We start from the raw sequence: 342,910 nt of genomic DNA, 5'->3' as shown, positions 1-342,910 counted from the left end.
CTCCCTTAAGTGACTTTACGGGCTCGCTTCGCATTGCTCCTTTTTTTGGGCTCGCTTCGCATTGCCTTTTTTTGGGCTCGCTTCGCATTGCCTTTTTTTGGCTCGCTTCGCATTGCCTTTTTTGGGCTCGCTTCGCATTGCCATAGGTGAATAGACGATCGCGATTAAGATATAAAAACGATCCGCTCTGTTGTACGTTGTTTCTTTCGTTGATAACTCTTTAAAATATCCTTGGGGGTAGGATGAATTTCTGCTTATTTTTATCCCGTTACAGATCTTTTTGTCTGTAATGTTTTGCAGTGGGGTTCGACTGAGTTTCCTTATTGTCGGGTCATTTTCTTTATGACCTTCAAATCATTCAAAATCAATACCTATGTACCTGATATTCGATACCGAGACCACCGGATTACCTAAACGTTGGGATGCTCCTGTTAGCGATACGGATAACTGGCCAAGGGCCGTTCAGATCGCCTGGCAGCTCCATGATGAGATGGGGAGGTTGATCGAACATCAGGATTTTCTGATCAGGCCTGAAGGGTTTAATATTCCCTATGATTCGGAAAAGATCCATGGTATATCCACCGAACTGGCCGAAGAACAGGGGAGGTCCCTGGAAGAGGTGGCTGCGCTTTTTCATGAAGCGATGAAGAAGACGCGTTTTATCGTCGGACAAAATGTGGGGTTTGATGTGAATATCATGGGGGCTGAATTCTACAGACTCGGGATGGATACGGAAATTGAAACCTTGCCCGTACTGGATACTTGTACGGAGGAAACCGCTTTACTATGTCAGATTCCGGGAGGACGTGGTGGGAAGTTTAAGCTCCCCACACTTACCGAATTACATGAATTTCTTTTTGGGGAACCTTTTGCTGAAGCGCATAACGCAACAGCCGATGTAGAGGCAACGACCCGTTGTTTCTTTGAACTGATCAGGCGTGAAGACGGTTTTACCATTGAACAACTCGATGTGGCTCCTGACTATTTTCAGCGTTTCTCTCAGGAAAATCCGCAGACCATTCCGCTGATCGGACTCAAACACCTGAATCTGAAGAAGGAATCGGATAAGATCAGAGCGCAACGGCAAAAAGCAGAACCGGATACTTCGCTCTCAAAAGAGGAGATCCGTCAAAATATAGCAGAACTCGCAGAAGCGCAGTTCGCTCACCTTCATAATCATACGCAGTTTTCGATTCTTCAGGCCACCTCGAGTGTTGCTGATCTGGTAAAAGCGGCTGCGGCAGCAAAGATGCCGGCAGTTGCGATGACCGATATCGGGAATATGATGGGTGCCTTCCATTTCGTAAAAGAAGTCGGAGGGTATAACAAAGGGGTGGAAGCTAAGCATAAAGAAGCAATCGAAAAAGGGGAAGAACCGGCCGAACTTCCCATTAAACCGATCGTGGGATGTACCTTCAACATTTGTGAAGATCATACCAATAAGTCGGTTAAAGACAACGGATACCAGGTGGTCTTCCTTGCAAAGAACAAAAATGGGTATCATAACCTGGCCAAGATGTCTTCCATTGCCTATACGAAAGGGTTCTATTATGTTCCCCGTATCGATAAGAAGGTCGTTCAACAATACAAAGAGGATGTGATGGTGCTTACCGGAAACCTCTATGGTGAGGTGCCTTCCAAGGTGCTGAATGTTGGGGAAAATCAGGCGGAAGAAGCACTGATCTGGTGGAAAGAACAATTCGGATCAGACCTCTATATGGAGATCATGCGCCATGATCAGGAAGATGAGAACCGTGTCAATGAAGTGTTGGTGCGCCTAGCAGAAAAGCATGACGTTAAACTGGTGGCTACGAATAATACCTATTATATAGCTAAAGAGAATGCCAATGCACACGACATTCTTCTTTGTGTGAAGGACGGTGAGAAAAAAGATACCCCTATCGGCCGTGGTCGTGGGTATCGTTACGGACTTCCGAATCAGGAATATTACTTCAAGGATCAGGATGCTATGAAAGAGCTCTTTAAAGACCTGCCTGAAGCGATTACGAATATCAGTGAGATCGTGGATAAGGTGGAACCCTATGAGCTGGCGAGAGATGTACTGCTTCCAAAGTTCGATATTCCTGAAGAATTTCAGTTTGCAGAGGATGATGAAGATGGCGGAAAACGCGGGGAAAACAAATATCTTAAATACCTGACCTATGAAGGGGCTAAACAACGGTATGAAGAGATCACCGATGAGGTTCGGGAACGACTTGATTTCGAATTGCAGGTAATCGAAAAGACCGGATATCCCGGTTACTTCCTTATCGTTTGGGATTTTATCGCTGCTGCCCGTAATATGGGGGTTTCGGTAGGGCCCGGTCGAGGTTCGGCAGCGGGATCAGCCGTTGCCTACTGTTTGGGAATTACCAACATGGACCCGATCGCCTATGACCTACTTTTTGAGAGATTCCTGAATCCTGACCGTGTATCCCTTCCCGATATCGATATCGATTTTGATGATGAGGGACGAAGCCGGGTAATGGATTATGTGATCGAGAAATACGGAGCGAATCAGGTGGCACAGATCATCACCTATGGAACCATGGCTGCGAAATCCTCTATACGGGATACGGCCAGGGTACTCGACCTGCCGCTTCATGATGCTGACAGAATCGCTAAACTGATTCCGAATATGAAGCTCGGTAAGATCTTTTCCTTGGATGATGCCGGCTTGAAAGATAAGCTTCGTTCAGAAGAGATCGATAAGGTTAATGAATTAAAGAATATTGCAGACGGTGAGGATCTGGAGGCACTTACCGTAAATCAGGCGAGAGTGCTGGAAGGTTCTGTTCGAAATACAGGTATCCATGCCTGTGGGGTGATCATTACCCCGGATGATATTACGAAGTTCGTGCCGGTAAGTATCGCCAAGGATTCCGATCTTTATGTTACTCAGTTCGACAACTCGGTGGTGGAAAGTGCAGGACTCCTAAAAATGGACTTCCTGGGGTTGAAAACGCTGACCCTCATCAAGGATACCGTTAAACTGATAAAATATCGTCACGGTTTAGACCTGAATCCCGATGAGATCCCTTTGGATGATGTAAAGACCTATGAACTTTTTCAGCGTGGGGAAACCGTTGGTATATTCCAGTACGAATCCGCCGGGATGCAAAAGCACATGAAGGATCTGAAACCTACGGTATTTGCGGATCTTATCGCCATGAATGCATTGTATCGTCCGGGACCACTGGAATATATTCCATCTTTTATCCGGAGAAAACATGGTGAAGAGGAGATCGTATATGACCTTCCGGCGATGGAAGAATATCTGAAGGAAACCTATGGAATTACGGTTTATCAGGAGCAGGTGATGCTCTTGTCGCAGAAACTCGCAGGATTTACAAAAGGTGAAGCCGATGTTCTTCGTAAAGCGATGGGTAAAAAGATCTTTGCCTTACTGGAACAATTAAAGCCGAAATTTCTTGATGGTGGTGAAGCCAATGGACATCCGAGGGATGTACTTGAAAAGGTCTGGAAAGATTGGGAGGCTTTCGCATCTTATGCATTTAATAAATCCCACTCTACCTGTTATGCCTGGATCGGATACCAGACGGCTTATCTCAAAGCGAATTACCCGGCAGAATATATGGCTGCGGTTCTTTCGAATAATATGAACGATATCAAACAGGTGTCTTTCTTCCTCGAAGAATGTAAGCGCTCACAGATACCGGTACTCGGACCTTGTGTAAATGAATCCTATTATAAGTTCACGGTAAACAAGGAAAATGCCATTCGTTTTGGTATGGGAGCGATCAAAGGGGTAGGGCGCGGCGCCGTTGATACAATTGTAGAACATCGGGAAAGTGGTAAATACAGATCGGTTTTCGATCTTGCTAAACGTATAGACCTGAGAGCTGCCAACAAAAAAGCGTTTGAAAACCTGGCTCTTGCTGGAGGGTTCGATTCCTTTACCGGCACCCACCGTGCCCAGTACTTTCACTCCGAAGCTGATGGAGTTTCTTTCCTGGAAAAGGCGATCAGGTACGGAGCGAAAATGCAGGAAAATGAGAATTCCGCTCAGGTTTCCCTGTTTGGTGAGGCTTCGGAAGTTCAAATACCGGAACCCGTGGTTCCAGCCTGCGAAACCTGGGGAACCATGGAAAAGCTTAAGCGTGAAAAAGAAGTTGTGGGAATCTATATTTCAGGCCATCCTCTCGATGATTTTAAAACCGAGATCGATTGTTTTTGCAATGCGAATGTAGCTTGCTTCAATGATCTTGAATCCTATGTCGGACGTGAACTCGCCTTTGCCGGTGTGATCAGTGATGTGCAGCATCGGGTTTCCAAGCAAGGCAAAGGATGGGCAGCATTTACTGTGGAGGATTATAACGATACGTATGAGTTCAGAATGTTCGGTGAAGAATATCTCAAATTACGACATTTTTTGATGATCAATTCTTTCGTGTTCATCAAGGCTTTTGTTAAAGAAGGCTGGGCAAATAAAGAAACCGGGAAACGGGGCGACCCCCGGGTACAGTTTAATTCGATGATGCAATTACAGGATGTGATGGAGACATATGCTAAAAAGCTGACCATTCATATTCAATTGGAAGATATCGTACAGGAAAGGATAAATAAACTGAAAGACCTGTTCACTATGCACTCCGGAGATCATATCCTGAACTTTATAGTCTATGGGCAGCAGGAGGAGATCATGATCACAATGCCCAGTAGAAGTAAGAAAGTGAACATTTGCAGCGAACTGCTTACGGAGTTGGAAGAACATCAGGTTCATTATAAGCTGAATTGATGTTTGTCTCTGTAAATCAAGGTATTGTCAAATCAAATGGTGGCATAGTTAAAACAAATATAACGCGTGTAAGGAATCGCAAATAAATTGACTAAATTTGCAGTCTGAATATGAACAAATTATAATCTAAAATTAAATAAAATGGCTTTAGAAATAACTGATGCTACTTTTGATGAAGTAGTCTTAAAAAGTGACAAACCAGTAATGGTTGATTTTTGGGCAGCATGGTGCGGACCTTGTAGAATGGTAGGTCCTATCATCGATCAAATAAGTCAGGAATATGAAGGAAAAGCAGTAGTAGGTAAGGTTGATGTGGATGCAAATCAGGAATTCGCGGCGAAATATGGCGTGAGAAACATCCCGACCGTACTGGTATTCCAAAACGGAGAAGTTGTAGGTAGACAAGTTGGAGTTGCTCCAAAGAACGCATATGTAGATGCGCTGGATCAACTGTTGTAATACCCTCACAGATATATATAAAAAAATGCCCGGTGATCACCGGGCATTTTTTTATTTTGATACCTTTGGTAAACTAAGATCAACAGGTTATGGCATCAATTTTTACGAAGATAATCAACGGTGAAATCCCTTGTTATAAAATAGCTGAAGATGAAAATTTCTTCGCTTTTCTCGACATCAATCCTAATGCTAAAGGACACACCTTGTGCATTCCAAAGAAGGAGGTGAATAAGCTCTTCGATCTGGAGGAAGAGTTATATGTAGGTTTGATGAAGTTTTCCAGAAAAGTTGCCCATGCACTGGAAAAGGCAGTGGCCTGTAAAAGGGTTGGTGTGGCTGTGGTAGGACTGGAAGTGCCGCATGTACATGTGCATCTGATTCCGTTGAATCAAATGAGTGAAATGACTTTTCAGAGCAAAGTTGCTATGTCTTCTGAAGAATTTGAAGAACTCGCAGCAGCGATCAGGGCTGAGCTTTAGAAAAGAGTTCCGGATTGTTCAGTAAAAGATAAGCCGCGATTCCGGCTACCACAATAGCGAAAAGGATGATCATGCTTAATCGTGTAAGTCGAAAACTTGTTTTCGGGTTGGCTATGGTCTTAAAATAGAAATCGCGTACCCTTTCTATATCTTCGGTGTATCGTACCGGGTAGATCAGTGTGTTGCATTTATGACACGTTAGTTCTTCCCTGATTTCGGCGGTCTTTCTTTTGAAAAAAGGGGTTTCGATATACTTTTGATAGAATCGTAATTCCAGGCTGTCGTTAGAGAAACATTCGGGACAGTTGTTGGAAAGGTTGGAAGATTTTAATTCAATTTCCCTGACTTTCATTCTTCTGCTGTTTTTAATATTATTTGCATGGTTGTTCCCTTTCCTAATGTAGAATGGAGAACCCTGATCTTACCTTTGTGGTAATCTTCTATAATGCGCTTCACCAGTGACAATCCGAGACCCCATCCTCTTTTTTTAGTGGTAAAACCCGGGTCAAATATACGGTTATAATTACTTTTTGGAATTCCTTTTCCTGTGTCGGTCACGTTGATCCGTATATCTTTTTTATCCTGAATCAGTTCCACCGTCAGGTCGCCTTTTCCCTTCATAGCATCGATACCGTTTTTGATGAGGTTCTCGATGGTCCAGCTATACAACTGCGAATTGAGTAAAACATATATTTTCTCAGAATTGGTCTTAAAGTCAAAGTTCACCAGTTTGGAACTTCTCGATACCAGATAATCATAGGTGTTTCTTGTTTCTTCAACCAAATCATAGGATTGCAGCATAGGAACAGACCCTATCTTTGAAAACCGATCGGTGATCACCTGTAGACGGTCAATGTCCTTTTCGATTTCTGCGGTAATGGTTTCACTAACATTGTTTTCGCTCTTGAGAATTTCGGTCCATCCCAGCAAAGAAGAGATCGGAGTTCCGATTTGGTGAGCGGTTTCCTTTGCCATTCCAGCCCAAAGTTTATTTTGATCTGATACTTTGGACGTCTTATAGAAGAAATAGACCACGGCACTGAAAAGAACGATGATCAGAATGAGTGCGATGGGATAATATTTCAGATTGGTCAGTACTTCTGAATTTCCATAATAGAGCGTACCATAGAAATCATTCTTATAGAAAACTTCAATAGGGGCATTTTCCTGTCCGAACTGCTCGATCTTGTGCTGCAGGTAGATAGTATCTTCTGCTTTTTTTTCAGAAATATTATTGATTCGGATCTCCCCGTCTTTCCCCACATAGATCATAGGGGTGCTGTTGTTGTTTTTCAGTACTTCCAGTGTCAGGTCGCCGAGATCCTTATCGAGATCTGTAGTTTGAAGGAACTCTGCCTGAGCCTGAGCCCAGATCTTCATTTTTGTCCGCTCCTCTTTTTTAAAGCGCTGAAAGAACACATAAGTGTTCGTAAGTATTGAGGTAACAATGATAAAAGACGAAATTATAAGGATCCAACGAGTGATCTTCTTCATGTAATTTATGCTATGCCAGTTTCATAAAGATAAAGTAAAAGCGGTTAATTTATTGTCTTGTTGTTGAAAAATACTTTTTCGAGGGTCTGAGAGAATGGTTATTTTTGCTTAAAATTGTTGAATGCTCACAATTTCCCCTGGAGAGGTAACCACAGCTAAATTACACGGATATTTACTCGGTGCAGTAGGACCAAGGCCTATTGCTTTTGCCAGTACGATTGACAAAGATGGTCGTGTGAACCTTTCTCCATTCAGTTTTTTTAACGTTTTTAGTGCAAACCCGCCGATATTGATCTTTTCTCCCGCACGTAGAGTAAGAGATAATACCGAAAAACACACACTTGAAAACTGCAGGGAAGTCCCTGAGGTGGTCATTAATGTTGTGAGCTATGAGATCGTTCAGCAGATGTCACTGAGTAGCAGTGAGTACCCGAAAGGAGTCAATGAATTTGAAAAAGGTGGTTTTACCATGTTGAAATCTGATTTGGTAAGCCCTTTTCGAGTAGCTGAATCACCGGTTCAAATGGAATGTAAGGTGAACGAAGTCGTCGCTTTGGGCGATGAAGGAGGAGCCGGGAATCTGATCATCTGCGAGGTTTTGCGCATGCATATCAGTGAAGAAGTACTGAGTGAAGATGGAAATACCATCGACCAGCATAAGATTGATCTTGTGAGTCGGATGGGAGGTAACTGGTACAGCAGGTCTAATCAAGGTATGTTCGAAGTACCAAAGCCTTTGTCAATACCTGGTATAGGGGTTGATAATATTCCATCATCGATCAGATATAGTAAATTTCTGACTGGTAACGAATTAGGTATGTTGGGGAATATTTCCGAACTTCCGGGTAAGGAAGTCGTAGCGCAATTCGTTGAGGAATCTATTGAAGTTAAAGGGGTGCTGAGTAGTGATGATGAAGGCGAGATCCATGGACTTGCATCGCGATATTTAAAAGAGAATCGAGTAGAAGACGCCTGGAAACTGTTATTGGCCAGGCAAAGTATAAAGAATTAAATAAGGAGATAATATGGAAATTCAAGGAAGAGTTAAAATGATCGATGAGACTAAAACCTTTGGTGGTAATGGTTTTAGAAAACGCGAAATGGTACTCACTACCGAAGAACAGTATCCACAACACCTGCTAATCGAATTCGTTCAGGATAAATGTGATCTGTTGAATAGTTTCAATACCGGTCAGCAGGTTAAAGTTAGTATCAATCTGAGAGGGCGTGAATGGGTGAATCCACAGGGAGAAACCAAATATTTTAACTCTATTCAGGGTTGGAGAATTGAAAATCTGGAACAAGCAGCACCTAATGCCATGCCTCCGGTTCCGCCGATGGATGCATTTGAACCTGTAAGTGACTTTAAAGAAGAAGACCATGATGACCTGCCTTTCTAAGGTGTTGGTTACATCATAAAATAAGTAATAAGGCTATCTGGTTTCAGATGGCCTTTTCTGTATCTGAAACTGCGAAGTATTTTTACAGGATTCAAAGTGCCTCTGTAGCGTATTATTTATTTAAATTGCAGTATTTTTCTTAAATTACTGCCTTTCATTAGTATATGACAAGAATTGTAATTAATTTTATAATTTACTGATTGTCAGTTAGTGAAACAAAGTTCCCTCAACTATTCCGAAATTGTTTTTTAATGATGTTTTATAAGGAACACTTTTATTAAATGAGGGTTCGTTATAGATAATAATGATCTGTTTCTGAAATGAAATGTGCTGGATATATAGAAGTAAAAAGTCCCGGAGGTTGCCGGGACTTAATGTTGTGGTTTTAGGTTTGCCTTTACTGTAAACTCAAAAAGCAATGATGAAAATAATTGGTTGTAAAGGCATTAACAAAAGTCTGATAAAATTTGTTAATACGCAAATTTATAGTTTAAAAAACAGGGTAATAATTGATATTTTTTCATAATTCATAGTTTTTATGATTTTTCTAACTGATGATATGGATTTTCCTCCTGTCTCCTATGCCGATCCTGAAGGAGTATTGGCAATTGGAGGTAAACTTACGGAATCAAGACTCATACAAGCGTATGAGAAAGGTATCTTCCCTTGGTTTGAAGGGGGGTCTCCTGTACTGTGGTGGTCTCCAGATCCACGGATGGTATTGTTTCCTGGTGAGATTCGTATTACGAAGAGTATGCGGCAATTACTTCGTCAGAGGCGATTCAGAGTAACCTATAATACTGCCTTTGAAAATGTGATACGCTCCTGTGCTGAAATGAAGAGAAGCGGTCAGTCGGGTACCTGGATAACCGAAGAAATGATCGAAGCTTATTGTGGACTCTATCGTAAAGGGAGAGCAAGGTCTGTTGAGGTGTGGGACGGTGAAGAATTGGTCGGGGGCTTATACGGTGTTGATCTGGGTCATGTATTTTGTGGAGAAAGTATGTTTTCTAAGGTTAGTAATGCCTCCAAATATGGATTCATAACTTTGGTAAAGGATCTTGAAGAAAATGGATATAAATTGATCGATTGCCAGATCTATACCAATCATCTCGCGAGTCTGGGTGCTGACGAAATTCCCAGAGATGAATTTCTTAGAATTCTTAAAAAGGAAGTCTGAATACTAACGTTGGGTTTTAGAAGAATCGCCAGCCTAATTTCAAGGATAATTCCGGATTGAGAAAGGGTGGGTCATAATCATAACCATCGACCGTTATATTCTTGTCGCCTGCAAAACGAAAACTAAGCCCGGCCCACGGACTTAAATACAGGTTTTTGGTCAGAAACAGGGAATACCCGATACTTCCGTTCAACAGGTAACTTTTGTATTTAACACTGGATCTTCTTTGCTCAGATTGAATGCTTCCATCCCAAATGACTGGTCCGCCTCCTATCCAGAATCCCGAAAGATCCTTTTTTTGGTAATAGTCGAGGAGAAAAGCAAAGGAATTGATCTTGTTATTGGTGAATTCATCGGGGGTTATAAAATCAGGCATTTTTACATGAGCGAAGAGCGCCCTTAGCCTGAAATGATTTTTACTGACCCAGGCCGCTCCCATATAGCCATTTAGAACATAGGGAAGAACATCGACTTCCAGACCGGCACTTAAATATTGAGGTTCCTCCGCCTCTTCTGATTGCGCATAGGTGTCATGGAAGCTTAAAATCGCGAATACTATTGATAAAATTGTAAGATTGAATACTGAACATTTCATAATCACAGCGGATAAGTTCTTTATTAGTAATCAGTGTAAACGATTCACCTCTTCATACCTGAAGCAGCCTTTTTCGTGATCGTTTACCATGCCCGTGGCTTGCATATGGGCATAAATAACCGTGCTACCGACGAATTTGAAGCCGCGCTTTTTCAGATCTTTACTGATCCTGTCTGATAGTGCCGTATTGGCCGGAGCCAATTTATAATGGTCGAGTTCGTTAACAATCGGCTTGTGATCTACAAATCCCCAGATATAATTGCTGAAACTTCCAAATTCAGACTGAATTTCCTGGAATGCCAGGGCATTGCTGATGGTCGCTCTTATTTTGAGCTTATTGCGAATAATGCTGCTGTCGTTCTCCAGTGCTTCTATTTTTTCAGGTCCGTATGTAGCGATCTTGCGATAATCAAAATTATCAAGCGCTTTTCTGAAGTTCTCTCTTCGTCTTAATATGGTGATCCAGCTTAGTCCGGCCTGAAAGGTTTCAAGGATAAGAAATTCGAATAGTTTATCATCATCCTTAACCGGAACACCCCATTCGGTATCGTGATATTCCTCATATAGTGCATCGCCTTCGCACCATCCGCATCGTTTCATATATTTGCAATCATAAATTTATCTGTAAGGAATTGGAAGTCCTGCTACTAAGATACGGTATTCAACTTATAAAAAACATAAGATAGTGATCATCTCCCCCGATAATATTCAGGAAATTTTAATAGAAGCGAAACAGAAAGGGTTGTCCTATTCGGAATACCGGAAATTGATTAAGGACCTTTTGGCAAAAGATAAAGTCACAGGCGAAACTCAGTCCCAATCTTTTTTGGATTATACATTGCTCAATGAGAAACGAATGGACCGATGGGAAAAGCGTTTTGAGCTAAAAAAAGATCAGATTGCCGCGCTGGAGGAATATAAGGGTGAGCAAACCTGGCTTGTGATCTCTGAAGGATGGTGTGGCGATGCAGCACATGTGCTGCCTGTTCTGCAACAAATGACGGAGGTGAATTCTAAGATCTCGATGAAGATTGTTTTAAGGGATGAGCATGAAAACCTCATGAATAGTTTTCTGACGGAGGGTGCACGTTCGATTCCAAAGCTAATCGCAATTGATGATCGTACGGAAGAAGTGATCTTTGAATGGGGGCCACGACCTTCAACACTTAGAGATAAAGTGAATGAATTTAAAGATAACTTTGGGAAGATAACTCCTGAGTTCCGAAGTGAGATTCAAATGTGGTATAACAAGGATAAAGGGAATACTACAGTAACAGACCTTTTGCAGTTACTCTCCCTGAAATAGGTAGGTGATCGAACCGATCTGTTCCGGTTTGGAAAGGTCGGCATTAAAACGGGACCTTTCTGCATAGTAGATAGCATTTTCTACAAGACAACCATTGCTGGTGGTTGAACTGTGTTCGTTAAAGCTGGCGTCTATAACTTTTCCTTTACTGTCAATAGTAATATTGATCACGACTTTACCAAAGCTTTCGCAGGTATAGATCGGGTTCGGCAGATCAAGATGGTTTCGGTTTACCATAGAGTAGGAGATGGTCGTGCGTCTTTTGATATTGACCGGTTTGTCTTCCTCTTCTTTCGCCTGATTCTTTTCAAGCATCTCCTTCTGTTTTTTAAGGCGCTCCGTATATTCTTTTGCCAGACCCATGTTCTCTGAAAGTTCATTGAGCTCTTCTCCGGAATCTTCAGCCTGTCTGTCTGCAAGTTCCTGTTTGATCTCCTCCAAAGTTTTGAAGTCCTCGATCTCCTTGGTGTATTTATTTTCTGCAGCAGCCTCGTTATAGGCCATATGGGTTTCGAGTTCGGTCATTTTAGCCTCTTCCTGTAATTCTTCAGGTTCTTCCAGAAGCTCTTCATCAAAACTCATCTCGTAAAGAAATTCTTCTTCTTGTTTGTCGCGGAGTTGAATATTGAATGCAATCAATACAATTATCCCCATCAGACAGAAGGAAATTATAAGTGATAATTGCTTGTTGCTTAGGTTCATATTAATAGACTTGGACCTTAAATATAAATAAAAATTTTAATCTTCAGCCAGAAGATCATCGGTAAATTGTTCCGGACCGAATGCATTATTTACGTTGAAATCACCTATTTTGGTTCTCCTAAGTGCAGAAAGATAGGCTCCGGACCCCAGTTTTTTGCCGAAATCATGGGCAAGAGAGCGAATATAAGTACCTTTACTGCATACAACTCTGAAGTCTATTTCCGGGAGAGCAATCCGTGTGATTTCAAATTCGTTAATTTCTATAGTACGCGGTTGGATTTCTACTTCTTTGCCTTCCCGGGCAAATTCATAGAGGCGTTTACCATCTTTTTTCAATGCTGAGAATACAGGGGGATATTGTTCGATTGAGCCTATAAAATGTGGTACCGATTCTGTGATCAATTCATTCGTTATATGGGAAGTTTTAAAAGTTTCATCGATCTCGGTCTCCATATCGTAAGATGGTCGTGTCGCGCCAACGGTGATCGTGCCTGTGTACTCTTTGATCTGTCCCTGTAATTCGGGAATTTTTTTGGTGAATTTACCTGTGCAGATGACAAGAAGGCCTGTTGCAAGTGGGTCGAGAGTTCCGGCATGTCCCACTTTGATCTTTTTAAGGTCGAACTTTTTCTTCAAAGCCCACTTGATCTTGTTTACCGCCTGAAATGAGCTCCATTTCAGAGGTTTATCGATCAATAGTATTTTACCATCCTTGAATTCAGTTTCGGAATACGACATACGCTGTTTTTATCAGCTGCAAAATTACATATAATAATAGCCAAGAACAATGGAGAGGATACCAACGATAAAGCAATATACCGAAAAATATACCAGTTTACTGTTGCGAACGAGTTTGATCATCCAGGTGCAGGCGATCATTCCGGAAATAAAAGCTGCGATAAATCCGATCAGCAAACTATTGAGGTGATTGCTTTCCAGACTGATCTCTCCGGATAAGGTATCCTTTACAATCTTTCCGAAAATGAGTGGAACGACCATAAGAAATGAGAAACGGGCAGCTTTTGCCTTATCGTTTCCGAGGAGTACGGAGGTTGAGATAGTCGCTCCGGAACGTGAGATGCCCGGAAGCATGGCGATAGCCTGAGAGACACCTATGACAAAGGCATTGGTGTTAGAAACTTCTTTACCGGTGCTTTTAGCCTTGTCTGCAAGATAGAGTAGCAATGCTGTAACAATAAGCATAAAGCCCACCAGTAAAATGTTGCCTCCGAATAATGATTCCAGCTGGGCTTCGAAAAAATATCCGATCAATGCTGCAGGTATCATCGACAGGATGATTTTAAGAGCGAATTTTTTGTCCTCATTCCACCCACTGCTGAAAACTCCCTGTAGTAGGGTTGTGATATCCCTTCTGAAAACCACGATCGTACTCAGTGCGGTTGCAAAGTGTAAGATCACCGTAAATAACATGCTTTCCTGGGGAATGGAGTGCTCTCCGAGTAACACCTTACCTAATTCGAGATGGCCACTGGATGAAACCGGCAGAAATTCTGTAAGTCCTTGAATGATGCCAAGAATGATCGCGTCGAGTATCTCCATAGTTTCAGGTGCGGTATTCAGTGCCTTGGGCTGGAATTATTTGGATGATTTTTTATTAGGATTCATGAGGATTGCATAAGCCTCAACGGCAAAACCCAACAATACCAGAGTTGGAGCGAGTCGAATTCTTCTGAAGCTATAGATATCGGGATTGAAAACATTAGGGTCGTCACTACCTCCGCCAATCATCAGGATAAATCCTAAAGCGATAAGTCCCAACCCGATGAACATAAAGATGTAATTCTTCCTTTGAAAGATGAATTCCTTCTCGTTTTCCATTTTTTTCAGTTCCTGTAATTTCTTCTTCATGGTTAATAATTTATCGGTGAGCCCTTTGTTTTAATAATAGAGATCGTCAGTTCTGAGATTGAGAAATCGTTGTGTTGCAATATAAGTGCTAATCCACGTAATAACAATACCTGTTAGAAATATTCCTCCAAAAAGTATCGCCAGATGAATTGGGTCTGACAAAAGTCCGAGCTGAGGGAATCTGATATCCGCATAATAAAGCAATGATCCCATGGCGATGATCGCGATCAGAGATCCTACCATCCCCAGTTTTATACTTTTCCAGATAAACGGACGACGTATAAATCGCTTGGTAGCCCCGACCATTTGCATGGTCTTAATGATGAATCTTTTGGAGTATACGGAGAGTCTGATCGAACTGTTGATCAGCAAGACAGCAATCAGTGTAAAGACCCCGCTGGCGATCAGTATCCAGAAACTCATGCGTTTCACATTTTCGTTAAGCAGTGAGATCAATGGACTGTCATAGGCTACTTCGGCAACGAAATCCTTTTCAGCAATATGATCTGCGATTTTTTGAATGCTGTCAGTGGAAACATAAGCTGCGTTCAAATGAACGTCGATAGAGTTCTGTAATGGATTATATCCCAGGAATTCCAAAAAGTTCTCCCCGATCTCCTTGCTGTGTTCTTCAGCAGCATCATCTTTGGAAACGAATTCGGCAGAACGGGTATAGTCGGCCATAGCAAGACTTTTCTGCAATTGGTTGATCTCTACTTCCTTTGCGCTGTCTTTAAGAAAAACAGAAATAGCAACCTGTTCCTTGAAATGATCCGCGAGCTTTTTGGTATTGAGTACCAGAAGTCCGAGAACACCCAGGAGAAACAGTACCAGGGCGATACTGAGTATCACCGAAAAATAAGAGGAAATAAGTTTGCGTTTCTGATAACGTTCAAAGGAATTGCTCATACACTGCAAAAATTGGATGTGTAAAAGTAATAAAGTAATTTTATTATTAAAGAATAATGAAATACGAATGGTCGAAGATACCTAACATTATCTTATATTGATCATCCGTTCTTTATTACAATGCTAACGAATCGAAGCTGTGATAATTGCAGTCTTTAGAAATTTATCTATGAATATTCAATCGGAAATCAATAAGCTTAATCTTTTCAGTAATCTCGAATTACTGGCAAATCAGGTCGTGGAAGGTTTTATCAGTGGCATGCATAAGAGTCCGTTTCATGGATTTTCCTCAGAGTTTGCAGAGCATAAGATCTACAACAGGGGGGAGAGTACCCGGCATATCGACTGGAAAAGATTTGCTAAGACGGAAAAACTCTATGTCAAAAAGTATGAGGAGGAGACTAATCTCCGGTGTCACCTTATTATCGATAACAGTTCTTCCATGCATTATCCCGCAATGAAAAGACAATCGGTAACGGAGTACAATAAGATCGGTTTTTCCGTACTGGCGGCCGGTGCTCTGATGACATTGCTGAAGCGTCAGCGCGATGCGGTCGGTCTCAGTGTGTATTCCGACGACTATGAATTCTATGCCAGTGAAAAAGGAAGTGACCGGCATTTTCATCAGTTGATGACGGCTTTGGAAGGATTATCTGAACCCGCTGGTTACGGAAAGCCTACGCATACATACACTTTTCTGCATCAGATTGCAGAGAAGATCCATCGTAGAAGTATGATCTTTGTATTTACCGATATGTTTCAGACGGAGACCGATAAATCAAGGCTTTTTTCTGCACTCCAGCATTTAAAATATAATAAACATGAAGTGATTCTTTTTCATGTAATGGATAAAGCCAGTGAATACCATTTTGATTTTGATAATACCCCGCGGAGATTTACCGATGTAGAGACCGGAGAAGTTATTGATCTATTTGCAGAGAATGTTAAGTCTGCCTATGAAAAGAAGGTGGCAACTTATGTGAATGATATCCGGCTTACCTGTGCGAAGTATCGAATTAAATACGTTGAAGCCGATATCTCAAAAGATTTGAATAAAATTTTATATACCTATATAATTGAAAGACAAAAGTTTGTGTAAGCCCTAAAAATTAATTTCATTTTTTTACTCAAAAACGTTTGTGAAATATAAAAAGGGGTGTATATTTGCATCCGCAATCAAGAAAGGTCTGGTAGTTCAGTTGGTTAGAATACATGCCTGTCACGCATGGGGTCGCGGGTTCGAGTCCCGTCCAGACCGCCAACAAAAAGAAGCCCTGCTAACATAAATTAGCAGGGTTTTTTTATGCTTGTAATTTAACTCCGGTTTGCCTCCTGCGCTGGTGTCTTCAGGTTTCGTAAAAAAATCCAGATCCGTTTTAATGCCCTTAAGCAATAGATTTCAGAGCAGCTGAAGTATGCATTCATTTATGAGGGTTATCTACGTTGCTATTTATCGCATATTGGTTAAAATCAATTTAAAGGAATTTGTGGTTGCCTGTAATGTTACTTATCTTATTCGGGAGGTTCCTTGCTTATTCTTTTTGGGCCTCTTCGTGTTGAACAGGAAAATTTAAAAACTACAAAATGGATCATAAGAACAAATCTCAGGGGAGTTATCGTACCTTTTTCATGATGCTTGCCGTCTCGTTTGTGGCGATGTATGGAACGATGTATCTCAATATCTATAAAATCGATCATGTTTATTTTAGTCTGACCCGCTTCTATATGGCTTGTATGGGAATCGCAACAATGGCAGTGGTCATGTTTCTTTTTATGCGAAACATGTACAGAGACCGGAATAAGAATATGTTCCTGATCGCCGGAAGTGTTGTGCTATTCTTCGGTTCGCTCTATTTGGTACGGGCACAAAAACCTATCGGAGATCTCCTTTGGTTAAAGGCAATGATTCCGCATCATTCGATTGCGATACTTACCAGTAACAGGGCGGATATTCAGGATCCTGAAGTGAAAAAGCTTGCAGGCGAAATCATCGAAGCTCAGGAACGGGAGATCGCTGAAATGAAGCAGATGATTAGGCGTCTGGAGGGTGATTCTGAGTAATGCTGGAACGTGTTGAATTTTTAATCCCCCCTAAATGTTTTCTCGTACGGGAAGAAAATGTATATTTGCAACCATTGAGCTCTTATGAGCGCAACGTTCGTTGAAGAAAAGTATAAAAATATACAGGCGGTCAACCAAGTCGCCCAAACTAAGAGGCCTGCAAGGCTTATAGTTTGAAAAATAAGTTGTGTTGTTGATCACGTTCTTCGTGATCAAGGTTTAGTAGTTAAACCAATGAAAGGCTTTCCGCTTGTTTATGCAAGTGTTGAAGGCTTTTTTTATACTCGTATTTTTCCAGGAAAATGGTTTCTGTTATATAGGAATGTTTCTGGTTCTTCTCAAGAAATATTAGCTGATCTTTATCATTTTTAGATCTTCCGAATAGCTATAATTTTGCTGAAAATCAGGTAAGGTGAAAGTTGCAGAGTTACAGGAGGCGGTATCAGTGGTGAAATCGGGAGATCGGGTTTTCTTTCAGGGGGCGGCGATGACACCGAATATTCTCATCAATGAACTGTGTGAGCGTTATCGCGAATTAAAGGAAGTTGAGATCATTCAGATCCACACCAATGGAGTGGCGAGATATACCGAAGAACCCTATAGTGATTCATTTAGGGTAAACAGCCTTTTTGTGGGTAAGAATATTCGGAAGGCGGTCAACAACGGGAATGCTGATTATATCCCCATATTTCTCAGTGAGGTTCATCTGTTGTTTCGAAAAGGGATACTTCCTATCGATGTTGCCTTTATCCAGGTTTCTCCGCCGGATAAACATGGATATTGTTCCTTGGGCGCATCGGTTGATGTTACCATACCGGCGATCCAAATGGCTAAAAAAGTTGTGGCCCATGTGAACCCTATGGTGCCCAGAACACACGGGGATGGCATAATTCATGAAAGTGAGATCGATCTGGCCGTAGTGCTGGAATCAGGTATTTACAGTGTTGAGCCTACAGAAGTCACTGAAACCGAGGCTTTGGTAGGGAGGAATATCGCCTCTCTGATCGAAGATGGTGCTACCTTACAAATGGGAATCGGTAACATACCAGATGCGGTTCTGCGGAACCTAACCGGTCATCAGCGACTTGGAGTGCATACCGAAATGTTTTCTGACGGTATTTTACCGCTGGTCGAGAAAGGTGTGATTACTGGAGAAGAGAAAGGAGTTAAGAAAGGAAAGATCGTTACGTGCTTTGCGATGGGGTCAGGCAGGCTTTATGACTTTATCGATGATAATCCCATGGTTCATTTTAAAGAAGCAGCCTATACCAATGATACCTCGGTAATACGCAGAAATCCGAAAATGACGGCGATCAATAGTGCTATTGAGATTGATCTTACCGGTCAGGTTTGTGCCGATACCATTGGAAGTATGCATTACTCCGGAGTAGGAGGGCAGATGGATTTTATTCGTGGTGCTTCTTTGTCTGAAGGGGGGAAACCTATTTTTGGTATGCCTTCACTTTCGCCAAAAGGGTTGTCCAAGATCACGCCATACCTTAAGATGGGGGCTGGAGTTACCACTACCAGAGCGCATGTGCATCATGTGGTCACCGAATTTGGGTCGGCTGATCTTTTCGGAAAGAACCTGAGACAGCGTGCAAAAGCACTTATTGAAATTGCACATCCGGATTTTAGAGAGGAACTGGAGCGAGCTGCGTTTGACCGTTTTAGAAACTGGTCGGAGTGATCAACTGAGGTTTTTCAGGTAATCATAGAGTTTGTCATCATGGTCGAGTTCCAGTTTCTTGCGCACCCGGTAACGAAGTGTTTCTACTCCGCGAACAGAAAGGTTGAGTAAAGGTGCAATCTCTTTGTTGGTGAGGTCCATAATGATGAAAGCGCATAATCGTTGATCTCTTTTGGAGAGGTTTGGGTGATTTTCATTTAGTTTTTCGAAGAATTCATGATGGACAGTTTCAAAGTTTACATCAAATACTTCCATATATTCCTCTCCGATCTTATGCTGATGCAGCTTGCGAAAGATCTCGGTTACTTTCTCTCTGGAGATCTTGGTGCGTACCACATTACGCAACTCTTTAAGGTCTGACTGGATTTCATTGAAAATATCTTTTTTATTGACCAATTGCATGGTAAAGTTTGCGAGCTCTTTGCTCTTCTGGATCATATCGTATTCCAGGTCCGATTTGGCCTTTTCGATTTGCTCCTTATCCCTTTGAAGCCGGAGTCTTTCTACTTCAAGTTCCAGTAATTTTTTCTCTTTCAGGGTCTTTTCCTGGGCTTTTATATTTTCTCGCTCAAGTTTTCGTTTTACGAACATATAGCTCAAATATAACATAAGCGCAAATGCCATTAGGAATAATAGTCTTGAGAGCGGGGTTTCATACCATTCAGGAAGAATTATAAAGCCATAGGAGCCCGTTTTACTCAGGTTTCCGGTCTGGTCCTTACTGCGTACCTGAAATTCGTATTCGCCCGGTTTAAGGTGGTTGAATTCGCGGTAGTTGTTTTCCTGCCATTCCGACCATTCATCACTGATCCCAATAAGTCGGTATTGATACTTCAGATCACTGATCGTTGCCAGTTTCGGAGTGGCGAATTCAAAATGAATATGGTCGGTCTTGTCGGGTAGCGTGGTGGGTTCTGCTTCCGTTGAAATTTGTAGTAGGTCTTTCTTTTTGTCTCCGTTCACTTCAGCCCGTGTGATATAGGTCTCGGAATTCAGTTTTTTGGGTTGCGAGGTCTGGAAGAGGAAAACGCCATCGGTCGATCCTACCAGTACCTGTTTGTCATTAAGTGGAAGAATGCTTTCCATCCCGCGATTCAAAATACCCTTTGCTCTTAAGAAAATATCTTCATGCAGTCCTTTTTGAATCGAATCGTTGTAAAAGAAGCCAACCACATCGTCTTCGACGAACCAGGTCTTGTCTTTTTCTTCCAGTATCTTACGGGTGTTTTTTGTTGGGTCGAGGATCTCATTCAACGGTTGAAACGGCTCGAATCGATCATCCTTGTCATTGAAGGTGTAGATGCCATAATTGGTGGTAAAGACAACCTGATCATTCCAGCGGTAAACATTTACATTATATTGCGACTCCAGTCCGTTCTCGTCGGTATAGTGCTCGATAGCGTAGACATGATCATAATTCTCATTGATCTTAATTCGGTAAACTCCTTTAAATCCATGACAGATCCAGTAAGTGTCCGGATCATCAGAAGCGATGATATCTCTGGTCGATTCTTCGAATCCTTCGATTTTTCGGATGAATCGATATCCTCCGTTCTCGGCGGCAATCAGGTGAAGTCCGTTAAAACCACAGGCCAGAAAGCGATCGGTTCTGCCCGGTATTCTTGTAATCTTCCAGGTGCCCAGATTGGAGATCGGAATAACCTTGTCATCTTTGATCTGCATCAGTCCTTTGATATGTCCGGCAAGCAGATCCCCGTTGAATTCGTTCAGCGTCCATACTATACCCTGGGCAGCCTCGATCTCTTTCAGTTCAAGAAACTTCTTCGTAAGATCTGCGTAATAGAGTCCGCGATTAGAAGCGATATAAAGTTTGTTCTTATAGGTTTTTATGTCGTATACTCTGGAGTTCTTAAAAAACTTATGGGTGATCACCGAAGTGTTTAAATAATCGAGTCCGTTGTTCAATAACAGCCACATTCCGGTCTCATCAGGAAGAATATCAAGGATGGTTTTGTTCTGAATATCTGAAAATGACGCGGGAGATTCCATTAGTTTTCCATTTTCATCCAGCAATTTAAGCTTCGAGTCCAATGTCCCGGCATAAAAGCGATCGTCCTTTTTAACAATGGAGATCAATTGGTCTGGTTTTCCGTCTTTGAAAAGGTTCTCCCAGGGAGTGAGCTTCCGTTTATTGAGATCTGCTTTATAGATCTTTCCGGATTCCGTAAACAGGAAAAGTATATCTTCTTCTTCTGTGGGGAATAACCCCTTGATTACTTCGCCTGGAAATTCTTCCTGAGGAATAACGGTTCTCAGGTTGTTCTTTACCGGATCGAAGGCAAGGAGACCGACAAGCATATCGTGGGTGTAATATTTTCCGTTTACCACATTACTGTACATGAAATCATGAACGGAAGGGAGGTGGACTATCTGATTTTCCTTTACAACAAGTAGTTCATTATAGAATCGGAAGATGAGGGTGTTGTTCAGTTCATGAGCCTGTTCCAGATTTTCCATCAGTCGGCCTTCCAGATGATAATCATCGATCAGGGATTTATAATAATAGGTTCCATCCTCATTTTTCTTCACGACACCTACCTCGTTATAGCCACCGGCATATACGGTGTTGTCTGAGGTGCAAATCAAAGTTCTTACGGAGGAGCTGTTAGGCAGTCTGAGACTTTGCCATTTTTCACCGTTATAGATAAGTATGCCATCATTGTTGCCAAAATAGATGATGTCATTCTGATCGATACATCCAGACCAGAATTCCGAATCTGATTTGTACTCATTTCTGGTATAATGAATGATCTCAGGTTCGCTCATCAAAGATTCTATGAGGGGGAAGGACTTGATTTCTTGTCCCGATCCTGTTGCGGAAAAAAGAATAATAATGAGAAAAACTATAACCTTTGAGGGATTCATGGGCAATAATTAACGATTTGCTAATTAAGTAAATTTCTTTCAATTCAAAAAATTTTCATAAAAGGGTTATTTATGATGATTGATAAACAGTAAGTTATGTGGTTTGACGTAGCGATGAAGTGGTGATGTATGCACGTGACGTAATTAAGAAGTATTCAAAAAATAGTGCTTGATTTTGCCATATTCTAAATTTGGTATCGATGAAACTACTTAGAAAACGTTGTAGCTGCTTGTAAAATTGTCAATATGACAATGTATTGCTGCGTATTTCTGAATATTTCATCAGAACTATAAGCTAACTAAATATTAATCATTTATGAGAATAGCAAAATTTATGTTGTTATGCTTTTTATGCGTAACATCTTTCGCATTTGCTCAGGAAAAGACAATTACCGGACAGGTATTGGACGACAATGAGATTCCTTTGCCCGGAGCAAATGTGGTGGTTAAAAATTCTACTACCAGGGCAACAGTGACCGATTTTGACGGAAACTTTACGATTCAGGTGAATCCTGAAGATGTTTTGGTGTTCAGTTATGTGGGTTACCTCTCTAAAGAGATCACCGTGGGTGCTCAAACAAACATGGTGGTATCACTTGAGTTAGACACTCAGGCTCTTGACGAGGTTGTGGTCGTTGGGTATGGAACACAAAAGAAAAGTGTTGTTACCGGTGCGATCTCAAGCGTAAAGGCTGAAGATCTGGAGAATCTTCCGATTACCAGAGTGGAACAATCCATTCAGGGACGTACTTCCGGTGTGACCATTTCGGCTAATTCCGGACAACCGGGATCTTCTTCGACGATCCGTATTCGTGGTATTACCAGTTTGAACAATAACGAACCACTGTGGGTGGTTGATGGTGTTGTGGTTGATGCAGGAGGGATCGGTTATCTCAATCAGGCCGATATCGAGTCTATCGAAGTATTAAAGGATGCGGCTTCACAAGCGATTTATGGTGCGAGAGCGGCAACCGGGGTTATCCTGATCACTACTAAAAAAGGTAAGAGCGGTAAAATGACCGTAAATTATAACGGTTATGCCGGGATGTCTTCACCAGCTCGAGAACTTGATCTCTTAAACGGTGAACAATATGCAACACTGATGAATGAAGCTTCTGTGGCTGCAGGCGGCAACCTTCTTTTTGATGACCCTGCATCTTATGGTAAAGGGACTGACTGGCAGGATGTAATTTTCAATGATAGTGCTCAACGCATCGGTCAGGAGATAAGTCTTAGCGGTGGAAATGATGTTTCTACTTTCTATGCTTCTTTTGGACTGCAGGAACAGGAGGGTATTGTAATGTCTGATATCTCTCAGTACAGCAGAAAGAACATTCGATTGAACTCAACTCATAAGATTAGTAAGTCGATCACCTTTGGTCAGACAGCTGGTTATTCCAGAGAGAAAGTTATCGGAATCGGAAATACGAATAGTGAGTTCGGAGGGCCGCTGGCATCAGCTATCAACCTGGATCCGCTTACCCCGATCGTCATCACTGATCCTGCAAAGGCAGGACAGGCTCCTTATACGCAGCCTGGAATCTGGAGAGACGCCAATGGTAATCCATATGCGATCTCAGAATATGTAGGTCAGGAAATGACAAACCCTCTTGCTTATCAGGAGACTCGCCGTGGTAATTACAGCTGGTCTGATAATTTTGTTGGAAACGCCTATGTAGAAATAGAGTTTATCGAAGGCTTAAAAGCAAGAAGTACCCTCGGTGGTAAACTAGCTTACTGGGGAGATGAATATTTTAATCCGGTTTCTTATTTGAATGCCTTTAATATTCGCCCTTTGAACAACATCGGACGCAGTACCAACCAAGGTTTTGGATGGAACCTCGAGAACACTATTACGTATGCAAAACAATTTGGCAAGCATGATCTGAGTGTACTTGTAGGTCAGGGGGTGTATGTCGACAATATCACCAAAGGAAGTAGTGTGGTTTATACCGATATTCCGGTGGATAGCTGGGAGGATGCATCTTTTAATTTCGATGTGCCAACAGATCAGATCAATGCATCGGCTTATGAGAATCAGGAGCACCGTGTGACTTCATTGTTCTCCAGAATTAATTATAACTATGATGAGCGATATATCTTCACCGGGATCATTCGACGTGATGGATCTTCACGCTTTGGTTCCAATAATAAATACGGTTATTTTCCTTCCTTCTCTTTAGGATGGGTCTTGACGAATGAGTCTTTCTGGAATGAAAGTGAGATCGTCAATCAGTTTAAGATTCGTGGTGGTTACGGGGTAACTGGTAGTGATGCTATCGGTGATTTCAGATACCTGTCTACGATAGGTGGTGGGCGTAACTATACGATCGGGACCTCGGGATCGGTAACCATCGGGAATAGCCCGAACGCTCCATCGAATCCTGATCTTAAATGGGAAGAAACCAGTCAGGCGAACATCGGGTTCGATGCGAGATTTTTCCAGCGATTCAGTATGGTACTGGATCTTTATAATAAGAAAACTACCGGGATCTTACGTGATGTGCGTATTCCGGGATATGTTGGTGCTACAGGAAACCCGGTTGGAAACGTTGCGGATATGGTGAATAAAGGAGTTGATTTCGAACTTGGCTATAACAATACTTTCGGCGATTTCGACCTTTCTGTTAACGGAAATGTTTCGTATCTGGAAAATGAGATTACCTATCTGGGTGATAATATCGAGTACCTGTCGGGAGGAGAAACCTTCCAGTCAAGTACCTATCCGATCACCCGTACCCAGGTGGGCGAGCCTTATGGATCTTTCTATGGATTTAAAACGAACGGAATTTTCCAGACTCAAGAGGAGATTAATAATTATGTAGGTCCTGACGGGTCTCCGATACAACCGAATGCCGTGCCCGGAGATTTCAAATGGGTAGATACGGATGGTGACGGACAGATCACTTCCGATGATCGTGATTTTATCGGTAGTTCGATTCCGAAGTTCACCTATGGTTTTACTATCAACATGAACTATAAGAACTTTGATTTTATGATTTTTGCTCAGGGAGCAGCCGGAAATAAGATCTTCCAGGGACTAAGACGTCTGGATATTCAGTATGCGAATTTTCAGACTACAGCCATGGGAAGATGGACCGGAGCTGGAACTTCAAATGACTTCCCGAGATTGACCCTGAATGATACGAACCTTAACTTCAGCAATCCTTCCGATTTTTATCTGGAAGATGGAGATTACCTGAGATTTAAGACCATCCAGTTGGGATATACCATTCCTGCAGATGCGATCAGTAAGGTAGGTTTACATAAGGTGCGCCTCTATGTTACCGGAGAGAACCTGCTGACTTTTACGAAATACACAGGTTTCGATCCTGAGATCGGTGGAGGAGTACTCGGAATTGATCGTGGCTTCTATCCTCAGGCTAAGACAGGAATGCTGGGAATCAATGTTCAATTTTAAAAGCTAACATGATGAATTTAAAATATATTAAATACACACTGGTTGGACTTACTGCAACGATGACCATGAATTCCTGCAGTAAGGATTTTCTGGAGGTCGACCCTAAGGGGACTTTTCTGGAAGCAAACTATTATCAGAATGAGGAGCAGGTATACTCCGGACTCGTTTCGGTTTACGATGTAGTCGCCAAACAGTCACGCGGATTCGAAAATATGGTGACCATGATGAACGCGGGTTCCGATGATCACTATGCCGGAGGTGGTGGTGCTACCGATGGTGCGGGGATTCAATCATTCTCGAACTACACCATTAGTGAATCTACGCTGCCGTTAAGTTTCTGGAGTGATTATTACCAGGGAATCTTCAGGGCGAACACTCTTCTTGCAAAATTGCCGGAAGCGCCTATGGATGAATCAAAAAAACCAAGAATTGCTGCAGAAGCGAAGGCATTACGGGGTTATTTCTATTTCGAACTCGTACGTTTGTTTAGAAATATTCCCCTCATCACAGAGCCGTTACCCGCTTCTGAGATCTATAATGTTACTCAGGCAGAGCCTTCACAGGTTTGGGCTCAGATCGAAGCCGACCTTAAAGAAGCATTGCCAAATCTGCCACTTCAACTGGAGAATCTGGATGAGGAAGCCGGTAGATTCACACAGGGAACGGTAATGGCTATCCTTGGGAAAGTTTACCTTACTCAAGGTAAGAATTCGGATGCTGCAGCAGCTTTTGCAGAGGTAAACGGTACTCCCGGTGGAACCAGTAAGTATGGTTATAAACTGCTGGATGACTACAATGACCTTTGGGTGATCAGTAATAAATTCAACAGTGAGTCTATCCTCGAGGTGAACCATACCGATCAGAGTAATGCTGACTGGGGATTCTGGGGATCAGGTGCTGATGAAGGAAATACTATCAATATCATGGTTGGACCGAGAAATTACTCGAGCAGTAATACGGCAATGGCACCGGATTATGTTTCCGGATGGAGCTTTAGCGTTATTACTCAGGAGTTGTATGACCTGCTGAAAAGCGATCCTCGATTTGATGCTACTATTTTTGATATGAAGGCGATGGCAGATGCAGGCTATGCTAGCTACGCACCTGGTTATCAGGATACAGGATATTTTCTGAAGAAGTTCATGCCACTTAATTCGGATACTTCAACCGGAGGCGGGGCGGCAGCTTTGAACTACAAACAAAATGTGTATACCATTCGATTGGCAGACACCTATCTGCTGGAGGCGGAAGCCCTTGGAGGTAGCGGAGCCAGGGCTCAGGCCTTGTTGGATGCGGTACGAGCCAGGGTAGGATTACCATCGGTGACGGTTACCATGGACGCGGTTATGCTCGAAAGAAGAAAAGAACTGGCCGGTGAAGGACATCGTTGGTTCGACCTTGTAAGAACAGGGCGAGCTGCAGCTGAACTTGCCGATCGTGGTTTTACAGCTGGTAAGAATGAGATCTTCCCAATTCCGCTACAGGAACTGGAAAACACACAACTTGTTCAAAATCCTAACTACTAAAAACAGAGACCAATGAGAATGATAAACACATATAAACACTGGGCTTTTTTCCTGCTGACGGCAGCAGGAATAGGCCTGGCGACGAGTTGTTCGCCTGAAGATCCCAATGACGGGAACGGACTCTCAGATCCGAATGCGGATGCGTCCTTTACGATTACTCCGGTCGATGGAGAATTCAATCATTATCTGTTAAAGTCAGGAACAGAAAATGTAGTCACTTCCAATTGGAAGGTGGGTTCCAGAGTGATTAAAAATAAATTTGAATATGAAATATTCCTTCCGGATGCAGGGACCTATGAAGTGGTTCATGAAGCTATAGGAAGAGGTGGACTTTCAAATTCAGCATCTCAGGAATTGGTCGTTGATGAATCAGATCCGGTTGCAGGAAACCTTGTAAAAGGTGGAAGATTCGATTCGGAGGCTGACATTGCTGAATGGACGATCCTGGAGATCAGTGCCAGTGGTGCTGAATGGGTGTTCAGTGATGGTTCTGCAACTATCCACTCCAACGGTGGTTGGGCTCAGCAAGGGCTTTACCAGGCAATCGAGGTGGAAGGAGGAAGAACCTATACCATCGATATGGCAGTAAGAAGCAGTGGAAGTTTTGATGAGACCTGGTTCGAAGTCTATGCAGGAACCACACCACCGGTGAACGGAACTGAATACGCCGACACTAAGATCATGGGATTAAGCACCTGGGATGGTTGTGCACTGACTCCTTTTGAAGGTTCGCTTTCTGAAGTAGGATGTGTAAAGAATTCTCAAACCGATAGTGTTACAAATACTTTTACTCCTGAAGCATCAGGTACGATTTATCTGGTGATTCGTTGTGGTGGAAATACCTTCTCTCCAGAAGGGATCACCATCGATGACGTAGAACTCAGAGGAAGTTGATTATATGTTAGCTAGTTTTTAAAGCCCGTCCGACTTAAAGGGCGGGCTTTACATTATTTTAACCCCTGCAAGGGGAAATTCATTCCAATTGAAATTAAAAATGAAGATATACCAGATTGTTCTCAGCACTGTGATTATTGCGCTAAGCCTGGGATGTTCCTCCTCAACTCCGGATGATGATCCGGTGCCGGTAGATCCACCTGCACCACCCGTACTTGAAAATGAAGTGGATTTTTACCTGACCAAAGAAAACGGGAGTGTTAAATTCATGAAGCAGGATGATATTCTTGCATTTGGAACCACACCCAATATCAATCCGGATATCGAGATCAATGCGAATTCCGAATACCAGGAAGTGGATGGTTTTGGATATACATTGACCGGAGGTAGTGCAAAGGTACTATTGTCGCTTCCCGAAGCGGAACGCAAAGTATTGCTCGAAGAACTTTTTGGAATGGATAATGGCGCTATCGGTGTCAGTTATCTTAGAATCAGTATCGGGGCATCCGATCTGAATGACGTCCCGTTTACCTATAATGATATGCCCGAAGGGCAAACCGATCCGGATCTTGAGGATTTCAGTCTTGAGCCGGATACAGAAACTGTGATTCCGGTTTTAAAGGAAATTCTTGAAATCAATCCTGATCTTCATATTCTGGGTTCTCCCTGGAGTGCGCCGGTTTGGATGAAAGACAATAATAGTTTTATTGGAGGCAGTTTACAGGAGGTTTATTTCGGGGTCTATGCTTCCTATTTTGTAAAATATATACAGTCGATGGCAGAACAGGGTATTACCGTTGAAGCAGTCACGGTTCAGAATGAACCACTCCATGATGGAAATAATCCCAGTATGTATATGACGGCGGCTGAGCAGGCAACTTTTGTTGGTACCCATCTTGGGCCTGCTTTTGAGGCAGCTGGTCTCCAGACTAAGATCATCGTCTGGGATCATAACTGTGATAATTACTCCTATCCGATCGAAGTGCTCTCCGATCCTGAAGCCAATGCTTATATAGACGGATCGGCATTTCATCTTTATGCTGGAGATATCTCAGCATTGAGTACCGTGCATAATGCATTTCCGGATAAACATTTGTATTTTACAGAACAATATACTCCCTCAGATGGTGATTTTGGTGGCGATCTAAAATGGCATTTAAAAAATATCATCATTGGGTCTATGCGAAACTGGAGTAGAAATGCACTGGAATGGAATCTCGCAAGTAATGCAGGTTTTGGTCCTCATACCGAAGGAGGGTGTACGGTTTGTAAAGGCGCCTTGACAATTGATGGTGCTGGTAATATAACCCGCAACGTTAGTTATTATATCATTGCCCATGCATCCGCTTTTGTGCCTTCCGGTTCCATCAGGATCGCATCCAATATACCGGGAGATCTTTCCAATGTTGCCTTTAAAACACCTGAAGGTAAGACCGTACTTGTCGTCCTCAACAATGGGACAATTGGAAAAAAGTTTAATGTAAAGATGAAAGGTAAGTGGTTCACTACTGCGCTCGATGCAGGTAGTGTTGGTACTTACGTTTGGGAATAGATCTATGCCATTAAAATCAGATATTATGAAAAAAATACTTTTAACCGGAATGATCATGATCCTATCCATTTCGCTGGGAAATGCACAAGGTTTTCTCAGAACAAATGGAGAAAAAATCGTCAATTCATCCGGGGAAAATATAGTTTTAAGAGGAATCGGACTTGGAGGTCATATGCTTCAGGAAGGTTATATGCTCCGGGTGCCATTTTCAGGTCAGCAATATATTTACCGGGATAGCCTGATCAGTCTCGTAGGGACAGAGAAGACCAAAGAATTCTATAAAGCCTGGTTAGCTAATCATACCCGGAAGATCGATGTTGATTCCTTAAAGAAGTGGGGATTCAATTCTATCAGGTTACCCATGCATTACAATCTGTTCACTCCACCCGTGGAAAAGGAACCCGTAAAGGGAGAGAATACATGGTTTGAAACTGGTTTCCTTATGACCGACGAATTATTGAAATGGTGTGCCGAAAACGAAATGTACCTGATCCTGGATATGCATGCAACCCCTGGCGGACAAGGGCATGACCTCAATATTTCAGACAGGGATCCTTCGAAGCCTTCATTATGGGAAAGCAAAGAAAATCAGCAGAAACTTATTGCGCTTTGGCAGAAGTTGGCAAAGCGATATAGCACGGAACCCTGGATCGGTGCTTATGATATTATCAATGAACCGAATTGGGCATTCACTGATGATGGTACCCTCGAAGGGGTACTTAAGAATGGGGTCGCAGAAAAAGATAATACACCGCTTAGAAAATTAATGATGGAGATTACGGAAGCGATCCGTAAAGAGGATAAAACTCACATCGTCATTATTGAAGGAAATGGCTGGGGAAATAATTATGCCGGAGTCATGCCGCCTTGGGATGATAATATGGTGATCAGTTTCCATAAGTACTGGAATTATAATGATGAAGGATCCATAGAGGCGGTACTGGATATGCGAAAAAAATATAATACACCGATATGGCTCGGAGAATCGGGAGAAAATTCTAATGTCTGGTTTCAACAGGCAATAACCCTTATGGAAACCAATAATATCGGTTGGTGTTGGTGGCCCCTTAAAAAATTGGGTTCAAATAATCCTTTGGAAGTAAAAGTAAATCCCGGATATGAGAATATCCTGGAATACTGGCGTGGGAATGTCTCAAAACCAGATCCGGAAGTTGCCTTTTCGGCGATCATGCAACTGGCTGAAAATACAAGATTCGAGAATAATATCATTCATTATGATGTGATCGATGCAATGATTCGTCAACCGCATACTACAGAAACCCGTCCTTTCAAAAAGCATGTATTAGCCAATTCACTGGTAATTGCTGCGGTTGATTACGACCTTGGAAGAATGGGGGAGGCTTATTTCGATACGGATGCGGCCAACTATCATGTTTCTACCGGTAAAGATAGAACTCAATGGAATAATGGAAGAGCCTACCGAAACGATGGTGTAGATATCTATGCGGATTCCGATGGTTATTACACAGCGGATATCGTAACAGGTGAGTGGCTGCAATATACTGTGGAAGTAAAGGAGGATGGAATGTATGCATTGGCTGCATTACTTCAGACCGCTGAGAAGACAAACCTCAGGATCACGGCAGCCGATCAGTCGGTTTCGGCGACTGTACCGGATACTTTCGGACAATGGAAAAACCTTGATCTGGGAACTCTGGAATTAAAGAAAGGGTTGCTGCCACTACGAATCTATTTTGATAATGGGAACAGTAAATTAAAAGAAATAACGCTGAAAAGACCTTAAGAGAAGAAGATGATCAGAACTATTCATGTTATTGCCGGATTTTTGGCAATATTGTTAACGGGGTGTGTTGAAGAGAAGGAAAGTACCGCAGCTTACTGGCTGACCACCCTTGATAAAAATTCATTACTTATTCCCCACAAGATCACAGCGTCTTCAGAAGGACCATCGGAAAATGCCGCAGAGATCAGAATTGACAGTAGTATGACCTTCCAGGAAATGGATGGTTTCGGTTATACACTTACCGGAGGAAGCGCGCTACATTTGGCTAAGATGAGTAAGGACGCACGAAGCTGGATCCTCAATGAACTGTTTGACACCGATGGAAAAGGTATTGGTGTCAGTTATCTGCGATTGAGTATTGGAGCGTCGGATCTTGATGAAAAAACCTGGTCATATAACGATCTTGCTACAGGGGAGGCCGATCCGGAATTAGAACGATTCAGTATGTCATATGACACATTATACCTGATACCGGTACTGAAGGAAATTTTAAAGATCAATCCTGACATAAAGATCCTTGGATCTCCATGGTCTGCTCCGGTATGGATGAAGGATAACGGAGATACTCGTGGGGGAAGTCTGAAAAAGGAAGCTTATGCGGTTTATGCAAAATATTTCGTGAAATATATCCAGGGCATGGCGGAAGCGGGGATCATCATCGATGCTGTTACCATTCAGAATGAACCCTTACATCCCGGAAATAATCCGAGTATGTATATGACTGCAACCGATCAGGCTGATTTCATCAAAGGTTATCTTGGACCTGAATTTGAAAAAAACGGGATCAATACCAAGATCATCGTCTATGATCACAATTGTGATAAACCTGAATATCCGATGACTATTCTTGCCGATTCTGCTGCATCAAAATTCGTGGATGGTTCAGCTTTTCATTTATACGGCGGGGAAATATCAGCCCTAAGCAAGGTTCATGAGGCATATCCGGACAAAAATCTTTACTTTACAGAGCAATGGGTAGGTGCACCCGGAGATTTTGCCAAGGAAATGGCCTGGCATACTGAGAACCTTATTATCGGCGCTCCAAAAAACTGGGCGAGAACTGTATTGGAATGGAATCTTGCGGCCGACGAACACCAGGAGCCGCATACGGACAGGGGGGGATGTGACCGCTGTTTAGGCGCTATTACGATCACTGGAGATGAGGTTGTCCGAAATCCGGCTTATTATATCATCGGACATGCTTCAAAGTTTGTCAGACCCGGATCTGTTAGGATAGGTTCGAACGATGATAAAGGGGTGATCGATGTTGCTTATCGCACTCCTGGAGGAAAGATCGTGGTTATTTTACAGAACACTAATACGGCTGATACGGACGTATCGGTGCATATAAATAATGAAAACTATCAACTAAACCTCGTTGCCGGAGCAGTGGCAACGCTTATTATCTAAATTTTTAAAAATGAAACATTACGCGAAATTTCTGGCTGTAGTGATGGTCATGTTTTCTTTGAAAACGTTGACGGCACAGGAAACAAAGCCGATGAGTAAGGCGGAAATAGCCGCTAAGGCGGAGGAGATCCTCTCAAAGATGACCATGGAGGAGAAAGTGGGGCAAATGACGCAGGTGACACTGGATGTTATCGGAAAAGGCGATAACCGCTATTCCAGTTTTGAGCCATTTTCGCTGGATCCTGCCCTGTTGAAAAAGGCGATCAGTGAATACCATGTGGGTTCCTTCCTGAATACTGCCAATAACCGTGCCTTTCCAAGGCAAAAATGGTTCGATGTCATCAATGAGATCGCGGAGGTAAATACGAAAGAAAGCCGGTTGAATATTCCGATCATATATGGTGTCGATATGATCCACGGAGCTACCTATACCGCCGACGCTACCATGTTTCCACAACAGATCGCCCAGGCGGCTGCAAGGAATCCAGAAATGGTGAAACGCGGTGCGGAAATTACAGCCTATGAAACCCGAGCCAGTGGTATTTCTTGGAACTTTTCCCCCGTTCTTGACCTTGGAATCGACCCTCGTTTTTCAAGAATGTGGGAATCTTTTGGTGAAGACCCTTATCTTGCTTCGGTACTTGGCGTAGCCATGATCGATGGTTATGAAGGTGAAGATAATAATATCGCTGATCCGAATCACCTTGCTTCCTGTATGAAGCATTTTCTGGGCTATCATGCAGTTACTTCCGGGAAAGACAGAACACCTTCCTATATTCCTGAAGATGTATTGCGTGAGTATCATCTCCCTTCCTTCAAAGCAGCGATTGAAGCGGGATCTCATACCATTATGATCAATTCAGGTATTATCAACGGTATTCCTGTGCACGCGAATTATAACCTACTGACGAAACTGCTTAAGGAGGAACTGGGTTTTGAAGGACTCGTAGTTACAGACTGGGCAGATATCGAAAATCTTCATCGCCGTGACCGTGTGGCTGAAAGCGATAAGGAAGCTATTAAAATGGCGATCAATGCAGGTATCGATATGTCGATGGTACCTTACCAGTACGAAGTCTTTGTCGATAATCTGAAGGAATTAGTGACGGAGGGAAGCGTATCTGAATCTCGAATCGATGATGCTGTGCGACGAATCTTAAAAGTTAAGATCGCATTAGGGCTATTTGAAGTGCCGGTGACGAATTATAAGAATTACCCGGAATTTGGAAGCAAAGCCTTTGAAAAAGCTTCATATGATATGGCCGCTGAAGCGATCACCTTATTGAAGAATGAAAATGATATTTTGCCTTTAAAGAAAGGGGTAAAGGTTTTAGTGACTGGTCCGAATGCTAATTCCATGCGTACGTTAAACGGGGCCTGGACCTATTCCTGGCAGGGAGAGAAGACTCCGGAATTTGCGGAGCGCTATAATACCATTCTTGAAGCCGTTCAGAAAAAAATCGGAAAATCGGATGTGACCTATGTTCCAGGAGTGAGCTATGTTGATGGCGGGCAGTATTATGAACAAAAGGAAGACCGTATGGATGCGGCGGTTAAGGCTGCTGAGAAATCGGATATAGTGATCCTGTGTCTGGGGGAGAATACCTATACGGAGAAGCCGGGTGATCTCAATGATTTGTACATTAATGATCTGCAGACAGAACTCGCTTTGAAGATCGCTGCAACTGGTAAGCCGGTAGTTCTTGTACTGAATGAAGGCCGTCCAAGAGTGATCAGTAAGTTCGAACGTGAAATGGATGCGATCGTTCAGGCATATTTGCCCGGTAACTTTGGAGGAGATGCAATCGTGGATATTCTTTATGGGGACGTGAATCCTTCCGGTAAATTACCCTATACTTATCCAAGATATCCAAACGCGACCATTCCTTATATCCATAAACCTTCCGAAGAACAGAAAAAGGCTGAAGGAGTTTATAACTATGAAGCAGATTTCAACCCACAATTCCCGTTTGGGTTCGGATTGAGTTATACGACCTTTGAATACAGTGATCTGAAGATTGATAAATCTCAGGTTGGCGGTGATGGGAGTATCTCCGTGAGTGTTTCGGTAAAGAATACCGGAAAAATGGCAGGGAAGGAAGTTGTTGAACTTTATACTTCAGACCTGTATGCATCTCAAATTACTCCGGATGTAAAGCGTTTGAGAAGGTTTGAAAAGGTGTCTCTGTCACCGGGAGAGCAAAGAACCGTTACGTTCGACCTCAAAGTATCAGATCTGGCCTATATCGGAAGGGATAATAAATCTGTTGTGGAGGCTGGGGATTTTGAGATCATGATTAAGGATCTTAAACAAACATTAACCGTTGTTGATTAATTACATATATACCTAACGGTTGTACCAATAATGTTAAGTAGTTACCAGGGCTGTGGGAATTTATTCCTGCAGCCCTTTTTTTGTAGGGTAGTATTACTTTCTAAGCCTTTTTTCAGAAAAGTGCATATATGTGTTAAGATTCTTCGTACAAAGCATTGATTTATTCGATGTAATTCATTTTTTATCAGTTTAACAAGATATAGGTGAATAATAATTAGTGGTCAGTTTTTCTAACTTTGTAAGATCATTATGAAAATTTTTACCACAGCGTTGATATATGAGCAGAAGGAAATTCGTCCAGGTATGTGAAAACACCATGTTACGTAACCTCGAGCGCGATTGCCTGAATAATCCTATTATGGGTACAGCCCTCGAGAAGGAAATGAAGCTAACCAGTCTGAAAAAGTCTTTTGAGTGTTGTCGGATGATCCTGCAGGAACTCAATGATCTTGAAGATTATAAGATCATACTTTCCATGGAGGAGATTGAAACGATCATAAAGATCGCATTCGAAAACCTAAAGGATTCTCTTATAGAATCTTATTGAACAGACCTTTGTTTTAGCCTTATCAATTTCCTTTGCTTTCATTTTGTCTTATTTTTCGTTCAACTACGATTTAATTCGTTTTTAACACAATTTTATTAGGAAATTATCCTCTAATTTTATCCATCACTAATTCTAAGTGGTTTACTATCAACTTCAATTGGATATAAGGTATGGGGCACCGGATCATCATAATTGCAGTATTGTTGCTTTCTTTCAGTATGAGAAGTCAGCAGCCATACCCTTCCCGCGACAGAGCGGAAAAAAAGTTCGACGACTATCATTTTATTAAAGCCGGGGTTCTCTATGAGAAACGTATTCTCGAGGGGGAGGCTATTCCGGAAGATTATATGAAACTTGCCGATTCCTATTATTTCAGAGCAGAATTTATTACTGCGATGCACTGGTACGAAGATCTTTTTGGCCTTGGAACTGAACTGCCTGCGGAGTATTATTACCGGTATGCACAAACGCTGAAATCAGCCGGTGACTATATCAGGTCCGATAGTCTGATGCTTCGTTTTCAACAAGAAGTGGATATAGATAGACGTAGTTATAATTTTCATAAGGAAAGTGATTATCTCAGAGGTATCCTTCATCAGTCCGGACGCTATGAAGTTTGTAACCTAGCGATCAATTCGCGTTTTTCCGATTTCGCTCCGGTAATTTCCGGTGAGAATTTACTGTTCGCTTCAGCAAGGGATACCGGAGTATACAGGGGCGTTGTAGATCACTGGAATGATGAGCCATTTCTCGATATTTATACCATTTCGAATTCGCTTATTGATGTTTCTCATCATAGGTATACGAAATTACCAGGAGGTGTGAATACGGAACTTCATGAATCGACTATGGCAGTCAGTACAGATGGAAAGCAATTGTATTTTACTCGTAATAATTTCTTAAAAGGTAAGCAGGTTACAGATAGTCTTGGATATACCAAGTTGAGAATACTACGTTCGCATTTAGATCCTAAAGGGAATTGGACCAGACCTGAAGATCTGTCTATTAATGATGATGGTTTTTCAAATGCACATCCGAGTCTGAGTGAAGATGGAAAATATCTTTTCTTCGCCTCTGATCGACCTGGAGGATATGGCGAGTCGGATATCTGGTATGTATCCGTTCAGGAAAATGGTTCTTTTGGAGAGCCTGTCAATTTGGGGCCTGGCATCAATACGGAGGGAAAGGATACTTTTCCTTTTATCGCTCCGGATAATACACTTTATTTCGCTACAGACGGTAGACCGGGATTAGGAGGGCTCGATGTTTTTGCAGTTGGACTTGATGAGAACATGATTCCTGATCAAAAGATTTTTAATCTGGGTGTGCCCGTGAACAGTACCGGAGATGATTTTTGTTATTCGATCGATGAAAATAATGTTTCCGGGTATTTTGCATCCAACCGGGAAGGGGGAAAGGGGAGTGATGATATCTATTCCTTTATCCAAAAATCACCGCTCGATACAACTTGTCTTCAGACCTTCGTTTTAAATGTAGCTGCTATAGGTGATAGCTCGACAGTGCAACCGTTGGTACATATGAGGTTTCCGGATGATCAAAGTATTATGTTGCCATTCTACGCGGAAAATGGAATCTACAAATTCGATACGGAATGTGATCGTACTTACTTTGTGAAAGTTGCATTAGAAGGCTATGAAACGGTGGAAAAGTTGGTGGTAGGACAGGATTCTCTAAGCATTGTTATGAACAAGGAGGTGATTCGGGTACAGGCCGGAGAAGACTTGGCAGAAGCACTGTCGCTTGCACCTATATTCTTTGAAAATGACAGTTACAGCATCAATGAGAAATCTGCTGAGATTCTGGATGGTATTGCAGTAGTTATGGAGGCCTATCCGGATCTTAAAATTCAAATCGGTTCACATACCGACAGTAAGGGGAGTAGCCGTTATAATCTGATCTTGTCGGAGAAGCGCGCCACTGCTACCATGAATTATCTTCTTTCAAAAGGCATAGCTGTAAATCGGCTGGAAGCCAAAGGCTATGGTGAATCGAAGTTGCTGAATGATTGTGCCGATGATCAGCCCTGTTCTGAAATGGAGAATGCCGAAAACAGGCGTTCTGAGTTCCTGATTATTGATTGATGCATCCGTGAATCAGAAAAGCGATATTATAATTTTGGCCTTCGTTCTAGCGTTTCAGCATTTCAGGAGTCGCCACCGTTCGGAATCCCAAATGTTCCTGACTTGATTTCAATTCTGTTGCCATTCGGGCCGAGATGCGATAACTACTGCAATAGTCATCATTACAAAGGAAGGATCCCCCTTTGATCACTTTTTCCTGAACATAAGGATTGTTTGGGTTAAATGGCTTGGCGGCCCCAGAAGGATTATGCAAGGTTCCCTGATTAAGAGCTTCCTGGTAATAATTCGTGTTATACCAGTCTGATGTCCATTCCCAAACATTTCCGGCCATGTCGTAAAGTCCGTAACTATTGGGAGGGAAAGATTTAACAGGAGCTTTATTCTCATAACCATCAGTGGCGGAATTTGTATCAGGAAATCTTCCAGTCCAGGAATTAGCATGGGTTTCTAGTTCATTCCTTTCGTCTCCCCAGTTGTATTTTGAATTGGTAAAGCTCCCTCTGGAAGCAAATTCCCATTCTGCCTCTGTTGGCAAACGTCGACCTGCCCATTCGCAATAGGCCAATGCATCTTCATAAGCGATATGTACTACGGGATAATTCTCTTTCCCCTCTATTGAGCTATCCGGACCCTGAGGATGTTTCCAGTTTGTTCCGATCTTCCATTCCCACCATTGTGAGTAGTCGAAAAGATTCGGTACAGGACCTGGGGTTTTGTGGAAGAGCAGGGATCCGGGTTGTAATACTGAATCATGAGGTTTTGGAGTGCCTGGAGGTAGTTGTGTTTTTAATTCTTCCCAGTCAACCGGTCTTTCTGCTATGGTAACATAACCGGTGGCATCGATGAATTTTTTAAATTGTTCATTAGTCACTTCGGTCTTATCGATGAAGAAGCCATCCACACTAACCGGATGTGCAGGACGTTCGTGGTTAAGTGCCTGTTGGTCGCTATCAAGGGCTCCCTGAGTAAATACTCCACCGGGGATCCAAACCATGCCTTCCGGTACCTTAATGTTTTCTGGTATATCGGTGACCAGGGAAATATCCTGTTTAGTCGTTGGTTCTTTAGGTTTCTTTTCACCGTCGTTACAGCCGGTAAAGACTAGAACCCAAACACAGAGTAGTACAGGAAGGAATCGAGGGTCAGTATTGGTTTTTAAATGGCTGTATAAGATCATATATTAAGAGTTTTCAGCTTACGGAAGCTTTGTAAATACTATCGATGGCCCTACCCAGGGCTGCAGAGAATTCTTCATTCGTCTGACTTTTATGGAGGCCGTTGAGAAGGGCTCTGGAGAAGCTGGCGATCATGCCGTTGTTCTTGATGAGGAAATGGTTGGCGTCATCGAGTGAATATCCACCTGAAAGCGCAAAAACACGTAACACTCTTGGGTGATGAACCAGTTCAAGATATAAATTGTTTGTGGTTGGTATCGTGAGTTTCAGAATGATCACTTCATCCCCTTTTAATTTGTCCAGATATCTTTTTATAGCATCCTTTAACAGGTGTTCGATATCCTTTTTTTCCGGAGCATGAATATCCACTTCCGGTTCAAGAATTGGGATCAAACCGTGTGACAGGATTTGCCTGCCAACTTCGAATTGCTGACTGACGATATCTTCGATACCCCGGCTGTTCAGTTCGTAGATCACAGACCGCATCTTGGTTCCGAAGATACCAAGGGAAGCAGCTTCTTCAAGTCGCTCGTCAAGATCCGGCATTGGTTTCATAAGTTTAACTCCGTTGCGCTTTTCTTCAAGACCTTTGTCAACTTTAAGGAATGGAACTATATGTTTTTCCCAAAGGTAGGAGGGAGTAGGTACCCCCTCTACTTTGGATTTCATGGTTTTATCAAATAGGATGACCCCAAGAATCTTATCACTGGTGAATCGGGGGTCGGTCATTACTCTTGTTCGCATCTCATGAATCTTCTCGAACATTTCTGCTTCCGAGTGAAATTCATTTTCAGTGATTCCATAGGAAGCTAATGCTCCCGGGGTACTTCCGCCACTCTGGTCAAGGGCAGCGATGAATCCTGAATCTTCTTTGATACGCTGGTACTGGGCTTGGAACCGATCCATGTTTTTCTTTTAAAAATACGTATTAAGTACTGAAAAACAATACATTATCTATTTAAAATTCCCCGTACTTTATCGGATTTCTACTCTATACCCAAAAGGCTTGACTGAAAGAGTTTAAAGATACGTTTGTATTCATCTGTCCAGCTGCTCGGTTCTACAAATCCATGTCTTTCAACAGGGTAAACTGCCATTTCCCAATTTTCTTTACCGAGTTCGATCAATTTTTGTGAAAGGCGGACCATATCCTGAAAATGTACATTGTCATCGACCATCCCATGCAGTATCAACAAATCTCCTTCCAGTCCGTTAGCAAAATAGATGGGGGAGCTTTGTTTGTATGCGATCGGGTCGTTTACAGGTGTGTTCAGGATCCGGGATGTATAACCGTGGTTATAGGCTGCCCAGTCACCTACAGAACGAATGGCACCACCTGCTTTAAAGGTCTCAGGGTTTTTAAAGAGTGCCATAAGGGTGATAAAACCTCCATAGGAACCTCCATAGATACCGATCTTATCTGCATCCACTCCATGTTCTGAAACAAGAAATTCGGCACCATCTACCTGATCGCTTAGGTCTTTACCTCCCATATGACGATAGATTCCGGTTCTCCAATCTCTTCCATAACCTGCACTTCCCCGATAATCGATATCCAATACCGTGTATCCGTTATCGACGAGAATGTTGTGGAACATATATTCACGGAAATAACTGCTCCACCATTGGTGTGCATTTTGAAGGTATCCTGCACCATGTACAAAAATAACAGCTGCTTTATTCTTCTTGGAAGCTTCCGGCGTATAGAGTCTTGCATGAACAGAGGCGCCATCATCTGCTTTAAAGGTGATGAATTCAGGGGTTCTCCAGTCATAGGCTTCAAATGCCTTTGTCGTTGATTGTGTTACTGGAGTCATTTCAAACTTTCCTCCTTTAGCAGGATTATTTGAAATATATAGTTCGGTTGGTTTATTTGCGAAGGAATACATGATAGCCATCTTTTTCTCATCAGGAGAAAGGGTAACCGCATTATTCCCGGCTTCGGTGGTAAGTTGCATCATCTTTCCACCTTTAAGAGGCATCCTGTAAAAATGGCGAATTCCGGGAGTGTCAGGATTGGCAGTGAGATACCAGTATTTTTTGTCTTTACTGATGAACGGATCGTAGATCTCAAAGTCTCCGGAAGTAAGCGCAACCGCTTTTTTTGACGTAACCTCCATAGCATATAAGTGAGCATATCCCGTTTTTTCCGAGATATACCAAAACGATTTATCGTCCGGCATCCACCCCATGTCTCCCATGCCATAACCGCCGATTCCCGGCCCTGCGATCCATGCGGTATCATGTTGATGGTCGAGATTGGTTACAGTACCATCCTCTGGATTCAGCAATACGATCCAGCGATCTTTCCAGTCGTTACTAATGATATTCAACAATGCATACTTTCCGTCAGAACTCCATACGGGTCCGCCGATATTGCCTATTCGATTCTCGTTTTTATATTCTTTATCCGGGTAGTCTTTCGTGTATTCCGGTATATAATCAAGGCCTTCAAGATTGTCTAGTTTCACCGGATATGACTTTCGGTTTTTGATATCGTAAACGAACATTTCATATTCGGCAGGCTTATCTCCAACTTTAGATCGGGTGTTCTGATCTTCGGTATAACCGGATTCTGTTACGAAATGAGGTACGATAGTACCTTTGTTATCCGGCCGGTCTACGCTAAGATAGGTTACATAATCTCCGTCAGGACTTACCATTTGCCCGTAAACAGATTTTCCGTTGGTGTAAAGTGGAAGTGGGCGTTTCAGATCATCCTTATAGGCAAGACTGTCTCCTGCATCTCTTTTAGCTTTTCTTTCTTTTAAAACATCGAAAAGTTCCAGTTGATCCTGGTAAAGCCATTCATCCTTATCACTTCTTTTTACAGCTCTTTTGTTTCGATCGGTAAAATTTGTGAGCTGAGAAATCCTTCCGGAAGCGATATCCCAGGTATACAGATCATTTCCACTGACATAAGCGATAGCGGAATAGTTATTTGTAAAATGAGCGCTTCTTTCCCGATCGGTGGTATTGGTTACCTGAGTGATCTTACCTGTTTTCAGATCGGTTATAAAGATATCTCCATGTTTTTCGTACAAGGCTTTTGATCCCTCAGCGTTTGTAGTCATACGATCATTAGGGAGATTCCAGTCGGTTTCGAACCCAGCCTTATTAATTTTTTTTGATTTAACATCGTAGACATAGAGGGAATCGCTCCAGGCGTTATCCGGATTCCATTGGAAATATATGGAGTTTCCATCCAGAGACCACTGTGGTCTTGAGGGAAGATGGCCCACGAAGTCATCGCCATCCATAATCTGTTTTATGCTTAGGCTTGAAGTATTGGTGTCTTGTGCCTGAAGGCAAAATGTGAATAACATTAAAAAAAGAACTGAGGAAAGTTTTTTCATGTATTGTCAGGGTTGATTAATGAAAATGAATGAATTGCTAATATAGGAAATCGATAGACAATTTTACAAAATACACTTCTCTGAAAAAGAAGTACTATTCACCTATTCTGACTGTATGAGGAGGATAGGCATACTTTTGTTGAAAGTAAGTGATCGCGGATCCTTAAATACCATTCCCGAATCTGTTTCCTGAACCGGAGCAAATCCTTCGTATAAGGTATCACCATGGATTTCAAAGGCCATTTGGCGGCTGCTCATAACTCCTTCCGACTGAAAATGAAATGTGCCCAGCAGCAAGTTGTCGTTGAGCGAACCTTCGAAATGACCGAGATTTTTATCCTTACCATCCAGCGCATAGGTTACTGTACCACTGACCTTATCATTTTCCTGGTTTAAGACCATTTCGATCAGGTTATTGTTCAGGTCATAGCGGTAAATCCCACTTAGGTTGAGGGTGTTGGCTGCATTTTGACGGGTATCGGATTTACATCCGAAAATAAAAATGAAAAGTATAAAAAAGGAAATTGCTATCGATACCTGTTTCATAGTGAGCGTTTTGTGTACTGCAAGATAAAACAAATAAGGATAGCAATTTCTATGCTGTAGAGGAAGCGGATTTTAGTTTCCGTTCTTCATGTGTTCTCGTAACCAGAGGTAGAAATTATTGAAGTCAGGGTGAAGGCGTACAAATACCGTACTTGGGCCGCTTGCCTTCGCTACTGCCATTAGTTTTGCAGGATCGAATTCATAATCCGTTTTTAATACCTGAGCAACGGCTCCTGCCCTTTGAGAATTCATAGCGATATCGTCAGGACCTAATCCTTCAACACTGATAGACAGACCTTGATGTTTTTGAGCTGCTTCAGAGATCTTTCCGATCATAGTCTTTGCAGATTCCTGAACAACTGCTTTGTTTACGGAAGCACCGAACAGGAATTCATTGGTAAGCACTACGGTTACAGCTCCATTTTCAACAGTGATCTGGGAATTTTCTCCTAAAGTTCTTTTAAGGTCGGTTAATACAGCAAAGGAAACTGAATCATGAGCGCTGAAATTCTGACGGATCTCTTTTAATTGTGCCTCTTTGCGTTGTAAGGTCTCCAGTGTTTTCCCGATATTGTTAGTTCTTTCTGTTGAAGCAGAAATAAAATTATTGAGGTTCTTCAAAAGACCTTCATTTGTTTCCCGAAGTTGCTTCATTTGCAAATCCAGGTTTTCAGCCTTGGTTTCAGCAGTAGCCAGTCTTCTTTGGGAAACATAAAGTTCCGTTTGTGTGGAATCCAATTCTTTATTCAGACCATCGATCTGAGCGATCAGGTCGCTTTTACGCTGTCCAAAAGCATTCGTACTTAATACCAGTAAGATAAGTAAAGGGAAAAGGGATCTCATCATTATTACATTAATCGGTTATAATTAAACGGCTGCAAGATATTAATTTTTAACTGTAAACCATGAGGGGAGTATATTTTTAAGAAATAGTGGATTTAAGACATGCTAATCATGATTTTATTATTGATTTTCGAAGACAACCTTGCATGTCCTGTATATTTTTTAAAGCCTTTGATCGTTATGAAAAAGGGATGATCATCTGTATTAAAATGGCGTTTAACGGTATTCTGGGGGTATATGTGCTATTATTTCTTATCTTGTGAAAGGCGATTTGAGTTTAAAATAGATTCATTTCACCAAAACTAAACCCTCTAAACCTGAAACTATGGAGATCAAGTCACGTTTTTTTGACGAGCCTTTTGGGATCAGTCACCGACGTTATAAAATTCTGATTTCAATTGTAATGAGCATTCTGGTTCTGGCTTTCTATGCTGCTTCCTTCGCTGAAGTAAGAATGGCGCATGAAGCACCCTATGGTTTTTTTGAACGTATATTGAACGGATTCGTTCATATGGATTATCAGTACATGGCAATTGGAGTTATACTCATCGCAATTACGGTAGCCTTAAGTACTCGCATTACCGACAGAGTTCTTGGTAGCAGACCTGTAGTTGTAGGTTTTGGGGTTGATGCGGCTAAAGGCGTTATAGAAATCGCTACAAGAAAGCCAACATCAACCACCCTAATAGAAAAAACTTATTCCGCCGACGAGATCGTGATAGGCCTGGGGAATCTTAAATATGGTATTACCGGTTATGTTCATGAATGTCTTATTATAAAGTATGAGGGTATTACGGTAGGGGTGTTGTTCACCGAACATGACATGTGGGATTCAGTGGAGAGTGAATTATTTCGGAAAGCAGTTTACCGCCTGAAACAAATGCCTGTCGCTGCGGCCTTGGCACTACCCTGATTACTTCGATATTTCTCTATTCCATAATTTTAAATGGAGTGTATGGGAAAAAAGTTTTTATATACAATCGGTCTTGCCGGAGTCTTTCTCTTCTTTTTTGCGGCCTTTATTGGATCCGTTACCGTTGAGGATTATAATTCGATATCACAATTGATCAGTGAATCTTATGCACGTAATACTCCGTATAGTATACCGATTCGTCTGTTTGGATACATTCCCGCTGGAATATGTTTCACTTTATTTGCTTTTGGAGTCAGAAGACTCATAAAAGGGAGTTTGTTGGTAAGTATCGGTCTTGCCGGAATCGGGATCTTTTATGGGGTTGCGACGATAATAGCCGGGCTTTTTCCTTGCGATGAAGGTTGTATCTTCGCGACCGGTGCTCCCACATTTTCGAACATGGTTCATAATTTTACAGGAATCATTACCTATTTGTTTACACCGTGTTGTATCCTGATGACCGGTGTAGGTATTCATCATTTATACGGACCGATAAAATTTGTAAGACAAACCTATTTTTTGGGAGTAATGATCATACTTTTTGTGGTAATTCTTACATTTGATTCAGGGTCGGCGTATATCGGACTCTTTCAGAGGGTTGTTGAAGGAGCTTTTCTTTTTTGGATAGTGCTGTGTGCAAAATTTGTTAAAAATAATTAACCTGTATGATCGTAAGGTTTTTTGTCCATTTGCTAATCATTTGTATGCTTACGGTTTTTACTCAGATCGGAGGTGTTTTGTACCTGATCAGTATCCTGATATTTCGGGACCTGCCTCGTAGGTTGCTAACTTTTATGGTTCTTTATCTGATGTCTGTTTTGATAATTGTACCCCAGTTGGCTCCGATTTTTGGAAGAGAACCCATAAAGGTGAATGATGATCTTGTACTCAGGTCTATTGTATACAGGATGCTTAACAGGAATTATGTAACTGAGGAGATGAACAATACATTATTGAATATTTCCGACGAATTTGCACAGAAATATCCGGGAATGAAAGTGGTGTGTCTCGATGCGAACTTTCCTTTCTTTACAGGTTTTCCTCTATTACCGCATCGAAGTCATAATGATGGACGAAAGGTGGATATAGCTTTCATTTACATGCAACCTGATCGTTCTCCTACGAATAAGAAGGTCTCGGTAAGTGGGTATGGCATATTTGAAGGTCCAGCTGAAAACGAAAAAAGTATGCCGTCAAAATGTAGGGCTGCAGGTTACTGGCAATATGGGATAACGCGATACGCAACCTTCGGAACGTGGAATAAAGAACTTTTATTTAATGAAAATTATACCAGAGGGTTGTGCAAAATAATTCTAAAACAGCCAGCACTCCAAAAGATGTTCATCGAGCCCCATTTGAAATCCCGAATGAAACTTTCAGATGCCAAAGTAAGGTTTCATGGTTGCGCTGCCGTACGGCATGATGATCATATCCATATTCAGATCTGAAATTAATCGTGATAAAGTTCTATAGTTGCCAATAATTCATTTTCAAATGAATAGATATCATCTAGACTTTCTATTTCTTTTTTCACAGCAATTTTATCCCGGTCAAAAAGACTGATTTGTTTTTTAGAGCCATCTAGATGTAATCGACAAATAGGTTTACGATTATTGTCGTCTAATAGAATGCCGAAGTAGGATTGAGTGTCTCTATGATGTATTCTGGAAATGGAGACTTTTCTTCTAAGGATAGCTTTTACAATTCTGTAAGCTTCCATCTCTTCTTCGGTGGTTATTATTTTGCTCGGCTCTTCGTTGTTAAGCTCATCTTCAGATAATTGTTGCTCCGTTTCTTTGCTCAAAGCTGAAGTTAAACGATCACTTACTTTATCACTGATCATTTGATTTGCAGCTTTTGTTACCATATCTGTAAATTGTTCAACAACTTTTTCAGTTAATCGGCCTTTATAAACACGATTCGCGAATAATTTTACGAACTCTACAGTTGGGTTGCTCAGTTCGTTATAAATTAGCTTCTTAAGCTCTTTTGTGTATTTCAACGCGCTGGCATTACTTAGTATTTTATTTACGTCGAAATTAGATTTATGAAATTTTGCGACTTCATTTGCAGTACTCTCTTTTAAATTATTAATAGTAAATTCAAGAAATGGTTTGTCATCCATGATGTTGTTTTTTTCAAGATCTGCATAAAATCTGTATTCAATGCCATTTGTTAAAAGTGCAAATCTTGTTTTAGTTACATGGAAATATCTGTGTAATTGTGAATTGTGTACATTTAAATCCTCCATCCATTTTTTGCATTCTATGATTAGGATAGGGAATCCGTTCTCAAAAACAGCAAAATCAACTTTTTCTCCTTTTTTAATACCTAAATCTGCAGTGAACTCAGGTACAACCTCGGTAGGATTAAAAATATCATAACCCAAAAGTTGTATAAAAGGCATTACAAATGCTGTCTTTGTGGCTTCTTCGGTGGTAATTTGGGATTTTAATTCTTCAATTTTGGAAGAAAGTTTTCTTAAGTTGTTTAGGATTTCCATTGGTATAAAATTAGGTTGATATTAATAGTTTTAGCTAAAAATATCATGATCTAATTTTAATTCTATACGGGAAGCCGTAATGAAGTCAAATTGTTTACTATTAATCAATTAGATGATCAGGATCCTGTTTCACCCAGAGACTCTTCTTCGGGAAAAACAAAATCATTGATGGAGAAGTCCAGAATCTCTCCTTTGTGTAGGGTGTCTAAAAGACGAACGATTCCATTATTAAGGCTTTGTTCGGAAGAATACCTTCTGCTGGTTGCCAACACATATCCGTCTTTTGCGATACGGAAGAAATAATGCTTGGAAGAATAGCTCTTTCGGGTAAAGGTAAATGCCTGAACATCGGATCGGATCGCATTGATGATCATCTCGCAATCGGATTTGTTCTTACAGGTTATACTTGTAAAAATAGGGGTCCCTTTTCTCGAAGTATATTCAAATTTAAAATTTCCATTCTCTTGTTTGCTGATTACAAACATCGCCATAAGCAAATCTCTGATTTTGATTGTTAATTAGGAACAGACTGCTAATCTAAAATAAAATAAAGAGAGTTTAAACTTGTTTTTTTTCTCCGAAATACATGGGGGACGATTTAGATCGCTTTACCATAATTTAACCTTTAGGTAGGAATGTGCTCATCATGAGCTTTTGTTTAATAGCTAATTTGCCGGAAATTTAAAAAGTACATGGTTGGGTTTAGCATGCTAAAGCACTCGTTTTTTGAAGGAGTGACTTGCCGGTACTAACTTTTAGGATTATAAACTATATGATGAACAGAAGACGAGTACTTCAACAACTTGGGATCACTGCAGGTTTGGCAGTAATGGGGCCAACCGTAATGGCGACCTGTGTAACTCCTTTACCGGAAGATAAAAAAAGGGTATTGCGAATTGCCAATATCACCGATATCCATATGACCCCCGAAAATGCTGCTCCGGAGCGATTTTTAAAATGCATGGAAGACATTAAGGTACATAAGGTTGATTTTTTTCTGAATGGAGGCGATACGATTATGGCAGCCGATTATGATGACAAGACAAGGGAACAGGTAAATATGCAATGGGATACCTGGCAACGTTTGAGAAAGTCTTTCGATGATTATGAGATGTATGCCTGTCTTGGGAATCATGATATGTGGTGGGCAGCACCTTCTAAAGAAGACCCTATGTATGGGAAACCATTCGCTCAGCAGCAACTCGGCATGCCGGATCGTTATTATAGTTTTCAGAGAAACGGATGGCACTTTATCGTGTTGGATAGTAACAATGCGAATGCAGGATCTCTGGATGAAGAACAGCGCCAATGGCTGGAGAATACCCTTGCTGAGATTCCTGAGAATTCGTCGGTATTAGTGATGTCGCATTATCCCATCCTCGGTGTGAGTACGATCATGCTGGGAGGAAATCATACAGATGGTCTGTATATCACCGATCTGTTTTATAAACATAAGGATAAGCGTATTCATTGTATCAGCGGGCATATGCATTTACTGGATAAGGCGGTTTATAATGACGTCCATTATTTTTGTAATGGATCGATGAGCGGATTCTGGTGGGGTGAAGGAGACGAGAATTCTGCCGGAAAGAATTATTACTACCAGACGCCTCCGGGGTACTGCATTATCGATCTCTACGAAGGCGGAGAGATGGTGAATACCTATTATCCGCATGCGTATTAAATTCCTCAGAAAAAGAGAAAAATGTTGCGTAAAACAAAAAAGCCAGGACTTTCGTCTTGGCTTTTCATAAATAAGTACTCGAGGCGGTGTTGTTTCATTGCACTCACGAGTCCCGTTCGAACTTGGTGAGTATGAAAAGCCATCCCTTCGGGCCATACCTTTTTTATTTTCCTGCGGTTTCGTAAAAGCGCAGCTTTCCCGACCTGCGTAAAACAAAAAAGCCAGGACTTTCGTCTTGGCTTTTCATAAATAAGTACTCGAGGCGGGACTTGAACCCGCACGGACATTGCTGCCCACTGGATTTTAAGTCCAGCGTGTCTACCAATTCCACCACTCGAGCAACTGTCTTTGCTGCATTTAAGTTGTGTCTACCTCCCGATGTTTCGGGACCACCACTTGAGCAACTATTTTTGTTGCAAGTCCGAACTATCTTTGCCTGACGCTTCAGGGATAGGATCGGAGTTTAAAAAAAATACGCAAGTACTGCTTGCGTACGATCGGAGCGAAAAACGGGATTCGAACCCGCGACCTCAACCTTGGCAAGGTTGCGCTCTACCAACTGAGCTATTTTCGCGATTGTAATATGAACATAACATTGACCAGTGATCAATGCGGATGCAAATTTAATACAATTCTCATAATTGCAAAGTATTTTCTAAAAAAGAATCATGAGCACCCTGAAAAATTTAGGTTTTGCAAAAGAGGCTATTGTCGCTTTCTACTGTGAAGCTATTGGTAATGAGTTTATAATGCCTTTTTTTTCACCAACATCCTTTTGATTTCATTCAGCTTCATCAGCGCTTCAACCGGGGTGAGTGTATCGATGTCTGTGTGAAGGATCTCATCACGGATCTCTTCGAGTAAAGGATCGTCCAGATTAAAGAAACTGAGTTGCATTTCATCCTGGGCAGCTTTGAGGTTATCGGTGAGTTCTTCTCTTCCGTGTGATTTTTCGAGTTTGCTGAGTATTTTATTGGCTTTACTGATCACAGCTGATGGCATCCCGGCCATTCTAGCCACGTGAATACCGAAACTGTGTTCGCTGCCTCCGGGAATCAGTTTTCGGAGAAATAGTACATTGTCTTTAAGCTCTTTGATCGAAACATTGAAATTCTTAATGCGGTCAAAGGTTTCGGTCATTTCATTCAGTTCGTGGTAATGAGTGGCGAACAAAGTTTTGGCTTTACTCGGGTGCTCATGTAGATATTCGGCGATCGCCCAGGCGATGGAAATACCATCATAAGTACTGGTTCCTCTGCCGATCTCATCAAGCAATACCAGGCTTCGTTCCGAAATATTATTAAGAATACTTGCCGTTTCGTTCATTTCAACCATAAATGTCGATTCACCCATTGAAATATTATCGCTGGCACCGACCCTGGTAAAGATCTTATCGACGATACCGATTCTCGCAGATTCCGCAGGAACGAAACATCCCATTTGGGCCATGAGTGTGATAAGAGCAGTTTGCCGCAGAATCGCAGATTTACCACTCATATTCGGGCCAGTGATCATGATGATTTGTTGTTCTTCCCGATTCAGAGTAATGTCATTGGCTATATAAGGTTCGCCGGGTGGTAATTGTTTTTCGATGACAGGATGTCTCCCGTTAACGATCTCGAGGTCATGAGTTTCATCGAGTTCCGGTTTGATGTAGCTGTTGCTGGTGGCCAGTTCAGCGAAGCCACACAGACAATCGAGTTGTGCGATCAGACCGGCATTTTGTTGTACCGGAGCGATATATTCGTGCATCCAAACAACCAGTTGATTGAATAGCTGAAGCTCCAGGGTGCCTATCTTTTCTTCGGCTCCGAGGATCTTGGTTTCATATTCTTTGAGTTCTTCGGTGATGTAGCGTTCTGCATTGACCAGAGTTTGCTTTCGTATCCAGTTTTCGGGTACTTTATCTTTATGGGTGTTACGGACCTCGATGTAATATCCGAAAACGTTGTTACTTGCGATCTTAAGGGAAGAGATTCCGGTGCGTTCCATTTCTCTTTCCAGCATTGCATCCAGATAGTCTTTACCGGAAAAGGCGATATTTCGGAGTTCATCCAGGTCTTTGGAATAGCCTTGGGCGATCACATTTCCTTTGGCGATATTCACCGGCGCTTCCGGATTGATCATTTGACCGATTCTTTCACGGAGCAGGCTGCATTCCTGAAGTTTGTCACCGATGACCTTCAGACTCTGATTATCACTTTCTGCAGACGCTTTTTTTAAGGGTATAATGGCATCCAGCGATTCTTTTAGCAGGACGACTTCCCTCGGATTGATCTTCCCGGTAGCCACCTTGGAGATCAGGCGTTCGATATCACTGATCCTTTTGATCTGTGTTTGAAAAGCGTGATGCAGGGATGCGTTGTTTTTCAGATAGGCGACGATCTCATGTCGTTGTCGGATCTTGTCAATGCTTTTCAGGGGGAGTGCCAGCCATCTTTTTAGCAGGCGTCCGCCCATAGGAGAGATCGTTTTGTCGATCACGTCGAGTAAAGTGACCGCTCCTGATTGGTTAGCGTAATAAAGTTCGAGATTTCGGATGGTAAATCGATCCATCCAGACATATTCATCTTCAGCAATACGACTTATCGTATTGATGTGTTCCAGTTGTTTGTGCTGGGTTTCGGAAAGATAGTGCAGGATAGCTCCGGCAGCTATGATTCCTTCGGTTAGATGGTCGATACCAAAACCTTTCAGTGAAGAGGTTTTGAAATGTTTATTCAGAAGTTCATGGGTGTAATCCTCCTGGAATACCCAGTCTTCCATATAGAAACAATGTAGCTCCTTTCCGAATCGGGCAGTGAATTCGGTCTTGTATTTTTTTGAGATCAGTACTTCACTAGGGTGGAAGTTCTGAAGTAATTTATCGATATACTCTTCATTTCCTTTGGCGGTAAGGTACTCTCCTGTTGATACATCAAGAAAGGAAATACCCAGTTGCTTCTTTTCAAAATGCAGGGCGCAAAGGAAATTATTTGATTTGGCATTCAAAATATCGTCATTGAGTGCTACGCCGGGGGTTACCAGTTCGGTTACTCCTCTTTTGACGATTGTTTTGGTTTGTTTAGGGTCTTCAAGCTGGTCACAAATGGCAACACGTTCTCCTGCCTTTACCAGTTTTGGAAGGTAGGTGTGGAGCGAGTGATGAGGAAATCCAGCGAGTTCGGTACGATCACTTCCGTTATTCCGATGCGTAAGTACAATACCCAGGATCTTTGCGGTACGAACAGCATCTTCTCCAAAGGTTTCATAAAAATCGCCAACGCGGAACAGCAATAGTGCATCAGGGTATTTAGCCTTGATGGTGTTATACTGTTTCATTAACGGGGTCTCTTTTTTACTGCTGGATCCTGCCAAAACGCTCAATTTTTAGTAATCACGAAAATATGACTTTTTAAGGGGAGGCACGAAGCGTTTCCTCTTTCTTTATAAACAAATAATGTTGAAAATTCCGCTTTTAAGGCCATCAGGCTTTACCCTTCGAAGGATGCTCCTTATTTTTGTCGGAAAATTACCGGGATGAGAAAACTAAAGAACAGTGAATTGAACAGAATCGGCGTGGAAGCTTTTAAAGAAAGTGATAAAATGCCACTGACCATCATTCTTGATGATATTCGCAGTCTTAATAATATCGGTTCTGTATTTCGTTCTTCCGATGCCTTCCTTGTCGAGAAGATCATCCTTTGCGGAATCACTGCCAGACCACCTCATAAGGATATACAAAAAACCGCCTTGGGTGCTACTGAGAGTGTGCATTGGGAGTATGCGCAGGATTGTCTTGGGGTGATTAAAAGATTGAAGGAAGACGGTGTGATCACCGTAGCGATCGAACAGGCGGAAGGTGCCGTAATGCTTGATGCCTTTCGTCCTGAAAAAGGTCAGTCTTATGCTTTTGTGTTGGGAAATGAAGTTAAAGGGGTGAGTCAAAAGGTGGTTTCTGCCTGTGATGCCGTCGTAGAGATCCCACAATTCGGTACGAAGCATTCTTTAAATATCGCCGTGACCACCGGGATTGTGATTTGGGATTTTTATAATAAAACAAAAAATAGCTAAATCGCTGATCCTGCGAAGCAAAAAGCGATGCGAAGCGAATGACAATGCGAAGCGAAAGACAATGCGAAGCGAGCCCGAAATAAAACTTATAAGAGCAATGCGACCCGAAGGGGAGCGAGCAGTAAGGTCACTCAAGGGAGTTTTGTGCCAGCAAAACAAACCGCGACACTAGAGAACTGATCGCGCCAGCGATCAGGATCGACACTAAGTACCGTCAGGTACACGTCACTTCGAAGGACTAAAATTGTTTTTGAAGTCGTACCCCTATCGCTGCATTTTTATTCTCCTTGGCATAGTCTGCAGTGATCAAAAGGTGGATCGGCACGAAATCATTTTGAAACAGCATGTCGAACCCTCCTGAAAGTACATTGGCCGGTCCGGTATAAGGCTCTCCCTGTAGACCGTAATTTTTGCGGTAACTCATAACGGCTTTAAATGGGAATTCTCCGAATTTACCTGCCATACCGAAATGATGTACCATAATGTGATTGTTTATGATGCCATTTCCGTTCGGATCTTCAGTGAAGAATGGGTTCCCGACAACGCGATTGTGGAAGGTCCATCCTGAGGTGAACGGAGAGTGATTAAAATAATTATCTGCTTTGTCACCGGAGGTTCCGTTATAGCCTTGGCTTTTGGTGTAATAGAATTCATAGATAAAACTTCTCCAGAAACTGTGCCGGTCATCCAGGTTCTTTAGGTAAATACCATAGCGTCCGTCGGGAAAGTTCTGACCGATGGAATTAACCTGTTCCAGGTAGTAGTTATAAAAGAATTCAAGAGAAGTATCTCTCCAGGATTTTCTGTATTTCATAATGATGAGGCCCATTTGGTTCCAGTCACCCTGGGTTTCCGATTTGCTTCCCCATCTTCCTATGCGGTCTTTCCCCATAACTGCAGAGGTGTAGTCCAGAAATCCCTTTCCAAAGCTCCCTTTTACTGGCCATCCGCCATCCCATTGTACCACATGTTGCAAGCCTAGTTCAATGGTATTCTCGTAGTTTACGTTATAGATGAAGTTAACGCTTTTGGAATGTACCCGGGTGTTTTTAACACCGCGATCATCATCCATAACATAGTCAGCCCAGTCTGCCTCAATCCACAGTCGTTCATCTTTATCTAAAGGAAGGGGTTCGCGGGTATAGAATCGCAGTCCCGGCATCGGTCTTGCGTTATTGGTCCAAATGAAATTGGTATTAACAGTCGCGATACCATCATAGTTTTCTTTTGGTTGTGTCTTTCCAGCTTCAACACCGAACCAGAAGTTTTGGTATCTGATATAATAATGATCTGCTCTAACGGAAGGGTCACCGCCTTCTGCACCCATAATTCCGGCGCCGGCTTCAAGGATCGCCCAGCGATCGAGAATGTGATTTACCTTCACCGAGGCAAGAGCCATGGTGTTGGTGGTCTTTTCCATTCTTCCGAAAGTGTTGGTGTAAGTCCAGAAAGGTAGTTCTTCATCAGTACCATACAGAGCGGTAGCTTCGACCTCTCCGGTCAAGGTAGTACGTTGTGCGTATGTGAAACAAACACATAACATAAACCCAAGCAGGGCAAGCCAGGTTTTACAGTTCATGGTTAGCAGGTTAATTTTTTAAATTATATTTTTACAAGCTTTGAGGGCTTTATCAGTAATTTCGGTTTTTAGGGCACCAAGATATAAATAAATAAGATAGGTACGAAACCATATGTTTTTTTCATCCAAATTTAATCTAACAGACCTTTTTGATAACTTCATTGATATCCACTGTCATTTATTGCCAGGTATCGATGATGGAGCCACAGATACAAAGGTCTCGATGGCTATGGTGGATGCCTATCTAGAAATGGGAATCTCCGCTGCCTATTGTACTCCTCATATTATGGAGGACCACTATAATCTTAACGCTGAAATCATCCATTCCGTATATGATGAACTGAAAAACAATCTGATGCAAGGGAAGAGCTCTTTCAGAATACGCCCTGCAGCTGAACATATGACTGATCCGGCCTTTGAGCAGCTGGTTAATTCGGGTAAAGTTTTACCTCATATCGATAATATCGTGTTGATAGAAACCGGTTTTATGGCAAAACCATTGGGGTTAGAGGAATTGCTTTTTAAAATGCGAAACAAGGATTATCTGCCCCTGCTCGCTCATCCTGAGCGCTATGGCTATATCGATAGTCTTGATGAGTATATCGAACTAAAGAACCGTGGATGTCTGTTTCAACTTAATTGTTTGTCATTGCAGGGGTATTATGGAAAATATGAACAGCAGAAGGCTGTGCAGTTACTTAAAAACGGACTTATAGATTTTGTTGCTACAGATGCTCATAATCCAAGACATTTGCAACTGATCAGTTCTATCCGTCTTTCAAAAAATCTTTTGAAACCGCTGGAAGTTGCGATCGCACAAACCAACGAAACCTTCACTTTTTAAAAAAAATAAATTCACTGGATCGGCTATTGCTATTAGCGGGATTTGGAGATAAAAAAAGGGATTCGATGTATCGAATCCCGGGTAAATATATTAAGTAAAGTTAGCTAGTTTCTCTGTTATTATTCTGGTACTAATTAAAAGAACCTTATTGGAAAAACCAAAAAAAAACTTAAAAAACCGGGATTATTGATTTTTATCTCGAAAATCATGTATTTTATCGATAATTAAATGATAGTCTTCTAAATTTTTTACAAAGTCAATATCTGAAATATCGATGATCAATGGATTCATGTCGGGCTGGGATCTGATAAAATTATAATAGGCCGTATTGATCTTGTTCAGGTAATCCGGAGCGATCTGCTGTTCGTAACTTCTCCCACGTTTCCGGATGTTTTCGAGCAGTCTGGTTGTATTTTGAAATAAATAAACATAAATGTCAGGTTTGAGCACCTCTTTATACATGATGTTGAATAATCTTCTGTAAAGACGGTATTCTTCCGACTGTAAGGTGACTCCGGCGAATATCAGGGATTTGTTGATATCATAATCGCTCACCATGAAATTGGAAAATAAATCCGTTCTCGCAGTATCAGAGGTAAATTGCTGATAACGTTCTGCCAGAAATGACATTTCCAGAGGGAATGCATAACGGTCCTGATCCTTGTAAAAGTTAGGTAGAAACGGATTGTCTGCGAATTGTTCTAGGATCAGTTTTCCCTGGAAATCCTGGGAAAGCATATTGGCCAGTGTGGTCTTCCCTGCACCGATATTTCCTTCGATGGCTATATAATTTATTCCGCGAAAATCCCTTTTGCCCTTTAGGAGCTGGTAGGGGGTGAGCTTTAATTCACTATGGTCGGAACATTCTTTTAACAGGGCTTCCATAGTTTGGTGTAAAACAGGATGAATCATATCTGCCCCGATACTTGCAAGTGGTTGTAGTACAAAACGTCTTTTATGCAAAGCCGGATGCGGTACCTGTAGCAGGGAGTTGTCAATGATCAGGTCATTATAGAACAACATGTCCAGATCGATGGTTCTCGCCTGATACCCTTCCTGATCCCCCCGAACCCTGCCAAGTTTTTTTTCGATTTCAAGCAATAAAAGCATCAGGTCCTCCGGACTCAAATCGGTTTGTAATAAAAGACAGGCATTTAGGAAATCATCACTGTCAAATCCCCACGGCGGCGTTTGATAGATCGGAGAAACGGCCAGCACTTTACCTGCCGATTCATTTAGCATTTCGGTTGCGCTTTGCAATTGTTCAAGGCGATTTCCCTTATTGCTCCCTAATGATATATAAGCCCTGTTCTGAATTTCCATAATTGATGCAAAGTAACTAAAAGAAATCTACAAAAGTTTATCTTTGTTATCTGTCAGTATGTAGGAATGTGTACGGATTATGCCTTAAATTGCTGATGATAAGACAAAAATTTACGTGAATGAAATTCTTAAGAAATTTATTAGCCTCAATCCTGGGATCAATGATCGCATTTGGAATAATGTTTATGTTCCTTCTGATCCTGGTTGCATTGGCGGGAAGTACCGATGCCGTTAAGCCGGTATCGAAAAATACGGTACTTCAGATCGCTTTCGATATGCCTGTGAATGATTATGGAGGTAAATTCCGATATACGGATCTTCAATATGAATTTGAAGGATATAACGGACTCAATAATATTCTCAGAGCCATTGAAAAGGCAAAAACTGATACTAATATCAAGGGGATCAGTATTCAGAGTACATTGCTATCTACAGGTGCCGCTTCTGTAAGAGCGATACGAAATGCACTTAGTGATTTTAAGGAGTCCGGTAAGTTCGTGTATGCTTATGGGGATCTCTTTTTGCAGAAAAATTATTATTTGGCATCGGTGGCTGATACGATCTTCCTGAACCCGAAAGGGGAAATGGATTTTCGCGGACTCTCTTCGGAAGTGCTTTTTTATAAAGACCTCCAGGAAAAGACAGGAGTTAAGATGGAAGTGATTCGTCACGGTAAATATAAAAGCGCCGTGGAGCCTTATCTCAACCAGAATATGAGTAAGGAGAACCGGGAACAAATCACCGAATTGCTTGAGTCGGTTTGGGGTACATATCTTACGGATATCTCAGAAAATCGCGGAATAAGCGTTGAGAAACTTGATGGTTTTGCTGATGAACTGGCTGCCCGCACCCCGGCGTTAGCCTTGGAGAATAATTTTGTGGATGTCCTGGGTTATTTTGATGAATATGCTGAAATGATCCGAAAAAAGGTCGGTTTATCGTCCACGGAAGATTTAAATTTTATCTCAATACGGGATTATTCGGAAGTGGTTGCAAGAACTGCAAGATCAGGAGGCAGTAACCGTATTGCAGTGGTTTATGCTCAGGGAGAGATCGGTTATGGGAAAGGAAGTGAAAGCTATATCGGACAGGAAATCATGCATAAGGCATTGAAAAATGCAAGAGAGGATGATCGTGTGAAAGCAGTGGTGGTTCGTATTAATTCGCCAGGGGGAATCGCCCTGACCTCAGATATAATCTGGAGAGAAATGGAAATCACCAAAAAAGAAAAACCGTTGATCGTTTCGATGGGAGACTATGCCGCTTCAGGAGGTTATTATATGGCCGCAGCCGGTCAGCATATCTTCGCAGAACCAAATACGATCACAGGATCAATCGGGGTATTCGCAACGATACCTAACGTTAGTGAGCTGGCGGAAAAATGGGGCATCAATGCTGAACAGGTCAATACCAATAAGAATTCAACCGCCTACAGCCTATTTGAACCTGCAGATGAATCCTTCAAGGAATTTTTAAAAGAACAGATCGAAGAATTTTATCAGGATTTTATAACGCTGGTCGCCAATGCAAGAGGTATGGAGGTAGCAGCTGTTGATTCCATTGCCCAAGGGAGGGTTTGGACAGGAAATCAGGCTAAAGCAAATGGACTGGTCGATGAGATCGGCGGATTGAAGGATGCAATAGCCTATGCAGCCAGTGAAGCTGGTGTTTCCGATTATACCGTTAATGATTATCCGGTCTACGAAACCAGTCTCGAGGAATTGCTGAAAGGACTTAGTGGTTTTGGTTTTATGGAGAGCCGGGAAGATCTTATCAAGGAAGAATTAGGAGAGGAATTCTACGGTTTAATGCAGCGGGTTAAGACGGCTGTTTCTCAACGCGGACTTCAGGCTAGAATGCCTTTCGAGATTAATATCAAGTAATTCATGACAGTTTCTCAGAAAAAAAATGCATTCCGTATATATCTGTATCTCGGGGCCTTGTTTATAACCTCCCTGGTTGTTTCAAACCTGATATTCCAGAAGTTCTTTTACTGGCACCCTTTCGGGGATGTTAAGATCTTCGGAGTAGGACTTTTTGTGATCTCAGTAGGAATACTGCCTTATCCGATAACGTTCCTGATCACTGACCTTATCTCAGAGATCTACGGTAAGAAAAAGGCAAATCAGGTCGTTACTGCAGGGATCTTTGCTTCCTTGTTCTCGATGACGATCATTCTGGTGGCGAATCATGCTCCCGCTACTGTAGATTCTCCGGTGGATGATCAGCTTTTTCATAAGGTTTTTGCGCTTAGCCCGGTGGCCGTGCTGGCTTCGATGATCGCGTATCTTTTTGCTCAATATATCGATATCAGCATTTATCATTTCTGGAAGCGTGTTACTAAAGGAAAATATCTATGGGTGCGAAACAACTTTTCAACGTTCACTTCACAATTCATCGATACATTTACAGTGGTGCTTTTACTCTGCATCTTTGAGGTACTTCCCTGGTCGATGTTCTTCGGTTTGGTGGTCAGCGGATTTGCCTTTAAGTTGATGATCGCCGTACTGGATACCCCGTTTCTGTATATTTCCGTTTATATCATGCGTAGATATTTTGGATTGGAACAAGGCGAAGAGATCCGTTTGGATATCTGATCGTCGATTTTAACGCTATAATAACAAAATCTGCCTTTTAAAATCTTAATTTCATGTGTTTAAACTTAACCATTTGCCCAAATTGATATGAAGAAATTTCTTAAAATATTCCTAGGTATCATAGCATTTTTCCTCGTTTTGATACTGGTGCTACCGATCTTTTTTGAGGGGACTATTGTTGAACAGATCAGGAAGCTTGTCAATAAGAATATCAATGCTAAGTTTGATTTTGAAAATGCTGATCTGAGTTTTTTGAGTAGCTTTCCGAATATTGGCCTGGATATGGACAAAGTCGCTTTGGTCAACAATGCTCCGTTTGAAGGAGATACCCTTTTCTATGCAGATAATCTACATCTTTCGCTTCCTGTAGGCACACTCTTTGGAGGTGACGCAATAACCGTGAATACCATTTCAGTGGATAAAGCTTCTGTCAATGTTCTGGTAAATGGCGAAGGAAAGACAAACTATGATATAGCACTGGATACTGATACTGCTGCCGTGGAATCCGAATCCTCAGATAGCAACTTTAAACTCGACCTGAAATCCTATAGTATCAAAGACAGTCGTATACGCTATAAGGATGATTCTTCAGGAATTGAATTACTTCTGGAAGCTTTCAATCATAAAGGGGAAGGGGATCTTTCACTTCAGCAATCAACCCTACGTACGGAATCCAATACATTGGTGTCGGTCATTATGGATAGTACCGTATATCTGAACCGGAATTCAATTTCCCTCGATGCCGATCTGGGAATTGATCTGGCTACACAGAAATATATCTTTCAGGAAAATACAGCGACAATAAATCAGTTGCCGCTCATTTTTGACGGTTATGTGCAAATGCTTGAGGAAGGGCAGGATGTACAACTTACTTTCAGTACACCTGATTCAGATTTTCGAAATTTCCTCGCATTGATCCCGGAGAAATATTCCGGAAATATCGAGGGAGTTAAAACGACCGGTGAACTTAGCGTAAAAGGGGAAGTGAAAGGTAAAGTGACGGAAAAAACAATACCGCATTTCGAAGTGTTATTGGCCTCTGAACAAGCCTCTTTTAAATATCCCGACCTTCCAAAGACCGTGGAGGATATCACATTCAGAACGCGAATTTATAATGATTCAGGTATTACTGAAGATACAAGAGTAGATCTCGATACCCTTCATTTTAAGATTGCAGGAGATGAATTTGGTGCCAGAGCATCGGTTGCAGAATTAATGGGGAATACCAAAGTGGATGCACTTTTGAAAGGAGCGCTGAATCTTAAAAATGTTTCTGATGCGGTACCTGCAGAAATGGTGTCCGGACTGGAAGGAAGGATCAATATGGATGTGCGTACGGCTTTCGATTCAAAAGCGATCGAAGAAGGAAGGTATGCAGATACAAAGACGTCCGGTTCTATGCAGTTCAACGGGGTGTCTTTCTCATCAGCCATGATGCCAGAACCTGTAAATCTGGAGCAGGGAAATGTAGTGTTCGATCAGCGTGAATTGCGCGTGAACGATCTGAGTCTGAAGACCGGAAAGACAGATTTGGAAGGAAATGGTGTATTCCAGGATTACTTGCAAGCTTTTCTGAGTGACCAGCAATTGAAGGGCGAATTCAATCTTTCGTCGAATGAAGTATATCTGGCCGACCTGATGACCAGTGAAGAATCTGTGACAGATTCTACTGTTGCTGAAACCGGCGATAATAGCTTTAAAATCCCTGCTTTTCTGGACCTGAATCTCAATGGAAAGGTTGGGAAATTACATTATGATAATATCGTTTTGCAGCAGGTAAATACTTCGTTGAAGGTTGCTGACGAAACTGTAAAACTGGAAAAATTTGAAGCGAACGTCTTTAACGGAAAAATAAATCTGGAGGGTAATGTGTCGACGAAGGCGGATACGCCGGACTTTGATCTCGGATTGAATATTTCCTCTTTCGATATTGCGCAGTCATTCGCCTCTATGGATCTTTTGAATGCACTGGCGCCGGTTTTCGGATCGATTAAGGGAGATCTGAACTCAACGATTCGTCTGTCAGGTCAGTTAAGTGAAGCACTTACACCGATATTGTCGGGAATTTCTGGAAAGGCAGATGCAGAAGTTAATGCGAAAGGTATTGAAGGAGGGCAATCTAACCTGTTGTCGACTTTCGATAGTAAAGTGGCTTTTGTTGATTTGAATCAATGGTTGAACAGAACGATCAAAACGAACTTTAGTTTTGAGAACGGAAGAGTTAAGATAGCACCTTTCACAGTTAAGAATAAAGATGTAAGCGTAACTATCGCAGGAGATCACGGCTTTGATGGCTCCTTGCATTATAACGCCGTATTTGATGTGCCGGCATCCTATCTGGGGAATGATGTTCAGAAACTTTTGAGTAATCTGGGAGATAGTGGTAAGGATATTACTGTACCGGTTACCGCGGTAATCGGAGGAACCATGAAGTCGCCTCAGATCAGTACCGATATGGAATCTACGGTTACAAAACTGAGCCAGGAACTCGTAAGCCAACAGAAGGATCAGCTGGTTTCAAAAGGTAAAGAGGAAGTGAATAAAGCTTTAAATGATCTGATAAAGTCAGGATCGAAAGATTCTGATACGACCAAAACCGAAACCACAGAAAAATCTTCCGTGGAGAAGGTAGCAAAGGATGTATTGGGAAATCTCTTTAAAAAGAAAAAGGATACCGTTAATTAAAGTTTTCGTTGATCTCGGTGTCGAGAATTGTTTTCTTGACATCGTTGAGGTAACTTCTTCCGATGGTATACCGCATACCATTAATGCCAAGACTGTTGCCTTCTATCATTTCGACCTTGTCGATCGAGATCGTATAAGAACGGTGGATTCTTAAAAATTTATCGGAAGGAAGTTCGTCGGTAAAACTGCTCAAAGTCTGATGTACGATGAACTTTCCTTTGTCTGTTATAATCTTTATGTAATCTTTAAGGCTTTCGATCACAGAGATTTCACTGAAATAGATCTTTTGCAATTTTTTCTTATCCACCTTGATGAAAAGGAAATCTTTGTCTGATGTTTCTTCCTTTAACCCTTTATTATCCACAAGTTTGAAGGCTTTGTTTACTGCCATGACGAAACGGTGGAAGGGTATGGGTTTGACCAGGTAATCGAGTACATCGAGTTCGTAGCCTTTGATGGCATATTCAACATGAGCAGTTGTCAGAATAATCATTGGGCGTTCTGCCGGATTCAGACTTTGAACGAAGTTGAGTCCGTCGAGTAATGGCATATTGATATCCAGAAAAATGATGTCAACATGGTTCTCTTCCAGGAACTTTATACAGGCTACCGCGCTGTTAAACGTTTCGACTAACTCAAGTTTTCCGAGTTCCGATACGTATTTTTTTATCACATTTACCGCTAATGGCTCATCATCTACAATTATGCACTTTAGTTTCATGTTATTTTGAGTTTAAGTTCCACGATATACCTGTTGTTATCGATGTAATTTTTTAATTCGTATTCTTCGGGTTTGTAGCCCAATGCCAGTCTTTTCCTTGCATTTTCTATACCGATACCCCCCGAATTATTGACACGGTGTTTACTGTTGGTTTCCTGTGGCATGGTGTTGGAAACTCTGAAATGCAGGTAGTCTCCATCGATGATGAAATCGATGTCGATGAAGATCCTTCCCAAGCTTTTGTCTGCTCCATGCTTAAAACAGTTCTCTATAAAGGTTATGAGTAACATGGGAGGAACGGTACGGTCTTCAATATCACCGGTTATGTTCATGTTTATGGTTACCATTTCGCCATATCTGATCCGTTGCAGATCGAGGTAGTTCTGAATGCACATGATCTCCTGAATCAGACTTTGATAACGGTCTTTTGTCTCGTATAGCAGATAGCGCATCAGCTCTGATAGTTTTAAAATGGTTTCCGGAGCCTTATCAGACTTTTCTATACTCAGTGAATAAATGTTGTTGAGCGTATTAAAGAAAAAATGAGGTGATACCTGTGTTCTAAGAAAGCGGAGTTCTGTCTCCATTTGCGTCTTTTCCAGTAAGCTGGCTCTTTTATTTTCCCTTGCCCAGTCAATAGTGATCTTTATGGCAGTTACGAAGGAAACTACATAGATCTCACCCAGCATCATGGTTACGAGATAATTTGGGGTTAGGGTCGAGGTGACACCCGGGCCTTCAGGCCATACATTGTGATTGATAAGGGCATAGGTAAGCAGGTATTTTATATAGACCATGGTAAAGATTCCTGCTATCAGTAAAACACTGAAAGTTATAAACTTGCGCTTATATACAAAACGCGGCATCAGGAAATAGATCGTATAATAGCTAAGGATGATATGTATCGGGAATCCGACAAGGTTACTTTTCAGAGAATACACGTAATCCTGATAGTAATTTCCCCATCTTAGCGTATTGAAAATAAAATAGATCAACCACATCAAAAAGTGGTGCCAGAAATGGATGCGGTAAATTCCGCCCACCTGGTACTTTAGGGAATTTCCAAACAAATTCATTAGCGTGGTTGGTTAATTTAGCGGTGAGGTTAGCTTTGGTGTTTAGCTTTTCACAGCTGTTGTTGGTCTAAAAATTATTAATGAATTGCCTAAAAATATGAATATTTATTTCAAATTGACAAATATTATTTCTGACATGCGAACCGCGATGTCTCGTATCAGGAAAAATGTAGGAATGAATAAATTGTTGAGAATAGTAAGTTTTAATCCCGGTTGTATGCCGATCGGATCTGCCATGACGACCGCCGTTTTTTTAGTGCTCTTCATGGGCACATTACAACTATGTGCCCAGCAGATGCCGGAGGTTTATATAGCTCCAAAACTAAGTGTTCCTGTGGAGATCGATGGTGAGGCGGAGCATTTGTGGGATGCTATACCTTTTACAAAGGATTTTACGGATATCGAAGGAGATAAGGTTCCCCGATATCAAACTCGTATGAAGATGGCCTGGGATGATCAGTATCTGTATTTCTATGCCGAACTTCAGGAACCACATGTGTGGGGTACGTTACATCAGCGAGACACCATCATCTTTTACAATAATGATTTTGAAATTTTCATCGATCCGGATGGCGACACCCATAATTATATGGAGTTCGAAATGAACGCACTGAATACGGTGTGGGATCTGTGGCTCGTAAAACCTTATCGGGCCGGCGGACCCATTATCGATAACTGGGACATAAAAGGTTTGAAAACCGCAGTATCGGTGCAAGGTACGATCAATGATCCGGGCGATGTGGATAAAGGCTGGACTCTTGAAGTTGCGATGCCATGGAGTGCCCTTCTGGAATCGGATCCCACCGGTAAGATTCCGGTTGATCGATTTTACCGGATCAATTTTTCCAGAGTCAACTGGGATCATGAGATCGATGGTAAAAAATATAGCCGTAAGAAGGATGAAAACGGGAAGTATCTTCGCGAATATAACTGGGTCTGGTCACCTCAGGGAGTGATCAATATGCATGAACCTGAGCATTGGGGGTATGTTTATTTTTCGGAAAATCCGGAAAATGATAAGGATGTGACTCCCGACGTTGATGAAGTGCTCAAACGGAAACTCTATGAACTATGGAGAAAGCAACATCGCTTACATCGTGGAAAGCAGCAGGAGACTCCTGAAACCATAGCAATAGAAGGAAAAACTATGCAGGCTCATGTAGTGGATCATAAAGCGGGCTGGTACCTGTGGGTCGAAAGTCCGTTCTCACAAAAGACTATGATCATCGATCAGGATGGAAAGTATACCGAAAACAAATGAATAATATGAAGAATTACCTCAAACTACTAGTACTGGTGTCGTTGATGACAGTGGCATGTAAACAGAATCAGGAAACCTCAGAACCATCGATGGCAGAAGACATTTCTGTTGAAGAGAATGACTCCTTTAAATTTTGGGTATGGACCGGAGCTAACAAGGAAAAGACCGATGAGGACTATACTGCGGAGTTTAAGAAATATGCAGCCAGTGGGATCGAAGCGGTGTTGATCAATACGAATACCGATCCGGAATTGCTGGCTCACATAACACCTCTTGCGAAAGCGGAAGGATTGGAGGTGCATGCATGGATCATGGCGATGAACAGGCCTGGGGATTCTGTTGCTTTACAGCATCCAGATTGGTATACTGTAAGCAGAGACGGGAAATCATGTTTTGATACAAGGCCTTATGTAGATTATTATCAGTGGCTATGTCCTACCCGAAAAGAGTCCAGAGAACATGTGCTTTCTCTTGTTGAAGGTTTGTCGAAAGTTGAAGGGATCAGTACGGTTCATCTCGATTACATTCGTTTTTGTGATATATTCCTTCCGATTGGTCTACTTCCGAAGTATGATCTGGAACAGAATGTTGAACTTCCTGAGTTCGATTTTTGTTATTGTGATGTTTGTGTGGATACCTTCGAGAAATTACATCATAAGAATCCAAGAGAAATGGAGCATCCTGAATTGGATATTGAATGGAAACAGTTCCGTCTGAATCAGATCAGAGCGGTCGTTAATGATGCTTATAAGATCGTACATGAGAATGGGAAGCAACTTTCAGCAGCAGTATTTCCTTATCCGGAAATGGCCGATCACATGGTAAGACAACGTTGGGATAAATGGGATATCGATATGGTATTACCGATGATCTATCATAATTTCTATAACGAAGAGATCGATTGGATCGGTTATGCTACAAAGCAGGGAGTGACGGATCTTAAAGATAAGGATACGGAATTGCATACCGGTGTTTTTGTACCTTCGCTAACACCTGAAGAATTAAAGCAGGCTATTTTAGAAGCAAAAAACAATGGTGCTAAAGGGGTTTCTTTCTTTGACGGAGGCGCATTAAAACCGGAGCATCTTGAAGTGATAAAAAATATGGAGCTTTAAAACTTCAAAAAAAACATTGTTATGGAAAGAAGGAAATTTATAAAGAACACAGCGTGGGGAACCCTTGCTCTTGGTAGTTTACAGGCATGTGCTGACAATGGAGTCGGGGTACCGGTAAATGTAAAAAGAGGAGCGAATGTATTAATCTCCACCTGGAATCATGGACTGGCGGCCAATGAGGAAGCATGGAAAGTGATGGGAGAAGGAAAGAGTGCTCTGGATGCAGTTGAAGCCGGAGTGCGTATAACCGAAGCCGACCCCAAGGTGTCGAGTGTGGGATATGGAGGTTTTCCGGATCGTGATGGGGTCGTGACTCTTGATGCCTGTATAATGGATCATAAAAGTAATGCCGGATCAGTGGCTTTTCTACAAGATATCATGCACCCTGTTTCAGTAGCTCGAAAGGTCATGGAAGATACACCACATGTTATGCTTGTTGGAGAAGGTGCTCGCGAGTTTGCCTTGAATTCAGGTTTTGAAGCTCAGAACCTTTTAACGCCGGAAGCCGAAAAGGCCTATAAGAAATGGCTGGAGACCGCAGATTATAAACCCGTGATCAATATTGAAAATCACGATACGATCAGTATGCTGGCACTGGATGCGGAGGGTAATTTGTCAGGAGCTTGTACAACTTCAGGTGCTGCCTGGAAAATGCATGGTAGAGTGGGAGATTCACCTTTGATCGGTGCGGGATTGTTTGTAGACAATGAAGTAGGGGGTGCTGCAGCAACAGGCTTGGGAGAAGCGATTATAAAAACAGCCGGAAGTGCAATGGTGGTAGAATTGATGCGTCAGGGAAAATCTCCACAGGAAGCTTGTGAGGAAATCGTTGAACGGATCCATAATATTTATAAAGACCTGCCGGATCTTGAGTATTTGCAGGTTGGCTTTATCGCACTTAGTAAATCCGGAGAAACAGGCAGCTATTGTCTGAGACCTGGATTTAATTATGCGGTTTGTAACGAAACAGAAGGAAATCGTCTGATCGATGCCGGTTTCAAGATGCAGTAAAGATTTATAATCTTTTATTGAGGATTTTGTAACAGATCCTTTTCCCATTGGAGAAGGATACAGGACTTTTATGCCTGTTTTTTAGATAAGAAAACTTAGAATGAGACTCAGATTTTCAATTATTTGTATGGTTCTTCTACTTTCGGTTTGTTGCAAACCGAAGGAAGAGGGAAGGCAGTCTGACCTGGAGGTCAGCTGGCAACTTTTGGCCAATAACCTGAATGATAAAAATGCATTTCAGGCGAGGCTGGATGTAATAAATCGCAATGATGAACCACTCCGGGATAATTGGGAGTTGTTTTTGAATTATTCAGCATGTCGATTTATAGATACGACCGCTATGTCAGGAAGTGTCACCATCCAGAATGTTGCCGGTGATTTTTATAGGATCAGTCCTGCAGACACGTATACTCCAATTGCTCCCGGTGATACTTTGAAGATTCCTGTGGTTGCAGCTAGCTGGGTGATCAAGGATACCGATGCTCCTTCAGGATTCTACTTCATACTCGATAGAGATGATGCACATCCTTTGACTCCGGAAGTTTCGGTCAGGGTGGCTACGAATCTTGAAATGATGAAACGTAATGCAAAAGATTTTACGGAGGTTCCAACTGCAGAATCCATCTATCAAAAGAATACCCGGGTACATAGATTGAAGGAATCTGAGATCGGTCTGGTGACGCCTAAACCATTTTCTGAGAAAAGAAACGGTCAGTTTTTTCAAAGGCAGGGTTCCTTAAAACTTTTTTCGGCGCCGGAATTCAAAGAGGAAATATTATTCCTTAAAGAACAAATCGAATCGGTCTACAGAGATTCAATCAAGGTAGCTTTTGCAGACTCTGCGGATTTAGCAGATATCTTTCTGGGGTTAAGTGAGAATATATCTTCATCTCCTGGTGTCGGTGAATCTTATACGTTACATACAGGAGAAGATGGAATTCGATTAACAGCAGTCACCGGGAAAGGTGCTTTTTACGGGTTACAATCCTTATTGTCGGTGTTGAAATTCAACAGAGGAATGGCTACGGCAGAGGGGGTGGATATCATTGATATGCCCAGATTTTCATATCGTGGATTACACCTTGATGTAGCACGTAATTTCCAGTCTAAGGAAGCCGTGATGAAATTGCTGGATGTGATGGCACGCTACAAGCTGAATAAGTTTCATTTCCATTTGACGGATGATGAGGGATGGAGGGTTGAGATTAGTGGCCTTCCGGAACTTACTGCTGTCGGAGGGAAACGCATTCATACACGGAATGAACTTGATGGATTGCATCATCAATATGGTTCAGCTGAAAGCGAATCCGGAAGTGGGTTTTATTCCAAGGAAGATTATATAGAGATTCTCCGCTATGCTCGGGAGCGTAAAATAGAGGTGATTCCGGAGATCGATATGCCGGGTCATGCAAGAGCAGCGATCGTTGCCATGAAAGCCCGTGAGAATTATTACCTTTCGAAAGGAGATACACTCAAAGCTAAGGAATACCTTTTACATGATCCGGAAGATCATTCTGTATACAGGTCGGTTCAGAATTACCACGACAATGTGGTAAGTCCGTGTGTCGAGAGCACTTATACCTTTCTGGCAAAGGTTGTTGATGAATTGAAAAACATGCATGAAATTGCCGGACTTCCACTAAATACGGTGCATACAGGGGGAGATGAAGTTCCGTTTGGTGTTTGGGAAGCGTCAGAAAAATGTGCGGCATTAGATGAAGGTGGTCATTTTTCAAGGGAACAGGTGAAGATTTATTTCCTTCGCAGGTTTTCAGAAATTTTAAAAGAACGAGGACTTCATGCTGCCGGATGGGAAGAGGTCGGGCTCACGATAGAGGAACTTCCTGATGGACGAGAGTTAAAAATAGTGAATACCGAATTTGTTAAAGATGATCTGAGGTTGTATGCCTGGAACAGTATCTATGGTGGTGGCGGTGAAGAGTTAGCCTATAAGCTTGCCAATGCAGGGTACAAGGTGGTTATGAGCAATGTGACCCATCTATACTTTGATATGGCATATAGTAAAGATTCCAGAGAGCCAGGTTTTTACTGGGGCGGTTTTGTCTCGGAGGAGGAACCTTTTCGTTTTAAACCCTTTGATATCTATGACGATCTGAAGGAGGACGTGAACGGAAGGCCGATACCAGCTTCCGAACTCGTGAATAAAGAACGCCTTACTGCATCTGGTAAAAATAATATTATGGGAATTCAAGGTCAACTTTGGGCAGAAACCGTAAAGTCTCCCGAACGAATGGAATATATGATGGTTCCAAAATTAGTGGGTCTTGCAGAACGCGCCTGGAGTGAAGCACCTGAATGGAATAGTGGCACAGATACCTATGAGGCGGCCTGGAATGAATATGTTAATCGACTTGGATTACGTGAACTTCCGGGACTTGATACGATAAACGGTGGATATCATTATCGTATACCGATACCGGGAGCAAAGGTTGTTAATGATACGCTGTTTGCAAATATCGATATTCCCGGACTGATAATTCGCTATACAACTGATGGAAGTTTACCGGATGCGTCCAGTAAGGTCTATTCAGGTCCTGTGCCTGTATCCGATGAAGTTATTATCAGGGCATTCAATCAGGAAGGCAGGGGAGGATTGTCAATCTCACCTGATAAAACCAGGAGATTTTTAAATTAAAAGATCCCTGAAAAGGGGTGTCTCCGGTTTCTTACCATTGTTAAATTTACAAGTATTCAAGATCCTGTTTTCTTTTGAGAGCGGGATTTTTTGTGTCTGAATACAGCGTGATTCTTTAGTTGCATTCATCGCTCGAAATATGTCGTTCGGAGAAATTCTGATTTGGTGAACTCCTGATTTTGTATTGAAAGTTCCGGGATTTGATGTTTGGCTCCGTAATTCTTTGTTTTTAAGGGTATTTCGGGGGTGTGGTGACGTGTGAGACCTTGCGTTTTCATCGGTTCAGACCATTTTTTAAGATAATTTTAGAAAATACTATAACGTTTGCGTAAAGTTATTTGGAGTTTCATTGCCGTTGTTGGTCGAAAAACTTTTCAAAGACTTAACATTATTGCAACATTTAATCAATGAATTAATTCGGAAAACGAATATTAACTAAGCTAACTTAAATTCAAAAATGTATGTGTAAGAATTTACAATCTTTTTTACTATGTGCGTTTGCTTTGCTTTCAACGGCAGTATTCGCGCAAAACCGTACGGTGTCGGGGACTGTTACCTCGGCAGGTGACGGAATGCCACTCCCCGGAGTGAGCGTTGTAGTTCAGGGCACCACCGTGGGGGCTACCACTGATTTTGACGGAAAGTACTCCATCGAGGTTTCCGGAGATGCTGTTTTGGAATTCTCTTATCTGGGATTCGCAGATAAGTCCGTTACCGTAGGAAGTCAGTCGGTGATCAATGTGTCTTTGACCGAGGATGCGGAGCAACTGGGAGAAGTTGTTGTAACAGCCCTCGGGGTTTCGAGGGAGAAAAAGGCACTGGGTTACGCAGTGACCGAACTTAATAATGAAGATCTGAACACCACTAAGGATCCTAACGTTGTTAATTCCCTCTCCGGTAAGGTTGCCGGTGTGGTAATTACGCAATCAACATCAGGACCCGGTGGAGGTTCCAGAGTTGTGATCAGGGGTAATAACTCTATCACTGGGAATAACCAGCCATTATATGTGGTAGATGGAATTCCGATCGATAACTCAGGGGTAGGTTCTGCTGCTGGTAGCAGCACTTCGGAATATAGCCGTGCAGATTATGGTACCGGTATTTCCGATATCAACCCTGAAGATATAGAAACAATGACCGTTCTTAAAGGGCCTAACGCAGCAGCGCTTTATGGTTCACGTGCGAGTAACGGGGTGATTCTTATCACTACCAAGAAGGGTACTTCAGGCAGAGGATTAGGAGTAGCGATCTCCTCATCGGCTACTTTTGAAAATCCATTGCTGCTTCCGGAATATCAGAATGAATACGGAAGAGGTAGTGAAGGTAACTTTCCTCAGATACCTACAGCTGGTTCATTTGAAGAGCAGGTTAATGCGGTTAAGTCTGCAAATTCATGGGGTCCTGCTTTTGACGGATCTTCACAGTTCTATTATACCGGTGAGAACAGACCTTATGTTGCACAGCCGGATAACGTAAAAGATTTCTTTAAGACAGGAACCACTTTTACCAATGCGATCACCCTTACGGGAGGTGATGAGAAATCGAATGTATTGTTTTCCTATACGAATACAGATGCGAGTTCTATACTTCCTAATTCAGATATCAAACGACATAACTTTAACCTGAGAGGCTATTCTAAACTAACAGATAAGCTGACTCTTGATGCAAAAGTTACCTATTTTACTCAGGATGCTACTAACAGAGCACTTCAGGGTACTGAAGGAGTTTTGGCATGGGTGTATACAATGCCAAGAAATGTGATGTTAGATGACCTTAAGCGTTATCAGGATCTTGAGAATCCTGTTAATCCTGACAATCCTTATGCTTCCATCAGTTGGAATTCAACAGGTGGTAACCCGTATTGGATGCAATTACATGATGTGAACGAAGATTCACGTCACAGAGTTAATGGTTTTGCCAAGGTTGATTATGCATTTACCGACTGGTTGTCTGCCTTCGTTCGAGTAGGTACTGACCAGGTGAAGCATGACACGTATTCTGCAAATCAATATGGCCATCACTATCAGCCACAGGGAGCATTGAGTATCACCGAGAATACTTTTGGTGAGACTAACGTTGATTTCCTTTTAACCGCAAATAAGAACATTACAGAAAAACTTAATCTTAATGCGAGTTTTGGTGGAAATCATTCCTATCGTACGTATAAACAAATCGGAATCAATGGTAGAGGATTTAAGATCCCTACACGGGTAACGGTATCGAACCTGGTTGATCCGATGCAGACCTATACTCCGCTACAGGAGAAAAAGGTGAACTCTCTTTACGGAGCCTTTTCATTTGCCTATGATAATTACCTGTATCTGGACTTTACCGGAAGAAATGACTGGTCTTCTACACTTTCACCGGATAATCGTTCCTACTTCTATCCATCTGCAAGTGTGAGTTTTATTCCATCTACTGCCTTTGATTTTCAGGATGGATTGTTTAACTTCCTTAAATTAAGAGCGAGCTGGGCTCAGGTAGGTAATGATACCGGCGTATACCAGTTATACGATACTTTTGAACTGGCTTCAAACGGATATCTAGGGCTTACGCAGATCGGAAGAAGATCTGTAAAGGCTAATGAAGATCTTAAACCGGAATCAGTTACTTCACTTGAATTTGGTGTAGAGTTCCGTATGCTTCAGGACAGACTTTTCTTCGATGCTTCTTACTATAGTATTGAATCGGAAGATCTGATTTTCGATGTACCGGTTCCGGAATCAACCGGGTATAATTTCTTTAGAGAGAATGTGGGTAGAATGACCAACAAAGGTTTTGAATTGCTCATCGGAGGTACACCGGTCAAAACGGATAAATTCGAATGGGAAGTTTCTGCAAACATCGCTAAGAACACTAACAAACTGGAAGAACTTATCGATGATCTGGAAAGTTTTACCTTCTCATCAAGTAATGGAGGAAATATCGCAGTTCAGGCTACCGTTGGTGGTGAATTCGGCGAGATCTGGGGTAGAGATTATAAGCGTGTGCCTGAAGGACCAAATGCGGGAGCTTTGTTGCTTGATGCAAATGGAAGGCCTCAGGGAACTGATGAACTTGTAAAACTTGGAAATTATCAGCCGGATATGACCGGAGGTCTGACCAATAACCTCAAGTTTGGAAACCTTGGATTGAGATTCCTTGTGGATTTCAGACTGGGTGGAGAAATTTATTCGGGAACCGATGCTTCACTTGATGGCGCAGGTGTATCTACAAGAACACTTGAATATCGCGAAGATGGTGTAGTAGTTGATGGATTTATCGAAGATGGTGCTGGAGGATATGTTGCAAATACCAGCAATATCACCGCTCAGCAATATTGGGGGTCGGTAAGTGGAATCTCTTCCAACTACGTATATGATCAGACCAATGTGAGAATGAGAGAGGTGGCGCTTACGTATAATTTCCCTTCTAAACTGTTGGATAATACTTTTATAAACAGTGCTTCTATCAGTCTTATCGGAAGAAACCTGTTCTTCTTCTACAAAGAGATCGATAATTTCGATCCTGAGTCGAGTTATTCGACCAGTAACTTCGCACAAGGGGTGTTATATAATAACCTTCCTACTACAAGAAGTCTCGGGTTCAACCTTAATCTTAAATTCTAAAAAAGTATGAAAAGACAGCTATATAAATTAGGAACACTCGCGTTTTTCGGACTGGTAGCCTGTACCTCCGGATTCGACGATATCAACCAGGACCCGAACGGATTCTTACCGGAGGAGGTCAGTGCAAAATACTTCCTTACGGAACCACAGTTCCTGCTGTTCGGACCTGACCGATATCCGTATTGGAGAGCACAACTGATACATTCAGACAGATATGCCGGACACTTTACTTTTGGACATCATGGTTCCTGGTGGAGTGACGGACTCGGATATTCATATGATGCTGCCTATACCGATGCAACCTGGGATTGGCTTGCCGGAGCTTTCGGTAAGATCGATAACTTCCTTACGCTAACGGATGTTGGTGGGGAGTTTGAAAACCAGTATATGTATGCAGTTGGATTAATTACCAAATCACTGTATTACCAGATGTATACCGATGTATTCGGGATGGTGCCATTTAGTGAAGCTGGAGTTGAAGGCATTGTAACACCTAAATTCGATTCCCAAAAGGATATTTACACCAGTGTGATCGCAAACCTCGATCAGGCAATGCAGATCATTGGCGATACAGAAAGAACCGGTGGAGGTATCGATGATATCGGTGAGAATGATGTGTATTGTGGAGGAGATCTTCAGAAATGGAAACGTTTGGCGAATACGTTGAAACTCAGAATGGGATTGAGAGCTTACGGAGCTTCAGATGCAGGATTCGCAGCTACGGCTATTTCCGAAGCACTTGCTGGTGACTTGCTGGATGAGTCAACCGGAAGTGTCCTGATGGATAAGGATACTGAGATATCTCAATGGACCAGTGCTTGTTATGGTGATGTTTGGCATAATTTCGGCGGACTTGGTTCGAAATGGACCATGGGTGAAACGCTTATCAATTATCTGAGAGATAATAACGATCCTCGTCTTGCAGCCTATGCGAAACCTGCTGATGGAGGAACTATTACCTATACGAAGCCTGCATCCGGAGAGGCGGCTGATAATTTTCAGGCTCGCGTTGACTTTATTCTCAACACGCTGGATGAACAGGGAGCAAGTTATAGTACTTCCGGTACTGCTGATGAGGTGACTATAGTCCTTGATCCGGGACAATATATCGGACAGCCAACCCGATTGAATTCTCAAACTATGTCTTACGCGAACTTTTCCATGTTCAGTACTCCGAACGATAAGGTTACTCAGGCAAAACTCGCAGGTCCTATGTACGAAGAGATCGTAATGACCAGTGCGGAGGCCTATTTCCTGAGAGCAGAGGCTGCCGTTATGGGGTTAGGTGCTGATAATGCACAGGAGATGATGGAAAAAGGTATCGCCGAAGCGATGAAGGTTTGGGAGATCGGACAAGGAGATATCGACACTTATATCGCAAGCGCTGCTCTTGCTGATATTACTGCAGGATCTACCGATGAGAAACTCGAGAAGATCGCCATTCAGAGATGGCTTGCAGATTATACCGATGGTTTTGAAGCTTGGGCGGTGGTTCGGGATACAGGATATCCTTCGAATCTGGCTGCAGGAGTTTCTGATAATATGATCTTTGAACCAGGTACTCTTAATGGTGCATACCCACAACGTATGCGCTATGGAACCAGTGTTCAGACAGGAAATGGCGCCAACTATGCAGATGCCGTGAGTGCTCAGGGAGCGGATACTCAGGCTACTAAATTATGGTGGGCCAAATAATTAATGAAGTCAGATTTTACCATAATTTGATTTTGTTTTCTAGTTAGTTTAATAAAAGGAGAGGGACAACCCTCTCCTTTTTCGTTATTAAGCTTTTTAGCGATGTTATTAGTCGAAATAATTAAATATACCCTGCTGAAATTTGCAAATTAGCAATAAGTAACGCCATAGTATTTTACATTGAAAAATTGATTGTTGAGGTGAGGAATTAATAGTCCTATAGAGAAAGCAAAGGTGAACTGCCTTTGCTTTTTTTAAACCTAAATCGTATAGAATACACGGGAATCGGCGAAAAATTCTTAACTTATTCTCGGTTTTCAAACCCGCGCAACAATTGAGAGATCGTGTGAAATCATAAACATAGATTAATCAATTAAATAACAATATCATGATTGCAGAAGAACAATTGTGTAACCTGACCGATATTAGCTACAAGGAAGCCGGGATCTACGAAAATACCCGTTTTGAAAAGATTCATAATGTAGTTTACGACGATTCCGATAATGCATCCGCAATTGTCGCCCGGGAAATAGGCGATCTTATCCGTAGTAAACAGGCCAGAAACGAAACCTGCGTGCTCGGACTTGCGACAGGTTCTTCTCCGATCAAGGTCTATGAAGAATTGATCCGCCTCCATAAGGAAGAGGGGTTGAGCTTTAAGAATGTCGTGACCTTTAATCTGGATGAATACTATCCGATGACTAAACAGAATGCACAGAGTTATTATTACTTCATGCATGAATATCTATTCAATCATATCGATATCCCCGAAAAAAACATCAATATTCCCAAGGGTGATCTTGATCCTGATGATATCCTGGATTTCTGTGTAAACTATGAAAAGAAAATAAAGAGTTTCGGCGGACTCGATTTTCAATTATTGGGAATCGGTCGTACGGGACATATCGGTTTTAATGAACCGGGATCCCATTATAACTCCAGAACTCGTCTGATAACACTGGACCATCTGACCCGTAGTGATGCATCCACGGCTTTCCTCGGGTTGGAAAATGTACCAAAGAAGGCGATCACGATGGGAATCAGAACGGTTATGGATGCTAAACGAGTGGTCTTACTCGCCTGGGGTCAGAATAAGGCCGAGATCGTTAAGGAAGCGGTTGAAGGTGAAATTTCTTCAAAAGTACCGGCAACGTATTTGCAGGAACATCATAATACTACTTTCGTGATGGATTCAGGTGCTGCTTCCGAATTGACACGAATCAAAACTCCATGGTTGGTAGGACCTTGTGAATGGACTTCAGAGCTTACCAGAAAATCGGTGGTATGGCTTTGTAATCATACCGGAAAATCGATTCTAAGACTTACCGATAAGGATTATAATGATAACGGAATGGAAAGTCTGCTTACGCTGGAAGGGTCTTCTTATGATCTGAACATCAAAATGTTCAATGTATTGCAGCATACCATTACCGGTTGGCCCGGAGGGAAACCTGATTCCGATGATACCAAACGTCCGGAAAGATCCAACCCGGCTAAAAAACGTGTGATAATTTTTAGTCCGCACCCTGATGATGATGTGATCTCAATGGGAGGTACGTTCGATCGACTGGTGGAGCAGGGACATGAAGTACATATCGCTTATCAGACCTCAGGAAATATTGCGGTATCCAACCATGAAGCGATGAAGTTTGCAGAAGTAGCAGCTGCTTTGGATCCCGAAGATCAATTGTATAAAAAGATCATTCATCATATCAGAAATAACGAAGAGTTCAATATCGATGCTCCCGAAGTAAGGCAATTGAAAGGACTCATCCGTCAAAAGGAATCGCTGGGTGCAACCCGCTATGTAGGGATTCCTGATTCTCAGGCACATTTTCTTAATCTGCCATTCTATGAGACCGGTGCCATCAAGAAACGTCCGTTAAGTGATGATGATGTCGCTATTATGTGTGACGTGATTAGAGAGATCAAACCACACCAGATCTATGCTGCCGGAGATCTGGCAGATCCGCATGGAACCCATAAGGTTTGTCTTGATGCCCTTTTTAAAGCCCTTGAAATTTTAAAGCATGAAGATTTTATGAAAGATTGCTGGGTTTGGCTGTATCGCGGTGCATGGCATGAATGGGATATGCATGAGATCGAAATGGCGGTACCGATGAGCCCGGATCAGGTTTTGCGTAAGCGAAGAGCTATATTCTTCCATCAGTCGCAAAAAGACGGTGTGATGTTTCAGGGTGATGACTCCAGAGAGTTCTGGGTCAGAGCTGAAGAAAGGAATAAAGAGACCGCATCGAGATATCATAAGCTTGGATTAGCAGATTATGCAGCGATCGAAGCATTTAAACGCTATTTTTACTAAAAAAAATTTATGATCCTTATTGCAGACGGCGGGTCTACCAAGTGTGACTGGATCATTACCGGTGAAGACGGTAATGATATTCAGAAATGTAGAACAACTGGTATAAATCCCTCACTTGTAACAAAAAAAATGGCCCTGGAAATACTTTCCGGGGCTCCGCTTTTGATGGAATACAAAAACCTGATCGGTCAGGTTTATTTTTATGGAGCGGGTTGCGGACTCGAAAAATATCAGAATGTATTGAAAAAAGTCTTTGATAACTTTTTTGAAAATGCAGAAGTTATCAGGGTACGTGAAGATCTGGATGCCGCTGTTTATAGCTGTACGACCAGTCCCGGTATTGTTTCGATTTTGGGAACCGGTTCTAATTGTTGTTATTTCGATGGAAAGAACATCGAGACCAGAATGCCTTCCATGGGCTATACCCTAATGGATGATGCCAGTGGAAATAATCTGGGAAAACGGCTGTTGCGTGCCTATTATTTTAAACAAATGCCGCAGTATCTGGCCGACGCTTTTGAATTGGCCTATGATGTCGATCCCGGTAAAGTGAAAAAACGGCTGTATAAAAAGTCACATCCTAATGCTTTTCTGGCAACCTATGCCCGGTTTATATTTGAACATCCGGAGGATGAATTCCTGCAGGGAATTCTCAAGGATTCAATCCGTTCCTTTGCAGATACACATCTTCACTTATTTGCCAAAGAAGCGGAGCAGGTGCCGGTTCATTTCGTGGGTTCTATTGCATATTACGCCCGTAAAGCCATTATTGAAGTGCTCAGAGATGAATATGGTATGACCTGTGGTAATTTTATAAGAAGGCCTATTGACGGGCTGTTATTGTACCATACAGGGGATCGATGATAAAAGATCCGGGGCTTTACGCTTCGAGCAGGCTGATAACCTCTTTAGCATCCTGCATCTTTGCATGATCTAGAGCCGTGTAACCGCGATTGTCTTTAGCAGTTTTATCCGCGCCTTTTTCCAGGAGAAGTTTTACGATCTCCGGTTTAGCAAAGGTTGCCGCATAGATGAGCGCGGTTCCATGGTTTCCGTTAATAGCATTTGGGTCAGCTCCATGTTCCAGTAGAAGCGATGCAATTCCGGTAAATCCTTTAAAGCATACGCCCATCAAAGGTGTGTTTCCGGAAGGATCTCTGGCATCTACATCGGCACCTTCCCCGATAAGAATCGCCGCCATATCCTCTAATCCGTAATATGTGGTCAGCAATAAAGGAGTGGAGCCTCTTGGATCAGTTGCATTGATTAGTCCCGGTTCTGATTTCAGAATAGTCCTTAATTGTTCCTTATCTTCATTTCGAATCGCATTGAAAAGAGCTTCCTGTGACATATTTTCCTAATTAGTATGCTTATAAATATAATGGAGCATCACCGATGCTCCGATTTAAAGATAGCAAATTTTTAGAATGGTACACTACTGAGTTGATTATACGTAGAAGAGATAATACGGTAAGGAGCGTAATTGACTGTTAAAATATTTTAGGCTGCTTGCGCACAGCAGACTTAAGATTATGTAATCTAATTGATGAGTGTTCCGTTCATCTGAAGCAGTTCTTCCAGATAGATGCGGTTGTTGGATAGCCTGGGCACTTTATGTTGTCCTCCCAGTTTATCGTTCAGCTTCAGCCAATCGTAGAACAGGTTTTTTCTGGCAACATTGAGAACCGGATGGTTGAGGGTCATGTTCAAATATCTTTTGGCTTCGTAATCTGAATTCAGAGACTTTAAACTCTCATCAAGGGCTCGTGCAAAATGATCGATGCTGTCGGGCATTTTACGGAATTCGATAAGCCATTCGTGTGCGCCTTTCTCCTTTCCTCTCATGAAGACCGGAGCTGCCGTATAATCGATAATCTCAGCACAGGTTTCACTACAGGCATGTTTAAGGGCTTCTTCAGCATTCTCTATGATAAGCTCTTCCCCAAAAACATTGATATGGTGTTTCGTTCTTCCGGTTACCTTGATGCGATAAGGATTAACCGATGTAAAACGAACTGTATCTCCTATGAGATAACGCCATAAACCGGCATTAGTCGTGATCAGCATAGCGTAGTTCTTGCCTTGTTCCACTTCCCAAAGCGGAATGATGCGCTGTTGAGGTGTGTTGTAGGTGCTCATCGGTATGAATTCATAGAAGATGCCATAATCCAGCATCAGTAACAGTTCATCCGAATTATTGCGATCCTGGATAGCAAAGAAGCCTTCACTGGCATTGTAGATCTCGTAATATTTAAAATTCTTTCTGGGGAGTAACTTTTCATATTGTTCTCTGTAAGGGTTGAAACTTACTCCTCCATGAAAGTAGACCTCCAGGTTTTCCCAAATATCGAAAAGATTGTTTTTGCCGGTCACTTCTAACACCTTATTTAAAAGAACCAGCATCCAGGAAGGAACTCCTGCAAGACTGGTCACATCTTCGCGTATCGTTTCCTGAACAATGGCTTCCAGCTTGGTTTCCCATTCGCTCATCAGTGACACCTTATTGCTCGGTGTGCTGCTCATTTCGGCCCAAAAGGGAAGGTTGTCTATGATGATCGCTGAAAGATCACCAAAGAATGTCTGATTGTCCTGATAGAGCTCTTTGCTTCCTCCTAAACGAAGACTTTTACCATTAAAAAGTTTGGAGTCTTCATTATTGTTAAAGTACAATGAGAGCATATCTTTCCCTGCTTTAAAATGACAGTCTTCCAGCGATTCGGTACTCACGGGAATGAACTTGCTTTTGGCATTGGTCGTTCCACTGCTCTTTGCGAACCAGCGGATCGGAGTAGGCCAGAAGATGTTGTTTTCCCCTCGGCGACATCGTTCGATCATAGGTTCGATATCTTCATATCTGCTGATCGGAAGGCGTTCGGAGAAACTTTCGTACCGGTTGAGTGTTTTAAAATCAAATTGTCTCCCCAATTCCGTATCCTGAGATACTGTCAGTAGTTGATTGAGTACCTCCATTTGTACCTCTTCCGGGTATTTCATGAAGAGTTCCATCTGGTGAAAACGTTTCTTCAATAACCAGGAGGCAACGGAATGAAATAGTGGGATTGCCATTAATTTTGAATTATATTTGATAAAAATATAAAACTTTATCCATGTACGAAGGTGTGTTGACAAAAATGCAAACGGAATTCACGAAGCCGGTTAATTACTTCCTTGTTTTTAAAAATGATTTTATCCATATAAATCAACTTTTAGATAAGAAAATTACGATCAACTTCGTACGGCACGAATGCCTTAATTGTCATCTGGACAAACCGATATATCGTCAGGGTTTTTGCAGAAATTGTTTCTTTGAGATTCCTCAGGCTGCAGACTGGATAATGAAACCTGAACTTTCGAAAGCTCATCTCGACGAAGAAGATCGTGATCTTGAATTCGAAAAAAAGGTTCAGTTACAACCGCATATCGTCTATCTTGCCAACTCAAGTAGTATAAAGGTAGGGGTAACCCGTAAAAATCAGGTGCCGACCCGGTGGATCGATCAGGGTGCGCACGAAGCGATAGAGATCGTTGAAGTTCCTAATCGTTACCTGGCCGGAATTACTGAAGTTGCTTTGAAAGATCATATCTCCGATAAAACCAATTGGAGAACCATGCTTAAAAATGAGATTCAGGATGAAGACCTGATCAGTAAACGTGAAGAATTAAGAGCATTCATTCCTGAAGAGACCCTACCTTATTTTCTGGGAAACCGGGAAGAGACGAATATCGTTTACCCGGTGCATCAGTATCCTGTAAAGCCTAAAACACTCAATTTAGACAAAACACCCCATTATGAAGGAGTGCTCAAGGGGGTGAAGGGTCAATATTTGATCTTTGAAGATAATACCGTATTCAATGTAAGGTCGTATGAAGGATATGTCGTAGCTATAGACGTTGTTTGACTATAATGTCGAATATCGGAGAATCCTGTGTTGCGTGATTAACTCGTATTACATAAACAAAAAAAAGCCCTGGTATGATTCCCAGGGCTTTTTTCTAAGGTATGTCCATTATTAGGAAACGGCCTTTAATTTTTTGATCTTCAATTTAGTGAGTTTTTCCTCTGCATATTCTCTGTCAACGATAAGGTTGTTGTCTTTAGAGCTAGGCATTTCGAACATAGCGTCCGTAAGGATGGTCTCACAAAGCGAACGGAGTCCGCGGGCACCAAGATTATATTCGATGGCCTTTTCCACGATATAATCCAATGCATCATCTGTGATCTCGAATTTGATATCATCCATATGGAAAAGCTTGTTATACTGCTTGATGATCGCATTCTTCGGTTCGGTAAGAATAGCCCGAAGTGTTTTAGCATCAAGAGGATCCATGTGGGTGAGTACCGGCAAACGACCGATGATCTCAGGAATCAGTCCAAAATCCTTAAGGTCTTTTGGAATGATATATTGCAACAGATTGTCTTTATCAAGAACTTCATCCTGACGTTGGGCACTATACCCGACTGCCTGCATATTGAGTCTTTTGGAAATATTTCTTTCGATACCGTCAAAGGCACCTCCTGCGATGAAAAGGATGTTTTCGGTATTTACTTCGATAAATTTCTGGTCAGGGTGTTTTCTTCCACCTTTTGGCGGAACGTTTACGGTAGTTCCTTCCAGAAGTTTTAATAGAGCCTGCTGTACACCTTCACCGGATACATCTCGGGTAATAGATGGGTTATCGCTTTTACGCGCGATCTTATCAATCTCATCGATAAATACGATTCCGCGTTCAGCTTTCTCCAGATTATAATCGGCGGCCTGCAACAGACGGGTAAGGATGCTCTCCACATCTTCACCAACATATCCTGCTTCGGTAAGTACTGTAGCGTCTACAATCGCAAGGGGTACGTTCAGCATTTTGGCGATGGTCTTGGCCATAAGAGTCTTACCGGTACCGGTTTGACCCACCATTATAATATTACTCTTCTGAATTTCAACATCATCTTTTGTCGGTGGTTGCAGCAGTCGTTTGTAGTGGTTATAAACCGCAACGGAAAGCACCTTTTTAGTCGCATTCTGACCAATGATGAATTGGTCCAGGAACTTTTTGATCTCAACCGGTTTACGCAGGGTGAGTTCAGAGGAAAGTTCACTCTTCTTAGACTGGTGAGTTTCTTCGAGCACAATTCCGTGAGCCTGTTCAATACAACGGTCACAGATGTGTGCATCCAGTCCTGCGATCAGGAGGTTGGTCTCCGGTTTTTTTCTACCGCAAAACGAACATTCTAAATCTTCTTTCGCCATCTTTATTCAGTTGTGAATCCACAAGTTATATGAATTCTGTTAAGGGGGAAAATTCATACGCTTTAAATCGGCGTAATCCAGAATTCCCGGGATTATGGGTTTCTTTCCAATACTTCGTCGATCATTCCGTATTCCTTTGCTTCTTTAGCTTTCATCCAGAAATCACGGTCACTATCTTCGGTAACCTTCTTCATTGACTGACCGCTGTGACGGGATATGATCTGATAAAGTTCATCTTTGAGTTTCAGGATCTCGCGAGCAGTGATTTCGATATCACTTGCTTGTCCCTGAGCTCCTCCCAGAGGTTGATGGATCATCACTCTGGCATGGGGTAGCGCAGATCGTTTTCCTTTCTCTCCTGCACAAAGTAATACAGCGCCCATGGAAGCAGCCATACCTGTACAGATAGTAGCTACATCCGGTTTGATGTATTGCATGGTGTCATATATACCGAGCCCGGCATAAACGCTACCTCCGGGAGAGTTGATATAGATCTGAATATCCTTGGAAGAATCGGTGCTCTCCAGGAAAAGCAGTTGTGCCTGAATGATGTTCGCAACCTGATCATTGATGGCAGTTCCCATAAAGATGATCCTGTCCATCATTAAGCGCGAAAATACATCCATTGCAACCGCGTTCATCTGTCTCTCTTCGATGATATTTGGTGTCAGGCCAACAGGGGTCATAGCACTTACGATCTTGTCGTAGTACATGCTGTTTATACCCTGATGTCCGGTGGCAAATGCCTTGAATTCTTTTTCTATGTTCATATGGATAAGTTGTCTAGATAAATTAGTATGTAAAAAGGCGTTGAACCTAACGTTCTAACGCCTTAAATATACTTATTTATTTTTTACAGGAATTAACCATATACTTCTTTCACAAAGTTTTCGTAGGTAACTTCCTTAGTCTTCAGATTCGCTTTTTCCTTGTACAGTTGGATCAGTTTCTGACTCATTAACTGCTCGGAAAGTCGTCTCGCTTCTTCCTGATTTGAAAGTACTCTTCCGGCGATATCCTCAAGTACAGATTCCTCAGGGTTGGTTTGACCGAATTGTGCCATTTGAGAACGAACGTAATCTTTTGCAAAATCCTTCAGGTTCTCATAAGTTACCTGAAGATCGTTGTTCTTGATGATCTTTCCTTCGATCAATTGGTAGCGAAGACCTTTTTCTGATTTTTCATATTCTTCAGAAGCCTGGTCATCAGTCAGTAATTCTTCTCCTGTAGCCTGGATCCATTTTTTAAGGAACTCAGCAGGAAGGTCAAACTGGGTGTTGTCAACCAAATGTTCTGTGATGTCGTTCAGTAACTTCTGATCCGATTGTTGCTCGAATTGCTTTTCAGCATCCTCTTTGATCTTTGTACGCATTTCTTCTTCAGAAGTAACAGCGTCCTTACCGAATAACTTGTCGAAGAATTCCTGATTCAATTCGGCAGCTTCTCTCTTGTTGATCTCTTCGATGGTAAAAGTAACTTCGATGTCAAGGTCATGTGCCTCGTCATGAGAAGCTTTTACAAAAGACATCAGATCATGATCATCTTCGCAAAGGCCTTTGGTCTTAAGCTCAAGGGTGTCTCCAACTTTAGATCCGAGGAATTTACCGTTGTTGCGTTTTCCTTTGATTTTATCAAGGGTTAAAGTAACACGGTTTTCAAGTTCTCTCTCCTCATTTTTAAAAGTACCGGTGATTTCGCTGTCCTCCGTTACTTCCTCCTGAGAAATAAGCTTTCCGTATTGCTTGGCGATACGATCAACCTGCTCATCGATCATTTTATCGTCAGCGGTAATATGATAATGTGTAATCGGCTTCTTCGTGTTGAGGTCTACATCGAACTCAGGAGCAAGACCGAGTTCGAATTCAAATGAAAAGTTTTCTGCTTCCCAGTCAAGATCATCCTGAGCTTTTGGAAGCGGATTCCCAAGTACATCAAGTTTTTCCTCTACAAGGTACTTGTTAAGGGAATCTTGTAAAAGCTTGTTCACTTCGTCAACCAATACGGCTTTTCCATATTGCTTTTTAACAAGCCCCATAGGTACATGTCCTTTTCTGAAACCGGGAATGTTCGCATTCTTACGGTAGTCGGTCAGGATCTTATCTACCCTGTCACTGTAATCTTCTTTTGTGATAGCAACTTTTACAATTGCATTTAATTTGTCAATTTGCTCTCTAGTAATATCCATTATATAAAATATTATTGCCCCTTAAATTCGGCTTGCAAAAATAAGACATTTTAAATCGCTAGCCAAGTTTTTAATAAGCTGTAAAACAATTTATTAAAATTTTAATATTTCGTTCAGGAAAGTAATGGTGCAGCGCGGTTTACCACAAACAAAATTACGGCTTTTGAAAGAAAGTTATGTGTTAAATATTAGGTATTAGAGCTTTCCGTACATAAAGGAGTTCTTATTTGTCTTCCTTGATCAGCGAATAAAGTATCGATTGTAAGATGGAAAACAGCACACTGAATATTATAGCCCACCAGAAATTGCTCACGTCGAATCCATCGATAAGTCCGTCGGCAAAAAGGATCAGTATCGCATTGATGACGAGAAGAAAGAGTCCGAGCGTAATGATCGTTACCGGAAGGGTCAGGATTACCAGAATTGGCTTAACGATCAGGTTAAGGATCGCAAGAACAATCGCGATGATGATCGCTGTGGAGAATTTATCGACACTGATACCCGGAAGTATCTTTTCCAGGATGATAACGGCAAGTGCACTGAGAAGTACTTTTAAAATTAGCTTCATAATATTCTGTTTTTTAGTGAATTAAAGATATAAAAAAACGCCTTCATTACGAAGGCGTTTGTAACAGTATATGAACGCTGTCTTATTCTACATAAAGGGTTGGATAGGTTCCCGGATTTACGTCAGGAACGCTTGATCCGTATTTGTCATTGATCGCATGGATGAAAGTGTTTGCTACCACCGCATATCCGCGTGCAGTAGGGTGTACTCCATCCAGTGAAAATGCCCCTCCGGTTGCGTATGTACTGGTTAAAGTCCCGCCATCATATTGAACTCCGGTAGTCGACAATTGTGTGATCAGGTCATAGATATCTACAAATGCCAGGTCGTAGTTTGAAGCCAGTGCTTCGATAGTTGCATTATATGCCATGCGTGCATTATCAACAGTGATCGCTTCTGTTTCTGTCAATACTTGTCCATCGTTTAATGGAACTCCAACTCCGATCACTGAGGTAGGGTCATTCGGATCAGCAAGGGTCCCCAGTACCGAGGATACAGGTAGTGGGATGAAATCTGCAGCGGTGGCTTGTCTTAGGTTTGGAACAGAGTATGCGCTTAGATCGGTCAGATCTTCGTCCATGATCACCACTGCATTTTGTCCCGCACTGAAGCTTATCGTTCTTTGTGCAGCTTCCTCTTCGGTGATCGCATTCAATAAACGGAACTGTTGTATAGCTCCATTATATTGTGCATATGACTGATTAAGGTATGCAGCGGTCGCGGCATCCAATGGTATTGCATTGTAGGGTACTGTTGTTAAAAAAGGAACTGCTTTTACTTCCGGAAGACTTGCAACAGCACCTTTGGCGCCATTAGCGGTTAGTGCCTGAAGAAGCTGGTTGTATACTCCTGCGAATACAGTTGGATCGGTGATATCATTCGAACCATAAGAAGCAACATTCTGATTGCCGGTCTGATCGATTCCAGTACCTCCAGAAGTGGCATATCCAAGAATGTCGTTGCTACCGATGAATAATGTAAAGAAGGTTGGATTCATCGCTACTGCATCCTGAATTACGGATGCATCCGGTGTGCTTGCCATTCTGATATAATAGGGGTTGGCAGCAGCCGGGAAGTTGCCGATATTTCCATATCCGTTCACTAATAAGTGATAACTTTTTGCTCCGGGTACTCCCATATTATTATAAGGTCCTGCAACGATATTTGTGATATCGGTTGTTGGTGTTCCATCGAGAATTACCGGGGTTGGAGATCCGTCGGCACTATACTGAATAACGCGTCTTGCATCTGCGATTTGTTGTCCTCCGGCAAGAAGTCCGCCGATATTATCGTCGACAAGAGGTTGGGTGAATTCGCCTCCACCTGCATGTGCGAATTGAGTTGCCATAATATTCGGGAACGAATTGGTCTGCCCGAATCTGAAAACCGCTCCATCGGTATACCCGGCGGTCAGGGAGTTTCCAACGGAAACATAAGTGCTGAAATCTGCTTCGCCGTTATCGTAAAAGCCGGTTTCATTGACTGCGTCATTAAACTCGGGTTGACAACCCGCAAATGCAGCCGCAATTAAGGAAAAGTATAATATTTTTTTCATTGTCTTAGCTCAGTTTAGATTAGAATCCGTAGGTAACTCCAATACCCGGAATAAAAGCATTGTTCTTATAGGTTCCTCCGAAAGGTACATTAGATCCATTTTCCTGGTAGTAGTCATAAGAAGCATCGATCTCATCAAAATGTACATATAGGAAGGAAGCATCTATGGCAAATCGCTCGCTGATATTAAAGCTGAATCCGCAGGTAAAGTTGTTCGAGTCATTACGAGGTGTTTCCGGAGCGAAATATCCTGCCTGAACAGGTGATTCATCGAAATAATATCCTCCTCTCAACACAAAACGTTCATTCGCTTTGTATTGGAGTCCGAAACGGTAAACGGATGAATTTTTATAGTTTCTGGGGTTGATCGATTCAAGTCCATTGCTGAACTTTACATCAAGAGCTTTATAGGCATCCCAGAAAACTCGGTTATAGTCAAATGCGATAAGCCATTTATCGGCGATCTCATATGATGCTCCTACAGTTAGCTCTGCCGGTAATGGGAGCTCTGCGTCAAAAGTGCCATCACTGAATTGCCCTTGAAGGTTAGAAGGGATGTTTTGGAAATCTGCTTCCCCGCCTTCGGCTTTCATAGCGATTTTAGATCGGTAGTTCGCTCCCAAAGTGATATTGGTCGTTGGCTTGAACATCATGCCCAATGTGTAACCCCAGGCACTGATACCGGTTTGGTCGATGGTTACGTTAAGACGTTCACCTTCGGTATTAGTCGTTGCTCTGTCGAGATTACGGTTGAAGTTTACACTTCCGTTGGCGTAGATAGGTCCACCGCCAATACTGAAGCGATCGTTGAATTTGATAGAAAGCGTTGGTTGAAAGAAAATAGCTTTCAGGCTGATATCATTCACCAGGTGAGAGCCAGCCCAGTTCTTGTCATATTCAACACTCGAGCCGTAAGGAGTATAAACGGCGATTCCCACGGTTGCCCATTCGTTGAGCTGATAAGTTGCGTATACACTAAAAGGTGTTACGACAGGATTATTGGCTTCCTCGTACCAACCGTATTGTTCATTCTGAAAACTGATATTGGAGAATATTAAATTCGTTCCAATACTCACACTGAATTTTTTGTTGAGGAAACTCATCCCTGCGGGATTAAAGAAGGCGACTTCAGGACTGTTCACAACAGCCACACCTGTATGTCCCATAGCCAACTGTTTCTGCCCCTGGAGTGCTACCCTAAACCCTCCGGCATGTGCTAAAACGGCTACCAGCATAAAAATTGCCGATATGTAAATTTTCTTCATGTTAAAAGATTAATGCTATAAGTTATGGTGGCAAAAATTACAATAAATTAAATTTTCCACAACTCAAACGTTACATTATTTTTAACAGATACGCAAAAATTAACATTATTCAGTAAGGAATTTTACGGATTTAGCAAAAAACTCCTTCGGATTTTCAGCGTGCAGCCAATGTCCGGCTTTGCTAATGATTTGAATTTCAGCTTTTGGAAAGTGTTCCAGTATTAAAGATTTGTCTTCGTCTTTGATGTAACCGGATTTTGCGCCTTTGAGGAAAAGAACAGGTCCGGGATAGTGGTCTCCGGGTTCTAGGGGTTCGCCGATCTCGGTCTGTTTGTCTTTTAGAACCTCCAGATTGATGCGAAGTCCGTAGGCGTCCTTATCCTTACGGTAAAGATTCTTTAGGAGGAACATTCTGATTCCGGGTTCATTTATATATTGTGACAGCATATCGTCGGCATCATTTCGGGAATTTATCCTGCTGAAATCAAGTGCGGTAAGGCCGTCGAGAATTTGTTGGTGGTGTGGTGCATAAGATTTCGGAGCGATATCTGCGACAAGCAGGGCTTCCACCATGTCGGGATAGGTGCAGGCAAATTTCATTACGGTCTTCCCGCCCATTGAATGACCGAGGAGAAAAGCCTTGTCCAGTTTATGCGATACCATATAGTTGTGTAGATCCTCAACCATGTATTCGTAGGAGAAGTTTTCGCTATGGAAGCTTCTGCCGTGATTTCGCTGGTCTATGAGGTGTACCTCAAAGCCTGCTTCTGCATATTGACTTCCAAGAGTTTTCCAGTTGTCAGACATGCCCAGAAAACCATGAAGAATTAATAAAGGTCGTCCTTTGCCCGTAATTTTAGAATAGAGTTGTTTCATGATTACTGTAGTCGGGCCAGGTACATTTGTATTACATTTTCAAGGCCCAGGTAAAGCGATTCAGAAATAAGCGCGTGGCCGATGGAAACTTCCATAAGTTCAGGGATGCTGTCATTAAAATATTTCAGGTTATCCAGGCTGAGATCATGTCCTGCATTCACACCGAGTCCGAGCTTGCCCGCCAAATGGGCAGCATCTGCATAAACACGAATGCCTTCCATATTTCCGTTTAGGTAGTCCCGGGCATAGCTTTCTGTATAGAGTTCGATCCTGTCGGTGCCGGTTTTAACTGCAGCTTCGATCATGTCGGTTACCGGGTCGATAAATATAGACGTGCGAATTCCGTTTGAATGAAATTCAGCGATAACTTCTTTCAGGAAATCCATATGTTTGATAGTGTTCCAGCCAGCATCTGAAGTGAGGGCGTCTTCTGCATCCGGTACCAGTGTAACCTGTGTAGGCTGTACTTCCAGAACCAGGTCGATGAATTTTTTCACCGGATTTCCCTCTATATTATATTCTGTGTATACGACCGATTTGAGATCGCGTGCATCCTGGTATCTGATATGTCTTTCGTCGGGTCTCGGATGGATAGTAATGCCTTCTGCTCCAAAATCCTGAATGTCTTTTGCAGCTTTTAGCAAGTCGGGAATATTTCCTCCTCTGGCATTTCTCAGGGTGGCTATTTTATTGATGTTAACACTGAGCTTGGTCATTATATTTATTTTCTGAGTATTTGTAAGCAAAAATACGAAGCGCAGACTATTTATTGTGGCATAAAATGATTAATTTGGGCTATAATTCAATGCTATGAACCTGCAATCGTACATAAATAATGATATATTGCCATTGTTGACCAATTATCCGGTTAGAATGGTAGAGGGGATGTTCGCGGATTGTACATTCACTCACTTCCCTGTTGTTGAAGACCATAAATTATTAGGTAATATTTCGGAGGAAGATCTTGAAGGATTTGAAACCGACAAGAAGATTTCCGATTATATGTATATGCTGGATGTGTTTTTCGTTAAGAAGAATACCAGTTGGCTCGATGTTTTGGAGGCATTTGCCCGAAACAATGCTAATGTAATGCCGGTTCTGGATGAGGATGATAATTATCTTGGATATTATGAGCTTATCGATGTGATCGGCCTTTTTAAAGAAACACCGTTCCTGAATGAACCCGGTGGTATTCTGATCGTAGAAAAGGGTACTCAGGATTATACTTTTAGTGAGATCTCTCAGATCGTTGAAAGTAACGACGGGAAATTGCTGGGTGCATTCGTTTCTGATGCGCAGGAAGATTTGACGCAGATCACTCTTAAAGTCGGTAATGTCGGGTTGAATAATATTCTACAGACCTTTCGGCGATATGGTTACAACATCGTTTCGGGTAATGAGGATGATTCTTATGTGGAAAGTCTGAAAAGAAGGTCAGAATACCTGAGTAGATACCTTAATATTTAAAAATAACTGTATTTTTGACAAGGTTCCGGTTGCAGTGTGATGCATGATTTATGCTGTACAGCCGGATTTTTAGTATTTAAGAAAAACCCATTACAGTGAAAATAGGTGTTTACGGTCAGTATTATCAGGAAGATGCAGGAGATTTTATTCAGGTCCTGCTGAATGCCCTTGAAGAAAATGACGTTAACATAGTTGTAGAGGCAGGGTATTACGAGCAGATCCGGAAATTTGCCGGAATTACCAAAGAATATGCGATGTTCTCTTCCTTTAACGATCTGGATGCATCCTACGACATGATGTTTAGTGTCGGTGGCGACGGAACCATCCTTCGTTCAGTACTCTTTGTAAGGGATCTCAATATTCCGATCCTTGGTATCAATACCGGCAGACTGGGTTTTCTTGCGACCGTTCAGAAGGAGGGCGTGTGTAAAGCAGTTCAGGAAGTGGTCAATGGTGAATACGAGTTGCGGAAGCGTGCGTTGTTACAGATAACTTCAGATCCACCTGTTGACGATCAGACTGAGGTTAATTTTGCGCTCAATGAAATTGCCGTTAGCAGAAAAAATACGACCAGTATGATCACAATAGCGACCTGGCTCGATGAAGAGTATCTGACTTCCTATTGGGCTGATGGACTTATTGTGGCAACTCCGACGGGCTCGACGGGTTATTCATTGAGTTGTAACGGACCTGTGATTGCGCCGAGTACCGATGCCTTTGTGTTGACGCCGATCGCGCCACACAATCTTAATGCGAGACCTTTAGTGATCCCTGATAAGACCAGGATAGAATTGAGTATTTCCGGAAGAGAAGAGAATTTCCTGGTTTCTCTCGATAGCAGGATCGCTACGTTGAGCAATGAAACACGTATCACCATAGAGAAAGCACCATTTTATATTCAGATGGTGGAGTTGCGGGAAGAGAGCTTTCTGAGGACCCTCAGGAAGAAATTATTATGGGGTGAAGACAGACGGAATTAACTCTGATTGTGATTGTAAGACAATATTTTTTAATATTTGTTGTTTTAAGAGCACATTCATTCGTGTGATATTTCTTAAAAATATCATAATGTATATATTTGCAAACTTTGAAATGTATGAGACCCGTAATTTTTGCCATACTGCTACTGACCGCTTTTTCGGTAAATGCACAAATCCTTGAAGTCGGACCTTTCGTTGGAGGGTCTAATGTTATAGGTGATGTAGGATCTGAAAATTTTATCAGACCCAACAGTCTGGCATTTGGAGGTGTTGGAAAATGGAATGTGAGTACACGTTATTCCTATAGGTTTAGCGTGATCTATTCCAAGCTACAGGGCAATGATGCTGATGCATCGAGCTCTGCACGTCAGCAACGTGGATTTAGTTTTACCAACAAAGTGCTTGAGACTTCTCTTGGGATGGAATTCAATTTTCTGGATTTCAATCTTCATGAGTTGAACAAGGCAACTACTCCATATTTATACGGGGGAGTTTCCGCATTGTTTATGGAAGACCTTTATTTTATGAATGGTGAAGATATACATAGCGGAAATAAGACTACATTTGCAATCCCTATGGCTGTAGGGGTAAAAACGAGAATAGGTACTAGTCTGGTGCTGGCCGGAGAAATCGGCGCCCGATATACCTTTAGTGATAATCTGGATGGAAGTAATCCTCCGGGAGATGACCGCTCGTTGGAGTTTGGAAATGTCTATAGCGATGACTGGTATGTTTTCTCAGGTATTATTCTAACGTATACCTTTGTGAAAAAGCCATGTCAAAGCTGTTTTGATTAATGCATGATGAATGAGAATCTGATTAACAAAGAAAATCTGCCTAAACATATTGCCGTTATAATGGATGGCAATGGCCGCTGGGCCAAGCAAAAAGGAAAACTTCGCATATTCGGTCACGAAAACGGGGCTAAGGCCGTGCGTGAAACAATTGAGACCGCAGCCAGGCTTGGTGTCAAGAATCTGACTCTCTACGCTTTTTCTACTGAGAACTGGAACCGACCTAAATTAGAAGTGGATACCCTTATGAAATTATTGGTGTCTGCACTTAAAAAGGAAGTTAAAACTCTTTTGGATAATAATATTCGTCTTAATGCCATCGGTAATCTGGATGCCTTGCCTGAACAGGCGCAGCAGGAACTGATGGAAGTTATGGCAAAATCTAAGGATAATGATCATATGACCGTTACCCTTGCTTTGAGTTACGGGTCCCGTGAGGAGATAAAAAATGCTGTGGTACAGCTTGCTACTAAAGTTAAAAATAATATAATTTCTCCAGACGATATTGACGAAACGATTATAAATAATCATCTTTACACGCATGATCTACCGGATGTAGACCTGTTAATACGTACCAGTGGGGAGTGTAGAATCAGTAATTTTTTACTGTGGCAGATCGCCTACGCGGAGCTATATTTTACAGATGTCCTCTGGCCTGATTTCAGGAAAGATCATTTGATCGAAGCCATACTAAACTATCAAAACCGAGAACGCAGATTTGGAAAAACAAGCGAACAACTTAACTAAGAATATCATGTTTCAAAGATATTTTGGTGTAATTATCCTATTATTATTCTTCACTGCTCCTACTATTGCTCAGGAAACTACTTTTGACAAAGGAAAAAAATACATACTGGGAGGTATTGAAGTTACCGGATTGAAAAGTTTTAACGAACAAACCGTTATTACCTACACCGACCTGCGTCCCGGACAGGAGATCACTATCCCAGGTGAAGAGATCAGTAATGTTATCAATAAATTATGGACGCTTCAATTATTCAGTGATATCAATGTATATCAAACTAAAATTGAAGACGGGAAAATATGGCTCGAGCTCGAGATTACCGAACTTCCAACCTTATCCGATATAAAGGTTAATGGTATTAAGGAAAAGAAGGTTGAGGATGTATTAAAAGAAGCAGATGTCAAAAAAGGTAAAAAGGTTACCGAAGGTTTCCTTGCGAATACCAAGACATATCTGGAAAATAAGTACCGTAAAGACGGTTACCTGAACTCTAAAGTATATATCAATACAATTCCTGATACCACCGCCGATAATTCTAACTCGGTGAAGATGGTTATTAATATTGATAACGGAGAAAAGGTTAAGGTGAAAGATATTTCCTTTGAGGGGAATGAGAAGCTTTCCAATAAGCGTCTTAAAAGGGCGATGAAAAATACTAAGGAGAAACAGTTCGGACGTTTCTGGAAAAAGTCAAAGTTTATCCCTGAAGATTATAAGGCCGATCTTACCGCTATTATAGATGCGTATAAAGAAAATGGTTATCGCGATGCACGTATTCTTAAGGATACGATCAGCAATAATTCTGATAATACCATCGATATAGATATCAAGGTTGAGGAAGGGGATCGCTATTATTTCGGTAATATTGATTTCGTAGGAAATTCTGCCTATACCGATGAATTCCTGCATCAGTATCTTGGAATCAAAAAAGGGGAGACTTATAATGGTGTATTGATGGCGAAACGTATCTCGGAAGCAGATCCGGATGCTAATACCATTGAAAACCTGTATCAAAACAACGGTTATCTTTTCTCTCAGATCAATACAGTTGAAGTGTCGGCACAAAACGATACTATCGATTTTGAGATCCGTATCAATGAAGGTAAGGAAGCCTACCTGAATCACGTTTCTGTAGTGGGTAACGATAAGACCAATGACCATGTTATTTATCGCGAACTTAGAACAAGACCCGGTCAATTATATTCTAAAGAACGTATCGTTCGATCTATTCGTGAATTAGGTCAGTTAGGGTTTTTCGATCCTGAAACCATTGAACCTAAGATTGAAAATCCGAATGCAGAGACCGGTACAGTGGATATCGCTTACCATTTAGAAGAAAAGGGATCATCTCAGATCGAACTCCAGGGTGGTTACGGTGGAGGTGGTTTCATCGGAACACTCGGACTGTCGTTCAGTAACTTTTCGATTCGAAACATCTTTAATAAGGATGCCTATAAACCGGTACCGATGGGTGATGGTCAGCGATTGTCATTGCGACTTCAGGCCAGTCGTTATTTCCAAACGTATAGTTTTTCATTCTCCGAACCTTGGATGGGAGGTAAGAAACCAGTGCAATTCTCGGTTTCCCTGTCTCGAACACTTCAGTTCCGATATAATTACCTGACCGGGGATGCAGATAAAGATCAGCGTTTTACCATCTCGGGTATTACGGTTGGTTTGGCTAAACGTCTGCAATGGCCGGATGATAGCTTCCAGTTGTCACACGCATTGAGCTACCAGCATTATGATCTACAGAATTATTATACCGGACTATTTACTTTCGGTGATGGATATTCTCAGAACTTATCTTATACCATTGCGTTAACTAGAAACAATACCAGGATAAATCCAATATTCCCAACAGGTGGATCACAGTTCAGTATCAGTGCTAAATTATCACCGCCATATTCATTGTTCAATGATGTTGATTATGCGGCATTGGAGGATGATCCGGAATATCAGACTCCCGACAGTACCGGCGAGATGCAGCCTGACCAGGCGAAGATCGACCAGGAACGTTACAAATGGCTTGAATTCTATAAGATCAAGTTCAGCGGAACCTGGTATACGAACCTTATCGATAAACTGGTGCTAAAAAGTAATGCCGAATTCGGTTTTCTGGGCGCTTATAATAATGACAGAGGTGTGATCCCATTCGAACGTTTCTTCCTTGGAGGTGACGGACTCGGAAACTTTACACTGGATGGTCGTGAAAATATACAATTAAGGGGGTATCCTAACCAGTCGCTTTCCGGCGGGGATGGAGAGACCGTTTACAATAAATTCTCATTGGAATTACGTTACCCGATTACATTGAAGCCAACCGCATCAATCTATGCATTGTCCTTTATGGAAGGTGGTGCCAGTTATGATGGGTTTAAACAGTATAATCCGTTCCAGTTAAAACGTTCTGCTGGTGTAGGTCTTAGGATCTTCATGCCTGCATTTGGATTACTGGGAATCGATTTCGGTTACGGATTCGACAACGTTCCGGGGCAACAAGATCCGAGTGGGTGGCAAACTCACTTTATCATCGGTCAGCAGTTTTAATTTTTTGGCATGATATTTTCTATATTCATTTTACGGATAAAATATTTCAAGTTTTTTTAAATAAGGAATATATCCGTATTTTGCCGGCAATAATTTAGCGTGGAATCAGTTCAATAGAAAGATTGTCATGAAATTAACTGAAGGTTTGAATTGAAACCTTAAACCTGATAAAACCGGACCAATGAAAACAAAAGTTCTTTTAATTGTGATTGCTTTGACAGCACTGCAGACAGTAATTGGTCAGCGGGGAGTCAGAATAGGCTATGTCGATATGGAGTACATCCTGGAGAACGTCGAAGAATACAGGATGGCAAATGATCTGCTGGCTAAAAAGGTGGAGCGATGGAAATCTGAAATCGAACAGCAGCAAGCCACCATTCAGCAAATGAGAGATGAACTCAATGCAGAAAAGGTATTGTTGACTAAGGAGCTGATCCGTGAACGCGAGGATGAGATCGATGCGCTTGAAGCCTATATGCTGGAATATCAGCAAGACCGTTTCGGTCCGCAGGGAGACTTGGTCTTACAAAGGAGCAGGCTGGTTCAGCCGATCCAGGATCAGGTATTCAATGCAGTACAGGAACTAGCAGCTGCCAAGCAATATGATTTCATCTTTGATAAATCGGCGGATGTGGTGATGTTGTATTCAGATAAGCGGTATGATATCAGTGATCAGATTTTGCGTAATATCGATATCACCAGAAAGCGAAATGAGAGAGAAGGGAAACCGAATCCTGCCCTCGAGGTCTTTGAGGAAATCGATCCGGATCTGAAAGCAAAAGAGGAGGAATACGAGCAGAAGAAAGTCGACAGGCAAAGCGCGCTGGAAGCAAAACGACAGGCCAAGTTGAAGGAGATCGAAGAACGGAAAAAGGCTTACGAAGAACGACGTAAAAAGATGCTGGAAGAACGTGAAGCTAAAAGAAAAGCTAAAGAAGAAGAAAAGGAAAATGAACCTGATAACGAGAATAATTAAATAACGATAACACTTAACACAAATTAGAAATTTAGTAAACCATGAAACACTTAAAAACGTTAGTAATTGCAGTAGTATTGGCAGTAGGGTCGGTTAGTTTTGCAAGTGCACAAAGTAAGGTAGCTCATATTTTCGTAGATAAGTTAATGCAGGAGATGCCGGAAATGAAAGCAGCACAGGCTGAACTTGAGAAGTTGGGTAAAAGCTACGAATCAGATATCAAGACTACTTATCAGGAGTTCCAATCTAAAGCTCAGTTATATGAGAACGAAGCTTCAGGAAAGACTCAGGAGGAGAACGCAAAGAGAATGCAGGAAATTCAACAAATGCAGGCAAGCATTCAGCAGGCTCAACAAGTAGCTGCTCAGGAGATCGATAAGAAAAAGATCGAATTACTCGAGCCACTATTGAAGAAAGTAAATGATGCGATCCAGAAAGTTGGACGTGCAAAAGGATATCAATATGTTCTTGATGCATCAATGAACTCAGGAATCATCCTTGCCGATGGTCCTGATCTTACCCCTGATGTTAAGAAGGAATTAGGATTCTAAGAATCTGTATTCACAATATTTTCGAAAAGCTCGCATTCTATATGTGGGCTTTTTTTATTTTTACTACTCATGAACAAACAACCTATTGGCATATTTGATTCCGGTGTTGGTGGAACTACTGTCTGGAGAGAAATACATAAGGCGATGCCCTATGAATCGACTATCTATCTTGCTGATAGTCGAAATGCTCCGTATGGTGAACGTTCGAAAGAAGCAATCGTCGAACTCAGTGTCAAGAATACCGAATTATTACTGGAGATGGGTAGTAAGATGATTGTTGTAGCCTGTAACACCGCCACAACAAACGCGATCGATCATCTTCGTCGTACCTATGATGTCCCTTTCATAGGGATTGAACCCGCTATCAAACCCGCAGCTTTAAAATCTTCAAATAAAGCGGTTGGGGTTCTGGCTACTAAAGGAACGCTCAGTAGTGATCTCTTTGCAAAGACTTCGGGTAATTATGCCGGGGGAATCAAGGTTGTAGAACAGATGGGGGAAGGGTTGGTGCCTTTAATTGAAAAAGGCCTGATCGACAGTGATGAAATGACCGCTCTGCTAGATCGGTATCTGAGTCCAATGGTAACTGCCAATATCGATTATCTGGTACTGGGATGTACCCATTATCCATATCTGATACAGCGTATGCGTGAGTTCCTGCCGGAATCGGTAGCGATCATTGATTCTGGCGCAGCGGTGGCACGGAGAACCAAATTCGTGTTAGAAGAACATGAACTTCTCAATACCGTTAAAAACACTCCGGAACTTCGATTTTATACGAATGCAGATGAAGTTTTACTGCGTTCTTTTTTGAAGGATGTTTCACAGGAACACGTGGTGGAATATAAAGACTTTTAACGGTAACGATCAATAATTCTGTTTACCTGGGATAAATAGCCGCTTCCAAAAATGTTCAGATGGATCAGTAGGTAGTACAATTGCCAAATATCCATTCTTCCCCGCCATTCTTCAATCAGAGGATGCGCTTCATTATAGGCATCGAAAATGCGTTCGCTAAATCCACCGAATAGGTGCATCATCGCAATATCCATTTCTCGGTTCATAAAACAGATGGCAGGATCGATCAAACAGGGCGCGCCATTTTCGTCGATAAGATAATTACCTGACCAGAGATCTCCATGGATCAGGGAAGGAGGTTCTTCTGGAATCAGATCTTTGATGTTGAGGAAAAACCGGTCTAGCCGGCCAAGGTCGATGCCATTCTCCATCGCCAGGCGTATTTGAGGGAACAGTCTTTCTTCAAGGTAAAAGGTGTAAAGATCTACATGAAGTTTATTCGACTGAGGTAGTGATCCAATGTAATTGTCATGGGTAAACCCAAAAGCGTTGCTATGGATCTCGTGAAGGGCGGCCAGGTGCCTGCCGAATAACGATTCCCAATCGCCTCTGATCTCTCCGGGTTGGATATATTCTAGTATTAGAAATGCTTCTTCCTGATGAATAACCTGAGGGACCCGTATGGTTCCTGCGTGCCACAATGTTTGGAGTCCTTCAGCCTCAGCTTTGAACATGCCCGGGAATTTATCGGGGTTGTTATGTTTTAGCACATACTTATCTTCATGGCAATGAAGCAGATAGACCTCGTTTATATCACCGCCTTGAAGTGGTTTATAGAATAAAACGTTAGTGTGAAGCACTTCCTGAAGCCGATCGAGGATATATTCAGGAAGATCCATCAGATCCGGATGTAGGTTTCATAGGTAAAGTCATAATTGTGACGTTCGTCTTTGGAATGAAACTCACTTTCGATCAGTTTCCATTGTGCCGGATCAATCTCAGGGAAGAACGCATCCGCTTCAAAAGAACCGTGAACGCGGGTGAGTTCAATCTTATCCGATAACGGCATAAAAAGTTTGTAGATCTCCCCACCACCAATGATAAAGGGGGAGTCATCATTCTTTACGGCTATTAGTGCTTCCTCTGGGGAATGTACTACGATACAACCTTCAGGATTATAATCCTGTTGTCTTGTTATGACGATATGTGTGCGGTTTGGAAGCAGCTTCGGGAAGCTTTCAAGGGTCTTTCGCCCCATGAGTATATGATGTCCGGTGGTAAGTGACTTAAATCTTTTAAAATCATCCGGAAGGTGCCATACCAGGTCATTGTCCTTTCCAAGGGCATTGTTTTCTGCAGCAGCAGCAATCATTGTAATCATTCGGCCATAGGGTTTTTAGGGTTGGGGATTGGATATTCCTTTTCGATCTCCGCTTTCATTCGGGCGATTTTATCTTTTTGTTTTATCACCAGTTTTTCACGCTGGTTACGTTCCCACTCCTTACCCATAAATGGGGAGGTGATAAAAACATTGATGAGATGGATGATAAACAAAAATGCCCAGAATGTGATCGCCCAAACGAACCAATCGTAGGTTTCTCCATACTTGAGAACTTTATTGATGATGATCAGGAAAACACTGCCGATGAGGAATATCACAAAGTGTGCATAAAGTCTTTTCTTTTGGCGAATACGGTTTTGCGCATTTTCAACCAGTTCATGTTGTTCCCGGTCTATTTCGCTCAGTCCTTTATTTTTTGAAAACATAATTGGTTAACTTTAGCATCTCTAACAAAGTTAATCAAAGCATATTAAAATTCTTAGGAATTTGTGGTATGCTGCAAAAAACCAGAACCAGCCAATGATTACAGATGTAGCTTCCGATTTCCCAGTCCTGTCTCAATATACCTACGCCAATACCGCTGCAACCGGCCTGTTAAGTGAAACACTTATGGAATGGCGTCAGGGACACGATCTTGATTACCTTATAAAAGGGAGTCTCTTTCGTGAATATAATGGGAGATTTCTGGAAGATGTGAGAGAGGAAGTGGCGAAGTTCGTGGATGCAGAATCTTCACAAACCGTTTTGTTGCCAAACTTTTCATTCGGTTTAAAGACATTGGTTAACGGCTTGTCCAGAAATAGAAAGGTGTTGTTAGTAAAGGATGATTATCCTTCTCTGAACTGGCCATTTGAAACCGCGGGATTTACTTCGGTAGCCCATGTGGATATTAGCAGTGACCCGGAAGCAGCTGTTTTGGAGTACTTCCGAAAGGACACTCCTGATATATTCGCTTTCAGTATGGTGCAATACCTTAACGGCCTCTGTTTTGATCCGGCCTTTATCAGAGAACTAAAGGCAGCTTATCCCGATACGTTACTGATCGCTGATGGAACCCAATATTTGGGTACTGCGGTATTTTCCTTTGAGAATTCAGGTTTGGATGTGATCGGAACCAGTGGTTATAAATGGTTGTTGGCCGGATTTGGAAATGGTTTTATGTGCGTCAGTGATGTGGTTGCCCGCCAATGTTATGACCATGCAATTCTGTTTGAACCTCAAAAAGAGGAGTTTCTTTCCGGTAAGAATCACCTGCAGATCCATTTGGAGCCCGGACATCTTGATACTCTCAACCTGGGGAGTCTCGGGCAGTCTGTTCAATGGTTGTCTTCTTTAGGGATGGCGAATGTAGAGGCGAGATTAAAAGAGTACTCAGCTTTTGGTAGAAAGGAATTTGTAAAATTAGGAGTGGCGGATCCTGTTATTGAAAACAGAGAATTTCATGCGCCTGTCTTTAGTCTCAAACTAGGAAAGAAAACTATTGATGCCCTGAAGAGTCGGGATGTTATATTTTCCGTTAGGGGAGGGAAGGTACGTTTGAGTTTTCATATTTATAACAGCATCAAGGAGATGGAAAAGATCGCTAAGATCATAAAGCATAGTGAGGGTGCTTAAAATTCTGAAATTTTTTACTGGGTTTTTACAAATTTCAATTTTTGGTTAATTAAATTTTATCAAATCTGTAAATGTTTGGATGCCTGTTGTTTAGTATTGTTTTAATGCTATTTTTGTTTAGTGTTCTAACGAATAAATCCAAAGATTATGGCAATTACTAAACAGTATCTCAAAACAAAACCAATTTGCAAAGTAACCTTTACCGTACCTGCCGATGAGGCTGAGACAGTGGTAGTGGTAGGGGATTTCAATTCATGGGATCCGGAAACCGGAGATCTGAAAAAAATGAAGAATGGTAATTTTAAAGGAACCTTCGATCTTCCTAAGGATAACTCCTATGAATTCCGCTATATTATAGATGGTAGTTACATCAATGAAGAATCTGCTGATGCTTACCAGTGGAATGATTTTGCCGGGGCGGAAAATGCCGTTCTAGTGGTTTAGGTGCTCAGATCTCTCTGAAAATTTTGATCGCATCATCATAGAACATAATGATTCGTTGCAGGTCGAAGTTTTTCGAAATGGGATAGATCAAACCATTCCAGTCACCCTGTATCCATTCAACGTGCTCCATTGTTTTGGAATTTTGAATGTTAATTCCCTTTTTGCCCCAAATTGAAACATAATAATAAGGTACATCGCAGTGCTTATCAGCGATAGCGTATCCTAAGCCCATGCCATAGGATTCTTCAAATAGGAGCATACCTGTGTCGAAATGATGTGGCCATATTCTAATTTCAGAAGTATCGGAGTAATTTTCTTTGATCGATTCCAATGCTTTCTGTGCTATATTTCTTTCCTCGATCAATTGGTAAATAATTTTTTCATCTTCAGCATTCACACTCAGAAAGGTATCGAACCCAGTAGGTAGATCGAATCCCAGTTTATAGTTAAAATCGGAGGCGTGTAATCCGAATTCTGTCAATGCTTCCCGTATCCAGGAATCTATATCTGAAATTCCCAGTCCGGTAAGATCCAGTGTTTCTGCAATTTGTCGGTAATGAACCGTCAGACTGAGATCTGCATAGCTCAATTTCAAGAATATTCCGTTAACGATTCGGGAGATCAATGCGCTTTCTGCGATAGACCATGACATATTAGATTGACTGTCGTCTTTTTCAGTTGGAAGGAAACTGTTGCTGAAGGCGGCGAGGAACTGAGCCAGATGATGAAATTTATTCTGTATGATATTTACGTTTTTCATAGGTCATTCTTTTGTAAATACATAGTTTCTGAAAAGTTGTTCGGGATCATCATAGCTTTGAAGGATGTTCAAACCTGCTTTACCGGCCAGCCATTGTATGGTACGGTCATCGTACTTTTGAGAGATTTCGGTATGAATGGTTTCCCAAATTTCGAAATTTAAATGGAGTCCAATCTTTTTCAACTCAACCTTTTGGGCTTTGTTAGCAATCAGAAAGCTCTTTGCGGTGCCGGTTTCGGGGTCGTAGGTTTCCCAATGATCAAAATGCTCCGGTTCAAAATTTCCTTCAAGCTCTCTGTTGATCCTGTGCAGAATATTTTTATTGAATTCTGCAGTGAGTCCTTTTGGATCATTATAAGCATTCAGGATCATGGAGGGGTTCTTCTTTTGATCAAATCCCATAAAAAGCAAATCGTTTTTGCTCATGGCGTTCGAAATTCCTTTTAGAAACTCGATCGCCTGAGGATGTAACAAGTTCCCGATATTTGAGCCAAGTACCAATAGTACTTTTTTTCTTTTGTTGAAAGTGCTGAGTTCGTTCAGAACTTCAAAATACATGCCTTGTTGAGGTTTGACCGTTACACCGGGCATACAATTATGAAGATCGGCCAATAGCTCATCAAGGGCATGTTGGCTGATATCGACGGGCATATAGGTGAAATCTAACTGCGCTGTTAGAAATTCCTCTAACAGAAGCTTAGTCTTAGTTCCGTCACCCGCACCCAACTCGATAAGGTCGAACCCTTGCGGGTGTTTAAAGAGTATGGATAATTCGGTTCTGTGTAAACTGATCAATTCATATTCTGCTCTGAATAGGTAATATTCAGGCATTTCCATGATCTTTTGGAAAAGGCGGTCGCCATTTTCATCATAGAAATATTTCGAATACAGATATTTGGGGTAGGAAGTAAGTCCTTTGTGGACATCCGTAGCAAACGAACTTTCAAAGCGAATATTGGTGTTCGTTCCCATGCCTGCTTTATTTAGCGAGGCGTATCCCGGTAAACTGCCATCTTAGATGCGGATGGAAAAAGTTCCTGTACGTATATCGGGTGTGATTTTTAGCGGTAGCAACCGAGCCACCTCTTAACACTTTTTGATTGACCATGAATTTGCCGTTATATTCTCCCAGGGCTCCTTCCTCTTTAGCGAATCCTGGATACGGTAGATAGGCGCTTTCTGTCCACTCCCAGCGTCTTCCCCAGTCGAAATATTCCTGTGCGACTTCCCATTCAAATTCCGTAGGTAGGCGAAGTTCCTTCCATTGTGCATACGCATAGGCTTCAAAATAAGAGATATGAGTTAGCGGGGTCTCAAGGTCGATTTCTTTAAGTCCTTTGAGTGTGTATTGCTGCCAGATACCGTCTACCAAATGCCAATATAGAGGCGCAAGAATCTTGTTTTGGTTGATCCAATCCCATGCTTCAGCATGCCAGTACTTGAAATTCTTATAGCCACCATCCTGCATGAATTGAAGATATTCACCATTGGTGACCAGTTTATTTGAGATCTTATAGGGATGGAGAAATACTTTGTGTTTGCCGAGTTCATTATCATAGCAGAAATCTCTACCGATGTGACCGATCTCATAAACACCTTCCGGAATTTTTATCCATTTATTCTTTTGCTTTTCCAATCGGTGCTCTTCGAAGGTCGCAGAATAACTTGGTAACAAAGGATTACTGCCCAGAATGAATTTTATGTCGGTAAGTAATAATTCCTGATGTTGTTTTTCGTGATGAATACCAGTTTCAACCAACTTCATAAGTTCCTCACTCTGATTTTCCTCAAGTAAGTCGGTCATCTGATTGGTGACGTGATCCCGGTAGCGATAAACATCCTCCACTGAAGGTCGTGTCAGATTACCACGGTCTGCACGCGAAACCCTTTTTCCGAAAGTTTCATAGTAACTATTAAAGATGTACGTGAAATCAGGGTTGTATTCGGTGTAATTTGCTTTATGAGGGAGGAGTATAAAGGCTTCAAAGAACCAGGTGGTATGACCGATATGCCATTTTGGGGGAGAAACATTAACATCAGGCTGTACGACATAATCTTCCATGATCAGCGGGGCACATATTTCATCGGTGGCCTGCCTGGTCTGGAGGAAATCAGTGATAATTTGGTTGGTAATGATCATTTCTCAATCCGGAATAAATATGTTCTAAAAATACTAAATAAGCGGATTGGTCTTGATACTTAAGAAGTTAAATCTTGTTAAAGCTTTCGTACTTTTCGGTGTTCAAATAGCATTAAGGTAGTCGGATCCTCAGGTAGGTTGATGTCTTTTGCGTATTCGAATCCGAGTTTTTCCAGTAATTTTTGGGAGGCCTTATTGTCTTTTGTGGTAATTGCCAGGAGTAGTTCAATGCCTAATTGTTGGTAGGCTACCTTGCTGAGTGCTCTTGCAGCTTCATAAGCAAACCCGGAACCTTCAAAATTCGGTAGCAGTGCATATCCCAGATCAAGGCCATCCAGTCCCTCCCGGTCATACAATCCACAGCTCCCGATCTTTATGCCGTCTGCTTTTCTGATCAGGGTAAAGTTGGAGAATCCGAGGCGATCGTATTGCGCACGAAATTTAGAATCTATATATGCGCTTACTTCTTCAATGGTTTTGAGGTTTCTGTCTCCGATATACTGGAGAAATTTCGGACTGTTCATCAGTTCGAGAAGAAAGGCTTCATCGTCATGCGAAGTAGGACGCATGATCAGTCTTTCGGTTTCAAGGGAGACTATTTTTCCCATGGTGAAAAACGTTGAATTAATACCATAAAGTTACGGAAATTAACCATGGTATTATCTGAAGACGATCAGAAAATGAAGTTAAAAGTACAGGTTCTGAGCAAGTTCACTTCCCAATGCCTTGCAAGAACTCCTGTAAGGCATCTTTAGATAGCTACGGCGCCTTTGATGTGAGGATGTGGATCGTAGTTCAATAACTCGAAATCTTCAAATTTAAAGCTGAATATGTCCTTTACTTCAGGATTTATTTTCATCTGAGGAAGCGGTCTGAGTTCTCTGCTGAGTTGTAGTTTTACCTGTTCCATATGGTTGTTATAGATATGGGCATCTCCGAATGTGTGTATAAATTCACCAGGAGCATATCCGCAAACCTGAGCGACCATCAGGGTGAGTAAAGCGTAAGAAGCAATATTAAACGGAACACCCAGGAAAATATCTGCACTTCGCTGATATAGCTGACATGAAAGTTTTCCATCTGCCACATAGAATTGAAAGAAGGCGTGACACGGTGGGAGGGCGGCTTTGTTGTTGGCTACGTTTTCAGCAAAAGATACCGAAGTGTCCGGTAATACGCCTGGATTCCATGCGCTGACCAGCATTCTTCTGCTATTCGGATTCTTTTTAAGGGTTTCGATCACTTCACTGATCTGATCGATTTCATCATCATTCCAGTTACGCCATTGACGTCCGTATACCGGGCCGAGATCACCATGCTCATCTGCCCATTCATTCCAGATGCGAACACCATTGTCCTGAAGGTATTTGATATTGGTATCGCCATTCAGGAACCAGAGCAGTTCATAGATGATAGATTTTAAATGAAGTTTTTTAGTGGTAACCATTGGAAATCCTTCAGAAAGATCGAATCGCATCTGGTAGCCAAATACGCTTTTTGTTCCTGTTCCCGTACGGTCACCTTTTTCATTTCCATTTTCCAGGACGTGCTTCAATAAGTCGTGGTACTGCTTCATTTTCTACTGCTCTTTTGTGTTAATTCCGGGGAATCTTCAGGAGACGAATGTAAAAAAGAAAGTCGGTTTCCGAAGTGAAAAACCGACTTTTTTTATCAAGATGTTATCAACTGATTATCCGATGATCATACCTGCTATCGTCGCCGACATCAGGGAGGCGATAGAGCCGCCGATCACAGCTTTCAATCCGAACTCAGACAGTGTTTTTCGTTGCCCTGGAGCCAGTGATCCGATTCCTCCGATCTGAATTCCGATCGAAGCGAAATTGGCAAATCCGCATAACATATAGGTTGCCATAATCACAGATTTATTATAGGTGAAATGTAGAGGATTGGCCAGGTTCTTTAATTCTGCAAGTTGTACATAGCCTACAAACTCACTTGCGGCAAGCTTAATGCCCAGTAATTGTCCCATGAGCATCATGTCTTCTTTGGCAACACCGATGATCCACATCAGCGGTGCAAAAATCGTTCCCAGTATTGATTCTATGGAGAATGTAGTATAAGGAGTATAGGTTGCAAGTACCGTGTTTAGGCTGGTTACGTCACCAACACGACCGAGAATATAGTTGATCATGGCGATGAACGCGATAAATACCAGTAACATCGCACCAACGTTGGCTGCGAGTTTTAACCCTTCGGTGGTACCGTTGGCAATGGCATCGAGAATGTTACTTCCGATCTTATTCGATGATACCTCTACATTGGGATCAATCTTTTCCTGTTGTGGGTATAATATTTTGGAGATAACGATCGCTCCGGGAGCAGCCATCACCGATGCGGCAAGAAGGTGTTTTGCGAACTGTATTCGTAATTGAGGGTCATCCCCTCCAAGGAAGCCGATATAGGCTGCTAGTACTCCTCCGGCAACGGTCGCCATACCGCCTACCATAACCAGGAGTATCTCTGACCGGGTCATCCGTTCGAGATAGGCTTTGATCATCAGGGGTGATTCGGTTTGTCCCAGGAAGATGTTTCCGGCAACGGAAAGGCTTTCGGGGCCTGAAATACCCAATATTTTAGTCAATACCCAGGCCATTCCTTTTACTACGACCTGTATAATGCCAAGGTAAAAGAGAACGGAGGTAAGGGCTGAGAAAAATATGATGGTAGGCAGGATCTGAAATATAAAAATAAATCCGAAGCTATCTTCGTTCAGTAGATCCCCAAGAAGAAAGACACTTCCTGCATTGGTGAAATCAAGAATAAGAATGAAGATCTTACCCACATATTCAAATGCTTTTTGTACAAAAGGGACCAAAAGTATCCCTACGGCCATAACCAGTTGAAGGGCCAGGCCGAGACCAACCGTCTTCCAGTTGATCGCTTTTCTATTGCTGCTAAGCAGAAATGATATCAGTAGGAGGACAAACATACCCAGCACTCCTCTCGATAAACTCATGATGGTAAAACCCTTGCTTTCGATAATACTGGCGTCTGTAACCACATTGCTTTCTTTGCTGACCAGATTTAGGTCAAAGGCTTTGCCGTTATTCGTATAGGTGAGGGTGGAGTCTGTAAGTGCGGTGATCTTTAACTTGACGAGGCTGTCTGTGGGGGTTTCAAAGTATAGCAGCAGGTTATTGTTCTGGTGCATATAGCTTCCTTTCTGAACCTTGCTGCTGTCGGGATTGAAAAGATGAAAGTCACCCTTCGAAAGTTCGAGGTAACCTTGTATTTCCGAATTTTCTCCGGAGTATTTCCAACGTTTTTCGATATCCTGAGCATTCGATTGTAAACCGAAGATGATAGCGGCAAATAGGAATAATAATTTTTTCAAAGGCTAACGGATTATTTTATAGATCGATCAATAAAAAAGGGGAACAGGCGTTATTGGCATGTTCCCCGGAATATATTTTTTACTTCTGTTCTCTTTTTGAGATTTCATCTCTGATCTTGGCAGCTTTTTCATAGTCCTCACTATTGACTGCCCCATCGAGCATTGTGTAGAGTTCCTGTAGCGAAAATGCTCTGTAATCTTCCTGTTTTTTAGCAGGTTGGTCATCACCTCTGAGAATTTCATCCACGATGATGCTTTCTTCTTTTTCTTCTTGTTCTTCCTTTGGAGAGAACTTAAGATAGATACCAGCTTTATCCAGTATGTTCTTGTAGGTGAAAATAGGCGCGTTGAATCTCAATGCAAGGGCGATAGCATCGCTGGTTCTGGCGTCAATTATTTCTTCGATTTTATCGCGTTCACAAATGATACTGGAGTAAAAGACTCCGTCTACCAATTTGTGTATGATTACTTGTTTTACCACGATATCGAAACGATCTGCAAAGTTTTTGAACAGGTCGTGGGTGAGTGGTCTTGGCGGTTTGATCTCTTTTTCCAGGGCTATTGCGATGGATTGAGCTTCAAAAGCACCAATGACAATAGGCAACTTACGTTCGCCTTCAACTTCATTCAATATAAGTGCATAGGCCCCATTTTGGGTCTGGCTGTAAGATATTCCTTTTATATTCAGTTTGACTAGACTCATAAAGTATTTAAAAATTCAAGGGCTGTCTGACAGGCGGACGTATCCAAATATCAGACAGCCCTTGAAGGGCACAATTTAACAAAAATTATGCGTTATTCGCTTTAAATTCCTTCAATTTTTCAGTTAGTCGGGGAACTACATCAAAGGCGTCACCAACTACTCCATAATCGGCAGCTTTGAAAAATGGAGCCTCCGGATCGTTGTTGATCACAACCTTTACTTTAGAGGCGTTAATACCAGCCAGGTGTTGGATGGCACCTGAAATTCCCACGGCTATATACAGGTTGGATGCTACGGGTTTACCGGTTTGACCAACGTGTTCACCATGGGGTCTCCATCCAAGGTCAGAAACAGGCTTGGAGCAAGCGGTTGCAGCTCCGAGAACATCGGCTAATTCTTCGATCATTCCCCAGTTTTCCGGACCTTTTAATCCGCGTCCACCGGAAACTACGATTTCCGCATCTGCGATGCTTACTTTGCCGGTAACCTTATCTACAGAAACAACTTCGGTAGAGAAATCATCAGCGCCTAATTCGGGTGAAAATTCCTCAGTTTCTCCTTTGCCTTCCGCAGCTATAACACCATAAGAATTCTTGGCGATTCCGAGCACTTTTACAGGGGTGTTGATCTCGGTAAGGCTGAAGGCTTTATTGGTGAACGCTGTACGTTTAACCGTAAATGGTGCGGTACTTTCAGGTAATGCGATCACATTGGATGCATAGCCAGCATTCAGTGCTACAGCTAGAACCGGAGCCAGATATTTGGCATTTGCACTTGAGCTTAAGATCACTACACTGGAAGCTGATTTCCCGGCGGCTTGTGCGAGTATGTCGGCATAGGCCTTTTCATTGAAATTGCTGAGTTTGTCATTTTTAACTACCAGTGTTTTGTCAACACCATAACCGGCGAGTTCTCCGGGATTGTCGGCGTTGACGGCTACGGCAACAACTTCTGTGCCCAGCAACTTGGCAACTTCGCTGGCGTAGGAAGCTGCTTCAAAAGCTGTTTTTTTAAATTTTCCGTTTTCAGATTCGGTATATACTAGAACAGACATATAATCTTTTTTGCGTGGTTAATACTATAAGGACATGCTTAAATCACTTTGGCTTCGTTGTGAAGCAAGGAGATCAGTTCGTCCAGATTGTCAGGGGACACCAATTTTACTGCGCCTTTTGGAGCGGGTTTCTCAAAACTAACCGCTTTGGTCATTGTCTCGGCTTCAACAGGTTCAAGTACGTTCAGGGCTTTTTTACGAGCCATCATAATTCCTCTCATATTCGGAATTTTGAGGTCTTTTTCTTCTACCAATCCTTTTTGTCCACCGATAACCAATGGTAGTGTGGTTTTAAGTATTTCCTTTCCTCCGTCTATTTCACGGGTTACATTAGCGGAATTGCCATCCACTTCAATACCTATGCAGGTGTTTACGAAATTGGCTCCGCAAAGAGAGGCCAGCATTCCCGGAACCATACCTCCGTTATAATCGATAGATTCACGTCCTGCTATGATTAGGTCATAATTCCCTTCGGAAACAACTCTTGCTAATTGTTTGGCAACATAATAACCATCGGTGGGTTCGGCATTTACTCGTATCGCTTCATCCGCTCCGATCGCCAGTGCTTTTCGCAGTGTTGGTTCTGTATCTGCGGGTCCTACATTAACCACGGTTACCGTTGCTCCCTGTTGTTCCTTGAACCACATCGCTCTCGTCAAACCGAATTCATCATTGGGATTTATCACAAACTGTACTCCGTTTGTGTCAAACCTGGAGTCTCCTTCTGTAAAGTTTATTTTCGAAGTAGTGTCCGGTACATGGCTGATGCACACTAATATCTTCATATTTTGGTCGTTTTATTATGATTTCAATAATTGTGCTACGAATATACTGATAAATATTAAAATATACTATGCATGCATAATAAATTTTTTTCTTTTAAACTTGTTCAGATAGTTGTGAGAGAATTATTATTTTTGTTACACTTTTTTAAAAGGGGTATTTATTAAATAATATAAAGACTATAGATGAGAACAATTCAGTTTAGAGAAGCCATTTGTGAGGCTATGAGCGAAGAGATGCGCAAAGACGAATCTATCTACCTCATGGGTGAGGAAGTTGCAGAATATAATGGTGCTTATAAGGCTTCTAAAGGTATGCTGGACGAATTCGGTCCGGATCGTGTATTGGATACTCCTATATCCGAACTTGGATTTGCAGGTATCGGTGTGGGTTCTGCAATGGGTGGAAACAGGCCGATCATTGAATTCATGACCTTCAATTTCTCCCTGGTGGGAATCGATCAGATTATCAACAATGCAGCGAAGATGCGTCAGATGTCCGGTGGACAGTTCAATATTCCTATAGTTTTCCGTGGCCCTACCGCTTCGGCAGGTCAGCTTGCAGCAACACACTCACAGGCCTTTGAAAGCTGGTATGCCAATTGCCCTGGATTAAAAGTAGTGGTTCCTTCAAATCCGTATGATGCAAAAGGATTGTTAAAGGCTGCTATTCGTGATAATGACCCTGTGATTTTCATGGAGTCTGAACAGATGTATGGAGATAAGGGAGAGGTGCCTGAGGATGAATATATCATTCCATTAGGAGTTGCCGATATCAAGCGTGAGGGTTCTGATGTAACCATAGTTTCTTTTGGTAAGATTATTAAAGAAGCATACAAGGCAGCAGATGAACTGGAAAAAGAAGGTGTCAGCTGTGAGATCATCGATCTTAGAACAGTTCGTCCTATGGATCACGATGCAATCCTGAATTCAGTAAAGAAAACAAACCGATTGGTGATCCTTGAGGAAGCATGGCCTTTTGGAAACGTGGCAACTGAGATCACTTATCAGGTGCAGAGCCAGGCATTCGATTATCTGGATGCACCGATCATCAAGATCAATACAGCCGATACACCGGCACCATATTCACCAGTACTTCTTGAAGAATGGCTTCCTAATGCAGGAGATGTCGTTAAAGCAGTAAAAAAGGTGCTCTATAAATAAAAAGGTATTTTTTACGTTATTAAAGCTCCACTGCCTAAATTAGCGGTGGAGCTTTTTTATTGCTATGAAACCCTCCATAATATATATAGTTTACCAATGACTAAGTTTGTGAGGGTTCTTCATGACCTATAATTGGTATATGAAAATATACATATGAAACAGATCTTTTTACTTGCCACATTCTTTGCCTCGTTCACCCTTTGGTCACAGACCAAAGTTGGAGGTATGGTGGTAGATCAGGATGGTAATCCGATTTCCTTTGCTAATGTTATGTTTAAGAATTCCTTCGAGGGGGTCATTACCAACGAAGATGGTCGATTCTATCTCGAATCGGAAGAAACCTATACGGTTTTGCAGGTGAGTCTGCTGGGGTATACCACCAAGGAGATCCCGTTAGAGAAAAAGGTCACCTATGGGATGAAGATCGAACTCACCGAAGGTGAGGAGCTTGATGAGGTTGTTATCTTTGCGGGGAAGCAACCCAAGAAGGGCAATCCAGCCATCGATATCCTTAAAAAGATCTGGGAAAAGAAAAGGCACAACGGGATTCGTTTGTACGATCAGTATGCCTTTGATAAATATGAGAAAGTAGAATTCGATCTGAATACAATCGACAGTGCTATGATCAATAGTAAGCTGTTTCGGGGAATGGAGTTTATCTTCGATCAAATCGATACTTCCAGTGTCACCGGGAAAACCTACCTTCCGGTCTTCATCAATGAATCGTTTCACCGGGTTTATGGGGATAATAAAATGGACCTCCATAAGGAGATTTTGGAGGGAAACAAGAATTCAGGCTTCAGTACGAATCAGACGATCATCAACTTCATAAAGGATCTCTACAACGACTATAATGTCTATAATAACTATATCAAGCTGTTTGATAAGAGCTTTGTGAGTCCGCTATCCAGAACAGGAGTGGATGTCTACAATTACGTCTTGGCTGACAGTACCTTTATAGATGATAAGTGGTGTTATAATATCATCTATTACCCGCGTCGATCCAGTGAGCTCACCTTTAAAGGTGACTTTTGGGTGAATGATACCACATTTGCTATCAAGGATATCAATATGCAGCTTACCAAGAGTGCCAATGTGAACTGGGTTAAGGATATCTATATAGAGCAGGAATTTGAAGTGAAGAATGATTCTGTCTTTTTGTTGAAACGGGATTATATCATGAGTGATTTCAGTTTGACAAAAAAAGACGAATCTAAAGGGATCTATGGAAAACGTACCACGGTTTACGATAACTATGAATTCGATAAGGAAAAACCTAAATCCTTCTACAATATTAAAGTCGATCCTTATAATCAGGTGGTGTATAATCGCGATAGTTCTTTCTGGGATACCAACCGGCTGGAGCAGTTGAATAAAGATGAAAAAGGGATCTATGCCATGCTTGATACGCTCAAGACTGTGCCTAAGTTTAAAAGACTTTATGACCTTGGTTCGATATTGAGTTCGGGTTATATCGAATTCGATCGGCTTAATATGGATTACGGACCTATCTATTCAGGGTTTGGATTCAATGATGTGGAAGGGGTGCGGCTTCGTGGAGGTGGGAGAACCTATTTCACTCAAAATGATCCATGGCGACTGGAAGGGTATATGGCCTATGGTTTTAGAGATAACCGATTTAAATATGGGATCTCCGGGAAGATCCTGCTCGACCGAAAGAATCGATTCATCTTTGCTGCAGGGAATCGGCGTGATATCGAGCAGCTGGGAGTGAGCCTGACGGCCACAACCGATGTTCTGGGGAGGAGTTTTGCATCTTCCTCGATCTTTACCGCAGGATCGAACAATACGTTGACAAATATCAACCTGACCACTGCTTCGTTCGAATATGAATTCGTGAAGAATCTCAGGCTGAAATGGGGTGCGAGTTTCAGGACCATGCGTTCCGCCTTGCCGGAAGAGTTCAACCTGGACTATGTGGATCCGGAATCTCCTACCGGGGTTTCCAGTGAAACGAAGCAATTTGAATTTGAACTGAATCTTTTCTATACGCCGGGGAGGGAAACCTATGGCTACGGGGTAGAACGCTATGATGTGAATGATCAATACCCGCGCTTTATCATGAGATACTCAACGGGATATCGCGGATTTCTGGAAAGTGATTTCAATTATAGAAAGCTTCAGTTCTATTATAGGCAGCCATTGCTTTTAGGAGGACTGGGAAGGTCTACCGTAACGCTTGAAACCGGTAAGATTTTTGGAGCAGTGCCTTTGAGTCTTTTGAGTCCGATTCCCGGGAATCAGACCTATTTTACTATTTTCAATACCTATCCGAACCTCAACTTCTATGAGTTCGTGACCGATACTTATGTTTCGGCACAGCTGGAACATAATTTTAACGGAAGATTTTTCGGAAGAATACCATTGTTGAGGAAGTTGAATCTTCGTGAGATCGTAGGTATTCGCGGGGTTTGGGGACAGATATCCGATGAGAACATCGCTTTGAGTGCACCTGCCGGGGTGGTGTTAAGGGCTCCGGAAGATCATATCTATTACGAGTATTCGGTAGGTGTGGGGAATATCCTGAAACTCTTCAGAATAGACTTCAATTTCAGAGGTAATTATCTCGATTTGCCTGATGTCAGACCCTTCTCTGTAACCGGTGCTTTTGAGTTTGCCTTCTAAGTGATTGGTTAACCCTTGTTTACTAAAATGTAAATCCCTTCAATAAACGTTGTTAATTAGAGGGTTGTTCGTTATTTTTGTTTCCGTTAAAAATTGTGAAGAATAAAAGATAAATTATGACCGCAGATAAGATCAATACTTTTGATGTCTTAATTGAGATCCCGAAAGGAAGCCGTAACAAATACGAATACGATTTTGAATTGAAGAAGATCCGTTACGATCGCATGATATTTTCATCCATGATGTATCCTGCAGATTACGGATTCATTCCGGAGACACTTGCTCTAGATGGAGATCCGCTTGATGTACTGGTTTTGGTTACTGAGCCAACTTTCCCCGGATGTGTAATGGAGGTTAAGCCTATCGGAGTATTTCATATGACCGATGAGAAAGGTCCGGATGAAAAGATCATCTGTGTGCCTGTGTCAGATCCGATATGGAATCGTGTTAAGGATCTTGATGAATTGAATCCACACCTTATCAAAGAGATCGAGCACTTTTTCCAGGTTTACAAGGATCTTGAAAAGAAGAAAGTTGCGATCGGTGGATGGGGTAACCTTAAGGAAGCGCAGGAAATCATCGTAAACGGAATCAATCGTTTTGCGGAAAGTGATGTTCCTCCACACGAAGTAAGTATTAAATAAGATATTTCAAATACCTGTATATAAAGCAATAACCCTCTGGTTATTGCTTTTTTTATTGTCTGTGTTTTAGTACATTTATGACATTCATACTACTAATCAAACTTAAAACATGGAATTAAATATTATCTATTTGCCTATAGCAATGGCTGTTATAGGGCTTATTTTTATGGGTATTAAAGCGGCCTGGGTAAAGAAACAGTCTGCTGGTAGTGAACATATGCAATCTATTTCAAAAAGCATTAAAGAAGGAGCACTGGCCTTTCTGAATGCAGAGTATCGTTTACTGCTTATCTTCGTTGTCATCGCCTCTCTGGGGTTATTTGGAATCTCCAGAGCCGTCGATACCACCAGTGTTTTGATCGTTCCTGCATTTATCTTAGGAGCGTTTTTTTCTGCCTTAGCCGGAAATATTGGAATGCGTATTGCAACCGATGCGAATGCACGAACTGCCGAAGCGGCAAAAACCAGTTTACCTCAAGCCCTGAAGGTTTCCTTTAACGGAGGTACCGTGATGGGGTTAGGTGTTGCCGGACTTGCGGTATTCGGTCTTAGTATGTTATTTCTTGTTTTTATCGGACAGTTCATGGGTAACGAAGGATCTTATTATATGAACATGACCATGGTGCTGGAAACATTGGCAGGATTCTCACTTGGTGCCGAGTCGATCGCTTTGTTCGCTCGTGTCGGGGGAGGTATATATACAAAGGCTGCAGATGTTGGAGCCGACCTCGTTGGAAAGGTTGAAGCCGGAATTCCGGAAGATGATCCGCGGAATCCTGCGACTATTGCAGATAATGTGGGTGATAATGTAGGAGATGTTGCTGGGATGGGGGCCGATCTTTTTGGGTCGTATGTGGCTACCGTGTTGGCTTCAATGGTGTTGGGGAATTATGTGATCCGGGATATGAGCCTGGATGGACCATTTACTGATAACTTTCAAAATATGGGGCCTATCGCGCTGCCATTGGTGATCGCAGGAGTAGGTATTCTTGCTTCTATTTTGGGTACTTTTCTGGTGCGTATCGGAAGTAACGATGCCCGGGAGCCTCAGGTGCAAAAAGCATTGGATACGGGAAACTGGACAGCGATCCTGCTTACAGTTATCGCGAGTTGGTTCCTCATTAAATGGATGCTGCCAGAAACGCTAAGTATGCGATTGTTCGGAGAAGGGATTATTACAATTCCGTCACGACACGTATTCTATTCCTGTCTTATCGGACTCGCAGTGGGAGCACTTATATCTTTTGTTACGGCATTTTATACAAGCCTCGGAAAGAAGCCTGTTTTAGATATCGTACAGAATAGTTCCACCGGAGCCGCAACCAATATTATCGCCGGTCTTGCAGTTGGAATGCGTTCGACTTTCTGGTCAGTACTTTTATTCGCTGCAGCAATCTACGGTTCGTATGAGCTGGCCGGATTCTATGGTGTGGCTCTTGCTGCTTCTGCAATGATGGCAACGACCGGGATGCAATTGGCGATCGATGCATTCGGGCCAATTGCCGATAATGCCGGAGGGGTGGCAGAAATGAGTGAGCTCCCTTCGGAAGTGAGAAGCCGTACCGATATTCTCGATTCTGTAGGTAACACCACTGCTGCAGTTGGGAAAGGGTTTGCCATTGCTTCTGCCGCCCTGACTGCTCTGGCACTGTTTGCAGCCTATGTGACTTTTACCGGTATTGAAGGGATCAATATTTTTAAAGCAGATGTGCTTGCTGCATTGTTCGTAGGTGGTATGATTCCTGTTGTGTTCTCAGCTTTAGCGATGAAATCGGTAGGAAAGGCAGCCATGGAGATGGTGCAGGAAGTCAGAAGGCAGTTCCGGGAGATTCCCGGAATCATGGAGGGTAAAGGAAAACCGGAATACGGCAAGTGTGTTGCGATCTCAACGAAAGCTGCACTCAAGGAAATGTTGTTGCCCGGACTCATAACGATCATTACTCCGATTATTATCGGAAGCATCTTCGGGCCTGAGCCTCTGGGAGGGTATATGGCCGGAGTATGTGTTTCGGGTGTAATGTGGGCTATTTTTCAAAATAATGCCGGTGGTGCCTGGGATAATGCGAAGAAGTCATTTGAAGCTGGAGTTGAGATCAATGGAGAAATGACGTTCAAAGGTTCCGAGGCGCATAAAGCTGCAGTGACCGGTGATACTGTAGGGGATCCATTCAAGGATACTTCAGGGCCTTCAATGAATATTCTTATTAAACTCACCTGTCTTGTCGGACTGGTCATTGCACCGATACTCGGAGGACATTCTGAAGAAGCTATGGTTGATATCTCCGGTAAGTCAGAAGTGAAAAAGGAGATTATCGTCACGCAGAATATGAAATTCAAAGATGATCAAGTAGTTAAGGTAGAAAAGGTTATTACTGTCAATGGTGAAACCACAATAACGGAAAAGGAAATTACAGGTAGTGCTGAAGAAATTGAGGCAGAAGTTGAAAGTATGAAAGAATAGTATTTCCTATCGTAAATAATTCAAAAGCACAGACGGGTTCTGTGCTTTTTGTTTTGTGTAAGATACTGATAATCAAAAAAATAGTTATAAATTTACTGCGAAACTGTTGTTTGTCCCTTGAGATTGTAAGAGTAGTTGGATAAACAACTTGGGGTAGTTTTATTAAGCTAAAAATACCGGATTGATACTGGTATTTTTAGCTTTTTTTGAAAACTGATGACGATTATTTGATAAATAACTCGATAAGTCCAAAAAAACTGAGGCTGCTCCCGATTTTTCCTGACATTTCCACCACAGGTTACGCTGGCATTTAGAGCTAAAGGTCCTGAATAGGGACAACGCTTTCCGTTGCACCGGCAGATGGAATAATAGTCACCGTAATTAAGTGATGATTTGTATTTTTTGTCTTACTATTAAAAGAGACCGTGCAGCTCTGCGTCGATTTTATTGATGATCTCTCCGAGATCTTCCTGACTATCCACAAAATTATAGCGATCGACATCTACAATGAGGAGTTTCCCCTTATCATAGGTGTGGATAAATGCTTCATAGCGTTCGTTCAGCCTGCTTAGGTAGTCGATGGAAATACTGTTTTCATAATCCCGTCCTCTTTTATGGATCTGGTTTACGAGATTCGGAATCGAGCTTCTCAGATAGATGAGAAGATCAGGCGCCTGAACCAGGCTTTCCATCAATTCGAACAAGGTGGTATAATTTTGAAAATCCCGGTTGGTCATGAGTCCCATCGCATGTAGGTTAGGGGCGAAAATATGAGCGTCTTCGTAGATCGTACGGTCCTGAATGATGTTTTTTCCGCTTTGGCGGATCTGAAGAATCTGACGAAATCTGCTGTTGAGGAAATAGATCTGCAGGTTGAAGCTCCAGCGTTCCATCTGGGTGTAGAAATCATCGAGATAAGGATTGTCTACAACATCTTCAAAATGAGCCTCCCAATTGAAATGTTTGGAAAGTAATTGAGTAAGGGTCGTTTTACCAGCCCCTATATTTCCGGCGATTGCAACATGCATAAATGTCAGTATGTTTGGGTTGATGTACTTTGTAAAGGTAAATATACGAGATATGCGGCTATCGAAAAACTTTTTTATGTGATCCTTTAGGGAGTTGTTGTGAAATGTGCAGGATGCTAAAGTGATAGGGTTTTTTTAAAAAAATACGGTAAGATGTATCCGGACATTTTGAGCTGGAAGATCATCTCGGTTTGTGCTATGGAAATACACAGGGGAATGATATGGTGACTTAGAATGGAAATTGAAGTACGATGCACAGATTAAAATAGTTATAAAAATCAAAAAAGGGTTTTTGGTTAAAAACAATTTTTATACTTTTGTCGCCATTATTTCAGAGGATAGATTTGACTGATTGCAACCTCATTAAAAAATGCTAAAGCAGTTATCGCCGTTCCCGGTGATAATCTTCTTTAGACGGCTACGTCAGATCGCTCCCTGCATAAAAAAAACAATGTTATGTCATATTTATTTACGTCCGAATCGGTAAGCGAAGGACATCCGGATAAGATTGCAGACCAGATCAGTGATGCCCTGCTGGATAATTTCCTGGCATTCGATCCTGAAAGTAAAGTGGCTTGTGAAACACTGGTGACTACCGGTCAGGTTGTTCTTGCTGGTGAAGTGAAGAGTGATACCTACCTTGATGTTCAATCGATCGCACGTGAAGTGATCAACAACATCGGGTATACCAAAGGTGAATACCAGTTTAGTGGAGACAGCTGTGGCGTGATCTCTCTGATTCATGAGCAATCTCAGGATATCAACCAGGGGGTTGATCGTGCCACTAAAGAAGAACAAGGTGCCGGAGATCAGGGTATGATGTTCGGATACGCAACAAAAGAGACCGCAAACTATATGCCGCTGGCTCTAGATATTTCTCACCGTATTCTTCGTGAACTTGCGGTTCTAAGAAGAGATGGTTCGTCTATCGCTTATCTGAGACCTGATGCAAAGGCGCAGGTGACCATCGAATATTCTGATGATAATGTGCCGCAGCGAATCGATACCATCGTGATCTCAACGCAACATGATCCCTTCGATAGTGATGATACCAGGATGCTTAAAAAGATAAAGGAAGATCTTATCAATATTTTGATTCCGAAAGTGGTTGCTCAATTACCTGAACATATTCAGAAATTGTTCAATGACAAGATAAAATATCATATCAACCCTACCGGTAAATTTGTTATCGGTGGACCTCATGGTGATACCGGACTTACCGGAAGAAAGATCATCGTGGATACGTATGGCGGAAAAGGGGCTCACGGAGGTGGTGCCTTCAGTGGTAAGGATCCGAGTAAGGTTGACCGAAGTGCGGCCTATGCTGCACGTCATATCGCGAAAAATCTGGTTGCTGCCGGAGTGGCTTATGAAGTGGAAGTACAGGTAAGTTATGCGATCGGTGTTGTTGAGCCAACTTCAATTCTGGTGAATACCTATGGTTCCGGAAAGTTAGGCCTCAATGACGGTGAGATCGCTGCCAGAGTTGCTGAGATCTTCGATATGCGTCCATTCGCGATCGAGCAAAGGTTGAAGCTCAGAAATCCTATTTATCTGGAAACAGCAGCCTATGGACATATGGGTAAAGAGCCGAAGATGCTTACAAAGGTCTTCGAATCACCCTATAATGGTAAAGTCGAGCGCGAGGTGGAATTGTTTACCTGGGAAAAGCTCGATTACGTAGATAAAGTAAAAGAAGCCTTCGGTATCTGATCGAAGTCTTTCTTGGGATGAGAATTTAGAATAAAAATTAAATTCTGAACCGCATCCCGTTTAAGTTCTGATTAATTTTGTCATGTTATCAAGAAAGGCGGAAGGAATAGACCTGATGATGCCTTAGCAACCCTTTACCATTAAAGAAGGTGCTACGTTCTACCTCATTGAGGATAGATAACAATTGATTCTTCTCCTGAATTTCAACCTTTCTTGCCTGCATAACAATTACTCACGATCTAAACGGTATTCGTTCAGACTATTGATAATCGTAAATTTTTGAAAGTTGAAAGACGAACTTTTTCATATTGAGATCGATAATTACACTACCTTTTCAGGAGTGACACAGGATATTTCATTGTCTGGGCAGTTGTTTGGTAAACCCTTACATACAGCTCCGGTTGTGATGGTGAATCATGCCTTAACAGGGAATTCAAATGTTACCGGAGCACAGGGATGGTGGAAAGACCTGATCGGTCCCGGTAAAGCTATCGATACAGAGTTTTATACAATCCTTGCCTTTAATATTCCTGGAAATGGATACGATGGAAAGGTGATTTCGAACTATAAGGATTTTGTGGCCAGAGATATGGCTCAGATCTTCTTAACAGGGCTTCGAAAATTGGAGATCCCGAAATTATATGCGTTGATCGGAGGATCACTCGGTGGAGGAATCGCATGGGAGATGGTCGCTTTGTCTCCTGAGATCACTACGCATCTGATCCCAGTGGCTACCGATTGGAAATCTACTGACTGGTTGATCGCTAATTGCCATATTCAGGAACAGTTTCTGGTGAATTCTCGTAATCCGGTACACGATGCCAGGATGCATGCAATGCTTTGTTACCGAACTCCTGAGTCTTTTAAGGAGAGGTTTCATCGTTCCACCAATGAAGAACTCAATGTGTTCAATGTGGAAAGCTGGTTACTCCACCATGGGAATAAATTACAGGAACGTTTTCAACTATCTGCTTACAAACTGATGAACCAGTTGTTACGCACCATCGATATTACCAGAGGTAGATCGGAACATTATAATGTATTGGAATCAATACGTGCAAGCATCCATATTATCGGAGTTAACTCTGATATGTTTTTTACTGCAGAGGAGAACCGAAGTACTTATAAGCAGCTGGCACAATCAAGTGGAAAAGTCAGCTATGGAGAGATCGAATCGGTACACGGGCATGATGCCTTTCTTATAGAGTTTGAGCAATTGGAAAAATTAATAGACGGGATCTTTGAAACGTCTCTAAAAAGTAAAAAAATGAAAGTAATAAAGTTCGGAGGGAAATCATTGGCAAACGGGGAAGGACTCCGCAATGTTATAGATATAGTAGCGTCAAAGGTATCGGAGGGTGAAAGGATCGCATTGGTGGTATCGGCCAGAAATAATGCTACCAATGAATTGGAGATCATTCTTGAAACTGCTGCCTCCAAACAGGATTATGACCATTTGCTTAAGGCTTTTAAGGAATATCAACTAGGCGATTACCCTGAGGTTGACGTAACTGAAGAGTTTGAAAAACTGGATGAGATTTTTTCAGGAGTAAGATTGTTAGGCGATTACAGTTCAAAGATCAAGGATGAGGTGCTGGCTCAGGGAGAAGTTATTTCCGCCAAACTGATATCTTATTTACTCACCCAAAAGGGGATCCCGGCTAATTTTACAGATGCCAGAAATCTTATTAAGACTACTGAGCATTTCGGTAATGCTCAGCCGCTGGAAAAGATCTCAAGAGATAATGTCAATGATCATTTCCGTATTCATAACGGGCAAACCGTTAATGTGGTGACTGGATTTATCGGTTCCAACGAAAAGAATGAAACGACTACGCTGGGTAGAAACGGGAGTAATTATACAGCCTCTTTACTTGCGAATTATCTGGATGCTGGTGAATTGCAGAATTTCACGCATGTTGATGGTATATTTACTGCGGATCCGAATCTGGTTCCGAACGCTCGCAGAATCGATGAATTATCGTTTAATGAAGCTAATGAGATGGCTAATTTCGGAGCGAATATCCTGCATGCTAAAACCATCATCCCGTTACTCGAAAAAAACATACCTCTTAGGATTCTGAATACCTTTAATCCAGGTGATCCGGGAACCCTGATCACCGCAAACCCCAAAACGGAAGGTATCAAATCATTGTCAGTACTTGAAAATGTGGCATTGGTTAATCTGGAGGGCCGCGGATTATTAGGAAAAGCCGGTGTTGATGCCCGTATCTTCAATGCACTTGGTAGAAAGAATATCAGTGTGAGTATCATATCGCAAGGGTCTTCGGAAAGAGGTATCGGACTTGTTGTGAATTCGAATAAAGCCAGTGAGGCCATGATTGAACTGGAGAAGGAATTCGAAAGAGATTTCTATTCAAAAGATGTCAATAAGATATCGGTGACCGATGATGTGTCGGTGATCTCGATCATCGGGCAGGACCTGAGCAATTTCCACAAGCCATATAATGCACTCATCAAAAATAAAGTTGTACCCGTACTATTTAACAATACCGTTACCGGAAAGAATGTCAGTCTGGTGGTGAATCATTCGGATCTTCATAAGGCATTGAATGTGATTCATGGCGAGATGTTCGGTATCTCTAAGAATGTGAATCTTGCAATTTTTGGCCATGGTACTGTCGGTGCAACACTAATCGATCAGGTCTTGTCATCGGCAAGGTCTATCGAGGAACGCAAGAAGATCAAGCTAAACATCTTTGCGGTTTCCAATTCTAGAAAATTGCTGTTGAATCGAAATGGGATAGATAGCGGATGGAAGACTGAGTTGGAGAATTCTGAAGTTGAAGCGGGTATCGATAATGTGATCAGTTATGCGGAGGCATTTCACCTGGAGAATCTTATCGCTATCGATAATACGGCAAGTGCAGAATTTGTAAAGAACTATCCTGCACTTATCGAAGCCGGTTTTGATCTGGTATCGTCTAATAAGATTGCGAATACTCTCGATTACGGATTCTACAGCGAGATCAGATCTCTTTTAGATAAACATCAAAAGCAATATCTTTATGAAACCAATGTTGGGGCAGGACTTCCGTTGATCGATACCATTCGTATCCTGCATCTTTCCGGTGAGAATATCACGCGTATACGCGGGGTGTTCTCCGGTACGCTCAGTTATCTGTTCAATCGATTCTCTGAGGAGGACCTTAAGTTCAGCAGTATTTTAAAGGATACCATAGCTAAAGGATTTACCGAACCGGATCCAAGAGAGGATCTGAATGGGAATGATGTCGGGCGTAAATTATTGATCCTGGCCAGAGAACTGGACCTGCAGAATGAATTCTCAGATGTAAATGTTCAGAATCTGGTACCTGAAAGTCTTGCTGAACACGATGTTCAGGGATTTCTTGAAAACCTTGAAGCCTTTGATGATCAATACCAGAGGATTAAAGACCAGCAGGAGCCTGATCATGTATTGCGGTATGTCGGAGACCTTCATGGAGACCTGCAGCAGGATAAAGGATTGTTGGATGTTAAATTGATCTCGGTACCAGCAGGCAGTGCACTTGGACAGGTAAAGGGAGCTGATTCCATCTTTGAGATTTATACCGATTCCTACGGAGACCGGCCTATAGTGATACAAGGAGCCGGTGCCGGTGCAGCAGTTACTGCACGAGGTGTATTTGGAGATATATTGAAATTAACCGAAAGAAACGATTAAGTTAAAAGAACGAACCATGAGTAATAAGAATTTTGAAACAGAAGCGATCAGAACCCAGGTTGAACGCACCGATTTTTTGGAGCATTCAGCGCCGTTATACCTTACTTCCAGCTTCCTTTTTGAGGATGCTGAAGATATGAGAGCTTCTTTTGCTGAAGAAAAAGAAAAGAATATATATAGCAGATTTACGAATCCGAATACTTCGGAATTTGTGGACAAAATCTGTAAAATGGAAGGAGCGGAAGCAGGCTATAGTTTTGCTACCGGGATGGCTGCGGTATTTTCAACTTTCGCAGCTCTTTTGAACAGTGGTGATCATATTGTGTCCTGCAGATCTGTTTTCGGGTCTACGCATGCTTTGTTTACGAAGTTTCTTCCAAAATGGAATATTGAAACCTCCTATTTCAAGGTAGATGAGACTGATAAGCTCGAATCCCTGATCCAACCGAATACCAAGGTGTTGTATGCGGAAACACCTACCAATCCTGGCGTGGATATCCTGGATCTTGAACTGTTGGGTAAAATCGCTAAAAAGCATAATCTTATCCTGATAATCGACAACTGTTTTGCGACGCCCTATCTGCAACAGCCGATCGGTTTCGGTGCGGACCTGGTGATCCATTCTGCAACCAAACTTATCGACGGACAAGGTCGGGTGCTGGGAGGAGTAACCGTGGGTCGGGCTGATCTTATTCGTGAGATCTATCTATTTGCCAGAAATACGGGGCCTGCACTTTCACCGTTTAATGCCTGGGTACTGTCTAAGAGTTTAGAGACCTTGGCCGTACGTGTTGACCGCCATTGTGAAAATGCATTAAAGGTGGCTGAATTCCTTGAGAAGCATGACAAGGTGGAATGGGTTAAATATCCGTTCTTAAAATCTCATCCGAAACATGAGATCGCTAAAAAACAGATGAAGGCCGGTGGTAGTATCGTGGCTTTTGAAATCAAGGGAGGAATAGCGGCAGGAAGGAAGTTTCTGGATGCGATCAAAATGTGTTCCCTGTCTGCCAATCTGGGCGATACAAGAACCATCGTTACACATCCTGCATCGACCACGCACAGCAAATTGTCTGAAGAAGATCGTAACGAAGTGGGAATTTCTGCAGGACTGGTTCGTGTGTCCGTCGGACTCGAGACTGTGGCTGACGTTTTAAACGATTTAGATCAGGCTCTAAACAGCTAAAAATCTTCATTTTATATTTGGTTATTAAAAATATAATCTTACCTTCGCCGTATAAAACTAAAAACCTATCGATTAAGTAGAGTATTATGCAGAGTTTTAGAAGTGAGATTGAAAATCCCGTTGTTGAAAGAGATATTCTCGAGTTAGAGAAAAAGATTCGTCTGTTTCATGAGGGTAAGATTGATGAAGAACGTTTCAGGAGTCTGAGACTGGCCAGAGGAGTCTACGGTCAGCGACAACAGGGAGTTCAGATGATCCGGATAAAATTGCCTTACGGAAAGGTGACCGGAGATCAGCTGTTGCGAATTTCTGACGTGTCTGATGAATATTCTACAGGTAGGTTACATATCACAACCCGTCAGGATATTCAGATCCATTATGTCGACCTGGATCGGACTCCCGAATTATGGTCGCAACTCGAAAAGGATGATGTTACGTTACGGGAGGCTTGCGGAAATACGGTAAGAAATGTTACTGCAAGTGCGGAGGCCGGGATTGATCCCGAGGAACCTTTTGATGTTTCTCCTTACGCACATGCTGTTTTTGAATTCTTTTTAAGGAATCCGATCTGTCAGGAAATGGGAAGGAAGTTTAAGATTTCCTTTTCAGCGTCAGATAAAGATACCGCCTTATCTTATATCCATGATCTTGGTTTTATACCCAGAATTGAAAATGGGATCCATGGCTTCAAAGTGATGCTTGGAGGAGGACTGGGGTCTCAACCTCGTCATGCCGATGTGGTTTATGAATTCCTGCCGTCTGAGAAGTTGATACCTTTTATAGAAAGTGTGTTGCGTATATTCGATCGTCATGGCGAGAGAGCCAGAAGATTGAAAGCCAGAATGAAATTTCTCGTTAAGGATATTGGTATCGATGCTTTTCTTAAATTAGTGGATGAGGAGACCAAAGCACTGGCTTATCAGACATATCCTATTCAAACCGACGATTTTGACGGACATCCGGAATTTCTTTCCGAAAAGGTGCCTGATGTGAAACTCGTCGATACGGAAGGCTTTGAACGATGGAAAAAAGCCAATGTATCTCCTCAAAAGCAAGAAGGTCTTTTTGCTATCGGAATCAAGGTGCATCTCGGCGATTTCTATACCGATAAGGCGAGAAAACTGGCGAAATTGATCAGAGACTATGCAGCTAATGAATTGAGGCTAACTCTTAGACAGGATATTTTAATACGTCATGTGCGGGAAGAGTTTTTGCCTTTGTTCTATCTTGAGCTTAAGGAGCTTGGCTTTACCGAATTAGGGTATAATTCTACGGCAGATATTACAGCATGCCCCGGAACCGATACCTGTAATTTAGGTATAGCCAGTAGTACAGGGATAGCGGTGGTATTGGAAGAGGTGCTAAAAAATGAATATCCCGAATATGTTGATAACCGCGATATCGCTATTAAGATCAGTGGATGTATGAATGCATGTGGGCAACATAATATGGCTCATATAGGTTTTCAGGGAATGTCGGTAAGAACCAAAGATAAAAAAGTGGCGCCGGCGTTACAGATCCTGTTAGGTGGAGGAGTTCTGGGTGAAGGAAATGGAAGATTTGCCGATAAGGTAATCAAGATCCCTTCGAAAAGAGGTCCGCAGGCCTTGCGTCTGATTCTTGATGATTTCCGTGATAATGCAACATTGGGAGAAAGTTTCCTCAATTATTATGACAGAAAGGAACAGCTGTATTTCTATGAATATCTGAAATCTCTTTCAGATACTGATAATTTGGCGGAAGAAGACTTTGTTGATTGGGGACATAATTCAAAATATGTCCAGGAGGTTGGAGTCGGAGAATGTGCCGGTGTGGTCATCGATCTCGTGGCAACCCTTCTTTTTGAAAGTGAAGAAAAGCTCGACCTTGCGAGGGAAGCTTTTGAAAATAAGAAATGGGCTGATGGTATCTATCATGCTTATGCCTCTATGGTCAATACGGCGAAAGCACTATTGACGGCTGAAGATGTAAAAACGAATACCCAGGCCGGAATTATCAGCGGATTTGATGAAGAATTCGTTGCCAATGGAAAAATAACACTGGATAGCAGTTTTGATGAGCTGGTATATCAGATCAATAAGAATGAGCCGTCTGAAGCATTTGCCAAGGCCTATATCGATCAGGCTGCATCATTCTATAAAAAGGCAGATGCCTTCAGAGCAAAAGATCTATCGCATGCAGAATAAAAAGAACATACAGCCAAGATTGACATTGGTAGGTGCTGGTCCGGGAGATCCCGACCTGCTTACCGTGAAAGGTCTGAAAGTACTTTCAAGAGCAGATGTGGTTCTTTACGATGCACTTATCGATACAGCATTGTTGGAATATGCGCCGCTTTATGCAGAGCTCATCTATGTGGGTAAACGCAAGGGGTGTGCAGCCTATGAGCAACAACAGATCAATGAACTGATCGTTGAACGGGCTAAGCACTCGGGACATGTAGTGCGATTAAAAGGTGGTGATCCGTTTGTTTTCGGACGCGGCATGGAAGAGTTGAATTATGCCGCTGCACATGGCGTGATATCTGAGTTTATTCCGGGTATTTCTTCTGCGTTGGCAGTTCCCGGTATGCAGGGAATACCGTTAACACATCGTGGAGCTTCGGAAAGTTTCTGGGTGATCACAGGTACGACTAAGAATCACAAATTATCCGATGATGTTCGTCTGGCGGCAGGGTCAAATGCAACGGTGGTGATCCTGATGGGAATGAGTAAACTGGCGGAGATCACCTCGATCTTCAAAGCAGAAGGGAAAAACGATGTTGCAGTTGCTGTGATCCAAAATGGAACTAAGAAGGAAGAACGATTCGCAATTGGAAATGTGGAAAATATCGAGTATCTGGTAAAGGAAAACAATATCAGTAATCCCGCAGTGATCATTATAGGAGACGTTGTTAAACAGCGCGAAAGATTGATCTCGATCAAATCCGCAGTGAATCAATACTCGATTATATAATCAATGATGGTCATGGAAACTAACGAGCTCTATCCTGTATTTCTGAAAGTAAATGTACTGAACATCCTTATTGTTGGCGGCGGGAATGTCGCGGAGGAGAAACTGCATTTCCTTTTGAAATCCAGTCCGGGAGCTAATGTTACAGTGGTGGCGCCTGAGATCAAACAGGAGTTGCTCGCTCTGGAAGGAACGGTTTCGATTAAATTCATAAAGGATGTCTATGACCCGAAATACCTCGAAGGAAAGCATATCGCAATTGCGACCACCGATAATGTGGATGTGAATATACAGGTGTACCAGGATTGTCGTGACCGCAATGTTTTGGTGAATGTAGCTGATAATCCTCCGTATTGTGATTTTTATATGGGAGGCATCGTTACCAAAGGAAATGTCAAAATAGCCATTTCCACCAATGGGAAATCCCCGACTGTAGCCAAAAGGCTTCGTCAGTTCTTTGAAGAGGTTATTCCCGAGAACATCGATGATTTTGTACAGAATCTGAATTCCTACCGAAACACTATCAAAGGTGACTTCGAGGAGAAAGTTGAAAAGTTGAATGAATTTACAAAAAGTCTGATCTCAAAAAGTTAAAGAATGATAAAGACGGATATACTGATTATAGGAGCAGGTCCAACCGGACTATTTACGGTTTTTGAAGCCGGATTATTGAAATTGAAATGTCATTTAATAGATGCATTACCCCAGCCAGGTGGGCAGTGTGCTGAGATCTATCCAAAGAAACCGATCTATGATATCCCCGGATTTCCGGAGGTACTTGCAGGTGATCTGGTGAAGAACCTATTGGAACAGATCAGGCCGTTTGAACCCGGATATACGCTGGGTGAACGTGCTGAGACCATCGAAAAGCAGGAAGATGGTTCCTTTATCGTTACGACGAATAAAGGAACGCAGCATCAGGCTCCGGTGGTGGCAATTGCAGGCGGACTCGGTTCTTTTGAACCGCGTAAGCCCCTGATCGATAATATCGCTAAATATGAAGATAACGGGGTCTCTTATATCATTAAAGATCCTGAAGTTTACAGAAACAAGAAAGTGGTTATCGCCGGTGGAGGGGATTCAGCACTGGATTGGTCGATCTATCTGGCCGACATTGCCAGTGAGGTTTACCTGGTTCACAGAAGAAATGAATTCCGTGGAGCACTTGATTCTGTAGAGAAGGTTGCAGAGCTTTCCAAGAGAGGAAAGATCGAACTGATCACTGAAGCTGAGGTTACCGGTCTTTTCGGAGAGCATCAGCTGGAAGCCGTAACCGTTAAGCATCTTAAAGATGGAGAATCTCATATCCAGGCAGATCATTTTATACCGTTGTTTGGACTTTCTCCGAAATTAGGTCCGATCGGTGACTGGGGACTTGAAATTGAAAAAAATGCGATCAAGGTGAATAATGCCTATGATTATGCTACCAATATACCGGGTATCTATGCCATTGGAGATGTCAATACCTATCCGGGTAAATTAAAACTTATTCTTTCCGGTTTCCATGAGGCCGCAATTATGTGTCAAAGTGCCTATCAGGTGATTCATCCCGATAAACGTTATGTGATGAAATATACCACAGTTGGTGGTGTTCAGGGATTTGATGGTACAAAAAAAGAAGCAAAGAAAGAAGTTGTAAAAAGCATTGTTTAGTTTTAATGTAAACGGTTGAATATAGAAACCGTAATTGTTTTCAGCTTTGGTGCAGGAATATTGGCAGTTAGGTTTGTCTACCTGACAATTGTCATTATATTTGCACCAAAGTTCATTTTTATTATGAAGTTATCAAGAAAGGTGAAGGGATTAGACCCGTTGAAGCCTTAGCAACCCTCTGCTCCAGAGAAGGTGCTACATTCTACCAAACTAGGAAAGATAACAACTCCGGCAGTTTTCCCTATTTTTCTTGATACGATATAATTGATAATTACCTTGTCTTTGGCAGCGTCGAAGATAAAATGGTTGCGAAATCGGCGTAATTCCGATTACTAATAATTAATTGATCATGAGTCAGATTGAGAAAAAGAGAGCGATTGAAGAAGTGTTGAAAGATAGAATCCTGGTGCTGGACGGTGCTATGGGAACTATGCTGCAGCGTTATAATTTCTCCGAAACCGACTTTCGTGGCAACCGTTTTACAGAGGTGTCACAACCACAAAAAGGGAATAATGATCTTTTGTCATTGACACAGCCTGAGGCAATAGCCGAGATTCATGCGAAATACCTGGAAGCAGGAGCAGATATTATTGAAACCAATACGTTCTCCGGTACTACGATTGCCATGGCTGATTATGAGCTTGAAGAATATGTTTACGAACTCAATTATGAGAGTGCACGAATAGCCCGTCGCGTTGCGGATGAGTACACTGCTAAAAATCCAAATAAACCTCGTTTTGTGGCAGGGGCAATGGGGCCGACGAATAAAACTGCAAGTATGTCGCCGGACGTTAATGATCCGGGATATCGAGCCGTATCTTTCGATGAATTGAGAAAGGCCTATAAGCAACAGGCGGAAGCGTTAGTCGATGGAGGTGCTGATGTACTTCTTGTAGAGACGGTTTTCGATACCCTGAATGCAAAAGCAGCACTTTTTGCCATTGAAGAGGTCAAAGAACAAAAGGGTATACACATACCGATCATGGTTAGTGGTACTATCACGGATGCTTCCGGCAGAACCTTATCAGGGCAGACTGCAGAAGCCTTTCTGATCTCGATTTCACATTTACCTTTATTAAGTGTCGGATTCAATTGTGCTTTAGGAGCGGATCAATTGCTACCCTATGTTAAAACCTTGGCACAAAAATCTGATTTCTTTATATCTGCACATCCAAATGCGGGATTGCCAAATCATTTTGGTGAATACGACCAAACCGCTGCAGAGATGCAGGCTTTGATCAGACAGTATCTCGAGGCAAATGTGGTAAATATCATAGGAGGTTGCTGTGGAACCACCCCGGAACATATAAGATCGATCGCCGATGCGGTTGCGGAATATGAGTCCAGAAATAGCATGGCAGTCTGAGATAGATCCCCCGAAATAGAACAACAGAATAAAGTAAGAAATACAGGGTCCTGACAGACCTGAACCGTTAAAGAAACACCATAAAATAACCTGATGAAACCCAGTCGATCACATAAACCCCCCCATTTGATGCTTTCCGGTCTGGAGCCACTTGTGGTAACCGCCGAAAGCAATTTTATCAACGTGGGAGAAAGAACCAATGTTACCGGTTCCCGCCGCTTTCTTCGATTGATCAAAGAAGAGAAGTTCGATGAAGCTCTTGATGTGGCTCGCGGACAGGTGGAAGGAGGAGCGCAGATCATCGATGTGAATATGGATGAAGGAATGCTCGATGGAGAAAAGGCTATGGTAACTTTCCTTAATCTAATCGCCTCTGAACCTGATATTGCAAGAGTACCGATCATGATCGATAGTTCCAAATGGGAGATAATCGAGGCCGGACTTAAAGTTGTTCAGGGAAAAAGCGTGGTGAACTCCATCAGTCTTAAAGAAGGTGAGGAGAAGTTCATCGAGCATGCAAAAAAGATACTGCGTTATGGCGCTGCGGTCATCGTAATGGCTTTTGATGAAAAAGGTCAAGCGGATAATTATGAACGAAGAATAGAAATATGTAAAAGATCGTATGATATTCTGGTGGAGAAAGTGAATTTTCCTCCGCAGGATATCATTTTTGACCCCAATATATTTCCTGTGGCAACCGGAATGGAAGAGCATAGATTAAATGCCCTTGATTTCTTCCGCGCCACCCAATGGATCCGGGAGAATCTTCCGTATGCACACGTGAGTGGAGGTGTGAGTAATGTTTCGTTTTCCTTCCGCGGGAATAATGTGGTGAGAGAGGCGATCAATGCCGCCTTTCTTTATCACGCCATTAAACATGGGATGACCATGGGTATCGTAAATCCGGAGATGCTGGAAGTTTATGACGAGATTCCAAAGGAATTACTGGACTATGTGGAGGATGTATTACTTGACCGCCGGGATGATGCGACTGAAAGATTGCTGGATTATGCTGAAAAGGTAAAAGGTAATGTAAAGGTCAATGAAAAGCAAGCACAGGAATGGAGAGGGTTGCCGTTACAGGATAGGATCACCCACGCGTTGGTAAAAGGGCTTGATGAGTTTATTGAACAGGATGCAGAAGAAGCCCGATTGAGTTCCGATAAACCTATTGAGGTGATCGAAGGTTTTCTGATGAATGGTATGAATGTGGTTGGTGACCTCTTTGGAAGTGGAAAGATGTTCCTTCCTCAGGTGGTGAAATCTGCACGGGTGATGAAAAAGGCCGTTGCATATTTATTGCCATATATCGAAGAAGATAAGGATGAGGATTCAAGGTCTGCCGGTAAGGTGTTGATGGCTACAGTTAAAGGAGATGTACATGATATCGGTAAGAATATCGTGAGTGTTGTTTTGGGATGTAATAATTTTGAGATCATCGATCTCGGAGTGATGGTGCCACCGGAACGTATCATAGAGACTGCTTTGAAAGAACAAGTGGATATCATCGGTTTGAGCGGACTCATCACACCTTCTCTTGATGAGATGGTATATCTTGCTAAAGAACTCGAAAAGATCAATGTTTCCATTCCGGTAATGATCGGTGGAGCTACGACCTCAAGGGCGCATACTGCAGTTAAGATAGCTCCGGAATATTCCAATACTGTGGTGCATGTTAACGATGCCTCAAGAGCGGTAACCGTTGCAGGAAATCTGCTGAACAAAAAATCTGGGATCGATTATCGCAACGGGATCAGGTTAGAATATGATAAACTTCGCGATGCCTATCTGAATCGATCTAAGGTAAAGAACTATCTGACCATTGAAGAGGCGCGCGCTAATAAATTTACCATAGATTGGGATTCGTATTCGCCGGCTCAACCTGGGTTTACTGGTGTAAGAACCGTTCAGGTGGAACTGGATGCATTAGTACCTTATATAGACTGGACCCCATTTTTCCGTTCCTGGGAACTGCATGGTAAATATCCGGCGATATTTGAAGATGAAGTCGTAGGGCAACAGGCAAAAGAATTATTTTCCGATGCAAAAAATATGCTGGATGAGATCTTGACGGAGAAATGGCTTAAAGCGGAGGCAGTACTTGGGATCTTTCCTGCAAATCAGGTGAATGATGACGATATAGCATTGTTTGATGAGCAAGGCAAGGAGATACAGCGTTTCCTGACGCTCCGACAACAGTCTCAAAAGACTAAAGGAGCCCCTAATATTGCTCTGGCTGATTTTATTGCGCCCAAAGAATCCGGAAAAACAGATTATATGGGAGCGTTCTGTGTTACTACCGGATTCGGTGTTGATGAGAAGGCTGCTGAATTCGAGGCGGATCATGATGATTATAACTCGATAATGATCAAGGCACTGGCAGACAGGTTTGCTGAAGCTTTTGCGGAGTATTTGCATGAAAGAGTTCGTAAGGAGATCTGGGGTTATATGAAAAATGAAACCCTGAGCAACGAAGAATTGATCAAAGAAGCCTACGAAGGGATCAGACCTGCACCCGGATATCCTGCCTGCCCGGATCACCTTGAAAAAAATGTGATCTGGAATTTGCTGGACGTGGAAGAAAGGATCGGGGTTAAGCTTACTGAAAGTTTGGCTATGTGGCCTGCATCCTCGGTTTCAGGATATTATTTTGCAAATCCTGAAAGCAGGTATTTCGGGCTTGGGAAAATAAAGATGGATCAGGTGAAGGATTATGCCAAACGAAGAAATATCAGTCTGGAAGAGGCTGTTAAATGGTTGAATCCGAATATCGATGCTCAATAAACAGCGTTCAAGAGATAAATTAATAATAAAAAAATCAGGCTTCATTGATCGTATTTTGAAAGCCTAATGAATACCGATGAAAGTTACCGAACATATCGAACAGGCAAAGGGGAAAACCCTATTCTCCTTTGAGATAGTACCACCGCAGAAGGGAAGTAATATCGAAGAACTATATAAGAATATAGATCCGTTGATGGAATTCAATCCGCCATTTATCGATGTTACCACTTCCAGAGAAGAGTTTGTTTATATCGAACGCAACGATGGGTTACTCGAAAGAAAGATCACCAGAATGCGTCCGGGAACCGTTGGAATCTGTGCTTCTATCAAACATAAATATGATGTGGATACCGTACCTCATGTGTTATGTGGTGGTTTTACGCGAGAAGAAACTGAATATCTTTTGGTGGATTGCCAGTACCTCGGTATTGAAAATGTAATGGCATTACGGGGTGATGCCATGAAACATCAGCGCTATTTTGAGAAAACAGATGGAGGACATGCGTATGCTTCTGACCTTGTTAAGCAGATCAAAGACCTTAGTAAGGGGCAGTATCTTCATGAAACCATCGATTCGGGAATATTATCGGAGTTTTGTATTGGAGTAGCGGGTTATCCTGAAAAGCATATGGAAGCTCCTTCACTCGAATCTGATCTTAAAAAATTAAAAATAAAGGTTGAGCAGGGAGCCGATTATGTGGTTACACAAATGTTCTTCAATAATCAGGCGTATTTTGATTTCGTAGCTAAGGCTCGTGAAATGGGAATCAATGTACCCATTATTCCGGGGATTAAACCCCTTGCAGTAAAGAGGCATCTTCAGTTGTTACCCCATGTATTTAAGATCGACCTTCCTGAGGAATTGATAAGGGCAGTTGAGCAGTGTAAAACGAATAGTGAGGTCCGTCAGGTAGGGGTAGAATGGTGTATTCAGCAATCGAAAGAATTGAAAGCTGCCGGAGTACCTGTATTGCATTATTACTCAATGGGTAAATCTGACAATATACATGCGATCGCTTCGGCGATTTTCTAAAATTAGCCTTACTTTTGAATCCGATGGCTCGATTCGGATTTTTTCCAATAATCTTCTTTTTGTTCCTGACCGTTTTTGTAAATGGCCAGGAACAAAAGTATTATGGGGATATCGATGTTAGTTATTTCAAAGGAAATATAGCGAAACATAATTACGATATCCTGCATCTCATCACTGGTCACCCTGAAGGCCTGATCATTTCCTGGAATCGGAAAACAGATGGTAGTGAAGATTGGCATTCGCTTTATAATTATCCGGATTACGGAGTAACTTTTACTTACCAGAATCTTAAGAATGAATATTTGGGGGAGAATTTTGGGTTGTATGCTCATTATAACTTTTATTTCCTGAACAGAAATCTTATGTGGCGTATTGGTCAGGGGCTTGCTTATACCACGCATCCTTACGATAAGGAGGAAAATTACAGAAATATTGCATTTGGAACTCAAATTCTTAGTAGTACGATGATGATGCTGCAATACAAGAAGGAAAGAATTGCAGGCAGATGGGGTGGACAGGCAGGACTCTCACTGATCCATTATTCCAACGCTAATGTCAAAGCCCCCAATACCAGCGTGAATTCTATCACGGTAAGTGTCGGACTTAATTATCAATTGGATGCAGAACCCTTGGAGAGGAATCTTGAACGGATGAGTAACCGGTTGGCAGAGCGGGTACGATTTAATTTTGTTTTTCGCAGTGGGATCAATGAAAGTGATATCATCGATTCAGGTCAGTATGCATTTTATGTTTTTTCGGCATATGCTGATAAAAGGATCAATAAGAAAAGTGCGTTTCAATTAGGTACGGATGTTTTCTATTCCAATTTTCTGAAAGAATTGATCAGGTACAGGTCGATCGCTTTTCCTGAAGACGGCCTCACGGGGAGTGAGGATTATAAGCGTGTAGGACTCTTTGCCGGTCACGAATTGTTTATTAATAAATTATCTGTAGTGACTCAGTTTGGATACTATGTGTATTACCCGTATGATTTCGAAGGTCGCACTTACCTTAGGGCAGGCCTGAAAAGATATTTCGGAGATCGAATTTTCGGGGCGATTACGCTGAAAGCACATGGAGCCAAAGCGGAAGCGGTGGAACTTGGAATCGGAATACGAATATAGTTTGGAGAAGATGAAAAAGGTAATTCTGTTGGGTTTGTTTGTTCTGGTTTTGCTATCCTGTGATAGTGAAAAGGCACCGGACTGCCTGAAAACTGCCGGAAAGACCATTACTGAGGAACGACTTACGGAATCTTTTTCTTCCATACTTGTCAACGAGGGATTACGGTTGGTGGTGCGGCAGCAGGAGCGTTATAAGGTTACCGTGGAAACCGGGGAAAATCTGATCGCTGATGTGGATGCGAAGGTAGTAGCGGGGCAATTGATTCTGAGTATGAATAATACCTGTAACTGGGTTCGCGATTATGGTGAAACGATTATTTATGTGGATGCTCCCGAGCTTACGGAAATTCGAAGTTCTACACAGTTCGATGTTCGTTCAGAAGGAATCCTGCGTTTTGAATCTTTGACCCTTTTGTCAGAGAATTTTCAGATGCCGGATTATCGCACCGATGGAGAGTTCTATCTCGATGTGGATGTCGATCGTTTGAGTGTAACCTTTAACAGTCTCGCCAATGCATATATCTCCGGTCAATGTGAACAGTTGAATCTGAATTTTGCTTCAGGGAATTCTCGTTTTGAAGGTCGTGATCTGGAGGCGGCATCTGTGAATATCTATCATAGAGGATCCAATGATATCATCGTGAATCCGATCAATTCCTTAATAGGGGATCTTTTTGGAACCGGTAATGTTATCGTTGTCAGCAGACCGGAAGTCGTTGAGGTGCAGGAACACTATCGGGGGCGTTTGATCTACGAATGATCGGAAGTCAGCTCGAAGAATAGCTTTTCGAGGTTCTTATTCTTCTGATTCAGCTGCAAGATCTTTAGTCCGTTGTCATAGGCGAAATCAAATACTTTAGGACGCATATCTTCCCTTGTGCTGAAATGGATTTCATAAACAAATCCTGTAATGTTATGAACTCGGTTCACATGCGGTAAGTTTTGTAAAAGTACTTCTTCAATTCGGTAATCAAAGGCAACTTCCAGAATCTGTTCCTGATCCTTTTTAAGGGTGTCTAGATTTTTATCGGCAACGATGGTTCCTTTTTTGATGAAGATAACGCGATCACAAACCGCTTCAACTTCCTGCATGATATGTGTGGAGAGTAAAATGGTCTTCGATCTTCCAATACCTCTGATCAGTTCACGGATTTCGATAAGTTGATTGGGGTCAAGGCCAGTGGTAGGTTCGTCCAGGATCAGTACTTCAGGGTCGTGTAAGAGTGCTGCTGCGAGACCAACACGTTGACGGTATCCTTTCGAAAGTGCCTTGATCTTTTTACCTGCTTCCGGCGTGAGTCCGGTTTGCTCTATTACAGCTGCAACCCGGGACTTAGATACCTTATAGGCATCAGCCTGAAAATTCAGATATTCCTTTACATACATATCCAGATACAACGGATTATGCTCAGCGAGATAGCCGATATTTTTTCGTACGGAAATTGTGTCTTCAGCAATGTCATGTCCTGCCACCTTAGCTGATCCGGAATCAGGTTGAAGGTAGGTGGTAAGTATTTTCATCAACGTGGACTTTCCGGCGCCGTTAGGCCCAAGGAATCCAACCACTTCGCCTTTCTTCAATTCGAAGGACACCTCGTTAAGTGCCTTTTGAAGTCCGTAGGTTTTTGTGATGTTCTGAACTGTGATGGACATACCTGAAATTATTTTGGGTAAAAATAGGATTTATTCCGACGTATTATACTTAAAAATTAACCTTTAAAAATCAGTAATATTTCAATTTGTGACATTATTGTTAACTTTTTTCATGAAATGTATAAAAATTTGAATTAAGACTTTGAGATTAAAAATTAATAATTACATTAGCAACGAATTAAGTAACACATGAATACAAATTTTTATATCTGGTCGTCTTTTTATTTCTTCTTTTATTTTTTTAAGGAGGAACAGGGACCTGTATAGTTATTTGTGATTAACAATATATATGAAGTCCCGGTTTAGATCGGGACTTTTTTTTTATCATAAAATGAGTAAAAATATTGCAATTCAGGGAGTTTTAGGGTCATTCCACCATCAGGTAGCCAAGGAATATTTCGGTACTGATGTGTCTGTAGTCGAGTGTTTATCTTTCGATGATCTGGTGGAAAGCTTGTTTGATGGTCGTGCCGAAAGTGCGGTTATGGCTATCGAGAACTCCATTGCCGGGTCCATAATCCCGAACTATGCTTTGATCGATGCTAATAAGTTACATATCATCGGAGAGCATTATATTAATGTACATCATAATCTGATGGCATTGAACGGTCAGTCGATCGGAGATATTCGAGAGGTCTTTTCGCACCCCATGGCTTTATTGCAATGTAAAAAGTTCTTTAAAGATTATCCCCATATCAAACTTGTGGAGGATGCTGATACCGCTGAAACGGCCAGAAGGATTCATACTAATAAATTGAGTGGGGTAGGTGCTATTGCCAGCCGGACCGCTGCCGAGATCTTTGACTTGAATATTCTGGCTTCTGAGATCCAGACGATCAAGAATAATGCAACGCGTTTCGTGATCGTGCAACGGCAGAATTCTGTGATACCGCAGGAAGCGATCAATAAGGCGTCTTTACAATTTGAATTGGATCATAAAAGAGGCAGCCTTGCGGCAGTACTCAATGTAATGAGTGATTGCAAACTGAGTTTGACGAAGATTCAATCCCTTCCGAAGATCGAGACTCCATGGAAATATGCCTTTTTCGTGGATGTGACCTTCGATCGTTATGCGGATTTTGAAAAAGCAAAGGCTATTCTGAAGATTATGGCAGAACAGTTTAAAGTACATGGTGAATATAAAAATGCAAAATAATGATAGCAACAGCAGATCGACTGGGTCATATTGAGGAGTATTATTTCTCAAGAAAACTGAGAGAGGTGAGAGCTATGGTTGCCGAAGGTAAACCGGTGATCAATATGGGGATCGGAAGTCCGGACCTCGCTCCTGCACCTGTAGTGATGGATGCGCTTGTACATGCGCTGGAAGACAGTAATGCCCATCAGTATCAAAATTATCAGGGCCTTCCTGAATTACGTCAGGGTGTTGCGAAGTTTTACAAGCGATTCTTTCAGGTGGAACTTGATCCGGATAAAGAGATTCTTCCACTTATGGGTTCTAAAGAGGGGATTATGCATATCTCCATGGCTTTCCTGAATAAGGGTGATGAGGTACTTATCCCGGATCCAGGATATCCAACGTATACCTCGGTAACCCGATTGGTGGAAGCAGAACCGAGATATTATGATCTGGTTGCTGAAAATGGATGGTTGCCTGATCTGGAGGCGCTTGAAAAACAAGACCTGAGTAAGGTCAAAATTATGTGGCTAAGTTATCCGCATATGCCTACGGGGGCAGTGGCAACCACAGAAGATTTTGCTAAAATAATCGCCTTTGCAAGAAAGCATGATATTTTGCTTGTTAATGATAACCCTTACAGTTTTGTGCTGAATAATGAGCCGGTAAGTATACTGGAGGTGCCCGGAGCTGCAGGGGTCGTGCTTGAGTTGAATTCCCTAAGTAAGACCTTTAATATGGCGGGTTGGCGTGTTGGTTTCGTTCTGGGAGCAAGTTCACTGATCGATGCTGTACTCAAAGTGAAAAGCAATATGGATAGCGGGATGTTCTATGGAATTCAGAAAGGAGCTGTGAAGGCACTTGAGCTTTCTTCACAATGGTATGCTGATCTCAACAGAATTTACCATAAAAGGAGAAAGCTGATCTATAAACTATGTGAAGAGCTAGGCTGTGAGTATAGCAAAGATGCTACAGGAATGTTCGTATGGGCCAAATTACCGAAGGGTGTTACCTCGGCAGAAGCTTACATCGATAAGATTCTGCAGGAACAAAATGTATTTATTACCCCAGGTACAATCTTCGGAAAAAACGGTGAAGGATATATTCGCTTCTCCCTTTGTGTGAAAGAAGATAAGATCGAAGAGGCGATAGAAAGAATTAAACATGCAAAAGTAAGTATACAAGAATAGCATATGAATTTGTTTGTAATAGGATTAGGGCTTATTGGAGGTTCGATGGCGATCGATATCCGGAATCTGAATGAGGATTTCAGAATTTTCGGAATCGATAATAATCCGGATCACCTGGATGAAGCCTTGACGCTCGGACTGATCGATGAGAAAGCTGAATTTGATGAGCTCCATAAAGCAGATATGGTCATCGTCTCAGTTCCGGTAAATGCTGCATTGAAAGTAGTGCCGGAAGTATTGGAGAAGGTGAATGATGAAGCACTGGTGATCGATGTGGGTTCGACAAAATCAAATATCTGCTCTTTGTTGAGTGAGCATCCCCGTCGGAGAAATTTTCTTGCTACTCATCCGATAGCAGGTACAGAATACTCCGGTCCTTCCGCTGCGATACCGAATCTGTACAAAGGAAAGACCAATATCATTTGTGAGGTGGAAAAGACCGCTTTCAAATTACAGGAAAAAGCGATGAAGATCTTTTATGATCTGGGTATGAGAATCCGTTATATGGAGCCGAACGCTCATGATAAACATATAGCTTATGTTTCTCATCTATCACATATCAGTTCCTTCATGTTGGGGAAGACCGTTATAGAGAAAGAAAAGAACGAACGTGATATCTTCGATATGGCGGGAAGTGGTTTCGAAAGTACGGTAAGACTTGCGAAAAGTTCTCCGGCGATGTGGCAACCTATCTTTGAACTCAACAAAGAGAATGTGATCGAGACACTGGATGAATATATCCAGAATCTTCAGCAGTTCAAGGATCTCATGGAAAAAGAAGATTTCGATGCTATTTACCGTGAAATGGCAGATACAAATAGAATAAAAGATATATTAAAAGGAATTTCAATTAAAACAACGTAACTAAAAACGATGGAAAATTCACCCGTATTGAGAACATGGTTAGATGAACTTAACCTGGATCATCCCCTGGTTATAGCAGGGCCATGTAGTGCAGAAACAGAAGATCAGGTATTAAAAATTGCTCACTCTTTAAAAGATACTGACGTAAATTACTTCAGAGCCGGGATTTGGAAACCAAGAACAAGACCAGGTAACTTCGAAGGTGTTGGTGCTATAGGACTAAAGTGGTTGCAGAAAGTAAAAGAGGAAACAGGTTTAAAAACCGCTACTGAGGTTGCGAACAGAGCTCATGTGGAACTTGCGCTTGAGCATGATATCGATATCCTTTGGATCGGGGCTCGCTCTACCGTTAGTCCGTTTATCGTTCAGGATATCGCTGACGCTCTTAAAGGTACCGACAAGATCATCTTACTGAAGAACCCTGTTAATCCGGACCTGTCGTTATGGTTAGGTGGTGTTGAAAGACTTTACAAGAGCGATATCAAGAATCTGGGTGTGATCCATAGAGGATTCTCTACCTATGAAAAAAGTAAGTATCGTAATATTCCGGAGTGGCAGCTGGCAATCGAACTTCAAAATAAATTCCCTGACCTTCCTTTGATCTGTGATCCGTCGCATATCACTGGGAAGCGAGATATGATTTTTGATGTTTCTCAAACTGCTTTGGATCTTAATTTCGACGGATTGATGATCGAAACGCACTGTGATCCGGATAATGCCTGGAGTGATGCCGCGCAACAAGTGACTCCGGAGCGTCTTGTTCAGATCATGAAAGATCTTAAGATCCGTAAAGAGACTGATGAGGAAGCAGAATACAATTCTAAGCTAAATCTTCTTAGAGCTCAGATCGATGTTATCGATAATAGTCTTATCGATACCTTAGGAAAGCGTATGCGAATAGCTGATGAGATCGGTGGACTTAAGAAATCGAAAAACGTTGCGGTTCTTCAGTCGAAACGATGGAATGAGATCTTAGGGAAAATGATTCTTGAAGGTGAACAGCGCGGACTTAGTGAAGAGTTTGTTCTTAGAATTTTCAAGGCGATCCACCAGGAATCCATTAACCATCAGGAAAAGATTCTTAAAAGATAAAAATAACTGGCCCCGAACGGGGCCTTTGTTTTTCTGTATGTTGCAGAAAGAATGTCTATTTTTGCAGGAATTAAAAGAGTATGACTGGAACAGTATATAAATCAACAGGTAGCTGGTATGTCGTAAAGGCAGTTGACGGTGTTTATTATAATTGCCGGATCAAAGGAAAATTTCGGATCAAGGGTATTAAAAGTACAAATCCGGTTTCTGTAGGCGATGTTGTTGATTTTGAGTTGGAGGAAATCGGAGATGAAACCATCGGTGTTATCAGTTATATTCATGATCGTAAGAATTATGTAATAAGGAAGTCGGTAAAATTGTCAAAGCGTACCCACATTATAGCAGCGAATGTCGATCTGGCATTTCTGATGGTTACTTTGAACAATCCAAAGACCTATACCGATTTTATAGACCGGTTTCTCGTAACTGCAGAAGCATACGATGTGACTCCGTTCCTGTTATTCAATAAAATGGATACCTATAATTTAGATGAACTTGCCGAGATCGAATATTTGATATCGATTTACGATGCTATCGGATACGGACATTTAAAGATATCCGCCATCAATATGGAGCATACCGAGGAACTTAGGGAGCTCATGAAAGGCAAGACCTGTATGTTTTCCGGACATTCAGGCGTCGGGAAATCAACCCTTATCAATGTGTTGCAGCCTGGTCTCGAACTGAAAACCTCTGAGATCTCTGAACAACATAAGCAAGGTCAACATACCACAACTTTTGCAGAAATGTTCGATCTGGATTTTGGTGCACGAATCATCGATACACCCGGAATCAAAGGATTTGGGATCGTTGATATGGAAAAGGATGAGATAGGCGATTATTTCCCCGAATTCTTTGCTTTGAAATCTTCCTGTAAATTTAATAATTGTTTGCATCTGGATGAACCGCATTGTGCGGTGAAGGATGCGCTGGAGAAGGGTGAAGTTGCCTGGTCAAGATATAAAAGCTACATACAGATCCTCGAAGGTGAAGAAGAGAATTATCGAATAGATCTTTACGGGGAATAATCAAATTCAATCATTTTATATGCGAATTGTAATTCAACGGGTGAGTGAAGCGAGTGTCACCATAAATAGTACCGTTAGGTCTTCGATCGGAAAAGGATTGTTGATTTTGTTGGGAATTGAAGAATCTGATAGTGAGGAGGATATAGTATGGCTTTGCAAAAAAGTATGTGGGTTGCGTATTTTTAATGATGAGAATGGGGTAATGAATCTATCGGTACTGGATGTCGATGGTGAAATGATCGTTGTAAGCCAGTTTACCCTGCATGCATCAACGAAAAAAGGTAATCGGCCGTCTTACATAAAAGCTGCTAAACCAGAGGTTGCTATCCCATTATACGAACGTTTTGTGGCTGTTCTTCAGGACTTTTCCGGGAAAACTGTAGGGACTGGTGAATTCGGAGCCGATATGAAGGTGGCACTCATCAATGATGGACCCGTAACCATCATCATAGACAGTAAAAATAAATTTTAACATTAAATAATAAGGCTTTTTCTTTCAATTCTGACGGAATTTATACATATTTATCGCGCCTAAATATATACCCGTCAGATGAAAAACTTTACTTCATCGGTAATGATTCTCTTCATTGCCATGTCTTCTGTTTTATATGGACAGGAGAAATCAGTCTATCAGTCGCTATCGATGAATGCGGAATTGATAAAAAACTCCAATGCTTTAGTCAGGTACGAGAAAATGGAGGTCGATATGAAATCGATCAGAGATATGGAGATGAAACAGGTAAGAGTGATTACCGTGTTGAATGAGGAAGGTCTGGATGATCTCAAACCCTATGTCCATTATAACAATGGGATCAAAGTTAAGGATATCCAGATGTTGATTTTCGATCGGACTGGTGAAGAGGTGAATAAATTTAAAAAGAAGGATTTTAAAGATGTGAGTGCCGTATCCGGAGGAACGTTGTATTCTGACTCCCGGGTGTTGTATCTCGATTATACGCCGGTTTCCTATCCGTTTACGGTAGAATTCTCTTATGAGATAGCAACCGATAACTCTGCAATCCTGCCTTCATGGAGCTTTCTAAGCGGATACAACCTGAGTACGGAAGAAAGCCATTACATTGTGCATTATGATCCGAACGAGACCTCATTGCGAATAAAGGAGAGTCGACTAGAAGGATATGATATACATAAGGAAGAATCTGAGGGATATCTCGCCTATAGTGGTAAGAATCTGGAGGCTATTAAGAAAGAAGATTTGGCGCCTGCATTTTCGAAGATCGTGCCCAGAGTTGAAGTGGTGCCTAAACGTTTCTTTTATGAAGGATACGAAGGAGATGTCAGTGACTGGAACGAGTTTGGTAAATGGATGTATACAAGGATCCTTTCGGGACGCCAGGAGCTCCCTCCTGCAACCATTGCTACCGTAACTGCCCTTGTTAAAGGAGTTGATGACGATTATGAAAAAGCCAAGATCATTTACAAATATGTTCAGGAAAATACCCGATATATCAGTGTTCAGGTCGGGATCGGCGGGATGCAGCCAATAGCTGCTATCGATGTGGATAAAGTGAAGTATGGAGACTGTAAGGGACTCAGTAATTATACCATGGCATTGCTTCGTGCGGTAGGGGTGGAATCATACTATACCCATGTGGAAGCAGGGCAGTCGATCGATAGTTTCCACGCGGAATTTCCATCGCTCGCGCAGGGGAACCATATCATTCTGGCAATCCCATATAAGGATGAGATGTTATGGGTTGATTGTACATCTCAGAGTCTTCCATTTAATTTCGTGGGTGATTTTACCGATAACAGGAGAGTTTGTGTGATAAAACCGGATGGAGGTGAGATCATGACTACTCCTTCTTATCTCGATGAGAACAATTATAAACTGACCAAAGCGAACTATGTTATCCAGGATGACGGGAGTATCAGTGGAGAGATCGATATGACTTCGAATGGTATCGCATATGATAATGCATACTATGTTGAAGATAGCGATGATGAATATGTGAACCGATATTACAAAGAATATTATTGGAAATATATGAACGGTTTACAGATCGATTCCTATTCCTTCAAAAATGATAAGGATAAGATCGAGTTCAAAGAGCACTTGAAAGTAGAGGTGCGTAATTATGCGAATAAGTCAGGAGAGCAGTTGCTTATCATGCCTAATGCTTTTGATCGCTATCGCAGTATTCCAGACAGGTACCGTAGCCGGAAACTCCCATTTCAGGTGGAGCGTGGTTTTAAGGAGGAAGATGAATTTATAATTACGCTTCCTGAAAAATATACCATGCCAACCTTACCGGGGGCAGTATCTATCGCCAATAAATTTGGTGAGTACCATCTTACGATGGAGATGAATGAGGATGGTAAACTAATAATGAAAAGAAGCCTGTTGATCAGACATGGTGAATATGAGAAGGACGATTATGATGATTTCCGTGATTTCTGTAAAAAAGTGGCTCAATATGATGTTTCAAAGATCGTATTGAAACAAACCGATAAAACCTAATACTTTTTAAATATCATACTATGAAAAAATTGATTGTTAGCTGTTTCCTTCTGGTAGGTGCCGCTTCTGTTTCTATGGGGCAGAACTATAAATTTGGCAAGGTATCCGAAGAAGAGATCGAAGAAAAACAACATCCTCTTGAACCTGATGCTGCTGCAGCCTATTTGTTTAAGGAGCGGTCCTCTTATTTTACCTACTATAACGGTGAAATAAAACTGATTACTGAGATTCAGGAGCGCGTAAAGATCTATAATAAAGACGGATTCGACTACGCGACTGAAACGGTCTATTTGCGCGATGGAAGTGAAGGAGCAGATGTGGTTTCAGGGCTTAAAGCGGTCACTTACACTATGGTTGACGGAAAGATTGAAGAGACTAAGCTAGAGAAAGATGGGATCTTTAAGGAAGAGATTAGTAAAGGAAGGATCAAGGAGACCTTTACCCTGCCGAATATCAAAGAAGGGTGTGTGGTTGAATATAAATATCGTATTACCTCCCCTTATTATTTCTATATTCCTGAATACAGGTTTCAGTTGGGAGTGCCTATCAAAAGACTTGAGTCGAGTTTCAGTGCTCCTGAATATTTTAAGTTCAAACCACTCTTCAAAGGTTATATGCCTGTAAGGCCTGAAGTTGATAAGGTTAGCAGTCAGATTGTTGATGGTTATAACCTGGTTGAAAAATATGAACTGGATAATGTGCCTTCGATGAAAGGTGAAGCATTTGTTGATAATATCGACAACTATAGAAGTAGTGTGTATTATGAATTAAATCAGATAGAAATTCCAGGCTCCTATTATAAAAGTTATTCACACAACTGGAATGATGTGACCAAATCCATCTATGGGTATAGCAGCTTCGGAGATGAATTGAAAAAGACCGGATATTTTGAAGATGAGTTGAACCCGCTAATCGCGGCTACCTCGAATCCTCAGGAAAGGATCGCTATTATTTTCAATTTTGTGAAACAGAAAATGAATTGGAATGAATATGTGGGATACGGTTGTAGCGATGGTGTTCGTAAGGCCTTCAAGGAGGGTGTAGGAAACGTTGCTGAGATCAATCTTATGATGACTTCAATGATGCGTTTTGCCGGAATTACCGCAAATCCGGTATTGGTGAGTACAAAATCAAACGGAATACCCCTCTATCCTACAAGTGACGGATTTAACTATGTGATTTGTGGTATAGAGCTTAACGAAGGTATCGTATTGCTCGATGCTACTGAAAAGTTTGCATTACCGAACATTCTGCCACATCGTGTTCTGAACTGGAATGGTAGAATGATACGTGAAAATGGGTCATCGGTGGAAGTGGATATGACTCCGGCCATGTCGTCTAAGGAAGTTATGAACATGCAGGTGAAGATCGATCCGCAAGGAGCAATTGATGGTAAGTTGAGAAGGCAGGTTACCGATCATCTCGCTTATGAATTCCGCTCAAATTATTTCAATGTGGATAATGAAGAATATCTGGAAAAACTTGAAAACAGATATCTCGGTATTGAGGTAGATGAATATCAGCTTGATGATATGGAAAATCTTGGTAAGCCTATTACAGAGACCTATAGTTTTCATAAAGATACCGGTGTGGAATTTATCGATGGGAAGATCTATGTCTCTCCATTATTCTTCCTTACCGATTCTGAAAATCCACTAAAACTGGATAAGCGGGAATTCCCACTTGATTTCGTGTATCCAAAGCAGGATCGTTTTATGATCAATATCGGACTTCCGGAAGGATATAAGATAGAAACACTTCCTGAAAGCGCCGCACTTTCGTTGCCGGATAATCTTGGTAAGTTCACATATGTGTTGAAATCTGCCGGAAACAATGTTCAGGTTATGGTGACTTCAGAAATAAATACCGATATTGTACCCGCTTTGTATTATGATGCACTGAAAGAATATTTTAATCAGGTCATCAAAAAGCAATCGGAAAAATTGGTACTAATTAAAGCCTGATAATGGAAATAAAGAATGCCCAACTAGTAGTTGATAAATGGATAAAGGAGCACGGTGTTCGCTATTTTAATGAATTGACCAATATGGCCCAGCTTACCGAAGAGGTAGGGGAAGTGGCCAGGATCATTGCCCGAAGGTATGGGGAGCAAAGTGAAAAGGAAAGTGATAAGGATAAGGATCTCGGTGAAGAACTTGCCGATGTCGTTTTTGTCGTGTTATGCCTGGCAAACCAAACTGGAATAGATCTTCAGAAAAGTTTCGATCAGAAAATGGAGAAGAAGACCAAAAGGGATCATGACCGACATCATAACAATGAAAAATTAAAATAAAAGATTCCCGCAACCGCGGGAATCTTTTTATTTTTACCTGCTTTAAGTCTAAAACTCCACATATTTTGAAACTACGTCTCACCGCCAATAATCGTCAGCTGAAATCAGCGATCAATATCACCGGTTCTAAGAGTGAAAGCAACCGTTTATTATTGCTTCGTGCATTATACCCGGATCTGGAGATCGCTAATCTTTCCAATTCAGACGACAGTCGAGTGATGAGTAAGGGGGTAATGACCGATAAGGGTACCGTAGATATTCACCATGCTGGTACTGCGATGCGATTTCTTACCGCGTTTTTTGCATGTAGTCCGGGGAAGGAAGTTGTGCTTACAGGCTCTCAGCGAATGACCGAACGTCCGATTAGTATTCTTGTCGATGCACTTCGTCAGCTTGGTGCCGACATTTCCTATGTGGCTGAAGAAGGATTTCCTCCTTTGAAGATTAAGGGGAGGTCGCTGGAGAAGAATAAGGTAGTGATGGCAGCAAATGTTAGTAGTCAGTATATTTCTGCATTACTGCTGATCGCTCCTGGCCTTGAAAATGGTTTGGAACTGCATTTGGAAGGCAAGATCACTTCTGTGCCTTATATCAAAATGACACTGGCACTTTTAAATGAGATCGGAATCACCACGTCGTTTGAAGGTTCCGTGATCAACATACAACCTAAATCAGCGGTGGATGCTAAAGTATTAACGGTGGAATCAGACTGGAGTTCTGCATCTTATTTCTATAGCATCGCTGCATTGGCAGAAAGTGCTCATATCGATCTTAGTAGTTATAAGCAAAACAGTTTGCAGGGTGATAGTGTTCTGCAGGATCTTTATGTGCCTATGGGAGTCAATTCAGAATTCAACGATCATACCGTTGTTTTGACATCAGGAAATATTTCCGATGTACAGAAGGTGGTATATGACCTTTCTGATGCTCCGGATATAGCGCAGACCATTGCCGTGACCTGTTTTGGGTTAGGTATTGGATGTGAGCTTACCGGATTACACACGCTGAAAATCAAAGAAACAGACCGTCTTGAGGCATTAAAAACTGAGCTTGGGAAGCTGGGAGCGCAAATTGAGGTAACCGATAAGTCGCTACATCTTGAAGCCGGAGGACGAATTAACCGCGATATTGCCATCGATACTTATAACGACCATAGAATGGCTATGGCCTTCGCTCCATTGGCGATGAAGGTGCCGATCATCATCAACGATGCCGAGGTTGTTTCAAAATCTTATCCCGATTTCTGGAACGATATGAAGAGTATTGGATTTGAGGTAGAGACTTTAGATTAAAGTAGCCTGATTTACTGTCCTGTAAATAATTGGCGATTTCCTTGACAACCCCTATTCCGATATTGTATATTTGCCCACGCTAAAATTATTATTGTGGGAAAAGTGTTACTGATACGTATTCACTGGACCATAAAACACTTGAAGTCGGATATTTTTGGGGCAGATCTCCGTCATACCCGGCTTTGGTAAATCTATATTCAAATGAAATTATCGCACTTTAATTTTGACCTTCCAAAGGAATTGCTTGCAGAGTATCCCTCTGAAAACCGTGATGAAGCCCGTTTAATGGTGATCCATCGTAAAGATGGAAAGATCGAGCATCGTCAATTTAAAGACCTGATCGAATATTTTGATGAAGGAGATGTAATGGTACTGAACAATACCAAGGTGTTCCCTGCTCGTCTCTTCGGAAACAAAGAAAAGACCGGTGCGAGAATCGAAGTATTCTTATTAAGAGAGCTCAATGTTGAGCAACGTCTTTGGGATGTTTTGGTAGATCCGGCTCGTAAAATAAGAATTGGTAATAAATTGTATTTCGGTGATGATGAAAGCCTGGTTGCTGAAGTGATCGATAATACGACTTCACGTGGAAGAACCCTGCGTTTCCTTTACGATGGTTCTTATGATGAATTCAGAGATAAACTGAATGAACTCGGTGAAACGCCACTGCCAAAATATATCAAAAGAGCCGTTGAGCCGGAAGATGAGGATCGTTATCAAACCATCTATGCTAAGAGCGAAGGAGCTGTTGCAGCACCTACTGCAGGTCTTCACTTTTCAAAACATCTTTTGAAACGACTTGAGATCAAAGGTGTGAACTTTGCTGAAATGACCCTGCATGTCGGATTAGGTACATTCAACCCGGTAGAGGTGGAAGACCTGTCAAAACATAAAATGGATAGTGAAGAATTATTCATCGAAGAGAGAGCTGCAGATACTGTAAACAATGCCAAAAAGAATAAGAAAAAAGTTTGTGCTATCGGTACTACGGTAATGCGTGGACTGGAAAGTTCAGTTTCTTCCGAGAAGACCTTGAATTCTTATGAAGGGTGGACTAATAAATTCATTTTCCCTCCATACGATTTTAGTATTGCAGACTGTATGGTAACGAATTTCCATACACCAAAATCAACCTTACTTATGATGGTCTCTGCATTTGCAGGTCATGACCTGATCATGAAGGCTTATAAGGAAGCGGTAAAAGAAGGATATAAGTTCTATTCTTACGGTGATGCGATGCTGATCCTTTAAGGATTCGATCGATATAATTCAGACTGTCTTAAAAGTTAGTAGCATCGAATATCTCCTGTAGATATTCTGCAGCGGTATTTCAAAGAATACCAAGCCGACTTTTAAGACGGTTTTTTTTATGCTACACCTAATGTTTTCTTTAAACTGGGAATAAATATATCTTTGTACACAATGGAGATCAAGAAAAAGGACATCAGGGCTTTAACCCGTGAGCAATTAAGGGAATTCTTTGTCGCTCAGGGAGATAAAGCATTCAGAGGGAATCAGGTATATGAATGGTTGTGGGGAAAAGCGGTTTATTCCTTTGAGGCTATGACCAATCTTTCACTGGATACACGAAGTATGCTAGAAGCTAATTTTGTGATCAATAATATCAGGGTAGATACCATGCAGCGTAGTTCCGATGGGACGATCAAAAATGCAGTGCGTCTGCATGATGATCTTATCGTAGAATCGGTACTAATTCCCACCCCAACCCGAACTACCGCTTGTGTTTCAAGCCAGGTGGGTTGCAGTCTTGATTGTAAATTCTGCGCCACTGCAAAGCTTAAACGCATGCGTAACCTTAATCCGGACGAAATATATGATCAGGTGGTAGCTATCGATAATGAAAGCAGATTGTATTATGACCGGCCTCTTTCGAATATTGTTTTTATGGGGATGGGAGAGCCTTTGATGAATTATAATAATGTGATCAAGGCTATTGATATGATCACTTCTTCCGATGGTTTAGGGATGTCGCCTAAGCGTATCACTGTTTCTACCAGTGGTGTTCCTAAAATGATTCGCAAGCTTGCTGATGATGGGGTGAAGTTTAAGCTGGCAGTTTCCCTGCACTCTGCTATCGATGAGGTAAGAACTTCTATTATGCCCTTCAATGAGCATTTTCCGTTGAGCGAACTCAGGCAGGCGCTGGAATATTGGTATTCCTGTACCAAAAGCCGTATCACCTATGAATATGTGGTATGGAAAGGGATCAATGATCGTAAAAAAGACGTGGATGCCCTGATCAGATTCTGTAAATTCGCACCGTCCAAAGTGAATCTTATCGAATATAACCCCATTGGGGATGACGAGTTCAGGCAGGCAGACGATACGGCCATAAGTATGTATCAGGAAGCCCTTGAATATAATGGGATCACTGTTACGGTAAGACGTTCCCGTGGGAAGGATATCGATGCTGCTTGCGGGCAGTTGGCTAATAAATCCTGATCTTGACGAAACTGAAATGTGGCATAGTAATTCTTTAATTCCGAAATAGTATATTTGAATCCTCAATGAAGGTCGTAGAGCAAATTAAGCAGCCCATCTATAAGGAAATGGAACTTTTTGAAAAAAAGTTCTATGAGTCCATGTCTTCCAAAGTAGCTCTTCTCAACAGGATTACTCATTATATCGTAAATCGAAAGGGGAAGCAGATGAGGCCGATGTTTGTCTTTCTGGTTGCCAAAATGGTTTCTGAAGGTAAAGTTAACGACCGTACTTATCGAGGAGCCTCCGTGATCGAACTTATTCATACCGCTACACTGGTCCATGATGATGTTGTTGATGATAGTAACAGGCGAAGAGGATTCTTTTCTATCAATGCCTTATGGAAAAATAAGATCGCCGTACTCGTGGGAGATTACCTGCTTTCAAAAGGACTGTTACTTTCGATAGATAATGGTGATTTCGACCTTTTGAAGATTATTTCCGTAGCCGTTCGAGAGATGAGTGAAGGGGAATTGCTGCAAATCGAAAAAGCAAGACAACTCGATATTACGGAGGAAGTCTATTACGAGATCATCCGTCAGAAAACTGCAACGCTGATCGCTGCCTGTTGTAGTCTTGGTGCGTGCTCGGTATTGCCGGGATCTCCGGAAGTTGAAAAAATGAGAAAGTTCGGAGAATTGATCGGAATGGCTTTCCAGATCAAAGATGACCTTTTCGATTATACAGATGGTCCGATTGGGAAACCTACAGGAATTGATCTAAAGGAGCAGAAAATGACACTGCCGCTGATTTATACTTTGAACAATGCTTCTAAAAAAGAGCGCAACTGGCTCATAAATTCAGTTAAAAACCATAACAAGGATAAAAAACGTGTCAAGGAAGTGATTGCTTTTGTGAAAGAGCGGGGCGGACTTGATTATGCCGAAGAGAGGATGGTTGAGTTTCAGAAGCAAGCTCTTGATATTCTTATGACTTACCCCGAATCCCCGTACAGAAATGCTTTAAAGTTAATGGTGGATTACGTTATCGAAAGAAAGAAATAACCACTTTATCTGCTGCCGGAAATTTGTGGCAGTATAATGGTTGTTATCATTTTATATCCGTGTGTGTTTCAGGACGCCTTTCAATATTTTAAAAAAAAATGTAAACTCAGGCAACCTTTGATTCGGATAACCCGTCTATATAAACAGAGAACCAAATGAAATCTTTGTTGAAAGTTATACCGTTACATAGAAATGAATCTGCATTGATCAGAAAGGCTGTTTTGGGCGATCGTGAAGCACAGCGGTTGATCTATGAACGGCATGCTTCAAAAATGCTTAGCGTTTGCAGATATTATATCCATGATTTGCAGTTTGCGGAGGATGTAATGATCAAAGGTTTTTTTAAGGTTTTCTCCTCCCTTGGAGAGTTTCAGTCGAAAGGGAGCTTTGAAGGTTGGGTAAGACGGATCATGGTTCGTGAATGTATCGATTATCTAAGGGTACAAAAGAATGTTTTTAAAGTGGAGGAGGTCGATGAAGAATCCGTAGAATTTGAAATGTATGAAGATCTGTATGTGGATGCAGAATATATTCAGCGAATGATCGACAATCTGCCTGATGGGTATCGTACGGTTTTTTTGATGTATGCTATCGAGGGATATTCTCATAAGGAGATCAGTGATCTTTTGTCGATCAGTGAAAGTACTTCCAAATCACAGCTTTTTAAAGCGAGGAAGATTTTAAAAGAAGGTGTCAATGCGTTAAAGGTTAAGGAAAATGGAACAGCATAATTCAGATAAGAAGATTAGGGAAGTATTGGAGAGCAGAAAAGTTAGTCCTTCATCAGAATCGTGGGGGAAACTCAGTGAAATGCTGGATACTGCAGAAGAATCGCCTAAGAAAAAAACCTTTCCATGGATCCGTATCGCCGCAGCGGTCATCGTATTGCTGGGTGCAGGAACACTATGGATGATCAATTCCGGAGGTGAGGCAGTAGTAGTTCCGGTTGTTCATCAGGAAGCAAAGCCTGAAAGTGTGGTTCCTGAATTGACGACTCCCGTAAAGAAACTAACGGAAGTTCCCGTTCCTGAATCCTCAGTTGCAGCAACCCCTGCTGGTAAAGCTGTGGAGCCATTAAAGAGAGTAGTGGAACGGAAATCTGTGATCGCTGAGGGAAATCCGGAGATCTTCGAAACTCAGGAAGCTATTGCAGAAACTAGAATACAGGAAACCTTTACCGCAGAGGAACTAGCTATTGCGAGTGCCGCAGAAAGTATTCGGCAGAAACAAATGGAGGGGGAGGTTACCGATGCGGAGATCGATGCTTTACTCCTGGAAGCTCAGCGAAAACTATATGGAGATACCATAATCAAAAATAATAAAGTAGATGCCATGGCCTTGCTCGATGAGGTGGAATTTGAACTCGACCGCTCTTTTAAAGACAAGGTTTTTGAGGCATTACGCAAAGGGTATCAAAAAGTAAAAACAGCCGTGGCTAACCACGATCAATAGAGTTTATTCATCAATCACAATCAAACATTATGAGAAAGTTATTTACCATTGCCACTGTGGTGGCACTGTGTCTTACTGCCCAACTGGTTCGCGCGCAGGTAGAGACAAAAAAGGATTCCGTCACCGATAGCCGGATCCAGTATCAGTTAAATCAGCTGCAAGCGGAAAAGGAGAATATCGTAACCGCGGAAAAGGAAAAACTCCGTAAGGAGGTGGAAGTTATAAACGGAAGGGCTGATAAGGGTGAGATCACCAGTGAAGAGGCCCGACAGCTTAAGGAAGCAGCGGCAAGAAAATCTGCGGAAAACATTGAGAACAAACTGGCAATCATCGATAACAAGATCGCCTTGGTGAAACGCGGAGAATTATATGAATTCAATCTGGAGGAAGGTACCTATATCGGTATCGATCCGCAACAGAAGAAAGAGGAGGATACGCATTGGCCAGATGACTGGGATGATTTCTGGGAAGTAGAAATGATCTTTGATCACAAACGTAAATATGATAAACGTACTACCAGTGATATCGTTCTGGCTGCCGGTTTCAACAATGCTATTATAGAGGGGCAATCCTTTGATGATACACCCTACAAGGTCGGAGGTAGTCGTTTCTTCGAGATTGGATGGCAATGGAAGACCCGGGTGTTCAGGAATACTAATTTTATGAGAATTGTTTATGGTCTTAACTTTCAGTTCAATGGGCTCAAGCCGGATGATAATCAGTATTTTGTAAAAGATGGAGATCTGACCTACCTGGAGCCGTTTGAAGCTTCGCTGGATAAATCGAAACTGAGAATGGATAATCTGGTGATTCCTGTGTATTTCGAATTCGGGCCTTCAAAAATGATCGACAGGGGTGATTATTTCAGGTATAGTACAAGACATAAGTTCAGAATAGGTCTGGGAGGGTATTTCGGGCTAAATTATTCCACACGTCAAAAGCTCAAATATAAGATTGATGGGGATCGGCATAAAGAAAAGATCAAGAATAATTATAATACCAATAATACCATTTACGGATTGGCAGGATATATGGGATTCGGTGATCTGAGCCTCTATATGAAATACGATCTGAATACTATTTTTAAAGATGGAAACCGCGATGAAAATAATATTGCAGTAGGTCTTAGATGGGAGCTTTAATTTCCCTGTAATACGGTTCAGGTATATAATAATATATTACTTATTTTTGGTTCCCGCTTTTGGCGGGAATCATTATTTTTAAGAGATAATAATAGATCAGGTGATTGCAAAGGAAACCATAGACAGGGTGTTTGAGACTGCTCAGGTAGAGGAGGTCATCGGTGATTATGTGCAATTGAAGCGTTCAGGTTCCAATTTAAAAGGCCTGAGTCCGTTTACGGATGAACGTACCCCGAGTTTTATGGTGTCGCCTGCAAAACAGATCTGGAAAGATTTCAGTAGTGGAAAAGGAGGAAATGTCGTGGCATTTCTGATGGAGCATGAACACTTCACCTATCCGGAAGCGATCAGGTACCTTGCGAAACGATATAATATCGAGATCGAGGAGACCCAACAAACCGATGAAGACAAGGAAAAGGCGAATGAGAAGGAAAGTATGTATCTGGTATCTGAATTTGCCAGAGATCATTTTGTAAAGAATCTTCATCATACAGAACCAGGGAAAGCCATTGGCTTAAGCTACTTCAAAGAGCGGGGTTTCAACAGTGATTCCATGGAGCAATTTCAACTGGGTTATGCGATCGATACCTGGGATGATTTTACTTCCGCAGCTCTGGGAAAGGGCTATAACCTGGAGTATCTGGAAAAAACCGGGCTTACCATTGTAAAGGAAGAAAAGCAGTTCGACAGGTTCAAGGGAAGGGTTATTTTTCCGATTCATTCAATGAGTGGCCGTGTGCTCGGATTCGGAGGAAGGATCCTCGACAGCAGTAAAAAGGCGGCTAAATATCTGAACTCACCTGAGAGTGATATCTACCATAAGAGTAAAGTATTGTACGGACTCTACCAGGCAAAACAATCCATTGCAAAGGAGGATAATTGTTACCTGGTTGAAGGATATACTGATGTGATTCAGTTTCATCAAAAAGGGGTGACCAATGTAGTGGCTTCCAGTGGAACTGCCCTTACCAGCGATCAGATACGTTTAATAAACCGTTTGACCAAAAACATTACCGTGCTCTTTGATGGAGATGCAGCAGGATTAAGGGCATCACTACGTGGTATCGATCTTATTCTGGAGCAGGGTATGAATGTAAAGGTCTGTACCTTTCCTCAGGGTGAGGATCCTGATAGTTTTGCTGCGGCCAACAGTTATGAGGATCTGGTGTTGTATCTCGAGCAGAATGCAAAGGATTTCATTCAGTTCAAAGCGTCATTACTGGTCGAGGAATCAGCAAATGATCCGGTTAAAAAGGCAGGGACCATTCGCGATATTGTCACAAGTATTTCCAAGATACCGGACAGGATTCAGCGTGAAGTATATCTTCAGGAGTGCTCACGGATCATGGATATTTCTGAAGAAGTACTTTTTAATACCCTGGCTCAACTGGGTAGGAAAGAGGTTGATGATGCGGGAAAACGCCTGAAAAAGGAAAAACGTACCATGGAAGTGGTACAGGATCGCCCTCAGGTTGTTAAGATCGATCTGCAACAACAGTTGGAAAGAAAGATTATTGAGTTGCTATTGCTGTACGGACATTATGAAGGCGAGTTCTCCGATATGGTCCTGAAGGAAAATGATAAGGGTGAATTGGTTCTCGAACCTTATGTGCACCAGTTGCGTGTGTTCGAAAAGATCTACCTGGATCTTCAGCAGGATGAGGTGGAATTATCGAATCCGGTTTTTCGCGGCATTTACGATTCCCTTATTGTAGAATTCAGTGAGGTTGAAACATTTGCCGTCAATGAATTTATCAATAAGATCGATCCGGAACTCGGTAATGAGGTGTCTTCCATATTGATGGAAGAGGAACGCTATGAATTACATGACTGGGGAAGGAAAGATATACTGGTAAAGGAAAAGACTTCAGTTGTGTCAAGACTGGTAAGTGATACCATTTTGAGTTTTAGGTGCCATCTTATCGAGAAGCGGGTAGATGGTTTACAGCAGGATGTACTTAATTCAACAACTGATGACAATCGTGATATTCTTGAAGAGATCAGCAATTATCATCAGTTAAAGAAATTATTATCAAAAAGGTTAGACCGTGTGTCTTTAAGTTAATAAAGTTCCAGTGCTTTCGCCTGCTGAAGCATATCAACCATATTATCTACGTTGAGTTTGCGCATCAGTCTGGCTTTATAGGTGCTGACGGTCTTTTCGTTTAATCCGAGTTCTTCTGCAACATGCTTGTTACGTTTTCCGGAAGCCAGTAATTTTAATACTTCAACTTCTCTTGTGGAAAGTTTTCTAAAGAATCTTCTAGGTTTATTGGTGCTTTCATCGAAAGCGAGTCTTTGTGCAAGTTCGTTGGTGATGAACATACCACCTTCGGCAACTTTTGAGATCGCGTTCTTCAGAGTTTCAAGCGAAGCTGTTTTGGAAACATATCCGGATGCACCGGCTCTTAATGTGCTCAAAGCATAGACATCTTCGGCCTGAGCACTGTATATAAGTACTTTTATATCGGAGTAGTCTTTTTTCATTTTTCGAAGCGCGGTAATACCGTTGACTTCCGGAATGTCCATTTCGAGGAGTACTACCTCGGGTTGTTCTTTTTTTAAAGCCTCAAACAATTCAGAAGTCGTGCTTACACTGGCGATGACATCAAAGTCACCCGAACCCTTTAAAACTGCATTCAACCCTTCTCTAACAATAGGATGGTTGTCGGCCACTAACACTTTGATCATAATAATGAAATTTAAAGTTATTATACAATAAAGTAAGCCAGATAAGTTTGGTAACTAAGACAGCAAATACAATAATTATGATATGGCTTGGGGAGTTTGGATTACTGTAAAAGTAACTAAAAAAAATACTTCAACAAAATAGTTGAAAAAACTTTCTTTTCAAATACTACTTTTTCAGATGAACGGGCACTTCGCATACAGGTATTGGGTTCATTTTGTGACTATTAGCTTTATTATATCGCTTGAATATATGAAAGACTTCTCTTTCTCGTCCGCTGAAGTCATCTGCAGTCTTTCCTTCGTCGTCCATTTTCATGGCCCATTCGAGTTCAGGATAGCTGGCTCCGATCTGATCTTCATCGGTACGGTCATCACCCCATAATCCATCGGTGGGTGGTGCATCCTGGATTTCCTGATTTACACCAAGATATTCAGCGAGTTCATAGACTTCGGTTTTTAGGAGGTCGGCGATCGGACTAAGATCAACCCCGCCATCTCCATATTTTGTGTAAAATCCTACCCCGAAATCTTCTACCTTGTTTCCTGTTCCCGCAACGAGGAGTTTTTCCAGTGCAGCGAAATAGTAAAGTGAGGTCATTCTTAGGCGGGCGCGTGTATTGGCAAGAGACATGAACCGGTCTTCTTCATTAGTAACTGATGGAAAGGCGCTAACCATCTGATCGAAGACAGGAGTGAGATTTACCTGTGTCATTCTCACATTGGAGTAGTTGGACTGAAGCCATTTGATGTGGTTTAAAGCTCGGCTAACTTGATTTTCTGCCTGGTGTATTGGCATTTCAAGACAAAGTACATCCAATCCGGTTCTTGCACAGAGTGTGGAGGTCAGAGCGGAATCGATTCCTCCGGATACACCTACAACAAAACCGTTCATACCTGCATTAACCGCATATTCCTTTAACCAGTTTACGATGTGATTACATACTTTTTCGGCATTCATAATAAAATTTCATTTAAGTTGTTTAACTGTTGTAAGTGGTAGTTTAGTGGCGTATTTACTAAAATATTATCCCGAAGATCCATAATTGACGGATTCGTATAACTTTGTAAACAAAAATAACGGATTCAGCCTTTCAGGAAAAGGGAACCCTTAATTGCTTTCAAATTTATTGAAATGAAGAAAATATTCGGTATTCTTTTTGTCATTTTCTTAATTAGTTGCGGGAAAAGTGATCAGACAGAACGAGAAATTGCCAAAATCAAGGTTAATCTTGATGTAAGAAGATTTGATCTTGCATTTGCATCGGCTACACGTACAGATCTGCCGGTACTGAAAGAGAAATTTCCCTATCTGTTCCCGGCTCAGTTTCCTGATAGTGTATGGTATCACCGAATGGAGGATACGCTTCAGAAGGAATTATTTTCTGAAGTCCGAAAGAAATTTACCGGTTTCGGATCGTTTAAAACTGAAATGACAGATCTTTTTAAGCATGTGAAATATTATTTTCCCGAACTCACTGTGCCGAATGTAGTGACGATTACTTCAGATGTTGATTTCAGAAACAGGGTAATCTATGCTGATTCTCTGATGCTGATAGCATTAGATAATTATTTAGGAAAGGATCATCGATTCTATGAGGGGATTCAGGATTATATCAGAGCCGATTTTGAACCTGAAAATATTGTGGTAGATGTAGCCGGAGAAGTGAGTACGCGCGAAGTACCATTACCTTCTGATCATAGCTTTTTGGCCAGGATGGTATATTTTGGGAAAAAGCTTTACCTCGATCACTTATTTCTGCCGCAATATCCGAAGCATACGATTATGCATTATTCGGAAGAACAATATGATTGGGCGGAAGTCAATGAGGAAGAGATCTGGCGTTATTTTGTGGAACGTGATCTGTTGTTTTCGACGGACTCAAAATTACGGGAGCGATTTATCGATCCGGCACCGTTTTCCAAATTCTATCTGGAACTCGATAATCAGTCTCCGGGTCGATTAGGGCGCTTCATCGGGTGGCAGATTGTCACTTCCTTTATGGAAAATAATGAAGTATCTTTGCGCGAAATGCTGGATATGCCGGCACAGGATCTTTTTAATAAATCAAGGTATAAACCAAAAAAGTAATGGCAAAACATATTTCAGATATTGTTTTAAGTATTGAGCTGGATGAGAACAGAGTCCCTGAAAAGTTACAGTGGAGCGCTAAAGACGGTGGTATCGATAAGGAACAGGCAAAGGCTTTCTTGTTGTCGGTATGGGACGACCAGAAAAAAGAAACCCTAAAGATCGATCTATGGACAAAAGATATGCCTGTAGATGAGATGAAGCAATTTTTTCATCAAACCTTGGTGTCGATGGCTGAAACATTTCAACGAGCTACACAGGACGAGAAAATGACTGCTACAATGATGGATTTTTGCGATTATTTTGCAGAAAAACTTGAGTTGAAGAAATAATGATCTAAGTTGATTCGGAAAGGTATATCGCTTTTCCGGGTCACAGATTTTCTCCTTTCAGATCATTGTTTATGGCGTCGATGTAATTGAGGATCTCATCTTTGCCTGTCCCGTTGCTGGAGGACGTTATGAAGTGCATAGGGGCTTCTTCCCACATGGTTTCCGTTAATTTGCCGAGGTAGTTGGTCACATTTCTGGTGATCGCTCCGGGCTTGAGCTTATCAGCTTTGGTGAAAACAATGCAGAAGGGTATTTGCTGTTCGCCCAGCCATTGCATGAATTCCAGATCTACAGGCTGAGGTTCATGCCTTATATCGATAAGTACAAAGGCACAAACGAGCTGACGTCTTTTCTCGAAATATTGGGTGATAAATTTCTGAAAAGTCTTTTTGACCGATTTTGAAACTCTGGCATAACCATAGCCGGGGAGATCGACCAGAAACCATTGGTCGTTGATCCTGAAATGATTGATCAACTGAGTCTTTCCGGGTCTTCCTGAGGTCTTTGCAAGACTTTTGCGATTCGTCAGCATATTGATCAGTGATGACTTTCCGACATTGGAGCGGCCGATAAAGGCGTATTCCGGGATCGGATCCTTAGGACATTTGTTAACGTCCGTATTACTCATGACAAAATTTGCCGACTTTATTAGCATACTGTGTGCTTAGAATTTATGCTGTTCGATCCATTTCTCCAGAATGATATTGAATTCTTCCGGGTGTTCCATCATAGGGGCGTGCCCACATTTTTCGATCCAGTACAGGTCAGAGTCAGGGAGCAGGTTATGAAATTCTTCTGCGACATTAGGAGGGGTAACCGTATCGTTCTTTCCCCATATGATACAAGTTGGGGTATGCATATGTGGCAGATCCTTTGCCATGTTGTGGCGAATAGCACTCTTGGCAATAGCCAGGGTCTTAATCAGTTTGTTGCGATCGTTTACCGTAGCAAAAACTTCATCCACGATCTCTTTAGTTGCTACTTTTGGATCGTAAAATACATCTTCGCTCTTTTGTTTTATAAATTCATAATTACCTCTTTTCGGATAGCCGTCACCCATAGCATTTTCATATAATCCCGAACTTCCGGTGATCACCAGTGCTTTTACCTTTGACGGGTAAAGTTTCGTATGTAACAATCCGATATGCCCGCCAAGTGAATTTCCAAGTAAAATAACCTTGTCAAGATTCTTGTGTTCTATGAACTTTTCAAGGAAAACCGCAAAGCTTTTTACATTGGTCTTAAGTAGTGGCATTTCATATATAGGGAGCTGAGGTATAAGAAGTTTGTAGCCTCTTTCTGAAAAATAATCCGTAACACCATTGAAGTTGCTAAGTCCACCCATCAATCCGTGTAAGACGATCATGGGGGTTCCTTCACCAACTTCTATATAGGTAAATTTACCTTCCTTCTTTATTTCGTGTACCATTAACGGTAAGTTAGATTTCTTCGAAAACAAATATAGGCATTTCGAAATTATATGAAATCATTTATTCATACTGTAAAAATATAAAGGAAAGTCTGATTAAAAAGTGATTTTTGACAGTTCTGAAAAATTATCCTCTCCCACTTTTTAACACACCCCTAAACCGCGCAGTTTCTGCAGTTTGTCTATTTAAATGTTCAATTTATCAACAAAGTGGTAAAAAGTGCCCAAAAGTGGTAAATTGTGGTAAATATTTCTATATATTTGAAAAATAACAACGAATCCATGCTTGCAACAGAACATTTTTCGGAAGAGTATGAGTGCAAGGCAGATAGCAAGGGGCGCATTATGGTGCCTTCCTCGCTTCGGGCCAAACTTGCACCTGTTCTGCAGGATGGATTGGTGTTAAAAAGATCGATTTTTCAGAAATGCCTTGAGATCTATACGATGGAGGCCTGGAAAAAAGAAATGGCTCAGATTTCGAAGCTAAACCGGTTTGTGAAAAAGAACAATGACTTCATTCGTCAGTTTACAGCAGGGGTTAGGAAAGTTGAGATCGATGCCAGCGGACGATTGATGATACCGAAGAATCTGATGGGGTTTGCAGGGATCTCTAAGGAAGTAGTGCTTTCGGAGGCTATCGACCGGGTAGAGGTGTGGGATAAGGATCGTTATTATGAGATTCTTGATGAAGGTGCCGGAGATTTCTCTCAGCTTGCTGAAGATGTGATGGGTGATCTGCCAAATTTCGAAGTCGATGGAATATCATAATCCCGTATTGTTAAAAGAGACCGTTGACGGACTCAATATACATCCTGATGGTATTTATGTGGATGTGACCTTCGGAGGAGGTGGGCATTCCCGGGAGATACTTAAAAGGCTGGGGCCGCAAGGTAGGTTGCTGGCATTCGATCAGGATGAGGATGCTCTGAAGAATGTGATCGATGATTCGCGGTTTACGTTGATCAATGAGAACTTCAGGTTCCTGAAGCGTTTTTTGAAATTTCATGGTTGTAAGCAGGTTGACGGGGTTCTGGGAGATTTCGGGGTTTCGTCTCATCAGTTCGATGAGGCCGGAAGAGGATTTTCCACTCGTTTTGACGCTGATCTCGATATGAGGATGAGTCAGAAGAATCCGTTGAGTGCTTATGAAGTGGTCAATTCGTATGAAGAAGGACAGCTTAGGTCGGTGCTTAAGTTGTATGGAGAGATGAAGAATGCCGGGGCTGTGGCAAGAGCGATCGTACAGTATCGCGAAAAGCAGCCTATTCGCACCACCGATGAGCTTAAAAAATCACTGGGGAAACTGTTGCCTAAGTTCAAAGAACAGAAAGTACTGGCGCCGATCTATCAGGCGATTCGTATTGAGGTGAATCAGGAGATCGAGGTATTGCGTGATTTTTTGTTGCAATTGCCTGAAGTGGTAAAGCCGGGAGGTCGTATAAGTCTGATAAGTTATCATTCTCTGGAAGACCGATTGGTGAAACGATTCATCCGTGATGGTAAGTTTGAAGGTGAGGCAGAAAAAGATTTCTACGGTAACGTAGATGTTCCGTTCAGAAAAGTTGGCGGACTTATCGTGCCGACTGCCGAGGAGATTGAAATAAATAACCGTGCGCGAAGTGCTAAGCTTCGGGTGGCGGAACGAATATAAAAAACGAAAAAGAGATCATGGTGAAGAAGAGGTTTTTGGAATTGTTGAAAGGAAGTTTTCTAACCAGTGGGGATGCGGTCAAGAACTGGCGTTTTATACTGTTTGCTTCTGTTTTAGCAGTGATAATGATCTCAAGTGCGCACCAGGCCGACAGGAAAGTTCATGAATTGGCTAAACTCAACGATGAAGTGCTGGAATTGAGAAGCGAGTTTGTGGATGTTCGTACACAGGTGCAGCGCATCAAACTGGAATCGAATGTAATGGATAAGGTGGTGAACCGCGGCTTGATTCCGTCGGTAATTCCTCCGCAAAAAATACGAGTAGCAAGCAAAAGATAATTTATGCCGACAACAGATAAAAGCATATTAAACCGATTTTACTTCATTGCCGGTGGTATGTTTCTTTTCGCGTTGGCAGTCGTAATAAAACTTGTTTCTATACAGGTTGTCGACGGTGAAAAGTACAAAGCACTGGCTCAGCAACGGACCATCAAGAATTTTGTGATTGAACCCAAGCGTGGTAATCTCTATTCTGATGATGGAAGTTTGTTGGCTACCTCCGTTACAAAATATGACATCCGTTTCGATGCGATCACTCCCAATGATAAAGTATTTGAGCAAAATGTAAAGCCATTGGCTGATTCCCTGTCTAAAATGTTCGGGAAGCAGTCTTCGTATTATCAGAATTTGCTGAGAAAGGCTAAAGCTTCCAGAAACAGGTATTTGCTGGTGGCGAGAGATCTGGGATATACCGATTACCTGCGTGTAAAGTCGTTTCCGATGTTTGAATTGGGGCCGTATAAGGGTGGACTTATCGTGGAGCAAGAGACCAAGCGTGAATATCCTTTGGGTGCCATAGCACAACGAAGTGTTGGGTATGAAAGGGTAGATGATCAGGGGTATTATACCGGGGTCGGACTAGAGCGTGCTTTTGGGTTGTATTTGAGGGGTTCGGAAGGACATCGGCTAAAGCAAAAGATCGCTAAAGGACAATGGAAGCCGATCACCGATTATAATGAAGTAGAGCCAAAAGATGGCTATGATGTGATCTCAACGATCAATATTAATATACAGGATATAGCGCATCATGCACTATTATCTCAATTGGAAAAATATAATGCAGACCACGGTAGTGTGGTGGTGATGGAAGTAGAAACAGGAGAGGTTAAAGCAATTTCAAACCTAGGTCGTACTTCCGATGGAAAATATTACGAACGCCTCAACTATGCTATTGGAGAATCGCATGAACCCGGTTCTACTTTTAAACTGATGTCGATGATCGCAGCCCTCGAAGATAAGGCCATCGATACCAGTGATGTTATTGATACAGGAGATGGAACCCTCACTTTCTATAATAAGAAGGTGAGGGATTCAAAAAGAGGTGGGTATGGTGAGATCACCGCTTCTGAGGTGCTGGAGGTGTCATCAAATACCGGTATTGTAAAGATCATTGATAGTTATTACGGTAAGCAGCCGGAAAAGTTTGTGAACCGTTTGTATAACATGGGATTGAACGAGCCTCTTGGTCTCCCGATAAAAGGAGAAGGTTTGCCGATCATTCCGCATCCAAATGACAAAAAGCGATGGAGTGGTATCGCATTACAATGGATGGCCTATGGGTATGGTGTTTCCCTTACGCCGTTGCAGACACTGACCTTTTATAATGCAGTGGCAAACGGTGGGGAAATGGTGAAGCCGCGATTGATCAAAGAGGTTCGGGAATGGAATAAATCGATTCATCGATTTGATAAAGAAGTGATAAATCCGAGTATCTGTTCTGATGAGACCCTGAAAAAAGTTCAGGTGATGTTGAAGAATGTCGTAGAGAGCGAGCATGGAACGGGACACCGATTATATTCTCCTAATTTTTCGATGGCTGGTAAAACGGGAACCTGCCAGAAAGATTATAAGGATAAAAGTAAAATGGGGTATATCTCCTCTTTTGCTGGATACTTTCCGGCAGAGAATCCGAAATACTCCTGTATTGTAGTGATCCATAATCCGGATAAAAGTGTGGGGTATTATGGGGCTGATGTTTCCGGTCCGGTTTTTAAATCGGTTGCTCAGAAAATATTCACGAATTCACCTTTGATCGATACGATTGAAGAATTGGAGAAAGAAAGTGAGAAAGTAAATAAAAGCTTCCAGTCGTACTATGCCAATATGCAAAAGCATTTTGAGACCATTCCTGATGTAAAGGGGATGAGCGGTATGGATGCGGTATCCCTTTTGGAGAATCTGGGATTGCATGTTCGGGTGGAAGGAAACGGAAAGGTAGTGGCTCAATCTATTAAAAGTGGAGTCGCCATCAATAAGAATGAAACGATTGTCCTGAAGTTATCATGAAGTTGTTAAAAGACATATTGTACAAGGTGGGTATCGAATCGGTGATTGGAAATACGTCCATTCCGGTTAACGATATCTATTTTGATTCCCGAAGGGTTTCGCTTGATGATGTTTTTGTTGCGATACCCGGTACGTCTGTAGATGGTCATGATTATATACTGAAGGCGATCGAGCAGGGAGCTATCGCAGTGGTTTGTGAGCGACTTCCTGAGCAGGTGATTAACGGTGTGACCTATGTACAGGTTGCAGATTCACATCAGGCACTGGCGATCATGGCTTCGAATTTCTATGAAAACCCTTCGGAGAACCTCAAACTGGTAGGTGTGACCGGAACTAATGGTAAGACTACCGTAGCGACGCTGCTGTATCAGCTTTTTCGAAAAGCAGGTTTTAAGGTAGGACTGTTATCGACGGTAAAGGTTATGGTAGATCAGGAAGAAATTCCTGCTACACATACGACGCCGGATTCCCTGCGGATCAATAAGTATCTGAAGGAAATGAACGATGCCGGAGTGGAATATTGTTTTATGGAAGTGAGTTCGCATGGTATCCATCAGAAGCGTACTGAAGGGTTGCTTTTTGCGGGTGGTGTTTTCACAAACCTGTCTCATGATCATCTCGATTACCATAAGACTTTTGCTGAATACAGAGATGTAAAGAAAAAATTCTTTGACCAGTTGCCTAAGTCGGCTTTTGCACTGGTGAATGCCGATGATAAGAACGGACCGGTCATGTTGCAGAATACAAGAGCTGATAAAAAGACTTACGCGTTGAAGACCTATGCGGAATTTAGAGCCCAGATCCTGGAAAATCAGCTGACAGGGCTTATGCTAAAGATCGATGATCAGGAAGTTTGGTCAAGACTGATCGGAAGTTTTAATGCCTATAACCTGCTTGCAGTTTATGCAACCGGTGTTTTACTTGGTCTTGGGAAAATGGAAGTATTGCAGTGGTTGAGTGAACTCGAGAGTGTGGGTGGGCGATTTCAGTATTTCATATCGGAAAGCAAGGTTACCGCTATAGTCGATTATGCACATACCCCGGATGCTTTGAAGAATGTATTAGAGACAATTAACTCTATAAGAACAGGAAATGAATCTCTCATCACGGTGGTTGGCTGTGGTGGGGACCGGGATAAGGCTAAAAGACCTGTAATGGGGAAGATCGCAGCTGCATTAAGTACAAAAGTGATCTTTACCAGTGATAATCCGAGAAGTGAAGATCCGATGGAAATTCTCAAGGCTGTTGAGGCTGGAGTGGAGCCACAGGATTATAAAAAGATACTGACCATCGAAGATCGCCGTCAGGCTATCCGAACCGCATGTCAGTTCGCAGTAGCAGACGATATCGTGCTGATCGCCGGTAAAGGGCATGAAACCTATCAGGAAGTAAAGGGTGTGCGCACCGATTTCGATGATTTGAAGATCGTAAAGGAAGAATTGAGCGGATTAAATAAATAATAGCAAAAAGCCGGTGGTTTCCGGCGTAAAAAGAAAAACAGGATGTTGTATTACTTGTTTGAATATTTGGAGAAACATTATCAGGTGCCAGGAGCGGGACTCTTTAACTTTATTACGTTTAGAGCTGCTGCTGCCATCATCCTGTCTTTGCTGATCTCAACTATCTATGGAAAGAAGATCATCAATTTTTTACGCCGGCAACAGATCGGTGAAAGTGTTCGTGAGCTCGGACTTGAAGGGCAGTCTCAAAAAGCGGGTACACCAACCATGGGAGGGATCATCATTATTCTTTCTACGCTTATACCGGTGCTTTTATTCGCTAAACTGGATAATATATATATAGAACTCCTTATCGCAACGACGGTTTGGATGGGCGTTATAGGATTTGTAGACGATTATATCAAGATCTTTAAAAAAGATAAAGAAGGCCTGAAAGGTAGGTTCAAGGTGATTGGCCAGATCGGTATCGGAATCATTGTTGGGGCTACGCTGTATCTTCATCCGGAGGTTACTGTGAAAGAGAAGGTGCGTTCGGCTCAGGAAGTTCAGGCAGAGGTGATTACAGGACAGGTTTCAGCATCTGAATTTTCCAATGAGGAAAAATCTACCAAGACCACTATTCCTTTCGTGAAGAATAATGAATTTGATTATTCCGTATTGATTTCCTGGATCGGGGAAAATTACAAGAATTATGCCTGGTTGATCTTTATTCCTATTGTGATCTTCATTATTACGGCGGTATCCAACGGAGCTAATCTCACGGATGGGATCGATGGTTTGGCAGCTGGTTCGTCGGCTATTATTGCCCTTACCCTAGGTATCTTCGCCTGGGTATCCGGTAATATTATATTCTCAGATTATCTGAATATCATGTATATCCCAAGGGTTGGAGAAGTGACCATATTTATTTCTGCGTTCGTAGGAGCGCTGGTTGGTTTTCTCTGGTATAATACGTATCCGGCTCAGGTGTTTATGGGGGATACGGGGAGCCTTACAATCGGTGGTATCATTGCGGTGATCGCGATCGCGGTAAGAAAAGAATTGTTGATACCGGTACTATGCGGGATCTTTCTGGCGGAAAATCTATCGGTGGTAATGCAGGTATCCTATTTCAAATACACTAAAAAGAAATTTGGTGAAGGCAGGCGAATCTTTTTGATGTCGCCTTTGCATCATCATTATCAGAAAAAGGGGTATCACGAAAGTAAAATCGTGACCCGTTTCTGGATTGTCGGGATCATTCTTGCCGTGGTTTCGATAGTAACATTAAAGGTTCGCTAGATGAAACGCTTGGTGGTGCTCGGTGGAGGCGAAAGCGGGGTGGGGACAGCCATCCTTGGAAAGAAAGAAGGTTTTGAGGTCTTTGTGTCAGACAAAGGCCGGATAAAAGATAAATATAAGCACGTTCTTGAACAGTATGGAATCGATTGGGAAGAGGAGCAACATACAGAATCGTTGATCCTCAATGCCGATCTGGTGATGAAGAGTCCGGGAATCCCCGAAAAAGTGCCATTGGTGAAAGAGTTGGTCGCCAAAGGTATACCGGTGATCTCCGAGATTGAATTCGCTGCTGCTTACACCGATGGAACCATTGTTGGGATCACGGGAAGTAACGGTAAGACCACTACCACGATGCTCACCTATCATTTGCTGAAGGAAGGCGGACTGGATGTTGGGATGGCGGGGAATATCGGTGATTCTTTTGCGCAGATGGTAGCGGAGACCGATCCGGAAAACTATGTATTGGAGATCAGTAGTTTTCAACTGGACGGTATACGGGAATTCCGTCCGCATATTGCGGTAATTACGAATATCACACCTGATCATCTCGATCGGTATGACTATGAATTCGATAATTATATCGCCTCAAAGTTCCTGATCACTAAAAATCAAACAGAATCAGATTATCTGATTTATGATGCTGATGATGAAGTGATCACCGGGTGGTTGGAAAAGAATCCGGTACGGGCAAAACTCATTCCATTCTCTGTAGAGAAAATACTGAAGGAAGGCGCTTATGTAAGTGAAAATAAAATAATGATCAACATTGATAAACAGCAATTAACCATGTCAACAGACACTTTAACCTTAGAAGGGAAGCACAACCAAAAAAATGCTATGGCCGCTTCCGCAGTTGCCCAGTTGTTAAAGATCAGGAAATCTACCATTCGGGAGAGCCTGCAGAATTTTCAGGGGGTGGAACACCGTCTTGAAAAAGTCCTTAAGATCGGGGAAGTAATGTACATAAATGATTCAAAAGCCACCAATGTGAATGCGACCTTTTACGCCCTGGATTGTATGAAGACGCCTACCGTATGGATCGTTGGAGGGCAGGATAAAGGAAATGATTATTTGCCTTTGATGTCGATGGTTCGGGAGAAGGTAAAAGCGATCATTTGTCTCGGCGTAGATAATCAGAAGTTGATCAATACATTTAGTAATGTCGTTGATATAATGGTGGAAACTGAGGCGATGAGTGAAGCTGTAGCCATTGCCAGAAAGATCGCAGAGAAGGGAGATACAGTTTTGTTGTCTCCGGCATGTGCCTCTTTTGATCTTTTTGAAAATTATGAAGATCGTGGAAGACAGTTTAAGGAAGCTGTTAGAAATCTATAAAAACAAAAGTTAACGCATAAACCGACCAACGTGCAGGAAATATTTAAAAATATTAAAGGGGATCGTACTATCTGGGCTGTAGTGGCTTTGCTGGCACTGTTTTCCTTTTTGCCTGTCTATAGTGCGAGTACCAATCTGGTATATGTAGTGGGGAACGGAACTACGTTCGGTCACCTGTTGAAGCATGCCATGTTGCTGGTGCTTGGTTTCGGTATTATTTATGCGGTACATAAAATACCCTTTCGTTATTTTAAAGGGTTGTCGATCATTGCGTTGCCGGTTGTTTTGTTGCTGCTGGTATATACCTTGGCTCAAGGGACAACGATCGGGGGTGCCAATGCCAGCCGTTGGATACAAGTGCCATTTGTAGGGATTAGTTTTCAGACCTCTACACTGGCAGCTATCGTGTTGTTGATCAATGTTGCACGATATCTGGCTAAGATTAAAGATCGTAAGGTAACCTTTAAGGAGACTATCCTTCCGTTATGGGCACCCGTTTTCCTAATGCTGATTCTGATACTGCCTGCGAATTTCTCAACGACCGCCATTATTTTCTTTATGGTGTTGTTGGTTTGTTTTCTGGGCGGGTACCCGGTGCGTTATCTGTTGAGTATCGTCGGAGTGGGGGTTCTTGCATTGACCATATTTGTGCTTACCGCCAAGGCATTTCCGGGTTTATTCCCGAACCGGGTGGATACCTGGATCAGTAGGGTTGAGAATTTCGCGGATAATGAAGATACCAGTGATGATTATCAGATCGAGAAGGCAAAGATCGCGATCGCTAAAGGTGGTGTGGTCGGTCAGGGAGCAGGTAAGAGTATCATGAAAAACTTTTTACCACAGAGTTCTTCCGATTTCATCTTTGCGATCATTATAGAGGAATATGGGCTCGTCGGTGGACTGGTGCTGGTGTTTCTGTATTTGCTGTTGCTGTTCAGGATCGTGATCGTGGCTCATAAGTCAGATTCCATATTTGGAAAATTATTAGTGGCTGCCGTTGGCTTGCCCATCATATTTCAGGCATTCATCAATATGGCTGTTGCAGTGGAATTGTTTCCTGTAACCGGACAGACACTTCCTTTGATCAGTAGTGGAGGTACTTCCATCTGGATGACTTGCCTTGCATTGGGAATCATTTTGAGTGTGAGTGCCAGACGACAGGAAGAATTGGAATTAAAAGAAGAATATACAGATCAAAACCCATTAGATATATTAAGTGAGCAACTATAGATTCATATTATCCGGAGGAGGTACGGGTGGTCATATTTACCCGGCGATCTCTATTGCCAACGCACTTAAGGAACGGTATCCTGAAGCCGAATTCCTTTTTGTAGGTGCCAGGGATAAAATGGAGATGGAAAAAGTGCCGCAGTCAGGATTTAAAATCGAAGGGTTGTGGATTTCGGGAATTCAGCGTAAACTGACGCTTAAGAACCTGATGTTTCCTTTTAAACTGCTGAGTAGTTTAGCAAGGTCAAAATCTATTTTACGAAAGTTTCAGCCAGATCTGGTTATCGGAACCGGAGGGTTTGCAAGTGGTCCGCTTTTAAAGGTAGCTTCATCAGTAGGAGTGCCTTGTGTGCTGCAGGAGCAGAATTCATATCCGGGCATCACCAATAAATGGTTATCCGGAAATGTGGAGAAGATCTTTGTTGCTTATGACGGACTAGAGAGGTTTTTCCCGAAAGATAAGATCGTGAAGACCGGTAATCCGGTACGTCAGGATCTATTGGAGCTTACAGGGAAAAAGGAGAAAGCCATGGAGCAATTTAAGCTGGACCCTGAAAAGCCTGTACTGTTTGTGATGGGCGGAAGTCTTGGTGCCCGACGGATCAATCAATTAGTGGAGAAAAAACTGGGTTTTTTTGCAAAGCATGGTGTTCAATTGCTTTGGCAGTGTGGGAAATTATATTTTGAAGAATATAAAGCCTGTGAAAATGATAATGTTCGTGTTTTGCCGTTTATAAATAATATGGATCTGGCTTATGCTGCTGCGGATCTTATTATTTCTAGAGCGGGAGCCGGATCGGTTTCAGAACTGACAATAGTCGGAAAACCGGTGATTTTCATTCCTTCCCCAAATGTTGCAGAAGATCACCAGACTAAGAATGCGGAAGCCGTGGTGAGTAAGGAAGCTGCAATCTTATTGAAAGAGACAGAACTCAACGATAATTTCGAAGAAGTTTTCGGAGGCTTGCTGGCCGATGAGAATTTGAAGAAGAGGTTGTCGGAAAATATACGATCACTGGCATTGCCGGAAGCAACCGCAGTTATTGTGGAAGAGATCGAACGAATTTTAAAATCAGGTAAAGCTGCATAATGGAAAAAGACCTTAAAAATATCGCGAAATTCTACTTCCTGGGAATTGGAGGAATCGGGATGTCCGGTCTTGCCCGTTATTTTAAGCAAACCGGAAAATCGGTAGTCGGGTATGATAAAACGGCTACAGAGATCACCGCAGGTTTAGTTTCTTTTGGAATCGATGTGAACTTCGCCGATACGGTAGAAGCGATTCCTGAGGGGTATACAGACCCGAAAGAAACGCTGGTGGTCTACACTCCGGCAATACCGAAGAACAGTGTTCAATTGAACTATTTCAGGGAAGGTGGGTTTACGCTTATGAAACGCGCCGAAGTTTTGGGGATGGTAACACGTGACACTTATTGTTTTGCGGTAGCCGGTACGCATGGGAAGACAACGACAACTTCGATACTGGCACATTTACTGAAGGAAACCGGAACTCCGATTACAGCCTTTCTGGGCGGGGTTTCTGAAAATTTCAATAGTAACTTCCTGATGGAAGGTACAGATTATACGGTAGTGGAAGCCGATGAATTCGACAGGTCATTTCTTCATTTATCTCCGGATATCGCCTGTGTGACCTCTATGGATGCCGATCATCTGGATATCTATGGAGATAAATCGGCGCTGGAAGCCTCATTCCGTGAGTTTACAAAAAGACTGAAGCCGGGAGGTAAACTCTTTGTTAAAAGTGGTCTGCCCTTGGAAGGGATCACTTATGGATTGGAAGATGAATCTGATTACAATATTCAAGATATACAATTATCGAACTCAACTTACCTATTCACTGTGCGTACCCCTGTAGGAATCATACAGGATGTGACATTTAGCAAGCCAGGACGGCATAATTTGCTAAATGCACTGGCAGCATTTGCAATGGCGGCCGAATTGGGAGCCCCCCACAGCCGCCTTGCGGAGGCGCTTGCTACCTTCAAGGGTATAAAACGACGATTTTCCTATCACATCAACAGGGAAGATCTGGTGTACATTGATGATTATGCCCATCATCCGTCGGAGATCGATGCGGTATGCGAAGCGGTGCGCAGTGCGCATCCCGGAAAAAAAGTGCTGGCAGTTTTTCAGCCACATCTGTTCAGCAGGACCCGGGATTTCGCTGATGAGTTTGCTGAAAGTCTTTCAGGATTTGATGCATTGGTAATGTTAGAGATCTACCCGGCCAGGGAATTACCTATTCCCGGAGTTACGGCAGATTGGTTACTCGAGAAAGTAAAGTTAAAGGATAAGCGATTGCTGGAAAAAGCAGCCTTACCCGAATATCTGAAGCAGGCAGAGGCAGAGGTGATTTTAACCATCGGTGCCGGGGATATCGGAGTGGAAGTAGAACGGATTAAAAAAGTATTAAACTCGTGAAAAGGTATTTGAACCATATAAAGCTCATCGCGATACTATTGCTCGCCATAGTGTTGTATTCCTTTTCCAACAAAAGGAATGAAGGGCGAATCGTTGGTAAGGAAAATCATATAGAATTCCTCAATAATGAGTCGTTATTCATTACCTATCATACAGTTAATAAATTGTTGAAACAAAATGCAGATACCCTTTCGGGTATAGCTAAAGATGCTATAGATTTGAATAAGATTGAGGAGCGTCTCAATACGAATGCAATGATCAAGCACGCTGACGTGTACATTGCTGTAAATGGGGAAGTTGGGGCGAAAATTATTCAACGTACTCCCATAGCACGGGTTGGGGGCAACAATCCGTACTATATAGATGACCAGGGCAAAATGATGCCTTTGTCATCTGTCTATTCGGCCAGGGTACCCTTGGTAACCGGTAATGTAAAGGAAAAGGAGCTCGGAAAGGTGTTTCCGTTACTGGAATATATCTACAACGATGAGTTTCTCAGGAAGAATGTAATCGGGATCGAGAAATCGGGCAACGATTATGAATTGGAATTTCGGTCAGATGATTTTGTACTCAGACTGGGAGAGGCCGATCAACTGGATAAAAAATTTAACAATTTCAAAGCCTTTTATCAAAAGGGACTTAAAGATAAATCGCTTGCAGCCTATAAAGCGGTGAATCTGAACTTTGATAATCAGGTAGTGTGCACCAAAAAATAAACTATGGAAAGTACAAGATACGCTGTTGGATTAGATATAGGTACCACTAAGATCGTCGCCATGATCGGTCGTGAGAACGATTATGGGAAGATCGAGATATTGGGTATAGGTAAATCCAAGAGTCTTGGGGTGCACAGAGGAGTGGTGAATAACATTACCCAGACCATTCAATCGATTCAACAAGCTGTACAGGAAGCGGAAAGTGTTTCCGGCTTGAAGATCCATGACTGTGTGGTTGGGATCGCCGGACAACATATACGCAGTTTACAGCACAGTGATTATATCACCCGGCCGAATTCAGAGGAGGTGATCAGAGAAACTGATCTGGATATGCTTTGCAACCAGGTGTATAAGCTGGTGATGTTGCCAGGGGAAGAAATCATTCATGTACTTCCTCAGGAATATAAAGTCGACGGACAGGCTGAGATCAAGGAGCCAATGGGTATGTATGGCGGAAGACTTGAAGCCAACTTTCATGTGGTGGTAGGACAGGTTTCCTCGATCCGTAACATCGGACGTTGTGTGAAGAGTTCCGGACTTGACCTTGCAGGAATTACACTGGAGCCACTGGCCTCTGCGAATGCGGTGTTGAGCCAGGAAGAGAAGGAAGCCGGTGTCGCTTTGATCGATATAGGGGGAGGTACCACTGATCTGGCCATCTTTAAGGATGGGATTATCAGGCATACCGCAGTGATCCCTTTCGGAGGAAATGTGATCACCGAGGATATTAAGGAGGGCTGCTCCATTATCGAAAAGCAGGCAGAATTGCTGAAGATCAAATTCGGCTCCGCATGGCCCGGAGAGAATAAGGATAATGAGATCGTTTCCATCCCAGGATTAAGAGGAAGGGAGCCAAAGGAGATCACTCTGAAAAACCTTTCGAAGATCATCCATGCCAGAGTGGTGGAGATCATTGAGCAGGTATACATGGAGATCAAGAATTATGGTCATGAAGAACAGAAAAAGAAATTAATCGCCGGTATCGTTTTAACGGGTGGAGGCAGTCAGCTGAAACACTTAAAGCAACTGGTTGAATATATAACCGGGATGGATACCCGTATCGGCTATCCGAACGAACACCTGGCAGGTGACTCCGACGCTGAAGTTGCGAGTCCGGTATATGCCACGGCGGTCGGTCTGGTTATGAACGCCCTAAACCAACAAAGAAAAAGGAACCTTACTACTGATGCCGGTGAAGCCGAAATACAGGAAGCTGAACAGGAATTACCGGAGGAGGAAGGTCAGCAAGAAGAGCCCCGAACTATTATACCACAGACTCCAAGGAAGTCCTTTCTTGAAAAGTGGTCAGATAAGTTAAAGGATTTTTTAGATAACGCTGAGTAACCCACCAACGTATCAGCTCAATCGTAAATTATTAAAAAATAGGGTTAAAAAGAAATATTATGAGTAGCAACACAGATTTTGGAAACATCTCATTTGATCTGCCAAAAAATCAAAGCAACGTGATTAAGGTGATCGGTGTAGGAGGTGGAGGAAGCAACGCGATCAACTACATGTTCCAGCAAGGAATAAACGGGGTTGATTTCGTGGTTTGTAACACCGACTCACAGGCACTACAGAACTCTGCCGTTCCCAATAAAGTACAATTGGGAGTTTCCCTGACGGAAGGACTTGGGGCAGGTGCGAATCCTGAGGTAGGAGAGCAATCTGCTATCGAGAGTCTGGAAGAACTTCAGTCGATGCTGGATACCAATACCAAAATGGTATTCATCACCGCCGGAATGGGTGGAGGTACCGGTACGGGTGCTGCACCTATCATTGCAAAACTGGCAAAAGACATGAACATCCTGACCGTGGGAATTGTTACCATTCCTTTTCAGTTTGAAGGTAAAATGCGTAATGCTCAGGCACATAAAGGAGTAGATCGACTTAGAAATACCGTTGACTCACTGATCGTGATCAACAATAATAAACTTCGTGAGGTTTACGGAAACCTCGGATTTAAAGCCGGATTTTCGAAAGCAGATGAAGTGTTAGCTACAGCAGCAAGAGGTATTGCGGAGGTAATAACCCACCACTACACGCAAAACATTGACTTGCGTGATGCCAAAACCGTTCTTTCCAACAGTGGAACAGCGATCATGGGATCGGCCACTGCTTCAGGATCGAACAGAGCTCCGGAAGCCATTATGAAGGCGCTGGATTCTCCATTGTTAAATGATAACAAAATCACCGGAGCAAAGAATGTGTTGCTACTGATCGTTTCCGGTGCTGAGGAGATCACGCTTGATGAGATCGGGGAGATCAACGATCATATTCAGGATGAGGCCGGGCATAATGCCAATATCATCATGGGGGTTGGTGAAGATGAATCACTTGGAGATGCGATCTCGGTTACCATTATCGCAACCGGATTCAATACAGATCAACAACATGAGATCGTAAATACCGAAGCAAAAAGAATTATACATACGTTGGAAGATGAGCAGCGTGCCGAACATAATCTGACTCCGAAACCGGAACAGACACGCATCAACATCGATCCGCAGGCCCCGTTGCGTAATACTCAGGTTGAAGAGCCTAAAGTTGTAAAGCATACCCTTGAATCTGAAGCACCGGAACAGCCAAAAAATGAGATGGACCTGATTCCGACCTCCGAACTGATCAGGAACATGAATGTTGTTTATGAGGAGGTAGCTCATGAAGAAGATGATTTTGTGATCATCGATACATCAGCAAGGATCAAAGATATCGACGTGGTGGATCCGGAGGTGTTAAGACCGGAGAAAAAGGAGAATCAGTTCGCTTTGACCTTTGATATGCCGATGCGCGAAGAGCCAAAGGATGAAGAGGAAAAAGGACATGTGATCACTTTTGATCTTACCGACGATGTTAAGGATATGGATGTGAACGATCCGATCGAAGTGATTCCATTAACGGAGATCTCTGAGGCCGGAGAAAGAAGATATAGCCTGGATGACTACATGGATATGGAGAACAAGCTGACCAATGCCAAACCGGAGCCGAAACAGCAAGAGGTTTTGGAAGAGGAACTGCAGTTCGAAAAACGTGTTGTTAATCGCGAAGAGGCACCTGTGAACAGCGAGGAGATCGATCCGATGAACTGTTCGATAGAGGATAGCCTGAGACTTCGTGCAGAAGAAAGAAGAAAGAAACTGAAGGATTTTAATTATAAGTTCCAGAATAATGTTTCCCGTATCGAAGAGATCGAGAAACAGCCTGCTTATAAAAGAATGGGAATCGATCTTGATGATAACAGACATCAGAAAGATCCTTCCAGAATGAGCGTGGGATCGGATAGTAATGATGATATCCAGCTCAGAAGCAACAATTCATTCCTGCATGATAATGTTGATTAATAGCAATTTGTGGCATTAAAGTGTTAGCGAATTTTAAACCCGAAATCATTAGACTGATTTCGGGTTATTTTTTTATCTTCGCAACGCAAAAACAGAATTACTCAAAACACGACTGGTATGAGCTTACAGGATCAGGTAATGACAGAAATGAAGGCTGCGATGAAGTCGAAAGACACCGTGGCTCTTGAGGCATTACGCGCCGTTAAATCGGAGTTGTTATTGGCTAAGACCAATGCAGCTACCAAAGACGGATTGTCTGAGGATGAAGAGATCAAACTACTTCAGAAACTTGTGAAGCAACGTAAGGAAAGCGCTACTGTTTTTTCTGAACAGGGAAGGGAAGACCTTGCAGAACCAGAACTGGCTCAGGCTGCAGTGATCGAAAAATTCCTCCCGGAACAATTGAGCGAGGAGGAGATCGAAGCCGTTGTGGCTGCAATCATCGCTGAAACCGGAGCAGACAGCATGAAGGATATGGGTAAAGTAATGGGACTTGCCTCAAAACAACTGGCAGGAAAAGCAGACGGTAAAACCATCTCCAATATCGTAAAAGCAAAATTGAGTTAATTATTTTAAATTTGCTGATATTCTTTATCGGTATATAAGGGCCCCGTGGCGCAACTGAATAGCGCATCAGATTTCGGCTCTGAGGGTTGGGGGTTTGAATCCCTCCGGGGTCACTACAAGCAAAAAACCTGATGCAGGATGCATCAGGTTTTTTTGTATTACTCCCGTAGCCAATCGCAGCTTGAGCTAAAGGGAGTAATACAAAAAAAACTCCACAGGTACTGTGGCAGGTTTTGTATTTGCAAAGGGGAGCACACTGAGGATCATAGGTCGATGATTGTAGATTGTAAATGGTAGATTATAATTTGATGGAGAATTAAGAATCACTGGTGTCCGGGTATAATCCCATAAATTCTAAATTTCCTTCTCAAAGTCCCTTAAATAGCGACGACACTCGGGGCCATGTAAGCAGGAGCCTGTCTGCGGTAGGCAGGGTCGTCATTCTCCAGTGCGCCGGAAGACCAGAAGATTTTAACAGTACTCCAATCATCCTTCGTATAAATTACCGTTCTTAAATCGTGAAATTTTCGTAGTTTTTGATGTAATAATACAGGTTTATGTACGTAATAGATATAGATTAAAATTGTGAAAAACTAATGACGATTTTAATTTTCCGAACTGGTATAAACCATATTTTTGAAACCCTAAAATTAGAAACATGAGCGTAACTTGGTATGAATGTAAGGTGAAATACAGAAAAACACACGAAACCGGAGAACAAAAGATTACTTCGGAAACTTACCTTCTGGATGCAGTATCTTATACAGAAGCAGAAGCCAGGATCAGTGAAGAAATGGCAGCTTACACCAGTGAGGAATTTCAGATCATGAATATTAAAGTCGCTAATTTTTCGGAGGTTCACCCTTTTGAGAACAGTGATCGTTGGTTTAAATCCAAAGTATCTCTGATCGCTATCGACGAGGAGAGTGGTAAGGAACGTAAAACGAATATTTATCTGCTCATTCAGGCGAATGATATCAGGGAGGCTTTTGATAATACGACCACTGCGATGAAAGATACCATGGGAGATTACAGCATTCCTTCCATTGCAGAATCTCCGATTATGGATGTCTTCCCATATTTCACCGGAGAGGAAGAACAATTGGAAAAATTCAGAATTATTGAACCTTCTGATATTGTAGCAGTTGAAGATGAAACCGCATCGGTTGCGGAAACCGCGGATGTTGAAGAATAATTAGTTCCATTCACATTTTGAACGCAATGAAAAGGACTTCTGGAAATGGGGTCCTTTTTGATTATAGCAATATCAGTATTAAATAATATTTCTAAGGAAGTTTACGTAAAGGATACTGAATTATATTTATTGAAACTAAACTTTTAATTATATGGTGATCAGGGAAGCCGTCGTAACTGATATTGCGAAAATACAGGTCGTTCGAAATTCAGTTCGTGAGAATGTATTATCAGATCCTTCGCTGGTTACTGATGAGGACTGCAGGGAATTCCTGCTCGAGCGGGGTAAAGGTTGGGTATGTGAAAGCAGAGATGGGATCTTAGGGTTTTCAATTGTGGACATGAAGGAAAATAATGTTTGGGCTTTGTTCGTCCATCCGGACTTTGAAAATCAGGGTATCGGCAGAAAATTACATGATGTCATGCTTAACTGGTATTTTTCGCAAACCGATGCTTCGATTTGGCTGGGTACTGCTCCAAATACCCGGGCGGAGCAATTCTATAAAAAGTCCGGTTGGGATGTGATAGGAACTCACGGTAAGGGCGAAGTCAAGTTTGAGATGACCCGAAATAAGTGGATTTTAAAGTAAAAGATGCTAAGGCATTCAGCTTTTTTCAGGTTTAAGTTTTATTAAAAACCGTTTATTCATCGCATCCTCTACTAAATTGTTCAATTCCTGTAATAGGTTGTATTCCTCCTTTGGGACAAAGTCATCAGTGATCGAATAATTAGAAATAATTCTCAGTTTATTCTTTGCTACCGGTTCAATCGTGAAGAGATACTTTCCATACTTATTTGAGAACTCCACTTGGTTGTTCGTTGTCCCGATCAATTCGATCTCACATGGAAAATTAAGTAATACCATGACGTCATCAGAAAAGGTGTAATCCAGATAATAATTCATATCGATGGATTCTGAATCAGTTTCAATAATATTATGAGTTAAAAAGTTTTTGAGCGAAACGTTTAGTGTACTATCATTTAAGCGTGTGATCGCATCTTTTACAGTAGCTTTTGCCGAAAATACATAGGAGAAGGGCTTATCTTCCATCTGTTGTATAAATAATACAGAATCGATGGTTATTTGATTGGAGGATTCTTCATATTCAGACAAAGCATTATAGAAATCGTTCACTTCCTTATCCTGATCTAATAAACTAAAAAAGCTTCGTATTTCCGTTGAAGGTCCTCCTGAGGCGGTGAATCGATAACTGATAGGAGCATTCAGCGAATCAAGATTGATGTCATTGTAGAAGATCTGCTTAAGTACGTTATGATCGGCATTCATGCCCGGTAAATTCATAATATTTACCGCTACGGAGTCTACCTCAGCTAATTCCAGATCATATCCGATGAACTTATCCTTTCTTTTGATCCCTTTTTCCCTATAGGGTTTAACAGCGATGGCCATGGTGTGGTAAATTGAGGGAGGGATCTCATCTAAACGATATTTAAAAAAAGTTTCATGTGGATAAAGTAAGGTAAGAGAACCTTTTTCGTTTTCAAATGCAAAGAATATATGGTCATATTCTCCTTTTCTAATATAATAGGGATCTAAAGTTCCGGATCGTTTACTTCGTGCAAAAACAGCAGAATATTCAATTTCCAAATCTTCAAGTAGTTGTCGGTAAAGGCGCTTTAGACTAAATTCATTTATTTTTTTATTTTTCAGGAAATATCCACTGGATTTGGCAAATTCCGATAAATCGGTTTCCACCATCTGAATATTCTCCAGAATGTCCTGGTGTAAAAGTTTAAATTGATAGAACTTTGAACTGTCTTTGGCGGTTCCGAGTACTCTTCTTTTCCATGAATTGTAATAACTCTTATTTTGATGGTCCAGTGCTATAGGTTGTGTTATTGCATTGAATTCTTCGTTATAAACTTCCTTCCAGGTTCTCTTTTTATCTTTTTCCTTTTCGATCGAATAATAAATATAAGGGAGATCACAGGGAATGCAAGTGTTAGGATTCTCCTCCAGACCCGGTACATTTTCCATTTTAAAGACACAATAGATCAGTGTATCATTGGCAATGATCTGAGGTTGCGGAAATTCATTGTACGGTTTGTAATACACATACAAGTTAGGATTTGTTTTTACCGTATACTCTGCATTTAGATTTGGGATTTCTGAATAGAGACTGATATAATCCTTCATTTCTATTTCCTTGATGTATTCGGTATACGTGTAGTTTGTTTGTATCGTATCTCCGGGTTCAACACCCGGGATCGGGTAATTAATAGGTCCAGAGTTTATTTTTGAATTGCGATTTAGCACAAGACTTGAATCCAATTCAATAATATTACCATCAGCTTTCAATGTTTTTACATTTAAGCGATTAATTTTTTTGGCAATGGATTCATTGAAATTCAGAAATGCATAGTGATCCACTCCGGCACTATTGTTTACGACGATCTTACTGGAAATAGATACATTCTTTTTAAAACTTCCGAAAGACCGACTATAGGAGACATCCTGGTAGGTGTACAAAAAATAGGCATCCTGCTTTTTGCAATCGTCCATAAAATCTGCTTTTGGAATCGTGTCATTTGCAAATGAGAAATATCCAATGCTGATAAATAACCAAAGGATCGAAGATTTATATCGTTTTGTTTTTAATGATAAGAGGGTCATTAATGAGTGCTTTAAATGATCTTAAAATATTGTTTACCGATTTTAGGTTATCCTTGTCGATGGTTCCTGAATCGATCTCAAATTCATAATTACATTCAAGAATCGTTTCAGAAAAAGGTTTTATTGTATAGGTCAGAACAACTCCTTTCTCTTTAAATCGATGAATGATAGGTTCAAAGGATTGGTAGGGTATTTTCAGGTCGATCAGTGCATTGACCTTTTTACTGAAACCACTTCCGATATAGGTGCCTTCCAGTAAAGTTTCACGATCCTGACTTTCAAACAAACCTGGTATAAAATCGAGAAAAACATAGAGAGTACTATTGTCTTCGATAAGTTTATTGCTGATCATCAGATTTCCCTCCCCATTCACCATGTTATGTGCAATATTTAAATGCGGATCCTTTAGTTTCTGTTCACTGAAAACATTATTGTAATGAGCTTTAGCTAATGCATCAAGTCCGTCACCTTTATAGTAAAGAAATTGTCTTTTAAGGAAGTTTCCGGAGATACCTTCATAGGTGCAATTGAAGTTTCCGGACATCGTAGCATTCGAACGGTCTGTTGTTAAATTCAGTTGATAGGCGATCAGGTTGGTCTCCGGTGTATTAGCTTTCACGGTATAAAATTCACCGCCGTCTTTATTTACGATTAAAATCGATCTGTTTTGAATGCTCTCGACGGGAGTTTCGGCCTCATGGATCGGATCTGTAGGGTCCAGTATTACAGGCTTTCCATTGATATAAGCAACACAGACCACATGATTTGCTGTGCTAAGAGAAGGAAAGTCACAATCACTCAAATGATCAAAGGTCGATGCCAGGGCGATATCACTTTGAACACCTTCATAGATCAGAATTTGAGACAGGAAATTTGAAAGATCTTTACAGTCACCTTGTTTATTGCGGAAAACTTCATTTACGCTGTAGGGTATGAAGGCTCCCATACCAATCTCAATGGCAACATATTTAAAATTGTTTTTGACATAGTCATAGAGGATCTTCATTTTTTGCTTGGGGTCTGTGATACCTTTCGTGAGCTCATCGATTTGAGCTATAACTTCTGCATTGAGACCTTGTGTAGGCCTGACCTTTTCAAGATACCAGTCATTGAGATAATCTTTATAGCGGTCCTTGTAAGAATCCGGAGCTACAATGGTACGCATAAAGGGGGCTTTAAAATTTTTATAGATCCCAAACATAGTCAAAGGATCGTCCTGGACTTTTTTTGAGGAAGACTGGATGTTCCATGATGTGATACCTTGTGTTTTTACGGAATCTATATTCCAGAATTTCAGGGAATCCTTATAGATAATGTTGTGGCTGAGATGAAAATTGTCGGGAACTTTAATTGTATATTTTAAAGTGTCGATATCATGGTAAGAGAAGAACCTGAGATGTGAAAAATACATAAGTTCGTCACAGGCAATATTATAAGTAATTTTACCTTCGGTCTCAGGGGGTATAGCTATTAATTTTATGATCTTGCTGGATACCAGACTGTTTTCTGCTTCTTCCTCAGAAATGAATACATCTTTCAGGGGTTTATATCTTCTTCCTTTCTTTTCGAAGACCATTACATCATTAACCTTTTCCAGTTCTTTATCATAAATTATAGGAAAGAGTATGGGTGTATCACTTAGCTTAAAGTTGACGGTAACTTCATTGATGAAACTGGAATCGTTACGTATTTCGATCTGTTCATGCTTCGAGCTAATATGGATCTCCTGGCCGGTAACATTTCCAATACAGCCAAGTATGAAGATCATTAAAATGATATAAGAAATGGTGCTTTTCATGTAACTTGTCGCATTTAGCATTTTTTATTCATTAGGTAGAGGGCGCGTATCAATAGTAACCATTTGATTCATCAATGGGTTGTATTTGACTGAAGGAATTCTGTATGAATCAACATAGAGAACCACTTAAGTTTTAAATTTTACGGGGGGATAAATGAAATTCAAGCTAAAATCTAAAATAGATCCGGCTCAGGCTAATGTAAGAAAAAATCCAGTAAATTGTAAGTATGGAATTAAATTCGGGTTAAATAAGAAGCAGCACCCCGGAAGTAGATAGATGTAAATAAAAGGCTTTCTATATAAGCGTATATCCTGGATATTAATTTGACCTTTATAATCTTATGGGTTTAAACGAATACTTTTAACGATCTCATCCGCAGCGTTTGCATTCCCATTATAACAGTCTATAGAGATTTCAAAAGTGTTTTTCAGTTTTGGATCGGAGATCGCAATAATATAACATGGATATTTCAGGCCATCATCAAAATCGTAAGCCTTGACGTAATAGGCATTTTCGATCTTAGGTAGCTTTCCACCATCCTGAATATCCACTAATCCAAAATCTCTGGCGATCGCATGGGCGACGTATCTAAGGTCATTCAGGAAATTATCAGATTGCTGGTCAGCCGCTATTATTTCTATATCCACCGCAAAATCATCATTATCAAAACCAATAACTGATTCAGATTCTGTTTCATATTCCTCCAGTGTTTCTGAAGTATCAAAGCTTAGCTGTAATTTTGGAGAAGTATAATGGTTTTGTGCGCTTAACTGAGAAGATACAAGTATACAAAAGATCAATACAAGTTGTTTCATAGAGAGGGATCTGAAATTAATCTAGATAATGACTATCCTTGAACGCCCTTTGATTCATCTCCTATAAAGTGATCAAATGGAGAAGCGATCAATATATCACTAAATATAAAGGAATTGAAATAAATTATTGGGGTGTGATTGGAAATAAAGTCTTTAATATTTCCTGCTTTTGGCTATAGGTTTTCAGAAATTCCGGTAATTCTATAAAATTAAAACCAATATCATTGAACAGGATCTACAGGTCCTTATCGGCCATAAGAAAAGTGGAGTAGGCCTTAATACGCGGGTTATTGAAGATCCTGGATTCATTGCATCTTGATTTTTATCCGGATGTGCACATACGATGAATGACAGAATTTACATTATCGTAATATCCTCGTTTTTCGATTTTACTAGATTTGCTTTCGATGCGTAAAGGATATCTCGATACCATTTCTTTAGAGGAACTTTCCGGACTCGTTGCAGATTCCGATCAACATGCCTTTAATGTATTATTCGATCTACTTTGGGATCCTATGTTTGCATATGCCGCATCTCTTGTTCTGGATTCTTCCATTGCCAAAGACCTTGTTCAGGAGGTTTGGATCGATTACTGGCAGCGCCGCGAGGAAGTCGATATCCATAATATTAAAGCCTATCTCTATAAGGCCATACGATATCGCTCCTATAACGCACTTCGTAATATGAAATTCAATATAACACAGATCGAAGCGGCAAATGCTGTGTTCATCCCATCAGAAGTTGAGTTGGAGGAAGATGTGATCGCGATGAATAACCGTATCGAAAATGTGTTGGCAACACTCCCGGAACGTTGTCAGGAGATCTTCAGGCTCAGCCGTATCAATCAATTGTCGAATCGAGAAATTGCCCTCAAACTGAATATCTCACAACGTTCCGTTGAGAACCAGATCTCACTGGCTTTGAGAAAACTTCGCAGAGAAATTCCTACGGCAATACTTTGCCTTCTTTAAGTCATTTTTATCTAAAGGTTAACCGGTTCTTCATTTTGTTAAGGAATCATTATCAGTGAAATTTCAGATGTGAGTACCTGTGTGTTTGTGGTACATGTAGTTGGAACACATACACAATGACTGAAAAGGAAATTAAGGAGCTGCTTAGAAAATATCTCGATGGAAGTATTACCTCCGCGGAAGAAATACTACTTGAAACTTTCGATAGTACATTGCTCAACAGCTATAGCCAAAGCATATCTGAAAACACAAATCACAAGGAAGCTGCCAGAAAGCATATCAATGCTTTTATAAACCGAAAGAACCGAAGAAGTCAATACCCGGACCTGCTTATGTTCTCCAGAATTGCGGCATCGATTATTCTCGTGATCGGACTTGGCTATTTGCTCTATACCAACATGTATCCAACAATTAGGCCCGAAATAAAGGCTAAACAATTGGTGCAATCTACAATTTGGGGTCAGAAAAAGACGATAGTCCTTCCTGATGGCAGTACGGTTCGTTTGAATTCCGGAAGCACATTGGAATTCCCAGACAGATTTGATGACGATTGCAGATCGGTAAGATTGGAGGGAGAAGCCTTCTTCGAGGTGACCCGGAATCCTGAGAAGCCCTTTGTCATTAAAACGGGGGCAGTCAAAACCATTGTTCTGGGAACAACCTTCAATGTCAATAGCTTTTCCGGGAATAGCGAGATCGCCGTAACGGTCGCAACGGGGAAAGTAAAGGTGGCATCCCCTGAAATGGAAGTGTTATTGGGACCTGACGAACAGGGTGTTTTCGACAGAACTACAGGTTCGATCTCCCGAAAGTCGGTAGAAAGCGCTGATTTCCTGTATTGGAAAGAGGGGATCTTGCATTTTGAGGATGTACCGCTGGAGCAGGTAGCAAAATCGCTTGAGCGATGGTATGGAGTCTCGATCCGTTTTCAACATGAACGCACCGGTAAAAGTCATTTGACCGCAACGTATAATGATGAGCTACTTTCTGTAGTGCTGGAAAGTATGATGTATGTGAAAAAAGGACTTTCCTATGAATATACCGAAGATAAAAAGATACTGATCAAAGGCCGATGTGCCGATTAAAACAACCTGACTAAAATCTGAACATGCCAATGAAATAGAGAAACTTATATAAAAAAAGGCAGTCTGTCACACTTTGGCGAGCGGAAACAGTCTGCCTGCAGTTCAATAATTAAAAATTAATAATCATTAAACGTCATGCTAAATTATGAATTCACTAACGATTAAACAATTCATCAAGTTGACATTCCAGACATTTTGCTTTCTGATCATATTGTCACTGTTAAACCCGGTGATAGCTGCCGAAGCCAGGGGACAAAGATTGGAGAATTATAAAATTGACCTCTCCGTAAAAAATTCAGGGGTAGTTGAGGTCTTAAAACAAATCGAAGAACAGACGGGTTTTAAATTCGTCTATGACCGTAAGGTGGAACGCACCGGTAAGAATTATAGTATGGATTACCAGGATGTGTCACTCAGATCGGTACTGGAACTTATGGCCAGAGAAGATAATCTGACCTTTAAACGTATCAATCAAACCATTTCCATAGATGTGAAACCAAAAGCACCGATACTCGTGGTGGAGGTGTTTTTTGAAACCGTTACCGGAACGGTTACTGACGAAACCGGGGTTCCGCTGGCCGGAGCTTCCGTTAGGGAAAAGGGAACCATGAACGGAACCACCACTGATTTTGACGGTAATTTCACCCTGGATGTGGAGGCCGGAGCCACCATCGAGATTTCCTATATCGGATACTTAACCAGTGAAGTTAAAATTCAGGGAAGCGAACAAATCAATGTGAAACTTGTGCCTGATCAGACCCAACTGGAGGATGTGGTCGTTGTAGGGTATGGAACACAGAAGAAATCGGATATCACCGGTTCTATAGGATCTGTAACCAGTGATAACTTCAATAAAGGACTCGTGTCAAACCCAGGACAGCTTTTACAGGGTAAGATCGCCGGGGTAAATGTTTCTGTTGTAAGCGGTGAACCCGGAGCAACACAGGATGTGATCATCCGAGGGGTTGGAAGTATGAGAGCCGGAACCACGCCTCTTTACGTCATCGACGGATTCGCGCTCGATAATTCTGATACCGGTGTGGCAACCAATCCGCTGAACTTTATCAATCCTGAGGATATCGCGAGTATCGATGTTTTAAAGGATGCCTCTGCTACCGCGATCTATGGAGCCAGAGCGGCTAATGGGGTGATCGTGATCACTACCAAAAAAGGAAAGACCGATCTCGCACAAATGAATGTTAGTTTCACCTCAGGATTTTCTACACTATCCAATAAAGTGGATGTGTTCAGCGCCGATGAATTTCGTCGACAGGTAGCAGCAGCGGGTGGAACGCTGGAAGATGGGGGAGCCGATACCGACTGGCAGGATGTACTTACGAGAACAGCCTACTCTCAGAATATCAATTTTTCCATGAGTAATGCTGGTGAAAACTTTTCCTATCGGGCTTCCGTTGCCGTAAATGATCAGGAGGGTATACTTCGCGGGAATGACTTGAAATTATATTCCGGTCGACTCAATATGAATCAAACTGCCTTTAATAAGCATCTGAGTATCGACTACAATCTCGCTGCCACAAGAGTGGAAAACTCCAGGGTGGCCTCGGGATCGATGGTAAGCAATATGTTGCAACTTAATCCTACCACTCCGGTTTATACAGACGGAGAACCCACTTTGCTGGATAATATGTTGAATCCGATGACCCGTGAGGAGATCTATAGCGATGAAGCTGTGAATAACAGGATTCTTGCCAATATCGCTCCTTCGGTTGAGTTTATCAAAGGACTTACCTATAAATTAAATCTTGGGGTTGATTATTCTACCACAGAAAGAGATGTACAGACCAAGCCTTATCCGTTACTGGAAGATTATGTAAATGGATCGTTAAACTCGATCTATACCACCAACAAGAACTTTCTTGTGGAAAATACACTGACCTATAACTGGGTGGCTGAACGCCATAATCTAACGGTATTGGCGGGTCATACCTATCAGGAGACTTTCGTTCATCAAAAGAACTTTAGTATGGAAGGATTCTCTGATAACGGCGTCGATCCTAAATATCAGGATCAGGTGAGTGGGGAGAGTACACCAACTTACATGAATACTTTCGCGGTTAGGAATGAATTACAATCTTTTTTCGGAAGGGTGAACTATGTACTGGATAATAAGTATATGGTCACTGCTACTATGAGAGCAGATGGGTCATCGAAGTTCGGGGAGAACAATCGATACGGATACTTCCCTTCTGTAGCCTTAGGATGGAATATCATGAATGAAGATTTTATCAGTGATTCCGACTGGATCAATAATTTGAAACTGAGAGCGAGTTGGGGTAAAACAGGGAATCAGGAGATTCCTTCGAAGATCACTAAACTGAGCTATACCGATAGCAAGACCGGAAATGATACCTATCCCCTTGACGGTACCGAATCGACAATTGATGATTATCCATACGGAACTATTTTCACCCGACTTGCGAATCCGGATATTCAATGGGAGGTGTCAGCACAGACCAATATCGGACTCGATTTCGGATTATTTAATAACCGTCTGACTGGTACAATCGATTATTTCAACAAGGTTTCTGAAAATATCTTATTAGAAGTAACACCTGCAGATCCTATTCAGCCAACGGATAAATACTGGACCAATATTCCAGATATGGAGATCAAAAATAGCGGTCTGGAGTTTACACTGGATTACCGTGGAAACTTCTCGGATAATTTCACGTATAATATCGGTGGTAATATTTCCTACACCAGGAATGAAGTAGTGGATTCTCCTTATGCTGTACTGACAACAGGAGCTGCTCAGGGAGCCGGTCAGACTGATGCTACCATCAATGGAAATATAAATGGAGAACCGATCGGATCTTTCTATATGCAGGAATTTCTGGGAATAGGAGATGACGGGTTAAGCATTTTATCTGATGATCGTATGATTGTTGGAAGTGCTTTACCGGATGTGATCTATGCCTTTTATCTAAATATGGGGTATAAGAACTTTGATCTGTCTCTCAATTTCAACGGGGTATCCGGGAATAAGGTTTACAACCATACAGCGATGTCATTGTTCACCAAAGGGCAATTGGTCTCAAATTTCAATACTTCAGACATCACGGTTCAATATCCTGAGGAAGATATAACCAACTCAAATACAGTATCAACCAGATATCTTGAGAATGGTGCCTTTCTGAGATTGAACAATGCGAGTCTGGGTTATAACCTGAAACCTGAACTTATCGGATTGGGTGACGTTATGAGCAATATCAGATTGTCGGTAACGGGACAGAATCTCTTCGTGATCACCGATTATACCGGTTATGATCCAGAGATCAATTCCAATCTGTCTATGGACGGGATACAAACCTTTGGGATCGATTACTTCAATTATCCGAAATCCAGAACAGTTTTGTTCGGTTTAAACGCATCATTCTAATTAAAAAATCACTTCAAAATGAAGCATAATTTATTATTAGCATTGTTCGGTATCTGTTTGCTTTCTAATGTGAGTTGTACCGACCTCGAAGAAGACGTGCTGGACGAATCACTCGATGGGAGTGGCCAGGCAGAAGTTATCAGTGGGGCTATTGCACCAGCCTATGGGCAAGTGGCATGGACCTGGAGACATACAAACTATTATGGGTTACAATTGATCGCAGCCGATGAGGCGATCCTGCCTTATCGCGGCGGTACCGACTGGTATGATGGAGGTAAGTTTCTTCAGGCGCATTCGCATGAGATCTTACCTTCCAATGATCTGGTAGGTAGTTCCTGGAATGAGGTGACCCGAAATATTTCAAGAACCCTTTCAGCTATTGAGGTGTTGCGACCACTTGCGGCGTCGGGAGATACGGAAGCTGCCGGTGCTTTGTACGAAATGATCGCTTTGAGAGCATATATGAATATGCTGACACTCGATAGCTGGGGACTGGTCTTTAAAAAGGAGAATTCTGATGAACTCTCTGAGATACTAAGAGGGCAGGAGGCCATTGATTATATCGAAAGTGAATTTCTTTCCGTTGTTGATGGTATCAATACGAACCGTGCTCCGGGGAGAGTTACGCAGGCAGCCGTATGGGGCTTTCTTGCAAGACTTCACCTGAATGCTGCTGTATATCGGGATCCTTACGGGACACCTGATTTCTCCACAGAAGACATGAATAAGGTTATCGATTATACCGATAAAATTATCAATAGTGGTCAGTTTTCCCTCTCGCCGGAATATTTTGAACTTTTTAATGATGATAATCATGACAATCCGGAATTGATCTTTGCCGTTGATCAGCGTGGAGTTCTGAACAATGAACACAGTCGCTGGGCTTACTGGTCATTGGCAGGTTCATGGTTTCCAAGACCTGAATATCCAAGTGCAGATGGTACAGACGGACCGGCGATCACTTCAGATTTCTATCAGACCTGGGTGGATGCTTATGGAAATGTGGATCCGGCAGATGCAGATCCCAGATTTTATCAACACAATCAGTTGATCCCTGAAGAGCTTCAGGATCTTACAGGTTTGTCTCCATTAAATGATGCAGACCATTATTACTGTATCAATGCAACGGATTTTGAGATCGATCGCGGTATAATACGCGGAGTGATCTGGGGCCCGAGAAAAGATGAGAACGGATCTTTCTATACCTGTGATGAAGGATATAGAATCTACCCTGTGAAACAAACCAAGGGTAATGGTCCTGATAAGGATGTTGCCTATGTAGATCATACATTGATGGTAGATTTTACCAATGAAGGAAGGCGTCATGCGAATGGTTACCGAGTATCAAAGTATCAATTTAGTCATACCTCGCCAAATGGTAATAACTACAGCAGTGTTGACCTGGTATTGATGAGATTGGCTGAAGTTTATTTGATGCGTGCAGAAGCGAGATTAAGAACCGGAGATAATGCTGGAGCCCTTTCAGACCTCAATGTAGTTAGAACTTCCAGAACTGCCCGCACACCTGTTCCTCAGGCTCTTTCTTCGATCGATCTGGAGATCCTTTTCCGTGAAAGAGGATTTGAGCTTTACTGGGAAGGTTTCAGACGCGGGGATCAGATCAGATTCGGACATTATGAAGACAGCTGGACCGAAAAGACCGATGCTGATGTTCATCACCGGTTATTCCCGATCCCACAGGATGCAATCGATGGAGCATCCAATGTAGAAGGATATCTGGAACAGAACGAAGGTTATTAATAATAAAGAACAAGAACCCCGTGAAAGCATATCGAATTTATGCATGCGGGGTTTCTTACTTTAAAGTATAGATTAAATGATTTATAGAAAATATGTAAAGCCGGTACTTGCTACCGGGATTATATGCATTTTGTTCGGTTGTACGAACGAAAAGGATAAAAAGGAAATTACAGTGGATAATGAGCCACTGAATGTTATTTTGATGATCGGTGACGGAATGGGGGTTCCACAGATCTCTACCGCATATTATTTTGGAGATCGCGAAGCGAACTTCTCGCAATTCGATAACATCGGGTTTCATCAAACTGCAGATAAGAGTAGCCTTATCACCGATTCTGCTGCTGGCGCAACTGCTTTTGCAACGGGAAAGAAAACCTATAAACGCGCTATTGGGGTAGATCAGGACACAGTACCACAACAAACCATTCTGGAATATCTCAAAGGGCAGGACTATCTAACAGGTCTGATCAGTCTGACTACCATAACACATGCCACACCGGCCGCATTCTATGCGCATGTGAAGGATAGGGATATGCATGATGAGATTGCTGAACAACTCACCAATGCCGGTGTCGACTTCATCGCAGGGGGAGGCAGAAAATACTTCAAAGACCGAAAGGATAGCATAAACCTGTTTGATCGCTTTAAAGGTTCTGGCTATAATCTGGATACCACTGCACTTACGAACCCTGATTATGATAAGAGAAATGCTTTTATCATATCAGACGAAGGACTGCCTTCTAAGATCGAAGGGAGAAAGGATTTTTTAAAGGATGCCACGCTGAAGGCATTGGATTACTTCGAAAAGAACAATAAACCCTTCTTTATGATGGTTGAAGGTTCCTATATCGATTGGGGTGGACATGCCGAGAATGAGGAAATGCTGGTTTCAGAACTTGAAGATTTCGATGAGACATTGGGAGCTGTTATCGATTATGTCAGATCGCATCCTAATACATTACTCGTAGTAACTGCCGATCATGAAACAGGAGGGGTGAGTATTGGAAAATACTATGATACCGACGATACTTCCGGGAAGAAGACCGAAGTAAACGACAGGGTGAAGGTCTATTTTAATTCAGACCAACATAGCGGTGAGCTGATCCCGGTATTTGCTATGGGAACAGGGTCGGAAAGATTCCGTGGAATATATCAGAATAATGAGATCCAACACAAGATGATGGACGCTTTGAAAAATGAATAGATCGAAATGATTAACATGAAAAACGCAACTCCAATTCTGGTATTTTTAATGCTGTTACTGAAACTCTCATGGCTATCTGCTCAGCATGTGTATAGTGTACATTCCCATAATGATTATGAGCAGCAATACCCATTTTGGTATGCGTATACAGCGGGAGCAGGTTCGATCGAAGCAGACGTTATTTTAAAGGAAGGCACCCTGTTTGTAGCACATTCTATAGATGAAATTAGTTCTGAAAATACATTCGAAAGACTTTATTTAAAACCATTGCAGCAATTAGCCGGTAACGGAGAGCTACGATCTTTACAATTACTGGTAGATATCAAGACAGCGGCTGAAGAAACTTTGCAGGCAGTAGTCGCCTCGATTTACAATTATCCCACCCTGCTTAACGCTGGTAAAGTAAGCTTTGTAATTTCCGGTAACAGACCGGATCAAGCGACCTATGCAGATTATCCAAATTTTATCAGTTTTGATCTACAGGATCCGGATGGGCTGGAAACTGTTGACCGCTCCAAAATTGCGATGGTGAGTCTGAACTATAAGGATTACTCGGTCTGGAACGGATATGGAAGGATGGTTAAGAATGATTTGGAAAAGGTAACGGAAGTGGTTGAAAAAGTACATAATGCAGGGATCCCTATTCGATTTTGGGGAACACCCGATACCAAGACAGCCTGGTCTTCATTTGCAAAACTCGGTATCGACCTGATCAATACCGATAAACCTGCTGTTGCTGTGCAATATCTGAGTAAACTGATCGAAAGAACCTATACCAGAACGGAGCCAATTCCGGTTTATATCCCGGAATATAAACACAAGGCTGATAGACGACCTGACAATATCATCGTTATGATCGGAGATGGAAACGGACTCGCTCAAATATCATCAGCAATGATCGCAAATCGCGGTTCGTTAAGTCTTCTGAATCTTCGGGATATCGGCTTTCTTAAAACTGCATCGTATGATAATCTGAATACGGATTCAGCGGCAGGAGCGACTGCGATCGCCACGGGACATAAAACGAATAACCGGGCAATTGGTGTAGATCCAAAAGGTCGATTGTTGGAAGATCTTATAGAGATTACCACAGGGAAAGGATTTAATACTGGTATCGTTACGACCGATGCGATCTTTGGTGCTACTCCCTCCGCTTTCTTTGCACATCGAAAAGAAAGAGATGATACCAAAGGATTGACCTCGGACCTGGTAGATAGTGATCTGGGATTTTTTATTGCCGGAGGAAAACAGGAGGTGGAAGCGATAGCAAAGCGTTTTACTACCGTGACACTGGAAGACCTTAAATTTGGTTCAGCGGTATATCTGGGAGAAAATAAAGCGCCTTCTGTCAAAGAAGGAAGAGGAAATGTTTTTCCTGATGCTGTAAAACAAGCATTGAAGACTTTGAAAAATGCAAAGAAGCCTTTCTTTCTAATGATTGAGGGAGCCCAGATCGATAACGGCGGACATTCAAATGATATCGAAAAGATCGTTGAGGAAATGCTGGATTTTGATCAGGCTGTGGCTGAGGTTCTCGAATTTATCGATAGAAATCCAAATACACTGGTGATTATTACCGCAGATCATGAAACTTCAGGACTGGGAATAGCTGGAGGGGATCTCTCTGAGGGTACTATACAGGCAGATTTCCTGACCATTGATCATACCGGAATCATGGTTCCGATTTTTGCCTATGGACCCGGATCCAGTGAGTTTCGAGGAGTCTATGAGAATAATGAAGTGTTTGACAGGATTATTAATACTTTAAAATTGAATACGAAGTAGTGATTCGTAAATTGGTTGATTGGAAAGACCCGTTCGTTTACCTAACGGGTCTTTATCTTGATCGATCATTGTCGTATTCTCCTATTTTTACTGTCCTTGCGAAGATTTGATGTCAATACCTTCCGGAAAAACTCATGCTTTGATAAACATATTGGTATCGTTGATTCTTATGATGTTCTCCTCTCTGATATACCAGTCAGTAAACGTCTCATAGTCGGATTGATGCGCTTCATACCAATTGGTGAAATCGTCTTCTGCTCCGATCTGGAACAGGTAGTGATTATAAGTATCGAAAAGATCGTGTTCCAGTAATTTCTTGTGGTATTCAAACAGCGCATTTGAATAATTTTTATAATCCTCTTTATAGAATTGTTCGATGAATTTAATTCGAATTTCAGAGAGCGTATTTAAGTTTATTTCCTCTACTCCAATGATACTCAATCCCATATTCTTTGCATAAATACCACATAAAGGAAGTTTGAGTTCACCGTTCTTTAATTCACTATCCGTTATGATAATATCACAGAACTCGAAGCTTAGCGTGTCCTTTTTAATCTTGATGGCCTCCACATAAGTTTCATAAAGTAATTTGCTCATTTCCTGGGTTCGCTGTGTCGTTCTTTCAAGATTCATGAACAGTTCTCCATAGATCAATCCCGACATTAGATCTTTTGAGTTGAGGTACAAAAGAGCAAGCCTGTAATAATTGGAAGGATACATTGGGTCGTGTTCTATGCCTTCCCTGTATTTCTGGATGGCGGTGTCATAATCTTCATTGTGATAATAGATGTTTCCGGTTTCTAAAAACAGATTTCCGGCATTTGGGAAGATGGAGAGTCCTTCTGCATAAGTCTTCAATGCGGTTTTCTCATCCCCGTTATAACTGTAACAGTTGCCTAATAATTGGTAGATCTGACTGTTTATATCTTCATAGGATTTTAATTTACTGAGAATTTCGATAGCCTTTTCATAATCTTCCTGAAGAATGCGGGCATAGGCTATTTCATATGGATAGATGTAATTTTCCGGTTCTTCAACTACACATTCGCGTAGAATTTCAATACTTTCTTCAATTTGACCGTTATCCATCATGGTGATGGCACGTTTGGCCTTATCCCGGGTGGTTTCTTCCTGAGCACTTATAGGGTGCATGCCCACATTGAGGATTAGTAAGAAAAGTATGGTAATTCTCATGATATACAGTATTTGATTCAGTTCCTACTTCAGGTCAGCGCAAAAGCGTGGTATATATTATTTGATTGACATAAATATAGGATAAATCTTTTGAGTTCCTTTGCATTTTTAATGGTAGGTGTCGAAAGATCAGGTTCTTAAGGGGTGAATGAGACGTTAGGAAACAGCGTTCATATAATTACGTATTGATACTTGCCGGAGTCTTTTTAGTAACCTTACGCATCCAGTAGACGATATAGATACCTCCTATGACACTTGGAATGAACCAGCCTGAAATACCCGGGAAGAATCCGTTTACGACCACAAATGCTGTTGTGGCTGCGATATATCCTCCGATCATTTTACCGAGATGGATCTTTAGCCAGCTCTTTCGAACTTTTTTAGGGTCTTTGTACAATCTCAGATCTCTGATCGCAAAATATATTCCGAATGCTCCGAAAACTGAAAGAACTATATTAAGTTTCCCTGAATTAACCATCGGAAGAACGATCATGAGAATCCCGGTCAGGATCATCATGCGGGATATCCAGGTATCGAGGGTCAGGTTGATATTCGGTTTTTTAAAGCGAAGTGCCCGATAGCCGGATAAAACGAAATACAGACTAAAAATACCAATAGCAAAGAGAAAGGGACTTTCATGACCTGGTAAGCATGAAACGATCAATGCAATTAATCCGGAACAAAGCATGGCGTAGAAGAAGACCAGTCCGGATCGTTTATGAATGGTATTCCCTTTTTTTACGATAAGAGAGATTAATCCGGCGAATAATGCAATCCCGCCAAACCCGGCATGAATGTAGATCAGTGTTGTAATTATGTTTTCCATTTTAGCAATTTTAATATTCAAATTTGTGATCTTAAACTTGGATCTTAAATATTAAATTGCTGAAATGTTGAATATTAGCGATGAGGTGTAAATACCTTTAACCGGCCAGAATAATTTTAAAATTTTACTTCCGCCAGTCCCATACAAGAATGTTCCATTCGTCTTCTGCGTCCGTATAGGTTTCCAAAACCTTAAATCCGGTTTTTAAATGGGCTCCCATTGACCGTAAATTACGGGTGGCTACTTCTGTGATACACATATCAAAACTATTCGAAAGAACTTCACGGTGTTTTTGATATAACTTCGAAAACAATCCTTTTCCTTTATGGGAGTCAGCAATACAAATCTGTCCCATCACATAATAATTAAGCGAACTGAAAGGAGTGCCATTGTAGATCAGTTCATCGAATTTACTGAACATGGGTTGAAGTCCCGGTACGATATGTCTGAGTTCTTTAGGCATTACCAGTGCATACCCTACAACTTTTTCATCTTCCTTTACTATGATCTGATCTGCGGCATCATTCAGCTTTTGAAGTTCTGAAATACTGTGTTTTATTGTTACAAAACCTTTTTCAGTCAGATCTGTGGAGCTCATATCCTGTTTATGGTTAGCAGCCTGTATCTCCAGGATTTGCAATAGGTCTTCCCTGGATTCAGCAATTTGTATTTCCATCATCGTCCGTTAATTTTTGATCGCGATAAAGATAGAGATTACCTGAAAGTAAAAACTTGGTTAGCGGGTTAAGGTGGTCTTAAAATCTTTTGATATATCCCAGACTTGCGGTGAATTGATCGATCTTAGTAGTATCTGAGAATTCGATGTTCTCATAGCCTATTCTGACAAGGATAAGTTGCGACTTCAAAATAAGCTTTCTGAAGTCGATCTCCAGATTATTGGATCTCAGATTTTCGGTACTGAGCAAAATATTATTAGCGGCGTCATCCGGAGAAAATCCGGTCCCCACACGAATTCCGACATATTCTTCCTTCGCACCAAAATAATATCTGGCAGAAAGGTTATAGGAGTTAGCAGTCCCTGAATCTCCGGGGGCAAGATACGTTCTGAAATTGAACCAGAAATCTTTATAATATTTTCCCAGTCCGAAGGTATAGACCCAGGTGGACTCATCAAAATAAAGTAATCGGAAACCCGCATCCGCTTCAAAGGCCGAAGGAAGGTTTGCGTATAACGAAGCACCGGCACGATATTCCGGAAAAATACCTTTGTCATTAGAGATGCCAGCATTGAGGTAGCCATAAAAGGTTTTTGAGATCTTCGGGTAAAAGTCGGTTTCAAACTGAACGCTTCCGGTATTAAATTTATTACCATAGGAAAGTCTGCCGGTCAATGGCCCCATACCGGTGTTTCTGGAATAATGCAAATGAACCAGGTGCCAGGGATCGTTGATCCTTTCATCAAAGTTCACGAACTCATATATGATGCCCAATTCATTGTGTAGAATTTCAGTATTCAGATTTTGTAAAAGCTTTTTAGCCTCTTCGTCTTTCGGATCAGATTTTACAGCAGTTTCCAATAGGGACTTTGCTTCCTGTGTTCTGTTCAGGTCGTTTAGGATTCTGGCTTTTAAAAGCATCAGTGCGTATGATGCCTCATTGGTTTCAAGTCCTTTGTTTACAATTTCCAGTGCTTTTTCAACATCCTTACTCCAAAACTCCAGATTGGCATACGCCAATGAGGCATCTTCAGAAGCTTTGGTACTTTCAAAAGTGGATTTCAGAAGAGGCCGTGCTTTATCGTATTGTTTGGTCCAACTGTAAAGTTGGCCCAGGAAAAGAATCATATCGGTATTTTCTGGAGAATGACTAATTGCATTTTCCATCAATTCAATGGCTTCAGAGTAGTTTTCGTATTCATAAGCTTCTGAACGTGCTTTTTCATACAGCATTACGGGGTCTGCTTTTTCCTGAGCCTTTGCGGTGTTGAACAGACATAGATACAGGAGTATGAATATCAATACAGGCCATTCGTTACTGAAATGACTACTTGACCAATTCTTAAATTTATTTATGATCGTTTTCATAGCTTATGTCTTAGCAGAATTTCTGAGTCCGGTACGTTGCATTTCTCCCCACGATTTTTTCCCTCTGATCAGGTCGATATTTCCTTTTAGACTGGACCAAACGATGTAAGGGTGAAGGATGAAGGGTTCCAGGCAAGCCGTGAGAATCAGTTTATAGATGTAGTTTGTTCGCTTATACTGTTGAAAGGAATATTCTTCAAAGAAGATCGCGGTTATCGAGAACAGGACGATAAATGAATAGGAGGCAAGGAAGAAACTCGATACATAGAACCAGTTCACTTTGCCAAAAAGCAACAACAACATAAAGAAGAGGATACCGCAAAATTCAATGATCGGTGCCAGCCACTCAAATAACATCCAATAGGGTGCGCTGAGGAGTCCGAGTATTTTGTATTTGGGATTGAACATCATCTTACGATGCAGCCATAAGGTTTCAATAGTACCTCGGGTCCAGCGATTGCGCTGTCGGTACAGAATATTCCAGTCCTGAGGTACTTCGGTCCAGCATAGTGGATCCGGGATAAAGCCTACAGTATAGGGTGTGTTTTTTTCAGCCATAACTCTTCGCATGCGAACGAGCAATTCCATATCTTCACCTACGGTATTATGATTATAACCGCCTGCATCCATAACGGTTTGTTTGTCGAACATGCCAAAAGCTCCTGAAATCAGCATTAATCCGTCGATTCTGGACCAGGCCATTCTACCCATTAAGAAAGCTCTGAAATATTCTATGACCTGAGCTTTTGCGATAAATTTCTCCGGTAATTTCACTTCGATGATTCTGCCGTCCTCGATGATACATGAATTAGCAATTCTAATGATTCCCCCGGAGGCGATCACCTTGTTTTTATTGTTCAGGAATGGTTTTATGAGTTTTAACAATGCATCACTTTCAAGAATACAGTCAACATCGATACAACAGATGATCTCATGGCTGCATGCATTGATGCCGGCATTCAGCGCATCAGCCTTTCCTCCGTTCTTTTTATCGATAACCTTGAGGTTTCTAAAGGAATGACTGGAGGATCGATACACTCGATTGATGTCTTTAGAGGGTATGAAGTTATGATAGGGGGTGTCATCTTCTATCAGTTGAAAAGTGGAGATCAATTGATTCAATGTCCCATCCTTACTTCCGTCATTGATGATCACAATCTCGAAATATGGGTAGTTAACGGTAAGCAGTGACCTGACATTTTCAACGATATTCGCCTCCTCATTATAGGCTGGAGCTAAAATAGAAATAGCAGGTAGGTTGTTTGATTGTAACAAAGCGACTTCATCTTTTAGATTGTATTTTCGCTTATAGTCTCTTATCTCATAAAAGGAAAAAATCGCTGCGAGTACATAACATGTACAAACAAGAATCCCATAAACCAGGAATATCCAGCTAAAGATCTCGGTTATGTTATCGAAAATATTGATAGGGCTCTTTATTCAGTGGTTAATAATTTTAGTTTCTTTTCTGCCTTTAAAAGCTTGAGAGCGATTCGGTTTTCATCTTCTTTTATGTTTGACCTAAGGTCTTGTAACATTGCTAATGTTCCCAGAGATCTGATCGCATTGATGATTTCAAGTTTCACGTTTTCTTCCTCCTTTTGGAATTGAGCTAACAGTATCGATGGAAGCTTTTCAAAATTTAAGCGGCAAAGCGTTTTGATTGTTTCTTTCCGAACCAAGGGATCTCTGTGATTAAGCATGGGAATCAAGGTTGCAATATTCTCGAATTGTGAGAACTCACGAATCATCCGTATTGCGAACAACCGAACGGATAATAAGGGGTGTTCAAGCCATTGGGAAAAATCCGGGATTTTTCCCTGATATACATTCTGAAGGCTATCCTGTATATACAGCTGCTCCCATAAGGTTAGCTCAACGGTTAGATTTTCAAAAAATCGCAATGGATCGGAATCGGAAGTTTTGAGGAAATAATAAATAGCTTGCTCTCTTACACCGTGAATTTTGGAATGCAGAAAGGGAGCCACTAGTGCCGGCTTCAATACTTTTAGTTCCGACATGACATATAAAGCTCTCGATTGTTGATGCCATGCACTTTTTTTCAGGATCTCAAAGACAAACTGATCTAGTCGGAGTAAATAGAATAATCTTTTGACCTGTTTCTCCGATTCGCCTTTTAAATTCTCATTGAAGATAAGAATCTGACGAATCGCTATTTTTCTTCTAAGGTTAGTTTTCAGCCATTCAGCACGAAATCTTTCCGCTTCAGCTTCAATATCGAATTCTTCATTAAACAGACATTCATTGATAAAATCACCGATTTGATCCTGATATATTTTCTTGGCGTTTTCTCTTCGATTCTTAAATAGACGCAATAAGATTATGGCAATGGTGAAAAGAAGGGAAGCCACAAAGAATATACAGGCGAATAGTAAATTCATTTGCACGATCCACGGTGTGTCAGCAAATATGTCGTTGAATGCTTCCAGTTTAATGGATATTCAGGGTTCTTTTAACTCTTAGGGAGAGTTCGTTCGGACTAAAGGGTTTGGTGATAAAGTCATTCACACCGATCTCAAAAGCTTCGATGATCGTTTCTTCCTGGTTCGAGGTGGAGAGTACGATGACCGGAAGTTCGGGATTGTTCTTTCGGATATGTTCGATAAGTTCATTGCCGGTTACAAAAGGTAACATAAGGTCGGTGATCACGAGTTCGAAAGCTTCTTTTTCAAGTAGGCGTAGTCCTTCTCTTCCGTCGACAGCAACAGTAACATTATAGCCATCCCGGGTCAATTTAAACTCCAGTGATTTCACGATCATGGGATTGTCCTCCACAACCAGGATTCTCTTTTTCATACGTCATTGAGTTTGGGGAATTCATATTTCAGTTCTTCGATGATCTTGGTGAACTTGTCAAGTAGAATTTGAACTAATGCCGGTATTTCTTCTTCGGAAGCCCTGTAACATATGGTATCGCAAAGTTCACGACATTCATCATTCTCAAGCATCTCAAAGGATGGTTTTATATTATGGGTAATTTCCCTGGACTTCTTAAAATCGTTTTCTGCGATAGTGACCTGTAATCCGATCAGTTTTTGCTCAACCGATGTTTTGAAAATACTGATCGATTCCGCAATGAAATCCTGATCGTTATCAGAGAGGTCTTTCAGATAATTCAGGGAATAGAAACTTGATGATCTACCTCCTTTAATTTTCGCTATGGGTAGTTCAATCAGGATCTTTTGAAGATCGACTTCACTGATCGGGTCGTTCAATTGTTTAAAGGTTCTTTCGGAAAGAATATATTCTTCCTGACTGCCACCGACAACGACAATCGGTGTAGTGACCGAAAGTTCAAGGGTTAGGTATTCCGAGAATTGTAAAGCCTTAAGAGGACCGGCATCCTTATCGATCAAAATAAGGTCGAATTCCTGTTCGGACTTAAGTTTTTGTATTGCCTCAAAACTATTTTTGCAGAATACTGAATTCAGTCCTGAATTTTCGGTTATTTTATATAATTCACCGGCTCTGTTCTCGCATCCGGTTATGATAAGTAATTGTACGTGGTTGGTCTGGGGCATAATTTATTCTTTAATACTCGGGAATCTGTTAACTCACAGGTTCTTTGATCAGAAATCTGATTAGCGTTTGTCTGATGGTTTCAAAGATCACGGGTTTTGACAAGTATTCATCCATTCCATAGGTGATGCTTTTTTCCTTCTCTCCTTTGATCGATCTGGCGGTAAGTGCAACGATCGGAACACGGGAAGTACCATTTTCAAGTGATCTGATTTTCCTGGTTGCCTCAATACCACTCATCACAGGCATTTGAATATCCATAAAAATAATATCGATCTTATTTTCAAGAAATTTTTCGACTGCAATAGCCCCGTCATCAGCTTCGATAATGGTCGCTAACGGTACCAGTTTTTGAATCAGTGTACGGGCCAGTAATTTGTTAACCGGATTATCTTCCGCGATCAACACGTTGCAGGCAACATCGTTCAGCGATGTTTGGTTGGTTACCTCGTAAATTTTGTCATCCATTTGCTTAGGGGGTCGTTCGATCATGTCTACTGTAGTACACAGCTGTCTTATCGATATAGGTTTCGTTATATTAAATTGAATGTCAAGCTCTTTACAGGCCTTGTTGATGATGGTGTCCTCTACCGAACTGTGAAGGAGCATCACGGGTAAAAGGTCTTTATGGATATTAAAGGTCTCTCTGATGTGCTTCACTACTTCGATGCCATTCATATATGGCATGTTATAATCGATGATCATCAAGTCGAATTGTGATGAGTTTTCGAGAATCTCTAATGCTTCAATCCCGTTTGAAGCCGTAATGACTTCGATTTTTTTAACCTGTAACATTTCGGATAATATCGATTTGTTATGGTCATTATCATCTACTACCAGGACTTTTTGAACCTTGATGAAACCTGGTTTTTTAGCAGTTGAAATTCCCTTTTCAGATCTGAAATCAATAGTGAAAGAGAAAACACTCCCTTTGCCGGGTTCGCTTGTTACCTCGAGTTTACTTCCCATAAGTTCCAGTAATCTGTTACTTATAGTAAGTCCGAGTCCGGTACCTCCATATTTTCGGGTAGTTGAGGAATCTTCCTGGTCAAATGCTCTGAAGATCTTGGAAAGATTATGAGGGGCTATACCTACTCCGGTATCTCGTATCGAAAATGTAAAGCGATTGAAGCCCTCTTGCTGTTCCAGCTTGTCATGACGAATCTTCATTTCTACTTCACCTTCCTCAGTAAATTTCACTGCATTTCCAAGGAGGTTGGTAAGGATCTGGCGTAAGCGAACTGTATCTGCATAGATGAATCTATCGATCAGCGGAGGAATATCCAGCAAAACTTCAAGTGATTTCGCGTGTGCCTGATGTTTAATAATATCCATGGTTTGGCTGCAAAGCTCCAGAAGGTCGATCTTTTCAATATTCAATTCAAGCTTTCCTGCTTCGATCTTCGAAAAATCCAGTACGTCATTGATGATATCCAGCAAATGATTCGCAGAATTATATACGGTTTGCATATAATGCTCCTGGCTTTCGGAAAGCGTGGTTTTCATCAGGAGGTCAGTAAACCCGATGATACCATTTAGTGGTGTCCGGATCTCGTGACTCATATTTGCGAGGAATTCCGATTTCGACCTGTTGGCAGTTTCCGCCTTTTGTTTGGCCTTAACCAAGGAAACCTCCATTTCCTTTAATTGGGAGATGTCAGTTGCAACACCCAGATATCCAGTGATTTCATCTTTGGAATTAACCACAGCCGTTGCAACGAGTTGTACTGGGAATCGTTCTCCGTTTTTCCTGATATAGGTCCATTCCCTTGACTCAAATTCTCTTTTATTTGCCTTATGTACAAATACTTCAAACCCGGAAACCGGCCGGTTATACTGGGTAGTAAGTTCCTTTCCACGTTCTTCGATCTCATCGGGATCATGAAAGATACTTACCGGTTTCTTATCGACGATTTCCGAAGCTTTATATCCTAATAGATTCTCAGCACCTTTATTGAACTTTCGGGCAATACCGTTTAAATCGGTTTCAATTATGGAGACATGAGTGGTTGCATTCAAAAGACCCTGGAGCTCACTGAGGCTATTTTGTAATTCTTCCTGTGAACGTACCCTTCGGCTGATATCGTTGATTTGTCCGATATAGTATAATGGTGAACCATCATGATCCCTGATAAGGGAAACGTTCAGAAGTCCGTAGATGACAGAACCATCTTTATGAAGATATCTTTTTTGTATGCTGTAACTCTGTCGGGAATCGTCAAGAAGTTCCTGAATGAACACTTCATCCAGATTCGCATCTTCAGGATGTGTCAGGCTTTCCATGGAGCGATGCAGGAGTTCTTCTTTCGAAACCCCGAACATTTTACCCAGAGCATTATTGACCATGAGCCACCTTCCTTCCAAGGATACCAATGCCATACCATTTGGAGAATATTCAAATGCACCGCTGAAACGCTTGGAGTTTTCCAGCGATCTGGCAGCCAGTTTTTTCTTGATAGTGATATCTTCCAACTGTGAAAGGATGAGGGCATCGGAATCCTCATTGCGATTCACTACGGAAGTGTTGACGCGACACCAGATCAGTTTTCCTGTCAGGTCGAAAAACCGGCATTCTGATGAATACGACTCGATCTCTCCTGATAATAGCTGACGATGATAATTCTGCATCATTTCGCGGTCATCCGGATGGATCAGATCTCTAAAGGTTTGATTTTTGATCATCCCATTAATGGACTGATCCATTCCAAAGATCTTCCGGAAGGCAGGGTTGGTCAGCAATAGTTCATTTGAGATACTTCTCAATACTATTCCAAGAGAGGAATTATCGAAGACTAACTGAAAACGTTCTTTGTTGAATTGTGATTCAAATTCTTCTGACTTGCGTTTATCGATATCCTGAAAAGCACCATAGACACGTACACATTTACCTTCTTCGAATTCGGGATGTCCTATGGAACGTACCCATATTTCCCTGCCTTTAGCAGTGATCAGTTTAAGTTCAATATCGTAGGACTCTCCGTTATTGATCGCTTTTTCAAATAGCGAGCTTATGGTATCTCTGCTCCAGCCTTCTTTATAAAACGCGATCGCATTTTCAACATCAGGTACGAAAGTCGGGGAGACTTCATGAATCTCTCTTGTAGTTTTGGTCCATAGAATAGTTTGGTTCACAAGATCTACCTCCCAGCCACCGACACGGGTAATAGTATTGGTTATTTCGTAAAGAGCATTCCGTTGTTTAAGTTTTGAAAGCTTCTTTTTAAGTTTTTTTTCTTTAATAAAAGTGCTGTCTGACTTAATGAATTTTAGGAGGATGCTGCCTTTTTTCAACAGTTCCGGTTCATAAAAAATTACGGCAAGAAGCTTTACTTTTTGACCTTCCTTATTAATGAACGTGAATTTTATGGGATCAGGTAGGGTGTTTTGTTTCCTGATCAGTTCTTTGAGCTCCCTTCGCAAGTTTAAATAGCCGGTATTTAAATGAATCGTGGAATTTCTTTCTTCTTTTGAAATATGATCATACCCGAGAAATTTCCAGAAAGATTCACTTATCCATAAAGTCTCCGGAATATCGGTTTCGAGATACCACAAACCGTAATTTAAATCCTCATGAAGCCATGGGATGAGCGAAGTATTTTCACGGAACAATCGATTGCAATTATTCTCCAGAATAACGTCAGTTTGGGGCATAACCTTGCTTTATTCTTAAATTAAAATGAAATTATTGATTTTAATACGAAGCCACAAGATTTTAACAAATAAATGCTTGGAAATGTGTAGGACATTTCATAATCTCTATCAAAACGATGGGGGATATCGTAATTTTAAAATCTGCGGCAAATAACGGTATAAGAAATGAGATTTCAATGATTTAATTGTTGAATTCCAGTTAGAAATAAGAGGAAATATTCCTTGTGGTATATTTCTGATGAATTTCGAAAGAACCATGGTTATTTATTGTGGTAATGCGGCAAAAGCAAACGGTTTTGTTTCTGTAAATTTTCCCGAAGATTCTCCTTCATAGATTTCATTATTTGAAAGACTTAATTTTTTGACTGGAGCATTTTCCTTAAAATCTATTTTTTTCAGATCTACCCAAACAACATTCGGATTTAGAACGTTGTCAAAGTAGTAGGTCATATTCTTATGATCGGCCACGGTTCTCCAACGAGTCGATGAAATATTAGGTTCAGTTTCTGAGGAGATTCCCAAAGGAACGGAGCAATTTCTGATCACTCCAAAAACACTGGCAAGCGCATTTCTGGTATTGTCGGTTTTAGGAATGGCCCCGATGTAGTAGGAGGCTCTTACATATCTGTCTGCCGCCCGATTGGTTCCTGGTAACATAATGGTTCCGGGAATTCCCTTCCAGTATTCATTGATCGCAAGTTGTTCATTGAATATAGGAGAATTCGTCATCACATTATAACTGGGATCATGGTGGATCACCAGTTTGCCGTTGATATATTCAAATATGGCATTATCACCTTTGGCATCTGAGAGTGATAAATGAAGTGTGGTAAAACGATCCGTTCCCGGGATGAGACTGGAAACTACAATGAATTTTTCCTGAGCAAGGTCATTAACTGCTTCTTCGACCGTGGCAAAGTTATCAAGTGCATATTGGAGCCAGAGTGAGATGGCCAATCCATTTTTAGTGCCTTTCGGATCAAATTTTGGATATTCTGATTCAGCCAGCCAAAGCATATTGGCAACCAAACCTTTTTCATTCATGCCGTCTGAAGAAGCAATATCCCAGGAGGTTGTCACTACGCTTCCGTATTTCGATCGCCATTGTACCGAATTCTCTCCAACGAGTCCATTTCTTAAAATTCCACTGGGTAGAATCCAAAGGTTGGCAGGGATTTCTTCTTTCCAGTCCATAGAGCGAGCCGTAATGATCAGGTCATTCGTGCCGTGATAAACAACACGGGTACAGGCATCAGAGTTTTGAAATACGGTTATAAAGGTAATTGAAAGGAATGTGAAGAAAGTTTTACAAGAATTCATAGGGAATCAAAATTTATGTGTTTTTGTAAATGATGTATATGTAAATATAAGAAATAGAGGAAGTTAAGCGTGTATGTGTTCACTGGTTTAATACGATTGTGTCTGATAAATTACGGTTCGTTGAGCGTAAGTAATTGAAATGCACTTTAGTGTCTGTGTTTTTTGGCTTTTGAAATAGGGGGTAATACCCCCTGGTGTAAAACATTGAATTTGTGTAACTTATTGCTTTATAAAGATAAAGTTATGGCAATAGTTGAAGATTATGAATTCCATCCCCTGAATATGATTGAAGATCCTGACGATTATCGTCCGGATTCCAAACTGGCGATCGTTATTGACCCTGGAGATACTGAGAATGGATATGTGGATCAGATGTCGGTTTTTACCGAAAAGATCGGTATAGGCGATGCGATACCATTTCATCTGCATCATATCGAAGAGATCATGCAGATCCAAAAGGGTAGCGTTGAAGTTCGTTTGGGTAATCAAAGGAAAAAGGTTTCGGAAGGAGCTGTGGTGTTTATCCCTGCAGGGGTGCCTCATGGTATTAGGAATACGGGTGCGGATGTCGCCAGGATATTTGCGGTATTTCCTTCCAGGGAAATAGATATTCGGTATCTCGAAAGGAATCCTGCGCCAGGTACTGAGGATGATGAGCCGGCTCCACCCATATCGATAGATGTTCGTGAATTTTTAACCGGTGATCCGGAAAAGGCAATACGACCATATATAGAATAATAAAAATCGGAATTGTATGTAATTCCTCGGAATACTGAAGAATTTAACAGAAACTCGATTTTTTTGTCTCTGACTTTATAAGCTGCTACAATATCGAATGCGAAGGTGTGCGAATTCAGGTTATTGACAACTGGTATGGTAGCAATAGTGAACTGAAGGATATATAGTTTATCGCTGTCTTTCATACGATAATTTCTGAAGTACTTTTCTTATAGATAAGTTTTCCTTCAAGTTGATAGGCTTCCTGTCCGTTTTGGGTACAGCTCGCATGGGTCAGTTCTGTAGCTACGAGGATCACTAAATCTAAAAAACTAAAATATAAATTATCGGTGTGAACTATAAAGAATTAATATTTAAGAAAATTCTGATATATGCTCTTGTGGAATTACTGGTAATTTTTTAGGTAAAGGTGGAGAGGAACGATTTGTATAATATACTCATATGTAATTGGCGTTACAAAATAAATCGCTATTCTTGTAGGAAAATTCACGGTATTCAGATTCAAGTACTTTTCGGGGTTCAATTATTTTTTCTGGAATCTGCTGAGAACAGATAATCGTTAATTGGATACCTAAAGCCCTAAATGCTACTATGAAATTGACGTATTGGACCTGTTTGATCCTGTGGAAAGTTCTTTTTACGGGTATTTTATCCCTTAATCTTTCATTTTTAGATACATACCAGCACTATGAGCAGGATACTGTTGAAGCTCATTTCACGTTGGATCCTCAGGATGAAATTGCAATTGGAGTGACCGAGGATTTGGGATTGGAGGTTTATGTGAGAGAAGTTACTTGCCCTGGTGAGTATAATGGTGAAATAATAGCTACAGCCAGCGGAGGTACCCCTCCTTATAATTTTCAACTGCTGGATTCAAATGGATTTACAATACTAGGAGCATCTGAGAATTCCAATTTCCTGAATTTAGAAGCGGGTACCTATATCGTGGAAGTTATCGATGCTGTGAATAGTACGTTTAGAATTGTAACTACACTTACCGAGCCCGAGACTATGTCCATTTTACTGGAAATTATAGAATACGATTGTGTTGGTTTAAATTCCGCATCGGTATCAGGATCGGTTTCTGGAGGGAATCCGGACTATGAATATAGTATCGATGGAAATAATTTTTCAGTAAGTCAAACTTTTAGTGATTTAGCACCGGGTGACTATGAATATTATGTCAGGGATGCGAATGGATGTACCACTGTGGAAGCCTTTATAATTCCGGAGAGAGAACTTCTAAAAGGATCAGTCATTGTTCATGACAACTATTGCGATCCAACAACAAACGATTTTATCGAAGTAGTCGCCAGCGGTGGTATACCTCCTTATCAATATGCAATAGATGGCATAACTTTTCAAAGTAGTAATACGTTTGAAATATCGGAATCTGGATTGTATTATATTCAAATACTTGATAGTTATGGTTGTACTTACGGTGTAGAAGTCCAATTCGATAAAACTGAGTCCTTCCAGCTTTCTGCTTCATACACGAACTATTGTACTAATGATGATCCGGTTAATTTTACACTGTCAGCTTCGGGTGGACATCCACCTTATGAATATCGAATAGATGAAGGAGAGTGGCAGTCGACAAATAAATTTACGACCATAAAGAGGGAGGAGATTAAAGTAGAATCCAGAGACGCTTTGGGGTGTGTGAATTTTGTAAATGCAAACTTGATTCCTATAGATGAATTGACTTTTAGCATGGAATCCGGTGGTAATTTATGTTACGGTGAGAATGATGGTTACATCGAAATAGATGTAACCGGAGGGATGCCTCCTTATTCCTATAGTTTAAACGATGGTGTAGCGCAGGCTGATAATTTGTTTCAGGATCTTTCTCCGGGCACCTATGAAGTTATAGTTAGTGATGGATTAGGCTGTCAATCCATACAAGAGATTACACTTGATAAACCAGAGGGTATTTACCTAAATATTTCTGATATTGATTATACCAATATATGTATAGATGAAACATTCGATATTACACTGGAAGCGGTGGGTGGAGATGGATCATTCTCCTATCAGATTGATGATGAACCCGCTCAGTCGTCTGCAACTTTTAAAGGCTTAACAACTGGTAAATTCCGATTTGCTGCGATTGATAGTAAGGGATGTTCAGGGCAAATTTATGTATATTTTGACCTTCCTATATCGATTATGGGTGAGGTGACCATAAATAATGTATCCTGCTTTGGTAGGAGTGACGGATCTGTAATTCTGAAGGGTATTGGAGGTGTCCCACCTTATCAATATAGTCTCGATGGAATCGAGTACCAATCGGAGGCAGCATTCAATGAATTGCCTGCTTCGGAATACACGGTTTTCATTAAGGACAATGCGGATTGTGTTTTTGAAAAGAACATTGTGATTACAGAACCTGAACTTTTAACCCTGAAAGTCGATCAATCTGAGGTGTCTTGTTTTGGTACAAATGATGGGAGTTTTATGGTCGATGTTAATGGCGGTGTAGCTCCCTATGCATATCAAATCAATGATGAAGCACTTCAAAAGTCTAATAAATTCACGGATCTCTCTGCTGGAATTTATACGGTCAGGGTGGTTGATGATCAAGGGTGTTTTGTTGAGGAAGAAATTATAATCGGACAGCCTGATGCCCTGGCAGCAACATTTACCGAAATTGACAATTCCAGGTTTTGTACGGATGGGACATTGAGTTTTATGTTACAGGTAAGCGGTGGGCAAGAACCGTATAGCTATCAAATGGATGATGATCCTTTAAAAGATTCAGGAGATTTTACAGGTGTCCCATATGGGAATCATGTTTTTAAAATCATAGATAAAAATGGGTGTGAGTTGACGATCAATAAATCTTTTATAGCACCGGAAATATTGAAGGTTACTACTTCGGTAATGGTTAATTCCTGTTTTGGTGAAAATGAAGCGGGTATTCTTATAGAGGTTGTCGGGGGATCACCACCCTATCAATATAGCATTGATGGAGTATTGTTTCAGAGTAATGCATCTTTCGAAGATCTTAACTCTGGCAATTATGAAATCTATGTAAAAGATGCTAAGGGTTGTACTTTGACGACACAGGTCATGATTGAGGATCCGGACAAGTTAGAGGTCGGATTTACAGTGATCTCTCCAAGTTGTACCTTTCAAGCGGATGGGAGTATTCAGGTTGATGCAACTGGTGGTACACCTCCCTATCAATACAGTATGGATGATTTTACTTATACAGAAAATGCCGATTTCGAAGATCTTGGAATTGGAGTGTATACTGTAAGTGTCGTAGACTCAAAAGGGTGTGATGCAAAGCTGGTTGTCACGCTTGAACAGGTTGAAGGTGATGATTTTGACAAAGATGGAATTAATGATAGTTGTGATGAAGATATAGATGGTGATGGGATTGCGAATGATAATGATTTATGTCCATACACACCGCTGAATACTACTGTAAATGATTTTGGATGTGAGGAGTTGAAATTACCGCAGGATAATTTTAAAATCGGGGTTACAGATCTTTCCTGCAGAGGTAGTGATAATGGGAGTATTCAGGTTAATGTGGAGGTAATCTCAGAATATAGCGCGGAATTATATCTGGAAGACAACCTGATCCGTGAAGACTCTTTTGAATCCTCTTTACTATTTGATAGTCTGATTTCCGGAGTTTATTCACTTTGCCTGAGAAGTGTTGAACTTCCAAACATGGAGCTGTGTTATGAACTGGTCATAAACGAGCCTTTACCACTAGAAGTATATGCCGAAGTGATTGATGATCAAAATCTCAACCTTACATTATCAGGAGGTAAATCATATACGATAATGTTCAATGAATTAACGTATATAACGGATCAAAAGCAGATATCACTTCCTTTAAAAAAAGGAGTAAATAAATTACAGGTCTTTTCCGAAAAATTATGTGCAGGTCTTTATGAACGGGAATTTATGATCGAAGATAGGATTAGTGTTTTTCCAAACCCTATATCCGGAGAAATTCTTCATGTGTTGTTACCCTCTCAAATCAATGATACTGTACTGTGCATTCTGATAGATCTTAAGGGAAATATCATATCCAGCTTTGATGTAGTGGCAATTTTTGGAGAACTAAATGTTAAAATTCCTGAATTACAAAGAGGCATGTATGTTCTGAGACTTGAGACTGCGAATGGGGTATTCAATAAGAGAATTGTGAAAAATTAGCCTATGTATAAAAGATTGAATTGTTTAACACTGATTGCTGCGGTCATGGTTTTTATAGGTTGTGGAAGTGATTCTCCAGAATTTGAAGACTTCGATCCCGGGGAGGCAACACTGATTGCGCCTTTGAATAATACTGAATGTATAAGTGGAGAGGTCCTGGATGATTTGCAGAGTGAAGTGTATTTTAACTGGGGGAAGGCCCTAAATACAGAAACCTATACATTGATTCTTTTAGATTTGATCTCCGGGGAGGAATCTGGTTATTCAACTTCGGACCCTGGTTTAAAAGTTGTTTTGAAAAGGGCGACTCCTTATCAATGGTATATTATATCAACTAATGCTAAGTCGAATAAACTAACAAAAAGTGAACGTTGGAATTTTTACAATGCAGGGGAAGCAAATACTAATTATGCGCCTTTTCCTGCGGAGGTGATCTATCCGGAAGATGAAATGCGAATTACCACGAATGATGAGCGTATCGAACTTCGCTGGAGAGGATTGGATCTCGATGATGATATAGTAAAGTATGAGGTGTATTTTGAGGATGCGACTCCACCTCAAACTATGTTTGAAAGTTCGGAAGAAGCGCTGGATGTTAGGGTAATGTCTGGAGTTACTTATTATTGGAATATTATCAGTATCGATAAGGAAGGTAATACTTCTGAAAGTATTGTTCAGTCTTTTACTATCGAATAGAACAGAGCGTACCACATGATTTATAGAGGCTGAATCATCATAACTGGGGGGAAAAAGACTTAATTTCGCTTGATGATTGGTCTTCCGGGAGGTATATAAAAAATGAAAGGCTGCCTTATTAAACAGCCTTTTTTAGTTTATCTGAGGAGGCTCAGTTAAGAATTACCATAAAGGTTTGATTCTCCACCATCGATTGCTATGGTTTGCCCACTAACATAACCATTACCTTCACTAAGTAGAAAGGCTACCACTTTAGCGACATCTGAAGGTTTTCCAAGTGCTCGGGTAGGATTTCTTTGGGCATATTCAGTTTCTGCGGCTTTCGGGTCATCCGGATTCACCTGTTTAAAAGCTTCGGCTACCATAGGGGTGAGGATCGCTCCGGGAGCAATGGCGTTTGTAAGGATGCCATATTTACCATATTCAACAGCAGCGTTTTTCGTCATCCCTGATACTGCATGTTTACTGGCAACATAAGGAGTTTGATTCAGTACTCCTCGAATACCTCCCACAGAAGCTACGTTCACAATTCGTCCATAACCTTGTTTCTGCATTACCGGAATAACATATCGTAAGCCATAATATACACCCATCAGGTTGATATCGATCACTTTTTTGAAAACATCCATATCATATTCTGTCATCGGAGCCTGTCGGCCTTCTATTCCTGCATTGTTGTATAAGCCGTCGATACGCCCGAATGCTTCCAGGGTCTTATTTACATAGTTCTTTACCTGTTCCTCATCGGAAACATCGGCTTTCACCGAAATTATTTTGACATCCTTGAATTTTCCACTGAGACTTTCCACTGCATTCTGTAACGATTCATCATTATAATCGATCAGTGCCAAATTTGCCCCCTGGGAGGCGAGTTCTTCAGCAGCGGCCAGACCCAGACCCATGGCTGCTCCTGTGATAATTATTGTTTTATTTTTCATTGAATTTATTTTACCCTAAAGGTACGAAAAGCAAGGCCAAGACCACCTTAAAGCCTTCTTAAGACAATTGCCAAAAAGTGTTAATTGCCAAAGTTAAGATCGCGGAAAATAGATTGTAGAAAGCGGAGAATAGTTGACGATATACTGCTTTACTGTATAGCAAGTGACTCTTAAACTTCGTTTAATTGAGAATTGACAACCCATAATCCATAATCCTTAATCCTTAATTCACTGGTGTCCGGGGGGAATACAAATATTTTAAGTCTACCCTATAATTAAATTACTCGATCTCCGAAGGTAATTTACCATATGCTTCCTTAAAGATCTTCCTGAAATACTTTACACTTTTGAAACCTACTTCATAGGATGCCTGTGAAATCGTGTATTTCTCATAACGGATAAGGTACACGGCTTTCTGCAGTCGGATCTTACGAACATAGTCGTTGATATTTCCACCCGTTAAAGCCTTGATCTTTCGAAACAGAGAAGTACGACTCATGCCCATTTCTGAACAAAGGGTCTCAATATTGGTATCGCCCTCCGGAATCAATCGTTCGATAAGTTCCTGGAATTGTCTCAGGAATTCCTTCTCGCTGTCCAGGATGCTGATGTGTTTATCCGGGTCTTCAGGAAGTCCGTCCGATTCCGTTGTGAAGTATTTACGTAATCCTATTCGGTTTTGTATCAGGTTCTTGATGCGTGTTTTAAGAATTTTTGGATTAAAAGGTTTGGTGATATAATCATCGGCTCCTTCTTCATATCCTTGGTTGATTCCTTCTGTATTTGCTTTCGCGGTAAGCAAAATGATCGGAATATGTGAGGTGATTTTGTCCTCCTTTAATTCTTTACAGAGATCCATACCACTTTTTTCAGGCATCATGACATCTGATACAATCAGGTCCGGAACATATTTCCTTGCTTTTTGTACTCCTTCTTTTCCGTTAGCGGCAAAAATCAGGTCGTATTCGGTCTCCAGCATTCCACCCAGGAATTGCAGGATATCTGCATTATCATCGATCAGTAATAAAACCTCTCTTTCTTTATCTTCTCCGATTCTGAGTTCATTGTCCGGATCAATCACAGAAAGCTCCTCCATATTCCATGAATCTGATGTTTCCGAATATATTTCAGAGATCTTCTTTTCTACCGGCGTTTCCGGTTCCGATTGCTGAGTGCGTTCCCGGAAAGCATCTGTAGGTATGTTCAGAGTAAATTTCGCTCCTTCGTGAAATTTACTTTGAACGATGATAGAACCTTGATGTAACTCGGCAAAAACTTTGGATAAAGCAAGCCCTATGCCGGTTCCTTTCTTTCTGTTTGAGGAGGTTGATTGATAGTACCAGTCAAAGATATGTGGTAGATCTTCTTCAGGAATACCATTTCCGGTATCCGAAACCGAAATGCTTAAAATATTATCTTTCTTTGCAAGTGAAAGACTGATGGTTCCATTGCGATCTGTATGCTTAAAAGCATTGGAAAGCAGGTTGTGAATAATGATTTCAACTTTTTCAATATCACACCAGATATAGAGTTGCTGTTCGGGTTTGTGGAGCTTCAGGCTTATTCCTCTTGACTTTGCAATGGTCTCATAACTATTAAATAGCTGGGTGATATAATCGGTGATGTCGGTTTTTTCTATCGATAACTGGTTCAGGCCGGTTTCTGCCTTTCTGAATTCAAGTAATTTTTTGATGTTCTGGTACAGATATTTTGAATTTCTGTGTACCATTTTCAATTGATCCTTATGCTTTTTATTGTCTGTCTGTTCGATTAACTCCTCGATAGGTGCCATGATCAGACTGAGCGGAGTCTTTAGTTCATGGGAGAAACCGGTAAAGAATCGTACGCGTTCCAGGTTTAGTTCATTCTCCAGCTGTCGTTGCTTCTTTTCGAATAACAAGGAATTCTTAAGCTTTAAACGATCGGAATAATAGCGCATTCCTAATATGGTGAGCCCTAATGCCACAATGAAATATAATAAATATGCTGGTAATGTTTTCCAGAAGGGGGGGAGAATGGTGATCAACATGGAGTTCGTTACCGTTTTTTCCGGGTTGATAGCTCCTTTCACGATAAGCCTGTATTCTCCCGGAGGTAATTTATTAAGGTTGATGCTATTGCTATTATTCAGATTTACCCAATGATCCTGATAGTCTTCTAATAAATAGGAATATTTAATATTGCCGGCATTTGGATATTTGAGCACACTAAAATCAACTGAGATCAATGTCTGATCATGGTTGAGAATTACATGATCCTGAAAGGGTAGTGATTCTTGTAATATCGCCTCTTTATCCCCGTTGGCAACATCGACCTTATTATTGAACAATTTAAGATTTTCAAAAAGCAGGGAGTAATCGGAGTTGGAATTGAAGATCTTTTCAGGTTGTATGATGTATAATCCTGCATTTCCACCCATATACAGTGTACTGTCCCGGGTAAGCATCGCCGCTCCACTATTGAAGTCACTGGTTGCTATGAGACTGTAGGAGTTCAGGTTCTTGATAGTGTCATTAAGGGTGTTGTAGTAGCTGATTCCTTTAAATGTACCCAACCATACTTCATGCTCATTTCGAAATACCATACTATTGATGGTATTATTGCTCAGACCATTCCTGTCTGTGAATGTCCTCAGCGTTTCTGTCTTTGGATACCAACGCACAAGTCCTCCATAGGCGGTACCCGCAAGAATAGAATGATCGGAGAGAATTTTTATGGTGTGAACAATATTACTCGGCATTTCGGGAACCGTGGCGGCTTCTATTGTATTATAATCGTTGGTCTCGGGATCAAAATGTAATAGGCCATCTCCATAGGTGGCCATCCATAGTTTGTTCTCATCTTCTGCGATGTCCCGTATATCCATTTTTCCGAGGGACTCGATATAATCGAATTTATCGGTTGTTTCGTTATAGCGATATAATCCGCCGCGATTGGTGCCTGCCCAGATCCTGTTCTTACTGTCTTCAAAAATGACACGAACGTCACTGCCGTCTTCAACATTGCCCTGCAGGTATTTTCGAGTGTTACCCGTGATCGTGTCAAGTAGATTGAGTCCTCCCTGATATGTTCCTATCCACACGCGTTTTTTGGAATCTTCCAGCAAAGAGATGGTGTAGTTGTTCGATAGACTGCGAGGATCTGAATCATCATGTCTGAAATGTTTGTAGGAACCTTTTTTCGGATTATAGAGGTCGAGTCCGCCCCCATCCGTACCGATCCAGATATCTCCGTTAAAGCGTTCGGTAAGTGTTCTGATTCGGTCATGGCTTACCGTTTGAGATCCGGAATTAGATTCGTGTCTGATACGTATTAATGGATTTCCACGCGGATTGACATAGTTTAGCCCGAGACTGGTACCGATCCACATATTGTTTTCTTTGTCCTTCGTCAAACATGAAACGGTACGGTTGTAGACACTGGTGCCGTTTTGATTGGGAAGGAACCATTGAATTGCATCAGATTCGGCATCATTTCGGTATGCTTCAAGATCGACGATGTTTAATCCGCCGTTACGGATACCTACCCACATTTTCCCGGAATCATCCACTTCAAAGGCCAGTACTTCATTGTCACTGAGCTCACGGTTCTGATCGTTTCCTGCTGGTATATGGATACGCTCGTTATCACTGGTAAAGACCATGATGCCACTTTTAGTACCGAGCCAAAGATTGTCTTTGTTATCCAGATACATGCAATTGATCGATTTCAAGCCATAGTCATCTCTATCTCCAAAGGGAACTCTTCTAACACTCTTGGTAGCATAATCGATTTTATTTAACCCATTATCATAAGTTGATACCCATAATGTGTTCTTTCCTTGTAACTGAATATCAGATATTCGATTGGAGGAGATAGTATTATCGTCATTCTCGTTAAAGTTCAATAGGATTCGCTTTTCCGGATTTTTAGGATCAAAGATCTGCAATCCTACTTCGTAGATTCCGAATATCAATTCCTCATTCTTTCCAAATTCCATACAACTGAGTCCGTTTCCAATCAGACCATTGGAGGTGTCGTAAAGTCGGAAAGATTCTGTTTTAGGGTTATATATGTTGAGTCCGGCACCCGTTACTATATAAAGTTCTCCCTGGTCATTTAATTTGAGTTGCTCGATAAAGTTATAGACCAGTTTATTCTCCGATTCGTTCTCCGTTTTAAAATTTAAAAATGTGTTTCCGTTATAACGATTCAATCCGTCATTGGTGGCGATCCATATATAACCTAAAGAATCCTGAACCACATCGGTAATTATATTATTAGAAAGTCCGGATTCAACACTGAAATATTCGAATTTGAGGTGATGCGGAAGCGGATCGGGATTCTTCTGGAATGCCAAAATTTCCCAGGTGCAACATAGCATAAGGAATATGAGTGAAAATTTCAGGACAAACCGGGGTTGTAACATAGTAAGTTTCTAATTGTCTGAGAATTGAGGATCCTTATCAAATAAAGTCAAAAATTGCAATATTATCAATTTACCACCCTTGAATATGGGTTTTGAACAATTTATACCCTTTATTTTGTCGATTTGTAACCTATATCTCTTTATGATTTTTAAGAAAATTGTAACAGTTTAAATGTGAACGGTAATTTTTAACCGGATTACGATAACGATATAGTAAAAGTTAATTTTTCCGAATATCGAATTATATCCTTAAAAAATTGCTAAGCACAAAGTTAAGCGATAAACGTTACGAATGCCAATTAGACTATTTATAATATTTCTGCTAACCTTTACGTCCTGTGATACAGGGTCAGAGAAAAATGGTGCCAATCCGGGTGATTTGGGTGATGTGAGTACTGATAATAAGGGTATAAATAATGCTGGTAAGGATCAGAATTTTGAGGTGCTTATCACAAAATCATCGTTTGATAATTTTGAGGCTCTTGAGAAAGAATGGAATTATAATTATCCATGGGGGAGTGATCATAATGGTTCAGCACGCATGACCACTTCTACACAAAATCATGATCAGATATCCCTTGACAATGGTGTATTGACAATAACTGCAACGCCACTAATGGGCGATGCAGGCAAGAGCAGTCATCCTCCATATTTGAAGATTAAATACCATGCTGCGTCCCTGCATGCAAAGCAGGTGATTCAGGTGAACAGGGGATATCCTAAATATGAGTTAAGTGGAGAGTTCAAGGCTCCTGTAGATAAAGGTACCTGGCCGGCATTTTGGATCACGGCGGTAAATGGCTGGCCTCCGGAGAGTGATATTCTGGAATTTAAAGGCGATTCATTGAATTGGCAGAATACATTTATTACCCCGAAGGATGTATTTACCGAAAAAACGGCTGTTCCTGATGCACCTTTGAAATGGCATAAATACAGTGCTGTGCTTGAAATGATCGATGATCAGGATATTATGATCACCTATTATACTGATGGTGAAAGAACCGCCAGCCATAAGGCCAACTTTACAGATAAACCTATGTGGGTCATTATAAATCTGCAAATGGAAGGGTCTTCGGGTAGTCCGGGTCCTTCTTCTCCGGTCACTTATCAGAGCCGTAATGTAGAACTTATACGATACAGAAATCAATAAATCCTTTTAAACTTCAATTATATATGCAAACATAAACTACAAACATTTTATCTGGCAAACACTTTAAATAAAGACAATTTACAAACATGTCCGCTTATTGTTTTGGCGGCATGATAAATTTAAACAACTAACACTATGAACAATCAAAATTTGAAAAATCTGATCCGTATGTTACCGGCGGTGCTGGTGCTGTTGGCATTTGTACCGGCAGATATGCGGGCAAATACCCTGTTCAAAGTAAACGGGGATGAATTAATCGCACAGGACCAGGTGGTTCGTGGGCAGGTTGTCAGTGGTTCTGACGGCATGCCAATTCCTGGAGTAGCTATCATGGAGAAAGGTACTTCTAATGGTGTAGCTACCGATTTCGATGGTAATTATGAGATCACCCTAAAAAATCCTGACGCGGTACTTGTTTTTACCTATGTAGGTTTTAAAGCGGTAGAGATGACTGTAAATGGTCAATCTACTATTAATGTTACTATGGAAGAAGACGTTGAGGCGCTTGACGAAGTAGTCGTAGTAGGTTACGGTACTCAGAAGAAAGTAAATCTAACCGGTGCTGTTGGATCGGTTACGGCTGAAACTTTTGAGAACAGACCGGTGCAGAACGCTACACAAATGCTTCAGGGTACTGTCGGGGGTCTTAATATTACCTCTACCGGTGGTAGTCTTGAAAGCTCACCTAGTATCAATATTCGTGGTATTGCTACGATCGGTAACGGATCAACTGGTAGCCCACTTATCCTTATCGATGGGATGGAAGGTGATCTGAATTCGATTAACCCAAATGATATTGAAAATGTATCGGTGCTTAAAGATGCTGCGGCTTCTTCGATCTATGGTTCACGTGCACCTTTCGGGGTGGTATTGGTGACCACTAAAAAAGGTAGATCCGGAAAACCTCAGGTTAGTTACTCGGTGAGTACCCGAACTTCAACTCCGATCAACATGCCGGAGATGATGGATTCTTACACTTTCGCAACGTTCTTTAATGATGCGAACGTAAACACGGGATATAGCCCTTTCTTTGATGCAGACAGACTTCAGAGAATTCAGGATTATCAGGCAGGAATTATCACCGATGAGATTCCAGTAAACCCTAATAATCCAACGCGTTGGGCAGATGGATACGGATATGGTAATGCCAATAATGACTGGTATGATGTACTTTATAAGAACCAGTCTTTTTCACAGGAACATAACATTAGTGTAAAAGGTGGTGGAGAGAATATCACTTATTATATTTCAGGAAACTATCTGGATCAAAATGGTTTGATGGAATTCAATACTGATGAGTTCCAGAGATATACGACCAGTGCAAAGATCAACGCAAAGATTTCTGACGTTTTCTCTGTAAACTATTCTGCAAGATTCATTCGCGAAGATTACGGAAGACCTTCCAGTTTAACTGATGGTTTGTTTCAAGATCTTGCGCGACAAGGTTGGCCGGTTCTTCCTTTATATGATCCGAACGGATACCTGTATTCATCGCCTTCACCTGCTTTAGGGTTGAGCGATGGGGGTAGAGATACCTCTCAAAAGGATTGGTTGTACCAACAATTACAAGTAGTTGTAAGACCAACTACGAACTGGGAAATCTTTGGAGAATTCAATTACCGTACGGAGAACAGTTTCCGTCATTGGGATGTACTTCAAACGTATAACCATGATGTAGACGGTAATCCATATGTATACAATACGTATTCTCAGGTGCATGAAGATGCTTACAGAGAGAATTATCTGAATACCAATATCTATTCGAAATATCATCTTGATATCGCTGAAGACCATCAGTTCGATTTTATGGTAGGGATGCAATCAGAGCTTACCAAGAACAGAACGGTAGGTGCTTCAAGAAACGGTGTGATCATTCCAAGTTCACCGGTACTCGATCTTACTTCAGGAACTGATTATAACGGAAATCTGGTTACTCCGGGTGTCAATGGTGCCTATAATAACTGGGCGACAGAAGGTATCTTCGGTAGATTGAACTATAACTACAAGGATCGTTATATGCTTGAATTCAACTATCGTTATGATGGGTCTTCAAGATTCCGTAGCGATAAGCGATGGAAAGGATTCCCTTCGATTTCTGCCGGATGGAATATCGCTAAAGAGGATTTCTGGGGAGGACTTTCAGAAACCGTTAATAACCTGAAGCTACGTGGTTCCTGGGGTGAATTAGGTAACCAGAATACAGATTACTGGTATCCTACCTATGTGACAATGCCTGTTGGTACTGCAAGTGGAAGCTGGTTGGTGAACGGAACCAGACCAAATACCGCAAATGCACCAGGACTGGTGAGCCAGTCGCTGGGTTGGGAAAGAATTCAGAGCTGGAACGTAGGATTGGATGCAAGTGCTTTTGATAATCGTTTCACCTTGTCTTTTGATTACTTCGTACGTAAAACTCTTGATATGGTTGGACCTGCACCAGAACTTCCGGTTATTCTTGGAGTTGGAGTGCCTGCAACCAACAATACCGATTTAAAGACCTACGGATTCGAATTAAGTTTAAACTGGCAGGATCGTCTTGAAAGTGGATTCGGATATGGAATTCAATTCATTCTTTCTGATTCACAGACCAAGATTACCAAATATCCGAACCCAACCAACACTTTCGACAGATATCGTCAGGGTCAGATGATGGGTGAGATCTGGGGGTATGAAACCGTAGGGATAGCCAAGTCTGATGACGAGATGAATAATCACCTTGCTTCACTTCCAAACGGAGGTCAGGATGCATTAGGCGGGCAATGGGCTGCCGGTGATATTATGTATCGTGATCTGAACGGTGACGGAAAGATCGATTCAGGATCATGGACGTCTGAAGATCCGGGTGACCGTAAATTGATCGGTAATGATACGCCAAGGTTCCCGATAGGGATTACGCTTAGCGCAGATTATAAAGGATTTGATTTCCGTGCATTCGTTCAGGGTGTATTGAAACGTGATTACTGGCAGGGAAGTTATTATTTCTGGGGTGCCTATGATTGGGGTATCTGGTGGTCAACTGGTTTCACTGAGCATGAGGATTATTTCCGTGCCGATGCTGATCACCCACTAGGACAAAACCTTGATTCTTACTATCCGAGACCAGTTTTCAATGGTAAGAACCATCAGACGCAAACTGCATACCTTCAGGATGCATCCTATGTAAGATTGAAAAACGTGCAGTTAGGATATACTATTCCTGCAGATATCGCAGAGAAATTAATGATGAGTAGTATGAGAGTTTACCTGTCAGGGGAGAACATGGCTACCTGGACTAAGCTATCAGATATCTTTGATCCGGAAATGATCGATGAAGGTTATGGAGGGAATGAATATCCTATTTCCAGAACCATTTCACTGGGATTAAACCTTAACTTCTAAAAGCTAGATCACGATGAAAAATTATATAAGAATATTAGCAGTTGTTACGATAACACTTTTTACAAGTTGTAGTAAAGACTTTTTAGAGAGACCACCGGAATCTGCGATCATTCCTGAAGATTATCTGAAGGAAGAATCTCAGCTCGCCGCCTATTCCATTGAAATGTATGGTTTATTGCCTACCCATGGTAACTGGAGTTTTGGTACTTTCGGTATCGATACGAATACCGATAACCAGGCGAGTATGTCCTATAACAATATGTATGTTCCCGGGCAATACAGAGTACCTCAAACAGGCGGTGACTGGAATTTTGATAACATTTATCGAATCAACTATTTCCTTGAAACGGTTGTTCCACGTTATGAGAATAACGAGATTACCGGTAGTGAGTCTGGTATCGAGCATTATATCGGAGAAATGTATTTCTTCCGTGCATTTGAATATTTCAATAAATTGAGAAGTATTGGAGATACGCCTATCGTAGAAACCACTTTGCCGGATGATAAGGAAACTTTAACTGCAGCAAGTACAAGAGATCCAAGATCTGAAGTTGCGAGATTTATTATTTCAGACCTTGATAAAGCCATCGAGCTTATGATGGCTTCGTCTCCTGACGGTGGGAAGAATCGTCTGAACAAGGCATGTGCTCAATTGTTGAAATCCCGAGTAGCACTTTATGAAGGTACCTGGTTGAAATATTTTAGTAATACGGCTTTCGTTCCAAACGGTCCGGGATGGCCAGGAGCAGAAAAGGATTATAATCAGGGGTATACTTTCCAGGCGGGAAGTATCGATGCAGAGATCGATTGGTTGTTAGGAGAGTCAATGGATGCTGCTAAACAAGTAGCGGATCAATATTCCTTAACGACTAATAATGGTGTTCTTCAACAAAGTGATGCTGATGGTACAAACCCATATTTCAATATGTTCAGCGATACCAATATGTCAGGTTATGATGAGGTGTTGTTGTGGAGAGATTATGATCGTGGTTTAGGTATCACACACAACGTGCCGGTTTATGCACAGCTGGGTAATAACGGAGTTGGGCTTACCAAAGGAATGGTTGATTCCTTCCTTATGGCTAACGGATTGCCGATCTATGCAGCAGGATCTGGTTATGCTGGTGATGATTATATCGCTGATGTACGTGAGAATCGTGACGGAAGACTTTGGTTGTTCCTTAAACAACCGGGTCAGGTAAATATCATCTATGAATCAAGTGAAGGAGATCACGGTACACCAATCGAACCGGTTCCGGACATTACTAACTCTTCTGTAGAGCAAGGGTATTCTACCGGATATACCATCCGTAAAGGATTGAACTATGATCAGGCTCAAACCGGAAACGGACAAGGGTCAACAGGAGCGATCGTATTCCGAGCTACTGAAGCATACCTGAACTATATGGAAGCTTGTTATGAAAGAAATGGAGCATTAGATGGATCTGCTACCCAGTATTGGAGAGAGATTCGTGATCGTGCCCAAGTAAATAACGATTTCCAGGCAACTATCGCTGCAACGGATATGCAGGAAGAAGCCAAAGGAGACTGGGGCGCATATTCAGCCGGACAACTGATCGAACCTACACTTTATAATATCAGAAGAGAGCGTCGTGATGAGTTGATGGCAGAGGGACTTCGTATGATGGACCTTAAGCGTTGGAGAGCTATGGATCAATTGGTTCAGACTCCTTACCATATCGAAGGATTCAAACTTTGGGGTCCTATGCAGGATTGGTATGCGGATGGTCAGTTGACCTATGGTACCAGCTCTTCTAATGTTTCTGCACCAAGCAGAAGCGATTACTTGAGACCTTATGAAAAAACCGGAAATGAATTAGTGTATGATGGTTACCGATGGATGATGGCACATTACCTGTCTCCGATCGCTATTCAGCACTTCCTCATTACCACAGAAAATAATGACGTTGAAGGTTCACCGATCTATCAAAATCCCGGGTGGCCAACAACCGCCAATGAAGGCGCAACATTTTAAGTTTTTAGTTAGCTAGTTTGTTAGGGTATGGCGGTTTCAAAAGTGTGTTGTTAAGTAGTTTTAGATTAATTAAGTTAGTTTAGAATAGTTACTGCCATACCCGAAAAAATTGAATATCCTATTGGGGTCCTCCAAGATCACGGACCCCAATTGATATTCATGAAAAAGAAAGAATTAATTAAGGCGGGAACCTCGATCCGGATCATCCGGTATTCCCAAAACCACTATTTTTGAAATGAAACGATTATTAACCATCTCACTTATGTTCCTGTTCTCCCTTGGATTTGCCCAACAGAATGAATGGGAAAATCCTACTGTGATCGATCGCAATAAGGAAGAAGGTCGTGCAGCATTCGTGTTGTACAACCAGCAAGGAAATGCCGTTACGAATATTCCTGAAAAATCGGCGCTTTACAAAAGTCTAAACGGTACATGGAAGTTTTCCATTGTGAAAACTCCTGCAGAACGTCCACAGGATTTTTATAAGGCTTCACTCAATGATAGTGACTGGGACCAGATCCAGGTACCGTCAAACTGGGAATTGCAAGGATTCGATACTCCAATCTACACGAATGTTACTTATCCTTTTCCCAAGAACCCTCCTTTTATAGATGAGAACTATAACCCTGTCGGAAGTTACAGAACCACCTTCGAGGTTCCTGCCGATTGGGATGGGAATGAGATCCTGCTTCACTTCGGATCTATTTCAGGTTATGCCCGTATTTTTGTTAACGAACAGGAAGCAGGGATGACCAAAGCCGCAAAAACTCCGGCTGAATTTAATATTACTCCATACCTCAAAGAAGGTAAAAACCTGTTGGCGGTTCAGATCTTTCGCTGGCATGACGGAAGTTACCTGGAAGACCAGGATTTTTGGAGATTAAGCGGAATCGAACGCGATGTTTATTTACAGGCGATGCCTAAGCTTACCATTTGGGATTACTTCATAAAAAGTGATCTGGATGAAACCTATACCAATGGTGAATTTAGTGCGGCGATCGATGTACGCGAATTTGAAAAGAACAAGATCAAAAAAGCAGACCTTTCGATCAGTCTTCTTGATGCTGATGGGAAAGAGGTTTATACTGAGACCAAACAGATCAAAAAAGGGACTCAAACCCTCAATTTTGAAAAACATATTCCTTCAGTGAATCTTTGGAGTGATGAGATTCCATATCTCTATCGCTACGTGATCACTTTAAAGGATACAAAAAAGAATAACGCTGTCGTTGCTTCCGGAAGGGTTGGTTTCCGTAAAGTGGAATTAAAGAATGCTCAACTTCTGGTAAATGGTAATGCTATTGCAGTTCACGGAGTTAACCTTCATGAACATCATGGTACCAAAGGACATGTACCTGATGAAGCAACCATGCGTAAAGATATTGAGTTGATGAAGCTCAATAATATCAATGCTATTCGTATGAGTCACTATCCTCATGGTGCCAAATTATATGAACTCTGTGATGAGTATGGGATGTATGTCGTTGATGAAGCCAATATTGAAACTCACGCAATGGGAGCTGAATGGCAAGGTAACTGGGATAAATCAAAACACCCTGCATATCTTCCTGAATGGGCACCGGCACATCTTGACCGCATCAAAAGAATGGCAGAGAACAATAAGAACCATTCTTCAGTGATTTTGTGGTCGATGGGTAATGAATGTGGTAATGGACCTGTTTTCTATGATGCCTATAAATGGCTGAAGGAGTTTGATACAACGAGACTTGTACAGTTTGAGCAAGCCGGTGAAAATGAAAATACAGATATCGTTTGCCCGATGTATCCCGGAATTAACCATATGAAGAGTTATGCCGAGGCAACCGATAAATACCGTCCGTTCATCATGTGTGAATACAGTCATGCCATGGGGAACAGTAATGGTAATTTTAAAGAATACTGGGATATTATAGATAGTAGCCCTCACATGCAAGGTGGATTTATCTGGGATTGGGTAGATCAGGGACTTCTCACTCAAGACGAAAATGGCGTTGAGTTTTGGGCTTATGGAGGTGACCTTGGTGGTGAAGATCTTCAGAACGATGAGAACTTCTGTGCAAACGGACTCGTTTCTGCAGACCGTACTCCTCACCCGGCATTACCGGAAGTAAAGAAATTCTACCAGAATATTCGTTTTACCTATAATGGTGACGGATCGGTTAAGGTGGATAACAGATATCATTACAGGAATCTTAGCGAATTTAAGATCAAATGGGAACTGGTTAAGAATGGTAACATCGAAAAATCCGGAGAGCTTCAGGTTAATGTTGCACCGGGAACAACAAAGGACCTGCCATTGCCGATTGGAACTATAGCTGAAGATGCTGAATATTTCCTAAATGTTTATGCTGTGACCGGAGTAGAAGCTCCATTGGTTCCTGCAGGACATGAACAGGCAAGAGAACAATTCTCACTGGGTAAAACAGATTTCTTTGCCTTGAACAGTGGTAAAATAGCCGGAGATGATGTTTTAAAATATAAAAAGAGATCGGGGAAACTGACCTTTGAAGCCGGAGAAGTTTCAGGGATTTTTGATCTCAATACAGGAGCCCTGGAATATTATGGGTTTAAAGGAGCAGAAAGTGAGAACATGATCGGGGCCTATCCGACACCTTATTTCTGGAGAGCTCCGACCGATAATGATTTTGGAAATGAGATGCCGAAAAGATTGGGTGTCTGGAAAAATGCACATAAAGCGCCTGAAGTGACCGAAGTGGTGATAGGGAAGAAATCCGATGCCGGATTACCGGTTAATGTAAGTTACAAGTTAGCTGAAGTGGAAGTTCCTTATACAGTAGAATATCTGATTCAACCTGACGGTACTATTAAGATCACTGCGAGTATGGATCTTGAAGGGAAGGATCTTCCGGAAATCCCAAGGTTTGGTATGCGTATGGAATTAGCAGGAGATCTGGATAACCTGAACTATTACGGTAGAGGTCCCTGGGAAAATTATTCAGACAGAAAGCATGCTTCATTCCTTGGAACCTATGAAAGTACGGTTGCAGATCAGTTTACCTGGGAATACATTCGTCCTCAGGAATGCGGTTATAAAACCGATGTCAGATGGTTTACATTACTGAATGAAAAGGGAACTGGAATAGAAGTTACCGGGACACAACCGATAGGATTCAGCAGTTTGAATGTCTCAACGGAATCTCTTGACCCGGGAATGTATAAAGAGCAACGTCATACCAATGACGTTCATCCGGAAGATAAGGTGTATCTGCATATCGATTACGCTCAACGTGGCGTAGGTGGAGATAACAGCTGGGGAGCATATCCTCATAAGCAGTACCGATTGGAAGCCAATTCATATACGTATTCTTATATACTGAAATTGGTGTCCGGCGTTAAATAGACGACACCTGTGTATAAGCAATACTTTAAAATTATAAATGAATATCCTGGGCTTTCCATTGAGGAGAGCTCAGGATATTTTAATATAGGCCAATCGGAATTACGTTGGTCAAAATCTGTGTAATATTAGTAATGAAGACCAAAAGCAAAATTATAACCGCATTATTTTCCGGTGTTTTGATCCTTACAGGTTGTAAAGAAACCGTAACCCCGAACCCGGATGCCCTTGTCGTAGATTTGAACACCACTTATCAAACTATCGATAATTTTGGGGCCGCCGGATGCTGGTTTGGAGAAGGGATAGGCAAATACTGGCCTGAAGAGAAGAAAGAAAGGATCGCAGAACTGTTGTTCAGTAAAGAGATGGATGCTTCCGGAGACCCTTTGGGAATCGGACTGTCTGCATGGCGTTTTAATATTGGGGCTGGAACCGCAGAACAAGGAAATGCAAGCGGTATCAGTGATTTCAGAAAACGAGTAGAGTGTTTCCAGAATCCCGATGGTACCTATGACTGGAGTAAACAACAGGGGTATCAATGGCTGTTGAAAAAAGCCAGTGATTATGGTGTTGAAAATCTTATTGCCTTTTCGAATTCCGCACCGGTACAATTTACAAGAAATGGTTTGGGTTACCGAACAGAAAAGGATTATAAGACCAACCTAAAGGAGGAGCATTTTAATGATTTCGCTGATTTTCTTGGGGAGGTTCTCGTTCATTTTAAAGAGGAAGGACTTCCTTTTGACTATATCAGTCCGATCAATGAGCCACAATGGGATTGGTATGGAGAACCCGGTAAGGCAAAACAGGAAGGATCGCCCTGGAGTAATTCCGATATCTATCGTGTCAACAGTCTGCTTGATAGTACGCTTACCGCCAGAGGACTTGAAACAAAGATACTCACCACAGAAGCAGCACAATTGGATTACCTGTATAAAGGGGGAGGTCAGGCTAATAAGCAAATACAGACTCTTTTTGGAGAAGTAAGCGAATTTAATATTCGGAAATTGAAACATGTTCCAGATCTCATCGTAGGCCATAGCTATTTTACAGATGCACCAGATGAGCGAATGATCGATATTCGACAGGAGGTTGCTAAACATGCTGCTGAGGAGCATATCACTTTCTGGCAGTCGGAATATTCTATGTTAGCCGATGGTTTCAGAGAGGGAACAAAGGAAAAGAGAACTGCATTTGATTGTGCGCTTTTCCTGGCTAAACTGATACATTTCGATCTTACGGAAGCCAATGCTGCAGCATGGCAATTTTGGAATGCTTTTGAACCCGGACCAGCCGATTTTGATACAAGATATTATATGATAGCCCTGAATCCGAATGAGACGCATACTGATGGTGATTTTACTCCGGTAAAGACTTTATGGGCTTTAGGGCATTACAGCAGATTTATTCGTCCAGGGATGAAGAGAATTTCGGTGGAATCCGGATTGACTCCGGAAAAGTCTGCTCAGGAATTTATGACCTCCGCATATGTTGATGAGCAAAGTGGAGAAATGGTGGTAGTTGCAATCAACTATACCGATGTGCCCAAGAATTTTAGCTTGAATACAAAGGAGTCTGGGTACGATTTTGGTAGGCAATATTTATCCACTGCTGATCCTGATATCAATATGGCATTGCAACCTGAGCAGGTTAATGCTATTCAAGGGGTTGTGTTACCTCCACGCTCCATTTCTACTTTTGTTTTTGAAAAAGACTGATTATGAGATCTAATATTTTTAACCTGTTTATTTCGTTCCTGATGGCTGTTCCTTTTATGGCAAACGCCCAGGAAAAGCTGGATTCATTCAAACCGGGTGAGATCTGGCCTGATACGGATGGTGTTCATATCAATGCCCATGGTGGGGGAATCCTGTTTAAAGATGGAATCTATTATTGGTATGGTGAACATAAAGGAAAGTCAAGTAAAGCCAACGTTGGAGCCAATGTTTATAGTTCGAAGGATCTGTATAACTGGAAAAAGGAAGGAGTAGCTCTCGCGGTAAGTGAAGATCCGAATTCGGAGATCACTAAAGGTTGTGTGATCGAAAGACCCAAGGTTATCTATAATGAGAAAACCGGAAAATTTGTGATGTGGTTTCACCTCGAACTCAAAGATAAAGGATATAGTGCTGCAAGAACAGGAGTAGCGGTGAGTGATACACCAATTGGTCCTTTTAAATATCTTCATTCGTTCAGACCAAATGCAGGAAAATGGCCTGAGAATTTCGACGAGTCATGGAAAGCTCCCTATGTCGCTAACGAAACTCTCGAGTGGTGGACACCTGAATGGTATAAAGCGGTAAAAGAAGGATTGTTCGTAAGACGTGATTTCAATGGTGGACAAATGTCCAGAGATATGACACTTTTTGTTGATTCTGATGGGAAGGCCTATCATATTCATGCCGCAGAAGAGAACCTGACCCTTCATATTTCAGAGCTCACAGATGATTATCTTGATTTTACAGGGAAATACATTACCCTTGCTCCTGCAGGACATAATGAAGCACCTGCTATTTTTAAACAAGATGGAATGTATTACCTTATCACTTCCGGTTGCACAGGATGGGATCCTAATGCTGCCCGATCTTTTCGTTCGTCTTCGATTTGGGGTCCGTGGGAAGAACTCGGTAATCCGTGCGTTGGACCTGATGCTGAGCTTACCTTCAATTCTCAAAGTACATTTATCCTGCCGGTAGTTGGTCAAACCGATAAGTTTATCTTTATGGCGGATCGTTGGACACCAAAAAACCATGTTGATGGTCGGTATATTTGGCTGCCTGTTGCATTAAAGGATGGTAGACCTGTTATCGAGTGGACAAGTGAATGGGATCTAAATGCATTCCGGTAAGTTTACATAAAAACTTTCTGGATGATTTCTGTTAGTCACACCCGTTATAAAGATTACGGGATGAATCCTGAAGTGTAAGCAATGAAAGTTAAACCCTTAAAATAAAAATTAATAGTACCTATGAATAAGATTATCTTGATAATGTTGTTGGCTGTCACTTTTATGAAGGCACAAACAAGACAAGAAATGCCTGAAAAGGATTTCAATCACTATCTGTTTACATATTTTACCGGAAACAGTGTGGAAGAAGAGGCGATTAGATTTGCGGTTAGTCCTGACGGTTATCATTTCTATACGTTAAATAATAATGAGCCGGTGATCGATTCCAAAAAGATCAGTTCGACCGGTGGCGTTCGTGATCCACACATTTTGCGAACAGAAGATGGTAAACATTTTTATATGGTGGCTACCGATATGACTTCCTATTTGGGTTGGAGTTCAAATCGTGCAATGGTATTGCTGAAATCTGATGATCTTATCAACTGGTCTTCCAGTGTTGTGAATATTCAAAAACGATTTGATGGAAATGAAGACCTTCTTAGGGTATGGGCTCCTCAAACTATCTTTGATAAGAAGGCAGGGAAGTATCTTGTATATTTCTCCATGAAACACGGCGACAAACCGGATATTATCTATTATGCTTACGCCAACGATGATTTCACCGATCTTGAATCGGTGCCAGAGCCGTTGTTTATTCCGGAATCAGGCAGAGCCTGCATCGATGGGGATATTGTATTCAAGGATGGTGTATATCATTTATTTTACAAAACAGAAACTGAACATCCTGGTATTAAGGTGGCAACCACGACCGATCTAACCTCTGGTGAATGGGAAGAGAATGACGAATATCTTCAGCAAACTAAGGAAGCTGTGGAAGGTTCAGGTGTTTTCAAACTCAATCATTCCGATTCTTATATCCTCATGTATGATATGTATATGAAAGGTAAATATCAGTTTACCAAGAGCACGGATCTCGAACATTTTGAAGTCATTGATAACGAAATATCTATGGACTTTCATCCACGTCACGGAACTGTGATTCCAATTACTGACAGTGAGTTGAAACGACTTACAAAGGAATGGGGAATGCCCGGAGAATATCCTGAATTACATAATAATCCTGTGCTGGAAGGATATTATGCAGATCCGGAGATCATTTGGTCGGAAAAGAACCAGAAGTATTATCTGTATCCAACTACCGACGGTTTTGACGGATGGAGTGGTTATTATTTTAAGACCTTTTCATCAGTTGATCTGAAAGACTGGAAGGATGAAGGTACAATTCTCGATCTGAAAAAGGATGTATCCTGGGCTGATCGAAATGCATGGGCACCCTGTGCTATAGAAAAGAAGATAAAGGGTTCGTATAAGTACTTCTATTATTTTACTGCGGCTCAAAAGATTGGGGTGGCAGTAGCAGATTCACCGGAAGGACCATTTACTGATTCAGGAAAAGCGCTGATCGATTTCAGACCAGATGGTGTGAAAGGTGGTCAGGAAATAGATCCGGACGTATTCAGGGATCCGGTAAGTGGTAAATCATATCTCTATTGGGGGAATGGTTATTTGGCAGGTGTTGAATTGAACAAAGATATGACCTCGATCAAAAAGAAGACTTTAAAGGTGATGACGCCTGATAAAACATTCAGAGAAGGAACCGAAGTTTTTTACAGAAATGGAAAATATTATTTCCTGTGGAGTGAAAATGATACAAGAAGTCCGGATTACAGGGTACGTTATGCCATGGCGGATGATCCGTTGGGTCCTTTAGAGATTCCGGAGGATAATTTAATTCTGAAAAAGAATCCCGAGAAAGGCATTTATGGAACCGGTCATAATTCTGTTATTCAGGTTCCCGGAAAAGATGAATGGTATATTGTTTATCATCGTTTCCCAATTCCTGACGGAATCAATATGGGTGATGCTGCAGGATTTCACAGAGAAGTGTGTATCGATGCATTGAAGTTCGATGCTGATGGTAAGATCATTCCTGTGGAACCTACTTTATAAATTGAAAATTTCGGATATTTGGTTTCATGGAGAAAAAATTAACGGGTAGTACCGTAGTGGTGACCGGAGGGACGGGCGTGCTGGGATCTTGTTTTTGCAGAGCCCTTGCCGATAACGGAGCAAAGGTCGCAATACTTGGTAGAAGTCTTGATAAAGCTGAAAATCTTGCAACGGGGATCAATAACGCCGGTGGTCATGCGATCGGAATAAGTGTCGATGTTTGTGATAAGGCCGGCCTGGAAAACGCCAAAGAAGTAATATTGAACGCTTTTGGAGCCATTGATATTCTTATAAACGGTGCGGGTGGAAATCACCCGGAAGGTGTAACCGCCGATGAGTATTTTGATTCGGAGAAACGAAATTCCGGAGTTAAAGATTTTTTTGAGCTCGGACTGGAAGGAATGGATCATGTATTCAGGTTAAACTATATGGGTACCTTCCTTCCCGTACAGGTCTTTGCCGCTGAAATGATCGGCAGAAGGGGTTGTAGTATCATTAATATATCTTCCGTTAGTGCTTTTCTGCCATTGACAAAGGTTCCTGCTTATAGTGGGGCTAAAGCTGCAATTTCAAACCTTACGCAATGGTTGTCTGTGTATTTTGCTAAGGAAGGGATTCGGGTCAATGCAATTATGCCCGGGTTTTTTCTAACTGACCAGAATAGGTCGTTACTCACTGAGCCAGATGGAAGCCTTACTGCGCGAGGTCATAAAATAATCGGTCAAACCCCAATGGGGCGTTTTGGAGATCCGGAAGACCTGATAAGTACATTGTTATGGTTGTGTGATCCCGCTTCTGCTTTTGTTACCGGAACGGTTATCCCGGTCGACGGTGGTTTTACAGCATTTAATGGGGTTTAAATGGAAATGTACGGATTAGAACAAACATGGCGATGGTACGGAACCAATGATCCTGTGCCCCTGTCGCATATTAGAATGGCGGGTGCTACAGGTATCGTAACGGCATTACACCATGTTCCTAATGGAAAAGTTTGGCAACCTGAGGAGATCGAAAAACGAAAGGGATTGATCAAAGTATCCGGAATGAATTGGTCTGTTGTCGAAAGTATTCCCGTTCATGAAGACATTAAGAAACGATCCGGAAATTTCAGAGAATATATCGAGAACTATAAACAAAGCCTTCGGAATCTTGGAGATAGTGGCATCGATACAGTATGTTATAATTTTATGCCAGTCCTTGACTGGACTCGAACAGATCTGGATTATCTGCTTCCAGATGGCTCCCGGGCGCTGCGATTTGATAAGATCAGATTTGCAGTTTTTGAGATCTTCTTACTGAAAAGAACCAATGCGGAACAGGGATACGCTACTGCTGAAATTGAAGCAGCAAGAATACTGTTTGCGGGAATGGGTGAAGACGAAAAACAAATTCTTATCAACAATATCATCGCCGGTCTGCCGGGCGCTGAAGAAGGGTATTCACTTCAGGAATTCAATAAGGTATTGGGTGCCTATCAGGAAGTGGGTGACGCCGGATTACGCGAGAATCTTTATGATTTTCTCAGAGAGATCGTGCCGGTAGCTGAAGAATCCGGAGTCTCCCTTGCGATCCATCCGGATGATCCACCCTTTCCAATTCTCGGATTGCCCAGAGTTGTAAGTACCGAAGCGGATGCCAGACAATTATTACAGTCCGTAAATAGTGTTGCTAACGGACTTTGTTTTTGTACAGGGTCTTATGGTGTGCGTGAAGATAATGATCTGCCTGGAATGGTTAAAAGATTAGGGGACCGAATTAACTTTATTCATCTAAGAGCTACAACTCGTGATGTTCATGGCAATTTCTTTGAAGCCGATCATCTGGACGGAGATGTTGATATGTTTGAAGTTCTGAAAGCCCTGATTACGGAACAATCTGCCCGTATCCAAAATGGAAGAAAAGATCACAGAATGCCCATGCGTCCCGATCATGGCCACCAAATGCTGGATGATCTTTCAAAAACAACCAATCCAGGTTATTCAGCCATTGGACGCCTCCGCGGACTGGCAGAATTGCGTGGACTTGAACGCGGTATTCGAAGAAGCTTATCTTTTTAATTCTAAATTGATTTTATAAACGGTTATCAGTGAAATGTAAGCAGTGAGCATCAGGCTTTAGGTTGAATGCAATAATCTGTTTGTATGCAGGGGTTATGTTACCTGAGACCTGAATCCCTATCAGCCATTTCTCTCCAATGTCCTGATTGACCCCAGTGTCACTATTGTCATCATAGTTACCAGTATCACCAGTGTCACCATTGTCACCAGTGTTACTATTGTAACCATTGTCACCAGTATCCCCATTACAACAAACATCATTGTTGCTTTTCATTGCTTAATAAATTGAAATAGAGTATATTAGATTATTTGTAAGAGTGTGCTCCAGATTTTTTTAAAACATTAAATCTAATACTAATCTCCGGAAATTTGTTATCCGGTAAATCTGTAAATTATGAAAATCAAAGGGTTGATCTTCTTTACAATGTTATTATTGGCTACTGTAGCATACGGACAGTCGGAAGCTGATGAGTTGGCAAAACAACTACAGAATCCTGTAGCAAGCCTTATAAGTGTTCCTTTTCAGGGGAATTATGATTGGGGTTTTGATCCGGAAAATGGTTCCCGTCTTACCATTAATGTACAGCCGGTTTATCCGATGTCACTGAGCGAAGACTGGAATCTCATACTTCGTGTAATTATGCCCGTTATTTCACAAACGGACGTTTATGGGGATAGTGGTAATCAATTCGGACTCGGGGATGCGGTTGTAAGCGGATTCTTTTCTCCTAAAGAACCAACTGCAGGAGGTCTGATCTGGGGTGTGGGGCCTGCTATTTTGGTTCCTACCGCTACAGATGAATTACTGGGAGCTGAAAAATGGGGTGTTGGTCCTACAGCTGTGGCATTAAAGCAGATAGGAAGTAACACGGTGGGAGTACTGGTTAATCATATTTGGTCGGTTGCCGGCGATGATGATCGTGCAGATGTAGGCTCCACTTTTTTTCAGCCTTTCATCGCTCATAATTTTTCCGGTGGGTATGCTTTGGCAGTTAATACAGAACTCACGCAAAACTGGGAAGCGGATGCAACCGCCGGATTTATAAATATCGTAGGCTCAAAAGTGATCACCATTGGAGGAAGCCAGATGGCACAGCTCTTATTCGGACCCAGAATTCCCTACGGTGGAGCAAATAATGCAGACTTTGGGATTCGAGCTGGTTTAGTATTGCTATTCCCTGCCTCAACAAACTAAGCTAAAACGCTTTGAATTTAAGGTAGATAGTCAATTTTTACCAATGTCACCAATGTCACCAATGTCACCAATGAATGTCACTACTGTTGTCGCCTAAATTGGTCTTTGATCCATTCGCTGATCAGGTTCATGACTTCAGGTGATAGAGTTTGGGGAATTAACCCGTATTCTCCCGGCAATCCTGTTTCACTTTCTTGCATCAGATGATTCAAAAATCGTAATTCGAGAACCGTAGCACTTTGATTGCCCGCTTTTTTCAGAGCTTCTTGCATAATTGTAAGGTTTGGTTTAGGTGGTACCTGAAGGTCATTACTTCCATAAATAGCAAGAATAGGTAATGTGAGCTTTTCGAGTACGGGTTCCGGATCATATTTCATAAATCCTACCATCCACGGTGAAGTTAATTGCGCTATTATGGTGTTTAAGCGTGATTCGGGAATTCCTCCTTCAAACTTGTCCATAAAATAGGTATGCAAGGTATCTGCCAGGGCTGTTTCCGGGGTAGCATTAACTATTTTATAATAGGCACCCCCAAATATTTCCTGACTTTTTTCGATGGTGATCGGATTGACACCGCTTTTTTCTTCAACCTTCTTTTTTTGCAACAGCATTAGTTTGTCACCGCGTAAAGTTGGAGCCGCCAGTAATATCAAAAATGCAATGTTGTCGTTTCTTTCTGCGATCATTGGGGCAATAATTCCACCTTCACTATGTCCGATGATTCCGGTTCGGGTTTTATCCGATGACTCCTGATTCAATAGAAAGGTAAATGCTGCCTCGGCATCGTTCGCCAGATCAAGGGTAGTCGCAGTTTTAAAATCTCCTTTGGAAGCCGCTGTTCCGCGATCATCATATCTAAGTACTGCAATCCCATTTCTGCTAAGATGGTCTGCCAGAACCCAAAAAGGTTTATGTCCCATTATTTCTGAATCCCTGTTTTGGGGGCCGCTACCACTTACGAGCACCACAGAGGGAAAAGGACCTTTTCCTTCAGGGATGGTTAGTGTGCCGGATAATGTGATCCCGTCGATCGTATTCGTAAAACTGATATCTTCACTTTTATAGGGGAAAGGAGCTTTGGGTAATTGCGGTCTTTCCTTTTCCTTTTTATTTCTATCCAGTTTTAAAGGGAAGGAATTTCCCATCTGTGTAAGGTTGCCATTTATGGTTTGGCTTTGTTCATCAAAGACACCGTTATATTCTAATCCGGCACTACTGACCTTCAGTGTCAGGTTAGGCGCCTGATAGGTGGTCGTGGTAACCGGAATTCCAGTTGCTCCCTGATCAGGACTGTCCATAGTGCTTTGAAAACCATTTTCAGTTTCTGAGATATGGAACTGGATGGAAAGATTTAACCCCTGGATCTGTATTTCGCCATACCAGTCTCCGGTAATATTCTGTCCCGAAACATGGTGAGACAGGAATAGAATTAACAAAATAGCTAAGGTGTTTTTCATAGAGAATCGAAAAGTTTGTTACGCCCGTAATACGTAATGTATACTCCGGTTTATTGAGTTTTGCGTACATGAAAGGTAATGTTTTTTGACTTTATACCATAGCCATACTTTATAATGTAACCTTGTATTAAAATAAACGATGAATAAATTGAAATCACGGCGGTCAGGGGAAAATTCAAATTTTACTACTCAGGAAGCCGGCAGGCCAAGAAGTCTTCACTGCTACCCAATACCCAAAAGATGGAATTCCGATACTTTGTTCGACTTCTTTGGGTTTGTTATTTATTGTTTTTCTCGTAAAGGGTTTATGGCTTTACGTGCATTTCATCGAAAATTCCGACAGGTAATTAGGCTAATGACATATGTCATGTTTTTTTGACTTTATCCTGGGTACTTTAGTAATGTTAATTATTAACCCTTTAAAACAAGTATCATGACTATAAATATTCAATTCGTCAGGGTGGATAAAAACAATTTTGCCAGTGCTTTAATGGAAAAAAAACTGGAGAAACTCGCTGAGAAATTCGAATGGATCATCAAAGCTGAGGTTATTTTCAAAGAGGAGAATGACCGTAAAGGTAAGGGATCGATCTGCGAAGTAACACTGAGTGTTCCGGGTCCGTTGATCTTCGCCGCTTCAAAAGCAGAGAATCATGAAAAAGCACTCGATCAAACGATTAATGAATTAAAAACGCAATTAAATAAAAGAAAAGCCGGAATGAAGGCCCATGTTTAGAACCTTAACTAATACCTGCTATTAAGATCCCGCTTCGGCGGGATTTTTTTTACAGCGGTTTCAGCTGGTGGTCGGAAGCTTTTCACTGTTGATCATTCAATGCTGATCCCGTATTTACCGAGAATCCCGTTTAAACCAGGGATGGATACTCTGGCACCATTCATCTTATTTTGCTCAGGGTCAATTCGGTAATGATCTGCCGTTCTAAGATCACAACCTTTAAGATTGGTATGGTCAAAGACAGCGTCAAGCAGGTCGCAATTATTAAAGATGGCTTCGGAAAGATTTGTTCTTGTAAAATCTACACCCGTTAATTTACAGTTTTCAAATCGGGTTTTAGCCATATCGAGTTCAAAGAAAGAAGAATGCTCGAGGATGCAGTGATCAAAATCAAGCCGAAGTCCAAATCGATCACTCTGTTCAAAAAGAAGTCCGAGCATTTTACAACCTTTGAATCTTGTATCCTGCCAGGAGGAATCTCTTAATTTTGCTGAACTGAGGTCGCAGTTTGTAAATTCACAGTCGATAAAACGAAAGCCATTTAAATATAACTCTGTTAAATTGCAATGACTGAAAAGACAGCCTTCGTAATCACCCCTTTCCAGAGGTACTTTTCGGTAGTCTATATTGTGAAATTCCTGATCGCTTATATAGGTCATTTTGTTAGCTTTTAAATGGATCAGGAATTCTTATTCACATGATCCAGAAACTGCTGTAATTTGGAATTTTCTCCAAACAAAACCAGGATATCATTTTTATGTAATACCATGGTGTGTGATGCTATTTCCTGAACCTGAAGTTTTGTCCGGGTCTTTCCAATATTGGATTTAACCTCCACTCGCTTGATGGTAGCAAGCACTAACAGGTCAAATTTCTTCCTGAATCCGATCTCTTCCAGAGTTTTACCGGAAAATTGCTCCGGTACCTCAGACTCAATGATGCTGTGTTCTCCACTCAATTCATAGGAATCGACCACGTTATTGAAGGCGAGCTTCTTTGCCATACGGTCTGCAGTGTCTTCTTCCGGGTGAATGATCTCATCAACACCGATAGCGCGAAGTACTTTTTGTTGAAGCGGATTGATCGCCCGACTAATAATGCGTTTCACATTAAAGTTTTTGAAGAGAGCGGTCGACATGATATTGGCCCCCTGATCTTCACCTATTGCAATGATGACCATATCCGTATCCTTGAGAGGGAGTCCGGAAACTGTTAGTTCGTCAGTAGCGTCCATACAAATGGTATGTGAGATCTTTTCCTTGAACAGTTCCACTTTATTCAGATCTGTATCGATTCCCAGAACTTCATTCCCTCTGGCCGTGAGCTTTTCCGCCAGGGTAGCTCCAAAATTTCCAAGTCCGACAATGATGTATTTCATGAGTTTGATTTTAATTCAATGTAATTTCTTCTGTAGGATATATATAGTTCATCGGTCTGGTCTTTGAGAAAATAGCGATCATTACCGTTAACATACTTACCCGGCCTATGAACATGATTCCGATAATCACTAATTTAGATAAACCGGTAAGTCCGCCTGTGATTCCAAGGCTAAGACCAACAGTACTATAGGCGGAAACACATTCAAAGATGATCGACAGGATAGGTACATCACCTTCAAAAATACTAACAAACCAGATCCCTGCACCGATCACTACAAAAGATAATGCAATGATCGCAAAGGCTCTCTTTACAGAAATCGGAGAAATTCTGCGGCGAAAGACTTCTATGTCCGATTTTCCTTTTGCCAGGCTTAGAACATTCAGGGTAGCAATGGCAAAGGTACTGGTCTTTATACCACCACCGGTAGAAGCTGGTGAAGCTCCTATCCACATCAAAAGTATGATCATTAGGATCGTAGAATGATGCATTTGAGCCATGTCTATATTGTTGAATCCAGCAGTTCGCGGAGTGGCGGCATTGAATAGGGCACTTACCATTTTTCCCCATGAATGATGGTCGGCAAGGGTATTGTTGAATTCCAGTAAATAGAAGATAATAAAGCCGATCAGGGTCAGTGAAAAAGTTGTGATGAGGGTGATACGACTATTCAGTGTCAACACCCAGGGACGGTGAATTCTGACTTTTTTCTTTGAGGAAAGTAAAATTCCCAATTTTAGTTTGATGAAGTTTTTCAGGTTTACCATGATCGGAAATCCGAGCCCCCCGATCACAAAAGTCATTACGAGTAGTAACTGAAACATATAGTTAAACCGAAACCCTTCGTCATAAATACTGTTCGATAATGTAGAAAACCCTGCATTACAAAAAGCAGAGATCGCATGGAAGGCCGAGAAGAATATATGTTCTGTCTGACTATCCCATGTTTGGCCTGCGATACTGAAATAGATCGCGATGGCGGCCAAAAATTCGGCCCCGAATGTGATAATGATCACGTGCTTCAGTGTTGAGAATACCTCTCCGATCTTTTGTGAACTCGTCATATCACTCAGGATGAGCTGGTTTTCATATGTGGTTCCTCCCTTAAAGAAATAACTGAAATAACTGGTGATCGTTAGGATACCGATTCCTCCGATTTGTATTAAAAATAAAATGACAGATTGGCCGAATGTAGTAAAATAAGTTCCGGTGTCAACCACGATTAGTCCGGTTACACAAACAGCACTCGTTGAGGTGAATAACGCATCGAGGAATCCTATTCCTGAATGTGTTGCTTTTGGTAGCATCAATAAAAAGGAACCCAAAATGATCATAGAGATGAAACTCACTAAGAAGAGCTGAGCCGGGTTTAAATAGGTTCGCTTAAAGTGTACATTCAATTCTGAAAACTCCCGGATGAAGATCAGTATGATCGCAAATTTTATCCAATTGTCGTCATAAAGTATATAATGCAAATGATGAACTCCTTCCGCGATGAAATGAATATACAGAACTCCCAGTATAATGATCAGTATGAACAGGTCACTTACCCTGACCGGGGAAGAGAGTTTCATCTTTCGTACAAGATTCCTGATAACCAGTGAAGATAGACCAATGACAAGGACGATCAGGTAAAAAGCGTTTATGATACGTTGTACGCCAGGTGACTGACTGAAACCAAAATCAATGACAAAGGCTATTATTCCGAGAAAGCTAATCCAAAATGCCAGCCTGTATAGTTTGTCATAATCAAATTTCATGTACTCTAGGGATTATGAGTGATGCATTTCTTTATGAACGGACTCCAAAAAGTCTGAATTTGATATCAAAAATAGGTTAGAAATTAGAAACAATACAGTATTTCCCGAAAAATCACAGTATTACAAGGTTATCTGACTGTAGCATTGACGATTAAAAAAAGAATGAACAGCATCACTTCATTCTGCCGGATATTTCAGGTCATAACTTTTCAAGCCTTAGGATTCGGCCCCCATTTGTTTACTCCGGGTTGACTGTCCGTTACATAGTAAACAATAAGCCAGATAGTTCCGATGATGGGAATCAGACCTAATAGGATCCACCAGCCACTTTTCCCAATATCGTGCAGTCTTCTTACGGATACCGCCAATCCGGGTATCAGTACGAATAAGGCATAGACGCCATAGATGGGGCCATAACCGTAATCATTTGCGATTCCCAGAAAATAATCGAGCATGGAAGCGATTAAAGCAAATATAATGTTGAACAGAACAAACATCCAGAATTCTTTTCTTCTGGCGCGTCCCTTAAAATCGGCATATTGCTGAATGACTTTTCGATACCAGTTCATAATTTATATTTTTTTAGAGGGTTAATAGTTTTAATTATCTGTTAATGAGGTGTATAAGTCAGCATTAAGATAATGATTATTCGATTAAACAATTGGATAATAATCATTAAATTGACGGTAAATTATTGATAATTAATATTTAACCTCTTGCTAAGTGGCCCTTTATGGCTATAAAAAGGAGGGATAAACCTGATACTATGAAAAAACTATATCTCGTAAAATTTGTACTCCTAATATTTCTGATCCACAGTTGTAAGTTGAATACTGAAAACAAAACAACTAGCGATGAGCCTGAAACAGAGACAATAGATTCTGTGGGTATTGCGTCTGAATCTGATGATGAAATAATTACGATCGAGGAAGAGCATTTTAAGGAAATGCCTTCTTATTTTCAATATATGGGTAGAACCGCCCCTGACAAGGATGGACGTCTTTTGATCGGATCTGCTTCCTCGGTACGATTCAGAGCAAAAGGAGATACTTTGAAATTAAGACTGAATACCGTTTTGGAGGAACATGCTTATATAGCGGTGACCCTTGATGATACATTTAGTTATAAATATCAATTAAAGAAGAAAGGGGATTCGGATATTGCGGTACCATTGGGTAATGTGGATGATTTCCATGAAATCACCGTTTATAAGTTAACCGAGGCTGTAACGGGAGGTGTGATTTTTGAAGATGCTCAGGCGGAAGAGTTGGTTGCCTCAGAATTCAACCCAAACCTGAAGATTGAATTTATCGGAAATTCTATCACATGTGGCATGGGGGCAGATGCAAGAGAGATTCCATGTGGGCAGGGAGAATGGTACGATCAGCATAATGCCTATCTGTCTTATGCTTCACGGGTAGGCAGGAAATTAAAAGCGGATTACAGGATTAGTGCGGTTAGCGGAAGGGGTATATACAGGAACTGGAACGATGAAACCGAACCGGTGGTGCCTGAGCTTTACGGATCCTTAAATCTGGATGGAGATATGGATCATCCTCTCGATTATAATAATTTTCAACCCGATCTGATCAGCATTTGTTTGGGTACAAACGATATGTCTGAAGGAGATGGGACCAAAGAGCGAGCACCTTTTGATCCGGAAGAATTTACGCAGAAGTATATTGAATTCGTCACCTTTCTCTTGAGCAAGTACCCGGAGGCACGTATCGCATTACTTGCAAGTCCTATGGTGAAAGGAGAAGGGGCCGTGCTTTTATCCGAATGTCTGGGTAAAGTGAAGCGTGAATTTGAGGATGATCATTATATAGAGATCTTTGAATTTTCTGATATAGAACCACATGGTTGTGGTTATCATCCGGATTTGAATGATCAGGACGAAATGGCTGATGAACTGATGCCATTTTACATTGGTTTGCTCGATAAAGGTTTAGCGATGTAAATGCGCTAATTTTTAGTTTTTTATTAATACATGTTCCGATCTAAAATGTGTAATTTTTCAGAAACAATAATGAAATATGGCGTTAATCGGATCAATCATTAAAGGACTTGTCGAATTTAAGGATGCTATCACTCCTGAGGAGTCAGTAGTATCATCTCAACATAAGGTTTTGAAACAACTTCTGGAGAAAGCATCGGAAACACGTTTTGGAAAGGATCATGATTTTGATGAAATTCTCTCCTCGGATGATATAGCGGTTGCCTTTGCGGAGAAGGTGCCATATTTTGATTATCACCGAATGGAAAAGGCTTACTGGAAGTCAGTTCAGGATGGGGAAGCTGATGTGACCTGGCCGGGTGTTCCGGAATATTTTGCACTGAGTTCAGGTACGACCGGGAATAAAAGTAAGCGAATTCCTGTTACTGCGGATATGCTTGATGCGATCAGGGGAACGGGAATCAAACAGGTTTCGGCATTGGCTAATTTCGATATGCCTGCTGATTTTTTTGAGAAGGAGATCATGATGCTCGGAAGTTCCACGAATCTTCAGGAAAATAACGGGCATATGGAAGGAGAGATCAGTGGGATTAGTGCCAGTAATATTCCTTCCTGGTTTCGTTCCTATTATAAACCGGGTGAAGAAATCGCTGGAATTGATAATTGGGATGAGCGCGTTAAAAAGATTGCTGAAAAAGCCCCGGAATGGGATATTGGAGCCTTAAGCGGAATACCTTCATGGATGGAGCTTATGTTAAAAGAAGTGATCTCTACACATCAGCTGGAGCATATACATCAGATCTGGCCTAATCTAAGAGCATATACCTCCGGTGGAGTTGCATTTGAACCCTACGAACAAAGCTTCAACAAATTACTCGGTAAACCCATTACGGTGATCGATACTTATCTGGCATCCGAAGGATTTTTAGCATATCAGCAACGGCCGGAAACCAATGCTATGCGCCTGGTGACCGATAATGGTATCTACTTCGAATTTGTTCCATTTAAACCTGAATATATTCTGGAAGATGGTAGTCTCACACCTGATGCGGTTTCGATCGGAATAGGAGAGGTAGAACCTCATAAAGATTATGTGCTCATTATATCAACCGTATCCGGTGCCTGGAGATACCTCATCGGGGATACCATAAAGTTTACGAATGTTGAAAAGGCAGAAATCAGGATAACAGGACGAACGAAATTCTTTCTTAACGTGGTCGGCTCTCAACTTTCGGTCAATAAAATGAATGATGCGATTAAGGCTCTTGAAGAAAGTGTAGGGATGACTATAAGTGAATTTACACTGGCGGCGGTTAAAAAGAATGGAGAATACATTCATCGATGGTATCTTGGATCTGAGAATCCTGAGACTTCGAAAGAAGTACTGGCTGAAAAGCTGGATGATTTCCTTAAGAAGGCTAATAAGAATTATAAGGTGGCCCGTTCCAAAGCGCTAAAAGGTGTGGAGGTAGAGGTGATCTCTCCTGAATTGTTCTTCGATTGGAATGAGATGCATAAGAAAAAGGGTGGGCAAGTGAAAATGGAAAAAGTAATGACCGAGGATAAATTCAGGACATGGGAAGAATTTGTAAAGTCTAAAGCAGTAAAATAAATCCTAATTCTCGATCTTTTCCAAAAGCTGCATGATGTCTTCAGGAGATAAATACAACCTTTTTATCCTTTCTTTATATCGTTCCGATAGGCTGGAATTATTGAGGATAAAGTTTTTAGTTTGTACGATGTAATCTCCCATTCCATTTTTAATAGCAAAGAGGTCTGCCTGCCTTTCGGCTTCTCTCAAATGTTTACCCATGGTCACATATTTGAATCCGAACCAGAACAGATCTAATGTACTCCGATCTTTGTAGTCGATGATATGCCCTAGTTCATGAGCAATCCATCCGATCAATACATTCTCCGGAAGATCCTCAATGCTGAATGGAGATCCTTCAATATTGAAGTTCTTGCTGATATAAATGGTATAACTTCTGTTCTTTACAGTACTGAAAATTGATTTTAGATCTGGTTGCGCCTGCATAAATGATCTGGTCAGATTTTCTTTAAAGCGAAATGTTATAGGGGTATTAACGAGATCCGGGAAATGTTTAAGTGTGAAAACAACCTGTTTCCTGATGGAATCCGGTATGTCCTTTTCCTTCATAGTTTAAAATTATTTGTTCCTTTCAAAATATACGAAAATCAGAAGGGAATAGTATTAAAATTACCCTAAACTATATACGAAAAACATATGGCTGTAAAGGTGACCTATGTCATAGAAAGGCGGTATGTTATATGGTATATTTAGTTATTAAACTAAATGATGGTGATATGGAAACAGATAAATTTACGTTGCTGTCTGCTGATGAAAAGGTCGTGGAGATAATGACCAAAGATCTTATCTATTTGCATGTGGATGATGATCTGTATAAGGCAGAAACGCTATTCAGGCGCCATAAGATTCGACATATTCCCGTAATTAAAGGGAAAACACTTGTCGGTATTTTAAGTCTTACCGATCTGCTCCGGGTTGGATTTGCGGATGTGGTTAATGAGGAAGATGATCAGACCGATAATATGGCATATGAGATGTTTTCTCTTAAACAAGTGATGACCAGGGTGCCTCAGTGTATTACTCCGGAAACTACTATTAAGGTTGCTGCAGATATTCTGGCGCATCGTGAATTCCATGCACTTCCGGTAGTTGATGGGAGAACCATTGTAGGAATGTTGACAACTACTGATATAATCAGGTATTTTCTGGAGCGGGTCTATTGAATTAGGAATTATGAATGAAGAATTAAGTTATGAGATAAGAGCAATCCTTAATCCTTAATCCATAATCCATAATTTATTAGATTTCCGGCAGATCTGGGGTTCTTCGCAGAACAGATTAGGATGTTCGATTATACTTTATGTGTTTTACGGATGTTTTCCAGGATCATTTTCGCATGGATTCTGGAGTTTTCGATGAACCATAGATGTGTATCCATTCCTCCGCAAATGACCCCTGCCAGATAGAGATTGGGAACATTCGTTTCCATGGTATTCTCATCATATTGTGGATAGTACTTTCCATCATCGGAAAGATGTACGCCTAATTTTTTCAGGAAGTCAAAATTGGGTTTATAACCGGTTAGGGCCAGTACATAATCATTTGCGATACTGATCTCGCCTTCAGGGGTGTTTATATCGATCTTTTCCGGAGTAATAGAAGAAATCGTGGCATTGTAATAGGCTTTGATACTACCTTCGGCGATTCTGTTTTCAATATCAGGTTTCACCCAGTATTTTACTCTTCTTCCGATTTCCGGACCTCTTATAATCATGGTGACATCTGCACCTTTTCGGTAACATTCCAATGCTGCATCCACAGCGGAGTTACTCGCACCGATCACCGCAAGTTTCTGCATTGCATAGTAATGCGGATCGTTGTAATAGTGTTTGACCTTCGGAAGATCCTCACCCGGTACCCCCATGGTATTAGGCAGATCATAAAATCCGGTAGCCACGATTATATATTGGGCCGTATAGGTTTCTTTTGAGGTATTAATAGTAAAAACGCCATCTTTTCGCTCCACGTTTTTTACCGGTTCGAAAAGATGGATGTTCAGGTCATTGGAAGTGACGATTCTTCGATAATATTCAAGGGCTTCACTTCTTTTGGGTTTAGCTTCTTTACTGATAAAGGGGATATTGTCTATCTCCAGTTTTTCTGATGAAGAGAAGAACTGCATATTGACCGGATAATTAAAAAGTGAATTCACGATGGTACCTTTTTCCAGTATCAGGTAATCGATTCCATTCTTTTTTGCTTCGAGGCCACAGGCAATGCCAATCGGGCCTCCTCCGATAATGATCAGTTCTTTATGTTGCATCAGGAAATAACAGCTTTTAGGTCAGCGATGGTTTGAGGTTGATTTTCACTGCTGAAGACAAAATTACCGGCAACAAGTACATCAGCACCGGCATCGATCAGGTCTCTTGCATTTCCGGCATTCACACCACCGTCGATCTCGATCAAAGTGGAAGCGTCATGCGTTACGATCATCTCTTTCAGCTGCGAGATTTTTCTATAGGTATTATCGATGAATTTTTGTCCTCCAAAACCAGGATTTACACTCATAAGGATAACCAGATCGATGTCATTGATAACATCCTCCAGCAGGCTCACGGGTGTGTGCGGGTTCAGGGCAACACCTGCTTTCATTCCTTTTGCCCGGATCGCCTGAAGTGTACGGTGAAGATGCGTGCATGCTTCATAATGTACAGTTAGATTATAGGCGCCCAGTTCTGCGAATGTATCGATATACCGATCGGGATCAACGATCATTAAATGAACGTCAAGTGGCTTTTTAGCATGTTTACCAATAGCTTGTATCACCGGCATTCCAAAAGAAATATTCGGTACAAAGACACCATCCATCACATCTACGTGAAACCAATCTGCTTCACTGTTATTCACCATTTCGATATCTCTCTGGAGATTTGCAAAATCAGCCGCTAATAAAGAGGGGGCTACAAGTTTTTTGTTCATTACTTTATTTAATTACAGTGCAAAAATAAGGTAATTTGCTTAAATAGAAGTCTGAAGAATGGAGTTCTGTCGGGTTAGTGAAGAGAAACGTTACCTATATAAATGAAGAAACTCCGGTAATCAGCCGGAGTTCATTCATCAATCAAAAAACGAACAGTTATGATAAACTGTTGTAATTATAAATATTTTAAAACAATATCAGACGGTTTCAAAGTCGAAAAATACGATTTTTTTTTCAATTTTAATAATCTGATTATCCTAAATAGGTTTTTAAGATTTTACTTCTGGATGTGTGCTTTAATCTTCGGATAGCTTTTTCCTTGATCTGTCTTACTCTTTCTCTTGTCAGGTCAAAGGTTTCGCCGATCTCTTCCAGTGTCATTGGGTGCTGATCTCCCAGTCCGAAATACAGACGGATAACATCAGCCTCTCTTGGAGTAAGCGTTTCCAGAGCTCTTTCGATCTCGGTTCTTAAAGATTCGTGTAAAAGATCTTTGTCCGGGTTTGGAGATTCTCCACTGCGAAGTACATCGTATAGGTTAGAATCTTCTCCTTCAACCAACGGAGCATCCATGGAAACATGACGCCCGGAATTCTTCATAGATTCCTTAACGTCATTGATAGACATGTCCAGCTCTTTTGCAATCTCTTCTGCAGAAGGAACTCTTTCATGAGCTTGTTCCAGGAAAGCGTAGGTCTTGTTGATCTTATTGATCGAACCGATCTTGTTCAAAGGTAATCTTACAATACGTGATTGTTCTGCAAGAGCCTGAAGAATCGATTGACGGATCCACCAAACGGCATATGAAATGAATTTAAAACCCCTGGTTTCGTCAAAACGCTGGGCAGCCTTGATCAGTCCCAGGTTTCCTTCATTGATAAGGTCAGGAAGGGTTAATCCCTGATTCTGATATTGCTTCGCAACAGATACTACGAATCTCAGGTTGGCCTTCGTTAACTTTTCAAGTGCACGCTGGTCTCCTGCTTTGATTCTCTGAGCCAATTCTACCTCTTCATCGGCAGTGATCAGATCTACTTTACCTATTTCTTGAAGATACTTATCCAGGGAAGCGGTTTCTCTGTTAGTAACCTGCTTCGTAATTTTCAGTTGTCTCATTTAATCTCTCCTGATTGTTGTAAATGAATAATTGGGTATACCTTAGATTATACGTAACAACCTGAAAAAAGGTTACAGAAATTTTCAAAAAAATATAAAATCCTTTTATTTTCAAGGGGTTGTGGAGATTTATTTTTTACTGTCCTGACTGAATATCAATACTTTTATGTTTTGGAAACCCTGGATTCCGACTTAGGCCGTTTTGATCGTAGGCTCATGTACTACCTTAAAATTACAAGAGTTTGCAATGAAACATTTCTCATTTGCCGCTGTATGCAACCGTAAAGCGAGTTCCTGTTTATCAAGTTCCGCGATGGTTACTACGGGGTGGAGTACGACCTTTGTAAATCTTCCACTTCCGGATTCTTCTTCGGTCATGATGCCTTGAGCTTCATCTGTATATTCCGTTACAGTAATACCATTTGACGAACACAAATGCAGATACCAAAGCATATGACAGGCGGATAAGGATGAAACAAACATCTCTTCCGGGTTATAGCGTAAGGGGTCTCCCATGAAAGCAGGATCGGAAGAACCTTCAATGGGTGCCTTGCCTTCACAAGAGATGAGGTGGTTGCGACTGTATGATCGGTAGTCAGCGGTACCATAGCCTTTATTTCCGGTCCATTGGGTTGTGATTTTGTAGTTGTGAATTTTCATGGAAAAACTTTATTTTTGGTAAAATTCCGACAATTCAGTAAGAATTAAAAAGGGAGATGCTGAATTAATCCAATAAAAAACCCGGCCTGCTGACCGGGTTAATTACTAATCAAATTAATTATTGCAATTAAGCAGCAGGAAGATCTCCCTTTTCCTTAAAAGGAAGGGAAGACGCTCCCATAAGAAATTTATCGACATGATAGGCCGCTTCTCGTCCTTCTGATATAGCCCACACGATCAATGATTGTCCACGTCTCATATCACCTGCGGTGAAGATATGAGGGATGTTTGTTTGATAATTGTTTCCCTGATAATTACTTCGGGGATCTGTATATATATTCAATTGTTCACTGAGTGTCTGTTCAGGTCCGGTGAAGCCAAGTGCAAGTAATGCCAGGTCACACTGCCATTCCTTTTCAGTTCCTTCCACTTCCTGTAATTGTGGACGCTCTCCCGGAATGTTAACCCATTTTACTTCTACTGTCTTTATAGCTTTTAGGTTGCCCTTTTCATCTTTTACGAATTCCTTGGTAAGAATGCTCCAGTTTCTGTCACATCCTTCCTGATGAGAGGAACTGGTTTTCAGAGTGAAGGGCCAGTATGGCCATGGATGATTTTCGGTACGTACCGCTGACGGCATGGGCATGATCTCAAAGTTAGTCACAGATTTGGCACCATGTCTGTTTGAGGTTCCTACACAATCCGAACCGGTATCACCTCCTCCAATAACGACCACATGTTTGTCTTTTGCGCTGAGTTCCGGATCCAAACCGTGAAGTCCGTCTACTACTTCATTATTGTTCTTCAGGAACTGCATGGCCTGCATTACTCCTTTAGCGTCAGCCCCGGGAATTGGAAGAGGTCTGCGTTTGGTCGCTCCACCACAAAGTACGATCGCATCGAAATCGCTGAGGTCAGAAACAGGTATGTCATCTCCAATATTGGCATTTGTTTGGAAAGTAATGCCTTCTTCTTCCATGATAGCGACTCTTCTGTCGATAATGCTTTTCTCAAGTTTGAAATCCGGAATACCATATCGCAGGAGCCCGCCCACTTTAGCGTCTCTTTCATATACAGTAACCTTATGTCCTGCGCGATTGAGTTGTTGTGCAGCAGCAAGTCCTGCAGGTCCGGAGCCTACAACAGCTACGGTTTTGCCAGTCCGCTTTTTCGGGGGTTGTGGTTTGATCCAACCTTCCTTGAATCCGCGTTCTACGATATATTTTTCGATGAGTTCAATCGATACCGGTGGTTCGATAATTCCCAGGACACAAGCCGATTCGCATGGAGCCGGACAAAGTCTTCCGGTAAATTCCGGAAAATTATTGGTAGAGTGCAACAGTTTTAAAGCCTTTTCCCAGTCGTTGCGATACACTGCATCGTTGAAATCGGGAATAAGGTTACCCAGCGGACATCCACTATGGCAGAATGGGATCCCGCAATCCATACATCTCGCACCCTGTTCACTAAGTGTTTCAGAGGAAAGTTCCTGTGTGAACTCTTTATAGTTCTTAACTCTTTCTTCAACAGCGGTATTCTTCTCCTTTGTTCTTTCGTATTCTAAAAATCCTCTTAGTTTTCCCATGACTATGCTGTTGTAAGTTGTTTTTCTTTTGATTCGTTTTCTTTGGCCATTGCCTCAAGTGCTCTTTTGTATTCAGTTGGCATAACCTTGATGAATGAACCCGCATTCGCTTCCCAGTTTTCGAGAATCGATTTTGCCAGCGGACTATCGGTATAGGCTGCATGTTTGGAGATCAATGATTTCACTTCCGTTTGATCCTGATTTGAAAGTTCTTCAAGTTCGATCATTTCCATGTTGAAATTATTCTGATCCACCCGGTTTTCCGGGTTATAGATGTAGGCGATACCACCACTCATTCCTGCAGCAAAATTTCGTCCGATCTTTCCAAGAATAACCGCAATACCTCCGGTCATATATTCGCATCCGTGGTCACCGATTCCTTCGACAACGGCTTTGGCTCCTGAATTTCTTACCAGGAATCGTTCTCCTGCAATACCATTGATATAAGCTTCTCCGGTAATGGCGCCATACATGGCCACATTTCCGATGATCACATTTTCTTCCGGTTTAAAGGTGGAACCCTCCGGTACCTTCACGATGAGTTTACCACCTGAAAGTCCTTTTCCGAAATAATCATTGGAATTTCCGTTGATCTTAAGAGTAACACCATGGGTGGCAAATGCTCCGAAACTCTGTCCTGCAGATCCGAAGAAATTTAGGATCAGGGTGTCTTCCGGTAAGCCTTGTTCCCCATGAATCTTCGAGATCTCGTTGCTCAATATCGCTCCGGTCGTACGGTTGATATTGCTGATGGGGAAATCAAGCGACATCTTTTCCTTTCTGTACACTGCCGGGTGGGCTTTACTCAGGATGTCAAAATCCAGAACATGTTCCAGATGATGATCCTGCTTTTCAGTATTGTAAAGCTGAACATGATCAGCGACCATCGGCTTATATAAGATGTTGGAGAGGTCTATGCCTTGCGCTTTATAATGACTAATAGCACGGTTCATATCCAGTTTCTGACTTTGACCGACCATTTCGTTGATACTTCTGAATCCGAGATCTGCCATAATCTGACGTAGCTCCTGTGCAACAAAATACATGAAGTTGATCACGTGTTCGGGAGTACCTTTGAAGTTTTTACGTAACTCAGGATCCTGGGTTGCAATTCCAACCGGGCAGGTGTTCAGGTGACAAGCACGCATCATGATACATCCGGAAGCAACCAACGGTGCTGTTGCGAATCCGAATTCTTCTGCACCCAGAAGGCAGGCGATGGCAACATCACGTCCTGTTTTAAGCTGACCGTCACATTCAACAACGATTCGGCTTCTCAGGTCATTCAATACCAGGGTTTGCTGGGCTTCTGCAATACCGAGCTCCCACGGTAGCCCTGCATGTCTTAATGAGGTAAGGGGAGACGCTCCGGTTCCTCCGTCATATCCGGAGATCAAAACTACATCCGCTTTTGCTTTTGCAACCCCCGCTGCGATCGTTCCTACACCAACTTCCGATACCAGTTTTACATTTACTCTGGCCTCACGATTCGCATTTTTCAGGTCGAAGATCAATTGAGCAAGATCCTCGATCGAATAGATGTCGTGGTGTGGCGGCGGTGAAATGAGTCCGACATAGGGAGTCGAATTTCTGGTCTTTGCAATAGAAGGATTTACCTTAGGTCCCGGCAATTGACCACCTTCTCCTGGTTTAGCACCCTGAGCCATTTTGATCTGGATCTCTTTGGCATTCGTCAGATAGTTGATGGATACCCCGAATCGTCCTGAGGCTACCTGCTTAATGGCACTGTTTCTCCAGTTTCCATTGAGGTCCTTGTGGAATCTTTCTGCATCTTCACCACCTTCTCCGGAGTTGCTTTTTCCGCCGATCCTGTTCATTGCTATGGCCAGATTCTCATGTGCTTCCTTACTGATTGATCCGAAAGACATGGCGCCCGTTTTAAAACGTTTTACGATGTCGGTCCATGGTTCAACCTCATCAATTGGAATTGGGTTGAGATCTTTGAATCTGAACATGCCACGAAGGGTCATTAACCTTTCGCTCTGTTCATTGATCATTTGAGCATATTGCTCATAGCTTTCATATTTATTGAATCGAACCGCTTGCTGCAATTTAGCAACGGTGGTCGGGTTGAACATATGTCGTTCTCCATTTCTTCTCCAGCGATAATCACCTCCGATATCAAGGTCCAGACTTGCAAAGTCTTCTTTGCTGATAAATGCATCGTTGAAACGTTTCTGGATTTCTTTTTCAATTTCATAGATGCCGATACCTTCTATTCTGGAAGTCGTATTACAGAAATACGTGTCTACGAATTTTTGGTTCAGCCCAAGGGCTTCAAAGATCTGGGCTCCCCGGTAAGAATGCAGGGTAGAGATACCGATCTTGTTCATGATCTTGATGATTCCTTTTGCGATCGCTTTATTGAAATTGTATACCGCTTTGTCGAAATCATAAGGAATCTCACCCTTAGAACACATTTCAGCGATGATTTCATTAACCATATACGGGTTGATCGCACTGGCACCGTAGCCGAACAATAATGCGAAATGATGCGGTTCTCTCGGTTCTGCAGATTCTATAATGATTCCGATGGATGATCGCTTACCTCTTTTTTTCAGTGAATGGTGTACATAAGAACAAGCCAGTATTGCCGGGATTGGAGCCAGTTTGTCGGAAACACCACGATCTGATAGGATCACGATATTACACCCATGGTCAATGGCGAGGGATATCTCGTCAACGATCGTCTCCATTCGACTCTCAAGAGCATTTAGCCCTTTATCAGCTTCGTACAGAATGGCAACAGATTTTGCCTTAAAATCAGGATGCTCCAGGAATTTGATCTTGTCAAGGTCTTCATTGGAGATCACAGGATTTTGAATCTTTAATTTTTTACATTGCTCCGGAATGATGTCAAAGATGTTTTTGTCACCACCAATACAGATACTGGTGTCAGTAACGATCTCCTCCCGGATACCATCCAGAGGAGGATTCGTTACCTGTGCAAATAGTTGTTTGAAGTAATTGTAAAGTAGTTGTGGCTTATCTGAAAGTACTGCTAGCGGAGTGTCTGTTCCCATAGATCCGATCGCTTCCTTTCCTTGAGAAGCCATTGGTCCTATCAATGTTTTTATATCTTCCTGAGTGTATCCGAAGAGTTTTAGTCGGGTGAGGAATTCGACATCCTCAACCGGTGTTTTGTTTCCAGTGTAAGGAATATTGGCAAGTGGTAAAAGGTTTTCATCGAGCCATTCACGGTAAGGACGTTTGTTTACAATGGAATTCTTTACTTCTTCATCACCGATGATCCTTCCTTCATTCATATCTACCAGGAACATTCTTCCCGGTTCGAGTCGTCCGTGTAGTTCTACATTGTCCGGTTTTACGTCGATCACCCCAGTTTCTGAAGACATGATTACATAACCATCTTTCGTAACCGTATAACGAGAGGGTCTCAATCCGTTACGGTCGAGTAAGGCGCCTATGTAGTTACCATCGGTAAACGGGATAGATGCCGGTCCGTCCCAGGGCTCCATGATACATGAGTTATATTCATAGAAAGCCTTTTTATTGTCTGGCATGGATTGGTGTCTTTCCCAGGCTTCAGGAACCATCATCATCATAGCTTCCGGTAACGATCTTCCGGTTTGCAGTAAAAGTTCAAGAACCATATCCATAGAAGCCGAATCTGATTTTCCTTCGAGTACGATCGGTGGAATCTCCTTGATCGTTTCTCCAAATAGTTCGCTTTTGAAAAGCTCTTCCCTGGCCTTCATTCGGCTGAGGTTTCCTCTCAGCGTATTGATCTCTCCATTATGACACATATAGCGGAATGGCTGGGCAAGATCCCAGGTAGGGAAGGTGTTTGTTGAGAAGCGTTGGTGTACCAATGCCAGTTTGGTCACCACTTCCGGTTGCATCAGATCCCGATAATAGGTGCTGATGTCTTGCGGCATTAAAAGTCCTTTATATATAAGAGTGCTGGTAGAAAGACTGGTGAAATAAAAATATCCGGACTCTGATAATTGTGAATTAAGGATTTCGTGTTCTGTGATTTTTCTTGCAGCAAATAATTTTGCATTAAAATCGCTTTCACTGAGATCCTGACCGTTCATATCGATGAACACTTGCTTTATGATCGGTTCGGTTTCTGCTGCGATCTCACCGATACAGCTGTGGTCAACCGGGACATCACGCCAACCTATGACCCGAAGACCTTGTTTGTGTACCTGGCGATTAAAACTGTTGATACAGATGAGCGATTGATTTTCCGATCTTGGAAGGAAAACCATACCTACGGCATAGGATTTCGGTTCCGGTATTTCGAAGTCGCATACCTTTTTAAAATAGGCATGTGGAATCTCGATCAGGATACCTGCTCCATCCCCTGTTTTTCCGTCTGCACTAACCGCCCCTCTATGCTCCAGACGTATTAAGATGTCCAGTGCTTTATGTATGATGTCGTTAGTTCGTATTCCGTTTAAATTGCAGATGAATCCGGCCCCGCAATTATCATGTTCGAACTCTGGTGAGTAAAGTCCTAGTCTTCCTGGCTTCATAATTTCGTGATTTACACAAATTTATCAATAAAGCTGCGGAATATTCAAAGTCGGAATCAAAAAGATGTTATTAATTTAAGTATATAAAATAATTTGTATAAATAATGTAAATATGTAATTTCCAGATATCCAATATTACCATATCGTTAAATATAGGCGTGTAAAAGAGCTGAACATTAGTAATTTAGGGGTGGTGTATCGCTTCATTTGTAATTTTTTAATCTAACCCCCTAAAAAAATAGGGGTATGTGTCTGTTTAACTCTTAAATTGGGTGGTTTGCCTGTTATTTTAAGGGGTAAATGCCCGGATATATTTGTGTTTTTTTAACGCAAAGTCAAATTTTAGAATAAAATTAATAGTTGGAATCTGAGTATTTTTGTGAATTTTTGCCAGTAATTATGAATATGAATGAAATTGAAATAATCGCTCCCGGACGTATTTGTCTATTTGGCGATCATCAGGATTATCTTGGTCTTCCTGTGATAGCATGTGCTATTGACCGGACAATACATTTAAAGGCAATTCCGAATACTCTTTCGCATTTTAGAATTAATATGCCGGATATCGACCAGCGATTTGTCATCAATGTAGATGCAAATGATCTTGGAGGTTCGGATAAGTTCTTCGTCGCTGCATTACGGGTTTTACGACGTCATGGGTTTATTCCTGCAAATTCGTATGATCTGGAGGTGTATGGAAATATCCCTATCAATGCAGGTTTGTCGAGTTCTTCGGCTTTGGTCGTTGCCTGGGTAGCGTTCCTGTTAAAGGCTTGTGGCAGCGAGATCGATAAACAACAGGTCGCACGTTTGTCTTATGAGGCAGAAGTTCTGGAGTTTTCAGGTCCGGGTGGACTTATGGATATGTATTCTATCAGTTTAGGTGAAGTAATCTTTCTGGATACCGTTAGTGGCAGCCATGAGGTTTTGAAATCATCGCTGGGAACCTTTGTGATAGGGGTTTCCGGTGTAGCAAAGGAAACGCTGGCGGTGCTTGCGGCAAAAGGGACGCTAACCAAAAAGGCTATTTCACAGATTCAAAGAGCTGTGCCAGCTTTTGATCTAAAAGAGAGTACTGTTGAAGATTTTGATCGCTATCAGGAATTGGTAGATGAAGATTTGCTGCCTTTGTTTGAGGCGGCGATAAAGAACTATGATATAACCCGGAAAGCACATAAACTTTTAAAAGAGGAGGTTCTTGATCTTGAAATACTTGGAGCGTTGATGTATGACCATCATAGGTTACTAAGCGAAAATATTGGAGTTTCTGTTCCTTTAGTGGATGCGATGGTGACTGCGGCAATGAAGTCCGGTGCCTTTGGAGGGAAGATCGTTGGTTCCGGAGGAGGAGGTTGTATGGTAGCCTGGTGTGCGCCGGATAAGTCGGAGGAAGTGATCAGAGCGATCATGGATACGGGTGCTGCGGATGCGTTTGTAGTTGAGGTTGCTAAAGGAATTGAATTGGGTTTCTGATCTGAGATAAAAAAATTATGGAAGCTATACTTGTAATATTGGCCGGAGGTGCCTCCTCGAGAATGAAAAAGTCCTTGGCAGACGGATCTGTGGATCCGGAAACCATCAAAAAGGCAAATTCAATAAGTAAGGGACTTATACCGCTGGGAGATTCCGGAAATTCTCTTTTGGATTATCTGATAAAGAATGCTGTTAAAGCAGGCTATAAGAATATCATTCTGGTGACCGGTGAAGATGCCGTCTTGTTTCATGAACGGTTTGGCGGATCAGTCAGGGATAATATATATAATGGTGTAAAAATTCATTTTGCAACCCAATTCATACCTCAGGGCAGAGAGAAGCCTTTCGGCACTGCAGATGCCCTATTTCAGTGCCTTCAACAATATCCGGAGCTTTGTGAAACGTTTTTCAGTGTGTGTAACAGTGATAATCTTTATTCGGAACATGTGCTGAGGGTAATGCTTGAGACTGATTACGATAATGCCCTGATCGCTTATGATCGGGATGCACTCGGTTTCGATAAAGAAAGGATTTCAGGATTTGCAGTTATGAAGTTCGATCATGAACATCGTCTGATCGATATTTTGGAAAAACCTGAACCCTCGATCGTTGATACGTATCGTGATGATCACGGTAAGGTTAGGGTGAGTATGAATATCTTTCGCTTTTCCGGTAAGGATATTTACGCGTATTTGGAACATTGTCCCGTTAATCCTGTCAGGAATGAAAAGGAGTTGCCGACAGCCGTGTTGAATATGGTGGCAGGGAAAAATGGAGAGATGTACGGTGTTCCGGTATCTGAAAAAGTTCCCGATCTGACGTCAAAGAGTGATATCCGGCTTTTGACAGAATTTCTTGCAAAAGAAGACCGGAACTGATAATTTGTTCCGGTCTTTCCTTTAAGTAGTTTTAGTAGTGATTGTTATTGTTAATCTCTTAACAGGCTCCGTGAAATTACGATCTTCTGAATTTCTGAAGTTCCTTCATAGATCTGCGTGATCTTGGCATCACGCATCATGCGTTCTACATGATATTCTTTTACGTATCCGTTCCCTCCGTGAATTTGCACGGCTTCTATACTGGTGTCCATAGCCACTTGTGAGGCATATAACTTTGCCATAGCTCCGGAGGTGTCATAATTGTTGTCTTGGTCTTTGTCCCATGCTGCTTTGTGTACAAGGTGTCGGGCTGCTTCGATCTGGGTTAGCATATCGGCAAGCTTAAAAGCGATAGCTTGATGATTGCAGATCTCAGTGCCGAAGGCTTTACGAACTTTAGAATAATCCCGTGCCAGTTCATAAGCACCGGCAGCGATACCTAAAGCCTGGGAGGCAATACCAATTCGCCCTCCTGCCAGGGTTTTCATAGCAAATTTGAATCCGAATCCATCTTCGCCAATTCTATTATCCTTAGGAACCTTGACGTCGGTAAACATGAGTGAATGCGTGTCACTTCCTCTGATTCCGAGTTTCTGTTCTTTCGGCCCCAGTTCAAATCCGGCCATACCTTTTTCGACGATAAGTGCGTTGATACCTTTATGCCCTTTTTCAGGATAAGTTTGTGCGATCACCAGGTAAACATCTGCAGTCCCACCATTGGTGATCCAATTCTTGGTTCCGTTCAGGAGGTAATGATCACCTTGGTCGATTGCAGTCGTTTTTTGAGAAGTGGCATCACTACCGGCTTCTGGTTCAGAAAGGCAAAATGCGCCGATGATTTCACCTTTTGCGAGGGGTTTCAGATATTTTTGTTTCTGTTCTTCCGAGCCGAAGTGTTCAAGTCCCCAACAGACCAATGAGTTATTTACACTCATGATTACTGCTGCCGAAGCGTCGACCTTTGCGATCTCCTCCATGGCGAGAACATATGCAAGGGTGTCCATGCCGCTTCCTCCATATTCTTCCGATACCATCATTCCCAAAAATCCCAGTTCTCCCATCATTTTAACCTGTGCTGCCGGAAATTCTTGTTTTTCATCTCGTTCGATCACGCCAGGCAATAGCTCATTTTGTGCAAAATCACGTGCTGCCTGCTGTATCATAAGATGTTCTTCAGATAAGTTGTAGTCCATAGTTATTTTGATATATTTTTAAAAAAAGCGCTTAAAGATAAATTTTTATTGCAATTTTTTCAATCGATCTTCATTATTTTTACCATAATGGAAACAGCTATATATAAAGTCATTGGTGTTATGTCGGGGACCTCATTAGACGGAATGGACCTGGCGCAAATAGAATTTCGAAAAAGAGAATCATGGGAATTTAAATTAGGTGTCTGTGAAACAGTACCTTATCCACAGGACTGGTTTGAGGCGCTCCGCGGTGCCATGGATCTGAGCAGAGACCAGTTACTACTGTTGAACCAGCGGTATACGGAGTTTCTCGGAAATGTGATCAGCGATTTTGTCAATCGGAATAATTTAGATGATATCGATTTTGTCGCCTCGCATGGGCATACGGTGCTCCATCAACCGCAGAAAAAACTAACCTTACAGATCGGAAATCTTCCCGCGATCGCTGATGTTGCAGGCTTACCTGTGGTATGTGATTTCAGGGTGGCCGATGTTATGTTAGGCGGACAGGGAGCTCCTTTAGTACCGATCGGGGATAAGCTTTTATTTGGGAATTATGATTATTGTTTGAATCTTGGAGGTTTCGCTAATGTTTCAATGGAGGATCCGACTGGTACGCGAATTGCTTACGATATATGTGCGGTGAATACAGTGATGAATCATTTTGCAACCCTTCTGGGGGAGAATTATGATGACCGGGGTAAAATGGCGGCTTCCGGATCGGTCAATGAATCCTTGAAATTGGAATTGGATGCTTTGGATTTTTACAGGGAGTCTCCGCCAAAATCATTGGGGATGGAATGGGTGTCACAACATGTATTACCGATCTTCGAAAAATATGAGATGGAGCCGGCCGATCATTTACGTACCTGGGTGGCGCATATCGCTGAGCAGATCGGGAGTGTATTTTCTGTGGGTACCAAAGTACTGGTTACTGGTGGTGGAGCGATGAATGATTTTCTGATGAAAGAGATCACTGCCCATACCGATGCTGATCTTGAAATCCCGGATCGTCTGGTACTGGAATATAAGGAGGCGCTCATCTTTGGGCTGCTGGGTGTTTTGAAAATGCGCAATGAGATAAACTGCTTGAAAAGTGTTACCGGGGCATCTCATGATCACAGCAGCGGTGTTTATTTTACGCCAATTAGATAAAAAGAATACTAAAAACGCTGCAAAAGCGATCTGATGATTGGTTGAGATTGTTTTGTGTCTGCAAAACTATCCGCGATACAGAAGCACTGATCGCGCCACATGTCAGAATCAGGATTGTGCTGTCTGGTACCGTCACTTTTGATAAAATCGTTTTACCTCTCGAACATTCCTGTTGAATTCTTTCGATTTTAACATCCTTGCTGACTTAGTTTTTTATATTTGTGAACATTTAAAATTAGGAATGAAAGAACTTCTTACACAATACGAGGAAAAATCTCCCGAAATAGTGTTTTATTGGAAAGACCCCGAAACTGAAGCTGAAGGCTGGGCAGTTATCAATTCCTTACGTGGTGGCGCTGCAGGTGGTGGTACCAGAATGAGAAAAGGACTTGATATGAACGAGGTGTTATCGCTGGCCAAGACTATGGAAGTGAAGTTCACCGTTTCAGGACCTGCGATAGGTGGGGCGAAATCTGGGATCAATTTTGATCCTAAGGATCCCCGAAAAAAGGGGGTGCTGGAACGTTGGTATAAGGCTGTTTCCCCACTCCTTAAAAGTTATTATGGTACTGGTGGAGATCTCAATGTTGATGAGATCCATGAAGTAATACCGATCACCGAAGAATGCGGGGTTTGGCACCCTCAGGAAGGGGTGTTTAACGGCCATTTTAAACCTACAGAAGCTGATAAGATCAATAGGATTGGTCAGTTGCGACAGGGGGTGATCAAAGTTCTCGAGAATGATACGTTTTCTCCAAACATAGCTAGAAAATATACCGTTGCTGATATGGTAACCGGATATGGAGTGGCAGAAGCTGTTCGATACTTTTATGATATCTATGGTGGTACGGTCAAAGGAAAGAGAACAATCATACAAGGCTTCGGTAATGTTGGTGCGGCAGCTGCCTTCTATTTGTCTCAAATGGGAGCAAAGGTGATCGGAATCATCGATGTGGTTGGCGGACTAATCAATACCGACGGATTTACATTTGAGGAGATTCGGGAGTTATATCTCAATAAGAAGGGTAATACGCTGGATGCTCCGAACCTGATTCCGTTTGAAGAGATGAATGAGAGGATTTGGGATCTCAACGCGGAAGTCTTTGCACCTTGCGCGGCATCACGACTTATCACCCGGGAACAGATCGGAAGACTGATCGATGCCGGATTGGAAGTGGTGAGTTGCGGGGCTAATGTGCCTTTCGCAGATAAGGAAATCTTTTTCGGAGATATCATGGAATATACCGATAAGCAGATCAGTCTCATCCCTGACTTCATATCCAATTGTGGTATGGCACGGGTTTTTGCATATTTTATGGAACGTAAGGTAGAAATGTCAGATGAGGCCATATTTGCAGATACCTCAAATACAATCAGAAGAGCCCTTCAAAATACATTTAATCACAGCGGTGCTAAAACAAATATTAGTAGTACTGCTTTTGAAATCGCGTTAAAACAACTAATTTAGACGAAACTAACAGAACTCTATGGAAACCATAATTATTATTTTATTTGTTTTAGGTTATCTGGCCATCACCTTAGAGCATAATTTAAAGATAGATAAACTTATCCCCGCTCTTTCAATGATGGCTCTTTTATGGGCTGTGATCGCCCTGAATCATATGTCAGTGTTCGAAGTTAACACCGAATTGAGAGAGCTCGAACCGACACATCTGGATGAAATTTTACTGCATCATCTGGGTAAAACCGCCGAAATTCTGGTCTTCCTAATCGGAGCGATGACCATCGTTGAGATCATCGATTATTTTGACGGATTTGCCACTATCAAAGGTTATATCAAAACCCGTAATAAACGTACGTTACTTTGGATCTTCAGTATCCTTGGTTTTGTGCTTTCTGCAATTATTGACAACCTGACAGCGACCATCGTGCTGATTACCATTCTTCAAAAGGTATTGAGTGACAGAGAACTTCGTTTGTGGTTTGCAGGTATGATTATCATCGCTGCAAATGCAGGTGGAGCCTGGTCGCCGATCGGTGACGTAACCACTACGATGCTGTGGATTGGAAATAAAGTTACTACTGCTCAACTTGTGGAACACGTGTTTGTGCCTTCTATATTCTGTATGGCATTGCCAACTTTTATCGCTTCTCGTCTTCCTATATTTAAAGGAAGTATCGAAGGTGATTTCAGTAGTGAAGCACCCGCATCTAAATATGGTTCCAGAATGCTATACCTGGGATTGGGATCGATCGTTTTCGTGCCGATCTTTAAAACCATAACACATTTGCCACCTTATGTAGGTATGATGCTTTCACTCGCATTAGTTGCAACATTCGCTGAAATTTACAGCCGTTCTAAATTCAGTCTTTCTGAAGTGCATATCGATGACGAATCTGCCGATACACAAGGACACCATAGTCCGGTGCATCATTCACTTTCGAGAATTGAGTTGCCGAGTATCTTATTCTTTCTGGGGATTTTAATGGCTGTAGCGGCACTGGAATCTTTAGGTATGTTATTCCATTTTGCAGAAGGACTTGAAAATATGATGCCGATGCTGGGTACCGAATCTATGGGTGAAAAAGTTTCTGATCTTGTGGTACTCTTCCTTGGAGTTGGTTCGGCGGTTATCGATAATGTACCATTGGTTGCAGCCAGTATGGGTATGTTCTCTGCAGGTATTGATGATCCGGTTTGGCACTTTATCGCCTATTCAGCTGGAACTGGTGGAAGTATGTTGATCATTGGGTCTGCAGCAGGTGTTGTTGCTATGGGAATGGAAAAGATCGATTTCTTCTGGTATCTCAAAAAGATCAGCTGGCTTGCCTTTGCCGGATTCATGGGAGGAGGTATCGCCTTTATCATGATACGTAATTTCATCCTGAATGCATAATTTTTAATATCTTTTAGCGTTATTAAGTTTTAACCTATTTATACACCTATGTTACTATTCCAAGAAGCCTCACAGGAGGTAGTAGATGAAATTCTGACGGAAGAGAAGACGTTATCAGTTGTCGATTTGATCGTTAACGGGGGAACCGGAAGTATTGTTATAATACTTATTCTCTTCGTATTGCTCTTTGTTGCACTGTATATTTACTTTGAGCGCATCTTCGCGATCAAGGCGGCATCCAGGATCGATAAGAATTTCATGAACCAAATCAAAGACCATGTATCTAACGGTAAGCTTGAATCGGCTAAGATACTTTGTGCTCAAACCGATTCGCCGGTTGCGAGACTAACTGAAAAAGGTATTTCACGTATCGGAAAGCCGTTAGAAGATATCAATAAAGCTATTGAGAATGCCGGGACACTCGAAGTTTATAAACTCGAAAAGAATGTCAGTATTCTGGCGACTGTAGCCGGTGCTGCTCCGATGATCGGATTCCTCGGAACTGTGATCGGTATGATTATTGCCTTTCATCAAATGGCTACCAGTGGTGGTCAGGCTGAGATGGGGCAGTTGGCAAGTGGTATTTATACCGCGATGACCACAACCGTTGCTGGTTTGGTCGTTGGGATCATTGCCTATATCGGTTATAATCACCTGGTGGTACGTACCGAAAAGGTAGTGCATAATATGGAAGCCCATGCGGTTGAATTCCTGGATCTGTTGAACGAACCGATCTGATAACCTGGCTGTTTAAAGCTTTGCACAGGAATTTTTCTGTATTGTATTTAACCTAATGCTTTACAATAATGAAACTTAAAGGAAGAAATAAGGTTTCTCCGGAATTCAGTATGAGTTCCATGACGGATATCGTGTTCTTGTTACTGGTATTCTTCATGCTTACTTCTAATGCTCCTAATGCATTGGATCTGCTCTTGCCGAAGGCTAAAGGGAAATCAACCAATACACAGAACGTTTCAGTAAGTATCGATAAGAACCTGGATTTCTTTGTTGATAACGTCAAAGTCAAGGAAGAATTCCTTGAGACAGAATTGAAACGCCGCCTGAATAATGTGGAAAAACCTACCATTATTCTAAGAGCGGAAAAAAGTGTTCCGATCGATAATGCCGTTCATGTAATGGATATCGCAAATCAGAATAATTATAAAGTAATACTCGCGGTTCGACCGAAATAATATGTCATTACTGGATACCAGACATAAACGTAAATCATTCACCCTGACAAGCATTCTTATCAGCGGATTGATATTGTTATTGTTTTATGTAGGTTTGTCCTATTTAGATCCGCCACTGGAATCCGGTATCTCGGTTAATTTTGGAACCACCAACTTTGGAAGTGGTACAGTACAACCCAAGGAAAAGATAAAAAGTGAACCGGTAAATAAGCCCATTAAGGAACAACCTCAGGAAGTGAAGGAAGTGACTCCGCCAACCCCGGCAGAGCCCGAACCTCAGGAGACCGCAGAGAAGGCTGAAAAGGTAATTACTCAGGATAATGAGGAGGCCATTGCGATCAAAAAAGCAGAAGAGGAGAAGAAGAAAATAGAAGATGCAAGGCGCAAGGCAGAGGCTGAAGCTGAACGACTCGAGCGAGAACGTAAAGCTGAAGAGGCTCGTAAAGAAGCCGAGCGCAAAGCAGAAGAAGAGCGTGTCCGTCAGGAGCAGGAAGCGAAGAAACGAAAGCTCGACGCCATGATGGGAGGGCTTAATAAATCGGATGGAACAGCGACAGGTAGCGAAGGTGATGATGGCAAACCCGGCGATAAAGGCCAGTTAAATGGAGATCCTTATGCCAGTAGTTATTTCGGTAGCCCTGGAACCGGATCCGGAGGTGTCGGATATGGATTGAATGGTAGAAATCTGGTTTCCGGTGATAAGTTCGTTCAGGATTGTAATGAATCAGGGAGAGTTGTGGTTAAGATCGAAGTTGATCGGAATGGTAATGTGGTGAATGCAACTCCGGGTGTTAAAGGTTCGACCAATACCGCTCAATGTTTAAAGGAGGCTGCTGAAAAGACTGCACGTTCCTATCGATGGAATTCTGATGCCAATGCCCCTGCCAGGCAAATCGGATTCGTAGTGGTTAACTTCAAATTAGGGGAATAAAAATGACTTATGATGAAACGGTAGGCTGGATGTTCCGGCAGTTACCGATGTATCAGAAAGTGGGGAAGTCTGCTTTTAGACCGAAGCTTTCTAATACCATTGAATTTGCAGGGCATCTCGATGATCCGCAACAAAAATTTAAGTCGGTACACGTGGCTGGGACCAACGGAAAAGGGTCTACCAGTCATATGATCGCTTCCATTCTACAGGAAGCCGGTTACAAAACAGGTTTATATACTTCTCCTCATTTAAAGGATTTTCGTGAACGTATTCGGATTGATGGTGTACCTGTAAGTGAAACTTATGTAGTTGATTTTATTGAAAAACATAAAGATTTTCTTGAGAATCTTGGAGTTTCTTTTTTTGAGATGACTGTTGGGATGGCATTTGCATGGTTTGCCGAACAAGAGGTTGATGTTGCTGTGATAGAGGTCGGTTTGGGAGGAAGACTGGATTCTACCAATATTATTACTCCGGAACTTTCAGTGATTACAAATATCGGATTAGATCATACGGATATTCTGGGTGATACTTTAGAGAAAATCGCTGCAGAGAAAGCGGGGATTATAAAGAAAGGCGTTCCGGTGGTGATTGGTGAGTTTCAGGAAGAGACCTTGCCGGTTTTCGAAAATATCGCCAAGACCATGAATGCTCCACTGATCAAAGCATGGGACTATCAAACCGATCTTAAAAGTGATCTTATCGGTTTTTATCAGGAACTTAATGTTCGAACTGTAGTTTCCGCCATTCGGAATTTAAGAACCTTTAAAATAAGTGAGTCTGCCATTAAGAAAGGGTTGCTAAATACCGTAAATAATACAGGATTGTTAGGCAGGTGGCAACAACTTGGAGAGAGTCCGCTGATCATTTGTGATACGGCCCATAATACTGAAGGGTTAAAAGTGGTGACCCGTCAGATCGCAGCACAGAAATATGATCGCCTGCATATGGTATTGGGGGTGGTTAAAGAGAAAAATTTGAGTACCCTGTTACCACTTTTACCGAAAAATGCAATTTATTACTTCACGGAACCAGAAATTCCAAGAGCACTTCCTGCATCCGAATTCGCTGCGAAGGCTGAATCATATGGATTGCAGGGATCGGTATTTCCTTCAGTTCCAATAGCTTTGGAAGCTGCCAGAAATAACGCTTCTCCAGAGGATATGATATTTGTGGGGGGGAGTACCTTCGTGGTTGCAGAAATAGTTTGATTTTTTTTGTTTTATACTTTGCAGGGTTAAAAAACTGTTCTATATTTGCATCCGCAATCAGGCAAATATGTCGATCGCAAAAGGGGCGATTAGCTCAGCTGGTTCAGAGCACCTGCCTTACAAGCAGGGGGTCACTGGTTCGAATCCAGTATCGCCCACCACCTTAAAACCTCATCGAAAGGATGAGGTTTTTTCTTTGAAAAGGGAAAGTAAGCCGAAAGGTTAAATGTATTGAAAGTTCATTTTTATCTTTGCAAGATTGAAAATAGTGTTATATTTGCACCCGCTATCAGGCAAAGATATCGAAAGCATAAAGGGCGATTAGCTCAGCTGGTTCAGAGCACCTGCCTTACAAGCAGGGGGTCACTGGTTCGAATCCAGTATCGCCCACAACCTTTAATAAAACCTCATCAATTCGATGAGGTTTTTTATTTTATGGTATTCTGAAAAACAGAATTCAGAAAACTGGTAACTGCTTTCTTCTTCACCGCTGCTCCACCCAACCTATTTTTAATTGTTGTATTTTTAAACATGATAATCATTACACGTAAATTCAGAAAATTATCATGAAAGCAACCGAAACATGGAATCCTGATCTATATAACGATAAACATTCGTTTGTTTATGACTATGGCAATAGTCTGATCGAATTACTCGAACCGAAAAATGGTGAACATATCCTGGATGTTGGTTGCGGTAGTGGACAGCTTACCTCACAGATCGCATCATTCGGAAGTTCCACGGTAGGAATCGATAGCTCGGAAACTATGATTATGGATGCGCGTATCAGATTTCCTCAATTGCGTTTCGAAGTTATGGATGCTTCAGATCTGAAATTTCAAGAAAAGTTTGATGCAGTTTTTTCGAATGCCGCTTTGCATTGGGTTCTGGATTCTCGCGGTGCAGCAGTTTCAATGTTCAATTGTCTAAATCCCGGTGGCAGACTTGTTTTGGAAATGGGAGGAAAAGGAAATGTGCAGGCTATTATAGAATCTTTGCGTAAAATTCTTGCTAAATACGGCTACCACAAGCAAGCAGCTCATGAACAATGGTTTTTTCCTTCGATTGCGGTTTACGCTGCAATTCTGGAGGATGCGGGTTTCAGGATTAAATTGGCTCAACACTTCGATCGTCCCACGCTTTTGGCTGCCGAAGAAAGCGGGATAACTGACTGGCTTACGATGTTTGCAGATGGTTTTTTTGTCGGTGTAAATGCTAAAGACAGGATAGCCATTATGAATCAGGTGCAGGATGATCTGAAAGAGAGATGTCTGGTGGAGGGTAAATGGTATGCAGATTATAAACGCCTGCGAATCGTAGCTGAAAGGCCTATCTCCTGAGCATTATGGCATCACCTGAAAATACAGTAATAATTGCAGGTAGTTCCCGAAAGGAGGGCGATACTGCCAGATTGGTAAAAGACATTGCAACCCGAACACGATGGAGTCTTATATTTCTAAATGATGTTCATATCGAGCATTATAATTATGAGCACCGCTATAGGAATGATGATTTCCTGAACCTGATGGAGCAGATCATCACCTACGATACCATCATTTTCGCCACCCCGGTCTATTGGTACGCAATGAGTGGACGATTGAAAGTATTCATCGATCGATTGACTGATCTCCTCAAGATTCATAAAGAACTGGGACGTCAGCTAAGAGGAAAGAATATGGGAGTGGTTACCTCTTCGAACGGAGGAAATCTGGGTGAAGATTTCTGGATACCGTTTAAGGCCATTGCAGAATACCTGGGTATGAATTATATCGCCGATCTTCATACGATAGAAAATGAATCTGTCTCCGATGAGATCGATCTTTTTATTCAAAAGATAACTAAAGAGGCTGTCGATCGATAGATGTGCCTTTTATGGTTCGACTGTAAAGTTTTTTTAAGACCTTGAATTTTTATTTCTCGATTGCTCATTTTGAATCATCTTTAATAATTACTTTTGCTACGAGTTCTTTACTTAATTTCTTTCAAATGGGAAAGGTTACCGGCCGTGGTCGGTATGAAAAGGGAATCGTGTGAGAATCACGAACTGTCGCGCAACTGTGATGTAACAAACCAAAATCCGCTTCAATAGAATCCACTGTGAAAAATCATGGGAAGGAAGAAGCAGATGTTACCAGTCAGGAGACCTGCCTTTATCCGGTTGACAATGCTTTCGCGGTTTGAGGCTATTGGTTGAATATATCTCCGGATCAGTGTGTCCTGTTCAATCTTAAAGTTTCTAAAGCATTGTGAAATCAGGCAAAAGAGCTTTTAACGAATTATTAATTTATTAAAAGCGATGTTATGCTAACAAACAATCTAGGTTACCCCAGGATCGGGGCTAACCGGGAATTGAAAAGAGCCTGCGAGAGTTTCTGGGCAGGTAAGATCACGCTTGAAGAGTTAAAGAAGAACGGACTTCAGCTGCGTGAAATGAATTGGAAGACGCAAAAGGACAGTGGGATCGATCTCATTCCTTCCAACGATTTTTCCTTCTATGATCAGGTGCTTGATCTGTCACTCATGTTAGGCGTTATTCCCAGGCGATTTAGAGACCTTAGCGATCTTGATTCCATGGAACTTTACTTTGCAATGGCAAGAGGTTATCAAAAAAACGGTTACGATATCACCGCTCTGGAAATGACCAAATGGTTTGATACAAACTATCATTATCTGGTGCCTGAATTCGTGATAGATCAGCAATTTAGAGTCGGGAATTCCAAGGTATTACAAGAATTCCTCGAAGCCAAGAAATTAGGTATTATTACCAAGCCAGTGCTGGTAGGTCCGGTAACCTTTCTATGGTTAGGAAAAGAAAAGGAGACGGAATTCAACCGAATGGACCTGATCGATAGATTGCTGCCGGAGTATGTTGCGATCTTAAAGGAACTTGAACAGGCTGGTGCAGAATGGATCCAGATCGATGAGCCGTATCTGGTGACCGATATCGATGAAGAGTTAAAAGAAGTTTATAAGCGCGTTTATGCGCAATTGGTCCGGGAATGTCCTAATCTTAAAATTTTACTCACAACCTATTTCGATGGGTTGCTTGATAACACCTCTTTAGTACTCTCCTTACCTGTGGCCGGATTCCATATCGATCTGGTGAGGGCGCCGGAGCAATTAGAGGCTGTTCTGAGTGTTGTAGCTTCAAACACCTATCTGTCTCTCGGAGTCGTAGATGGTAGAAATATCTGGAAGAATAATTATAAAGATTCACTGGCACTTATGAAACGGGCAGCAGAAATATTGCCTGAGGAAAGGTTGATGATCGCATCTTCCTGTTCTTTACTGCACGCTCCTGTAGATCTTGAGACTGAGCGGGAAGGGAGCAGGCTCCATCCGGAAGTGCGTACCTGGTTATCTTTCGCAAGACAAAAGCTTTCCGAACTTGCCGACCTCAAGCTTTTATTTCAATCCAATGAGCAAGGGGTAATTGAGATCTTCAAAAAAAATAAGGAAATTCATGAAAGAAGGTCTTCGTTCTTAGAAGCGGAATCCGGTAAAAATGCATTCTTAGCGAAATTATCCCTCAAAGATGGATATAGAGATCATCCCTATTCAAAACGAGCTTTGCTTCAAAAAGAACGATTGCAATTACCGCTGTTCCCTACAACGACGATCGGGTCATTTCCTCAGACCATGGAGGTTAGGGCACTACGTTCGGAATGGAAAAAAGGTGTACTGACAAATGCTGAGTATGAAGCGCGAATGAAAAGTGCCATACAAAGTACTATTACGCTGCAGGAGGAAATCGGGTTGGATGTTTTGGTACACGGTGAATTTGAAAGAAATGATATGGTGGAGTATTTCGGGGAAATGCTCAACGGTTTTACGTTCACATCGAATGGATGGGTGCAGAGTTACGGCAGTCGTTGCGTGAAACCACCAATTATCTATGGCGAGGTTTCTAGATCGAATGCGATGACTGTAGCCTGGTCTGTTTATGCTGCTTCTTTGACCTCGAAGCATGTAAAGGGTATGCTTACCGGACCGGTTACTATTTTACAATGGTCATTTGTTCGCGATGACCAGCCTCGAAATGAAACCTGCCTCGAAATCGCAGCTGCGATAAGAGAAGAAGTTTCCGATCTGGAAGCTGCTGGAATAAGGATCATTCAGATCGATGAACCTGCGATACGTGAAGGACTTCCTCTCCGAAAGGGAGCGCAAGACCATTATTTAAAGTGGGCCGTATGGGCATTCAGGATCGCTTCCTGTGGGGTTTCAGATGCAACCCAAATACATACGCACATGTGTTATTCCGATTTTAATGATATTATAGAATGGATCGCTGAAATGGATGCAGATGTCATTACTATTGAGTGTTCCAGATCTCAGATGGAACTGTTGGATGCTTTCGCGAACTTTCAATATCCCAATGAAATAGGACCAGGTGTCTATGATATTCATTCGCCAAGAATTCCGACCAAAGAGGAGATGGTCAGTCTGTTATCAAAGGCGGAAACCTATATTCCGGCAGAACGTATATGGGTGAATCCTGACTGCGGTTTAAAGACCAGAGGTTGGGAAGAAACCATAGCTGCCTTAAAAACGATGGTTGAGGCTGCAGAAGTTGCAAGGCAGCAAGTGAATCAGGTAGTATAATGTACCCTATCGGAAATATGATGGCACTGGATATCTATCTGAATGAATTGGATGATTTTACGCTCACCAAGATAATGATCGATCTGAGGCAAGAAACGATGTATCCGGCTATTCCTGAGGCACGCGTGATCAGGCAGCTTATGGACTAGAAGTAATAAAGCCCCGGTATACAAGGCCGGGGCTTTAAACATAGGTCACTGATCAGTTGTTCATAAACCCTATTCCGTATAAAGTATTTCACTCCGTTCTGAGAGTCCGTTCTCGTTAAATGCCTCTACCTGATAGTAATATCCCTGGTCTGTGGTTAGTGCTCTGAGTTCATAATCGGGTTCGTCATAGATCAGCACATTTAAGTTGAGTCGGTCTTTTGCTATTCCCCAGTAAAGGGTATATCCTGTTGCCCCTTCCACAGCATCCCAGGTTAGGTCACAATTTCTGCGATCACTTTGTCGGCCGGCAGTAAAATTTCCAGGCGTTTCAGGAGGTGATTCCTTGCCTTTCCCAAAAATTCTGAATTCAGATATGGCGAGGTATGTATTGGTACAGGATACATGATTGTATCTTATAAATCGCGCTTCCTCTTCTTTTTCTAATTCGATATATCCGTGAGGCATATCACGATCGTTTTTGGATAGATCTGCGATAGTACGCCATTCTTTGCCATCGGAAGAGGCATCAATAGTAAATCGTTGTTTTAAGGTATCGGGTCTTCCAAAGATTTCGCTGTTGAAATCCTGAAAGTTGATCTGAACGGCGCTTACACCCATCGGTTTTTTAAGGTCGATCTCAACGAAAATGGAATCATTGTTCGTCGCAGATACCCAATAGGATCGTATTTCTTCATCATTTATCTTTTCTATCTCAAATCCCCGGATCTGTTCCTGCATATAACCGCCTTCACTTTCATCCACAACATTGATGTCTTTTTCAACAAGCGGTGAATTTGTTTTAACGGGTTTATGGTAGGATAGTAACATCCAACCGGTAAATCGTTCCTTGTGATCAGAAACTGTATGGTCGGGCAGGTAATGTGGGTAGTCTCCATATGCGGTATTCACATACATCTGTCCGTCATCTTCAAAACCTGCGGGATACATACCCAGTCGTCTTTCAAATTTATAATTGACAGAAATCGCCATGGTTGAAAAATGCCAGAAATTGCCGTTATTGTCTTTTACGGTACTTCCATGGCCGGATCCTTTCAGAAATCCTCCAGGCTTATAAGAAATCGGATTGTATGGTGCGTAGTTAAAAGGCCCCAGAGGATTATTTGATGTGTATACTCCATCGGCATAGACATTCCATTGTGTTCCGGGTGCTCCATATTCCAGATAATAGGTGTCACCATGTTTTACCATCCAAGGTCCTTCGATAAATGGATCAATGTCTGATCTGTGATCCTGGCCAAAACGTTCCCATCCATGTTCATCGGGTTTTAAATTAAAGAGATCCTTCTGTTCTCCAATTGGGACATAATAATTCTCAGGATCGAGTTCTATTCCATGAATTGGAAAAACGTTAGAAGATTCTTCATACAGATAAACTTTCCCATCATCATCGACAAACAAATCAGGGTCCTGAACGCCATTGGGCATATTGATCACAGCAAAGTTCGTTGTCCAGTTACCGAGATCCGGATCATCAGTTTCGATCACTGCTCCCCGTCCGGAGGGGTCACCCAATACGATGATCTTACCGTCTTTGACCGCCGCCGCAGGAGCATTTGAACCATTGAAATACCAACTTTGGGGTCTTATAAAATTCCAGTTGCTCATATCATCTGAAACCCAGTAACCATGTGAACGAGTGACAAACATATAATATTTTCCCTTGAAATTTACGACAGCGGGGTCTGCGCCGGAACGATAGGAAACATTATTATTTGCCCGGTAATGCGACATGTACGAATAATCGATATCGATCGGATTACAATAGGTTTTGTAATTTTTCCTTCCGTTTTCAATGGTTTCAATGGTAGCAGAAGTTTCTGAATTTTTCTCTTTAACCGAGGTTGAACAGGCAGAAAACAAGAGTAGCAGCAGAAGTGGTATTGTAATATGCGACTGTATTTTCACCTTGAGTATATTAATGGGTTGCTGATTTAAATTTACAAATTAAAACGTTGATTATCAATCATTAAAGAATATTCTCTATTTTTATATAAGAACTGGGTATCATGCTAAATGATTATTCCTTGTTCTTTTTCAGATAGGAATTGCTCCAGGCCTGTCGCCTCAAAAGATTAACATCTTGATTTTGATATGCGATACATTCTGTTGTTCCTGATAATATTTAGTACTCGTGCATTTTATGCACAGGATAGTGTTACCGTTGAAATACAGGACCAAATTCGCTACAATAAAGGATTCGAATTTACGAGCAAGGATGGAATGTACCAGTTGCATCTTGAAGGACGCTTACAATTTCGATTTGCAACACCGGATGATCAGAATCCTCTGACTTATGAAGATTTCAATAGTGGAGATAAAGAGGTTTTTAAAATAAATCGTGCGCGACTGAAGATTGGTGGACATGCCTATCAACCCTGGTTGAAATATTATTTTGAATATGAGCTGTCTCAGGGGAATCTACTTGATTTTCGTATCATGATCGAGAAGTGGCCTTTTTTAAAATTCAAGATCGGGCAATGGAAAACCTATTACGGGCGTGAGCGTAGTATTTCTTCAGGGAAGCAGCAAATGCTGGAACGTTCGATCATAAACCGACCTTTTACACTGGATCGGCAGCAGGGTGTTGAGGTCTACGGAAGGGTGTTCCCTGAAACCTCATTTGACCTGACCTATCATATTTCGATTTTGACCGGAACTGGTCGTGGAGTTACGTCTAATGATGATGGTCATTTTATGTATGCAGGAAGATTGCAATATAACCTGTTTGGCCGGGAATTGGATTTCATAGGTTCAGATACTGATTTTCATGATGAATTCACCGGTCTTATTGCAGTTGGTGCAGCTACGAACCGAGGAATCTATACTCGATTTTCGCAATCCGGTGGAGGACAGTTAAGTGGTTATGAAGATGGTGAGGAAGACCAATATCGAATAAAACAATGGATGCAGGAATCTGCATTTATGTACCGTGGTTTTTCCTGGCAACAGGAATTGCACTTTAAGGAAATCTATGATCATGTGAATCTTACTACGAGATCATTATCCGGATATTATGTACAGGCCGGTTATTTTATGAATGGCCTTATCCACGGGATCCCTGAGAAGATGGAATTAGCAGGAAGATATGCGAGATACCAGCCGGATCGAAATCAGGATGGATTGATCGAAGAGGAATACAGTCTGGCTTTCAACTGGTTCTTTTCCGGACACCGGAATAAGCTCACGATCGATTATACCTGGTTCAATCTTGAGAATCCGGCATTGAGAGATGAGAATAAGGGTAGATTCAGAATACAATGGGATATTTCATTTTAAAACCTTATATAAACTTACTGCAAAATGACACTATTCGGTAAATCCGTACAAGCCCTGATCATTGGAGGGATGTTCTTATTACTCCCTTTGATCCTTATAATCTTTATCGTTGGAAAAGCGATAAAGATTCTTACCCCTTTTCTACAAAAGATTGTGGATTATACGGGTATACATACCGTTTTGGGGGCAGCTTCCTTAACGGTGGTTGGCATTATCGTACTCGTTCTTATGTGTATTTTGGGCGGACTTTTATTGCAAAGGAGTATGGTTCGGGAATGGAGTTCGAACGTGGAGGAGAAGCTCTATATTTTCTTTCCCGGATTACAACGCCTGCGTTACCAATATCTCGATAGGGCAGAGGAACCTGGGAATCGAAGATGGCGTGCGGGTATCTTCAGGGAAGATAAATTCTTTCGAATCGGATTTTTGATCGATAAGGATAAGGATGGGTATCTGACCATTTACTTACCGGATGCACCTAAAATGGATGCAGGAGAGTTACGGTTCGTAAAAGAGGAAGATTGTGAATTCTATGAAATGCCAATGCGTAGTGCGATCAAATCATTTCATAAGTTCGGTATGGGAGTTTTTCCAGAGGATATAATGAAAGGCAAGGTCTAAAAAAAGCCGCCTGAGAAATCAGGCGGCCGCTATGAAAGTGTTTGTTAGGTGTGTTATTTAACAGTATTAATTTTTACAGTGGCACTTTTTAATCCTTTTCCACTTACTTTGAGTTCCATGGTTCCGGCTTCTTCTTCTGACTGTACCAGAACGACCAGTTTTCCACTAAACAATTTCATTGTCGGTATATGGAATAGTTCAAGTGATGTTGCATCACCATTACAGGCGGCACGGTAGTGTCCATTTCCACTGACTTTGAACTTTAGGCTATGGGTAGCCGTGGGGCAGGGGATGCCATTCTTGTCAACCACAGAGGCAGTGACAAAGGAAATGTCTTTTCCATCCGCTTTAATCGTTTTTCTGTCCGGATCTAATACGATCTGATAAGGTTTCCCGGCAGTAGTGACTTCTTTTTCCATGGCGGGTTTCCCATTTTTATCATAGGCGATCACTTTAAGGGTTCCCGGTTCATATTTTACATCCATCCACATAAGTCTGTATCGGGTCTGATGGGTTGAATCATTTTTCTTTCGAATACCCTGACTTTTGCCATTTACAAAGAGTTCGGCACTTTGATAACTCGTGTAGGCGAATACCGGTGTGGTTTCACCTTCACGACCTTCCCAGTTCCAGTGTGGTAAAATATGAAGGGTTTCTTCTTCTTTATTCCATCGGCTGCGATAGAGGTAAAAACGATCTTTAGGAAGTCCTGCAAGATCAGATATTCCAAAGTACGAACTTCTGGAGGGCCATTTCTCATCGTAAGGAGTGGGTTCTCCCAAATAATCGAATCCTGTCCAGACAAATTCGCCGATCACCCAAGGTTTGTTATCTTGTAATACAAAATCATCGTCAGGTAAATTAGACCAACTGCAATATTCCAGGTCATAGGAGGACGACTGAAAATCATCGTATTGCTTCATGCTGGCCTTTTCCACGGGGAACTTGTAGATGCCACGGGAACTAACGGTCGAAGCGGTTTCAGATCCAAGAATCAGACCCTGGGGGAACTTTTCATAGGCTTCTTCATACAGGTGAACACGGTAATTAAGTCCGGGGATGTCAAGGATGGCTCCAAAACCTGATTCCATAGTCGCTTTAACCTGGTCCATACCTACGGTAACCGGACGGGTAGGATCTTCTCTGTGGAAAATATCCTGAAGCCATTTGGCTCTTTTTACACCTTCGCTACCCCATTGGTCGGGTACTTCATTTCCGGAACTCCACATCACAACAGAAGGGTGATTTCTGGTGGCTCTTACCAGATTCACAACATCCCTTTCCGCATATTCATCAAAGAATCGGTTATAACCATTCTCCACTTTTGCTACTTTCCACTCATCAAAGCTTTCCGCTAAGAACAGGAAACCCATTTCATCACATAGCTCGAGCTGTTCGAAGGAAGGCATATTGTGTGAACTTCGGATGGCATTACATCCCATGTCTTTAAGAATAGTGAGTTGTCTTCGCAGTGCTGAGGTATTGATTGCACTTCCCAGTGGTCCAAGATCATGATGCAGGCAGACCCCTTTAAATTTAGTCACCTCGCCATTTAATACAAAACCCTTGTTTCGATCATATTCGATAGAGCGAATTCCGAATGGGGTTTCGTAGGTATCGGTTCTTTTGCCATTACTATACAGTTCAGAAACAATCTTATAGCGATATGGACTTTCAGGGCTCCATAATGAAGGATTGTCAACCTTTAGGTTTTGTTCGAAACGATTGCCGAATTCAGTAGTTGCAGAATCGCGGGTGATCAGATTTCCTTCAACATCATATATGGAGGATACCAGGGTTGTGTTCTCCCCGGAAACCTTGGTTTTGATATTTACTTGTGCCATTTCCTCAGAAACAACCGGTGTTGTAACAAAAGTTCCCCATTGATCGATACTTACGGGATCTTTGATGATAAGACTTACCTTGCGGTAGAGTCCGGCCCCGGGATACCAGCGTGAAGCAAATTGCTTGTTTTCAAGTCTTACAGCAAGTGTATTCTTTCCGGGTTTGAGGTCTTTTGTTACATCAAAATAGAAATAAGCATAACCATAGGCCCATTCACCAACCTTTTTACCGTTTAGATAAACCTGAGGTTCACTCATGGCACCTTCAAAGAAAAGAATCACTTTCTTTTGATCTTTGAGATCGGGTAATTCAAAAGTTTTGCGGTACCAACCGGTTCCGATATGAGGCAAGGATCCTGTACGTCCTGTCTTTTCAGTTGCCTGTTCTTCTTTGTTCTGTACAATAGCAACGGTTTGTTTGTCAATTTCTTTGTCAAAAGGTCCGTAAATCGCCCAGTCATGTGGAACATTCACCTTTTCCCATGAAGCGTCATTGAAGTTTTCCTGAAAGGCATTCTGTGGATCTCCCTTACTGAATTTCCAATCTTTATCAAGTATAATAATCTCTCGTTCCTGAGCATAGTTCTGCATCATCGAGATCACTATACATATTCCGAAAAGCAGATACTTCATTCTTTCTAATTTTCGCTTCATAGGTTTTTGGGTATAATATATTAATTATCTTTTGCAGCGTTATAATAGTTCAGACCAATTGTTGCCTGATTGTTGAAATCGAACATAGTTGCATTATCCCAGTGAGACCCCTGACCCCAAAGTGTACTGCAATCAGTGGAGACCCAGGCAGGTTCCCAGTAGATCAATCCTTCTCCGCCACTGGTGGCTACGATCTCTTTTAATTTATTCATATAATCGAGCTGTCCCTGGGGTGATGCCGGGTATCCGTTGATCAATGCATTATTGTCGAGTATGTTATTAGCGCCGTCTGCATTTTCCATGGTGAACGGATAGGCTGTTTCCACGATCATCAGGCGTTTTTGGTAAGTATCGACCAAGGTCTTTAAAGGAGTACCAACATTATTCAGATCATATTCGGACCAAAGTGGATAATAGGATAAACCGATCCAGTCATAGTTGGTAACCCCATTTTCGGTTGCTTGTTCGAACCACCATAAGGCATTCTCCGGTTGAGCGATGTGAAGCATAACCTCAATATCTGTATCCAGTTCTTCGGATATATCACGAACCGCTTTAAGTCCCTTATTGATCAGGGAGGCATTTCTTTCCCAGTTTATAGGCCATTCCAATTCACCTTTTTGAAGGATCATACCATTGATCTCATTTCCAACTTGAACCATTTCCGGTAAAAGTCCTTCGTCATTTAAGGTTTTTAAGGTGGAGTAGGTGTATTCATACAGTTGATTTCCGAGTGCTTCAGTATCATCGATATTGGATTCCCAGGCTTTAGGGATCTCCTGTTTTTCCGGATCTGCCCAGGAGTCGGAATAATGGAAATCCAGTAATACATTCATGTTTTCTTCCTTGGCTTTTCGAATAGTACGTTTGACATCATCCAGATTGGAATATTCAGTCCAGTCAGGGTTGTTCCATAATCGTACCCGAACAAGATTTGTACCTGCTTCAGCGAAGATTTTGTACGGGTCTTTTACAACACCGTCCTGATCTTTATATTCGGCACCACAATCTACCATTTCATTGACATAGGACAGATCCGCTCCGTAGTAAAAATCTGGTTTTTCGTTTTCTTCAACCGGTGTTTCCGTTTCGGGTTCCTCACCTTCATCAGGAGTGCTTGGTTGTTCATTATTGGAGCAATGGCTCAAAAGTATTGTGCTGAAAAAAAGTATTAAGAGTCTCATTGTTTTCATAGTTTTTAAGAGTTTGTAAGTCAGCTGATATCAAAGAATGATGCCGGATTCCCGGCATCATCCATGAACAAGCTAACTATATGAAAATCTGAAATAATCATTCAAGTGTAAGTGTTTTTTCGATCATGTTTATAGTCATGGTATAATTGCCGGCATCACCTGCAAAGGTAAAATTACCATCGTTATCTTCCGCACTGGCAAGTCTGGAATCAATAGTATAACCCTCATCATCAAAATAGCTATACTTAAGGTCACTTCCCCAGTCGCCGTTAATCGTGAAAAATCTGAAAATACCACTGTTGAAATCAAGATTTGCAGCATAGATATACGGGGAAATTTCAGTTAAGGTTACTGCTCCTTCAAAGGTCCAGCTGCCTGGAACTGCATCGCCTACTGCATAGATCGGGGTGGATTCATTCAGTGTGATGGTCTTATTGGTGTTATCGATAATGATTTCATAGATTCCGGGAGTCCCTGTAAATGTGAAATTACTATCACCATCTCCTGAATCAGCCAAATTAGCATCTATTGTAAAACCTTCTTCGGTGAAGTAGCTGTAACCCAGACCAGATGCCCAGTCACCTTCGGTTTCAAAGAATCTGAAATTTCCGCTTCCCATTGTAGCTCTTCCGGTATAGACTTCTCCGTCACATGAAAATTCAATTCTGGTATTCCAATTCCATTGCGCATCAGTAAGAGCATCACCAAGACCATAGATCGAAGGACATCCTGCACCTGGATCAGACTTTTCTACAAATCTCACCGTTAAAGGTTGTACTTCTGAGTAGACCTCTACGGTATTGGCTGCCCCTGTTCCGGCATAGGCATGAAGTCTGAAATAGATCACACCTGTGTCATTGGCTAAACCATTCTCATCGGTTGTATTAGGGTCGTCATCAAGTCCCAGGTCTTCAGCCATATCGATAAGTTGATCGATGGTCACCGCGAGATTAGTCTCATTAGTTGTACCTAAGAGTTCAACTGTTTCAAAAGCTGCATCGAGAGATGCCTCGAGATCATAGGAAATATTCACCGGAGCATCAAAATCGACTTCATTCCAAAAGAAACGTTCGGCAAGGTTCGTTCCGGACTCCTCCGATAATAAATATTCTGAACTGAAGGAATTACTGAATTGAACTCCTTCAGGATCGGGTTGCGCAGTGAATTCAAGTGATTCATTCTTATCACAGGAACCCAGTGACAAGGTGGTAATAATTATACTGAGTGTTAAGACTATTTTTTTCATCAGTGTGTGTTTTTTTAGTTAGTAGCCCTCGTTTTGAGTTAAGTTTGGATTTGCAGCAAGACTTGCACTTGGGATCGGAAATATGGTACGGTTCTGACCTATCGATATTCCACCGGGAGCATTTCCCTTCCAAGACCAATTGTAGGTTCCCCCCACAAATCTGTTGAAACGGATGAGATCTTGTCGTCTGTGACCTTCCCAGTGTAATTCCACCAGTCGTTCGTTTAGTACCAGATCCAGTGAAAGGCTGTTATTGGTAATGTTAACCGGGTTATGGGCTCTGTTTCTGAGGGCATTTATATAATCTACAGCCAGTGAAGAAGAGCCTCCGCCGCCTCTGAGGTTTGCTTCTGCGTACATCAGATATACATCGGCAAGCCTGAACATCGGGAAATCGGTGTCTACGATCTCCAATGCCGATCCGTTATTCCCGGCTTTGGTCTTATTGAACCATTTCCCGATTATATAACCGGTCTCTCTGTCGGAAACATCGGGTATATTGATTGTACGATCAGCAGTGATGAGGGTGTTTCTGTCATCAGTTTGATAGTTACCGGAAATAAAGGTTTCGGAAAACTCCTGAGGAACCCTTATAGCACCATTCCAGCCTCCGGCATTAACACCGAATTGTTCTCCATTAGCTTCCTGTGACCCTACTTGTCCGTTGATGGCAACGGTAGTCGGACCGTAGTTTTGGGTTGTGATACCATCTGAAACAATCGGGAATATGATCTCGTTGCGTGCAGGAGCAGTATGATTGTCGGCCATAAAATTGTAACTGTAGTTGTCGCTTAAAGCATATCCGGCGCCAATAATTTGTTCACAGTACTCCATGCAATCAGCGTATCGGGATACGCCGGTATATACCTCTGCATTTAAATAGATCTTTGCTAAAAGCATCCATGCAGCAGCTTTGTCGGCCCTTGCATATTCATTTTGTAACGGTTCTTGAAGTTGCGGAAGGATCTCCAGTAATTCATTCTCAATATAGTCGAAAAGTTCCTGACGGTTATATTGAGGTGACTGGTAGGCACCTACTGGGTCGTTCTCAGTAACAAAAGGAGCTTTTCCAAAGATGTCCATCATGTGATAATAGGCCAGAGCACGTAAGAATCTTACTTCGGCTCTGTAGACGGAGATCTCAGCCTGTTGTTCACTACTAACCCCTCGTTCATTTAGTTTGTCTTCGGTAGTCTGACGTAAATATTCATTTCCGAAGGCCACCTGGGTCATCACTCTTCCAAAGAATCCTCTTAAGATCACATTCTCTGATGTCCAGGTGTTTCTGTTTAATTCACGCAGACCCGGATCATTTTCCCAGGACCAGATCGCTTCGTCGGTGGTGAGCTCCTGAAGATTCCAAAGGCCTCGTCCGTACTGACTCGTTCCGGCATCCAACCCACTGATATTTGAATTATCTGCTCCATCTGTTCCTGTAAGACTCAGGTTGGCATAAACACCCGCAAGTCCTTCCTTGTAGGATTCAGGTGAGGTGTAAAAATCTTCATCGAGCACAGTATTCGGATCACCGGGCTCTACATCCAGGTCGTTTACACACCCTGCCAGAAGGCAGCAAAGTACGAGGATATAATATGGTTTTATATTAAAAATATGTTTCATGACTTTCATTTTAGAATCTGACATTTGCTCCTATTAGGAAGGTTCTCGGTCTGGGGTAAAGCGTATTATCAATTCCATTTGAAAATACTTCCGGATCCAGGCCACTGTAGTTCGTGATCGTGAAAACGTTTTGTACACCTGCGGAAAGGCGAATACTGCTTCGTTCACTCCAGGTTTTTTCGAATGTATAACCCAGTGTGATATTATCCATTTTCAAGAAGGATGCGTTTTCGATATAATAGTCAGACAGGATTACATCTTCTGTGGTAGTGAATCCGCTTTCCAGCACTGAACTGGGCAGGTTTGCCACGACAGCATTGTTCTGAAGGAGATTGTATTGTGCTCTGGCCGAGTTTACATTGTTGTATACATAGTTCCCAATGTTAGCTCGCAGATTGAATGAAAGATCGAAATCATGATAAGACATATTTGACATAAAGCCCATGGTTACATCAGGGGCACCTTTTTTGAAGATGTATCGGTCATTGCTATTGATCAGATTATCACCGTTCAGATCGGCATAACCCCCTTCAATAGGTTTACCTTCATTATCATAAACCTGTTTGTAGACATAGAATGAGAATGGTGCATATCCAACGCGGTGGATCTGGGCTGTATTTCCAACACCACCACTGATACCACCGACTTCCTGATCCTGATCAAGTGCCAGTTTTTTGATCTCGGTTCTGATGAGTGTGGCATTATAGTTCACATTCCAGTTAAAGCCTTTCTCTTCATTTTTGACAAGGTCTGCATTTATGGTAAACTCGATACCCTTTGCAGTGAAATTTCCAATGTTCTGATAACCGGAATTGCTGAAGTTTGAACCATCCGATATTGCGGCATTAGCCAGCAGATCCTTTGATTCTTTATAAAAGGCTTCTACGGAACCGGTTATACGGTCGTCGTGAAAACCAAAATCTACCCCGGCATTATAGGTAAAGGTCTCTTCCCATTTGAGTTCTTCATTACGAAATTGTGGTATTCCTATACCTATTACACTATCGCCGAATTGATATTGTGAAGCCGGTAACCCACGAACATATCGGGCCAGAAACAGATCACCATTTGTTCTTCCGATGTCCTGTTGTCCGGTGATTCCCCATCCCAGTCTTAATTTTAAGGTGGAAATTGTTTCAGAGTCTTCGAAGAATTCATCCTTGAGCTTCCATGCAAATGCTGCTGCAGGGAAATTACCCCAACGATTCTCTTTGCTAAAACGTGAAGTTCCATCACGTCTGTAAGATAGTGTAAGCAGGTATTTATCTTCAAAGGATAAATTAGCACGGGCAAAGAACCCTATTAATACCAGGTCGGTATCCACGTTCAGAACCGGTTCAGTATCCGGTTGATCATTTCTAAGCTCACCGGAAACATATTGACTGCTTTCAAATTTCTGATAGGAATATCCTGCAGTTGCATCGATATTGAAATTCCCGATATCCTTGTTGTAAGCCAGATAACCATCGAACAAGGTATTACGTTGATAGTTCTCATAGGTAGAGTGGGAACCCTGAAACGTTCCGTCAGGTTGTGTAACAGGGTTTTCATCTGAAACCAATACATAACCATCGGAAGACTGTTCATCGAAACCTACATTGACCACCGCACTCATTTCCGGAAGGAAATGAAACTTATAGTCCAGTTTTGTATTTCCGTAGAACCTACGAACGTTACTGATGCTCTCAGTCTGTAATAATTGGGCAACAGGGTTGAATGGTGCATTTGGTGTTAGATCATTGATATCCAGAACTCCGTCATTGTTTAAATTATAATATTGGAAATATCCGCCAAAGGGTGAATTTTCATCATAAACGGGCTGAGTAGGATCAAAGGTTATTGCATTACCTTCCTGACCTGCGGCAAATCTGTTCTTTTCAAAGGTTGCATTAGCATTGAATGTCACTTTTAAGTGATTGTCATAAAAGTCAGGATTCATGGTTAGTCCCAGGGTACTTCTTTCGTATTGTGAAGTTAGCCGCAAACCTTCCTGAATCGTATGACCCAGTGAAAGTCGGGTGGGAACCTGTTCGAAAAGTGATCCCTGTACAGAAAGGTTCTGTGAAGAAGAGATTCCGGTACGGTACATTTCTTCTTGCCAATCGGTATCAGCATTTCCTAACAGGGGTAGTAATGCCGGATTATTTTCAGAAACAACGTCCCTGAACTCTTCTGCGGAAAATACATCAACCGTATTGGTGAGTGTATTTACTCCGGCTTGCAGATCAAGATTCACAGCCAGGCGTTTAGTTCCTTTCTTAGTGGTAATCAAAATCACCCCGTTTGATGCCCGAGAACCATAGATCGCTGTTGCAGAAGCATCTTTCAATACGGTAAATGAATCGATATCATTTGGATTGATGGTACTGAGTATCGACCGAGAGCCACCGATGGTGTTATTGTCGATCGGCAGTCCGTTGATCACAATAAGCGGATCATTGGAAGCTCCCAGAGAAGCACCACCACGGATCCTGATATTGGATCCTGATCCTGGTTCCCCACCTGTGTTTATCGTTAATCCGGCAACACGTCCACTTAAAAGGTTTTCCGGTGTAACGATGTTCCCCTTATTGAATGATTCAGCGGTAACAGAAGTTATTGCTCCGGTAGCATCCTTTACTTTAGTGGTTCCGTACCCGATGACAACGACTTCATCCAATTGCTGCGAGTCTTCTACAAGTGCAACATTGATTATGCTGCTGGTCGCAGGGCGATCTTCCTGTTTAAAACCGATGTAAGTAAACCGCAGTATTGCATTGACAGTTGTCTTAAGGGTATAATTCCCGTCAAAGTCAGTAGTGGTACCATTCGATGTACCAATTTCCATAACATTGACTCCTGGTAACGGAGTTCCTGTGGCGGCCTCAGTTATAGTACCCGTTACGGTAATATCCTGAGCCTGCATAATCAATGGTGCCAGAAGAAATAGCAAGGCCCATTGCAGATCCTTTCGCATCTTGCGAAAATTTCGAAGTTGATCCTTATTCATGTAATAGCTAGTTTGAATTATTGTGTTTATTGTATGTTATGCTATTCTAAATTGTCGATTTATTAAAAAATTACTCCGATAATTGAGGAATATTCATAACGAGTGCAATTAAAACGTTTGCGTAATAATTCAGGGGTGAGAAATTCGTTAAATAGGGGGTGTTTTTTCGTAGATCTTTCGCAAGCCCTTTAAAAATGGGTCGTATGGAGAATTGATTTCGTTAAAATGGGCGCGTGACCTTTAAAAAAGTTTAAGCGTTATTAATGCTGTTGCATGTATTCTGAAGGATTTTTACCGAACTTTTTCTTGAATTGTTTACTGAAGTATTTTCGGTCTGTATAACCGGTTCTGAAACAGGCTTCAGAAACGTTCATCCCTTTAACTTCAATAAGTTCTCGGGCAGCCTTCAGCTTGAAATCCCGAAGATATTCTACAAGGGTCATACCGGTTAATGATTTGATCTTTTTATAGATCACTGAATGACTCATTCCCATTTCATTTGCGATAAATGTAGCTGAAAGCTCCTCTGTATCCAGATGATTTGTAATGATCTTCGTTAGGTTCTCCAGAAATTGCTGGTCGCTGTTATTTATTGTAAGGGAGTCGATAATGCCCGAAGCAGCGGCAAATTTCTTTCGAATTTCTTTACGGTTGTGAATGATGTTCTTTATTCTTGCTTGCAGAATTATCTCATTGAAAGGTTTTGTGATAAATGCATCGGCACCGGTTTCGAAAGCTTCGGCCTGATGGTTTACGGAGGATCGGGCCGTTAGCAGAATTACCGGAATATGACTGATTCTCATATCCGATTTAAGTGCTTTTGTATAAGCAAGACCGTCCATTAATGGCATCATGATATCACTAATTACCAGGTCCGGCATAAAGGTCAGCGTTTTTTCCAATCCTTCTTTACCGTTCTCAGCTTCGAGAATGTGACAATGGGGTTCCAATAATTGTTTTAGATAGAATCGGATTGACTGATTATCCTCCACCAGGAGAATGGTCTGATCCTTTAAATCTGAAAGATCCGGATCCTGAAGGTCGAATCCTGTTATATCAACCAGATTATAGGGTTTCTCCCCGGTGCTTTCCAGGTACATTAGTTCCTGATTAAAATGGTCCTTACCTTTTCTCAATGTTACCGTAAATATACTGCCACATCCAGGCTCGCTGGTTACCTGAATTCCTGCCTGGTGCCATTTCAGGATCTCTTTGCTGATACTTAGCCCCAGACCAGATCCGGTTTCTTTGATCTTATCAGCATTCTCAGTTTGATAAAATCTGTCGAATATCCGGTCCAGTTGTTCCTTATTCATACCCATTCCGGTATCTTCTACAATAATATAGGCGTGCTCTGAATCTTCTTTCACTTTCACCGTTACCTTTCCTCCGGCTCTGGTGAACTTCAGGGCATTGGAGAGTAGATTGTAGATAACCCGTTCAAGTTGTTTAGTATCATAAAAGAGGAAAAGGGTATCTGTGTCTTGTTCAAAATAGAATTCAATTTCTTTTTTATCAGCAAGCTCATTGAATGACCAGTATATTTCCTTACAAAGTTCAATCAGATCGTTTCTGGATACTTTTATGGGTGAACTCAGATTTTCAAGTTTTCTGAAGTCCAGGAGTTCATTTACCAACTGTAGCAGGTGTTCACTGTTCTTTTTCAGGATGAGCGTAGAAGGATCAGTATTTTTTAATTTTCCTTTGCTGCTTTCCAGAATCCTGTTTACCGAATTTAGAATGAGGGTAACCGGTGTTCTGATTTCATGAGAAACGTTTGTGAAGAACTGTTGTTTCTGAAGGGATAATTCATTGTCTTTTTCATGGGTCATTTTTTCCAGTAGAAGATTTGATTTCATACGTTCCCAGGCGATCGTGTATTTTCGAAAGAGATAAAGTAGCAGCACTGCCAGTAGTACATAACTGAGCACTGCCCACCAGCGGAGCCACACCGGATATTTTACTTTAAGGTCCACTTGAGTATATCCCTCACTCCATAAGCTGCCTTTCTCACGACTTTTGACCTTGAAGGTATAGGTGCCAGGAGAAAGGTTGGTATAAGTAGCAGTTCTGTTATTGCCGATATTTCTCCAGTTTGGGTCAAAATTCTCCAGTTTAATAGCGTATTCCATGTTTGAGGATACCGGAAATGACAAGGCAGTGAAATCGAAACTTATCACGTTCATATCGTGTTCCAAAACGATCTCTTTAGTATTAGAAACAGAAGTGGTTAATATTCCATCCTTAGCAATGGGTACCGAACGGTTAAATAATTTAAAATCGGTGAGCAATACCGGTTTTTGGGTTTCGTGATATTTGAGTTTTGCGGGATCAAAACCAATCGCACCTTTACTTCCACCAAAATAAAGATTTCCGGAAGGATCTTTAAAGACTGAATTTATATGATACTCATCCTGTAAATAAGGGTAATTATTAAAAGTGTTATGTTCATGGTCATAACTGAATATCCCTTTTTTGGTGCTGAACCAAATCTTGCCAGCGTTATCTTGTGTAATTGCGGTTACCGTTGCATAACGCAGTGCCGTTTCCCCGGAAAATCTTTCAAAACTTTTTTTGACAGGATCGAATCGATTAATGCCTTCTCCGGAAGTACCTATCCAGATCTTTCCCTTTTTATCTTTGTAGATGCTTAATATATTGTTACTCGCTATACTTAGAGAATCTCCTTCTATATTTCTAAAAGCGCTAAAATTCTGGTCTTTAAAATCGAAGCGGTTTAAGCCACCGCCAAAAGTGGCGACCCATAGACCGGTTGAATCTTTTAAGATGCCGATTACATTATCACTGGAAATAGCATTGGGATTTGCAGGATTTGCCCGGTAGTTGCTAAAGTCTCCGGTTTGACCATTTTTAAAGTTCAGCCCACCTCCCCAGGTACCTAACCAAAGATTACCTGAGCGGTCTTCGATGATACTGCGTACATCATTGTAGCTAAGTGATTGAGGGTTGCCCGGTTCGTGTTGTATTGATATGAATTTATTGGTTTCGAAATTGCATTCCAAAAAGCCATTTGTGTAGGTTCCTAATAAATATGTACCCTTTGATGTCTTGGTGATACATTGTATAAAATCTCCCTTGAAACCTTGTGTAAGCTCACTGTTGAATCTGCGGATATTTTTATTTAAGGAATCATAAACACTGAGTCCTTCACCATCAAGTCCCAAAAACAATCGCCCTTGTTCTTTGTAGATACTTAAGACTGGAGATGGATTGTCACCTTTAAAATCACTATAGTAAAAATCATATTTAAGGTTGCTGTTCAAAAAATTAATTCCGCTCCAGGCGGTGCCGATCCATATAGTCCCATCTTCATCGACATAAATATCATAGATTCCATTTCCTGAGATAGATGAGGATTGTTGAGGGCTGTGCTGGAAGTTTTCTACCTCATAGATGTCATCTGGTCCTGGGGATAATCGGAATAATCCAGCACCATCTGAACCGATCCAGATCCGGTTGGTTGCATCCTTTTGAATTGCTCTGATAATATCACCCTCCATAAACAGATTGTCATTATCGGTTTTTAGTTGATGGAATTTTTGTTCTTTCAAATTATAAGCTACTAATCCACTGCCACGACAACCTACCAATAGTTCATTCGAATTGAGGAAGGTCAGGCAATGTATAAAGTCGATAAAGACCTCTGACTCAGGAATGATCTTTTCAAAAATCTCGGTATCCGGGTCGAATCTGTTCAATCCGCCACCGAAGGTTCCGATCCATATTTGACCGCTCTCATCAGTGGTCAGCGCCATGATGCTGTTATGGGAAAGTGTGTTCTGTGAGCCTTTCATATAGAAGAAATTGCGGAATTCTTCTTTTTCAGGATTAAATCGACTTAGACCATTCTCTGTTCCAAGCCATAATAGACCATCATGGTCTTCGATAAGGGTATTAATCTGGTTAGAAGGTAAGGCATCTGCAGTTTTAAAGTTATGCTTATAGCTGATAAAATCATCGAGTGTTTCATCATACCGATGAAGTCCACCTCCTAATGTGGTGACCCAGAGGCGTTGTCTGGAGTCAATAAGGAGATCGGAAATATCGTTTGATTGTATTGCACTGTTGGTCTTGTTATAAATACGGATTTCTGTACCATCATATCGGTTTAATCCGTTTTTGGTTCCGATCCAAAGAAAACCATCCAGCTCTCTCACAATACTGGTAACTCTTCCATAGGAGAGTCCGTCTGTCTGATTCAAGTGTCTGAATTGCACATCCGATTGACTCCGGCAAATAAGTGATGTTAACCCGAGTAGGAGGTATAATACGCAACTTATTTTTGAAAGTCGATCCATGCTTCTGACAGTTTTTTCGGGTACATCCAAACGGTGCAATATACAAAATGCGACGCGTATCTATTTATTCCGTTTTTAACTCAGATCTCGAAGTTAATACCTGATTCCTGTAGTTTCAGATAGTTGTCATGATCGAATTTGTAGAGGTAGGCACCTCGTTTGGAAGAGGTTTTGTCTTTTTCTTCCAGTTTTTCAAGGACCTTTAAGGAGATCACTTTCTTTCTGAAATTTCTGGAATCGAGTTTACGCTGATAAATTGCTTCGTAAAGTTGTTGCAGTTGTGGAATGGTGAATTTTTCAGGTAGCAGCTCAAATCCGATCGGACGTCTTCGGGCACGGTCTCTTAATTTTTGAAAGGCATCGCGTACCATTCGGTCATGATCTAGAACGAGTTGTGGAACCGATTCTATATTATGCCAGGAAGCACCATAGTTCTTTACGAGTTCTCGGTCGTGATCATTGATACGGATCAATGCAAACTGCGCGATTGAGATACAGCGATATCCTGGGTCACGTTCAGCCTTACCGTAGGTGTAGGATTGTTCGAAAAAAACATCCTCCAGTCCTGTGATCTCCTTAAGAACCCTTCTTGCCGCATCGTCGACGTCTTCTTCGAGTTCAACAAAGCTACCTATCAACGACCATTTACCTTCGTCAGGTTTTACTTTACGCTTAAATAACAGGAGCTTGAGTCCATCTTCATCAAAGCCAAAGACGATACAGTCTGTGGCCACGTACATTTTATTTCTGGTGTTGTACTGATCTGTGTAACCTGATTTCATGACTGTAAATTTATCGCGCTTTGTTAAATTGAGGTAAAATTTACAAAAAAATAATAAACGTAATTAATACGTTTATTATTTTTGTACCCATAAAACACATACTTAACTGAAATTTTAACTAAAAGAGGTACAATCGTAATGGCTACATTATCAACAACGGAAGTGGTTACAATCGCTGCTCCCGGAAGAATCAACCTGATTGGGGAACACATCGATTACAATGGAGGATTTGTATTGCCGGCCGCAATAGACAAGAAGATCAATCTTGAATTCAGTAAGACTGATTCTGATCTATGCGAGGTATATTCAAAGAACGTAGACAAGAAATTTACATTTTCATTAACGGATGTAAAGCCTTCAGATGTGGAATGGGAAAATTATATACTTGGAGTTGTTCATTTCATTCAACAACTACGTCCGGGTAAACTTGGCGGTTTTAAATGTTCGATCGAAAGCCATTTACCGATTGGGTCAGGGATCAGTTCTTCAGCTGCACTGGAAAGTGGGGTTGCTAAAGGACTCAATGAATTGTTCAAATTAAAACTTTCGGATCTTGAGATCATAACCCTAAGTCGTGATGCAGAGCATCATTACGTTGGGACTAAATGTGGTATCATGGATCAATTTGCGGTAGTAAAAGGGAAGAAGAATAAGCTGATTAAACTAAACAGTGATACTTTGGAATATGAGTATATCACAGCAGACCTTGAACCCTATGAATTGGTATTATTAAACACCAATAAATCTCATAACCTGGCTTCGAGTCAGTATAATGTGAGAAGGCAGGAATGTGAAACCGCTATGGAGATTATCAAAGCGGTGCATCCACAGTATGATCACCTTGCCACAACCCCGGTTGAGGTCATTGATGCATTAAAAGACAAATTTCCGGGTAAATCTTATCAGAGAGCACGTTATGCTGCTATGGAAAATGGTAGGGTGATTATGGCTGCCAATGCATTACATGATGAATTATTTCAATTATTCGGTCAATACCTGTATGAGTCTCATAAAGGATTGAAGGATATGTATGAAGTGAGTTGTGCAGAACTCGATTTCCTGGTTGATTTCTCTAAAAGTCATGAAGAAGTTCTTGGATCCAGAATGATGGGTGGAGGTTTCGGTGGTTGTACGATCAACCTTATCCATAAAGATTATATAGATACGTATATAGGGGAAGTTTCGGAAGCCTATAAAACAGAATTCGGCATCGAATTAACTCCTATCAGAGTTAAGGTGAGTGACGGAGTAAAAAGAGTTTAAAATGGAAAATACATTTAATTCAAAACCTCACAGAAGGTATAACATATTAACGGGAGAATGGATACTGGTATCTCCACATCGTACGAAACGCCCATGGCAAGGTAAAAAGGATAAAAAAGCAGAGCCTGAAAAGGTGACGCATGATCCTGAATGTTACTTATGTCCTGGTAACACGAGGGCAGGAGGGGAGAAGAACCCGGTATACACGGAAACGTATAGTTTCGTCAATGACTTTTCTGCATTGCTAAGTGATGTTGATGAAGAAACGATCAATGATGGTCTCTTAAAAGCGGAGACCGAGACCGGTTTGTGTAAAGTGGTCTGTTTTTCACCCGATCATTCGCTTACACTTCCTTTGATGACAGAGGAAGCGATCACAACAGTGATAAGACTTTGGAAGAAAGAGTATGAGGAGCTGGGAGCAATACCTGGAATCAATCATGTTCAGATCTTTGAGAATAAGGGAGCTATAATGGGATGTAGTAATCCGCATCCGCATGGTCAGATCTGGTCACAAAAAAGTATCCCGCAGGAAGTGATGAAGAAACAGGTGAAGCAAAAGGAGTACTGGGAAGCTAACGGTAGTAGTTTGCTGGGAGATTATCTCAAGCAGGAACTGGAGCTAAATGAACGTATCATTGTGGAAAATGAACATTTTGTAGCGCTTATTCCTTATTGGGCAGTATGGCCTTATGAGACGATGATCGTTCCAAAAAAGCATTATCAGCATATTGGGCAGTTGAATGAGGAGGAACAAGTTGCCTTTGCACAGATCCTGAAAAAACTTACCATTCGTTACGATAACCTTTTTGAGACATCTTTCCCATATTCTTCAGGAATCCATCAGGCACCGACTGATGGTGAGAACCATGATGCCTGGCATTTCCATATGTCATTCTATCCACCATTGTTGCGCTCTGCTGAAGTAAAGAAATTTATGGTGGGCTACGAGATGTTTGCGAATCCACAAAGAGATATTACGGCGGAATCGGCTGCTGATACCCTTAAATCACTTGATGACATTCATTATACTAAGGTAAGCGAATAAAAATCTTAGTAAATCTATTTATTGAATACGCTCTCTTTTTATGGGAACATTATGTTTTAAAGAAAAGTAATGTTTCTATTTGAATAGAGCGTATTTTTTTGGTTTGATAGTTAGCGGGTACCCTGCTATAAGACTTCAATATATTAGACTATTTTATGTGGTTATCGTGTTAAAGCGATATTAAAATCCCTAATAGTTGATGATTTTACTAGGGTATTCTTGGGATTTCTTAAAAACTAAGCGTTTGTGCTAAGGGGGAAGCGGTTATAATTTTTTAAAACTCAAATAATATCATATCTTTACCCTCGCCTTAGTCATGAATTTATATAGATTTGTTAGCTAGACTGATACCGATATACTTTTTGTTTTTACTGGTCATATCACCGGTTTTTGCTCAAGAGAGTGATTTATCATCCATGAGCGGACGTTGTGATATGGAGAAATATGCTATCTACTCTGATACTTCAATTGCAGATTTAACAGCCGACGATACGTATGCATTGGCAAAATGTGAACTTGAATATAAGAATTATCATAAAGCTTATAGTTATTTTCAATTAGCCAAGAAGAAGGGGTGTCATGATATAAAATTAATCGACTTTTATATTCAGGAATGTCTTATTGAAATCGGAAAACAGGATGTTGCTCAAATGCAATCGTTCGAGAATAGTGCTGTGTCTTCCGAACCAATGGATAATAAGGTTAGGGTTCTGATGAAAGACTATGTTTTTTATCTTTTACAACTCGATCTGCTGAATGTACTTTTCATGGTTTCTGCGTTTAGTGCGCTGATGATTGCCCTGGTATTATTACTAAAGTTTTCAAAGAAAAATCGAGGCGTTGTTTTTTTATCACTTTTTCTTATATGTATCGGACAATTCATCCTAGAATGGGACCTGAACTGGGCAAATAATATCAACTATGTATTCGGACAACCTGTTTTTCAGGTATTAGTTTTTATGTGGGCGCCATTATTCTATCTGTATTTGAAATATAAGATGGATCAGGAAACTAATGAAAAGATTCTTTACAGATCAACCTATTTCAAGCACTTCTCCTTGTTTGCGATTATATTGCTGGGCTTTATCTTAAGGAACTTTTTTGAGGATGACCCTAGTCATGGTCTGGCCGCTATACTAAATGGTACTCCTTTGATCTTTATTTTACAGTTGGTCATTTATCAGATTTTATCTATTCGATTATTTCGCAATAACCTCAATAAACTTGTTTTTGTTGAAAGAAGATGGTATCTCACACTGCTTGTATTTTTTGTGGTCTTTGGATTTTCATTGAGTTATATATTTCTCAATTTCTCTGATCATATCACGTCATATGTTTCAAGAATCTTTGTGGCGATCTGTTTTTCTTTATTCACCTTTTTCGTTGGGTTAAGCTTATTATTACGTCCTAAATTGTTTATGGTAATTCGAAATTCAGCGATCATTCAGGCTGATTCATCAGAAGAGGAGAGTAATGTGAAATATAAAAATTCAGGGCTTACAAAAAGTCTTGCTCAAAATCTAAAGACTGACTTGCTTAATATACTCGAGAATGAACGTATCTATCTAGATTCAGAGATCACGTTGAATCAGTTGGCTGAAAAGCTGAATAGTGATCGATATAGCGTGTCTCAGGTAATCAATCAGGAGTTTAATAGAAGCTTTTATGAATTGCTTAATGATTATAGGGTTCGAAGGGCCAGGGAGCTTCTCAGGGATCAATCCGATGATTTTAAAGTATTGGATATCGCTTTTAAATCTGGGTTTAGTAACCGTGTTTCCTTTAATAAAGCGTTTAAAAAGCGTACCGGTAAAACTCCTTCCGAATACGTTCAGGCTATTGCTGATGTAGCCTGACGATACAGTGCAAAGTCATTTTCTTCTCTCACTAATTTATACATATTTTAATTTTTATACCCAATTGGATAGGGATTCTGGTGATTTTACAGATGGTTCAATGCTGGTTGTATATACTGGATCATAATGTATTTTTCTATTTGAATTAACGGGTTGTTTTCGAATGGTTGGATCCTCGGACTTCCTGGCTAAGTATCTGGTTTTTAAATTTCTACTTTTTAATATTCTTATTTTTTTAACGCTGGTATGATGTTTTAAATAATTGTATGCATACTACGTGTTATAGCGCTTTATTCTGAAAATAGTAACATTTGAATAGTTGGCTCTGTTTAGGTGATCGACTTGGGTTTGTTAGTTGGATTAACAGACTTGGCTTTTAATTTATGAACTTAGTTGTCTATACAATAAAGGTTTGTACATGTTTGTGTTTCTCAGGGTTAATTACGGTGTAAATCTGTATAAATTTAAGATTCTTATTTATGTTAAATTTTAAAAATATTATTGGACTGTTAAAAAAATCTTAAATTACACATCTGATAATCGAATTTTGCTTAATTCGGTATTTAGTAATATTAATGCACGATAATTGAAATATTGTTAGTTATTCTTCAAAGAATTCATAGAAACGCTGTAAAATCTAATGTAAACAAGCGTCGGGACTCGTTAATTTAGGTCGGGAATTGCTTTTTTTATTAACGTTCTATTTACATTCGACGCTGATAAATTAGGACCGGAGAAGAGTTTATCCTTTTAAACTTCGTTGTCATTTTATTTGAATTAGCATAATAATAAAAAGCAAATCCGGTCCTTCTTTACAATTAATACTAACTCAAATTTCAATTATTTATGAAAATTAGGTTTTACTTATTTTTACAAGTATTTCTGGTTTCATTTGCAATGATGGCACAGGAGAAGACCATTACTGGTACGGTCACCGACCAGGACGGACTTCCGTTGCCAGGAGCAAATGTTGTGGTTAAGGGTACAGCCAATGGTACCCAAACTGATTTTGACGGTAACTATACAATAGTTGCGTCAGAAGGAGAAATCCTGTTGTTCTCCTATATAGGTATGACACCTCAGGAGAAAACAGTAGGAGCTGCTCAGTCAATCAGTGTACAATTAATGTATGCTGCTGAAGAGCTGGAAGGTGTTGTAGTAACAGCACTGGGTATTAAAAGAGAAGAGAAGACGCTTGCGTATTCTTCTCAACCGGTTTCTTCAGAACAACTGAATATTACCGAGACTACTGACGTTAAGGGTGCACTTGCAGGTAAAGTTGCGGGTGTTCAGATCAATGGTCAGGCAGGTTCTAAACTAGGACAGTCTGGTAAAATTCGTATTCGTGGTGGAATTTCTTTAACAGGTGATGGTGATCCATTATATGTTATCGATGGAATTCCAACAACCGATCCGAATGCAGTGGATATGAGTAACGTTGAAACGATCAACGTTTTAAAAGGTCCAAATGCAACTGCACTTTATGGACAACGTGCTGATGCCGGGGTTGTTCAGATCACTACTAAAAGAGGAAAGCAAACAGACAGAATTGGAGTAGAAGTTACCAGTTCTCTTTCCTTTGACAAAGTGGGGAACATGATGAAGTACCAAAACCTTTATGGACAAGGTTATGGTGGAGATGCCGAATTCGGAACTTTTGATTTCGATGGAGGATATAACTTCGCTGTATTTGGTATTTCCGGAGGTCCTTACCCAGAGTACATGAGAGTTTTTGATGGTCAGCGTTATTTCAATGGAAATGTTTATGCTGATGAAAGCTGGGGGCCAGCTTTTGACGGACAGCCTTATGTGCCATGGTATGCATATTATCCGGACAGTCCTTACTTTGGACAAACAGATACCTGGGAAGCGCATCCTGATAACATCAGAGACTTCTATAACACAGGTACTACCTTTAAAAACATCGTAACCCTATCGGGTGGTGGTGAAAACTTTACTGCGAGATTATCATACACCAATCTTAATCAGGAAGGTATTATTCCAGAGTCAAAATTGACTAAGAATTTCATCAACACAAGTTTTGACTTTGATTTGAATGATAACTTCACAGTTGGTGTTACTGCGAACTATTCTGAAGGTACGATCAATGGTGATTTTGATGATGGATATAGCAACCAGACTACAGGTTCATTTAACTCTTGGTTCGGTCGTAACATCGATGTTAATAAATTAAGAGAATTAAAAGGTCTTACAACTCCTGAAGGCTATTTGGCTTCATGGAATAACTGGGGACTTGATGCTATGGCAGCTGGTGAAGATATCGGAGAAGAAGGTTTCAAAAAAGCAGCTTTCTGGTTTAATCCGTTCGATTGGTTGGATCAATACAAGAATGAGCAAAAAACTACTTCCCTGATCGGTAATATTCACGCTACCTATAAATTCCTTGATCATTTCGAAGCAACTGTTATGGTTTCAAGAAATGATGAGCGATATAAGAGATATTGGGAAGTTCCTTATATGATCCAATATTCTGCAGCACCATCTCTTTATAATGAGTGGGTAAATTCTTTCGGAAGAAGATATGATGTAGATACTGAGGATAATTATAACGGATTCGTTAAGTATGATAATGATTTTGGTAATTTCGACGTATCAGCTATGTTCGGGGGAACCATTAGAAAGAATAACTACTACCGTTTTATAAATGATATGGATAGTGGTAACTCAGATAGTGGAGGACTTATTCTTCCAGATGTGTTTGTATATTCTAACTCAAGAGAATTGTTGACTGCTCAGACTTATGAGTATAAGAAGCAGGTAAACAGCCTTTATGGTAATATCTCCTTAGGGTATATGGATATGCTATATCTGGATGCATCCTTGAGAAAAGACTGGAGTTCTGCACTTCCATCTGATAACAATGGTTACACGTATCCTTCTATCGGTGGGTCGTTCATTTTCTCAGAATTGATCGATAGCGATATCCTTAGCTTTGGTAAGCTTCGCGGAGGATGGGCTCAGGTAGGTAATGATGTGGGAGCGTTAGCTTTGAATCAGGTTTATCCTTTAGGAGATGACCTTTATAATGGAAAAGTGCTTCAATATGACAGAAGTCAATTGATCGATCCAAATATTTCACCTGCATTGAACTCATCTTACGAAATTGGTTTAGATCTTAAATTCTTCCAGAACAGAATTGGATTGAATGCGACTTATTATAATGAGACTCGTGAAGGGGAGATTATCCCGATCACTATTTCTACCGGAACAGGTTATGCTGATTATTTGACAAATGCTGGTGAGTCTAACAGAAAAGGTATCGAACTTGCTTTAGATGTTGATATTTTCAGAAATCCTGACGGATTTAACTGGAATCTTGTAGCTAACTGGTCTACGAATAAATCAGAGGTTATCAGTCTTCCTGGAGATCTTAATTCGATCGACGGACTTTCATCGGGAGGTGCTGATGACTGGGCTTTCGTTAATTTTGTACACCGTCCAGGTGAAGAGTGGGGTCAGTTGAGAGGTAGAGGAATTGCTAAAGATGATGCAGGTAACCCAATCGTACGTGCTGATGGATCTTATGATTATGTTGATGATCAGTATTTCGGATCTGTACTTCCTGATTTTACTGGTGGTTTTGTAAATACTTTCAGATACAAGAACTGGAGTTTAATGGCTGCACTTGATTATCAAAAAGGAGGTAAATTCTTCTCACTTTCTGAAATGTGGGGTGGATATTCAGGTCTGACTGCTGAAACTGCTACAATTAATAATAATGGAAATAATATCCGTGATGCTGTTGCTGACGGAGGTGGTGTGAATGTTGTAGGTGTGTCTCCTGATGGAACTCCTGTTGATACTTACGTTGAAGCAGTTGATTACTTCGGTCAGTTCCAATCGAATTCAATCGCGGAGCCTTTCATTCACAATGCAGATTATATCAAATTACGTGATGTGAGCTTAACTTATACGTTGCCAGGTTCAATGGTAAATGACTTCTTCCAGTCTGCTAGTATTAGTTTCATCGCTCGTAACCTATGGCTTATCTCAGTTGCTGATGATAACGTACATAACTGGGATCCATCTGAAATGTCACAGGTTTATGGTGAAAACGCTCAGCTACCTAGTACAAGAAGTTTTGGTATGAATCTTAAACTAACATTTTAATGACGACAAGAATGAAAAAGTATAGAATATTATTAATGATGTCCGTAGTGATCATGTCGCTAATTTCTTGTGAGACCGTAGATTTTGGTGAGACGAATGATAATCACAATGGACCTTCAGAACTAAATACCGGGGCACTTCTTACTGCTGCGCAGCGAAGATTTGTTACGGTTGGAGGCCGACCTTGGCTTGGTAATCCAAACTTATATGTACAGTACCGATCGCAGCCTAGTTATTCAGATCCATCACGATATGCTGAATCTGCAGTTGATTGGCAAGGTCTTTATGTACAAACACTGATTAACCTTCAGGATATTATTGAAATTTCTCAGGATGAACTTAGCAATACCATGCCAGCTTATACTGATAATGGTTCGATCAATAACCAGATGGGAATTGCCAGAATTATGAAAGTGTTGATCTTTAAGAGATTGACAGATTCTTATGGTGATATCCCTTATACGGAAGCTTTAGCGGGTCTTGAAATTCAATCACCTGCCTATACAGCTCAATCAGAGATCTATGCAGACTTCGTAACTGAATTACAGGAAGCAAGAGATATGATGGATGTTAATGAAGCAGGTCCTACAGGAGACATTATCTATGGAGGTGATGTTGCCAGCTGGAAGAAATTTGCAAATTCATTGTTGCTTTCTGTAGCAATGCAAATGTCTGATGCTAACGAAAGTCTTGCAATGTCAACTTTCAATGAAGCTCTTTCAGATGCAAATGGTGTTATTGAAGCGGTAGAAGAGGAAGCTTGGTATTTTCCTGTAAATGTTTCTACATTGGTTAATCCTTGGACATCTTTCCGTCCTGCTGATTATAACCTTTCAGATTATTTGACCAATTCTTTACAAGGCGTTGGAGATGATTATTCAAATACTGCAAGAGATAGCAGAATTGATATTTTCTCTAATGAGCCTGATGGTACTGGTCTTCCTTATGGTCTTGCAGATTATACTGGAATTGGAAGTAGTGTAAAGATTTCTCTTTATTTAACTGCTCCTGAATCTCCATTCCCATGGTTGACTTCTTCTTATGTTTATCTTAACCGTGCTGAGGCTGCGGCTAAAGGATGGACCAGTGAAGATGCAGAAGCTATGTTGGAGCAGGGTATCCTTAATTCCTATGAGTCTATCTCCACATATTGGGGAAGTCTGAATTACTTAAGCAGTAACTATGTTCAGAGTCAGGGGCTTACTCCGGTTGATATTACCGGTGATGCAGCAGCTTTTGCGGCAGCCAGACTTTCTGATGCAGGTAATGTTGGTATTGAACAAGTAATCGGAGAAGAGAAATGGGCAGCATTATTTTCTCAAGGTTTTGATGCATGGTCTGAATTCAGAAGAACTGGATTCCCATTACTTACACCATCACCAAATCCTTTAAATGCGGGTCCGATCCCAACACGTTATATCTATCCTAACCAGGAGCAAAGTGTTAATAACGGAAACTGGAGTAGTGCAGTAGGTAATCTACTTCCTGCTGAAGACAGAAACACTTCAAGAATCTGGTGGGACGTTGAATAAAAGAGTATATATGTTCTTTGACTATATATATTAATTTGATTATTCGAAGCTAGTAAAAAGCCGGTCTGAATTCAGACCGGCTTTTTTGTTTTCTGTAATAAAGATCAGTGATATGTTAACGAAATGCCCTAACGATATTGGGTTGAATAAGCAGAGTTAAGAATTAAAAAGAATTAAGAATGTAGAATTAGAAGATTTGAACCTTTAAAAATTAGAGTTAACTATTCTCCTTAATCCTTAATTCACGACCCTTAGTAAGTTGGTTTTCAGTATATCAGAAGGTCGGAAATTTTAACCATGCAGTAATGAATTTCTAAAAGAATTCCAGTACCCGCTCCAAGGCCATTCCTCTCGATCCTTTAATCAGTAATGTTCCGTTAACGGGTAGGGATAGATCGTTATTTTTTATAGCTTCTTCCAAAGTTTTGAAATTTGGAAATTTTGAAAGTTCAGTTTGGGTTTTGAAGAAATTCTCACCAACCAGGGTTACCTCATCAAAATGCAGATCTCTGCACAGGTCGGCGATAGCTTGATGTTCGGTTGCTGCTTCGCTTCCAAGTTCGAACATATCACCTATGATGGCTGTTACGGGTTTTTGAGGTTGTTTAGAAAGGTTCTCCAGCGCAGCTTTCATACTGCTTGGATTTGCGTTATATGCATCGAGAATAATGGTGAGTTCTCCCTTTTTAATGATCTGAGATCGGTTATTGTCCGGGATGTAGCCTTCAATGGCCTTGATTATATTTTCGTCTGCTACCTTGAAATATTTCCCGATACAAATTGCCAGCCCTATGTTATTGTAGTTATAGGCTCCGATCATTTGAGATTTGATGTTATTTCCCTGAAAGGAGACATTGACGAATGGATCAGCACCATTAAGTGTAACTGAAACATCCGGTCCGTTATCGCCAAATCCGAATTTATGCGGGTAGTCCCCGGTCTTCTCAACCTGTATGCTGTCTTCTGAATTATAAAAGATAACCTTGTTGTTATTTTTAAGGTAGTCATAAAGTTCGCTTTTACCTTTTATCACTCCTTCAACGCCACCAAAGCCTTCGAGATGCGCTTTTCCGAAGTTTGTGATACAACCATAATCAGGTTGGGCGATCTTGCAAAGTCTGGCGATCTCTTCGAGGTGGTTGGCCCCCATTTCAACAATAGCTATTTCGGTGTCATAATCCATGCTCAGTAAGGTGAGAGGGACGCCTATATGGTTATTCAGGTTACCTTTAGTGGCTACTGTTCTGTATTTTGTTTTTAGAACAGCATTGATCAGCTCTTTAGTGGTTGTCTTTCCATTGCTTCCGGTTAAGGATATGACGGGTATGTTCAGATATTTTCTATGATGTGCGGCCAGATATTGCAGGCTGTGGAGTACATTTTCAACGCTGAGTATTCTTTCATCAGACACCCCGGTGTCTTCGTCGGTTACCGCATAGCAGGCTCCTTGTTTAAGCGCTTCTTCCGCATATTCGTTTCCGTTGAAGTTTTCTCCTTTAAGGGCGAAGAACAATGTGTTTTTTCCAACTTTCCGGCTATCTGTGCAAACTCCGTCAGATTCCAGAAAAAGCTTATGTAGTTCAATCGTATTCATGGATTAAATGTATAAAAAAAGCCCTGATGTAAATCAGGGCTTTCGTATAATTATATCTTAATTATTTAGTCTCTTGGAGTCTTTTTTTCTTTGGCTTTAGAACCTACACGTGACATGGCACATCTGAATCCGATGTAATCGGTTGCCATGTATTGTGGGAGGTATCTCCTTTGAGCCGGATCAAGCCAGTAAGCTCTGTCTTTCCAGGAACCTCCTTTGTATACACGTACTTCGTCATTGATAAGTGTAGTTCTGGTGTCAGATTTGTCATAAGACTTGATAAGGTTTCCGGAAGAGTCTCTTTCGATCTTATGTTGCGGAGCATCATACATTCTCTTTCCTGGATCTTCACCTTCCTCAGGATTGAACATATCGAAATATCTTGTTGATCCCGGGTCACCATCGCGATAGTTTCTGTTATCACTGGTGTTGAAGTTGGTTCTTAAATAGGTGTCATTATTGTCTACGGGAACCATTGCAATTTCTCCCGGAAGATCACGTGCTACAATCTTACCGTTAGGAAGGGTGTCGTATCGGATGGAGTTCTCTCCAACGATCTGAACTTTTCCAAGGGAATCGATAGCTGTTTTCATATAAACGTTACCACGGTAGTAGTTGAAGTCGTTCGCCTCGTCATCGACGATCGGACGATATACGTCAGCAACCCATTCAGCAACGTTTCCTGCCATGTCGTAAAGTCCCCAGTCATTAGGTGGGTAAGATCTTACCTGGGCAGTGATATCAGCACTGTCATCAGACCATCCGGCAATTCCGCCGTAGTCACCTTTACCTTGCTTGAAGTTGGCGAGTTGATCACCTCTGGTTCTCCTTTTACCTGAGCGGGTATATTGTCCGTCCCATGGATATTTCTTTCTACCTCTGTAGTTGTTGAATTCACGAGTCCCGTTAAGGGCTTCCGCAGCATATTCCCATTCAGTTTCAGTAGGTAGTCTGTAAGAAGGCATAAGAACACCGCTTGAACGTTTAGCAAAAACGTTGGTGGAGTCACGCTTCATATTACCCTGAAGTGAATCGATTTGTCCGTTGTAGATGTTTGAAGGGCTGTTCAGGTAGGTTTCAGTGCTGAATGCGCCTTGAACTTCTCCATTGGTTACAGAATACTTGGAATTTTTGGCCAGAAAACCTTCGCGCTCGAGGATAAGTTCGTTTACACGGTCGGTTCTCCATTCTGAGAACTGAGTAGCCTGTACCCAGTTAACTCCTACTACCGGATACTCTGCGTAAGCAGGGTGACGAAGGTAGTTGTTGGTCATTACTTCGTTATATCCAAGTCGGTTTCTCCATACAAGAGTGTCAGGCAAGGCGCCGTTATAAATGTTCTTGTAGGCAGGATTGTCCGGTGGGTAAACACTTTTCAGATAATCCAGGTATTCCATGTACATTTTGTTGGTAACCTCTGTTTCGTCCATGTAGAAAGATTGCACATGCTGTTGCGTTGGAGTGTTGTTCCAATCGTGCATCACATCGTCCTGGACTTTTCCACGGATAAAGGTACCTCCTTCAAGAAATACCAACCCGGGAGCAGTTTCCTGTTCCTTAAAATTGGTGTTGTACTGAAATCCTCCGTCTTTGGAATTTATCTGCCAACCGGTTGCTCTGGAAACGTTCTTAGAACCGCCCGAATTTTTACAACTGGTGAAGCCAGCTAAAACGGCTAAACACAGCATACATGCGTTAGATAGATACTTTCTCATAATTAAGATTTGAGTTGTCTTAAAACAGTCTGCAATATAGCAATTAAGTAATTTAATTCAATTATAATCCACAAAATTGTGGGTTTAATGTTGTCAAACACAACCATGATGTTGTCAAAACGAAAAAATTCAATTTTTATTTTGTCCTAAACCTAATTAAGGTGAAAGATTTAAGCTACTGAAGGTCAGTAATTGACTCTGAAAGTGATCATATTTCGTCGAATATTGTCATTCGTATGGTATAATTTGTCGTAGATAGAATTATCCTACAAGTGTATATGATTTTTGATAAATTAACGTTTTCTCTATAATATAACTTAAGTAAGGGGAGTATCCTATATTTGCGTTATTAAGATGAAACATTGAATTAAAAGGATTACTATATATGAAAAATTGTCTACTGCTATTGTTATTGATCTGTTCTGTGAACGTTGCCCTGGCACAGGATCAAACAGAATCAAGAGTTATTACAACCGGTGTCCCTTTTCTTATGATTACCGCTGATGCGAGAGCCGGTGGTATGGGTGAGCTCGGTGTTTCCACTAGCGCGGATGCCTATTCACAGCAATGGAATCCGGCTAAGTATGCCTTTGCTAAACGCCAGATCGGTGTTGGGATCAGTTATACACCCTATTTGAGTAAACTTGTAAATGATATAGCATTGCTTAACGCTACCGTTTATAACAGGATCAATTATAAAAGTGCATGGGCAGCCAGTATAAAATATTTCAGTCTTGGTGATATCGAATTCATCACGGAAGCAGAAGCCATTCAGGGTTTGCAGCCGATTATTGAGCGTCCGAATGAACTTTCCATCGATCTTTCATATTCATTGAAGTTATCCGAGACGTTCTCTATGGCAGTAGCAGGGCGATTCCTCCGTTCTGATCTTAAGATTCAGGAAGAGGCGATCGATGCAAGTGCAGCGAGTTCCTTCGCGGTAGATGTTGCCGGTTACTTTCAATCTGATGAAGTGGCGTACTCATCCTTTAACGGAGTATGGAGAGGTGGTTTCAATATATCGAATGTCGGGCCGAAGATCAAGTATGATGATGAGGGCAGGGAAACTTTTCTGCCTACAAACCTGAAACTCGGAGGAGGGTTTGATTTTATCTTTGATTCTGAAAGCAGTCTTGGGCTCAACGTGGAGTTTAATAAATTGCTGGTGCCTACACCAAGTGATAGCAATGGTGACGGAAGAATCGACTCAGAAGATGATTATTATAATGAATCTTTCTTCAGTGGGATGTTCTCTTCCTTTGGTGATGCGCCCGATGGTTTTAGTGAAGAGTTAAAGGAGGTAACCTGGGCTTTTGGAGCTGAATATAATTATAGTGAAGTATTTGCCCTGAGAACCGGTTATTTTCATGAGAGTGAAGAGAAAGGTGCTCGACAGTTCTTTACACTTGGGGCAGGTTTTACCTTTAAATCAACAACACTCGATCTTTCCTATCTGTTTTCAACATCCAGTGTGAGAAATCCATTGGAAAATACCTTGAGATTTTCACTTACCTTTAATTTAGGTGAGTATTACAATTATTAGGAATATATATATAATGGTGTAACTTGTTGCTGAACTTCAGGATCAATGTTTGCCTTGGTATGACCCTGTAGGTTTCCTAATCCTTAAAATAACCAGGTGAGAAAATTCAAGATCAGTTCGGAATTTACTGTGTATGACGGATTGAAAGAACTTCCGGAGGAAGTGCGCTACGTTATGCTGAAAGCGGTGCAAGCACGAAGTAATGCCTATGCGCCCTATTCTAAATTCAGGGTAGGTGCTGCATTGCTGATGGATAACGGAGATGTGGTTGTCGGGAATAATCAGGAAAATGCAGCTTATCCGAACGGACTATGTGCGGAGCGAGTAGCGATATATCATGCTGGTGCCGTTTATCCGGGAATGCCTGTAAGGTTTCTTTGTGTCACCGCAGCTTCAGAATTGCGTAAGGTTACCGAAGCTATTCCCCCTTGTGGTTCCTGTCGTCAGACAATTGCAGAATATGAGGAGAACCAGAATTCACCGATTCCGATATATTTCATGGGTGATTCCGGTGAAATAATCATGGCGTCTTCCCTAAGCGATTTACTTCCTTTGATTTTCAGTAAAGATTCGTTAAATAATATTTAACAAATTTCTGTCATAAATACAATTTTTGATTTTTCCACTTTTCTCGAAAGTGCTACTTTTGTATTGCGCTTTAAAAACGCCAATCCTACCAGAAGCATTAAACCATTTTAATGTAGTTGGTGTTAAATTTTCAGGCGAAGCCATTAAAAATTTATTCATGAAGAAAATCACAAAAGAAGTTTATCTGAAATGGTATGAAGACATGCTGTTTTGGAGAAAGTTTGAGGACAAGCTCGCAGCGGTTTACATTCAGCAGAAAGTTAGAGGTTTTCTGCATTTATATAACGGGCAGGAAGCGGTTTTAGCCGGGACGCTGCACGCTATTGACAAGGAGAAAGATAAACTTATCACTGCTTATCGTAACCACGTTCAGCCTATCGGTATGGGGGTGGATCCTCGACGAGTTATGGCAGAGCTGTATGGGAAGGGTACCGGAACCTCACAAGGTCTCGGTGGATCGATGCACATCTTTTCCAAAGAACATAATTTCTTAGGTGGTCATGGTATCGTTGGAGGTCAGATTCCTCTCGGTGCAGGTATGGCCTTTGCAGATAAATTTTTCAAACGCGATGGTGTAACGCTTTGTTACATGGGAGATGGTGCTGTAAGACAAGGTTCCTTGCATGAAACTTTCAACCTTGCTATGTTATGGAACCTTCCGGTTGTATTTATTTGTGAGAACAATGGATATGCGATGGGTACTTCAGTTGCCCGGACTTCCAAAGAACAGGAGATTTGGAAACTTGGTCTTGGTTTTGATATGCCATGTGGCCCCGTTGACGGAATGAATCCTGTGAAAGTTGCTGAGGCGGTTTATGAAGCAGTAGAAAGAGCTCGTTCAGGTGGTGGGCCTACTTTCCTCGAAATGAAAACATACAGATATCGTGGGCACTCTATGTCGGATGCACAGCACTATCGTACAAAAGAGGAGGTTGAAGAATACAAAAAGATCGACCCGATTACTCAGGTTAAAGATATAATCCTTAGTAAGAAATATGCTACTAAGGCTGCAATTGAAAAAATTGACAAGCAGGTAAAAGACCTGGTGGCTGAATGCGAGAAATTCGCTGAAGACTCTCCATGGCCGGAAAAGAATGTTATGTACGATACTGTATACGAACAGGAAGATTATCCATTTTTACCGCATAAACTCTAACAAGAATGGCAGAAGTTATAAAGATGCCACGTTTGAGCGATACCATGGAAGAAGGTGTCGTTGCAAAATGGCTTAAAAAAGTAGGAGATACAGTAGAAGAAGGAGATATTTTAGCTGAGATCGAAACCGATAAGGCTACAATGGAATTCGAATCCTTTTATTCCGGTACGCTTTTGCATATCGGAATCGAAGAAGGAGATGGAGCTCCTGTAGATTCTTTGCTGGCGATCATCGGTGAAAAGGGAGAGGATATTTCCGGATTGTTGAACGGAAGTGCCGATCAGCCTGCTGCTGAGGAAAAGCCTGCATCGGAAGCTGCTGCTGAAGCTCCTGTCGCTGCTAGTAGCGGATCAGCGCCTGCAATGCCTGATGGTGTTGAAGTAGTTACCATGCCGCGTCTTAGTGATACGATGGAAGAAGGTACCGTTGCTTCCTGGTTGAAAAAAGTAGGAGATGAAGTTAGTGAAGGTGATATCCTTGCTGAGATCGAAACCGATAAAGCAACCATGGAATTTGAGTCTTTTTACTCCGGTACACTGCTTTATATTGGAATCGAAGAAGGAGGTACAGCTCCGGTTGATGATGTGTTAGCTATAATAGGACCTAAAGGAACCGATGTTGATACCGTATTAGCGGCTTTAAAAGGTGGAACAGCGAAAGCGACACCAGCGGAAACTGCTCCGGCTCCGGCTGCAGCAGAAGAAACTGCTCCTGCACCTGCAGAAGCATCGACTGCTCCAGTTAGTACAACTTCCGGACGTGTGATCGCATCACCTCTTGCTAAAAAGATCGCTGCTGAAAAAGGTATTGATCTTACTCAGGTTAAAGGTAGTGGTGAGAACGGTCGAATCGTTAAGCGTGATATCGAAAATTATAAACCTGCTGCTCCGGCCGCTCCGGCTGCAAAAGCAGATGCTGCTGCTCCGGCTGCCGCACAGGCAATGGCATTCGTTCCTGCAGGTGAAGAGCATGTGGATGAAGTTAAGAATTCTCAGATGCGTAAGACTATCGCTAAGCGTCTTGGGGAGTCTAAGTTTACTGCACCGCATTATTACCTGACGATCGAAGTGGATATGAGTAATGCTATGGCTTCTCGTTCACAGATCAATTCATTGCCGGATACCAAGGTTTCCTTTAATGATATGGTGGTTAAAGCATGTGCGATGGCATTGAGAAAACATCCGCAGGTAAATACTTCCTGGAAGGGAGATGTTACTGCCTATAACCGACATATCCATGTTGGGGTTGCAGTAGCAGTAGAAGACGGACTCGTCGTTCCTGTTCTCAAATTTACTGATCAGATGACTTTAACTCAGATCGGTGCTCAGGTAAAAGATCTTGCCGGTAAGGCCAGAAATAAAAAACTGACACCTCAGGAGATGGAAGGTAGTACCTTTACGGTTTCTAATTTAGGTATGTTCGGAATTCAGGAATTTACCTCGATCATCAATCAGCCAAACTCTGCAATTCTTTCTGTTGGAGCTATTGTAGAAAAACCTGTTGTTAAAAATGGTGAGATCGTTGTTGGTAATACTATGAAAGTGACACTTGCATGTGACCACAGAACCGTGGACGGTGCTACAGGTGCACAATTCTTGCAGACACTGCAAGCTTATCTGGAGAATCCGGTGACGATGCTCGCCTGATCCAAAATATATATTTAGTTCGAAAAGCCCGCTTTAGGCGGGTTTTTTGCTATATTTAACCTAAATAATCAACCGAAATTATGAGATTCTTTCCTTTACTTTTAGTATTCTTCATGTTCTCCTGCAAAACAGTCAGTACAAGAACTGAAGCCGATTCCGCTCAGGATACCCCGGAAGTTACGGTGGTCTCTGATTCGGACAGATCCGGCACCCATTTGAACTATGCAACCGAAGAATCGGTTTCGGTAAATCTTAACGTGCTTGTTTCAGACGATCTTAAGGGAAGAAAAGCAGGGGAGGAAGGTATTGCCATCGCTGCAGAATATTTGGTTTCAGTATTAGAAAAGCATGATGTTCAGCCTTATTTTGAATCCTATCTCGATACGCTTGATAATTTCGACGGGACAGCTTATAATGTTGTAGGCTGGGTTGAAGGGAGAGATCCTGTATTAAAAAATGAGGTTGTGATAATCGGAGCTCATTATGACCATATCGGAATTCAGGAGCCTGTTGAGGGTGATAGTATTGCTAACGGTGCGAATGATAATGCTGCAGGTTCTACCGCAGTTCTCGAATTCGCTAAATTCTTTGGTGATCAAAGCCTAAACAGACGAAGTGTGATCTTTGCATTTTTCTCTGCGGAAGAAGCTGGGCTGCTGGGTTCTGTGCATTTGGCCAAAAAGTTGAAGGAAGCAGGCGTTAATGTGTATACCATGGTTAATTTTGAGATGATCGGGGTGCCTATGAAAAGAGATTATGCTACGTACCTGACCGGTTACGAAACCTCAAATATGGCTGAATTCATGAATACAACCGGCGGTAGTAATCTGGTTGGACTTTTACCGAAAGCAAAGGAATATCAATTGTTTAAACGATCTGATAATTATCCTTTTTATAAGCAATTCAATATTCCTGCCCAAACGATCTCTACCTTTGATTTTGAGAATTATGCATATTATCACCATGTAGATGATGAGGGTGATAAGCTTGATATCGTCCATATGACTGCCTTGATCAATCGTATGATTCCTGTTCTTGAAGCTGTTATAAATTCGGATGAAGGCGCCATTAAACTGACACCCGTTGTTTCGGGTCAACAGAATTAATGTTTATTTATGAGTAAACGAATTATTGTAACCGGTACCAGTCGTGGTATCGGATTTGAATTGGTTAAGATACTTTCTGCAGAGGGGCATCAGATTCTTGCTGTGTCCAGAAATTCTAATCCGGTTGATGTTTTAAAATTAGAGAATGTAACTTCAATGTCATTGGATCTTACCATTGAAAGTCAGGTCTCTGAGTTGGGGGTTTGGGTTACGGAGAATTGGGGTGCTGTTGATGTTTTGATCAACAATGCCGGCGGATTGGTGAATAAGCCCTTCATGGAGCTTACCTTGGATGATTTCGAAAAGGTATACCGCGTAAATGTCTTCGGGGTTGCGGCAATGATCCGTATGGCACTCCCGCTGATGAGTAGTGAAGGCCATGTGCTTACTATAAGCAGTATGGGAGGTATTCAGGGAAGTTTGAAGTTCCCGGGTCTTGCAGCATACAGTTCTTCTAAAGGAGCGGTGATCACCATGATGGAATTACTGGCGGAAGAATTTAAGGAAGATGGCCCTTCTTTTAATGTGCTTGCCCTCGGGGCAGTACAGACAGAAATGCTTGAAGAGGCATTTCCCGGGTATAAAGCTCCTGTAACCGCTGCAGAAATGGCAACCTATATAGCTGATTTCAGTCTTAACGGACAAAAATACTTTAACGGTAAGATTTTACAGGTGAGTAATTCTACACCCTGAGGTGATTAAATGCGAGAGACTTTAGCGAAATACATTCCGGAAAGAGCGGTATTGCCATGTATGGAAATGATTAAGATGTATCATGTCCATCTGAAGATCGTGAATGAACGTGTTACCCGTCATGGCGATTATCGGGCATTACCAGATGGTAGTCATCAGATCACCGTGAATGCTAACCTGAATAAATACAGGTTTATGATCACTTTGGTTCATGAGATCGCCCATTTGGTCGCTTTTCAAAAGTTTGGCAGACAGATCAAGCCTCATGGTCAGGAATGGAAGTATACCTTTCAAAAACTGATGTTGCCCTTTATTCACCCGGAGATCTTTCCAAATGGATTGCTTCCTGTTCTTGCAAACCATTTCAAAAATCCGAAGGCCAGCAGTGATACGGATGCCCGTTTGTCGCTGGCTTTGAAACAGTATGACCCTCAAAACGATAAAAATTATATATTTGAACTACCCCACGGTAGTATTTTTCGGATATACAATGGCAAGGTATTTAAAAAGGGGGATAAACGAATCAAACGCTTCGAGTGTGTTGAAATGAGTACGGGTAGAATTTACCTGTTTCAACCTAATGCAGAAGTAGAACTATTGAAAAATTAACTCCGGTCTTTTGAAGTTCCGGTAACTACATACCTAAAATTATGGCGGAGGAAAAGAAAAGCAGTAATGCTCAGGATAACGATCAGTTTCTGAAAGAGGATCAGATCACTCCAAATGAACCCCCTAAAAAGGAGGAAAAGGAAAGCGAAGAGAAAATGAAGAAGGACTTTTCCGGATTCATGGGAAGTCTCAAGGCTTTTTTGGTCGAACTTCTGGATATTCGTCATAATACTGATGAAGCCAACACCAAGGAAAGTATTATCAATGACATTCCTTTTAAGGGGCATACTTCCTGGATTCTTATCTGTTCGATTTTTATTGCATCTGTAGGGCTTAATGCGAATTCCACGGCTGTAGTGATCGGAGCCATGTTGATATCTCCGCTAATGGGTCCTATTTTAGGTATGGGGCTGTCTGTGGCTATCAATGATATCGATACTCTAAAACGTAGTTTGAAGAATTTCGGAGTGATGGTAGGATTGAGTATCCTCACCGCATATCTTTTCTTTGTGGTCATCCCGCTACGTGCGGAAAGTTCCGAATTACTGGCGCGTACCGCGCCGGATATCCGTGATGTGCTTATCGCATTTTTCGGTGGATTAGCTCTGGTAATTGCCCGAGCAAAGAAAGGAACAATCGCCAGTGTGATATTCGGGGTGGCTATTGCAACCGCCTTGATGCCTCCGCTATGTACGGTTGGTTTTGGATTGGCGATCGGAAACTGGGAATATGCACTTGGTGCATTATACCTGTTCATGATCAATACCATATTCATCGGACTTGCAACCTTTCTTGTGATTAAATTCCTTCGTTTTCCTATGGTCAGATACGTGAATTCGAAGAAGCGCAAGCGAACTGCTCAAATCGCATCTTTGCTGGCTATTTTGGTGATGGTACCTGCGATCTATACCTTTTACTGGGTATGGAAGGAATCTTTGTTTAAGCAGGATGCACAGAATTTCATTAAGAATGACGTTAAAACCTATGAATTTGCAGAAGGAGGTTTCTTTCTGGATAAATATTCCGTGATCGAATATCATCGGGGGGTGAACCCTACCATAGAACTGGTATTTATGGGGAGTAAATCCATTCCGGATCAGTTGATCGAAACTTGGAAGAATCAAATGAAGCAATATAAGAATCTAAGGGATGCTGCCCTGGTTATTCAGGGCGGGCAGCATGAGGAAACAGACAGGTTCCAGTATGTTACCGAGCTTTATGAGTCTAAAAAGCAGGAAGTAGCTACGAAAGATGAAAAAATCAATTTGTTGGAAAATGAAGTGGAGAGACTTCGAAAGTATGCATATAATGATGTGGCTTTTGATGATATCAGTAAAGAGATCCGGATTAATAATGCCGACCTGAAGGAATTAGGGTTCGCCAATGAGATACTCACCAACTTTGAAAAGACCGATACGATTCCAGTGTTCTTTGTTCGTTTCGATCCAAAAGTTTCTAAAAAGAAGGTTGATGAGGAAACTACTAAATTAACCGAATGGCTTAAGGTGAGGACCAAAAATGAAAAGATAGCAGTGAGGGTAATGGGTAATTAATTCCTTTCTTCTATATACATCTGACGTACTTTTTTGAAGAGGTCGGATGAATATACGAAATCGGTCACCGCTTCATTGTCGGTTCGGAAGATCTCTTTATTGGAGCCTTCCCACTCTTTATAACCATTTTTAAGAAATACGATCTTTTCTCCGATCTCCATAACAGAGTTCATGTCGTGTGTGTTGATCACTGTGGTTATGTTAAATTCTACGGTGATTTCATGAATAAGATTGTCGATGATGATCGCGGTCTTTGGGTCAAGGCCGGAGTTAGGTTCGTCGCAAAACAGATACGTGGGTCGATTAACAATTGCTCTGGCGATCGCCACCCTTTTTTGCATTCCTCCTGAGATCTCTGAAGGTAATTTTTTGTGAGCGTCAATCAGATTCACACGTTTTAATACGATGTCAACGCGGTCCTGCATTTCGCTTTTAGACATTTTAGAGAACATCTTCAGAGGGAACATCACATTTTCCTCTACGGTCATCGAATCAAAAAGTGCACTCCCCTGAAATACCATTCCCATTTCTTGTCGGAGGCTTCTTTTTTGTTCATCGTTCATTTCGGAGTATACTCTGTCACTATAGATGATACGCCCTTTTTCAGGGAAATGAAGGCCTAGCAGGCATTTGAGAAATACGGTTTTTCCGGAGCCACTCTGTCCGATGATGAGATTGGTCTTTCCGGGTTCGAAATTTGTTGAGATACCTTTTAGAACCTCTGAATTTCCGAATGATTTGTGTATGTCGTCAACTTTGATCATCAGCCTAACATGAGTTGAGTGATTATGTAATTTACGATAATGATGATCACACTGGTCCATACGAAACTGGTCGTACTCGCTTTTCCAACTTCAAGAGCCCCTCCTTTCATGTAATATCCATAGAAGGAAGGGATGGTGGCTAGTATGAAAGCAAAAGCCATGGTTTTTGTAAAAGCGTACAGGACATGAAAGGGCTTGAAATCGATCTGTATTCCTTTGATAAAATCTGCACTTGTGGTGTATCCTCCGGCAACCACGGCTAGCCAGCCCCCAAGTATGCCGAGATACATGGAAATGGCGATAACAAAGGGATAGAGCATTAATGCTACGATCTTTGGAAAGATTAGGTAGTTCAGTGAGTTTACTCCCATTACTTCAAGGGCATCGATCTGTTCCGTTACCCGCATGGTTCCAATGCTGGAGGTTATATATGATCCTACCTTACCGGCCATAATAATGGACGTGAATGTAGGGGCAAATTCCAAAATCACCGATTGTCTTGTGGTAAAACCGATGAGATATTTTGGTATAAGTGGATTGTCGATGTTTAAAGCAGTCTGAATAGCAACAACCCCTCCGATGAAAAAGGAAATAAATATGATGATACCCAGTGAGCCATAGATCAGATCATCGATCTCTTTTAGGATTAGGTTCTTCATGATCGGCCATTTAGTAGGCTTTGAAAAGACCTTTTGTAGCATGATGAAATAGCGGCCTATATTTTCGAGGTATTGCATGCAGTTTGAATGAACAGCTAAAGTAAAAAAAATTAAATTACTGACCTTTTAACCTGAATTTAAACTTTGATTTTTTTTAATATGGTAGTTTTGTCAGAAATTTTGAAAAAATAGTATGAAAAGATTTTCCTCCATTCTGATTTTATTACTAATTCCAATTATTAGTTTTTCTCAGTCAGCTCCGAATCAACCTAATACTAAACCGAAACTCGTGGTCGGAATTGTGGTTGATCAGATGCGCTACGATTATCTGACACGTTACTGGGAACGTTATGGTGATGGCGGTTTCCGCCGTCTTGTAAACGAAGGGTTCAATTGTAAAAACAATCATTTTAATTATATACCGACTTCTACGGCTCCGGGACATGCTTCTGTCTATACGGCAACGACTCCTGCAGTTCATGGTATTATGGGGAATGATTGGTTTGACAAAGACCTGAATGAAGAAGTATACTGCGTTCGTGATTTGTCTTATGAACCGGTAGGAACCAAGGATAAAGCCGGTAGAATGGCACCGACAAGATTGATTTCATCTACCATTACAGATGAATTAAAAGTGGCAACGCATGGAAAAGGGAAAGTTATCGGTGTGGCCATGAAAGACAGGGGGGCGATTCTTCCCGCTGGACACGCTGCGAATGCCGCTTATTGGTTTCATGGGAAAGATGAAGGTCAATTCGTTTCCAGTAGTTACTATATCAAGAAATTACCGGATTGGGTAAAAGAATTCAATAAGTCGGGTATTGCTAAATCATATAAAAAAGATTGGAATACCCTGTATCCGATCGAAACCTATACAGCAAGCCTTGCTGATGATCTTCCTTATGAAGAGAAATTCGATGGGGAGGATGCTCCCGTATTTCCACATAAACTACCTAAGATCTGGAAGAAGAATGATGAGTATGATATGATCAAGTCGAGTCCGTATGGTAATGATCTTACCGCTGATTTTGCCCTGGCTGCCATTGAAGGAGAGCAATTGGGGGCTGATGATATCACAGATTTTCTGGCGATCAGTTTTTCGAGTACTGATTATGTAGGGCATAGGTTCGGTGTGGATGCTATTGAAACGGAAGATACTTATCTGAGACTTGATAAGCAGATCGAAAGAATTTTAACGTACCTGGATACGAATATTGGTAAGGGGAATTATACAGTATTTCTTACGGCCGATCATGCCGCCGTGCATGCACCAGGTTACCTGAGAGATCTGAATCTGCCTGCAGGGTACAGGAGTTCTAAGCCTATGGCTACCCGTTTGAAGGATTTTTTAAGTAAGAAATACGGTACTGATAAGTTGATTCGTAATTATTCCAATTATCAATTGTATTTCAATAATGAGGAATTAGCAAAAATCGGAGTCTCATCTAAGGAGTTGCAGGGGGTAGTTGCAGAAGAGCTTATCGGTTATGAAGGTGTTCAGGAGGTGTATACAGCAACACAACTTTGGAAGAATGATTATGTGCAGGGCTTTGGATATATAGTTCAGAATGGGTTTAGTAAAAAGCGTTCCGGGGATGTGTTCATCGTTCAGTCTCCTATGTTTATTGGTACCAGCTATGAAAAAGGTGGAACCTCTCACGGTACTCCTTATATCTATGATACGCATGTTCCGCTTTTGTTCTTTGGAAAAGGGATAAATCAAGGGTATACTACCGAACGTACAGAAATTCCCGATGTGTCAGCTACTATAGCTGCACTTCTGGGAATAGGTTTTCCAAGTGGGACTACCGGTACACCGGTTAGTCAGGTGATTGATTAAGAATACCATTAAACGAGTTTTTGAAGGATGCCTTTTATTCGATGTTTTCGGATAAAAGCTCCTTCTTTTTTATTTACGATAGGGTGAATTCCTGATCGCCAGGCATTCATGAAACCTTTGAGGTTATCCTTAAAGATCTGTGGATTTCCTTGTTTGGATGCCATCTTTGCCGATGCTATGCAGGTGATCAAAAAGCCGTATCGCATCTTAAACATCGCTTCTCCCTGAAGGGTACGGGCTTTTGCGTTATATGATTTTCCGGTAGGTCTCAGATGTTTAACCTTCAGGTCTTCTAAAGTGATGATTTTATATCCGTGATAACGGGCCAGCAGTTCATCTACGGTGTCCCATCCCATAGAACTTTTTAAGCCACCCATGGCTTGAAAGCATGCTTTTGAATAGGCTTTAAAAGCGCCTCTCACATGGTCTTTATTCATGGGGTGATTCAATTTCCATTCACCGTTTTCTTCTTCATAAGCAAATCCGCCGACAACACCTGCCTTGGGATTCTTTTTAAAAAGTTCGATCACCGATTCAAAATAGTCATTTGGAAGAATGAGATCTGCATCGAGTTTGACGATTACGTCGTAGGGATTTTGGAGTTGATCATATCCTTGCTTGAATGCATTAACGACTTTACTGCCAGGCATATGCTCGTCGGAAGATGTTGTATTGAATTTTTTGAATCGCAAATGTTCTGAACAAAAATCATCTATGATCTTTTCTGTTGAATCTGTTGAATGATCATTAACGATGATCACTTCTGAAGGTTGCAAGGTTTGCTCTGACACAGATATTAAAGTTCCTTTGATGAACTTTTCTTCATTGTGTGCCGGTATTACGATGCTGTATTTCACTTGAATTTGCTTCTTTATTTTGATTTTCGTTCCGCATAAACGATGTAGTATCTTGGGGTGAAAGAGCGGAGGAGCGGTCTGAAACCAATTTTCTTAACGGGATTCGTGAACTTTTCTCTTTTTTTAATCTCCCATCCTGCCTTTTCCAGTAACCAGTCAAATTGCCAGTCTTCGAATTCATGATAATGCCGGTCCCATTTGTCGGTTTTACTTCGGTATGCCGGAGCAAACCAAAGTTTCAGGGGGACGGAAGCAACGAGCTTTTCAGCTTTGATCTCTTTTAAAACCTGATAGGGTGAAAGCAGATGTTCAAATATTTCCAATGCGGTAATTAATTCCGCATCTGAATTCTTAACCGCTGAAAGATCTTCGTCCAGATCTTCTCCTTCCGTGTTACTAACCTTGTATCCTGCCTGGGTCATGATCCTAGAAAATGGATTTTCGACTCCGAGATCTAATATGGAACATCCGTCAGGGGTAACGCCTTTCAGGAATTCCAATGTGATTCTATAGCGTTTTTCAGGATAGGTGTTCTCGTACATGGATAGTGGTTTTGGTCATAAATATAGGAAGAAAAATCACCTGATACCCAATCGGTCTGCGTTCGTATGATTCAATCGCTATGATCGGGGGATAAACCAGGCTTTCGCCATTATATAAGATGAATACTTGACTTAGGTTCGAGGCTTCAGGAGTAGTATTGATGTCCTTCTTTTAGAATTGATATATAATTGCGTTTATATTCATTCCGGCACCAACACTGGCCATGATCACTTTATCACCGGGTTTTAATTCCTGGTCTTCAATCTGTCCCTTTAAAACCATATCGAGTAAGGTTGGGATAGTAGCGACCGAGCTATTCCCAAGTTTATCAATATTCATCGGCATAATATTCGGGGGTACTTCCATCTTAAAGAGGCGGTAAAATCTATGAACGATAGCTTCGTCCATTTTTTCATTGGCCTGATGAATCAAAATCTTTTTTATATCGGTGATAGGGGTTCCGCTTTTCTCAAGACATGCACGCATCGCTTTAGGTACATTAGTCAAAGCGAATTCATAGATTTTACGTCCATACATCTTGATGTACCTTGTGTTTTCGCAGGCATTTGCATCATATGATTTTCCGAAGAAAAGATGATAGGTTTCTTCAAAGGTATGTGATGCGGTCTCATGGGCGAGAATACCGCCGTTTTCTTCAGTGGCTTCAATAATAGTGGCTCCGGCACCATCTGAATAGATCATAGAGTCACGGTCATGTTTGTCAACCACTCTTGAAAGAGTTTCAGCCCCGATAACAAGACATTTCTTTGCCATGCCGCTTTTGATAAATGCCTGGGCCTGGATGACGCCCTCGAGCCACCCCGGGCATCCGAATAGCAGGTCATAGGCAACACAACGTGTATTCCTTATTCGAAGGTTATGCTTAACTCTTGCGGCTATACTGGGAACGGTGTCTCCCTGAATCGTTCCGGATTTGACATCTCCAAAATTATGTGCTACAATAATATAATCAAGCGTTTCAGGATCGATATCCGCGTCTGCAATTGCTTTTTCTGCAGCAAAGAAGGCCAGATCGGAGGTGCAATGTTCTTTCTCGGCGTATCTTCGTTCTACTATTCCGGTGATCGCATTGAATTTTTCAATGATCACGGTGTTAGAATCATTGATACTACTTCCATCAGCATTCAGGAACTTATGGTGCTCAAAGCGACTGTTCGATTCCACTCTCGGCGGAATATAACATCCCGTTCCTGTGATTTTAATTTGCATGTTTCAGGGTTTTTTGAAAGGTAAGGACATTGACAAAATGTGCAGAATTCTTGCACTCATTTTTTACGATGCCCAAATATGGGGTTTTTTTATAAAAATAAAAGTGCCTTCTCAATTATTTTAGAAAAGGCACTGATATTAATTGTTTTATTTATGATTATGCTTCCATGTAGGCCTCTATTGGCTCACAAGTGCAGATCAGATTACGATCTCCATAGGCATCATCTACTCGTCTTACCGTTGGCCAGAATTTGTTTTCGGCAACGTAAGGCAGTGGGAAAGCTGCGGCTTCTCTTGAATAAGAATGATTCCAGTCATTCGCAGTGATCATTTTCAGGGTGTGGGGAGCGTTTTTCAAAACGTTATCCAGATCATCTGCGGTAGCATTGTCTATCTCCTTACGTATACTGATCATCGCTTCACAGAACCTGTCGAGTTCTGCAAGACTTTCACTCTCGGTAGGCTCCACCATGATGGTTCCGGCAACCGGGAAGGAAACAGTAGGAGCATGGAATCCATAGTCCATAAGTCGTTTTGCTATATCAGTAACTTCAATACCGTTTGCTTTAAACGGGCGGCAATCCAGTATCATTTCATGAGCTGCACGGCCTCTTTCTCCAGTGTAAAGAACATTGAAATGTTCGTTTAATCTGTTTTTGAGGTAGTTTGCATTCAGAATAGCAAATTGAGTCGCCTTTTTGAGTCCTTCTCCACCCAGCATTTTGATATAGCCGTAGGAGATCAGACATACAAGTGCACTTCCCCAAGGTGCAGATGAGATGGCTTCAATTCCTGATTTTCCACCAGTTGGAACCATTGGGTTTGAAGGTAGAAAATCTACAAGATGTTCGGCTACACAGATCGGTCCAACACCTGGTCCGCCACCACCATGTGGGATAGCAAAGGTCTTGTGCAGGTTCAGGTGACATACGTCTGCTCCGATGGTTGCAGGATTGGTAAGTCCAACCTGTGCGTTCATGTTAGCTCCGTCCATATAAACCTGACCACCATTATCGTGTATGATCTGAGTGATCTCTTTAATTGAGGATTCGAAAACCCCGTGCGTTGATGGGTATGTAACCATCAAAGAGGATAACTGATCTCTATATTTTTCAGCTTTCTCCTTAAGATCTTCAACATCGATGTTTCCGATTTCATCTGTTTTGGTAACCACTACTTTTAATCCTGCAAGAACTGCGGATGCCGGGTTAGTACCGTGAGCAGATGCCGGAATAAGACATACATCACGATGGCCTTCGTTTCTGGCAGCTTGGTAAGCACGTATTACCATCAGTCCGGCATATTCACCTTGCGCACCGGAATTCGGCTGTAAAGAGGTACCTGCGAAACCAGTGATGATATTTAATTGTTGTTCCAGTCCTTTTAAAACTTCCTGATATCCCGCTGCCTGATCCAGAGGCGCGAAAGGATGGATGTTTGCCCAGCTATCAACGCTTAACGGTAGCATTTCACTGGCAGCATTCAGTTTCATGGTACACGATCCTAGTGAGATCATGGAATGGTTGAGAGAAAGGTCTTTGCGCTCCAGTTTTTTGATGTAGCGCATTAATTCGGTCTCTGAATGGTAAGAGTTGAATACTTCGTTCTCAAGGAAAACCGATTGTCTCTCAAGTCCGTTAAAAGCATTTATTTCAGCTTCTAATCCTTCAATTCTGATCGTGTTCTTACCAGCTGCATCGGCAAAGATCTGAACGATGGTGTTCAGGTCGTTAAGACTCACTGTCTCATTAAGAGCGATCGATAAGGTAGCGTCATCGATGTAATTGAAGTTGATCTCCTGCAATAAAGCGATTTCGCGTACGGTAGCAGCATCTGCTTTGATCAGCAGCGTATCGAAATAGCGCTCATTCAATTGCTGGTAGCCGAGTTTCTCTAAAGTTTTAGCCAAAGTAACTGTTGAACGGTGTACTTTATCTGCAATATATTTTAATCCTTTAGGACCGTGATAGACCGCATACATTCCAGCCATGACGGCGAGTAACACTTGGGCGGTACAGATATTGGAGGTAGCTTTATCACGCTTTATATGTTGCTCTCTTGTCTGAAGGGCCATACGTAGGGCATGGTTTCCATCAGTGTCGCGAGTAGCTCCTATGATCCTTCCGGGGATATTTCTTTTATAACTTTCTTTGGTAGCAAAAAAGGCAGCATGTGGTCCGCCGTAACCCAGTGGTACTCCGAAACGTTGTGTTGTTCCTACTACTACTTCAGCACCGAATTCACCGGGAGGTGTCAGGCTTACCAGGCTCAGGATATCAGCAGCAACTGCTACTTTAATGTCATTTGCATTTGCTTCCGCAGTGAATTCACTGTAGTCGAAAGCTTCCCCGTATTTACCTGGATATTGTAATAGTACACCATAATAGCCACCGTTGAAATCAAAGGATCTGTGATCGCCGATTACCAGCTCAATTCCGAGCGGTGAAGCTTTTGTTTCAAGGATTGCCTGGGTTTGAGGTAGCACTTCTTCAGAGATGAAGAATTTATTGACGTCATTCTTTTTTTGTTCCCTGCTTCTGGCACTGAACAGCATCGTCATAGCTTCAGCGGCAGCTGTACCCTCATCGAGCAGTGATGCATTTGCCAGTTCCATACCTGTGAGGTCACAAACCATGGTTTGGAAATTGAGCAGTGCCTCGAGACGACCTTGGGCAATCTCAGCCTGATAAGGGGTGTAAGCGGTATACCAACCCGGATTTTCAAGAATATTTCTCTTGATCACCGACGGTAGTACAGGTTCATGATAACCCATTCCGATAAAGGAACGATATACCTTGTTTTTACCTGCTAATTTCTGAAGGTGATTCAGATACTCATATTCAGACATTGCTTCTGGCAAGTCCAGGTCATTTTTCAATCTGATCCCATCAGGAAAAGTCTCATAGATCAACTGGTCGATATCCTTAATTCCGACCGTTTCCAGCATTTTATTCAGGTCACCTTCCTTAGGTCCGATATGACGAATTACAAAAGAATCTGTTCTCATTATATCTCTGTAAAATTGTGTAATTTTAATTTGCGCAAAAGTACATATTATATTGGGATATAAAAGTACTTTTGAAAGGGGTTTAACGAAACTTTTTAACCCTTGTTTCAGCGAATTAGATCAAAGGCTTTCCCATAAATATGAAATACCTGAAGCGATTATTAGATTTCTATCTCGATGCCAGTGTACATGTGTCCTTAGCGGTATTTGTACTCAGTATTGTAACAGCAATTCAATTGAATATAAAACCTGACTATCCGTTGGCTTTTTGTTTGTTCTTTGGGTGCATTTTTGGGTATAATTTTGTGAAGTATGCGAGTATGGCTGATCATTATATTTTTTTGAAGGAGAAATATATTCGTCAGATTCAGTATTTCAGTGCCCTATGTTTTCTTGGGGCGCTATATTTTGTCAGGTTTTTTCGTTGGGAAACCATCTACTGGACCGGTGTTCTGATGTTGCTGGTGGTACTCTATGTAGTACCCTTGTCTGCGAGATTTGCAAACCTGAGAAATCTAAAGGGAATCAAGATTTATGTCGTGGCTTTGTCCTGGGCGATTGCTACAGTGATTCTACCAGTTGTGAATACACAAAATCCTGTAACTTCGGCAGTGTGGATCGAAGCTTTTCAGCGTTTTCTGCTCGTGCTGGCACTGATTATTCCATTCGAAATTCGAGATATGCAGTATGATAATCCTGATTTGAAGACACTGCCTCAGGAAATTGGGGTCAGAGGGTCTAAAATTATGGGGACCGTAATATTGTTATTGTTTATTGTGCCTGATCTGTATGGGTTTTTTTATTCCGGATCTGAGAAGTTATTCGGAAGCCTTCCAGTAGCTTTAATCACCTTATTGCTGTTATGGAATACCCGGGAAGGGCAATCAGGTTACTATACCAGTGTCCTTGTAGAAAGTGTGCCAATATTTTGGTTTCTGATCTTAACTTTCTTTTGAGCAGGCAGATCTGATCTCATCTTTGAGGGCTTTTTTCTTAGCGGGATCCATACACTTCAGGTTGGCCTTGTCGCACAATTTGGTCAATTCTCCATTTTTTACAGAGTGTTTTCTGCAACTGCTACAATATGCATGATGCAGGCGTAATTTGAATTTTTCCCATAGACCGGCTTCGTCATATTGAGCCTTGTCACAGATGCGTACCGCTTCCTTACAATCGATAAATAAAGTATTCTTACTATGCATTCCTCATGGCTTTTTAGAACCAATTCTCCTCAAGGCAACTCATCAGGCTCGTTCTTGCTCTGTGGATGATCACCCAAAGGTTAGACGGTGTGATTTTTAATTCTTTACAAATATCTTCAGTTTCCATTCCCTGAATAGTTTTCATGCGAAAGACTGCGGCTTGTTTCGGGGGTAGTTTTGAAAGGCAATCTTCTATAATAAGCGCCAGTTCTTCATTCTCCATGGCATCTTCTGCGGTGATGTCGAATTGGTCTGCAACTTTCTCCTCCAGCCAGTCGCCTTCATCCTCATTATTGCTGAAGTTGATCTTCACCTCGGCCTTGCCTTTAGCCGAATTGTTCTTTCGGTAATAATCGATGATCTTTCTTTTCAGGATTGCGATCAACCAGGTTCTTTCGCTGGCGTCACCCTTAAATCCCTTGGCGGAACGCAGACCGGCCAGGAAGGTCTCCTGAACCAGATCTTCGGCCATAACGGGATCGTTTACGCGTGATATCGTGTAATTAAAGAGGTAATCGGCATATCGATCTACCCATAATTCCGGATTTAACTTACTGGAAGGCATTCGCGCTTTTTGTGATAAAGGTAGGTGAATATAATTAAATTTTGATTTTGTAACTTTACTATAAACCGGAATTGATAAAAAATGAAAAAAATAATCTATTTGGCATTTTTGCTACTGGGCACAACCCTTTCGGCGCAATTGACACATGTTCCGATCAATGAGGTGGATGCAAAGAAAATGAAGAAAAGTACACTTCTCGATGTACGATCACCTGAAGAGTTCAGTGAGAGTCATCTGGAAGGTGCAGTTAATATGGATGTCAATAATGATGCCTTTATAAAGAATATAGAGTCGCTGAATAAAAGTAAGACCGTAATGGTTTATTGCCGTACTGGTAAAAGAAGTCGCCGTGCAGCAACCATTCTTGATTCTCTGGGATTTGAAAAAGTGATAAATCTTGAAGGAGGTATCACCGCATGGATGAAATCCGGACTGCCGGTCATAGAAGGGGAGAAACAGTAATTGAGTTATAAGTGGTAAGTTTTAAGTTTTTGAGCATTTCTGAAATACATAGGCTTTACCATTTTAATAGCTACTTCCCAGATAGGTGCCTTGTGGCACATTAACCTATGGTGACAAATGAAGACAAAAGTCAACATTCATCACTCTTTTACAATTTACTTTCCACTCTTCCAATTCCGATCTTTAGGGAACTGGTCAGAGAATAGGAAGTTAGCGTTATGAGCAATACAAAATTGCGAGTTTAGATTGGAATTATAATTTACAATCTGAAATTTATAATTAAAACTTACCACTTACCACTAATCACTTATCAATAAGTCCGGCTCTCCTCAACAGAGCATCCGGTTCCGGTTCCTTCCCACGGAATCTTTTATAAAGTTCCATAGGGTCTTCGGTCCCTCCTTTAGATAAAATATTGTTTCTGAAGCTTTTAGCGACTTCCCGATCAAAGATTCCTTTTTCTTTAAATAGTTCAAATGCATCGGCATCGAGTACTTCCGCCCATTTGTAACTGTAATACCCTGAAGAATAACCTCCATGGAATATGTGTGAAAAAGAGGTGCTCATGCAGGTCTCCGGGTTATCCGGATAAAGGTCCGTTTGTTTGAAAACTTCGCTTTCATGAGATTTTATATCGTTGATGGCTTTCGGATCCACTCCATGGTAGCTCATATCCAGCAGGCCAAAACTCAGTTGTCTGAGTGTTTGCATTCCTTCAAGGAATGAAGCTGATTCTCGTATTTTCTCCACATATTCCATCGGAATCATTTCTCCCGATTCATAATGCGTTGCAAATTTTTCCAATGCTTCCTTTTCATAGCACCAATTCTCGAAAATCTGACTTGGAAGTTCTACGAAATCCCAATATACATTGGTTCCACTTAGGCCGGGATAGGTTGTATCCGCCAGCATACCGTGCAGTGCATGACCGAATTCGTGGAATAAGGTCGTTACTTCGTTGAAGGTGAGTAAGGACGGTTTTGTTGGCGTTGGTTTTGTGAAATTGCAAACAATTGAAATGTGTGGGCGTACCTCTTCATTATTTCTGCGGTATTGCTGACGATAAACCGTCATCCAAGCTCCGTTTCTTTTGCCTTTTCTAGGATGAAAATCGGCGTAGAAGACAGCGATGAACTTGCCGGATTCATCAAAAACCTTATAGGTTTGAACATCTGCATGATATTTGTCGATATCTTGAGCGGGTTCGAATTTTAGTCCGTATAGTTCTCCTGCGATCTCAAATACCCCGTTTATTACATTCTCAAGTTTGAAATAAGGTTTGAGTTTTTCATCATCAAGATTGAAGAGTTTCTGCTTTAATTTTTCAGAATAATAAGTGCTGTCCCATTTTTCCAGTTGGTCGATTTGATCCAGTTCTTTTGCGAAAGCTGAAAGTTGAGTGAACTCTCTTTCGGCTGCAGGTTTAGCTTTATCAAGCAGTTCCTTTAAAAAGGCATTGACTTCTTTTGGAGAACGGGCCATTCGTTCCTCGAGAACATAATGTGCATGAGAGTCATACCCTAACAATTGAGCTCTTTGGTGCCGAAGATTAATAATCTTCCTGATGATTTCCTTATTGTCAAAATCATCGCCGTGGAATGCTTTGCTTCCGAATGCAAAAGATAGTTTCTTTCTGAGTTCGCGATTGTCTGCATAGGTCATAAATGGGATGTAGCTAGGATAATTGAGGGTGAATATCCAGCCGTCCTTTCCGGAACTTTCTGCTTCATGTTTTGCCGCTTCGATGATCCCTTCCGGTAAACCTGACAGGTCTTTTTCGTCCGTGATATGAAGTTCATAACTATTGGTGTCAGCAAGAACATGTTCCCCGAATTTTAGTCCTAGCTGAGAGAGTTCTTTATCGATAGATCTGAGTACTGTTTTCTGTTCTTCGTTAAGGTTTGCACCATTACGAGCAAAGCTTTTATATTGCTTGTCGAGTAGTTTGTGCTGTTCCGCATTGAGGGTAAGGGTGTCTTTTTGCTCATAAACGGCTTTGACCCTTTTAAAAAGTTCGGTGTTAAGTCTGACATCATTACTGAATTCCGAAAGCAGCGGCGAGATCTCCTGAGCCAGTTTTTGCATCTCTTCATTGGTTTCGGCACTATTCAGATTAAAAAAGGTTGAGGTAACCACGTCGAGTTTCAGACCGGTATATTCCAGGGCTTCCACTGTGTTTTCGAAGCTTGGTGCTTCCGTTGTATCCGTTATCGCATCGATCTCGGCACGTGTGTGGTCGATCTCAGTTTTGATAGCTTCCGGAAAATCGGAGGTTTTTATTTTGGAAAAGGGTATCGTTTGATTAAAGGTGTCAAATGTCTTATTGAGGATGTTGCTCATATACGATTGCTTTAGAGTAAATGAACGACGGCAGGTCTGAAGCCTGCCGTCTGTATGATGAAATCTTATTTTTTAACGGAGGCTGCGCCTTCGATCACTTTAGCTTTTAGCGATTCTTTATAGGCGATGATGCGTTCCAGAACTTCGCTATCTGCTGAACCGATGATCTGAGCAGCAAGTATACCTGCATTTTTTGCTCCATTCAGTGCAACCGTAGCTACCGGTACGCCGCCGGGCATTTGCAGAATCGATAATACAGAATCCCAGCCATCGATCGAGTTGCTGCTTTTTACGGGAACACCGATCACCGGTAATGGGGAAAGCGATGCAACCATTCCAGGCAGATGGGCAGCACCTCCTGCTCCGGCGATGATCACTTGTATTCCGTTCTTATGTGCATTCTTTCCAAAATCAAACATTTTTTCGGGAGTCCTGTGAGCGGAAACTATATCCACTTCCGTACTAACTCCGAGTTCCTGTAATACATCCACAGCATCCTGCATGACCGGCAGGTCACTTGTACTTCCCATGATTATTGCAACTTTAGCCATTTATCTGAATTTTATTCGCTTATTACTTTTATGGTTTTCTTTACTTCTCCGGCTACCTTTCGGGCTTTGGCGATGTCTGGATCTACGATGGTGACATGGCCCATTTTTCGAAAAGGTCTGGTTTCCTTTTTGCCATAGATATGTGGGGTAACGCCTTCCATTCCCATGATCTTTTCGATGTTTTTGTAGACCACGTTTCCGGTATAGCCTTCTTCGCCAACAAGATTGACCATGATTCCTGCAACCTTACTGTCAGTTTTTCCAAGCGGAAGTCCTAGAATGGCTCGTAAATGCTGCTCGAACTGATTGGTGTAGCTCGCTTCAATACTGTAATGGCCACTGTTGTGAGGTCTTGGGGCAACTTCGTTGACCAGTATCTCATCATTTTCAGTCTGGAACATTTCCACAGCCAGGAGTCCTACATGCTCAAAAGCCTGCGAAACTTTAAGTGCTATTAATTGTGCTTTCTTAGCGACAGCTTCATCGATTCGGGCAGGGCATATTACATATTCCACCTGATTTGCTTCAGGATGAAATTCCATTTCAACCACCGGGTAGGTCTTAACATTTCCATGTACATCTCTGGCAACGACAACCGCCAGTTCATTCTTGAACGGTATCATTTTTTCAGCGATACATTCCTGTGGCGGGAGTGCCTCCAGATCGGAGTAGGTGCGTACTACCTTTACACCCTGTCCATCATAACCAAAGCGGGCACTTTTCCATACAAAGGGGAAGGAAAGCGATTCGTTTTTGATTGCCGGCAGGATCTCATCGCCGTAGGCGAATCGCGTAAAATCGGCAGTAGGGATATTGTGATCTACATAAAAAAGTTTTTGTGTAGCCTTGTTCTGTATTTTTTTAAGCGTTTTTGCGGAGGGATATACCTGTATTCCTTCTTTTTCCAGCTTTTCCAGAGCATCGATGTTCACGTTTTCAATTTCGATAGTCAGTACATCCACATCCTTTCCGAAATTGTAAACTGCATCGAAGTTCATAAGGTCACCCTGGATGAATTCATTACAGGCGATCCTGCAGGGAGCTTCCGCAGAGGGATCCATTACCCGGGTATAAATATCGAATTTCCGGGTTTCATAAAGTAACATTTTTCCGAGCTGTCCGCCTCCCAGGATTCCAAGTTTAAAGTCAGATGAAAAATAATTCATTAATTTTATAGTTTAAAATCGCACTATATTGATATGAAACTTTGTAGTGGCACAAAAATACAGTTAATTCTCAAACCCTGTACGAATTCGGGTGAAATTCGAGGTTAACATTAATCTAAATATTATCTTTGCAACTTTATAATTATAAGCGATTTGATACGGTTACACGATAAATACTTCAAACCTTATATTCAGGCAGGTCAGATTCAGGAAGCGGTTCAACGTATGGTTGACGAAGTGAAAGCTGATTTTGAAAATGAGGTTCCGATCTTCGTTTGTGTCCTGAACGGTGCTTTTATGTTCGCATCGGATTTCCTTAAGGCGTATGATCAGCCATGTGAGGTGAGCTTTGTAAAGCTGAGTTCTTATCATGGATTTTCATCGACAGGAATCGTTAAGACCCTGCTTGATATTCCTCAGGAAGTAGAGGGGAGAAGTGTGGTGATACTTGAAGATATCATCGATACCGGTAGAACGGTTAAGGAATTGGTTTCGATGTTTTCCAGTATCAATGTAAAGCGTTTCAAGATCGCAGCCATGTTCTATAAACCGGATGTATATTCAGGGGAATACAACATCGACTATGTCGGTATTAAGATTCCTAACCGGTTTATTGTAGGATACGGACTGGATTATGACGAGTTAGGGCGTAATTTGCCGGAAGTATATCAATTAAACGAAAAAAAGATGATCAACTTAGTGCTTTTTGGAAAACCAGGTGCCGGAAAAGGTACACAAGCTAATTTTTTAAAGGAGAAGTACAACCTGAAACACATTTCTACCGGGGATGTTTTCAGATACAACATGAAGAATGGTACTGAACTTGGTAAATTGGCTAAGACCTTTATCGATAACGGAGAACTGGTTCCTGATCAAGTTACTATCGATATGTTGAATGCTGAGGTAGAGAAATTTCCTGAGGCAAACGGATTTATATTTGACGGATTTCCAAGAACGGATGCGCAGGCAAAATCATTGGATGCTCTTATGGATAGTAAGGGAATGCAGATCGATGCAACGATCGCCCTCGAAGCAGATGATGAGGTCCTGATTCAACGTCTTCTGGAGCGTGGTAAAGTCAGTGGTCGAAGTGATGATCAGGATGAAAGCAAGATCCGTAACCGTTTTGAAGAATACAATGAAAAAACCGCTCCGTTATTAGCTTACTATGAAGAGCAAAGCAAACTTCATAATGTAAATGGTATCGGTAGCATTGAGGTGATCACGGAACGATTGAGTAATGTGATCGATTCTCTTTATAAAGAGCAGGACGCGTAACAGCGAGCCTGTAAAAAAATCAATTTATTAGTAGTAGAATATGACTGAGGGTAATTTTGTCGATTACGTCAAATTATATGTGACTTCCGGAAACGGAGGAAAAGGATCTGCACACCTGCATAGGGAAAAGTATGTCGCTAAAGGCGGCCCCGACGGGGGTGATGGAGGTCGTGGTGGCCATGTTATCCTTAGAGGGAATAAGAACTTGTGGACCCTGTATCACTTTAAATTTAAAAAGCACTTTCGTGCAGGACACGGAGAACACGGAGGGAAACAGCGTAGTACAGGTGCCGATGGTGCGGATGTCTATCTGGAAGTTCCGTTAGGAACCGTTGTCAAGGATACCGAAACAGGGAAAACATTATTTGAGATCACTGCGGAAGGTGAAGAGAAAATCTTACTGGAAGGAGGAAAAGGAGGTCGTGGGAACTGGCATTTTAAGTCGCCCACAAATCAGACCCCCAGATACGCTCAACCAGGTATTCCCGGTGAAGAACAACAGATAACGCTTGAACTAAAAGTTCTGGCTGATGTCGGATTGGTCGGATTTCCCAACGCCGGTAAGTCGACCTTATTATCTGTAGTTACTTCAGCCAAGCCAAAGATCGCCGATTATGAATTTACGACCCTGAAGCCTAATCTCGGTATTGTAGAATATCGTGATTTTCAGACCTTCGTCATGGCGGATATTCCGGGAATCATCGAAGGTGCAGCCGAAGGTAAAGGTTTAGGACACTATTTCCTGCGACATATCGAAAGGAACTCAACCTTGTTATTCCTGATACCTGCAGACAGTAAAAATATCATTGCTGAATATGAGATATTGCTCGATGAATTGAAAAGGTATAATCCGGAGCTTTTGGACAAGCAGCGATTCGTTGCTATTTCAAAATCGGATATGCTGGATGATGAATTGAAATCAGAGATGGACGAAGAACTTCGGGCTTATTTCAAAAATATTGAGTACATGTTCATTTCTTCCGTAGCCCAACAAAATATCCAACAGCTTAAAGATAAGCTTTGGGCAATGTTGAATACCTCGGTGGAATCTGAATAGTCTGTCAGATTTATTCTGCCAATATTTGGCCTGATTCTTTGATACTCAATGTGATATTTGTCTTAATTTGATTAAATTTACCAAAAGGGGTCATGAGACAAATCTTCATTTTATTATTTTTTTTCATCCTGTATTCCTGTAATTCGGTTAAAGTAACCTATGACTTTGATAAGGAAGCGAAATATGATCAATATAAGACCTATGCCTTCTTTCCTCAGTTTCATTCAGGTCTGAGTGAATTGGATCAGCGAAGATTGGTAAGGGTACTTGAAGATTATATGGGGCAGCATGGCTTTGCTAAGGTGAATGAAGATCCTGACTTCTATTTGAACGTTACCTCTGCGATTTATGAAGTGCCCTCAGGAGGTAGTAGTGTAGGTATAGGAGTAGGAGGTACCGGAGGAAATGTCGGCGGAGGTATGTCTGTAGGGATACCCGTAGGACAGCCATCTTTTAAGAGGGAATTGGTGTTCGATCTGGTGGATGTAGCTGCAGATGCGCTTTTCTGGCAGGCAGTTTGCCAGGTTTCAGTACCTTCAGGTCAGGACTCACCCTCCAAGCGTGAGGCAATTTTAACGAATATAGTGGAAAAAGCCTTTTCTAATTATCCGCCACAAATCAAAAAATAATAGCTCCTTTCCGAATCTACCCAGGATAAAAATCTGCTTGTGCTGTAATGACGATCTAATTTTTCATTAATCTAAAAACAGCACTGTTTATGAAAATCAAACTAATCAATGGGTTACGTGCCCTATTAATTTTATTTACAATGATCTTGACCGCGCAGGTTAGTGCTCAGGATGTTCAAGGGAGCTGGAACGGTGAACTTGACGTTCAGGGAAATAAACTACCCCTTATATTCCATATAGCAGAGGAAGAGGGGAATCTTAAAGCAACTATGGATAGCCCGGCTCAGGGCGCTACCGGTATTCCTATGGATAGTGTAACGCTGGAGGAAAATACGGTGACCATAACCATGGCACAAGCCGGAATTAAGTATGTAGCAAAAGTCGATGGTGATTCTATGGAAGGAATCTTCTATCAGGGAAATATGGAATTGCCTTTAGCTATGAAAAAAGGGGAGCCTGAAAAACCCGGGAATCCAGCTTTGGTAACTGCCGATACCGATTTGGTTGAATTGGCATCTTTTGATTCCGGAAATTATAAATATGATGTCTCTGATTATTTTGCGAGACCCAAAGCAAGTTCCTTTCAGTTCTCACCTGATGGAACCTATCTCTCTTATCGAGAAAAGGATGATAACAGCAAGCGACACGTGTTCGTAAAAAATACGATCACTGGTGAGGTTTCCATGGCTATCGAAGAGAAAGAAGAACTCATCAGAGGTTATGGATGGGTGAACAATGAAAGGCTGATCTACCTCATGGATAAAGGAGGAAATGAAAACTATCACCTTTTTGCAGTGAATATCGATGGATCAGAGAATAAGGAATTGACACCCTTTGAAGGGGTTAGAGCTCAGATCATTACCACTTTGAAAGAGGATAAAGATCACATCATAATCTCTATGAATAAGAATAATCCGGAGATCTTTGAGCCTTATCGAATAAATGTGAATACCGGGGAACTCGTATTGCTATATGAAAATGAAGATCCTGCCAATCCGGTTATGGATTACACATTTGATAAGAATGGTACACTCCGTGCTTTTACTAAATTGAGAGATGGTGTGAATACCGAACTCTATTATGAGACCATGCCGGGTAAATATGAATTGATCAAATCCCTTTCCTGGAAAGATGCGTTCAGTATTGTTGGGTTCGACTATCAAAGTGAAAATCCCCATGATGCCTATATGATCTCTAATCTGGATTCTGATAAGGCGGAAATAGTGCTTTATGATCTTAAAGAAGGAAAGGTGCTGAAGAAGATGTTTTCCAATGATGATTATGATATCGGCGGATTGTCCAGATCCAGAAAACGAAATTACGAGATCGATTATTACTACTATACCGGTGATAAACTTGTAATTGTTCCGATCAGTGAAACCTATAAAAAATTGCATCAAAGAATCACTTCAGAATTTCCGGATTATCAGTATAACGTTGTGGGTACAACCGACGAAGAAGATAAATTACTGGTGGTTATCCAAAGCGATAAATTATATGGTACTTATTATTCATATGATATCGAGGGTGATAAGTTTACCTTATTGTACAACCTGATGCCGCAGCTTAAGGAAGCGGATATGGCAGAGATGAGGCCTATTACTTTTAAGAGTCGGGATGGAGTTACCTTACATGGGTATATCACCCTTCCGAAAGCAGCACTGGAAGGTCAAAAGGTACCAGTGATCGTAAATCCGCATGGTGGTCCTCAGGGTATTCGTGATGAATGGGGTTTCAACCCGGAAGCACAGTTATTTGCCAGTCGGGGTTATGCTACGCTACAGGTCAATTTTCGAATTTCAGGAGGATATGGTAAAGATTTTCTGGAATCCGGATTCAAACAGATCGGTAGAAAAGCAATGGATGATGTGGAAGACGGACTGGATTATGTAGTTAAACAAGGCTGGGTAGATAAGGACAAGGCTGCGATCTATGGCGGTAGCCATGGAGGGTATGCGGTTTTGCGCGGATTGACCAAAACTCCGGACCTCTATGCGTGTGGAGTAGATTACGTAGGAGTTTCGAACTTGTTCACTTTTATGAAAACGATACCTCCTTACTGGAAACCTTATCTGAAGATCATCAAGGAGATCTGGTATGACGAAGATATCGCTGCAGAGAAAAAGATCATGGAGGAAGTATCTCCCGTTTACCATATCGACAAGATCAAAAAACCGTTGTTCGTGGTTCAGGGAGCTAATGACCCCCGAGTAAATATCGATGAATCAGATCAGATCGTAAGTGCTCTCAGAGAAAAAGGCGTTGATGTTCCCTACATGGTTCGTTATGATGAAGGACATGGATTTGGAAAGGAAGAGAATTCCATAGCCATGTATGAAGCGATGATGGGCTTTTTTGCAAAACATCTTAAGGAACAGGAGCTTTCTAAACCCATAAAGAATTAAGTATTCTCGTCTGCGACAGCAGACGAGAATATTGTAACCAAAGCATTATAGGAGACTGTGCCTTATGATATCCTGTTTTAGGGTTAAGGAACCATAAAGAATACCTATCTTTATCCTCTAAAAGAATTCTAAAAAGCTTAGCGTGAAAATCCATTTTATTGCCATCGGTGGCAGCGCCATGCACAATCTTGCGTTGGCCCTTCATGAAAAAGGTTATGAGATTACAGGGAGTGATGATATGATTTTTGAACCTTCCCGTTCCCGGTTAGAAAACAAAGGATTATTACCGTCTGCAATGGGTTGGTTTCCGGAAAGGATTACCACTGATCTCGATGCTGTTATTCTCGGTATGCATGCAAAGCGGGATAATCCTGAATTAGCCGCTGCAAAAGAGCTCGGTGTTAAGATCTATTCCTATCCTGAATTCATATATGAGCAGTCAAAATATAAAACACGGGTTGTGATTGGTGGAAGTCATGGTAAAACCACCATCACTTCGATGATCCTTCATGTATTGGACTATCATGATAGGGAAGTTGATTATATGGTCGGGGCACAGTTGGAAGGGTTCGATACCATGGTGAAATTAACCGAAACCAATGATTTTATAGTTCTTGAAGGCGATGAGTATCTTTCCTCGCCTATTGATCTTCGCCCTAAATTTCATTTATACCAACCTAATATCGCCCTGTTAAGCGGAGTGGCGTGGGATCATATCAATGTTTTTCCAACCTTTGAAAATTACAAAGAGCAGTTCAGTATTTTTATCGACTCTATTGTGGAAGGAGGGAGCCTGACCTATAACGGTGAGGATGCGGTGCTGAACGAACTGGTTCTAGCTTCAGAGAATACCATTCGAAAAATTTCTTATGATACTCCGGAATATGAAGTGGTGGATGGAGAGACACTTTTACAGACGCCGGAAGGTCCGATGCCTGTCGAAATCTTTGGAAAGCATAATCTAAGTAATCTCGCAGGTGCCAAATGGATTTGTCAACACATGGGGATCGATGAAATGGATTTCTATGAGGCTATTGCAAGCTTTAAAGGTGCTTCAAAACGATTGGAGAAATTGGCTGAGAATAGTTCGAGTGTTATGTTTAAGGATTTTGCGCATGCGCCTAGTAAAGTAGCTGCCACGGTTAAAGCTGTAAGGGAACAATATCCAGATCGTAACTTGATCGCCTGCCTTGAACTTCATACCTATAGTAGTCTGAATACAGATTTTATCGGCGAGTACAAAGAATCACTGGATAGTGCGGATACCGCTATCGTATTCTATTCGCCGGAAGCTGTTAAGCTAAAGCGCCTGGAGAATATAAGTGCAGATACCGTGAAGAATGCTTTTGGCAGAAATGATCTACAGGTATTTACTGATCCGGAGGAATTGAAGCGCTTCTTTGAAAACAGATCCTTTGATGCTGTAGCATTACTGATGATGAGTAGTGGTAATTATGGCGGTATAGACCTTGAAGCCGTCAAAGCCAAATTCCAATAATCCTTCGCAAAAACATACCGTCTTAACAGGCGGTTTTTTTATTTCATACACTATAGAAAATTTACTATATTTAAGCATGCAATACCCGGACAACGCATTTTCGATTAAGCATTGGAGTGAAGAAGATCGCCCCAGAGAGAAACTGCTTAAAAAAGGAAGGTCGTCACTCTCCGACGCTGAGTTGCTGGCGATTCTCATAGGTAGTGGTAGTTCCGGAGAAAGCGCAGTGGCACTTTCAAAGCGTATGCTGGCCGGTGCAAATAATAATCTGAATGAATTTGCCAGGGCGACTATGAAGCATCTCACCAGTTACAAGGGCATCGGGCAGGCAAAGGCGTTGGTTATTTCGGCAGCCATGGAACTGGGGAGGAGACGAAATCGGGAAGAATTGCTGGTGAAGCATAAGATCATAAACAGCGAATCTGCATTCCGGTGGTTACAACCATTAATCGGAGAATTATTGCATGAGGAATTCTGGGTCATATACCTAAATAATTCCAATCGGATCACAGAGACCTTTCAGCTTAGCAAAGGAGGGATGACAGGTACGTTGGTAGATATCAGATTATTGCTTAAAAAAGCACTAGAATGCAACGCTACTTCGATGATTATCGCCCATAATCATCCTTCAGGTACATTGCTTCCCAGTTCGGCAGATAAACAGCTAACTCAAAAGATCCGCACTGCCTCGGTGAGCCTCGATATTAATCTTATCGATCATCTCATTGTCACTGAAAAGGATTATTTTAGCTTTGCAGATGAAGGCTTACTCTGATATGTTATTAGTTTATACCTATAAGATTACACCGCGTTTATCCTACATCATCAGACATATCTTTACTAAGATGTTGCTTGTTGAGGTAGAGATCACCACTAAAGTAGAAGATTTTATAGCCCATAGTGGGCCGAAGATCACCTATACCCGTAAGCCACTTCAAAATGAATTCTTTATCAAGAGTAATGATCTCCTGTTCGAGCAGGGTATCTCAGATCTGGAAATGGTGCTGTATGACTGGGAAGGTATACCGGCATTTTTTCCCACCAATGATAAGAGTGCGATCCCTTATGATATATTTGCAGCATCCTTTTATTTCCTTAGCAGGTATGAAGAATATCTGCCACATGTAAAGGATGAACATGGTAGGTTTCCGGCAGAGGAAAGCCTCGCCATGAAGCATGATTTCCTTGATCTACCTCTTGTAGATATCTGGGTTGCAAGATTCAAGATAGCCTTGCAGAGAAGGTTTCCCGATATGGTATTTGGTTCCCGTGAGTTCAGACATACCTCCATTATTGATGTGCCGGTGATCACTAAATATCTGAAGCGAGGTATCATCAGAACTATGGGAGGAATTGGGTCGGAGTTCCTTTCGTTGAAATTCGGATTGATATGGCAGCGTTTAATGGTGCTCATGAGATTTAAAAACGATCCTTATGATATCTTTGAAAAGCTTACTTTATTACATAAGACCAACCAGGTCGAGGCCTTATATTTCTTTCTAATAGCCGACTATTCTACCTATGATAAAAATATTTCTTTTAATAATCCATCCTTTAAGGTGCTGGTTAAATCGGTTGCTGATTATAGTGTTGTCTCTTTAATGGCGTCTTACAAAGGGTTTACCGATCTGGGAATATTAAAGAAGGAAAGAAAACGCCTTATCAGTTATATAAATCGTCCCGTTAAAAGGGTTCGACAGCGCTTCAATCGTCTGAATCTGCCTGACACCTATCGTCTCATGGTGGAAGCAGAATTTAATGAAGATTATACCATGGGCTATACATCTCATCTGGGATTCAGGGCTTCGACCTGTACGCCATTTTTCTTTTACGATATTAGTTTTGAAGAGCAAATACCTTTACGTGTAAATCCGATATGTATACATTATGCTGCCCTGGAAAATGAGCCAAGTTTGAAGCGGGCCAGAGAACGTGTATTTGAAATTGAGAATATCGTGAAAAAAGTACATGGAACTTTTAATACTGTTTTTTCCAATAATGTGATCAATTTCGATCATTACAATCCTGTAACAGAACTTTATCTCTCCTTAATAGATAAAACACAACGTTGATGAATTCAGAAATACGGCATATCTTTTTTGATCTCGATCATACGTTATGGGATTTTAACCGAAACTCTGCACTTGCATTTCATGAGATATTTAAGTTAAATGAACTCGAGTTATCCCTTGAGGAATTTCTGGAGGTATATGAGCCCATAAATGAAAGATACTGGAAATTGTATAGAGAAGATCGGGTTTCTAAGGAAGAGTTGAGGTACAGTAGATTACGTTTGAGTTTTGAGCATTTAAAGGTCAAAATTTCCGATCGGGTTATCAAAAAGCTTGCCGAAGACTACTTGACGTATTTACCAACCTTTAATCATCTTTTTGAAGATGCTTTCGAAATTTTGAACTACCTTAAATATAAATATGATCTCCATATTATTACCAATGGATTTCAGGAGGTTCAGAGTGCGAAACTCAGGAATTCAGGAATTGAAAGTTATTTTAAAATAATTATGAGTTCTGAATTCGCTGGGGTTAAAAAGCCGAATCCATACATCTTTAAACTGGCGATGAAACAAGCCGGTGCAGTTCCGGAGAATTCCGTTATGATCGGAGATAATCTGGATGCAGATGTTCATGGAGCTATAAGCTGCGGGATGGCTGCGATCCATTATAATCCGGGAAAATCCGAGGCTATACATGGAATTAAGCAAGTCTTCAGTTTATCAGAGGTCAAAAGCATGCTCTGATAGCAATAGTGAACGTTTTAAAACGTTTGTTATATATGAAGGGAGTATCAAAGATTATAGGGTGGATAGGTGCAGTCATTTTGATGATGTTCAGTTCCTGCGTTGATGACGTTGATTTCGATCAGGCCAATGATATTGTACTCGATCCTGCGATAGAACTTAGCCTTGTCTATTTTAAATTTTCCGCTCAGGATTTCGCAGAAGCTGAAGGTGAACCATCTTATAAAGATTCGACCGACGCAGACCTCTTCTCTCAGGATTTCTTTGAATATAACCTGAAGGCTGCCGAGTTTTATATCGAACATACCAACACTATTAATAAACCATTTTTTGCTGAAGTATTGTTTTTTGACGCTAATGATATCGAAATCTATAGCGTTGATGTGAGTATACCTGCTTCAACAAATGGAGAACCGGTCATTATTCCAACGCTTGTGTATTTTCCTGAAGACCAAATCGGAATTCTGAAAAATACCAGTAAAATAACCGCCGAGATTGCATTGATCGATGAGAGTCCTCCTCCTTTGGATGAAAATTCGGAAGGATCCATCGAGTTTAATTCAAGTGCAATATTTTATATGGAATTTAAATGATTCGAAAGAAATGCATTTTATTTTTTATTCTCCTGATCCTATACCAAGTAAAAGCACAAAACCGGCAATTACTTTATAACTTCAGGGAAATTCCGCAATCAGTGATGGTGAATCCCGGAGTGGAAATTCATCAAAAAGCGTATGCGGGTATCCCGTTTATGTCTGGAATCTATGCAAATGCAGGAAGTAGCGGCTTTACAATGCACGACCTCTTTTCCGACGATGGGGTAAATTTCAACGTGAAAGTAAACAGGATACTGTACGATCTCAATGATAAGGATATTATTGATGTATCTGAACAGATCGAGATACTTTTTGGAGGTTATCGGAGTAAGAAGGATCGCGATAACTTTTATTCTTTCGGAGTATATCAGGAATTGGATTTTTATAATTACTGGCCCAACGACATCGCCAGAATAGCCTATGAAGGAAATGCAGGGCAATTGTATCGTAAATATGATCTGGGAGATCTGAATGCGCAGGGTGAAATCATTACAGCAGTTCATTTTGGGGTGAACCGGAAGGTGAATAAAAGTTTGACCGTAGGAGTTCGTGGTAAGATCTATAACAGTATGATCAACATAACTGCAAGTCGTAATTCTGGAACCTTTGTCACCGTTCCAGGTGAGGATAATGTTTACAGGCATATGATCAATGCCGATATGGAAGTGCATACTTCCGGCTATGCATCCTTATGGGATAAGAATATAACAGGCATCAGAGACTTTTTCAAATCCATATTCTGGAGGGGTTTCTTTTCAGGTAATCTTGGATTGGGAATGGATTTGGGATTTACTTATTCCCCTAACGACTACTGGACCTATACCGGTAGTTTACAAGATCTGGGAATGATGTTTCATATCACAGATCTTGAGAGTTATACCCTTAGAGGGGCCTATGCACTGGAAGGGATTGAGTTTCTATTCGGGCAGGCGACGGATGATGAGTTTTTGAATAATTACTGGGATGATCTTAAAGATGATCTCGAAGAGCAAATCCCTCTGGATACCATTAAGACCGTATATACCAGTTTCAGACCCGCGAAATTGAACGCGGCTGTCATTCACAATTTTGGAAATCTCCGGTATCGTAAGAACTATGATTGTGGTTGTGATGTCGATGATTCAGGGTTTGAGAACTCGGTGGGTCTACAGCTTTTTGCAATACACCGCCCGCATAGGATAAATGCTGCATTAACAGCCTTTTATTACCGAAGGATCTTCAATTTTCTGAGAGCAAAAGTAACTTATACACTTGATAAATATTCCTATAACAACGTAGGGCTTGGTATTTCCACACATTTTGCCAATATAAATTTCTATTTGCTGGCAGACAATATTCTTACTTATGGAAACCTTGCAAAATCCAATCAGGCTTCGGTTCAATTCGGATTTAATTATATCTTTGAAGACAAGAGATAAAAATTCAAATCGTGAATTATGAGAAAGTATGCCTTCTTACTACTTATATTTTTTACCTATGCAGGTATAGCCCAGAGTACAGATGTAAATTCATATAAATATTTAATCGTTCCTAAAAAGTACGATTTCCAGAAATATCCAAATCAGTATCGAATAAATACGCTTGTGAAGTTCCTTTTTGAAGAGGAAGGTTTTAATGCGATCTATGATGATGAACGTCCGGATGAATTGATAAGTAACCCATGTGGGGCTCTTACTGCTGAAGTAGATAATCGTTCCGGAATATTTAGCTCCAAAGTAGCTATTCTACTCAAGGATTGCAGAGGTAATGTAGTTTTTTCTTCCGAGGAAGGAAAAAGTAAGATCAAAGATTATGAGCCATCCTATCAGGAAGCTATACGGGAAGCATTTGATTCCGTAAAATCACTGGACTATTCCTACGACGCCGCAGCTGCAACTACCGTAGCCGTAAATACGCAGGTCAAGACTCCTGTAGTAGCAGTAAAAGAACCCGTGGTCGTAGAAAAAGTGGTTCCGGAAACAGTAGAAGCGGAAGCTACAGGAGCTGTAATCACCGAGGTAAGTCCTTCCGGTGTGGAAATCTTATATGCGCAACCTAAAGATGGGGGATACCAATTGGTGGATATGACCCCAAAAGTGGTGTTTGTAATTAAAAAGACCAGTGATGCGAATACTTTCCTTATACTGGAAAAGAATGGAATGCTCGTTAAAAGAGGTGACGTATGGGTAGCAGAATATTACCAGGGCGATAAGCTGGTTAAAGAGACCTATTCTATACGATTCTAATAATCGTATTTGTCTTTCCATCTATTTTTCAGAAATTCCCTTATGCCATTCTCACGCTGATTGTTTCCGGGTTCAAAGAATTTTGTGCTCGATAATTCATCAGGGAGATATTCCTGATTGATAAAGTTTCCGGTATAGTCATGAGAATAGCGATATTCCTGACCATAGCCTAATTCTTTCATCAATTTAGTCGGGGCATTTCTCAGGTGGATTGGGATACTGAGATCGCCGGTTTGTCTGACTGTAGCAATAGCATTATTGATCGCCATATACGATGCATTGCTCTTAGCGGAGGTAGCAAGGTAGATAACGCATTGACTCAAAATGATCCGGGCTTCAGGATAACCTATGGTGTTAACGGCCTGAAAAGTATTGTTGGCCATTATGAGAGCAGTAGGATTGGCATTCCCGATATCTTCAGAGGCCAGAATGACAAGTCGACGTGCTATGAACTTTACGTCTTCACCACCTTCGATCATCCTTGCCAGCCAGTATACGGCAGCATTCGGGTCGCTACCGCGAATTGATTTGATGAATGCAGAAATAATGTCATAATGTTGTTCGCCCGTTTTATCGTATAAAACGGTGTTCTTCTGAACTCTTTGCATGACCATGGCATCATTGATCTCTACATCATCTCCGTCTGATGAATTCACCAGAAGTTCGAAGATATTCAAAAGTTTTCTTCCGTCTCCTCCGGATAATCGTAACAGGGCTTCGGTTTCCTTTAGGGTAATCTTTTTTTGTTGTAACTGAGTGTCCTTTTTCATAGCTCTGTGTAAAAGAGCGATGAGGTCATCTTTGCTAAACGGATTCAAAACATAAACCTGACATCTTGAAAGAAGCGCAGGTATAACCTCGAAACTAGGGTTTTCGGTTGTCGCTCCAATAAGTGTTACCCAGCCTTTTTCGACCGCGGCCAATAATGAGTCTTGCTGAGACTTACTAAATCTGTGGATCTCATCGATAAAAAGTATCGGGTTTTTTGCGGTGAAAAGCCCGCCACTTTGTTTCGCCTTATCAATGACTTCCCTTACATCCTTAACACCACTGTTGATAGCACTTAAGGTATAGAAAGGACGTTCACTTTCCTTGGCGATAATATTTGCCAGTGTGGTCTTACCAGTGCCCGGAGGGCCCCACAGAATTAATGAGGGAATGAGTCCCTTTTTGATTTGTAAGCTCAGAGAACCCGATGGTCCTACCAGGTGTAACTGACTTATATAATCTTCAAGAGTTTCCGGTCGTACGCGTTCTGCCAATGGTTCATTCATATGTCAAAAGTACAATATTGTGACAATTTGGAAGTTTGAAAAATAACCTTAATTTGGGGAGAAGTTACACCGGTTGTATCATGAATGTTTGCCCGGAGCATATTTCACGATTATGAAATCTTCAAATAAAAGAGCTTTACTAAATCAGGATGACCTGTCCTTTGATCTTAGCATGTTGTTGTTTCCACTGTTCTTTACCTTGGTGATGTGGGTGGTTTACTGGGCGGAGCTACAGTTTCATGTGTATCTCAATGATTGGGGTATCTATCCAAGGACGTTAAAAGGACTCAGAGGAATAATCGCAGGTCCATTTATTCATGGTTCGCTGAAGCATCTTTACAATAATACAATACCGGTTTTCGTACTCTCATTTGCAGTGATCTATTTCTATCGGAGGATCTGCTGGAAAGTTTTAGTTTATGGAATATTTCTGACGGGTTTATTTACCTGGCTTTTTGCCAGAAATGCCTATCATATCGGGGCAAGCGGATTGATTTATGTGTTGGTGAGTTTTATTTTTTTTAAAGGAATTTTGGCTGGTAATTTCAGATTAGTGGCTTTGTCCTTGTCGGTGGTTTTTCTGTATGGGAGTCTTATATGGTATATTATTCCAGTTAATGATGAGATCTCCTGGGAAGGTCATTTAGGCGGATTTCTCAGTGGACTCATACTTGCTTTGGTCTTAAAAGAAGGTGTACTTCAGAAGAAAAAATATCTCTGGGAAATGGAGGATTACAATGAGGAGAACGATCCTTTTATGAAACATTTTGATGAGGACGGGAATTTCATCGAATTTAAAGAGGAAGATGAAGAGGAGGAAGCATCGGATAAGCCAATGTGATTTTCGATTCTAATACTATTTATGCCCTGATTTTAGTTATTGTGCTGCGGTTATAATCTTTTGGTCTGCTGGCGTACTGAGAATTCGGGAGCGGGCTCAGTTTTTTTAGAGGAGACTTCTCAGGCTTTGGTTTCTTTGCAGGTTCAGTTTTTCCCAGGCTCAGTTCTTGGTAATCGAAGGCCTATTTTGAACATCTATGATTAGCGTTGACCGTTTTTAGCCATTCATTATAATTAGAGCGTTACGTGTTACAAAGTGACTTGTTACATGAGTGAGGAAGTAAAGCATTTACCATTTTGCTTTATGCTTTAAACTGCTTTCCGTTTTCTGTTTTTTGATGATTTATAGCCTGAATCTTGCCTTTAGGGATGCTAATTCAACACATATCAATTGGACCGTTGTCTTACTACTTCGTACAGGAATGCGCCACAGGCGACAGATACATTAAGGGAACCGATTGAGCCGTACATAGGCAGGCTTGCCAGGTTATCGGCGAGTTTAAGCACTGAAGGAGAGACACCGATGTCTTCAGACCCCATCACTATAGCGGTTGGTTGGTCGAATGCAATGTCATAAAGTCGGTTTTCAGTTTTTTCGGTAGCTGCGGTAACAGCGATACCGGAGGCCTGCATATGAAAAACAGCATCCTTGATGTGATCAACTCTGCAAATGGGAACACGAAATACAGCGCCTGCAGAGGTTTTTACCGTATCTGCAGAAACAGGTGCTGCTCCTTTCTTTTGAATAATGATACCGTGAACTCCTGTGCATTCTGCAGTTCGTATGATCGCTCCGAAGTTACGTACATCGGATAACTGATCAAGGATCAGAAAAAATGGGGTTTCTCCACGTTCGATAACGCTGATCACAAGTTCATCTAAGTCATGAAATTCTACAGGTGAAATATTTGCAACAACACCCTGATGGTTCTTTTTGGTAAATCTGTTGAGTTTCTCAACAGGAACAACCACACTATTGATATCATGATCTTTGATTAATTTATGGAGTTCGGAAATCAGGTCGCCTTTCAATCCTTTTTGGATAAAGATTTTGTCCAGGGTTTTGCCTGATTGGATGGCTTCGATCACCGTGCGAATGCCAAAGATCTGATAATCATTTTTCATGGCTCAAAGGTATAAAAAAACCACCCGAAAACGGATGGTTTTTATTAAATGATCGCTTTGCTCATTCTATGGTCGGACTATCATCTTCAAGAAAACCTGTTCTTTTATGCCCGCCGAAAATATAAGTCGTACCGGGATCCCAGTCGAACTCTGCTTCAAAATAAATACTATCTACTACCGTATTAGATCCATAAGCCCGTCCACCGTTCTTAATGATCCGTCCGTTGGTCACTGTCACCGTGCCTCCGGTGTACAGTTCTTCGGAAGCGCTTTGTCCTGAAAAGGTCAGGTCGCCGAATTCTGCCTGTACCTTGGTTTTGATCTGGAAAAATGTATTGTGATCATCGATCCAGAAGTTTTCATCATTAGAGGAGGCGTTGTAGGTGGAATATAGCACGTAGTCTCCGTTATAAGCTACTGTGCCGTCTGAAAAATATCCTACGATGAACCAGTCGCCTGCAAATTCAACAGTGCGTGTAGCACCCGGATCCTCATCTCCGTGTTCATCACAAGATAAGGTCAGCCCGGAAATTGCCAAACCTGTAAATAATAAAACTGCGATTTTATATATTTTCTTCATCTTGAATTGTTTTTATAATTAATATTGAACCTGAGTGAGATAGACATCGAACAGATATTCTGAATCCCAATCCGTTTTGAAATTTATCGTTTTTGCGTCCGGATCGACGGTCATTTCCGTTATTTTGGCCACCCCTCCAAATGCACCCACACCAAATTCAGGTCCGAAAGTGTAATTGTTAAGTCCGTTTACCATAAT

Annotated in this window: 268 protein-coding genes, 6 tRNA genes and 3 riboswitches (1 of these 277 running past the window's edge); of the genes, 168 read left to right on the top strand and 106 right to left on the bottom strand. The window is 41.5% G+C overall.

Features of this window, described 5'->3' with window-relative positions:
* Positions 1-373 precede the first annotated feature (373 nt).
* The 3 genes from dnaE (at position 374) to DMZ48_RS08245 (ending at position 5,697) form a co-directional block, all read left to right on the top strand.
* The gene (gene dnaE / locus DMZ48_RS08255) at positions 374-4,759 is read left to right on the top strand and encodes a DNA polymerase III subunit alpha (protein WP_143954646.1); all 4,386 of its coding nucleotides are present in this window, start codon (positions 374-376) and stop codon (positions 4,757-4,759) included.
* A gap of 141 nt (positions 4,760-4,900) precedes the next feature.
* A complete protein-coding gene (trxA, locus tag DMZ48_RS08250; RefSeq protein ID WP_143954645.1) occupies positions 4,901-5,218 on the top strand; it encodes a thioredoxin in 318 nt (105 codons plus the stop codon).
* 89 nt (positions 5,219-5,307) lie between these two features.
* Positions 5,308-5,697 (top strand): HIT family protein, encoded by a 390-nt coding sequence (locus DMZ48_RS08245; RefSeq protein ID WP_143954644.1) that lies wholly within the window; start codon positions 5,308-5,310, stop codon positions 5,695-5,697.
* Here DMZ48_RS08245 and DMZ48_RS08240 read toward each other — a convergent pair.
* Both DMZ48_RS08240 and DMZ48_RS08235 read right to left on the bottom strand, forming a co-directional pair.
* A complete protein-coding gene (locus tag DMZ48_RS08240; protein WP_143954643.1) occupies positions 5,681-6,049 on the bottom strand; it encodes a hypothetical protein in 369 nt (122 codons plus the stop codon). The genes DMZ48_RS08245 and DMZ48_RS08240 overlap by 17 nt on opposite strands.
* The gene (locus DMZ48_RS08235) at positions 6,046-7,191 is read right to left on the bottom strand and encodes a sensor histidine kinase (protein ID WP_143954642.1); all 1,146 of its coding nucleotides are present in this window, start codon (positions 7,189-7,191) and stop codon (positions 6,046-6,048) included. Before DMZ48_RS08235 ends, DMZ48_RS08240 begins: the two co-directional genes overlap by 4 nt.
* A 121-nt stretch (positions 7,192-7,312) precedes the next feature.
* Here DMZ48_RS08235 and DMZ48_RS08230 point away from each other — a divergent pair, with 121 nt between their 5' ends.
* The 3 genes from DMZ48_RS08230 (at position 7,313) to aat (ending at position 9,771) form a co-directional block, all read left to right on the top strand.
* Complete coding sequence (locus DMZ48_RS08230) at positions 7,313-8,203, top strand: flavin reductase family protein (protein WP_143954641.1); 891 nt, start codon at positions 7,313-7,315, stop codon at positions 8,201-8,203.
* A gap of 13 nt (positions 8,204-8,216) precedes the next feature.
* Positions 8,217-8,591, top strand: coding sequence for a DUF3127 domain-containing protein (locus tag DMZ48_RS08225; protein WP_143954640.1), 375 nt, complete (start codon positions 8,217-8,219; stop codon positions 8,589-8,591).
* A 538-nt stretch (positions 8,592-9,129) separates the two neighbouring features.
* Entirely contained in the window at positions 9,130-9,771 is a 642-nt protein-coding gene (aat, locus tag DMZ48_RS08220) for a leucyl/phenylalanyl-tRNA--protein transferase (protein ID WP_143954639.1), read from the top strand.
* A 16-nt stretch (positions 9,772-9,787) separates the two neighbouring features.
* Here aat and DMZ48_RS08215 read toward each other — a convergent pair whose 3' ends face one another.
* Both DMZ48_RS08215 and DMZ48_RS08210 read right to left on the bottom strand, forming a co-directional pair.
* Positions 9,788-10,366, bottom strand: a complete 579-nt coding sequence (locus DMZ48_RS08215) for a hypothetical protein (protein WP_143954638.1) — start codon at positions 10,364-10,366, stop codon at positions 9,788-9,790.
* Between the two features lie 30 nt (positions 10,367-10,396).
* Complete coding sequence (locus DMZ48_RS08210; protein WP_143954637.1) at positions 10,397-10,966, bottom strand: DNA-3-methyladenine glycosylase I; 570 nt, start codon at positions 10,964-10,966, stop codon at positions 10,397-10,399.
* 85 nt (positions 10,967-11,051) lie between these two features.
* Between DMZ48_RS08210 and DMZ48_RS08205 the strand changes: the two genes are divergently transcribed.
* Complete coding sequence (locus tag DMZ48_RS08205) at positions 11,052-11,672, top strand: thioredoxin family protein (RefSeq protein WP_162558685.1); 621 nt, start codon at positions 11,052-11,054, stop codon at positions 11,670-11,672.
* On the opposite strand, the gene DMZ48_RS08200 is transcribed toward DMZ48_RS08205, so the two are convergent.
* The 5 genes from DMZ48_RS08200 to DMZ48_RS08180 form a co-directional block, all read right to left on the bottom strand.
* On the bottom strand, positions 11,655-12,326 hold the full coding sequence (locus tag DMZ48_RS08200; RefSeq protein WP_242009156.1) for a hypothetical protein: 672 nt from the start codon (positions 12,324-12,326) through the stop codon (positions 11,655-11,657). The genes DMZ48_RS08205 and DMZ48_RS08200 overlap by 18 nt on opposite strands.
* Positions 12,327-12,410: 84 nt before the next feature.
* Positions 12,411-13,112 (bottom strand): tRNA pseudouridine(55) synthase TruB, encoded by a 702-nt coding sequence (gene truB / locus DMZ48_RS08195; protein WP_143954634.1) that lies wholly within the window; start codon positions 13,110-13,112, stop codon positions 12,411-12,413.
* A 24-nt stretch (positions 13,113-13,136) separates the two neighbouring features.
* Entirely contained in the window at positions 13,137-13,934 is a 798-nt protein-coding gene (locus DMZ48_RS08190) for an undecaprenyl-diphosphate phosphatase (RefSeq protein WP_143954633.1), read from the bottom strand.
* Positions 13,935-13,970: 36 nt separating this feature from the next.
* Positions 13,971-14,243 carry a DUF3098 domain-containing protein gene (locus DMZ48_RS08185; RefSeq protein WP_143954632.1) on the bottom strand — a complete coding sequence of 91 codons (273 nt, stop codon included), beginning with the start codon at positions 14,241-14,243 and terminating at the stop codon, positions 13,971-13,973.
* A gap of 30 nt (positions 14,244-14,273) precedes the next feature.
* A complete protein-coding gene (locus tag DMZ48_RS08180) occupies positions 14,274-15,152 on the bottom strand; it encodes a cell division protein FtsX (RefSeq protein WP_143954631.1) in 879 nt (292 codons plus the stop codon).
* Positions 15,153-15,321: 169 nt separating this feature from the next.
* On the opposite strand from DMZ48_RS08180, the gene DMZ48_RS08175 reads away from it, so the two are divergent.
* The 4 genes from DMZ48_RS08175 (at position 15,322) to DMZ48_RS08160 (ending at position 18,903) form a co-directional block, all read left to right on the top strand.
* Entirely contained in the window at positions 15,322-16,251 is a 930-nt protein-coding gene (locus DMZ48_RS08175; RefSeq protein ID WP_143954630.1) for a DUF58 domain-containing protein, read from the top strand.
* A gap of 85 nt (positions 16,252-16,336) precedes the next feature.
* A tRNA-Asp gene (locus DMZ48_RS08170) sits at positions 16,337-16,413 on the top strand.
* 323 nt (positions 16,414-16,736) lie between these two features.
* A complete protein-coding gene (locus tag DMZ48_RS08165) occupies positions 16,737-17,213 on the top strand; it encodes a DUF305 domain-containing protein (protein ID WP_143954629.1) in 477 nt (158 codons plus the stop codon).
* A gap of 412 nt (positions 17,214-17,625) precedes the next feature.
* Positions 17,626-18,903, top strand: coding sequence for an acetyl-CoA hydrolase/transferase family protein (locus tag DMZ48_RS08160; RefSeq protein ID WP_242009155.1), 1,278 nt, complete (start codon positions 17,626-17,628; stop codon positions 18,901-18,903).
* Here DMZ48_RS08160 and DMZ48_RS08155 read toward each other — a convergent pair whose 3' ends face one another.
* The gene (locus DMZ48_RS08155) at positions 18,904-21,789 is read right to left on the bottom strand and encodes a helix-turn-helix and ligand-binding sensor domain-containing protein (protein ID WP_143954628.1); all 2,886 of its coding nucleotides are present in this window, start codon (positions 21,787-21,789) and stop codon (positions 18,904-18,906) included.
* Between the two features lie 316 nt (positions 21,790-22,105).
* On the opposite strand from DMZ48_RS08155, the gene DMZ48_RS08150 reads away from it, so the two are divergent.
* The 9 genes from DMZ48_RS08150 to DMZ48_RS08110 all read left to right on the top strand — a co-directional run bounded on the left by DMZ48_RS08150 (position 22,106) and on the right by DMZ48_RS08110 (position 37,341).
* Entirely contained in the window at positions 22,106-25,210 is a 3,105-nt protein-coding gene (locus DMZ48_RS08150) for a SusC/RagA family TonB-linked outer membrane protein (protein ID WP_143954627.1), read from the top strand.
* A gap of 8 nt (positions 25,211-25,218) precedes the next feature.
* Positions 25,219-26,736: a RagB/SusD family nutrient uptake outer membrane protein gene (locus tag DMZ48_RS08145; RefSeq protein WP_338420298.1), complete on the top strand. Its 1,518-nt coding sequence runs from the start codon at positions 25,219-25,221 to the stop codon at positions 26,734-26,736.
* 12 nt (positions 26,737-26,748) lie between these two features.
* A complete protein-coding gene (locus DMZ48_RS08140) occupies positions 26,749-27,630 on the top strand; it encodes a hypothetical protein (RefSeq protein ID WP_143954626.1) in 882 nt (293 codons plus the stop codon).
* Positions 27,631-27,730: 100 nt separating this feature from the next.
* The gene (locus DMZ48_RS08135) at positions 27,731-29,182 is read left to right on the top strand and encodes a glycoside hydrolase family 30 protein (protein WP_143954625.1); all 1,452 of its coding nucleotides are present in this window, start codon (positions 27,731-27,733) and stop codon (positions 29,180-29,182) included.
* 25 nt (positions 29,183-29,207) lie between these two features.
* Positions 29,208-30,947 (top strand): cellulase family glycosylhydrolase, encoded by a 1,740-nt coding sequence (locus DMZ48_RS08130; protein WP_143954624.1) that lies wholly within the window; start codon positions 29,208-29,210, stop codon positions 30,945-30,947.
* Positions 30,948-30,956: 9 nt separating this feature from the next.
* Positions 30,957-32,357 carry a glycoside hydrolase family 30 protein gene (locus DMZ48_RS08125; protein WP_143954623.1) on the top strand — a complete coding sequence of 467 codons (1,401 nt, stop codon included), beginning with the start codon at positions 30,957-30,959 and terminating at the stop codon, positions 32,355-32,357.
* Between the two features lie 10 nt (positions 32,358-32,367).
* Positions 32,368-34,692, top strand: a complete 2,325-nt coding sequence (locus DMZ48_RS08120) for a glycoside hydrolase family 3 N-terminal domain-containing protein (protein WP_143954622.1) — start codon at positions 32,368-32,370, stop codon at positions 34,690-34,692.
* Between the two features lie 277 nt (positions 34,693-34,969).
* Entirely contained in the window at positions 34,970-35,239 is a 270-nt protein-coding gene (locus DMZ48_RS08115; RefSeq protein ID WP_143954621.1) for a hypothetical protein, read from the top strand.
* 170 nt (positions 35,240-35,409) lie between these two features.
* Entirely contained in the window at positions 35,410-37,341 is a 1,932-nt protein-coding gene (locus DMZ48_RS08110; RefSeq protein WP_143954620.1) for an OmpA family protein, read from the top strand.
* Positions 37,342-37,387: 46 nt separating this feature from the next.
* On the opposite strand, the gene DMZ48_RS08105 is transcribed toward DMZ48_RS08110, so the two are convergent.
* From DMZ48_RS08105 to DMZ48_RS08085, 5 genes are all read right to left on the bottom strand, one after another.
* On the bottom strand, positions 37,388-38,518 hold the full coding sequence (locus DMZ48_RS08105; RefSeq protein WP_143954619.1) for a formylglycine-generating enzyme family protein: 1,131 nt from the start codon (positions 38,516-38,518) through the stop codon (positions 37,388-37,390).
* A gap of 13 nt (positions 38,519-38,531) precedes the next feature.
* A complete protein-coding gene (locus DMZ48_RS08100) occupies positions 38,532-39,422 on the bottom strand; it encodes a fructose bisphosphate aldolase (RefSeq protein WP_143954618.1) in 891 nt (296 codons plus the stop codon).
* 80 nt (positions 39,423-39,502) lie between these two features.
* Entirely contained in the window at positions 39,503-41,872 is a 2,370-nt protein-coding gene (locus tag DMZ48_RS08095) for a prolyl oligopeptidase family serine peptidase (RefSeq protein WP_143954617.1), read from the bottom strand.
* 102 nt (positions 41,873-41,974) lie between these two features.
* Positions 41,975-42,418: a hypothetical protein gene (locus DMZ48_RS08090; RefSeq protein WP_143954616.1), complete on the bottom strand. Its 444-nt coding sequence runs from the start codon at positions 42,416-42,418 to the stop codon at positions 41,975-41,977.
* A gap of 72 nt (positions 42,419-42,490) precedes the next feature.
* Positions 42,491-43,264, bottom strand: coding sequence for an OmpA family protein (locus DMZ48_RS08085; RefSeq protein ID WP_143954615.1), 774 nt, complete (start codon positions 43,262-43,264; stop codon positions 42,491-42,493).
* A gap of 322 nt (positions 43,265-43,586) precedes the next feature.
* Between DMZ48_RS08085 and DMZ48_RS08080 the strand changes: the two genes are divergently transcribed.
* Genes DMZ48_RS08080 through DMZ48_RS08070 form a run of 3 tightly spaced genes read left to right on the top strand, consistent with a single transcriptional unit; the run spans position 43,587 to position 45,622 of the window.
* A complete protein-coding gene (locus DMZ48_RS08080) occupies positions 43,587-44,174 on the top strand; it encodes a hypothetical protein (RefSeq protein WP_143954614.1) in 588 nt (195 codons plus the stop codon).
* A gap of 42 nt (positions 44,175-44,216) precedes the next feature.
* Complete coding sequence (locus tag DMZ48_RS08075) at positions 44,217-44,834, top strand: DUF998 domain-containing protein (RefSeq protein ID WP_162558684.1); 618 nt, start codon at positions 44,217-44,219, stop codon at positions 44,832-44,834.
* A gap of 44 nt (positions 44,835-44,878) precedes the next feature.
* Entirely contained in the window at positions 44,879-45,622 is a 744-nt protein-coding gene (locus DMZ48_RS08070) for a hypothetical protein (RefSeq protein ID WP_242009154.1), read from the top strand.
* 2 nt (positions 45,623-45,624) lie between these two features.
* Here the strand turns inward: DMZ48_RS08070 and DMZ48_RS08065 are convergent, their stop codons facing one another.
* Both DMZ48_RS08065 and DMZ48_RS08060 read right to left on the bottom strand, forming a co-directional pair.
* The gene (locus tag DMZ48_RS08065) at positions 45,625-46,677 is read right to left on the bottom strand and encodes a type I restriction endonuclease (RefSeq protein ID WP_143954611.1); all 1,053 of its coding nucleotides are present in this window, start codon (positions 46,675-46,677) and stop codon (positions 45,625-45,627) included.
* Positions 46,678-46,793: 116 nt separating this feature from the next.
* Complete coding sequence (locus tag DMZ48_RS08060) at positions 46,794-47,168, bottom strand: YegP family protein (protein ID WP_143954610.1); 375 nt, start codon at positions 47,166-47,168, stop codon at positions 46,794-46,796.
* A gap of 281 nt (positions 47,169-47,449) precedes the next feature.
* On the opposite strand from DMZ48_RS08060, the gene DMZ48_RS08055 reads away from it, so the two are divergent.
* Positions 47,450-48,361: a metallophosphoesterase family protein gene (locus DMZ48_RS08055; RefSeq protein WP_242009153.1), complete on the top strand. Its 912-nt coding sequence runs from the start codon at positions 47,450-47,452 to the stop codon at positions 48,359-48,361.
* Positions 48,362-48,615: 254 nt separating this feature from the next.
* On the opposite strand, the gene DMZ48_RS08050 is transcribed toward DMZ48_RS08055, so the two are convergent.
* The 3 genes from DMZ48_RS08050 to mutS all read right to left on the bottom strand — a co-directional run bounded on the left by DMZ48_RS08050 (position 48,616) and on the right by mutS (position 51,682).
* Positions 48,616-48,701: transfer RNA gene (locus DMZ48_RS08050), tRNA-Leu, on the bottom strand.
* 161 nt (positions 48,702-48,862) lie between these two features.
* A tRNA-Gly gene (locus tag DMZ48_RS08045) sits at positions 48,863-48,935 on the bottom strand.
* Between the two features lie 170 nt (positions 48,936-49,105).
* Positions 49,106-51,682, bottom strand: coding sequence for a DNA mismatch repair protein MutS (gene mutS / locus DMZ48_RS08040; RefSeq protein WP_143954609.1), 2,577 nt, complete (start codon positions 51,680-51,682; stop codon positions 49,106-49,108).
* A 198-nt stretch (positions 51,683-51,880) separates the two neighbouring features.
* On the opposite strand from mutS, the gene DMZ48_RS08035 reads away from it, so the two are divergent.
* Complete coding sequence (locus DMZ48_RS08035) at positions 51,881-52,414, top strand: RNA methyltransferase (protein ID WP_143954608.1); 534 nt, start codon at positions 51,881-51,883, stop codon at positions 52,412-52,414.
* Positions 52,415-52,652: 238 nt separating this feature from the next.
* Here DMZ48_RS08035 and DMZ48_RS08030 read toward each other — a convergent pair whose 3' ends face one another.
* Positions 52,653-53,993 (bottom strand): capsule assembly Wzi family protein, encoded by a 1,341-nt coding sequence (locus tag DMZ48_RS08030; protein ID WP_143954607.1) that lies wholly within the window; start codon positions 53,991-53,993, stop codon positions 52,653-52,655.
* A 112-nt stretch (positions 53,994-54,105) separates the two neighbouring features.
* Here DMZ48_RS08030 and DMZ48_RS08025 point away from each other — a divergent pair, with 112 nt between their 5' ends.
* A complete protein-coding gene (locus DMZ48_RS08025; protein ID WP_143954606.1) occupies positions 54,106-54,837 on the top strand; it encodes a tyrosine-protein phosphatase in 732 nt (243 codons plus the stop codon).
* 183 nt (positions 54,838-55,020) lie between these two features.
* On the opposite strand, the gene folK is transcribed toward DMZ48_RS08025, so the two are convergent.
* Positions 55,021-56,160 carry a 2-amino-4-hydroxy-6-hydroxymethyldihydropteridine diphosphokinase gene (gene folK, locus DMZ48_RS08020; RefSeq protein WP_143954605.1) on the bottom strand — a complete coding sequence of 380 codons (1,140 nt, stop codon included), beginning with the start codon at positions 56,158-56,160 and terminating at the stop codon, positions 55,021-55,023.
* Positions 56,161-56,279: 119 nt separating this feature from the next.
* Between folK and sppA the strand changes: the two genes are divergently transcribed.
* The 3 genes from sppA (at position 56,280) to DMZ48_RS08005 (ending at position 61,442) form a co-directional block, all read left to right on the top strand.
* Positions 56,280-58,043, top strand: coding sequence for a signal peptide peptidase SppA (sppA, locus tag DMZ48_RS08015; RefSeq protein ID WP_143954604.1), 1,764 nt, complete (start codon positions 56,280-56,282; stop codon positions 58,041-58,043).
* A gap of 3 nt (positions 58,044-58,046) precedes the next feature.
* On the top strand, positions 58,047-58,757 hold the full coding sequence (locus DMZ48_RS08010; RefSeq protein ID WP_143954603.1) for a queuosine precursor transporter: 711 nt from the start codon (positions 58,047-58,049) through the stop codon (positions 58,755-58,757).
* An 87-nt stretch (positions 58,758-58,844) separates the two neighbouring features.
* Positions 58,845-61,442 carry an AsmA family protein gene (locus tag DMZ48_RS08005; protein WP_143954602.1) on the top strand — a complete coding sequence of 866 codons (2,598 nt, stop codon included), beginning with the start codon at positions 58,845-58,847 and terminating at the stop codon, positions 61,440-61,442.
* On the opposite strand, the gene DMZ48_RS08000 is transcribed toward DMZ48_RS08005, so the two are convergent.
* Both DMZ48_RS08000 and DMZ48_RS07995 read right to left on the bottom strand, forming a co-directional pair.
* Positions 61,435-62,163, bottom strand: coding sequence for a LytR/AlgR family response regulator transcription factor (locus tag DMZ48_RS08000; protein WP_143954601.1), 729 nt, complete (start codon positions 62,161-62,163; stop codon positions 61,435-61,437). The two genes, DMZ48_RS08005 and DMZ48_RS08000, sit on opposite strands and share 8 nt — an antisense overlap.
* Entirely contained in the window at positions 62,160-63,239 is a 1,080-nt protein-coding gene (locus DMZ48_RS07995; protein ID WP_143954600.1) for a sensor histidine kinase, read from the bottom strand. The genes DMZ48_RS08000 and DMZ48_RS07995 overlap by 4 nt, the downstream gene beginning before the upstream one ends.
* A 175-nt stretch (positions 63,240-63,414) precedes the next feature.
* On the opposite strand from DMZ48_RS07995, the gene DMZ48_RS07990 reads away from it, so the two are divergent.
* From DMZ48_RS07990 to DMZ48_RS07955, 8 genes are all read left to right on the top strand, one after another.
* Positions 63,415-64,500 (top strand): carbohydrate-binding family 9-like protein, encoded by a 1,086-nt coding sequence (locus DMZ48_RS07990; protein ID WP_242009152.1) that lies wholly within the window; start codon positions 63,415-63,417, stop codon positions 64,498-64,500.
* A 5-nt stretch (positions 64,501-64,505) separates the two neighbouring features.
* Complete coding sequence (locus tag DMZ48_RS07985; RefSeq protein WP_143954599.1) at positions 64,506-65,615, top strand: putative glycoside hydrolase; 1,110 nt, start codon at positions 64,506-64,508, stop codon at positions 65,613-65,615.
* 21 nt (positions 65,616-65,636) lie between these two features.
* The gene (locus DMZ48_RS07980) at positions 65,637-66,626 is read left to right on the top strand and encodes an isoaspartyl peptidase/L-asparaginase family protein (protein ID WP_143954598.1); all 990 of its coding nucleotides are present in this window, start codon (positions 65,637-65,639) and stop codon (positions 66,624-66,626) included.
* Positions 66,627-66,753: 127 nt separating this feature from the next.
* Complete coding sequence (locus DMZ48_RS07975; protein WP_162558683.1) at positions 66,754-69,282, top strand: family 20 glycosylhydrolase; 2,529 nt, start codon at positions 66,754-66,756, stop codon at positions 69,280-69,282.
* 461 nt (positions 69,283-69,743) lie between these two features.
* Positions 69,744-72,890 carry a SusC/RagA family TonB-linked outer membrane protein gene (locus DMZ48_RS07970; protein WP_143954596.1) on the top strand — a complete coding sequence of 1,049 codons (3,147 nt, stop codon included), beginning with the start codon at positions 69,744-69,746 and terminating at the stop codon, positions 72,888-72,890.
* Positions 72,891-72,896: 6 nt separating this feature from the next.
* Positions 72,897-74,585: a SusD/RagB family nutrient-binding outer membrane lipoprotein gene (locus DMZ48_RS07965; RefSeq protein WP_143954595.1), complete on the top strand. Its 1,689-nt coding sequence runs from the start codon at positions 72,897-72,899 to the stop codon at positions 74,583-74,585.
* A 388-nt stretch (positions 74,586-74,973) separates the two neighbouring features.
* Positions 74,974-76,908: a glucosamine-6-phosphate deaminase gene (nagB, locus tag DMZ48_RS07960; RefSeq protein ID WP_143954594.1), complete on the top strand. Its 1,935-nt coding sequence runs from the start codon at positions 74,974-74,976 to the stop codon at positions 76,906-76,908.
* Between the two features lie 9 nt (positions 76,909-76,917).
* Complete coding sequence (locus DMZ48_RS07955; protein ID WP_143954593.1) at positions 76,918-77,772, top strand: N-acetylglucosamine kinase; 855 nt, start codon at positions 76,918-76,920, stop codon at positions 77,770-77,772.
* 16 nt (positions 77,773-77,788) lie between these two features.
* Here the strand turns inward: DMZ48_RS07955 and DMZ48_RS07950 are convergent, their stop codons facing one another.
* Together DMZ48_RS07950 and DMZ48_RS07945 are read right to left on the bottom strand one after the other, a co-directional pair.
* Entirely contained in the window at positions 77,789-78,259 is a 471-nt protein-coding gene (locus DMZ48_RS07950; protein ID WP_143954592.1) for an ankyrin repeat domain-containing protein, read from the bottom strand.
* A gap of 188 nt (positions 78,260-78,447) precedes the next feature.
* Complete coding sequence (locus tag DMZ48_RS07945; protein WP_143954591.1) at positions 78,448-79,974, bottom strand: GH3 auxin-responsive promoter family protein; 1,527 nt, start codon at positions 79,972-79,974, stop codon at positions 78,448-78,450.
* Positions 79,975-80,015: 41 nt separating this feature from the next.
* On the opposite strand from DMZ48_RS07945, the gene DMZ48_RS07940 reads away from it, so the two are divergent.
* Entirely contained in the window at positions 80,016-80,807 is a 792-nt protein-coding gene (locus DMZ48_RS07940; protein WP_143954590.1) for a DUF2797 domain-containing protein, read from the top strand.
* Between the two features lie 111 nt (positions 80,808-80,918).
* Here DMZ48_RS07940 and clpX read toward each other — a convergent pair whose 3' ends face one another.
* From clpX to DMZ48_RS07900, 8 genes are all read right to left on the bottom strand, one after another.
* Positions 80,919-82,151, bottom strand: a complete 1,233-nt coding sequence (clpX, locus tag DMZ48_RS07935) for an ATP-dependent Clp protease ATP-binding subunit ClpX (protein WP_143954589.1) — start codon at positions 82,149-82,151, stop codon at positions 80,919-80,921.
* A 92-nt stretch (positions 82,152-82,243) separates the two neighbouring features.
* Positions 82,244-82,921: an ATP-dependent Clp endopeptidase proteolytic subunit ClpP gene (gene clpP / locus DMZ48_RS07930; RefSeq protein ID WP_143954588.1), complete on the bottom strand. Its 678-nt coding sequence runs from the start codon at positions 82,919-82,921 to the stop codon at positions 82,244-82,246.
* Positions 82,922-83,013: 92 nt separating this feature from the next.
* The gene (gene tig, locus DMZ48_RS07925; RefSeq protein WP_143954587.1) at positions 83,014-84,336 is read right to left on the bottom strand and encodes a trigger factor; all 1,323 of its coding nucleotides are present in this window, start codon (positions 84,334-84,336) and stop codon (positions 83,014-83,016) included.
* Between the two features lie 223 nt (positions 84,337-84,559).
* Positions 84,560-84,904 (bottom strand): phage holin family protein, encoded by a 345-nt coding sequence (locus tag DMZ48_RS07920; RefSeq protein WP_143954586.1) that lies wholly within the window; start codon positions 84,902-84,904, stop codon positions 84,560-84,562.
* Positions 84,905-84,986: 82 nt separating this feature from the next.
* A complete protein-coding gene (locus tag DMZ48_RS07915; RefSeq protein WP_143954585.1) occupies positions 84,987-86,459 on the bottom strand; it encodes an SGNH/GDSL hydrolase family protein in 1,473 nt (490 codons plus the stop codon).
* 19 nt (positions 86,460-86,478) lie between these two features.
* Positions 86,479-87,723, bottom strand: coding sequence for an OmpP1/FadL family transporter (locus DMZ48_RS07910; RefSeq protein ID WP_143954584.1), 1,245 nt, complete (start codon positions 87,721-87,723; stop codon positions 86,479-86,481).
* 105 nt (positions 87,724-87,828) lie between these two features.
* Positions 87,829-88,599 (bottom strand): alpha/beta fold hydrolase, encoded by a 771-nt coding sequence (locus DMZ48_RS07905; protein ID WP_143954583.1) that lies wholly within the window; start codon positions 88,597-88,599, stop codon positions 87,829-87,831.
* 2 nt (positions 88,600-88,601) lie between these two features.
* Positions 88,602-89,315, bottom strand: a complete 714-nt coding sequence (locus DMZ48_RS07900) for a pyridoxine 5'-phosphate synthase (RefSeq protein WP_143954582.1) — start codon at positions 89,313-89,315, stop codon at positions 88,602-88,604.
* Positions 89,316-89,409: 94 nt separating this feature from the next.
* Between DMZ48_RS07900 and DMZ48_RS07895 the strand changes: the two genes are divergently transcribed.
* From DMZ48_RS07895 to murI, 8 genes are all read left to right on the top strand, one after another.
* Complete coding sequence (locus tag DMZ48_RS07895) at positions 89,410-90,066, top strand: CBS domain-containing protein (RefSeq protein ID WP_143954581.1); 657 nt, start codon at positions 89,410-89,412, stop codon at positions 90,064-90,066.
* 95 nt (positions 90,067-90,161) lie between these two features.
* A complete protein-coding gene (locus tag DMZ48_RS07890; RefSeq protein WP_143954580.1) occupies positions 90,162-91,046 on the top strand; it encodes an NAD kinase in 885 nt (294 codons plus the stop codon).
* A gap of 116 nt (positions 91,047-91,162) precedes the next feature.
* Entirely contained in the window at positions 91,163-91,843 is a 681-nt protein-coding gene (gene porG / locus DMZ48_RS07885; RefSeq protein WP_143954579.1) for a type IX secretion system protein PorG, read from the top strand.
* 6 nt (positions 91,844-91,849) lie between these two features.
* Positions 91,850-92,587: an isoprenyl transferase gene (locus DMZ48_RS07880; RefSeq protein ID WP_143954661.1), complete on the top strand. Its 738-nt coding sequence runs from the start codon at positions 91,850-91,852 to the stop codon at positions 92,585-92,587.
* 7 nt (positions 92,588-92,594) lie between these two features.
* Positions 92,595-95,135, top strand: coding sequence for an outer membrane protein assembly factor BamA (gene bamA, locus DMZ48_RS07875; protein WP_143954578.1), 2,541 nt, complete (start codon positions 92,595-92,597; stop codon positions 95,133-95,135).
* A 181-nt stretch (positions 95,136-95,316) separates the two neighbouring features.
* Positions 95,317-96,111: an OmpH/Skp family outer membrane protein gene (locus tag DMZ48_RS07870; protein WP_143954577.1), complete on the top strand. Its 795-nt coding sequence runs from the start codon at positions 95,317-95,319 to the stop codon at positions 96,109-96,111.
* Positions 96,112-96,152: 41 nt separating this feature from the next.
* Positions 96,153-96,662, top strand: coding sequence for an OmpH/Skp family outer membrane protein (locus DMZ48_RS07865; RefSeq protein WP_143954576.1), 510 nt, complete (start codon positions 96,153-96,155; stop codon positions 96,660-96,662).
* 69 nt (positions 96,663-96,731) lie between these two features.
* Positions 96,732-97,520, top strand: a complete 789-nt coding sequence (gene murI / locus DMZ48_RS07860; RefSeq protein ID WP_143954575.1) for a glutamate racemase — start codon at positions 96,732-96,734, stop codon at positions 97,518-97,520.
* Here the strand turns inward: murI and DMZ48_RS07855 are convergent.
* The 3 genes from DMZ48_RS07855 to DMZ48_RS07845 are packed head-to-tail and all read right to left on the bottom strand — an operon-like array spanning position 97,517 to position 99,227.
* A complete protein-coding gene (locus DMZ48_RS07855) occupies positions 97,517-98,359 on the bottom strand; it encodes a fructosamine kinase family protein (protein ID WP_143954574.1) in 843 nt (280 codons plus the stop codon). The two genes, murI and DMZ48_RS07855, sit on opposite strands and share 4 nt — an antisense overlap.
* Complete coding sequence (locus DMZ48_RS07850; protein ID WP_143954573.1) at positions 98,359-98,841, bottom strand: dihydrofolate reductase; 483 nt, start codon at positions 98,839-98,841, stop codon at positions 98,359-98,361. Before DMZ48_RS07850 ends, DMZ48_RS07855 begins: the two co-directional genes overlap by 1 nt.
* Positions 98,838-99,227, bottom strand: a complete 390-nt coding sequence (locus DMZ48_RS07845; protein WP_143954572.1) for a 2TM domain-containing protein — start codon at positions 99,225-99,227, stop codon at positions 98,838-98,840. Before DMZ48_RS07845 ends, DMZ48_RS07850 begins: the two co-directional genes overlap by 4 nt.
* Positions 99,228-99,321: 94 nt before the next feature.
* Between DMZ48_RS07845 and DMZ48_RS07840 the strand changes: the two genes are divergently transcribed.
* Both DMZ48_RS07840 and DMZ48_RS07835 read left to right on the top strand, forming a co-directional pair.
* Complete coding sequence (locus DMZ48_RS07840) at positions 99,322-100,416, top strand: aminotransferase class V-fold PLP-dependent enzyme (RefSeq protein WP_143954571.1); 1,095 nt, start codon at positions 99,322-99,324, stop codon at positions 100,414-100,416.
* A 147-nt stretch (positions 100,417-100,563) separates the two neighbouring features.
* Positions 100,564-100,860, top strand: a complete 297-nt coding sequence (locus DMZ48_RS07835; protein WP_143954570.1) for an isoamylase early set domain-containing protein — start codon at positions 100,564-100,566, stop codon at positions 100,858-100,860.
* Positions 100,861-100,864: 4 nt separating this feature from the next.
* On the opposite strand, the gene DMZ48_RS07830 is transcribed toward DMZ48_RS07835, so the two are convergent.
* The 9 genes from DMZ48_RS07830 to DMZ48_RS07790 form a co-directional block, all read right to left on the bottom strand.
* The gene (locus DMZ48_RS07830) at positions 100,865-101,620 is read right to left on the bottom strand and encodes a hypothetical protein (RefSeq protein ID WP_143954569.1); all 756 of its coding nucleotides are present in this window, start codon (positions 101,618-101,620) and stop codon (positions 100,865-100,867) included.
* Positions 101,621-101,623: 3 nt separating this feature from the next.
* Entirely contained in the window at positions 101,624-102,592 is a 969-nt protein-coding gene (locus DMZ48_RS07825; protein WP_143954568.1) for an L-histidine N(alpha)-methyltransferase, read from the bottom strand.
* Between the two features lie 7 nt (positions 102,593-102,599).
* Positions 102,600-103,760, bottom strand: coding sequence for an ergothioneine biosynthesis protein EgtB (gene egtB, locus DMZ48_RS07820; protein WP_143954567.1), 1,161 nt, complete (start codon positions 103,758-103,760; stop codon positions 102,600-102,602).
* A gap of 77 nt (positions 103,761-103,837) precedes the next feature.
* Complete coding sequence (locus DMZ48_RS07815) at positions 103,838-104,368, bottom strand: GNAT family N-acetyltransferase (protein WP_143954566.1); 531 nt, start codon at positions 104,366-104,368, stop codon at positions 103,838-103,840.
* A 143-nt stretch (positions 104,369-104,511) separates the two neighbouring features.
* Positions 104,512-105,336 (bottom strand): thymidylate synthase, encoded by an 825-nt coding sequence (locus tag DMZ48_RS07810; protein WP_143954565.1) that lies wholly within the window; start codon positions 105,334-105,336, stop codon positions 104,512-104,514.
* A 114-nt stretch (positions 105,337-105,450) separates the two neighbouring features.
* Positions 105,451-107,115 (bottom strand): NupC/NupG family nucleoside CNT transporter, encoded by a 1,665-nt coding sequence (locus DMZ48_RS07805; RefSeq protein WP_143954564.1) that lies wholly within the window; start codon positions 107,113-107,115, stop codon positions 105,451-105,453.
* 79 nt (positions 107,116-107,194) lie between these two features.
* Positions 107,195-107,818 (bottom strand): bifunctional nuclease family protein, encoded by a 624-nt coding sequence (locus DMZ48_RS07800; RefSeq protein ID WP_143954563.1) that lies wholly within the window; start codon positions 107,816-107,818, stop codon positions 107,195-107,197.
* Positions 107,819-107,903: 85 nt separating this feature from the next.
* Positions 107,904-108,872, bottom strand: coding sequence for an electron transfer flavoprotein subunit alpha/FixB family protein (locus tag DMZ48_RS07795; RefSeq protein ID WP_143954562.1), 969 nt, complete (start codon positions 108,870-108,872; stop codon positions 107,904-107,906).
* Between the two features lie 38 nt (positions 108,873-108,910).
* A complete protein-coding gene (locus tag DMZ48_RS07790) occupies positions 108,911-109,657 on the bottom strand; it encodes an electron transfer flavoprotein subunit beta/FixA family protein (RefSeq protein WP_143954561.1) in 747 nt (248 codons plus the stop codon).
* A gap of 183 nt (positions 109,658-109,840) precedes the next feature.
* Here DMZ48_RS07790 and DMZ48_RS07785 point away from each other — a divergent pair, with 183 nt between their 5' ends.
* The 4 genes from DMZ48_RS07785 to DMZ48_RS07770 all read left to right on the top strand — a co-directional run bounded on the left by DMZ48_RS07785 (position 109,841) and on the right by DMZ48_RS07770 (position 116,569).
* Positions 109,841-110,818, top strand: a complete 978-nt coding sequence (locus DMZ48_RS07785) for a pyruvate dehydrogenase complex E1 component subunit beta (RefSeq protein WP_143954560.1) — start codon at positions 109,841-109,843, stop codon at positions 110,816-110,818.
* A gap of 153 nt (positions 110,819-110,971) precedes the next feature.
* Entirely contained in the window at positions 110,972-113,464 is a 2,493-nt protein-coding gene (locus DMZ48_RS07780) for a DUF5686 family protein (RefSeq protein ID WP_143954559.1), read from the top strand.
* Positions 113,465-113,580: 116 nt separating this feature from the next.
* Positions 113,581-114,108, top strand: coding sequence for an inorganic diphosphatase (locus DMZ48_RS07775; RefSeq protein ID WP_143954558.1), 528 nt, complete (start codon positions 113,581-113,583; stop codon positions 114,106-114,108).
* A gap of 109 nt (positions 114,109-114,217) precedes the next feature.
* On the top strand, positions 114,218-116,569 hold the full coding sequence (locus DMZ48_RS07770) for a sodium-translocating pyrophosphatase (RefSeq protein ID WP_143954557.1): 2,352 nt from the start codon (positions 114,218-114,220) through the stop codon (positions 116,567-116,569).
* A gap of 413 nt (positions 116,570-116,982) precedes the next feature.
* Here the strand turns inward: DMZ48_RS07770 and DMZ48_RS07765 are convergent, their stop codons facing one another.
* Complete coding sequence (locus tag DMZ48_RS07765; RefSeq protein ID WP_143954556.1) at positions 116,983-117,597, bottom strand: deoxynucleoside kinase; 615 nt, start codon at positions 117,595-117,597, stop codon at positions 116,983-116,985.
* 456 nt (positions 117,598-118,053) lie between these two features.
* Here DMZ48_RS07765 and metK point away from each other — a divergent pair, with 456 nt between their 5' ends.
* From metK to DMZ48_RS07705, 12 genes are all read left to right on the top strand, one after another.
* Positions 118,054-119,310, top strand: coding sequence for a methionine adenosyltransferase (metK, locus tag DMZ48_RS07760; protein ID WP_143954555.1), 1,257 nt, complete (start codon positions 118,054-118,056; stop codon positions 119,308-119,310).
* 82 nt (positions 119,311-119,392) lie between these two features.
* A riboswitch (SAM riboswitch) is annotated at positions 119,393-119,494 on the top strand.
* A gap of 102 nt (positions 119,495-119,596) precedes the next feature.
* Positions 119,597-122,995, top strand: coding sequence for a bifunctional aspartate kinase/homoserine dehydrogenase I (thrA, locus tag DMZ48_RS07755; RefSeq protein WP_143954554.1), 3,399 nt, complete (start codon positions 119,597-119,599; stop codon positions 122,993-122,995).
* Between the two features lie 16 nt (positions 122,996-123,011).
* A complete protein-coding gene (locus DMZ48_RS07750) occupies positions 123,012-124,181 on the top strand; it encodes a trans-sulfuration enzyme family protein (protein ID WP_143954553.1) in 1,170 nt (389 codons plus the stop codon).
* Between the two features lie 86 nt (positions 124,182-124,267).
* Positions 124,268-126,367, top strand: coding sequence for a HEPN domain-containing protein (locus DMZ48_RS07745; protein WP_143954552.1), 2,100 nt, complete (start codon positions 124,268-124,270; stop codon positions 126,365-126,367).
* Positions 126,330-127,136, top strand: coding sequence for a uroporphyrinogen-III C-methyltransferase (gene cobA, locus DMZ48_RS07740; RefSeq protein WP_242009151.1), 807 nt, complete (start codon positions 126,330-126,332; stop codon positions 127,134-127,136). Before DMZ48_RS07745 ends, cobA begins: the two co-directional genes overlap by 38 nt.
* 12 nt (positions 127,137-127,148) lie before the next feature.
* Positions 127,149-127,727, top strand: coding sequence for a precorrin-2 dehydrogenase/sirohydrochlorin ferrochelatase family protein (locus tag DMZ48_RS07735; RefSeq protein WP_143954551.1), 579 nt, complete (start codon positions 127,149-127,151; stop codon positions 127,725-127,727).
* A 3-nt stretch (positions 127,728-127,730) separates the two neighbouring features.
* On the top strand, positions 127,731-128,786 hold the full coding sequence (locus tag DMZ48_RS07730) for an NAD(P)/FAD-dependent oxidoreductase (RefSeq protein ID WP_143954550.1): 1,056 nt from the start codon (positions 127,731-127,733) through the stop codon (positions 128,784-128,786).
* A 126-nt stretch (positions 128,787-128,912) separates the two neighbouring features.
* Positions 128,913-129,012, top strand: a riboswitch (SAM riboswitch).
* A 123-nt stretch (positions 129,013-129,135) separates the two neighbouring features.
* Positions 129,136-130,152 (top strand): homocysteine S-methyltransferase family protein, encoded by a 1,017-nt coding sequence (locus DMZ48_RS07725; RefSeq protein ID WP_143954549.1) that lies wholly within the window; start codon positions 129,136-129,138, stop codon positions 130,150-130,152.
* 93 nt (positions 130,153-130,245) lie between these two features.
* Entirely contained in the window at positions 130,246-132,936 is a 2,691-nt protein-coding gene (gene metH, locus DMZ48_RS07720; protein WP_143954548.1) for a methionine synthase, read from the top strand.
* 76 nt (positions 132,937-133,012) lie between these two features.
* On the top strand, positions 133,013-133,969 hold the full coding sequence (gene metF / locus DMZ48_RS07715; RefSeq protein WP_143954547.1) for a methylenetetrahydrofolate reductase [NAD(P)H]: 957 nt from the start codon (positions 133,013-133,015) through the stop codon (positions 133,967-133,969).
* Between the two features lie 23 nt (positions 133,970-133,992).
* On the top strand, positions 133,993-135,093 hold the full coding sequence (locus DMZ48_RS07710) for an acyloxyacyl hydrolase (protein ID WP_143954546.1): 1,101 nt from the start codon (positions 133,993-133,995) through the stop codon (positions 135,091-135,093).
* 10 nt (positions 135,094-135,103) lie between these two features.
* The gene (locus DMZ48_RS07705) at positions 135,104-135,853 is read left to right on the top strand and encodes a head GIN domain-containing protein (protein ID WP_143954545.1); all 750 of its coding nucleotides are present in this window, start codon (positions 135,104-135,106) and stop codon (positions 135,851-135,853) included.
* Here the strand turns inward: DMZ48_RS07705 and gldA are convergent.
* Positions 135,844-136,746 (bottom strand): gliding motility-associated ABC transporter ATP-binding subunit GldA, encoded by a 903-nt coding sequence (gene gldA / locus DMZ48_RS07700; RefSeq protein ID WP_143954544.1) that lies wholly within the window; start codon positions 136,744-136,746, stop codon positions 135,844-135,846. The two genes, DMZ48_RS07705 and gldA, sit on opposite strands and share 10 nt — an antisense overlap.
* A gap of 331 nt (positions 136,747-137,077) precedes the next feature.
* Here gldA and DMZ48_RS07695 point away from each other — a divergent pair, with 331 nt between their 5' ends.
* The 17 genes from DMZ48_RS07695 to dnaG all read left to right on the top strand — a co-directional run bounded on the left by DMZ48_RS07695 (position 137,078) and on the right by dnaG (position 156,290).
* Positions 137,078-137,902 (top strand): prephenate dehydratase, encoded by an 825-nt coding sequence (locus DMZ48_RS07695; RefSeq protein WP_143954543.1) that lies wholly within the window; start codon positions 137,078-137,080, stop codon positions 137,900-137,902.
* The gene (locus tag DMZ48_RS07690; protein ID WP_143954542.1) at positions 137,902-139,074 is read left to right on the top strand and encodes a pyridoxal phosphate-dependent aminotransferase; all 1,173 of its coding nucleotides are present in this window, start codon (positions 137,902-137,904) and stop codon (positions 139,072-139,074) included. Before DMZ48_RS07695 ends, DMZ48_RS07690 begins: the two co-directional genes overlap by 1 nt.
* A 3-nt stretch (positions 139,075-139,077) precedes the next feature.
* Positions 139,078-139,938 (top strand): prephenate dehydrogenase, encoded by an 861-nt coding sequence (locus DMZ48_RS07685; RefSeq protein ID WP_143954541.1) that lies wholly within the window; start codon positions 139,078-139,080, stop codon positions 139,936-139,938.
* 9 nt (positions 139,939-139,947) lie between these two features.
* Positions 139,948-141,030, top strand: a complete 1,083-nt coding sequence (locus tag DMZ48_RS07680; RefSeq protein WP_143954540.1) for a bifunctional 3-deoxy-7-phosphoheptulonate synthase/chorismate mutase type II — start codon at positions 139,948-139,950, stop codon at positions 141,028-141,030.
* A gap of 80 nt (positions 141,031-141,110) precedes the next feature.
* On the top strand, positions 141,111-142,058 hold the full coding sequence (rsgA, locus tag DMZ48_RS07675) for a ribosome small subunit-dependent GTPase A (protein WP_143954539.1): 948 nt from the start codon (positions 141,111-141,113) through the stop codon (positions 142,056-142,058).
* 19 nt (positions 142,059-142,077) lie between these two features.
* Positions 142,078-142,530 carry a D-aminoacyl-tRNA deacylase gene (gene dtd / locus DMZ48_RS07670; RefSeq protein WP_143954538.1) on the top strand — a complete coding sequence of 151 codons (453 nt, stop codon included), beginning with the start codon at positions 142,078-142,080 and terminating at the stop codon, positions 142,528-142,530.
* Between the two features lie 78 nt (positions 142,531-142,608).
* Positions 142,609-144,540, top strand: coding sequence for a DUF3857 domain-containing protein (locus DMZ48_RS07665; RefSeq protein ID WP_143954537.1), 1,932 nt, complete (start codon positions 142,609-142,611; stop codon positions 144,538-144,540).
* Between the two features lie 20 nt (positions 144,541-144,560).
* Positions 144,561-146,504, top strand: a complete 1,944-nt coding sequence (locus DMZ48_RS07660) for a transglutaminase domain-containing protein (protein ID WP_143954536.1) — start codon at positions 144,561-144,563, stop codon at positions 146,502-146,504.
* Between the two features lie 2 nt (positions 146,505-146,506).
* Entirely contained in the window at positions 146,507-146,833 is a 327-nt protein-coding gene (locus DMZ48_RS07655) for a nucleotide pyrophosphohydrolase (protein ID WP_143954535.1), read from the top strand.
* 65 nt (positions 146,834-146,898) lie between these two features.
* Positions 146,899-148,125: a 3-phosphoshikimate 1-carboxyvinyltransferase gene (locus DMZ48_RS07650; RefSeq protein WP_143954534.1), complete on the top strand. Its 1,227-nt coding sequence runs from the start codon at positions 146,899-146,901 to the stop codon at positions 148,123-148,125.
* Between the two features lie 201 nt (positions 148,126-148,326).
* Positions 148,327-149,376: a tRNA preQ1(34) S-adenosylmethionine ribosyltransferase-isomerase QueA gene (gene queA / locus DMZ48_RS07645; RefSeq protein ID WP_143954533.1), complete on the top strand. Its 1,050-nt coding sequence runs from the start codon at positions 148,327-148,329 to the stop codon at positions 149,374-149,376.
* A 171-nt stretch (positions 149,377-149,547) separates the two neighbouring features.
* Complete coding sequence (rlmN, locus tag DMZ48_RS07640) at positions 149,548-150,588, top strand: dual-specificity RNA methyltransferase RlmN (protein WP_143954532.1); 1,041 nt, start codon at positions 149,548-149,550, stop codon at positions 150,586-150,588.
* 65 nt (positions 150,589-150,653) lie between these two features.
* A complete protein-coding gene (locus DMZ48_RS07635; RefSeq protein ID WP_143954531.1) occupies positions 150,654-151,631 on the top strand; it encodes a polyprenyl synthetase family protein in 978 nt (325 codons plus the stop codon).
* Positions 151,632-151,786: 155 nt separating this feature from the next.
* Positions 151,787-152,362: an RNA polymerase sigma factor gene (locus DMZ48_RS07630; RefSeq protein WP_242009150.1), complete on the top strand. Its 576-nt coding sequence runs from the start codon at positions 151,787-151,789 to the stop codon at positions 152,360-152,362.
* Positions 152,349-153,083, top strand: coding sequence for a hypothetical protein (locus DMZ48_RS07625; protein ID WP_143954530.1), 735 nt, complete (start codon positions 152,349-152,351; stop codon positions 153,081-153,083). The genes DMZ48_RS07630 and DMZ48_RS07625 overlap by 14 nt, the downstream gene beginning before the upstream one ends.
* A gap of 29 nt (positions 153,084-153,112) precedes the next feature.
* Complete coding sequence (locus tag DMZ48_RS07620; protein WP_143954529.1) at positions 153,113-154,225, top strand: hypothetical protein; 1,113 nt, start codon at positions 153,113-153,115, stop codon at positions 154,223-154,225.
* Positions 154,226-154,325: 100 nt separating this feature from the next.
* The gene (gene dnaG, locus DMZ48_RS07615) at positions 154,326-156,290 is read left to right on the top strand and encodes a DNA primase (RefSeq protein ID WP_143954528.1); all 1,965 of its coding nucleotides are present in this window, start codon (positions 154,326-154,328) and stop codon (positions 156,288-156,290) included.
* Here dnaG and DMZ48_RS07610 read toward each other — a convergent pair.
* Positions 156,287-156,916 (bottom strand): response regulator, encoded by a 630-nt coding sequence (locus DMZ48_RS07610; protein ID WP_143954527.1) that lies wholly within the window; start codon positions 156,914-156,916, stop codon positions 156,287-156,289. The genes dnaG and DMZ48_RS07610 overlap by 4 nt on opposite strands.
* A gap of 166 nt (positions 156,917-157,082) precedes the next feature.
* Complete coding sequence (nadE, locus tag DMZ48_RS07605; protein ID WP_143954526.1) at positions 157,083-157,874, bottom strand: NAD(+) synthase; 792 nt, start codon at positions 157,872-157,874, stop codon at positions 157,083-157,085.
* 174 nt (positions 157,875-158,048) lie between these two features.
* On the opposite strand from nadE, the gene gldB reads away from it, so the two are divergent.
* Positions 158,049-159,005, top strand: a complete 957-nt coding sequence (gldB, locus tag DMZ48_RS07600) for a gliding motility lipoprotein GldB (RefSeq protein WP_143954525.1) — start codon at positions 158,049-158,051, stop codon at positions 159,003-159,005.
* Positions 159,005-159,337, top strand: a complete 333-nt coding sequence (gene gldC, locus DMZ48_RS07595) for a gliding motility protein GldC (RefSeq protein ID WP_143954524.1) — start codon at positions 159,005-159,007, stop codon at positions 159,335-159,337. The genes gldB and gldC overlap by 1 nt, the downstream gene beginning before the upstream one ends.
* Before the next feature lie 40 nt (positions 159,338-159,377).
* Here gldC and yihA read toward each other — a convergent pair whose 3' ends face one another.
* Together yihA and DMZ48_RS07585 are read right to left on the bottom strand one after the other, a co-directional pair.
* Positions 159,378-159,992, bottom strand: coding sequence for a ribosome biogenesis GTP-binding protein YihA/YsxC (gene yihA / locus DMZ48_RS07590; protein WP_143954523.1), 615 nt, complete (start codon positions 159,990-159,992; stop codon positions 159,378-159,380).
* 9 nt (positions 159,993-160,001) lie between these two features.
* Positions 160,002-160,766, bottom strand: coding sequence for an alpha/beta fold hydrolase (locus DMZ48_RS07585; protein WP_143954522.1), 765 nt, complete (start codon positions 160,764-160,766; stop codon positions 160,002-160,004).
* Between the two features lie 282 nt (positions 160,767-161,048).
* Between DMZ48_RS07585 and DMZ48_RS07580 the strand changes: the two genes are divergently transcribed.
* The 17 genes from DMZ48_RS07580 (at position 161,049) to DMZ48_RS07500 (ending at position 178,918) form a co-directional block, all read left to right on the top strand.
* Positions 161,049-161,534 carry a division/cell wall cluster transcriptional repressor MraZ gene (locus DMZ48_RS07580; RefSeq protein WP_143954658.1) on the top strand — a complete coding sequence of 162 codons (486 nt, stop codon included), beginning with the start codon at positions 161,049-161,051 and terminating at the stop codon, positions 161,532-161,534.
* Positions 161,509-162,417: a 16S rRNA (cytosine(1402)-N(4))-methyltransferase RsmH gene (rsmH, locus tag DMZ48_RS07575; RefSeq protein WP_143954657.1), complete on the top strand. Its 909-nt coding sequence runs from the start codon at positions 161,509-161,511 to the stop codon at positions 162,415-162,417. Before DMZ48_RS07580 ends, rsmH begins: the two co-directional genes overlap by 26 nt.
* A 17-nt stretch (positions 162,418-162,434) precedes the next feature.
* Positions 162,435-162,755: an FtsL-like putative cell division protein gene (locus tag DMZ48_RS07570; RefSeq protein ID WP_422395437.1), complete on the top strand. Its 321-nt coding sequence runs from the start codon at positions 162,435-162,437 to the stop codon at positions 162,753-162,755.
* Positions 162,756-162,758: 3 nt separating this feature from the next.
* Positions 162,759-164,762, top strand: coding sequence for a penicillin-binding protein (locus DMZ48_RS07565; RefSeq protein ID WP_143954521.1), 2,004 nt, complete (start codon positions 162,759-162,761; stop codon positions 164,760-164,762).
* Positions 164,759-166,222: a UDP-N-acetylmuramoyl-L-alanyl-D-glutamate--2,6-diaminopimelate ligase gene (locus DMZ48_RS07560; protein WP_143954520.1), complete on the top strand. Its 1,464-nt coding sequence runs from the start codon at positions 164,759-164,761 to the stop codon at positions 166,220-166,222. Before DMZ48_RS07565 ends, DMZ48_RS07560 begins: the two co-directional genes overlap by 4 nt.
* A 42-nt stretch (positions 166,223-166,264) precedes the next feature.
* On the top strand, positions 166,265-167,503 hold the full coding sequence (gene mraY, locus DMZ48_RS07555) for a phospho-N-acetylmuramoyl-pentapeptide-transferase (protein ID WP_143954519.1): 1,239 nt from the start codon (positions 166,265-166,267) through the stop codon (positions 167,501-167,503).
* Positions 167,504-168,838 carry a UDP-N-acetylmuramoyl-L-alanine--D-glutamate ligase gene (gene murD, locus DMZ48_RS07550; RefSeq protein WP_143954518.1) on the top strand — a complete coding sequence of 445 codons (1,335 nt, stop codon included), beginning with the start codon at positions 167,504-167,506 and terminating at the stop codon, positions 168,836-168,838.
* 30 nt (positions 168,839-168,868) lie between these two features.
* Positions 168,869-170,068, top strand: coding sequence for an FtsW/RodA/SpoVE family cell cycle protein (locus tag DMZ48_RS07545; protein ID WP_143954517.1), 1,200 nt, complete (start codon positions 168,869-168,871; stop codon positions 170,066-170,068).
* Positions 170,055-171,158, top strand: a complete 1,104-nt coding sequence (gene murG, locus DMZ48_RS07540) for an undecaprenyldiphospho-muramoylpentapeptide beta-N-acetylglucosaminyltransferase (RefSeq protein WP_143954516.1) — start codon at positions 170,055-170,057, stop codon at positions 171,156-171,158. Before DMZ48_RS07545 ends, murG begins: the two co-directional genes overlap by 14 nt.
* The gene (murC, locus tag DMZ48_RS07535; RefSeq protein WP_143954515.1) at positions 171,158-172,510 is read left to right on the top strand and encodes a UDP-N-acetylmuramate--L-alanine ligase; all 1,353 of its coding nucleotides are present in this window, start codon (positions 171,158-171,160) and stop codon (positions 172,508-172,510) included. The genes murG and murC overlap by 1 nt, the downstream gene beginning before the upstream one ends.
* Positions 172,507-173,226, top strand: coding sequence for a cell division protein FtsQ/DivIB (locus DMZ48_RS07530; protein WP_143954514.1), 720 nt, complete (start codon positions 172,507-172,509; stop codon positions 173,224-173,226). Before murC ends, DMZ48_RS07530 begins: the two co-directional genes overlap by 4 nt.
* Before the next feature lie 3 nt (positions 173,227-173,229).
* Positions 173,230-174,570, top strand: coding sequence for a cell division protein FtsA (ftsA, locus tag DMZ48_RS07525; RefSeq protein ID WP_143954513.1), 1,341 nt, complete (start codon positions 173,230-173,232; stop codon positions 174,568-174,570).
* 59 nt (positions 174,571-174,629) lie between these two features.
* Positions 174,630-176,567 carry a cell division protein FtsZ gene (ftsZ, locus tag DMZ48_RS07520; protein ID WP_143954512.1) on the top strand — a complete coding sequence of 646 codons (1,938 nt, stop codon included), beginning with the start codon at positions 174,630-174,632 and terminating at the stop codon, positions 176,565-176,567.
* Between the two features lie 117 nt (positions 176,568-176,684).
* Positions 176,685-177,134, top strand: a complete 450-nt coding sequence (locus tag DMZ48_RS07515; protein ID WP_143954511.1) for a GatB/YqeY domain-containing protein — start codon at positions 176,685-176,687, stop codon at positions 177,132-177,134.
* 39 nt (positions 177,135-177,173) lie between these two features.
* Positions 177,174-177,247 (top strand) — tRNA-Arg (locus DMZ48_RS07510).
* Between the two features lie 545 nt (positions 177,248-177,792).
* Entirely contained in the window at positions 177,793-178,329 is a 537-nt protein-coding gene (locus tag DMZ48_RS07505; protein ID WP_143954510.1) for a DUF4494 domain-containing protein, read from the top strand.
* A 151-nt stretch (positions 178,330-178,480) separates the two neighbouring features.
* Positions 178,481-178,918: a GNAT family N-acetyltransferase gene (locus DMZ48_RS07500; protein WP_143954509.1), complete on the top strand. Its 438-nt coding sequence runs from the start codon at positions 178,481-178,483 to the stop codon at positions 178,916-178,918.
* 15 nt (positions 178,919-178,933) lie between these two features.
* On the opposite strand, the gene DMZ48_RS07495 is transcribed toward DMZ48_RS07500, so the two are convergent.
* The 3 genes from DMZ48_RS07495 to DMZ48_RS07485 form a co-directional block, all read right to left on the bottom strand.
* Positions 178,934-180,964, bottom strand: coding sequence for a DUF3857 domain-containing protein (locus DMZ48_RS07495; protein ID WP_143954508.1), 2,031 nt, complete (start codon positions 180,962-180,964; stop codon positions 178,934-178,936).
* Positions 180,930-182,762, bottom strand: a complete 1,833-nt coding sequence (locus DMZ48_RS07490) for a transglutaminase-like domain-containing protein (protein WP_242009149.1) — start codon at positions 182,760-182,762, stop codon at positions 180,930-180,932. Before DMZ48_RS07490 ends, DMZ48_RS07495 begins: the two co-directional genes overlap by 35 nt.
* A 339-nt stretch (positions 182,763-183,101) precedes the next feature.
* Positions 183,102-183,578 (bottom strand): hypothetical protein, encoded by a 477-nt coding sequence (locus DMZ48_RS07485; RefSeq protein ID WP_143954506.1) that lies wholly within the window; start codon positions 183,576-183,578, stop codon positions 183,102-183,104.
* A 407-nt stretch (positions 183,579-183,985) separates the two neighbouring features.
* On the opposite strand from DMZ48_RS07485, the gene DMZ48_RS07480 reads away from it, so the two are divergent.
* From DMZ48_RS07480 to DMZ48_RS07455, 6 genes are all read left to right on the top strand, one after another.
* Positions 183,986-184,549 carry a sigma-70 family RNA polymerase sigma factor gene (locus tag DMZ48_RS07480; protein ID WP_143954505.1) on the top strand — a complete coding sequence of 188 codons (564 nt, stop codon included), beginning with the start codon at positions 183,986-183,988 and terminating at the stop codon, positions 184,547-184,549.
* Between the two features lie 116 nt (positions 184,550-184,665).
* Positions 184,666-185,634, top strand: a complete 969-nt coding sequence (locus tag DMZ48_RS07475; protein WP_143954504.1) for a FecR family protein — start codon at positions 184,666-184,668, stop codon at positions 185,632-185,634.
* Between the two features lie 145 nt (positions 185,635-185,779).
* Positions 185,780-189,034, top strand: a complete 3,255-nt coding sequence (locus DMZ48_RS07470) for a SusC/RagA family TonB-linked outer membrane protein (RefSeq protein ID WP_143954503.1) — start codon at positions 185,780-185,782, stop codon at positions 189,032-189,034.
* Between the two features lie 18 nt (positions 189,035-189,052).
* Positions 189,053-190,795, top strand: a complete 1,743-nt coding sequence (locus DMZ48_RS07465) for a RagB/SusD family nutrient uptake outer membrane protein (protein ID WP_143954502.1) — start codon at positions 189,053-189,055, stop codon at positions 190,793-190,795.
* 76 nt (positions 190,796-190,871) lie between these two features.
* The gene (locus tag DMZ48_RS07460) at positions 190,872-191,999 is read left to right on the top strand and encodes an alkaline phosphatase (protein WP_143954501.1); all 1,128 of its coding nucleotides are present in this window, start codon (positions 190,872-190,874) and stop codon (positions 191,997-191,999) included.
* Between the two features lie 15 nt (positions 192,000-192,014).
* On the top strand, positions 192,015-193,784 hold the full coding sequence (locus DMZ48_RS07455; protein WP_143954500.1) for an alkaline phosphatase: 1,770 nt from the start codon (positions 192,015-192,017) through the stop codon (positions 193,782-193,784).
* A gap of 132 nt (positions 193,785-193,916) precedes the next feature.
* Here DMZ48_RS07455 and DMZ48_RS07450 read toward each other — a convergent pair whose 3' ends face one another.
* The 10 genes from DMZ48_RS07450 to DMZ48_RS07405 all read right to left on the bottom strand — a co-directional run bounded on the left by DMZ48_RS07450 (position 193,917) and on the right by DMZ48_RS07405 (position 206,360).
* Positions 193,917-194,978, bottom strand: coding sequence for a tetratricopeptide repeat protein (locus tag DMZ48_RS07450; RefSeq protein ID WP_143954499.1), 1,062 nt, complete (start codon positions 194,976-194,978; stop codon positions 193,917-193,919).
* 178 nt (positions 194,979-195,156) lie between these two features.
* A complete protein-coding gene (locus tag DMZ48_RS07445) occupies positions 195,157-195,804 on the bottom strand; it encodes a DUF2306 domain-containing protein (protein WP_143954498.1) in 648 nt (215 codons plus the stop codon).
* A gap of 124 nt (positions 195,805-195,928) precedes the next feature.
* A complete protein-coding gene (locus tag DMZ48_RS07440; protein ID WP_242009148.1) occupies positions 195,929-196,483 on the bottom strand; it encodes a GNAT family N-acetyltransferase in 555 nt (184 codons plus the stop codon).
* A gap of 76 nt (positions 196,484-196,559) precedes the next feature.
* Entirely contained in the window at positions 196,560-197,849 is a 1,290-nt protein-coding gene (locus DMZ48_RS07435; RefSeq protein WP_143954497.1) for a YaiO family outer membrane beta-barrel protein, read from the bottom strand.
* 3 nt (positions 197,850-197,852) lie between these two features.
* Positions 197,853-199,277 (bottom strand): glycosyltransferase family 2 protein, encoded by a 1,425-nt coding sequence (locus DMZ48_RS07430; protein WP_143954496.1) that lies wholly within the window; start codon positions 199,275-199,277, stop codon positions 197,853-197,855.
* Positions 199,278-199,285: 8 nt separating this feature from the next.
* Entirely contained in the window at positions 199,286-200,251 is a 966-nt protein-coding gene (locus DMZ48_RS07425) for a HEAT repeat domain-containing protein (protein ID WP_143954495.1), read from the bottom strand.
* Between the two features lie 49 nt (positions 200,252-200,300).
* The gene (locus DMZ48_RS07420) at positions 200,301-200,666 is read right to left on the bottom strand and encodes a response regulator transcription factor (RefSeq protein WP_143954494.1); all 366 of its coding nucleotides are present in this window, start codon (positions 200,664-200,666) and stop codon (positions 200,301-200,303) included.
* Complete coding sequence (locus tag DMZ48_RS07415) at positions 200,663-201,391, bottom strand: hypothetical protein (RefSeq protein WP_143954493.1); 729 nt, start codon at positions 201,389-201,391, stop codon at positions 200,663-200,665. Before DMZ48_RS07415 ends, DMZ48_RS07420 begins: the two co-directional genes overlap by 4 nt.
* Positions 201,392-201,419: 28 nt before the next feature.
* Positions 201,420-205,040: a PAS domain S-box protein gene (locus tag DMZ48_RS07410; RefSeq protein WP_143954492.1), complete on the bottom strand. Its 3,621-nt coding sequence runs from the start codon at positions 205,038-205,040 to the stop codon at positions 201,420-201,422.
* Between the two features lie 264 nt (positions 205,041-205,304).
* Complete coding sequence (locus DMZ48_RS07405; RefSeq protein WP_143954491.1) at positions 205,305-206,360, bottom strand: linear amide C-N hydrolase; 1,056 nt, start codon at positions 206,358-206,360, stop codon at positions 205,305-205,307.
* A gap of 243 nt (positions 206,361-206,603) precedes the next feature.
* On the opposite strand from DMZ48_RS07405, the gene DMZ48_RS07400 reads away from it, so the two are divergent.
* From DMZ48_RS07400 to DMZ48_RS07390, 3 genes are all read left to right on the top strand, one after another.
* Positions 206,604-207,098 carry a cupin domain-containing protein gene (locus DMZ48_RS07400; RefSeq protein ID WP_143954490.1) on the top strand — a complete coding sequence of 165 codons (495 nt, stop codon included), beginning with the start codon at positions 206,604-206,606 and terminating at the stop codon, positions 207,096-207,098.
* Between the two features lie 591 nt (positions 207,099-207,689).
* Complete coding sequence (locus DMZ48_RS07395) at positions 207,690-211,277, top strand: T9SS type A sorting domain-containing protein (RefSeq protein ID WP_143954489.1); 3,588 nt, start codon at positions 207,690-207,692, stop codon at positions 211,275-211,277.
* Positions 211,278-211,280: 3 nt separating this feature from the next.
* Positions 211,281-211,973, top strand: a complete 693-nt coding sequence (locus DMZ48_RS07390; protein WP_143954488.1) for a hypothetical protein — start codon at positions 211,281-211,283, stop codon at positions 211,971-211,973.
* A gap of 155 nt (positions 211,974-212,128) precedes the next feature.
* On the opposite strand, the gene DMZ48_RS07385 is transcribed toward DMZ48_RS07390, so the two are convergent.
* Both DMZ48_RS07385 and DMZ48_RS07380 read right to left on the bottom strand, forming a co-directional pair.
* A complete protein-coding gene (locus DMZ48_RS07385; protein WP_199287948.1) occupies positions 212,129-212,911 on the bottom strand; it encodes a glucose 1-dehydrogenase in 783 nt (260 codons plus the stop codon).
* A gap of 280 nt (positions 212,912-213,191) precedes the next feature.
* Positions 213,192-217,250 carry a hybrid sensor histidine kinase/response regulator transcription factor gene (locus DMZ48_RS07380; protein ID WP_162558682.1) on the bottom strand — a complete coding sequence of 1,353 codons (4,059 nt, stop codon included), beginning with the start codon at positions 217,248-217,250 and terminating at the stop codon, positions 213,192-213,194.
* 361 nt (positions 217,251-217,611) lie between these two features.
* Here DMZ48_RS07380 and DMZ48_RS07375 point away from each other — a divergent pair, with 361 nt between their 5' ends.
* The 9 genes from DMZ48_RS07375 (at position 217,612) to uxuA (ending at position 234,116) form a co-directional block, all read left to right on the top strand.
* On the top strand, positions 217,612-218,469 hold the full coding sequence (locus tag DMZ48_RS07375) for a LamG domain-containing protein (RefSeq protein WP_143954485.1): 858 nt from the start codon (positions 217,612-217,614) through the stop codon (positions 218,467-218,469).
* Between the two features lie 135 nt (positions 218,470-218,604).
* On the top strand, positions 218,605-221,847 hold the full coding sequence (locus tag DMZ48_RS07370) for a SusC/RagA family TonB-linked outer membrane protein (protein WP_143954484.1): 3,243 nt from the start codon (positions 218,605-218,607) through the stop codon (positions 221,845-221,847).
* A 13-nt stretch (positions 221,848-221,860) separates the two neighbouring features.
* Positions 221,861-223,843, top strand: coding sequence for a RagB/SusD family nutrient uptake outer membrane protein (locus DMZ48_RS07365; RefSeq protein WP_143954483.1), 1,983 nt, complete (start codon positions 221,861-221,863; stop codon positions 223,841-223,843).
* A 235-nt stretch (positions 223,844-224,078) separates the two neighbouring features.
* Positions 224,079-227,204: a beta-galactosidase, LacZ type gene (gene lacZ, locus DMZ48_RS07360; protein WP_143954482.1), complete on the top strand. Its 3,126-nt coding sequence runs from the start codon at positions 224,079-224,081 to the stop codon at positions 227,202-227,204.
* Positions 227,205-227,335: 131 nt separating this feature from the next.
* Positions 227,336-228,919 (top strand): glycoside hydrolase, encoded by a 1,584-nt coding sequence (locus DMZ48_RS07355; protein ID WP_143954481.1) that lies wholly within the window; start codon positions 227,336-227,338, stop codon positions 228,917-228,919.
* Between the two features lie 2 nt (positions 228,920-228,921).
* Entirely contained in the window at positions 228,922-230,049 is a 1,128-nt protein-coding gene (locus DMZ48_RS07350; RefSeq protein ID WP_143954480.1) for a glycoside hydrolase family 43 protein, read from the top strand.
* Positions 230,050-230,211: 162 nt separating this feature from the next.
* Entirely contained in the window at positions 230,212-232,059 is a 1,848-nt protein-coding gene (locus DMZ48_RS07345; protein ID WP_422395438.1) for a glycoside hydrolase family 43 protein, read from the top strand.
* Positions 232,060-232,085: 26 nt separating this feature from the next.
* Positions 232,086-232,919, top strand: a complete 834-nt coding sequence (locus DMZ48_RS07340) for an SDR family oxidoreductase (RefSeq protein WP_143954478.1) — start codon at positions 232,086-232,088, stop codon at positions 232,917-232,919.
* A gap of 6 nt (positions 232,920-232,925) precedes the next feature.
* A complete protein-coding gene (uxuA, locus tag DMZ48_RS07335) occupies positions 232,926-234,116 on the top strand; it encodes a mannonate dehydratase (protein WP_143954654.1) in 1,191 nt (396 codons plus the stop codon).
* Between the two features lie 13 nt (positions 234,117-234,129).
* On the opposite strand, the gene DMZ48_RS18540 is transcribed toward uxuA, so the two are convergent.
* The gene (locus DMZ48_RS18540) at positions 234,130-234,390 is read right to left on the bottom strand and encodes a hypothetical protein (RefSeq protein ID WP_162558681.1); all 261 of its coding nucleotides are present in this window, start codon (positions 234,388-234,390) and stop codon (positions 234,130-234,132) included.
* Between the two features lie 120 nt (positions 234,391-234,510).
* Here DMZ48_RS18540 and DMZ48_RS07330 point away from each other — a divergent pair, with 120 nt between their 5' ends.
* On the top strand, positions 234,511-235,311 hold the full coding sequence (locus DMZ48_RS07330; protein ID WP_143954477.1) for a transporter: 801 nt from the start codon (positions 234,511-234,513) through the stop codon (positions 235,309-235,311).
* Between the two features lie 80 nt (positions 235,312-235,391).
* On the opposite strand, the gene DMZ48_RS07325 is transcribed toward DMZ48_RS07330, so the two are convergent.
* A complete protein-coding gene (locus DMZ48_RS07325; RefSeq protein ID WP_143954476.1) occupies positions 235,392-236,768 on the bottom strand; it encodes an alpha/beta hydrolase family protein in 1,377 nt (458 codons plus the stop codon).
* Between the two features lie 433 nt (positions 236,769-237,201).
* On the opposite strand from DMZ48_RS07325, the gene hpf reads away from it, so the two are divergent.
* A complete protein-coding gene (gene hpf, locus DMZ48_RS07320) occupies positions 237,202-237,504 on the top strand; it encodes a ribosome hibernation-promoting factor, HPF/YfiA family (RefSeq protein WP_143954475.1) in 303 nt (100 codons plus the stop codon).
* A gap of 92 nt (positions 237,505-237,596) precedes the next feature.
* Here the strand turns inward: hpf and DMZ48_RS07315 are convergent, their stop codons facing one another.
* The 4 genes from DMZ48_RS07315 to DMZ48_RS07300 all read right to left on the bottom strand — a co-directional run bounded on the left by DMZ48_RS07315 (position 237,597) and on the right by DMZ48_RS07300 (position 241,210).
* A complete protein-coding gene (locus DMZ48_RS07315; protein ID WP_143954474.1) occupies positions 237,597-238,163 on the bottom strand; it encodes a pentapeptide repeat-containing protein in 567 nt (188 codons plus the stop codon).
* 20 nt (positions 238,164-238,183) lie between these two features.
* Positions 238,184-238,882 carry a potassium channel family protein gene (locus tag DMZ48_RS07310; RefSeq protein ID WP_143954473.1) on the bottom strand — a complete coding sequence of 233 codons (699 nt, stop codon included), beginning with the start codon at positions 238,880-238,882 and terminating at the stop codon, positions 238,184-238,186.
* A 10-nt stretch (positions 238,883-238,892) separates the two neighbouring features.
* The gene (locus DMZ48_RS07305; RefSeq protein WP_143954472.1) at positions 238,893-240,641 is read right to left on the bottom strand and encodes a TrkH family potassium uptake protein; all 1,749 of its coding nucleotides are present in this window, start codon (positions 240,639-240,641) and stop codon (positions 238,893-238,895) included.
* A 209-nt stretch (positions 240,642-240,850) separates the two neighbouring features.
* Positions 240,851-241,210 carry a DUF805 domain-containing protein gene (locus DMZ48_RS07300; RefSeq protein WP_143954471.1) on the bottom strand — a complete coding sequence of 120 codons (360 nt, stop codon included), beginning with the start codon at positions 241,208-241,210 and terminating at the stop codon, positions 240,851-240,853.
* A 197-nt stretch (positions 241,211-241,407) separates the two neighbouring features.
* Here DMZ48_RS07300 and DMZ48_RS07295 point away from each other — a divergent pair, with 197 nt between their 5' ends.
* Both DMZ48_RS07295 and DMZ48_RS07290 read left to right on the top strand, forming a co-directional pair.
* Positions 241,408-242,601 (top strand): SGNH/GDSL hydrolase family protein, encoded by a 1,194-nt coding sequence (locus DMZ48_RS07295; protein ID WP_162558680.1) that lies wholly within the window; start codon positions 241,408-241,410, stop codon positions 242,599-242,601.
* Positions 242,602-242,677: 76 nt separating this feature from the next.
* Positions 242,678-244,210, top strand: a complete 1,533-nt coding sequence (locus tag DMZ48_RS07290) for a GH3 family acyl-acid amido synthetase (protein WP_143954469.1) — start codon at positions 242,678-242,680, stop codon at positions 244,208-244,210.
* A 3-nt stretch (positions 244,211-244,213) separates the two neighbouring features.
* Here DMZ48_RS07290 and DMZ48_RS07285 read toward each other — a convergent pair whose 3' ends face one another.
* A complete protein-coding gene (locus tag DMZ48_RS07285) occupies positions 244,214-244,759 on the bottom strand; it encodes a hypothetical protein (protein ID WP_143954468.1) in 546 nt (181 codons plus the stop codon).
* A gap of 167 nt (positions 244,760-244,926) precedes the next feature.
* Here DMZ48_RS07285 and DMZ48_RS07280 point away from each other — a divergent pair, with 167 nt between their 5' ends.
* The gene (locus DMZ48_RS07280; protein WP_242009147.1) at positions 244,927-245,373 is read left to right on the top strand and encodes a CBS domain-containing protein; all 447 of its coding nucleotides are present in this window, start codon (positions 244,927-244,929) and stop codon (positions 245,371-245,373) included.
* Positions 245,374-245,501: 128 nt separating this feature from the next.
* On the opposite strand, the gene DMZ48_RS07275 is transcribed toward DMZ48_RS07280, so the two are convergent.
* The 6 genes from DMZ48_RS07275 to gltB all read right to left on the bottom strand — a co-directional run bounded on the left by DMZ48_RS07275 (position 245,502) and on the right by gltB (position 255,017).
* Positions 245,502-246,473, bottom strand: a complete 972-nt coding sequence (locus tag DMZ48_RS07275; protein WP_143954467.1) for a YpdA family putative bacillithiol disulfide reductase — start codon at positions 246,471-246,473, stop codon at positions 245,502-245,504.
* Complete coding sequence (rpe, locus tag DMZ48_RS07270) at positions 246,473-247,132, bottom strand: ribulose-phosphate 3-epimerase (protein WP_143954466.1); 660 nt, start codon at positions 247,130-247,132, stop codon at positions 246,473-246,475. Before rpe ends, DMZ48_RS07275 begins: the two co-directional genes overlap by 1 nt.
* Before the next feature lie 253 nt (positions 247,133-247,385).
* Positions 247,386-248,249 (bottom strand): sigma-70 family RNA polymerase sigma factor, encoded by an 864-nt coding sequence (locus DMZ48_RS07265; protein ID WP_143954465.1) that lies wholly within the window; start codon positions 248,247-248,249, stop codon positions 247,386-247,388.
* 192 nt (positions 248,250-248,441) lie between these two features.
* A complete protein-coding gene (locus tag DMZ48_RS07260) occupies positions 248,442-248,909 on the bottom strand; it encodes an OsmC family protein (protein WP_143954464.1) in 468 nt (155 codons plus the stop codon).
* 127 nt (positions 248,910-249,036) lie between these two features.
* Positions 249,037-250,494, bottom strand: a complete 1,458-nt coding sequence (locus tag DMZ48_RS07255) for a glutamate synthase subunit beta (RefSeq protein ID WP_143954463.1) — start codon at positions 250,492-250,494, stop codon at positions 249,037-249,039.
* A gap of 2 nt (positions 250,495-250,496) precedes the next feature.
* Complete coding sequence (gene gltB, locus DMZ48_RS07250; RefSeq protein WP_143954462.1) at positions 250,497-255,017, bottom strand: glutamate synthase large subunit; 4,521 nt, start codon at positions 255,015-255,017, stop codon at positions 250,497-250,499.
* A 405-nt stretch (positions 255,018-255,422) separates the two neighbouring features.
* Between gltB and DMZ48_RS07245 the strand changes: the two genes are divergently transcribed.
* On the top strand, positions 255,423-256,490 hold the full coding sequence (locus tag DMZ48_RS07245) for a GHMP family kinase ATP-binding protein (protein ID WP_162558679.1): 1,068 nt from the start codon (positions 255,423-255,425) through the stop codon (positions 256,488-256,490).
* 17 nt (positions 256,491-256,507) lie between these two features.
* Positions 256,508-257,368, top strand: a complete 861-nt coding sequence (locus tag DMZ48_RS07240; RefSeq protein ID WP_143954460.1) for a sugar phosphate nucleotidyltransferase — start codon at positions 256,508-256,510, stop codon at positions 257,366-257,368.
* A 50-nt stretch (positions 257,369-257,418) separates the two neighbouring features.
* On the opposite strand, the gene DMZ48_RS07235 is transcribed toward DMZ48_RS07240, so the two are convergent.
* A complete protein-coding gene (locus DMZ48_RS07235; protein WP_143954459.1) occupies positions 257,419-258,561 on the bottom strand; it encodes an acyl-CoA dehydrogenase in 1,143 nt (380 codons plus the stop codon).
* A gap of 87 nt (positions 258,562-258,648) precedes the next feature.
* On the opposite strand from DMZ48_RS07235, the gene DMZ48_RS07230 reads away from it, so the two are divergent.
* The 13 genes from DMZ48_RS07230 (at position 258,649) to DMZ48_RS18535 (ending at position 270,663) form a co-directional block, all read left to right on the top strand.
* On the top strand, positions 258,649-259,716 hold the full coding sequence (locus DMZ48_RS07230; RefSeq protein WP_143954458.1) for an anhydro-N-acetylmuramic acid kinase: 1,068 nt from the start codon (positions 258,649-258,651) through the stop codon (positions 259,714-259,716).
* Between the two features lie 241 nt (positions 259,717-259,957).
* Positions 259,958-261,184, top strand: coding sequence for a Glu/Leu/Phe/Val dehydrogenase dimerization domain-containing protein (locus DMZ48_RS07225; protein ID WP_143954457.1), 1,227 nt, complete (start codon positions 259,958-259,960; stop codon positions 261,182-261,184).
* Between the two features lie 19 nt (positions 261,185-261,203).
* Complete coding sequence (gene nhaD, locus DMZ48_RS07220) at positions 261,204-262,574, top strand: sodium:proton antiporter NhaD (protein ID WP_143954456.1); 1,371 nt, start codon at positions 261,204-261,206, stop codon at positions 262,572-262,574.
* Positions 262,575-262,622: 48 nt separating this feature from the next.
* Positions 262,623-263,312, top strand: coding sequence for a MotA/TolQ/ExbB proton channel family protein (locus tag DMZ48_RS07215; protein ID WP_143954455.1), 690 nt, complete (start codon positions 262,623-262,625; stop codon positions 263,310-263,312).
* 68 nt (positions 263,313-263,380) lie between these two features.
* Complete coding sequence (locus DMZ48_RS07210; protein WP_143954454.1) at positions 263,381-263,767, top strand: ExbD/TolR family protein; 387 nt, start codon at positions 263,381-263,383, stop codon at positions 263,765-263,767.
* Between the two features lies 1 nt (position 263,768).
* Positions 263,769-264,698, top strand: coding sequence for an energy transducer TonB (locus DMZ48_RS07205; protein ID WP_143954453.1), 930 nt, complete (start codon positions 263,769-263,771; stop codon positions 264,696-264,698).
* A 2-nt stretch (positions 264,699-264,700) separates the two neighbouring features.
* Complete coding sequence (locus tag DMZ48_RS07200) at positions 264,701-265,909, top strand: bifunctional folylpolyglutamate synthase/dihydrofolate synthase (protein WP_143954452.1); 1,209 nt, start codon at positions 264,701-264,703, stop codon at positions 265,907-265,909.
* 83 nt (positions 265,910-265,992) lie between these two features.
* Positions 265,993-266,070 (top strand) — tRNA-Val (locus DMZ48_RS07195).
* Positions 266,071-266,224: 154 nt separating this feature from the next.
* Positions 266,225-266,299: transfer RNA gene (locus DMZ48_RS07190), tRNA-Val, on the top strand.
* A 176-nt stretch (positions 266,300-266,475) separates the two neighbouring features.
* Positions 266,476-267,249, top strand: a complete 774-nt coding sequence (locus DMZ48_RS07185; RefSeq protein ID WP_143954451.1) for a class I SAM-dependent methyltransferase — start codon at positions 266,476-266,478, stop codon at positions 267,247-267,249.
* A gap of 5 nt (positions 267,250-267,254) precedes the next feature.
* Positions 267,255-267,770, top strand: coding sequence for a flavodoxin family protein (locus tag DMZ48_RS07180; protein ID WP_143954450.1), 516 nt, complete (start codon positions 267,255-267,257; stop codon positions 267,768-267,770).
* Between the two features lie 115 nt (positions 267,771-267,885).
* Positions 267,886-268,075, top strand: a riboswitch (cobalamin riboswitch).
* A 135-nt stretch (positions 268,076-268,210) separates the two neighbouring features.
* On the top strand, positions 268,211-270,514 hold the full coding sequence (metE, locus tag DMZ48_RS07175; protein ID WP_143954449.1) for a 5-methyltetrahydropteroyltriglutamate--homocysteine S-methyltransferase: 2,304 nt from the start codon (positions 268,211-268,213) through the stop codon (positions 270,512-270,514).
* Positions 270,514-270,663 (top strand): hypothetical protein, encoded by a 150-nt coding sequence (locus tag DMZ48_RS18535; RefSeq protein WP_162558678.1) that lies wholly within the window; start codon positions 270,514-270,516, stop codon positions 270,661-270,663. The genes metE and DMZ48_RS18535 overlap by 1 nt, the downstream gene beginning before the upstream one ends.
* Before the next feature lie 69 nt (positions 270,664-270,732).
* Here DMZ48_RS18535 and DMZ48_RS07170 read toward each other — a convergent pair whose 3' ends face one another.
* Positions 270,733-272,589, bottom strand: coding sequence for a family 43 glycosylhydrolase (locus tag DMZ48_RS07170; protein ID WP_242009146.1), 1,857 nt, complete (start codon positions 272,587-272,589; stop codon positions 270,733-270,735).
* Between the two features lie 186 nt (positions 272,590-272,775).
* On the opposite strand from DMZ48_RS07170, the gene DMZ48_RS07165 reads away from it, so the two are divergent.
* Together DMZ48_RS07165 and DMZ48_RS07160 are read left to right on the top strand one after the other, a co-directional pair.
* On the top strand, positions 272,776-273,960 hold the full coding sequence (locus tag DMZ48_RS07165; protein WP_143954448.1) for an OprO/OprP family phosphate-selective porin: 1,185 nt from the start codon (positions 272,776-272,778) through the stop codon (positions 273,958-273,960).
* A 24-nt stretch (positions 273,961-273,984) separates the two neighbouring features.
* Positions 273,985-274,581, top strand: coding sequence for a hypothetical protein (locus tag DMZ48_RS07160; protein ID WP_143954447.1), 597 nt, complete (start codon positions 273,985-273,987; stop codon positions 274,579-274,581).
* Positions 274,582-274,634: 53 nt separating this feature from the next.
* Here DMZ48_RS07160 and galB read toward each other — a convergent pair whose 3' ends face one another.
* From galB to DMZ48_RS07125, 7 genes are all read right to left on the bottom strand, one after another.
* Positions 274,635-277,079, bottom strand: coding sequence for a beta-galactosidase GalB (gene galB, locus DMZ48_RS07155; protein WP_143954446.1), 2,445 nt, complete (start codon positions 277,077-277,079; stop codon positions 274,635-274,637).
* A gap of 20 nt (positions 277,080-277,099) precedes the next feature.
* Positions 277,100-278,272, bottom strand: coding sequence for a glycoside hydrolase family 53 protein (locus DMZ48_RS07150; RefSeq protein ID WP_143954445.1), 1,173 nt, complete (start codon positions 278,270-278,272; stop codon positions 277,100-277,102).
* Between the two features lie 97 nt (positions 278,273-278,369).
* Positions 278,370-279,518, bottom strand: a complete 1,149-nt coding sequence (locus tag DMZ48_RS07145; RefSeq protein WP_143954444.1) for a SusE domain-containing protein — start codon at positions 279,516-279,518, stop codon at positions 278,370-278,372.
* Between the two features lie 18 nt (positions 279,519-279,536).
* Entirely contained in the window at positions 279,537-281,138 is a 1,602-nt protein-coding gene (locus DMZ48_RS07140) for a RagB/SusD family nutrient uptake outer membrane protein (RefSeq protein ID WP_143954443.1), read from the bottom strand.
* 10 nt (positions 281,139-281,148) lie between these two features.
* Complete coding sequence (locus tag DMZ48_RS07135; RefSeq protein ID WP_242009145.1) at positions 281,149-284,127, bottom strand: SusC/RagA family TonB-linked outer membrane protein; 2,979 nt, start codon at positions 284,125-284,127, stop codon at positions 281,149-281,151.
* A gap of 260 nt (positions 284,128-284,387) precedes the next feature.
* Positions 284,388-288,446 (bottom strand): hybrid sensor histidine kinase/response regulator transcription factor, encoded by a 4,059-nt coding sequence (locus DMZ48_RS07130; protein ID WP_143954442.1) that lies wholly within the window; start codon positions 288,444-288,446, stop codon positions 284,388-284,390.
* Positions 288,447-288,526: 80 nt separating this feature from the next.
* Positions 288,527-289,228 (bottom strand): NUDIX hydrolase, encoded by a 702-nt coding sequence (locus DMZ48_RS07125; RefSeq protein ID WP_143954441.1) that lies wholly within the window; start codon positions 289,226-289,228, stop codon positions 288,527-288,529.
* Positions 289,229-289,366: 138 nt separating this feature from the next.
* Between DMZ48_RS07125 and galK the strand changes: the two genes are divergently transcribed.
* From galK to DMZ48_RS07100, 5 genes are all read left to right on the top strand, one after another.
* Positions 289,367-290,491 (top strand): galactokinase, encoded by a 1,125-nt coding sequence (gene galK / locus DMZ48_RS07120; protein WP_143954440.1) that lies wholly within the window; start codon positions 289,367-289,369, stop codon positions 290,489-290,491.
* A gap of 1 nt (position 290,492) precedes the next feature.
* On the top strand, positions 290,493-291,539 hold the full coding sequence (locus DMZ48_RS07115; RefSeq protein ID WP_143954439.1) for a UDP-glucose--hexose-1-phosphate uridylyltransferase: 1,047 nt from the start codon (positions 290,493-290,495) through the stop codon (positions 291,537-291,539).
* Between the two features lie 416 nt (positions 291,540-291,955).
* On the top strand, positions 291,956-293,395 hold the full coding sequence (locus DMZ48_RS07110) for a helix-turn-helix domain-containing protein (protein ID WP_143954438.1): 1,440 nt from the start codon (positions 291,956-291,958) through the stop codon (positions 293,393-293,395).
* Between the two features lie 846 nt (positions 293,396-294,241).
* Complete coding sequence (locus DMZ48_RS07105; RefSeq protein WP_143954437.1) at positions 294,242-297,526, top strand: SusC/RagA family TonB-linked outer membrane protein; 3,285 nt, start codon at positions 294,242-294,244, stop codon at positions 297,524-297,526.
* Between the two features lie 11 nt (positions 297,527-297,537).
* Entirely contained in the window at positions 297,538-299,058 is a 1,521-nt protein-coding gene (locus DMZ48_RS07100) for a SusD/RagB family nutrient-binding outer membrane lipoprotein (protein WP_162558677.1), read from the top strand.
* 313 nt (positions 299,059-299,371) lie between these two features.
* Here DMZ48_RS07100 and DMZ48_RS07095 read toward each other — a convergent pair whose 3' ends face one another.
* The gene (locus DMZ48_RS07095) at positions 299,372-300,652 is read right to left on the bottom strand and encodes a UDP-N-acetylmuramoyl-tripeptide--D-alanyl-D-alanine ligase (RefSeq protein WP_143954435.1); all 1,281 of its coding nucleotides are present in this window, start codon (positions 300,650-300,652) and stop codon (positions 299,372-299,374) included.
* Between the two features lie 65 nt (positions 300,653-300,717).
* Positions 300,718-302,367: a gliding motility lipoprotein GldJ gene (gene gldJ, locus DMZ48_RS07090; RefSeq protein ID WP_143954434.1), complete on the bottom strand. Its 1,650-nt coding sequence runs from the start codon at positions 302,365-302,367 to the stop codon at positions 300,718-300,720.
* 385 nt (positions 302,368-302,752) lie between these two features.
* Between gldJ and porV the strand changes: the two genes are divergently transcribed.
* The 8 genes from porV (at position 302,753) to DMZ48_RS07050 (ending at position 311,261) form a co-directional block, all read left to right on the top strand.
* Positions 302,753-303,910, top strand: coding sequence for a type IX secretion system outer membrane channel protein PorV (gene porV, locus DMZ48_RS07085; RefSeq protein WP_143954433.1), 1,158 nt, complete (start codon positions 302,753-302,755; stop codon positions 303,908-303,910).
* Positions 303,911-304,006: 96 nt separating this feature from the next.
* Positions 304,007-304,498, top strand: a complete 492-nt coding sequence (locus DMZ48_RS07080) for a cytidine deaminase (RefSeq protein ID WP_143954432.1) — start codon at positions 304,007-304,009, stop codon at positions 304,496-304,498.
* Between the two features lie 157 nt (positions 304,499-304,655).
* Positions 304,656-305,654, top strand: coding sequence for a pyruvate dehydrogenase (acetyl-transferring) E1 component subunit alpha (gene pdhA, locus DMZ48_RS07075; RefSeq protein ID WP_143954431.1), 999 nt, complete (start codon positions 304,656-304,658; stop codon positions 305,652-305,654).
* A 5-nt stretch (positions 305,655-305,659) separates the two neighbouring features.
* Positions 305,660-307,300, top strand: coding sequence for a pyruvate dehydrogenase complex dihydrolipoamide acetyltransferase (locus tag DMZ48_RS07070; RefSeq protein WP_143954430.1), 1,641 nt, complete (start codon positions 305,660-305,662; stop codon positions 307,298-307,300).
* 80 nt (positions 307,301-307,380) lie between these two features.
* Positions 307,381-308,406 (top strand): M28 family peptidase, encoded by a 1,026-nt coding sequence (locus DMZ48_RS07065; protein ID WP_143954429.1) that lies wholly within the window; start codon positions 307,381-307,383, stop codon positions 308,404-308,406.
* Between the two features lie 9 nt (positions 308,407-308,415).
* Positions 308,416-309,099, top strand: coding sequence for an SDR family NAD(P)-dependent oxidoreductase (locus DMZ48_RS07060; RefSeq protein ID WP_143954428.1), 684 nt, complete (start codon positions 308,416-308,418; stop codon positions 309,097-309,099).
* Between the two features lie 9 nt (positions 309,100-309,108).
* Entirely contained in the window at positions 309,109-309,708 is a 600-nt protein-coding gene (locus tag DMZ48_RS07055) for a SprT-like domain-containing protein (RefSeq protein WP_143954427.1), read from the top strand.
* Between the two features lie 41 nt (positions 309,709-309,749).
* The gene (locus DMZ48_RS07050) at positions 309,750-311,261 is read left to right on the top strand and encodes a DUF389 domain-containing protein (protein ID WP_143954426.1); all 1,512 of its coding nucleotides are present in this window, start codon (positions 309,750-309,752) and stop codon (positions 311,259-311,261) included.
* Here the strand turns inward: DMZ48_RS07050 and DMZ48_RS07045 are convergent.
* Together DMZ48_RS07045 and DMZ48_RS07040 are read right to left on the bottom strand one after the other, a co-directional pair.
* Positions 311,258-312,025: an ABC transporter ATP-binding protein gene (locus tag DMZ48_RS07045; RefSeq protein WP_143954425.1), complete on the bottom strand. Its 768-nt coding sequence runs from the start codon at positions 312,023-312,025 to the stop codon at positions 311,258-311,260. The genes DMZ48_RS07050 and DMZ48_RS07045 overlap by 4 nt on opposite strands.
* Positions 312,025-312,762 carry an MlaE family ABC transporter permease gene (locus DMZ48_RS07040; RefSeq protein WP_143954424.1) on the bottom strand — a complete coding sequence of 246 codons (738 nt, stop codon included), beginning with the start codon at positions 312,760-312,762 and terminating at the stop codon, positions 312,025-312,027. Before DMZ48_RS07040 ends, DMZ48_RS07045 begins: the two co-directional genes overlap by 1 nt.
* 115 nt (positions 312,763-312,877) lie before the next feature.
* On the opposite strand from DMZ48_RS07040, the gene pafA reads away from it, so the two are divergent.
* Positions 312,878-314,524, top strand: a complete 1,647-nt coding sequence (pafA, locus tag DMZ48_RS07035) for an alkaline phosphatase PafA (protein ID WP_143954423.1) — start codon at positions 312,878-312,880, stop codon at positions 314,522-314,524.
* A gap of 8 nt (positions 314,525-314,532) precedes the next feature.
* On the opposite strand, the gene DMZ48_RS07030 is transcribed toward pafA, so the two are convergent.
* From DMZ48_RS07030 to gcvP, 4 genes are all read right to left on the bottom strand, one after another.
* Positions 314,533-315,381: a glycosyltransferase family 2 protein gene (locus DMZ48_RS07030; RefSeq protein WP_143954422.1), complete on the bottom strand. Its 849-nt coding sequence runs from the start codon at positions 315,379-315,381 to the stop codon at positions 314,533-314,535.
* Between the two features lie 14 nt (positions 315,382-315,395).
* Positions 315,396-315,923 (bottom strand): class I SAM-dependent methyltransferase, encoded by a 528-nt coding sequence (locus DMZ48_RS07025; protein WP_143954421.1) that lies wholly within the window; start codon positions 315,921-315,923, stop codon positions 315,396-315,398.
* A gap of 172 nt (positions 315,924-316,095) precedes the next feature.
* Positions 316,096-317,154 carry a 3-oxoacyl-ACP synthase III family protein gene (locus tag DMZ48_RS07020; protein WP_143954420.1) on the bottom strand — a complete coding sequence of 353 codons (1,059 nt, stop codon included), beginning with the start codon at positions 317,152-317,154 and terminating at the stop codon, positions 316,096-316,098.
* A gap of 157 nt (positions 317,155-317,311) precedes the next feature.
* Complete coding sequence (gene gcvP / locus DMZ48_RS07015; protein WP_143954419.1) at positions 317,312-320,161, bottom strand: aminomethyl-transferring glycine dehydrogenase; 2,850 nt, start codon at positions 320,159-320,161, stop codon at positions 317,312-317,314.
* 140 nt (positions 320,162-320,301) lie between these two features.
* Here gcvP and DMZ48_RS07010 point away from each other — a divergent pair, with 140 nt between their 5' ends.
* Positions 320,302-321,117: a UbiA prenyltransferase family protein gene (locus DMZ48_RS07010; protein WP_143954418.1), complete on the top strand. Its 816-nt coding sequence runs from the start codon at positions 320,302-320,304 to the stop codon at positions 321,115-321,117.
* Here the strand turns inward: DMZ48_RS07010 and DMZ48_RS07005 are convergent.
* Together DMZ48_RS07005 and DMZ48_RS07000 are read right to left on the bottom strand one after the other, a co-directional pair.
* Entirely contained in the window at positions 321,103-321,363 is a 261-nt protein-coding gene (locus DMZ48_RS07005) for a hypothetical protein (protein ID WP_143954417.1), read from the bottom strand. The genes DMZ48_RS07010 and DMZ48_RS07005 overlap by 15 nt on opposite strands.
* A gap of 13 nt (positions 321,364-321,376) precedes the next feature.
* The gene (locus DMZ48_RS07000) at positions 321,377-321,928 is read right to left on the bottom strand and encodes a sigma-70 family RNA polymerase sigma factor (RefSeq protein WP_143954416.1); all 552 of its coding nucleotides are present in this window, start codon (positions 321,926-321,928) and stop codon (positions 321,377-321,379) included.
* 81 nt (positions 321,929-322,009) lie between these two features.
* On the opposite strand from DMZ48_RS07000, the gene DMZ48_RS06995 reads away from it, so the two are divergent.
* Positions 322,010-322,390: a rhodanese-like domain-containing protein gene (locus tag DMZ48_RS06995; protein WP_143954415.1), complete on the top strand. Its 381-nt coding sequence runs from the start codon at positions 322,010-322,012 to the stop codon at positions 322,388-322,390.
* 303 nt (positions 322,391-322,693) lie between these two features.
* Here DMZ48_RS06995 and DMZ48_RS06990 read toward each other — a convergent pair whose 3' ends face one another.
* The 3 genes from DMZ48_RS06990 to DMZ48_RS06980 all read right to left on the bottom strand — a co-directional run bounded on the left by DMZ48_RS06990 (position 322,694) and on the right by DMZ48_RS06980 (position 326,447).
* Positions 322,694-324,730 carry a M3 family metallopeptidase gene (locus DMZ48_RS06990; RefSeq protein ID WP_143954414.1) on the bottom strand — a complete coding sequence of 679 codons (2,037 nt, stop codon included), beginning with the start codon at positions 324,728-324,730 and terminating at the stop codon, positions 322,694-322,696.
* Positions 324,731-324,795: 65 nt separating this feature from the next.
* Positions 324,796-325,281, bottom strand: coding sequence for a 5-(carboxyamino)imidazole ribonucleotide mutase (purE, locus tag DMZ48_RS06985; protein ID WP_143954413.1), 486 nt, complete (start codon positions 325,279-325,281; stop codon positions 324,796-324,798).
* Between the two features lie 11 nt (positions 325,282-325,292).
* Positions 325,293-326,447, bottom strand: coding sequence for a 5-(carboxyamino)imidazole ribonucleotide synthase (locus DMZ48_RS06980; RefSeq protein WP_143954412.1), 1,155 nt, complete (start codon positions 326,445-326,447; stop codon positions 325,293-325,295).
* Positions 326,448-326,600: 153 nt separating this feature from the next.
* Between DMZ48_RS06980 and DMZ48_RS06975 the strand changes: the two genes are divergently transcribed.
* The 11 genes from DMZ48_RS06975 (at position 326,601) to DMZ48_RS06925 (ending at position 338,893) form a co-directional block, all read left to right on the top strand.
* On the top strand, positions 326,601-327,725 hold the full coding sequence (locus tag DMZ48_RS06975; RefSeq protein ID WP_143954411.1) for an adenylate kinase: 1,125 nt from the start codon (positions 326,601-326,603) through the stop codon (positions 327,723-327,725).
* A 40-nt stretch (positions 327,726-327,765) separates the two neighbouring features.
* The gene (gene obgE / locus DMZ48_RS06970) at positions 327,766-328,782 is read left to right on the top strand and encodes a GTPase ObgE (RefSeq protein WP_143954410.1); all 1,017 of its coding nucleotides are present in this window, start codon (positions 327,766-327,768) and stop codon (positions 328,780-328,782) included.
* 92 nt (positions 328,783-328,874) lie between these two features.
* Positions 328,875-329,411 (top strand): DUF4136 domain-containing protein, encoded by a 537-nt coding sequence (locus DMZ48_RS06965; RefSeq protein WP_143954409.1) that lies wholly within the window; start codon positions 328,875-328,877, stop codon positions 329,409-329,411.
* An 89-nt stretch (positions 329,412-329,500) separates the two neighbouring features.
* A complete protein-coding gene (locus DMZ48_RS06960) occupies positions 329,501-331,816 on the top strand; it encodes a S9 family peptidase (protein WP_143954408.1) in 2,316 nt (771 codons plus the stop codon).
* 142 nt (positions 331,817-331,958) lie between these two features.
* The gene (locus DMZ48_RS06955; protein ID WP_143954407.1) at positions 331,959-333,314 is read left to right on the top strand and encodes a UDP-N-acetylmuramate--L-alanine ligase; all 1,356 of its coding nucleotides are present in this window, start codon (positions 331,959-331,961) and stop codon (positions 333,312-333,314) included.
* 76 nt (positions 333,315-333,390) lie between these two features.
* Entirely contained in the window at positions 333,391-334,089 is a 699-nt protein-coding gene (gene radC / locus DMZ48_RS06950) for a RadC family protein (RefSeq protein WP_143954406.1), read from the top strand.
* Entirely contained in the window at positions 334,073-335,386 is a 1,314-nt protein-coding gene (locus DMZ48_RS06945) for a polysaccharide deacetylase family protein (RefSeq protein WP_242009144.1), read from the top strand. The genes radC and DMZ48_RS06945 overlap by 17 nt, the downstream gene beginning before the upstream one ends.
* Positions 335,386-336,072: a YjjG family noncanonical pyrimidine nucleotidase gene (locus DMZ48_RS06940; RefSeq protein WP_143954405.1), complete on the top strand. Its 687-nt coding sequence runs from the start codon at positions 335,386-335,388 to the stop codon at positions 336,070-336,072. The genes DMZ48_RS06945 and DMZ48_RS06940 overlap by 1 nt, the downstream gene beginning before the upstream one ends.
* 35 nt (positions 336,073-336,107) lie before the next feature.
* Positions 336,108-336,665: a hypothetical protein gene (locus tag DMZ48_RS06935; RefSeq protein ID WP_143954404.1), complete on the top strand. Its 558-nt coding sequence runs from the start codon at positions 336,108-336,110 to the stop codon at positions 336,663-336,665.
* Positions 336,662-338,086, top strand: coding sequence for a DUF5723 family protein (locus DMZ48_RS06930; RefSeq protein WP_143954403.1), 1,425 nt, complete (start codon positions 336,662-336,664; stop codon positions 338,084-338,086). The genes DMZ48_RS06935 and DMZ48_RS06930 overlap by 4 nt, the downstream gene beginning before the upstream one ends.
* A gap of 18 nt (positions 338,087-338,104) precedes the next feature.
* Complete coding sequence (locus DMZ48_RS06925) at positions 338,105-338,893, top strand: hypothetical protein (RefSeq protein WP_143954402.1); 789 nt, start codon at positions 338,105-338,107, stop codon at positions 338,891-338,893.
* On the opposite strand, the gene DMZ48_RS06920 is transcribed toward DMZ48_RS06925, so the two are convergent.
* The gene (locus tag DMZ48_RS06920; RefSeq protein WP_143954401.1) at positions 338,890-340,167 is read right to left on the bottom strand and encodes a replication-associated recombination protein A; all 1,278 of its coding nucleotides are present in this window, start codon (positions 340,165-340,167) and stop codon (positions 338,890-338,892) included. The genes DMZ48_RS06925 and DMZ48_RS06920 overlap by 4 nt on opposite strands.
* Before the next feature lie 112 nt (positions 340,168-340,279).
* Between DMZ48_RS06920 and DMZ48_RS06915 the strand changes: the two genes are divergently transcribed.
* Positions 340,280-341,008, top strand: a complete 729-nt coding sequence (locus DMZ48_RS06915) for a rhomboid family intramembrane serine protease (protein WP_143954400.1) — start codon at positions 340,280-340,282, stop codon at positions 341,006-341,008.
* 386 nt (positions 341,009-341,394) lie between these two features.
* Here the strand turns inward: DMZ48_RS06915 and rlmB are convergent, their stop codons facing one another.
* The 3 genes from rlmB to DMZ48_RS06900 form a co-directional block, all read right to left on the bottom strand.
* The gene (gene rlmB, locus DMZ48_RS06910) at positions 341,395-342,132 is read right to left on the bottom strand and encodes a 23S rRNA (guanosine(2251)-2'-O)-methyltransferase RlmB (RefSeq protein WP_143954399.1); all 738 of its coding nucleotides are present in this window, start codon (positions 342,130-342,132) and stop codon (positions 341,395-341,397) included.
* A gap of 61 nt (positions 342,133-342,193) precedes the next feature.
* On the bottom strand, positions 342,194-342,712 hold the full coding sequence (locus tag DMZ48_RS06905) for a lipid-binding protein (RefSeq protein WP_143954398.1): 519 nt from the start codon (positions 342,710-342,712) through the stop codon (positions 342,194-342,196).
* An 18-nt stretch (positions 342,713-342,730) separates the two neighbouring features.
* Positions 342,731-342,910: the 3' end of a BT_2262 family domain-containing protein gene (locus DMZ48_RS06900; RefSeq protein WP_143954397.1), read on the bottom strand. Its footprint extends 546 nt past the window's final position; 180 of the gene's 726 nt are visible here — the last part of the coding sequence; the start codon falls outside the window, past its right edge — the gene reads right to left on this strand; its stop codon occupies positions 342,731-342,733.

Source organism: Robertkochia solimangrovi (assembly GCF_007279655.1).
Lineage (GTDB): Bacteria > Bacteroidota > Bacteroidia > Flavobacteriales > Flavobacteriaceae > Robertkochia > Robertkochia solimangrovi.
The sequence above is the reverse complement of the archived record's forward strand: the minus strand, read 5'-3'. Positions and strand labels throughout refer to the sequence as shown.

What these genes read in the sequence shown, in the direction of transcription:
- DMZ48_RS07265 (WP_143954465.1), bottom strand. Translation starts at nt 248,249, where the DNA reads ATGAGACAACTGAAAATTACGAAGCAGGTTACTAACAGAGAAACCGCT.
- DMZ48_RS08110 (WP_143954620.1), top strand. Translation starts at nt 35,410, where the DNA reads ATGGGGCACCGGATCATCATAATTGCAGTATTGTTGCTTTCTTTCAGT.
- DMZ48_RS08010 (WP_143954603.1), top strand. Translation starts at nt 58,047, where the DNA reads ATGACAGTTTCTCAGAAAAAAAATGCATTCCGTATATATCTGTATCTC.
- DMZ48_RS07345 (WP_422395438.1), top strand. Translation starts at nt 230,212, where the DNA reads ATGAAGGCACAAACAAGACAAGAAATGCCTGAAAAGGATTTCAATCAC.
- DMZ48_RS08085 (WP_143954615.1), bottom strand. Translation starts at nt 43,264, where the DNA reads ATGATGAGATCCCTTTTCCCTTTACTTATCTTACTGGTATTAAGTACG.
- DMZ48_RS07630 (WP_242009150.1), top strand. Translation starts at nt 151,787, where the DNA reads ATGAAATCTTTGTTGAAAGTTATACCGTTACATAGAAATGAATCTGCA.
- DMZ48_RS07895 (WP_143954581.1), top strand. Translation starts at nt 89,410, where the DNA reads ATGAACCTGCAATCGTACATAAATAATGATATATTGCCATTGTTGACC.
- DMZ48_RS07140 (WP_143954443.1), bottom strand. Translation starts at nt 281,138, where the DNA reads ATGAAACATATTTTTAATATAAAACCATATTATATCCTCGTACTTTGC.
- DMZ48_RS07375 (WP_143954485.1), top strand. Translation starts at nt 217,612, where the DNA reads ATGCCAATTAGACTATTTATAATATTTCTGCTAACCTTTACGTCCTGT.
- DMZ48_RS07350 (WP_143954480.1), top strand. Translation starts at nt 228,922, where the DNA reads ATGAGATCTAATATTTTTAACCTGTTTATTTCGTTCCTGATGGCTGTT.
- DMZ48_RS07940 (WP_143954590.1), top strand. Translation starts at nt 80,016, where the DNA reads ATGTACGAAGGTGTGTTGACAAAAATGCAAACGGAATTCACGAAGCCG.
- DMZ48_RS07620 (WP_143954529.1), top strand. Translation starts at nt 153,113, where the DNA reads ATGAGAAAGTTATTTACCATTGCCACTGTGGTGGCACTGTGTCTTACT.
- lacZ (WP_143954482.1), top strand. Translation starts at nt 224,079, where the DNA reads ATGAAACGATTATTAACCATCTCACTTATGTTCCTGTTCTCCCTTGGA.
- DMZ48_RS06995 (WP_143954415.1), top strand. Translation starts at nt 322,010, where the DNA reads ATGAAAAAAATAATCTATTTGGCATTTTTGCTACTGGGCACAACCCTT.
- nadE (WP_143954526.1), bottom strand. Translation starts at nt 157,874, where the DNA reads ATGAATGCCGAAAAAGTATGTAATCACATCGTAAACTGGTTAAAGGAA.
- DMZ48_RS07395 (WP_143954489.1), top strand. Translation starts at nt 207,690, where the DNA reads ATGAAATTGACGTATTGGACCTGTTTGATCCTGTGGAAAGTTCTTTTT.
- DMZ48_RS07245 (WP_162558679.1), top strand. Translation starts at nt 255,423, where the DNA reads ATGAATGAAATTGAAATAATCGCTCCCGGACGTATTTGTCTATTTGGC.
- uxuA (WP_143954654.1), top strand. Translation starts at nt 232,926, where the DNA reads ATGTACGGATTAGAACAAACATGGCGATGGTACGGAACCAATGATCCT.
- DMZ48_RS08125 (WP_143954623.1), top strand. Translation starts at nt 30,957, where the DNA reads ATGATCAGAACTATTCATGTTATTGCCGGATTTTTGGCAATATTGTTA.
- DMZ48_RS07055 (WP_143954427.1), top strand. Translation starts at nt 309,109, where the DNA reads ATGCGAGAGACTTTAGCGAAATACATTCCGGAAAGAGCGGTATTGCCA.
- DMZ48_RS07485 (WP_143954506.1), bottom strand. Translation starts at nt 183,578, where the DNA reads ATGAAACAACTTGTATTGATCTTTTGTATACTTGTATCTTCTCAGTTA.
- DMZ48_RS07870 (WP_143954577.1), top strand. Translation starts at nt 95,317, where the DNA reads ATGAAAACAAAAGTTCTTTTAATTGTGATTGCTTTGACAGCACTGCAG.
- DMZ48_RS07145 (WP_143954444.1), bottom strand. Translation starts at nt 279,518, where the DNA reads ATGAAAAAAATAGTCTTAACACTCAGTATAATTATTACCACCTTGTCA.
- DMZ48_RS06905 (WP_143954398.1), bottom strand. Translation starts at nt 342,712, where the DNA reads ATGAAGAAAATATATAAAATCGCAGTTTTATTATTTACAGGTTTGGCA.
- DMZ48_RS07070 (WP_143954430.1), top strand. Translation starts at nt 305,660, where the DNA reads ATGGCAGAAGTTATAAAGATGCCACGTTTGAGCGATACCATGGAAGAA.
- DMZ48_RS08155 (WP_143954628.1), bottom strand. Translation starts at nt 21,789, where the DNA reads ATGAATCCCTCAAAGGTTATAGTTTTTCTCATTATTATTCTTTTTTCC.
- DMZ48_RS07970 (WP_143954596.1), top strand. Translation starts at nt 69,744, where the DNA reads ATGTGTAAGAATTTACAATCTTTTTTACTATGTGCGTTTGCTTTGCTT.
- DMZ48_RS06960 (WP_143954408.1), top strand. Translation starts at nt 329,501, where the DNA reads ATGAAAATCAAACTAATCAATGGGTTACGTGCCCTATTAATTTTATTT.
- rlmB (WP_143954399.1), bottom strand. Translation starts at nt 342,132, where the DNA reads ATGAAAAATGATTATCAGATCTTTGGCATTCGCACGGTGATCGAAGCC.
- DMZ48_RS07660 (WP_143954536.1), top strand. Translation starts at nt 144,561, where the DNA reads ATGAAAAAATTGATTGTTAGCTGTTTCCTTCTGGTAGGTGCCGCTTCT.
- DMZ48_RS07025 (WP_143954421.1), bottom strand. Translation starts at nt 315,923, where the DNA reads ATGTACGAGAACACCTATCCTGAAAAACGCTATAGAATCACATTGGAA.
- DMZ48_RS07105 (WP_143954437.1), top strand. Translation starts at nt 294,242, where the DNA reads ATGAAAATTAGGTTTTACTTATTTTTACAAGTATTTCTGGTTTCATTT.
- DMZ48_RS08190 (WP_143954633.1), bottom strand. Translation starts at nt 13,934, where the DNA reads ATGGAGATACTCGACGCGATCATTCTTGGCATCATTCAAGGACTTACA.
- DMZ48_RS07515 (WP_143954511.1), top strand. Translation starts at nt 176,685, where the DNA reads ATGAGCTTACAGGATCAGGTAATGACAGAAATGAAGGCTGCGATGAAG.
- obgE (WP_143954410.1), top strand. Translation starts at nt 327,766, where the DNA reads ATGACTGAGGGTAATTTTGTCGATTACGTCAAATTATATGTGACTTCC.
- DMZ48_RS07810 (WP_143954565.1), bottom strand. Translation starts at nt 105,336, where the DNA reads ATGAAGCAGTACCACGACTTATTGAAGCACGTCCTGGAAAATGGAAAT.
- DMZ48_RS07980 (WP_143954598.1), top strand. Translation starts at nt 65,637, where the DNA reads ATGGAAAGAAGGAAATTTATAAAGAACACAGCGTGGGGAACCCTTGCT.
- DMZ48_RS08115 (WP_143954621.1), top strand. Translation starts at nt 34,970, where the DNA reads ATGAGCAGAAGGAAATTCGTCCAGGTATGTGAAAACACCATGTTACGT.
- DMZ48_RS06925 (WP_143954402.1), top strand. Translation starts at nt 338,105, where the DNA reads ATGAGAAAGTATGCCTTCTTACTACTTATATTTTTTACCTATGCAGGT.
- DMZ48_RS07995 (WP_143954600.1), bottom strand. Translation starts at nt 63,239, where the DNA reads ATGAATTTGTTTGGAAATTCCCTAAAGTACCAGGTGGGCGGAATTTAC.
- DMZ48_RS07690 (WP_143954542.1), top strand. Translation starts at nt 137,902, where the DNA reads ATGATAGCAACAGCAGATCGACTGGGTCATATTGAGGAGTATTATTTC.
- DMZ48_RS06915 (WP_143954400.1), top strand. Translation starts at nt 340,280, where the DNA reads ATGAAATCTTCAAATAAAAGAGCTTTACTAAATCAGGATGACCTGTCC.
- DMZ48_RS07710 (WP_143954546.1), top strand. Translation starts at nt 133,993, where the DNA reads ATGGCTCGATTCGGATTTTTTCCAATAATCTTCTTTTTGTTCCTGACC.
- DMZ48_RS07685 (WP_143954541.1), top strand. Translation starts at nt 139,078, where the DNA reads ATGAATTTGTTTGTAATAGGATTAGGGCTTATTGGAGGTTCGATGGCG.
- DMZ48_RS07020 (WP_143954420.1), bottom strand. Translation starts at nt 317,154, where the DNA reads ATGCAAATTAAAATCACAGGAACGGGATGTTATATTCCGCCGAGAGTG.
- DMZ48_RS08100 (WP_143954618.1), bottom strand. Translation starts at nt 39,422, where the DNA reads ATGGATCGGTTCCAAGCCCAGTACCAGCGTATCAAAGAAGATTCAGGA.
- DMZ48_RS07310 (WP_143954473.1), bottom strand. Translation starts at nt 238,882, where the DNA reads ATGAAATACATCATTGTCGGACTTGGAAATTTTGGAGCTACCCTGGCG.
- DMZ48_RS07295 (WP_162558680.1), top strand. Translation starts at nt 241,408, where the DNA reads ATGAAAAAACTATATCTCGTAAAATTTGTACTCCTAATATTTCTGATC.
- DMZ48_RS07990 (WP_242009152.1), top strand. Translation starts at nt 63,415, where the DNA reads ATGAATAAATTGTTGAGAATAGTAAGTTTTAATCCCGGTTGTATGCCG.
- DMZ48_RS07835 (WP_143954570.1), top strand. Translation starts at nt 100,564, where the DNA reads ATGGCAATTACTAAACAGTATCTCAAAACAAAACCAATTTGCAAAGTA.
- DMZ48_RS07005 (WP_143954417.1), bottom strand. Translation starts at nt 321,363, where the DNA reads ATGCATAGTAAGAATACTTTATTTATCGATTGTAAGGAAGCGGTACGC.
- DMZ48_RS07955 (WP_143954593.1), top strand. Translation starts at nt 76,918, where the DNA reads ATGATCCTTATTGCAGACGGCGGGTCTACCAAGTGTGACTGGATCATT.
- yihA (WP_143954523.1), bottom strand. Translation starts at nt 159,992, where the DNA reads ATGCTAATAAAGTCGGCAAATTTTGTCATGAGTAATACGGACGTTAAC.
- DMZ48_RS07315 (WP_143954474.1), bottom strand. Translation starts at nt 238,163, where the DNA reads ATGACCTATATAAGCGATCAGGAATTTCACAATATAGACTACCGAAAA.
- ftsA (WP_143954513.1), top strand. Translation starts at nt 173,230, where the DNA reads ATGGAAAGTACAAGATACGCTGTTGGATTAGATATAGGTACCACTAAG.
- DMZ48_RS07855 (WP_143954574.1), bottom strand. Translation starts at nt 98,359, where the DNA reads ATGGATCTTCCTGAATATATCCTCGATCGGCTTCAGGAAGTGCTTCAC.
- DMZ48_RS07825 (WP_143954568.1), bottom strand. Translation starts at nt 102,592, where the DNA reads ATGGGAACGAACACCAATATTCGCTTTGAAAGTTCGTTTGCTACGGAT.
- DMZ48_RS08235 (WP_143954642.1), bottom strand. Translation starts at nt 7,191, where the DNA reads ATGAAGAAGATCACTCGTTGGATCCTTATAATTTCGTCTTTTATCATT.
- DMZ48_RS07745 (WP_143954552.1), top strand. Translation starts at nt 124,268, where the DNA reads ATGCAGAGTTTTAGAAGTGAGATTGAAAATCCCGTTGTTGAAAGAGAT.
- DMZ48_RS07210 (WP_143954454.1), top strand. Translation starts at nt 263,381, where the DNA reads ATGAAACTTAAAGGAAGAAATAAGGTTTCTCCGGAATTCAGTATGAGT.
- mraY (WP_143954519.1), top strand. Translation starts at nt 166,265, where the DNA reads ATGTTGTATTACTTGTTTGAATATTTGGAGAAACATTATCAGGTGCCA.
- dnaE (WP_143954646.1), top strand. Translation starts at nt 374, where the DNA reads ATGTACCTGATATTCGATACCGAGACCACCGGATTACCTAAACGTTGG.
- gldA (WP_143954544.1), bottom strand. Translation starts at nt 136,746, where the DNA reads ATGTCCATCACAGTTCAGAACATCACAAAAACCTACGGACTTCAAAAG.
- DMZ48_RS07830 (WP_143954569.1), bottom strand. Translation starts at nt 101,620, where the DNA reads ATGAAAAACGTAAATATCATACAGAATAAATTTCATCATCTGGCTCAG.
- hpf (WP_143954475.1), top strand. Translation starts at nt 237,202, where the DNA reads ATGACTATAAATATTCAATTCGTCAGGGTGGATAAAAACAATTTTGCC.
- DMZ48_RS07165 (WP_143954448.1), top strand. Translation starts at nt 272,776, where the DNA reads ATGCGATACATTCTGTTGTTCCTGATAATATTTAGTACTCGTGCATTT.
- DMZ48_RS07570 (WP_422395437.1), top strand. Translation starts at nt 162,435, where the DNA reads ATGGTGAAGAAGAGGTTTTTGGAATTGTTGAAAGGAAGTTTTCTAACC.
- aat (WP_143954639.1), top strand. Translation starts at nt 9,130, where the DNA reads ATGATTTTTCTAACTGATGATATGGATTTTCCTCCTGTCTCCTATGCC.
- DMZ48_RS07180 (WP_143954450.1), top strand. Translation starts at nt 267,255, where the DNA reads ATGGCATCACCTGAAAATACAGTAATAATTGCAGGTAGTTCCCGAAAG.
- gldC (WP_143954524.1), top strand. Translation starts at nt 159,005, where the DNA reads ATGGCAAAACATATTTCAGATATTGTTTTAAGTATTGAGCTGGATGAG.
- DMZ48_RS08245 (WP_143954644.1), top strand. Translation starts at nt 5,308, where the DNA reads ATGGCATCAATTTTTACGAAGATAATCAACGGTGAAATCCCTTGTTAT.
- murC (WP_143954515.1), top strand. Translation starts at nt 171,158, where the DNA reads ATGGAAAAAGACCTTAAAAATATCGCGAAATTCTACTTCCTGGGAATT.
- DMZ48_RS07425 (WP_143954495.1), bottom strand. Translation starts at nt 200,251, where the DNA reads ATGAATTTACTATTCGCCTGTATATTCTTTGTGGCTTCCCTTCTTTTC.
- DMZ48_RS07665 (WP_143954537.1), top strand. Translation starts at nt 142,609, where the DNA reads ATGAAAAACTTTACTTCATCGGTAATGATTCTCTTCATTGCCATGTCT.
- bamA (WP_143954578.1), top strand. Translation starts at nt 92,595, where the DNA reads ATGTTTCAAAGATATTTTGGTGTAATTATCCTATTATTATTCTTCACT.
- DMZ48_RS07010 (WP_143954418.1), top strand. Translation starts at nt 320,302, where the DNA reads ATGAAATACCTGAAGCGATTATTAGATTTCTATCTCGATGCCAGTGTA.
- DMZ48_RS07610 (WP_143954527.1), bottom strand. Translation starts at nt 156,916, where the DNA reads ATGATCAAAGTGTTAGTGGCCGACAACCATCCTATTGTTAGAGAAGGG.
- galB (WP_143954446.1), bottom strand. Translation starts at nt 277,079, where the DNA reads ATGAAGCGAAAATTAGAAAGAATGAAGTATCTGCTTTTCGGAATATGT.
- cobA (WP_242009151.1), top strand. Translation starts at nt 126,330, where the DNA reads ATGCCTTCAGAGCAAAAGATCTATCGCATGCAGAATAAAAAGAACATA.
- DMZ48_RS06980 (WP_143954412.1), bottom strand. Translation starts at nt 326,447, where the DNA reads ATGAATTATTTTTCATCTGACTTTAAACTTGGAATCCTGGGAGGCGGA.
- DMZ48_RS07275 (WP_143954467.1), bottom strand. Translation starts at nt 246,473, where the DNA reads ATGCAACATAAAGAACTGATCATTATCGGAGGAGGCCCGATTGGCATT.
- DMZ48_RS07470 (WP_143954503.1), top strand. Translation starts at nt 185,780, where the DNA reads ATGAATTCACTAACGATTAAACAATTCATCAAGTTGACATTCCAGACA.
- metE (WP_143954449.1), top strand. Translation starts at nt 268,211, where the DNA reads ATGCTAACAAACAATCTAGGTTACCCCAGGATCGGGGCTAACCGGGAA.
- DMZ48_RS07975 (WP_162558683.1), top strand. Translation starts at nt 66,754, where the DNA reads ATGGTTCTTCTACTTTCGGTTTGTTGCAAACCGAAGGAAGAGGGAAGG.
- DMZ48_RS07330 (WP_143954477.1), top strand. Translation starts at nt 234,511, where the DNA reads ATGAAAATCAAAGGGTTGATCTTCTTTACAATGTTATTATTGGCTACT.
- DMZ48_RS07325 (WP_143954476.1), bottom strand. Translation starts at nt 236,768, where the DNA reads ATGAAAAACACCTTAGCTATTTTGTTAATTCTATTCCTGTCTCACCAT.
- metF (WP_143954547.1), top strand. Translation starts at nt 133,013, where the DNA reads ATGAAAGTTACCGAACATATCGAACAGGCAAAGGGGAAAACCCTATTC.
- DMZ48_RS07230 (WP_143954458.1), top strand. Translation starts at nt 258,649, where the DNA reads ATGGAAACAGCTATATATAAAGTCATTGGTGTTATGTCGGGGACCTCA.
- DMZ48_RS08165 (WP_143954629.1), top strand. Translation starts at nt 16,737, where the DNA reads ATGGATCATAAGAACAAATCTCAGGGGAGTTATCGTACCTTTTTCATG.
- DMZ48_RS07505 (WP_143954510.1), top strand. Translation starts at nt 177,793, where the DNA reads ATGAGCGTAACTTGGTATGAATGTAAGGTGAAATACAGAAAAACACAC.
- DMZ48_RS07280 (WP_242009147.1), top strand. Translation starts at nt 244,927, where the DNA reads ATGGAAACAGATAAATTTACGTTGCTGTCTGCTGATGAAAAGGTCGTG.
- DMZ48_RS07000 (WP_143954416.1), bottom strand. Translation starts at nt 321,928, where the DNA reads ATGCCTTCCAGTAAGTTAAATCCGGAATTATGGGTAGATCGATATGCC.
- DMZ48_RS08240 (WP_143954643.1), bottom strand. Translation starts at nt 6,049, where the DNA reads ATGAAAGTCAGGGAAATTGAATTAAAATCTTCCAACCTTTCCAACAAC.
- DMZ48_RS07625 (WP_143954530.1), top strand. Translation starts at nt 152,349, where the DNA reads ATGGAACAGCATAATTCAGATAAGAAGATTAGGGAAGTATTGGAGAGC.
- gltB (WP_143954462.1), bottom strand. Translation starts at nt 255,017, where the DNA reads ATGAAGCCAGGAAGACTAGGACTTTACTCACCAGAGTTCGAACATGAT.
- rlmN (WP_143954532.1), top strand. Translation starts at nt 149,548, where the DNA reads ATGGAGATCAAGAAAAAGGACATCAGGGCTTTAACCCGTGAGCAATTA.
- DMZ48_RS07100 (WP_162558677.1), top strand. Translation starts at nt 297,538, where the DNA reads ATGAAAAAGTATAGAATATTATTAATGATGTCCGTAGTGATCATGTCG.
- rpe (WP_143954466.1), bottom strand. Translation starts at nt 247,132, where the DNA reads ATGAACAAAAAACTTGTAGCCCCCTCTTTATTAGCGGCTGATTTTGCA.
- trxA (WP_143954645.1), top strand. Translation starts at nt 4,901, where the DNA reads ATGGCTTTAGAAATAACTGATGCTACTTTTGATGAAGTAGTCTTAAAA.
- DMZ48_RS07160 (WP_143954447.1), top strand. Translation starts at nt 273,985, where the DNA reads ATGACACTATTCGGTAAATCCGTACAAGCCCTGATCATTGGAGGGATG.
- pdhA (WP_143954431.1), top strand. Translation starts at nt 304,656, where the DNA reads ATGAAGAAAATCACAAAAGAAGTTTATCTGAAATGGTATGAAGACATG.
- DMZ48_RS07135 (WP_242009145.1), bottom strand. Translation starts at nt 284,127, where the DNA reads ATGAATAAGGATCAACTTCGAAATTTTCGCAAGATGCGAAAGGATCTG.
- sppA (WP_143954604.1), top strand. Translation starts at nt 56,280, where the DNA reads ATGAAATTCTTAAGAAATTTATTAGCCTCAATCCTGGGATCAATGATC.
- DMZ48_RS07695 (WP_143954543.1), top strand. Translation starts at nt 137,078, where the DNA reads ATGAGTAAAAATATTGCAATTCAGGGAGTTTTAGGGTCATTCCACCAT.
- DMZ48_RS07255 (WP_143954463.1), bottom strand. Translation starts at nt 250,494, where the DNA reads ATGGGAAAACTAAGAGGATTTTTAGAATACGAAAGAACAAAGGAGAAG.
- DMZ48_RS07705 (WP_143954545.1), top strand. Translation starts at nt 135,104, where the DNA reads ATGAAAAAGGTAATTCTGTTGGGTTTGTTTGTTCTGGTTTTGCTATCC.
- egtB (WP_143954567.1), bottom strand. Translation starts at nt 103,760, where the DNA reads ATGATCATTACCAACCAAATTATCACTGATTTCCTCCAGACCAGGCAG.
- gldB (WP_143954525.1), top strand. Translation starts at nt 158,049, where the DNA reads ATGAAGAAAATATTCGGTATTCTTTTTGTCATTTTCTTAATTAGTTGC.
- DMZ48_RS07785 (WP_143954560.1), top strand. Translation starts at nt 109,841, where the DNA reads ATGAGAACAATTCAGTTTAGAGAAGCCATTTGTGAGGCTATGAGCGAA.
- DMZ48_RS06940 (WP_143954405.1), top strand. Translation starts at nt 335,386, where the DNA reads ATGAATTCAGAAATACGGCATATCTTTTTTGATCTCGATCATACGTTA.
- DMZ48_RS07850 (WP_143954573.1), bottom strand. Translation starts at nt 98,841, where the DNA reads ATGATTACAATGATTGCTGCTGCTGCAGAAAACAATGCCCTTGGAAAG.
- dtd (WP_143954538.1), top strand. Translation starts at nt 142,078, where the DNA reads ATGCGAATTGTAATTCAACGGGTGAGTGAAGCGAGTGTCACCATAAAT.
- DMZ48_RS08150 (WP_143954627.1), top strand. Translation starts at nt 22,106, where the DNA reads ATGAGAATAGCAAAATTTATGTTGTTATGCTTTTTATGCGTAACATCT.
- DMZ48_RS07750 (WP_143954553.1), top strand. Translation starts at nt 123,012, where the DNA reads ATGAGTAATAAGAATTTTGAAACAGAAGCGATCAGAACCCAGGTTGAA.
- DMZ48_RS08145 (WP_338420298.1), top strand. Translation starts at nt 25,219, where the DNA reads ATGATGAATTTAAAATATATTAAATACACACTGGTTGGACTTACTGCA.
- DMZ48_RS07865 (WP_143954576.1), top strand. Translation starts at nt 96,153, where the DNA reads ATGAAACACTTAAAAACGTTAGTAATTGCAGTAGTATTGGCAGTAGGG.
- DMZ48_RS07490 (WP_242009149.1), bottom strand. Translation starts at nt 182,762, where the DNA reads ATGAAAAGCACCATTTCTTATATCATTTTAATGATCTTCATACTTGGC.
- DMZ48_RS07045 (WP_143954425.1), bottom strand. Translation starts at nt 312,025, where the DNA reads ATGATCAAAGTTGACGACATACACAAATCATTCGGAAATTCAGAGGTT.
- DMZ48_RS07585 (WP_143954522.1), bottom strand. Translation starts at nt 160,766, where the DNA reads ATGGTACACGAAATAAAGAAGGAAGGTAAATTTACCTATATAGAAGTT.
- DMZ48_RS06990 (WP_143954414.1), bottom strand. Translation starts at nt 324,730, where the DNA reads ATGAGCAACATCCTCAATAAGACATTTGACACCTTTAATCAAACGATA.
- DMZ48_RS08035 (WP_143954608.1), top strand. Translation starts at nt 51,881, where the DNA reads ATGAGAAAACTAAAGAACAGTGAATTGAACAGAATCGGCGTGGAAGCT.
- DMZ48_RS07775 (WP_143954558.1), top strand. Translation starts at nt 113,581, where the DNA reads ATGACCGCAGATAAGATCAATACTTTTGATGTCTTAATTGAGATCCCG.
- nagB (WP_143954594.1), top strand. Translation starts at nt 74,974, where the DNA reads ATGATTGCAGAAGAACAATTGTGTAACCTGACCGATATTAGCTACAAG.
- DMZ48_RS08105 (WP_143954619.1), bottom strand. Translation starts at nt 38,518, where the DNA reads ATGATCTTATACAGCCATTTAAAAACCAATACTGACCCTCGATTCCTT.
- DMZ48_RS08130 (WP_143954624.1), top strand. Translation starts at nt 29,208, where the DNA reads ATGAAAAAAATACTTTTAACCGGAATGATCATGATCCTATCCATTTCG.
- DMZ48_RS07500 (WP_143954509.1), top strand. Translation starts at nt 178,481, where the DNA reads ATGGTGATCAGGGAAGCCGTCGTAACTGATATTGCGAAAATACAGGTC.
- DMZ48_RS07115 (WP_143954439.1), top strand. Translation starts at nt 290,493, where the DNA reads ATGGAAAATACATTTAATTCAAAACCTCACAGAAGGTATAACATATTA.
- DMZ48_RS06920 (WP_143954401.1), bottom strand. Translation starts at nt 340,167, where the DNA reads ATGAATGAACCATTGGCAGAACGCGTACGACCGGAAACTCTTGAAGAT.
- DMZ48_RS07260 (WP_143954464.1), bottom strand. Translation starts at nt 248,909, where the DNA reads ATGAAAATTCACAACTACAAAATCACAACCCAATGGACCGGAAATAAA.
- DMZ48_RS07945 (WP_143954591.1), bottom strand. Translation starts at nt 79,974, where the DNA reads ATGGCAATCCCACTATTTCATTCCGTTGCCTCCTGGTTATTGAAGAAA.
- DMZ48_RS07225 (WP_143954457.1), top strand. Translation starts at nt 259,958, where the DNA reads ATGAAAGAACTTCTTACACAATACGAGGAAAAATCTCCCGAAATAGTG.
- DMZ48_RS07110 (WP_143954438.1), top strand. Translation starts at nt 291,956, where the DNA reads ATGAGCGGACGTTGTGATATGGAGAAATATGCTATCTACTCTGATACT.
- DMZ48_RS07205 (WP_143954453.1), top strand. Translation starts at nt 263,769, where the DNA reads ATGTCATTACTGGATACCAGACATAAACGTAAATCATTCACCCTGACA.
- DMZ48_RS08070 (WP_242009154.1), top strand. Translation starts at nt 44,879, where the DNA reads ATGCTTACGGTTTTTACTCAGATCGGAGGTGTTTTGTACCTGATCAGT.
- DMZ48_RS08200 (WP_242009156.1), bottom strand. Translation starts at nt 12,326, where the DNA reads ATGGGGATAATTGTATTGATTGCATTCAATATTCAACTCCGCGACAAA.
- DMZ48_RS07780 (WP_143954559.1), top strand. Translation starts at nt 110,972, where the DNA reads ATGAAACAGATCTTTTTACTTGCCACATTCTTTGCCTCGTTCACCCTT.
- DMZ48_RS07095 (WP_143954435.1), bottom strand. Translation starts at nt 300,652, where the DNA reads ATGAATACGATTGAACTACATAAGCTTTTTCTGGAATCTGACGGAGTT.
- DMZ48_RS07915 (WP_143954585.1), bottom strand. Translation starts at nt 86,459, where the DNA reads ATGAAAAAAATATTATACTTTTCCTTAATTGCGGCTGCATTTGCGGGT.
- DMZ48_RS07370 (WP_143954484.1), top strand. Translation starts at nt 218,605, where the DNA reads ATGAACAATCAAAATTTGAAAAATCTGATCCGTATGTTACCGGCGGTG.
- murI (WP_143954575.1), top strand. Translation starts at nt 96,732, where the DNA reads ATGAACAAACAACCTATTGGCATATTTGATTCCGGTGTTGGTGGAACT.
- DMZ48_RS07770 (WP_143954557.1), top strand. Translation starts at nt 114,218, where the DNA reads ATGGAATTAAATATTATCTATTTGCCTATAGCAATGGCTGTTATAGGG.
- DMZ48_RS07680 (WP_143954540.1), top strand. Translation starts at nt 139,948, where the DNA reads ATGGAAAATTCACCCGTATTGAGAACATGGTTAGATGAACTTAACCTG.
- DMZ48_RS07340 (WP_143954478.1), top strand. Translation starts at nt 232,086, where the DNA reads ATGGAGAAAAAATTAACGGGTAGTACCGTAGTGGTGACCGGAGGGACG.
- DMZ48_RS07725 (WP_143954549.1), top strand. Translation starts at nt 129,136, where the DNA reads ATGAGTCAGATTGAGAAAAAGAGAGCGATTGAAGAAGTGTTGAAAGAT.
- galK (WP_143954440.1), top strand. Translation starts at nt 289,367, where the DNA reads ATGGCTACATTATCAACAACGGAAGTGGTTACAATCGCTGCTCCCGGA.
- DMZ48_RS18540 (WP_162558681.1), bottom strand. Translation starts at nt 234,390, where the DNA reads ATGAAAAGCAACAATGATGTTTGTTGTAATGGGGATACTGGTGACAAT.
- DMZ48_RS07385 (WP_199287948.1), bottom strand. Translation starts at nt 212,911, where the DNA reads ATGAAAAATAAAACAATAATTATCACAGGAGCAGCCATGGGTCTGGGT.
- DMZ48_RS07880 (WP_143954661.1), top strand. Translation starts at nt 91,850, where the DNA reads ATGAATGAGAATCTGATTAACAAAGAAAATCTGCCTAAACATATTGCC.
- DMZ48_RS08060 (WP_143954610.1), bottom strand. Translation starts at nt 47,168, where the DNA reads ATGGCGATGTTTGTAATCAGCAAACAAGAGAATGGAAATTTTAAATTT.
- mutS (WP_143954609.1), bottom strand. Translation starts at nt 51,682, where the DNA reads ATGAAACAGTATAACACCATCAAGGCTAAATACCCTGATGCACTATTG.
- DMZ48_RS08225 (WP_143954640.1), top strand. Translation starts at nt 8,217, where the DNA reads ATGGAAATTCAAGGAAGAGTTAAAATGATCGATGAGACTAAAACCTTT.
- DMZ48_RS07480 (WP_143954505.1), top strand. Translation starts at nt 183,986, where the DNA reads ATGCGTAAAGGATATCTCGATACCATTTCTTTAGAGGAACTTTCCGGA.
- DMZ48_RS07445 (WP_143954498.1), bottom strand. Translation starts at nt 195,804, where the DNA reads ATGGAAAACATAATTACAACACTGATCTACATTCATGCCGGGTTTGGC.
- DMZ48_RS07900 (WP_143954582.1), bottom strand. Translation starts at nt 89,315, where the DNA reads ATGACCAAGCTCAGTGTTAACATCAATAAAATAGCCACCCTGAGAAAT.
- DMZ48_RS07200 (WP_143954452.1), top strand. Translation starts at nt 264,701, where the DNA reads ATGACTTATGATGAAACGGTAGGCTGGATGTTCCGGCAGTTACCGATG.
- DMZ48_RS07410 (WP_143954492.1), bottom strand. Translation starts at nt 205,040, where the DNA reads ATGCCCCAAACTGACGTTATTCTGGAGAATAATTGCAATCGATTGTTC.
- DMZ48_RS07815 (WP_143954566.1), bottom strand. Translation starts at nt 104,368, where the DNA reads ATGGGAAAAATAGTCTCCCTTGAAACCGAAAGACTGATCATGCGTCCT.
- DMZ48_RS07440 (WP_242009148.1), bottom strand. Translation starts at nt 196,483, where the DNA reads ATGATGGAAATACAAATTGCTGAATCCAGGGAAGACCTATTGCAAATC.
- ftsZ (WP_143954512.1), top strand. Translation starts at nt 174,630, where the DNA reads ATGAGTAGCAACACAGATTTTGGAAACATCTCATTTGATCTGCCAAAA.
- DMZ48_RS06930 (WP_143954403.1), top strand. Translation starts at nt 336,662, where the DNA reads ATGATTCGAAAGAAATGCATTTTATTTTTTATTCTCCTGATCCTATAC.
- DMZ48_RS08090 (WP_143954616.1), bottom strand. Translation starts at nt 42,418, where the DNA reads ATGAAACAGGTATCGATAGCAATTTCCTTTTTTATACTTTTCATTTTT.
- DMZ48_RS08000 (WP_143954601.1), bottom strand. Translation starts at nt 62,163, where the DNA reads ATGAAACTAAAGTGCATAATTGTAGATGATGAGCCATTAGCGGTAAAT.
- gcvP (WP_143954419.1), bottom strand. Translation starts at nt 320,161, where the DNA reads ATGAGAACAGATTCTTTTGTAATTCGTCATATCGGACCTAAGGAAGGT.
- gldJ (WP_143954434.1), bottom strand. Translation starts at nt 302,367, where the DNA reads ATGAGAAAGTATCTATCTAACGCATGTATGCTGTGTTTAGCCGTTTTA.
- queA (WP_143954533.1), top strand. Translation starts at nt 148,327, where the DNA reads ATGAAATTATCGCACTTTAATTTTGACCTTCCAAAGGAATTGCTTGCA.
- DMZ48_RS08185 (WP_143954632.1), bottom strand. Translation starts at nt 14,243, where the DNA reads ATGAAGAAGAAATTACAGGAACTGAAAAAAATGGAAAACGAGAAGGAA.
- DMZ48_RS07795 (WP_143954562.1), bottom strand. Translation starts at nt 108,872, where the DNA reads ATGTCTGTTCTAGTATATACCGAATCTGAAAACGGAAAATTTAAAAAA.
- metK (WP_143954555.1), top strand. Translation starts at nt 118,054, where the DNA reads ATGTCATATTTATTTACGTCCGAATCGGTAAGCGAAGGACATCCGGAT.
- DMZ48_RS08030 (WP_143954607.1), bottom strand. Translation starts at nt 53,993, where the DNA reads ATGAACTGTAAAACCTGGCTTGCCCTGCTTGGGTTTATGTTATGTGTT.
- DMZ48_RS07390 (WP_143954488.1), top strand. Translation starts at nt 211,281, where the DNA reads ATGTATAAAAGATTGAATTGTTTAACACTGATTGCTGCGGTCATGGTT.
- DMZ48_RS07985 (WP_143954599.1), top strand. Translation starts at nt 64,506, where the DNA reads ATGAAGAATTACCTCAAACTACTAGTACTGGTGTCGTTGATGACAGTG.
- DMZ48_RS08180 (WP_143954631.1), bottom strand. Translation starts at nt 15,152, where the DNA reads ATGAGCAATTCCTTTGAACGTTATCAGAAACGCAAACTTATTTCCTCT.
- DMZ48_RS07450 (WP_143954499.1), bottom strand. Translation starts at nt 194,978, where the DNA reads ATGAGAATTACCATACTTTTCTTACTAATCCTCAATGTGGGCATGCAC.
- DMZ48_RS07240 (WP_143954460.1), top strand. Translation starts at nt 256,508, where the DNA reads ATGGAAGCTATACTTGTAATATTGGCCGGAGGTGCCTCCTCGAGAATG.
- DMZ48_RS07845 (WP_143954572.1), bottom strand. Translation starts at nt 99,227, where the DNA reads ATGTTTTCAAAAAATAAAGGACTGAGCGAAATAGACCGGGAACAACAT.
- DMZ48_RS07050 (WP_143954426.1), top strand. Translation starts at nt 309,750, where the DNA reads ATGGCGGAGGAAAAGAAAAGCAGTAATGCTCAGGATAACGATCAGTTT.
- DMZ48_RS07910 (WP_143954584.1), bottom strand. Translation starts at nt 87,723, where the DNA reads ATGAAGAAAATTTACATATCGGCAATTTTTATGCTGGTAGCCGTTTTA.
- DMZ48_RS07365 (WP_143954483.1), top strand. Translation starts at nt 221,861, where the DNA reads ATGAAAAATTATATAAGAATATTAGCAGTTGTTACGATAACACTTTTT.
- truB (WP_143954634.1), bottom strand. Translation starts at nt 13,112, where the DNA reads ATGTCGTATTCCGAAACTGAATTCAAGGATGGTAAAATACTATTGATC.
- DMZ48_RS07905 (WP_143954583.1), bottom strand. Translation starts at nt 88,599, where the DNA reads ATGAAACAACTCTATTCTAAAATTACGGGCAAAGGACGACCTTTATTA.
- DMZ48_RS08230 (WP_143954641.1), top strand. Translation starts at nt 7,313, where the DNA reads ATGCTCACAATTTCCCCTGGAGAGGTAACCACAGCTAAATTACACGGA.
- DMZ48_RS07560 (WP_143954520.1), top strand. Translation starts at nt 164,759, where the DNA reads ATGAAGTTGTTAAAAGACATATTGTACAAGGTGGGTATCGAATCGGTG.
- DMZ48_RS07565 (WP_143954521.1), top strand. Translation starts at nt 162,759, where the DNA reads ATGCCGACAACAGATAAAAGCATATTAAACCGATTTTACTTCATTGCC.
- DMZ48_RS07420 (WP_143954494.1), bottom strand. Translation starts at nt 200,666, where the DNA reads ATGAAAAAGAGAATCCTGGTTGTGGAGGACAATCCCATGATCGTGAAA.
- DMZ48_RS07800 (WP_143954563.1), bottom strand. Translation starts at nt 107,818, where the DNA reads ATGAGTCTAGTCAAACTGAATATAAAAGGAATATCTTACAGCCAGACC.
- rsgA (WP_143954539.1), top strand. Translation starts at nt 141,111, where the DNA reads ATGACTGGAACAGTATATAAATCAACAGGTAGCTGGTATGTCGTAAAG.
- DMZ48_RS07290 (WP_143954469.1), top strand. Translation starts at nt 242,678, where the DNA reads ATGGCGTTAATCGGATCAATCATTAAAGGACTTGTCGAATTTAAGGAT.
- DMZ48_RS08080 (WP_143954614.1), top strand. Translation starts at nt 43,587, where the DNA reads ATGGAGATCAAGTCACGTTTTTTTGACGAGCCTTTTGGGATCAGTCAC.
- DMZ48_RS07580 (WP_143954658.1), top strand. Translation starts at nt 161,049, where the DNA reads ATGCTTGCAACAGAACATTTTTCGGAAGAGTATGAGTGCAAGGCAGAT.
- DMZ48_RS07655 (WP_143954535.1), top strand. Translation starts at nt 146,507, where the DNA reads ATGGAAATAAAGAATGCCCAACTAGTAGTTGATAAATGGATAAAGGAG.
- DMZ48_RS08075 (WP_162558684.1), top strand. Translation starts at nt 44,217, where the DNA reads ATGGGAAAAAAGTTTTTATATACAATCGGTCTTGCCGGAGTCTTTCTC.
- DMZ48_RS08025 (WP_143954606.1), top strand. Translation starts at nt 54,106, where the DNA reads ATGTTTTTTTCATCCAAATTTAATCTAACAGACCTTTTTGATAACTTC.
- porG (WP_143954579.1), top strand. Translation starts at nt 91,163, where the DNA reads ATGAGACCCGTAATTTTTGCCATACTGCTACTGACCGCTTTTTCGGTA.
- DMZ48_RS07060 (WP_143954428.1), top strand. Translation starts at nt 308,416, where the DNA reads ATGAGTAAACGAATTATTGTAACCGGTACCAGTCGTGGTATCGGATTT.
- DMZ48_RS07735 (WP_143954551.1), top strand. Translation starts at nt 127,149, where the DNA reads ATGGAAACTAACGAGCTCTATCCTGTATTTCTGAAAGTAAATGTACTG.
- DMZ48_RS08140 (WP_143954626.1), top strand. Translation starts at nt 26,749, where the DNA reads ATGAGAATGATAAACACATATAAACACTGGGCTTTTTTCCTGCTGACG.
- DMZ48_RS08120 (WP_143954622.1), top strand. Translation starts at nt 32,368, where the DNA reads ATGAAACATTACGCGAAATTTCTGGCTGTAGTGATGGTCATGTTTTCT.
- clpX (WP_143954589.1), bottom strand. Translation starts at nt 82,151, where the DNA reads ATGGCGAAAGAAGATTTAGAATGTTCGTTTTGCGGTAGAAAAAAACCG.
- DMZ48_RS07465 (WP_143954502.1), top strand. Translation starts at nt 189,053, where the DNA reads ATGAAGCATAATTTATTATTAGCATTGTTCGGTATCTGTTTGCTTTCT.
- DMZ48_RS07400 (WP_143954490.1), top strand. Translation starts at nt 206,604, where the DNA reads ATGGCAATAGTTGAAGATTATGAATTCCATCCCCTGAATATGATTGAA.
- DMZ48_RS07150 (WP_143954445.1), bottom strand. Translation starts at nt 278,272, where the DNA reads ATGAAAACAATGAGACTCTTAATACTTTTTTTCAGCACAATACTTTTG.
- nhaD (WP_143954456.1), top strand. Translation starts at nt 261,204, where the DNA reads ATGGAAACCATAATTATTATTTTATTTGTTTTAGGTTATCTGGCCATC.
- DMZ48_RS07635 (WP_143954531.1), top strand. Translation starts at nt 150,654, where the DNA reads ATGAAGGTCGTAGAGCAAATTAAGCAGCCCATCTATAAGGAAATGGAA.
- DMZ48_RS07965 (WP_143954595.1), top strand. Translation starts at nt 72,897, where the DNA reads ATGAAAAGACAGCTATATAAATTAGGAACACTCGCGTTTTTCGGACTG.
- metH (WP_143954548.1), top strand. Translation starts at nt 130,246, where the DNA reads ATGAAACCCAGTCGATCACATAAACCCCCCCATTTGATGCTTTCCGGT.
- folK (WP_143954605.1), bottom strand. Translation starts at nt 56,160, where the DNA reads ATGGAAATTCAGAACAGGGCTTATATATCATTAGGGAGCAATAAGGGA.
- murD (WP_143954518.1), top strand. Translation starts at nt 167,504, where the DNA reads ATGAAACGCTTGGTGGTGCTCGGTGGAGGCGAAAGCGGGGTGGGGACA.
- DMZ48_RS07235 (WP_143954459.1), bottom strand. Translation starts at nt 258,561, where the DNA reads ATGGACTACAACTTATCTGAAGAACATCTTATGATACAGCAGGCAGCA.
- DMZ48_RS07475 (WP_143954504.1), top strand. Translation starts at nt 184,666, where the DNA reads ATGACTGAAAAGGAAATTAAGGAGCTGCTTAGAAAATATCTCGATGGA.
- DMZ48_RS07435 (WP_143954497.1), bottom strand. Translation starts at nt 197,849, where the DNA reads ATGAAAACGATCATAAATAAATTTAAGAATTGGTCAAGTAGTCATTTC.
- DMZ48_RS07040 (WP_143954424.1), bottom strand. Translation starts at nt 312,762, where the DNA reads ATGCAATACCTCGAAAATATAGGCCGCTATTTCATCATGCTACAAAAG.
- DMZ48_RS07300 (WP_143954471.1), bottom strand. Translation starts at nt 241,210, where the DNA reads ATGAACTGGTATCGAAAAGTCATTCAGCAATATGCCGATTTTAAGGGA.
- porV (WP_143954433.1), top strand. Translation starts at nt 302,753, where the DNA reads ATGAAAAATTGTCTACTGCTATTGTTATTGATCTGTTCTGTGAACGTT.
- DMZ48_RS07305 (WP_143954472.1), bottom strand. Translation starts at nt 240,641, where the DNA reads ATGAAATTTGATTATGACAAACTATACAGGCTGGCATTTTGGATTAGC.
- radC (WP_143954406.1), top strand. Translation starts at nt 333,391, where the DNA reads ATGCAATACCCGGACAACGCATTTTCGATTAAGCATTGGAGTGAAGAA.
- DMZ48_RS08215 (WP_143954638.1), bottom strand. Translation starts at nt 10,366, where the DNA reads ATGAAATGTTCAGTATTCAATCTTACAATTTTATCAATAGTATTCGCG.
- DMZ48_RS07730 (WP_143954550.1), top strand. Translation starts at nt 127,731, where the DNA reads ATGATAAAGACGGATATACTGATTATAGGAGCAGGTCCAACCGGACTA.
- clpP (WP_143954588.1), bottom strand. Translation starts at nt 82,921, where the DNA reads ATGAACATAGAAAAAGAATTCAAGGCATTTGCCACCGGACATCAGGGT.
- tig (WP_143954587.1), bottom strand. Translation starts at nt 84,336, where the DNA reads ATGGATATTACTAGAGAGCAAATTGACAAATTAAATGCAATTGTAAAA.
- DMZ48_RS07185 (WP_143954451.1), top strand. Translation starts at nt 266,476, where the DNA reads ATGAAAGCAACCGAAACATGGAATCCTGATCTATATAACGATAAACAT.
- DMZ48_RS07130 (WP_143954442.1), bottom strand. Translation starts at nt 288,446, where the DNA reads ATGGATCGACTTTCAAAAATAAGTTGCGTATTATACCTCCTACTCGGG.
- DMZ48_RS07405 (WP_143954491.1), bottom strand. Translation starts at nt 206,360, where the DNA reads ATGAATTCTTGTAAAACTTTCTTCACATTCCTTTCAATTACCTTTATA.
- DMZ48_RS06965 (WP_143954409.1), top strand. Translation starts at nt 328,875, where the DNA reads ATGAGACAAATCTTCATTTTATTATTTTTTTTCATCCTGTATTCCTGT.
- DMZ48_RS07840 (WP_143954571.1), top strand. Translation starts at nt 99,322, where the DNA reads ATGATTACAGATGTAGCTTCCGATTTCCCAGTCCTGTCTCAATATACC.
- purE (WP_143954413.1), bottom strand. Translation starts at nt 325,281, where the DNA reads ATGGCTAAAGTTGCAATAATCATGGGAAGTACAAGTGACCTGCCGGTC.
- DMZ48_RS07455 (WP_143954500.1), top strand. Translation starts at nt 192,015, where the DNA reads ATGAAAAACGCAACTCCAATTCTGGTATTTTTAATGCTGTTACTGAAA.
- DMZ48_RS07765 (WP_143954556.1), bottom strand. Translation starts at nt 117,597, where the DNA reads ATGCATGTTGCAATCGCCGGAAATATAGGGGCTGGTAAAACGACCCTT.
- pafA (WP_143954423.1), top strand. Translation starts at nt 312,878, where the DNA reads ATGAAAAGATTTTCCTCCATTCTGATTTTATTACTAATTCCAATTATT.
- DMZ48_RS08005 (WP_143954602.1), top strand. Translation starts at nt 58,845, where the DNA reads ATGAAGAAATTTCTTAAAATATTCCTAGGTATCATAGCATTTTTCCTC.
- DMZ48_RS06935 (WP_143954404.1), top strand. Translation starts at nt 336,108, where the DNA reads ATGAAGGGAGTATCAAAGATTATAGGGTGGATAGGTGCAGTCATTTTG.
- DMZ48_RS07355 (WP_143954481.1), top strand. Translation starts at nt 227,336, where the DNA reads ATGAAGACCAAAAGCAAAATTATAACCGCATTATTTTCCGGTGTTTTG.
- DMZ48_RS06945 (WP_242009144.1), top strand. Translation starts at nt 334,073, where the DNA reads ATGAAGGCTTACTCTGATATGTTATTAGTTTATACCTATAAGATTACA.
- DMZ48_RS08135 (WP_143954625.1), top strand. Translation starts at nt 27,731, where the DNA reads ATGAAGATATACCAGATTGTTCTCAGCACTGTGATTATTGCGCTAAGC.
- DMZ48_RS07950 (WP_143954592.1), bottom strand. Translation starts at nt 78,259, where the DNA reads ATGTCACAGGAAGCTCTTTTCAATGCGATTCGAAATGAAGATAAGGAA.
- DMZ48_RS07495 (WP_143954508.1), bottom strand. Translation starts at nt 180,964, where the DNA reads ATGACCCTCTTATCATTAAAAACAAAACGATATAAATCTTCGATCCTT.
- DMZ48_RS07285 (WP_143954468.1), bottom strand. Translation starts at nt 244,759, where the DNA reads ATGAAGGAAAAGGACATACCGGATTCCATCAGGAAACAGGTTGTTTTC.
- DMZ48_RS07065 (WP_143954429.1), top strand. Translation starts at nt 307,381, where the DNA reads ATGAGATTCTTTCCTTTACTTTTAGTATTCTTCATGTTCTCCTGCAAA.
- DMZ48_RS07790 (WP_143954561.1), bottom strand. Translation starts at nt 109,657, where the DNA reads ATGAAGATATTAGTGTGCATCAGCCATGTACCGGACACTACTTCGAAA.
- DMZ48_RS08065 (WP_143954611.1), bottom strand. Translation starts at nt 46,677, where the DNA reads ATGGAAATCCTAAACAACTTAAGAAAACTTTCTTCCAAAATTGAAGAA.
- DMZ48_RS08210 (WP_143954637.1), bottom strand. Translation starts at nt 10,966, where the DNA reads ATGAAACGATGCGGATGGTGCGAAGGCGATGCACTATATGAGGAATAT.
- DMZ48_RS08095 (WP_143954617.1), bottom strand. Translation starts at nt 41,872, where the DNA reads ATGAAAAAACTTTCCTCAGTTCTTTTTTTAATGTTATTCACATTTTGC.
- DMZ48_RS07415 (WP_143954493.1), bottom strand. Translation starts at nt 201,391, where the DNA reads ATGCCCCAGACCAACCACGTACAATTACTTATCATAACCGGATGCGAG.
- DMZ48_RS07460 (WP_143954501.1), top strand. Translation starts at nt 190,872, where the DNA reads ATGATTTATAGAAAATATGTAAAGCCGGTACTTGCTACCGGGATTATA.
- DMZ48_RS18535 (WP_162558678.1), top strand. Translation starts at nt 270,514, where the DNA reads ATGTACCCTATCGGAAATATGATGGCACTGGATATCTATCTGAATGAA.
- DMZ48_RS07920 (WP_143954586.1), bottom strand. Translation starts at nt 84,904, where the DNA reads ATGAAGCTAATTTTAAAAGTACTTCTCAGTGCACTTGCCGTTATCATC.
- DMZ48_RS07125 (WP_143954441.1), bottom strand. Translation starts at nt 289,228, where the DNA reads ATGAAATCAGGTTACACAGATCAGTACAACACCAGAAATAAAATGTAC.
- DMZ48_RS08055 (WP_242009153.1), top strand. Translation starts at nt 47,450, where the DNA reads ATGATGAACAGAAGACGAGTACTTCAACAACTTGGGATCACTGCAGGT.
- DMZ48_RS08175 (WP_143954630.1), top strand. Translation starts at nt 15,322, where the DNA reads ATGAATATTCAATCGGAAATCAATAAGCTTAATCTTTTCAGTAATCTC.
- DMZ48_RS07215 (WP_143954455.1), top strand. Translation starts at nt 262,623, where the DNA reads ATGTTACTATTCCAAGAAGCCTCACAGGAGGTAGTAGATGAAATTCTG.